Below are 452,486 nucleotides of genomic sequence, written 5' to 3' on the forward strand. Positions count from 1 at the left end.
TCTGGCGCAGTGGGCAGAAGAGCATGGTGTGGTTCTCGAATTTATCAAACCGGGGAAACCGACACAGAACGCATTTATAGAAAGATTTAACCGAACATACCGGACAGAAATACTGGATTTTTATCTATTCAGAACACTGAATGAGGCACGGGAGATAACGGAGCGTTGGCTGAATGAATACAACAGCGAGCGACCTCATGAATCCCTGAATAACCTGACGCCGGAAGAATACCGGTTGATGGCTGAAAAACCGGGGATCTCAAAAAGTACGTGGAACTAACGTAGGGATACTTACACATTGACCAGCCGATAACTTTGCGCGAGAACAGGTCAACAACCACAGCCAGATACAGCCAGCCTTCGTGAGTCCGGATGTAGGTTATGTCCGTTACCCAACGTTCATCCGGTGCTTCCGGGTTGAACTGCCGCTGGAGTCTGTTGGGCGTCACGATGCTGGCTTCGCCCTTACGTGCCCGTGGACTACGGTATCCAACCTGAGCCTTTATCCCGGCACGCTTCATCAGCCGCCAGACACGGTTAACTCCGCACTGTTGTCCGGTATCCCGCAGGTCGAGGTAGATCTTGCGATAATCCTAAACACAACCCGACTCCAGCCAGAACTGCTTTATCTTGCCCCGTCAGCTTCAGGTCAGCATGATGCCGCCGTGAATCCGGCTGCTGAAGCCAGGCGTAAAATCCACTCGGATGCACATCCAGCACTCGACAGAGCAGGCGAACAGGCCAGCAATGGTTGTTGTCACGGATAAAGGCGTACCTCAGTCTGACAGCTTTGCGAAGTACGCCGCGGCTTTTTTTAATATGTCACGTTCGTCCGTAACCCGCTTCAGTTCCTTCTGGAGGCGTCGGATCTCAGCCTGAGCGTCTGACTGAACTTTATTGGTTGAGGAATCCGGACCATATGCCTTTAGCCAGGCATAAAGACTGTGGGGGGTGATACCCAGACGTGTTGCCACGCTGGAAACAGAATGGCCGCTATCAACAACCTGTTTTACCGCTTCAATTTTAAACTCTTCGGGATAACGCTTACCGCTCATGGGCACCTCTCTTTAAGCCATTTTAAATGACTCTGAGGTGTCTGTTAAACCCGTGGCGATTCAAAGCACAGTGTTTAATTATATCGAGTGTGACTACAATCGCTGGCGTCGTCACAGTGCCTGCGGCGGCCTCAGCCCGGAACAATTTGAAAACCAGAACCTCGCTTAGGGCAGTGTCCACATTACGTGGGTAAGATCAATAGTTTAACTGGCAGTAAAAAATCTTGATTTAGACGCGTCAGTTAGCGCGGTAACGTTAACTGACGCTTCCACTAAACACCTGTAAGGAGGTGGATAATGGCTGATTATAATAGCTTTGTTTTGGAAGGAATAAAAATTATTTTTGCCGATAACAACAAGGAGTTTATTAAAGAGATTTGTGAACCATTGATAAATATTCTATGCATCGAAGAGTATTATTCTGCTACCGGAATTTATAATTATGATGATGCTGATGAGCAAACTGAGTTACTTAAAAATGCATTAAGGGACTATAAAATGGCTCACTAGTGAAAAGAGGCTAACTTGTATTAGCTCAAACTTGATCTTACACTTTTACTGCATAGGGCTTAACCTAAGCTGGCAGTCCGCTCTGTGCCAAAAGCGGACGTTCACGTCCGTTCCTGAAATATTGGCCCGATAATTCAGCGTTAAATTTTCCGGTTAATACGCAACGCATCCACAACGAGTGAAAACGCTGGGGAAGGCTGTTTACGGCTGGGATAATAAAGATAGTAGCCGGGAAAAGGACGGCACCATTCTTCAAGCACGCGGATCAGTTTTCCTTCCTGCAGATGTGTGCCGAACTCCTCTTCAGGTAAAAAGGCAATGCCCAGTCCGGCAAGAGCTGCGTCAACGACGTGTTCCGATGTGTTAAACGTCAGTTGCCCTTCAACCCGAACGTGAAATTTACCGTTTTCCTGCTCAAACTCCCAGGCGTAAATTTTCCCCGATTGAACCATGCGCTCATTAATACAGCAGTGTTGCATCAGATCGCGTGGCGTCTGAGGGGCGGCGCACCGGGCGAAATACTCAGGGGAAGCTACAGCCGCCATGCGCAGTTTCGGGCCAATGGGTACGGCTATCATATCTTTGTCGATAGTGTCTCCGAGCCGCACGCCGGCATCAAAACGATCCGCCACGATGTCCCGGAACCCGTGGTTGGCGTCAAACTCAATATGAATATCAGGATATTCGCGTAACAGTGGCGTCAGCTTTGGCAGCAGTGTGGTCTTCAGAACATTAGGTCCACATGTAATACGGACGGTCCCGGCAGGTTTATCACGCAGTGCCGTCAGCATGTCCAGCTCGGCTTCAATCTCATCAATACGATGTCCCACAGACTGCAGCAGGCGCTCCCCGGCAGCCGTCACTGACACACTGCGCGTGGTCCTTGTCAGCAGGCGGATTTGCATCCGTTCTTCCAGCCCGGAAATCGCCTGGCTCAGTGCGGGCTGGGTCACGCCGAGCAGGGCGGCAGCGCGCGTAAAGCTGCCCTCACGCGCCACGGTGACGAAAGAGAGTAAGTCGTTGAGATTGCGTCTGGCCATGCTCGTTTCCGGTCCATTTATAAATTTTACTTATAAGGGTATTAAGTATTCATTAGCTAGTTAACCCGCTGCATATTGGTAACAATAATGCGATGAAAAAGTCAACGCTAACCCTTATGCAAAACGCTTGCCGCAGAACATCACTGCTGTTCCTTGCCGGCCTGCTTTTCGTCACGCAGTCCGCTATGGCGGGTGACAACGACCGGGGAGTGGCGCAGGAGACGCTTATGAAAATTGAGATCATTGTGGAGGGAGAAACCGCCACCGCCACCCTCTTTGATACGCCGACAGCCCGGGACTTTGCGTCTTTGCTTCCCCTCAGCCTGACGCTGGAAGACTATGACGATATTGAGCGTATAAGCGACCTGCCGCACAGGCTTTCTACGGTGCAGGCACCGGACGGCATGACGCCGGAAGCCGGAGATATCACTTACTACGCGCCCTGGGGCAACCTGGCAATTTTTGCCCGGGGCAGGGCTTACGCCCGTTCACTTATCCCGTTAGGGAAAGTGGATTCCGGACTGCCGGTCCTGCAGCGCCACGGACCTCTTGCGGTGCAGATCAGAGTCGCCAACTGACCCGCAGCACCTCCCGTACCGCGATTATCCCTCTTATCCCGTCCCTGTATGCCGTTTCAGCTCTTCCTGCAGCGCTGAAGGCTCCGGGGCACAGACAACATGTTATCTACTGAAAAGAAATCCCTGAATGAGTAATAAGACAGACGAAAACAGAAAAAAAAACACCGGAAGCGGGAAACAGCCTGCGCACTGGAGTGGTGTCTTTGCCATGACGCTGTGCGTCTTCGCCCTGATCGCCTCCGAATTCATGCCGGTCAGCCTGCTGACACCGATGGCGCAGACCCTTCGTGTCACCGAAGGCATGGCCGGACAGGGCATCGCTATTTCCGGGGCATTTGCAGTAGTAACCAGCCTGTTTATTTCCGTGCTGGCAGGCACGCTTAACCGTAAAACGCTGCTGCTCGGCCTGACCTGCATTATGGCAATTTCCGGTGCTGTTATTGCGATGGCACCCAATTACCTGACCTATATGGCGGGCAGGGCCCTGATTGGCATTGTGGTCGGCGGGTTCTGGTCGATGTCGGCCGCGACGGCAATGCGTCTGGTCCCGGTCCATCGTGTTCCGCTGGCGCTGGCTATTTTCAACAGCGGCAATGCTCTGGCTACCGTCGTGGCTGCCCCTCTGGGCAGCTGGCTCGGATCGGTTGTTGGCTGGCGGGGGGCCTTCTTCTGCCTGGTGCCGGTCGCCATCATCGCGTTTGTCTGGCAATTACTCAGTCTGCCTTCCATGCCGGTCACCCGTCAGGCGGCGGCTTCCCGCAACGTTTTCACGCTGTTTCGTCGCCGGGTGGTCACGCTGGGCATGCTGGGTGTGGGGATCTTCTTTATGGGGCAATTCACGCTCTTTACCTACATCAGGCCTTTCCTTGAGACGGTGACGCGGGTGGATGCCGCAACGGTGACCCTGGTCCTGCTGGTTATTGGTGTCGCGGGTTTCATCGGCACTACTCTGATTGGCCGGGGGTTAAAACGCGGGTTCTACACGACCCTGATGGCCATCCCGGTACTGATGGCCATCACCGCGCTGGCACTGATTGCCTTCGGCAGTCAGGTAGCCATCGTGACGGCGCTGCTCGGGCTGTGGGGGCTGATTTCCACTGCCGCACCAGTGGGATGGTGGGCATGGGTTCCGCGTACCTTCCCGCAGAATGCCGAAGCTGGCGGCGGACTGATGGTGGCGATGGTGCAGCTGTCCATTGCTCTCGGTTCGACGGTGGGCGGCCTGCTTTTCGACCATCACGGCTACCAGAGCACCTTCCTGGCCAGCGCCGCGATGCTGATTATCGCAACCGTACTGATCTTTCTGACCTCGCGGGCAGACACTTCTGCCGCAGATCATTCCTAAACCCAGGAGTAATGCCATGACAGTTAAAGCTTACGGTGCCCATGCGGGCACACTGCCGCTGGAGCCGATGGATATCACCCGTCGCGCCCCCGGGGCCCATGATGTGCAGATTAATATCGCGTACTGCGGAGTCTGCCATTCGGATATCCACCAGGTACGCGCTGAATGGGCCGGGACGCTCTATCCCTGCGTACCGGGACATGAAATTGTCGGTCGTGTAGTGGCCGTTGGCGATCACGTCTCCGGTTTTTGTGCAGGGGACCTGGTGGGGGTCGGCTGCATTGTCGACAGCTGCCGGCACTGCAGTGACTGTGACGACGGACTGGAGAACTACTGCGACCATATGACAGGGACATACAATTTCCCGACGCCGGATGCGCCGGGCCACACGCTGGGCGGATATTCGCAGCAGATTGTGGTGCATGAGCGCTATGTCCTGCGCGTCACTCACCCGGAAGCGCAGCTGGCCGCCGTGGCACCGCTGCTGTGCGCGGGGATCACAACGTACTCACCGCTGCGTCACTGGCAGGCGGGCCCCGGCAAAAAGGTCGGCGTGGTCGGTATCGGTGGACTGGGGCATATGGGGATCAAGCTTGCGCACGCCATGGGCGCGCATGTCGTGGCCTTTACCACGTCTGAGTCCAAACGTGACGCCGCCAGAGCGCTTGGTGCAGATGAGGTGGTGGTCTCCCGTCATGCCAGCGAAATGGAAGCCCATGCCAAGAGCTTCGATTTTATCCTCAACACCGTTGCTGCGCCGCATAACCTCGACGTGTTCACTGCGCTGCTGAAACGTGATGGCACGATGACCCTGGTGGGTGCGCCAGCCACGCCGCATGACGCGCCAGAGGTGTTCAGCCTCATCATGAAGCGCAGATCGATTGCCGGGTCGATGATTGGCGGCATTCCTGAAACGCAGGAGATGCTCGATTTCTGCGCCCAACACGGCATTGTCGCCGACATTGAGCTTATCCGCGCCGACCAGATTAACGATGCCTATGAGCGCATGCTCAGGGGCGATGTGCATTACCGGTTTGTCATTGATAACGCCACCCTGGCTTAATGATAAGGAGACCATCATGAAAAAATTTATGTTAGCGCTGGGGCTGTTGATCAGTGCATTTGCTTCCTCTGCGGCGGATATGTCCCGTGGGGCCGATAATTTTTATAAAAGCGATAAGGTGACGCAGCAAAAAGTCACCTTTAAAAACCAGTATCAGATGGCCGTGGTTGGCAACCTGTTTATCCCGAAAAAGATGAACCAGAATACCCGACACCCGGCGATCGTCGTTGGTCACCCGATGGGAGCCGTTAAGGAACAGAGTTCGAATCTCTATGCGCAGAAGCTGGCGGAGCAGGGGTTTGTCACGCTGGCTATCGATCTCTCTTTTTGGGGAGAAAGCGAGGGCAAACCGGGGCACCTGATTTCACCGGAAATCTATACAGATGATTTCAGCGCGGCGGTTGATTATCTGAGTACACAGCCGTTTGTCGATCCAGAAAACATTGGCGTGCTGGGTATCTGCGGCAGCGGAAGTTTTGTTATCAGTGCCGCCAAGATTGACCCGCGTATGAAAGCCATTGCCACGGTCAGCATGTATGACATGGGGAGCGCGTTCCGTAATGGCCTTAATCATTCCCAGACGGGAGAACAACGTAAGGCCTTTATCCAGTCAGCCATTGAGCAACGGTTAGCCGAGTTTAAGGGCGGCGAGACGGCTTATATCCCTGGCACCGTGAACAAACTGGATGACTCCACACCGGATATTCAGCGCGAGTTCTTTGATTTCTACCGCACCGAACGCGGCGGCTACACCCCACAGGGTCAGAAAGAAGAACTGACGACGAAACCGATGCTGAGCAGTATTGGCAAGTTTATGAACTTCTATCCGTTCAACGATATTGAAACCATCTCTCCGCGCCCGATGCTGTTTATTACCGGCGATCAGGCACACTCAAAAGAGTTCAGCGAGGACGCTTTCAAACGCGCCGGTCAGCCTAAAGAACTGTACATCGTACCGGGCGCAGGGCATGTCGATCTGTATGACCGTACCGACGTAATCCCTTTTGACAAGCTGACAGACTTTTTCCGTAAGAATCTGCAATAACACGTTCAGTTAAGGAGCATTTGACATGAACTACAAACATCTGGGGCGTACCGGACTGCGGGTGAGCCGCATCGGTCTCGGTACCATGAATTTCGGTGAGCTGACGGATGAGTCGGCCAGCTTCAGTATCATGGATGAAGCCGTGGATGCAGGTATCAACTTTTTCGATACCGCTGACGTCTATGGCGGGCCGCAGTCGCCGGATATGGCAAAGGGTTACGGAACATCCGAAGAAATCATCGGTAACTGGCTGGCGCGTAGTGGTCAGCGTGACCGGATAGTGCTGGCCACGAAAGTTTACCAGCCGATGGACACGGGTCCGAACGACAAATACCTGTCTGCCTACCATATCCGCCGGGCCTGTGAGGCCAGCCTGAAAAGGCTGAAAACGGACCATATCGATCTCTATCAGATGCACCATATCGACCGGAACACGCCCTGGGAGGAGATCTGGCAGGCCATGGAACAGCTGATCCGTGAGGGTAAAATCAGCTACGTTGGCAGCAGTAACTTTGCTGGCTAGGATATTGCCACTGCACAGTGCAAGGCTGACGCGCGCAACCTGCTGGGGCTGGCATCGGAACAGAGCCTGTACAATCTGACCCAGCGCACGATTGAGCTGGAAGTCATTCCGGCGCTGCGTCATTACGGCATTGGCCTGATCCCCTGGAGCCCGGTCGGGATGGGGATGCTGGGCGGTGTTCTGAAGAAAATTGCCGGTGGCCGCCGGGCATCACCGCAGCTGCAGGCACAAATCAACCGCCTGCGGCCACAACTGGAGGCCTGGGAAACACTGTGTGATGAGCTGGGAGAAGCGCCATCAGACGTCGCGCTGGCCTGGCTACTGCAGAACCCGGTGGTTAGCGCCGTGCTCAGTGGTCCGCGTACAGTTGAACAGCTCCGTCAGAATCTCAATGCCCTGAAGCTGTCTCTTTCAGATGATACGCTCAAAAGACTGGATACCATCTGGCCGGGGCCAGGCGGAGAGGCACCTGAAGCTTACGCGTGGTAAAAGGTTATCAGTGTTAACAATTACCGGCCTTCGGGTCGGTAATTACATTATTTCGGCGAAATTTATTTATTACCTGAAGATGTTGTACTTTTCATCAATTCTTGGATGTCCGCTTTTCGCTCAAAGCAGACTGTCAGATTTGGTTGCATTTTGCCTACGCAAACTGTCAGTTCGAGCCTGTGCTAATACAGCTAACTGGATGTTAGCCTTTTTTAATTTGATTTTTAGATCGTTCAATGTGATAATTTAATACTTCTCTCTTTGCCTCTTCATAGGTTAGCTCTCCATTGATTACCTTACTTTTTATTTCATTAAAAAATGAGGAGCCTTTGGGATCTTTACTTGATAAAAAAAGACTGGCTTCAGCTCTCCGAAAAGCTTCTTTCCTTGCTTCTATAGAAAATGAATTAGCAGGGTTATTTTTGTTCATAAGTTGAAGTGCCTTTATTATTTATATTCGAGATATTTTTATCTACAAGAGTTAGTTTTAACTCCGAGAATTTATTTCCTGATATTTTATAACACTGATTTTCATTTTTTTCAATATAAAGAGATTTGCTTTCTGAGCTACCACATATCGTAGATGTTCTTGCATCGAGAAAAATAAACTTTTCTTGAAATCTTTCAATATATTTCATTGCTGTCATGCTAATAATAAAAAGAGCAACTGACACAGCAAAAAGGGATAAGCCTGATACTAAACGATTAAAATTAAATTTCCTTTTAATAACTAATGAACTGGCTAGATTGACCATGTTATAGGGGACCATAATTATGAGTCCAATTAATATTATTTTTTCAGGAAGATTGTTCACCTGTATATGATGTTGAGCCAAGCTTCCAATATATACTGAAATCATAGAGGATATTACTATTTTTGCTGGGGATACATCTCGCAAAAATATGTATATATAGACCGTAATTGCACAAATCATTGCCCCTATTGGAAATGAGAGCATGAAAGCATAAGCTAATGTAGAGTAATTAAGATTTTCTGGGGCTATACCATAAGCTATGTCAAGCTTAAACTTTGCGATCCATAAGCATACTGAATATGTAAAACCAGTTACACCCCATTTAACCACTGTATTATTAAATGCTTTATTTAATAAATCACGATATCCTATGTATACACTAGTTAATAAAGCTATAGATGATAGAAAAATTGGAACGGCAATGTATATATTTTCTAGCCATGATGGGTTTTCTACAATCAGGTATCCAAAAGGTATTAAGTATATTATAGCCAATAGTTGAGGGTTGTTTAATTTGGGTGATGCATCAACTAACTTATTTTTATAATCCATAAAACGTCCTTATTTCAACTTTAACGCCAAATCTTCAGCTTTTGGATGATAACACCGCATTAGCATTCTTGGATCTTTATGTCCTGTAATTTTGGTTAGTTCATGCATAGGGAAAATTTCAGCTAGTCGAGAAGTTGCTTCATGTCGAAGGTCATGAAATCTTAAATCTTTAAGGAAAGATTCATCACATAATGAGTTTGTTTTCTCGTATCGTTCTCTGGCTCGTTTTACAGCTCGGTCAAAAGCTCGGGTGAATCGCCACGGCTTTAACAGACACCTTGGTGTCAGTCCATCCATCCAGTCAGGGCCTTCACGACCAGGCATAACGGGGCCGCCAATCTCAGCGGACCCGTCCGGGAATTAACGGCCCACGCGAGCCTGATGTTCAGGGGAGTAACGTTCGCCGACGATTTTAATGGTTTCAAGCGCCTGGGTTATCTGCCGTGAGTCATCCTGCGACAGAAGGATGTCGGCCGCCCCCAGGTTTTCCTCCAGCCGGTGCAGTTTGGTGGTACCGGGGATAGGCACAATCCACGGCTTTTGTGCCAGCAGCCATGCCAGCGCGATTTGTGCCGGCGTCACGCCTTTCTCTGCCGCCAGTTCACCCAGCAATGAGACCAGCTTTTCATTGGCTTCAATCGCCTGCCCGGCGAAACGCGGCACGGTGCTGCGGTAATCATCCTTGCCAAACGTGGCGCCTGGTTTAATCGTCCCCGTCAGGAAGCCTTTGCCCAATGGGCTGAAGGGCACAAAACCAATGCCCAGCTCCTCCAGTAATGGCAGGATCTCCCGCTCCGGCTCGCGCCACCACAGGGAGTATTCGCTTTGCAGCGCCGTGACCGGTTGTACCGCATGCGCACGACGAATGGTTTGCGCACCCGCTTCGGACAGACCGAAATGTTTAACTTTGCCTTCCGCGATCAGGTCTTTCACCGTTCCCGCAACGTCTTCAATCGGTACGTCCGGATCGACACGGTGTTGATACAGCAGGTCAATGACATCCGTCTTAAGACGGCGTAATGAACCTTCCACCGCTTCACGGATATGCTCCGGACGGCTGTTTAACACCTGCTGCTTGTTGTCGTCGCCAAAAGTAAAACCAAACTTAGTGGCGATGACCACGCGGTCACGAAATGGTTTTAAGGCTTCACCGGCCACCTCTTCATTAAGAAAGGGGCCATACACTTCGGCGGTATCGAAGAAGGTGACGCCGCGTTCAACCGCCGCGCGAATGAGCCCGATAGCCTGACGCCTGTCGGTCGCCGGGCCGTAGCCGTGGCTTAAGCCCATGCAGCCGAGCCCAAGTGCGGAGACGCCGAGTCGGGATTGACCCAGATAACGTTTTTGCATTGAATGAATACCTCTTTGATCGCGACTTAAACATCCAGTTGGCGGCCAGTCAGCCATTCCACCCTCGCCGGGTCACGGTGAGAGAAGAAGGCGCTGGTGGCGGTGTCGAGCGCGGCAATTTGCCGCATATCCTCAGCATTGAGTGCAAAATCGAGAATGTTGATGTTCTCTTTCATACGTTCTTTGCGCACCGATTTCGCCAGGGAAACGATGCCGCGCTGGTAGATCCACCGCAGCACCACCTGGCCGACGCTTTTGCCGTATCGCTGACCGATTGCCATTAGCACGGGGTGCTGGAACAGACCATTTTTACCCTCAGCAAACGGTGCCCAGGCTTCCGGCTGAATGCCACGGCTTTGATTCCATGGAACCGCATGCAGCTGCTGGTTGAAGGGGTTAACTTCAATCTGGTTCACCGCAGGGGCGACGTTATTGAAGGCGATAAGGTCGGCCAGTCGGTCCGGATGGAAGTTGCTGACGCCAATGGCGCGAATTTTGCCTGCCTGCTGCAGTTCTTCCATAGCACGCCAGGCCCCATGGACATCGCCGTAGGGCTGGTGAATCAGATACAGGTCAACGTAATCCAGCTGCAGCCGATTGAGAGAGCGTTCGAACTGGGCTTTAGCGCCTTCGTAATGGGTATCCTGCAGCCACAGTTTGGTGGTGACAAAGAGTTCGTTACGGGCGATACCGCTCTGTTTCAGAGCGTTCCCGACCTGGGTTTCATTCTGATAGGACGCGGCGGTATCGATCAGGCGGTATCCCGTATCGATGGCGTCAATAACGGCGCTTTCGCATTCGGCGGCATCCGTCATCTGGAAGACACCAAAGCCCAGCAGGGGCATTTCAATACCGTTGTTCAGTTTTACCGTTTGCATGGCGTTATCCTTGAGCTATCGTCAGGGGGAAGCATAACGCAGGGTAACTTATCTGATTAGGTGGGGTAATTTGATAGGGTTTATTAATTATGTTCATTAATTTAAAGAGAATGATGGTCGGCTCTGTGCCAGAAGCGGACATTGCCGGTACCAACAAGGATCAGTTTTACATATTGATGTTTTTATTTCCTGCCTGAATAGGGTTTTCCGGCTATTAGTGGCTCTGCTGCCAGAGCAGAGCCATATCTGAGCTAGACCGGTTTAACTGAGCATGTTGCTATGAAAGTTGGAATATATTTATCAATAAGAAAGCGTGGTGCAGGCTGAAAAGCCTCATCGAAACCCGTTAGCATCAAACCGGCTTCCAGTTGCCCGCTAATTTGTTCCGCTAACGAATGGCCAAAAACTAAAGCCTCATTTTTGGCTAACTTCTTGTTAATTTCTTCGGCATCCAAATCCGTTATGTCAGCATACGGCAAAGTGAAAGCCGGTTTCATCAGGCCCCTCTCGGCTAACTCAAGTGAACGATCAAAAACAAAGACAACCGGATTATAAAAACTACTGAGTAGCTTCCCTCCTTTACGGAGCACGCGGAAGCATTCTGCCCATACTTTGCGTATATCTGGTATATACAGATTAGATATGGGATGAAAGATCAGGTCGAATGACTCATCCTCAAAGGCTGATAAATCCTGCATATCGCCTAATACTGTTTTTAATACCAGATTGTCCCTCTTCGCAACCATTTCATCCAGGGCCAGCTGTTCTATTGAAGCATCAAGAACCACCACCTCAGCGCCGGCAGCTGCCAGCACCGGAGCCTGCTGCCCGCCGGAGGCGGCCAGACACAGAACACGGATACCGTTCACATCGTCAAGCCATCCAGAAGGGAGTTCAGAAGGTATTAGTTGTACACGCCACTGGCCCTGGCGAGCGGCCTCAATGGTTTCCGTTGTCACGGGACGCGACCAGTCACAATGTTCGCGAGCCATGCGATCCCAGACAGCCTGATTGTGATGGTAAACATTATTGAAGGAAAAATGACTCGTCATTGTTATATCTCCCGAGCAGGTAAAGACACAATGCCAGACAGTAAAGCCCAGAGAGTTTTGAGGGCGGCTGCTATTAACCTTTGCAGTAAGCAGACAAAGTAACATAAACAACAATGTGCATTTACCCCTGGCCACCAGTAAAGGATCAGTTAAGGTCAGGACACATTAGTTGTTCATTTCAGAAAACCGCACAATGCGGGTCTGTTTAACGAGCAGAGTCTCGAATATAACTCGTTAAACCTGTTCATACAAGGCCGGTGTCAGAAGTGCAGGGTAAGCATCTCAGGTGATTTGCTCCCCATTGATTGACTCAGAATGCTATTGGCAATGTCCGCACCTCGCTTAAAGCAGAGTGTCACATTCTCATTTGTCTGTATTAAGCCCCCACGATTAAACACGCCATACTGACTCTTCCTGTAGCAGATCCTTTTCCTTCGGGAGGTTACTCAGCAAAACAACCATCTGCACATTATGTAAATCAGAGAACGGGGAGGGGGTATCACCTTTGGGCCCTGCCTCAGGCAGATGCGTCACCGTCATATCCCCGCCGTGCTTGTTCACCACATCACGCCCCTCACGGGCCATCGCCAGGATCTCATCCCTGGAACCAGGCCACTTTCTTGCACTGCAGAATGGTGTATGTTCTGAACAATTACATATCGGTTAAACGGTAAAGGGATGAGGCGGATTGAGAGAGTTTTGGGAGAACTGGCGCGCTTAACTTGCGGGTTGAGTCTGACCGAGCGGCAACAGGAAGCGGCATTGACGGCGGAAGCCATCGGTTTTAATCTCGGGCTGGCGCGCAACTCGGTCAGTAAGGATCTCAATCAGTTATGGCATGATGGCCTGGTGATTAAGAGCGGGGGGCGCCCGGTGTTCTTCCTGCATCGTGAGGCCATCGAAACGCTGCTGGGGCGCAGGCTGAAGGACAGTGAATGTGACGTGCGCACGATTACCGATCTCCTGCCGCATCATGACGCTCACGCGACGGATGATGCCTTTAGCGGCTTAACGGGTCACGACCGCAGCCTGCGTGACGCGGTGGAAAAGGGCCGCGCCGCCGTACTGTACCCGCGCGGGTTGCACGTCTTGATTACCGGGCCTTCCGGCGTGGGAAAAACGTTTTTCGCCGAACAGATGCACCGCTTTGCCTGCGAACATGCCGCCGGGCTTCCCCCTCCGCTGGTCTACTTTAACTGCGCGGAGTATGCGCATAATCCGGAGCTGCTCTCTTCGCATTTATTCGGTCACCGGCAAGGCGCGTTTACCGGCGCGAGTGAGCATAAAACCGGTCTGGTGGAGCAGGCGGACGGCGGGTACTTGCTGCTTGATGAGGTACACCGCCTGCCGTATGAGGGACAGGAAAAACTTTTCTCCATTCTCGATAAGGGCCAGTATCGCCCGCTTGGCTCAAGCTCCCCGGCGCGTTCTATTACGATTCGGTTGATTTGCGCCACCACCGAACCGATCAGCTCGGCGCTGTTGCGAACGTTCCAGAGGCGCATCCAGGTGTGTATCGATCTCCCGGGGATTCGTCAGCGTTCGGTGGAAGAGCAGGTGGAACTTATCGTCGATTTTCTTCAGCGCGAGAGCGGCAAAATTGCGCGTACGGTGAGTATCGACAAAACGCTGCTGCTCTGGTTGCTGAATAAGCCACTGGCGGGCAACATCGGCCAGCTCAAAAGTGACATCCAGTTTTTTTGCGCCCAGGCCTGGGCGGCGGGAATGACCGGGCATGGCGAGACGCTGCAGCTGGATAAGCGTCTGGCCGACGTACCGTTCAATGCGACGCCGGAACAGCGCCTGCTGGTGGATACCTTGTTTAACGGCAAACAGCAGCTAAGCGTCGATGCGCGCACGCTTCCCGCGTTGAAGCGCTCTCTGGCGACAGAGGCCGATAGCGCCGACAGCGATCTGTTTTACCGCTTTCTGACCCGCGAATATGTCAATCTGCGCAACAGCAATGTCCCCCCCGCTGAAACGCTGGCGATGCTCAAAAACAAACTCAGCTCCCTCTTTGAATACGGTCTTTATCACCGCGACAGCGTGGCCCATCCCCCGCGCTATGGCGATCAGATTGAGGAGCGTATGACGCTGTTGATTGGCTGTGTCGAACAGGTACTGGGCTTTGCGCTGCCAGAAAACCTGATCAATCCGCTACGTAAACACCTTCTGGCGCTGATTGGCTACGTGCAACGCGGGCTGATCCCACAGCTTTACTCCTCCAGCCTGATCCTGGATCGCTGCAAAGATGAGTATGACAATGCCGTACGAGTGTGTCGAAAAATCAATGAGCTGCTGCATATTCACTGTCCAACTACGGAAATCGTCTGGCTCTGTTTATTCCTCAAAGAGTGCCGCCTCTCTCGCCAGCGCATCGACGCCAGTCCGGATTGCGGGGGCATTTTGATCGCGCACGGCGCGACCACGGCGACAAGCCAGGCGCAGTACGTTAATCGGGTTCTGGAGCGTGAACTGTTTAGCGCCATCGATATGCCCTATGAGCAGTCGGTACATGACACGCTGGACACCCTGATTCAGCTTATCCAGGCCCGGCGCTACCGGCGGCTGATCCTGATGGTGGATATGGGCTCGCTGGTACATTTTGGCAGTACGGTAAGCAAGCTATTCCAGATTGAGGTTCTGCTAATGCCTGACATTACGCTGGCCAGCCTGCTGGAGCTGGGGCTGGATTTAACGTATGAAACCCACGAATTCCCTCAGCTGTTGGCGTTAATGCAGAGTAAACATATCCCCTGCCAGCTCTGTACCCCGCAGCAGGAAAACGGCGGAAAAGCGCTGGTGATCTCCTGTATTACCGGAATGGGAACCGCAGAAAAGATCAAGAAAGTGCTGGAGGAGAGTTTCGGCGCGCTGATGGCGCAGGATACCCGACTGGTTATCCTCGATTACAACGACGTGCGCAGCCTGGAGCGTGTTCAGCAGTCGCTGCTGGCCAGCGAACGTCTGGTGGGCATCGTGGGCACCTTCCAGCCGGGGCTGCCGGATATCCCGTTTATCTCACTCGAAGAGCTGTTCTCCGAGCAGGGGCCAGAGCTGGTACTCAGCCTGCTCACGCCAGACCTCTCAAGCCGCGAGTGCCGCCTGGAGATGGAGCGCAGCGCGATGCGTTTTATCAGCGCCCTCACCATGGAAAGTATCATCAACCACATTTCGGTGCTCAATCCTCCGCGGATTCTTAAAGAGATGGAGAGCGTTTTCAACCATCTGACCACCTCGCTTTCGCTGAAGCCCGGCCGGCAGGTGACACTGCGCTTTCTGATCCACTGTTGTTGCATGGTCGAGCGTATCGTGATTAACCGCAAACCATTACAGATGTCGCTGGAAAATCAGCCCGCCGTGGATATTCGGGCGTTTAGTGTCATTAAATCCGCCTTCCAGCCGATCGAAGCGGCTTATGCCATCCGCCTGTCCGACGCGGAATATTTTTATATTTACGCACTTCTGTATAGATAAGATTCTGTTTTTAAAAGTTGTTTTTTCTACCCCGTTTCCCGGGGCTTCACGTGACACACATGTTGGCACAGCCCTTGCTCTCTTCAGATAGATAAGCGAAAGAGAGTGAGGAGGCCAAATTGAGTACCCATGAATCTTTGTCCGGAATCCTGCTGCTGACCCACGGCGGCTGGGGGCAGCAGCTCTGTAACAGCCTGTGTATGGTGGCTGGTGAAATCAAAGACGTAACGGAAATCGCCCTGATGCCCGTCGATACATGGGGTGAGTTTTATCAGCGCGTGGAAGCCGTCGTAAAAACCCTACCCGCAGGCTCACTGATCCTTACCGACTTCATTGGTGGCACCCCCTCTAACGTCGCCGCACGGCTCAGCGCCGATTATCCGGTGGCGGTGATCTCCGGGCTGAATGCTTCGCTGCTGTTGGAGGCGCTGGATAAGCGTGAGCAGGGCCCATTGTCTGCCTGCGTTACCGAACTGGTTGAAGCGGCGCGCAGCAGTTGTCTGGATGTTGTCGCCCACGTTCGTCAGTTACCACAAGCACAATAAGGGAAAATCGTATGGCTAACATCGTATTGTGTCGCATCGACAGCCGCCTCATACATGGACAGGTGGTGACTAAGTGGGTTGGACAGTCGCAGGCCAACCGCATTGCGGTTGTCAGCGATGAGCTGGACGCCGATCCGTTCATGAAAAATATCTATCTGATGGCTGCGCCGCCGGGCATCAAAGTGGACTGCTACAGCAATCACAGTTTTGCGGCGTTATGGAAAGAAAATCAGCTTGGCGACGGAAACGTATTGGTGTTGTTCCCCTCGCTGGTCGCAGTTCAGCAAGCCGTTCAGCTCGGATTTGCTATTTCCGCTATTCAGGTTGGCGGCTTAGGCGGTGGACCGAATCGAAAAGTCGTTTTTCAGAACATCACGCTGGATGAAAAAGACGTTGGCATCCTTCACGACCTCAAAAGTCGGGGGATCAAGGCCGTCTTCCAGACCATCCCGGAAGACAGGACGCAGTCGCTGGACGATATCCTGAAAAAATTCTAATCCTCAGAATAAAAGGAAGATAATGATGGATGCCCTGATCTTTTCCAGCCTGATGGGGCTGTATTACTGGTTTGCCCGATTACGCCTGGGCTACACCTTTTCAGCCATGCTGTTACAACCGGTGGTGATCGCCGTATTTACCGGTCTGTTATCCGGCAAGATGGAAACCGCGATGATCATTGGCGCAGGTATGCAACTGGTTTATCTCGGCGTGACCTCAACGCCGGGCGGTAACGTACCCTCCGATCCGGCGTTAGCCGCCTGTATCTCGATTCCGATTGCCGTTCAGACCGGGATGGAGACCAACCTGGCGATTGCGCTGGCGATTCCGTTTGGCGTAATTGGCGTATTCCTTGACCAGCTGAGACGCACGCTAAATGCCGCCTGGGTACATATGGCGGACAAACACGCGGAGACGGCCAACATCCGCGGCATCATGCGCTGCGCGTTCCTCTACCCGGCGCTACTCGGGCTGGTGCTGCGCTTTCCGGTGGTATTTGCCGCCAACTACTTTGGTCGGGACGTGGTGGAGCGTTTCCTCAAGCTGATGCCGCCCTGGCTGACCCACTCCTTTGACATCATGGGCGGCATTCTGCCGGCGCTGGGGTTTGCCATCACCATTATGGTTATCGGTAAAAGGAGCCTGCTGCCTTGGTTTATCGGTGGATTCTTTGCCGTGCTGTACCTGAAGGTGGACATCATGGCGATGGCTATTTTTGGTACCTGTGTGGCCTTCCTGATAAAAGGCCTGGCGAAAAATGAAGGAGCAGCATGATGTGCAGCGACGCAATGCAACACGAACTGATAACGCGCGCCGGCAAGAGCCGTACGCTGACGAAAGCGGACATCACCAGGGCCTGGTTTATCTACTGGCTCGGTGCAGAAGTGTCCAGCTCCTATGAGCGTTTACAGAGTTTGATATTCTGCGCCGCAATGACGCCCGTGTTAAAAAAACTCTATCCGCAGCAAGAGGAGCAGGCAGAAGCGTTAAAACGTCATCTGAACTTCTTTAACTCCGAACAGACATTTGGTGCGGTCATTCAGGGGATATCCATCGCAATGGAGGAGCAGAAAACGCGCGGCGAACCCATCAGTGACGCGGCAATCACCGGGCTCAAAACCGGATTAATGGGGCCTCTGGCCGGCATGGGCGACGCCATTATTTGGGCCGCTGTGATGCCGCTGCTGATCGGCATTTTTATCCCGTTTGCCGCTAACGGCAGCGCGATGGGCGGCATTGTGCCCCTTATCCTCTATCCGGCGATTACGCTGGGCATCAGCTACGGCATGGTTCACAAAGGTTACACGCTGGGACGCGATTCGATCATTGGCCTGCTGCAAGGTGGGCGGATCAAAGAGCTTATCTATGGTGCAAACGTTCTGGGCTTGATCATGATGGGCGCGCTGTCGGCCAGCTACGTCAAGATTGCGACCCCGCTAACGCTTAGCGCACTGCCGGGGTCTGAAGTGGTGGTCCAGCATATTCTCGACACCATTGCCCCCGGCCTGTTACCGCTGACGGCGGTGTTCGCCATCTATTTCTATCTGGTAAAAAAAGGGCCGCGCTACACGACCATTCTGCTGGCGATTGTCGTGCTCAGCGTGGTCTGTTCGCTGCTGGGGGTGCTGTAAATCATGACGCAAAATATCTACCAACAGCTGGGGTTAAAGCAGGTGATCAACGCCTGCGGCAAAATGACCATTCTGGGTGTCTCCAGCGTGGCGCCGCAGGTGATGCAGGCGACGGCGCGAGCGGCCTCGGCATTTGTGGAAATGGACAAACTGGTGGAGCGAACCGGCGAGCGGGTATCACACTTCACCGGAGCGGAGGACAGCTACATTACCTCCTGCGCCTCGGCGGGCATCGCCATTGCCGTCGCCGCCGCGATTACCCGCGGCGATCGGGCCAGAGTGACGCAGATGCCGGACAGTTCGGGCATGGCTAACGAAGTGGTGATGCTGCGTGGGCACAACGTCGATTACGGTGCGCCCATCACCAGCGCGATTCGCTTAGGCGGCGGGCGCGTGGTGGAAATTGGCTCGAGCAATCTGGCGGCGTGCTGGCAGCTGGAGAGCGCCATTACCGCCAACACGGCGGCATTGCTGTATGTGAAATCACACCACTGTGTCCAAAAGGGCATGCTGAGCATGGCGGATTTTGTGCAGGTTGCACAGGCTCGTCGCCTGCCGCTGATTGTGGATGCCGCCGCCGAAGAGGATTTACGCTCCTGGGTGGCGAGCGGCGCGGATATGGTGGTCTACAGCGGGGCCAAAGCCTTCAACGCCCCCACCTCCGGATTTATTACCGGCAGGAAGCGGTGGATTACGGCCTGTAAAGCGCAGCATCACGGTATTGCCCGGGCGATGAAAATCGGCAAGGAGAATATGGTCGGGCTGATCTTTGCGCTGGACAACTACCATCAGGGGCAGTCCGTGGTCGCCGCCGGCGCGCTGCAGCCGGTGGTCGACGCCATTTCGGCCATTCGCGGATTTGATGCCGATATTGAGCAGGACGAGGCCGGCCGCGCGATCTGGCGAGTGCGCGTTCGGGTTGACGCGCGGGCGCTGGGGCTGGATGCCTGTGCCGTAGAAAGCCGGCTGCGCGGCGGAGATATCGCTATTTACGTTCGTCGCTACCATCTGCATCAGGGGGTGTTCAGCCTCGATCCGCGAACCCTTTCAGCGGGAGAGATGGCACTGATCGTTGCGCGATTAAAGGAGATTGCAGAAGATGCAGCACATTAATTTTTATCGTCAGCGCGTGGCCATCAACGTGCTGGCGAAAGATATGGCTAACGCCCGGGAAGTCTATGAAGCCGCTGAGGGTCATGCGGTGATCGGTGTCCTCGCCGCGCAGTTTACCTCTTTGAAAGCCGGTATTGAGGAAGTCACGCGTTGGATGGCGGAGATTCCCGCCATATCCATCGGCCTGGGAGCGGGCGATCCTGCACAGTGTTATCACGCGGCGATGATGGCATCAGCGCTTCATCCGGCACACGTTAATCAGACCTTTACCGGCAGCGGATTTGCGGCCGGCGCGCTGGCCGCAACCGGGGGGCAGCAGACCTGTATCAACGCGCTGGTCAGCCCGACGGGAACGCCAGGCGAGGTGCTGATCTCCACCGGCGTCAGCAGCAGCCGGGGCACGCCGGCTCGCGTCTCCTGCGACGCTGCGGTAAGAATGGTGCAGGATATGGGGGCGCAGGCGGTGAAGTTTTTTCCGATGGGTGGCGAAAAGTCGTTACCTGAGCTGCAGCAGCTGGCGACCGCGGCAGCGCGTAACGGAATGACGTTAATCGAACCCACCGGCGGAATAGATGTAGAGAATCTGGGCATTATCCTGCAAACCTGCCTGGAGACAGGTATTCCGCGCATCATGCCACACGTATACAGTGCGATAATTGATCCGCAAACGGGCAATACGCGCCCGGAAGATATCCGCAAATTACTGGCGATCGTTAAAGCCGTAGTATAAACAACAGAGCGAGCTTATTGCCTCGTTGACGGCGAATGACCGGGGAATTCCCCGGCCTTAAACCGGTTCGATGCGCGGATAAAGCGCCGGAAAGGGGCCTGCGCGACCGGGGAAGGCCAGTGTCGCTCCCTGGTGCCCGACGTGAGGGTACGCGGCCGAAAGGCGTGATGGCGTGATAAGCCATTCCCGTCTCCCGGCGCTGGGCGCATTAGCGTATCGCCACGATCCTCACGGCGCCATCGCCATCGCCACCGTCAGCGGCTGCGTGTGATCAAGCCAGCGGTAATGGACTGAAATGGCTCCGGAGAAAGATGAAAATGCCAAAAACATGCCCCCAGCGTATGCCATACGGCATCCGAAAAACGGCAAAAGGATCTTGGGAGGCATTCCATTGCGATTATCAGCCCCTTGGCCAGGATTTTTTCTTTCTCAGATAGCTAATGCCGGCGACGCGAGACGCTTTTGCTCCGCCGCCCATGACGCAGCAGGACGATGGTATCTGGCTGTATTCAGACCCTGAGCATCCGATGAGCTCATCCGCTCACTGGAGCGCTTACTGCCAGCGGCTCCAGCGACTTTTCAGGCTCAAGATGAAGTAAGAGACCGAATGATGACGCGCACGTGTGGAGTCATACTCAATATCCCTCTTAATGATCAAACGTGCGCGTTATTACGCAGTGAGGTCATGCCATTAGTTGAAACGTGTAATGCTGACGGGGTGTGAGTCATTAATGACATTACGCCACCTCTTCACGCCAGGCGTGAGCGGTAATGATGTAAACGTAAAATTGGCCCAGCCACTTTCCGGTTTCACCCTTCCGGGTTCACAGTTCCATACTTTCTGATTACAAACTCATTGCGCCTGTATAACATCTGGTCAACCCTTTAATGCGCTGTATCTTACAACACTATTGGCAGGACCACTTTTACACAGGCTGTGATGTCGAGATGCGCAAAGACGCTACCGCGGCACAGGCTGTTCGGTCCCCAGGAGACGTGCATGAGTCTGTGGCAACAAAACTACGACCCGGCCGGAAATATCTGGCTGTCGAGCCTGATCGCATCGCTTCCAATCCTGTTCTTCTTCTTTGCGCTGATCCAGCTCAAGCTGAAGGGCTATCTCGCCGCGACCTATACCGTTGCTATCGCCCTGATGGTGGCGCTGTTCTTCTACAAAATGCCGGTCGATCGCGCGCTGGCCGCCGTCGTCTACGGCTTCTTCTACGGCCTGTGGCCAATTGCGTGGATCATTATCGCCGCGGTCTTTGTCTATAAAATCTCGGTGAAAACCGGGCAGTTCGACATTATCCGCTCGTCGATTCTCGCCATCACGCCGGACCAGCGCCTGCAGATGCTGATTGTCGGCTTCTCCTTCGGGGCGTTCCTGGAAGGGGCAGCAGGCTTTGGTGCACCGGTGGCGATCACCGCCGCGCTGCTGGTTGGCCTCGGCTTTAACCCGCTCTATGCCGCGGGCCTGTGCCTGATTGTGAACACTGCCCCGGTGGCGTTTGGCGCAATGGGGATCCCGATCCTGGTCGCCGGACAGGTGACCGGACTGGACAGCTTTGAGATCGGCCAGATGGTGGGCCGCCAGCTGCCGTTCCTGACCATTATCGTGCTGTTCTGGATCATGGCGATGATGGACGGCTGGCGCGGCGTGAAGGAGACCTGGCCGGCGGTGATGGTGGCGGGCGGTTCGTTTGCCATCGCCCAGTACCTCAGCTCGAACTTCCTCGGCCCGGAGCTGCCGGACATTATCTCGTCGCTGGTCTCGCTGGTCTGTCTGACGCTGTTCCTGAAACGCTGGCAGCCGGTACGTATCTTCCGTTTCGCCGACATGGGCGCCGCGCAGGTTGATCAAACTCTGGCGCGCACGGGCTATACCGCAGGGCAGGTGATCCGCGCCTGGTCGCCGTTCCTGTTCCTGACCGCCACGGTGACGCTGTGGAGCATCCCGCCGTTTAAAGCCCTGTTCGTACCGGGCGGCGCGCTGTACGACATGGTGATTAACATCCCCGTGCCGTTCCTCGACAAGATGGTCGCCCGCATGCCGCCGGTGGTGCACGCCGCCACGCCGTATGCCGCGGTCTATAAATTTGACGGGTTCTCCGCCACCGGGACCGCCATTCTGTTTGCCGCTATCCTTTCCGCGGTGTGGCTGCGCATGAAGCCCGCGGCCGCGGTGCAGACCTTTGCGGCGACGATTAAAGAGCTGATGCTGCCGATTTACTCCATCGGCATGGTGCTGGCGTTTGCGTTTATTTCCAACTACTCCGGCCTGTCATCGACGCTGGCACTGGCGCTGGCCCATACCGGGCACGCGTTTACCTTCTTCTCGCCGTTCCTCGGCTGGCTGGGGGTGTTCCTGACCGGGTCAGATACCTCGTCAAATGCCCTGTTTGCCGCGCTGCAGGCCACGGCGGCCCAGCAGATTGGCGTGTCGGACGTCCTGCTGGTGGCCGCGAACACGACGGGCGGCGTGACCGGGAAAATGATCTCCCCGCAATCCATCGCCATTGCCTGCGCGGCGGTAGGACTGGTCGGTAAAGAGTCGGATCTGTTCCGCTTTACCGTGAAACACAGCCTGATATTCACCTGCATGGTCGGGGTGATCACCACCCTGCAGGCCTATGTCTTAACCTGGATGATCCCATGATAGTGATGCCCAGACGCCTGTCCGACGAGATTGCCTCTCGCGTGCGGGCGCTGATTGAAGAACAGCCGCTGGAAGCGGGCATGAAGCTGCCCGCCGAACGCCAGCTCGCCGCCCAGCTTGGCGTATCGCGTAATTCCCTGCGCGAAGCGCTGGCGACGCTGGTTAGCGAAGGGGTGCTGGTGAGCCGGCGCGGCGGCGGCACCTTTGTGCGCTGGCAGCATGACGACTGGTCAGAGCACAACATCGTTCAGCCGCTAAAAACGCTAATGGAGAACGACCCGGACTACAGCTTTGACATCCTCGAGGCGCGTCACGCCATCGAAACCAGTACCGCCTGGCATGCGGCCATGCGGGCAACCGACGCCGACAAAGAGAAGCTCAAAGCCTGCTTTGAGGCGACGCAAAGCCGCGATCCGGATATCGCCTCCCAGGCGGACGTGCGTTTTCACTTGGCGATTGCCGAGGCGTCGCACAACGTGGTGCTGCTGCAAACCATGCGCGGATTCTTCGACCTGCTGCAATCCTCCGTGAAGCAGAGCCGCCAGCGTATGTATCGGGTTCCGCCGGTGTTTGCCCAGCTGACCGCACAGCACGAGGCGGTGCTCAACGCCATTCTGGCCGGTGATGCCGGGGCCGCACGCAAGGCGATGATGGCGCATCTCGGCTTCGTACACACCACCATTAAACGCTTTGATGAAGACCAGGCCCGACAGGCGCGTATTACCCGCCTGCCTGGCGACAGTGATCTTTCCAGGGAGAACAACGCATGATTATTTCCGCAGCCAGTGACTATCGCGCCGCGGCGCAGCGCATTTTGCCCCCGTTCCTGTTTCACTATATCGACGGCGGGGCGTATGCCGAATACACCCTGCGCCGCAACGTGGAGGACCTGTCGGATGTGGCTCTGCGCCAGCGCGTGCTGAAGAATATGTCTGACCTGAGCCTGGAAACAACGCTGTTCAATGAGACGCTCTCCATGCCGGTAGCGCTTGCGCCCGTCGGCCTGTGCGGCATGTACGCCCGCCGTGGCGAAGTGCAGGCCGCCGCGGCGGCGGATGCCAAAGGTATTCCGTTTACCCTCTCTACCGTCTCCGTCTGCCCGATTGAAGAGGTCGCGCCGACCATCACGCGGCCGATGTGGTTCCAGCTCTACGTCCTGCGCGATCGCGGTTTTATGCGCAACGCGCTGGAGCGCGCCAAAGCCGCGGGCTGCTCGACGCTGGTGTTTACCGTCGATATGCCAACACCCGGCGCGCGCTACCGCGACGCCCACTCCGGCATGAGCGGCCCAAATGCCGCGCTCCGCCGCTACTGGCAGGCGGTGACGCACCCGCAGTGGGCGTGGGATGTCGGCCTGAACGGGCGCCCGCACGATCTGGGCAATATCTCCGCCTACCTCGGTAAACCGACCGGGCTCGAGGATTACATCGGCTGGCTGGCGAACAACTTCGATCCGTCCATCTCATGGAAAGACCTGGAGTGGATCCGCGACTTCTGGGACGGTCCGATGGTGATCAAAGGGATCCTCGATCCGGAAGATGCCCGCGACGCGGTCCGCTTTGGCGCAGACGGCATTGTGGTCTCTAACCACGGTGGACGCCAGCTCGACGGGGTGCTCTCTTCCGCCCGCGCCCTGCCGGCCATCGCCGATGCGGTGAAAGGCGATATCGCCATTCTGGCCGACAGCGGTATCCGCAGCGGACTGGACGTGGTGCGCATGATTGCGCTGGGCGCCGACAGCGTGCTGCTGGGGCGGGCGTATCTGTATGCGCTGGCGACGGCGGGCCAGGCAGGCGTTGCCCACCTGCTAAACCTGATTGAGAAGGAGATGAGGGTGGCGATGACGCTGACCGGCGCGAGAACCCTCAGCGAGATAAACCAGGATGCGCTGGTACAGGAGTGGAATCGTTTACCGGCGGAGCGAACGCTGCCCGTTCGAAGAGATGCGGTCTGAAGCCTTCGCGATCCGGCCCGCCCGGTATCAAAGAAAAACGCACCGTGCGGTCCGGGGAAGGGGACGGACAACCCCGGACGCCCCGCGACTGCTCAACGGCCGGCGGCCTGACGCTTGCGGAGGACGCCACCGGCCCGGCGATCCCAGCGGTATCCGCCGGATCCCTTCCCACTATCGTATGGCTTGTTTTCACCGGTCCCGCACGGCTTCGGTGCGCTGCGGCGGTGTTCGTCGCCTCAGGATCTTCGCGTTGCCGCTTCGCTTATCGCAGGCGGGCCCGCTGCGTGACCCTTGCCGGCACCCGGGCCTTCGCCTCTGCGAGCGGGTCGAGTCAGTCGACAACCCGAAAACGGAAGGCCAGGCCGACGAGCGTGACCCGGGCTGGAACGGGAGCCTGTTTCACGCGCTGGCCGTGCTCGTTGCTACCCGGCGGTATCCGTCCGCACGTGAGGCTAACATTAACGCCGGCACCAAATAAGATCCTGTCATCGCGACATCCGTCCGCGCGCGAGGCCAACCCGAATGATCGCCAGCTTGCTTGTCGATACCGCCCCCCCTGCGTGTAGTGCCAGTGAGAAATCGAGCCCGGCCGCTTCAGGGGGACATAGGCATGCCAGAAACGCTCACCGGAATGGCCCGCCGTCTTATCTTCGCGCTTCCCCTGTGGCTAAGCAGCTGCGTGTACCCTGATTATCCTGCTCCGCAGATCCAGGGCACATTAACCGATCGGAGACAACCGCTGGCCGGAGTGGCGGTGGTGTATTAACGGCATTTGAGCACCCCATCGCGACGGCCTACACCGACAGCAGGGGGCATTTTGCGCTGAGCCCTGCGGGAAGCTGGCACGCGCTGATTCCCGTCGGGCCACAGGACAGGCTGTTTCGCTGGGCGTTAGCAAGTCGCGATCGGCAGGGGCGGGCGCGCAGCCTACACGCCGGGGGACGCTGGGGTGGGGTGTTCTCTGGCTATGGCGGCCACGATCGCCTTGCGCTGCTCTGCCATCTTACGCCGGCCGGCAATACGCCGCCGGCAGAGGAGGCAGACTGCCAGCCGGTGACGGCGGCGCCTCGCTGACGGCCGGTCAAACCATCGGAGGGCCAGATCATCGCCCAGTACTGCAACTTCCTGCGCCCGGGGCGGGAGGGCTGTGCCAAGATTTATCAGGCCTCCGCGTGTCGCCGCGCCCTCAGGCTTGTTCGTCGTCGTCACCGTAGAACAGCTTACCGAGTTTGATCAGCGGGCGTCCCTGTGATTTACGGTGCTGGTTGGTATCGCGCAGTGAATAGACGCAGCCGCAGTACTCCTGCTGATAGAAGCGTTCACGCTTACTGATTTCAATCATCCGCGCGGCCCCGCCTCCCTTACGCCAGTTATAATCCCAGTAAACCATTCCCGGGTAGCGCGCGGCGGCGCGTTGCCCGCAGTCGTTGATTTGCTGCATGTTCTTCCAGCGGGAAATGCCGAGTGAACTGCTGATCGCGCTGAAGCCGTGCTCCGCCGCATACAGCGCGGTGCGCTCAAAGCGCATATCAAAACACATCGTGCAGCGGATGCCGCGCTCGGGCTCCCACTCCATGCCCCTGGCCCGGGCAAACCAGTTATCAGTATCATAATCCGCGTCGATAAACGGCACGCCGTGCTGCTCAGCGAAGCGAATGTTCTCGTCCTTACGCAGCAAATACTCTTTTTGCGGATGAATATTCGGATTATAAAAAAAGATCGCGTAATGGATACCCGAGGCCTGGATAGCCTCCATCACTTCTCCCGAGCAGGGGGCGCAGCAGGAGTGCAGCAGCAGTTTAGTGGCGCCGTTCGGCAGGGTGAGTGATGGCCGTGCAAAATCAGAGTGGGTCATAGCGAGGGTCAACCGGGTCGTGAATGTCGCCGCCAGCATAACATCCGCACCGCGCGAACGGGAGAGAAAACCGGCGCGACCCTGCTGACCCCCGCGGTTTACTCGTCCAGCCCTATTTTGCGCAATACCGCTTTCTCATGCTCTGTCTTCGACCACGCCTGGCGATTCAAGGCGGCACGCCGATCGGCCCGCTCCTCCTGATAGCAAACGTCGCGGCTGATGCCTTTTTTCTGACAGCGCTCCAGCCGGACTTCTTCCGACTCAAACAGGGTGGCGCACCCGGTTAATGCGAGAACGCCGGTCAGCAGGATCACTCGGTGTAACATGGTCAATGGCTCCATAAGCAAAGGCCGGGCAGCGTCGGATCCGCCGCTGCCGCGGTCAGGTGCGAGATTCCGCTGGCGGAACCGTCTTCGTCAGTCAGACCGCCAGCATAACCAGCCTAACCTGAACGGTAACCCAATCCCGGTTCATTTCAGCAGCGAAAGGGGAGCGCGCCCACCGCGTCGCTAGCTGAGGTCGTGTAGCGCTTTTCCGAGCGGAGCCGTAAGAGAACATTCGCTGAAGCGGACCTGCAGACCGGCGCGCTGCGGCGTGCAGCACATCGCGCCGACCCGGCGGCGCGCACCGCCGGGAAACGGGCAGAGCCGCAGTAGCGGCCAGAGGTGGCCATCTTCGGAGTATTGCAGGCGCAACACGCCGTTTTCGACGGTGGCCCGCATCCAGAAGCGGGCGGGATCGCCGTGAAACACGCCGGTAGCCCAGTCCGATTGCGGGTGCGTCAACACGCTGCTCATCAGGCAGCGATCATCGGCATATTCAATGCCGGCTTTGCACCAGTGTTGCGGATCCTGTTCAATCATCAACCCGGCCTGATCGTACAGCGCGCTGAACTGCGCTTCAATGCACAGCTGGAAGGTAAAATCGCCCTCCACCTCGCAGCCAAAAAAATGGCCGCTGTGGCGAATAAAGCCGTAGTGCGTTTCCCGCCAGAAATCGGTATTCAGCCCGGTAGTTACCTGCAGAACGTCGCGCTCCAGCGACCATGCCGGCGGTTCATTGATCCACTGACCTTGTTGAAGCTGCATGCCATCTCCTTTTTCACGTGGCGAAATCAGATCGAACGCCGCCACACTCTCAGTGTCGGCGAATAAGGGGGCTGCACAGCGGCAGGCTGAGTGACAGGATCGTGACCAGCATAAACGCACCGGCCAGGCTGTACAGGTGGGCAACGGCGCCAATCAGCGCCGGCCCCAGCAGAATGCCGGAGTAGCCAATGCTGGAAATCGCCGCGACGGCCAGCGCGCCGGGCATGACCTGCTGCCGTCCCGCGGCGGTAAACAGGATCGGCACCAGGTTGGAGAGGCCGCTGCCTATCAGGAAAAAACCGGCCAGCATAATAAACAGGTGCCCACCGGCGATAACGCAGCCGTATCCCAGCGTGGCGATCAGCGAACTCAGGAGAAAGACCCGGAAGCGACCCACGGCGTTAATCAGGCGGTCTCCTGACAATCGGCCTGCCGTCATCGCGCAGGCAAAAAGCAAATAGCCAATACCGGCATGCTGGGTGGCCACATGGTTCTCGCTGGTCAGCAGAATCCCGCTCCAGTCCAGCATTGCCCCCTCCATAATATAGGCAATGAAACACAGAAGGCCGAGCAGGATAACGATGCCTTTCGGCAGTACGAACAGCGGCGAATCTGACGATTCAGGATCCCGCAGCAGGCGGCCGGCGGTACGCAGCAATAGCATGAGTACCCCGGCGATCAGCAGCGCGACCGTGAGCCGCGGCGACAGCCCGTAGCTCAACAGCAGGCTAACGATGCCCGAACCGGCAATACCGCCGAGGCTAAACAGGGCGTGAAAGCCGGACATGATCGGGCGTCCGGCCAGTTTCTCTACCCGCACGGCATGAATATTGACCACCACGTCCATAGCCCCGATGCCGGCGCCAAAAATAAACAGGGCGGTCGCCAGCGAGAAGGGATCATCGGCGATCACCAGCGCCGGCAGCGTGACTAACACCACCCCGGTGGCGCAGGTAAAAATCAGGCGGCAGCCGACGCGCGCCGCCAGCATGCCGGACAGCGGCATCATTAACAGGGATCCGAGGCCAAATGCCAACAGCACCAGGCCCATTGTGCCGTTGTCCGCCTGCATGCGATCCCGGGCCAGGGGAATGAGCGGGGCCCAGGCCGCCAGCGTAAAGCCGGCGATAAAAAAAGCCCTCCGCGTTGCTCCGATTGCGCGTATAAGCGTAGGGGAAGTAGCGTTTGTCATCATGGTCATGCGGTTCTCTGCACGCTGAGGTATCCGGCGCGAAGCGCGCCGGATACCGGTTAGGACAAGGTAGATGCCGTCAGAATGGCGTTGAAGGGGGGAATGTCCCCCAGCGTTCGGATCACGGCGTGGGCCTGCGTATAGCGTTCGCCATCGGACAGCGCATGCGGCCAGCCGTATACCTGTCTGATGCCGGCGGCCGTCGCCGCCTGAATCCCCAGGTCGGTATCCTCAACCACGATCGTCTGTTCGGCGGTGACGTCAAGGCGCGTCAGCATCGCCAGATAGGGATCCGGCCAGGGTTTAGTGCGGGTGAGGTCATCACCCGCAACCAGCGGCGGTGTCTGCGGCAGGGCCAGCGTTGCCAGATTGGCCAGGCAAATGTCCCGCGGCGCGGTAGAGACAAAACCGAACGGGATCCCCCGCGCGCTTAGCCCGTGAACGAGCGCACCGATATCCGGCCGCAGATAGCGCGGACCCAGCGCGGCCTGATAGGCCGCGACAATGCGGCGGGTCAGATCGCCGTGCTGTCCGGTATCGATCCCAATTTTTAACAGCGTCTCTTCCAGGCTAAGACCGATCAACTGGCTGGCAGAGACCCCGCGGGTGTGATCGGGCAACAGCGCCGCGAGCACGTCAAAATGCAGCTGCTCGCTGTCGACCACAACGCCGTCGATGTCAAAAATAACGCTGAATGGGGTCATACCGACTCCTCCGCCGTCTGCGTGGGGATGCGCAGCATGACTTTGCAGCCCGGCTCGGTAATCGGTCGCGTCGTTTTTCCGTCAATGTCGCAGCCCACGGTGGCAAAGGCTTGCCGGTAGTCTTCAAAAGGAAAGGCGTGGCTTACCAGTTTCTCTGCCGGGATCTGACCGTCGCGGATCAACGCATACGCGCGCGCGAAACTGTTGTTCAGTGAATCAATGGAACCAATGATCGACAGGCTCTTGTCCGCGATCTTCAGAACGTCCAGCTTCGCGGTGGCGTCTTTCAGGGCCACGTTCAGCAGTTTGCCACCCGGGGCCAGTCGGGCAAACACCGTCTCGCACAGATAGCCAGTGGTATCAACGCACAGATCCAGCTGTTCACGGCTGTCGCCGTATTCGCTGGCCATCGCCAGAGTGAAGTCCTCATACAGGCGGCAGCCTTCCGGCAGTACGCCGCGGGCAAACGCCAGGCGATGAGGGTTCTTCTCCACCATAAAAGCCGTCACGCCGCGCAGGTGTAGACACCAGAGGTACAGCAGACCCATCGGACCAGCGCCGATCACCGCGGCGCGCAGTGCACCGTGGGTGATGGCTAATTTGTCCACGCCGGTCAGCGTACAGCTCAGCGGTTCCGTCAGGGCGCCCGCTTCAAAACTGACGTGATCGTCCAGCGCCAGAAGGGCACTCTCTTTGGTGCGGTACTGGTCGGCAAAGGTACCGTCGTAGGAGACGCCGGCTTCGGTGCCGTGCTTTTGCTCACAGTGGTTCATATTACCAATCTGGCACATGCGACAGGTGCCGCAGGAGTAGGTCGGATTGATCACGACGCGATCGCCCGGTTTGAAGCGGCTGACGCCGGAGCCGGTGGCCAGCACCGTGCCGGTCGATTCGTGGCCCAGCGTGGTGCCGGGTACGGCAACCGGATAATCACCGGTGATGATGCCGACATCGGTACCGCACAGGCCACACACGGCGATCGCCACGACGACGTCATCGGGTTCGATACACGCCAGCGCGGGTACCTCAACGGGGGCGATATCCCATACGGCTTGGAATTTCAGTGCTTTCATCAGATGGCCTCCTGCAGGGGATGATCGGCGCGCTCCAGTTCGGTAAAGGTGCGATCCAGTTTTTGAATGATGTCGTCGAGGTGGGGACGTGTGCAGGTAAGCGGCGGGCGGACTTTGATCGCGCTGCCTTTGCCATAGCGCGATCCGCGGATGATCAATCCCTGTTGGGCGGCGAGATCTATCGCCTGAGCGGCGATAGCCGGACTGGGCGTATCAAAGCCAAACATGTATCCCAGTCCCCGCACCCCGCTTATCAGCGGATGCTTTTCCTGCAAATCAAGCAGGGCATCGCGCAGGTACGCCTCGTGGTGCTGCACATTCTCCAGCAGCCGCTCATCTTCGATGATCGCAATGGTTTCATGCAGGGCCGTTAGCGACAGCGGGTTGGCACCGGAGGTATTGGAGTGCTCATAGGCGGCCAGCACATCCAGTTTCTCCTTCATCAGGATGCCCCCGGTCGGAATACCTACCCCGCCGGCGCCTTTGGCGAAGACAATGATGTCCGGCTCAAGCGCGTTGGCATAGCCCGTGCTGGCAAAAAATGTGCCCGTGCGGCCAAATCCGGTTTGCACCTCATCCGCAATCAAAACAATGTCATGCCGGGTACAAAACTCGCGGATCTGGCGGTAAAACCCCACCGGCAGGACGACATTACCGCCATTGCCCTGAATGGGTTCCATGATAAGACAGGCCACATTGCCGCTGGATCCGTAACAGAAAAAATCTTCCAGTTCGTCGATAACGTTCGCGGTAGCGCCGTCGGCGTCCGCCGCGCCGGCCAGTACGCTACCGGGCGTGGGAATTTTAAACGATCCCTCGATATGGGTGGAAAAGTTCGCCAGGCGAAAAGCGTTACCGGAAATGGTTGCCGTGGCCAGTGACTGACCGTGATGGGAGGCAAACAGTGAAATGACGCCTGAACGGCCGGTATATTTTTGCGCCATGCGGATTGCCCCTTCTACTGCACCGGAGCCTGATACATCCCGCAGCCAGATGCGATTAATGCCGGTGGGCAAATAAGGCTGTAATTGCAGCAGAATATTCTCTGCCATCGGCTTGGTATAGGCCGAACTTAAATGCGCGCAGCGTTCAATCTGCTCCTTTAACTTATTAATAAGGCGCGGGTGGGTGTAACCGAAAGGCAGATTAAACGTTCCGGACGCGGCATCAATCATTACGCGATCGCCATCGTGCAAATAGGGCCCATCGCCTTTAAAACGGCCGATCATCGCAGCAAAATTATCACGATTATTTTTCATATTGACCATCCTTTAAAACAACATGATTCACATTACTCACCTGCAGGGTAGGAGGTGTCAGCGGCGGTCTGCTGACCGCGGATTATTTTTTATTTTTATTCCCCGTCATCACTCTTTTGTTTCTGCAATAGGCTCAACCCGCGTGCGCGAAAGCATCACGGCGCTGCCCTGATGACGACGTGGCATCAACGCGACCGAGGAAGGGATCAACGATACCGTTGCCATGCGGCCGTTCATCTTGTCGCGCTCCCCGGCAGGGCGGCGGCGTCTGCGCCATCCGCTATTGCCACCGCAGGATAGCCAGACGGGGCTATCCCTTGCTGCACTCCGGGGAACGGTACGGGGCATCCCCGCTTGCCGTACCGGCAGGATCGCCATTCCGGCAACCCTGATGCGCATAAAACATTAGATAATCTTTAATTAAAGCGTGCGTGGTTTTTCATTTTTCAGTTTTTATCTTTAGGTATCCCTTCTTGTAACCCCTTCTGTTTGATCAGGATATTATCGAGATCTCACTGTTTGCAACGAGGTTTGCACCTCGTTGAGGAACGGTTTAAGTATTACTTAATCTTATTACTTTAATGAATCTGTTGATTTCTGGTTGACGGTCGGGCGCGTAGCCTGGGCGGTAACATGGCCAGGCTCCGGCCCGTTGATCGTGAGCTGCCGGGGAGTGGACAGAATTGGCTTGCGGGGGGATGGCAGGGGCGAGCGAAGAGGCGGTCGGCACCGGCGTGCAGGAACACACCGGTGCCGGTCGGAAGCGGACTCTGTGGCCTGCCGGCGCATTGTCGCTCGCCTGCGCCGGATTAGGGGTCGCGACAGGCGTCGCTCAGGGCAATAAAGCGGTCGTTATAAACGAGGGTGTGATGCCCGGGCGCCCGCAGCGCCGGCTGGCGGACGGTATCCCCCGGACGCAGATACCGGGCATCGCCCTGCTCCTCGGAGGTGGTGCAGCCGGGCTTAATAAGCAGGGTAAACCAGGTGTTGCCGGTGTTACTGACGCTGCCTGACGCCGGATCATAGGCCCAGGCAAAGCTCACCCGGCGCGGCCGCACGACCAGAATCGTCTCGATGATCACCACCGGCTCCATGCTGACTGCGCCCGCGCCGCGCCGTCGCACTGTCTGATTTCCGGTGGGAATCTCATGAAAAGCGATGCGATAGTAGCGTTCACGGTCATCCTGCGGGCCGTGATACCAGAATTTGAAATAGTCGCTGTCGCCCGCCGTGAGCGTCAGCTGGCGCGGAGAAAACAGCAGTTCGCCGTCCGCGGGCCGGCGGCGTACCTCACGCTCTCCGGGGCGATCAATGGCCGTTAGCGTCACCCGGTACAGCCGCGCCTCGCGATTATTATTGAGCACTTTTTTGGCTACGAACGGCAGGTCTGCCGACAGTGAAAAGGTCAGGCTGCCGACGGCGATCGCCGACGCGCGCGTTGGCGCCAGCAGGCACAGTGCGGCCAGCAGGGCGCTAGCGAACGTTACGCCAGGTCGCTTTGACATGGATCTCTCCCGAGGCGCTCACTTCGCCAAACCAGTTTTGCTGCGTAATGGTTCGCAGCGAGATAGCATCGGCCATCGCGATGACGAAGTGCACGGTGGTTTTATTCAGTTGCCCGCGCTCACCGCTAAGGTCATTCCACGGCGTGTTCAGCCACAGCGCATCGGTCATATTGCGCCAGCTGTCGTCGCAGCCGGCGTCCCAGCTGACGGTGTCGCCGCGTCGGGTGATGTAGGATAGCGTCGCCGGAAACGGGACTTCGCTGGCGCCATCCGCCGAACGAAACAGGCAGTAGGATCGCCCGGCAATCCGATGCGCCGGACCGCTTACCTTGATCATCACCTCATCGGCGGCGGTTTTGCCGCTGGTGGTGACGATATAGCCAAAATCCAGCGCCGGCTGCCCGCTGCCCACTTCTCCGCGCAGCGAGGGCATCGCCGCGTAGCGATCGGAGATGATGCTGATGCTGAACTGGCGCGGTTTAATCATCAGCGTATTGGAGGTAGAGAATTCATACCAGCCTGACTCCGGGGAGGTGGTGTTTTGAAAGCGGAAATTAAACAGATCCCGGGTGTTGATGTCGCTGATCCCCTGCTTCACCATCTGCTTAAAAAAGCGACTGGAGAAAAAGACGTAGATCGCCTCTTTGCCTTTCATGTCGTTAAACGTGAAGTAATACGCGCTGCCGTTGACCGGCTGCCAGCGGCTGCCATCAAGGCTGAATTGCATATCGTACATGCTGACCGCTGACGCCAGTCCGGCGTGGGTAATCGCGGGAAACACGTGAATGGAGGTATTGCTCAGGCGTTCGGTCTGCAGGCTGTAGCTGACCATTTTGCAGCTTAAACCGGAGAGGGTTCCGATCGTCTGCGGCCGACAGCTGCTGTTGCCTTCACCCAGCGTGGGCACGCCGTCGCTGTTGATAAATACTTCGGCCAGCGAATGGGTGTTTATCAGCTTCAGATTGGCCGCTTTGCGGTGGGTAACGGTACGTGCAGTCCACTGCCCCTGGGGCTGATTTTTGCAGCGCTCGCCGCGCAGCGCGTTATACCCGTGCCGGGTCTGACAGGTATTGATCTGCATGCTCAGCGTGTCGCCCACTGCCATTTGCTGCAAATAGTGATAGAAAGCATCGGAGAGCATGCCGTGCATCCATTTTACCCCGCCGGCGGGAACCGTGACGCCGTAAAATCCGCTGGCATCGCGGGTTTGCGGCACCACCAGGCTGGTTGTGAGATCGCAACCCGCGTACCAGTTAATGCAGCGCAGCCCCAGCAGCGGAGAGGTGATGGGCGCCCCCTCCAGCCACATATCAAACTGAGCGTTGGCGCTGAGGACGGTGTTATAGCCGTCATCAAGATAGCCCAGACTCTGCTGATAAGTGGCACCTGTACCGCTGTATTTCAGTCCGGTCCAGCGGTTAGAGCCGGTTATGCGCGGATCCAGTGCGCCGCCCGGGGTGACAAAAAAGTTATCGTCGGCGTTGTTTTCGACGAACACAAACTCCCGGGTGGCGGCATCGGGGTGGACGGTTTTAGTGATTGCCGCGCGCACCGGTGTTGACGCCAGCACCAGCGCCAGCGCGATCAGCCCCGGCCAGCCGTTAGCTTTCATGCTCTCCTCCTGTCTTTGGCCGCGTGCGGTGCGGCGGGGTAGTGCGGCAGACCACCTCCCCCAGCCAGACCGCCCCGCGCGCCTGAGCTAACGGCAGCGCCACCGCGCAGGCCGGATGCCGGCCGTCGTTGACCGTCAGGGTGGGGGAGTGCTTATCCATATCCAGCACAAATTCGCCGTTAGGATCGCTGCGTGAACGACCGGTCGCGCTGGCGATCGGCACATTGGCCAGCGTAGTGCCGTCCTCGGCGTGCAGTCGACCAAACACGGTAATGCGCTGCCGGACCGTCGGAGCGATCACCGCCACGTTGCCGGGGTAGAGCGTAAACTGGCTCTGGCGTCCGCTGATGATTTCATAGCTGTCGACCGCGTACTGGCTGTTTTGCAGCGCCACGTCATAGTGCGCATAGGGGGGCAGCGGCAGATAGCTGCGCGTCCCCTGCAGCTCGATAATCTGCCCGTTAATGCGGGCGCTGAGCCGGCTGTCATCATCAAGCCCGGTTTGCACAATGATCCCGGCATTGCCCTCGCTCTGGCCGCTGGTGGCGATCTGCTTACCCTGCCAGCCGATGCTGCCGCTGGCGCTCAGGTTGCTGCTGATGTCGCCGTCGGCGCCGCTGTTGACGTTCAGCGTGCCGTCGCCGTAGCGGCTGGCAAACTGCGCCCAGCCGCCGCCGCTGAGGGTGCGGTTGTCATCGCCGCCCGACAGCGCGCGCGACAGCGTGCCGCCAACGCCGCGCAGCGCACCGTCGGCAAGCTGTCGCTGGGCCGACAGCGTGGCGAGCACGTCCGCGTTTTGCCGGGTTAGGCCGACGCTGATCCCTTTACCGAGCGGCAGGGTAAGATCAAGGGCGATGTATTTCCCCGCATTTGCCGTACCGATGGCGTTGTTGTAGCGGTGCATCCCGGCCCGCAGGCCCAGCGTGCCGAATGCACCGCTGTACAGGGTCCAGGCATAATCTACCGTGGAGTAGTGGCTGGAATACCGGCGATCCTGGTTGTAGCTGATGCTCAGGGTGCCCAGCATGCGGGTCAGCGCGTTGAGGTTGAGGGTGCCGCCGAGTGCCCGATTGTCGCTGTCGCTGTGCCGCAGTCGGCTACCCATCTGATTCTGCTCCTGGTTGATCCACAGCGAGCTGAAGCCACCGGGCAGCGCCGCACTCAGGCTTATGAAGCGGCTGCGAGAGCGATCGCTGGCCAGCATCTGCTGCAGGTTAATGGCGATGGCGTCATCCAGCGGCAGGGTCACGCGGGTTTCCAGCGCGGCGGTCTGATCGCAGCCATAGCCGCTGGCCGCCCAGCCGGCGATCCCCCAGCTGCCAGAAAGCGAAGCCCCCAGCAGCCCGCGGGTCGCGGCCGCCCGCCCCTCCGCTCCGCCTTCCGGGGCGTCCACCGTGTGCAGGGTTCCGCCCCACACCTGCCAGGCCAGCGGCGCGCCGGCGGCGCGATCCTGGCCGAATACTTTGTGAATGCGCTGCACGTGCTGACTCACCTGGCGGCCATTCACCCAGACGGTCACCTCCACGTCATACACCCCGTACGGCAGGCCGGCGGTATCCAATTCCTGGTTGCCCATCGCCACCTGCTGAATGCTCAGCAGGCGGCCCTCCCGCACCAGGTGCACCTCGCCGGCGGCCGGCAAGAAGACAACCACCGGCGTCAGCGACTGGCGGTGATCGAAAACCGTGGAACTGGCCTGATTCCCCCATGAGGCCCCGAAAATTTTTCCGGCTGGCAGGGCGGTGACGGGCGCCAGCGACTGCAAATTCCAGCTATCAAGCATGCCGGCGGCAACGCGATATCCGGCAACGTCGCGTTCATACATCGCCCGGTACAGCGTCTGCTCCCGGCGCGGCGTACCGATACCGTACAGCGCGGCGTCGAAAACCAGATGGTGTTCGCGCAGCGCGCTGACGCCGTTCAGGGCCAGGTAGCTGGCGGCACTGCCGCCGCCGCGGTGCTGCTGGTGGTGGTAGCCACTAAAGTGATAACCGAAGGTATGGCTGACGACATTCACGCTGGACTGGCCAATATCGGCGCTGCGCGCGCGTCGGGCGGTACCCAGCGCTTCACGGCTGACCACCAGCAGCAGCAGCAGCTGGCGCAGCTGCAGCGCGAGGCTGGCCGTCTCGCTGAGGGGCAAATGCAGGGCGGCATTGAACGCCGGATTAGCCAGCTGCGTGAGCTGCTGCCGGGTAGCCTGACTGAGTTCGACGCCGCTCCCACCCTCTTCCAGCTGAATCTGTCGGACGCGCAGCCGATCGTCGTCGAGCCAGATAAAGGCGGTGCCGATGCGCTGATCGCCCTGATGATCCGCACTGTCCGCGAGGTGGATAAACAGCGGCAGGCTCATGCCATCCTGCAACGCCCGGCTAAAGGCCTGCGGAATGATCACGCCGCCAATCTGCTGCAGGCGGTCGTCAGCCGCGCCGGCGTGGTGCGCGCACAGCCACAGGGCGACCGCGCAGGCCAGCTGACCCCGGATGCGGTTATTTGACGGAAACAAATTGTTCCCCCTGCCAAAGCGCCACCCGCGCCTGACTGTCGGCCAGATTGACGCGGGTAAAGCGCCGCGATCTCGCCGGCATCAGAAAATAGTGCTCTTTGCACGCCGATCCCTCGGCGGGGTGCGCGCAGGGCCCCCAGGCCACGATGCGCAGCGTGGCGTTACCGGTGTTAGTCAGCGTCTGACCAGCAAACTGGTAACCATACGCGATGCGGCGCGGCGCAATCACCAGCAGCGTACCGATGCGGGCGGAAGCGGTCGCCACGGCGCGGCGTCCGCTGGCTTGCCCCGGCGCATCGCTCAATGCCTGATCGAACCAGACAATGCGATAGTAACGTTCGCGATCGTCCACCGGCCCGCGATAGAAAAAGCGCACCACCTCGCTGGCGTGAGCCGGCAGCAGCAGGCTCGCCGGGGTCAGCAACACCTCTCCCGGAGTCTCCATCGGGATCGGTTGTCCGTCAGCCAGCGGTGACGACAGGCGGTCGAGATGAATCGTTATCAGGCGGCCGCTGTCGGTGGGATTGCTGATCGTTTTACCCAGCGTGCTGTTGTCGCTGTAGAGAAACGATGAGATCTCACCGACGTTCAGCGCGGCGGCGGGTAGCGCTGCCATCAGCAGCGCGGCCCCAAGCGCGTTATTCATGAACATAGACCCAATAAGCTGTTTGGAAGGCGTGGTATTACTGAGTGACGACGATCAGCTGGTCCAGCTGGCTTCAAACTGCACGCTGACGTCACCGCTCCACAGGCCGTCCGGCAGCTTGCTGAAATCATCCACTGCGGTCGTCCCATTGCTGGTGGCACTGATAATGGAAAAGGTAAACGCATCCTGCGCGCTGGCGCGCTCTTTTTTATTGAAGCCGGCGGCCAGCAGGCTGAGGTTGCCGCCGGGTTGATTACCGGCAGTATCAATCAGCGAAATATCAGCATTTTTCTTAAGCGCAACGCCGTTATATTCCACCCCAACGTTCAGCGTGGAGCCGGATTTTCCTGTCTGAGTCAGGGTATTGGTCAATAAGCGGGCGCTGAGTTTAAACGCCGTGGCGGAGGGTTTCGACAACAGGCCAATGGGCTTAAACGACGAGCCACCGTCTTCGCCCTCAATCACGACGTCAAACAACCCTTTTTGCGAATTGAAGCTTTTAATTCCGTCGGCGTACTCAAACATCAGGCTACCCAGTGGGGTGACCACCAGCTTACTGACGGTGTCTTTTTTTGCGGTAGCTGACCAGCTGGCGACCGCCTGAGCGGTGACCTGCGCCGCGTGCGCCGGGTACATCACAGAGAGCGCAGTGATGGTGCTTATAGTCAGAAAGGACTTAGTCATATTCGATATTTCCAATGTTAAGGCGAAACTCGGCGTTCCGCTGTGGCAGAATACATAACGCTGTTGAATCCTGAGTCATGTCTGTTTCGTCGCGGACGCTGTTTGTCGCCGCGTTATCGATAATGACTGGGCAGATATATTTTTATGATTAATTAATCAGTTTGCGGCTATTTCGTATTACGGAATGCATCTGTAACTCAGTGTGAATTTTTCTTGATGTAGCCGGAATGCCGCCGCTAAGGCGTAATTAGAATGTCTCTTTTTTAATGCGTTAATAAATCACTGCGCCAGCCAGTAAAATAAATCTGGCGGTGCAGTGAATACGTTTCATGATTATTCTTTTCGGCAGAAAGTAGAGTTTTTCAGACGGGCTGTCAATTGGGCGGCGGCGGTGTGCCGGTGACGGCGTCGCCGAATGTCCACTATTCTGAGTCGCAGGGGCGCGGGCGGGTGAAATAATTGATGTATTTTCAACGCGTTGTTTTTACCGTCTCGAACATTCCTGGTTAACACTCTGACCAGATAAGATAAAGCCGGCGCGCGCTGGCGTCGTCGATGTCACAGATTGACACTTTTTCACATCCATTGTATAAAATCGCGCCTTAATAATGATTGTCATTTTCATTCGCGCCTGACGCGGGTGAGTGCGTAACCGGTGGATCTGGAATGAAAAAAATGTTTTGCGCGGCGGCCTGGCTGCTGGCGGCGATGGCGCCGGCTTACGCAACAATCTTTCCCCTCACGCTGCAAAACTGCGGCTACACGCAAACCTTTGCGCAGCCGCCGCAGCGGGTGGTGGCGCTGGGCCAGAATACCGTTGAAATCCTGCTGCTGCTGGGCCTGCAGGACCGGGTCGTCGCCAGCGCCTTCTGGCCAACGCGCATACTGCCGGCGCTGGCGGCGCAAAATCGTCAGATTAAGACCTTGACGGTAGAGATCCCGACGCTGGAGTCGGTGCTGGCGCAGTCGCCGGACTTCGTGCCGGCGCAGCTGCCGCTGCTGCTCGGCCCGGATAGTAAGGTGGCGACGCGCGAAGATTTTGCCACGGTGGGGATCAACAGCTACCTGTCGCCGGGCATGTGCGCCACGCACAAAAAGGCGGGGGATCTGTACGGCAGCCGCGCTGCGCTGTGGGATATGCGTTACCTCTATCAGGAGATTGCCGACTTTGCCGCCCTGTTTAACGTACCGGATCGCGGTGACGCGCTGATCGCCGATTTCAAACAGCGCGAACGCGCGCTGCGCGCCGAGTTCAGCCAGCGTAAGCAGCCCCTGACCTTTGTTTTCTGGTTCTCCAGCGCGTCGCCGGCCGCCGATGCCTACGTCGGCGGTAAAAACAGCGCTTCCGGCTTTATCGCCGACGTGCTCGGTGGGCGCAACGCCATCACCACTGAAACCGAGTGGCCGACGGTCAGCTGGGAGAGCATCATTGCCGCTAATCCGGATGTGATTGTGGTCTCCAGCCTCGATCGCAACCGCTGGGCGCTGGATAAGGCCGAAGAGAAGATCGCGTTCCTGAAGCGCGATCCGGCCGTCAGTCAGCTGGAGGCGGTGAAGCAGGGGCGCATTGTGGTGATGGACGGTCAGGCAATGAACCCGACTATTCGTACGCTGTACGGCGCGGAGCAGGTGGCGGCTCAGCTGCGCACCCTGGGGCTGAAGTGATGGCAATGACGCTGCCCTCCGGCGAGCGCGGGATGCTGCTGCGTATGGGCGTGGCGGCGCTTGGCGTGCTGGCGCTGCTGCTGGTGATGGCGCTGAGCGTCAGCGTTGGCGAGCTGCATATCCCCCTGCGCAGCGTCGCGCTGGCGATGAGCAATCAGCTGGGGTTTACCGCCGAGCCGCTCAATCGTATCCATGAGCGGGTGATTTGGGATTTTCGCCTCAGCCGGGTACTGGTCGCCGCCTGCTGCGGCGCCGGACTGGCCCTGTGTGGCGCGGTGCTGCAGAGCCTGCTGAAAAATGCGCTGGCGGAGCCTTACGTGCTGGGCGTCTCCGCTGGCGCCTCAACCGGCGCGGTAGCGATCGTGGTGCTCGGTCTGGGAGCCGGTGCCGTATCGCTGTCGCTGGGCGCCTTTGTCGGCGCTTTTGTCGCCTTTGCGTTTGTCGCACTGCTCACCCACGGTGCACGCGGAGGCAATGAGCGCACTATTCTGGCCGGCGTGGCCGCCTCACAGCTGTTTAATGCCCTGACCGCCTGGACCATCAGTACCTCCGCCAGCGCTCAGCAAGCGCGCGATGTGATGTTCTGGCTGCTCGGCAGCTTTAGCGGGGTCCGCTGGCCGGAGTTTCAGCTGGTGCTGGCGGTGGTCGCGGCGGGGCTGGTGCTGTTCCTCTGGTACGCCCGCGCGCTGGATGCTTTTACCTTCGGCGACGACGCGGCGGCGTCACTGGGCATCGCGGTGCCGCGGGTGCGCCTGCTGCTGTTTACCGCCACCGCGCTGCTCACCGCCACCATGGTGAGCATGGCGGGCTCGATCGGCTTTGTGGGGCTGGTGGTGCCGCATATTATGCGTTTCTTTGTTGGCCCGCTGCACCGTTCGCTGCTGGTTGCCTGCGCGCTGGCGGGGGCCATATTGATGGTACTGGCCGATCTCGCCTCGCGCCTGCTGATTGCGCCGCAGAGCCTGCCGGTCGGCGTGGTTACGGCGCTGGTTGGCGTGCCGTTCTTCGCCGTGATCATTTATCGTTCGAGGACGCCCGGATGACCCTGCACGCGGAACACCTGAGCTGGCGGGTTGGCAGCAAGGTGATTGTGGATGATGTGTCGCTGCGCGTTGCCGCGGGTAGTACCGTTGGCCTGCTGGGCCCGAACGGCAGCGGTAAGTCTTCGCTGCTGCGCATTCTCGCCGGCCTGCGCCGCCCGCACGCCGGTCGGGTTACGCTGGACGGCGAAGACCTGACGCGGATGAACAAAAAGACACTGGCGCGGCGGCTGGCGTTTGTGGAGCAGCACGCGGTGACCGGCGCGAATATGCCGGTGCGCGAGGTGGTTCGGCTGGGCCGTATTCCACACCATTCGCCGTTTTCCGCCTGGCGTCACGAGGATGAGGCGGCGGTCACCGGCGCGCTGGCGCGCGTGGAGATGCTGGAGAGTGCCGATCGCGGCTGGCTCAGCCTCTCCGGTGGCGAGCGCCAGCGGGTAAATATCGCCCGCGCGCTGGCCCAGTCGCCGCGAGAAATCCTGCTGGATGAGCCCACGAATCACCTCGATATACAGCATCAATTGCAGCTGATGCAGCTGATCGGCGCGCTGCCGGTCACCAGCATCGTGGCGATCCACGATCTCAACCACGCGGCGCAGTTTTGCGACGCGCTGTGGGTGATGCAGCAGGGGCGTGTGGTGGCCAGCGGGACGCCAGAAGCGGTGCTGACTGAAGCGCTGCTGTGGCAGGTGTTCCGCGTGAAAGCGCGGGTGGCGCCGTCGCCGTTCCACGGCAAACCTCACATCCAGTTCCTGGTCTGATGCCGATGGGTGCCGCTGCTCCGCGCGCGCCGGGCGCGGTCTGGCCACCGCTGCTGCTCGGCAGTCAGCTGGTGTTTAACCTCGGTTTTTACGCCGTAGTGCCGTTTCTGGCGATTTATTTGCGAGATGATCTGCTGCTCTCCGGCACCGCTATCGGCTTAATTCTCGGGCTGCGTACGTTCTCACAGCAGGGGATGTTTATTCTTGGCGGCGCGCTGGCGGACCGCTTTGGCGCACGCGGGGTGATCCTGTGCGGCTGCGTCATTCGCATTGCTGGCTATCTGCTGCTGGCGCTGGGCGATGCCCTCTGGCCGGTGGTGGCGGGTGCCTGCCTGACCGGCGTTGGCGGCGCGCTATTCTCTCCCTCCATCGAGGCGCTGCTGGCGCGCGCCGGCGGCGATAGCGAAGCGCGCGGCAAGCGCAGTCGGGCGGAGTGGTTTGCGCTGTTTGCCGTCTGCGGTGAGCTGGGCGCGGTGCTCGGGCCGGCGCTGGGCGCGCTGCTCACCGGCTGGGGCTTTCGCCAGGTGGCGCTCAGCGGCGCCGGGCTGTTTATGCTGGCGCTGATCCTGCTGTTTTTCTGCCTGCCGGCGTCGCCGCGCGGTAGGGGGGCGCTGACCGTGGTGCCGTGGTGGACCACCTTTCGCCAGCGGCGTTTTGTTGCCTTTATCGTGGCGTACAGCAGCTGGCTGCTGAGCTACAACCAGCTGTACCTGGCGCTGCCGGTGGAGATCCAGCGGGTGGGCGGCAGCGAGAGAGATCTGGGGCCGCTGTTCATGCTGGCTTCCCTGCTGATTATCCTGCTGCAGCTGCCACTGGCGCGCCTGGCCCGGCGCCTGCCGGCGCGGCGAGTGCTGCCGCTGGGTTTTCTGCTGCTGTCGGCCGGCTTTCTCTGCGTGGCGCTCTGCGCCACCTCTCCGCCAGCGGCGGGCTGGCTGCGCTTTCTGCCCGCCGCCGGTCTGGTCACGCTGCTGACCTGCGGGCAGATGCTGCTGGTACCCGCCGCGAAGGATCTGGTGCCGGCGTTTGCCCAGCCGTCAACGCTGGGCGCACACTACGGGGCGCTGGCCACCGCCGGTGGCTGTGCGGTGCTGATCGGCAATCTGCTGCTCGGCGGCGTCCTCGACCTGGCGCTGACGCCCTCTGGCGCGGCCGCGCTCCCCTGGTTACTGCTGGCGGCGTTTCCGCTGGCGAGCGCCGTGGCGATGGCGCGGATCTGCCGCCGGCTGCCCCGCTGATGGCCGACTCAGGCACCGTGCCGGCGCAGAAAGCGCGCCCGCCAGGGCTTCAGCAGCAGTAGCGCCAGCAGGGCACAGAGAATATCCAGCGTAATGGCGCTGCTGAACACCAGGCTCCAGCTGTGGGTATGCTGATAGAGCAGGGCGGCCAGCGGCCCGCCAACAACAGCTCCGATGCCCTGAGACATATACAGCCAGCCGTAGTTGCTGGTGGCGTGACGGGTGCCGAAGGTATCGGTCAGCGTGGCCGGAAACAGCGAGAAAATCTCTCCCCAGCCGAAGAACACCAGCCCGGAGAGCAGCACAAACAGCAGCGGATCATCCTTGCACAGCAGCCACAGGGTCATGGCCACCCCCTCCAGGCCAAAGGCGAAAAACATCATCGTTTCCCGGCCGAGGCGATCGGAGAGGTAGCCACATACCGGTCGGGTCAGGCCGTTCATTAACCGGTCGAGGGTCATCGCCAGCGGCAGCGCCGCCATGCCGAGGATCGTCACCGAGGTAATGCCAAAATCGCCGGCGAAAATCGCCATCTGCGAGGTGACCATCAGCCCGGAGGTGGACATCATGGTCATCATCACGAACATCAGCCAGAACAGCGGCTGACGCAGCATTTCGCGCGAGCGGAAATCCCGCTGCGTGACCGGCAGCGCGGCGTCGGGGCGGGCCGGCGCTTCGGCGGCCGGCGGCGGGGTACGCAGCCCCTGGCCGGCGAGAAAGCCGATCAGCGCCATCAGCGCGCCAAATTGCCACAGCGTATTCTCCATCCCCTGCGCCGCCAGAGAGTGGGTGACGGGAAAGGTGGTGAGGATAGCCCCCATGCCGTAGCCCGCGGCGACCATGCCGGTGGCAAAGCCGCGCCGCTGCGGAAACCAGCGCACCATCAGCCCCACCACGCCGATATAGACAATGCCGGTCCCCAGTCCGCCGAGTACGCCGTAGCTCAGGTACAGCGCCGTCAGGCTGTCGATGCGCGCCGCCAGCATCCAGCTTCCGCCGGTCAGCAGCGTGCCCAGCGCGATCAGCCGGCGCGGGCCAAAGCGATCAATCAGCCGCCCCTGGAAAGGGGCAAAAAAGGTTTGCAGGACGATCAGCAGCGAGAAGGTCAGCTGGATTTCAGCCAGCGGCACCTGCAGCTTGTCCATCAGCGGACGGGTAAACAGCGCCCAGACGTATTGCGGGCTGGAGATGGCTATCATACAGATCAGGCCGAGGGCCAGCTGCATCCATTTGGTGCCAGGGCGGGTCAGCAGATGGTCGGATAAAGGCAGTTGGGTCATGATACGGCTCCGCAAAAGGGGGGCGATTGCCGATGCATATTGTGTGCCAGACGCCGCGAGGCGCGCAGGGCGGGAGGAGGAGGGGAGAACTCAGGCCGGGAATGCCTCATGATGTGGCAGCCCGAACTGAGGCGGTGCAATAGCTGCCTGCCCGACGCGGGCCGGCGGGATTCAGGGGTTAAAAATTCACGTAGCTTCTCACGCGGTGAATCGGAGCACCATACCCTTTCCATATCGCCAATAATCTGCTGCCTGATTGATGGCGGAACGACCGTCAGGAAGGACATCGTAAGCCCTGCATCGGTGTGCTGCTCTGTATCTTTTTGACCTTGTCGGTACGGTCGCTGTACTGACTGTCAATAAAAACTACCCGGTGATATTTTTCCGGCGGCGCCCGACCGGATGCGGCGTGGGGGCCAACCGGAACGGGACCGGATGTGGCGCTGAGGATGTCAGAATTTGACCAGGTGCAGAATGGGAAGGGAGGTCATCACCTGTAGGATTTTGCCTACGCCTTTCATAAACGGCGAGGTGACCGATTTTTAGCCATTTTCATCAGTGGGTTAGGATTTTTCGTCAGTCGCGGCGTGCGAAAAAGATGAACATCCTGTGCCCCGGAGGTTGAACGCGCGTCAGCGCGGCGCCATCTCTGCCGGCTAAGTTCGCGGCGCGAGCGCGCAACGTCCGCGCTGCGCCGACCTTTCTATGCCCGACAACAAGGTGACGATCCATGAAAGCACAGTTACTGCAGCAAACCGGTTCCGATTATCAGCTGACGCTGGCGGAGGTCGATGCGCCGGAGCCCGGTCCCGGCGAGGTTCGCATTCGGGTACGCGGCTCCAGCATTAATCCGGTGGACTACAAATTTGCCCAGCAGGGTAAGGATTTGCCGCTGCCGCATATTCTTGGTATCGACGCCGCCGGTGAAATTGATGCCGTGGGAGAGGGCGTCACGGCGTTTCAACCCGGCGATCGGGTGATGGCGCTGACCAACCTCTATCGCTGGGGCGGCTTTGCCGAACAGGTGGTGGTGGATGCCCGGGTGGTCAGTCGTCTGCCGGACGGCCTGGATTTTGCCCGCGCCGGGGTGCTGCCCTGCGCCGCGCTGACCGCCTGGCAGGCGGTGCACCTGAAGCTAAATCTGCAGCCGGGACAGACGGTGTTGATCACCGCCGCCGGCGGCGGTGTCGGTAGCTTTGCGGTACAGATGGCGCGCCGCGCCGGTGCGCGGGTGATCGCCAGCGCCTCACGCCAGGCTCAGTGGCTGCGCGATTTGGGCGCCGACGCGGTGGTGAACCGGCGGGAGGGGGATCTGGTTGCACAGGTACTGAGCGCAACCGATGGACGTGGCGTAGACGCCATCATCGATCTGGTGTCGGCCGACTCCGCCACCGCGCTGCTGCCGCTGCTGCGCCATAACGGCGCAATCGCCTGCGTGGTAGGGCGTCCCTCCAGCGATGCGATGCCGGCGTGGGGCAAAGCGCTGTCGGTACACGATGTGGCACTGGGCTTCGCCTGGGCGTACGGGGATGGCGATAATCTGCGCGATATTGCCCGCGCCGGGGAGAGTGTGGCGCAGTGGGTAGCCGACGGTGAGATAGTGGTGACTTTTGCTGATCACCTCTCTTTGGCGGCGGTGCCGCAGGCGCTGCGCGCTGCCGAGGAGGGGAAAACGTACGGAAAGGTGGCGATCGCGTTTTGATCAGAAACGGGCAGGCTTGCCTGCCCGTTTTTTCAGGGTATTAGCGCGTGGGATAGGGCCAGTGGACATCCACGCCCACCCACGACAGCAGCAGCGTAGTGGCCACGCCCAGTGCCGCTGCGAGAATCAAAACCACCATCATCATTTCCAGCTTTTTTAACAGGCTGTATCTGGCCATCTCCCCCCTCCACTGCGTGATGTAAGTCACATAAAAATGAGCGATCCGTGCGTTATTTTCTATTATTCTAATGTAATTAAGTGTGTATCATGCTCGGATTTATCTGAGATTTTATACATAACATGCTGTATTAATTAAATTTTAAATGTTTTGTCGCTGAGTGGCGAGTATCTGTATATATAATATAAATTTGTTTATTGGCGAGGCGTTGACGATTGAACAAAAAATGCTATGGTTACTGGTAACATTGTGACCATCTTCACAGATTAAGGAGTTCGTTTGACCGCCGCTATCGTGAAAAACGCCCGCTGGTTACATCTGGGGGCGGGCGCCTTCCACCGGGCGCATCAGGCCTGGTATCTGCACTTGCTTCAGCATCAAGCAGCGTCTCTACCCACTTCTCCCCGCTGGTCGCTCTCGCTGGCCAATATCCGCAACAGCGCTACTCAACACACGCTGCAGCAGCTGGCCCGCCAGCAGGGGCGCTACACGCTCGAAGTGATCTCACCGGAGGGTGAGACCCGCTGGCACCGTCTGGCGGTGATTGACCGGGTGATTCTCTGGGATGCCGGCCTGGCGTCGCTGGTGGCCGAAGGCGCCCACCCGCAGACCAAAGTCATCTCCTTCACCGTCACTGAAGGGGGCTATTTTCTGCGAGACGACGGACGGCTGGACGAGACGCATCCGGCGGTGGCCAGCGACCTGGCCGGGCAGGGCGAGACGCAAACCCTGTACGGTGCGCTGGTGAAGATTTTGCGCGCCCGCCGTGAGGCGAACGCCGGTGCGGTGACGCTGCTGAGCTGCGATAACCTGCGCCACAATGGCGATGTGCTGCGACGCGGCCTGCTGGCGTTTATTGCCGCCAGCGGCGATGAGGCGCTGGGAGAGTGGGTGGCCAGCCATACCACTTCGCCGAACAACATGGTCGATCGCATTACGCCGGTGCCGGATGCGGGACTGCCTGAGCGGCTGGCCGCGCAGGGCATTGCGGATGACAAGGTGCCGCTGACCTGCGAGGCGTTTACGCAGTGGGTGATGGAAGATCGCTTTATTGCCGGACGGCCGCCGCTGGAGCAGGTGGGTGTAGAGTTTGTGGACGACGTGACGCCGTGGGAAGAGGTAAAAATCCGCGTGCTGAACGCCAGCCACAGCGGCATCGCCTGGGCCGGTGGCCTGCTGGGAAAAGCGAGTATCGATCAGAGCCTGCTGCCGACGGTGACGCGCTGGCTCAGCGACTATGTGCGCGACGATCTGGCCCCGACCCTCGCCGCGCCGGGCATTGATCTGGATGCGTACTGCGCCAGTACGCTGCACCGCTTCAGTAATCCCGGGGTGCGCGATTCGGTGCAGCGGGTCTCCTCGGACAGCATTGCCAAGCTGCATGAGTTTATCGTGCCGACGCTGAAAGCGCGCTATGCGCAGGGCGTCGTCCCCCGCGCGGCGCTGATGCTGCCGGCGCTGCTGTTCTGCTTTATGCAGCGCGAGCAGCGCGGCGAACTGGCGTTCGCTTATCAGGACCGTGCGCGCGCGAGCGTTGATTTTTTGGCCGTTTACCGCGATGCGTCGCCGGTCAGGGCGTTTGCCGCTCAGCCGGCGCTGTTTGGCTCACTGTGCCAGCAGCCGACTCTGGCGGCAGACCTGCAGCAGGCCGTCGACCGGGTTGAGGCCTGGCTGGCGGGCGGCGAGGGAGCGGCAGCGTGAAGAATATCCTGATTGTTGCGCTTACCGTGGCGCTGGCGCTGCTGTCGATTGTGCTACTGTCGCCCTGGCCGGTGGCATTGGGTACGCTGGCCGCCTGGGTCACCACCGGGTCCTTTTTTTTGCAGGTGCTGCACATTGTGAAAAATAAGGACACCAGCGGGCTATCACTGGGCATGTGGGCGGCGCTGTTTTTCGGCGTCTCCTGCTGGACCTGGTACGGTTTTCGTCTGGGAGATATCCCGGTGATGGCGGCCAACGGCGTTACGGCGCTGCTGGCGCTGGCGGTGATCCTGTTGAAGCTGTGGCATGAGAGACCGGTAAAGAATCCGAACCGGCGCCGGCTGGTGGCGATGCCCGGCGTGATCCTGCGTCCGCGGATCCGCCGGCTGCGTCCGCTGAGCGATCCCGCGCGGAAGAAGCGGCGTAAGGCGTCGCGCACGCCGCCGCAGAATACGTGATGCGCGGTCGCGGCATCGTTACGATGCCGCGGCCAATCGGTTAACGTCCCCCGGCGTCCGGCTGTCCGGTAATACGGTTGCGGATGTCGCGACGAAATACTTCGATGGTCCACATCCACAGAATGTGGCCGAGGGTTTCCGAGAACAGTTCGTCGGCCGGCAGCTGCCACATTGGCGGCGCCCATCCCCCGAGCGGCAGCACGATGCCGTGGAAGGCGACGGTGACCACCAGCGCAAATGCCACTCCCTGCCACAGTTTGATCTGCGGCCAGACTTCCGCCACGGCGCAGTAGAACAAGGCAAACACAATCGAGAACAGGTGATGCACGCCGGCAACGCCCCAGTTCACCAAGTGTCCCGAGTAGTGATAGACCATCTCGTTAACCCGCATGCCAAAATCCTGCAGCATCTCGGCGGGGGGGATGGCCCGATCCGCGGTGCGCGGCGGCAGCGGATTCTCCGTGCCCCACTTCACGAAGCTGGCGACGTTGCCACCAAAAAAACCGGCCCAGAGGGCGGCCCGGTAGTGGCGATCGCGTGGACGGGTCGTACTGAATAGCGACATGACTATATCCTTATCTGTCAATGCCCAAAGGGCGGGTGAGTAAGACGATTTCTGGAGTATACGACGCCGCGCCGCCGTCGCCTATCTCTGTCCCAGAAATGATCAGCGCCAGGGGAGCATGCGCCGCAGCGTCGAATCTTTGACCACGTAGTGGTGATACAGCGCAGCGGCCGCGTGCAGCCCGATCAAAAAGTAACCGGTATTGGCAATCAGCTTATGGATTGATATGAGCTGCTCCTGTACATCGGGCCGCGGCACGGCGCTAACCGGCATCGTCATGCCACACAGCGACCAGCTGACCTGCCCCGCCCACAGGCTGGTGAGCCCCAGCAGCGGCAGGCCAATCAACATCAGATACAAACATCCGTGCGCGGCGTGGGCCAGCAGCGTCTGCCAGCGCGGCGGGGCGGGAAGTATCGCCGGAGCGCGATGCCGCAGGCGCAGCCCCACCCGCAGTAGCATCAGCACGAGGACGCCGCTGCCAAAGGTGAAATGCAAGGTTTTCATCTCGGCGCGCAGAGGCAGGCCCTTTGGGATAAAGCCGCGCAGCTCTATTGCCGCCCAGGCCAGGACCACCAGCAGCACAACCGCCCAGTGAATCAGTATCTGGCTGCGGGCATATTTTTCGTTCATCGTGACTCCGCTTGTTATGTTGGTTGATTTATCCGCCGTGCAGGCCAAATAGCGCACCGGCACCGACCGACAGCCCCATCGCCAGCGCGCTCCAGCAGGTGATCCTGCGGATGCCGGGCAGCAGGGGGGCCCCCCCGGTTTTTGCCGCCACGCCACCCAGCAGCGCCAGCGCCAGCAGCGCCGACAGGGCGATTGCCACGATCGCTGCTCCCGGCGATACCAGTATCGCCACCAGCAGCGGCAGCGCGGCGCCGGTAGCAAAGCTGGCCGCTGAGGTGAGTGCCGCCTGCAGTGGACGGGCGCGGCTGAGGGCGGACAGCCCCAGCTCATCGCGGGCGTGCGCACCCAGCGCGTCGTGCGCCATTAGCCGGGCGGCAACCTCGCGCGCCAGCGCCGGCTCCAGCCCGCGGCTGACGTAAATGCCGGTCAGCTCGCGCAGCTCGCCGGCGTAATCGTTCGCCAGCTCCGACTGCTCTTCGGCCATCGCGGCACGCTCCGTATCCGCTTGCGAAGAGACCGAAACGTATTCACCGGTGGCCATGGACATCGCGCCGGCGACCAGCCCGGCCACGCCGGTGACCAGCAGGGTCGCGTGGCTGACGTGCGCCGAGGCGACGCCGAGCAGCAGGCTGGCGGTGGAGACGATACCGTCATTGGCACCCAGTACCGCCGCCCGCAGCCACGGGCTGTTGTCGATGCGATGGCCTTCTTTATGCATTACAGCTGCGCCAGGCGGGAGGCAATCTCCTGCTGGCGTCCGCGGTCAGCATCTTCCCTTCCCGGACGCGGTGCGGCGGCCTGCGCTTTCTGCAGGTAGGTTTTCGCCTCCTGCTTGCGCCCCTCTTCCAGCAAAAAATCGCCGTAGAAGAAGTTGGGATCGATGCCGTTCGGGTTCATCACCAGCGCTTTTTTCAGCAGTTGCTCTGCCTGTTTTTTATCGCCAAAGCCGATGGGCCAGCCCGGAACCTGGTAGTAGAGTGCGCCAAGGCTGGTCAGGGCGGAGCCGTCGAGCGCGTTGGCATTGAGGCGCAGCGCCAGCTCCAGCCGCGCTTTGGCATCTTTCACCAGGCTCAGCGCGCCGAGTCCGCCTTTGGCGCCGGCCCAGCTGCTTTTGACAATGGCGGACCAAATCAGCATGTCGACGCGCGAAGGGGCCGCTGCGCTGGCGCTGTCGGCCTCTCCGCTCAGGGTTTGCAGGCAGTCGGCTTTTAGCTTCTCCGGTGTACGATACTGACAGGTGGCCCAGCGGTGCTGAATATCGCTGAGTGAGGGCTGCGCAAACGCCGGAACGCTTACCAGCAGTAACAGACCGATCCAGCCCAGTTTCATGATGACCTCTTGATTGACAGGGATGCGTTAGCGTGGCGGGCAATGATGGCCCGCTGTTTACTGAGGGCCTTGTCGACCAGCCCGGGAAAGAGCGCATTGAGGGTGACAAAGAAGCGCTCGGGCCAGCCGAGCCAGCGTCGGGTCAGCTGGCGCTGCAGGGCGATCACTATCTGACGCGCCACGTACTCCGGCGTGTCGCTGCGGGTGCCCAGTTCGCTGTTCATCGCATTGACCGCCGCCGAATTGATGGCGGTTTGCGTCGCCCGCGGGGCGAAATAGAGCACCTCGAGGCCGGTGCCGGCCAGCTCACGCCGCAGCGCTTCGCTAAAGCCGCGCAGGGCAAATTTGCTGGCACAGTAGACGCTGAATCCGGCGTAGCCAATGCTGCCAAAGCTGGAGCCGACGTTCATGATCAGCGCCGGTCTGTTCAGATAGGGCAGCAGCATGCGGGTGAGCAGGATAGGCGCCTGCACGTTGATCAGCAGCTGCTGGCTGATTTGCGCATCGTTCTGATCGCTCAGCCAGGCAAAGTGGCTGGTACCGGCGTTGTTGATCACAATGTCCAGCGCCGGGCGCTGTGCAAACCAGCCTGCCTCCTGCTGCAGGCGGGCGGTGTCGCCCAAATCGGCACACCAGATGCAGTGGCGCTCCGGATGGGGGAGGCGAGCGCGCAGCGCTTCGAGCGCCGCCGGATTGCGCCCGTGCAGCGTCAGCCGCGCGCCTTGCTCCGCCAGCGAATGCGATAGCGCCTGACCAATCCCGCCGCCGGCGCCGGTGAGTAAGATATGACGCTGATCAAGCTTCATGATGAGGTCTCCGTTAAGCCGCGCAGCATCTCGCCATACAGCTGATACACCACCTTCGCCGCGTGAATGATGTCTGCCTGATCCTGGGGATCGCTAATGGTATTCATCAATTGCTCAAAAAAAGCCAGATGCTCGACGTCCAGCGCACCGTGTGAGCGCAGGTAGCTCATGGCTTTTTCAGGCAGCGCCAGCCCGCGTTGCAGCTGATCGGCAACGGTTGAAGCGATAGCGACGCTGGTCCCTTCCAGCACCTGTACCATGCCAAAAATACTCAGCGGATTGACGCGCTGGATTTGGTCATAGAGAAAGGCGATCATCAGTTCGATGGCCAGTACCGGTTTGCCGTGACGCACCGCTTCTGCATCGCCACCGCAGGCGCGGATATCGTTCAGGATCCATTGCTGATGGCCGTACTCCTCTTCGATATATTCGGCAATCGCTCCGCGTATCGCTTCGCGCGACGGGGGCAGGCGACTGCCGGCCGCCATCATCAGCGGTACGGTGTGGCTAACGTGATAGAAAGCCTGGCTTAAAAACGCCCGGTACATCGCGACGCTGATCTCGCCCCGCTGGCAGGCGGCGATCGCCGGCGCGGCCAGCATAGTTTGACGCGCTTCGGCGGTTTCCTGCTGTAACTGCTGATAGAAAGTCATGCGGATTCTCCTGTAACACACTGCTGGATACGGGACTGCCAGTCGGCGTAAACCGCGGCGCGCCGCAGTCGGCCATTGGCGGTGCTCCAGTTGCGTTCGGCGCTGAAGTCCACCGTCAGATAGTGATGTACCTGCGCGTAATCGGGCAGTCGCTGGTTTAACTGCATCACCTGTTCGGCCAGCGCGCTTTCGCCGCCCGGCGTCGGCTGGATCAGGGCAACGTTAGCGGGCAGCCCATCGCCGAAGATCAGCAGACGACCAATGGCTGGAAACAGCTGCGCCTCTGCCTCTACCCATTCCGGCGCGAAATTGCGGCCCCAGGCGGTAATCTGAATATTTTTCTTCCGGCCGGTGATGGTCAGATAGCCGTCGGCGTCGAGCTGACCGAGATCGCCGGTGGCTATCTGCACCGGTGCCGGTGCGTCACCGAGATAGCCAAGCATGCCGGCGCCGCGGACCAGAATTTCACCATCGGCCGCCAGGGTTACCTCACAGTGCGGCAGCGGCTGGCCGGCGGTTCCAGGACGCCCGGCGCCCGGCGCATTGAGCGCGACTACCGATCCGCACTCGGACAGGCCGTAGCCCTCGCACAGCGGAATGCCGATGTGCTGCGCCAGTTCGACCAGCGCCGGGGAGACTTTGCCGCCGCCCACGGCGACCAGCCGCAGCGATGTAGCCAGCGCCGGCTGCTGCTGACAGACCATCACCAGCAGCCGCAGCAGTTCCGGCACCAGCACCAGGCTGTGCGGCTGCCAGCGCTGCAGCGCCGCGGCCAGCTGCGCGGCGGAAAACTGACGGGCACCGGCAAAACCGACCTCGCTCAGCGCGGGGATGCGGCTGCTGACACCGCTCAGCAGCGGCACGTACAGTCCGCTGATATTTTCCAGCAGGGTAGCCAGCGGCAGCAGCGTAAGGTGATGGCTGACCGCTGCCGGCATCACGCGATCGGCCAGCGCCTGACTGACCCGCTGCAGGTGATCGAGGCTCAGGCATACCCCTTTCGGCTGCCCGGTGCTGCCGGAGGTGTAGGTGATTTTCGCCGTGCCGGCGGGCAGCACCGGCGGCGCGACGGGCTGGCAGCGCTGCAGCGGCAGAGAAAAATCCGGCGCGCGGCGCCAGCCGGTACGGGGAGCGCCGATCAGCGCATCGGCGCCGCTGCTCTCCAGTACCCACTGCTGCTGCGCGGCGGTAAAGAACGGCGGCAGCGGGATAACCACGATCCCGGCCAGCATGGCCGCCAAATCGGCGATCGCCCAGTCGGGTCCGTTATCCAGCGCCAGGGCGAGGCGCTGAACCTGCGCCGTGCGCAGCCGCTGCGCGAGCTGCTGCACCTGCTGCCACAGGCTGGCATAGTCGATTTCGCGCCGGGCGTCGCACAGCGCCGGGCGCGCGGGTTGGGCGATCGCCAGTTCAGCAAGGCGGGAGAAGAGTGTCATAGCCTGACCTGCTTCAGCGGCGAGAACAGCGTTGGCATTGCATCAAACAGGGTCAGCAGCAGACTGGTTTTACGCAGCGTGTCGTAACCGCCGCGCAGCTGGCCAACCATAACCTGCGGCTGGTTTTCGTAATAGGCACCCCAAAGCGACCCCTCTGCGCCAATTTTGTCGGCGCAGGCCGGAGCCAGCTCAACCGGTGACAGGTGCAGACGATGAAAAATATTGCGCAGCTTGCGCGTGCCGGTAAAGGCGATGTGGTCTAACCGGTTGGCGCACAATAGCAGGCAGAGTGCGGCAAACAGAATGCGCGCATTGCCGGATTCTGCGCAGGCAAAATTACCGATTTCAATCAGGCGTGGACGCGACAGCCGCTCGCCGGTTTTAGCGGCAAAGACCTGCTCGATCGGTGTGTCGAGATAGCGCTCCAGATAGAGCGGCCCGGCGTCTGCGCGGTGCAGACCGCAGGCGCCGACCAGCTCGCCATCGGCGCGATACAGCCCCAGCAGCAGTGGCAGAAAGTGCGGAATAGTGGCGTTAAATTCCTGCCGGTACGCGCGCTGAATAAATTGCTGCAATGTCGCCGTCTGCGCGGTGCCGTCGGCGAGCCGTAATTGATAAGGTGCCTGGATAGTTGGACGCATAGTGACTCCCCTGACTGTTCATCACAGCCTAGCCAGCCAGACTTAAGAAAGCATTAAGGGGAAACAGCGCGGCCGTGCGGCCGTCAGAGGGGGTATTGCCAGGCGGGTTCCCCCGACGGTGCTTCGCTGAGCTGGCGAATAAAGCGCGCCTGACTCATTGGTTTGGCGATCAAATAGCCCTGCGCTTCATCGCAGCGCAGGGCGGTAAGCTTATCTAACTGGGCGTGGGTTTCTACCCCTTCAGCGGTAACGCTGAGTGAGAAGGCTTTACCGAGGCCGATGATGTTCTCAACGATCAGGCTGGCATTGCCGGTATCGGGCAGGCCGGTGATGAACGAGCGGTCCAGTTTGATGCCATCGAACGGAAAGGTGCGCAGATAATTGAGTGAGGAGTAGCCGGTGCCGAAGTCATCAACCAGCAGGCGAATGCCGAGTGCTTTGAGTTGATACATCAGCGCCTGGCTCTCCGGTGGCGACCAGAGGGCCGCACTTTCGGTGACCTCCAGCTCCAGCCGAAGCGGATCCATCCCGGTGGCCGAAATGGCCGCCTTCACCCGATCGAGCAGGCCATCAGTGTGGAACTCCTGAGCGGAGATATTGACTGAAAAGGCCAGCGGTTGCGGCCACGCCAGGGCCTCGGCACAGGCGGTGTGCAGCACCCACTGGCTGATGTGATCGATCAGGCCGGTCTCTTCCGCCAGCGGAATAAATTGATCCGGCATGATGGTGCCGAGGGAGGGGTGCTGCCAGCGGATCAGCGCCTCGGCGGCAACGATTTGCCGGCTTTTCAGATGGAAACGGGGCTGCCAGACCAGCTGGAATTGCTGCTGCTTCAGGGCCTCGCGCAGGCTGCGCTCCATCTCCCGGCGCTGCACAATTTGTTCGGCCATCTCCGGACGGTAAAAGACCCAACGGTTGCGGCCGGCGTTTTTGGCCCGGTACAGCGCAATGTCCGACAGCCGCAGCAGTTCGCTGGCGTCGCAGGCGTCCTGCGGTGCACGCGCGATGCCCATGCTGGCGGAAACCACGATGTCATGCCCGTCGATCCGTATTGGCCGGCCTGTTTCGCCCAGCAGTCGGGCACAGAGCTCGGCAATCAGCGGAGTGGTGGCGTGTTCCGCCACGATCACCGTAAATTCATCCCCCCCTGGCGGGTGACCAGGTCCGTATCCTGCAGGCAGTTGCTCAGGCGCTGCGACACCACATTCAGTACCCGATCGCCGATCTGATAGCCGTAACGGTCATTAATCGCTTTAAACTGATCGAGATCCACGCCGATCATCGCCAGCGGATTATCCAGTGTGGCGTGCGCCTGCAGCCTGCCGGCGAGGAACTCCTGCATCCGCTTGCGGTTGGGCAGGCCGGTGAGCGCGTCGTGGCGCGACATGTATTGCAAGCGGGCCTGCGCCTCCACTTCCAGCGTGACGTCGGTGGCGGTACCGCGATAGCCCTCAATGCCGCTGCGGCTGTAGATCGGTTTCATCACAAGGTGGCAGTAGCGCCTGTGGCCCTGCGCCGACAGATAGTGGCAGTAGAGCAGGCGGCGATGGCCGCGCTCGCCGGGCTGACGGATCCAGTCCGCCAGCGGTTCCCCTTCAGTCTGCAGCAGATCGGTAATGGGACGTCCCTGCCACTGAGTGATGCTGTAGCCGGTCAGATTAGGAAATCGTTGCGAAATCCAGGTGAAATTCAGCTGGTTGTCCAGCTCCCAGATCCAATCGGTCGATGCTTCGGCCACGTCGCGAAAGCGTCGCTCGCTGGCTGCCAGCGCCTCACGGCTTTGCGCCAGTAAAAAACTGTTTTCATCCATCAGGCGCGCTTTGCCCAGCGCGCGGCGATACAGCCAGCCGGCGCCGAAGGCGACAAGGCTGCCCAGTAACAACGTCAGGGGCAGCATCGTCAGCAGCAGACTGCGTCCCGGCTCGTCGGCTTGCCAGCTGAATCGCCACGGCGGCAGCGCCAGCCGGTGATGAGGCTGCTCGCGCTCCGGCAGGACCCGCAGCCCGGTAATACCGTAGGCTTCGCCCAGCTGTTGCAGGGCGGTCGGCGTGAGCAGTTGTACAAAAATCAGCTGCGACCAGGGGCCAGCGCCGGGACCAAGCCGGCTGTCACCTCCCGGCGTGATGGGCGCGCTGGCCAGCAGCGCCGGTTGGCCTGCCACCCCAATCAGCGGAGGCTCCCCGACCGGGCGCCGGACGGCCGACAGCGGGGCGCCGAGCCAGCTCTCCAGCGAGTGCTGGCTAAGCTCGCCGTTAATCACCGCGTAGCGCGTGCTGCCGTCCGGAGCGAGAACAAACACGCCATTGATGCCAAAATCCCGATAGAGCGTGCCGGCCAGATTGTTATCCCGCCATGCCCAGTCGACGTCCAGCGCCAGATGCAAATGGCGCCAGGCATCACCCCAGTTGGCGTAGTCATGCAGCTGACGCTGCAGATCGGTGGCGGCATGGGTGATCACGCGGGACACAATGATGCCGTCGTGGGTATCAGACTGCCGGTTAAGGTGCGACGCAAGGAGGAATTGTGCGATAACCGTCAGGGCAAACAGCGTAACCAGCAGCGCGAGCATCCAGCGCAGCGCGCGGCGAATAAATCCGGTGGCAGGATGGCTACCCGCCGCGGTGTCTGGATTAAAATATCGCCGGTCAGCGTGGTTCATGCAGTCCACTCGGGGTTACGCCAGGAAGTTCAAGTATAAAGGTATCTGGACGTTTTTCGCGGAGGCGTGCGCATTTACTGCGCGCGATCACAGCCTGTTAGCCATGGGCCCGCGTCGGGGGTAACGCACATTTTCAGACTCTTTACCCTGCTAACCGGGAGGGTTTACATATACTGTGGGAAAACCGTTTAGCCGGAGCCACTTATGCTGAAAAAAATGTCCTGTCATACCGCGAGCGCGATCGGTGTTTCTCTGCTGGTGTTGTCGGCTGCCCTGCTGGCGTGGGCCGCTTCGCTGGTTTTCGCTTCACTCACCTGACGCCCCGTGCGGGGATCAACCGGGGCGATCGTCGAGGGTGCGGTGTACCACAAACTCCAGGGCGCTGCGGTAGATATCCAGCTGCACCACATCACTTTCCGTTGCCATGTTCTGCAGCAGATGGCAAATGATGGCTTGATTATTGACCTGCTGTCCGGCCTGCAGAATATGAATGACAATGGCGCCCAGCGTATCGGTTTCGCTGCGGTGACCGGTGTCGGGGCTGTGTAGCAGGGCGGCGATCGCCTGAAGTTGCTGCGGGCTGTCTGGCTGCATACGGCGTCCTCAACGCGGATAAAAAAAAAGCCTCTGCAGGTGGAAATCCAGTCAACACCTACAGAGGCGATGCAATGCACCGATTCGTTACAAGTTGGCGAGATAAATCGCCAGATAAAGTTATACAAAAAATATCGATTTGTATAACTTTGCCGTGAGCTTTTCGTGTGGTCTGACCAGATTGTTGCGCCGGCACAACTACTGCGTGCGCAATTTACGGGCGAACGACGGCCTTTAGCGTAGCGCGAGGGCTAGCAGAGTGAGTAAAAAAGCACTGATGATTAACAGCATAATGGCCATGACTGTGCGATCTTCCCTGGCGGTGAGGCCGTTAGCGTCGCATAGCTTTCGCGCGCTGACGGTGCCGGCAATGCTGTGTGCTCACGTTTTTGTCCGGCGCCCGTTTCCTGCCGCCCAAATCTGTTACCCTGAGGGTGGGCAATACGTAAACGCAAGGAGAAGCAGATGACGATGTTGAGCAAAGGGGCTATCACCGCGGCAGTACTGCTGCTGACGGCCTGCCAGACGGGGACGCATCAGGGGAGCGAGGCGGTCGATCCGGCGCTGGATCGCTGCCAGGCGTCCCGCTATCAACAGTTTGTCGGCCAGCCGCTCAGCGCGGTGGCGGCAGAGCGCTTTGCACAACCGGTGCGGGCCATTCCGTGGAACGCCGCGGTGACCATGGACTTCAACCTCAATCGCCTGAATTTTATGGCGGATAAATCCAATACGATCACCCGCGTATACTGCGGTTAACCACCGGGCGGGACGGGAGCGATGATGACAGCATGGCGAGGGGGAGTGTCCTGCCTCTGCTTGTGGGTTGGGCTGGCAACGGCCAGTACACCGCAGGCGTGGCGCAGCGCAGATCACCAGATGGTGACGGCCTGCCTGCAGGCCAGCGCGCTGCGCGCTCCCCGGGTGGACAGTACCATCATGCCGTTTGACGACGCTGTTGGCTGGTCGGCGCTGCTGCTGACCGCGGGCGATCCGCACGCGTCAACCCCGGCTCGCGCCGGGCGAGAGCTCTGCTTATGGCAGCGCCACAGCGGCAAAGTGGCCGTGATGCCCGTGGCGTCGCCACCGGCGGTTTCCGCGGCATTACCTTAATCCTGCTGCTGGCGCAGTAGCTGCGCCAGCAGTGCGCGATAGCCGCGCAGGGTGGCGGCGTCCACCTCCCGCTCCAGCCGTTTCAGGACGCTGGCAATCATGGCCTGATCGGTGGCCGGCTCCCCGCGCTGCATCAGTTCCTGCATGATCACCGCCAGCATTTCTGCCGTCTGCGGTGGGCGGAAGGCCGGGCTGTTAAAATAGTCAGCAATCTCACGCGCGGTATCGTAATGGGGTATGACCACAGTGACCTCCAGAGAAAACCTGTCCGCCTGCGTCCGGGGATGACGCCGTCTCAGTATTGCCATGGGGAGCGCGTATGCGCAGGAAAGCCGCGTCGTCGCGGCAATGATCCGGATGTATTAACTGTAGATCGGGGGGCGGGTCTTGCCAGTAACAATCAGAAATAATTACGGCGATCGCCAACCGATCAGGCTTGCTAGGCGGGGTAGCTTTTGATCACTTCCAGTACGCCGTTGATGATGAATTGCACGCCCATACACACCAGCAAAAAGCCCATCAGTCGGGAGATAGCCTCAATGCCGCCTTTCCCTATCCAGCGCATGATGGTGCCGGAGCTGCGCAGGCAGAGCCACAGGATGATGCCTATGCTGACAAAAGTGATCACCGGTGCGACCGCCAACACCCAGGGGGCAAAGGCCGTGCTGTTGTGCATGGTGGACGCGGTGCTGATGATCATGGCAATGGTGCCCGGCCCGGCGGTGCTGGGCATCGCCAGCGGAACGAAGGCAATATTGACCTCCTCGCGGGCACTGAGTTCGTCCTGTTTATGCGCCGCCTCGAGTGAGTGTCCGGCCGGGGCCTGGGGAAACAGCATGCGAAAACCGATAAAGGCGACGATCAGGCCGCCGGCCATCCGCAAACCGGGTATCGAGATACCAAAGGTATTCATCACCAGATTGCCGGCGTAGAACGAGACCAGCATGATCAGCACGACGTACAGCGAGGCCTGAAAAGACTGTTTGGCGCGGGTGGCCTGGTCCATATCGCCCGCCATGCCCAAAAATAACGCGACGGTGGTTAGCGGGTTGGCCAGCGGCAGCAGTACCACCAGGCCCAGCCCCACGGCTTTAAACAGTTCAATCATGACAACTCCTCTTTTTATGCCGCACAGATGTGGCGACGTCCAGGCTATCTGACGGGCATCCTGCCGTCTGCTGTGATCGTGCGCACAATATAGTGTGTGATTCACGGGGTGGCGAGCGTTCAGTGCGCAAGCAACTGAGAATATTCTGATCAGGCTCTTTCCAATGGGGAAAAGAGAGTGTTAACGTTTGTTTCCCTCCTGCAGTGTAAAACTGAGAGCTGCCAATGAAAAATCTGATTGCAGAACTACTGGTTAAGCTGGCAGAAAAAGAAGATGAATCCAAAGAGCTGGTCGCGCAAGTGGAGGCGCTGGAGATTGTCGTTACCGCCATGCTCCGTCATCTGGATGAGGAAACCCTTAACCAGCTGACCCGGCAGGTGAGCGCCGCGATGGCCGTGGCCACGCAGGATGCCCCTATTGCCCGTCACGATGCCCGCCTGCTGGCCGGCTACGTCCAAAAATTACTGGTGCATCCGCGTCGCTGATGGGGGCGGTAACCTGCGCCGCGGCGAGTTTGCCGCGGGCTGTCTGAACGCTAAAAACCTGCCAGGCTTACAGGGCATGGGCGCGGTGTCCCGCGGCCCGGTTTCTCAGTCAGGCAAACAGGAGAGAGTGATGACACGTTATCTTATTGCCAGCGGCATGGCGCTGCTGCTCTGCGGCGCGCCGCTGCAGGCGGCGGAAACAACCCCTCAACAGCAGAAAATGACGGTGTGTAACCAGCAGGCCAGCGCGCAGGCGTTAACAGGAGAGGCGCGTAAAAGCTGGATGAGCCAGTGCCTGAAAAAGCGTGCACCGGAAGAGAAAGGGCTGACGCCGCAGCAAATGCGGATGAAGACCTGTAATGTTCAGGCGACCGAACAGATGCTCACCGGCGACGCGCGAAAAACCTTTATGAGCGCCTGCCTGAAGAATAACGGCCAGGCACCAGCGAACGGATGAGGTTTGGCTTCACGGCGAGCGCTGCGCCGTCTGAAACGACCCGGCGCTCGGGGCAGCGTTTTGCACGCCGGGTCTGGCTGCCGCGAACGCTGGGCCTTGCCCTGGGCAGCGGCTGTGTGTACGTGGCGTTACCGCAGACTGACGATGCGGGCTGGCTATGGGGTGCGCTGCTGATTAACGGCTGGCTCTGGCCGCATCTGGCGCTGGCGCGGGCGTGGTATGCAAAGGATCCGCTGCGGGCAGAGCAGCAAAATCTGCTGTTTGACGGCCTGGCCGGCGGCGGATGGATAGCCGTGATGGGATTCAATCCGCTGCCCTCGGCGCTGATCTTCGCAATGATGAGTATGAATAATGTTGCCGCCGGGGGCGTCCGCTTTTTTACGCTGGGGGCCGCTAGCCTGGCGCTGGGCGCGCTGATCGGCTGGCTTCTGGTGCGGCCGGCGCTGCAGCCGGTCTCTTCACCGGAGGTTGTCTGGGCCTGCCTGCCGATGCTGATTATCTATCCAATTGTCCTTGGGCAGATCACCTGGCAGACCGCGAACAAGCTGGCGCAGCAGCGTAACCGGCTGTTGGAAATCAGCACCCATGACGGGATGACCGGTATCTATAATCGCCGGCACTGGGAACATTTGCTGCGTAATGAGTATGATAATTGCCTGCGCTATCAGCGGATGGCCACGCTGGCGATCATTGATATTGATCACTTTAAGCAAATTAATGATACATTCGGCCACGATGGCGGAGATGAGGCCATCTTAGTCATGACTGAAGAGCTGCGTCTGACGCTGCGGGCCAGCGATGTGATTGGCCGTTTTGGCGTCGATGAGTTTGCGGTGATCATGCCGGAAACCAGTGCCGCCAGCGCCCTGCTGGCGATTGACCGTCTGCGGGATAATCTGGCGGAGCATCCGCTGCCCGCGCTGCAGGGCCGGGGGTTACGGATAAGCGTCGGCGTCGCGCCCTGGGCGGCAGCGATGCCGCATCACCGCGCCTGGCTTAAGGCGGCCGACGTGGCGCTGTACCGGGCAAAAGAGCGCGGACGCAATCGCACCGAGGTGGCCTAGCGCATTTGTTGCCAAACTATTTAGTCATGCTTATCTACAATTTTGGCGCCCTGATCCGCGCCGCGTAATGTGCGTTGCGCTACGGGATGCAGGCGTGAAGGTTAAACTGACAAAAGGAATCGTTTTATGGTCGCTGCGATCATTATTGGTATTTTTATCCTTAGCGTGTGGTATGCGCACTCCCGGGGCAGAGAAAAGCAAAAGTTTTCCCGTCAGCTCTTTGACCACTCCACGTTTATGGCGCCGATTAATATGTTTATGACCGGCCTGTCAACGCTGCCGCCAAAACAGCCTTTCTTCGATAATCAGGCTTTCCCCGAACTGCAAAAAATTACCGATAACTGGGAAACGATTCGTGACGAAGCGGTGCGCTTGCAGGATCATATTAAGGCCGCGCAGGGCAATAACGATGCCGGATTTAATACCTTTTTCAAACGCGGCTGGAAACGCTTCTATCTGAAGTGGTACGGCGATGCGCACCCTTCCGCGCGCGAGCTCTGCCCGTTCACCACCGAGCTGGTTAGCCAAATCCCGACCATTAAGGCGGCGATGTTTGCCGAGCTGCCGGCCGGCAGCCATCTTGGTAAACACCGTGACCCCTATGCCGGGTCGGTACGCTACCATCTTGGCTTAGCCACGCCGAATGATGACCGCTGCTTTATTGAAGTGGACGGCGTGCGTCACAGCTGGCGCGACGGTGAAGCCGTGCTATTTGATGAAACCTATGTGCACTGGGCGCAAAACGACACCGAACAGACGCGAATTATCTTTTTCTGCGATATTGAGCGACCCATGAAGTGGCGCTGGGCGCAGGCGGTGAACCACTGGGTGGGCGCTACGCTGATGTCGGCGGCCAGTTCGCCGAATGATGAGAACGACCGCACCGGCTTCATTAACCGCATTTTTAAATACGTTAACAGCGTGCGCGATGCCGGGCAAAACCTGAAAAAACGCAATCGCACCCTCTATTACTGGGTGAAGCATTCGCTGATTGTCGCCATTTTTGCGGCGATCATTGTGCCGAGCGTGTTCTTCTGACATCCCAGGCGGGAGCGATCCCGCCTGATCCTGCCTCAGTGACGGCTCATCTGCTCCGATTTGCTCATGCACTGGCTGATCGCTTCCATGGCCGCCGAGCGAAAGCCTTTCTGCTCCAGTACCCGCACCGCTTCTATGGTGGTACCCCCCGGCGAGCAGACGCTGTCTTTCAGCACGCCCGGGTGCTCGCCGCTTTGCAGTACCATCTGCGCCGCGCCTTTTACCGCCTGCGCCGCAAACTGATAGGCCTGTGCGCGCGGCATTCCGCCAAGCACGGCGGCGTCGGCCATCGCCTCAATCAGCATAAATACGTAGGCCGGAGCCGATCCGCTGACCCCCACCACCGCGTGGATTAAATACTCGGGTACGATCTCTGCCCGGCCAAAGCTGCGAAAAATGGCGACGATTTCGTCACATTCGCTCTGATCGACCAGCACGTTAGGCGTCACGGAGGTCATACCTTCGTTAACCAGCGCCGGGGTATTGGGCATCACCCGCACGATTTTGCGATCATGCCCCAGCACTTCGGCCAGCGACTCCAGCGTGACGCCCGCCGCAATGGAGACCACCACGGTGTCGCTGTTCAGATCGCCAGTGATTTCCTTCAACACTTTCAGTACCGCGTTCGGCTTTACCGCCACGAATAAGATGTCGGCCTCGCGGGCGACCTGACTGGCGCTATCGCCAGGTTGGATACCATGTTGCTGCTGCAGCGCCTGATTCGTCGCCACCTTATGGTCATAGATCCAGAGGTTGCTCGCCGGGACCACGCCGCCTGCGACCAGGCCACCAATAATGGCTTTCGCCATGTTTCCACCGCCAATAAAACCGATTTTTTTGTCCATCTTGTCTCTCTGCGTGGGGATAGAAAAGTGCTACCAGCTTACGGAATTTGCCGCCGAATTGCAGCTTTGTCCGTGCGCTCAGGGGCTGGGGGGCAGTAAAGTGGCTGACAATGTGGTAGCGTGCCCGCCTGAATAGCGAAAGGAGAGCCCCGGCATGGCGATTTGGGTCGATGCGGACGCCTGTCCGAAAGTGATAAAAGACGTACTGTACCGCGCGGCGGAGCGCGAGCAGGTGCAGATGACGCTGGTGGCGAATCAGTCGCTAAGCGTTCCGGCATCGCGGTTCATTCGGACGCTGCGGGTAGCCGCCGGGTTTGACGTGGCGGACAACGAGATTGTGCGCCGGGTGGCGGCCGGCGATCTGGTGATCACCGGCGACATTCCGCTGGCGGCCGAGGTCATGGAGAAGGGCGCGGTGGCGCTCAACCCGCGTGGGGAACGCTATACCGACGCGACCATCCGCGAGCGGCTGACCCTGCGCGATTTTATGGATACGCTGCGGGCCAGCGGCGTACAGACCGGCGGCCCTGCCGCACTCAGCCAGCGCGACCGGCAGCAGTTCGCCAATGAGCTGGAGAAGTGGCTGCGCGGCCGCGCGCAGCGGGGCTAGATAAAACTGTCGTCGTCGAATCCCGTCGCGTCGTCAAATCCCGTCGCGTCGTCAAATCCGTTCGCTTCGCTGACGTCGCCGCGCGCGTCTGGCTGCCAGCTGGCATCCTGCAGAAAGCTGCTGTCCTGAGTATCGTTCAGCGGTGCATCCATTTGTGACGCCGGTTCCTCGATGATGTTGACGATCTCCTGCGGCTGGGCGTGGTGGAACAGGCCGGTGAGCATATCGGCCATCACCACGCCGCCGGCGACGCCGACCGCCGTTTGTAGCGCACCGCCGAGAAAACCGCTGCCGCGGCTGGCGGGCGCGGCAGCGCCGGAGGGCTGGGCGTTCCACGCCGGCGCGGCGGCGGGGGCCGGTGGTGGCGTCGGCGCACCGCGCTGGCCGCCGCCAAACAGTCCGGCGAGGAAGCCGCCGCTCTGCGCCGGGGGCGACTGGCGCGCGCTGGCCAGCGCGGTTTCCAGCTCGCTGACGCGCTGGTTGAGCTGCTTCATGGCCGCTTCCTGAATCAGCAGGGCCTGCGCCATGTAGTAGGGGGCGTCAGGCTGGCGGGAAATACGCGTGCGAATCAGCTCCGCCGCCGCAGGGTCGCGCGGGGGGGACTGACGTTCGGCCTGCTCCAGACGGGTAAACAGGCCTTCTATTAAACGCTGCTCTTCGTTTTGCATCGTGCACCTCATTGTTTAGGCTGATGCGCAAGATATTGGGCCGCCTGCGGCGAAAGTAAAATAGCGCGTCGTAAGCAAATGTTGCTCGCTGCAACAGGTGTAAATTAAGCTTTACGACTCATGTTTTTCCGCGCTTTTTTGTCTTTGCTCCTTGATTAACCAGGGGAATATTTTTTGGTGTTAAAACGGTGTTGTAAAATATTCCTTACTGGTGGCTCGGCAAACTATTTCTCGGTATGATGTTTCGCACCCGTTGAACTGATGCTGTGGCACCCGTGTGCCAAGGACCTTTCGCCATGATGCCTCCCCTGTTCCTGATCGGCGCCCGCGGCTGCGGCAAAACGACCGTGGGCCATGCGCTGGCTAACGCGCTGGGTTATGCCTTTCGCGATACCGATCACCACCTGCAGCAGATGACGCAAAAGAGCGTCGCGGATGTCGTGGCCGAAGAGGGCTGGGAAGGGTTTCGCCACCGCGAGAGTACGGCGCTGGTGGCGGTCAGCCAGCCGGACACGGTGATCGCGACGGGTGGCGGCATGGTGCTGGCGTTACATAACCGCCGTTTTATGCGCGAGCAGGGCAAAGTGATCTGGCTGGCGGCCGATGCGGAGGTGTTGGCGGCGCGGCTGACGGCGTGGCCTGAAGAGGGGCAGCGCCCCACGCTGACCGGGCGGCCGATCGCGGAAGAGATGCGCCAAATTGTCCGCGAACGCGAAGCGCTGTATCGCCAGACGGCGCACTTGGTGGTGGATGCTATGCAGCCGCCAGAGCAGGTGGTGGCGCAGGTGCGTGAGCGGCTGTCGCTGGCCTGCGCCAGCTAACGCCGATAGTCGCCGCGGGTGATGGTCTACACTTAACACTTTGTTGATCATGACCACGAGGACACACTATGGCGGGCAAACCTCCCTATCCGCGCACGGCGCACATTGTAGAAGTTGAAAAAGGCCACGCAGGAACCACGGAAACCTGGTATCAACTGCGTGCCGATCATCCCCGTCCTGATACCCTGATCAGTGAGCATCCCGATCGCCACGAGGCCGAAGATGCCAAAGCGCGCTACGAAGATAGCGATAAGGCGTAACCGGCGGGACCGGGAACCAGTGCACCGCCTGCGGGCGGTGCGTGACGTATCTGCTGTCGCGTGCGGCGCAGATCGATTTAACCAGGGCGATACCGTAAATGATGACTCCTTCACTGGTGGTGCTCACCACCGGCCCCGCGTGCTACAACCCGTTCCAGGCCCTGACGCCGCCAGATGACCCAGCTCGCGTTGCGCAAGTGGGGATTCTGGACGGGATGAGCACACCGCAAATCCTGGCCGCTTTTGCTGCTGAACCGGAAGAGGCGGCAATCATGCTGCGCTTGCCGCCCGGCGAGCGGGTCTGGCTGTCACTCTCGCGCCTGCAGCACGCGTTTCAGCAGAAGATCAATCAGTTGGAAGCGCAGGGCGTCGAGAGCATTGTGCTCTGTTACAGCCCGGAGATGCCGCCGCTCACCGCCGCGCATGCGGTGTTGATGGATGCCGGCCGCCTGCTGCCGACGCTGATGACCGGGATTCTCGGCGGGCGAAAAGGCGGGATCCTGCTGCCGGATGAAGCGCTGATCCCGGCGCAGCGCAAGCGCTGGCAAAACACCCCGTCGCCGCCCTGTTTTGCCGCTGCCTGTCCGTGGCAGTCGGACGATAACGGGTTGTATGATGCCGGACTGGCGCTGCAGGAGCAGGGCGCGGAGGCGATCGTAATAGATTGTCCCGGCTTTACGCCGCGGCACCGTGCGCGCCTGCAGGCGCTGCTCGGCATTCCGGTGCTGCTCACCACCGAGATGTTGCTCAGTCTGGCGCATGAAGTGGCTGCCTGAGCGGCGGTAATAGTGCGTGACAGCGCGGGGAATCTGGCACTACACTGATTCCGCGGGTGCCACCGTGTGGTCCTGAATAACTGACTGATTCTTGAGGAAAATACATGCTCAATGTCAACGAGTATTTTGACGGAAAAGTGAAGTCGATTGGATTTGAAAACGATTCTGCCGGTCGCGCCAGCGTTGGCGTGATGGGCGTGGGAGAGTACACCTTTGGTACCGGCCAGCCGGAAGAGATGACCGTGGTGAGCGGCAGCCTGAAAGTGCTGCTGCCGGGCGAAACCGACTGGAAATGGTATGAGGTGGGTGAGGTGTTTCACGTACCCGGCCACAGCGAGTTTTATCTGCAGGTGGCGGAACCCAGCGCCTATCTCTGTCGCTATCTCTGACGGTGGGCGCAGCACGGGCGGCCGCCGGCCGCCCGTGTGGCGTTAGCGCGGCGCCTCACCGCCCAGCGCGCTGACGGTCTCCGCAATCAGCCCCGCCAGTTCTCCGGTCATTAGCGTAAAGTCTGCGTCAAAACGCCCGCTCACGTCTTCCCGCTCAATGTCGTCGTTCTGCTCGCGCAGCGCATCGGCAAATTTCAGACGCTTCAGCGAACCGTCATCGGCCAGTACGAACTGGATGCGCTCGCGCCAGTCCAGCGCCAGCTTAGTGACCAGCTTACCGGCCTCAATATGCGTGGCAATCTCATCGCACACCAGATCCTGTTTTTTACAGCGGATCACGCCGCCGTCCTCGAGGATCGCTTTCAACTCCGCTTCATCCAGCAGGGTAAAGCCCGCCGGCAGTTCGCCGGAGCGCACCCACTCCGTCAGGGTGAGCTCAATCGGGCTTTCCAGCGTCAGTGGTACCACCGGCAGCGAGCCGATGCTTTTGCGCAGCAGCGCCAGCGTATCTTCCGCTTTTTTCGCACTGGCGCAGTCGACCATGATCAGCCCGCGCTGGGTGTCGATCCACAGGCTGGTCTGACTGAAGCGGCTGAAGGCGCGCGGCAGCAGGCTGTGCAGCACTTCATCTTTCAGCGCGTCTTTTTCGGTTTTTTTCAGCTTGCGGCTCTGCTCCGCCTCCAGCTTCTGGATTTTGGCCTCCAGCGCCTGCTTGATCACCGGCGAAGGCAGGATTTTTTCCTCTTTACGGGCGCAAATCATCAGCTGCCCCTGGCTTTCATGGGTCAGGGCATCGCTGCGCGGGCCGATGGGCGAAACCCAACCGGTTTTGCTCATGTCCTGCGATCCGCAGGGGGTAAACGCAAACGCCGCCAGCTGTTTTTCCAGCTCGTCAGCGGAAAGGGGCAGATCGCGATTCAGGCGATAGACCATCAAATTTTTGAACCAAAGCATGCGGTTTCCTTACGGGCGGTTGAGCGTGCGCGCATGATAGCGAATTGCGCCCGGGGTTGCACACGCCCGGACGCGGTTCTGCGCGTCGCTATCAGATCTCCAGCCGGCTAAAGCCGAGGCCATTTTGTTTGCGCACGCGGATTTGCACCGGCACGCGCTCTTTCAGCGCTTCCACGTGGCTGATGATACCGATGGTCTTGCCGCTGGCGTTTAGCGCATCCAGCGCATCCAGCGCCACGTCGAGCGTATCGGCGTCCAGCGTGCCGAAGCCTTCGTCGAGGAATAGCGAGTCGATCCGGGTTTTATCACTGACCAGCTCGGAGAGCGCCAGCGCCAGCGCCAGACTGACCAGAAAACTCTCACCGCCGGACAGGGTGCGGGTATCGCGCTGGCTGTCGGCCTGCCAGGTGTCGACAATCCGCAGCTCCAGCCCCTCCAGAGCGTCGCGCTGCAGCAGATAGCGGCCGTGCAGCCGCTGCAGCTGGGCGTTGGCGTGGTGAACCAGCTGCTGCAGCGTTAACCCCTGCGCAAATTTGCGAAACTTATCGCCGCTGGCGGAGCCAATCAGCTGGTTGAGTCGATCCCAGTCGGTTTGGGCGGCCTCGGCGGCGGCGATGTCCGTCAGCAAGCGCTGCTGCGCCGAGCGCTGGGCGGCGTCGCTGCTGAGCTGCTGCTGAAGGTGCCCCTGCTGCAGGCGGTTGTCGCGTCGCTGCTGCTCCAGCTCGTTCAGCCGGCTGGCCAGCGCGGCGGGATCGGCATCATTTTTCCCCGCCGCCTGTTGATGTACATCCAGCGCCTGGCGGGCGTGCTGCCAGCGCAGATTCTGCTGCTGTAACTGGTCGCGCCGCGTCTGCTCCGCCTGCTGCAGCGCGCGCAGGCGCGCGTCATCCAGCAATGCGGCCAGAAACGCGTCCCGGTCGGCAAACGGGCTGTGCGCCAGCGCCTGCTGAAAGGCGGCGGTGTCGTCGCTCAGGCGCTGCTCCAGCGCCTGGATCTGCGCGCTCAGCGACTGCTGCTGCCCCTGCAAGCGCGCCACGTCGGCGTCGGCCTGCTGGCCGCGCTGCTGCGCGTCCTGCAGCGCCGCTTCAGCCGCCTGCAGCTGCCGATCCCGTTCGGCCCGCTCCGCGCTGGCCTGACGATCGCCGAACAGTGCGCGGCGGCGGGCGCGCAGCGCGTCATGCTGCTGCTGCAGATGCTCACACTCGTGCTGCAGCTTCTCAGCCTGCAGCCGGCGCTCGTTCTGTGAGGCCTCCAGCGGGGCGATGGCCTGCAGCCGCTGCTGCTGTTCGGCGTTCAGCGTCTCCCGTACCTGACTCTGCTGCTGCCACTGCTGCCACATCGCCTGGCGCGCCGCCAGCCAGGCGTCGGCGTCGGCGCTGTCGGGGCGGGTGAGCGACAGGGGGACCAGTCCGGCGTCCAGTTCGCGGCGCTGCTCTGCAAGCTGCTGCTGCCGGGCCGCCTGCTCGCGCGCCGCGCTATCGGCCTGTTGCTGCGTTTGCTCATGGCGCTGACCGAGCAGCGCCTGCTGCTGCTGCAGAGCCTGCAGGGCCTGGCTGGCCTCCGCCAGCCGCGCGTGTTGCTGCTGGGCATGACGCTGGGCGGCCTCTCGCTCAGCCAGCTGCTGCCGCTGCTGGCTAATGCTGTGCTCCTGTTCGGCCAGCCATGCGGCGGTTTCGCAGAGCGCGCGGGTGTCCCAGGGGAGCGCCAGCGCGCTCTGCAGCGACTGCCAGCGGTCGGCCCACGCCTGGCGGCGAGTCTGCAGGGCGGTTAACGCCTGCCCGGTCTCCTGACGCTGCTGTTCAATAACCTGAAGCTGCCCCTTCAGGGTGGTGCCCTGTTCATACAGCTGCTGAAGCTCCTGGCGCAGACGTTCCAGACGCTGCTCCGGCTCATCCAGACTCAGCGCCTGATAGGCCTCAACCGCCGGATGTTCACAGGCGCCGCACAGCGGGCAGGGTTCGCCGGCGACCAGCTGCGCGCGGTGCGTCGCTAAATCAACGATGCGCCGCTCCAGCGTTAACCGCTGGTGCAGATCTTTTTCATGCTGCTGCTTTTCCTGATACTGCAGACGTACGGCGCTGAGCTGCGGCGTGAGCGCGTTCTGCTGCGCGGTGAGCCGCTGCAGGGTGTGCGTCAGTTCCTGCTGCTGCTGCTGCCCCTGTTCCAGCTGCGGCAGCAGCGCGGCCAGCTGCTGTCGCTGTGCTGCCAGGCGATCGGCCGCGGCCAGCTGCTGACGCAGGGTGGATTCATCGTGGCGGTCGTTGAGGCGCACCAGCTCCTGCGCTGCGGCATCGCAGTGCTGTTGGCACTCACTCACCTGCTGCGCCAGTGGCGCCTGCTGGCGGGCCAGCTCGGCCAGCTGCTGCGTCTGTCCGGCCAGCGTCTGTTGCAGAGCGGCCTGCTGACCGTCGCCGTGATGCAGGGCGCGCTCTTGCTCCGCCAGGTGGGTCAGGCTGATACGCCAGCTGGGTAGCAGGCTGCCCCAGTCGGCCACCGCCGCGTGCTGGTTGTGCCACTGCTGCAGCCCGGCCAGACGTTGCGCCGTCTGCTGCTGCATCTCTCGTTTTGCGGTAAGCGCTTGCTCACCTTCAGTGAGGGCCTGCTGCAGCGCCGCGTGTGACGACCGCAGCGCGCTAAGCTGCTGTTCCCACTGCGCCAGCTGCAGATCCAGCGGCTGGATCTGTTCAACCAGCAGCGTTTCCGTTTCGCGTTGCTGCTGGAGAGCCTGCAGCCGCGCCTGCTGCCGCTCGTCGATCAGGCGACACAGCGCTTCGCGTTCTGCGCGGGCCGCACTGAGCCGGGCTTCCTCCTGCTGACGACGCTGCGTCAGCTCTGCCAGCTCTTGCTGGCGCTGCTGCTGCTGCTGCCACAGCGGCTGCAGTGCCCGGGCGGGCTCGGCTTGCTGCAGCCGTTCGCGGTCGTCGGCCGCGTCCGCTTCGGCCTGCCTGGCGGCCGCCAGTGCCTGCTGTGCCGCCCGTTCTGCTTCGGTCAGCGCGGCGAACTGCTGCCGCCAGTGGCGCTGTTCCGCCAGCGTGCTAATCTGCTGAGTAAGTGCTTGCTCATCCGCGTCCAGCTGCTGCTGCCGGGTAATCAGCACATCGCGCGCCGCGTTATCCAGCAGCGCCATGCTGGCGGCCTGCGCCCGCTGCTGCGCCAGCGCCGCCTGCGCCTGCTTATGCTGTTCATAGACCGCCACCGACAGGCGGCTGTAGATATCGGTACCGGTGATCTGCTCCAGCAGTTCGGCGCGCTCGTTGGCGCGGGCGTTAAGGAAGGCGGCAAACTGGCCCTGCGACAGCATCATGGACTTGGTGAAGCGGCTGAAGTTGAGTCCGGTGATCGCCTCCATTCGCTCCAGCTTCTCTTTGACTTTGTCGGCCACGATGCGGTTGTCGTCGACCCGCGCCAGCTCAACGCGCGGTGGCTGCAGTTTACCGCTACCGCTGCCGCGCGCCCGGGTTTGGCTCCAGAAAGCGCGCCAGGCTTCGCCTTTAACTTCGAATTCTACTTCCGCATGGCAGTCGCCGCAGCCGCGGGTCATCAGCTCGTTGCTGCTTTGTGACAGGCCCCCGAGGCGCGGCGTCTCGTGATAGAGCGCCAGACAGATGGCGTCAAGCAGGGTCGTCTTACCCGCTCCGGTGGGGCCGGTAATGGCGAACAGGCCGCTGCCGGAGAAGGGCGCCTCGCGAAAGTCGATTTGCCACTCTCCGCGCAGGGCGTTGAGGTTCTTAAACCGTAAAGACAAAATTCTCACCGCGGAGGCTCCTCATCTATGGCGCTTAGCGTGGCGTTAAACAGCGCCTGCAGGCGCGCGCGCTGCGGGCCGTCCAGATCGCTCTCCTGGGCCAGGCGGCGGGCAAACACCTCCCCGACCTGCAGCTCCGCCAGCGTTTCGTTTGCCTCGCCGCGCAGGGCAACACCGCTTTGCTCGCGGCGGCGGCGCAGCAGGAGCACCTCGACCGGGCGGTCGGCGGTCATCGCTTCGATTCGCCGCTGTACATCGCTCAGCCAGGCGCTGGCGCTGACTTCAATATCCAGCCAGGTGGGCTGCCCCCCGGGATTGTCCGGCAGCGCCGCCAGCTGAGCCTCAACCTCCTCCAGCGAGCCGCTGAGCATCGCCATCGGCTGAAAGCAGGGAATGCTCAGGGTGTCGATCTGACCGATCTCTGGCCCCTCCATCGTCAGCAGTACCACACTTTTGGGCTTGCCGAGCTCATCAAAACTCAGCGGAATCGGCGACCCGCTATAGCGAATGCGCGGATTACCGGCCACCTGCTGCGCGCGATGAATATGGCCCAGTGCGATATAGTCCGCCGGTGGAAAGGCCTGGGCCGGAAAGGCATCCAGGGTACCTATATAGATGTCGCGCACCGCGTCACCCGGCGTCACGCCCAGCGCGGTCAGGTGGCCGGTAGCGATGATCGGTACCTCCAGTCCGGCGGCTTCGCGGCGCTCACAGGCGGTCTGCCAACAGCGCTGGTAGTGGTCACGAATCGCCGTCAGCAGATCGCGCTGCTTGTCGCGGCCGGACTGACCGGCCTGGCTGAACTGAATGTCGCGCGGTCGCAAAAAGGGGATGGCGCACAGCAGCGCGCCCGGCGTGCCGTCGCGCTGCGTCAGGGTGATGACCTGCCCGGTGACCGCTTCCGTCGCCGCGGCAATCACCCGGGTGTTCAGCTGCGCCAGCAGCTCGCGCGATTCGTTGAGGGTGGCGACCGAGTCGTGGTTGCCGGCGAGGATAACCAGCTGGCAGCCGGTGGCGTGCAGATCGACGACGAACTGGTTATACAGCTCGCGGGCGTAGCTTGGCGGCGACGCGGTATCAAAGATGTCACCGGCGACGATCAAGGCATCTACCTGATGCTGTTCGACGGCGGCAATCAGCCAGCGGAAAAAGGCGCGGTGCTCGGCGGCGCGGCTGCGGGTGTAAAAAAACTGGCCAAGGTGCCAGTCCGAGGTGTGAATGATGCGCATAGCTCTCCCGTCTGCGGTTCCCTGCTACCGGGGCAGTATAAAGACTTTTCCCGATGCCGGGGGGGATTTCCGACGCTTGCTCTGGCGATGGGTTTATCATAAAAGTGTCACAAAACTGACGCATAATGCCAGCGCACATCACTCGTGACCTGAGGTCACCCCTGCAGGAGTCAAAATGGCGAAGCGCATTTTGGTGGTTGAAGATGAAGCCCCCATCCGTGAAATGCTGTGTTACGTGCTGGAGCAGAACGATTATCAGCCGATAGAAGCCGGGGATTACGACAGCGCGGTGACCGCGCTGATCGAACCGTGGCCCGATCTGATTTTGCTCGACTGGATGCTGCCCGGCGGTTCCGGGATACAGTTTATCAGGCATCTGAAGCGGGAGGCGCTGACCCGCGATATTCCGGTGTTGATGCTGACGGCGCGCGGTGAAGAAGAGGATCGCGTCCGCGGGCTGGAGGTAGGAGCCGACGACTACATTACCAAGCCGTTTTCCCCCAAAGAGCTGGTGGCGCGCATTAAAGCCGTACTGCGTCGCATTTCGCCCATGGCGGTGGAAGAGGTGATAGAAATGCAGGGGCTGAAACTTGATCCCTCGTCGCACCGGGTGATGTCCGGCGAGACGCCGCTGGAGATGGGGCCGACCGAATATAAGCTGCTGCACTTTTTTATGACCCACCCCGAGCGCGTCTACAGCCGCGAACAGTTGCTCAATCACGTCTGGGGCACTAACGTGTATGTGGAAGACCGCACCGTGGACGTGCATATTCGTCGCCTGCGCAAAGCGCTGGAGGTGGCCGGACACGACCGCATGGTACAGACAGTTCGCGGGACCGGTTACCGCTTCTCCGCCCGTTTTTAATCTCGCCTGTCCGGGGATCAGCTACGCTTCCCCGGGCGGACGCCGATCCGTGCCGCAGGGAGTTTACCGTGCTGGAACGCCTCTCCTGGAAGAGACTGCTCACCGAATTACTGTTGGCCTGCCTGCCGGCGCTGCTGCTCGGGCTGATGGTCGGCGGGCTGCCGTGGTTTTTACTGCTATCCGTACTGGCGGTGCTGGGCTGGCACTGCTGGAATCTGCTGATCCTGTCGCACTGGCTGTGGGTCGACCGCGCCATGACGCCGCCGGCCGGCCGCGCCAGCTGGGAGCCGCTGTTTTACGGGCTGTACCAGATGCAGCTGCGCAACCGGCGCCGGCGGCGTGAGTTAAGCCATCTGATTAAACGCTTTCGCAGCGGCGCCGAGTCACTTCCCGATGCGGTGGTGTTGACCACCGAAGAGGGCACTATCTTCTGGTGTAACGGGCTCGCCCAGCAGCATCTTGGCCTGCGCTGGCCGGAAGACAACGGACAAAACATCCTTAATCTGCTGCGCTATCCGGAGTTCAGTCAGTGGTTGTCCCGCCGGGACTTCTCGCAGGCGCTGACTCTGGTGCTGAATAACCAGCGCCATCTGGAGTTCCGTATCATGCCCTACAGTGAGGGGCAGTGGCTGATGGTGGCCCGCGACGTCACCGATAAGCATCAGCTGGAGGGCGCGCGGCGTCACTTTTTTGCCAACGTCAGCCACGAGCTGCGCACGCCCCTGACCGTACTGCAGGGCTACCTCGAGATGATGCAGGATGACATGCCGGCCGGGCCGATGCGTGAAAAAGCGCTGGCGACGATGCGCGAACAGACCCGGCGAATGGATAGCCTGGTCGGGCAGCTACTGACCCTGTCGCGTATTGAAGCGGCGCCCGCGCTGGATCTGCATCAGACGGTGGATATGCCGATGATGCTGCGGGTGCTGCAGCGCGAGGCGGAGACCCTCAGCCAGGGACGCCACGTGCTGCAATTCGACTGCGATGCGCAGCTGAGGGTGTTGGGAAATGAGGAGCAGCTCCGCAGCGCCGTTTCCAATCTGGTGTACAACGCCGTGAACCATACGCCGGCGGGCACCCGGATTGTGGTGGGCTGGCAGCGCCAGCGCCAGGGGGCGGCCTTCAGCGTGGAGGATAACGGCCCGGGCATTGCGGCGGAGCATTTGCCGCGCCTGACCGAACGTTTTTATCGCGTTGATCGGGCGCGCTCGCGGCAGACCGGCGGCAGTGGACTGGGGCTGGCCATCGTGAAGCACGCGCTTGGCCACCACGGCGCGCGGCTGGAGATCGCCAGTGAGCCCGGCGTTGCCACGCGCTTTAGCTTCACGCTGCCCGCGCGCTTGCTCGTCGCCCCCATGCTGGCGGAGAATAAGCGCGGTGAACAATAACGGATCCCTGTGATGACAACATACCGATGGGGCCTGGCGCTCTGCCTGCTGACGCAGAGCGCCCTGGCCGCTGCGCCGCTGGTTGGCAACCTGACCAGCGTTGGTTCCGATACGCTGGGGAACCTGATGGCCCTGTGGGGCGACCGCTTTAACCGCCAGCAGCCGGGTGTCAATGTGCAGGTCCAGGCGGCGGGCTCCTCGACGGCGCCGGTGGCGCTGGCGGCGGGGTCCGCTCAGCTGGGCGCCATGAGCCGGCCGATGCAGGAGAGTGAGCGCCGGCTGTTTGTCGCCCGCTATGGCTATCCGCCGCTGGCGATACCGGTGGCCATGGACGCGCTGACGGTGGTGGTCAACCAGGATAATCCGCTGACCGCACTGACCACCGATCGGCTGGACGCACTGTTCTCAGTGACCCGCCGCTGCGGTGAGGGCGCCGCGCCGCGCGACTGGGGCGAACTGTTACCCAACCCCGCCTGGCAGCAGCGCAGCATTGTCCGCTACGGGCGTAACTCCGCTTCCGGTACCTGGGGCTATTTTAAACAACAGGCGCTCTGCGAGGGGGATTTTCGCCGCGATGTGGCGGAATTTCCCGGCTCGGCGGCGGTAGTGCAGGCGGTGGCGCGCGACGTCAATGGCATTGGCTATGCCAGCGCCGGCTTTGGCCATAGCGGCGTGCGGTTGCTGGCGATTGGCCGTCCGGGCGAGCCGCCGGTGCCGCCGGGCGAAGAAGCCATCCGCAGCGGTCGCTACCCCTTTTCCCGTCCGCTGTGGCTGTACGTGAATAAAGCGCCCGGTCAGCCGCTTCCGCCGCTGACCGCCGCGTTTGTTTCGCTGGTGCTGTCGGCGCAGGGGCAGGCGGACGTGCGCCGTGCGGGCTACCTGCCGCTCTCCGCGACGCAGCGCCGGGAAGCGCGGGCCGCCGCGGGGCTGGCGGAGGAGTGAATTTTTTTCATCGCCGCTGAGTATTCTTCGTTTGCCGTTGACCGGCGCTCGTGCGAACCTGTCAGTCAAGCATAGCCATCCAGATGGCTGAATAATGACAACCGGTGATGATGTCCGAACGAGACTGTCACCGCCCGTGCAGGAGCCACGCCATGCCACACCTTACCCCGCCGTTCCGCGCCGATACCGTGGGCAGTTTTTTACGGCCCGCCGCCATTAAGCAGGCGCGCGCCCGCTTTCAGGCCGGTGAAATTGACGCCGCGGCGCTGCGCGCCGTCGAAGATCGGGCGATTCGCGACCTGGTGGCGAAACAGCGCGCCTGTGGCCTGGCGGTGGTTACCGACGGCGAATTTCGTCGCGCCTGGTGGCATTTTGACTTTTTCGACGGGCTGCAGGGCGTTGAGCGCTATGAGGCAGAGCAGGGGATTCAGTTTAACGGCGTGCAGACGCGGGCGCAGTCGGTGCGGGTGGTAGGGAAGCTGGGCTTCGCCAACCATCCCATGCTGGCTGACTTTCGCTTCCTCGATGCGCTGCGCGGCGATGCGGTCGCCAAGATGACCATCCCCAGCCCGAGCGTGCTGCATTTTCGCGGGGGGCGCGGGGCGATCGATGCCAGTGTCTATCCGGATTTGAGTGCCTACTTTGACGATCTTGCTGCGACCTGGCGCGAGGCGATCCATGCCTTTTACGCCGCCGGCTGTCGCTATCTTCAGCTGGATGATACCGTCTGGGCGTATCTCTGTTCGGCGGATCAGTGCCGGCAGATGCGCGAGCGGGGTGACGATCCGCAGAAGCTGGCCGCCACCTATGCCCGGGTGCTGAATCAGGCGCTGGCGGATAAGCCGGCCGATATGACGATTGGGCTACACGTCTGCCGCGGTAATTTCCGCTCAACCTGGATTGCCGAAGGGGGCTACGAACCGGTCGCGGAAGTGCTGTTTGGCAGCGTGAACGTGGATGCGTTTTATCTCGAGTACGATAATGCGCGCTCGGGCGGCTTTGAGCCGCTGCGCTTTGTGCGCCCCGGTCATCAACAGGTCGTCCTGGGGCTGGTGACCACTAAAACCGGCGAGCTGGAGTCCGCGGAGAGCCTGCGCCAGCGGCTGGCCGAAGCGGCGCAGTATGTGCGCCCTGAACAGCTCTGCCTGAGCCCGCAGTGCGGTTTTGCCTCGACGGAGGAGGGCAACAGCCTGAGTGAAGACCAGCAGTGGCAGAAGATCCGCCGGGTGGTGGAGGTGGCGGAGGCCGTATGGCATTAAGGTGCCGCTGAGTGTCATCCTGTGTTTACGCGGGCGCTAACAGGCGCCCGCCGGGCAGATAATCCGCCCAATCCGGGCAAAATAGTCACCAGCAGATGACCCGCTGTACATATCATCGGGTACCATCCGGGGAATAAATAGTGATATACACTGGGTTTGTTGTTTTATTCACAATAAGCCACTGCTTTACCGATCCCGCCTTGCCTTTCGCCGCTATAAACGTTTTACTTACCCCCCTGTTGGGCACCCCGCGCGTACAGAATAATATCCGCTAATAATCGTGCTTTCGCTTCATTAACGTCGTGCTTTGCGGTTCTCTACGCGAGAGTGCGATAGCGACAGCCGCGGTTCAACAGATTCCACCACAACATCAGATATGACGGTCACCACGGTATTGCTATGAGTAAAAGTATGACCCCCCGCGACATTCTCGCGCTCGGATTTATGACCTTCGCCCTGTTTGTCGGCGCCGGTAACATTATTTTTCCCCCAATGGTTGGTATTCAGTCTGGTCAACACGTCTGGCTGGCGGCACTGGGCTTTTTGGTGACGGCCGTCGGTCTACCGGTGATCACCGTGATCGCCCTGGCCCGCGTCGGCGGCGGCGTGGATGCCCTGAGTTCGCCGATCGGCAAAGCCGCCGGGCTGGTGCTGGCAGCAGTCTGCTATCTGGCCGTGGGCCCGCTGTTTGCTACCCCGCGCACCGCAACAGTCTCCTTTGAAGTGGGGATTGCGCCGCTGACCGGCGACGGCGAGCTGCCGTTGTTTATTTACAGCCTGATCTATTTTTCGCTGGTGATGGTTATCTCACTGTATCCCGGCAAGCTGCTGGACACCGTTGGCCACTTCCTCGCACCGCTGAAAATTGTTGCGCTGGTGGTGCTCGGCGTGGCCGCCGTGCTGTGGCCGGCCGGGGGCTCAATTCCGGCCACCGAGGCGTATACGAAAGCGGCGTTCTCCACCGGTTTTGTCAACGGCTACCTGACGATGGATACGCTGGGCGCGCTGGTGTTTGGTATCGTCATTGTCAATGCCGCCCGCTCGCGCGGCATCGACAACCCCCGCCTGCTGACGCGCTATACCGTGCTCGCCGGCCTGATTGCCGGATTGGGCCTGACGCTGGTTTACCTGTCGCTGTTTAAACTGGGCGCCGGCAGCGGCACGCTGGTGGCGCAGAACGTTAACGGTGCCGCCATTCTGCACGCTTACGTGCAGCAGACCTTCGGCGGTATGGGCAGCGTCTTCCTCGCCGCGCTGATTTTTGTGGCCTGCATGGTGACCGCGGTAGGCCTGACCTGCGCCTGCGCGGAGTTTTTCGAGCAGTATCTGCCGTTTTCTTATCGCACGCTGGTATTGATTCTCGGCCTGTTCTCGATGCTGGTGTCTAACCTCGGACTGAGCCACCTGATTCAGTTCTCGATTCCGGTGCTGACGGCAATCTATCCGCCATGTATCGTGCTGGTACTGCTGAGTTTTACCCTGAAGTGGTGGCACCAGGCGGGACGTATTGTTGCGCCGACCATGTTGGTGAGCCTGATTTTTGGTATTATCGACGCGATCAAAACCACGCCGTTCGGTGAGGTGCTGCCGGCCTGGAGTCAGCATCTGCCGCTGGCTGACCAGGGGCTCTCCTGGCTGCCGCCGGTGCTGGTGATGCTGCTGCTGTTGGGGGTGATCGACCGCCTCGCCGGACGTCGTGACGTGGCGACGGAAAACTGATCGCGCGCAGTTAACTTTTTGACCACGGGCCCGCCCGTGGTTTTTTCATTTCACAGGTAAGATGTTGTTATGCAAGAAACCAATAAGCTCAAACGCGGATTGAGCACCCGGCACATCCGCTTTATGGCGCTGGGCTCGGCGATCGGCACCGGTCTGTTTTACGGCTCTGCCAATGCGATACAGATGGCCGGGCCGAGCGTGCTGCTGGCTTACATTATTGGCGGCGCCGTCGCCTACATCATTATGCGCGCGCTGGGGGAGATGTCCGTCAATAATCCGCAGGCCAGCTCCTTTTCCCGCTATGCGCAGGACTACCTGGGACCGATGGCCGGCTTTATTACCGGCTGGACCTACTGCTTTGAGATCCTGATTGTGGCTATTGCCGACGTGACCGCGTTCGGCATTTATATGGGCGTCTGGTTTCCCGAGGTGCCGCACTGGATCTGGGTGCTGAGCGTGGTGCTGATCATTGGCGCAATTAACCTGTTGAGCGTAAAAGTCTTTGGGGAAGTGGAGTTCTGGTTCTCTTTCTTTAAAGTCGCCACCATTATCATCATGATTGCCGCCGGCATTGGCATTATTGTCTGGGGCATCGGCAACGGCGGACAGCCTACCGGCATCCATAACCTGTGGACCAACGGCGGATTCTTTGCGCACGGCGTGGTGGGGATGCTGCTCTCGCTGCAAATGGTGATGTTTGCCTACGGCGGCATTGAAATTATCGGCATTACCGCCGGCGAGGCCGAGGATCCGGCGAAGTCAATTCCCCGTGCGATCAATTCGGTTCCGCTGCGTATTCTGGTTTTTTACGTCGGCACGCTGTTTGTGATCATGTCCATCTATCCGTGGAACCAGGTCGGTACCGCCGGTAGCCCGTTTGTGCTGACGTTCCAGCAGCTGGGCATCGCAGCGGCGGCCTCGATCCTGAACTTTGTGGTGATCACGGCCTCGCTGTCTGCGATTAACAGCGACGTGTTCGGCGTTGGCCGGATGCTGAACGGCATGGCGGAGCAGGGGCACGCGCCGCAAATGTTCCGCAAAATCAGCCGTCGCGGTATCCCGTGGGTTTCTGTGCTGGTGATGATGCTGGCGATGCTGGTGGCGGTGTACCTGAACTACCTGATGCCGGAAAAAGTGTTCCTGGTGATCGCTTCGCTGGCGACTTTTGCCACCGTCTGGGTCTGGATAATGATTCTGTTCTCGCAGATCGCTTTCCGCCGCTCGCTCAGCCGGGCAGATGCGGCGACGCTGCAGTTTGCGCTGCCGGGCGGCGCGGCGACCGCCTGGCTGGGGATCGTGTTCCTGATGTTTATCATCGGCCTGATTGGCTGGTTCCCGGATACCCGCATTTCGCTGTACGTGGGAGCCGGCTGGATAGTGCTGCTGCTGCTGGCCTGGTCGCTGATGAAAAAGCGAGCCTGATCACCGTTTTTCGGGCGGCATTGCCTGCCGCCCTGTGACCTTTCGCAAAGAAAACCGACTATTTCGATTAAGTCGTTTTAGCTGAAAGGTTACGCCCACTTTTTGCACCTGCTTTTTACCGCGTTTTCGGGTGGAGTCGTGGCTTCCTTTATCAATGGACATCACGATGACAGCGCGGCACTCCCTCTCTAAGGGCCTGAAAGGCCGACATATTCGATTTATGGCGTTGGGATCGGCGATCGGAACCGGGTTGTTTTACGGCTCCGCGGAGGCGATCAACATGGCGGGCCCCAGCGTGATTGTTGCCTATCTGATTGGCGGCGTCGCCGCGTGGATCATCATGCGCGCGCTGGGCGAGCTGGCGGTCAACGATCCGCAATCCGGTGCCTTCAGCCGCTATGCACATCACTATCTTGGCCCGCTGTATGGCTTTATGACCGGTTGGACCTGGTGCTTTGAAATTCTGATCGTGGCGATCGCCGATGTGACGGCGTTTGGTATTTACATGGGCGTCTGGTTTCCCGATGTACCGCAGTGGATCTGGGTGTTAAGCGTGGTGTTGCTGATTGGCGCCCTTAATCTGCTCAGCGTCAAGGTATTCGGTGAAATTGAGTTCTGGCTCTCACTGGTTAAAGTGATAACGATTTTGCTGATGATTGCGGTGGGGATAGGACTGATCGTCTGGGGAATAGGCAATGGGGGGCGGCCTACCGGCATTGCCAATCTCTGGCAGCACGGCGGCTTTTTCGCCCACGGTGTCATGGGGATGATCCTCTCTTTGCAGGTGGTGATGTTTGCCTATGGTGGCATCGAAATCATCGGCGTGACCGCCGGTGAGGCGCGCGATCCGGCGACAAGTATTCCGCAGGCTATTAACGCGGTGCCGCTGCGTATCTTGCTGTTTTATGCCGGTACGCTGTTCGTGATCATGGCCATCTACCCGTGGAATGCGGTGGGGCAGCAGGGGAGCCCCTTCGTCCTGACGTTTGAGCGCCTGGGGATTGCTTCAGCGGCCACGGTGCTCAATCTGGTGGTGATCAGCGCCTCGATATCCGCAGTCAACAGCGACGTGTTTGGCGTCGGGCGGATGCTACAAGCGATGGCCGACCAGGGCGATGCGCCGCGCGTTTTTCAGCGGCTGTCGTCGCGCGGTATTCCATGGGCCGCCACGCTGGCAATGGTCGTCGCGATGCTGCTGGCCGTGTTGCTTAACTGGATGATGCCCAAAAAAATCTTTCTGATTATCGCGTCGCTGGCCACGTTTGCCACGGTGTGGGTGTGGCTGATGATCTTGTTGGCGCACATCGCTTTTCGCCGCGAGCGGGGCAGGGAACGGCACCCGCCGACGGGCTATCCGCTGCCGGGCGGCATGCCGGTCGCGGCGCTCGGCGTGGTTTTTTTGCTGTTTATCCTCGCGCTGCTGGCGTGGTTCCCCGACACGCGCATTGCGCTGTATGTCGGGGGAGGATGGATTGCCTGGTTAGTGCTGGTCTGGCAGCGCTGGCGACGCTGCCGTTGACAGGTGACGCAGATCGTGACCGGTCGGCGTCTGGTGGACGCGCAGACCAAACGCCGGCAGCACGGCAAACACGTGGTCGAAGATGTCTGATTGGATACTTTCATACTCCAGCCAGACGGTGGTGTTGGTGAAAGCGTAAATTTCAATGGGCAGGCCATCCGGCGTCGGCGCCATCTGGCGAACCATCAGCGTCATGCCTTTATGAATGTGGGCGTGGCTGCGCAGATACCTCTCCAGCCAGGCGCGGAACGTACCGATGTTGGTCAGGTGACGCCCGTTCAGCGGCATCGACAGATCGCCCTGTACCTGATGGTTCCAGGCCAGCACCTCTTCATGTTTTTGCGTAATGTACGGTGCCAGCAGCTCCGCCTTTTGTAGCTCCTGCAACTGCCCGGCGGTCAAAAAGTGAATGCTGGTGACGTCGATATTCAGACTGCGTTTGATGCGGCGTCCGCCCGATTCGGACATCGCCCGCCAGTTTTTAAACGAGTCGGAAATCAGCGCGTAGGTCGGAATGGTCGTGATGGTGTTATCCCAGTTGCGCACTTTGACCGTGGTCAGGCCGATATCGATCACCGCGCCGTCGGCGCCGTACTTCGGCATTTCCAGCCAGTCGTTGATTTTCAGCATGTCGTTGGCCGAAAGCTGGATGCCGGCCACCAGACCGAGAATCGGATCTTTAAATACCAGCATCAGCACCGCGGTCATTGCCCCCAGCCCGCTGAACAGGTAGACCGGCGATTTGCCCATCAGCAGGGCGACAATCAAGATGGCACAAAAAATGGCGGCGATCAGCTTGATACCCTGAAAGATGCCGCGCAGCGGCAGCTGACTGGCGACGTTGCTGCGCCGCGCCAGCGCCAGCAGCACGTCGAGCAGGGCGAACAGCGTCAGCAGGATGAACAGCAGGGTCCATACCTGCGCGCACACGATCAGGACATCGCGTACCTGCTCGCGGCTGTGCAGCCAAATCTGGCACTGAATTTGAAACAGGATTCCCTGAAACAGAAATGCCAGGCGGTTAAACAGGCGGTGCTGCGTGAGCGCGCTCAGCCAGCCGCCCCCGCGTTTTTCACCGATTTTGCTCAGCATGGGCAGTACCAGCCGGTGCAATAGCAGGTGCACAATCAGTGAAATGAACAGAATAATGACGACCACGGCGGCCACCGCCAGCGGGGCGGCGTAGTGAATTTGCCAGGCGCTTAGCCAGGCGGCGATCTGTTGTTGCACAACGACTCCTTGTGGATTAACGATTCCTGTGAGACAGGGTAGCGGGCTGACGACGCGGCGCAACCCCCTTTGCGGTTTACCGGGAGAGATTGACGTTTTTTTTCACGGCAATAAAAAAGCCCGCCGAAGCGGGCTTGTCTCACCAGCGGTAGATTACAGCTTGGTGGCGTTTTCGGACAGGTACTTCGCCACGCCCGCCGGGGAAGCGCCCATCCCCTCTTTTCCTTTTTCCCACTGCGCCGGGCACACTTCGCCGTGCTCTTCGTGGAACTGCAGCGCATCAACCATGCGCAGCATTTCGTCAACGTTACGGCCCAGCGGCAGGTCGTTCACTACCTGGTGACGGACGACGCCGTTCTGGTCGATCAGGAAAGAGCCGCGCAGCGCGACGCCTGCATCCGGGTGCTCGATGCCGTACGCCTTCTGAATGTCACGTTTGACGTCAGCGACCATCGCGTATTTGACTTCGCCGATGCCGCCTTTGTCCACCGGGGTGTTACGCCAGGCGTTGTGCACGAACTCGGAGTCAAAGGAAACGCCAACCACTTCCACGCCGCGCTTCTGGAATTCGGCATAGCGCTTGTCAAAGGCGATCAGCTCTGACGGGCAGACGAAGGTGAAATCCATCGGCCAGAAGAACAGCACGGTCGGTTTGCCCGCGATGTGCTTTTTAAAGTTAAAGTTTTCAACGATTTCACCGTTTCCGAGCACGGCTGCGGCGGTAAAATCCGGTGCTTGACGAGTAACCAGGACCATGTTCACTCCTGTAAAAAAGCAAAGTAAGCAGAGATAACGGACCGCCAGACCCGCTGGCGTAACCGTTGCGAAATTGATGCCCTTCACCAATCGCTGTGATAGGTCAGGACTATTGATATCCATATTTCTACAGACAGCTTGTTACAATAACCCTTTTTCTAAAAAGGGCAAGGGGTAAAAGTAGCAAAGAGCAGGGGGTAAAAGTCGCAGGCGGCTACAGCGATCCGTTGCGGGCCCGCGCCATCAGCCGCGGATAGAATTGCCAGAATTGTGTTTCAAGCGCGTGATAGTGGGTGATGAAATCCTGCCAGGAGTCGCTGAGCGCTGCCAGCCGAGGCCGGCGACTGGCCATCCCGCTCAGCACCCGCTGCAGGTAGTCTGCTTCCGCGTAGCGCTCCATCCAGCGCTCCTCCCACAGGTAGCGATTAAGGTGCTGAAAGCGCGCCGGCGTGTCCGCCAGCGCCGGCGTAATTTCCGCCTGCGCCTCGGCGAGAAACTGCGCGAGCGGCCGGCCCGGAGAGAGTTGCGACCAGTGCAGGGAGAGAAAATGATCCCAGATAACATCAAGGGTAATTGGCGCTACGCGGCGCGTCTCATCGCGAAACCAGCCGCGCGCGGCGCGCACTTCGGGCAGGGCGTCGGTGAGGGCGTCTACGCGCCGGTGCAGGCTGATGCCGTCGGCAACCGCCTGCGGCCAGCTGCCGTAGGGATTTCCGCGAACGAAGTCGGCCATCAGGTTGCCCAGCAGCGAGCTGTTCGCCAGCGTGGCCAGGTGCAGGTGTGCAAGAAAGTTCATCGCGCTACTATACGCCATTCGTCCGCGGGACACAGCCCCGCTTTTCGAGTACACTATGCCGCCTGTTTTTCTCACTGTGACTGATCATGCGCGTTGCCGATTTCTCATTTGATTTACCTGAATCCCTGATCGCCCACTACCCGCAGCCCGAGCGCAGCGGCTGTCGCCTGTTGAGCCTCGATGGCCCGAGCGGCGAGCTGACCCACGGGGTGTTTACAGACCTGCTGGCCAGGCTGCAGCCGGGCGATCTGCTGGTGTTTAACAATACGCGGGTGATCCCGGCACGCCTGTATGGCCGCAAGGCCAGCGGCGGAAAAATCGAGGTGCTGGTCGAGCGGATGCTGGACGAGAAGCGCGTGCTGGCGCACGTGCGCGCCTCAAAGGCGCCGAAACCCGGCGCGGCCCTGCTGTTGGGCGATGATGAGAGCGTGAGCGCCACCATGGTGGCACGTCATGATGCGCTGTTTGAGCTGGCGTTTGAGGATCCGCGCCCGGTGCTGGATATCCTGAATGCTATTGGGCATATGCCGCTGCCGCCCTATATCGATCGCCCTGACGAAGAGGCTGACCGGGAGCTCTATCAGACCGTTTACGGCCAGCGCCCCGGCGCGGTCGCGGCCCCGACTGCCGGCCTGCACTTTGACGAGCCGCTGCTGGCGGCGCTGCGCGAGAAAGGCGTCGAGATAGCGTTTGTCACGCTGCACGTCGGTGCCGGCACCTTCCAGCCGGTGCGGGTGGAGAATATTGAAGACCACATTATGCACGCCGAGTACGCCGAGGTGCCGCAGGAGGTAGTCGACGCGGTGCTGGCCTGTAAAGCCCGCGGCAACCGGGTGATCGCGGTGGGCACCACTTCTGTGCGATCGCTGGAGAGCGCCGCAAACGCTGCGCAGGGGGCGCTGATTGCGCCGTTTTTTGACGATACCAGCATTTTTATTTTTCCTGGCTATCACTACCGGGTGGTGGACGCGCTGGTGACCAATTTTCACCTGCCGGAATCTACGCTGATCATGCTGGTGAGCGCCTTTGCGGGCTATCGTCAGGTGATGCATGCGTACCGGCAGGCGGTGGCGGAGCAGTACCGCTTTTTTAGCTACGGGGATGCGATGTTCATCACCCGTAACCCCGATGCGCCTGACCAGCCGGTTGGGCAATCATAAACGACAGACTGTTTCTCTGTTGAGGTAGACGTGAAATTTGAATTAGATACCACTGACGGTCGCGCGCGTCGCGGCCGGCTGATTTTTGATCGCGGCGTGGTCGAAACGCCGGCGTTTATGCCGGTGGGCACCTACGGCACCGTAAAGGGCATGACGCCGGAAGAGGTCAAAGAGACCGGCGCGCAGATCCTGCTGGGTAACACCTTCCACCTGTGGCTGCGCCCGGGTCAGGAGATCATGAAACTGCACGGCGATCTGCATGACTTTATGCACTGGTCCGGTCCGATCCTCACCGATTCCGGCGGTTTTCAGGTATTCAGCCTGGGCGATATTCGAAAAATCACCGAAGCGGGCGTGCATTTTCGTAATCCGATTAACGGCGATGCCATTTTCCTCGATCCGGAAAAATCGATGGAGATCCAGTACGATCTCGGTTCCGACGTGGTGATGATTTTTGATGAATGTACGCCGTACCCGGCGGACTGGGATTATGCTAAGCGCTCGATGGAGATGTCGCTGCGCTGGGCGAAGCGCAGCCGCGACCGCTTTGACAGCCTCGGCAATAAGAACGCCCTGTTTGGCATTATTCAGGGCGGCGTTTACGAAGATTTACGAGATGTGTCGGTCAAAGGTCTGGTAGAGATTGGCTTTGATGGGTACGCTGTGGGCGGCCTGGCGGTGGGTGAGCCGAAGGAAGACATGCACCGCATTCTGGAGCACGTCTGCCCGCAGATCCCGGCTGACAAACCCCGCTATCTGATGGGGGTCGGGAAACCGGAAGACCTGGTGGAAGGCGTACGCCGCGGCGTGGATATGTTTGACTGCGTGATGCCTACGCGCAATGCACGCAACGGCCACCTGTTCGTCACCGATGGCGTGGTGAAGATTCGCAACGCCAAATATAAAGATGATACCGCGCCTCTGGATGCGGAGTGTGATTGCTACACCTGTCGCAATTATACCCGCGCGTACTTGCATCATCTTGACCGCTGTAACGAAATACTGGGCGCGCGCCTGAATACCATTCATAACCTGCGCTACTATCAACGCCTTATGGCGGGTTTACGGCAGGCTATTGAAGAGGGTAAATTAGCGTCCTTTGTTACCGAGTTCTACCAACGGACGGGTAAGGCAGTTCCGCCATTAAACGTCTGATAATTAACAATAGAGGGAATATCAATGAGCTTTTTTATTTCTGACGCCGTGGCGGCCGCGGGCGCTCCATCTCAGGGAAGTCCGTACTCTCTGGTGATCATGCTGGTGGTGTTTGGCCTGATTTTCTATTTTATGATCCTGCGCCCGCAGCAGAAGCGTGCCAAAGATCATAAAAAACTGATGGACTCCATCTCCAAAGGTGATGAAGTGCTGACCAGCGGTGGCCTGGTCGGTCGCGTCAGCAAAGTGGCTGATACCGGTTATGTCACGCTCGCCCTGAATGACACCACTGAAGTGGTCATTAAGCGCGATTTCGTTGCCGCCGTACTGCCTAAAGGCACCATGAAGGCGCTGTAATATTCGACACCCCTAAGGGAACTGCCGTGTTAAACCGTTATCCTTTGTGGAAGTACATCATGCTGGTCGCCGTGATTCTGGTCGGCCTGCTCTATGCGCTTCCCAACCTGTATGGTGAGGATCCGGCTGTTCAGGTCACTGGCGCGCGCGGAAGCGCCGCCAGTGAGCAGACGCTGGTTCAGATCCAGGACGTACTGAAGAAAGAAAACATTCCGAGTAAATCACTGGCTCTGGAAGATGGGGCTATTCTGGCACGCTTTGCCGACACTGACGTGCAGCTGCGCGCCCGTGAGGCGATCCTGAGCGCGCTGGGTGAAAACTATGTGGTGGCCTTAAACCTGGCGCCGGCTACGCCGAACTGGCTGGCTCGCCTGCATGCTGAGCCGATGAAGCTGGGTCTTGACCTGCGCGGCGGTGTGCACTTCCTGATGGAAGTGGATATGGACACCGCGTTCAGCAAGCTGCAGGAGCAGAATATGGATACCCTGCGCAGCGAGCTGCGTGAAAAGGGCATTCCTTATACCACCGTCAGTAAGACGCCAAACTACGGAGTGGATATCCGCTTCCGCGATACGGCTGCCCGCAACGAGGCCGTCAATTACCTCACCCCGCGTCATCGCGATATGGTGATCACCAACAGCGGCAGCGATGCCCTGCGTGCGGTGATGACCGACGAACGGATGCGCGAAGCGCGTGAGTATGCTGTTCAGCAAAACATTACTATCCTGCGTAACCGTGTGAATCAACTTGGCGTGGCCGAACCGTTGGTGCAGCGTCAGGGCTCTGATCGCATCGTGGTTGAGCTGCCGGGCATTCAGGACACGGCGCGGGCGAAAGAAATTCTTGGTGCCACCGCCACGCTGGAGTTCCGCCTGGTGAATACCGCGGTCGATCCGACGGCGGCGGCCAGCGGCCGCGTCCCGGGGGATTCCGAAGTGAAGCCGACCCGCGACGGTCAACCGGTGGTGCTGTATAAGCGCGTGATTTTGACCGGTGACCACATTACCGATTCCACCTCCAGCATGGATGAGTATAACCAGCCGCAGGTGAACATTTCGCTGGATGGTGCGGGCGGCAACGCCATGTCGAACTTCACCAAGGACAACATCGGTAAGCCGATGGCGACGCTGTTTGTCGAGTACAAAGACAGCGGTAAGCGCGATGCCAACGGCCGTGCGGTGCTGCAGAAGCAGGAAGAGGTGATTAACGTCGCCAACATCCAGTCGCGTCTGGGCAATAGCTTCCGCATTACCGGCATCAACAACCCGAATGAAGCACGTCAGCTGTCGCTGCTGCTGCGAGCCGGTGCGCTGATCGCCCCGATTCAGATCGTAGAAGAGCGCACCATTGGGCCGACCATGGGGCAGCAGAACATCAATCAGGGCCTGGAAGCCTGCCTGTGGGGGCTGCTCGCCTCGATCATCTTCATGGTGGTGTTCTATAAGAAGTTTGGTCTGATTGCGACTTCGGCGCTGCTGGTGAACCTGGTGCTGATTGTGGGCATTATGTCGCTGTTGCCCGGCGCCACGCTGACCATGCCGGGGATTGCCGGTATCGTGCTGACGCTGGCGGTGGCGGTAGATGCCAACGTACTGATTAACGAGCGTATTAAAGAAGAGCTGAGAAACGGGCGCAGCGTGCAGCAGGCGATTCATGAGGGCTACAAAGGCGCCTTCTCCAGTATCGTCGATGCGAACGTCACCACCCTGATCAAGGTGATTATTCTCTACGCCGTGGGTACCGGATCGATTAAAGGTTTTGCCATTACCACCGCGATCGGTATCGGCACCTCCATGTTTACGGCGATTCTGGGGACGCGTGCCATCGTTAACCTGGTGTACGGCGGCAAACGCATCAACAAGCTGTCAATCTGAGGAGTGCGTTGTGGCACAGGAATACAACATTGAGCAGTTAAACCACGGGCGTAAAGTCGTCGACTTTATGCGCTGGGACAAGGTGGCCTTTATCATTTCCGGCCTGCTGCTTGTTGCCGCCATTGCCATCATGGGCGTGCGCGGCTTTAACTGGGGGCTGGATTTCACCGGCGGTACGGTCATCGAGATTAATCTGCAGAAACCGGCAAACCTCGATACGCTCCGTACTGCGCTGGAGACGTCCGGCTTTAAAGAGCCGCAGGTGCAAAACTTCGGCAGCAGCCGCGATATCATGGTGCGGATGGCACCGTCGGAAGGTCCGGCGGGTCAGGAGTTGGGCGGTAAGGTGGTCGCGGTGATTGATCAGGCGACCGGGCAGGATGCTACCGTAAAGCGCATTGAGTTTGTCGGCCCCAGCGTCGGTAGCGATCTGGCGCAGGCCGGTGCTATGGCGCTGTTGTCGGCGCTGATTGCCATTCTGATCTACATCGGCATTCGCTTCGAATGGCGTCTGGCGCTGGGTACTGTGCTGGCGCTGGCGCACGATGTGATCATCACGATGGGCATTCTGTCGCTGTTCCACATTGAGATCGACCTGACCATTATCGCCTCGCTGATGTCAGTGATTGGCTACTCGCTGAACGATAAGATTGTGGTCTCGGATCGTATCCGTGAGAACTTCCGCAAGATCCGCCGCGGTTCTTCCTACGACATTACCAACGTCTCGCTGACGCAGACCCTGAGTCGTACCATTATCACCTCGGTAACGACCATGGCGATGGTGGCCATTCTGCTGGTGTTTGGCGGAGCGCTGCTGCAGGGCTTCTCGCTGACCATGCTGATTGGCGTGGCGATCGGTACGGTATCCTCGATCTACGTCTCTTCGGCGCTGGCGCTGAAGCTGGGCATGAAGCGCGAGCATATGCTGCAGCAGAAAGTCGAGAAAGAGGGCGCCGATCAGCCCTCGATTCTGCCGTAAGCGCTTTCTGTGACGTATCACACGGCCACCCCTGGGTGGCCGTTTTTTTTGGCGATTTAGCGGGCTGGCGGCGCCGGCGCCGCGCTATTTACCTGCACATCATACAGTCGCACAAACCCCAGCTGTTCCGGAGTCATGCCGCTCAGGCGCAGCGGAACGGTGGTCTCCGCCCGGGCAATCAGCGATGCGGGCAGGGTTAAGGTCTGGCTCAGGGTCTCTGCCGCCAGCGGCTTGCCGGTAACGGGATCCAGGGGGCCCCAGTCGACCCGAGCGGTCATCGCCGGGAGCGTACCGCCCCGGGTGGCCGCCAGCCGCAGCGTGGCCCGGGTGCCGTTGGCCTCCATGGCCACCTGCTCCAGCGAGACGCGCAGTGGGCCGGCACGGCTCTCCAGCTCGACCGGCGCGCGGGCGGCGGGCACCAGCCAGGCACCGGCGCTGGCGTGCTGGTTAAGCAGCGTTTGCCGCTCAAGCGCGCTGGCCTGGCGGGTGAGCTGGCGCATGTGCTGATTGAGTTTCACCACTTCGCGATGCAGCGTGCGGACCTCCTGCTGCTGGCGGGGTGGGGTGGAGGCACAGCCTGCCAGTACCAGCGTCGCGGTGAACAGCGTCAGCATTCGGATGGAAGGGAAAGTCATATCGCGCTCCTTATCCGGTGGGGATGCTGTTAAGCATAGTGCCTTTCGCCGCGGCTGGCATTCAGTTGTCCGGCCTGCCAGGTTACACTGTTGCCTTTAACCGTTAAGAGTCAGGATCTGGTCATGCATTGCCCGTTCTGTTCCGCCGTTGATACCAAAGTTATCGACTCTCGCCTGGTGGGGGAGGGGGCCTCTGTTCGCCGCCGCCGCCAGTGTCTGCTCTGCCACGAGCGCTTTACCACCTTTGAGGTGGCCGAACTGGTGATGCCGCGAGTGGTAAAAAGCAACGATGTGCGCGAACCCTTTAACGAGGACAAGCTGGCCGGTGGCCTGATGAAAGCGCTGGAGAAACGGCCGGTGAACTCGGATGACGTGGCGAATGCGGTGAATCACATTAAATCGCAGCTGCGCGCCACCGGCGAGCGGGAAGTCCCGAGTAAGCTGATTGGCAATCTGGTGATGGACGCGCTGAAAAAGCTGGATAAGGTCGCCTATATCCGCTTCGCCTCGGTGTATCGCAGCTTTGAAGACGTGCGCGAATTTGGTGAAGAGATCGCCCGCCTGGAGGATTAATACGTGAGTGATGCACGCTATATGGCGCGGGCGCTGGAGCTGGCGCGCCGCGGTACTTGGACCACCCATCCCAATCCCCGGGTGGGCTGCGTGATCGTGCGTGAGGGCGCCATCGTCGGCGAAGGCTGGCACGTCCGTGCCGGTGACCCCCATGCTGAAGTGTACGCGCTGCGTCAGGCCGGCGATCGGGCGCGCGGAGCGACCGCCTACGTGACGCTGGAGCCGTGCAGCCATGTTGGCCGCACGCCGCCCTGCTGCGATGCGCTGATCGCCGCCGGTATCAGTCGGGTGGTGGCGGCCATGCAGGATCCCAACCCGCAGGTCGCGGGACGCGGGCTGCGCCGCCTGAGCGAGGCCGGCGTGGCGGTGAGTCACGGTCTGATGATGGCCGAAGCCGAGGCGCTGAACCGCGGCTTTCTGAAGCGCATGCGCACTGGCTTTCCGTGGATCCAGGTTAAAATGGGCGCCTCGGCGGACGGACGCACCGCCATGGCCAGTGGTGAAAGCCAGTGGATAACGTCGCCGCAGGCGCGTCAGGATGTGCAGCGCCTGCGCGCCGCCAGTCATGCCATACTGAGTACCAGCGCAACCGTGCTGGCTGACGATCCGGCGCTGACCGTACGCTGGTCAGCGCTGGGAGAGCGGTTGCAGGCCGCGTATCCTCAGGAGGCGCTGCGCCAGCCGGTGCGGGTGATCCTGGATGCCGGTCAGCGGATAACCGCGGAACACCGCGTCGTGCAGCAGCCGGGAGAGACCTGGCTGGTGGGCGACCGCCCCGATGCCCGGATCTTCCCCGCGGGGGTTTCTCCGCTGCGGGTTCCCGCCCTGAACGGGCAGGTGGACCTGGTGTCGCTGATGATACTGCTGGGCCGGCAGCAAATTAACAGCGTCTGGGTTGAGGCGGGCGCGACCCTCGCGGGGGCGCTGCTGAATGCGGGCCTGGTCGATGAGCTGCTGATTTACATGGCCCCGACGCTGCTCGGCGACGCCGCGCGCGGCCTGTGCCATTTGCCCGGCCTGACCCGGCTGGCTGATGCGCCGCGCCTGCGTTTTACTGATGTGCGTCAGGTTGGGCCGGATGTGCGCCTGACCCTGACGCCGCACAATTAAGGGGCGCCGCCCCGAAGAGTGTGGTAGAATCCGCCCCCCCGCGGGGCCATTAACCGAACCCGAAAAGGATAATTATGAAAGTCATTGAAGCGGCTGTTGCCACGCCAACTGCGCGTATTGCCATCGTTATTGCGCGTTTCAACAACTTTATCAACGACAGCCTGCTGGATGGCGCGATTGACGCCATGAAGCGAATTGGTCAGGTCAAAGACGAGAACATTACCGTGGTGTGGGTGCCTGGCGCCTATGAGTTGCCGATGACCGCGCGTGCGCTGGCTAACAGCGGTAACTATGACGCCGTGGTGGCGCTGGGGACCGTGATCCGCGGCGGCACCGCCCACTTTGAGTACGTGGCGGGCGAAGCCAGCTCCGGTCTGGCCAGCGTGGCCATGAACAGCGAGATTCCGGTCGCCTTTGGCGTACTGACTACCGAAAACATTGAACAAGCGATTGAACGTGCGGGTACCAAAGCCGGTAACAAAGGCGCCGAAGCGGCGCTGACCGCGCTGGAAATGATCAACGTACTGAACGCTATTAAAGCCTGATTTTAAGGGGAAATTTGTGAAACCTGCTGCTCGTCGCCGCGCCCGTGAGTGTGCCGTCCAGGCGCTTTACTCCTGGCAGTTATCCAACAACGACATCGCGGATGTCGAATACCAGTTTCTGGCGGAACAGGATGTAAAGGGTGTAGATATCACCTATTTCCGTGAGTTGCTGGCCGGTGTGGCGACCAACACCGCTTACCTGGATGGCCTGATGAAACCCTGGCTGTCCCGTCAGCTGGAAGAGCTGGGCCAGGTGGAAAAAGCCATCCTGCGCCTGTCGCTGTATGAGCTGAGTAAGCGCGATGATGTGCCCTATAAGGTTGCCATCAACGAGGGCATTGAGCTGGCGAAAATTTTCGGTGCCGAAGACAGCCATAAGTTTGTCAACGGCGTGCTGGATAAAGCGGCGCCACAGATACGCCCCAGCAGAAAGTGAGTGTTGAGGCCGGAGTATCCGGCCTTTCTTTTTTTAATGACTGGAACGCAGCTATGGCATGTGGTGAATTTGAACTTATCACGCGCTACTTTGATCGTGTAACGAGTTCGCGACGCGACGTCGAGAAAGGCATCGGCGATGACTGCGCGTTACTGAACGTCCCCGATAAGCAGACCCTGGCCATCAGCACCGATACGCTGGTGGAAGGCGTCCACTTTCTGAAAGATATCCATCCGGCCGATTTAGGCTACAAAGCGCTGGCGGTTAACCTGAGCGATCTCGCGGCAATGGGGGCCGATCCGGCGTGGCTGACGCTGGCGCTGACCCTGCCGAAAGTCGACGAGAGCTGGCTTAAACCGTTTAGCGATAGCCTGTTCGAGCTGCTGGATTACTACAATATGCAGCTGATTGGCGGCGATACCACCCGCGGCCCCCTTAGCATGACGCTCGGGATCCATGGCCTGGTGCCGGTCGGCAAAGCCCTGAAGCGCAGCGGCGCGAAGCCCGGGGACTGGATTTACGTTACCGGTACGCTCGGTGACAGCGCCGCCGGCCTGGCGCTGCTTATGCACCATATTCGCCATGGCGACCCGGCGGTGCATGAGGGACTGATTAAGCGCCATTTGCGGCCGATGCCGCGCATACTGCAGGGACAGGCGCTGCGCGGCCTGGCTTCCTCCGCGATTGACGTCTCCGATGGGCTGGTGTCCGATCTCGGTCATATTCTGCAGGCCAGCGGCTGCGGCGCGCGTCTGCACCTGGATGCGCTGCCGCTCTCCGATTTGCTGCGCGATAATTTTGCACGCGAACAGGCATTGCGCTGGGCGCTGGCCGGCGGTGAAGATTATGAGCTCTGTTTCACCGTTCCGGAAATTAATCGCGGTGCGATTGATGTGGCGCTGGGACACCTTGGCGTAGCCTGGACCTGCATCGGCCAGATCCTGCCCGGTCAGGACGGCGTGATGCTGATGGACGGCGGCGAACCGGCCCACCTCTCCCTAAAAGGATTCGATCATTTTGCGTAAAGGCATCATTACCGACGTGGCGAAAAGCCGGCTGAATCTGCGTAACCCCTGGCACCTGCTGGCCACCGGCTTTGGCAGCGGCCTGAGTCCGTGGGTGCCCGGCACCATGGGCAGCCTGGCCGCCATCCCCTTCTGGTATCTGATGACCTGGCTGCCGGCCGATCTCTATTCGCTACTGGTGCTGTTTGGGATCTCGATTGGCGTCTATCTTTGCCACCGTACGGCAAAGGATATGGGCGTACACGATCACGGCAGTATCGTCTGGGATGAGTTTATCGGTATGTGGATCACCCTGATGGCGATCCCGCAGCTGACCTGGCAGTGGGTGCTTGCCGGCTTTGTCATCTTTCGCATTCTGGACATGTGGAAGCCGTGGCCGATCCGCTGGTTTGACCGTAATGTGCACGGCGGCATGGGGATCATGGTCGATGATATTATCGCCGGGATCCTCTCCGCCGCGCTGCTGTGGCTGGCAGGCCACTACGGCTGGTCTATCTCCTGAGCCATCACGCCGGCTTATTCGTAGCCGGTGGGCGGGTGGGGCAGGTAGACGCTCTCCAGTTCAATCCTCTCTTCCGGCGTCAGGCTGACGTCCACTGATTTCACGAGATCGGCCAGCTGCTCGGCGCGCGATGCACCGATGACAGGCGCGGTGACCACCGGCTTGTGCAGCAGCCAGGCCAGCGCGATCTGCGCGCGGCTAACGCCTTTGTCTGCGGCGATCGCTTCAACGCGGGCGGCAATCGCGGCATCATTGTCGGCCGTTGCTGCGTAGAGGGTATCGGCAAAGCGATCGGAGACCGAGCGGGCGGTGGTGTCTCCCCACGGGCGGGTCAGGCGGCCGCGCGCCAGCGGGCTCCAGGGCAGCACTGCAATCTGCTGCTGCTGACACAGCGGATACATCTCACGCTCCTCTTCGCGCTGGATCAGGTTGTATTGATCCTGCATGCTGATAAATCGCGTCCAGCCGTGCTGATCGGCCAGATCCAGCGCCAGCTTAAACTGGTGCGCGTGCATTGATGAGGCGCCGATGTAGCGCGCTTTACCGGCTTTCACCACCTCATCCAGTGCCGCCAGCGTCTCCTCAATCGGCGTGTGGTAGTCCCAGCGGTGGATCTGTAGCAGATCGACGTATTCCATGCCGAGGCGCTGCAGGCTGTCGTCGATAGATTGCAGGATCTGCGCCCGCGACAGTCCCTGGTCCAGTCCGCGGGTTTTAAAATAGACTTTGGTCGCGACCACCACTTCATCGCGGCGGGCAAAATCGCGCAGCGCGCGACCGACGATCTCTTCACTGCTGCCGTCGGAGTAGCTGTTGGCGGTGTCGAAAAAGTTAATGCCCGCTTCGAGCGCTTGCTGAATCAGCGGGCGGCTGCTCTCTTCGGGCAGAGTCCAGGCGTGGTTGCCGGCGGCGGGATCGCCAAATGTCATACAGCCAAGACAGAGACGGGAAACCTGGAGATCGGTAGTGCCTAAGCGTATGGTTTTCATGCGGGTGCCTGCTATGCGTTATGGGTCAGATAAGCATAGCAGGGTGGGTTTATCGTGGCATATAAGCCGGTGCTACTGCGCCAGCCAGCGGGCAATCTGCTGCTGAATGCCCGCGGCGTCCAGCAGCAGATCGCGGCGAATTTCCTCTTGCGTGCCCTGCGGAATAAAACTGTCCGGCAGGCCCAAATTGAGCACCGGAACCGCTTTGCGCTTCGCCATCAGCAGTTCATTCACACCGCTGCCGGCACCGCCGAGGATCGTTCCCTCTTCCAGCGTCACCAGGTTTTCATGAGCGGCGGCGAGGGAGAGGATCAGCGCCTCATCCAGGGGCTTAACGAAGCGCATGTCCACCAGGGTGGCGTTCAGCGCCTCCGCGGCGGCGGCGGCTTCGGGCAGCAGCGTGCCGAAATTGAGGATCGCCAGTTTTTCCCCTTCGCGTTTTACGACGCCTTTGCCCAGCGGCAGCGGGGAGAGAGGCGTCAGCGCCGCGCCGGTGCCGGTGCCGCGCGGATAGCGCACGGCGCTGGGGCCCCCGGTGTGCAGATAGCCGGTGGTCAGCATCTGGCGGCATTCATTTTCATCGCTGGGGGTCATGATCACCATGGTGGGGATGCAGCGCAGGTAGGCGATATCGAACGCGCCCTGATGGGTTTGCCCGTCGGCCCCGACGATACCGCCGCGATCGATAGCAAACAGCACCGGCAGCCGTTGAATGGCCACGTCGTGAATCAGCTGGTCATAGCCGCGCTGCAGGAAGGTGGAGTAGATAGCTACCACCGGTTTGTAACCGCCAATCGCCAGCCCGGCGGCGAAAGTGATCGCGTGCTGTTCGGCAATCGCCACGTCAAAGTACTGCTGCGGATAGTCACGCGAAAACGCCACCATGCCGGATCCTTCGCGCATCGCCGGAGTGATAGCCATCAGCGTCGGATCGCTGCTGGCGACGTCGCTGAGCCACTGGCCAAAAATTTTCGAGTAGGTAGGCAGCGACTCGCTGCTTTTCGGCAGCAGGCCGCTGGCGGGATCGAATTTCGGTACCGCATGCCAGCTGATGGGATCTTCTTCCGCCGGCGCGTAGCCTTTGCCTTTGCGGGTCATGATGTGCAGAAACTGCGGTCCCTTCAGGCTGCGCATATTGTTCAGCGTCTGCACCAGCGCCAACACATCGTGGCCGTCGACCGGTCCGATGTAGTTAAAACCCAGCTCTTCGAACAGCGTGCCGGGAACCACCATGCCTTTCAGATGTTCTTCCGTGCGCTTCAGCAGCTCTTTGATCGGCGGCATACCGGAGAAGACTTTTTTACCGCCTTCGCGCAGGCGGGTATAGAGCTTGCCGGAGAGCAGCTGCGCCAGATGATTATTCAGCGCGCCAACGTTTTCAGATATGGACATCTCGTTGTCGTTCAGCACCACCAGCAGATCGGATTTAATGCCGCCGGCGTGGTTCATGGCTTCAAAGGCCATCCCGGCAGTGATCGCGCCGTCGCCAATCACGCAGGCGGTACGCCGACCTTTGCCCTCCCGCTCGGCGGCCACGGCCAGGCCAACGCCGGCGCTGATCGACGTAGAGGAGTGCCCGACGCTGAGCACGTCATAGTCGCTCTCATCACGCCACGGAAACGGGTGCAGACCGCCTTTTTGCCGGATGGTGCCGATGCGATCGCGCCGCCCGGTCAGGATCTTGTGCGGATAGGCCTGGTGGCCGACGTCCCACACCAGGTGGTCAAAAGGCGTGTTGTAGACATAGTGCAGCGCAACCGTTAGCTCCACCACCCCCAGTCCGGACGCAAAGTGCCCGCTGGAGCGGCTTACGCTGTCGAGCAGGTACTGGCGCAGCTCATCGCACAGCTTGGGCAGCTGATCTTTCGGTAGCAGGCGCAGCGCCTGTACGCTGTCAGCCAGCGCCAGGGTGGGGTATTTAGCAGTATCAAAACTCATCAGCGACTCGTTGTGGTCATTATTTGTCACGTTCAATAATAAAGCTCGCCAGGGCGCGCAGTGAACGGGTATTGAAAGATTGTGCCGCCAGCGCATCCAGCGCATCCAGCGATTGCCGGTACAGTTCCCCTGCTTTTGCGCGCGCGTTCTCCAGCCCCAGCAGAGCCGGATAGGTACTTTTGCCCAGCTGCTGATCGGCACCCTGCTGTTTACCCAGCACGGCGGTGTCCCCCACCACATCCAGAATGTCATCCTGTACCTGGAAAGCCAGACCAATAGCTTCCGCATAGCGGTCCAGCGCCGGCAGCGCCGCGACGCCGCGTTCACCGGCGGCCAGCGCACCCAGCCGTACCGCGCAGCGAATCAGCGCGCCAGTTTTATGCCGGTGGATGGCCTCCAGTTGATTGAGCGAGACCTGCTGACCTTCCGCAGCCAGGTCCAGCGCCTGTCCGCCACACATGCCGCCACTGCCGCTGGCGCGCGCCAGCTCGGCAATCATCCGCAGACGGTGTGCGTCGCTGACCCCCGCCATGGGGGCTTCACTCAGGATGGAGAAGGCCAGCGTTTGCAGGGCATCTCCGGCTAAAATCGCGGTATCTTCGCCAAAACGTATATGGCAGGTGGGCTGCCCCCGCCGCAGGCTGTCGTTATCCATCGCCGGAAGATCGTCGTGAATTAACGAGTAGGCGTGAATACACTCTACTGCCGCCGCCGGCGCATCCAGACTGCCGGCATCGGCCTGCAGCATGTCGCCAGTAGCATACACGAGGAACGGCCGCAGGCGCTTGCCGCCTAACAGTGCGCCATATTCCATGGCCTGCGCCAGCGGACTGCTCTGAAATGGCTGCGCCTGCAGGTAAGCGGTCAGCGCCTGATTCACGCGCTGGTGACAGGCGTTCAGGAGGTGCATAAACTCCATCACTCTTTTTCCGCCGCGAAAGGCGTCAGATCGGCGTCCCGATCGTCGCTCAGCAGAATCTGGACGCGCTGTTCCGCTTTTTGCAGCGTCTGCTGACCCTCTCGCGCCAGTTTAACGCCGCGCTCAAACTCGGTCAGGGCCGCTTCCAGCGGCAGCTCGCCGCTCTCCAGTCGGGTCACAATTTGCTCAAGTTCGGCAAGCGACGTTTCAAAACTGGCGGGTTGTTCAGCTTTTTTTGGCATAAATGGTTTCTGCTCTGACGTGTTTTTTTTACTCTCAGGCGGTCATGTTAGCTGACCAGAATTGTTTAGCAAAATAATCATTGGCTGGCTGCGGCTACAGCGGCGCGCAAGGAAGAGTGATATACTCGCGCTCCCGGAGGCAAATCTGAACGATTTTGCCTGATTATGATTTTCACCTGCTGCCCATCGCGTGGCAGCGCGGTGACCAACGAACCGTGCAGCCATGAAGTTTATCATTAAATTGTTCCCTGAAATTACCATCAAAAGCCAGTCCGTGCGCCTGCGTTTTATTAAAATTTTGACCGGGAACATCCGTAACGTCCTAAAATCCACCGGCGATGAGACGCTGGCGGTCGTCCGCCACTGGGACCACATTGTGGTGCGCTCTAAGCAAGACGGTCTGCGGGAAGTTTACATCGATGCCCTGAGCCGCGTGCCGGGGATCCATCACGTGCTGGAGGTGGAGGATCGCCTCTACACGGATATGCACGATATCTATGAGCAGACCCTGATCCACTACCGCGCCCAGCTGGAAGGAAAAACCTTCTGCGTACGCGTGAAGCGCCGCGGCAGCCACAGCTTCAGCTCCCAGGACGTGGAGCGCTACGTCGGCGGCGGCCTGAATCAACACGTCGCCGGAGCCAGCGTGAAGCTGAAACACCCGCAGGTGACGGTAAATCTGGAAATCGAAGACGATCGCTTGACGCTGGTTACCGCCCGCCACGCCGGCATCGGCGGCTTCCCCATCGGTACCCAGGAAGATGTACTGTCGCTGATTTCCGGCGGCTTTGACTCCGGCGTCTCCAGCTACATGCTGATGCGCCGCGGTTGCCGCGTGCACTACTGCTTCTTTAACCTCGGCGGCGCGGCCCACGAAATCGGCGTTCGCCAGGTGGCTCACTATCTGTGGAAGCGCTTTGGCAGCTCGCACCGCGTGCGCTTTATCGCCATCAATTTTGAGCCGGTGGTCGGGGCGATCCTCGAGAATATTGATGATGGTCAGATGGGCGTTGTGCTGAAGCGCATGATGGTGCGTGCCGCTTCGCAGATCGCTGAGCGCTACGGCGTGCAGGCGCTGGTGACCGGCGAAGCGATAGGCCAGGTCTCCAGCCAGACCCTGACTAACCTGCGGCTGATCGACAACGCCGCCGATACCCTGATTTTGCGCCCGCTGATTTCGCACGATAAAGAGCAGATTATTGATCTGGCGCGCGCGATTGGCACAGAGGACTTTGCCCGTACCATGCCGGAATATTGCGGCGTGATTTCGAAAAGCCCTACCGTCAAGGCGGTGAAGGCGAAAATCGAAGAGGAAGAGGCAAAGTTTGATTTTAGCCTGCTGGACCGGGTGGTGAATGAAGCCACCAACGTCGACATTCGTGAGATTGCTGAGCAGACCGAAGAAGAGGTGGTGGAAGTCGATACCGTCGCGGTGATTGGCCACCAGGAGGCGATCCTCGATATTCGCGCCAGCGATGAGCAGGAAGCGCGGCCGCTGCGCACCGATGGGGTGGAAGTGGTGTCGATGCCGTTTTACAAGCTCGGTAGCCAGTTTGGGCAGCTTGACCAGGCCAAAACCTGGCTACTGTACTGCGAACGTGGGGTGATGAGCCGCCTGCAGGCGCTCTATCTGCATGAGCAGGGCTTCAGCAACGTGAAGGTCTGGCGGCCCTGAAGCATTGGCGGGGCGTGTGCCCCGCCAATGCTTACGCGCTTTCGCCGTCGTAGTAGTTATAAATCCCGGCGGCCAGCACCAGCTGCTCCGCCACTTCCCGGGCTTTTTCCCGTCCCGCCAGCAAATCAATCAGCTTCAGGCCGAAATCCATTGCCGTGCCCGGCCCCTGGCTGGTCAGCAGATTGACCCGCGGATCCCAGGTGACCCGACGATCGCTCCACTGCCCGGCGGGAATGGTCGCTTTTAATCCCGGCCAGCCGCTCATATTGCCGACCGGAAACAGATCGTGCGGGACCAGCACCGTGCCCGGAGCGGCGCAGATTGCCGCCACAATGCGACCGGCGTGCGAAAACTGGCGCACCGTCTCGACCAGCAGCGGGCTGTCGCGAAAGCATTCGGCACCCTGCAGGCCGCCCGGTAATACCAGCGCATCATAGTCGCCGTCTGCCAGCGTCACCAGCGGCCCGTCGGCCATCAGCCGAACTCCGCGCGAACAGCGAATTTCGCGGCTGCCGTCGTCCGCCACGCTGGCAAAGGTGACGCGGATCCCGGCGCGGACCAGCAGATCGGCGACGGTGACCGCCTCAATTTCCTCGGTGCCAGGTGCCAGACAGATCAGTACCGCTGCGTTGCTGTTCATGGTATTGCTCCTTACGTTTAATCCGTTCATACAGCCGGCTGTTTTCCGGCGTGGCGATGCCCATCCGCCGCGCGGCGCGCAGCAGATAGCCTGTGATATAGTCAATTTCAGTACGCCGTCTGGCGCGGATGTCCTGCAGCATTGAAGAGGTGTTTTCCGCTGTGGCGGCGATCACGGCCCAGACCGTGGCGCGCAGATCGTCGACCGGCAGGCCCTCACGCGCCATCACCTCGGCCACTTCGTCGCAGAGAGCGTTAACCCGCTCCGGATAGTTGGCCAGCGCGCCGTTGGTACAGTCGTATTCCACCGTTAGCGGATTGATGGCGCAGTTGACCGCCAGCTTTTGCCATGCCGAATGCGTAATGTCATTATGCCACGCGACGTCCGGCAGCGCCTGCTGCAGCGCCGCCGCCAGCGCGCTGTGGTCGCCGCAGCGGGCGTTAGCGGGACCAATGTGGGTCATGCCCGCCGCCACGTGCTCCACCTGCTGGCCGCTGCGCCGCGCCGCATGGGTGGTAAAGCCCTGCAGCAGCGGCTGGCGTATTTCGCCCAGCTCCTCCCGGGTACCCAGGCCGTTATGCAACAGCAGTACCGGGCAGTCGGGCGGCAGATGCGGCAGCAGGTGTACCGTCGCGCTGGCTACCTGCCAGGCTTTTAGCGTCACCAGCAGCAGATCGCAGTGCGCCAGCCGCTGCGGATCATTGGCCGGCAGGGTGTAATGCAGAGGCTGTCCACTGAGGGTGCGCACGGCCACGCGGCAGTGCGCATGCGGAACCCGCAGCCAGCCCTGCACCTGATGCTGCCGATCGTGCAGTGCGGCCAGCCATATCTGGCCGAGCGCACCGCAGCCCAGTACGGTAATATTCATGGTTGTCTCCTGCGCCAGCGAATGCTGGCCTGTCTCCTCACGCCCCGCGGGCACGGCGTGAGGTTGCTTGTCTGTCGCAAGCAGGTATTATGCCTGTCACTTTTTTATCTGGAGAAGAGATCATGCCATCTTTCGATATTGTTTCCGAAATTGACATGCAGGAAGTGCGCAACGCGGTTGAAAATGCCAACCGTGAGCTGAGCACCCGCTTTGATTTCCGTAACGTGACCGCCAGTTTTGAACTGAGTGAGAAAAATCAGTCGATCACCGTCACCAGCGAGTCCGATTTTCAGGTGAAGCAGCTGGTGGATATCCTGCGCGAGAAGCTGCTGAAGCGCGGTATTGAAGGCGCCGCGCTGGAAGTTGACGATGAGCGCATCGAACACAGCGGTAAGACCTGGAGCGTCGAGGCCAAAATGAAGCAGGGTATTGAAACCGACGTCGCGAAGAAGATCGTCAAGCTGATCAAAGACAGCAAGCTGAAAGTGCAGTCGCAAATTCAGGGAGAAGCGGTGCGCGTCACCGGTAAATCGCGTGACGATCTGCAAGGCGCCATGGCGCTGGTGCGCGGCGGCAATCTGGGGCAGCCGTTCCAGTTCAAAAACTTCCGCGATTAACGCCCGCTGGGCGCCTGCCGCCTGCGGGCGGCGCGCCGATACAGGGTGCTGCGCGCCACGCCCAGCGCGGCGGCGGCACGGGTGACGTTGCCAGCAAAGCGCTGCAGGGTGGCGGCAATCAGCGCGTCATCGTGCTGCTGCAGCGCCACGGGCGGGGCCTCCGCGGTGGCGGGCTGATAATCCGGCGGCAGATGGTGAGGCTCCAGTCGCTCGCCGTCGTCGGCCAGCGCCAGCATCACCGTCAGCAGGCTGCGCAGCTGGCGTACGTTCCCCGGCCAGCGCTGGCGGCAGAGTACGTCGATCAGCGCCGGGCTCAAGCATACACCACGCGGCGGACCGCCCAGTTCGCGCCACAGTTGAGAAATAAACGCCGCCAGATGCGGCCAGTCGCGCAGAGGCGGAATGCTGACGCGATACTCCTGCAAACGCCACAGTAAATCTTCACGAAAGCGCCCGTCGGCGACGCACTGACTCAGGTCACGGTGGCTGGCGCAGATCACGCTGAAATTGACCCGGTAGCGGCGCGTATCGCCCAGCGGGCTGACCTCTTTCTCCTGCAGTACCCGCAGCAGGCGCGTCTGCAGCGCCAGCGGCATATCGCCGATCTCATCGAGGAACAGGATCCCGCCGTCGGCTTCGCGGATTTTTCCGATGTACCCCTGGCGGCGGGCGCCGGTAAAGGCCCCCGACTGATAACCAAACAACTCCGACTCAATCAGGGCCTCCGGCAGCGCGGCGCAGTTGATCGCAACAAAACCGCCTTCGCGCCAGCGGCTCTGCTGCCACAGCGCGCGACTGAGGTACTCTTTACCGCAGCCGGTTTCTCCGTGCATGCAGAGTGACACGCCGGCGTTCAACAACCGCAGCACGCGTCGATCCTCGCCGGGCAGGTGCGGCAGACTCGGGGAGGCGTCGGAGCAGGGCGCTGCGGCAGCGCTGAGGCGGCGCCGCGGTGCCCGCAGCTGAAACCAGAATGCCGGCTGACAGCGGCTTCGCAGCGGCTGAGGGAAGCGGCTCGCGCGCTGGCTATCCTGCGGAAACAGCTGGTTGAAGGTCTGCTGACCCAGCTGCGCTGGCGCGATCGCTAACCACTGCAGCGCCACCCGGTTAGCTGCCACCAGCCGCGCGTCGTCAAACAGCAGCAGCGCCTCTTCTGGCGTGTCCAACCCCTCCTGGCGGGGGTGGAGGCTCATCATCCACTGATCGGGCCGCAGGCTGGCCTTGGTCCACAGGTGCTCGATATGGCGTGCCGCCTGCTGGACCTGGGCCAGCGTTTGTGGATGAGGAAAGCGCACCGGCCCGGAGATATCCAGCACCCCGGCCAGGCTACCGTCGGGCGCCTGCAGCGGGCTGGCGGCACAATATAATCCGTGATTTCGCAGCAGAAAGTGTTGATCGCCGCGCACCTCGCAGCTCGCTGCCAGCGCCAGCGCGGTGCCAATCGCATTGGTTCCGCGTCCGCATTCGCTCCACAGGTTGCCCGGCGCCAGCGCGATGCGCTGTGCCTTTTCCAGCAGGCGATCGCTGCCGCAGGTATGTAACACCAGGCCGGCGCTATCGGAAAGGATGACCACCGCCTCGCGATCGGCGACCTGACTGGCCAGCGCGTGCATCACCGGCGTTGACAGCTGCTGGCGCTGCTGATGCTGTGCCAGCACGTCGGCCAGCTGCCCCGGCGGTAGCTGCGGAAACACCTCATCCTGTGGCGCCAGGCCGTAGCGCTGACTGCGTGACCAGGAGTCGGCCAGCGCGTCGGCCGCGCGCGGCGGGCGGAGCCGTTTTACGGACATCGTTCACCTCAGGTGTTGCGTGTGTTGCAAAATTGTATCGCTTTGGCTGTTCTGTTGTTGCGATTTGCAACACAGTTACGTTATCTCAGATACCGTCCGCGACAGCATCCCGAAGTGTCGAGCAGTGATCTTATATATATCAATAAGTTGATTAGTCAGGATGGCGTTGGCATGCAAGCTGCTTGGATGAGGCTGGTAAGGGGCGGCGGCGGTGCCTGCTGTCGCCGCCCGGCAATGATCATTGATATGAAGAAAATGAAGGAGTTACCCATGCGCTACGCACATCCTGGTTCACCCGATGCCGTGGTTTCGTTTGCTGAGAGCTACGGCAACTTTATTGATGGTCGCTTTGTCGCACCGCTAGCGGGGCGCTATTTTGACAATACGTCGCCGGTGACCGGCGCGTTGATCGCTCGCTTTCCACGTTCCGATGCTCAGGATATTGAACGGGCGCTGGATGCCGCACACCGCGCGGCGGACGCCTGGGGAAAAACATCGGTGCAGCAGCGGTCGGCGGTGCTGCTGGCGATAGCCGATCGCATTCAGCAGCATCTGGAAATGCTGGCGGTAGCGGAGAGCTGGGATAACGGAAAACCGGTACGGGAGACGCTTAATGCCGATCTTCCGCTGGCGGTGGATCACTTCCGCTATTTTGCCGGCTGCCTGCGCGCGCAGGAAGGTACGCTGGCGGAGATCGACGAACACACCGTGGCCTACCATTTTTATGAGCCGCTGGGGGTTGTGGGGCAGATTATTCCGTGGAACTTCCCGCTGCTGATGGCGGCGTGGAAGCTGGCTCCCGCGCTGGCCGCCGGTAACTGCGTGGTGCTGAAACCGGCGGAGCAAACGCCGCTGACGATTACCCTGCTGATGGAGCTGATAGGTGATTTGCTGCCGGACGGCGTGGTGAATGTGGTGCAGGGCTACGGCCGTGAAGCCGGTGAAGCGTTGGCCACCAGCAAGCGCATTGCCAAAATCGCCTTTACGGGGTCCACTGCCGTGGGGCGGCATATTATGACCTGCGCCGCTGAGAACATTATTCCCTGCACCGTAGAGCTGGGCGGTAAGTCACCCAACATCTACTTTGCCGACATCATGCAGGGTGAGCCGGAGTTTATCGAGAAGGCCGTTGAGGGCGTTGTGCTGGGCTTTTTCAATCAGGGGGAGGTCTGTACCTGTCCCTCCCGTGCGCTGATTCAGGCGTCCATCTACCCGGAGTTTATTACCCGGGTGCTGGATAAAATCGCTACCATTCGCCGCGGCGATCCGCTGGACACCGACACCATGATTGGCGCCCAGGCTTCGCAACAGCAGTTTGATAAGATCATGTCTTACATAGAGATTGCCCGTCAGGAAGGGGGAAATATCCTCACCGGCGGGGAGGCCGTACGCGTCAGTGACGGTCTGGAAAATGGTTTCTATATTCAGCCGACGCTGATCAAGGGCAATAACACCATGCGCTGTTTTCAGGAGGAGATTTTTGGGCCGGTCATTGGTATCACCACGTTTCAGGATGAAGCAGAGGCGCTGGCGTTGGCTAATCAGACCGAGTATGGCCTGGGCGCCGGGGTATGGACGCGTGATATGAACCTGGCGTACCGCATGGGACGGGCCATTAAGGCCGGACGCGTCTGGACTAACTGCTATCACGTTTACCCGGCGCATGCGGCATTTGGTGGCTATAAAAAATCCGGCGTGGGGCGGGAGACGCACAAAATGGCGCTGGCAAACTATCAGCACACCAAAAATTTGCTGGTCAGCTACAGTACCTCACCGCTGGGCCTGTTTTGAACCGCGGCGCGGCGGGATAAACCGCCGCGCGATTGCTCTGCGACTCAGGCGCTGGCGACCAGCGCCTCCAGCTCGGGGCGGCTGATGACTTTGCTATCGATTTTTACGTAGGCGCTGCGCTCTTCAGTGACAATCATCACCGCGCTGACGCCGGGCTGCGCGGCCAGTCGCTGACGCAGTTTCTCCGCATCAAACTCGCCTTTCAGGACAATCCGCAGGCTGGTAACGTACGGCGGCTCCTGCATGGTGCTGCTCAGCAATAGCCACAGCATCGCCACGATGCTGCCAAGCAGGAAGACGCTTTGCGCATCGAAGTGCTGCAGCACCCAGCCCCCGAGGCTGCCGCCAAGCGCGACGCCGATAAACTGGCTGGTGGAGTAAACTCCCATTGCCGTTCCTTTATAGCCGGCGGGGGACTCTTTACTGACCAGCGATGGCAGGATCGCCTCCATCAGATTAAATCCGAGGAAAAACAGCTGCACGCCAATCGCCAGCGTCCAGAAGCTGTTACCCGCGCCCCACAGCACTATCTCTGCGATCAGCAGCAGCGCCACGCAGCCGATAAATACCGGCTTCATTTTGCGCTTCACTTCGGCAAGGATAATAAACGGCAGTACCGCAACAAACGAAATCAGCATGGTAGTCAGCCACACTTTCCACTGCTGCTCCGCCGCCATTCCGGCCTGCTCTAACTGACCGGGCAGTGCGACAAAGCTCGACATCAGTAAGATGTGCAGGGCCATGATGCCCGTATTCAGCCGCAGCAGGCGCGGCTCTGCCAGCACTTTGCGCAGGCTACCCTTTACCATGCCGGATTCGCGATTCAGAACGTGATGTTTCGCGTTTGGCACCACCATCAGGGTGATGACAATCGCCAGCGAGGCCAGCAGGGCGATCATCCAGAATAGTGCCTGCAGGCCAAAGCGATGGGTGACAATGGGGCCCAGCACCATGGCGATGGCGAAGGTGATGCCGAAGCTGATGCCGATAAACGCCATCGCCTTGGTGCGATTTTGCTCGCGGGTCAAATCGGAAAGCAGCGCCATCACCGCGGCGGCGATCGCCCCGGCACCCTGCAGAGCGCGCCCGAGGATCACGCCCCAAATCGAGTCGGTGGTAGCGGCAATGATGCTGCCGACAACAAACATCAGCAGCCCGCCGACAATCAGCGGTTTGCGACCAATCCGGTCGGAGAGCAGGCCAAAGGGAATTTGAAAGATGGCCTGTGCCAGACCGTAAATCCCAATCGCCAGGCCAATCAGCGATTCGGTGGCGCCCTGCAGCGCCATGCCCCAGGTGGTGAGCACCGGCAGCACCATAAACATGCCCAGCATGCGCAGTGAAAAAACGGTGCCCAAACCCCAGGTCGCTCGCAGCTCGACCGGCGTCATTTTATTGTCGTTCATGACTACCTCAATTTTTCTATTGTTAACATTTTAGAGGGCGGGGGAGGGTGGGTAAAACATTAGTTTTGTTAGAGTAGTAACAAAAAGAAAAAGGGCGCAGAGCGCCCTTCGGGAGTGGTGGAACCGGTGGAGCTACCAGACGTAGGTCAGTAAATCCTTCGAGGCCGGAGTCATAAAATCGACTGACATCATCACGCTCAGTGAGGTGATAGCCACGATGGAGAACACAAACAGCTTACGAGCCCAGACGCGGTCGTTAGAGGTCTTGTAGCCGGACAATGCCATGCCCAGCCACCAGACGCTCACCGCGGCGGCAACCACCAGATATTTATAACCGGCATAGCCACCGAGCGTCAGCATCAGCGTGGCAATCATAAACGCGATGATATACAGCGTAATATGATTTTTGGCCACCGAAATGCCTTTCACCACCGGCAGTACCGGAATGTTGGCCGCCTGATAGTCTTTGAAGCGGAAGATGGCAATCGCATAGGAGTGCGGCATCTGCCAGAGACTGAAAATAGCCAACAGAATCAGGGCGCCGGCATCAAACTGGTTGGTGACCGCACAGTAGCCAATCACCGGCGGGGCGGCACCAGACAGGCTGCCAATCAGCGTACCGTAAACGGAGTGGCGCTTCATGTACAGGCTGTAGATGCCAACGTAAACCACAAAGCCCATCACCGCCAGCCACATGGCCAGCGGGTTTGCACCGAACCACAGCAACGCAAAACCAGCAATACCCAGCAAGGTTGCATACACCAGGGTGACTTTCGGAGCGATGAGGCCTTTCACCAGCACTCGGTTCTTGGTTCTCTCCATTTTTCTGTCAATGTCGCGGTCGATATAGTTGTTAAACACACAACCGGATGCCACAACCAGTGACACACCGACCAACGCCACGAGGAACAGGGTGTAATCAATGTCGCCTTTTGAAGCGAGCAGAAAACCCCCGATTACAGAAATTAAATTTCCGAAAATAATTCCTGGTTTCGTTACTTGCAGGTATTGCTTAATCATTACGTACGACTCAGTTAATGGGGCATCATGTTGTAGTTGAGGTTCCACATGATCCAGATCGAGCCTACCACAACGATAAGGATAATAATGGCCGCAAAGACAATGGCCACCATGTTCCATCCACCCTCAGATTTGCTGTCCAGGTGCAGGAAGTAGACCAGGTGAACCAGCACCTGGACCACCGCACAAACCAGCACCACGGCCAGGATAGTGCCTTTCGACGCGCCGCCATCCATGACCATCCAGAACGGAATACCGGTCAGGATGATCGACAGGATGAAGCCTATCATATAGGACTTCACGCTGCCGTGAGAGGCGCCATGTTCGTTTACAGAATGACTCATTACATGACCCCCAGCAGATAAACAACGGTGAATACGCAGATCCATACCACATCAAGGAAGTGCCAGAACATGCTCAGGCACATGATGCGGGTACGGTTGGTGGCCGTCAGGCCACGGCTGGCAACCTGGTACATCAGAATCAGCATCCACACCAGGCCGGAGGTCACGTGCAGACCGTGCGTTCCTACCAGGGTGAAGAAGGCTGACAGGAAGCCGCTGCGATCCGGACCAAAGCCTTCGGCAATCAGGTGATGGAATTCATAGATTTCCATCCCGATAAAGCCGAGACCGAACAGGAAGGTAATAGCCAGCCAGCCGTTGACCGCACCTTTCGTTCCCTTGTTCATGGCGATGACCGCCATGCCGTAGGTAATGGAGGAGAGCAGCAGCAGTGCGGTTTCCACCAGCACAAACGGCAGTTCAAAGATATCTTTACCGCTCGGGCCACCGGCCGTCGCGTTTACCATCACTGCATAGGTCGCAAACAGGGTTGCAAAGATAATGCAGTCACTCATCAGGTAGATCCAGAAGCCAAAGACCTTATTGGCTCCCGCATCGTGATGCCCATGATCATCATGGGCGTCGTGGTGCTTAGTCAGAGTATCAGTCGACATTTTTCAGACCTGCTTGGCTAATTTCGTTGAAGTGCTGATTTTCAATCTTCTCGATCTCTTTGACCGGAACATAGTAATCAACGTCTTCGTCGAAGCTCTTAATCACCCAGCTCGCAATCATTCCGATGAATGCGACGCCCATCAGCCACCAGATATGCCAGATTGCGGCAAAACCAAACACGGTAGCAAAGGCAGCAATGACGATCGCCGCGCCGCTGTTCTTCGGCATGTGGATCTCTTCATAGCTGGCCGGCTTTTTATAGGCTTCGCCTTTCTCTTTCATTTCCCAGAACGCATCGCGCTCGTGAACGTGAGGGATTTTGGCAAAGTTATAGAACGGCGGTGGAGAAGAGGTTGACCACTCCAGCGTACGCCCGCCCCACGGGTCACCGGTCAGATCGCGATTCTGCTCGCGGTCACGCACCGACACGTAGAACTGTGTAATCTGACAAATTACACCGCAGGCAATCAGCGCGGCACCCGCGGCGGCAACCACCAGCAGCGGATGGAACTGCGGATCGATATGCTGGCTAACGCGACGGGTCATTCCCATGAAGCCCAGCGCATACAGCGGCATGAACGCGGTGAAGAAGCCAATGATCCAGAACCAGAAGGCGCGTTTACCCCAGGTTTCGTTCAGGGTAAAGCCGAAAGCTTTCGGGAACCAGTAAGTCACACCGGCAAAGCAGCCGAATACCACACCACCGATGATCACGTTGTGGAAGTGAGCAATCAGGAACAGGCTGTTGTGCAGCACGAAGTCTGCGCCCGGTACGGCCAGCAGCACCCCGGTCATTCCCCCGACGGAGAAGGTGACGAGGAAGCCCACGGTCCACAGCATAGCAGAGTGCATCTGGATGCGGCCCTGGTACATGGTGAACAGCCAGTTGAAGATTTTCACCCCGGTCGGAATGGCGATGATCATCGTCATAATGCCGAAGAAGGCGTTGACGTTTGCTCCCGCACCCATGGTGAAGAAGTGGTGCAGCCAGACGATGAAGGACAGGATGGTAATCACCACCGTTGCCCACACCAGTGAGGTATAACCAAACAGGCGTTTTTTCGAGAAGGTCGCAACGATCTCAGAGAACACGCCAAACACCGGCAGAACCAGGATATACACTTCCGGGTGGCCCCAGACCCAAATCAGGTTGACATACATCATCATGTTGCCACCCATGTCATTGGTAAAGAAGTGGAAGCCCAGGTAACGGTCCAGGGTCAGCAGCGTCAGGGTCACGGTCAGCACCGGGAACGCTGCAATAATCAGTACGTTAGTACAGAGTGACGCCCAGGTGAAAACCGGCATTTTAAACAGGCTCATGCCCGGTGCGCGCATTTTCAGGATGGTCACAAAGAAGTTGATACCGGTTAAGGTCGTACCAATACCGGAGAGCTGGAGACTCCAGATCCAGTAGTCGACCCCGACCCCGGGACTGTACTCCGCACCGGAGAGCGGCGGATAGGCCAGCCAGCCGGTCTGGGCGAATTCACCCACGCCCAGCGACAGGTTAACCAGTACCACACCGACGGCGGTAAACCAGAAGCTCAGGTTGTTCAGGAACGGGAAAGCAACGTCGCGCGCACCGATTTGCAGCGGTACGGCAATGTTCATCAGGCCCACTACGAACGGCATCGCCACGAAGAAGATCATGATAACGCCGTGGGCGGTAAAGATCTGATCGTAGTGATGGGGGGGAAGGAAGCCCGCATCACCGGCCGAGGCCAGCACCTGCTGACTACGCATCATCACGGCATCGGCAAAGCCGCGCAGCAGCATGACAAACGCCATGATGATATACATGATACCCAGTTTTTTATGGTCGATGGAGGTGAGCCATTCGGACCACAGGTACTTCCACTTACCGAAGTAAGTGATTGCCGCGCAGACTGCCAGCCCACCGAGGATAATCGCGGCAACGGTCACCACGACAATCGGCTCGTGCAGCGGCACGGCGTCCATTGATAATTTACCTAACATCGTCTTATTCCTCGGCTCCTGCATGAGCAGCGTGGTCCATGTTCATGCCTTCGTGTGAGGACATGTCCATGTCGTGACCCATGTTCATGCCTTTGTGTTCTGACTCAGACATGTTCATGCTGCTGTTGTGACTCATAAATTTGTTAATTACGGACATAAACAAATCAGGTTTCACGCTGGAGAAGTACTCCACCGGATGGAACTCGCTCGGCTTCGCGAGGGTTTCAAAGGCATTCATTGTCGTGAGCGATTCCGGAGACTGCTTCACTTTCGCAACCCACTGCTCGAAGCCCTGCTGGTCAGCCGTCGCGATGGCTTTAAACTTCATGCCAGAGAAGCCCGCACCGCTGTAGTTGGACGAAATGCCGTCAAAGGTTCCCGGCTCATTCGCAATCAGGTGCAGCCTCGTCTGCATACCGGCCATGGCGTAGATCTGGCTGCCAAGAGTCGGGATGAAGAAGGAGTTCATCACGGAGTTGGAGGTGATTTTGAAGTTCACCGGCGTGTTGGCCGGGAAAGCAATCTCGTTCACGGTAGCGATGCCCTGCTCCGGATAGATGAACAGCCACTTCCAGTCCAGCGCCACCACCTGGATTTCCACCGGCTTAACGTCAGAAGCTAACGGCTTGCTGGGCTCCAGCGAGTGCGTTGTCTTCCAGGTCAGCACACCAAGGAACAGGATGATGAGGATGGGGACAGTCCAGACCACGGCTTCCACTTTGTTCGAGTGGGACCAGTTCGGGCTGTATTTCGCTTTAGTGTTGGATTCACGATATTTCCAGGCGAAAGCGACGGCCATCACAACGGCAGGAATAACGACGATCAACATCAGCCCGAAAGCTGTCAGTATCAACGAACGTTGCTCAACTCCAATTTGTCCTTTCGGACTGAGTAATGCCGAATCGCAGCCACTTACCAATAAAGTGCCTGCAATTAATGACAAAATACCCAACGTTTTATTGTATTTCCTGAGTCTCATTTAACGACCTCAATGACAAGGGCTCTATTGTCGTTTATGTGTAGCAACATTTTACGGCAAGGTTTATGCAGTGTAAACCAGCTTCAGGCTCTGTCAGGGGGGTGTTGACACCTTTTGCCAAGAGTGTCACAAATGTTGCGGAGCGTGACAATTTTTTAATGGGCACAGTGAGTTGGCGGGAATATAACGAAAATCAATTAAGCGATGTTGGTAAAAAACGGTGGCTGCATAAGCGGCGCAAAAGCACTGCATTTATTTAACATTTTTTTATCATTTACGAGATATTTACTCTACAAAAATAATTCCGCTATCGAGAGAATATTTCAGCGAAAAAGAAAATTGCAATCCCTTTTTTAAGCGGTTGTCGGTGAAAAAAAAGTCGGCGACATTTTGATAACGATTTTAACGTCGCCGACATATCACCGGGAATCGCTGACCTGATCGGATCGCAGGGTGCGTCGGACCGCCAAAAAGTCCAGCAGTGAACCCGCAGCGATCCCCAGCAGCAGCAGGGCAATTCCCAGTTCCGCGCCGTAGCCGGTCAGCGAGCGGGCCTCCCACGCGCCCAGGGTGCTGCCTGCCAACAACACCAGCGCCGCGGCCAGCAGAGCGGCGCCCGCCAGCATCAGGCGCAGTGCCCAGCGGTAGCCGTGCGCAAAATCGCGCCGCTGCGCAAAGCCCTCACCGCGTTCAGCGCGGCGTAGCGTGTCGCGGCAGGTGAGCAGCAGCAAAATGCCCGGCAGGCCCGCCACCACCGAAAAGGCGTAAAAGCCTGACCATCCCCACAGCTCAACCAGCCAGCCGGCCGCCGGGCCAACGTACACGCGTCCCACCGCGGAGAGCGCCGAGAGCAGCGCAAACTGCGTGGCAGAAAAAGATTTATTACACAGCGCCATCAGTAACGCGACAAAGGCTGCGGTGCCCATCCCGCCGCACAGGTTTTCGATAAAGACCGCGCTGGCCATGCTGTAGAGGTGCTTGTCAGTGACCGTCAGCAGCCAGTAAGCGAGATTAGAAACCGCCTGCAGGATGCCAAACAGCAGCAGGGCGCGAAACAGGGACAGTCGCACCATCAGCGCACCACCGAGCAGCGCACCAACGATGGTGGCCAACAAGCCGAGGGACTTATTCACCAGTCCGACTTCGCCGGCCTCAAAGCCAACGCCGCGAATCAGAAAGGTAGTCGTCAGGCTGGCGGCGAATGCATCGCCCAGCTTGTACAGGATGATCAGCGCCAGAATCAGCCAGGCGTTGTTACGCTGGAAAAAGTCGCGCAGCGGCGCCACCACCGCCTCTTCCAGGCTGGCCGGTCGCGCGACCGCGTGATCCGGCTCTTTCGCCAACAGGGTAGCGATGATTCCGGGGATCATCATCAGGGCCATCAGCCCGTAGGTCAGGTGCCAGCCGAGGTAGCGATCGGCCAGCCACAGCGCCAGTCCGCCTGACACCAGCATAGCCAGCCGGTAGCCGAGGACGGTGATGGCGGCGCCGCTGCCGCGCGCCTCCGGTGGCAGTACGTCGGTTTTCCACGCGTCGAATACAATATCCTGCGAGGCGGAACAGAATGCCACCAGTACCGCCAGCGCGGCCAGCCAGAACAGATCGCTGGCGGGATCGAGGGTGCCCATCAGCGCAATACCGGCCAGCAGCAGCAACTGGGTAATCAGCAGCCAGCCGCGACGCCGGCCCAGAAACGGCGGGGTGTAGCGATCCATCATCGGTGACCAGAGAAACTTAAATACGTATGCCTGGCCGACGAGGGAGAAGAAGCCAATGGTTTTCAGGTCGATGTTTTCAACGGTCATCCACGCCTGGAGCGTTCCTGACGTCAGCGCCAGCGGCAGCCCGGAGGCAAAGCCGAGCACCAGTAAAATTGCGCTGTTGCGCTGAGTGAAGAAACGCAGGAAGTGAGAGGCCATACAATCCTTGCCAATAAGGCCTGCATCAGGCGGGCCGTGGGGCGTTTTAGCGGGCGTTCTGCTTAATGAAGCTGCTGACGCTGGTGTCCTGTGCCATGTCGGCAATCAGGTCGCTGAGCGTTGCGTTAACCGCATTGGTGATTTTTTCATTGCTGGCGTTAAACGCGCCTTCGACGCTGTAGGTCTGGCGATAATTTTTCACCTGCTTGTTACCGTTTTTGGCGGTGGCGATGATCGAAATGTCCGCTTTGGTGGTAATGCTGTAGCGCACGTTACCCTGCGTCACGTCGGCATAGAGATTATTGACCACAATCTGCAGATCCACCGCGCCTGCCGGGCCAATCATGTAGCCGCGCGTGGTCATCTGCTTCTCTAACACTTCCTGCAGCAGAAAACGCAGGTCGCGCGACGGGGTGAGGGTAACCAGCTGGCCATCGCGGTTTACTTTAGCCAGCGCCTGATCGCTGCGCTGGTCGGCACCATTGATGCTGACGGTGACGCCCATTAGGCTGGGATCTTGCTGCGGCAGTTGGATTTTCGGCGTGACATTCAGCGTGGTGCTGTTGCTGGCACAACCGGCAAGCATCAGGGCAGCCAGCAGGGGAAGTAAGAGTTTCTTAATCATGCTTGTCTTCTCAAAATGTGGGTGATGTTGCTGACATGAGTGCGCTCATCATATCATTGCTTTTCAGTGGAGGAAGTGTTCTTCCACGTTAATTCATTGCGTTGCGCGTTTTTTCAGACGGATTACCCTCCTCAGCAACCGCTGCGAAGGGCCCCGTTGTGCGCTGTGAACGCGTGCGTTCGCCCGGCTCAGCCTGGGCGTTTTTTTATTCTGGACGACGGGATAGTGTCCAAAATCGTCTATGATTGAAAGTGATAGGGCGTTGCTCGCGGCCTGGAGGGTGGGGTTATGATTCGGGAACACATTGAAAGTAAATTACGCACGGCGTTTGACCCATCCCATCTGGAGGTGCATGACGAAAGCTATCGTCACAATGTGCCTGCCGGATCGGAAAGCCATTTCAAAGTAGTATTGGTTAGCGACAAGTTTCAGGGACAGCGATTTCTGCAGCGCCACCGCATGATCTATGCAGAGCTGGCGCAGGAGATGGCCGGCAGCGTGCATGCGCTGGCGCTGCATACCTACACCCGTAAAGAGTGGGAAGGATTGCAGGATACAGTGCTGGCGTCGCCCAATTGTCGCGGTGCCGGTACGCTGGCATGACGGATCGGGTAAGGCATTTTGCTGAAAAAAAACGGCCCGCGGGCCGTTTTTTTTGAAATGTAATCCCACCAACATCAATCCTATCGCGCAAAAAATGTGAAGCCCTGTGCCGCTTGATTCCTCGACTCACCGGGATGTTGTCGCTATAATGCGGCGTCTATTTTTCCGCAATGCCTTCGGGACGCTTGTGGTAACAGGGAATACGATTCTGAGCACAGAAGCGGTCCCGTTTGTTGGATGGTTTGGCCGCCTTCTCGCGCCTCGCCATCTGAAGTTGACCGAGCACGTGATTTTTTTGAGGTAAGAAGATGCAAGCTTCAGTAGAAACAACGCAGGGCCTGGGCCGTCGCGTAACCATTACCGTCGCTAAAGACGTGATTGAAAACGCCGTAAAAAGCGAGCTGGTCAACGTAGCGAAGACTGTCCGCATTGACGGCTTCCGTAAAGGTAAAGTCCCCATGAACCTGGTGGCGCAGCGCTACGGTGCCACTGTGCGCCAGGACGTGCTGGGTGACCTGATGCAGCGCAACTTTGTTGACGCCATCATCAAAGAAAAAATCAATCCGGCCGGCGCGCCGAACTATGTACCGGGTGAATACCAGCAGGGTGAGGATTTCACCTTTGCCGTTGAGTTTGAAGTCTATCCGGAAGTTGAACTGCAGGGCCTCGAGTCCATTGAAGTTGAGAAGCCGGTGGTTAACGTGACCGACGAAGACGTCGACACGATGCTGGACACCCTGCGCAAGCAGCAGGCCTCATGGAAAGACAAAGACGGTGCAGCGGATAAAGAAGACCGCATCACTATCGATTTCACCGGTTCGGTGGATGGCGAAGAGTTTGAAGGCGGTAAAGCCTCTGATTTCGTACTGGCCATGGGCCAGGGCCGCATGATCCCGGGCTTTGAAGACGGCGTTGTTGGCCACAAAGCCGGTGAGTCGTTCTCCATCGACGTCACTTTCCCGGAGGATTACCACGCCGAGAACCTGAAAGGGAAAGCCGCGACGTTCGCCATTGTGCTGAAGAAAGTGGAAGAGCGTGAGCTGCCGGAGCTGACCGAAGAGTTCATCAAGCGTTTCGGCGTAGAAGATGGCTCTGTAGCCGGTCTGCGAACCGAAGTGCGTAAAAATATGGAGCGCGAGCTAAAAGGTGCCGTGCGTAACCGTGTGAAAACGCAGGCTATCGACGGTCTGGTGAACGCTAACGCCATCGATGTACCGGCTGCGCTTATCGACAGCGAGATCGATGTGCTGCGTCGTCAGGCCGCTCAGCGTTTTGGTGGCAACGAGAAGCAGGCGCTGGAGCTGCCGCGCGAGCTGTTTGAAGAGCAAGCCCGACGCCGCGTCGTGGTTGGCCTGCTGCTGGGCGAAGTGATTCGTTCGCACGAGCTGAAAGCAGACGAAGCGCGCGTGCAGACGCTGATCGAAGAGATGGCGTCAGCCTACGAAGATCCGCAGGAAGTCATCACCTTCTACAGCCAGAATAAAGAGATGATGAACAATATGCGCAACGTGGCGCTGGAAGAGCAGGCGGTCGAAGTGGTGCTGGAAAAAGCGAAAGTCACCGAAAAGCCGACCAACTTCCAGGAACTGATGAATCAGACTGCTACCGCTTAATCGGTTAAGTTATTCATTAGCAAAACCGCTACCCTACAGGTGGCGGTTTTTTTTTGACTGTGCGCCGCAGCGAGACAGCAGGCAACGCGGTGGATAATCACTTTTTGCTCATTTTAACGACAAAAGCGACGGCGACAGCGTTTTCATCTTTAGCGATTGGCACAAACGTTGTTATGCTTGAATCGGGCTGGGGCTGTCCCCACATCTTCAGGCATCATCAGGGCGTAGCGTTTTCGCACGGCGACCGCTGCGATTTGATCATCGAAGCTGGCTTCTCAACCGTCGGATGGCGTCGGAACGAGTGCAGGGTAATCCATAGTGATACCTGATTCGCTCGGGTAGAATCGGTACCGAGTGTTGCCATAAACAAATATCCAGGAGACGGTAATGTCATACAGCGGCGAACGTGGAATTAGTGCACCTCATATGGCTCTGGTGCCGATGGTGGTTGAACAAACCTCGCGCGGAGAGCGCTCTTACGATATCTTCTCCCGCCTGCTTAAGGAACGTATCATTTTTCTGACTGGTCAGGTGGAAGACCATATGGCAAACCTGATCGTGGCGCAAATGCTGTTCCTTGAGGCAGAGAACCCGGAAAAAGATATCTATCTGTACATTAATTCACCAGGTGGTGTGATCACTGCCGGTATGTCCATTTATGACACCATGCAGTTTATTAAGCCGGACGTGAGCACCATCTGTATGGGCCAGGCCTGTTCAATGGGGGCTTTCCTGCTAACCGCGGGTGCGGAAGGAAAACGCTTCTGTTTGCCGAACTCCCGTGTCATGATCCATCAGCCCCTCGGCGGCTACCAGGGGCAGGCGACCGACATCGAAATTCACGCTCAGGAAATCCTGAAAGTGAAAAAACGCATGAATACGCTAATGGCGCAGCATACGGGTAAATCGCTGGAGCAGATTGAGCTGGATACCGAGCGCGATCGCTTCCTGTCGGCTGAAGAAGCGGTGGCCTACGGACTGGTAGACTCAGTGATGACTCACCGCGGATAACGCTCGGAGCCGGCCGGTCGATAGTCTATAGTTAGTACCAGGCGGGCACGAGTGTGATATCAGGGACAAACAGAATGTCCCCTGCCGTTTCGTGCGGACAGAAATAATAGAAGAGGTTAACTGATGACAGACAAGCGCAAAGACGGTTCAGGTAAGTTGCTGTACTGCTCTTTCTGCGGCAAAAGCCAGCATGAAGTGCGCAAGCTGATTGCCGGGCCGTCAGTGTATATCTGCGATGAGTGCGTTGATCTATGCAACGACATCATTCGCGAAGAGATTAAAGAGGTTGCGCCGCATCGCGAGCGTAGCGCACTGCCGACGCCCCATGAAATCCGTCACCATCTTGATGACTATGTGATTGGTCAGGAGCGCGCGAAGAAAGTGCTGGCAGTAGCGGTGTACAACCACTACAAACGCCTGCGCAATGGTGATACCAGCAACGGCGTCGAGCTGGGGAAAAGTAACATCCTGCTGATCGGTCCGACCGGCAGCGGTAAAACTCTGCTGGCGGAAACGCTGGCGCGCCTGCTTGACGTGCCGTTCACCATGGCAGATGCCACCACGCTGACCGAAGCTGGTTACGTGGGTGAAGATGTCGAAAATATTATCCAGAAGCTGCTGCAGAAATGTGACTACGATGTGCAAAAGGCGCAGCGTGGGATTGTCTACATCGATGAGATAGACAAAATCTCTCGCAAGTCAGATAACCCTTCGATCACCCGGGACGTATCCGGCGAAGGTGTACAGCAGGCGCTGCTGAAGCTGATTGAAGGCACCGTTGCCGCCGTTCCGCCGCAGGGCGGGCGTAAGCATCCGCAGCAGGAGTTCTTGCAGGTCGATACCTCCAAGATTCTGTTTATCTGCGGCGGTGCGTTTGCCGGTCTCGATAAGGTCATCGCCCAGCGCGTGGACACCGGTTCCGGGATTGGCTTTGGCGCGTCGGTGAAGGGCCAGTCGCAAAAAGCGACCGAGGGCGAGCTGCTGTCACAGGTGGAGCCGGAAGATCTGATTAAGTTTGGTCTGATCCCGGAATTCATTGGCCGTTTGCCGGTGGTTGCTACCCTCAACGAGCTGAGTGAAGAAGCCCTGATTCAGATCCTGCGTGAGCCGAAAAATGCGCTCACCAAGCAGTACCAGGCGCTGTTCGGGCTGGAAGGCGTTGAGCTGGAGTTTCGCGATGAGGCGCTGAACGCCATCGCTAAAAAGGCCATGTCGCGCAAAACCGGCGCGCGCGGGCTGCGCTCCATCGTGGAGGGCGCGCTGCTGGAGACCATGTACGATTTGCCGTCCATGGACGATGTCGAAAAAGTGGTGATTGATGAAAACGTCATTGCCGGCGAATCTGATCCCCTGCTGATTTATGGCAAACACGAAGCGCAAGCCTCTGGCGAATAAATAAGCAAGACAATCCAGTCAGTTAGTTGTAAAGGGGGAACAGGTTCCCCCTTCCGTTTTTCTGACGTCCAGTCATTGAATATCAGCAATCTGTCCCCATATACTCAAAAAATACATGTTAGGTTGCGTTGCACGACTGACCCAACGCTAACCAACCCCTGGCGGACATTAAACTAAGAGAGAGCTCTATGAATCCTGAGCGTTCTGAACGCATTGAAATCCCTGTGTTGCCGTTGCGTGACGTAGTGGTTTATCCGCACATGGTGATTCCTTTATTTGTGGGGCGGGAGAAATCTATCCGCTGCCTGGAAGCGGCAATGGATCACGACAAAAAGATCCTGTTAGTCGCGCAAAAAGAGGCTTCAACGGACGAGCCGGGTATTAACGACCTGTTTTCCGTCGGGACCGTGGCGTCGATCCTGCAGATGCTGAAACTGCCTGACGGCACGGTAAAAGTGCTGGTAGAGGGCCTGCAGCGCGCGCACATCACGACGCTCGCCGACAACGGTGACCACTTCACGGCGCAGGCGGAATACATGAGCTCGCCGGAAATTGATGAACGCGAGCAGGAAGTGCTGGTCCGCACCGCTATCAATCAGTTTGAGGGCTATATCAAACTGAACAAAAAGATCCCGCCTGAGGTGCTGACTTCACTGAACAGCATCGATGATGCCGCCCGACTGGCGGATACGGTGGCCGCGCATATGCCGCTGAAGCTGGCCGACAAACAGTCCGTGCTGGAGATGTCCGACGTTAACGAGCGTCTGGAATACCTGATGGCGATGATGGAGTCAGAAATCGACCTGTTGCAGGTTGAAAAACGCATCCGCAATCGCGTTAAAAAGCAGATGGAAAAAAGCCAGCGCGAGTACTACCTGAATGAGCAGATGAAGGCCATTCAGAAAGAGCTGGGTGAAATGGATGATGCGCCGGACGAACACGAAGCGCTGAAGCGCAAGATAGACGAAGCCAAGATGCCGAAAGACGCGCATGAGAAGGCCGAAGCCGAACTGCAGAAGCTGAAAATGATGTCGCCGATGTCGGCCGAAGCCACCGTGGTACGCGGCTATATTGACTGGATGGTTCAGGTGCCGTGGAACGCGCGCAGCAAGGTCAAAAAAGATCTGCGCAAAGCGCAGGAGACACTCGACACTGACCACTACGGACTGGAACGCGTTAAAGACCGCATCCTTGAATATCTTGCGGTACAGAGTCGCGTCAGCAAAATCAAAGGGCCGATCCTGTGTCTCGTGGGACCGCCGGGGGTAGGTAAAACCTCGTTGGGCCAGTCCATTGCGAAAGCTACCGGACGTAAATATGTGCGAATGGCGCTGGGTGGCGTGCGTGACGAGGCGGAGATCCGCGGTCACCGCCGTACCTATATTGGTTCCATGCCCGGTAAGCTGATCCAAAAAATGGCCAAAGTTGGCGTGAAAAACCCGCTGTTCCTGCTGGATGAAATCGACAAGATGTCATCCGATATGCGCGGCGATCCGGCGTCGGCGCTGCTGGAGGTGCTGGATCCGGAGCAGAACGTCGCGTTTAACGACCACTATCTGGAAGTGGATTACGATCTGTCTGACGTGATGTTCGTTGCAACGTCTAACTCGATGAACATTCCGGCGCCGCTGCTGGATCGTATGGAAGTGATTCGCCTGTCGGGCTACACCGAAGATGAAAAACTGAACATCGCCAAACAGCACCTGCTGCCGAAACAGATTGAGCGTAACGCGCTGAAAAAAGGCGAGCTGACCGTGGATGACAGCGCAATTGTTGGCATCATCCGCTACTACACCCGGGAAGCCGGCGTGCGAAGCCTGGAGCGTGAACTCTCCAAGCTGTGCCGTAAGGCGGTCAAAACGCTGCTGATGGATAAAACCCTCAAGCACCTGGAAATCAACGGCGACAACCTGAAAGATTACCTGGGCGTACAGCGCTTTGACTATGGCCGCGCCGACAGTGAAAACCGCGTTGGTCAGGTTACTGGCCTGGCGTGGACCGAAGTGGGCGGCGATCTGCTGACCATCGAAACGGCCTGCGTGCCGGGCAAGGGCAAACTGACCTACACCGGCTCGCTGGGTGAAGTGATGCAGGAGTCCATTCAGGCGGCGCTGACCGTGGTGCGCGCGCGCGCCGAGAAGCTTGGCATCAACGGTGACTTTTACGAAAAACGCGACATCCACGTGCACGTGCCGGAAGGAGCCACGCCGAAGGATGGCCCGAGTGCCGGTATTGCAATGTGTACCGCGCTGGTCTCCTGTCTGACCGGTAACCCGGTGCGCGCCGATGTGGCGATGACCGGAGAAATCACCCTGCGCGGACAGGTGTTACCGATCGGTGGTCTAAAAGAGAAGCTGCTGGCTGCTCACCGCGGCGGCATCAAAACCGTGCTGATCCCGGACGAGAACAAGCGTGACCTGGAAGATATTCCGGACAACGTCATCGCCGATCTGGCTATCCATCCGGTGAAGCGCATCGAAGAAGTGCTGGAGCTGGCACTGCAAAATGCGCCTTACGGCATGCAGGTTGCCACGGCAAAATAGTGACCTGAGGCAAAAAGCGTGTAAATCAGGGGCTGGCAGGTGAAATCGGACTTGCCAGCTTTTTTTTGTGCCGCTAATTTAGAGGGCTGTCGGGTGACTGTATATTGGGTGCGCTGGTTATGAGAGCAGCCCTGACGGTAAAACTGCATCGCCGAGTCGTCTGCTGGCGAGCTTATTAAAAGAAGAGGGGATGAAGAGAGTGAATAAATCACAGTTGATCGACAAAATTGCTGCCAACGCGGACATTTCTAAAGCGGCAGCGGGACGTGTGTTAGATGCATTTATCGACTCCGTGTCAGAGACTCTGCAAGCCGGTGATGACGTGGCGCTGGTGGGGTTCGGTACCTTTACCGTGCGTGAACGCGCTGCGCGTACCGGACGTAACCCGCAAACGGGCAAAGAGATCACCATCGCGGCTGGCAAAGTGCCGGGCTTCCGCGCGGGCAAAGGCCTGAAAGACGCGGTTAATTAAGCCTCTCTGCGGCAACGGCGCGGCTTTTCTGTTGTCGAATGGAGGATCGTGAGACGGTTCTCATGTAACATACCCGGGCACATCACTGTAACGATGTGCCTTTTTTGTTTTTTGACCATGGCGCCGCTGGCCGCCTGTCTCCCGGCAGCGGGGTGGGCGCGATGGTCAACGCAGCAGGCTTCAGCTTTGATCGCGCCTATGCGATTGCTCCGGGGGAACCGGGCGCGCGAAGCCTACATTCACATACAGCGGAGTGTTGTCACACCATGATGGACAATTTACGCGCGGCGGCGAATCATGTCGTGCTCAAAATCATACTGGGCCTGATTATCCTGTCCTTTTTGTTGACTGGGGTCATTAACTATCAGTTTGCGGGCGGCGACTATGCGGCCAAGGTAAACGGCGAGGAGATCAGCCGGGCGCAACTGGAGCGCGCGGTGGCAACGGAGCGTAATCGTCAGCAGCAGCTGCTCGGGGATCGCTTCTCCGAGCTCGCGGGTAATGAGGGCTTTCTGCAGCAGATGCGGCAGCAGGCGCTGGCGCAGTTGGTAGACGAAACCCTGATCGATCAGTATGCCGACAGCCTGAATCTGGCGATCAGCGATCAGCAGGTCAAACAGGCAATTTTCGAACAGCCGGCGTTTCAAACCAACGGTAAATTCGATAACGCGCGCTATCTTTCCCTGATTGCCAACATCGGCATGAATGCCGATCAGTATGCGCAGGCCCTGCGTCAGGATCTGAAAAATCAGCAGCTGGTGCGGGCTATTATGGGCACTGACTTTATGCTGCCGGGTGAAACGGCCGCGCTGGCCGCGTTGGTTTCCCAGGAGCGTACGGTACGCGAAGCGGTGATCAACGTTGCGGCACTGGCGGAAAAACAGTCCGTATCAGAAGACGAGCTGAATAACGCGTGGCAGCAGAATAAAAACAGCTATCTCGCGCCGGAGCAGTTCCGCGTCAGCTACATCATGCTGGATGCCGCCAGCATGCAAAAGCCCGCCAGCGAAGCGGAGATTCAGAGCTGGTATGACCGTCATCGTCAGGAGTACACCCAGCCTCAGCGGAATCGCTACAGCGTGATTCAGACCAAAACGGAAGCCGACGCTAACAGCATACTCGAGGCGCTGAAAAACGGCGGCGATTTCGCCGAGCTGGCTAAAACCCGTTCCGTCGATCCGATCACTGCGAAAAAAGGCGGCGACATGGGCTGGCTGGAGCAGGAAACCACGCCAGATGAGCTGAAAAATGCCGGTCTGACCGAGAAAGGTCAGCTTTCAGGCGCGCTAAAATCCTCCGTCGGCTACCTGGTGGCGCGCCTCGACGACACGCAGCCTGAGCGCGTCAAACCGCTGAGTGAGGTGCACGATGCGATTGCCGAGCGGGTCAAAGTCGAGAGCGCCGTCGATGCCTACTATAAGCTGCAGGGCAAAGTGAGCGAAGCGGCCAGCAACGATAATGAATCGCTGCTCGGCGCTGAGCAGGCTGCCGGTGTGAAGCTGGTTGAGACGCCGTGGTTTAGCCGCGACTCGCTACCGGCGGAGCTGAACTTTAAACCGGTTCAGGACGCCATTTTTAACGGCGCGCTGCTGGGGCAAAACGGTGCGCCAGGTCCGAACTCTGACATCATCACCGTCGACGGGGATCGCGCGTTTGTCCTGCGCATCAGCGAGCACAAACCGGAAGCGGTGAGACCGCTGTCAGAGGTTCGTGATCGGGTGATTACGCAGTTGAAAATGGATAAAGCCCGCCAGCAGGCGCGTCAGGAAGCGGACAAGCTGCTGGCTGAGCTGAAAGCCGGTAAGGGCGATGCGGTGCTGAGCGACGCCGGCCTCACGCTTTCTGCGCCGAAGACCTTTACCCGCTCGGGTCAGGACAGCTTAACCCAGGCGGTGTTTGAGCTACCTAAGCCAACCGATAAAGGGCCTTCCTGGGGTACAGGTGAAGACGGCGAAGGTAACCTCGTCCTGCTGGCGCTGGACAGCGTGCGCCCCGGCAAACTGCCGGCGGAGAGCCAGAAAGCGATGGCGGCGGGCATGGCGGAAAACAACGCGCAAATCGTGTTTGCTGCCCTGATGAGTAACCTGCGTAAAGACGCCAAAGTGAAATACGGTGCCGCGGCACAAGCGCAATAATGCGCGCAGATAAAATGTAACGCACTGCAAATGAAAGGGCCGCTTCTGCGGCCCTTTCCATATCCGTAATCCGGCGATCGCCTTCGTCGGGCGGATACGGCACCCTGAGCAGGCTGTTAACACATGGAGGAACACAGCATGATCAGGACAACCCTGTTACGCAGTTTGATCTTCACTTTGACTCTGGGCAGTGCCGCGCTGGTGGCGGCAAGCCCCGCCGTGACCGCGCCGGATGCCGGCCCGCCGCCGACCCGTCTCGCCGCGGCGGCGGACAACGATGTCGACGCCCGCAGCGAGCGGTTGAGCATCAACAGCGCCACGGCCGATCAGCTCGCGGCCGCCCTGAACGGCGTGGGGTTGAAAAAGGCGGAAGCCATCGTCAGCTACCGTGAAAAGTACGGAAATTTCACCCAGCTTGAACAGCTCACCGAGGTGCCGGGCATCGGGCGTGCACTGCTGGAGCGTAATCTGGATCGGCTTAAATTGTGATCCCCTTCGCAGCCAGATGACGGCGTGATGACAAGGTCGCGGTGTGCTGTCAGGATGAAGAGGTCATACCAGTTTTGGCCTCTTAACCCACAGGACGCACTATGCAGACCACGATCAAAGTTCGCGGCTATCACCTTGATGTTTATCAACACGTTAATAATGCCCGCTACCTTGAGTTTCTGGAGGAGGCGCGCTGGGCATGGCTGGAGCGCCTGGAGAGTTTTGCCTGGATGCAGGCAAACCGGTTGGCCTTTGTGGTGGTAAACATCAATATCAACTACCGCCGTCCGGCGATGCTGGGCGATACGCTGTCAATCACCAGTCGCCTGGTTGAGCTGAAAGGCAAAAGCGGCGTGCTGAGTCAAACGATCGTGCTGGCGGGAACGCAAGAGGCGGTAGCCGATGCGCTGCTCACCTTTGCCTGCGTCGACCTGAAAACGCAAAAGGCAGTGCCGCTGGAAGGCGAGTTAAAAACCCGCCTCAGCGATATGCTCAACGCCTGAGGGCGACCAGCATCAACCGTCAACAGCCAGGCCTCAGGCGAGGCCGGTCTTCGCCTTCATCTGCGCCATCACCGCTGCCGGCTGCTGCTGATACTGCTGCAGCCCGTTTGCACGCAGGTGACAAGCCGCGCAGGCGCCGCAGCCGTCCCCCTGGATGCCGTTATAACAGGTCAGTGTGGCTTCACGTATCAGCGGCAATGCCTGCCAGTGGTCCGCCAGCGCCCAGGTCTCCGCTTTGTTTAACCACATCAATGGCGTTTCGAAGCGCACGTCGCGCGCCATTCCCAATGCCACCGCGTGGTTCAGCGCTTTAACAAACGCATCGCGGCAGTCGGGATAGCCGGAAAAGTCGGTTTCGCAGACCCCGGTAATGACGGCCTCGGCGTCGACCTGATAGGCATAAATTGCGGCCAGCGTCAGAAATAAAATATTGCGCCCGGGGACAAACGTGCTGGGCAGGCCACTGGCCTGCGGATCGTAGCCGGGCACCGGAATGTTGTCACGGGTGAGGCTGCTGACCGCCAGCGCGTTCAGCAGCGTGACGTCCAACACCTTGTGGGCAACCGCGCCGAGGCGCGCCGCCAGCGAGGCGGCGACCGCTATCTCTTCGCGATGTCGCTGACCGTAATCAAAGGTGACGCAATGCACCTCGTCATATTGGTTAAGGGCCTGGACCAGGCAGGTTGTTGAGTCCTGACCGCCGCTAAATACCACTACTGCACGTTTCATACCATCCGTTCCGTCGTTGCCGCCAATGCGCTGCGCCCTCTGTGACGGGCAAACGCACTGGTTAGCGTCTGAAAAGGAGAATTTTATCCCCTGCGGCGGCGGAAGGATAGCGCGGTGAATGCCGTCGGCCGGTCAGACAGGCCGGTTAACGGGCCGCCATCGACCCGGTGCACGGGCGGACAGCGGCAGAGTGCGATCAGCGGGACTCGGGGAGCCGGGCGTCGGCGGTCGCGGCCACCTTGGCGGCGCGTGCGGCGGGTTGCCCGGCGAGCGTCAGCAAGATGCCGGTGAGCAGCGGTAGCATCAGCCACAGTGAGCCTTCGCTGATGCTGCTACCGCGCAGCAGGTTATCCAGCGCAATGGCAATGACCGGGAAGACGAGGAACACCAGCGATGCCTGAAAGGGACGGGCGCGCTGCTGTAGTGCAAAATAGCACAATATACCGCCGACGCCGGCCAGCGCCCCTAACCAGACAATCGCGCCAATGGCGGCCGGGGTAAACTGCGCCACGTGCGGTGCTTCGGTCAGCCAGCCTGTCAGGGTCAGCAGCACGCCGGCACCGAGGCAGGGCAGGGCGTTCCAGCTGAGCACCGGGATCGCTGCGCCACGCTTCTTGCAAAGGACGTACATCACCGCGTGCATCAACACGGCAGCGGTCAGCGCCATAATGCCAATGGTCGAACTCATCCCTCCGCGGGTTTCGTGCCAGAGAATACCGCCAAGCGCCAGCAGCGCGATTGCCAATCCCAGCAGCTGCTGACGGGACGTACGCTCGCGCAGAAACAGCATGGAAGCGCCGAGCACCGCCACCGGCATGGTGGCAAAAATAATGGCGGCCAGGCTGGCGGCAGTATAACGCTCGCCGTAAATCATCAGGGTGAAAGGCACGGCGAAGTAGGCCAGCGTGACCGCCAGCTGAAAGCCGCGCTGACCGCGGGGAAATAGCAGCGGTGCCCGCCGCCAGCGCGCCAGCAGCAGCAGTAGCGGAGCCGCACAAAGAAAGCGCAGTCCGGTAGCAAAAATCGGTGGCACCGTTTCAACCGCGATTTTCATCGCCATCCAGGTGGTGCCCCAGGTGAGGGCAACAATGACAAACAGCAGTAGCGTCAGGGCCTGAGAGGAACGCAGCATGATTCGTTATCCATAGTGGAATCAGGAAGCTCCAGAGTACTCGTCAGCAGGGAGAAAAAGTTGCTATAATTTCCCTTTTTTCCACCGGGCGGGGAGAAAATTTTGCCAAATATCACACTCGACAGAAAAGACAGGCTGATTTTAAATCTTTTGCAGCAAGACTGTACTCTTTCGCTTCAGGCCATCGCCGATGCGGTCAGCCTGACCACCACGCCCTGTTGGAAACGCTTGAAACGGTTGGAAGATGAAGGGATCATACGCGGCCGGGTGGCGCTGCTGGATAGTGAGAAGCTGGGACTGCCGCTGACCGCATTTGTCATGATCAAAACCCAGCAGCACAGCAGCCAGTGGTACCAGCAGTTTACCGATGTGGTGAAAGAGATGCCGGAGGTGATGGCGTTTTACCGCATGGCGGGCGAATATGATTACCTGCTGCGGGTGCAGGTCGCGGATATGAAGTGCTACGACGCGTTTTATAAGCGGCTGGTCGAAGGCGTACCCGGCCTGATCGACGTGACGTCGAGTTTCGCCATGGAGGCGATAAAATACACCACCGCGCTGCCGGTGATTCCCTGATGTCAGGCGCGGCAGCGCCGACATCAACCTCTGGGTGAGTTGCTCACCTGCGAATTCAGGACTTTTTTGTGCGATTGTTCCATCAGCTGGGCTGGTACTTTACCCGTGAATGGCGGCGCTATCTTGGCGCAGTAGCCCTGCTTATCATCATTGCTATCTTGCAGCTGCTGCCGCCAAAGGTGGTCGGCATCCTTGTCGATGGCGTGACGCGACAACAGCTCTCCGCCAGGCAGATTCTGCTGTGGGTAGGGCTGATGCTTCTCACCGCCGTGGTGGTTTACCTGCTGCGTTACGTTTGGCGTATTTTGCTGTTTGGCGCCTCCTATCAGTTAGCGGTGGAGCTACGCGAGAAGTTTTACCGGCAGCTTAGCCGCCAGCATCCCGGTTTTTATTTGCGCCACCGCACCGGCGATTTGATCGCCCGCGCCACCAACGATGTGGATCGGGTGGTTTTTGCCGCCGGTGAGGGCGTCCTGACGCTGGTGGATTCGATGGTCATGGGGTTAGCGGTGCTGCTGGTGATGAGCACGCAGATCAGCTGGCAGCTCACGCTGCTGGCGCTGCTGCCCATGCCGGTAATGGCGCTGGTGATCAAACGCTATGGCGATCGGTTGCACGAGCGCTTTAAACTGGCACAGGCCGCGTTTTCCAGCCTGAACGATCAGACGCAGGAGAGCCTGACCAGCATCCGTATGATCAAAGCCTTTGGCCTCGAAGATCGCCAGTCGGGACAGTTTGCCGCTATTGCCGCTGACACCGGCGCAAAGAACCTGCGCGTGGCGCGGGTAGATGCGCGTTTCGATCCCACAATATATCTGGCCATTGGCGCCTCAAATTTGCTGGCGATCGGCGGTGGCAGTTGGCTGGTATGGCAGCAGCAGATGACCCTCGGCGAACTGACCAGTTTTGTGATGTACCTCGGCCTGATGATTTGGCCGATGCTGGCGCTGGCGTGGATGTTTAATATTGTCGAGCGCGGCAGCGCTGCCTGGAGCCGCATCCAGGCACTGCTGGCCGAAGCGCCGGTGGTGGTCGACGGGACCCAACCGCTCGCTGCCGGGCGCGGAGCGCTGGCGGTAGCTATCCGCCGCTTCCATTTCCCCGAGGCAACAGCGCCGGCGCTCAGCGACATCCAGCTGCATATTCGCCCCGGTGAGATGATTGGCCTGTGCGGCCCGACCGGTGCCGGAAAATCGGCACTGCTGGCGCTGTTACAGCGTCATTTTGACGTCAGTGAGGGTTGCATTACCTATCAGGGCATCTCGCTGACCGAGCTGCGGATGGATGAGTGGCGCAGCCGGCTGGCCGTCGTTAATCAAACGCCGTTTCTCTTTTCTGACACCGTGGCGCGCAACATTGCGCTGGGCGCGCCCGATGCGAGCCAGGCCGACATAGAAGCCGCGGCCCGGCTGGCCAGCGTGCACGAGGACATCATGCGTCTGCCGCAGGGGTACGATACTGAAGTCGGCGAGCGCGGCGTGATGCTCTCCGGCGGCCAAAAACAGCGGCTGTCGATTGCCCGCGCGCTGCTGCTGCAAGCGGAAATCCTGCTGCTGGACGACGCGCTCTCGGCGGTGGATGGCCGGACAGAACATCAGATTTTGCATAATCTGCGTCAGTGGGGGGCCGGTAAAACGGTCATTATCAGCGCGCACCGGCTGTCGGCCCTGACCGAGGCCGATCAGATTCTGGTGCTCAATCAGGGACGGGTGGTACAGCGTGGCGATCATGCGATCCTGGCTGCGGAACCGGGCTGGTATCGTGACATGTATCGCTATCAACAACTGGAAGCGGCGCTGATTGGCGACGATGAGGGATCCGGGGAGGCGGCAGATGGCCAACGTTAAACGGCTTTGGCCGACGCTAAAGCGCCTGCTGGCGTACGGAAAACCGTGGAAACGTTCGCTGGGGCTGGCGGTGGGGATGCTCTGGCTGGCCGCGGCCGCTGAAGTGCTGGGGCCAATACTGATCAGTTACTTTATCGACAATCTGGTGGCCAAACACCGGATGCCGCTGGGGCTGGTGGTGGGGCTGATCAGCAGCTATCTGCTGCTGCAGCTGCTGGCGGCCGGACTGCATTACTGGCAGGCGCTGTTGTTTAACCGGGCGGCCGTCGGCGTGGTTCAGCAGCTGCGCACCGACGTGATGGATGCCGCGCTGCGCCAGCCGCTGAGCGCATTTGATACCCAGCCGGTGGGGCAGATCATTTCCCGCGTGACTAACGATACCGAGGTCGTACGCGATCTGTACGTCACCGTCGTGGCGACGGTACTGCGCAGCGCAGCGCTGGTGGGGGCGATGCTGGTGGCGATGTTCAGCCTCGACTGGCGAATGGCCCTGGTGGCGATCGCCATTTTCCCCGCGGTGCTGCTGGTCATGCTGATTTACCAGCGCTACAGCACGCCGATAGTCCGCCGGGTGCGCAGCTATCTGGCGGACATCAATAACGGATTCAATGAAGTGATTAACGGCATGAGCGTGATCCAGCAGTTTCGCCAGCAGGCACGCTTTGGTAAACGGATGAGTCAGGCCAGCCGTCAGCACTACTACGCGCGAATGCAAACCCTGCGGCTGGACGGTTTTTTATTGCGTCCGCTGCTCAGCCTGTTCTCTGCCGCGATCCTCTGCGGACTGATGCTGCTGTTTGGCTTCTCAACCGCCGGCAGCATCGAGGTGGGCGTGCTGTATGCATTCATTAATTACCTTGGCCGGCTTAACGAACCGCTGATTGAGCTAACCACTCAGCAATCCATGCTGCAGCAGGCGGTGGTCGCCGGAGAGCGCATCTTTGAATTAATGGACGCTCCGCGCCAGCATTACGGTACGGACGCCACGCCGCTGCAATCGGGGCGCATTAGCCTGGCGCATCTTTCGTTTGCCTATCGTGATAATCATCGGGTACTGAGCGATATTTCGCTTGAGGTAGCGCCGAAGGCGTTTGTGGCGCTGGTTGGACACACCGGCAGCGGTAAAAGCACGCTGGCCAGCCTGCTGATGGGCTACTACCCGTTGACGGAAGGGGAGATTCGCCTCGACGACCGGCCGCTGTCTGACCTGAGCCACGCCACGCTGCGCGAGGGGATCGCGATGGTGCAGCAGGATCCGGTGGTGCTGGCGGATACGCTGATGGCCAATGTGACCCTCGGTCGGGAGGTGAGCGAGGCACAGGTCTGGCAGGCGCTGGAAACGGCGCAGCTGGCGGATTTGGTCCGGGCGCTACCGCAAGGTCTGCACAGCGTGCTGGGCGAGCAGGGCAACACGCTGTCGGTCGGGCAAAAGCAGCTGCTGGCGCTGGCCCGCGTGCTGGTGGCCTCGCCGAAAATCCTGATCCTCGATGAGGCCACCGCCAACATCGACTCCGGTACTGAACAGGCGATTCAGCGCGCGCTGCAGGCGGTTCGTCAGCACACTACGCTTATCGTGATCGCACACCGGCTGTCGACCATCACCGAGGCGGATGCGATTCTGGTGCTGCACCGGGGGCAAGTCGTGGAGCGCGGGACGCACCAGGCGCTGCTGGCACAGCAGGGGCGCTACTGGCAGATGTATCAGCTACAGCTGGCCGGCGAGGAGCTGGCGCAGGCCTGATGCTCCGCGCGCCCGTGCTGCACCATCACTGGGCGGCCAGCGGGGAAAACATGGCCGGCTGCACTACCTTAACGCGCGCTGCACTCGGCTGGTGCGGCGCACCTTCGTAATTCAATCCGCTTATCCTGCCCGGAGTGTTCTGGAAATGTCGTAACAGGCATTAAAACGGACGCATTTACTGTACACCTGCTTCTTTTCAATGTTGGCATACCCTTTGCTTGAGAGATCTTGTATCGGCGTAAACCATTTTATTCTTAAGCTGGAGGGGAACGTATGAAGCTGGTTACCGTGGTGATTAAACCATTCAAGCTGGAGGATGTGCGGGAAGCGCTCTCTTCCATCGGCATTCAGGGCCTGACCGTCACCGAAGTGAAAGGATTTGGCCGTCAGAAGGGGCATGCCGAACTGTACCGCGGCGCGGAATACAGCGTGAACTTTCTGCCTAAAGTGAAAATCGATGTTGCCATTGCCGATGATCAGTTGGATGAGGTGGTTGATGTCATTAGCAAAGCGGCCTACACCGGCAGAATCGGAGACGGAAAAATTTTTGTTGCAGAACTGCAGCGTGTGATCCGTATCCGCACCGGCGAAAACGACGAAGCAGCCCTGTAATCTCAGGCGCAGAAACTGAATGGGATAAATGTAAAATGAACAAAAAATTATTTGCACTGGGGGTTTCTGGTCTGGCATCGCTGCCGTCGCTGGCGCTGGCCGCCGCGCCTGCGGTGGCCGATAAGGCCGACAACGCCTTTATGATGATCTGCACCGCGCTGGTGCTGTTCATGTCTATTCCCGGTATTGCCCTGTTTTACGGAGGCCTGATTCGCGGTAAGAACGTGCTGTCAATGCTGACCCAGGTTACCGTGACTTTCGCGTTGGTCTGCGTGCTGTGGATGGTGTATGGCTATTCGCTGGCCTTCGGCGAGGGCAACGCGTTCTTTGGCGGCTTTAGCATGGCGATGCTGAAGGGGATTGAGCTGACCGCACTGACCGGCTCCTTCTATCAATATATTCACGTTGCGTTCCAGGCGTCGTTTGCCTGTATCACCGTCGGCCTGATCGTCGGCGCCATCGCGGAACGTATTCGCTTCTCGGCGGTGCTGATTTTTGTGGTGATCTGGCTGACGCTGGCGTACCTGCCCATCGCCCACATGGTCTGGGCGGGCGGATTCCTCGCCGCGGATGGTGCGCTGGACTTTGCCGGGGGGACCGTCGTGCACATTAACGCCGCCGTGGCCGGTCTGGTCGGGGCCTATCTGGTGGGCAAACGCGCGGGCTACGGCAAAGAGGCATTTAAACCGCACAACTTACCTATGGTATTTACCGGAACGGCGATCCTTTATGTGGGGTGGTTTGGCTTTAACGCCGGTTCCGCCAGCTCGGCGAACGAAATTGCTGCCTTGGCGTTCCTGAATACCGTGATTGCCACTGCCGGCGCGATTCTGGCCTGGACCTTTGGCGAATGGGCGCTGCGCGGTAAACCTTCGCTGCTGGGCGCCTGCTCCGGTGCCATTGCCGGTCTGGTGGCGATTACGCCAGCGTGCGGCACGGTGGGCGTAGGGGGGGCATTGATCATTGGTCTGGCGGGCGGTCTGGCCGGCCTGTGGGGCGTCAGCACCCTGAAGAAGTGGCTGCGCGTGGACGATCCCTGCGATGTCTTCGGCGTGCACGGCGTGTGCGGTATCGTGGGCTGTATCCTGACCGGCGTCTTTACCTCTTCATCACTGGGCGGCGTCGGCTATGCTGAAGGCGTGACCATGGGCCATCAGGTCTGGGTGCAGCTGTTCAGCGTCGGTGTCACCGTGGTCTGGACCGGTGTGGTCGCCTTCGTGGGCTTTAAGGTGGCAGACATGGTGGTTGGGCTGCGCGTACCGGAAGAGCAGGAACGCGAAGGGCTGGACGTCAACAGCCACGGTGAGAATGCTTACAACCAGTAAGTATTGATCGGGGTAACACAGGGCGGCGTCGGCAGACGCCGCCTTTTTTGCTCTCAGGGAGCACGCAGCCGCATCACCCCTTCCTGCACGGTCGAAGCCACCAGCGTTCCCTCGCGGTCAAAGAACTCGCCGCGGACAAATCCGCGCGCGCCGGATGCCGACGGGCTCGCCACGCTGTACAGCAGCCAGTCGTTCAGATCCAACGGGCGATGGAACCACATGGAGTGATCGAGGGTCGCCACCTGCATCCCCGGCTCAAGAAACCCCTTGCCGTGCGGCTGCAGGGCCACCGGTAAAAAGTTAAAATCGGAGGCGTAGCCCAGTAAATACTGGTGAATCCGCAGATCGGCCGGCATCTCGCCGTTGGCGCGGATCCATACGTGGCGGACCGGTTCGTCCACGTGCCCCTTCAGCGGGTTATGAAATTTCACCGGGCGGATCTCCAGCGGCTTTTCGGCGAGAAATTTATCGCGCGCTTTTTCCGGAATAAAGGCCGCCAGCTGGTGGGCAATATCGGTCTCCGACGGCAAATCCTCGGGGCCGGGCACGTTAGGCATGCTGGTCTGATGCTCAAAGCCGCACTCTGGCGACTGGAAAGACGCGGTCATGTAGAAAATCGGCTGCCCGTGCTGAATGGCACTCACCCGGCGGGCGCTGAAGCTGTGGCCATCGCGCAGTGTTTCCACGTCGTAGATAATGGGCCGCTGGCTGTCTCCCGGGCGGAGAAAATAGCTGTGAAATGAGTGAATCATACGATCGGCGGGAACGGTCTGCTTGGCGGCATACAGCGCCTGGCCCACCACCTGACCGCCAAAGACCTGGCGCAGCCCCAGGTCCTCGCTCTGCCCGCGAAACAGCCCCTCTTCCAGCTTTTCCAGATTAAGAAGGGTTAATAAATTTTGTAGTGCCTGACTCATGTTGGTGACTCCGTTATCCGTCGACAGGTGCAGTGTGCGAAATCGGACCAGTCGGCGTCAATCACCGCCGACGCTTTTCCCGCTGGCCGCTATTAGCGTGACCGGGCAAAAACCGGTTTTCTGTGCCAAAATAAAACGGTTAACTCTGACAAAGAGTGGATGCGCCGCACAATTGTTGTGGCGAAGCAATCTGATAAGGAGACTGTGTTGATGAAACTTTGGCAGGTGGTAAGTGGTGCAGCGCTGGCGGTGGCGCTGGCAGGCTGTGCCGATAAAGGACGCGACATACCCACGCCGACGCTCGGTTCTCAGGTCACAGGGCAGGGCAGCACGATCGCGCAGCCGGCCGTCACCGGCAACGTCTGGATTCGCCAGCGCATTGCGCTGCCGCCGGACGCCGTGGTAACGGTAACGCTTTCTGATGCCTCGCTGGCCGATGCGCCGTCAAAAGTGCTGTCGCAGCGAGTGTTCCGCACGGAAGGCAAACAGGCGCCTTTCAGCTTCACGCTGCCGTTTAATCCGGCGGATGTGCAGCCGAACGCCAACATTTTGCTGAGCGCGGCGGTGACCATTGACGGCAAGCTGGCTTTTGTGACCGACAGCGTGCAGCAGGTCGTCACCCGTGGCGGCACCAAAAAAGATCTGACGCTGGTGCCGGTGCCGGAAATGGCTATCCCTACCGCACCGGGCGCGACGCGTACCGTACCGGCTACCTCTCCGACCCAGGTAACCCCGTCATCGGCCGTACCGGCCCCGTCAGCAATGTAAGCACCAATAAACGCCCCGTCCGGGGCGTTTTTTTATCAGGGGCACCAGCGATAGCGGGCCAGCGCCAGGCGTCCCGCCTCATTCACGTCGATGCCCTCCCGCCGTAACGCCTCACGCTGGCGCTGGCGGCGCTCACCCTGCAGCGAAAGCGCACCGTTGTGATTGATCACCCGGTGCCAGGGCAGCGTGCTGCCCTCCGGCAGCCGGCGCAACACGCCGCCCACCTGCCGGGCCGCGCGCGGAGAGCCGGCCAGCCGGGCAATGTCGCCGTAGGTCGCCACCCGACCGGCGGGGATCGCGGCAATCACCTGCCAGACGCGCTGTGGGAACTGCAGTTCTTCATCCATGGGGAGGTCCCGATCGTGACCGCTGTCGGGAGAGAATAACGTGAAGGGGGAGAGATGTGTAGGCCAACTGGACAATTAAACCGCAGTCACCGGGAGTTTACTTGCAATTGAGCAGGGCATCACAGATAATGCCGCCGCGCTTGGGAAACTGAGCTCTCAATGGAGGCCCTGTTGGTTCTCCCGCAACGCTAACTTGTGAACTCGGTCAGGTCCGGAAGGAAGCAGCCGCAGCAGGCGACGCGTGTGCCGGGATGTAGCTGGCAGGGCCTCCACCCATTCTGCCCTGCCAAAAAACTTACCCCGCGTGGCTAGCGCACATATTTCCACACCGACACGGGCACTTTGTCATACAGCTTGTTCATGGTCAGCTCTGCCAGCCGATGATCGGCAGCGGAGTAAAACACCGCCAGTTCATCATCGGACAATTCGTATTTATTTTTTTCGATAACCCGCTCAAGTGTGTCGATAGAACGACAGCGCCGCAGACGCATCAGATAATCAGTTTTCGTAAGAAGTTTTTCAGTCATTGTTAAACCGTATTAATTATTTTTAGCTGCTAAAAAGAATGGCTGGGCAAACCCCGTAGCCCCGCGCACTCTTCGGAAAAAATGTTAAACAGTCTTCTGGCAGAGGTTTGCCAGCGCTGCAGGTCCTGCGCGTTGATCCCGTAATTACTAAAAAGCATAAAGGTGTCATCGAGATATTCATCAATCTGACTGATTAAATCACTGTCTTCTATGAACTTGATTTTGTAATTGGTTGCGAATGAAGCAATATGTTCTATCAAGTCGTTAAGCTGCAGATTAATGGCCGAGGTCGGATCGTTAACCCAGCCGTGATGACTGTCACCTAATGTTGCCAGACACTCGTCGTACAGATTTTCGCACAGGAATTTCAGCTGGGCTATATCATGCCGTTTCGGTGAGTATTCGTCCATCTCTTTTCCCTCCATAGCGAGGCATGTCATTGCAGTTGCCACCGTGCGGCACCGCCACCTGGAAGTGATAAAAACAATAATCGTGCTAATCGTTTAACTGCAATTATAACCTGGATTTAAACGGGCATATTTTATTTAACGAAACATTACAATTCATCGCCCGGGGAGGGGCGGGGAGCGGCGATAAAGTCGAGCGTGATGCCTTCGTGGCTCACGCTCACCGTCACGCTTTCAGTGCTCACTTCGGTAGCATCAATGTCAAGGCAGGCATTAAAAACCTGCCAGCGATATTCATATGACATTCTATAGCCTGAATGGTTTAAAACTTCTATAGCAATAATGTGAAAACTACCCGGAACAATTTGCGCGTTCCCGGAATACCAGCCCAGGGCATCATTTAATCGGCTTTCTATTTTGAGAGTATTCCGGCGAATGATATCCGCAAGGCGCGTGGCATCGAGGTCCGTCGGAGCGATGTTATCTGGGAAAACCAGGTGCATTTTTCATCCTGACAAAAAGGGAGTATTGGTTAAAGCATTGGGCCTGCGGCAAAAAATGGCAAGAGTGCGCTGATGATGACGCTGTTGGATGCCGGCGTCGGCTACCAGCGCTCCACCGCACCCGGCCTGCCGCGGCGGCGGGTCGTGGGGCGCTTCCTGCGTTCATTCTGCCCAACGGGAGTCCGGCGGCCGGTCATACTCCGATACACTTTTTTTGCCGGGCTGCGGCGGAATCGTGGTGCCTCAAGTGTTATGTTATAACATAAACATATTCTGATTACCGAAGCGGTGCCGCATGTCTCCTTTCTCTTATTTACTGCTTCCCCTGTGGGGCCGGCTGGCGTGTCTTTTACCGCTGCTGGTGCTGTTAGCGCTGGCGACCGGATGGGCCAACGCATGACGTTGATCTTGAACGCCCTGCGGGTGGGGTATCACAGGCGCGCAATTACGCCGGCCATTCACGGTACATTTCCCGGCGGATCCCTGACGGCCATCAGCGGCGCCAACGGCTGCGGAAAATCGACGCTTTTAAACACGCTGGCCGGTATGTTGCCGCCGGTGTCCGGCCATCTGGAACAGCCGCTACCGCGCGCGCAGGTCGGCTGGCTCTCACAGCAGGCGCAGATGGACGCGCAGTTTCCGGTCACGGTTAGCGATCTGGTGGCGACCGGCGGCTGGCAACGGTCCGGCCTGCTGCGCGGCCTCTCATGCGCTCAGCGCCTGCGGGTCAGCCACTGTCTTGAGGCGGTAGATATGGTCGCTCAGCGCGGAACGCTGTTGCATCAGCTCTCGGGTGGCCAACTGCAGCGCGTGCGCTTTGCGCGTTTACTGATGCAGGACCCGGCACTGCTGCTGCTGGATGAACCTTTTACCGGGATCGATAGGCCCACCACTGAGACGTTATTGTGCCTGATCCGGCGGCTGGCGGAGCAGGGCAAAACGGTAATCGCGGTTTTACATGATGCGCAGCAAATTGCAAGGCTGTTTCCCCGTGAGCTGCAGCTCCGTGCGGACTGTGTGCGCTGGCGGCTTCCTATCGATCCGCTGGAGAGCCACTGATGACGCTACTGCAGCCTTTTCTCGAATTTGCTTTCATGCGCCGCGCGCTGGTGGCCTGTCTGGCGTTGTCGCTCAGCGCGACGCCGCTGGGAGTATTGCTGCTGCTGCGTCGTATGAGTCTGATGGGCGATGCGCTGTCGCATGCGGTTCTGCCGGGAGCAGCGCTCGGCTACCTGCTGTGCGGGTTGTCGCTGGCGGCGATGGGCACCGGAGGGCTGATTGCCGGGATTACCGTTGCGCTGCTCTCGGGATGGATCAGCCGGCACACGCCGTTAAAAGAGGACGCCAGCTTTGCCGGGCTCTACCTTGCTTCGCTGGCGCTTGGCGTCACGCTGGTATCGTTGCACGGTTCGAGCGTCGATCTGCTGCACGTGCTGTTTGGGTCGCTGTTGGCGGTGCAGGCAGAGGCCCTGTGGGCGGTGTCCGTCATCAGCGCACTGACGCTGATTCTGCTGGCGGTGCTGTATCCGGCGCTGATGATGGAAGCCATGGAGCCGGGCTGGCTCCGACAGCAAAGTCCGCGCATGACCGACTGGGCGCACCGACTGTTTTTACTGGCGGTGGTGGGCAATCTGGTCGCTGGCTTTCAGATCCTCGGCACGCTGATGTCAGTGGGGCTGATGATGCTACCGGCCGCCTGTGCGCGCTTCTGGGGCCGGCAGCTGCCGGGGATGCTGCTGTGCGCGATGCTGGTGGGCACGCTCTCAAGCCTGGTGGGGCTGAGCGCCTCCTGGACGCTGGGTCTGCCCGCCGGGCCGGCAGTGGTACTGTGCGCAGCGGGCTGTTTTCTGCTGTCAATTTTTTTCGGACCGCAGGGCGGGGTTGTCACCTCTCGCCTGCGCCATTCTTAAGGCAAGGAGTAACCCAATGAAAAAAAAAGTGACTGTCCTGTCGGTTATCGCGCTGTTAGCGGCCGGCCCACTGCAAGCGAAAAGCCTGAACGTGGTCGCCAGCTTTAGCGTGCTGGGCGATATGGTACAGCAGATTGGTGGCGATGCCGTCACGGTGAACACGCTGGTCGGTCCCAATGGCGATCCACACAGTTTTGAACCGCGTCCGCAAGACAGCGCCGCGCTGGCGCGGGCCGATCTGGTGGTGGTCAGCGGACTGGGGCTGGAAGGCTGGATGGATCGGCTGATTGCCGCATCCGGCTACGCCCATCCGCCAGTGGTAGCCTCCAACGGCGTCTCCACGCGTCAGATGGAGGAAGACGGTAAAACCGTCACGGATCCCCACGCCTGGAACAGTATGCAGAACGGGGTGATTTACGCGCGCAATGTGATGCAGGCGCTGGTAAAGGCCGATCCTGATGATGCGGCGGCCATTACCCGGCGGGGCACGGCCTATATCCAGCAGCTGGAACAGCTGGATCGCTGGGCGCAGTCGACCTTTAACGCCATTCCGGTCGCCCGGCGTCAGGTTCTGACCAGCCACGATGCCTTCGGCTACTTCGGTCAGCGCTACGGCGTACGCTTTTTGGCACCGGTCGGGTTTTCCACCGAAGCGGAGGCCAGCGCCAGCGACGTGGCGGCGCTCATCGCTCAGTTAAAAGCCCAGCATATTCAGCACTACTTCATCGAGAATCAGACCGATCCACGCCTGGTGCAGCAGATTGCGAAAGAGAGCGGGGCTACTTCGGGCGGAGAGCTCTATCCGGAAGCCCTGAGTGATAAAAATGGGCCGGCGCCTACTTACACCGCGGCGTTCAAACACAACGTGACGGCCATGGCCGCGGCAATGACGCCCCGGTAAGCGACAAAAAAGGGCCGCACAGGCGGCCCAACACTCAGCGAAATCCTCGTTATGTTCTCTTCCCTGACGGTGAACGCGTGGGCGCGGCGGCCCCACTGACCCCGGGGGCGACCTCAGCGGTGAGCCAGGCTGCCGCACCGCAGACGATGGGATTACTTCTGGCCGAGGAAGCGACCGAAGCGCTGGTTAAACCGCGCGGCACTGCCCTCTTTGGCCAGCACTTTCTGCTGACCGGTGTAGTAGGGGTGTGAAGCGGACGAAACATCCAGCGGCACATAAGGGAAGGTCTCCCCCTCAAGCTCAATGGTGCGCGCGGTGTTAATGGTTGAACCCACTTTAAAATACTGATCGGCACTGGTGTCGTGGAATACCACGGTACGGTAAGCCGGATGGATACCTGATTTCATCGTCACTCCTAAATTTGTTACGTTATAATATAACAATATTATGCGACCGCGCGCGTGACTTTTCAAGAGGCAAAAAAAGAGGCCGCACAGGGCGGCCTCGTTGTCGCAGGGAGCGATTTATCCTTTCGGTGGATGATCAACCGGGTGGCTTTTCAGCTCGTCTTTATGCTTGCTGAAGCGGCGGCGAACCACCACGAAGAACAGCGGTACAAAGAAGATCGCCAGAACGGTGGCGGTCACCATCCCGCCCATCACGCCGGTACCTACGGCGTTCTGCGCGCCGGAGCCCGCACCGGTGCTGATGGCCAGCGGCAGTACGCCAAGAATGAAGGCCAGCGAGGTCATCAGAATCGGACGTAAACGCATCCTCACCGCTTCCATTGTGGCCTCGATAAGCCCTTTGCCCTCTTTCTCCATCAGGTCTTTGGCGAATTCGACGATCAGGATGGCGTTCTTCGCCGATAGCCCGATGGTGGTGAGCAGCCCGACCACAAAATAGACGTCATTGCTGAAGCCGCGCAGAGTCGTAAAGATCAGCGCACCAATGACCCCCAGTGGAACGACCAACATCACCGCAAACGGAATTGACCAGCTCTCGTACAGCGCGGCGAGGCAGAGGAACACCACAATCAGCGAGATGGCGTACAGCGCCGGTGCCTGGTTACCCGACAGACGCTCCTGATAGGACATCCCCGTCCAGTCAAAGCCGATACCGTTAGGCAGCTTCGAGGCCAGAGATTCCATCAGCGCCATCGCTTCACCCGAACTTTTGCCCGGGCCCGCCTGGCCTAAAATCTCCATGGATGGCAGACCGTTATAGCGTTCCAGACGCGGTGAGCCATACTGCCACTTCGACGAGGAGAAGGCCGAGAAGGGCACCATCTCGCCGTTAGCCGAGCGAACATACCAGGTGTTGATATCGTCCGGCAGCATACGATCTTTCGCCTGTCCCATGACGTAGACTTTTTTCACGCGACCGCGATCGATAAAGTCATTGACGTAAGAGCCGCCCCACGCGGAAGCCAGCGTCGAGTTAATGTCAGACAGGGACACGCCGAGTGCTGATGCCTTCTCCTGATCCACTTCCAGCTTAAACTGTGGCGTATCTTCCAACCCGTTGGGACGGACCCCCACCAGCATGTCGGGATGCTGCGCCGCCATGCCTAACAGCTGGTTACGCGCCTGCGTCAGCTTTTCATGACCCAGGTTAGCCTGGTCAATCAGTTCAAAGTCAAAGCCGGTGGCGTTACCCAGCTCAATGATCGCCGGCAGGTTGAACGGGATTACCATCGCATCTTTGATGGTGGAGAGCCCCTTCATGGCCCTGCCAGCAATCGCTTCAACTTTATTCTCGGCGCCGGGGCGTTCATCCCAGGGTTTCAGACTGATAAATGCCAGGCCGGTATTCTGACCGCGGCCGGAGAAGCCGAAGCCGTTAACGGTAAAGACCGATTTAACGTTGTCTTTCTCCTGAGTCAGGTAGTAATGCGTGACCTGATCCAGCACCTTCTGCGTGCGCTCCTGCGTTGCGCCGGCCGGCAGCTGCGCCATGGTCAGCAGCAGCCCCTGATCCTCTTCAGGCAGGAACGAGCTGGGCAGACGAATGAACAGCACGCCCATCCCAATCACGATCGCCACATAAATGATCAGGTAGCGACCGGTGCTGCGCAGGATATGACTGACGCTGTCCGTATAGTGATGGGTGCTTTTATCGAACATGCGGTTAAACCAGCCGAAGAAGCCGGTGGTTTTGCCGTGTTCGCCTTTCTTCATCGGTTTGAGCATGGTGGCGCACAGCGCCGGCGTCAGCACCAGCGCCACGATCACCGACAAAATCATCGCCGAAACAATGGTGATGGAGAACTGACGGTAAATGACCCCGGTCGACCCGCCAAAGAAGGCCATTGGGATAAATACCGCGGAGAGCACCAGCGCAATCCCGACCAGCGCTCCCTGGATCTGCCCCATTGACTTACGGGTCGCTTCTTTCGGCGGCAGGCCCTCTTCGGACATTACGCGCTCGACGTTTTCCACCACCACGATGGCATCATCCACCAGCAGGCCGATGGCCAGTACCATGGCGAACATCGTCAGGGTGTTTATCGAGTAGCCAAACGCGCTGATGATGGCAAAGGTTCCCATCAGCACCACCGGGACCGCAATGGTCGGGATCAGGGTGGCCCGGAAGCTCTGCAGGAACAGATACATCACGATGAACACCAGCACGATAGCTTCTGCCAGCGTTTTTACCACTTCAAAGATTGAGATCTTCACGAATGGCGTGGTGTCATACGGATAAACCACTTTCAGACCGGCCGGGAAGAACGGTTCCAGTTCACCCAGTTTGGCCTTAACCGCCGCGGCGGTATCCAGTGCGTTAGCACCGGTGGCCAGCTTGATCCCCAGGCCGGAGGCCGGGTGACCGTTATAGCGAGCGATGATTTCGTAGTTTTCCCCGCCCAGTTCGACCTTCGCCACGTCGCGCAGGCGAACCTGTGAGCCGTCGGCGTTGACTTTCAGCAGGATTTTTCCGAACTCCTCAGCGGAGGTCAGGCGGGTTTGCGCAATGATCGAGGCGTTCAGCTGCTGACCGGGCACCGGCGGCGTCCCGCCGAGCTGGCCAGCGGCGACCTGGGCGTTCTGTACTTTCAGTGCGTTAATCAGATCGACCGGCGTCAGCTGGAAGTTATTCAGCTTGTGCGGATCCATCCAGATGCGCATCGCGTACTGGGCACCAAACAGCTGGGTATCACCCACGCCGGGCACGCGGCTGATCGGATCTTTGATGTTGGAGCCGACGTAATCCGAAATATCGTTTTGCGTCATGCTGCCGTTATCGCTGATAAAACCGGCCACCATCAGGAAGCTACTGGAGGATTTCTTAACCTGAATCCCCTGCTGCTGGACTTCCTGTGGCAGCAGCGGCGTCGCCAGCTGCAGCTTGTTTTGTACCTGAACCTGAGCAATATCCGCGTCGGTGCCGGATTCAAAGGTCAGGGTCAGGGTCAGCGAACCTGATGAGTCACTGCTCGAGGACATGTACATCAGTCCGTCGATGCCGTTCATATTCTGTTCAATTACCTGGGTGACCGAATCCTGTAACGTTTTTGCATCTGCACCCGGGTAGTTAGCCTGGACTTCAATGGCCGGTGGGGCAACGTTAGGGTATTGCTCAATCGGTAACTTCAGGATCGACAGCCCGCCCGCCAGCATAATAATGATGGCGATAACCCATGCGAAGATGGGTCGGTCGATAAAAAACTTAGCCATGGATCACTGGCTCCTGTTAAGACTGAGGTTGTTGCGCTTTGCCAGTGTCCTGCGCGCTGTTCGCATCGCTTTTGGCATCGTCATTCACTTCCTGTGGGGTGACCGTGGCGCCCGGTTTCACGCGCTGCAGTCCGCTTACTATCACCCGGTCACCGGCTTTCAGGCCTTCGGTGACCAGCCATTTGTCGCCGATAGCCTGCGCAGCGGTCAGCTTACGCGTTTCCACTTTATTTTCTTTATTCACCACCAGTGCGCTGGCATCACCGGTCGGTGTGCGGGTCACACCCTGCTGTGGAACCAGCAATGCTGTCGGATTAACCCCTTCGTCGAGGCGGGCACGAACGAACATGCCGGGCAGCAAGTTACTGTTCGGATTCGGGAAAATAGCCCGCAGGGTGAGTGAGCCGGTTGACTCATCCACGGTCACATCGGAAAATTCCAGCGTGCCCTGCTGTGGATAGGTCGTGCTGTCCTGCAGCAGCAGGGTCACTTTCGCCTTGCCGTTTTCCTGCTTCAGCTTACCGCTCGCCAGCTCCTCTTTCAGACGTAAAAACTCATTACTCGACTGAGTTACGTCTACATAGATGGGATCAAGCTGCTGCACCGTGGACAGCGCGTTGGTCTGACCGTTTTGCACCAGGGCACCCTCGGTAACGGTGGATTTGCCAATCCGTCCGCTGATTGGCGAGGTCACTTTGGTGTAGGCGAGATTAATGCGCGCGGTTTCCACCGCGGCTTTGGCCGCTTCTACCGCCGCGGCGGTCTGGCTCTGGGTCGCCACCGCCTGATCGTACTCCTGCTTACTGATGTATTGCGTACCCAGCAGCGGTTTATAGCGCTTCACGGTTAGTGCGGCAATTTGTGCATTGGCCTGCGCCTGGGCTAAATCACCTTTGGCGCTGTCATACGCGGCCTGATAAGTCGCAGGATCGATCTGATACAGCGATTCACCGGCTTTGATGTCGCTGCCTTCCACAAAATTACGCTTTAAAATGATACCGGAAACCTGAGGGCGGACTTCAGCAATGCGGTAAGAAGAGGTTCTGCCGGGGAGTTCGGTCGTCACCTGCAATGGTTCGGTTTTCAGCGTGACGACCCCAACTTCCGGCGCCTGCTGTTGCCCCTGCTGCGATGGTTTGTCATCACATCCTGTTAAAACGACGCTGCCGGACAGCATCAATACGACCGCCAGAGGCGTTAACCCTCTGTTTTTATTCATAACTAAACCTCTAGTGTCCGATTTTTGTTTACCAATGGATCACAAACCGTTAAACCCATTGCTGCGTTTAATGTGGGGTCATGCTATGGTACATACATTCAAAAGTGTATGTAAGTCACGCCCTGTTTAAAACAACACGTAATGGCACGAAAGACTAAACAGCAAGCGCTTGAAACGCGCCATGAAATTCTCGACGCAGCCCTGGCCTGTTTTTCAGCCCATGGCGTGTCGGCGACATCCCTGACCGACATCGCGCGCAGGGCCGGCGTGACGCGCGGGGCCATCTACTGGCACTTCAAAAATAAAACCGATTTGCTGAATGAGATCCTGGCGCATTCGGAGTCGGGTATTGCCGATGTCGAAAAAGAGTATCAGTTAAAATACCCCGACGATCCACTCTCCGTCATGCGTGACACCCTGATTTATGCCCTCGCGGCCACCGCCCGCGATACTCACCGGCGTAAACTCCTGGAAGTGCTGTTTCACAAGTGTGAGTTTGTTGGTGAAATGGTGGCGCTGCAGCAGCTCCAGCAGATTCTGTTTCTGGAGTGTCACGACAAAATTATCCAGATGCTTAATCAGTGCATCGAAGCCGGACAGTTGCCGGCCGCGTTAAATACCCGGCGCGCCGCGATTGTCCTGCGCGCCTATGTCACCGGCGTATTGGAAAACTGGCTATTTCTGCCCGAAAGCTTCGATATGGTTGCCGAGGCGCCGGCGATGGTGCAGTGCATGATCGATACGCTGCGCCTCAGCCCCACCCTGTGCGATCAGCCCGCCTGATCCTCCTGCGCCGCCAGCTTGCGGGCAAAGTCGCGCTGCACGATGGCCAGCGCGGCCAGCACCGTGGCGGCGGGAACCGCGTTCTCTTCCAGTAGCTGAATTAAATCCACCGCCAGTTTGATCTCATCCGGGGCGTTCTCAAGTGACATGCTGCCTCCTGTTATGGGTAAGGGCGGCGGGCTAGCGCTCCCCACGTTCAATCGCCTGTTCGATGCGCTTCAGGGCCTGGCGACAGCGTTGCAGTCGCCCCTCCAGCGCGGCGATTTCCTGCTGCAGCCGACGCTGATCTGCAAGGGCCGCCTGCCGGCCAAGCAGGCTTTCACGATCGGCAATCATCGCCAGAAGCCGCCGCTCAAAATCCTGATGCTCTGCCAGCGTCTCATAGACCGTTTTTTGCGCCGCGCGGTCAGCGGTTTCTCCGCGCCGCAGCGGTGCGGTCGCCAGTTCACGCTGCAGGGCGCTGATTTGCGCCACGACCCGCTCGGCCAGCCAGCGCACCTGGTCGGTATGCTGCAGTTCAACGCTGTGCAGCAGCTGCTGGTGCGTCTGCTGGAGTTCCTGCAAATAGTCGCCCAGCCGGGAACTGTGGCTGTGAAACAGCTGATTATCGAAACGGGCTTGACGGCTGCGCTGGCCGGCGACGGGAGCGACTGCCTCAGCCAGCTGGCTGACCTGCTGGCCCAGCTGGCGCAGTAACAGGGTGCTTCTCATCTTCTCTCCTGCATAAGCAAGGCTCCGATCGCGGGAGCCGGTGGCAAACGGCGACATTTCCGCTATGCTGGCGCAGGTTTACCATGACGGACGAAGAAATGCGACGCGTTATTCTGTTATCGATCGGGATGTTGGCGCTGGCGCTGGGCACGCTGGGCATTTTTTTACCGCTGCTGCCGACGACGCCTTTTGTGCTGCTGGCGGCGTGGTGCTTTGCCCGTTCATCGCCGGCTTTCCATCACTGGCTGTATCAGCGCAGCGTATTTGGCCCTCTATTGCGTCACTGGGAGCAGCACCGCGCGCTGCCGCCCGGCGCCAAAAGGCGGGCGGTGGCAATGATCTTACTGTCATTTGGCGTATCGCTGTGGTGGGTCGACACCGGCTGGATTCGGCTCCTGCTGCTGATATTGCTGGCGGGGCTGCTACTCATGATGTGGCGACTGCCGGTCAGGGCTGCGCCGCCGGACCCGCGCTAATAGTTGCAATCGTCCGGCATTTTGACTAGATTTCAGGGTTTCGTGCGTAGCCTTCCCCCCGAATCCTGTCTGCGTTTGGCGGCGCTGTTCGCCAGGGCGGACTGAGGCTGCGCGAATCTGTATTGTTTTCACCAGGCATTGATTATGACCGCAACTGCACAGCAGCTTGAATATCTGAAGGATAGCATTAAAAGCATTCCTGACTACCCGAAACCTGGCATCCTGTTCCGCGATGTCACCAGCCTGCTGGAAGATCCTAAAGCGTTTGCGCTGGCGATCTCGCTGCTGGTTGAACGCTTTAGTGATAAAGGTATCACCAAGGTCGTGGGCACCGAAGCGCGCGGCTTTCTGTTTGGGGCGCCGGTCGCGCTGGGTCTGGGCGTGGGCTTTGTGCCGGTGCGCAAGCCGGGTAAGCTGCCGCGTGAAACCATCGCTGAGCATTACGAGCTGGAGTACGGTACGGACACGCTGGAACTGCACAAAGATGCCATCACCGCGGACGATGTCGTGCTGGTGGTTGACGATTTACTGGCTACCGGCGGCACCATTGAAGCCACCGTTAAGCTGATTCGCCGTCTCGGGGGGCAGGTTACCGATGCTGCCTTCATTATTAACCTGTTTGACCTGACCGGCGAGCAGCGCCTGGCCGCGCAGGGCGTCAACAGCTACAGCCTGGTAAACTTTCCGGGGCACTGATCCCGCCGTTGATTCAGCCTCGCCGTGGCGGTGGGGCTGTGTTAGCATGATCCTCTGGTTTTCCTTACTTTTTGCACCTATTCATGAGCTATCAGGTACTTGCCCGTAAGTGGCGTCCGCAAGCCTTTACCGATGTGGTGGGTCAGGAACACGTTCTGACCGCGCTGGCAAACGGCCTGTCGCTCGGGCGCATCCATCATGCCTATCTGTTCTCCGGCACCCGCGGGGTCGGTAAAACCACCATTGCCCGCCTGCTGGCAAAAGGGCTGAATTGCGAAACCGGTGTTACCGCCACGCCCTGCGGCCAGTGCGACAACTGCCGTGAAATTGAGCAGGGTCGCTTTGTCGATTTGATCGAGATCGATGCCGCCTCACGCACCAAAGTGGAAGATACGCGCGATCTGCTGGATAACGTGCAGTACGCGCCGGCGCGCGGTCGCTTCAAGGTGTACCTGATCGATGAAGTCCACATGCTCTCGCGTCACAGCTTCAACGCGCTGCTAAAGACGCTGGAAGAGCCACCGGCGCACGTTAAATTCTTGCTGGCGACGACCGATCCGCAAAAATTGCCGGTCACCATCCTGTCGCGCTGCCTGCAGTTCCACCTTAAAGCGCTGGACGTTGAGCAGATCCGCGGCCAGCTGGAGCACGTGCTGACCGCCGAGCAGATCGCTGCAGAACCGCGGGCGCTGCAGCTGCTGGCGCGCGCTGCCGATGGCAGTATGCGCGATGCGCTGAGCCTGACCGATCAGGCGATCGCCATGGGTGACGGCAGCGTGACCCGCGACACGGTCAGCGCGATGCTGGGGACCCTTGATGATGAGCAGCCGCTGGCACTGATTGAGGCGCTGGCCGCCGCCCAGGGCGAGCAGGTTATGCAGCTGTTGGACCAGGCGGCGTCGCGCGGCGTCGAGTGGGAGGCCCTGCTGGTGGAGATGCTGGCCCGACTGCATCGCATCGCCATGATCCAGCTGCTGCCTACGGCGGCAGGAGAGGACGATCCCGCCGCCGGTCAGCGGCTACGCGCGCTAGCGCGTGCGCTGCCGCCCGATGATCTGCAGCTCTATTACCAGATTCTGCTCACCGGACGCAAAGAGCTGGCCTGGGCCCCGGATCGCCGCATGGGCGTAGAGATGACTCTGCTGCGCGCGCTGGCCTTCCACCCGAAAGCGATCGCCGCCGCCCCTGCCGGTGAGGGCGCGGGCTCGGCTCCGGCCACACCGCAAAGCGCGGTCGCCGCGCCGGCGTCGGCTCCGATCCCGACCGCCGCGCCGGCATCGGCTCCGGAGGATCCGCCGCCCGCCGGCGATCTGCCTGATGTCACCAGTCAGCTTCTGCAGGCGCGTACGCAGCTGATGCGCCAGCAGGGAGCGCCCAAAACAAAAAAGAGTGAGCCGGCAGCGCCCGGCGCGCGGCCGGCTCACTCCGCCCTTGACCGACTGGCGGCGGTAACCGAACGGGGTGCCGCCAGCGCGCGCCGCCGCAGCGATCCCCCACAGGCGAAGAAACCCGAGGCGTACCGCTGGAAGCCGCAGCAGCCCGAAACCGAAGTGAAAGCGGAGGCGGTCGCCACGCCCCGCGCGTTGCGCAGTGCGCTGGAGCATGAGAAAACGCCCGAGCTGGTGCAAAAACTGATTGAAGAAGCCCAGCAGCGGGATAGCTGGGCGGCCGATATCGCCAGGCTGGCTATTCCAAAGCTGGTGCAGCAGCTGGCGCTCAATGCCTGGCGCGACGCGAGCGAAGCCGACGTCTGTCTGCATCTGCGCAGCAGCCAGCGCCACCTGAATTCCGCCTCTGCCCAGCAGCTGCTGGCGCAGGCGCTGAGCGAGATGCAGGGGCGTCCCATTGAACTGCGCATTGTGGAAGACGATAATCCAGCGGTGCGCACCCCGCTGGAGTGGCGACAGGCGATTTATGAAGAAAAGCTGGCGCAGGCGCGCCAGTCATTGTTAGCGGATAATCACCTGCAAACCCTGCGCCGTTTCTTCGACGCGGAGTTGGATGAAGAGAGTATCCGTCCGGTTTAACCCGCTGCCGATCGCTGTTGATCGCGCGGCCCGTCAAAAAAAGAGAGAAGCCTATGTTTGGTAAAGGTGGTTTGGGCAACCTGATGAAGCAGGCCCAGCAGATGCAGGACAAAATGGCGAAGGTGCAGGAAGAGATTGCCGCACTGGAAGTGACCGGTGAGTCCGGGGCGGGCCTGGTCAAAGTGACCATTAACGGCGCGCACAACTGCCGCCGCGTCGAGGTAGACCCGAGCCTGATGGAAGACGATAAGGAGATGCTGGAAGATCTGATCGCCGCCGCGTTTAATGACGCCGCCCGCCGTATCGCGGAAACCCAGCAGGAAAAAATGGCCTCCGTCTCTTCCGGTATGCAGCTGCCGCCGGGCTTTAAGATGCCATTCTGATGCAAACCAGTCCGCTGCTTGAATCGCTGATGGAGGCGCTGCGCTGTCTGCCTGGCGTAGGGCCGAAGTCCGCTCAGCGCATGGCCTTTCACCTGCTGCAGCGCGATCGCAGCGGGGGCATGCGTCTGGCGCAGGCCCTGACCCGGGCCATGTCGGAAATTGGCCACTGCGCCGATTGCCGGACGTTTACCGAGCAGGAGCACTGCACCATTTGTCTTAACGCGCGCCGTCAGCAAAACGGTCAGATTTGCGTGGTTGAAAGCCCGGCCGACATCCATGCCATTGAGCAGACCGGACAGTTTGCCGGACGCTACTTCGTCCTGATGGGCCACCTGTCACCGCTGGACGGTATCGGCCCGGCCGATATTGGCCTCGATCGTCTGGAGCAGCGGCTGCAAACCGAGCCCTTGCAGGAGGTTATCCTGGCCACCAATCCGACGGTGGAAGGCGAGGCCACCGCCAACTATATTGCTGAGCTCTGCGCGCAGTATGGCGTCGATGCCAGCCGCATTGCGCACGGTGTACCGGTCGGCGGCGAGCTGGAAATGGTGGATGGTACCACGCTGTCTCACTCGCTGGCCGGACGGCAAAAGTTTAAATATTAATCACTTGATGGCACGTTTTCTTACGTGCCATCTTGAAAACCTTCCGCGACATCCCCACCTGTTACTTCAACCTGAGTGCAACCCGATTCTGTTGAGGTAGTAATGACCATGAAAGGACAAGAGACCCGTGGCTTTCAGTCAGAAGTGAAGCAGCTTCTGCACCTGATGATTCACTCACTCTATTCAAACAAAGAAATTTTCCTCCGTGAGCTGATTTCGAACGCCTCCGACGCCGCGGATAAGCTGCGTTTTCGTGCGCTGTCCGCCCCGGAGCTGTATGAAGGCGACGGCGAGCTGCGGGTTCGCGTGTCGATCGATAAAGCGCAACGCACGCTGACCCTGAGCGATAACGGTATCGGCATGCGCCGTGATGAAGTGATCGAAAACCTGGGGACCATTGCGAAATCCGGCACCAAATCTTTCCTTGAATCCCTTGGTTCAGATCAGGCCAAAGACAGCCAGCTGATTGGCCAGTTTGGCGTAGGCTTCTACTCCGCTTTCATCGTGGCGGATAAGGTGACCGTTCGCACCCGTGCCGCCGGTGCGGCGCCTGATGAAGCGGTATTCTGGGAATCCGCCGGGGAGGGCGAGTACACCCTCGCGGAGATCAGTAAGGCCGATCGCGGTACCGAGATAACCCTGCACCTGCGTGAAGGCGAGGATGAGTTTCTCGACGCGTGGCGCGTGCGTTCCATCATCAGCAAATACTCCGACCACATTGCGCTGCCGGTCGAAATCGAAAGCCACGATGAAGAGAATGACACCACCAGCTGGGAAAAAATCAACAAAGCGCAGGCGCTGTGGACCCGCAACAAGTCCGATATCAGCGATGATGAATACAAAGAATTTTATAAGCACATTGCCCATGATTTCAGCGATCCGCTGACCTGGAGCCACAACCGCGTGGAAGGCAAGCAGGAGTACACCAGCCTGCTGTATATTCCCACCCGGGCGCCGTGGGATATGTGGAACCGCGATCACAAGCACGGTCTGAAACTCTACGTGCAGCGCGTGTTCATCATGGACGACGCCGAACAATTTATGCCGAACTATCTGCGCTTTGTGCGTGGGCTGATTGACTCCAGCGATTTGCCGCTCAACGTATCGCGTGAAATTCTGCAGGATAGCCGCGTTACCCAATCCCTGCGCGGTGCGCTGAGCAAGCGTGCGCTGCAGATGCTGGAGCGCGTAGCCAAAGATGATGCAGAACAGTATCAGCAGTTCTGGCAGCAGTTTGGCCTGGTGTTGAAAGAGGGACCTGCAGAGGATACGGCAAACAAAGAGAGCATCGCGAAGCTGCTGCGCTTTGCGTCAACCCACGGCGACAGCGCGACGCAGAACGTCTCGCTGGAGGATTACATTAGCCGCATGGTCGAGGGGCAGGAGAAGATTTATTACATTACGGCTGACAGCTACGCTGCGGCGAAAAACAGTCCGCATCTCGAGCTGTTCCGTAAAAAAGGAATTGAGGTGCTGCTGCTCTCCGATCGTATCGACGAGTGGATGATGAGCTACCTGACTGACTTTGACGGCAAGGCCTTCCAGTCTGTCAGCAAAGCGGATGAGTCGCTGAGCACGCTGGCGGACGAAGAGACGGACGCGCAAAAAGAGGCGGAAAAAGCCCTTGAGCCGTTTGTTGAGCGGGTAAAAACCCTGCTGGGTGAGCGCGTCAAAGAGGTGCGACTGACCCACCGCCTGACCGATAGCCCGGCCATCGTCACCACCGATGCTAACGACATGACCACGCAGATGGCAAAACTGTTTGCCGCCGCCGGTCAGGACGTGCCGGAAGTGAAATACCTGTTCGAGCTGAACCCGGAGCATCCGCTGGTCCGGCGCGCCGCGGACACCCAGGACGAGGGACGCTTTGCCGAGTGGATTGAGCTGCTGCTTGACCAGGCTCTGCTGGCAGAAAAAGGCACGCTGGACGATCCTAACCAGTTTGTCCGCCGTATGAACCAGCTGCTGCTGGGCTAACCGGTATCACGCTCCCCGTCGTTGGCGGGGGGCGTCTTTCCGTCACTGGCCCGAAGCGGCTTCTTCCAGCAGCCAGCGGCGAAACAACGTAATTTCCTCCTCCTCCTGACGGGTCTGTTTTACCATCATCCAGGTCGCCCGATCGACCTCTGCAAATCCCAGCGGCGCCACCAGCGTGCCATCACGAATCTCTTTTTTCACCAGAATCTGCGGCGTCATGATGATACCGAGGCCGTTGCGCGCCGCCTGGATCGCCAGCGTCAGATTATCAAAATGCTTACCGGCCCAAAAATCGCCGCGCGCGCCGGTTTTTTTTGCCCACTCCGCCCAGGCATGCAGCTTGGTATCAGCGTGCAGCAGGGGCAGGGTGGTGAAATCCGTCGCGTAGTTAAAGCGGTGCTGAAAAGCCGGCGCGCACACCGGACCGATATAATCAACGGTAATCAGCGTGGCGGCAATGTCCTGCAGCGCCGGCTGATCGTGGCTGACGATCAGCACATCAGATTGCTCGCTGCGTACTTTGTCGATATCGACGTGGGTCTGAAAGGTCAGGACGATGTCCGCGTGGCGCTCATAAAAACGGCTGATGCGCGGGATCAGCCACTGGGCCAGAAAGCTTGGGGCGCAGGAGACCGCCAGCGCATTCCGGCGGCGAACGCGGATCTGTTCGCAGGTGGACGCGATGTCGCCAAACGCCTGGCTGCAGCACACCTTTAAGCGCTCGCCATCGGCGGTCAGGCGAATGCGGCCATGCACCCGAAGAAACAGCGGCTTGCCCAGCCACTCTTCCAGCTGCCGCAGCTGGTGACTGACCGCGCTGTGGGTCACGTTGAGCGTCTGGGCGGCCAGGCTGACGCTTTGATGCAGGGCCGCCTGATGAAAATAGCGCAGTGCCCGCAGTGAGGGTAATCCCGGCATATCGCCTGTCACCTTGTGAGATTAACTAACATTCAGTGTCTGTTTATATCATTTTAAAGTCCAGCCCGATTTCCCTAACCTGCCTGAAGCACAGCCGGCGCGCCATAAGATTGTCCAGGCACAGCGCCGATCCCGGATACGTTTGGGTAAGCTCTATCGCCCATATTTCCCTTAACAGCCTCGTGAAGGAAAGGATTATGACTCTACAGCACACCCCGCCACCCCAGCTGGTCATGTTCACCGGTGGACGCGATAGCACGCTGGCAGCCTGTTATCTGATGTTACAAGGTATTCCCGTGCACCTCTGGTCGGGTAACAGCGGGTGTTCGCTACACCGCGGCATCCTCAGCCACCGGGTGGAAGAGCTGCGCCAGCGCTTTGGCGATCTGGTCGTCGGCCACACCGTGGCCGATATCAGCGGTGCGTTTCGCAGTATCGCGATTGAAAATCTGGAAAATGACATTCTGACTCACCGGAAAAACCTGGTGCTGCTGGGCGAGAAACTGGCGATTCACGCCCACCTGGTGGATTTTTGTCGCCGCAACGGCATCAGCACCATCAACGATGGCATCACGCACTACCAGCGCGATTTTCCGGAGCAGCGTCAGGTGGCCAAAACCTTCCTGATGGAGATGATGGCCCAGTATGACATCCAGTATCACTCGCCGATTTATACCTTTGCGCAATCAGCCGACGACGTGAAATACCGCCTGCTGCAGCTGGGGATCTCCACCAAATCCCTTGAGGGGATCAGTATTTTTGCTGACAGCTTTACGACGCCCAGCGATGACACCGTTCTGGCCTACCTGCGCGAGAAGGCGCCGCTGGCGCACAATATCGTGCGTTTCCTGGCAGGTGAAACGCTCACCGTTCCCGCCGGCAGCGCCGCCAGCGCAGCGGCCTGATGTTCACGCACCCCGGTGCGCCCCGTTTCGGAGTGTAATGATGAGAGTGATAGTGAAGTGCGCCGCGATAATTATCCATCAGCGATCGCTGCTGCTCACCCGCAAGCGCGGCACCGGGGTATTTATCTCCCCCGGCGGCAAGCCTCTGCCCGGTGAAGATCATTTGAGCTGTCTGCAGCGCGAGCTACAGGAGGAGCTGGGGGTCAGCGTGAAGGGCTTCCGGCCCTTTGGCCTGTTCCACGGCGTGGCTGAGTTTGAGGCGGTGGCGATTGAGAACCACGTTTATCACGTGGATATCGTCGGCGAGCCGCGCGCCGGCGCTGAAATCGAGGAGATAGCCTGGGTGAACTATCGCCGTCCGCCGTGCGAAATTGCCGTCGGATCGATCTTCCGTGAGAACGTGATGCCGCTGCTGTTCCAACAGGCGTTGATCAACTGATGGACGCGGCCTCTCTCTCCCCGGATTTGCAGCTCACGCACGGCAACGATTTTTTCTCGCGAGGGCATAGGTTACGGAACGCATTACGCGATGAACTGACCCGAATCTACAAACTTCAGGAGTTTGATGTGTTCTTCGTGCCGTCGGTGCGCGTGGGGCTGGTTATCCTCGCGCACCTGTTGCGCAAGCAGGAGATAACGCTGCGCCTCGCGCGTCACGCGCACTATCAGCCGGTCAGCGCGCTGTTTAACACCGCGGTGCCGGCCACCGAACCCGGCGGCATTAGCCTGATTACTCACGTCAATCCCTATACTGGCGAGGTCAATCCGCTGAAAGATACGCAGGGGAAGGGCGTAGTCGATGCCTCGCACAGTTTTGCCACCACGCTGCACGGCGAATTGATCCGCGACAGTTCGCTGTTTGTCGCCCCGCTGCACAAGCACGCTTCGCTGACTGTGGGGCTGGCGCTGGTGGCGGTACGTTCGCGGCACTTCAGCACCCTGCTGCGCAGCGAACTGCGCCTGTTTGAATCCGCCACCGCCTCCGCACAACCGCTGGAGGAAGCGCTGGCGCATATCCGCGGCGATGACTGGAAGCCGTGGAATGTGGCGCAGGTGAAAGCGATTGCCATTGATGACCTGGCGGGGATGGATTTTCGCTCGATCAGCGCCCCCAATCTGCCGTTTACCTGCTTTCGCGTGCCGCCGCTCAGCGACAGTGCCCGCCAGCGGGTGAAGGCCGCCGGCGGACGCTATTTTCCTGAAACCGGCACCCTGCGGTTCTCCTGCTGGTCGCGGGGCGAGAGCAAACGCGGCGTGGACATGACCGATGACGTAAAACGTCAGCTGACGCAATTATGGAGAGAAGTATGAGCCTTACCCGCAGCCCCAACGGTAATCTGATCGGTATCCTGGGCGGGATAATTTTAAGCAGCGATGCGCTGTTTATACGCCTGATGCACTTTGACACGGCCTGGGAGATTGTTTTTGTACGCGGCTTGCTTATGTGGTCGGTCTGCCTTGCGGTCTGGCTCTGCTGGCGTGGTAGTCGCGCCACGCTGGGATCGCCCTGGCTAACCCGGGACAATCTGCTGTCGACGCTGTTTTTCTGCCTGGCGTCGGCCGGCTTTGTTAACGCCCTGCACCGCGGCAATGTCGCGACCGTACTGGTGATCATCTCGGCCACCCCGTTTATTTCGGCGCTGATCTCACGGATCATCTTTCAGGTGCGGATCCCGCGCAGCCTGATGCTGGCGGCGCTGGTTGGCATTACCGGAGTCGGGGTGGTACTCAGCGGCAGTGGCCAGGCGGGCGGCAGCGCGCTGGCCAATCTGTATGCTCTGGGAACCGCGGTGGCGATGGCGCTGGCGTTTATCTTCAGCGCCCGGGTCAGCGGAGGCACGCTGGCGCTGCCGTCGCTGGGGGGCGTGCTGGCTTCGCTGCTGATCCTGCTCTGGGGCGGGGGCGATCTGCTGGATCACCTGCGGCGGCTGCAGCCGCCGCAGCTGGGCTGGGCGCTGGCGGAAGGCGCGCTGATCATGCCGTTAGCGATGGGGCTGATCACGCTCTCCACCCGCTACGTTTCACCGGCCAACGCCGGGCTGTTTCTGCTGCTGGAGACCGCGCTGGCGCCGCTGTGGATCTATCTGTTTCTGGGAGAGCGCCCCTCGCCGCAGGCGGTGCTGGGCGGCGCGATCATCGTGTCGGCAGTGGTGGGTCAGAGCCTCTGGACGCGCCGGCAGCAGCAGCACACGCGCTATGCCGACGCCGGCTAGCACCTTGCCCGGACGCGCGCGCAATGCGCTGGTGGCGATGCACATAAGCCGCGCGTTCCTTGTGGATGCCCGGCCATAATGGTATGTTCCACAGGCTGTGTCCCGCATTGGGTTGTGCAGACGTCCCAGGGCGGGACACCGTCTTTTTCACACATTTGTTTAAGCGATTCGCAAGGGGAATTACGCAATGCGTATTATTCTGCTCGGCGCACCGGGCGCAGGTAAGGGCACGCAGGCTCAGTTTATTATGGAGAAGTACGGGATCCCGCAAATCTCCACGGGTGATATGTTACGTGCGGCGGTGAAAGCCGGCACGGAACTGGGCAAACAGGCCAAGGCGCTGATGGATGAGGGTAAGCTGGTGACCGACGAGCTGGTGATCGCACTGGTGAAAGAGCGTATCGCCCAGGAAGATTGCCGCAACGGTTTTCTGCTGGACGGCTTCCCGCGGACCATTCCGCAGGCTGACGCGATGAAGGCGGCCGGCATTACCGTGGACAACGTGCTGGAATTTGCCGTGCCGGATGCGCTGATTGTGGAACGTATCGTGGGGCGCCGCGTCCATGCGCCGTCCGGCCGCGTTTATCACGTCACCTTCAACCCGCCGCGCGAAGCGGATAAAGATGATGTCACCGGTGAAGCGCTGACCATCCGTAAAGATGATGAAGAAGCCACCGTCCGCAAGCGCCTGGTGGAGTATCATCAGCTGACCGCGCCACTGATCGCTTACTACACGCAAGAAGCGGCAGCCGGTAACACGCGCTATACCCGCATCGACGGAACCAAGCCGGTGAAAGAAGTGAGCGCTGAGCTCGCAGCCATCCTCGGTTAATTCCCCGCGCTGCGCGGTTCGCGACTGACGGCCCGCGCAGCGGCTTTACCCTCCTCTCCTTTTGCAACAATTGGTTCGCGCTGCGCCGATTTCCGCTAAAATATCCCCTTTACGTCACGCACCGAAATCAAGGAATTAAGATGAGGCCAGATATCCCAGGCGTCCTGTTAGTTAACCTCGGCACGCCCGATGCGCCGACCTCCGCCGCCGTCAAACGTTACCTGAAACAGTTCCTCAGCGATCGCCGCGTGGTTGATACGCCTCGCTGGCTGTGGTGGCCGCTGCTGAACGGCGTGATCCTACCGCTGCGATCTCCACGGGTTTCAAAGCTCTACGCCTCGGTGTGGATGGAGGGCGGCTCACCGCTGCTGGTCTTCAGCCAGCGCCAGCGGGACGCACTGGCGGCGCAGCTCGATATGCCGGTGGCGCTGGGGATGAGCTACGGCAACCCATCGCTAAAAAGCGCCGTCGACAGCCTGCTGGAACAGGGGGTTACCCGACTGATTGTGCTGCCGCTCTATCCGCAGTTTTCCTGCTCGACGGTAGCCGCGGTGTGGGATGGCCTGACTCAGGTCTTCTCCGGCTACCGCTCACTGCCGGACGTCAGCTTCATTCGCGATTACGCCACCCATCCCGCCTACATTGCTGCACTGAAAGCCTCGGTAGAGCGCAGCTTCGCCGCCCACGGCAAGCCGGACCTGCTGGTGCTCTCCTACCACGGTATTCCGCAGCGCTTTGCCGATCAGGGAGACGATTACCCGCAGCGCTGCCGCCATACCACCGACGCGCTGATCGCCGCGCTGGGGCTGGGCGAGGGTGACGTGATGATGACTTTCCAGTCGCGCTTTGGCCGTGAACCCTGGCTCACGCCCTACACCGATGAGACCATGAAGGGACTGCCGGCGAAGGGAATTAAACGATTGCAGATCATGAGTCCGGGCTTTGCCTCTGACTGTCTGGAAACGCTGGAGGAGATCAACGGCGAAAACCGCGAAATCTTCCTGCACGCCGGCGGCGAAAGCTTTGAATATATCCCGGCGCTGAACGACGATGCGGAACACATCGCGATGATGCGTCAGCTGGTTACGGAACGGCGTTAATCGTTGGGCGGAGTGTGCTATCATGCTCCGCCTTTTAGCCGACGGTTTAACGCACCATGAAATTTCCCGGTAAACGCAAATCCAAACACTATTTCCCCGTCAGCGCGCGCGATCCGCTGCTGATGCCCGTGCAGCCCGAGGCTGAACACGGCAGCAGCTGGATCGTTGGCATTGATCAGACGCTGGTGGATATTGAAGCCCGCGTGGATGAGGCGTTTATCGTACGCTACGGGTTAAGTCTGGGACATTCATTGGTGATCGACGACGCCGTCGCCGATGCCCTGTATCGCGAACTGCGTGATAACAAGCTGATTACTCATCAGTTTGCCGGCGGCACCATCGGCAATACGCTGCACAACTACTCGGTACTGGCTGATGACCGCTCAGTGCTGCTTGGGGTAATGTGTGACAACATCGAGATTGGCGGCTACGCCTATCGCTATCTGTGCAACACCTCCAGCCGCACCGATCTCAACCACCTGCAGGGCGTGAATGGCGCCATTGGCCGCTGCTTTACGCTGGTGACCGCGCAGGGCGAACGCACCTTTGCCATCAGTCCGGGGATGATGAATCAGCTGCGTACCGAGAGCATTCCCGAGTCGGTCATTGCCGGCGCCTCGGCGCTGGTGTTGACCTCTTATCTGGTGCGCTGTCAGCCGGGCGAACCGATGCCGGATGCCACCATGCAGGCGATTGCCTACGCGAAAAAGCACAACGTACCGGTGGTACTGACGCTGGGCACCCAATACGTGATCGCCGACAATCCCGACTTCTGGCGCGCCTTTCTGCGCGAGCACGTCTCGGTGTTAGCAATGAATGAGGAAGAGGCCTGCGCCCTTACCGGCAGTGCCGATCCGCTGGAGGCCGCCAATATCGCGCTCGACTGGGTCGACCTGGTGCTGTGCACCGCCGGTCCGGGTGGGTTGTACATGGCCGGCTTCACCGAGGAGTCCGGCAAGCGCGCCACCAACCATCCGCTGCTGCCCGGCATCATCGCCGAATTCAATCAGTATGAGTTCAGCCGGGCGATGCGCTACCAGGACTGCCAGCAGCCGCTGCGCATCTTTTCCCATATCGCGCCCTACATGGGCGGCCCGGAGAAGATCATGAACACCAACGGCGCTGGCGATGGCGCGCTGGCCGCGCTACTACACGACATTACCGCCAACAATTACCACCGGCAAAACGTACCCAACTCCAGCAAGCACGGTCGGCAGTATCTGACCTACTCTTCGCTGGCGCAGGTGTGTAAATACGCCAACCGCGTCAGCTATCAGGTCCTCAATCAGCACGCGCCGCGCCTGACCCGCGGGCTGCCGGAGCGTGAGGACAGTCTGGAAGAGGCCTACTGGGAACGCTAAGCCCAAAAAAGCCCCGTCCTGCGCGGACGGGGCCGGATGATGGCATTGTGGCCGGGCTACACCGGGCACTCGCGCGGCGGGGAGCCGGGCTCAACCTGCAAGATGCTCATCATGCTGTTGGCGATTTCACGTTCTCCCATTACCACGCGATCTGCGCCACGTTCCAGAATGTAGCTCACCTCATCGTCATAATGCGCCCGGGCGATAATCTCAATAGTTGGCCGGGTTTCGCGCGCGGAGGTCACCACCTCTCCGGCCTCATAGCCGTTGGGAATGGTCAGCAGCAGCCAGCGCGCGCAGTCCAGCCGCGCCAGGCCCATGGTCTCGCTGCGGGCGGCGTTGCCGAGTACCGCTTTGATGCCCTGTTCCCGCAGCGCCTCGACGCGTGGGCGGGAGTTTTCCACCACCACCATCGGAATGCCGGCCTCCTGCAGTTGGGCTCCGAGCAGGCTGCCCACCCGGCCGTAGCCGACCAGTACCGCATGATTACAGAGGTCGACCGGAATCTGCTTCTCCTCTTCGATCGCTTCTTCCATGGCCTGCTCCGCCCCGGCGTCGGTTTTATCCAGCACCCGCTCCAGCAGCGCAAACAGCACCGGGTTAATCATGATCGACAGGATCGCGCCGGCCAGCACCAGATTACGCCCCTCGTCGGAGAGCAAATTAAGCGAAATTCCCAGTCCGGCAAGGATAAAGGCAAACTCGCCGATTTGCGCCAGGCTCACCGAAATCGTCAGCGCAGTGCGCCTGGAGTGACCAAACAGCCGTACCAGGCCGAAGGCGGCGATTGATTTCCCCAGCACGATAATCGCCACCGTACCGAGCACCGCCAGCGGCTGAGTCCAGAGGATCGTCGGGTCAAACAGCATGCCGACCGAGACGAAAAACAGCACGGCAAACGCATCGCGCAGCGGCAGGGTGTCGTGCGCGGCCCGCTGGCTCAGTTCCGACTCATTGAGCACCATGCCGGCAAAGAAAGCGCCAAGGGCAAAGGAGACGTCAAACAGCTCCACCGCGCCGAACGCGATGCCCAGCGCCAGCGCCAGCACCGCCAGGGTGAACAGCTCCCGGGAACCGGTGGCGGCGCTGCGTGCGAGGATCCACGGAATGGCGCGGCGACCAACCAGCATCATCAACGCCATAAAGGTAAACACTTTGCCGATAGTCAGCAGGAGATCCCACGCCAGCAGCGACAGGCTGGCGTTGCCTGCCTCCAGCATCCCGGCGACCGCCGGCAGCAGCACCAGCGTCAGCACCATCACCAGGTCTTCAACAATCAGCCAGCCGATGGCGATCTGGCCGCGCTGGCTGTCAATCAGCTGCCGCTCCTCCAGCGAGCGCAGCAGCACCACGGTACTGGCGGTGGACAGACATAAGCCGAACACCCAGCCGGCGAGCAGCGACCAGCCCAGCGCCCAGGAAAGCGCCATACCCAGCAGCGTCGCGACGGCAATCTGCGCGACCGCACCGGGAATGGCTATCGACTTTACCGCCATCAAATCTTTCAGGGAAAAATGCAGGCCGACGCCAAACATCAGCAAAATCACCCCCAGTTCGGCCAGTTCCGGTGCCAGATTGGTATCGGCAACAAAACCGGGGGTAAAGGGCCCCGCCAGCACGCCGGCCAGCAGATAACCGACGAGGGGGGAGATACGCAGACGGTTTGCCACCATGCCGAGGATAAAGGCCAGAACCAATCCCCCCACAATGGTGGTGATCAGCGGTGTGGTGTGATGCATGCCCGACTCCTTATGCTGCGATCCGCCCGCCTGACGCCATGACGATGACGGGCGGATACAAGTGTGTCCAGATGTGTACCACTGAGTGTATGGCAAAATGTCGCCTGCCGCTTGATAAAGTTTGTCCTGAAGGCAAAAAAAAAGGATCAGAAGAAGATAGACAGGGATAAGGCAGATTTTATTGATACAACTTTATTACTGTATGTAAAACGGGGATAAAGACGCCGCCGGCTGCGTATTTATCCCCGTTAAAGACCGGTTAATGATGACGGTTATTGGGCAAAAACAGGGTCAGAATGCCGAGAGCCGGCAGCCAGGCGCAAATATCATAGACAACATCAATGCCCTGATGGTCCGCCACCACGCCGAGAACCGCCGCACCAACGCCGCCCATGCCAAAAGCGAAGCCAAAAAACAGTCCGGACACCATGCCAATCCGTCCCGGCATCAGCTCCTGGGCGTAGACCAGAATAGCGGAAAACGCGGACGCCAGCACAAAGCCAATGATCACCGACAGGACGCCGGTCCACGCCAGATCGGCATGCGGCAGCAGCAGGGTGAATGGCAATACGCCAAGAATTGATCCCCAAATGACCGCTTTTCGCCCGATCTTATCGCCCACCGGGCCGCCGATCACCGTGCCCGCGGCGACGGCAAACAGGAAGGCAAACAGGTGCAGCTGGGCATCCTGTATCGCCAGCCCGAATTTATGCATCAGGTAGAAGGTGTAATAGCTGCTGATGCTGGTAAGGTAGAAGTATTTAGAGAAAATCAGCACCAACAGAATCGCGACGGCGGCGGCGACCTTACCGCGCGGCAGGGCGTGCACTGACGTTTCGGCCGGCCGTCCCCCGGCGCTACGCTGCTGGGCCTGATACCAGCGGCTAATTTGCAGCAGTACCACGATAGCCAGCAGGGCGGCCAGGGTAAACCAGGCCACGTTGCCTTTGCCGTAAGGCGCGATAACCAGCGCCGCCAGCAGCGGCCCGAGCGAGCTGCCAACGTTGCCGCCCACCTGGAACAGCGATTGTGCAAGGCCATGTCGGCCGCCGGAGGCCATGCGCGCCACCCGCGAGGATTCGGGATGAAATACCGAAGAGCCGGTGCCCACCAGTGCTGCGGCGACCAGCACCATGCCGTAGCTTTGTGCGCTGGCCAGCATCACCAGCCCCGACAGCGTGAAGCCCATGCCGATCGGCAGTGACCACGGCTGTGGGCGTTTATCGGTCCAGGCGCCGATCAGCGGCTGCAGCAGGGAGGCCGTGACCTGGTAGGTGAGGGTGATCAGGCCGACCTGCACAAAGTTCAGTGAAAAGTCGCGGGCCAGCAGCGGATAGATGGCCAGAATCAGCGATTGAATCATATCGTTCAGCAGGTGAGCGAGGCTGATGGCCCCCAGCACCTTAAAGAGGGTGCGCCGGGGCGCCGGCGGCGTAGAAAGGGTGTGTTCGCTTGCCATAAGTCCTTCACCGTTACGGTAGATGTTATTTTTTTGTTGCGGAAGAATGACCTTATCACTTTCAACCCGGCGTGGCGACGTGCGATGCCGGATTTATCATTCAAGGAGACGTCACGTGTATTTACGCCATTTACGCCCGCTCGCAGCTCTGGTCAGCCTGGGTCTGCTGCTGATCCCGTCGGCGCACGCCTGGGAGGCGGATCGAACGTACAAGTTCACCCTTTTGCACACCAACGATCACCACGGCCGTTTCTGGAACAACGATCGCGATGAGTATGGCCTGGCGGCGCAAAAAACGCTGATCGATCAGATCCGCTATGACGTACAGGCGCACGGCGGTGCGGTGCTGATCCTCTCCGGTGGGGATATCAATACCGGCGTACCGGAGTCGGATCTGCAGGATGCCGAGCCGGATTTTCGCGGGATGAACCTGATTGGCTATGACGCGATGGCCGTGGGGAACCACGAATTTGATCATCCGCTGGCGGTTATCCGTCAGCAGCAAAAATGGGCCAAATTTCCTTTCCTCTCCGCCAACATTTACGACAAAACGCGCGGCGAGCGGCTGTTCCAGCCCTGGCAGCTGTTTAACCGCATGGGGCTGAAGATCGCCGTGCTCGGCCTGACCACTGACGACACCGCAAAAATTGGCAATCCGGAGTATTTGAAAGAGATTGAGTTTCGCCCCCCCGCCGCTGAAGCGAAAGCGGCGATCGATGTTCTGCGCCAGCAGGAGAAACCGGACGTGATCGTCGCCGTGACCCATATGGGGCATTACGATAACGGGCAGCACGGATCCAACGCCCCTGGCGACGTCGAAATGGCCCGCGCGCTGCCGCCGGGCTATCTTGATGTGATTGTCGGCGGTCACTCGCAGGATCCGGTCTGCATGGCGGCTGAAAATCAAAAACAGCACGATTATGTCCCGGGCAGCCCGTGTATACCGGATCGCCAGAATGGCACCTGGATTGTGCAGGCGCACGAGTGGGGTAAATATGTCGGTCGGGCAGACTTCAGCTTTCGCAACGGCAAGCTGACCCTTGAGCATTACGCGCTGTTACCGGTTAATCTAAAGCACCCTGTTCACAATGCGGACGGCAGCGACAGCTGGGTGAACTACGGTGAGCCGATCGCAAAAAATGGCGCGATGATGAAGCTGCTAACGCCGTTTCAGAAGCGCGGTGAGCGTCAGCTGCTCGTCCGGGTTGGCGAAGTCAGCGGCCGGCTGGAGGGCGATCGCAGCAAAGTACGTTTCGAACAAACGAACCTTGCGCAGCTGATTTTACGCGGCATGATGGCCCGAACCCGGGCGGATTTTGCGGTGATCAGCGGCGGCGGCGTGCGCGACAGCATTGAGAGCGGGCCGATCAGCTATAAAGACGTGCTGAAGGTGCAGCCGTTCGGCAATACGGTGGTGTATGTTCCGCTGCGCGGCAGTGAAGTAAAAGCCTATCTCGATGTGGTGGCCAATAAGGAAGCGGACTCGGGTGCCTATCCGCAGTTTGCTGCGATCGGCCTGCGCGCGGACGGTCGGGCGGTGAGCGAGGTGAAGATTAACGGGCAGCCGCTGCAGCCGGAAAAGATCTACCGTATGGCCACGCTGAGCTTTAATGCCACCGGCGGCGACGGCTATCCGAGGCTGGACCAGCGTCCCGGCTACGTCAATACCGGTTTTATCGATGCGGAGGTGCTGAAGGATTACATTGAGCAGCACTCCCCTCTGCGGGCGGCGGACTACGCCCCGCCGGGCGATGTGAGCCTGCCGACAATGCCCCTGGCTCCCGTCCCCGCGAACGCGCGATGATTTGCGCAGGACCGCCGCCGCCCGGCGGCCCCTCAGGATGCATGACAGGCTTTGCGCGCCACCACGCGCTGGCGTACGCGGTCATAAATCCAGTTATAGGCAACCGTATAGGGCAGGAAGAACAGGAAAAAGCCCACTTCCAGCATAAAGGCCTGCCAGAGACCGGTGCCCAGCATCCAGGCGGCGATGGGCAGGCCAATCAGGATAAACCCGCCCTCAAAGCCCAGCGCGTGGCCGATACGAACCAGCAGGCGACGCGGCGCGCCCGGTGGCCAGAAACGATCGAACAGGCTGTTATAGATCATATTCCATACCATCGCGGTGGTGGAGAGCGCCAGCGCCAGTGCCCCCATCTGAAACAAGGGCTTATGCATAATCCACGCCGCCAGCGGCGACACGATGGCAATGGCAATCACCTCAAAGCAGACCGCGTGAATCACGCGCTCTTTCAAACTACGGGTTTTCATACTGACTCCTTACGTGAGGCGGCCATTATCATCGTATTTTCTGATAAGCTAAAATGAGGTCCCATCGATAAAAGCGATAGATTATGCGTTACTCTCCGGAATCACTGTTAGCCTTTGTCCAGACCGTGGATAAGGGATCGTTTTCTGCCGCGGCCCGCGCGCTGGGGAAAAGTCAATCGACCATCAGCGCCGCAGTGGCCAATCTGGAAGACGATCTGGGTTTCCGCCTGCTGGATCGCGGCGGCCGTCAGCCGGTGCTGACCGCGCAGGGCGAGCACGCACTGCGGCAAATCCGCGAGATCCTTGCCGCCAGCGAGCGGCTGGATGAGTTAGCGATGCGCATGGCCGAAGGCGTGGAGCCGCGTTTAAGCATGGCGATCTCCGATTTCTGGCAGGCCGATCATCACGAACAGCTGCTGCGTAAATTTGCCGCCCGCTATCCTGATATCGATTTTGATTGCATGATTGCCGAAGATGCTGACGTGATCGATCTGCTGCAGAAGGGGCGCATCCATATCGGGGTGATCCGCGTACAGCCGCACTATCCCGCCGATATCGCCACCTCGCGCCTGCAGGTCGAGGCGCAGATGGCGATCTTTATTCGGCACGACCACCCGCTGACCCGGCAGGCGGAGGTCAGCCAGAGCGAGCTGGACCTGGTGCGGCAGCTGCGTCTCAATACCTGGGGGCAGGGGCCAACGCCGCAGCCCTCCGGCGGAAATAGCTGGTCGGCGCCCTCTTATTTGCTGCTGCTGGAGATGGCGGAGCAGGGATTCGGCTGGACCATTTTGCCGCGCTGGATGGTGGAGCAGTTTGGTCACCAGCTGCTGACCGAACTGCGCGTACCGGGCTGGCCGCAGCGCATCGCCGTTGACGCAGTATGGTCGACGCGCACGCCACCTGGCCCGGCCGGGCGCTGGATCCTCGATCGCCTGATCGCGCAGCATCCCGCGTAGGGATTATGGCGTCTCGCGAGCAATATCGGCAAAAATTGCCGCGGTGTGCTGGGCGAGGTCACCGGCGGCCAGCTCGACATCGAGCCCGCGCTTGCCGCCGGAGACATACACGGTGGCAAACTGCTGCGCCTGACGGTCGATAACCGTTGGCAGATGTTTCTTTTGTCCCAGCGGACTGATGCCGCCGATCAGGTAACCGGTTACCCGCTGCGCCAGCTGCGGATCGGCCATATCGGCTTTGCGCGCGCCCAGCGCTTTGGCGACCTTTTTTAAATCCAGCTGTCCGGCGACCGGGGTGACCGCTACTGCCAGCCGTTTGGGATCGCCGTTCAGGCTAACCAGCAAGGTTTTCAGTACCCGACGGGCATCCAGATTGAGTTTGCGCACGGCCTCATCGCCAAAGTGCGTCTCGTGGTTGTCGTGCTCGTAGGGATGCAGCGTGAAGGGCACGCCGTGTTTTTCTAACAGGGTGATAGCAGGCGTCATACTCTACTCTGTCCTTATCAGATGACGATGGGGCAATCGTAAATCAACCCGAATAGCGCTGGCGTAATGCCGCACTTTGCGCGACAATTCGCTCCGGCCGGCGCAGGCTGGCCAATAACGAAAACGATAAAATCATTCCTCTTTGACGAGCCAGCGTTACGCTGGCTCTTTTTTTTCCCGCAGCAGTGACGGCAGGTTCTCTTCACCGAACAGGTGCAGCGCGCCGACCGCGACCACGTAGCGTCCCGCCGGCAGCGCCAGCAGCTGTTCACGCCAGCGGTGATTACGCTGCACCATCAGCACGTCGTTGAGCGCACCGCTAAAGCTGCCGGGCAGGTGACCCTGGCGCCGCACCGGACGCGCGCTCAGCCACCAGCCAATCATGGTCTGCAGCAGGCGGGCGTTGCTGTGCCAGTAAGTGAGGGTATCTTGCAGCAGGGCGAGGCCGTTATCCGGCAGCGCCTGCAGCATCGCCAGCTGCGACTGCGGGCCTTCCAGCTCAATGATCGGCTTGCGCCAGGCGTGCGCCTGGCGAAGCAGCTGATAATCAATGCCGTAATCGGGGCGCAGGCCGAGCCGCTGCGCCTGCTGCGCCTGAAACATCAGCGCTATCTGCCAGCCGGGCAGGCGATCGATACGCTGCGGATCGATCGCCAGCGTCTCGCTCAGGTGCTGCAGCTGCGCCAGCTCGTCGCTGCTCAGGCGGCAGGCCAGCGGTGCATCTTCCGGCTGCTCAATAAATGGCGAATCGCCGTGGGTAATGTCCGCTTCCACCACCAGTGCGTCCGCGCGTGCCAGCCGGTTCAGCAGCGCGGCGGGCAGTGGCGACATGTCGCGGGTGCCCATATGTATACTACCGACCAGGTGCAGATGGTGCTGCCGGTCGGCGTACAGATCCAGCGCCGGATAGTGCCAGGGGGCGGGCAGCAGGCGGCGCAGGGGGGCAAGCAGTCGCTCAAGTCTTGTTGCCATCGCGGTCGCTCCGTTGCGTCAGATAGCTCATGCTAACGACTTTGGCCGCTCATCACCATGCTTAAATGTGGCACCGCCGGGCCGGTAGCGCAGCAACCGGTTGGCGTTGACCACCACCGTTACGGATGACAGCGCCATCGCGGCGCCGGCAATCACCGGGTTCAACAGCGTGCCGGTCAGCGGCCAGAAGGCCCCCGCCGCCAGCGGGATCGCCAGCACGTTATACACGCAGGCGCCCAGCAGATTCTGGCGCATATTGCGTAGCGTGGCTCCGGCCAGCGCCAGCGCGTCTCCGACCCCCTGCAGATCCTGACGCATAAGCGTCATGCCGGCGCTCTCCATGGCAATATCGCTGCCGCTGGCCATCGCGATGCCGACATCGGCCTGTGCCAGCGCCGGGGCGTCATTAATCCCGTCGCCAATCATGGCGACCCGGCGTCCCTGCTGCTGCAGCCGGACGATGGCATCAGCTTTTCCCTCCGGCAATACGCCGGCGATCACCGTGTCGATGCCGGCGGCGCCGGCCACCGCGTGGGCGGTAGCCGGGGTATCCCCGGTGAGCATCACCAGCTGATATCCGGCCTGATGCAGCCGGGCCAGCGCCGCTGGTGCGCCGGTGCGCAGCGGATCGCGCAGGGCGAATACGGCGGCGAGCTCACCGTTTACCGCCAGCAGCACCGGCGTCGCGCCCTGGCGCGCCAGCGTCTCAAGGCGATCGGTGATGCCGTCAAGCGCCACGCCGCGCTCGTGCAGCAGGGCGGCGTTGCCCACCAGCAGCGCGCGGCCGTCCAGTTCGCCGCTCAGACCTTTACCGGGCAGGGTATGCACTGTGCTGAGCGGGATATCCGGCAGCGGCGCCGCGCGGGCCACGATCGCGCGCGCCAGCGGATGGCTGGCGTGCTGCTCCAGCAGCCCGGCCCAGCGCAGCGCCTGCGCCTCGCTCACCTCACCCAGCGTCAGGATCTCAGTCACCTGCGGCGCGCCTTCGGTCAGGGTGCCGGTCTTATCGAACACCAGCGTATTCACCCGGCTGGCGCGCTGCAGCGCGTCGGCATCGCGCACCAGAATCCCCAGTTCGGCGGCGCGACCCACGCCGGCAATCACCGCCATCGGCGTTGCCAGCCCCAGCGCACAGGGGCAGGCAATGATCAGCACCGTGGTGATCGCAACCAGGCTGTAGACACCCTGCGGTGCCGGGCCGACCAGCCACCACATCAGGCCGCTGAACAGGGCAATCAGCAGGACTGCGGGTACAAACACCGCGCAGAGGCGGTCGGCCAGCTGGCCCAGCGCCGGTTTGCTGCTCTGCGCATCGCGTACGCGCTGCACGATCCGCGCCAGAACGGTATGCTGGCCAACCGCCTCGGCGCGCAGGCGGGCGCTGCCGTCCTGCATCACCGTGCCGGCGTGCAGCCGGTCCCCCGGGCGCTTATGCTGCGGCAGGGGTTCACCGGTCAGCATCGCCTCATCCAGCCACGCCTCGCCCGCCAACAGCGTACCGTCGACCGGTACCCGATCGCCGGGCGTGATCCGCAGCTGCATGCCCGGCTGGACCTCGCGGAGGGGGAGCGTGCGTTCGCCGTCATCGTCGATCACCCGCGCCGTAGGCGGCGTCAAGTCCAGCAGGCGCGCCAGCGCTGAAGAAGCGCGCTGCCGCGCCCGCTGCTCCAGCGCGTGGCCGAGGTTAATCAGGCCGATTATCATCGCGCTGGCCTCAAAATAGAGGTGGCGCGCCGGCGCGGGGAACAGCGACGGCCACAGCGTCACCGTCATTGAATACCCCCAGGCCGCGGCGGTTCCGATGGCCACCAGCGTATCCATCGTCGCGCTGCGATGGCGCAGGCTCTGCCAGGCGCTACGGTAAAAGTGACCGCCGGCCAGTACCATCACCAGCAGCGTCAGCAGCCCCAGTCCCAGCCACAGCGGCCGGTTGGCGTCGCTCAGTAACATATTGTCGCCGCGCATCCCCCACAGCATCATTGGGATACCGACCAGCAGCGCCAGCCCGCCCTGCAGGCCAAAGCGGCGCATCGCCTGACGCGCATGCTGCTGCTGTTTATCGCGACGCTGCTGTTCATCCGCCACCCATTCCGCCTGATAGCCGGCGGCGGTCACGGCGGCGATCAGCGCCCCGGTTTCCGCCGGGCCCACGATCAGCGCGCTGCGCTCGGCGAGGTTCACCCGCGCCTGCTGTACTCCGGGAACGCGCCGCAGCGCCTGCTCAACCCGACTGACGCAGCTGGCGCAGCTCATGCCGCCAATCAGCAGCGTTACGCTGCCGGCGAGAGGGGGAGAATCCGCCGACGGCGCCTGCGGCCCGGGCGCGGCGGCTGCCGGCGGTTCACACTTTGGGGAGGCGGACTCGCTCGCCTGATAACCGGCGGCCGCGATGGCCGCGATCAGCGCTTCGGCACTGGCGTGCCCCTCTACGCTGGCCGCGGTCAGCGTGACTTCGGCATGCGTCACATCCTCGCGCTGCTCCAACAAACGTTGCACCCGATTGACGCAGTGACCGCAGGAGAGTCCCGCCAGCGTCAGATGAATGGTTGATAACATACTCGCTCCCTGGGGTAGGCGCCCCGATGATTTTCCAGCAAGATAGCAGGGTAAACCCTCCATTAAGGGGAGGGTCAAGTGGGGGGAGCATGAACATCAGCGATGTGGCCCGGCACACCGGGTTGAGCCAGAAAGCGATCCGTTTTTACGAAGAAAAGGGGCTACTGACGCCACCGAACCGCGCCGCAAACGGCTATCGCTGCTACGCGCAGCACCACCTGGAGGAGCTGACGCTGCTGCGCCAGGCGCGGCAGGTGGGATTTAGCCTCGATGAGTGTCGGGAGATGGTGCAGCTGTTTAATGATCCACAGCGCCACAGCGCCGACGTGAAAGCGCGAACGCTGCAAAAAGTGGCCGACATTGAGGCACAGATGGCCGAACTGAGTGCGATGCGCGCCCGGCTGCTGGCGCTGGCCGCCAGCTGTCCGGGCAATGACCAGGCGAGCTGTCCAATCATGGACGATCTGAGCCGCGGCGGCAGAGGCCTATCATCCCAAAAATGACCGCCGGCGGTCATTAGGATTTATCGGCCTCCCGCACGGCGAACCGCTGTCGCCGGCGCCGCTGCACTATCGTCACACTGAGAGCTTTCCCTGCCGGCGCGGCGCGGGTACGCGGCGCCGCGGCCGGGAGGGGATATCTTCGCCGGCGGCGGCTGGCTATGCTGCACCCGCAGTGCTTTCTGAACGTCTCCTAACCTAAGGAATTCTATGCGTGTAATAGCGGCCGTAGTGGCGGCGCTGCTGGTGTGCGGCAGTGCGCAGGCAAACATCAGCTTTGTAAAAAATGAGCGCGTAAACAATGATCACATTCACCAGGCGGGCGTCTGGTTCACCGGTGAAATTACCAATCAGACCGTCACCTGGCTGCTGTCAGTGCTGGCGCAGCTGGAAGCCGATCTGCCGGCCCTGAATGCGGTGGATATCTATATCAGCAGCGAAGGCGGAGATATGGACGCGGGCTACATTGCCTACGAGGCGCTGCGCAGCAGCCGGATTCGGCTGAACATGATTAACATTGCCACCACGGCATCCGCCGCCACCCTGATTTACTGTGCCTCACCGCAGCGCTATACCCTGCCCAAGGCGAGCTTTATTCTCCACCCTTCGGCAATCAGCACCAACGGAGAGAACTATTTGCAGCCCGACAGGATCAAACGGTTGCAGGAGGAGAACGCCCTCTACAGCGAGATGTTCCGCACGATTTATGCCGATTGCACGCACATACCGGCTGCCAGACTGGATGAGATTGTGTCCGCAGAAAGCGGCCGGGCGCTTTTTCAGGCCGAAGAGGCGATAAAGATGGGGCTGGTTAGCCAGGGCGTCAGGGAACGTCGGAGCTATGATCTGACCTATTTCATCACCGATCGGGATAACTGAAGCAAACGCGGCGAGCGGCGGTGAGGGCGTGTGCCGCTCGCCGTCGCCGTCAGTACAGCAGAGAATAGAGCTGGCGGCGATATTTGGCCGCCAGCGCGTCGCCGGTGCCCAGCGCGGTCAGGATCTCCTGAAACATTTTACGTGCCTGGCCTTCGCCGGCGCTGAGATCACGTTTCAGATGACCGTACAGCAATTCCAGCGCTTCCTCATTGCGTCCTACCTGATGCAGCTGTAGCGCCAGCTTGCTGGCCAGGGCGATATCGTCCGGTGCGTCCGCCAGCTGTTGCTGCAGCTGCTGAATCTCGGGGGTGTCGGCCGCCTGCTTTAGCAGATCAATCTGTGCCAGCAGGCCGTGATAGCGGCTATCCTGATCCTGTAGCGGTACGCTTTTCAGCACGCTTTCCGCCTCTTCGCTGCGGTTCAGCGCGATCTGCACCTCTGCCAGCAGGCAGGCGATCTCGCTGTTTTTCTGTTCACACAGCATCCACGCCTCTTTCAGCAGCGGCAGTGCGCCGGTCATATCGCCGCTCTCCATCAGCGCCATCGCCTGCTGGGCTTTCAGCTCCTCTTCGCGCGGCAGCACTTTGTCCAGCAGGGCGCGGATTGCCTCTTCCGGCTGCGGTCCCTGGAAGCCATCCACCGGCTGACCATTCTGGAACAGATACACGGTGGGGATCGCCCGCAGGCCAAACTGCGAAGCCACCATGGGTTCGGCATCACAGTCCAGCGTGGCCAGGATAAACTGCCCGGCGTACTGCTGCGCGAGGCTCTCCAGCACCGGCGTCAGCTGCTGGCAGTGCTGGCTGCGGTTCGACCAGAAGTAGAACAGCACCGGAACGGACATCGACTGTTCCAGCGTCTGCTGCAAATTACTTTCGTTAACCTCAATAATGGCGGCATTCGGTGACATGGCAAATCTCTTTGTGGTGTGTCGTTAACTTACCCAAGTGCGGGCGAGAACCTGTCTTTTCAAGGGGGCGGCGGCGTTTCCTTACCACGCAGCAGGCGATCCAGCATCCGGGCGGGCAGCAGGCGGCGCAGCAGGGTCAGCGCATGGGCCACCAGCGTCACCGGATAGCGCAGTCGCGGACGGCGGCTTTCCAGCGCGTGGCGCAGCTTTGGCAACACCGCGGTAGCCGGTAATTCAAAGCGCGCGGCGATGCCGGGATTCTTAACCGGCCTGTCCGCCCGGGTCTGATTGACGTTGGCGGTAAACGCGGTGCTCAACGGGCCGGGCTCGATCAGGCTAACCCGCACGCCGCTGCCGTGCAGCTCCATGCGCAGGGCATCGCTCCACGCCTCGAGGGCGTATTTGCTGGCGGCATAGGCGCCGCGTCCCGGGGTGCTGACCAGCCCCATCACCGAGCTGGTGTTGATGATGCGCCCCTCGCCGTGGGGCAGCATGGCAGGTAGCAGCAGGGTAGTCAGCTGGTGCAGACCAAACAGATTGGTAGCGAACTGTGCCTCCAGCTGCGCGCGGCTCAGGCTGTACAGCGGGCCGTAAACGCCGTAGCCCGCGTTATTAAACAGGCCGTACAGGCGTCCATCGCACAGCGTCAGCACCCGTTCGGCGGCGGCGGCGACGCTGTCAGCATCGTCCATATCCAACAGCACGCCGGTATAGCCCTGATCGTTCATCCGGGCCACATCGTCTGGCTTACGGCATCCGGCCAGCACGCGATAGCCGCGCTGCTGCAGATCCTGCGCCGCGACCAAGCCAATACCGCTGGAGCATCCGGTAATAAAAACGCATTTTTGCATATCTTTACCTGCCTGCCGTCTCGTCAGCGAACGCTGCATGTTTAACTATAGGCGCTAAGCTTTTAGCCATCAGTTCGGTAATAAACGGCTGCGCGTCCGGAGTCGGGTGAATGCCATCGCGCTGCATCCACGCCGGTTTCAGATACACCTGCTCCATAAAAAAGGGCAGCAGCGGCAGCTGAAAGCGGCTGGCCAGTTCGGGATAGATGGCGCTGAACGCTTCGGTATAGCGGCGACCGTAGTTGGCCGGCAGGCGGATTTGCATCAGCAGCGGCTCGGCGCCGGCGGCTTTGACGGCTTCGATGGTTTTAGTGAGCGTGGCGGCGATATCCTGCGGTGGAAAACCGCGCAGGCCATCATTCCCCCCCAGCTCGATCAGTACCCAGTCGGGGCGGTGCTGCTGTAGCAGCGCCGGCAGGCGGGCCAGGCCCTGCGCGGCCGTATCGCCGCTTATGCTGCCGTTCACTACCCGGGTAGCGGGCTGCCACTGCTTATCCAGCAGCGCCGGCCACGCCTGCTGCGCGGACATCTGATAGCCCGCGCTCAGGCTGTCGCCCAGTACCAGCAGGGTGCGCGCGGCGGCGCTGTGCAGCGTTAACAGACTCACAATTAACAGGACAGGTAAATGCCAGCGGAAAACAGTGTTGAAGTGCATAATTTGAGTAAATCCGTCGGTCAGGGTGAGCATCGTCTCTCCATCCTTACCGGAGTTGAGCTGGTTGTCAAACCGGCGCAGACCCTTGCGCTGATTGGCGAGTCAGGATCGGGGAAGTCTACGCTGCTTGGCATTCTCGCCGGTCTGGATGACGGAAGCGCCGGCGAGGTCTGGCTGTGCGGCCAGCCGCTGCATCAGCTGGATGAGGAGGCGCGCGCCCGACTGCGTGCTGAACAGGTCGGCTTTGTCTTTCAGTCGTTTATGCTGGTGCCAACCCTTAATGCGCTGGAAAATGTCCAGTTACCGTCGCTGCTGCGCGGCGACAGCGACAAGCAGAGCCGCGACCAGGCGCGCCGCCTGCTGGAGCAGCTGGGACTGGGACAGCGGCTGCAACATCTGCCCGCCCAGCTGTCGGGCGGTGAGCAGCAGCGCGTGGCGCTGGCCCGCGCGTTCAATGGGCGACCGGGCGTGCTGTTCGCTGATGAGCCGACCGGCAATCTTGACCGGCAAACCGGCGATAAAATTGCCGATCTGCTGTTTTCTCTCAACCGGGACTTTGCCACCACGCTGATTCTGGTGACTCACGATCCGCAGCTGGCGGCACGCTGCGACCGGCGGCTGCGGCTGCGCGACGGCAAACTGTGGGAGGAAGCATGATTTGGCGCTGGTTCTGGCGCGAATGGCGCACGCCGTCGCTGCTGATTGTCTGGCTGTCACTGTCGCTGGCGGTGGCTTGCGTACTGGCGCTGGGCAGCGTCAGCGACCGGATGGAAAAGGGGCTGACCCAGCAGGGACGCGACGTGATGGCCGGCGACCGCACGCTGGAAAGCAGCCGGGCGATCGACGAAGCGTGGCTGGAGCAGGCGCAGCGTGATGGGCTGCGTACCGGCCGTCAGCTGACCTTTATGACCATGACGTTTGCCCAGGATACGCCGCAGCTGGCCGCTATCAAGGCGGTCGATGCCGCCTATCCGATGTTCGGCGAGCTGCGCACCGATCCTCCCGGCCTGCGTCCGACACCCGGTTCGGTGCTGCTGGCACCGCGGCTGATGGCGCTGCTGAACCTGCAGGTCGGTGACGTCCTCGACGTTGGCGATACCACCCTGCGCGTCGCCGGAACGGTCCTGCAGGAGCCGGACGGCGGATTTAATCCGTTTCAGACCGCACCGCGCCTGCTGATGAGCCTCGCGGACGTGGAGAAAACCGGGGCGATCCAGCCGGGGAGTCGGCTGACCTGGCGCTATAAATTTGCCGGTGAACCGCCGGCGCTGGCGCACTATGACCGCTGGATCGCCCCGCGGTTGGATCCCCATCAGCGCTGGATTAGCCTGGAAAACTCGGACGATGCGCTCGGGCGCTCACTGCAGCGCGCCCAGCAGTTTTTACTGCTGTCGGCGCTGCTGACGCTGATGCTGGCGATTGCGGCAGTGGCGGTGGCGATGAGCCACTACTGCCGCAGCCGCTACGACCTGGTGGCGGTGCTGAAGACCCTGGGGGCCACGCGGGCGGGCCTTCGCAGGCTGATTCTCGGTCAGTGGCTTATCCTGCTAACGCTGGCGGCTGCCTGCGGCAGCGCGGTGGGGAAAGGGGTAGAGGCGCTGCTGCTGCAAATGCTGCGTCCGGTTCTGCCCGGCGCCCTGCCGGCCGCCAGCGGCTGGCCGTGGCTGTGGGCGCTGGGGGCGCTGCTGGTGATCTCTCTGCTGGTCGGCCTGCGACCGTGGCGGCTGCTGCTGGCGACCCAGCCGCTGCGCGTATTGCGCGAGGAGGTGGACGCCCGGGTCTGGCCGCTGAAAGTATACCTGCCGGTGATGGCGCTGGTGGTGGTGGCCCTGCTGGCCGCGCTGGTGGGCGGCAGCACGCTGCTGTGGGCGCTGTTAGGCGGTGTAGTGCTGCTCACTGCGCTGCTGGGCGGCGTGGGCTGGGGAGCGCTGCTGCTGCTGAGGCGGCTGTCGGTACGCGCCCTGCCGCTGCGGCTGGCGATTAACCGCCTGCTGCGTCAGCCGTGGACGACCTTCAGCCAGCTGGCGGCTTTCTCGCTGTCGTTTATGCTGCTGGCGCTGCTGCTGGTGATGCGTGGCGATCTGCTGGATCGCTGGCAGCAGCAGCTGCCGCCGGGCAGCCCAAACTATTTCCTGCTCAATATCACCGATCAGCAGGTGCCGCAGGTGAGGCAGTTTCTGCAGCAGCACCGGGTACAGCCGCAGGCATTCTATCCGGTGGTGCGCGCGAGGCTGACCGAACTGAAAGGGAAGCCGGCCGATCCGACGCTGGACGGCGCGCTGAATCGCGAGTTGAACCTCACCTGGCTGGCGGAGAAGCCCGATCACAATCCGCTGGTGGCCGGACACTGGCCGCCGGCGGTGGGGGAGGTATCCATTGAGGCGCAGCTGGCGACGCGGCTGGGGGTAAACATCGGCGATACGCTGACGTTCAGCGGCGATACTCAGGCTTTTACCGCCACCATCAGCAGCCTGCGTAGCGTGGACTGGGAGAGCCTGAAGCCGAACTTTTTCTTTATTTTCCCGCCGGGAGGGCTGGAGGGTCAGCCGCAAAGCTGGCTAACCAGTTTCCGCACCGCGGAGAACGCCCCGATGCTGGCGCAGCTGAATCGCAGCTTTCCTACGCTCAGCCTGCTGGATATTGGCCATATCATGCGTCAGATAGGCCAGATACTGGCGCAGGTGAGTCAGGCACTGGAAGTGATGGTGGTGCTGGTTACCCTCTGCGGTGTGCTGCTGCTGTTTGCCCAAATACAGGTGGGTATGCGTCAGCGGCGTCAGGAGCTGGTGGTTTGTCGTACGCTGGGCGCGGGAAAAACGCTGCTGCGTCGTACGCTGTGGGCGGAGTTTGCTCTGCTGGGGGCCATTGCCGGCGCGGCCGCCGCGCTGGGCGCCGAGGCGGCGCTGTGGGGGCTGCAGCGTAAGGTCTTTGATTTTCCCTGGCAGCCAAATTTCCTGCTGTGGGGCGTGCTACCGCTGACCGGCGCGCTGCTGCTGTCGCTGTGCGGCGGCTGGCTGGGACTGCGCTTGCTGCGCGGTAAAGCGCTGTGGCGGGGGTTTTGACCGCAAGCGCGGGGCGGGATACACCCGCCCCGGTGGGGCGATTACTGCGCGTCAGACAGCCGCTCAATCGCCCAGCTGATGCCGCTGGCGTAGGCTTCCGGCAGCTGCGGCAGCAGGCCATTCAGCGCGGCGGTTAACCGTTGCGGACAGGTATCGGACAGGTTCAGGTGGCCGACCTTGCGGCCCGGACGCACGTCCTTTTCATACCAGTGAAGGTTGACCAGCGGCTCTTCCAGCCAGGCGTGATTTACCGCGGTGCCGATCAGGTTAACCATCACTGCCGGGCGATTGACCACCGGCGTCGGCAGCGGCAGATCGAGGATCGCCCGCAGATGCAGTTCAAACTGGCTGATGGAGGCGCCGTTCTGCGTCCAGTGTCCGCTGTTGTGCACCCGCGGCGCCAGCTCGTTAATCAGCAGCTCACCGTTCAGCACAAAACACTCCATCGCCATCACGCCCACGTAGTTCAGGGCATGCATGATGGCGCTGAGCATCGCCTCGGCTTGCGCCTGCTGGGCAGCCGGTGGCGTGGGCAGCGCTACGCTGGTGCGCAGGATGCCCTCCTGATGCAAATTGTGGGTCAGCGGATAAAATACCGTTCGGCCATCGTGGCCGCGCGCGCCAACCAGCGAGACTTCGCCGCTAAAGGCGATGCCCTGTTCGACAATGCATTCGCCGTAGCAGTCATCCGGCAGGGTCAGCGGGTCGGTGACGCGGACGCGCCACTGGCCGCGACCGTCGTAGCCGCCGGTGCGGCGCTTGACGATCGTCAGCTCGCCGAGGCGGGCAAACACCTCGGGCCACTGCCCGGCGCCGGCCAGCAGCTGCCAGGGCGCGGTGGGCAGATCCAGCTCATCCAGCAGCTGTTTTTGCGTCAGCCGATCGGCCAGGCGGGGAAAAATATCGCGGTTAACAAATGCCGGATGGCTGGCCAGCTCGCGGGTCAGCGCCGTTTCCGGCCAGCGTTCGATTTCGGCGGTGATCACGCTGCGGGCGATAGGCAGCGCCTGCGGCTCCGCATCCAGGCCGACGGGCCAGACGGCAATGCCCAACGGCTCACCGGCCTGACGCAGCATGCGGCCAAGCTGGCCGTTGCCTAATACGCAAACGGGCTTCATACGGCCTCCCGCGGGTCCGGGTGATTGAGCACCTCATCGGTCTGCGCCAGGCGCCAGGCGGCCAGGCGGGCGCGCAGCGCCGCGTCGTGCGTGGCGAGAATTTGTGCCGCCAGCAGCCCGGCGTTGGCGGCCCCGGCTTTCCCGATGGCCAGCGTGCCGACCGGGATCCCGCGGGGCATCTGCACAATCGAGTACAGGCTGTCCACGCCGCTCAGCGCGGCGCTCTGCACCGGTACGCCCAGCACCGGCACGAGCGTTTTCGCAGCAATCATGCCGGGCAGATGCGCTGCGCCGCCGGCACCGGCAATGATCACCTGGTAACCCGCTTCGGCCGCGCCGTCGGCAAAGCTGAACAATTTATCGGGGGTGCGATGGGCAGACACCACTTCCACGTGGAAGGGCACGTCCAGCTCGGTAAGAATTTCAGCGGTAAATTGCATGGTTGCCCAGTCACTTCTGGAACCCATAACGATGGCGACGCGGCAAGCTGCGGTGGAAGACATGAGAAGCGGACTCCTGTTTTTAACCTGACGCCACCCCAGCTAACCAACGGCTGCGGCGGAAGAGGGCTGAGAGAATAGCATGACGCGGCGGCAAGGAAAACGGTTGCGTAGCAGGAAACAGGCGTGTTGAACGGGCAAGCGCGGCGGTTAAAACGGGAAGGCGATCAGTTCGCGCCCGGCGGCGGAGACTTTGATCATTGAGCCGGCTTCATGCCAGGCGCCCAGCACCAGCCGCTCGGCCGGTTCCCCGTCGATTTGCAGGGCGTGAATCGCCGGACGGTGGGTATGGCCGTGGATCATCACCCGCACCTGCTGCGCGCGCATTGTCTCTGTGACCGCGTCTGGATTGACGTCCATGATCGTCAGGGATTTACTGCCGTTAGCCGCTTTACTGCCGGCGCGCAGCCGTTCGGCAATGCGCTGACGCAGCGCCAATGGCAGCGCCAGAAACAGTTTTTGCAGCCAGCGCTGATGCACTCTGCGGCGAAAACGCTGATAGCCGTCATCGTCGGTGCAGAGGGTATCGCCGTGCAAAATCAGCAGCCGCTGGCCGTGCAGCTCCAGCACCTGCTGCTCGGGCAGCAGACACATGCCGCTGGCGCGGGCGTAGTCGTGCCCCAGCAGAAAATCGCGATTGCCGTGGATAAAGTAAACCGGCACCCCGGCGACGCTGAGCCGCTGCAGCGCGTGCGCTATCTCCCGGTGGAGCGGTTCGGGATCGTCATCGCCAATCCAGGCTTCAAACAAATCACCGAGAATATAGAGCGCGTCGGCCTGGACGGCATCACGCTGCAGGAAATGCAGAAAACCGGCGACGATCGCCGGTTCCTGCGGGCAGAGATGTAAATCTGCAATGAAGAGCGTATGGCCCATCTTACTCGCTGACGGTCACGGAGGTGACAACAACGTCTTCTTTCGGTACGTCCTGATGCATACCGCTGCGGCCGGTGGCGACGGCTTTGATCTTATCAACCACGTCCATGCCTTCCGTGACTTCAGCAAATACGCAGTAGCCCCAGCCCTGCAGGCTTTCGCTGCTGAAGTTCAGGAAATCATTATCGACCACGTTGATGAAGAACTGCGCGGTGGCAGAGTGGGGTGCCTGGGTACGGGCCATCGCCAGCGTGCCGCGGGTGTTTTTCAGGCCGTTATTGGCTTCGTTCTGAATTTCGCCTTTGGTCTGCTTTTGCTTCATGCCCGGCTCAAAGCCGCCGCCCTGAACCATAAAGCCGTTGATCACGCGGTGGAAAATGGTGTTGTCGTAAAAACCTTCGCGGCAATAGTCGAGGAAATTTTTCACGGTTACCGGCGCTTTGTCATCGAACGTTTTAATGACGATGTCGCCATGATTGGTGTGGAAAGTGACCATATTATTATCCTGCAAAGCGAGATTAATCATGATTGAGACCGCCTCCGGCAAGCGGACGGGGCCTCAGCAAAGAGGTCTTATATCACAATTTGCCCCTGTCACACTACCGCCCCCGCCGCCGCGCAGGGCAGATGCAGAAAATCCAGGCAAAAGCGTGCTAAAGGTTGCAAAGGCGTTGTCGAGGGTGAAAAATAACAGATTACCGCGCGCCTGCAACGCGCGACATACCGCACACGTCATTAACGGAATATCCCAATGCTTAAGATTTTCAACACGCTGAGTCGCCAGAAAGAGGCATTTATCCCCATTCACCCCGGGCGAGTGGGCATGTACGTGTGTGGTATTACCGTTTATGATCTCTGCCACATCGGCCATGGCCGCACCTTTGTCGCTTTTGACGTGGTGTCCCGCTACCTGCGCTACGCCGGTTATCAGGTGAACTACGTGCGTAACATCACCGACATTGATGACAAAATCATCAAGCGCGCCAATGAACATGGCGAAAGCATCCAGCAGCTGACCGAGCGAATGATCGGGGAAATGCACCGCGACTTTGCTGCCCTGAACATTCTGCCGCCGGATCTGGAACCGCGCGCCACTCACCACATCGCCGAGATCATCGAACTGACGGAAAAGCTGCTGGCCCGTCATCACGCCTACGTGGCGAAAAACGGCGACGTCATGTTTGCCGTGGACAGCGATCCCCATTATGGCCAGCTCTCGCGTCAGGATCTCGATCAGCTGCAGGCCGGCGCCCGGGTAGAGGTGGCCGAAGTGAAGCGCAATCCAATGGACTTTGTGCTGTGGAAAATGTCTAAAGCCAACGAACCGGGCTGGCCCTCACCGTGGGGCACCGGACGTCCTGGCTGGCACATCGAGTGCTCGGCAATGAATTGCAAACAGCTGGGCGAGCATTTTGATATTCACGGCGGGGGCTCAGACCTGATGTTTCCGCACCATGAAAACGAAATCGCCCAGTCCACCTGCGCTCACGACGGCCCGTACGTCAACTACTGGATGCACTCCGGCATGGTGATGGTCGATAGGGAAAAGATGTCAAAATCTCTCGATAACTTCTTCACCGTTCGCGACGTGCTGCAGCACTTTGACCCGGAGACGGTGCGCTACTTCCTGATGTCCGGGCACTACCGCAGCCAGCTGAACTACGGTGAAGAGAACCTGCGTCAGGCGCGGGCGAGCATGGAGCGTCTGTACACCGCGCTGCGTAATACCGACGCGCAGGCGGCGGTGCAGGGCGGTGACGCTTTCGACACGCGCTTTCGCGAGGCGATGGACGATGATTTCAATACTCCGGAGGCACTGTCGGTGCTGTTCGATCTGGCGCGTGAGATTAACCGCGTGAAAGCGGAAGACGCCGCGGCGGCCGACGGCCTGGCCGCACGTCTGCGTCAGCTGGCGGGCGTACTGGGCCTGCTGGCCAGCGATCCGGAACGTTTCTTACAGGGCGGCGCCGGCGAGGCGGCTGACGACGTGGCGGAAATTGAAGGCTTAATTAAGATGCGTAACGATGCGCGCGCGGCGAAAGACTGGGCGCAGGCCGACGTGGCGCGCGATCGGCTGAATGCCATGGGCATTGTGCTGGAAGACGGCGCGGGCGGTACCCGCTGGCGTCGCAAGTAAGGCAATGCTCTCTCGCCCGCCGATCTGACGCCCCGGCGATACGCCGGGGCGTTTTTTTTACCGGCTGCTCATGATAACTATCGGCCTCAGGCCTCCTCTCCGCCGCACGAGCGCCGGGGGGAGGAGGGGGCGCCGACCCGACGCGACAGGAGTGCCACCGGCGGCCGGGGCTTCCCGATGATCACTGCTGCTGAACGGTAACGCGCTCGCCGGCAAATTCTACCGTTTGACCCGGGTGGATTTTGCAGCGCTTGCGGGTTTCCACCGCACCATCCACTTTTACCTGGCCCTCGGCAATCACCAGCTTCGCTTGTGCGCCGCTCTCGACCCAACCCTCCAGCTTCAGCAAATCACACAGATCGACGTGCGTAAACTTACCCAGTGAAAACGTAGCCATTTTTACGCGCCCTCCGCGTCGGTCGCTTCGCACGCCTGTAGCGTATTCTGAATCAGCGTCGCCACGGTCATCGGACCCACGCCGCCGGGGACCGGCGTAATCCAGGCCGCGCGTTCGGCGGCGCTGTCGAAGTCTACATCGCCGACCACTTTGCCGCTTTCCAGACGGTTAATGCCCACGTCAATCACAATCGCGCCGGGTTTAATCCAGTCGCCGGGGATAAAACCCGGCTTACCGACCGCCACTACCAGCAGATCCGCATGCTCAATATGGTGACGCAGATTTTTGGTAAAGCGGTGGGTCACGGTGGTGGTGCAGCCGGCCAGCAGCAGCTCCATGCTCATCGGGCGGCCAACAATGTTTGAGGCACCCACCACCACGGCATTCAGGCCGTGAGTGTCAATATTGTAACGCTCCAGCAGCGTCACGATACCGCGCGGCGTGCAGGGGCGCAGCTTGGGCGCGCGCTGGCACAGGCGGCCGACGTTATAAGGATGAAAACCATCCACGTCTTTTTCTGGCGCAATGCGCTCCAGCACCTTCACGTTATCGATACCGGCCGGCAGCGGCAGCTGGACCAGAATGCCGTCGATGCGGCGATCGGCATTCAGCTGATCGATAAGCGCCAGCAGCTCCGCTTCGCTGGTGGTTGCGGGCAGATCGTAAGAGTGAGAGAGGAATCCCACCTCGTCACAGGCGCGGCGCTTGCTGCCCACGTAAATCTGCGAGGCCGGGTTCTCACCCACCAGCACGACCGCCAGCCCGGGGGCACGTTTGCCTGCCGCCAGGCGCTGCTGCACCGTTGCCGCAACTTCCGTACGCACCTGCTGCGCAATCGTTTTACCATCAATAATTTTTGCTGCCATCAGAGAGGAAATCCACTGTGTTAGGTTAAATCGGGGGATGGCGCCTATTTTGTCAGAAGCGGCGGCCACTGTCAGGCAGAGATTCGCCCGGACTGTTCATAAGTGCAGCAGCAGAGCAGCCCGGCGAGCAAAATCGTTGACTCAGTGCGTTCCCGCCGTATAATTCGAGCCGTCTCACAATGCGCCCTTAGCTCAGCTGGATAGAGCACCGGCCTTCTAAGCCGTAGGTCACAGGTTCGAATCCTGTAGGGCGTGCCAAATAAATTCAACGACTTACCCCCTTCCTCCGGCTGCCAGGTTTTCCACATGGGACAGATTTGGGACACGACTGCCAAAAATCGCATCAATTTGCCGTGCATGCTCGGTCAAGTGGTTAGGTGCAAGGTGGGCGTATCGCTGTACCATTTCGATGCTTTCCCAGCCTCCCATTTCCTGAAGTGCCGATAACGGAACGCCCGCCTGAATTAACCAGCTCGCCCACGTATGGCGAAGGTCATGGAACCGGAAATCTTCTATCCCAGCTCGTTTCAATGCTGCTCGCCACGCAGTGTTTGAATCAACCCGCATCTTCCTGACGCTTGCTGTAGTGGTTCCGTCATTCCTCTTCACCGATTCGGTGTGAACGAATACCCAGTTGTGATGCCGGCCGATCTGCCGCCTCAAAACAGCTTCCGCCATTTCATTCAGTGCTACGCCAATAGCTCTGCCTGATTTGCTCTCTTCCGGGTATATCCACGCCACCTTTCTCTGCAGGTCAATCTGCTGCCACGTCAGGTCAACGATGTTCGACCGGCGCAATCCTGTTGCCAGCGCGAACTCTACGGTAGACTTGAGCGGTTCAGGGCACTCTTCAATCAGTCGCTTCGCCTCAGCGGGTTCGAGCCACCGCACCCGCTTATTTCTTTCCTGAGGCACTTTGATAACCGGCGACTTTTCGATCCACTTCCACTCACGTTCCGCTGCCCGCATCAGCGCCTTCATTAATGCCAGGTGCTTCGCTTTTGTAGAGGTGGAAACGGCGGCCGGTTTGTACTCGCCGATATCCAGCCCCTTCTTCGCCATCGATACGGCGCGTTGCTCCCATCGCTCTTTTGCCTTGCGGTTGGTCATCCTGCTGACCGCGGCGTAAATCTTTGCCTCGGTTATATCCTTCAGCAGCACACCCTCAAAATGCATGAGCCAGAATCCGATCCGGCCCTTATCAGCATCGAGTGATTTTTTGTGCGCCTTTTCTTCCAGCCAGCGCAGGCATGCTTCTTCGAATGTAACATCGGGGAAATCACCCAGCCGCTCTATTCGCCATAACTCAGCCTTTCTGCGGTCGTGGAGCTCCTGAGCCTGCTTTCTGTCCTCTGTGCCAAGAGACTCTTTAATGCGCTTCCCGCCCGGCGTCGTGTAACTCCCGTACCAGACGGAACCTCTGCGGAAGATCGACATGATTTATTCTCCTCATGTGCATCTGCCGCGCTCACGGCGACAGTGTGCATCGGATTGTTGAGAGCGGCAATACATGCCTGACGGGTGAGAAGGTAAGGCGATTTTGGTTTGGACGGGTCTTTGCGCGTTGCCATGAGCCTGCCGCTGCGTATCCACTGCTGGCAGGTGGGGCGAGAAATTCCGAGGAACGCGCAGGCCTCATCCATAGATAGGGCATAGGTTTCCATATCTACTCCTTATGCTGCCAGCACAGCGCCAGCGCGAAGCAAATAAAAAGGCCAGATTGGTGAGAGTCTGGCCCGTGTATGTGTCGCCTTTTTTACTGTCATGATCAACATCGCTGCTCTTTACCTATCAGCATCACGTAGTAAGAAAGCCAGGATTTTGCCCTGAATCTTCCTGTCGGTAGGGCGCTGATCTGCTGTGTATATTTATCGAGGATGGAGGTGGTGATGCGGTCGTGCTCTGATTTAGGCCTGCCATGTATGGCGCTGATGATTTCGCTCCTGCATTTACGCGCTACGGCCCTTAGCGCATTTTCCTGCGCCGGACTCATGCCACTCGGCGATGCTGCTTAGCGCGCTCAATGCGCTCGTCGTCCTCGCGACATTCAGAACTGCAGTAACTGGTCGCCGGTAATGATGGCTCTCCGCAGTTTTTGCAAATCGGGGAGCGGGGCTCAGGATGCGTGCGGTTAGCCAGAGCAATCTCGATCAGCTGCATCTCGCGGGCAGTTGCTTCGTCAATCGGATCGGCGTACGTCATTTTTTCACCTCTGCCGACTCTGCCCTGGCTTTCAGATTCCGCGCGTAATCCATCGGCCCAATGCCGTTAACCAGATCGCGTTTGCTCCAACCCATAGCAGCCGCTAAATCATCAAATTCAGCACGTGCGTCGTAAAGTTCCTGTTCATGCAGCAACTGCGCCTCTTCAAGCTCGGCTAAGCGCTGCTCTACCTCTGTCATCTGTTCGTTCTTTAAAGCAATCATGAATGGTTTCCTGAATCACCTTCGAGAACGCTGTATTCGGCACTCAATACGGATGCGTTGTCCTGATCAATGTCAGACTCGGCTTTTTCATCCAAAACTACAGCTTTCTGCATTTCAATGCTGACCGGCAGATATTTGAACAGGCGACGGATGACAGTTTTCTTTGCCATCTCTTCCCAGTGAGTAGCCCAAGGAGAGTTTGTGCCATCCCAGTTGATTGACCCGTCTTTATTCTTTTTTACTGATTTGCTTTGAGCTGCTACCTGATTGACTTGGCGAGCACTCATAACTTCAAACTGAACCCCGCCATCCCTGAGCTTTGCTACGGAATAAACATGCGTAATCGGCGCTGACTCATCATCACATGGCTTATGGTGAAGCCGCTCATCAAGGCCATATTCGTAACTGAATTCATCCCCCTCTCGCACAGCGCGAGCAGAAAGGCTGATGATTTGCCCTGAGCGCCGAGCTAAATCAATCATCCCGCGGTAGCCGATAATTAGCTGTATATCAGTGCGCTCTGTAACCCAATTTCCTGCCGAGTCTTTTTTCCTTTTCTCGAATGGAATGAGGTATGCGTGACCAAGTGCGCCGCCAGGCTCCAGGCCAAGCTGAGAGCACTGTACGACGGCACCGATAAAGCTTTGAGTGTCACACTTTGCGAGCGTCGGGTTTTTGCGTATTTCAGTGGTGACGATGCGAATCATGCGGTCAGCCGTCATATGACGAGGAAGAGCCGCAGCAAGCTGGCTTTTCATGGCTGGCTGATTCATGAAGCCGACAAGCGTTTGCTCGGGCGTTTTGTTGGCAACCTGCTTGCTTTGCTGCGTCTTCTGCAGGTCAGCGCTGGCAATAGGAGGCTGGTTAGTCATTGCGTAATTCCTTAGCCCAATAAGGGAGAGATAGTGTTGCTATGCCGGGCCACTCATTGCGCGACATGCATTCTGCGTAGGTTTGAAGGTTTCTTTTATATTCTGCTCGCCCGGCATCCTTGGCTAACTGGTCAAGTATGAATACCTGCACCGGGAATCTGCCGCAGCTGATTGATGTACTGACTGCCAGAAATGCGAAAGTAGGAATCTCACCAAATTGCGAGGCATATCCATCCGTGTAGAAGGAGTCCTGGACGTGATAGCGGTAGCTATAGAAATCCTTTTTAAACCTGTCGATATCAGCTGTGCTTTTTACATCAATGCACCAGTTAAACTCAGTGATGATTTTGTCCGGCCGGCAGCGCGATAAAACGCCGGTGTCTCGGTCACTCCAGTAAATGCTCGCCTCTGCATTTCCCTGCGCTTCGAGCATCCACCGGGCAATCGGATGGGCCATTGCACTTTCACGCATCAGCTTCAGCTTCCGGTTGTCGTCGTGCGTGATAGGCGTGATTCCCTCAGCCTCGCACCGTTCCAGAAATTCCTTTTCCTTCTCCTTTCCTGCAGTAGTCCGGCGGTTAACCTCCGGCCCTATCTCAAAGCGCTTGCTAAATTCATCTGGCTCAAGAAGCAGGCAGTGCAGGGCGGTGCCTAAATCCAGCGCGGCTGTTTTTTCTTCATCAACTGGCGCACCTTTCCGCCACTGATAGATAGCTGGGCTAACTGCAATATCATCCAGCTGCGATTTGCTGATGCCCGGGCCGCCGTGATAGTCCTCATTGCTGATGTCGTAGTAGATGCCCGGCTCCATCACGCCACCTCGTCAAACGAATGCCGGCGCATAAACACCTCAACTGCATATTCGCGCGTAATAATCATCGTCAGCACATCAAACAGCATTTCTCCTGCTCGCTGCTGATAATCAACGTCGCTCTCGTCCAGATAATTGCACGCGAGTTTTGTGTGTTCGCCTGGATAATACTCTCGAATTGCGGTCATTATCGGATTAGCTGAATCACGTTCCGCCCGGTATTCGACCGTCTCGCGAATGCGCTCATGATCTGCATCAGAAAGTGAGGCAATGATCGCAGTAATTTCCTGTTCGTCTTTGTATGTGAGTTTCATTACGGATTGCCCTCCGCACTCAGGATTTCAAACAGTTTTTGCAACCAGCTTTTTTTCGGTGGCGGTGCAAAGTCGGCGCCGGTCAGAATGTTTTTACGTGCGTGCATCACTGATTTGATGCCGTCGAATGTAGGGCAGCCCGATGCCGCCCCTGCGTAAGCTAAGCGCATGGGTTTACCTCGTTGATATGGAATTAAAATGCCCCTTAACAGGGGCGAAATTTACAATAAATCGTCAAGCCGTCACGTATAACGGCTTTGCGATTTACTCTATGTCGCAGACGTATTCAAAGTCACCGCATGAAGATCCGCCGTTTTTTAAAGCGATTATCACTGGGGCGCGAACCAGAACTGCGTCCATCCCGCCCCAGTCACGGCTCAGCTTCCACTGCTTTGGTGGCGTTCTCCCTAACGATTCGAATACTGCTGCGCGCTCGGTGTTAAATCTTGCCCGCCCATCCATAACAAAATATTCAAATTCTTGCATTATCTTCCCCACCCTGGTTAAGGGATCAAAGCTTCCGCCAGCCCTTCATATACACGATTAATCCCTTTTTTCTCATAGCCTGAAGTCGGCGGTCGAGAATGCGGGCCGGTTCCTCGGCTCCCGCGCACAATTCACGACATGCTGGGTAAGCACCTTTACTGCTGCTGCCAGGCTTGCCAAAATAAATATCCGAAAATTTACTTGGCCCAGTGCTAATGCTGTCCAAAATTAGTTGATCTAACTTTCTGTATTTGCTCAATTTTTCTTTCCTTATTGCAAAAAATTAATCCCTCAGTGGCGGGCTATTCGCATTCCATTCCTTATTCAAGGCTTTGTGTTTCGATCTGATCGAACCATTCAATATACTGTTCAGCCATTTCTCGTAAAGATCTGGCATATTTCTGTTCGTCTTTGCTGAAATCAGATAAAGACGAACAATTTCCGATCGCATCAAGGCACTGCTCGAAATCCAGCTTTGTATTTCTGAACTGGCAATAGCTCATATTTCCCATCCTGATATCTCCTGTTAAATGTCGCTGCGTAGCACCTCAAAGCCGTCTGAGCAGACAGCTTTACGGTGTTACTCAGTGGCCTGCATAGTCACGAAGAGCTTCCACAATTCGAATTGCCTGCTCTATGCTGCTGGTATCTTCATCAGGCGGAACCTGATAATTCACTACCTCAAGCTTTTCCGCTAAAACTCTTAATTGCTCAGCAACCCAATCCGGATCAAAGCTTTCGGGAATTTCGATGTCATGCATCCTCACTCTCCTGTAGTGGTTACTGGCCCAATGCCTTTGCCATGGCGGCCTTTGCTCTTTTGTACTCTTGTGTCTGCCGGCAGCCTTCGTCATGCTCATAAAGAGCGATTAACCCACGAAGCGACTCAAAAAGCTCAGGTGCTGCGGCTAACAACCGAGTGTTAGCTTCGTATTCTGCCGTTACCTGCCCAGGAATAGCCACGCCACTTACCCGCACAGATTTATTTATTCCAAAGCCATCAGCCTGGCCGTGAACTACGTTCCCATATTGGTCTAACCGCCACGGCCCGGGCGTGCCTTTAAATTGTCCCATCTTCAACCTCGTCAGTTAATTTAACCCAGCCAGGGCGCTCGCCTTTTCCAAGATAAAAATCAATAATATCCAACAGTCGCGGGTAGAATTTCAACGCCTTTGCCCCATCCATTTTCGCAATTTCCAGCCTGGAGAATTTGCGCCACTGCTCTACGGTATGTTGCTGGCAACCCACCCGTACACACTCACCGTTAGTGATTTGCAGGAAATAATCCTCACCCACCATTACAAAAGTTTTCTCCGGCAAGCTGGAACCGCGCAGGTCGGCATCGCGCAGGTTGGCACCAATCAGGTCGGCATCGCGCAGGTTGGCACGGCGCAGGTTGGCGCACTTTCCTGACTTGCCTTCGCTTTGAACCCATTGATGGTGCTCATATAAAATCCTATTTAATTCGGTAGCGTTCATTTTGATATCTCGTAATTGCCAATAAAAGGCCGCTTAGCGGCCTGTCATGTAATTCAGTGCGCCAGTATTTCCTGTTCGCTCCACATAGGCTGCATAGAGTGGGTTAACTGTCGTTTCTAATTTCTCAGCCAGCGGCGTCAGAGCGTCATACATCGCTGCTGCAAACATCCTCCGCTGGTCTGCTGTAAAGTTCAGGTACTGCATAAACATCTGCTGCTGATTAGCGAAGTGCTCCATGATTTCAGCGTGTATCAGCTTCATGATGGCTTCGTCTGGCATGTTGTCTGTGATGCGCTCTCTGACGCGATTGGCGATATACGGCGCTATCTTTTTAAACTCTGTTGCTGTGTCCATGATTACCTCGCTGTTATCCCGTTACTCTTCCGATACCCGGCCGCATAAATCGCAACATCAGGCAGGCAGGTGCCGCCGATTTCTTCACGCGATGGCCTCGGGCTCATTTTGTAATCGATACTGCTCAGCGCTTTGCTAACGCGATCAGACCCGTACAGAGCGGCATTGATGATTTTTACAAACCGAGGCTCGCTGCGACGTTTTGCACGATGAGCGGCTGCACGTTTTGCGTTGTAACGCTGCTTCGAATTCATGGTATTTCTCCTGATGAGTGCTTTGGTGGTGTGGTGCCGGTGCCTCCCGGCGAGCATTTACAGCCATCAATGCCCGGATAAAGGAGAGCATTCATGAAGCATGAATGTTGGCTGTACCGTGTGCGCATAGCCACATTCACCACACCCCGAAGCACTCGCTCCGGCCTACCTGCATCAGGTAGGAATCGTCTTGTTAATGAGCAGACCTATGAGGTCGCAAGTAGTTAGCTTGCCGTCGATGTTTCGTTTCGATGAGCAGATAATCACATATCGTGTTAAATGCGTCAACACAAATTGTGTTTAATTGGTGGTGGGTTGCTTTACCCACTGTTTTCAATGGTTATTTTAAAATCAGAATGGTTGCTATGAGGTTTGTGGCCGAGAAAGCCCCGCTAAGTGGCAGGGTGCAGGTTTACCCGCAGGGTGCAGGAGGTGAAAAAAAGTGCAGGAGTGACGAAAAAGTGCAGGAGTGACGAAAAAGTGCAGGAGTGACGAAAGGGCAGATGCTGCAGGAGCGAAAAAGCCGCTTCGGTAGCGGCTTGGCATTGACTGGAGGATAATCTTTTAGAAAAACAACTTCGCAACTGACAGCGATATCCCAGCGATAGCTATAGCTGTAAAGATCGTCCAGAGGATTTGTTTGTTTACTGCCGATATTATGGATGAGTTCATTTCGCTGATGCTTGGTTTTTTTGATAATTTTTCATCTATATCGATCTGCTTCTGAAGAATTACAGCTACATCGCGAGAAGTGTCAGCAGAAGTCTTGCGTAGCTCACGGATATCCGCACGAGCTTCGGCAAGATTTGCTTTGATGTCTTCAACATTAGCTTCCAGTTTAGCAACCCTAAGTAGCATGTCATCTCCTCCACCGCCGCCATTGCCATATGATGATGAACCATCTGTCACTCTGAGTCTACTACTAAGCGATTCAGGCGATGTGCTATGGACTAACTCTAGTTTAGCATTACCCATGCCAATCCTCGCTTACTACATTGAAATATGCTTCTTTTTTATCTAGTGAGTCTCTAAGTGATTCTATCAGCTCACATTTGAAGGTATACACTCCAGATTCTTTTGCTTCCAAATACATGCTTGCCGACAGAAATGAAGTATGCATCACTGGGTCTATGCTGTTGGCTGGTATGGGTTTTATCTTTTCACTCATAATGCTTTCGCCAGATGGTGAAACGACATCAAGCCTTGTGAAATAGATGTCATCAACAAGAAGATTTATAAATGATATACCTACTGTTATATGAAAATGGCCATTAATTGATTTAAAATTTAAGGTTGGCTTGGCTATTCCTGACTGTTCATTTGCAGGAAAAATAAATGCTATTTTTCCATTTTTATCTGTGTTCATGCTCCCGCCCAGTAAAAATTTATATTTATAGGATTTCAGCTAAACCAGTCGCATCTTAGTCTCGACAGCCACCCCGATGATCCGGCAGTTACCGTTGACGGGTATCATGGGCCACTGAGGGTTTAGCCCCTTCAAATACTTCTGCGCACCGTCGAGCACCAAGCGCTTAAACGTGGCCTCATTGCTGTCTGACAGCTTGGCAATCACCAGGCTGTTGTTGATCGCGTCTCGCCCGGTATCAAACAGAACAAACGTTCCTTCAGGTATGCTGAGGCCTGCTGGCGCCGTCATGGAGTCGCCTTCAACTTCAAGCCAGAAAGCTTCCCCCTGGATGTGAGCGTCAGACTCCAGCCACATATCCACTTCCTTCAGGGTGTAGGCCTCAATAGCCTCACCCCATGCGCCGGCCTGCACTTTGCTGAGGACTGGGTATGATTTTCCTGCATCATATGGACCCTTATATGCGGAGCCAAACAACAGTTCTGCGGAGCTAACGCCAAGAGCCCGTGCTATTACCTCTGCATCATCAACGCTTACCGCTCTAGTTCCCGACTCATAATTTCCTATCCGAGACTGCGAAGCCCAACCGCAGAGCTCAGCCAAAGCCCGTTGTGAAAGGCCTTTGAACTCACGCAGCCGCTTAATTCTTTGAGAGATGGTTTCTTTTGTTTTCATAATCATTTTTTATCACATTACGTGATAACACGCCTTACACGATTTGTGTTGATTTGCTATCACAATTTGTGTTTAATATGCGCATGGTTAGCAAGTTAAGGAAGAAGCATGAATAACATAGCAAATGAAAGGAGGAAGCTGGGGATAACCCAGTCAGCTCTCGCTCAGGCATGTGGCGGATGGGGTGCGTCACGGATTGGAAATTATGAATCCGGTAAGCGCCACCCTGACTTAACCTCATGTCGAATCATTGTGCAGGCATTAAACAAACTCGGCGGGAAAACAAATCTGGACTCGTTATTCCCTCCGCAAAAAGCAGCATAAGCATCGTCGCTCTTTATCAATCAGACCGCCACCTGTTGCAGGGGGCAAAACAACAGTGGCACCCCACGGGTGTCGCACGTAACCAATTAACTGATATGGAAATTATCAATCATGGAACACGCAAGAAACAGCAAGTTGATCAACGAAGTAGAAACAGAATTGCGCAGTCGTCTGACCCATAAAGGCCAGCGCGTTCTGGCCGCTGAGGCAGGATGGCATGAATCGAAAGTGAGCAGGTTAAACCTGCGCGATATGGCGACGGTATTTGTGCTGCTGGAAAAGGTTTGGGAAACGAGCCTGATAGCAGAGGTGGCCAGACAAGCGGTAGCTGCTGCGATGGGAAAAGAAAAGGCGCCGGACTGCGGGAACAGTTTCAGCGCCTGATATCGAAATGTAAGCAATTTCAACGGAGTAATTATACATGAAAAAGCAGTCTTATCGCCACACTGGTGTGCATAAAAACCTTCTTCGCCTCGACTTCCTGACCAAATGCAATCCGGCAATCGCGCCGAAGCTGAGGGAAATTCTGGAAACGTATAAGGTTAAGGAGAAGAACCAATGAGCAACGTCTTAGCGTTTAAGCGCAAGCAAGCAGAGACGCCGGAGGTAACCGGTAAGGGGTTCGCCTTGCTGCATCGTAAAATTATGGAGCTGCCATTCTATAAAGACCCAGAGGCGGCTCACCTGTGGATTCACCTGATCCTGAAAGCAAAATATTCCCCTGAAAATGTGATGACAGACTTAGGGGAGAAACTGGTCAGGCGTGGAGAGTTGCTTTCTGGCAGAAACGCCCTGGCTTTTGAAACTGGATTATCACCAGATCGTGTCCAGTACCTGCTCAGAAAGTTTAAAAAACTGGATATGGTTAGCTGGGTATCTAACAGCAAGTTCTCGATTATTCGCATCACAAAATACGACGATTATCAGCTGAATTCTGTACCAGCAGATCACCAGCAGATTACCAGCACGAAGCCAGGCACCGCAACGCCTGATCGGGATGCTGTACCAGCAAATTACCAGCAAATTACCACAGATAATGAATTACTAACTAATAACTCAATATCTAAAGATATTGAGTGTGCAACTTCCGCATCAAAACATGCTGTTCAGAAGCAACGGATTTCATGCGAAGAGGTCTGGCAATGCCTGAAGGAAGAGCTTCCGGAAGCAAGAGGCTGGCGAGTTATGGATGAAGACCGCCGAAACCTGATTAAACGATTTTGGGGGAAGGCCAACAAAATCGCACGTCAGTTTGATAACGGCGAACCTCTCACCATGGAAGGATTCCGAACCTACCTCCAGTACATTAGCGCCAACTGCCGCTGGATGCTGGAAGACCGACCTGATAACCGCACTGGAAAGACATGGCGCCGCATGAAGTTCGACAGCTTCCTCTCTGAGAAGCTCTATCGCGACGTTCGAGAAGGAGACAAGGATGACAGATAATCTCATGCAACCACCGCATAGCCTCGATGCAGAGCAGGCGGTTATCGGTGGCCTCATGCTGGACGGTGGCGAAGAGCGCACGCAGAAGGTTATGGCGATGCTGAAGTCAGAAAGTTTCTTCAACGCTTCACACGCAATTATCTTCAGCGCCATCCGCGACCTGTTAGCTCGAAATAAGCCAATCGACCTGCTGACCCTGTCAGATGAGCTGGAAGCTGGCGGAAAGCAATTTGGCGGATTTGCTTATCTGGCCGAGATGGCAAAGAACACTCCATCAGTTGCAAATCTGACAGCTTACGCTGCCGTGGTACGCGATAAAGCTATGGAGCGTTACGCAATCAGCAAGCTGAGCGAAGCACTGGAGCTGCTCTACAGCCGCAACAGCATGACAGCCGTCGAAAAGCTGGAGTCGATCACCATGCTTACCACGCAAATCAGCGACTACGCCAAAACCGGAAAACGCCGCGGGCTGCGTTCTTTTGGCGATGTGATGGACGAGTGGGTGACTGACCTTGAAAAGCGCTTCGATCCGCAGGGTGAACAGCGCGGAATGAGCACCGGTATTCCGTCGCTAGATCGAATGCTGGCACCGAAAGGTCTGGTCAAAGGCTCGCTGTTCGTCATCGGCGCTCGGCCTAAAATGGGGAAAACCACGCTATACAGTCAGATGGCAATCAACTGCGCAATTCGCGAGAAGAAGCCCGCCCTGATGTTCAGTCTGGAGATGCCCGCAGACCAAATTCTGGAAAAGTTGGTAGGGCAGAAATCAGGCGTTAACCCGAGCATTTTTTACATGCCGGCCACTGATGACGCTGATGCGGAGTACCAAGGCGACTATGACGCTGATTTCGACAGGGCAATAAAAACAGCAAACCGGATGCGAGAAGAAGACCTGCTGTACATCGACGACACCCCCGGACTGTCTCTGGCGCACATCGTCGCAGAGTGCCGCAAGGTGAGACGCCAGAAGGGCGCCGTAGGAATGGTATTGGTCGATTACCTGACCCTGATGACAGCCGAGAAGGCCGACCGTAACGACCTCGCATATGGGATGATCACCAAAGGACTGAAGAATCTTGCCAAAGAGCTTGGCTGCGTCGTTGTGCTGCTGACTCAGTTGAACCGTGAGCTGGAGAAGCGCGTCAACAAGCGGCCATTACCAAGCGACTCGCGCGACACCGGGCAGATTGAACAGGACTGTGATTACTGGGTGGGCATCCACCGCGAAGGCGCTTTCGATGAAACCGTTCCGGCAGGTGAAACTGAGCTGCTGCTGCGACTTAACCGCCACGGCAACACTGGCACCGTGTTCTGTCTGCAGAAGGACGGAGCAATTTATGACATGGACCAGATGGCGGCGCGTACTGAGCGTGATGCACGGCAGCAGCCAGCCAAAGGCCAGAAACGGGGAGGATTTTGATGGACTACAGCAAACTGAGTGACAACAAAATAAACGCAGAAGTGGCGCTTCACTGGCTGGGGAGGGGTAACTTCGGATTAATGAATGGCGCAGTGGAAAAACTTGGTAGAATTTTCGAACCATGCAACAACCCCGCAGACGCATGGCCGATTATTGTGGCCAACCGCATAGCGTTAATGCCCGATGCCAGTGAGCATGGAGCGCACCAATGGTGGGACGCTCAATCCAGCTGTCGGGCGCATGGAATTCAGTATCAAGCCAACCCACTCCGCGCCGCGATGATCTGCTACCTGATGATGCAGGAGAGTGAGTGATGAGAAACTGGATAAAGTGCAGTGAGCGGATGCCTGAAAATGGACAGAAGGTAGTTGCCTTTCACAATGGGTGGGTTAACTGTTTCATCTTTAAAATTGAACATAGTGTCTCATCAAGCAAAGTATGGTTCGAGCAATACCTGACCGCAGATGTTGAAGTAAATTTAGGCCTGAAAGAAGTAACCCACTGGCAGCCACTACCCCCGCCACCGGAGGAATAATGCACCAGGCATACACAACAGAGAAACTCACAGGGCTGCTGATTATCGCGGCCCTTATTTTTTGGCGCTGGGCGGGGAGGAGAGGGCGTGATATTCGCAAAACTTATAACTGTTGGGTGGATGCTGGCATGGTTCTTTATCATCTTGAGCATAGTTTTCGTCAGAATTAACAGGGGTGCAGGCCTTTTCGGAAGTCTGTTTGCTTTATTGTTGACGTGGCTGCTTATCGGTCTTGCTCCGGTGGCAATAGCTAAATTCGGATGGGAGTTCATCAGATGAACTGGTACACAGCAGAGCTAATAACTGGGCTATCGGTGACGGTGGCCCTTTTTGTTGGTGTCAGGAAAACTAACCGGAGGGGTGATGGAGAAAAAAACGTTTTTCCTCCGCAATGAGCAAGTGCGGCGCAATCTGATAGACGCAATCCTCAAACTCCCGCTTAACGACCATCATCCCATCACAATCCGCATCACCGACTTTGACCGCACTCTTCTGCAAAACAGCCTCTTTCATGCCCTGTGTGGCGATGTGGCGCGTCAGGCCGAATGGCTGGGCAAACCGCGCACGCCGGTGCAGTGGAAAACGTTGTTTGTTTCAGGTCATGCGATGGCTACCGGCATGGGTGCTGAAGTGGTGCCGGGGCTTGAGGGGGAGTTCTGCAACATCAGGGAATCGACGGCAAAGATGGGCATTAAGCGCATGGAGAGCCTGATTGAATACTCCCAGGCTTGGGCCGTCGGTAACGGCGTGAAATTTCGGGATGTTCGCTACAGCAATGATTACTTTGGGAGAGCGTCATGACAGTGTTCACAGACATCGCAGCGGCGATAGAAGAGGCAATTTGGTTGTCGTCACAGACGCGGCGGAGCCACGCCGTTTATCAGAAAACGGCTCACGAAATGGAGGTGAGGATCTGCGACCCGCTGTCGTATGCGATGTTCACTGCGGGGCAGGGTGGGGTTGTTGATGCTGGGGAGGTGGCTTAATGGCACGGATAATGATTGAAATTGAGAGGGCTGTATTAGAGGTGATGCCGGAGATTTTATCAATCAGCTCTTCTGAACTGCTGAAAAGAGTTGTTAGCAAAACCGACGCTAAAGAAAACACTATCAAATCTACAATCCAGCGCCTGATAGATAATGGCAAATTAATCAGGCTTAACGGTGGCGCAGAGTCGAGATACGCCCTGGGGAATCTTGGCCTGAAATTTGGCCAGAGCCGGAAAATGATGGTGTTCAATCGGGCTATTTCCGAAGCGAGGCGAGCATGACAAGGAGAAAGAAAAGCGTCACGCAGTTAGCCCTCGATAACCTGATTTTCCGCCCGACCCGCCGCAGTACAAACAAACCAAAGCCCATCCCGCCAGCTAGCCAGGTAATTTCATTTGATTACGTTCATGGGCTATTGCAGGCCAAATGGGATCGCATGAGGAGGACGAGATGAAAGAACAGTGCTGCGCAGACTGTGGAATACCGCTGTCGCCCGATGAGGCGTGGGTGTGCGATGACTGCAGCGCGTTTTACGCGATATTCCGAGATCCGAATGGTGATATGACTGGAGGGGACGATGGTTAAAGGCAAGCCGCCAAAGCCGAAGAAGTGTAAAGCCTGCTCTGAGAAATTCATCCCCCGCAACACCCTGCAAACCGCCTGCTCTCCAAAATGTGCCATCCAACTCGCTAAGCAACTCACCCAGCGCAAGCAACAGCGCGAGGAGAAAGAGCGGCGTGCTGCATGGAACAAGCGCAAGGCCGATGTAAAGCCATTAAGCCACTGGATGAACATGACCCAGCGAGCATTCAACGACTACATCAGGGCGAGAGACGGAGATATCTGCATCAGCTGCGGCAGTACAACGGCGGTCAGCTATCATGCCGGCCACTACCGAACGACGGCTAAAGCATCGCAATTGCGGTTCAACGAGGACAACTGCCACAGCCAGTGTTCAGCCTGTAATACTCACCACTCCGGCAATATCGGTCCATACCGCATCAACCTCATAGCAAAAATCGGCCCTCAGCGCGTCGAGGCACTCGAAAACAACAATACACCACACCGATACACCAGAGAGGAACTGGAACGCATCAGAGCGCGTTACAGGGCTTTGCTGCGTGAATTGGTAAAGCAGAGGGAGGCAGCATGACCTGGCTAAAGAAATTACTCAGCAGATTCCGGCCTATCACTCCAGCAGTGCAGCCAACCCATGTGCAGTCATGGGACGCTAATCCGAGAAGGAAGAAACGATGAGAATCGAAAAAGACTATCAGCAGATTGTCAGGCTTTCCGGCGTGCGCTCTGCTGCTGATATGCGTCGGTTGTTTGGCAATGGCTGGAAAACCATCAACACCTCTCAGCAGGCATGGATACGACACCTGTTAACAGTGTGGGGTGATCACTTATCTGGCGACGAGTACGAGCGCGGGGAAGTTAACGTGATAGGCCGCCTCATGATGCGCTGCGAATGGAGCGAGCAGAAGGCTAGGCAAATTGAAAGGGTAGTAACAGAGCTTCACTGTGAGGGCTACAGAGGGGAAGAGCTTATGCGCAAGGCGCGCGATATTCTGGTTCCACAATCATCCGCAAGCAACATCATCGCTCTCGCCAAAGAATCAGATGATGCTGCTTTCATGGAATCAGTAATCGTTAAGACCTTCGGGCGTGACAATCCCCTCCGCTCTGTAGCCAGATTACGATACTGCAAGCGCAAGAGCGCGCAAAACATTGCTTCAAGTCTGATTTACTTCACCGGCATCACGCCGAAGGAAGCCAGAAACAGAATGGAATGGGCGCAAAATATCCTTGAAGGAGAATTGTTCTATGCTGTTAAGCGTGAGCGGGAGAAAGAAATTACTGCAATCGCTGCATAATAGCACAAATTGCTAAAGACAAAGGGCAATAAACCTGGCACATTGCATATATGCTCGGGAAGCAAAGCGAACTGAGCGCGGTGATGACGAGGAAGTAAGTAAACGGCGGATATAAGCCCATTGGCATTCAGCTGAAGCATCACCGTAAGAAGCCCTAGCGTAACTGCTGGGGCTTTTTTATTTGTGCCATATTGTCGTTTTCGACGAAATGGTAACGCAAGCCGATGAGCGGTCATGAGGAACTGCGGCCCCGGCAAACAATAAGCAGCATTGGCTCAATCGGATAGAGCAGCGGAGTTCTAATCCGCCGGTTACTGGTTCGAGTCCAGTATGCTGCACCAATTTCAAAGTTCGCCACAGGGCGGCCTTTTTTATTCATAGGAGCATAGTCAATGCTGGCATCAATTAAGGCCGACACCAGCGGCATTGAGAGAAAACTGCAGGCATTACTTGAAGTGCTTCCCGAACATATTCCTGACCAGTTCGGCAGCATGTTGTCTGACCTGGTCGACAATATCATTCTTGTGAATGGTACGCCCGCAGTTGTTGCAGGTGGTTCCTTCGATATCGTTTGTGTCTGTGATTTCAGTGGGACCGCTTACGACGAGGTCATGGCCGCAGCCAGGGCATTTAAAGCTGACAGTGTCGCTCATTAAATACTCCATATCTGTAAGGTTATTTTTGGCGATTTAACGATAACAGAAATGGATATGACCAGCCAGAAGCTATCTGGCGCCAATTTTAAGGCTCACTTCGGTGGGCCTTTTTTCATATCTGCACAACAGATAAGCCTCCTGACGTGTAATTGCCTGGCAATGAACGCGTGTTGTGAAACAGGGGGCTTTTCGTTGTGGTGAATGTACCGATGGCGTCGTTACGCGATAGCCGTGAATGCCGGATAGGGGCGACGGTCACCGCAAACCAACATGCCGCAGGCTTAAGTGGTAATTAGAAATTTAATTTTGCGGTTTTTTCAAAAGAAACAATTCCCAAATTGCGGGATGCATTTTCCTGTCTCCAGCTTCCCAGAACTGCCAGCTGCGTAACGTGCTGTGTACCAGCTTAGCGCATTGGGACTGAGTAAGGCGAGCCGCAGATCTTGCGGCTCTTATTTCTTCAGGTGATGGGGTTACCACGCTACCACCCATTCGCCATCGTTTTTTTCAAAAACAAACATTTCAGCGGCATCTTCGCCATATTCGCTGTTCAGCCAGTTTGCGCATTCAACCGCCTCTTGCTGAGTGGCAAAGGTTTCATCGTTGTATGCTGTGATAGTTTTGGTTGGGCTTCCGATGATAACGCTCATTTTTATCTCCTTGCTAAGGCGGTGTTGCCTTTCGATGGGTAAATAATACGAACAATGTGCGTATTGATCAAGTAACATTTTTACCTGATAGCACAAATTGCAAACACGCGCTCGCATAGCTTAACTGGTTAAAGCGCCCGGCTCATAACCGGCGGAGTGCAGGTTCAAGCCCTGCTGTGAGCACCAAAAACAAAACCCGCACAGTGGCGGGTTTTTTCATGTCTGTTTCAGGTGTTTTCTTTTCAGTCGCGTGGAAAGATTAACCGGACTCGCTCAGTAAATGATCCAGACAATTCCCAATTTGAACGAGTCCCCTGACGGGGGTGGAAACGTGAAAACTATGCCTGACAAAATCGCATCGGCAGCCAGCTATTGCGTATCCGGCACATTAGTCTGTGGAGGTAGCGTGTCACAGTGGCTGCATGACCTCGACTGGAACCTGGTTGCAGTGATAAGCGGTATCGTGATTGGTATCGCGACATTTATGGTTAATCTGTATTTCAAGCACAGGCAGACCAAAGCATACGAGCAGGCCCTTCAGCGCGGATACACGCCGGCGCCACCACAGGAGCAGTGAAAATGGCCGTATCATCGTCCCTGCGGAAAAAGCTGATCGCTGCCGCTGGTGGCGGTGCGATCGCAATAGCTGCTGTGCTCATTCCGCCATTTGAGGGTGTCGAGCACAAACCATATCAGGATGTCGTCGGTGTCTGGTCGGTTTGTTATGGGCACACAGGGAAGGACATCATCAAAAGCAAAACCTACACCGAACCCGAGTGTCAGGCATTGCTGAATAAAGACCTGCGAACGGTGGCCAATCAGATTGACCCTTTAATTAAGCGTCCGATCCCCGATACCACGCGAGCGGCTCTCTACTCGTTTGCATATAACGTCGGCGCTGGAGCATTCCGCCAGTCAACCCTGCTGAAGAAAATAAACGCAGGCGACACGGCGGGGGCATGTAACGAGCTACGCCGCTGGACCTACGCGGGCGGACAACAGTGGAAAGGGCTGATGAACCGGCGTGAGATTGAGCGTGACGTGTGTCTTTGGGGGCAGCAATGAGCATCACATCGCGGCTGGTGGCCGTGACAGTTATTTTGCTGATGCTGTGCGCTGTCGGCGCTACGCTCGCAGCGCTTCACTACCGTAGCAACGCGATTCAGTACCAGGGCCAACGTGATACTGCGCAAAACAGCCTGGCCGAAGCAACCGCCACTATCACCGACATGCAGACCCGCCAGCGCGATGTTGCAGCGCTCGATGCCAAATACACCGGAGAGATTGCAGATGCGAAAGCAACTATCGAAAAGCTGCGCGATGATGTTTCTGCTGGCAATCGCCGGGTGTACATCAAAGCCAGCTGTCCAGCCAGCTCAGGTGAAGAGACCAGCCCCGGCCGCGTGGGCCATGCTACCACCGCCCGACCTGATGACGGAGTTGAGCAGCATTATTGGCGTCTCAGAGAGCAAATCGGAGTCGTCACAAAGCAAGTGAGTTACCTCCAGCAGTACATCAGAGAGCAGTGCCTGAATTAACCGAGCCTCGCAATAGCGGAGCTTTTTCACACCAAGAAGACGAAGAAGGAAATGACCATGTTCACTGTAAAAAGCATCATTGATGGCGTAACTCATATTGCGGAGCAGGAAAGCATCACCATTGCTCGATCTGGCTCCCCACGCTTTGAAGAAATCCTCCGAATGACCAGCAGCCGTTCCAATCCTGACTTTGTAATCTTCCTCCCACCAGTCTATGAAGACCCGGAGTGCAAGAAAGCATTACAGGAAGAGGAGTTGATTTTCAGTGAGCGTGACGACGTGCTCGACACTGATGCGATTGCGATCCTGATTGAAGATTTCGAAAGCCCTGAACACGCCAGACGAAAAGCATTCAGCGGCCTGCGCTACCAGTTCATCTATCCCGGCGACAACGTGTACGTCATGAACTCTCACGGTTCGACAATCGAAACCGTCAAATAAAGAGCACCAGAATTAAACAGAGCCTGACTTCGGTCGGGCTTTTTTGTACCTGCAGTACCCCTCGCGCATCTCACGCGCAAACCCACGAGAGCTTTTCAGAAAGCGAGCCTGAGAACAGCCGTTAAAGGTGGCGACCTCTCTCGGGCGGCTTTTCTGTGAGACAGGCTCACTTTCTAAAAGGTAAAACGCTATGAAAGAACTAGCAGTGTTCGATACACCAGTACGCATTGATGATGAAAAATTTATTTCAATCACCGATATCTGGAAGGCAGCAAAGGCAGCGGGGAGGAATGTAGATAACCTTCGTCCCACTGACTTTCTTCGAAGCCCTGTAACCCGTTCATTTATCAATGAGTTAGTAAAAGGTGGAGAATCTACACCATTTAGAATCATAAAAGGGCGTAAGGGTGGAACCTATGTCACTCGGTTCCTGGCATATGAGTATGCTGGATATATCGATCCCGCGTTCAAGGTCGGCGTTTATACGGTCCTAGATAAATATTTCTCCGGAGAGATGGTCGTAATTGCCAGCTACATGGCAGAAGCCAATATGGCAGATCACATCTTCAAAGAAGAATCCGCAGTTGTCAGTGATTGTGCAAGAACAATGAATTACTGGGGAGTGGGGGGTAGAAAGCGCCAGTTGGTTAACAACCGACAGGAAGCATACGCCAAGCTGCAAATCAATGTGCCAGGGCTTGAGTGATGGGAAATGTAAAACCTCACGAGTTTTTCGCGTGGCGTGTCGCTGAAGCTTATGTTCTGCATTTGATGACAACCAACCGTCGCCCTGTATATCGGTACTCGTCCGGAGACATTGAAGTTGATCGCCACTTTCTTATGCCGCTATTGGATGGCTATCTGGCCGACAGAAAGCCTGAAGAATGGCGTGCAAAGTTCTATGTTTCGATGCTTCAGAAGCAATCTGAGCCTGACTCAAGATCAGTGTTTACTGGAGGGAAACCACCACTGCTTAATAGGCGCGGGATCAAGTACATGAACGCACTGGTACATGAGTTTGGTGACATGCTTGAGGATATTGGCAGGAGGGATGAGAAGGGACGGCTTACAATGCCACCTGACGATATCTATCCGGCAATGACGCTCTGATTTTGGAGGCTCATCACTGATAGCCACTTTCACAACGGCTTTCATCACAGGGCCCATTTACGAGTGGGCCTGATGATGCCTCCCCCGACTACAGCGGTGCCTGAGGTAAAAAGAGCCACCACACCTGGCGTTGGAGGATGCAAGGATATTGGTGTGGTGGCAAAGCGGTAAGTACAAGGTGAGCTGTCATGCTCAATTAGGATTCTAGGAAAGTTCTTAGAAAATACAAGTTTTATTAAATCCCCGCTGATACGGGGCTTTTTTGTATCTGCATTTCACCGCGCATCTCACGCGCATTTAACTCAGAACCTTTCAGGGTGACCCTTGAGGAATTCGGCTGGCTGTCGGATGCCTTCTGAGGGCCGTACTCCTGTGAGACAAGGTTCACCACTAAAAGGAAATTCCGATGAGCAATATTATTCCGATTCAGTTCGAAGGCCATCCCATGCGATTTAATGAAGATGGATGGTTTGACGCCACAACAGCAGCAGATAAATTTGGGAAAGAACCAGCCCAATGGCTAAGGCTTCCTGAAACCGTTCGCTATCTTCATGCGCTGGAAGTTAGATATGGGAAAATCACATATGTAAAAACCAGCAGAGCTCGTAAGGATCGTGGCGGTGGAACATGGCTTCACCCCAAGCTGGCTGTTCGTTTCGCTCAATGGCTTTCGGTAGACTTTGAAATCTGGTGCGACGAGCAGATAGACGCGATTATCCGTAATGCGGGCTACCAGTCAGATGATGAGCGAATCAAGGCTATCTTTCTTCTAGACAAATCTCAGCCGTGGGAGAAGCGCTTTAGCGAGCCGTTTTATGCTGCGCTCTTTAAGATGTCCGGGTTACCCCGCCATCGCCCCGGCAGGCGTCCGGCATTGTTCGGGATGATAAGCGCCAAGTGGATTTATGGCCCAGTACTGCCACCTGAAGTTTATGCTGAAGTAAAAAGCAGGCTTGCTGCTGGTGACAAGATACACCAGTACCTTAAACCAGACGCATTACGGTTGGTAGAGAACCAGATAATAGCGGTGACCGGAATCGCTAATGGTTGTAGCGACTACCGTGACTTCGAAGCGCGCTGCATGTCAGCATTCACGGTCAAAGGGCAGATGAAGCTACTGTATGCAGCAGCATAGAGAGCCACTTTCACAACGGCTTTTTAGAATATTCTTCCAAGGTTGCTAAATAGTGGCCTTCACAGAATAAACACACTGAATCCTGATGCGGTGTTATCGCAGCATCACGGCAAAACACAAAACCAACCAGCAGGAAATGCTAAATGGCAAAGCTCACCGACAAACAAGAGCTGTTTGCCCGTGAGTATTTGTCAGACCTGAATGCAACTCAGGCAGCCAAGCGAGCGGGATACAGCGACAAAACCGCTTACAGCATTGGACAGGAAAACCTGAAGAAACCTGAAATACAGGATCGCATCGCAGAACTGAAAGCAGAGCGTAACGAGCGCGCGCAGGTTAACGCCGATTACGTCTTGCGCCGCTTGGTAGAGATTGACCAGATGGACGTGCTCGACATCCTCAACGCCAACGGTGAGCTGAAGCCAATCAAAGACTGGCCCAAAGTCTGGCGCACCACGCTGTCAGGTATGGACGTCACTGAGGTGGCAGGTGATGCGGCTGGGCTGCTGAAGAAAATCAAATGGCCGGACAAGGTCAAGAACCTCGAATTGCTTGGTAAGCATGTAACTGTCCAGGCATTCCGCGAGCAGGTAAAAACTGAGCACGATGTGGTAGGTACGCTTTCCGACCTGATGGACGATCTCGCTAAGGGGTGAGAATGAAGCCAGAACACCTCAAGCTTCTGCGGGATAAGCTCTGGCGACTGAATCACCTATACTGGATAACCGACAAAGAAGGCAAGCCAGTACGTTTCCAAATGACGCCTGAGCAGCTTGAATACTTCGAGGGCATGCATACCCGTAACATCATCCTGAAGGCTCGCCAGTTAGGCTTCACCACCGAGGTGTGTATTATCCAGCTGGACGCGGCTTTGTTCGAAGCTGCCAAATGCGCCCTGATTGCTCATACCCTAAATGATGCTAAACGCCTGTTCCGCGAAAAGGTGAAATACGCCTATGACCGGCTGCCGGCAGAAATCAGGGCTGCTAACCCGGCGAGCAATGACTCTGCGGGTGAGCTGGTATTCAAGAAGGGTGGATCACTATACGTCAGTACGTCATTCCGTGGCGGCACGCTGCGTTTCCTGCACGTTTCAGAGTTCGGCAAGATATGCGCTAAGTTTCCCGATAAAGCGCGGGAGATCGTCACTGGTGCGTTTGAGGCGGTATCAAGTGACTGCTTTACCACGATTGAGAGCACGGCTGAAGGTCGTGCTAGTTACTTTTTCGATTACTGCCAGACGGCTGAGAAAGCTCAACTGCAGGGTAAGCAGCTGTCTAACCTCGACTGGAAGTTTTTCTTCTTCTCCTGGTGGAAGAATCCACTTTATGCAATCGACCCGGTAGAGCCACTACCGCAGCGTCTGAGCGATTATTTTGACAATATTGAGGCTAAGCAGGGCATCAGCCTGAACGAGCGTCAGAAGGCTTGGTATTACGCCAAAGAGAAGACGCTCGGCGACGATATGAAGCGCGAGTATCCATCGATACCGGCTGAAGCCTTTGAGCAGTCTGTCGAGGGTGCCTACTACGCTAAGCAGTTCCGCTGGCTCTACACGAATAAGCGTGTTGGTGAGCTGCCTGATAACTCTCATCAGTTGGTTCACACCTTCTGGGATTTAGGCGTAGGTGACTCAACGGCCATCTGGTTCGTGCGTGAGATTGGTGATGAGTTCCACGTTATCGACTACTACGAGAACAGCGGCGAAGGCCTTCGTCACTACATGAAGGTGCTGAAAGACCGCGGCTACGAATATGGCGACCACTGGGCACCGCACGACATCGATAACCGAGAGTTTTCCGGTGATGGCAAAAGCCGTAAACAGATAGCAGCGGAAGGCCTCGAGATAGATGGGCAGGTTTACTCTATCCGTTTCAAAGTCGCGCCAAAGCTCGGTGTTGACACCGGCATCGACTCAGTACGTGAAATCCTCCCCAAATGCGCTTTCGACTCCGCTAAATGTGAGCAGGGTATCTCTCACCTTGAGGGCTACCGCAAGGAGTGGGACGACAAGCGCGGCTGCTGGAAAGACAAGCCGCTGCACGACTTCACATCGCACGGTGCTGATGCGTTCCGATATTTTGCCGTCGTCAAAAAGAATGTACGCAAAGCTGCTTACTCAATCTCAATGGATACCACCTACTGATGGCAAACTACGACATCACTTTTGTGCGGCCGGAACAAAAAGCGGCCTGCGCCAGCTGGAAAAAGCTGCGCGATTTCTGCCGGGGCGCGGATGCCGTAAGGGCTGCCGGGCATGCCTATCTGCCTAAGCTGGACCCCTCCGATACCTCGGAGCGCAACAAACGGCGCAATGATGATTATCTGGCGCGCGCGGTGTTTTATGAAATAACCGGCAACACCAAAATTGGCATGCTGGGCATGGCTTTTCGTAAAGACCCGACTTTCACCGGACCGGATAAACTTACCTACTTGCTGACCAACGCTGACGGTGCTGGCACTAGTATTTACCAGCAGTCGCAGCTGGTGACCGAGAACGTGTTGGAAGTGGCGCGTGATGGCCTCTACGTCGATTTTGCCGAGGATGGCCAGCAGGCGATCATCTTGCGATATCAGGCCGAGCAGATTACAAACTGGCGAACAGAGCGCGTTAACGGGCGCAATCGCTTGGTATTAGTGGTGCTGCGCGAGTGCATCGAAGAGCCGGATGGCTATGGCTTCAAGGAGCTGATTCAGTACCGAGAGCTGGCGCTGGAAGAGGGGCGGTTTAAGTGCCGCGTCTGGCGGCGTAGCGGGGATACGCAAAACGGAACGTTCGAGATCAGCAGCGAGTATGAGCCCAAGCCGAAGGGAGAGAACTTCTGGGATGAAATTCCTTTCACCTTCGTTGGTGCGCAAAATAACGATCCGACAATCGATGAATCTCCGTTGGCGGCACTGACCGAAATTAACCATGGGCACTACCGCAACAGCGCTGACTATGAGGACAGCGTCTGGTTCTGTGGGCAGGTGCAGCCGCACATCTCCGGCCTCGACGAGGGCTGGCGCGATCACCTCGAGAAAACAGGCATAAAGATCGGCTCACGATCGCCACTGCTGTTACCTAAAGAGGGTAATTTTGGTTACGCCCAGGCTCAGCCGAATATGCTGGCGAAAGAGGCTATGGACAGCAAGCGCGATTACATGGTGGCTCTCGGTGCCCGATTGATAGAACAGAATGCGACGGCGAAGACCGCAACCCAGTCGAGCAGCGAACATAGCTCGTCTACCTCGGTTCTGGGTATTTGCGTCTCTAACGTATCAGAGGCCTATAGTCGCGTACTGACCTGGTGCGCCCGCTATATCGGATTAAAGGGCGAAGCAGTGGCTTACACCATCAGCCATGAATTCATCGCACGAGTGGCAGAGTCCGGCATGGTGACCGCTGTCGTTAACGCCTGGCAGTCCGGAGCCATTCGTAGCGCCGATTTAGTCAGAGCTATGCAGAAGCTGGACCTCATAGACCCAGCCGCCGATCCGGAATCGGTTATCGACGAGCTGAATAATTCCACACCCACGCTGATCGGCGGTAGCAATGAACAAGGTAAACAACCGCCTGCGTGATGAGGCTATCGCACATTCGCTGTTTGTCAGCCGCTACGGTACCGGGGCAGCGAGGCGTATGGTGAAAATCCTCAATGACAGCGACGCTGAGCTGTCGGCACGCCTGCTGGTGGCACTGGAAGACCTGCCGCGCGAAAGTTTCACCGTGGCGAGACTGGAGAGTCTGCTGGACAGCGTGCGAAAAGTGAACAGCATAGCGGTTCAGGGCGCGTTCGGCACGCTGGCCGATGAGCTGCTGGCTTTGTCTTCGCATGAGGTGGGTTATCAGTACGATCTGTTCAGTAATTTGCTTCCCGGCCCTGTGCTGCGCCGTTATCCACTGGCGGCAATAACGCCTGATGTGGTCTATGCCACGGCAATGTCTCGTCCTTTTCAGGGGCGGCTACTGAAGGAGTGGGCGGATAATCTCGAGGCCGATCGGCTTGCCCGAGTGATGAACGCGGTGCGCACCGGCTATATGGCTGGCGATAGTACCGAGCAGATCGCCCGCAAGGTGCGTGGTACCGCAGCTGCTAACCGGCAGGATGGCGCGCTGCAGATGAGCCGGGCCAACGCCATGAGCATTACCAAAACGGCGGTGAACCATCTTGCGGCGATTGCGCGTGACAGTTTCGCTGAGGCAAATAGCGATATTCTCGACTGTAAGCAGTGGTTATCCACGCTCGATAATAAGACAACGCCAATCTGCATCATTCGCGACCGGAAAAAATACACGCTGGAAGGAAAGCCCGTGGGGCATAAAATCCCTTATCTACAGGGACCTGGCCGTATCCATTTTTGCTGCCGATCCACTGAAACGCTGGTCACCAAATCGTGGCGCGAGCTGGGGATAGGCAGTGACGAAATGTCGCCTGGCACCCGTGCCAGTATGGATGGACAGGTGCCGGAGGATACTACCTATCTGGAATGGCTCGCTCGTCAGTCTCCGGTGCGGCAGGATCAGGTGCTGGGTACCGAGCGTGGGCGACTTTTCCGCGCCGGTAAGTTGCAGCTGGGGGATATGTTTACCGATAAGGGTGAATGGCTGACGCTGGGCCAGCTTAAAGCATTATCAGAGTCGAAACAGGCCGGGAAATATCCCGGCTTTTCTTTGGCTGACGCGCAATCGGTGGCAGATATTGAGAAAGGGATGCGTGGCATTATTGCCGATGAAATCCGCTTTCCGGAGGGCACTACGCTGGAGTCAGCACGAATCGCCGCCGGCGCAATGCGGGACGTAATTGAACGCTTCGATCTACCGCCGGTGAGTTCGTTTGGTGAGGTGCCGGGGATTAAAGGTTCTGCTGCCGGTGCATATGTTTCTGAAACGAAATCTGTGCATATCACACCTTGGGCACTGAAGCAGGAGGAGTGGCGTAACTTTGCGCTTCAGCAGACGAAATATGATTTTGTTTCGGATTTATCGCTGGATAAGTTGTTCACCATTTCTGATTCTGCAGCTGATGCGGCAGAAAAAATCCAGTTCAATTATGCGGCTGTAGCCAGTATCGCAGGGACTGTAATTCATGAAATGGGACATCATCTTTATTACCAACGGCTGGCAGAGGTCAGAAAAATAACTGCAGAAGCTTATAAGGGCGGGTGGTGGCGTCCGGTCAGTTATTACGCATCTGAGAACGAGAGGGAATTGTTTGCCGAAACTCTTGCGATGTTCATGCTTGGCAGCGAGGATGATCAGACACGTATCGAACCGGAGCTCCTTGCATGGCTGAAGAAGAACTCAAATACCTGAAAATGGCGCATAACCTGTACCACTCAAAACCTCGCCCAGATGATCTTGTTGAGCAACTCGATGAGCTGGCCAGAATGGCCGGTGGAACAACTGTGGAAGCGAGGATGATAGGTTCTCTGGTGAGCGCAGCAACAATGGACGAGGCCAACGGTCACGTCTGACAACGATTTTTAACACAATAAGGCTGCCTATGGGCGGCCTTTTTTTATGGGCAAAGCCCGGCAAATCCCAAGGGGAAACTGATGCTAATTCGTAACATGCTTACTAAATATTACACCGCTGCCGGCGAAGAAGAAGGCGGCGGTGGCGGCGGTGGTCAGCCGGAAATTACACCGGAAATGCAGAAGCTAATTGATGAGCGGGTGGCCTCAGAGGTCACCGGCCTGAAAAACAAAAACGCTGAGCTGCTGGGTACCCTCAAACAACATAAAGAACATCTGTCCCGCTTTGAGGGCATCGATCCTGACGCCGTGCGCAGCATCCTGCAGCGTTTTTCCGACGACGAAGAGGCAAAGCTTATTGCCGCCGGAAAAATTGACGAGGTGCTGGATAAGCGTACTGAGCGTATGCGTTCTGACGTTGATAAGCAGATCAAGGCGGCCAATGAACGCGCCGACAAGGCAGAGGCGTTTTCCAATAAATTTCGGGATCGGGTGCTTGGCGACGCTATCCGTGCAGCAGCGGCAAAAGCCGGTGCGCTGGCGGAGGCCTCCGACGACCTGATCCTGCGCGCCAAAGGCGCATTCCAGCTCAACAACGAAGGCGAGGCCGTAGCGGTTGATGCAAATGGTGATGTTCTGTTCGGCAAAGACGGAAAGACGCCGCTGACCCCTCTGGAGTGGGCCGAGTCGCTCAAGGAGACGGCTCCCCACCTGTTCCCGCGCGCTGAAGGTACCGGCGCAGGCGGGCACAAGCAGGGCGGCGGCAGCCTGAAACGCTCGGAAATGACCTCCACCGATAAAGCAGCCTATATCCGTAAGCACGGCCAGCAGGCTTTCCTCCAGCTTCCTAAATAAAGGATTTAACGACGATGGCAACCACTGTTAACAGTGACCTGAAGATTTACGACGACTTGGCGCAGACCGCGTTTCTCGAGCGCCGCCAGGATAATCTGGAGGTGTTTAACGCCTCCTCTAACGGCGCGATCCTGCTGGATAACGAGCTGATCGAAGGCGATTTTCGCAAGCGCGCATTCTACAAAGTCGGCGGCAGCATTGAGTCGCGCGACGTCAACTCAACCAGCACCATCAGCGGCAAAAAAATCGGTGCCGGTGAGGCGGTATCGGTTAAGGCGCCATGGAAATACGGCCCTTACGAAACCACCGAAGAGGCGTTTAAACGCCGCGGCCGCAGCGTGGATGAGTTCTCAGAAGTGATCGGCGTGGACGTGGCTGATGCTACCCTCGAAGGTTACGTGAAGTACGGCCTGAAAGGGTTGGTGGCGGCGATTGGCGCGAACGACGAAATGGTGGTGAACGCCAATATCGCCACCGACGGTAAGAAAACCCTGACCCGTGGCCTGCGTAAGTACGGCGACAAATTTAACCGCGTGGTGCTGTTCGTCATGCACTCCGCCACCTACTTCGACATCATCGACGAGGCGATCGCCAATAAGATTTACGAAGAGGCTGGCGTGGTGGTGTACGGCGGCCAGCCGGGCACCCTGGGTAAACCGGTGCTGGTCACCGATACCATGGACGTGAACGCGATCCTCGGGCTGGTGACCGGTGCGGTGACCATCACCGAATCGCAGGCTCCGGGCTTCCGCTCCTACGACATCAATACCCAAGAGAACCTCGCGGTGGGCTACCGTGCGGAAGGTACCGTTAACGTTGAGCTGATGGGTTACAGCTGGGACACCTCCAAAGGCGAAAACCCGGACCTGACCAAGATCGGCACCGGTGCCAACTGGAAAAAGCACGTCACCAGCAACAAATCCACGGCTGGCGTGCTGATCAAGCTGGATGCCGCCGCGGGGGAGTAATGCTGTCGGCGGATAAAACCACCGCAACTGCTGACGGCACTGACGCGGTAACCCTGGCGCTGAAATACACCAGAGACGGCGCAGGCGTCGCTGGGGCGAATGTCTTGTGGACGACGACCGGCGGGATCCTTGGTACTAACTCATCCCGTACGGGCTCATCCGGCGGCACGACGGTGAAAATCACCTCGGCCACTGCCGGCACGTTCACGGTCACCGCTTCGGTGGATGGCGTGAGCCAGACGTCGCAGACGATTACCTACACCGCGCCGACAGGTGACTAACCATATGGGGCGTAAGCCCCATCACCCAGGGGGAAGCATGATTAATAGCGATCCCGATTCGCCCGACTTTAACAGCTACGCCAGCGTGGCGGTTCTGGAGTCATTCGCGGACCGGCGGGGCAGGGAGATCACCGGCGACATTGAGGTGATGCTGACCCGTGCCATGGATTATTTAGAGGGGCTTGAGTGGGACGGGCGGCGTACTGACCCGTATCAACCGCTGGCGTGGCCGCGCAGCGATGCCTGGTTCGATGGCTACCCGATCCCTGCCAGAAAAATTCCCCGCCAAGTCATCAATGCACAGTGCATGCTGGCGCTGGAGGCGATGAACGGGGAGCTGCTGGGCAGCGTACGCGAAGCGGCAGTGAAGTCGGAGCGCGTGGAAGGGGCAGTGACCACCACCTATGCGGTAGCAGACGGCGAGACGTTCACCCCGCAGTATCCGGCCGTGTTCGCGGTGCTGGGGACTCTTACCGCCGGGCGTGGATTTTCTATCAACTCCTTTGCCGAGCGGGGCTGATATGGCGATCGACTACACCCGCATGCGCGCCACCGCCAAACGACTGCTGACCGATAACGGCATGCAGTACGCTGTGACCCGCAAAGGCAGCATCAAAGTGGTGGCGGGGAAAGAGGTGCGCGAGCCGGATCTGAATTTCACCGCCATCGGCGTACGTACCGAATACGACCCGCGCGAAATCGACGGCAGCAACATTCAGGCCGGCGACGTGGCCATCCTCTTCACCTGGGATGAGGAGTTGAGGATTGGTGATCTGGTTGAGGTGGACAGTAAGCCTCACCGTATCGTGCATCCCCATCCGGTGAAGCCCGGCCCTATAGTAATCTGCTACCAGGCACAGCTGAGGGCGTGATATGTCAGATAACAAGTCGTTTATGGCGTCGGTCAGCGCCTTTGTCAGCCAAGCAAAGGCGCGGCAGGAGGGGGTGGTGCGCGCGGTATCGATCAAAATTCTGGCGCGACTGGTGCAGATGTCGCCGGTGGGCAACCCGGAGTTATGGGAAGTCAACCAGACGGCGATCGCCTACAACTCGGCGGTGGCCGAGCATAACAGCCTGCTGCGCCAGAGCCCGGGCAACCTAACCAAAGCCGGGCGGCTGCGCCGGGGAATAAAAGTTAACGACAGCATGGGCCTTAAAGCGCCACCGGGCTATACCGGCGGCCGCTTTCGTGGCAACTGGCAGGTGTCGTTCAACCAGTCGGCGGAGGGTGAAACCGGGCACGTTGATAAGCAGGGCAGCCAGACCATCGCCGCCGGTAAATTGGTGATCGAGCAGTTTAAAGTGGGGATGACGGCGGTCTATTTCGCCAACAACGTGCCCTACGCCTACCCGCTGGAGTTTGGCCATTCGAAGCAGGCCCCCGGCGGCATGGTGCGGATCACCGCCGCTGAGTTTCAGCGGTTCTTTGATGAAGCGGTGCAGGAGGTGCAATTGTGAGCCGCCCCGATATCATCGGCTTGCTGGAGGCGCGGCTGGGAGAGTGGGCCGATGCACAGGGGCTACCAGTGGCTTACGACAATATTGCTTTTGATCCGCCCAGAGGTATTTACCTGACTTCTCACGATATGCCAGCGTCGCCGTATGCCATCGACCTCAGCCAACGCTGTAAGGTTTTTATGGGAGTTTATCAGATAAATGTGGTGATCCCTGCAGCACAGGGGCGCGCAGAGGGCCGGGCCATCGCTGCGCAGATTGAGGCGCTTTTTGCCAACGGCACTGAGGTGCAGGGAGAGGGGTTTATCTGCTACGTCAGCGGCGAACCCGCACAGTATGCCGGCATCTCAACCGATAACGCTTGGACTATCCCTGTCAGCATCAACTACCGGGCTGATATCTCAGCTTGAACAACCTTCCGGCTCAGCCGGTTTCATATTTCTTCATGGAGAATCCCTATGGGCTTCGCATTACCTAATGGTGCCACAATTTTCGTCGGCTCCAAACTTGCCACGCCTGTGGCGGTTACGTCTGTGAGCAATGCTTCAGGCGCTGTCTTTACCGTTGCAAGTGGTCACGGCCTTGCGGTCGGCGATGTAGTCTTGGTCTCGAGTGGTTGGACGTTGGTTGATAGTCTGGTGGCGCGCGTAACAGCACAGACGACCACAAGCGTGACGATCGGAGTAATAAACAGCACCGATACCAACTTTTTCCCTGTGGGAACCGGTGCCGGCTCCCTTACCAAAGTCGTCGAGTGGACTGAAATTCCGCAAATTACAGAGGTTGCTCAGTCGGGCGGCGATCAGCAGTACACGCAGATTCAGTTTCTTTCAGATGACCGACAGCGAAATCTTGCGACTTATAAGGCGGCCAAGTCGCAGACTATTACGATGGCGCACGACTCTTCGCTTCCTATATACAGCGTATTGTCAGCTGCCGATCGCTACGGTGATACGTTGCCGATGCGCATGTATGTGCCAAAAGCGAAGGAAACCCGTTACTGGTCAGGTAAGCCATCCTTCGATCCGCAGCCAACCACGGCGCCGAATGCTGTTGAGACGGTGCAACCCTCGTTTGCCATCCAGTCCCGTGACATGACGTTTTACAAAGACGTTACCCCGCAGAGCGCCGCGTAATTCAACCTTTAACGGGCCCGCTTGCCGGGCCTGATTTATATCTGAGGAAAACATGGCAAAAACTTTCCAGCTCCAGCCTAAACCGACCTTTAAGGTTAACGTTGCAATCCCTCGCGCCGGAGATGAGGATGGCGTCATCACCTTCACCTTTCTTCACAAGCCACTGAAAGAGCTGGCGGCTATTGAATCAATGGAGGGCAAAAATGCCGTCGAATTCCTGATGGAAATCATCGAAGCCTGGGCGCTGCCGGATGTATTCGGTCGGGAAAACCTTGAGACGCTGCTGGACAACTATCCGCGCGCGCTGGAAGCGATCACTCGACACTACTACAACGAGCTGATGGGAAATCGTCAAAAAAACTGATCGCGGTTGCCTCAGCATTCTATACGCCAGAACCCTCATCAGAGGAGCTCTCCGCTTTCGGCCTGAGTGCCGATGATTACACCGAAGAAGAGCAAATCGTTGGAGTTTGGCCCGACTGCTGGGCCGCATTCGGAGTGTTTCGCGCCATGGCTACGCAGTGGCGAACCGGAGTGGGGGGGGTTACCGGGTTGGACTACAACGTACTGCCTTGGCTGATGAAAGTAAGCGGCGTGGAAGATGAGGCGGCCGTTCTTGACGATATTCGGATCATGGAGCGCGCAGCGCTGGATATGATTCATAAGGGGGCTTGATGTCCGATATTGCAACAATCTCTCTGCGCGTCAACACCTCCGAGCTGGAGCGCGGTAGCAAAGCGCTGGATGATTTCGAAGGTGCCGCGGCGGGAGCAGCCAAAGGCGCGGATAACTTTGGCAGTATCAACAAAGGGGCTGCCAAAGTTACGGCAGAGACAGCCCGAGAAATAGAGATGCTGCATCAGCGCGTTCGTCAGTTCAGCGAGTCGCAGCGCCAAAATCAGACGGCTTCTCAGGCAGCTACTCAAGCCAGTGCGCACCAAAAACAGGAGCTCCAGAATCTGCTTAACCGCATCAGCCCGGTCAACCGCGCGCTGAACGAGCTTGAAGGCCTGCAAAAAAGCCTGTCCGGCTACCGCGGCAAGGGTATGGTCGATGATGATGACTACTCCCGTTATAACGCCGTGCTGGAAACCACGCGGCAAAAGCTGTTTCAAGTTATGGAGGCGGAAACGGCCGAAGGACGGGCGCGTCTGGAACAGGCGCAGGCTGCACAGCGCGCCGTGGCCACTGGGCAGTCGTTTATTGCCAGCCTGCAGGAACAAGCAAACGCCATTGATAAAACACGGTCCGAACTGTTGGAGATGAAAGCCGCGCAACTGGGCGTTGCCACTCAGGCAGCCCCGATGATTGCGCGGCTGCGCGATCAGGAAAACGCCTGGAAGCGCGGTGAGATATCAGCGGGGCAGTACCGACAGGCTATGCGCATGCTGCCAGCGCAGTTTACTGATATTGCGACTTCTATCGCTGGTGGTATGCCCATCTGGATGATAGCCATTCAGCAGGGCGGCCAGATCAAAGACTCATTCGGCGGCGTTGGCAATTCGCTCAAGGCGCTGTCCAGTCTGATTACTCCCGTCAGGCTGGCGATGGGTGGGCTGGTAACGGCCGGCGCGCTGGTGGCATACAATTTCTACAGCGCTGCAGAGCGCTCCGAAGAGCTACGAAAGTCTCTGGCGCTGACCAACAGCTATTCCGGCCTGACGGCTACATCTCTGCAGAATACGGTATCAGCGGCTAGCGCGGCAGGTATTTCGTATTCCAGTGCCTCTGATGCACTGAACAGTCTGGTGAAAGCTGGCGTGCCGGCCGGTGCCAACTTCGAAATGCTCACAGTTTCTGCTGCGAAGTTTTCGAAAGAGTCAGGTATAGCGCTTGATGACCTGGCCAAAGACTTTGCTGCGCTAGCAAACGACCCTTCTAAAGGCATTCTCGCGCTTAATGATAAATATCACTTCCTGACGGCGGTTCAGTACGAGCATATTGCGGCGTTACAGGAAGAGGGTCGCTATACCGAAGCTCTGGCTGCTGCCAACCAGGCCGCGGCAGACGGTATGAATAACGCCGCTAAAAACATGAAGGAGTCGCTGGGGACGATTTCCCGCATCATGCGCGGCCTGACCGACATGGCAAAAGGGATGTGGGATGCAATCGAGGGAATTGGTCGCGCACCGACGCAAAACGAAGCGCTAAAGACACTTACCAACCGCCGGGACAGTATTCAGGCGCAGATCAGCAATTCCGAAGCGACTGGCTACAACCGCTCGAATGGTCGGCTGGATGAATGGCGCAAAGAATTGGGTGTACTGAACGCTCAGATTAACGCTTTTACTCTCCAGGGTGATGTCCAGATGGCGAAGGAGAAAGCGGCCAGTGATGCGCGTGCACAGCACAATCAGAACCTGAAAGACGCCATTTCTTTACAGCAGGGGTTAAACCAGGGCCTGACAAATGCGGAGAAGCGGACAAAGGCTATAGCAGACCTGGACCGCCAGCGCATCAGGATGAACCAGGCGGCGGCTTCAGATCCAAAAAGCAATGTCGGAATGTCCGATGCGGAATACCAAAAGCGCGTTGCGAACATCAACAACCAGTTCAAGGATTCGAAGACGCCAAAGGCGCGTGCTTACACCACATCAGCTGGCAGCCGGGCGGAGTATACTGGTCAAAGTGAACTGCTGGCGCTGCAGGCGCAATTCAAGGTCTTGCAACAGCACAGTGGCATTAATGATGTGATTAGCCAGCAGCGTAAAGACCTCTGGAAAGCGGAATCACAATTCACTGTGTTAGAGGAGGCTGCGCGTACTCGGCAGCTTTCAAAGCAGGAGCAATCCCTGCTCGCCAGTAAAGACCAGGTACTGCAGTTAGCACGTCAGAAAGCTCTATTGGGCGACCAGATCACCGCTCAGGAGCAACTTAACAAGCGTATGGATGCATCGCAGAAGTACGCCACGCAGATGGCTGAGAAAACCAAAGCGATGATTGCTGGCTCAACGCTGAGCAATCGCGAAGCTCAGCGGCAACTGGAACGAGCGCAGCTCGCTTCCGGCTGGAAAAACGCCGGAGGCGACCTGAAAGATGCTGGCTTTCAGGCACAGTTGAAAGCAGCAGAGGATTATTATTCTGCGCAGGACGCGCTACGCGAGGACTGGTTGTCTGGAGCTAAGAAAGGCTGGGCCGACTTTGCCGACAGCGCCACGGACGCTTTCAGCTCCGCTCAGCAGGTAGCGCAGGCAGGATTCAACGGGTTAGCCGATATGATGACAACCCTGGTAACTACCGGTAAGGCAAATATCAAAGAGTTTGGCTCGTCCATGCTGAAGATGATCGTCGAAGTCATCAACAAGCTACTCATCGCCCAGGCCGTTCAGGCCGCAATGGGCTGGATTAGCGCTGGAGCCTCAGCGTCCACAGCTTCAACGGCTTCACTTAGCTCTAATGGAGCGATGGGGGTGTCGACAGACTTTCATGCCTACACGCCGCAGTTTGATGGTGGTGGCTACACCGGACCTGGTAATAAGTACGAGCCCGCTGGCGTGGTTCACAAAGGTGAGTTTGTATTCACAAAAGAGGCTACTGAGCGGATCGGAGTGTCAAATCTATACGGCATGATGAGTGGCTACGCCGATGGCGGGCTGGTCGGGCGAGCACCTATGCACGGACTGGGTAATAACGCTGGTACAGTCACCCCGGCACCAGTGATACAAACAACCGTACATGTTGATGCCAGCGGTAATTCGTCGGTGCAATCGGTGGGCGGCGGGGATGCAATGGGCAGGGCGTTGGCGGCCGAGATGCAGAAAGCCGCTATTCAGGTAGTGCAAAAACAACTGAAGGACGGTGGAATGATTTACAAATTTGTTAAAGGCCGCTAATGCCATCCGGTAGCCTCGCTAGAGGCTACCGCACTCACCGACTGGGAATCCAGATCTGAAGGGCTCCACGAAAGAAGAGGCGACGCGGTGGCTGATGACTATATGGCGAGGAAAGCCAAAAGGATGGGAAGCAAAAAAATGGCGGCGGAGTATAACTCTTGACTAGGGTGAAAAACATCCAAGCTCTTCTTTGCCTTTTTGCAAAAAGTGCTATTCATTACGCTGAAGTAATGTACAGGTGTTCAGTATTGCAGCCCGATCTTGACGACATCGTCACTTACCAGATTGGTAAATGGTTGTTAAAATCGCATAACGTGCAAACGAGTGTTTTCAAACGTCGCCGAACTTGCTACGATCTTGTAGGGTTTAAGATTGCTCATTTATGAGTAAAGGTATTAGACTTCACTCCGATAACACAAGTTATCAGGAATTCCATGAAGTTTAGTCGAGGTTGTAATGAATCCCTTTAATGCCATTACATTTGCTGCGTTGTGTGGGCCATTGGCTCAACCTGCTGCCATGGCTCAGGATTTTATAGCGCAACCAGCACCCATAATGGCTAAATCATCTAAAGGTGCCCCATCTATTGATGACTATGCTCGCAGCATAGAAGAGGGTAAAAAAGCCTTAAGCAAGCTGACTAATGCAATGGATGATTACTACATTCGGCTTGTAGAGATGGACTCGCAATCTGCTAAATTTTACGTTTTGGAAAATGGTCTAGAAACCACCGAAGCGTGTGAAATGTTCTTAAGGGCCTTTGAAGAGGACATTAAGAAAACTATCGCAACTGAAGAACTTCCTGATTTCGTAGCCACAGAGTTGAGAGCCTATTGGCGCCATATTGCAAAAGCTCGATCTTCAGCTACTCGACTTAACAGCTTCTCAAAAGGTTTGATGCGCAATGCTGTGGAGTTTGAATCTGAAACCGATTTAGTGGCTGTGAAAGAACTGGCATCATTAACAACAGCCAAAATGAATACTCTGAAATTTCATTAAGGCTAGGTTAAGTGGAGCATATTGAGGTTTCGATAAACTACCACACCAAAGAAAGCTTCTTCTCAGAGGCTTTCTTGCGCTTTCCGGAATTAGAGTCATCCATTCTTCAAGACTTTAAACGATATAAAGCCACAAATGATTTGCCTAGTTATTTTGGCAGAGACGTAGCTTACACTCAGCCCCATAGTGCGTTCCGGTCTGGACTTATGCACATTCATTTATGCCTTCCCCCAAAAACGTTCCCAAAAAATCGGCCTCAAAACGACAGGGTATGTAAACGCGATGACCCTGATAACGATGCATGTTTGGTATATGTACAGGGAGAACTCTATGAAAACAGATATTCGCTGATTGCCATAATGCATCCAGATGCCCATGAAAAGGCCCGTAAGCATGAAATCATGAGTTACTTATCTCGCGTCGCCCAAGACTTCAGAGACAACAACTAGCATCAAATCCTAGTTGCCTTTTGTTAGGCGACTGCTTACCTTTCTTGCTTCCAATTGCATCAGATCCGCTTTAGTATTATCGCCATACTTACTTAGGGGGAGAGGGATATGAAGAAACTGATTTTTGGTGCAATGGCGATAGTTTCGGTTACTGCAGCGGCTAGCAAGCCGCCTTACAATCTGCACGTGCCGTCAGATCCTAATGCGACTTTTACCGTGCTGGAGATTGGAAACAAAGGAAATCTCGCCACTATAATCACCAAGCGAGATGGAAAGTCCGGTACAACTTATTCGCAGCGCGCCTACGATTGCAGCGCAAGGAAGGTTATGTATTTAGGTTCTGGCGAGACATTAGGTGAAATTCGCTCATCTAAACCAGACGATCATCTTTCACCAATAGCTGATGGCTCAATTGCAGACTATGTCGGAAATGAGGCCTGCAATTAGAATCAACCCATTAATATATTAACCCGCTTCGGCGGGTTTTTGCTTTCTGATATCTGTCACACCCGCTTCGGCGGTTTTTTATGGGAGACATATGGCAATCGAAACTTATAAATGGCCTATACAGCTAAGCAGTGGGCCCATTGAGTACGCTCAGGCAATCCGAACAGCTCGGTTTGGCGACGGGTATGAGCAGGCAGCTGATAACGGCATTAACTCCACGGCTATACAGGTCCCGATGGTATATGTCGGCAAGGAGGCTGAGGTTAACGAGATTCGTGCTTTTCTCCTGGCCCATACTGTAAAAGCTTTCATCATTACCCCGCCGGGAGAAGAAAAGGGGCTTTATCGCGTTGTGGCTGATTCGGTGCGAAAAGGCATGATTAATAGCAACGCAGCGGAACTGACGTTCACTATCAAGCGGGCTTACGGAGTGTACGCATAATGGCATTAGTCGATCAGGCGGCGATGCTGGCGCCGGGTGGCAGGGTCCGCTTGGTTGAAGTTGACGCTTCAGAGTTCAGTGGAGGGATCCACCGATTCCACTACGCACCTTTTCCCCATACGCCGGAAGAAATCGATGCTGCCAATGGAGATGAAGAAAGGCTTGGACCCAAGCCAATCGTCTTCGGTGGCAATACCTACGATTTTTGGCCGTTTCAGGTAGCAAGCCTGGAACTTTCAACAGACCAGGCGGCGGAGCCTACTCTCAGTGTCTCAAATCTTGACGGCCATATCACTGCACTATGCCTACAATTTAAGGACATGGTTAACGCAAAAGTGAGCATTATCGACACCTATGCTGTTTATCTCGATGCCGTAAATTACCCTGGTGGCTTGAACCCTACAGCTGATTCGTCAATGTTCACACTACAGACCTTCTGGCTTGATACCAAAACTTCCGAAGACGACGAGATGATCACTTGGGCACTCAGCAGCCCGGCCGACTTGCAGAATCTTGTGATCCCCACCCGACAAATCACATCGCTTTGTGAATGGGCGCTGCGCGGCCAGTATCGTAGCGGAGATGGGTGCACCTATAACGGCATTGTATATTTCGACGCGAAAGGGAATCCGGTATCAGATCCTGCTCTTGATGTGTGTGGCGGATGTTTTAGTGACTGCCGTAAACGGTTTGGCGCTGGCCTGGCTGATCCTGACGCGGCAATCCTTGATTTTGGAGGCTTCCCGGCAACTGTTCTCTTCACCCGATAAACGGACGCATCAATGAATAAAACCATAATGGCAGCTATCCGGGCGCATGCACTGGAGGAATCTCCACGCGAGTGCTGTGGCTTCGTTATTCAGTCTGGTCGCCGCCAGCGATATATTCCCGTACCGAACATCCACGAAAATCCGACAGAACATTTTCGCATAGACGGAGAGTATTGGGCTAACGCCGAAGATATCGGAACGATTATTCGAGTCATCCACTCCCACCCAGGCGACGGGGCCCGGCCCATTCCGTCGGGTCTTGATCGCCAGCAGTGCAATAATTCCGGCGTTGTGTGGGGTATCTATGCGCCCGACTGCGACGAGTACGCAGAGATAGCGCCAGAAGTGATACCACTGATCGGACGTCCGTTTATTCTGGGTTCGCATGACTGTTGGGGGCTGATTATGGACTGGCACGCCACGCAGGGTATCGTGCTGAACGATTTCCGTGTGGATTATCCGTGGTGGGAGAGCCAGTATACGGACAACCTCTACTTTGACAATTGGGAGAAAGAGGGGTTTGTCGAGTGTGACCCTGCTCCTGGCTGCATGGTCATCATGCAGGTGCAATCAAATAAATGGAACCACGCGGGCATCATCACCGAGGAAGGTGAGCTACTCCATCACCTTTACGGGCAGCCTTCCTGCATTACTCCGTATGCCCGAGGTTATTTCAAAGAACGCACGATGATCTGCGTTCGTCACAAACACCTGCCACAGGAGATTAAACCATGGCTCGCTTAACCACTATTCGCCTGTATGGCGCACTTGGTGCCCGATTCGGGCGTGTTCACAAGATGGCAGTGCAGACATCAGCAGAAGCGGTTAAGGCTCTGTGCGTCAACTTTGACGGGCTGGAAAGCTATCTCATGAACGCCAAGAAAAATGGCATGGTGTTCGCGGTATTCCGGGGAAAACGCAATATCGGCGTTGAGGATTTCAAAAGCCTAGGCGGTGAAAATGACATACGCATCGCGCCGGTGATGGAAGGGGCGAAGAAGGCTGGGGTGTTTCAGACCATACTTGGCGCAGTGATGGTGGTTGCCGGCATCCTTGTAACTGGGCTATCTTATGGCTGGGCCGCCCCTGCAGGTGGCGCTCTGATTTCAGGTGGCATTGGTACGATGGCAGGAGGTGTTTTCCAAATGCTTTCACCTCAACCGAAGGGCCTGCAGGGCCGCGACGATCCCGACAATAGACCCTCATATGCTTTCGGCGGCGCAGTCAACACTATTGCGATGGGGAATCCTGTGGCAGTCTTGTATGGGGAGCGTGAGATCGGTGGAGCTATCATAAGCGCGGGTATTGTGGCCGAGGATATCTGAATTTTCTGCCTTATTCAAAACCCTGGCATTCGAGCTTCTCGATGATAAAATTTAAACTGCCTAAAGCTACGAGACTATGAAAATGAAGAGAATATTTTTGTTGGTTACTTTTTTGGGGCTATCTGGGTGCGCTACTACTGCAGTTTTGCCCAGTGACGCGAAACCAGCGTCGCAAGAACGAGTTTTGATGTACCAAATCCAAAATGAAGAGGCTAATGCAAAGCTTATTGTTGTTCGTGATGAAGGTTACTTGGGTAGCGCTTGTTTTACAGGTGTTTATCTAAACAACACTAGAGCTGCTGTATTAGATCCAGGCGAAAAAGCTACATTTTATCTTAAACCAGGTGAATGGAATGTAGCGGTAAAAGGTGAAGGGAAAATGTGCATATCTGATACTGTTCCCAGCGGGCGCGATATCAACCTCCAAGCAAACCAGACTAAAGCTGTTAGACTATTTGCAGATCCTAGCGGTAATGTAGATGTTAAGCCATTGCCATTAAACTGACGATAGCCCACTCAGGTGGGCATTTTTTAAGGGACAACCACTAAAAATCCGGTAACATCCCAGGTTGAGTCTGGTATCTCATATCCCAGTTCCTTGAGCTTATTGAAGGTAGGTTCGAATACAGAAACGAAATCATCCTCGCTCAACCCATCTAACTCTAAGTCGTCCAGCGTGATGGAAAAGGACTTGTGGCCGATCCTTGCCTTTCTATTAATTTCTTCAAACGTCCTTTTAAATATGATAGTAGAAAGTCTGCCGGTGGCTTCTGACGCTATTTTAATCACATCTAGCGCTGAGATTAGCTTATCGCTGGATATTTCTTCAACAAAGCTAACATCTAACCTTTGCACAATCTCGGAATTCATGGAGCGGTTATTAGTCTTAGCGGATAACTCTATTTTTTCTTTTAATTCAATGGGAAGACGTATGCGAAACTGCGGATCTTCTCTACTCATGCTAACTTCCTAATCAATTGAATGCGTTATGTGAAAGAAATTATGCCCCACGGTGGGGTTGACTTCAATGACGCACGGTGTGACACTGTTTTTGTGTCCCACGGTGGGGCATTAAGGAGGTTGAGAATGGGAAAGGCTAAAGATATGTACCAGCGCAAGATACGCATCCCCGATGACATCAAGCGCGCCATTGAAGCAAATGGTGAGCAGCAGAGCCGCCAGTTTAATACTGAGGTTATTTACCAGCTGAGAAAGGCGTACGGATTAGTAGGAAGTAAAAGTGTTGAGGCCTGAAAATGGCGAAACCCCGCAGTGCTCGAACACTAACGGGGCTTCTTTGTCAGTAACTTTCGGAGCAACTAACAATGAATAGTATAGCAATTATTGAAGCAGTAAACACCACCTCTTTACCGTTCCACGGACAGCACATCATCACCGCTATGGCAGCAGGTGTTGCGTATGTGGCAATGAGGCCGATTGTTGAAAATCTCGGCATGAGTTGGTCAACTCAGGTTCGTAAACTCATGGGCACTAAGCAAAAATTCAACTGTGTTCATATGAACATGGTTGCGATGGATAGCAAATTGCGCGACGTGCTGTGCATTCCACTTAAGAAGCTCAATGGCTGGCTATTCAGCATTAACCCGGCGAAGGTGCGCGACGACATTCGCGACCGCCTGGTTCGTTACCAGGAAGAGTGCTTCACCGCTCTGCATGACTACTGGACTAAAGGCGCTGCCATCCGCAAGCCGGAAACAACCGTTGATGATCGCACTCCGCTGCGTGGCATCGTCAACCGCATCATGGGTAAGTACGGCATGACCTACCAGGCTGTTTATAAGCTGGTTCACAAAGAGTTCGGCGTGAAGCACATCGACGAGCTTTCATCAAAGCAGACCGCTGAAGCAGTGGAGTATCTGGCCGGCAAGGTTATCGAAGGTGAGTTTTTGGGTAAGGGCGAAAAAGGATTGTCATCCTTTCAGTTCACCGATGAAGATCTCTGCCGGCTTGCGTGGTTATGGGACATCGGGAACCGCATGCAGGATTTTGCAAAAGAGCTGACTCCAGCAATGTACTCAATGAAGTCTGCGCACGCCGGAAAATTTCACGACTTCGGCAAAGAGTTCCGCTGGACGTTCGAACAGGCTCGAGTGGCAATAGAGAAGGCCACGCTACACATTCCATATCAGCCAGAGCGTGATGATAACTGGTCACGTGTTCTGCCGCGTTTAAGGAAGGAGATTCACTGACAGGCGCATGGGATGGCGCAAAAAGAAAACCGCCAGTGTGGAGCTGGCGGCCATGTCTACCAACGTATAGGAACGTCTAATGACTAAGTTGACTTTAGCAAAAAACTTTGGATCTGTCACTGAGAAAAGCATCGATAGCCAGTCGTTGCTTGAAATGGTTAATGCTGCTCGAAAAGAGTGCGGAGAGCCAATGGTGCGCAATAACAAGTTCCTTGAAAAAATCGAGGACGAGCTTGAAGGAGAGTTTTACACAAAAAGTGCAAAACCTTCTGGCAGTAGCGGAGGCAGGCCAATTGACGTAATTGGTATGACGATCAAGCAGGCGCTTCGTGTGGCGGCTCGGGAATCAAAAGCAGTTCGCCGTTCTCTGGTGGATAAGCTTGAGGCTATGCATGAGGCACACATTACCAGCGGTAAGTCTGTCACCGGTCTTGTTGAGTACCGCAAGGCACGCACATTGAAGATGACCGTCGAAGCCGTCACGAACCTCTTTGACCTGATGCCACACTTGGCACCTGAAGCGAAGCAGGTAGCAGCAGCCAGCCTCATCAATCCGATTGCCGGTTTCGATGCTATCCCGCTGCCGGTTATGGAAGAGATCCACTACACGGCGCGTGAGGTGGGGAAAATGCTGGATGTGTCGGCAAACAAAATCGGCCGTATCGCCAACAAGCACAGCCTTAAAACTGAAGAGTTCGGCAAGTTCTTCCTGGACAAGTCGGCGCACTCTGACAAGCAGGTCGAAGCATTCCGATACAACACCAACGGCGTCGAAGCTCTTCGTTACCTGATCCACGGCGCTGATGTGGCTTAACTACGCCATTGGCGAATCTTCATTTAATCAATTACTTAACCCGCTTCGGCGGGTTTTTGCTTTCTGATATCTGTCACACCCGCTTCGGCGGTTTTTTATGGGAGACATATGGCAACGATCAGTGGTGCAAAGGGCGGCAGTCAGAAACAGCATACGCCCGTAGAGCAGCAGGATTCAGCTCAGTCAATGGCCCGTTGTCGCATGCTGCTGGCACTGGGTGAAGGAGAGTTTGCCGGCCAGCTGACAGAGGGGGGTATTTATTTGGACGGTACACCGCTAGGCAATGCCGACGGCAGCATGAATTTCGAGAATGTGTCTTGGGATTTTCGCCCAGGAACACAGACGCAGGAGCCAATACCAGGATTCCCGGCGGTGGAGAACGAAACCACCATTGGCGTAGCACTGACGAATGCCACGCCTTGGACGCGCGCGCTCAGCAATACCCAAATTGACGCTGTGTTGGTGCGAATCGGCATTACCGGGCTTCAGCAGCAGGAAAATAACGGCGATATTGTAGGAGCCACAATTACCTACCATATCGATGTGGCCACAGATGGTGGCGCTTACGAAACGGTTATGACTAAGACGGTGAACGAAAAGCTCAGCTCACTGTACGAACTCACGCACCGCATCAATCTGCCTAAATCCAGCACGGGCTGGCAGATCCGCGTCGTTCGCGATACTGCTGACAGCAGCACCCAACTGTTGCAGAACAAAACACAGGTGCAGGCCATTACTGAAGTGATCGACGCCCGCCTTCGTTACCCGCACACAGCGCTGCTGTACGTCTCTTTTAACGCAAAATCATTCAACAATATTCCGAGGATTTCCTGTAAGCCGAAGGGGCGAATTATTCGCATTCCATCGAACTACGATCCATTAGCACGGACCTACATGGGTACCTGGGATGGAACCTTTAAATGGGGATGGACCAATAATCCGGCGTGGATCTGGTTTGATGTTCTGACCGAACCACGTTTCGGGCTTGGCCGCCGTGTAAAGCCGGATATGCTGGATAAATGGGAACTTTACCGCATTGGGCAGCGTTGCGATCAGCAGGTACCTGATGGAAACGGAGGTAATGGCAAAGAACCTCGCTTCATGTTCGACGCTTACATCCAGTCACAGGCCGATGCGTGGCAGGTAATAAAGGACATCGCCGCTGGATTCAACGGGATGACGTTCTGGGGCAACAACATGTTTAACGTTGTCTCCGATATGCCGGTCGATACCTCGAAGCTACAGATCCTCACGCGCGCCTCGGTGGTAGGCAAGCCTACATACTCCAGCGGCAGCGAAAAGAACCGCTACTCCAGCGCGCTTATCAATTTTAGTGATCCAGAAAATCATTATCAGGACCGTACCACGGCGGTAATTTTTCCTGACTTGGTGAAGCAGTTCAAGTTTAAGCAGACGCAAATCACCGCAATCGGCTGTACGCGCGAGAGCGAAGCACAACGCCGGGGCGGATGGGCGGTTTATTCCAACTCACTTGACCGGATTATCACGCTACAGACCGGTCTTGATGGCTATGTTTACGTGCCGGGAACTGTGTTTGCATTTGCCGACGAACGCCTTTCAGGGCGGGTTTATGGCGGGCGTATCACCGGATATAACGCCGTGCTGAAGGCTGTGACAACCGATCGGGGTACCAGTGCCGTTGCGGGTGACACGCTCATGATCCGCACGCAGGGCGGTACCGTTGAAAGCAGGGTGATTCAGTCCGTAAACGGAACGCAGCTGGTGGTTGCCACGCCTTTCACGGCAGCACCGTTATCCAACGCTGTATTCGTCATCGATGCCGGGCAGTTGCGCCTGCAATACTTCCGCGTTACAAACCTGAGATTTGATGATGAAGAAAACACCTTCACAATCACAGGGGCCGAGTATAACGCATCAAAATATGATGCGGTCGATAACAATGCTCGTCTGGATACGCCTCCGATCAGCCTAATCCCGACCGGGCTGGTGGCGCAGCCGGGAAATATCTCCGTCTCTGGCTATGATAGCGTTCGCCAAGGGCAGCGTGTTGCTACGCTTGTGGCTACATGGGATGCGCCGCTTGATAAAAGTGGAAAGCCTCAGGCAGATATAGTTGCCTATCAGATACAGTGGAAACGCGGGGAGAGCCAGTGGATTAATACCCCTGAAACGGGCCTGAGAAATATTGAGGTAGTGGGAATTTTTGCGGGTGATTACCTGGTGCGAGTCCGGGCGATCAACTCCGCCGGCGCTTCCAGTCTGTGGGCTACATCTGCCCTAACACAACTCTCTGGACGCATGGGAGATGTTCCGAAGCCAATCGGCCTGACCGCTACTGATGATGTCGTTTTTGGTATCAACGTCAGCTGGTCATTCCCGGCCAACACCGGCGACACGCTGAAAACTGAAATTCAGTACAGCCTGACCGGTAGCGACGCTGATGCGATGCTGCTGGCCGATGTACCATATCCGCAGCGCAAATATCAGCAGATGGGCCTGAAAGCGGGGCAGATTTTCTGGTATCGCGCGCAGCTGGTAGACCGAACCGGCAATGAGTCCGGTTACACGGAGTGGGTGCGTGGACAGGCCAGCATCGATGTTTCCGACATTACGGATGCAATCCTGGAGGAGATTAAAGACTCCGAGGTGTTCCAAAGCCTTATCGAAAACGCCGTTGACAGTAGCGAAAAACTGGCTGGGCTGGCCGAGGCCATTCGGGAAAACGCGGACGGTCTTGCAGCCGCTGTCGGCTCAAATAAACAGACCGCAGAGGCGATTATCGGCAACTCGCTGGCTATCGCTGATGTTGTCGTGCGGCAGTCTGCGCAGCAGGGCGCTAATTCTGCAAAATTTGAACAGCTCCGGGAGGTCATTGCCACCGAGTCGGAAGCGAGGGTGACGGACGTGACTCGCCTCGAGGCGAAAACCTCGCAAAACGAGTCGGGGCTGACGGAGGTACGCCAGACGTTGGCAAACGAGACGGAGGCCCGCACTACCGCAGTAAACGAGCTGACTGCAAAAACGGAGCAGAACCGCGCTGACGTCACAGATTTGACGCAAGCGGTGACCACACTTGACTCCGCTATGTCGTCCCGTCTGGAGGAGCTGGGTGCCCGCACTGACACGGCCAGCGGCGGCGTGCAGAACAACGCTATCGCACTGATCAACAATGCTCTGGCTCAGGTCAGCCAGCGCAACCTACTGAGCGTTCAGTACCGGGACAACAAAGCGGGGATTGAGCGCGTAGATAACGTCATGGCCGACGCGAGTCAGGCTGTAGCCGAGTCCCTGAAAACGTTGGATGCGAGCGCAGGCGCCGGTAGTGGCAACGCGACTGATTTCGCGCAGGTGATGGCTGATTTTTCGCAGGTTTCGGCGACTAAAATCAACTCGCTCAGCGTGACTGTGAACGGTCAGAGCGCCGTAATAAATCAGACCGCGCAGGCTTTGGCCGATGTCAACGGCAATCTCAATGCGATGTACAGCATCAAAGTTGGGGTCGACTCAAACGGTCGTCAATATGCTGCTGGGATGGGCATTGGGGTGCAGAATACGCCTGCTGGGATGCAGTCGCAGGTGCTGTTTCTGGCAGACAGATTTGCGGTTATGTCTCAGGCCGGCGGCGCAGTGTCATTGCCGTTTGTGATTCAAAACGGCCAGACATTTATCCGAGAAACGTTTATTCAGGACGGGACTATCGGCAACACAAAAATCGGCAACTATATCCAGTCAAATGATTATGCACCAGGAACATCAGGATGGAGGCTAGATAAGGGCGGTAACTTTGAGATAAACGGTGTTGCCGGAGGGGGTAGGATGCTTATTTCAAGTAACTTAATTCAAATCTTCGATGGCAATAATGTCCTGCGCGTAAGAATGGGGTTATGGTAATGCCACAGGGGCTACAATGCTGGGATTCATCTGGGAGAATTTCTGTTGATCTTTCTGATTTTTCATTAAGATTCATTGGCGTTGTCAGCGTACAATTTTTTTCAGGTGATAGCATGAAAAATATATCCTTCCCCGGAATTACTGTAGATGGGAGCATCGTCACGCCTGTGTCTAACTCATTTGATCCGTCTTATACCAGCCTGTATTCCTGCAGGGCATATAACGGGGGATTTACGGTAACGTATCTACCTGAATACACCTCGCGTGCATTAGTCCTTAATGTGGAGGTATATAGCTTTCAATGAGCGGATTTGAGGCTTTCAATCAAAATGGCAAAATAACGATAGACTCCAACAACAGATCTACAATATTTCTTGACAGGAGGGGCGTTTCACCAATCACCGATGTTGGTGCTGTTCAGGTTGTTAACCCATTCACTGACGGATACTCGTTTGGTTTTTCTGCTCAACAGTTCTGGAATGACGGTAACTTACGCTGGCTTAGGATGAACACTGGTAAGGTTTCAATGCCTGGTGCGGATATGTTTGAGCCTGAAGCTGGAGATATGATCCGGACTTCAAGGAATTCGAGCATTCAAAGTGGATATCTGGATGTATTTGATCAAAATGGAAACATCGTTTGGAGTGCTAAGTCTGCAGCAAGCATGCCTAGAATTATTGGCTTTATGGATATACCTGCAGGATTTGATCTGCAAAACAACGTTTTTTCTATTCACCCGGGATTTAATCCGTGGATTCTCATCAATTCTACCCCCGGGAATTACAGTAATGACGGTGCTGTATCAGGATACTCAGGGGTTGTTTTGAAGTGGGATGGAAGCCAGTTACAGGCGTCATATGTTTCAAAAAATCAGAAAAGCTGGTCTCAGATTCTTCAATCTTCAGGATTGAGAATTCCGCTCGCCAAATTTGTAGGAATTTAAGAGGAAACTATGATTTACACAACAGGAACAATTTCAGTTAACGGCAATACCGCAACCGGCACAGGCACAAACTGGACGGCTGCCGGCAGTCTGATCCGAGTGGGCTGCACTATCATCGTGATGTCTAATCCTGCGCAGGTTTTCCAGATCACCGCCGTGAATTCAGCAACTGGGCTGACCGTCAGTCCCGCAGCATCGCCGGCGTTGTCCGGGCAGAAATACGCCATCCTGCTCAGTGACAGCCTGAGCGTGGACGGTCTGGCGCAGGACATCGCTGAAACGTTCCGCATGTATCAGTCCTACATGGGCGGGTTCGCTGACGTAATGAACGGCGCCGGTGATGTGACCATCACTATTAACGGCGAGCAGGTAACCGTTCCCGGGCAAAAGTCGCTGGCAAAAAAAGGGGCTAATAACGACATCACCAGCCTGAACGGATTGACTACTGCGCTTAGCATTGCGCAGGGTGGGACGGGGGCGAAAGCCGCGAGTGATGCCTGGAAGAATATTGCGCAGTTCGGCAGCGAGAGTGGCACTGCTGCTCAGGGTAATGATCCACGATTAAACACGATTGATGGTAAGAGCGGTGGATTGATAAATGGTGATATAAAAGCGGTTGGAGGGAAAAGCATAGGGTTAGAAACCGCTTTTGGAGGTAATAAAAAAATATATATAAGCAACAGTTCTGGCGATGGTCAGCCGAATACATATATAAACTTTTTAAAGGGTGCCTGGTACGATGGTTCATATACAGCCGGTGGAGTAAGGGGCGGAGATACGTTACTATCTCACTTTCAAGTGTCTGTGATTGCGAAAGAAGGACTGGGCGCTGACTTTTTATTTTATCCAGACGGCAGGGGGGTGGGTAACTGGCAGACCCAATCTGACGAGAGAATCAAAAAAATATTTGGATATATAGAAGACCCGCTGGTAAAGATGCGTGGAATACGCGGTATCCATTATGAGAGGCTGGATACTGGGGTTAGAGGGTATGGGTTTAGTGCCCAGTCTGTTCAATCTGTGTTCCCAGACGCAGTAACGAAAACGGGCCGAATTACTCTTAAAGATGGAACCGTGGTGGACGATGTGCTTTCTCCTGACACTTATGGCGTATCGGCCGCTCTTCACCATGAAGCAATATTAGCTCTTATGGAATCCATCGAAGAGCGCGACAAAGTCGTAGCTGACCTGATCGGCAGGATTGAAAAGCTTGAAAAGACCGCTTGATGGTGCTGACCTGCCTTGGCGTCACTGAATAGTGCGCTCTAAATTCATCGACAACTCAACGTAGTAACTCTCCCCGCCAAAAACCCGCTTGATAGCCTGCCTCGATCAATAATACTGTATATAAATACAGTAACTAATCGGAGTAACTATCATGCCGCGAGCATACGAGATAGAGACGGCGTTTGTGGCCGCTATCAGCATTGGCCGGGGAGGGCGCCGGACGGTATCAACGACGGATTTTGTGCGAGAGCTGGGACATGTTAACTGGCACTGGACATTGGCGGAGGCAAACCGTTGGATTGAGACTCACCAGCACTCGTTTCGCGACGTGAGCACCGAGGAGGGAGAGCGCCGTACATTCCACCTGTTCAACCCGAACAACGGCGGTCGCTAATATGGGGTTTCCGTCACCAGCGAGGGACTACGTCGAGCGCCCCTTTCGAATTGACGAACTGCCGGGCATCGACACGTCTGTGCGCGTGCATGATTTCCCTGGCGGGTTTGCGATCATCAAGCCTGTCTCTCAGGCAAAAATTGGAGATACGCTGCTGGTTAGCAACTGCGGAAGTATTGAGTTTGTCAGGCTGTCGGTGAAAGGGCTGGTAATGCCAGATGGAGAGTGCATTGCCGGCGAACAAATGGAGGGCGTCGAGGTGCTTGGGCGGGTGATTTACCAGGTGCTGGATTTTACCGATGGGGCAGGGCCTGTTTGAGTGGGACAGATTTGGGACATGCAGGGGTTTGAGTCGTTTTACATGCCTTTGCATGTTTTTGCATCATGGGACGTGTGAGCGCGGTCAGATGCGGTAAGTTACTGTGTTAAAAGCTGATTCTAGGAACTTCTAAGCCGTAGGTCACAGGTTCGAATCCTGTAGGGCGTGCCATTTTCACTTCTCCTGTCGTCTACTAAAGTCCACAAAATCCCAGTCAGTAAGCACCTTCCCGCGAATCTCATTATCTCAACGTCTACTATCATCTATTGAAATCAACAATCATGTGGGGGTACATTTGGGGGTAGATTCCTGTTCAATGAAATGAGATACCCCCAAATTGAAACTCAATGCCCGCACAGTGGACACTTCCAAGGCCAGAGATAAAGCCTACAAGCTCTCTGACGGCGGCGGCTTGTATCTGCTGGTGAATACTAATGGCTCACGTTACTGGCGGTTAAAGTACCGCGTAGCCGGTAAAGAAAAGTTGCTGGCGCTGGGGGTATATCCTGACGTATCGCTGGCGGATGCTAGGGCAAAGCGTGACGAAGCAAAACGCACTTTGGCCGCTGGTGGTGATCCGGGCGAAGTTAAACAGACGGAAAAGCAGGCTAAGATTCTGGCGGTCAGTAACAGCTTTGAGGCACTGGCGATTGAATGGCATGAGCATAAGCGCCCCAACTGGTCACAGGGCTATGCCAGTGACATTCTGGAGTACCTGCAAAAAGATGTGTTCCCGTTTATCGGTAAACGTGCCATCGCAGAAATCAAAGCGGCAGAGATGCTGCTGGTGCTCAGAAAGATGGAGCAGCGCGGCGTTCTGGATAAGCTGAAGAAAACTCGGCAGGCTTGCAGTCAGATTTTTACCTATGCCGTTATTACTGGCAGGGCAGAGCATAATCCTGTTACCGATCTCGCCGGCGCACTAAAAGCGCCAAAGCAAAAGCATTTCCCTCATCTTCTCACCGAACAGATTGGCGGCTTCCTTCGCGCACTTAGTGAATACACTGGCAGCAGGGTTACACAAAATGCCACCCGGCTGTTGATGCTTACTGGCACACGCACGATTGAGTTACGCGCTGCTGAATGGGCTGAATTCGATTTAGAGAAAGGCATCTGGCAGATACCTGCAGAACGGATGAAGATGCGCCGCCCTCATGTAGTGCCGCTTTCCATCCAGGCTAAATCTCTCCTTGAAGAAATTCACCAGCTGACGGGAAGAGGGCGCTATGTGTTCCCCGGGCGCAACGATGCAGGGAAGACGATGAGCGAGGCCAGTATCAATCAGGTTATCAAACGAATCGGTTATGACGGTAAAGCTACCGGTCACGGCTTCAGACACACTATGAGCACCATTTTGCATGAGCAGGGCTATAACACTGCATGGATTGAAACGCAGTTGGCTCACGCAGATAAGAACAGTATTCGTGGCACCTACAACCACGCCCAGTATCTGGATGGACGCCGGGAGATGCTTCAGTGGTATGCCGACTACATGGAAGCGCTGGAGAACGGCGAAAACGTGGTGCATGGCACGTTCGGGAAACAGGCATGACTGTACGAATAGACAGTGCTAGCATACCGGAGTAGACTTTAGTAGACGAACAAAGAATAGGCTATGTCTAGGCTGATCCCCGAAAACCCGCACACCTCTGCGGGCTGGCATAGCCGCCAAAATAAGAGGGCGTGAGGTGGCGTTATGTTAGATATTGCGAAGGTTCTTAAGGAACGTGACAGTGAGTTTATAAGCCTTAGGGAGCTTATTTCCAGAATACGCTTACAGCAACCACATGTTGATGAGTCTCAGGTTGCTGATTTCCTTTACATTCAACATCAAGAAAATAACCTCGGTGAATGGGTTAAGCAAGGAATCGCTAAAACCATAGAACCAACTGATGGCGGTTATGAGGATGTAGAGCTTGAGTCGTTGCTAAAAGCTATTCACGAGGAGAAATGTGTTCCTGAGATAATAGAATCCCCGTGGCCAAAGATTGATTTTGATGATGATATACCGTTCTGATATCGGAGGAATTTAATATGGCAAAATCTTGGCCGGAAACTAAACAGCATTGGTCTGCTCCTCATTTTGACACTTATGGATTCAGACGTTCTGAATTAAAAGAGTTAGCGGATAAACTTGGGATCGATTTGTCTGTGCCTCTTGAAGAGGTCAAACCAGCATCTGTTAAGACTGATGAAAGAAATCCTATGAGCGATTCCGATATTGAAATTTTGCGCATGGAGATAGACACGCTTAAGCGTCAACTTATCAAACTTGAAAATGAGCGACCAATTCTAATCAAAAAATATCGAGAAGATGATCCCCTATTTCTTGCTATACAAATTAGAAATAAAGAATGGGCTAGATATGATCATGAGAATGATAGAGCCACGCGAGCAAACCAAGCTTCTATCAGGCATGAACTGGAAGAAATGGGTTTCACCAATCGCCAAGCAGAGTCGATAGAACTAGTTGCATGCCCCATTAAGCGGGGGTAAAACCCGCACCCTCAGGGTAGTTAGGCGGAAAATCTTCTAACCCTGAGGGCTTGTTACTCCTAACCCTCAGGGTAGTTAAGCTTTCATGGGTAAGCGCAGCCATGAACCCTAAGGGTCTTTTCCGCATTATTCTCCCTCATGCTTGAGGGTATGAAAATAAACATGTTTTTCATGCCATCATTTACCTTGTACACCGCAATAGACGTTACGAGGTAAATATGTCTCAATCACTAATTCGCTTATCAGAAGTTCAGCGCCGTACAGGCTATAGCAAGGCGTGGATTTATCGTTTGCTTAAAGAAAGTCGCTTTCCTCAATCAGTAAAAATTGGTTCCCGCGCTATCGCTTTCGTTGAAAGTGAAGTTGATGAGTGGGTTAATCAGCGCATCGCCGAATCTCGTGGCGAGGTAGCTTAATGCAAAAGAAAACCCGCACAGAGGCGGGCATCGTCGGACAGGGCAGCACCTGTAATGATATGCCTATCGCCAATATTAAGCCAGCACCCAAAAAGCACCGCGCCCGCGTTTACATGATGCGCACCGGCGTTAATGGTTTCACTGAGAACGAGATCCTTCGATACTGCCGGCTGTCTTCAGGGAGAAATTATGCCTCCGATTTAGAACGACGGCTTGATATTCAGCTTGAGCGCATTAATGAGCCGAACGGCGACGGGATCGGCAGCCACTTCCGTTACCGGATCACCTGTCGCGCTGACGTGATGCGCGTTATCCAACTGGTTAACCGTAATGCTGAAGCTGGTGGGTATGCCGGACTGTCTCAGCATGAGGTTAACGAAATCCTTTCCCTGTACCCGGATGCGTTCAACGTCGCTTAACGGAGCCTGACAAATGAAAACTGAAAAAAGCAGATTGAATTCTAAGGCCGCCCCTCAGCCTACCACCAGCATCAACGCTATTTTCGCCGCTGATGAAGATAATATTTCGGTTATTAAATTCGAGGGGAAGTCGGTGCGAATCGTCAGCATTTGCGGTGAGCCGTGGTTTATCGCCAAAGATATTTGTGAGGCGCTGGAAATTTCCGATCACAAAGTCGCATTGCGTCGATTAGACCACGATGAGAAGGGGGAGTGTTTAACACCCACCCCCGGAGGCCAACAGCTTATGCGCACAGTTGGTGAATCCGGTTTCTACAAATTGATCGCCCGCAGCCGCAAGGCCACCACACCCGGCACATTCGCCCATCGATTCACTAACTGGGTATTCCGTGAGGTCATCCCATCTATCCGCAAGACGGGCAGCTATGGTGTTCCGTTCGCTTTCCTGAACGATCACAGCAAGCGACAGGCTGCCTATGACAAGAAGGCCAGCAAGCGCGGCAAAGACCTTCAATCCTGCAAAGCCGAAAAATCACGCCTGATTGCAGAAGAGGCTGAGTTATGGCGCAAGTATCAGCCCCAATTGCCGGAGGTTCACTGATGAACGCCGCCCAAGTTAAAGGCTTCCCGCTGGCTGGCATGACGTCCGGGCACTATATCTACCCGCCTGATATGGCTGCCGGGAACCTCACAAAACCAGACATTGAGAGCAGTCCCGGAGCGGCCGGCTTGTTGTCAAAAGTTGATATTCAAAACCTGAGAAAACCTGAATTTGATGCCGAGTCAGCAAGTAGTTTCGTGACCAGTACGCGAGGGCTGGCCACTGGCAACCGTTTCGATACCGCAGCGCCCGGAGTTTCGTTAGCAGTACGCGAGGGCGAGGCGCTTACCCTCAATAAGGTGGTGAGCTATGCACAGGCAAAACTCTTAAAGAGTTACGGTTTAAAGAAGGGCGGCAATACTCAGGCGGGACTGGTTGTGTTTCTGGAGTCCGTAAAAAAGGGCGGGATTTCAAATCCGCCCCTTTGCAGTATGCAGGACGACTATCAGCCCTTTGGTTCGATGCCTAAACGCTCAAGCTCTTTGCGTCCTAGCGTCTTGAGCCAGTTAGCCAAACTCACACCGGACTCAGCAGCCACAGATTCAAATTGTTCTTTAAGTTCCGGGGTTATCCGCATTCTGAATTGTGGGGATTGCCCTTCACCTTTTGGACTCTTATCGCGCTTTATCATTGACAGGTGGTCACCTATTAAATTAATCTCACCGTTATTAGGTGGTCACCTTATCATTGTGCTACCTATAAAAACAATGCCCCGCAGTGGTGGAACACTAACAGGGCATCTAACTACCAGCGTTATTATCAGTAACGAGGAAGCTGTTTTGAATCATACCACACACCCGCAAGGGCGGAACGCTCACGACCTGAATTCAGAGGCACAGCAGCCGTCATTTATCTGGCTGATTGCTGCCGTTCCGCGTAATTGCCAGACAATCACCGCAAAGATTCACCATATCGAAGCACAATCCGAGCGCGAAGCCCGTCAGTCGCTTGCTCGTGATCACGTCACATTCTTTGCCGGACGCATACGCAAAGGAGGTGCTTATGCTCACTAATACCGCGCCAGCAATCAGCCAGGCCATGCCAGCCGTAGAGTACCGGGGCCAGCGTGTCGTGACGTTTGCCATGATTGACGAGGCCCACCAGCGCCCTGATGGTTCAGCGCGTCAGGCTTTTAACCGTCATATTGAGCATTTCATCTCCGGCACTGACTTTGTAAAGGTTTCAGCCGATGAATACCGCGCCCTTCTTTCCAGTCAGTACGCCATAGACACGCGCAAAAAGTGCGCGTCTATAAAAGACACGCGCAAAAAATCAGCAGAAAAAATCACCGAGGACGTGACGCTGATATTTGAGTCTGGCTATTTGATGGTTGTAAAACCGTTCAAAGACTCGCTTTCGTGGCAGGTACAGCGCGAGCTGGTCAACAGCTATTTCCGCCCGTTCGCCGCCTTTGCTGACATTCGCCCGATCCCCATTCCTACGCTGGCAGAGCTGGACGCCATGCCGTTACAGCAGGCGCAGAGCGCCATCGCTGCCGCAGAGCGTAAATCCCACTGGCGACACGGAAAGCACGGCAGCGCAGAGATGAACCAGCGCAGGCGCGAGCTGAAACTAATCAGGCCCGCCATTGCATACCTGACCGCCATTACACAGATGACTATCCCCGGACTGGAGAACGTGAAGTGAACCGCAAAGACCAACTCACACAGAATGATGCTATCGACGCGCTGGGGAAAATCCGCGCCCTTCTCAATGCTGCCATGTTTCTGACTGCCAGCGATGAAGAGTCGGAAGCCGGGGCGGATCTGATCCAGATTGCCGAGCGCGTGGCAGCCCGTGCGCTGGGAGGCGAAGCGTGAGCCATGAAATCACATTAGAGCAGGCGGCAGAACGCGCCCACCAGATAGAAATCATCGCGCGGATGATAGAGCAACACCCGCACCGCATGGACTGGTCAGAGGTGGAAGCCGTCGCGGCGCTGATTGGTGAGCTGTCAGGCAGCGTTGTGATATGGCTGGGGGGAGAGATGGCGCAGAGGGCGGCAAAGTGAATAAAAAGCTAAGCAATGAAACCGTCATGTGCCGGATTCAGCAGGCGCAGACCGTGCTCAGCGTATGGCTGAACAGCATGACCAAGGATGACGGCAACGCGCCCGATATGGTGGACGCCGTGCTGACAATTTTAGACGGGCTGGCCGATTCGCTGGCTATGGAGGGCGACCAGTGAGCCGGATCATTAGCGCAGAAGATGCGTGTTGCCAAATTTCACAGGCGCAGGCAGTTCTTTCCCTTTGGCTTGAAGCGGAAAGCGGCAGCAACGAGCGTGCCTGCCAGATTATCGGGACGCTTATCACGTTGCTGGATGGCGTGCCGGAGGCGGTGGACGCGCTGATCGGTGACGTCATGAGGCTGGAGAACAACCGGGGCGGGGGGAAGCCATGAAAGTAGGACGGTACGCAGAAGCAACGCCAGACGGAATCAGGGACGGGAATTCCCTGACGGGCTACCGCACCGCAATCCGCAAGCTGGACGCCGGGGACTCAGACGGCGACCTTTTCACAGGGCTGAGAGCGATCTCTCTGATATGGGAGGCGGAACGCCTGGGCTATTTCACGCCGACCGGCGAGCAGTGGGCCGAGACGTGGCGCTGGGTAGTCGCCGCGCTTTTCATCATTGAGCAGAGAGAGACCTACAGCACCATCGAGGTGAAAAACGAGCAGGGAGGAACCGACACCGCCACCATTTACGCCGGAGAGCATGGCGCGATTGCCGTTTATCCGGCAGCGGAGCGATTTTCACTGGCAAACCACATCGAGGGTCTGGCGCTGGAGAAGTACGGCGCAGAGGCTGGCTATCCGCTTGCCGTGGGCATCTATAAGACGATGACGGAAGCCATACCCGGCAAGGGACTGAGGCTGTCAGAGCAGGGGCGGATGGCGCTGGCGATGCTTCATGACGGATTTATCGAAATGCTGAACAGCGAGGGCGTACCTGATGCGCCGGTAAAGCACTGAGAGGCCAGATGATGACAAAAAACTTTGAATTAAACGCCCTGGCTAGCCAGTTCGCCGCAGCCGTGTATGACAGCGTAAGGCAGCAGAACGGGGGCGACTGGTTTCCGATGACCATTGGCGGCGCTCGCATTGAGGTGGCCGTTACCGATGGGGCAAAGGGTATTCGTGAGCTGGTGGACTCGTTCGCCCTGACCCCGCTCAAAGAGGGGTATCAGCAGTGGGAAAGAATGGGGATCGTGCTGATGAAGAAATGCCTCACAGGGCACGGACTGACTGAGTTCGGCGGGGAGATCTGGAAAAGTATGATTGCAGATATGGCGGAGTCACTGGCAGAAGGGGGGATCGATGAAAAGCATTGAGCTGATCCGCGAAGTCACCGCCGCCGCCGCAGGGCGCTGGCCTCATGTGCTGGCCGGCCTGTCTATTGACGTTCCAGACTCACCGCGCCGCCATGCCGCGTGCCCCGCTTGCGGGGGATCTGACCGGTTCCGGTTCGATGATAACGGGCGGGGTTCACACATCTGCAACCAGTGCGGGGCTGGCGACGGGCTGGACTTAATAGCCAAGGTGAACCAGTGCGACGCTACGGAGGCGGCAAAACTCGCCGCTGACGTGATGGGTATTGATTACCGGGCAACACAATCACCCGAAGAGGCCAGCCAGAGAAAGCAGCAGGCCGAATCCATGCGCCACCGGCGCGAGCAGGAGCGCCAGAAACAGGCCGCAGACGAAGCCGAGCAGCGCCGGAATACCTTTGCCCGCCTGTTCAGTGAGCGCCTGCAAAGCAGCGCACAGGGGGAATCGGTTTACCTGTCCGGCAAAGGGCTGGCCGGGTTCACCTTCCCGATCCTGCCCGATGGGTCATTGCTCCTGACGCTGGTGGATGATTCAGGCGAGGTTGTGGCGGCGCAGAACATTACTCCACGCGGAGAAAAGCGACTTCTGACCGGTTCGGCAAAGCGCGGGGCATATCACGCCGTCAACGCAACGGCAGCGCCGGAGAGCGTCTTAATTGCCGAAGGGCTGGCGACGGCCTTGTCCATTCACCTGATGCGACCTGACGCGCTGACCGTGGCGGCGGTTGACGCGGGCAACCTGCTGCCCGTGGCTGAGGTTATGCGCCGCAGATACCCGGACGCGCAGATCGTCATTGCCGGGGATAACGATTATCACGACGACGAACAACCGAATACCGGGAAGTTGGCAGCAGAGAAAGCCGCGCAGCGCGTTTCCGGTTCGGTATCAATCCCGCCGGGAGAGCAGAAATTCGACTGGGACGACTACCGCCAGCAGTTCGGTACAGAAGCCGCCAGAGCGGCGCTCAGGGATTCGATTTATCAGCCGGAGGGCGTGCAGGTGAAACCACAGTTACAGGCGATTGATGGCGGTAAGGTTACGGTAAGGGATGAAGCATCCGACCCGCTGAAGCCGCGCATTGAGAGCCGCGCCGATGGGGTTTTCTGGATAACGCCAAAGGTTGATAAGGATTCAGGCGAGATAATCAATAACGAGAGCTGGTTATGCTCACCGCTGGAGGTTATCGGTACCGGAAGGGACGATAAAGACCAGTATCTGATTGTGTCCTGGCTGGCGTTCGGCGCTGATTCACAGACGACGGCAGCGATCCCGCTGGCAGATATTGGCGAGCGTGAGGGCTGGAAAAGGTTGAAAGCTGGTGGCGTGAACGTCACCACGAAAAACGCGCTACGGGCAACGCTGGCCGACTGGCTGCAAAGAAGTGGAAGCCGCGAGCTGTGGCGCGTGGCCGACGCGACGGGATGGCAGTCTGGCGCATATATCATGCCCGACGGCGACGTTATCGGGCAGCCTGAGCGCCCCGTGCTGTTCAACGGCAGAAGTTCAGCCGCTGCCGGCTACAGGGTCAAAGGCTCAGCAGAGAGCTGGCGTGATTCAGTTGCCCGGCTGTCGTATGGCAATTATTCGATGATGACCGCCGTCGCCGCCGCGCTGGCCGCACCATTGATCGGACTGGCAGAGCGAGACGGGTTCGGCATCCACTTTTACGAACAGTCGAGCGCGGGGAAGACCACCACGCAGAACGTGGCCAGCAGCCTCTACGGCAATCCCGACGCACTTCGCCTGACGTGGTACGGGACGGCGCTGGGGCTGATAAACGAGGCCGCCGCCCACAACGACGGCCTGATGCCGCTGGATGAAGTCGGGCAGGGTTCAGATCCGGTCAGCGTTTCACAATCCGCATATGCGCTTTTTAACGGCGTTGGCAAGCTACAGGGCGCGAAAGAGGGAGGGAACCGGGACTTAAAACGCTGGCGAACTATCGCTATCAGTACCGGTGAAATGGACATGGAAACATTCATCGCCACTTCAGGCAGGCAGACCAAAGCGGGCCAGCTTGTCCGGCTCCTGAACATCCCCATGACTAAGGCGGTCAATTTCCACGGGTACAAATCGGGTAAAGACCACGCTGACGCGCTGAAATTCGCCTGGCAGAAAAACCACGGGGCAGCCGGCAGGGCATGGGTGAAGTTACTGGCGGGCGACAAAGACAAAGCGGCCAGAACTGTTCGTGAGTGTGAGGAACGCTGGCGCAGCCTGATTCCCGCAGACTATGGGGAGCAGGTACACCGCGTCGGCGGCAGGTTCGCCATTCTGGAGGCCGCTTTGCTTCTCAGCAGCGCAATCACTGGCTGGGATGCTCAGGCGTGCCGTGACGCTATCCAGCACGCCTATAACGCATGGCTGAAAGAGTTCGGCACAGGGAACAAAGAGCACCAGCAGATCATTGAGCAGACCGAGGCTTTTCTTAATGCCTACGGCCTGAGCCGGTTCGCCCCGTTTCCCTACGATCCGGCCAGCCTGCCAATACAAAACCTTGCCGGTTATCGGCAGCGAGGGGCGCACGACGATTCACCGATGACGTTTTTTACCCTGCCCGCGACGTTTGAGAAGGAGATCGCCAGAGGATTCAACAAGCAACAGGTTGCCCGCGTGCTCAAAGAAGCGGGGATGCTTAATCCGCCAGCAGACGGCAGAGGCTACCAGCGAAAAACGCCAAGGATCGACGGCAGGCAAATAACCGTCTACGTCCTGCAATTTTTGCCGGAGGAAGAGGAAGGCCAGCCAGATTAATTCTCTTTTTTCACGTGTGAGGAATTGCTGTCGGTTCAGTCGGTTCATTCGGTTCAGTAGATTAATTGCTTTGATTTATAAGGTTTTTATTACTGATTCTGAACCGACGCTGAACCGAAAAATTGTCATTTTGAACCGAAAGTAAGCGAGGCGATATTTTTCTGGCTGGCAGTGAACCGAAAAAGCATGGCGCTGAACCGACGCCAAAAAATAAGAGTCGGTTCAGCGAAACCCAGAGCTGGCGCGGGCTGCAGGGCAGTGAACCGATGAACCGAATGAACCGACACGTTTTTGCTTATATACAGAAAAAAAGTCGAGCCGTTCACAGGCGATAAGTAAAACTAATAATCGAGGGCAAAAAATGAGCGCACAGGTATCTGCATACGGGCGGCTGGTGGCCGATCCACAGATCCGCACAACAACAACCGGGAAGCATATGGCAATGGCACGGTTATCCGTGGCGCTTCCCTGCCGTACCGCACAGAACGGCGAGGCTACGTTCTGGCTGGGCGTGGTGGCTTTCGGCAATCAGGCCGCCGCGCTGGCAAAGCACGTTAAGGGCGACATGATAAGCATTGCCGGCAACATGCAGCTTAACCAGTGGGCGGCTCAGGATGGAGCGCAGAAGGAGCAGCCGCAGGTTATCGCTGACAGCGTGATAAGCGCCAGGACGACGCGACCGGGAGGAAGGAAGAAAGCCAGCTATCAGGAAAGCCCACCGGCAACAGGCGCAGCGCCGGGATGGGACACGCACAACCCGCCGGATGGGTTCGATCAGCGGCCACCTTTCGACGATGATTTTTAAGACGTGCGGCGGGCTAAGCACCCGGCACAACCGATGCCGCCCGCCATTTTCAACACCAGCAGGCCACCAGCACCACGACAGAGGATAAGGCAATGCAAACCCTGAGCATTAAGCGCAAACCAAAGGGGCTGTATTCAGCGCCAGAGAAGCCCAAAGAAACGACCGCCTCAGCACCAGGGCAAGCGGCAGCCAAACCAGCTAAAGGCGCACCAGCGAAAGCACAGACAGCGAAATCAAAGAAAACGGCGAAAGCCCGTATCAGGAAGATAAAGCGCCTGTCTGAGCACTGGCCTGAGCTGTTCAACAGGGAAGCGCCAAAGCCGCTCAAGGTGGGTATCCTGCATGATGCCATTGCCGATATTGAGGCCAGAGGGATTCAGTTCGGCACAGGCTCATTCAAGGCCGCGTTAGCCGGGTATACGCAGAGCGCCAGCTACCTGATGGCCTTATCATCTGGCGGGCAGCGTTATGACCTGACAGGCCAGCCGGCGGGTGAAGTGACAACCGAACAGCAGCAGAAAGCCACTGAGGCGCTGAATAAGCTCAAGGGGGCCGCTGATGGTGAATGACAAAATGGCGCAGGAACTGGAATCAAAAGGGCTGTATCGCAGAGCCGCCTCACGCTGGCTGGAAGTGTTCGACAAATGCGAGACCGAAGCCGGCAGAGAGTGGCTCAAAAACCGGCGTAATCAGTGCCTGGCAAAGCGAGTGCGCCCCGCCGTGCTGGTCGATACCTTTGGTGATGTCACCAGAGCAGCAGGCGACACACAGCGTAGGATGGGATTAGCCAGACCGGGCGGCGAGGCGTTCAGACTCAAAGCCAAATAAATGACGCTCAATCTATGGATGGTTTTTATTGCCATGGGACGCTCAGCCCAATAGGATTAGTCTCACCAATACTGACGGGATAGGGATATGAATAAAAAAAAGATAGTTTTGTTTTCAGTGGCGGCGTTGGGGTTCATAGCCTTGAGCGGGATACTACTGGTGCCGCCCGAAAAGTCTTACGACGCTGGTATGGTTTCAGTATGTAGTGAAATTACGAAAGATAATATGAAATCACCAAGCTCATATAGATTGGGAAAATCAATAGTGGTAACAAAAGTACTCACTCAGGATGAGGCCATTTCAAGGTTGTACAAAGGAAGCGGTAGTCCTTTGAAAAAATACATCAATGATGGTTCCCTTAAAATGTATCTTTCTGATGCTTATGTAGATTATGAGGCTGAAAATTCTTTTGGAACCCTGATAAAAAACACTGCGATTTGCCAATATCAATACCTTCAACCAACCTCTAGCCCGTCTTTCGAGATGATTCAGTATCATCTAGGAGGAAAGGTTATCGAAGGCACTGATTTACTGATTGTTTCCGGTGCTAAGGATCATCGTATTGGCAAAAACTCAATAATCCAAAAAATGAGATATATACATTACAAAATAAGTGGGATTTTTTGAGCATAGTAACCTCGTTTCGGCGAGGTTTTTTATAAACAAAATATTCGATCAAAACGATCAAATTAACGTTTCATAAATCGGCATGAATCACTCCACTATTTCAGTAATTGCAATTATAATTACTGTATAAAATAACAGGAGGTGTCCATGATCCAGCAGCCAACCGTCAAACCCGTACTGATGCGGGTTGAACAAATCGAAGCCCTAAGAAAAATTCAAGAACAGGAACGCGCTAAATCACCATTAGGCGTGGCTCCAACTATTCACGTTATCGCTCGCGGCCTGATGGATAAAGCATTTGCCCAACTGGATCAGGAGGCGTGATGGAACGGCTACAGCGCCTGGCTGAAACTATCGCAGAAACATACATCCGTGACCGAATCCGGGAGCATGGCAACGCACAGTTCACCCATAACGGTAAAACCGGTGAGACGCGCCGCGAATTGCTGGCGTCGGGGCTGGTTGATAACTGCGTTTATGCTGCCCGCAGCAGCGGCAAGGCTGATTATGAACGTGAGGCATACACCATGCTGATGGAGATGATTTCTCTGAGCGGCAGGGAGTACCAGGTAACAAACCACGGGCTGAACGTGATCGAAACTATGCACCGCGTCGCGCTGGCTAAAAGCTCGCCTCGCGTCAGTCATTAAGGGGGATGAATGGATGGCACCAAATTAGGGGGCTTCTATTACGAAGTTGATCTAGAGCTTGAGAGGGCGCTTGAAAAGGCGGCAAAGCTCGATAACACACTTGATGGCATGGGTGAATCCGCTGTTAAAGCGGGCAAGCAGATCAATGTCGCAGAGCGCTCAATGTCATCGCTTTCCCGCGTGGCCACTGCGATTACCGCTGCCCTGTCAGTTCAGCAAGTCGCCGCCTATGCCGATGCCTGGGCAAACGTTAACAACAAACTGGCTAACGCTGTCAGGCCGGGAGAGCAGTTGGCTTCTGTTACTGAGCGCGTTTTCAATATTACACAGCAAACCCGCTCAAGCCTCGACGCCACTGCGTCACTGTATGCCCGATTAGAGCGAGCGACCCGGCAGTATGGAACCAGCGCAGACGATCTCGCCAAGCTCACCACCATCATTAACCAGGGATTTGTGGTATCGGGCGCTACCGCACAGGAAGCTGAAAACGCCATTATCCAGCTCTCGCAAGGTTTAGCCTCTGGCGCACTGCGTGGTGAAGAATTTAACTCAGTGAACGAGCAGGGGAACCGCCTTATCGTAGCGCTTGCTGATTCAATGGGCGTCACCATAGGCCAGATGCGTAATATGGCGGCACAGGGCAAGCTGACCACTGATGTTGTGGTTAATGGCCTGTTATCCCAAGGATCTAGCATCGGACAGGAATTCGCCAGGACTACAGCAACAATCGGCCAATCCCTTGAGGTGGCTGGAAATAACATCACACGATTCGTTGGTTCGTCTGCGACGGTGAAGACAGCAGTGGCTGTATTTAACAGCGCAGTGATCACCCTTTCTGAAAACTTAGAACTTGTATCAACAGCCATTCTGGCTGTTAGTGCGGTAATGGGGTCCAGATATGTTGGTGCGCTGGCAGCAGCAACAGCTGGGCAAATAGCCAATGCCGCCGCTGCTTATCGTGCGGCAGCAGCTCAGGGGGCAATGTCAGCAGCCGCAGCCGGGGCGAGGAGTATGCTTGCCTTAATTGGTGGCCCCGCAGGCGCGGCCACACTGGCAGCGGCAGCAATATTCTATTTCTACCAGAAGGCTCAGCAGGCAAAACAGGAAAGCATCGACTTTGCCGATAAGCTAGATGCTGTCATCTCCAAGATGAAGGAGATGAACCAGACTCAGATTTCCGCAGAGATAGCGAAAGCGCAGCAATCAATCATCGACCAGAAAGACGCAATCAGCGAGCTGCGAGGCGAACTGGCAGCGCTGGAGCAAAAGAAAACATTTATCGAGCAGGCCGCCCGCATCCGCGGTGCTGCCGCTGTTTCCGCAGATTATGAGCAGGTACAGCGTGATATAGCTATTCAGGCCGGCAGGGTAGACGCAGCAGAAAACAAACTTAGCCAGACAGTGAGTAAGACGGGCTTATTGCGCGCTCAGTTGAATGGCAATCTTGCCCAAGGCATTGACCTGCTTAAGCGTGATGGGGATCAGGCTGGTTTAGCAAGCGGATTGATGAACCAATTTGGAAATGCCATCAATTTTGCTTCCAGAGCCAAAGAAACATTCAACTCCACTAGCCTGATTGTCAGCAGGCCTAAAGACATTCAGGACTATCTCGACAACCAGCAGGAACAAATTGACCTGCAAAGTGAGTTTAACGAGAAGAAACGTGCCCAGCTCAAGGCTGAAATGGAGATTCGCAATCTTGCCAAAAAGGACGGCAGCCCCGACTCCGACCAGATAGAACGTGATGTTCAGCTGGCACGCGCAAGGGCCGGTGTAGCGTTCGACCAGCAGAAAGCAGAAGAAAATCGCCGGAAAGCCCAGCAGCAAAGCGAGCAGCAAGATAAGCGGTCAGCCTCTTCGGCAGAATCTGTATCGCAGAAGCTGGAAAGCCTGCGTCAGCAATCCGAATTATCAGCAGATTCTACACATGAAATGAGCCGGTCTCAGGCCGTTCTCCAGGCTCAGTTGTCACTGGGCAAAGGGGCCACTCAGGAGCAAATTGCGCTGGCCGGTAAGTATCGTGGAGAGATATGGGATACGTCCGCAGCAATCCGCGCTCAGGTTGCTGCTATGAAGTTAATTCCCGAGCAGGCAGAGAACACCCGCTATAAGCAGGATGTCGCTGACCTCAAAACGGCGCTGGAGCAAAAGACCATCACTCAGCAGCAACATGACGCAGTCGCCGAGCAGATGGAGCAGCAACACCAGGTGAACTTAGCCAAAATCATGGCGACGCAGAACACTGTGGTTAGCCCGCTTCAGGAAGCTCAAGGGGCTATAGATCCGGTTCAGGCTCTGGCCAATGAAAACGCGAAAAAGTTAGAACTGATAAAGCAGTTTGAAACAGAAAAGGGACAAATTACCCTCAATGGCCTGGCATTAATGAATGCTGCCAACACTCAGTACGAACAGCAGCGCATAGCGGCTCAGTGGGAGGTTTACCGCAACCAGAGCGCCGCTAATAGCCTTCTGGCTGACGCGGTTGACTCTCTTCAGGGTGGCGCGACTAATGCCATTACCGGCCTTCTGAATGGCACTCAGAGACTCAGTGAGGCATTCGCCAACATCGGCACCACAATCCTGAATAGTGTGGTCAGTGGTCTGGTAGAGATGGGCCTGCAGTATGTGAAAAACATGCTCATGGGACAGACAGCAGCATCAGCAGCGCTTGGGGCAACAGCAACGCAGGCAACAGCCGCAGCAGGGATGTGGGGGCCGGCAGCAGTGAGCGCATCGATCGCCACCATGGGAACCGCTTCAACCGTAGGCACAACAGCCTATTCAACAGCGTTGATGGCTTCTAAAGGTTTAGCTGTGGCCGGTGCGCGTGAGCACGGCGGCCCAGTCAACGCCAACAGCATGTATCGCGTAGGCGAGGGCGGCAAGCCGGAGATCTTTAAAGCCAGTAACGGCAGCCAGTACATGATTCCCGGTGATAACGGCAAGGTTATCAGTAACCGTGATTTGTCCGGCGCTGGTGGTGGGAACGTAATTCATCAAGAGGTCAATTTCCATATAACCACAACCGGAGGAATTGACGCCGCTACTCAAAAACAGCTGGCCGGCATGATGAAGCAAGTCGCACTCTTCCAAATGAAAGAGGAAAGCACTCGCGGAGGCGGGATGCTCCAGCCACGTCAGAAAAAATAACTCAGCATCGCAGGGACGCGATCATGTTGAGTTTGGTCAAGGTAAAACGGGTTTGAGAAATAGCGAAAGGTGGCAGACAGATGCCTGATAGCAGGAAAGAACAGGGAAAGCACCCTACCCGCTGGACTAAGGGGAAGTCTGGAAATCCCAACGGCAGACCCGGCAAGGGCGCGGAGATCCGCCGAAAGCTGATGGAGTTAACGCCTGATGCCATGAAAGCCATAGAGGACGGCATCAAGAGCGGAGACACGGCTTGTCTCAAGATATGGGCTGACCGTTGCGACCCGGTGAGCAAGGCAACATTGCCCACGGTTGAGTTCCTAGCCGACACAACAGACCTGACCCGGTTCAGCCTTTCGGTACTCGCCGCCATATCAAAGGGCGAGGTATCACCGGATATTGGCTCGCATATCATCAATGCCGCCGCCAGCGCCGCCAGAGTCGCAGAGATTGACCAGATGAAGCGCGAGCTTGAGGAACTGCAAAAACAGGTTGAGGAAATGCTTAACGAACGTCCGTAAGACTCTTGCCGAAATGAAAAGGCAGATTGAGAGCACCAGACCCGTTGAGGACGCCCCCGTCATTTTCCCCGGAGATGATGAACCAAGTTCAGGCAAATTTATCCGACTGCGAGTGATTGACGCCTCAGCAGGTAAAAAATATGACGACACTCAACACCATCCGTAAAATTAAAGCCAGATTTGGCGAGGCATGGCATGAGGACTACCCAGTTGGAGATCCGCGCCGTATTAAACTGGAATATGACCAATGAGCATGAAAAGCCAGATTGCCGCACTAGAGAAGGTCATACATGCTATCAGGCCAAAGCCAGCCAGTGATAACCCACCACCAGAACGCAGCCAGTTTATAAAAGCAGACGGTTTTATTGATTCATCAGCCTGGCTAGCCGCAGTCGCTGAGTGGAGTATTAAGACGTTCGGCAAGCCATTAAAAGAGATCGCCGAGCAAATAGCCGAAGAGGAAGGGTTTTAGCCTGATGACCACCAGACAGAAGCTGATAGCGATTAGAAAGATGATAGACGGCAGCCAGCCAGAAGATAAATTCGATTCGCTGGTATTATCTGCCTTGATTGACGAGTTATCCGGGACAGCACCAGAGGGGAACGCTGACGAGGTGGCGAAGAAGCTACACGCCAGAACAGGCTACACATTCCCGCATAATGCTGAGATGAAAGAGCTATTCGATTCTGTCAAAGATGGCGCAGCGCATATCAGGAGGCTAAGAGATGACAGTTAGCAGACAGATAACGGAGTTAAAAAAGATTGTCTCAGGCATGAGACCAGATCCTGAGCACAGCCCAACAGAAATCTATCTGATACCCATGAGCCGGGACGAAAGCGGCAGCATTAACGAGGGCGAGGCTGTTTTATTGTGGAGGAAAGGGGCCGGGGGCAGGTAAAGAGTTCACCGCCCTGCCGGCAAAGTACCGCCGCCTAGCCTCTTTTCACACCGCCGCAGGTTAGAAAACTTTTTTTGCCCTTTTCCCGCGCCACCCCACCGTGATTCGGGTGTTTGCACCTGCGAAATGGGTTCCCCAACTTTCGGGACAGGTAAACGAAGTTTACCCACTGGGTGAGAGGGGGGAGGGTAAATCTTCAGCCGCTTTCCGCTAAATGACCGCCGCCAAAGTTCTGCTATCACGCTAACCCGATTTTTTTAGTTTTATAGGCCGTCACAGCCGCGCTGTAAGTACCGGAAAGAAGCAGCACAGCCGTGATTATCCTGCCGCCTCAGTGCTACGATAACAGGCTCAGAACAGCCGAGGCGCACAACCATGACCCCACAACAGATAGCCGCCCTGACAGCCGCAGAGATGGAGTATTCAGGTCACAGCATAACGGCAGCCGACCACAGAGAGATTCAGCGCAAAGTCACCGACGAACTAGCCCGGCGTAAACGGTTCGGGGAGATGATGAAAGCACCTGCATGGCAATGGAAGAAGCCGCAGCGCCTGAGATAGCGGTACGAAGGTTCCCGTAGTGGAGGCTCTGAAATCGGAGCCACCTACCGGGAAGTAACAGAGTTACCGCCAGTCACCCTGTTACTGTTTTACATCCCTACAATTCCGGGTATGTAGACCGACCGGAACCACAGGCGGTACACATGAGAAAATCACACATTTAAAATCAGGCAGAACATCCGGGATTATCCCGCATGTAAAAGGGGAGGATTATCCTCTTTAAACACTGGCCTGATTCTGCAAAGCCGCATTGATAGCAGCCAGATTGCCGCCTTTCCGCTTCCACGCGCTGTAGATGTCCTTATCCCACGCCTTGCCCGCCAGAGTCTGATAACCCGCCTCGTTAAGACGTTCCGCGATGATGCGACCGTTATCAAACCCCTGCCTGATAGTGGCCGCCACGATACCGATCACCGCCCTTTCGTCGTATTGATTGGGAGGGATGCCCTGCTTGCCGCCAATCAGCGCCGCCGCCGCCGCTTCCATGCGTTCGACCAGCGGCAATATTCGGTGATCGAGATTACTTTCTGGCTGGCCCAGCTTGTGAGCAATGGCATCAATCAGCCAGGCGGTTTTATCAGCGCCAGAAGCAGACACGGCAGAATTGAACGCCTCGACCATATCGGCAGGGAGGCGAAAAGTAACAGACAGGGATTTACTCATTAGGGCCACCAGCAGCAAAGGAACAGGAGGCCATTTTACTACTGTAAGACAGTGTAAGACAGTCGCCAAGCCATTAAGTTACCCTGGCATATTCGCCCTCGATGGCATCATGCTTTCCGCCGGTATCGGGCAGCAGTGCCGTGCTACCGGGAAGCCCATAACGGGAGCAGTGACACCAGACGCCGCCGCCAGATCCAGATTGTGTGGTGTCCTGCCGCTGTTCGTAGCTGGTTATCTTTTCCAGCAGACCATCCCTTACCATTGCCTCGAGCGTTCGCCTGGTGGATTCGAGCATGTGCCGCTTATCGAATGACTCAACACCATGCAGCAGATAAGCAACGCCGGAGACGTCAAAAGGGGGTGGGCCAATCTCACCGGTCACCCATTCCAGACTTTCAGGCTCAAAGTAAGTAAGTACCTCTTTTTTACGGCTGGTCATTCTCATGGCTGGTGGGTTCCTTAATGTAGGAGAGAACTATCATACAATAAAGGGTTTCAGCTTATCGCGTTATGCAGAGAGTTGAATGCGCCTGCGATGGATGAAAAACAGCCAAAATGAGGTGTCACAAAAACGTTTGGGGGTATCTTTGGGGGTATGTGTGATTTTGAAACTTATAAATTTCGCTATTAAACATCAAGTTGTAGGTTATTATTCAATCCTGTAGGGGTGCCAAATAAATTCAATCGGTTATACTAAATTCCCTATCTTGGTTCATACTTTTCAAAAATTTATGTAACGGCTGGTGTAAGTAAAATCTCTTAACGCAAATCAACGTTAGCGTGAGCTAGCCAGCATCCCCGGATAGTGATTCGCCAAGATATCATTCATCTTTCTTGTCAGATCGCACCGCTTAAAAGTTATGTGCGCGGTTCCTTTCTGGAAGTAACGCATACTGAAAAAATTATCTTCGTAGTGGGCTGCTACAACCTGCCACATGTAGCAGGTTGTAGCAGGGTATCGAATGCATTTTTCAAATTTTACTAAAAAAATTGAAGCCAAAGGAAATGCGCTAATGGCCCTTTGTCATAAACCCAACCGCAGTCAGACAGTCAGACTGCCGCCATTTGTTCAACTGGCAACTACGATTGTTGGGCAGGTATTGTAATCATGGGACAGGTAAACTATCAGGTAAAAAAAGTTGGGGACCTGCTCAGGCAGCAACTCACTATTCCTTCCTACCAGCGTCCCTACAAATGGCAGCCCAAACATGTTAATCAACTGATTGATGACGTGTTAAGCCACCGGGATAAAGAATGCTACCGGCTTGGAACGGTAGTGTTGCACAAAGATGAATTAAAACCAGCTAGTGCGATAGCGCTTAATATTGTTGACGGACAGCAGCGACTTCTGACGCTCACACTACTCTGTACACTACTTGATCAACGCAGTAAGTTTTCATCCCCCTTGCTGGAGCAGGTATTTGCTTCAAGGGTGAGTATTAATAACCTTGAGCATAATGCCAAAGTTATTGAAAGCCGCCTCGTGGGGCTTAATGATGATGAACGTCAATCACTGCTGCATTTTGTGTGTAACCGATGTGAACTCATCGAAGTAACACTCGATGACTTAAGCGAAGCGTTTCAGTTTTTCGACTCGCAAAATGCCAGAGGCAAGGCCCTTGCGCCTTATGATTTGTTAAAGGCATACCATTTACGCGAGATGATGCAAACAACCGGGCAGGCGGAACGGCTCCACCATGTCAGCCTTTGGGAGCAAGGTGTCAGTCCGGATGATGAATCCGCCAGCCTTCATCTGATTATGGGCGAGTTCTTGTTCCGTCAGCGCCGTTGGCTGGATGGCGACTATGGGATTCAGTTCAGTCGTCACAATCTTGAGGTGTTCAAAGGGATCAACCTCTCCACATGTGATTACCACTACCTACAGTCTCTGCTGGCCCTGGATTTTGCCGTTGAACATTACAATAACGACCCCGCAAGGAAGTGGGATAAGCAGCATCAGTCTTACCCGTTTCAAATTAATCAGATCATCATTAACGGAAAACGCTTTTTTGAGTACATCCAGTACTACAAGTCTTTGCATCACACCCTGTTTGATGGTGAGAAAGCGTTGCTTGGCGATTTCTTAAAAAAACATACCCGTTATTCCGGATGTTCACGTAAGGGAGATATGTATATCAAAAATCTCTTTATGTGCGCTGTGATGGCCTATTACGATAAATTTGGTGACCATGAATTAGCTCAGGCAGCAAAAGTTTGTTTTTGCTGGAGTTATTACTTACGACTGCAATATCAAAAAATCGGCATGGACAGTATTGATAGCTATGCGCGTGAGGCCCGAGGATTGTTAAGAGTGATGGGTAAAGCCATTCACCCACAACAAGTTCTGCGCTTCGAGCCAAAGCGATGTGAAAATATCCGCTTTCTCAATGCCAGGTCCGTACAGGATTCAATCGCCAAAATGCTGGGAGATGTCGATGACAACAAGTAACGATTTAGCATTGCTGACTGTCGAAAAATTATTCAGCGAAAACAGCCATTATGTTATTCCCATTTACCAACGTAACTACGCCTGGGGAGCAGCGGAGATCGAGCAGCTCATTCAGGATATTGCCGATGGTATTCAAGACTTTGAAAAGACCGGAGAACAGAAAGAGGCGAAATACTATCTGGGCAGCCTGGTAGTGTATATCCGGGATGGCGCTGACAGCCCTCATAAAGATGCAATCGTTTATGAAACGATTGATGGACAGCAAAGACATACAACGCTGTCGATTTTGCTCGCATACTTAAAAACCGTTGTTCATGGCAGCGAACAAGTTTTATCGCACCTTCACCTCAATCTTGACTTTGACAGCCGTCCCAAATCAGCACGAACACTGCAAAATCTGTTTCAACAGGCGCAGAACAGCGATCCGGAAGAACCCTCAATCCGGGCTGCGTTTACCCTTATAGAGCGATACTTTAAGATCCATAACATAGACACCAGCGACTTCTGCCAGTATCTGCTCAAACACGTGACTATTTTGCGTGTCCCAGTGCCTAAAGATACCGACCTCAACCACTACTTTGAAATCATGAATAACCGGGGTGAGCAACTGGAAAAACATGAGGTATTGAAAGCACATTTGATGTCGGTTTACAGCGGCGACACGGCTTCAAGAAACAGCTTTTCAGCCATATGGGATGCCTGCGCAGACATGGGGCGCTATGCACAATTAGGCTTTAACCCGGAGGCTCGCAAGGTTTTATTTGGCGAAAAATGGTCAGGTTTCCCAACCGATTTTGTGGAAATCAAGTGCGTGACAGAAACCCACCATAGCACAGACGAAAAACCGACACTGCGGAACATTATCGGGACTCGACGCTTTCATGACACCGATAACGACGATGAAAAAGTCAGAGAGCAGCGCTTTGATTCTATTATCGATTTCTCCAACTTTCTGCTGCATGTTCTAAAAGTGACTGTTGGCGACAACGTTTCTCTGGATGATAAAAAGCTGCTCCAGGCCTTTGAGATCATAAAAAATGACAGAGAAAAAATCACTCAATTTGTGTTTGATTTGTTGAAGTTTCGCATCTTGTTTGACCGCTATGTCATTAAACGCGATAAGGCAAACGATCAGGAGTGGAGCCTTCAGAAGCTTGAGTGTTATGAACACAATAATAATTCAAACTTTGGCTATAAAAACTCCTTCGGTAAAGATGGGGAGACTAGTTTAACCAAACGGCTGGCGATGATCTTGTCTATGTTCCATGTCTCACATCCCGCCTATGTTTACAAACGATGGCTCAATCGCTCTCTGGTCATTCTGAATGGTCTTGCTTCGAACGAACTCGACATAAACGGAACGGCTTATCTGGAGGCGCTTGAGAAGCTCAGCAGTGAGTTTCTGTCTGAAATCTGTGGTGAAAAAGAGCAATTTAATACTGATCCTCTGCATCGTGGCACTGGTGTGCAGAACTATGTGTTTAATTTGCTCGATTATCGCTTGTGGCGTGATCTCACTGCGGGTCAGAGCTTCGACGGTAAAGGGGCTAATCATCCCGATATTAAGAAACACTTCGAGGATTTCCAGTTTTCACCGAGTCGAACATCGGTTGAGCACTATTTTCCCCAAACCGATCCGGCTGGTGTAAATAAAATGGGGAATGATGTCCATCGTTTCGGGAATCTTTGCCTGATTTCACCAAGCAGCAACTCAAGACTCAGTAATTATTCGCCTGCGGATAAGAAAAAATTCTATGCTGAAACAGAGCGAGCTGAGAGCTTAAAACAAGCCATCATGATGAGCTATGAGGAATGGGGACCTGAGGGGCAAGGCATCAAAAACATTGAAAACCATGAAAAGGCGATGTTGATACTACTAAAAGGTGACTGAGGTATGCGTTATCACGAACTTGTATGTTGCCATGTTGATTTTTAAAAATAGGTGTCTGATACAGGGCTGCGCAGCCCTAAGTCCGCAATCACAGGTAGGGTGAGAGGTTTATCTTTCACCCCTGGAGGGTTAACAAGTAAGCCTACTCATGGGCTTTGTTGAATAAATCGCAATTTTGCCCAACGGCAGGTTCAGATCACCGATTATTCTGATAACGCAGGTAGTACCGTGGCAACGCAGAAGTACAAAATCACTAACGGGAAGAACGACAATAACGCCCTCATTTATCGTAGTTTCGTCACTGTCTGGCTGGACGACGATGAATGAGGGCAGGGTGCGAGCCAGCAGCGCCTTCATCACGAGGCAGACCGTTGCGTTATTCAGACCTTGCCATCACGACCGTTCTGGTCGTTAAGCGCGTTTTCCGGCTGACCCTGCGGGCCGCACAGGGCTTTATTGATTCCATTATTGCCCTGACGGGTATCCGTTACGCTGCCCGGATGACACCCGTGTCAGCAAACGGGCGCAGTCCGTCGATGTCAGCTTTAAACCCTCACCCGGAGCGAAATAGCGCATCGGGCCATGGATTCCACAGGCCTGAAAGTCTTCGCCGAAGGTGAGTGGAAAGTGAAAAAGCACGGCAAGGAGCAACGTCGTATCTGGCGAAAGCGGCATCTGGCCGTCGATGCAAAAACACATGAACTTATTTGCGCAGACCTGTCGCCGAACAATGTGACCGATTCAGAAGCCTGCCCGGGCCTAATCCGACGGACACACCGGAAAATCAGGCCTGCGGTAGCAGACGGGGCTTACGCTACACGTTTAAGCCGCGTCGAACTGCGTCGCAAAAAAATCAGTGCCGTTATCCCTCCCCGGAAAGGCGCGGGTTACTGGTCAGGTGATTATACAGACCGCAGCCGTGCAGTGGCGAATCAACGACTGAGCGGAAGCAGTGCCCGGTGGAAATGGACGACAGATTATCATCGTCGCTTAATAGCGGAAACGGCAATGTACAGGGTAAAGCCGTTGTTCGGCGGTGCGCTGACGCTACGGGACTACGACGGCCAGATTGCAGAGGCTCTGGCTATAGTACGTGCACTGAACAAAATGACGAAGGCGGGCATGCCGGAAAGCGTGCGTATTGCCTGAATGATGGTCTGTTACAGGGCAACTCGCCCTCAAATCTGATTTATTCAACAAAGCCGTTATCAATATGGGGCCCGGGCAGGCTCATCTACTACATGATGTGCAGGGCCGGGAACCGGGAGTTACCGTTCAATATTGCTGCCTTCATTAAACCGACCCCACTCCCGGGGGCAGAGTCGGTTTTCCCTCAGGCTAAATCGGCAAACAGCGTCCGGTCATCCTGGAGATGTGACGGTGGACAGAGGAAGATAAAGTCGAGCTGCGTAGTGGCAACCAGCTGATGAGCGGTATGTTCAGCGATCGGGAAGGTATCGCCCGCCTGCAGATCGTGACTGCGTTTGTTGGTTAATTGCCCGTCTGGGCCAACGTCGGCCAGCCAGATACGGCCCTCTCCGGCCAGCACGATATACCACTCATCGCCGTGGGCGTGGGCGTGGCAGCCGACTCGCTTGCCCGCTTCAAGCCGGGTACCGAAGCTGCTGAGCTGGCGGCCGGGAACCAGCGGGGCGATACGGATGCCGACGCTGCTATCGTGCCCGGCGTTGGCGATTTCTGAGTAAAACCCTTTGATCATGTTCTGTTCTCCATGCGATTGCGCGATTGTGCTGTTAAGCCTGGTTCAGTTTACCGGAAGTGCCCGATTTTTTGCTGTGCGATGCGGCGTACCCGCTGACCGGAGCCCCGCGAGGTTAGACGCTCTCGCTGACCGTAGACGCTGGCGTACTCCGGGCAGCAGGGCCGCGCAGCGCACGCCGGGGAGACGACGGCTGACATCGCCAAGGTACTCATTGGGCAAGGGCGAAGACCGCATGCGGCCCCGAGGTGAGGAGCCAGCGGCGCTTCGGACAGGCAGCGGCCATGCCGGACGCGGGGGAAAGGTCAGCTGGCCGTCACCCGCCCTGTGACTGTCTGTCCCTGCGGTTGACCGTTCCGGGCTCAGTGGCCGGCGGCGTGCATGCACATCGTGATGCCGCGGGCCCGCTTCGATCCCGCGGCGGCGGGCCGCGCGGTGCCGACCGTTATCCGTTGAGGCGCCCATCGCTAAGCGCAGCGGCGGTTCAGTCGACACGGCACTCATGCCCGTGTCGGGGGGGCAACCGCACGCCGGTAGCAAAGCCGTCGGCGACGATGTCGGGAAAACCGCCGCCGGTGTCGAATGCGACGCGGCTACCCGGGCAGGCTTGCGGCAGGGGATCCAGCGCTGGCAGCAGGGAGTGTGCCTGCCGGGTTGCCTGCAGGGGATCCGCACGGTGCCGGCGGGGTTATCGTGCAGTTCACTGCGCCGATCGCGTTCGACATCCCTTTAATCTAAACGGTGCCTCATCGCGTTCAGCCGCCGTTCGCCCACGGCGGCGGTTGAGACGCGGCGCGCTGTGCAGAGGCCACGCGATCCGGTTTTTCGTGGTTTTTCGCGATAAATCAGGACAGCTGATTGCGTATTATTCCGAGCTTAATTTTGACTTGCCGGGCTGAACGCGTTATTCATACCGTCCGCGCGCGAGTTACCGGTTGGAGTACGCTGAGTTGGATTATGCAGGAGAGATGCACCAGGAGGTCTTTCGCCTGATCGGTGCAGCGACCCGCCAGCTGCTGGCTGAGGGGGGCGCGTTAAGCGATGAGAGTATTATTTCCAGCGTGCAGTCGCTGGGGCGCTTTGAGGATGAACGGCTGGTCGAGTTCACGCTGATGGCGCTGAAAAGTTCGCTGTATTCACGCTGAGGACGGCGTCGCCTGTCGGCGGCGGCGATTCCAGGCCAGGATTGATGCGTTCCTTATCCTCCGGTATGACAGGAGACCGCGTGAAAATTGATCAAGCCAAAGAGATCATGCCGATACTCATTCCCGATACCAGTTTCAACCAAATTCTGAGTCCGAAAGTCAGCAATATTGACGATACGGCGCAGTTTATTGCCGCCGGCACCGCCGACTACGCCGTCAGCGGACTGACGCTTCCGCCGGGCTACCGCATCGTCAAGGCCGGTGGGGAAGCGCAGTACCGGGTATTAACGACCACGCAGCCCGCCGAGACCGTGTATGCCGTACGGCTGGAGTTTATGCGCGATCTGACCTGGCCCGAAACCGCCTGCGTGCAGGTGATGGTCTGGCGTACCCGCCAGCCGGGGCACGAACCGGCCGTCCACGGCATCGCCCGCCGTTTTTTTTGTCACTTTCTGGAAACCCACGCGATCATCATCACCGACAGTGCCCAAACGCACGCCGCACGCGTGATGTGGGAATCACTGATTGCCTGGGCGCTGGACACGCCGGGCCACCATATCTACGTGCATGACAGCGCGCAACAGCCGCCGCTGTGTCAGGAGATTACCCACTGGGATGATTTCTATCCGCGTTGGGCCAACTTCTGCTGGGGCAGCGACGCCCGCAGCCACCTGCACCGGCGTATCATCATCAGCACCCATTCGCTTAGCGACTAATGGCCAGCGCGAACGCCCTCACTGGTAGCTGAAGGTTACATCAATGATCGATTGCACATTGCCGGCGGTGATTTGCCCGCCGGTGGGACCGTAAGTGGCGGTCAGGCCGAGGTTGACCGGTGAGGTGCCAACCTGGCCAAGTGGGACCGGCATCCCGGCGGTTACCGGTGCACCGTTGCGCAGGATCTGTACGCCGACGCCGCCGGCGACCGGGGCGCTGGCCACGTTACTGAAAACCGTCTGACTGGCATCTGCCGTGGTGCCGGTCAGCGTAAATGCCAGCGCCTGCTGGCGCCCGCAGCTCACCGTCAGCGGGACGCTTTTCGACCCGGGATAGTCCGGCAAATTGACCGTCACGTTGCGCGATGAGACATCGCAGCCGCCGGTTGGAATCACCACGTCGTTGTTAGCAATCAGGTTCCAGGTGATAAACTGTTTGGTACCGTTGCGGCTGTCCTCTTTTTCCAACAGCAGCTGGGCAATGGTCGTACCCGCTTTGATGACCACGCCGCTGGCGGAACCGACCGGTGTTAAATAGAGCACTGCCTGCCAGGGTTCAAAGGTCGACCAGGTGTGGTTGACCCACGCGGTAGGGGATTTCAACGGAAAGGGATAGCGGCTGCCGTAATACGTCAGCGATCCGCTAAACGCGGCGAGCTGCCCCTGAAAATCGGAGCCGGTATTGACCCGCACCGGATCGGTATACAGGCTGGGGTAGTCGTTGCGGCACTGAATCGACTTCGACAGATCCACCACCAGGTTTTCATTGGCCCCGACGATAGGGGCTAAATCGATCGGCACGTTCACCGTTCCCGAAGTGCTGATCGATTTGCCCATTGCCTGACAGGTAAAAGCGTGAGTGGGCAGGGCAATCAGGGTTAACAGCAGCAGTGCGCCGCGGCGCAGCAGGGTGATCATCACAAAAAACTCCTTAACTCCAGGTATAGGTAACGTTAATGACGGCCTGAATGCTGCCCTGAGTGGCGCCGCCCTGGGTGCTTACCGCGCGCACACGCAGGGGAAAGCGGGCAGATTGCGCGTCGGCATCCACCGCTACCTGCTGGCTGTCACCGCTATTCAGCCGCTGGCCGGCGCTGTTCTGTAGCTCCAGCTGCAGGTTGCCGGCACTGCCCTGATTGAGATAGTAGCCGTTGGCGTCGGACTCGCCGCTGAAGGTAGCGGTGACGCGCGCGGTGCCCGCCGGACACTGGGTAAGCTGGAGGGCGACCGATTGCCAGGCCGAGGCGGCACCGGCGCTGGCAAAATCCCCGGTGGACAGCGTCCCCAAATCGGCGGTGGCCGCCGGGGTAGCGATGGTGCAGGGGCGGGCGACCACCTGACCGTTAACCGTTAACGTCACGTCACCGGCGTGGGCCAGCGACGCGGTGCCCAGCGCCAACAGCAGCAGGCCGGCGCGGGGAAATACAGAACGTTTCATCCGTTTCTCCTCAGGGGTATTCCAGCGTGAATGCGGCGGTGGCGCTGATTGTCCCGGCGGACACCGGCGCCTGCGTGGCGGTCAACTGGGCATAAAAGGGCAGCACGTTAGTTTGCCCGGGTCGCAGCGGCAGCAGGGCGACCTCTTCTGCGGTCGCATTCAGCGGCAGTGGCGCCTGCTGCGCATCAAGCAGCGCGATTGCCACGCCCTGCGCGGCGCCGCTGACCCTATCCAGCTGCAGTAGCGTCGGTTGCTGACCGTCGCCGGTACCGGTGAAAAAGACCTTGACGCCACGTGCGGCGCTGCCGCAGCGCGAGAGGACAAGATCGAACGGTACCGGCGGCGCGGTGCTACCGGGAGCGGTGAACTGCTTCGCCGCATGGGTGCCCAGGCTGACGGTGATAGCCTTCTGCGCGGTGTCGACTTCACAGGTGTTATCCTGCAGCGTGCCGGTGATGGTCAGCGTGCTGTCGGCGCTGTGCGCCGGACTCAGTAACAGCAGCAGGCTCAGCAGCCAGATATTAGGTGGTTGAGGCATTGGGCTCTCCGCGATAACAGGTGGCGGTGACGGCGTATAAACCATCGGGAAGCTGGGTGCGACCCAGCTGGTAATGGGCGCGACAGCGGGTGCTGGCGTCTTCTCCCCAGTTAGCGACCACATCACCCGCCGCGGGCAGGCCGGTCAGATAGACCTGGCCATTATCGCCGACGATGCCGCCGCCGCCGGCGGCAGTGATGCGCGTGCCGAACGGCAGCGGTTTGCCATCAACGATCAGGGTCATTAGCACTTTTTTACCAACGCGCGGGGTAAACTCCGCGCGGGCGACCGCACCGTGAGTCGGGACTACGCGTACGACCGCGTCCGGCAAATCGACGTCGTTAGCCAGCGTATCGGTATTCAGGGCAATGCGGTTTTCCCGGTATTCGGTGGCGTAGGGCAGCAGCGCGTAACCGCGCCAGTCGGTGGTAACGCCGGTCTGGTTTTCAACCGCGACGTGGTCGGCGCCCGGAGCCTTGACCAGGACCACGGTGCTGTTAGCCGGCTGACCGAAAGTCAGGCCGTTTTCATGGGCGACCACGCTGCCGCTGACGCCGTAGTACAGCTGACGCTGATCCGGGCTCTGACTGTAGCCAAGGCTGGCGTTACCGTAGCCGCCGCGCCAGTTGGTGGAGGCAAGGGTACTGCTGCCCGCCTGCGCGCGGCTGTCGTGGGTATAGCCGGTTTGCAGGCTGTAGGTCAGGTTACGATCGTCCAGCAGTGTGCCGTACAGACCGGCCAGTTGGGTGCTGCGCCCCTGCAGATCGCTGGATGCGCTGTATTTGGCGTTGGCCTGGCGCCAGGCGGAGGTATTGCCCTGCGGTAGCCAGTGGCTGAAGGGAATGTTCAGATTAAACGCCAGCAGCTGGTCGCGGCCGCTAAGCCAGGCGCTTTTATTTAGGCTGTAGCTGACCGACCAGCTGATATCCCGGTTGACCGCGTTGAAACCGGCCAGCAGCAGGCTGTCCGTTTTATCACTCCCCCAGTAGCTTTGCCGGCTCCCGGTGATAAACAGCGAAGCGGCGCTGCCCAACTGCTGATTAAGGCTCAGCTGCAGGCGACCGCGCTTCGATACGCCGGGGTTCCACGTGCCGATGTCGGGCGTGGTAAGCGGCGCGTCCGGTACCATGACGCCGCCGACGCCGTGATGCTCGCGCTGGCGATCCCAGTTAGCTTCGGAAAAGCTGTAGTAGCCGGAGGTGGAGTAGCGATAGCCCGCCAGCTGTACATTGGTGCCGGTGGCGACCAGCGCTTTGCTGTACATAAAACGCAGCGACTGCCCGCTGTGCTGACTGCCGTCACTGAGGGTCGCGTTAGCCTGGGTCACATCGCTGGAGAGCGCTCCCCAGGCGCCGAGGTTTTTTACCACGCCGGCGTTAAACGCGCGATAGTCGCCGGCCAGCTGCGTGCCGCCCAGCAGCGTCCAGCCGCCTGCCAGGCCGTGCATGGCGGTGGTTTGTACAAATGCCGGCGTTCGCTGGTCTTCATTGCCGCTGCGAAAACGGCCGGCGGTCAGCGCGTAGCGCGTATGCCCTTCACGCTGCATCAGCGGTACCGTGGCCCAGGGCTGGGTAAAGGTCTGCCGGCTGCCATCGGCCTCAATGATGCTGACCTGTAAATCGCCGCCGCCGCCGGTGGCGTACAGATCGTCGATTGCAAAGGGGCCCGGTGGCACGGTGCGCTGATAAATTTCATAGCCGTTTTGTCGAACGATAACCTGCGCCGTGCCGCGCGCGATGCCGCGGATCACCGGCGCATAGCCGCGCAGGCTATCCGGCAGCATGCTGTCATCAGAGGCCAGCTGCACGCCGCGAAAATTCATGCCGTCGAAGATATCACCGCTGGAAAAACTGTCGCCCAGGGTCAGGCGGGCGCGCAAAAATTTGATGTCACGCTCCAGCCAGCTATTAATATGCTGCCAGCGCTGAGTGGAGGACGCATTCCCCTGGCCGCGGCTGGTATTCCACACGGAATTATCGCGCAGCCGCCACGGACCGACGTTCAGGCCGCTTTGCAGATTCAGCCAGGCAAAGTGAGTGCGGCTTCCGTCGCCGCTGCGGCCGTCGTTGGCGCTGAAGGCATAGTTCAGCAGGCCCGCGGTGATGCCATCATCCCAGTATTGTGGAGGGATGTCGCCGCGGGCCACGCTGTAGAGCTGCGCCTGTGGAATCGTGAGGTTGAGGCGCTGCTGGCCGACGTCGAATTCTGCTTGCGCCGCCGGCAATAGCTGTGAGAGTACGGTACAGGGGGCCGTTGCGGCAGCCACGGCGTTATCGCGCACGCCCAGCGTCGCCAGATCCTTGCGCGTCAGGCAGGGAGTCAACTGCTGCCGCTGCACGTCCTGGCGGAAGACGATGTCCTGCGCGGTCACAAACTGATCGTTAACGTAGATGTCGACGTGCCAGGTACCTGGCGGTACTTCCAGCCCCTGCTCATACATCCCCAGATCGGCCACGGCGGCCGGATCGTCGGCTAAAAAGCGCGGATTAAACCAGAGTTCGCTCGCCGGTGCAGCGGTAACCGCGCTGCCGAACAGCACGGACGCCAGACCTACCGCCCGGCGGACGCCGCGACGACGCGTGCAGTCCGATAATACGGCCATGATGACGCTTCCTTTCAGTTTGGCTGATACGTGGCCGACATGACGGGCGTCAGCGCACCGTAATCGTTGATGGTGCGGTAGGTCACCGGGCCGGTTGCTCCTGCCGGCACGGCAACGCTGACGCTGGCCATCGGCGGTACCAGGGCGTTGGGCAGCAGGGTGTTGCCGGCTTTCAGTTCGTTAATGGTCAGGTAATAGGGGGTCGGATTATGCAGCGTCAGCGTCGTCCCGCTGCGGTGAAAACGCAGCTGTTCCGGCGCGCGATCGACGGCAGGTTTTAAGCCGGCGGGGCGGTACAGTAGCTTGATACGGTTAACGATCGCGAACTGCAGCGTATTGGCAGACTGATTGGCTTTTTCCATTGCCGGAATCGCTTTGACATTAATCCAGAACAGGCTTTCACGATCCTGCGGCAAAGCCTGCTGGCTGGCATCAATAATGCGCAGGGTGCTCTCTTTTTTGCCTTTCATCAAAAACAGCGGTGGGGTGATCACGAAGCGCGGATCTTTTTCACCGGTGGCGTTCTCCACCCACGACTGGATCAGAAAATGACTGCCCTCGTCGCTGTTCATCACCGACAGCTGTACCTGCTTACTGGAGGCCGGATATATCACCCGAGTGGCGCCTAGCGCAATGCCCGCCTCGGCGCGCAGCAGCGGTGTCAGGGTCAGGGTAAGAAACAGCAACAACAGGCTAAAAGGGTGACGAATGAGTGTGTTCATCGTTGGGTTTCCTTCAATAAGCCGCGGGAGACGCATGGGGTAAATCGTGCTGTCCCGAGACGACGCGAATTGGCGAGTCCGGGCCCGGCGGCGGCGCAATGACCGCTGCCCGCGCGGCGCGGCCGTCGGCGACTTCAGGGGGCGGGGCGTCTCCCGCGGGAATAAGCGGCGGCTGCCGGGCAAAGGGGCAGCCGCCAGACTCAGCGTATCCGCCGGGTATTAGTCGTACTGCACGCTAAACGTGGCATCCGCATTGGCTGTACCCGCCGTCGCCTGCCCCAGTGCGTAGTAGCGCGCCTGGAAAGGAATGACGTTGGTGCCCTCCAGCAGCGTCGTTTTCGCGCTGGCGGTGCTGCCATCCAGCGCGACCGGCGCGCCGGTGCGGTCCAGGATCTGGATACCGACATTGGTGGCAGGGCTTGGCACGCCATTTTGCAGAGAGAGGATATTGGCATTATTGGGCACCGAGACGCCGCTGAAGATGATTGAAACGGTAGGCGCGGTTGTCGGATTATCACCGCCGGACGCACTGGTACCGCAATCTTTCAGCACGATATTGAATCCCTTGGCGCCGCTAACCTGGCTTTCGGCCGACAGATCGTTGGTGCGTACCTGACCCATCTGCACGGTCTGGTCAACGGAATCGGCATCTACCGCGCAGGTGCCATTCACAATCTCACCCTCAAATTTGACCGAGCCGCCGGGAGTGACAATGGCGGCCGAGCTGGCGGCGGTAAACAAGCACAGCGCGCCGGCGGTCAGCAGGGATAACGTGGGTTTCTGCATAAAATTCTCCTTGGTTTCATTATGTGTTCGGACCGGATAGCGCCGATCACTTTTCCTTGAACGCCGGTGACGGAAGGGCCGTCACAACAAGCGCACTACAAACACGTCAAATTAACTACTCAGGGGGTGGGTCTTATTGGTGGGATTTATCCTAGAGTAAAATCTCGCTCATGGTATTAATAAAAGATGGTTGTATAGAATTTATTTAAAATAGCGATTTTTAGTTTTAAGTTGCCTATTAATATGCGTGCTAAGCAATGTTCCGTAGCCGGGGCGAATAACACATGGTCGTGAGGGCGTCAGTAACGTAGGTGGGGACGCCGGCGTGTGCGCTGCCGCCCGCGGCGGCGATCGCGCCGTCGGTATCAGGGGCTAACGGGGTGTGTGAACCGGCTAGCGAGGGGCACCTGACGATCGGAAGAACTCAGATTATTCTTCTGGCTGCGCCAACGATGTCGTCGTAAAGTGAGTCTTTCGCCAGCGAAAGAGAACGTAAAGGCGGCATTTACAAAATTACCCTTTCTTTTTTTTCTAATTGGGTGCAACGTAGTTAATGATTCATCCTGCTGTTACCTCGCTGGTCCCTCTGCACGTCAACCTGAGAGCGTCTCGATTGCTGAGTCAAATCCCTAATCTCACCCGTTCGGCCAGAGCGCACCATTGATCCTTAATTATGCCGAAACGATGAAAATAACAACAGGTTTAAGGTCTGATGTAATGATGATGTTTCAATTTAAATGTCCCGAATGTCAGGGATGCCAATACCGCCAGTCGCTCTTCGATATTCGTCAAGCGAATCCGTATGGCGCGGTGTGTATTTTTTGTAAGTCCAGTATGTTACTGATTAAAAAAGAAGAGATGCAGATCACCGCCGCTAATGCGCTGTCCTGATATTGCCGTATATGATCATTTCGTGATGGCGGTACATTTATCGCGAGAAAAACCAGGGTTTATCCCGCTGCGATGCATACCGGACGCGATCGCCAGAGGATGAAATATTAATTTGTTACAACTCAGACTGCACTAAATACCCCTATCCGTAGTCTGACTGTAAACCGTGTCGCGCTTATTGATAGTTTTCTTTAATGCGATACCTCATTGCATTAAAGGTGAAGTATGCAGCAACCACAACGTTTGGAAAAAAAATATTTGCACCCGCGCTACTGGCTGACCTGGTTTGGTCTGTTCGTACTCTGGGCGCTGGTGCAATTACCCTATCCGCTGCTGACCCGCATCGGGTCCACTGCCGGCAGCCTGTCGCGAAAAGTGCTGAAGCGTCGCGAGCGCATTGCCCGTAAAAATATTGATCTCTGCTTTCCCGGGCTAAGCGAGAATGAAAAAGAGAAGCTGATAGCACAGAATTTTGTATCGCTGGGCATGGCGCTGATTGAAACCGGCATGGCCTGGTTCTGGTCAGATAACCGTGTCCGCCGCTGGTTTGATGTGGATGGCCTCGATAATCTGCAGCGTGCGCAGCAGAACAACCGCGGTGTGATGGTCGTGGGCATCCACTTTATGTCACTGGAGCTGGGTGGCCGGGTCATGGGCCTGTGTAAACCGATGATGGCGACCTACCGCCCGCACAATAATCCGCTGATGGAGTGGGTGCAGACGCGCGGTCGGATGCGTTCCAATAAGGCGATGATCGATCGCCGTAATCTGCGTGGCATGGTGGGCGCGCTGAAAAAGGGCGAGGCGGTCTGGTTTGCACCGGATCAGGATTATGGCCCGAAAGGCAGTACCTTCGCGCCTTTTTTCGCCGTGGATAACGTGGCGACCACGAATGGGACTTACGTCTTATCGCGACTGTCCGACGCGGCTATTCTGACCATCACCATGATCCGTAAAGCCAATAATCGCGGCTATCGCCTGATCATCGAACCTGAGCTGCAGGGTTATCCGGCGGATGATGAAGCCGCGGCGGCGCGCTTTATCAACAAAGTGATTGAAAAAGAGATCCTGCGCGCGCCGGAACAGTACCTCTGGATCCACCGTCGCTTCAAGACGCGTCCGGTGGGGGAGGCCTCACTGTATATGTGAGACTGCGTCAGTATCGCCAGACCGATCGCGCGCCGGATTATTCGGCGCGTTTTTTGTTCAGTGTAAGGACGGCGCGGGAAAGTGTCCGCAGTCGCTTTCGCTGGGTGCGGATTCATTTTGACAGCTCTGCTGGCGCGATTGCTCTGCCGGCGCAGCGGGCTCCGGGCCAAATACCGCGGTGCAGCCGGAAAGGGTGAAGGAGACCAACAGAATATGGATGATGCGCATAGACACTCCCTGTGATGATAAACCGTTTGTCACGCGAAACCGGGGAAGCAGGCATCCTCGCGACACCCCCCTGGCGCAGGGTTATAGTTTGTCAGGATGTGTCGGTGAGTCAACTCAGAAAAGGGCGAACAGCAGGGCAACCGGAAAACTCATCGGCCAGGTTGCGCCGACCAGTACTGCGCTTAACACCTTGATGCTGATGCGATCTTTGGCGATAAAAAAGGTAATTACGGTGGCCACCAGCGCCACGACGCCGTAGAAAACCAGCATGTGTTGATAAAGAGTCATGAGGGAATACCGCACAAATAGCAAGATTTGTGCGCAATATGCTTTTTTTTGTGATGGAGATCAAGTTACAGTTTTAATCGTCGTTCAGTCGACATCCAGCCACATAGGGGCGTCGTCAAACATCTCTTCCAGCATGCGGTGCAGCTTTTCCCGATCGCCCTTATTGCCATCGGTATTCAGCGCCGGATTGTGCATGGCTTTCACCCGAACCTCGGCCTCGGGATAGAGGCGCTGCACCCGCCGTGTTAACTCGGCCAGCAGTTTTTCATTCGCTCCCGGTAAACCGGTGAAATTACGCTTATCGTAAACCAGCTCAACAAACATCAGACTATCCGTTCTTGTTACTGTATGAATAACCAGTTTATCAGGATCCCCGCCGAGGGGAAACCGACAAAAAGAGCGAAATCTACCGCTAACCTCTTATCGCCATTCGTCTGGATGGAAAATCGGCGTATCCTGTGAGCGCCGCCGCCGCATGGCGCGGCGCGACATTCATCGTAAAACACAGAGGAATAATCATGAAGGAGTCATTACGCCCGGGGCTGCTGATGCTGGTGGCGCTGATGCTGGCCGGCTGCGCGTCGCAGCCGTGGATGATGCAAATGAAAAACGGTCAGACGGTGGTGGTCGATGGAAAACCGCAGCTGGATCAAGCCAGCGGAATGATGATGTATACCGATGAGCGCGGCATCCGTCAGGCTGTTAATTCCCATGATGTGGTGACCCTGAGGCCGGTAGAGAAGTAAGGCTCAGGCTGCCGGCCAGGCCGCGCGGAGCAGGGCATAGCACTGCTCGCGGTCCCAAACCACCCAGCTATTTTTACTGTTGGCACGCGCCAGGATCCAGTCGCACTCCTCCTCGCTTAATGTCGGCGGGGAGGCCCAGAACGGATGGCAAGCCTGCTGCTGTAGCCAGTCGCGAAGGTGGCGTGCCGGCGCGGTATGCTGCAGCGGAAACAGCGCCTCTCCCAGCTCGATCACGCGCGCCTGATGCTGTGGATGCTCGCTGTCATTCAACAGCGACAAAAAGGGCAGCAGCAGCCTTCCGCACACTTCACCATGATGCCAGGTTTTTATCGCGCCAATCTCACCGGCCAGCCCGTGAATGACGCCCAGTCCGGCGCTGCTTAGCGCCTGTCCGCCCAGCCAGGAGGCCAGCAGCATTGCCTCGCGCGCTTCATCGCCGGCGGCATCCTGCTGTGCCAGCGCCGGCCAGGCGCGCATAAACAGACGCATCCCCTGCAGGGCACTCTCCCGGGTCAGCCGCGTGGCTGTCCGCGAGAGCCAGGCTTCCAGCAGATGGGTAAAGGCATCTATACCACAGTGCGCCAGTATCGGCGCCGGCGCGCTATCCAGCAGGCTGGCATCGAGGAACGCCATCGCCGGCACCATGTTCTCATGCCGCAGTGATGCCTTGACCTGCCGCTGCGCCTGGTCGGTGATCACCGCATTTTGCGTGGCTTCGCTGCCGGTTCCTGCGGTAGTCGGAACGGCAATCACCGGCAGGGTGCTGCCGTTGAGGCGCGTATCACCGATTTTTTCCAGGTAGCGAAAGCAGGGTAAAGGCTGTTCGCACAGCGCGGCCACGGCCTTCGCCGCATCGAGCACGCTGCCGCCACCGATGGCGACAATGCGCCGCGCCTGGCCGCGCCAGCGGCTGACCCAGGCGTCAATCTCCTGCGGTGACGCTTCGTGGGTGACCACCTCCCGGCCAATTAACAGCGGGGACAGGGCCTCGTCCAGCGTCGCCCAGTGCGGTCCGCGCTGCAGAGAGGGGTTACAAAATAGCAGCGTCGGGAGGGGATCCGCGCCGAGCAGCGCCGGCAATTGCTGGAGGCTACCGCGGCCAAAATGAAGCTGACGATTGGCGATTAACAGACTGGTGGACATGCTTTTCTCTCCGCGGACGTAGTCGGGTAGGCATCAGATCTAGCACAGTTAGCGTGGCCGGAGCCAGCGCAGACAGCACACGCCGGCCAGCAGTCCCCAGCAGGCGGCACTTATACCCCACAGCGTGACGCCAGAGGCGGTGATCAGAAAGGCGATCAGCGCCGCCTCGCGCTGCGCATCCGGCTGCAGCGCGCGCAGCAGGCTGCCGCCGAGGGTACTGAGCAGCGCCAGTCCGGCCAGCGTATTTATCAGCGTGGGAGATAACTGGACCATCACCACCGCCAGCCAACCGCCCAGCGTGCCGGCCAGCAGGTAAAAACCGCCGGCTGCTATCGCTGCCAGCCAGCGGCGATGGGGATCCGGATGAACGTCGGGTCCCATGCAGAGGGCGGCACTGATCGCCGCAATGCAGATGGAAAAGCCCCCCAGCGGCGCCAGCAGCAGTGAGGTCAGGGCGGTCCAGCCCAGCAGTGGGGAGGGCGGCGCCGGATAATTAAAGGCCTGCAGCGTGGCGATGCCGGGGGCGTTCTGCGACGCCATGGTCACCAGAAACCACGGCAGGCCCACGCCGATCAGCAGCGGCAGTGAGAAGTCCGGCGTCACCCAGTGGGGGATCGCGAGGACCGCGGTGGGCAGGGATGATGGCAGCGTACCCTGACCGGCAGCCACCAGTAGCCCCGCGATCAGCGTCAGCACAATAGCGAACCGCGAAAGCAGCCGGCGCGCCAGCAAATAGGCCGCACACATGCTGCCGCAGAGCAGCGGATCGACCGCCAGTCCCTGAAACGTCGACAGACCGAAGCGCAGTAAGATCCCGGCCAGCATGGCATTGGCCAGCGCCAGTGGGATGGTGTTCATCAGGCGCGTAAATAACCCGGTGAGGGCGCACAGCAGCGTTAGTGCAGAAGCAAACATAAATATGCCAACCGCCTGTGCCAGCGTCGCGCCGTGCAGACTGGTTACCAGCAGGGCGGCGCCGGGGGTGGACCACGCGGTGAGGATCGGCATTTTATAGCGTAGCGTCAGCGCGAGGGTGGTTAACCCCATTGCGATGCCGAGGGTCGACAGCCACTCTCCCAGCTGGTGTGGGGTGGCGCCCGCGGCTTTCAGCGCCTGAAAAACGATCGCCGCTGAGCTGGCGTAGCTGACCAGCACGGCCACCAGCCCGGCGGACAGCAGCGGCAGCAGGTGGGTGAGTCGACGGAGAGAATCAGGCATGGCGGCGTCCGGCTGTGCGTTATAACGCACAAGACTGGCACAGTACACGGCGACGGACAAGTGATAAACTGCGGGGATGCGAGAAGATAAGATGAATGCAGTCAGCGCCCGGGTGGCGGCAACCCTGAAACAGCTGCGCGGCGAACGCCGCTGGAGCCTCGGCGATACGGCGCAGTTTACCGGGGTCAGCAAAGCGATGCTCGGCCAGATCGAGCGCGGAGAGTCCAGCCCAACGGTGGCTACCCTGTGGAAAATTGCTACCGGCTTTGGCGTACCTTTTAGCCAGTTTATTCGCCTGGACGTCGGGCCACCGCAGGCGCTACCCGCCGCGCCGCAGGCGATGCGCGTGACGCCGGTTTTTCCGTGGGACGCGACGCTGGGGTTTGAGATGCTGCGTCTCTGGCTGCCGCCCGGCGCGCGTAGCGAATCCGCGCCGCATGCGGTGGGAACCGTCGAACATGTGCTGGTTGAAAGCGGGACGCTGTGGTTGACGATAGACGGCACGCTCCGGGTGCTGGCGGCGGGGGAAGGGGAGCGTTTCGCGGCGGACGTGGCGCACGGCTATGAAAATCGCGGCGCCGTCCCGCTAAAGTTCCACAATATCATTCACTACCCGCGCGGTGGGCGAGCCTGACCCGCCCACGCCGTAAATCAGTGTGACTGGGTGAATCCGGCCTTGTGCAAGACGCGACGGAAATCGTCCGTCAGATGATGATTGCCACCGGTGACCGGATAGATAACCTTATTCAGTACATCGTTCAGGTGATGTTCCCGGAAACGCTGTACGCTAATGGCCGTGCCGCTTTCGCCGTTAATGGCGATGCTCCCTTCTATCACGCCGTTGCTGACGCGTGCCTTAAGACAGTAGCGCCCAATGCAGGTATTGATGGTGCTCATGTCGATCTCCTTCTTGTGGGTGGAAAAGGATAACAAGCACCCAAAAGTATAGAGTCGACCTCGATTTTCGTCGCGATCTTGACGTTTATTTAAGCAACGGTGTGACTCCGCCCACCCGCGGCAGCGGCTACTGTGCCAGTATTGTCTCGCCGGAGCGCTGTTTCAGCTCCTGCTGGGCGGCGGCAGAGAGACCCGCGTCGCTGATCAGCTGATCAAACTGGTCCAGTTCCAGCGCCAGCCAGGTGGCGACTTTGTTGTATTTTGAACTGTCCGCCAGCAGCACCCGCTTGCTGCTGGCGGCGGCGGCGGCGCGTTTTACCACCACCTTTTCTTCATCCGGAGTAAATATCCCGCGGGCTCCCCAGCAGGACGCAGAGATAAACGCGATATCAATCGCCAGATTGCGCAGCGCCAGTGCGGCGGCCTCGCCGGTGCAGGAGCGGTTCTCCCGACACAGGTTCCCGCCGGTGTGAATCATGCGACAGGCGGAGGATTCAATTAAAAATCCGGCTATCACAAAATCATTGGTTACCAGCGTCAAATCATCGCGTCCGGCCAGCTCGCGCGCCAGCGCCAGCGTTGTGGTGCCGGCATCAAGGTAGATGCAGCTGTGGCGCGGTATGATCGCCGCCGCGGCGCGGCCAATTGCCTGCTTTTCCGCGCTGGACAGGCGGGTTTTATCCAGGTGAGAGGGTTCGCTGGCCAGCCGTTCGGGCGAGCGTACGCCGCCGGACACCAGCAGTACCGCCCCCTGTTCTTCCAGTTTTTGTAGATCGCGCCGGATGGTCATATGCGATACGCGGAGCCGATCCGTCAGTTCTGCAATGCTCACCACGCCGCGCTGGGCGACGAGGGCGAGGATCTGTTGATGCCGTTCAACGGGGATCATACCGTCTCCTGTGTGACTGTGAACTGTGGGCAGTAAATGCGGTGTAGTATATCGCTGCTGCTGCAGTAACTTCGCAAATTTTCACGTTTAAACGGCATGCCTCACAAAAAAAACCGCTAATGCGGCACGATACGATGACGTTTAACCTTCTGTTTTAACGATAATAATTAACCGTTTCCTTATCATCTGTTAAATCATGTGAAAACTACCTACGCCTGTTAATTATTGTGAGGCTGGTCGCACAAACTTGCCGCAATCGGCGCTATACTTCACATAAGAAAACAATTAATCACCAATATTAACATGGAGTCAACATGTCACTCACTACACCTTTGGCCGTTTGCGTTGTGGGGTTAGGTTCCATGGGCATGGGAGCCGCCCAATCGTGCGTGCGCGCCGGGTTAGCCACTTGGGGCGTCGATCTCAACCCTCAGGCGCGGGAAACGCTGCTGGCCGCCGGTGCGCGCGGCGCCGCCGCCAGCGCGGAACACTTTGCGGATCGGCTGGATGCCGTGCTGCTGCTGGTGGTGAACGCCCGGCAGGTCAAACAGATCCTGTTTGGCGAACAGGGGCTGGCCGCGCAGCTGAAACCGGGTACGGCGGTCATGGTCTCCTCCACGATTTCCGCCGGGGATGCGCGCGAGATTGCGGATGCTCTGGCCGCGCACGGATTGCTGATGCTGGATGCGCCGGTATCCGGCGGGGCGGCAAAAGCCGCGCTGGGCGAGATGACGGTGATGGCGTCTGGCAGCGATGCGGCCTTTACCGCGCTTGCGCCGGTACTGGATGCGGTAGCCGGCAAGGTGTATCGCATCGGTAGCGAACCCGGGCTCGGATCCACGGTGAAAATCATCCATCAGTTGTTGGCCGGGGTGCATATCGCTGCGGGCGCTGAGGCCATGGCGCTGGCGGCACGGGCGGGGATCCCGCTCGATACCATGTATGACGTGGTGACCCACGCGGCGGGCAATTCGTGGATGTTTGAAAACCGCATGCGCCACGTGGTGGATGGCGACTACAGTCCGAAGTCGGCGGTGAATATTTTTGTGAAGGATCTCGGCCTGGTAGCGGATACCGGGCAGGCGCTACATTTTCCGCTGCCGCTCGCCTCGACGGCGCTGAACATGTTTACTGCCGCCAGCAACGCCGGATTTGGCAAGGAAGATGACAGCGCAGTGATCAAAATCTTTAGCGGTATCACCCTGCCGGGTGAGGAGAAGAAAGCATGAAACGTTTAGGGGTGATCGCAGACGATTTTACCGGCGCGACCGATATCGCCAGTTTTCTGGTGCAGAACGGCCTCTCTACCGTACAGGTTAACGGCGTGCCGGATGCGGCACTCGCCGGTGATGCGCGCGCGATTGTAGTGAGCCTGAAATCCCGCTCCTGCCCGGTTGACCAGGCGGTAGCCCAGTCGCTGGAAGCACTGGCATGGCTACAGCAGCAGGGCTGCGACCGTTTCTACTTTAAATACTGCTCAACGTTTGACAGTACCGCCAGCGGTAACATTGGTCCGGTGACCGATGCGCTGCTGGACGCGCTGGGCGCGCCGATGACCATTCTCTCTCCCGCGCTGCCGGTTAACGGACGCAGCGTGTATCAGGGCTATCTGTTTGTCGGGGAGCAGCTGCTGAGTGAATCGGGTATGCGCCACCATCCGGTGACGCCGATGACCGACAGCTCGCTGATCCGCCTGATGGACGCGCAGGCGCAGGGGCGCTGCGGGCTGGTGAACGCCGCGACGATCGCCGCCGGTGCGCAGGCCACGAGGGAGCGGCTGACGGCGCTGCGCGCCGCCGGGATGCGTTATGCGGTACTGGATGCGGTAAGCGAAGCGGACCTGCTGGTGCAAGGCGAGGCGGTGCAGGATTTGCCGCTGGTGACCGGCGGATCCGGGCTGGCGATTGGCCTTGCGCGGCAGTGGGCGCAGGCCGGCTACGATCGTGAGCGGGCGCAGCAGGCAGGGCGCCCGCAGGGGGATCGCGCGGTGGTGATCGCCGGATCCTGCTCGACGATGACCAATGCGCAGGTGGCACACTATCGTCAGCGCGCGCCGGCGTGTGAAATCGACGTGGCGCGCTGCCTGACGACACTGCCGGCGTACGCCCAAACGCTGTGTGACTGGGTGGAAGCCCAGCGCGGCCCGCTGGCTCCGCTGCTGTACGCGACCGCTGATGCGCAGACGCTGCAGGCGATTCAGCAGCAGTATGGCGCACAGCGCAGCAGTGATGCCGTTGAGCAGCTGTTCGCCGAGGTGGTACGCGAACTGAAAGCGCGCGGCTATCAGCGTTTTATCGTTGCCGGCGGAGAAACCTCCGGTGTGGTAGCGCAAACGTTGGGGATCCATGCGTTTCACATTGGCCCGGTGATTGCTCCCGGCGTGCCCTGGGTCCGCGCAACCGATCAGCCGATTTCGCTGGCGCTGAAATCCGGAAACTTTGGTGATGAACAGTTCTTCTCCCGCGCACAGGAGGCATTTGCGCTATGACTGAACAACAAGCACGTGACGAGATGGTACGCCTGGGCGCCTCCTTTTTTCAGCGCGGTTACGCGACCGGCTCTGCCGGAAATCTCTCGCTGCTGCTGGAGGACGGGACGCTGTTGGCCACGCCAACCGGCTCTTGCCTCGGCGAGCTGCAGGCCGATCGGCTATCCCGCGTTACCCTGCAGGGTGAGTGGCTGAGCGGTGATAAGCCCTCAAAGGAGATCAGCTTTCATCGCGCTATCTATCTGAACAAACCGGCGTGCCGGGCCATCGTGCACCTGCACTCGCTGTACCTTACTGCGCTCTCCTGCCTGCAGGGGCTGGACACGCGTAACTGTATTCGTCCTTTTACCCCCTATGTGGTGATGCGGGTGGGAGACGTGCCGGTGGTGCCCTATTACCGTCCCGGTGACGCGCGGCTGGGTGAGGATCTGGCCCGCCTGGCGCCGGACTATAACGCCTACCTGCTGGCCAATCACGGGCCGGTGGTGACCGGCAGCTCGCTACGTGAGGCCGCTAATAATACCGAAGAGCTGGAAGAGACGGCACGACTGATCTTTACGCTGGGCGATCGCCCGATTCGTTATCTGACCGAAGAAGAGGTGGCGGAGCTACGCCCCTGAGGAGAACCCATGCCTAAGTTTGCCGCCAACCTGTCGACGCTATTTAGCGAGTTGCCGTTCCTTGAGCGCTTTGCCGCCGCCGCCGAGGCGGGCTTTCGCGCCGTGGAGTTTTTGTTTCCCTACGACTATCCACCAGAGGTACTGAAGGCAGAGCTGGATAAGCACGGCCTCGCTCTGGTGCTGTTCAATACCGCCCCCGGCGATACCGCACGGGGAGAGTGGGGGCTGGCGGCGATCCCCGGACGCGAAGCCGAAGCGCGACGCGATATTGACCGTGCCCTGGACTACGCCCTGGCGCTGGATTGTCCGCAGGTGCACGTGATGGCCGGCGTCCTGCCGCCGGGAGCCGACCGCGAACGCGCCTGCGCGACGCTGGTAGAGAACCTGCGCTACGCCGCCGCACGCTTTGCGCCGCACGGGAAGCGGCTACTGCTGGAGGCGCTCAATCCCACCACAAAGCCCAACTATTTGTATGCCAGCCAGTATCAGACGCTGGAGATGGTGCGACGGATTGACCGCGATAATGTCTTTATTCAGCTGGATTTGTTCCACGCGCAGCTGGTCGACGGCAATCTGACTCACCTGATACGTGAGTACGCCGGACAGTATCAGCATGTGCAAATTGCCTCCGCGCCAGACCGCCACGAGCCGGATGACGGCGAAATCGATTACGGCTGGCTGTTTGCGAAACTGGATGAGAGTGGCTACCCGGGATGGGTGGGCTGCGAATATTTTCCCCGCGGTAACACGCTGGCCGGATTAGGCTGGCTGCAGCCCTGGATTACACCAACACCCACACACTAAAAAACGGCGAAAGCCATCCGCAGAGGTGGCTTTCTCACCAGGGGATTTTCATTACGCACCGTCAGTGTGCGATCGTTAAGAAGGCTTACCTCCCTATGTCTACTGCCCTGTTATTGACCATCGCGCTGGTAAGTGTGGTGCTGCTGCTGCTGTTAGTGATTAAAGCCAAAGTCCATCCATTTGTGGCGCTGTTGATTTCCAGCCTGTTCGTTGCCGTCTGCAGCGATATTCCCGCCGATAAAGTGGTCTCAGTGATCACCAGCGGTTTGGGATCGCTGCTGGGCGGCATTACCATTATCGTGACGCTGGGCGCGATGCTCGGCGCGGTCATTGAAAGCTCTGGCGGGGCGGATTCGCTGGCGAAAAAGATTACCGGCCGACTGGGGGTCAAGCGCACGGTGGGCGCCCTGACGCTGGTGGCGTTTATTCTTGGCCTGCCGGTGTTCTTTGATGTCGGCTTTATTATCGTGATTCCGCTGATTTACGGCTTTGCCAAAGTTGCCCGCGTCTCGCCGGTGAAATACGGTTTACCCATGGCCGGCATGATGTTAATGGTGCACGTCGCTATTCCCACCCATCCTGGGCCGGCCGCGGCGGCGAACCTGCTGAATGCGGATATCGGCCTGCTGATGCTCTGGGGGCTCGCGGTTTGCGTACCGACCGGTCTGTTGGGCTATCTGGTGGCCCGACGGCTGAACAGAAAGACCTATCAGCTGTCGGTCGAGGTGCTGGAGCAGCTGCAGCTGGCGAAGCCGGAAGAACAACCGGCGCCGCGCGATGCCGCGCCAGCTCCAGGGGCATTCCTGATCTCCGCGCTGATTGTCTTACCGATTTTATTGATCCTGATGGGCACGCTGGTGACCGATAAAATTCCCGCCGGCAAGCTGCATAACCTGCTGGTGATTATCGGTTCCCCGGCGATTGCCCTGCTGATTTCGCTGGCGCTGGCCTGCTGGCTGCTCGGCCTGCGTCGCGGGTGGACGCGTGACAAGCTGGAAGCGATCACGGGCAATGCCATCCCCAGTGCCGCCGGCGTCATTCTGGTGTCCGGCGCCGGTGGCGCGTTTGGCAAAGTGCTGGTGGAGTCGGGAGTGGGTAAAGCGCTGGCAGAATCGCTGCACGCGCTGCACTTGCCCTTGCTGCCGGCGGCGTTCCTGCTGGCGCTGGCGCTGCGTGCGTCCCAGGGATCGGCAACGGTCGCGATTGTTACCACCTGCGGCCTGCTGGCCACGGCGGCCAGCGGTTTATCCGATACCCAGCTGGTGATGCTGGCGCTGGCGGCCTGTTTTGGCGGCTTCGGGCTCTCTCACGTCAATGACTCCGGTTTCTGGGTGGTCACCCGTTTTCTCGGTCTGTCGGTTGCAGACGGTCTGCGCAGTTGGACCGTGTTGACCACCCTGATGGGCATTATCGGTTTTGCGCTGGTGTGGGGGATAGCGTTAGTGGTGTAGCGCGCGGCACCGCTGATGGCGGCCGATAACTCCCGACGTTGCCCTTCTGGCCCGCATTGGCGGGCTTTTTTTATGGTGACGCGTCTGCCCGGCTTATCTCCGGATCGCTGGCATACTGCGGCGGTCGCCCCGGTGGATGCGGCAGGAGATCGAGGCGGGATAAGGGGTGAGCGCACTCTGCGCAGATCGCGCCATGGGGAGAGCCCGGCGGATTATTATGCGTGGTAAAGCGGACTTTGTGACTGCCGCAGCGGCGACAGCGAATTCTTAACACCATCCTGTAGTCTCCAGTAAACAGTCTTCCTTCTGCGCCGCCATCCTACGGCCTGGTTTGTATCAAAATATGTATTTTTGTCCTGTTAAGGAAAAATTAAGTCGATACGCACTATGATCTAACCGAATGGGCGACTTGAGTAAATAAAAATTTTTACTCGCTGAATCTCAGTTTGCGCCGATCGCGCAATGGGGAACAGGGGGAGACCTGCACGGTTTATCCTGATGTCCATTCTGTATGGCGATGTTAGGGACGTTTGCTCGTGGGGATGCTAACCCCACTGACCAGGAATAGATGTAACATGAAGACACGACACCTTACTTTGATGCTGGTGGCGAGCCTGGCGGCAGGCTCCACCTGCGCCGCTTCTACTCACGACCGCGAGGGTGCCGATCGTGGCTGGTGGCAGACCTTCACCGGCAATGTTAAAGAGACGTGGCAGTCGCCACAACACGGTGATCTCTATATTCCGGCCATCACCTGGCACAACCGGCTGACCTACGATCAGGAGCACATTGATAAGTACAATGAGCGCCCGTGGGGAGCCGGTGCCGGCATGTCGCGTTGGGATGAGAAGGGCAACTGGCATGGCCTGTATGTGATGGCGTTTAAGGACTCCTTTAATAAGTGGGAGCCGATTGGGGGCTACGGGTGGGAAAGTACCTGGCGGCCGCTGCAGGATCAGAATTTTCATCTCGGTCTCGGCTATACGGCGGGGGTGACGATGCGGGATAATTGGAACTATATTCCGATTCCGCTGGTGTTACCGCTGGCCTCGGTGGGATACGGTGACGCGACTTTCCAGATGACCTATATCCCCGGAACCTGGAACAATGGCAATGTCTACTTTGCCTGGTTCCGCTGGCAGTTTTAAGGCGTTGGCGAGGAGTGCCGTGCCGGATGATGACAAAAAATGACGATATTTATCACTTTTTCAGCATCTGGGACTGGACAAACTCGCTGGCAATTGCTGTACTAGATGACGACACAGTTTAGTGTCCATTTTTCATGTAAAGGTAATATTGATGTCCAAGATCAAAGGTAACGTTAAGTGGTTTAATGAATCCAAAGGATTCGGTTTCATTACTCCGGAAGATGGTAGCAAAGACGTATTCGTACACTTCTCTGCCATTCAGAGCAACGGTTTCAAAACCCTGGCCGAAGGTCAGCGCGTTGAGTTTGAAATCACCAATGGCCAGAAAGGCCCGTCTGCTGCTAACGTTATCGCTCTGTAAGTTAACAGTCAGAATTCTTAAAACCCGCCGCGAGGCGGGTTTTTTTTTGCCGGCAGTTCAGTGCTGAAACCAGATTATCAGCCAGGCCAGCGTACCAAGGAGTACCAGCAAACTGGCGGAGAATTCGCTTAATGTACGGGGTAACCACGCTTTCATCATGCTATCCAGTGAAGGGCCATGGAAGCGAGTGTTGCAAAGTTACGTTAAGGAAACATTAAAGCGGTGAGAAATGATTCACCAGCCAAAACGCCAGGGCGGTCATCAGTAGCGATCCCAGCAGGTTCAGTCCAACGTTGAGAAGCGCCCAGGCTACGCGCCCGTCCTGGAGTAGCATGACCACTTCCAGTGAGAAGGTGGAAAAGGTCGTCAGACCGCCGCAGAAGCCAGTGGTCAACAGCAACTTCCACGTCGGATCCCAGTGGCTGAAGCGGCTGAACAGTGCGATGCCAAGGCCAATAATAAATGCGCCGGCCAGGTTAGCGCTGAGCGTTCCCAGCGGAATTGCCTGATGCGCGGGGTTGAGCCGCAGGCTCAGTAGCCAGCGCAGAACGCTGCCGGCACCGCCGCCGATAAATACTGCCAAAAAAGTCGGAAACATTCGTGGTATCTCTGATAAGTATCGCACGGTAAAGGCAGAGGGGATGCATTACACTCTACCTGTTAAGACCCACAGGTTAACCTGATGACGCAGGAGTGAAAAGAGATGATGATTCGGACAGCTCAGGCGAGCGATGCATTTGCCCTCAGCGCGCTGTTAACAGAATTGGGCTATGCCGATACGGCAGGCTTTATTTCCGGGCGGCTGGAAGCACTGATTGCGCATCAGGATGAGGTGCTGCTGATTGCCGAAGCGGGGCATACCGTGCTGGGATTTTTATCGCTGCACTTTATTCCTCAGCTGGCGCTGGCCGGGGATTTTGCGCGGATAAGCTATTTTTGCGTGGCCGACGGCGAGCGCAGCAAGGGGTTGGGACAGCAATTGCTGGAGGAGGCGGAGCGGCGGGCGGGCGAACGCGGCTGCGATCGTCTCGAGGTGCATTGCCATGTCGCTCGCACCAAAGCTAATCAGTTTTATCAGCGGGAAGGCTATGAAGATGCACCGGTCTACCGCACTAAGCGACTGGCGACGGCATAATGAAGGTCGGTCTGGGACAGTTTGCCGTGGCGCGCGACTGGCAGGAGAATGCTGCCACCTGCGCTCAACTGATGCAGCAGGCGGCGCAGGCGCAGGCCGATCTGCTGGTTCTGCCAGAGGCGGTGCTGGCACGGGATAATGCTGACCCCGATTGGGGGGTGAATGCGGCCCAGCCGCTTGACGGTCCTTTTATGCAGCGGCTGCTGGCGCAGAGCCGGGGGCAGGCGCTGACAACGCTGTTCACGCTGCACGTGCCCGACGGGCGCGATCGGGTGTGTAATACCCTGGTGGCGCTGCGGGACGGCGACATTGTCGCCCGCTATGACAAACTGCACCTGTACGATGCCTTTGCCGTGCAGGAGTCACGCCGGGTATCTGCCGGGCAAACGCTGCCGGCGTTGCTGTCAGTCGGGGGGATGAAGGTAGGCCTGATGACCTGCTATGACGTGCGCTTTCCGGAACTGGCCCGTCGGCTGGCGTTAGACGGGGCGGAGGTACTGGTGTTGCCATCAGCCTGGGTCAGGGGTCCCCTCAAGGAGCATCACTGGCAAGTGTTGGTGGCCGCCCGCGCGCTGGAGAACACCTGTTATATGGTGGCGGTAGGAGAGTGCGGCCCGCGCAATATCGGCAGCAGTCGGGTGGTCGATCCGCTCGGGGTGACCATCGCCTGTGCGGCCGAGGCGCCCGCGCTGCTGTTTGCCGAACTGAGTCGTGAGCGGCTGGCCGAGGTGCGCGACCGGTTGCCGGTGCTGGCCAACCGGCGCTTTGCGTTACCGCAGTTGCAAGGCGGTTCGGCGGATTGTCAAGCGCAGTGACGTACTCTGTTACAGACCCGGTTTGCGGTTGACGGCGCGCAGGCGTTTAATAGCGCTATTCGGGCCCGGTGACAGGTCCTTGACGGTCACGACCGCGCGGGCGGTCCACTAAGGCAAAAGGTGAAATATGGAAGGTATCAGTCTGGCGAAACTGCTGATCATCGGCGCGCTGATCGTGTTGCTGTTTGGTACAAATAAACTGCGCAGTTTGGGCGGCGATTTGGGGGCGGCAATCAAAGGCTTTAAGAAGTCAATGCGCGATGATGAGCGCAGTGTGAATAGCGTGGCGATTGACGAGACGCCGGCGGAGCGCCCAACCCACAAAGAGTGATTGGCGACGGCATAAAAAAGGTCGGGACTCTCCCGACCTTTTTTCATCCCGCAAAAAGCATTACTTCACTTCTTCACCTTTAGCCTGCAGATCGGCGTGGTACGATGAGCGAACAAACGGTCCGCAGGCGGCATGGGTGAAGCCCATCGCCAGCGCTTCTTCTTTCATCTCTTCGAATTCGGCCGGGCTGACGTAGCGCTGTACCGGCAGGTGATGGCGGCTCGGCTGCAAATACTGTCCCAGCGTCAGCATGGTGACGCCGTGACGGCGCAAATCACGCATGACTTCAACGATCTCGGCGTTCGTTTCCCCCAGTCCCACCATCAGGCCTGATTTGGTGGGAATGTCCGGATGTGCCGCTTTAAAGCGCTCCAGCAGGGTCAGCGACCATTCATAGTTGGCCCCCGGGCGCACCTGGCGATACAGGCGCGGCACGTTCTCAAGATTGTGGTTAAACACGTCCGGCGGCGTCGCGGTGAGGATCTCCAGCGCGCGATCCATGCGGCCGCGGAAGTCGGGCACCAGAGTTTCAATCTTGATGGTCGGGTTCTTTTCACGGATGGCGCGAATGGAGTCGGCAAAGTGCTGTGCCCCGCCGTCGCGCAGGTCGTCGCGGTCTACCGAGGTAACCACCACGTAGCGCAGGCCCATGTCGGCAATGGTTTGCGCCAGTTTAGCCGGCTCATTGGCATCGGGAGCCACCGGCCGACCGTGGGCAACGTCGCAGAACGGGCAGCGTCGGGTGCAAATCGCGCCGAGGATCATAAAGGTGGCGGTACCGTGGTTAAAGCATTCGGCGAGGTTAGGGCAGGACGCTTCCTCACAGACGGAGTGCAGGCCGTTTTTCCGCATGGCGGCCTTGATGCCCTGGATACGGCTGGAGTCAGCGGGGAGTTTGATTTTCATCCACTCCGGCTTTTTCAACCGCTCTGGCTGTTCGCTTACCACGGTTTTCACCGGGATCAGGGCCATTTTGTCTGCGTCGCGGTATTTTACGCCGCGTTCCATCTGAATTGGTTTACTCATAATCTTGCGGGTTCCACGTGGTAGCGATGGCAACTCAACGACTAATTTTGATTTTCAACTTTTTTTGAGAAAAGCGGCCGAAGTATACCATCTCGCCCGATGGCACGCAGCACGCTGCGGCGCAAAGGTAACGGAAATGTTGTAAAGTCGCACGCACGGTTAAGCTTTCGACAGCATCAGCGCATCGCCCCACTGCCACGCCGGAATAGCCAGTAAGCGAGTAAAGTGGGCAATTAACGCCGGCTGGACGTCAATGAGAGAAATGCCCGGCTGCCAGTGGCTCAGCTGGGTCATCGTCATCCCGGCATAGCCGCAGGGATTGATGCGCCGGAACGGTGATAAATCCATATTAACGTTCAGCGCCAGGCCGTGAAACGAGCGGCCCTGACGAATACGCAGGCCCAGCGAGCAAATTTTTTGCTGCGCGACGTAGACCCCGGGGGCATCCGGGCGGGCCTGCGCCGGGATTTGATAGTCGGCGAGGGTGGCGATCACCGTCTGTTCCAGGGCGCTGACCAGCTGGCGTACGCCGATTTTACGGCGTTTGATGTCGATCAGCACATACATCACCTGCTGGCCGGGGCCGTGGTAGGTGACCTGACCGCCGCGATCGCTTTGCACCACCGGAATGTCACCGGTCATCAGCAGGTGTTCGGCTTTACCCGCCTGTCCCTGAGTGAATACCGGTGGGTGTTCGACCAGCCAGATCTCATCCGGGGTATCGGCCTCGCGGGCGTCGGTAAACTGATGCATGGCCATTGAGACCGGCGACCAGGGCTGCAGGCCGAGCTGGCGTACGATAAGGGGAGCAACTGGGGTCATAGCGGGTCCAAATGAACCGGGCGGGAGGAGGCCCCGCCCGTGAGAGAGTTACAGCACCATGCGGACGATTTCGATATTGCCCAGCTCTTCGTACAGGGTTTCGACCTGCTCGATGTGGGTGGCGGTGATGGTGATTGACACCGAGTGATAATTACCCTTGCTGCTGGGTTTCACATCCGGATTATAGTCCCCGGGCGCATGGCGCTGGACCACTTCAACCACCTGATCAACCAGCTCCGGCTTCGCCAGTCCCATCACTTTGTAGGTAAAAGGGGTGGGGAATTCCAGCAGTTCTTTCAGATTGGTTTTCATATACTCTCCGTCACGCTAAAGCAGGCGCTCCCGCCAGAGCGGGAGCGCGGTTATGGCTATTATATGGGGATGCGGGGCAGAATAATCAAGTTTCTGCACGTGCATCCGCACCGATCTTAGCCAAACCAGTGGTGAAACATCAGCTTAATGTAGTCGACGATGCGGCTAAAGAAGCCGCCTTCCGGCATCTCTTTCAGCACCACCAGTGGGCGCTGGTCGATGGTTTTGCCGTCCAGCTGGAAGTTGATTGAGCCGACTACCTGATTTTTCTGCAGCGGCGCGTGCAGTTCGGTGTTAGTCAGTACGTAGCTGGCCTTCAGGTCTTTCATGCGGCCGCGCGGAATGGTCAGGTAAACGTCTTTCTCTACGCCAAGCTGCACCCGATCGCTGTCGCCAAACCAGACTGGCTCAGAGGCAAACTCTTTTCCGGCCTTCAGCGGCGCCACGGTTTCGAAGAAGCGGAAGCCCCAGGTCAGCAGCTTTTTGCTCTCCACTTCGCGACCTTTGTAGGTGTGCCCGCCCAGTACCGCAGAGATCAGGCGCATCTGCCCCTCGGTTGCCGAGGCGACCAGGTTGTAGCCGGCGGCGTTGGTGTGGCCGGTTTTAATGCCATCCACGTTCAGGCTGGTGTCCCACAGCAGGCCGTTGCGGTTCATCTGACGGATATTGTTAAAGGTAAACTCTTTTTCGCGGTAGACGGCGTACTCCTCCGGCACGTCGCGGATCAGCGCCTGGCCGATCAGCGCCATGTCGCGCGCGGAGCTGTACTGCCCCTCGGCATCGAGGCCGTGCACGGTGCCAAAGTGGGTGTTTTGCAGCCCCAGCGCCTTCACGTAGTTGTTCATCAGGCCGACAAACGCGTCCTGACTGCCGGCGACATAGTCAGCCATCGCTACGCAGGCGTCGTTGCCGGACTGCAGCACGATGCCGCGCGTCAGCTGAGAAACCGGTACGCGGTCGCCCGGCTTAAGGAACATCAGCGAAGAGCCTTTAAACACCGGATTACCGGTGGCCCAGGCATCCTGGCCGATGGTCACCATGTCGTCCTGATGGATTTTGCCCGCTTTGACGGCCTGGCCAATCACATAGCTGGTCATCATTTTGGTCAGGCTGGCCGGATCGCGACGGACGTCAGCGTTTTTCTCGGCCAGCACCTTGCCTGAGTTGTAATCAATCAACACGTAGGCTTCGGCGTCGATATCCGGCACGCCGGGAATCATCGTCTTCAGGTTTACGTCTTCGGCGTGTACAGCACTGCAAAGACCGAGCAGCAGCATCGCGGCGGTCATGCGCTTCATTAAGCGGGAGGGGATCAACTGGTTCATGGGTGAGGACAATGACATCCGTGAGTTAAATGAAAAAAGTGCCTTACTATAGCAAATGCGCCCGGGCAGGGCACCGCCCTTTATCCCGGACATGTTAACAGATTTTTCTGCGCGCGCGGTTAGCGCGTGGCAGGCAGCGGCACCACAAATCCGGACTGCTGCGCTTCCTGGCTCAAACGCTGCAATAATGCCTGCGCCTGCTCACGACGGCTGAATTGTCCCAGCTGCACGCGCCAGATACCGTCGGCAGACGGGCTGGCCTGCCACGCAACGTTAAAGCGAGCGCCCAGGCTTTCACCCAGCATGCGGGCGCGGCTGGCGTCCTTTACTGCGGCGACCTGTACGCCCCAGTTGCCGGTCGTCGGTGCGCCGCTGGCGGGCATCGCGGCGGCGGCAACCGGCGCGGCGGCTGGCGCGGGTTCGCTGCCTTCCAGTACGCCGCTGGCTAGCGGCTGCGGTGCGCCGAGAAAGCCGCTGCTTTGCACTGGCGCGCCCAGATTATCTTCTGACTGCAGCTGGCGATTATCTATCGGCTGTGCGGCGGCGGGCGCCGCGGCTGCCTGCGCCCCGGCCGGCGCGATGCTGCCCATCGGTGATGATCCGCCGAGGTCCGGTCGGGCGGGCAGGGCATAACTCTGCTTCGCGACCACTGTGCCACAGCTGCCGGGGCCGGACAGGCTGCCATCCGGCGCGACGACAATGGCGTCCAGTCGAACCCGGGTGTTATTGGAGAGATTGAGGCGGTCACCGGCGGCGCGTGACAAATCGATAATCCGTCCCGGGGTGTAGGGACCGCGGTCGTTAACCCGCACTACCAACTGGCGGCCGTTGGCAAGGTTGGTCACCCGTACGTAGCTCGGCAGCGGCAGGGTGGGGTGCGCGGCGGTGAGCGCATCGGGATCGAAGGTTTCACCGAGGGCGGTAGGCTTGCCGCTGGCCTCGTCGCCGTACCACGCCGCCAGCCCGGTTTCGCTGAAGGTGGCCGGATTGCTCACAATGCGGTAGGTCTTACCGTTCATGCGATAATCCTGGCTGGTGCGCGGATCGACCGGCTCATAGCGCGGCTCGGTGCCGCCAATTTCGGTCACCGGGCCCTGACATACCGCCGCCGGCGCTGAGACCGGGGCCGGTTGCTGTTCCGTACTGCAGGCCGCCAGCAGCACTGATGTGCCGGCAATCCAAAGCCAATCCTTACGCATTTCTCGCCTCTTATACGCTTTTTGATAACATTTTTCGGTGAGTGTGGATCGACATGACGATGCCAAATCCGGCCATCAGCACAATCAGCGCCGATCCCCCGTAGCTAACCAGCGGCAGCGGTACGCCAACCACCGGTAAGATACCACTCACCATGCCAATATTCACAAAAACATACACAAACAGAATCAGCATCAGGCCGCCGGCCATTACCCGGCCAAACGTGGTTTGCGCGCGGGCGGCAATGATCAGTCCGCGCATGATCAGCAGCAGGTAGAGCACGACCAGCAGAATCACCCCAAGCAGGCCCAGCTCTTCTGCCAGTACGGCAAAGATAAAGTCGGTATGCCGCTCGGGCAAAAACTCCAGCTGCGACTGCGTGCCGTGCAGCCAGCCTTTTCCACGCAGCCCACCCGAGCCGATGGCAATTTTCGACTGAATGATGTGATAGCCGGCGCCGAGCGGATCGCTTTCGGGGTCGAGCAACATCATGACCCTGTCGCGCTGATAGTCATGCATCAGGAAGAACCAGAGTATCGGAATAAATGCCGCCAGCAGCAGCGCGGCGACGCCGATCAGGCGCCAGCTCAGGCCGGAGAGAAACAGGACAAACAGGCCCGAGGCGCAGACCAGAATCGAGGTGCCGAGATCCGGCTGGGCCGCTACCAGCAGCGTCGGTACAAAAATCAGCATCAGCGCCAGGCCGGTGTTTTTCAGCGATGGCGGGCAGACGTCGCGGTTCATAAAGCGCGCCACCATCAGCGGGACGGCGATTTTGGCGATCTCTGACGGCTGGAAGCGCACGACGCCGAGATCCAGCCAGCGCTGGGCGCCTTTACTGATCTGCCCAAATACATCCACCGCCACCAGCAGGATCACGCTGATAATATAGAGATAGGGCGCCCAGCCTTCGTAGATGCGCGGCGGAATTTGCGCCATCACTACCATCACCACCAGCCCCATCATGATTTGACCGATCTTGCGCTCCATCATGCCCGGATCCTGGCCGCTGGCGCTCCACATCACAATCGCGCTGTAGGTCAGCAGGGCCAGAATACAGAGCAAAAAAATGGGGTCGATATGGATGCGCGTCCAGATCGAACGTTTTTGAGGACTGTCATTCATCGACATGCTTATTCGCCTTCATAGCCGGGCGGCGTCGGTGGCGCATCCGGCAAAGTGGTATTGTTATCGCCCAACATAATGTGGTCGAGAATCTGGCGCATGACGGTACCTACCGCCGGTCCCGCGCCGCCGTTTTCCAGAATGATGGCCACGGCAACGCGCGGATTATCGTAGGGGGCAAACGCCGTCATCAGCTTATGGTCGCGCAGGCGTTCAGCAATTTTATGGGCGTTATAGGTCTCGTTCTCTTTCAAACCGTACACCTGTGCCGTCCCTGATTTAGCCGCGATTTTGTACGGCGCATCGGCGAAGCTTTTATGAGCGGTGCCGTTCGCGCGGTTAGCAACGCCGTACATTCCGTCTTTGGCGATCTCCCAGTAGCCGGAGTGAATGTCACCGATCGGCGCGCTGATCGGCTGCTTAAAGGGCACCATTACGCTGTGCTCTTTTACCGCGCGCATCAGGTGCGGCACTTTAACCACGCCGTCGTTGATCAGGGTCATCAGGGCTTTGTTCATCTGCATCGGGGTGGCGGTCCAGTAGCCCTGCCCAATGCCGACCGGGATAGTGTCCCCCTGGTACCAGGGCTTTTTAAAGCGCTTCATCTTCCATTCGCGCGTGGGCATGTTACCGGCGGTCTCCTCCGCGAGATCAATCCCGGTATAATGGCCGTAGCCAAACTTCTCCATCCAGCTGGAGAGGCGATCGATGCCCATATCGTAGGCCACCTGATAGAAGAAGGTATCCGCTGACTCTTCCAGCGATTTGGTGACGTTGAGGCGACCGTGGCCCCATTTTTTCCAGTCGCGGTAGCGCTTTTCGGAACCGGGAAGCTGCCACCAGCCGGGATCGAACAGCGAGGTATTGCGGTTGATGACCCCGGCGCTGAGTGCCGAGACGGCGACATAGGGTTTCACCGTCGAGGCCGGCGGATAGGCCCCCTGGGTGGCGCGGTTAATCAGCGGGCGGTTTTCATCGTTCAGCAGGCGTTTGTAGTCGGCGCTGGAGATACCATCGACGAACAGATTGGGATCGTAGCTGGGGGTGGAGACCATCGCCAGCACATCGCCGTTGCGCGGATCGGTGACCACCACCGCCGCGCGGCTGCCGACCAGCAGCGTTTCGATATACTGCTGCAGATGCAGGTCAATGGTGAGCCAGATATCGCGTCCGGCCTGCGGTGACTGCTCATGCAGCTGACGAATAACCCGGCCGCGGTTGTTGACTTCCACCTCTTCGTAGCCGGTTTTTCCGTGCAGCACCTCTTCGTAATAGCGCTCAATACCCAGCTTTCCGATATCATGCGTGGCGGCGTAGTTGGCCCAGATGCCCTCTTTACTGAGCCGCTCGACATCGCGATCGTTGATTTTTGAGACGTAGCCGATGACGTGGGTCAGGGCAGAACCATAGGGGTAGTAGCGGCGCTGGTAGCCTTTCACCTCTACGCCGGGGAAGCGGTATTGGTTCACGGCAAAGCGCGCCACCTGCACGTCGTTCAGCCCAACCTTAACCGGAATGGAGGTAAAGCGGCGGGAGCGGCGGCGCTCTTTCTGGAAAGCGTCAATATCATCGTCGCTGAGATCGACCACCGGACGCAGCTGCTCCAGCGTTTGCTGCAGGTTGTCCACCTTTTCCGGCACCAGCTCGAGCTGATAAATAGTGCGGTTCAGCGCCAGCGGAATGCCGTTACGATCGTAGATAATGCCGCGGCTGGGTGCGACCGGCACCAGCTTAATGCGGTTTTCGTTCGATCGGGTTTGATAATCCTCGTGGCGCAGGATTTGCAGATGATAGAGGTTGGCAATCAGCACGCCGGACAGCAGCAGGATGCCAAAAAAAGCGATCAGCGCGCGGCGAACAAAAAGCGCCGATTCGGCGTTATAATCACGAAAGGAGTTGCGTTTTAATTTCATCCGCTGCTTTTTTACTCTGTGGCGTTACCGTTACTCGCGATGATAAGGATGATTGGCCGTGATGCTCCAGGCCCGGTACAGGCTCTCTGCCACGAGCACCCTGACCAGCGGATGGGGCAGGGTTAGGGGAGAGAGTGACCAGCTTTGCTCGGCCGCAGCTTTGCAGGCGGGCGCCAGCCCCTCGGGCCCGCCAATCAGCAGGCTGACGTCGCGACCATCTTGCTTCCAGCGCTCCAGCTGGCCCGCCAGCTGCGGGGTATCCCACGGCCGGCCTGGGATATCCAGCGTTACAATACGGTTGCCTTTGCCAACCGCCGCCAGCATCAGCTCACCCTCTTTATCGAGAATGCGGGGGATATCGGCGTTTTTGCCGCGCTTGCCGGCGGCCACTTCGATCAGCTCAAAGGGCATGTCGCGCGGAAAGCGGCGCAGATACTCCATAAAACCGCGTTCTACCCAGTCGGGCATTTTGGTACCGACGGCAACCAGCTGCAACTTCACCGCTTAGCTCCAGAGTTTTTCCAGCTCGTACAGATGGCGACTCTCTTCCTGCATGACGTGAACAATCACCTCACCGAGATCGACGACCACCCAGTCCGCTGCGGCCTGGCCTTCAATGCCCAGCGGCATCAGGCCCGCATGGCGCGCCTCCTGCATGACGTGTTCGGCAATCGACACCACGTGGCGGGTGGAGGTACCGGTGCAGATAATCATGCAGTCGGTGATGCTGGATTTGCCCTGAACGTTCAGCGCGACAATGTCATGCCCTTTAAGATCATCAATCTTATCAATAATGAAGTCTTGGAGTGCTTTGCCTTCCAAAAGTTTCCCCTTGCGTGTGTCTTTACATAGTCAACGACGTGACAGAATCGGTATTCAGCGCCGGCGCCCGGCCGGCCCTGAAATGAAGCGGCGCAGTATAGCACGGGCTCAGGCGTCGCGATATAAACCCTCTCGGGCGATGTAGGCGGCCACCGCCGGCGGCAACAGCTGGTTACAGTTCTGCCCGTGGCGCAGTCGCTCGCGAATCTGCGTTGCCGACAGATCGACTTCCGGCGTGGCCGCCAGCCAGATGCGACCGGCGGGAGCCGCGCGCAGCTGATCGACATCAGTGGCCCGATGTGCCTCCAGCCAGCGGCGCTGCGCCGCGTCTGGCAGGGTAGTGGCATAGCCGGGGCGGGTCAGCACCAGCAGGTGGCAGAGCGACAGCAGCGCCTGCCAGCGGTGCCAGCGCGGCAGGGTGAGCAGCGAGTCCTGGCCAATAATGAATCCGAGTGGCTGCTGATCACCGCGCTCGGCCCGCAGCTGCGCCAGGGTTTCTACCGTCCAGGAGGGGGCGTCGCGGTCCAGCTCGCGCGTATCCAGCTGAAACAGCGGCCGGTCGGCAATTGCCAGTCTTACCATCGCCACGCGCTGAGCCGGTGTCGCCTGCGGCTGCGGACGGTGCGGCGGTACGTTATTGGGCAGCAGCGTGACGCGGGAGAGGCCTGTCTCTTCGGCCAGCGCGCTGACCGGCAGCAAATGGCCATAGTGTATGGGGTCAAAGGTGCCGCCAAACAGCGCGTGCAGTTCAGGAAGCGTCGACATCACAGAAGTGTTCCGGAAAATGGGGCAGGCAGAGGAGAAGCGACAGCGTTTCCAGCTCCGCCCACAGCGACTGACCGTAATCCTGCTTCAGGGTCAGCTCCATCTGGCTTAAGAGCCGAAAGCCGTGGTGCAGCTGCGCCGGTTGCAGACGCTGCAGCGCCTCGCTGAGCAGCGGGCGCCGGTTCTGCCAGACGCGCTGCTGATCAAACAGCGTGCGCAGCGGCGTGCTGCGCATCTGGCGCTGTAACTGCAGCAGCGTCATCATCTCGCGCTGCAGCGTGCGCAGCAGGATCACCGGTTCGCTCTCCTCCTGACGCAGCTGCTGCAGAATGTGCAGCGCGCGCTTGCTTTTGCCCGCCAGCAGGGCATCAATCCAGTGAAACGGCGTAAAATGGGCGGCATCATTGACCGCCTGTTCAACCCGCGGCAGGGTCAGTTTACCATCCGGCCACAGCAGCGAGAGGCGCTCCAGCGCCTGCGCCAGTGCCAGCATATTGCCCTCATAGCAGTAGCACAGCAGCTGGCAGGCAGCGTCATCCAGCGTCAGTCCCTGGCTTTTGGCGCGGCTCATTACCCAGCGCGGCAGTTGGGCGTGCTCCGGCGTCTGGCACGGCACCAGCGCCGCCTGCTCGCTGAGCGCTTTATACCAGCCGCTGTTTTCCTGCGCGCGGGTCAGTTTGGGCAGGCGCAGCAACAGCAGCAGATCGTGATGACACAGTCCGGCCAGCTGCTCCAGTTGAGCACCCATTGCGGCATTGGGGCCGCTATCCGGAAATATCAGGGTTAGCGTCTGGCGGCTGGCAAACAGGCTCAGCGCCTGGCAGTGGCTAAAGATCGTGTCCCAGTCGGTGCTGGCATCGAGAGAGAAGGTGAGGTGTTCCGTAAAGCCCTGGCCCTCGGCGGCCTTACGCAGGGCATCGTGGCTCTCCTGCAGTAGCAGGGGATCGTTGCCCTGAAGAAAATAGCAGGGGCGCAGCCCTTCCTGAAGCTGCGCGCCAAGCTGTTCGGGCCAAATCCGCGTCATACGTCCGGTTTCATTCGCGTGCCGGTATGACGATCGCCGGACTCGCCCGGGGTGGTATCCAGACCCACCGGCTCGTCGCCGGTGGCTTTCTGCTGCTTAAGCTGCTCTTCCGCGGCGTGCACCGTCAGCAGTTTCCGCACCAGCTGCTCCGCCGCCTTATCGCGCATTTCCTGCTCGATAATCGTCTGCTCGGAGTCCTTCGCCAGTGCCGCCTGCGGGTTATCAAAGAACGAACGATAGACCGTGACGCTTATCGGGAAGATCCCCTGGTTAGGGATCAGCACCTGGGCAGTCACATTCATCGTCATCTGATACTCGGCGGTGGTGCCGTCGCGGAAGATCGATGCGGTATCCTGACCGACGGTGGTCCCCAGGATGCGCAGCGAAGGCAGATCCTTACGCCGGGTATTGCTGTCGACCAGGGTGACGTTGTTCAGCCGCAGCTGTTCACGCACAGCGCGGGTCATCGGACCGTACGGGTCGCTGGTGTCTAAAATCAGCGTTTTCAGTTCGTTCGGCACCTGGGTGGTGCCGCGCGGATGAAAGCCGCAGCCGACGGTGATGGTCACCGCCAGGCCTAACAACAGAGTCAAAATCGGATGTCGCACAACGCCCTCCTGCGCTTAACCCACAACCAGGTTAAGAAGTTTGCCCGGAACGTAGATCACTTTACGAACAGTGACGCCGTCCAGATATTTGGCGACCAGGTGCTCCTGGGCCGCACGTGCCTGAACCTGCTCCTGCGTGGCATCCGCTGCGACGGTGATTTTACCGCGCACTTTGCCGTTTACCTGCACCACCACCAGCACGGAATCCTCCACCATCGCGGCGTCGTCAACCTGTGGCCAGTGTGCATGGTCAATGTCGCCTTCGCCACCCAGAGCCTGCCACAGGGCAAAGCTGGCGTGCGGCGTAAATGGATAGAGCATACTCACCACCGCCCGCAGCGCTTCCTGCATCAGTGCGCGGTCCTGCTCGCTCTCCTGCGGCGCACGGGTCAGTTTGTTCATCAGCTCCATGATCGCGGCGATGGCGGTGTTAAAGGTCTGACGACGGCCGATATCGTCCGATACCTTGGCGATGGTTTTGTGCAGATCGCGGCGCAGCGCCTTCTGCTCATCGTGAAGGGTATCCGGATTCAGCGGCGAGGTTGCGCCTTTGCTGGTGTGTTCATGCACCAGCTTCCACACGCGTTTCAGGAAGCGATTAGCCCCCTCTACGCCGGACTCCTGCCACTCCAGGGTCATGTCGGCCGGTGAGGCAAACATCATAAACAGACGCACGGTATCGGCGCCGTAGCGCTCTACCATCACCTGCGGATCAATGCCGTTGTTTTTTGACTTCGACATTTTGCTCATGCCGGTGTACACCAGCTCGCGTCCGCTGGCATCGGTGGCTTTAACAATGCGCCCCTTTTCGTCGCGCTCAACGCTGACATCGACCGGTGATACCCAGTTACGCTCACCGTTAGCGCCAGTGTAGTAGAAGGCATCCGCCAGCACCATGCCCTGACACAGCAGGCGCTTCGCCGGTTCACTGGAGGTGACCAGGCCCGCATCGCGCATCAGCTTATGGAAGAAGCGGAAGTAGAGCAGGTGCATAATGGCGTGCTCAATCCCCCCCACATACTGATCGACCGGCAGCCAGTAGTTGGCTGCAGCCGGATCCAACATGCCGCGATCGTAATCCGGGCAGGTGTAGCGCGCGTAGTACCAGGACGACTCCATAAAGGTATCGAAGGTGTCGGTTTCACGCAGCGCAGGCTGACCATTGACGGTGGTTTGTGCCCATTCGGGATCGGCTTTAATCGGGCTGGTGATGCCGTCCATTACCACATCTTCCGGCAGCACCACCGGCAGCTGATCTTCCGGGGTGGGCATGACGGTGCCATCTTCCAGGGTCACCATTGGAATGGGGGCGCCCCAGTAGCGCTGACGGGAAACGCCCCAGTCACGCAGGCGATAATTGACTTTGCGTTCGCCGACGCCTTTGGCGATCAGCGCGTCGGCGATGGCATTGAACCCGGCCTGATGGTCGAGGCCGTCAAATTCGCCGGAGTTGAACAGCGCGCCTTTTTCGGTCATCGCCGCGGCGCTAACATCCGGCTCGCTGCCGTCAGGGTGGCGAATAACGGCTTTGACCGGCAGACCATATTTGGTCGCAAACTCCCAGTCACGCTGGTCATGGCCCGGTACGGCCATGACCGCGCCGGTACCGTACTCCATCAGTACGAAATTGGCGACCCAGACCGGCAGCGTCTCACCGGTCAGCGGATGGATGGCGAACATGCCGGTGGCCACGCCTTTTTTCTCCATGGTGGCCATTTCCGCTTCGGCCACTTTGGTGTTGCGGCACTCGGCAATAAAATCAGCCAGCGCCGGATTATTCACCGCCGCTTGCGCCGCCAGCGGATGGCCTGCGGCCACGGCCAGATAGGTTGCGCCGATAAAGGTATCCGGACGGGTGGTGTAGACGGTCAGCTTCTCCTGGCTCTCCACCACGTCGAAGGTGATCTCCACCCCCTCTGAGCGGCCGATCCAGTTGCGCTGCATGGTTTTCACCTGCTCAGGCCACTCTTCCAGCGTATCCAAATCGTTAAGCAGCTCATCGGCATAGGCGGTGATTTTGATAAACCACTGCGGGATCTCTTTACGCTCGACCTTGGTGTCACAGCGCCAGCAGCAGCCATCGATCACCTGCTCATTCGCGAGGACGGTGAGGTCGTTCGGGCACCAGTTCACCGCCGAGGTCTTTTTATAGACCAGGCCTTTTTCATACAGTTTGGTAAAGAACCACTGCTCCCAGCGGTAATATTCTGGTGTACAGGTGGCCAGTTCGCGGCTCCAGTCGTAGCCAAAACCCAGCAGTTTCAGCTGGTTTTTCATGTAGGCGATGTTTTCGTAAGTCCAGGGCGCCGGGGCGGTGTTGTTTTTTACCGCCGCGCCTTCTGCCGGCAGGCCAAATGCATCCCAGCCGATGGGTTGCAGCACGTTTTTACCCAGCATGCGCTGGTAACGGGAGATGACGTCGCCAATGGTATAGTTGCGAACGTGGCCCATATGTAGGCGGCCGGAAGGATAGGGCAGCATGGAAAGGCAGTAATATTTCTCTTTACCTGGCTCTTCCGTAACTTTAAAAGTCTGCTTCTCGTCCCAGTGTTGCTGTACCTGGGATTCAATCTCTTCCGGGCGGTATTGCTCTTGCATGGCAGCCAGTGGTCCTTATGAATAGCGCATTGAACACTCAATGGGGTTGTGATCCGCATAGCATAGCTGATAAGCCTTTGCGTCAACAACACCTCATCTCGTTCAGCGCAGCTTTTCTCCACCCCCTGTAGCGTGCCTTCCACATTTCACGTAAATCTGTGCAAGTTACCGGGTTTTTCTGCTTCAGACGCTAAACTGTTTAGTGATGACCATCTTACAGGGAGCCATGATGAATAAATTAGGACAGACCTATCGCCAGCTGCTGACCGCACTGACGGCCAGACTGGAAGAAGGTGAGCGCGATATCGAGTCACTGGTATCACGCGCGCGCACGCGGCTGATTGAGGTGGGAGAGTTGACCCGCAGTGAGATAGACCAGGTTACCCGCGCGGTGCAGCGTGACTTAGAGGAGTTTGCCCGCAGCTACGGTGAATCGGCCGCGGAAGAAGAGGACAGCGTTTTTTTTCGCGTGATCCGCGAAAGCGTGTGGCAAGAACTGGCGGATATCACCGATAAAACTCAGCTGGAGTGGCGCGAAGTGTTTCAGGATTTGCAGCATCACGGTGTCTACCACAGCGGTGAAGTGGTTGGCCTCGGTAATCTGGTCTGCGAAAAGTGCCACTTTACCCGCGGTATTTACACTCCGGAAACGCTGAGTCGCTGCCCGGAGTGCGGGCACGACCAGTTCCAGCGTCAACCCTTCGATCCCTGATCGAACAGGGCGGCTTGCCGCCCTGAGGGTTAACCGTAGCGGGCAAGGCGCGCCAGCATCAGCGCCACAAACCCCTCCCTGTCGATTCGCGTCAACACGTTGACGTTCGGCTCGCGACCGGTTTGTCGCGCGGTGTCCACTACGCTCATGCCGCTGGTCAGCGCGCCCTGCGTCTCAACGCCGACCCACAGACGTTCCGCAGTAAACAGTTCCGGCGCCAGCAGCCAGGCGACGGCGGTCGGATCGTGCATCGCGGCGCCCGGCAGCGGATGTGCGGCCTGGCGATCGCGGGGCAGCAGAAAATCGAGCAGCTCAGCCACCGCCAGCGCGACCGGGTTATTCAGCGCGCGCACGGCGGCGCACTCTGCGGGCAGCAGGCAGGCCTGGTGAGTCACGTTGAGTCCGGCCATCACCAGCGGCACGCCGCTTTGCAGCACGCGATCTGCCGCTTCCGGGTCAGCATAAAAATTGAACTCCGCAACCGGGGTGACGTTACCCATTTGGATGCCGCCGCCCATCAGCACCACACAGGCAATCTGAGCGCGCAGCGTCGGATACTGCATCAGCAGCAGCGCAATATTGGTCAGCGGTCCCGTGGCGATCAGCGTCAGCGGTTCCGGCGAGTCGCGCAGCAACCGTGCCATCATTGCCACTGCGTGCTCCTGCTCAACCTCACGCGCGGCGGGCGGCAGTTGCAGGGTGCCGAGACCGCTGTCACCGTGCACCTCCGGCGCGGTGATTGCCTGACGCAGTAGCGGTCCCGCCGCGCCGGCGGCCACCGGAATATCCGCACGGCCCATCAGGGTCAGTAATCCGAGAGCATTGTGCAAGGTTTTGCTCAGCGTCTGGTTGCCGGCGCACACGGTGACCGCGCGGATATCCAGCTCCGGCGCGCGCAGCGCCAGCGCCAGCGCAATGGCGTCGTCGATACCGGGATCGCAATCGAAAATGACAGGTCGCGTCATGGTCTCTCCATGTCTCTATGTCTTAATCAGGTAGTCGGAAAGCGTGACGTGAAAAACGGCAGCAGGCAAGGGCATGACGTGCGCACCTTGCGGTGCGCACGCCGCACGTCAGTGCAGGATCTTGGCTAAAAAATCCTTCGCGCGTTCGGATTGCGGATGGGCAAAAAACGCATCCTTAGGCGAGTCTTCAATGATTTTTCCCTCATCCATGAAAATCACCCGGTCGGCCACCTTCCGCGCAAAGCCCATCTCATGCGTGACGACCATCATGGTCATTCCCTCATTGGCCAGCTCAACCATGACGTCCAGTACCTCATTAATCATCTCCGGATCCAGCGCCGAGGTGGGTTCATCAAACAGCATCGCCACCGGATCCATGCACAGCGCACGGGCGATCGCTACGCGCTGCTGCTGACCGCCGGACAGCTGGCCGGGATGTTTATTGGCGTGGGCTGATAAGCCAACGCGCGCCAGTAGTTTCAGGCCTTTTTCGCGCGCTTCGGCTTTGTCTCGCTTTAACACTTTGACCTGCGCCAGCGTCAGATTGTCGACGATGCTCAGATGAGGAAACAGCTCGAAGTGCTGGAAAACCATGCCGACCCGTGAACGCAACGTAGCGAGGTTCGTTTTCTTGTCGGTCACCTCGGTGCCGTTGACCTCAATCGACCCTTGCTGGATAGGCTCCAGGCCATTCACCGTTTTGATCAGGGTTGATTTACCGGAGCCGGAGGGACCGCAGACCACCACCACTTCCCCCTTTTTCACCTCGGTGGAACAATCCGTCAGCACCTGAAAGTGCCCATACCACTTAGAAACATTTTTCAGGGAAATCATTGTACTGTCCTTTTCTTCAAGTAGCTGACCAGCAGAGAGGCGCTGATACTGATAACGAAATAGACCAGGCCGGCAAACAGCACCATCTCAACCTGGGTACCGTCGCGCTCGCCAATGGTGGTCGCGGTACGGAAGAAATCTGCCAGGCTCAGGACGTAAACCAGCGAGGTGTCCTGAAAGAGTACGATGCCCTGGGTTAATAGCAGCGGTACCATGGCGCGGAAGGCCTGCGGCAAAATGATCAGCCGCATGCTTTGCCACGGGGTCATGCCCAGCGCCAGCGCGGCGTTGCCCTGGCCGCGCGAAATGCTGAGGATGCCGGCGCGAATGATTTCCGAGTAGTACGCGGCTTCAAACAGCGCGAAGGCCACCATCGCGGAGATGAGACGGATATCGGTTTTTGGCGACAGCCCCAGCACCTTTTGCAGCAGACTGGGCACCACCAGATAGAACCACAGCAGCACCATCACCAGCGGTACCGAGCGAAACAGATTAACGTAGAGGCGGGCAAACCAGCTGACTGGTTTAAAGGTAGAGAGACGCATTACTGCCAGCAGCGTCCCCCAGAGAATGCCGAATACCACGGCCGTCACGGTGATTTTTAAGGTGACCGTCAGTCCGTTAAGCAGGTAGGGCAGGCTGGGAGGAATAGAACTCCAGTCAAAATCGTACATCATTTACCTCCCATATTGCCGGGTACGCGCACTTTGCGCTCCACCAGGCTCATCAGGCCCATGATCACCAGGTTAATGGCAATATATGCCAGGGTAATGGCGGTAAAGGATTCGTAGGCGTGCGCCGAATAGTCCAGCAGCTTGCCGGCCTGTGCGGCCATATCCACCAGGCCGATGGTTGAGGCAATCGCTGAGTTTTTCACTAAGTTGAGCATTTCCGAGGTCATCGGTGGCACTATCACCCGATAGGCATTCGGCAGCAGCACATAGCGATAGGTCTGCGGCAGCGTTAAGCCCATCGCCAGACCGGCATTTTTTTGCCCCTTTGGCAGCGACTGGATCGCGGCACGCACCTGTTCGCAAACGCGTGCGGCGGTGAACAGACCGAGGCAGACCACCGAAGAGGCGAAAAACTGAATATTGGGATCCAGCTCGGCTTTAAACCACATCCCGAGATCTTCCCCCACCAGCTCCGGCGCCACCAGATACCAGAAAAAGAACTGTACGATGAGCGGCACATTACGAAACAGTTCGACGTAGCAGGTGCCAATCCCCGCCAGTAATTTACTGGGAGTCGTGCGTAGGATGCCGAAGAAGGATCCGACGAAAAATGCGATCAGCCACGCGCAAACCGAGACGGCGATGGTGACCTGAAATCCTGACCATAGCCAGCCCAGGTAGGTAGTGTTGCCGAAGGGGGCTTCCTGTAAAAATATCCCCCAGTTCCAGTCAATTCCCATACAGCTCTCCGGTAAAAAAAAGGGTAGCAGCGCTACCCTGAAATGAAGATTGATCGATGACCACTGTTATTGCGTCGGCGGGGGAACGGCCCGCCCACGCTCAGTCTGTCCCGGGCCTGATGCAATCATCGGGCGGGCAGCATACTGCCCTGATTGTTATTAATTTAAGGCTTTGTCGTTCGGCGATGTAAACAGGGTTTTCATATCGTCAGACAGATCGAAGTTCAGGTTAACATTCTTCGGTGGGATCGGATTTTTGAACCATTTATCGAACCACTTCGCTGCTTCACCCGAGGTTTGCGCACCGGCGATGGTCTCATCCATCAGGGCTTTAAAACCCGGATCCTCTTTGCGCAGCATACAGCCGTAGGCCTCATGGGATTGTGGCGTGCCGACGATATCCCAGTTGCCCGGTTTCTTCGCCTTGGCTCGCTCACCGGCCAGCAGCGCATCATCCATCATAAAAGCGACGGCGCGTCCGGTTTCCAGCGTGCGGAACGAATCTCCGTGATCTTTGGCACTGATGATGCGCATCGCCATTTTCTTCTCATCATTCAGCTTGTTCAGCAGCACCTCAGAGGTGGTACCGGAGGTGACTACCACCGTTTTGCCTTGCAGGTCGGCAAAGTCTTTGATCGGACCACCTTTCTTAACCAGCAGGCGGGTGCCGACTACGAAAATCGTGTCGGAGAAAGCGGCCTGTTTCTGGCGTTCAAGGTTGTTGGTGGTTGAACCACATTCAAAATCGTAAGTGCCGTTTTGCAGCAGGGGGATGCGGTTTTGCGAGGTAATGGGGATCATCTTCACCTGCAGATCCGGCTTGTTCAGCTTTTTCTTGATCGCGTCGACGATGGCGTTGGAGTAGTCCTGAGAGTACCCCACGACCTTTTGCTGATTGTCGTAGTAGGAAAAGGGCACGGAGGATTCACGGTGCCCCACCACGATCACGCCGTTCTTCGCGATTTTATCCAGCGTTGCGCTCTGGCCACTGCTGGCCGCGGCGGATTGAGTGGGTGCGTCCTCAGCATGAGCGATACCGGAGGCCAGTGCCACCACGGCCAGGCTTAGCCCCAGTTTCTTCAGTTTCATGTGCCAACTCCTTATTCCAGTGGTCAGGCGCAGAGTGTCTGCACCGGGTGTCGTTGTGTGTGCCGCTGTATCGTTTTTTTCCAAAGCAGAGCCTGCTTTGACACTCAATACCATAGCCGATTGTTAACATGATGAAACAAGAAAGTTTCTTTTTTGCGACCGCTACCGCACCGTCATGAAGCAATATTTACCGCTGTGCGCCATCGTGGGGCAGATAGCGCCTCGACAGGGGGCAACTACGCCGCTCAGCGGCGTACGCGGTCGCTCAGGATGAGTGCGACAGAGTTAATGCAAATGGTGTGCCAGGTGAAAATAAGGCGAGGGTACGGCCCGCGGCGCTGGCGCTGCGGGCCGGGGGGGGGTTAGCGTCGGGCGCGGCGCCAGCCGAGCAGAGACAGCGCGGCGAACAGGGCGGTCAGGCTCCAGATACCGGCGTGCCCTATGCGCGCCCAGGGCGTCAGCCCGCGGGTAGGGATCACATCGGCAGTGAGCACGTCGCGAGTAAACTGTGGCAAACTGGCGCTGACGTTACCGCGCGCGTCTATCACGGCGGTGATGCCGTTATTGGTGCTGCGCAACAGGGGCCGCCCCAACTCAAGCGCGCGCATCCGCGCCATCTGGAAGTGCTGCCACGGACCGATCGAATGACCAAACCAGGCATCATTTGAGAGGGTCAGCAGGAAATCCGTATCGGGGCGGAAGTTATCGCGCACCTGTTGCCCCAGCACGATCTCGTAGCAGATTGCGGCGGTCAGCGCGTACCCGTCAACCCGCAGCTGCGGTTGAACGTAGGCTCCCCGGCTAAACGAGGACATCGGCAGATCGAAAAACGGCGCCAGCGGGCGCAGCAGCGACGCCAGCGGAACGAATTCGCCGAACGGCACCAGATGGTTCTTTTGATAGCGATTGCCAGCAAAGTAGTTATAGGGGCGTTCGCCGCCCAGCACGATAATCGAGTTGTAGTCGTGATACTGATTCTCTTCGACGCGCGAATCGACAATGCCGGTGATGATGCTGCTGCCGGCCTGCCGCAGCTCGTTATCCAGCGAGTGCAGGAACGGCTGCTGATTGGATTCCAGATCCGGAATTGCCGATTCCGGCCAGATGATCAGCGGGGTCTTCCCCATCCACGGACGGCTTAGCTGGGTGTAAATGCGCAGCGTATTGATCAGATTTTGCGGGTCCCACTTCATCGACTGGGCAATGTCGCCCTGCACCAGCGCCACCTGAACTTCACGCTGCGGCTGCGGGGTGAACCAGTCAATGTAGCGCAGCGGCCACGGCAGCAGCAGCAGCGCCAGCGCGGCCAGCGCGCCGGCGAGGCGCCTCGCCGCCAGCGCCCAGGTCAGCAAACCGGCAATGATCATCAGCAGGAAGGTGATCCCTTCTACCCCCAGCAGGGGGGCAATCCCTTTCAGCGGTCCGCTAATTTGCGAGTAGCCAAACTGCAGCCACGGGAAGCCCGTTAGCACCCAACCACGCAGGAACTCTGTGAGTTGCCATAGCGCCGGCGCGGCGAGCGCCAGCCGCCACAGCGTGGTGCGAGGAAACAGGCGGCTCAGCAGCCCGGCAAACAGGGCCGGGTAGAGCGACATAAATGCGGCCAGCAGTGCCACCAGAAACAGGTTAACCGCTTCCGGCATGCCGCCAAAGGTCGCAATGCTGACCCAGACCCAGTTGATGCCGGTGCCAAACAGTCCCAGGCCCCAGGCAAAGCCCAGCCAGGCGGCCTGCCGACCGCGACGGTTCAGCGTAACGGCCAGCAGCCCCACCAGGGAGAGCAGGCCGGCCGGCCAGCAATCGTAAGGCGAAAACGCCAGGGTGCCGCAGGCACCCGTGAGCACGGCCAGCGGGGTACGAACCCGCTGGCGATTCAGCAGAGAAGCAATAGCCATGGCGGCATCAGTTTTCCAGTGAGGGGGGCGTGGAGTCGTCCGGAATTTTAACGTGTACCTGAATAATGCGGCGGCTGTCAGCCATCGCCACTTTGAACTGGTAACCGTCGATATCGATGCTCTCGCCGCGCGCCGGCAGATGGCCAAAGCCCTGCATCACCAGGCCGCCGATGGTGTCGACTTCATCATCGCTGAAGTGGGTACCAAATACCTCGTTAAAATCCTCGATCGGCGTCAGGGCGCGCATGGTATAGGCGTGACGGCTGAGCTGACGAATATCGCTTTCTTCCTCGTCGTCGTATTCATCTTCGATTTCGCCGACGATGAGCTCAAGGATATCTTCAATGGTGACCAGGCCGGAGACGCCGCCAAACTCATCAATCACCAGCGCCATGTGATAGCGCTGCTGACGAAATTCTTTTAGCATCCGATCGACGCGCTTGCTTTCCGGCACCACAACCGCCGGGCGCAGCACTTTTTCCATACTGAACGCATCGGCATCGCTGCGCATAAACGGCAGCAGATCCTTGGCCATCAGAATGCCTTCGACGTGATCCTTGTCTTCACTGATCACCGGAAAGCGCGAGTGGGCGGATTCGATGATCACATCCAGGCACTCATCCAGTGTCTGGCTGCGTTTCAGCGTGACCATTTGTGAACGGGGGATCATGATGTCGCGGACGCGCTGTTCGGCAATGTCCATTACCCCCTCCAGCATGTCACGGGTATCCGGATCGATCAGGTCGTTCTGTTCTGAATCGCGAATCAGTTCCAGCAGGTCTTCACGGTTTTTAGGCTCACCGTGGAACAGCTGATTAAGCAGCAGGCTAAAAAAGCCCTTTTTACTACTGGGACTGTCGCTGTTCTGAGAATGGTCGTCGCTCATGGCGTTGTGTAATTATCACTCATGTTGTTGAAAAGGCTGCCCGCAGTGGCGGGCAGGTCGGGATCTGGCACGGCGCCTCAGGGCGCCTCTTTCTCCGAAATGTACGGGTCGGGATAACCAAGAGCAAGCATTATCTCTGTTTCCAGCGACTCCATCTCTTCGGCTTCCTCGTCTTCAATGTGGTCGTAGCCGAGCAAATGCAGGCAGCCGTGAATGACCATATGCGCCCAGTGGGCCTCCCGCGCTTTGTGCTGTTCGTCGGCTTCCTGCTCAACGACCTGGCGGCAGATGATCAGATCGCCCAGCAGCGGCAGCTCAATGCCCGGTGGTGCCTCAAACGGGAAGGAGAGCACGTTAGTGGGCTTGTCCTTACCGCGATAGGTGTGATTCAGCATCCGGCTTTCCGCCTCATCCACGAGGCGCACGGTCACTTCACTCTCGTCCTGAAACTGGCTGAGTACTGCGTTAAGCCAGCGCTGAAACTCGGCTTCGGCGGGCAGCCCGTCTGCGGAGGCACAGGCCAGCTGCAGATCCAGGGTGACCTGACTCATTTGCTCACCTGCGCTTCAGTCTGCTCAGCAGAGGCTTCCCGGCGGCGCTCCTGAGCGGCGGCATCGCGCTTGCGCTGGTCGGCCTCTTCCCACACCTCGTAGGCGTTAACGATGCGGGCGACCACCGGGTGACGGACCACGTCTTCGCTGTGGAAGAAATTGAAGCTGATGTCGTCCACTTCGGACAGCACCTCTATGGCGTGACGCAGGCCCGATTTCATGTGGCGCGGCAGGTCAATCTGCGTCACGTCACCGGTCACCACCGCTTTCGAATTAAAACCGATGCGGGTCAGGAACATTTTCATCTGCTCGAGGGTGGTGTTCTGGCTTTCATCGAGAATGATAAAGGCATCGTTTAGCGTCCGTCCGCGCATGTAAGCCAGCGGGGCAACCTCAATCACGTTACGTTCAATCAGCTTCTCGACGCGCTCAAAGCCCAGCATTTCAAACAGGGCATCGTACAGCGGGCGCAGATAGGGATCGACCTTCTGACTGAGATCGCCGGGCAGGAAGCCAAGCTTTTCTCCGGCTTCTACCGCCGGACGGGTCAGCAGAATGCGGCGAATCTCCTGACGCTCCAGCGCATCCACCGCGGCGGCGACCGCCAGATAGGTTTTGCCGGTGCCCGCCGGGCCGATGCCAAAACTGATATCGTGGTCGAGAATATTGGCGATGTACTGCGCCTGATTTGGCGTGCGCGGCTTAATGACGCCGCGCTTGGTTTTGATGTGTATCGCTTTACCAAACTCCGGCACGCTGTCAGCGGTCTGTTCGAGCACGCGACTCTCTTTGATCGCCAGGTGAATCTGCTCCGGATCGATATCCGGGATTTCGCCGCGCACCGGCGCGGTATCGACGTAGAGATGCCGCAGGATATTCACGGCGGCGTGAACGCACAGCGCACGTCCCGCCAGCTTAAAGGCGTTGTCGCGGCGATTAATCTCGATGCCCAGACGGCGCTCCAGCTGTTTGATATTGTCATCAAACGGGCCACACAGGCTGAGCAGCCGGGCATTGTCGGCGGGTTCAAGCTGAAATTCTACGGTTTCGATGTTCAAACTAATCCTTACGGTCACACAGGGCCAGGTTGAAAAAAAAGGGGGCGTCAGGACGGCGGCGCGGCCTGGCGCTAAACACAGTATTTATGGGCGTCGGACGTGACGCAAGTCGTCAGGCAGATATTTGGGTGCCGGACTGAGAAAGCAAGAGCAAGATGATGAAAAGACTGGGCGGATCGCAGAGATCCGCCGCAGTTTGGGCGCAGCATCAGGGCTGGAACGTACCCACGCCGATCTCGTTTTCTTTGCGCGTGCGCGCGATAACCGAGGCCGGCGATTCGCTGACGCGCAGCCCCATTTCCGCCTCGGTACGTACCACTTTACCGCGCAGCGAGTTTGGATAGACGTCGACGATTTCGACATCGACGAATTTACCGATCATTTCCGGGGTACCTTCAAAGTTGACCACGCGGTTATTTTCGGTGCGTCCGGAGAGTTCCATCACGTTCTTACGTGAGGTGCCTTCCACCAGAATACGCTGGACGCTACCCAGCATCCGGCGGCTCCACGCCATCGCCTGCTGGCTAATGCGCTCTTGCAGAATATACAGGCGCTGCTTTTTTTCCTCTTCGCTGACGTCATCCGGCAGGTCGGCGGCCGGCGTACCGGGGCGGGCAGAGTAGATAAAGCTGAAGCTCATATCGAAGTTGACGTCGGCAATCAGCTTCATGGTCTGCGCAAAGTCATCGGCGGTCTCACCCGGGAAGCCGATGATGAAGTCCGAACTGATCTGAATATCCGGCCGCGCGTCGCGCAGCTTGCGGATGATCGCTTTGTACTCCAGCGCGGTGTGCGCCCGTTTCATCAGCGTCAGAATGCGATCGGCGCCGCTCTGTACCGGCAGATGCAGGAAGCTCACCAGCTCCGGCGTATCGCGATAGACCTCGATGATGTCGTCGGTGAACTCAATCGGATGGCTGGTGGTGAAGCGGATGCGGTCAATGCCGTCGATTGCCGCCACCAGCCGCAGCAGCTCGGCAAAGCTGCAAATGTCACCATCAAAAGTGGGGCCGCGGTAGGCATTGACGTTCTGGCCCAGCAGATTGACCTCACGCACGCCCTGTGCTGCCAGCTGCGCAATCTCCAGCAGGATATCATCGCACGGGCGGCTCACTTCTTCACCGCGGGTGTAAGGCACCACGCAGAAGGTACAGTATTTGTTGCAGCCTTCCATTATCGAGACAAACGCGGTCGGGCCTTCAGCACGCGGCTCCGGCAGGCGATCGAATTTTTCGATTTCCGGAAAGCTGATGTCGACGACCGGGCTTTTTGAGCCGCGTACGGTATTGATCATTTCCGGCAGCCGGTGCAGGGTTTGTGGCCCGAACACGATGTCGACATAGTGCGCGCGCTGACGAATGTGATCGCCTTCCTGCGATGCCACGCAGCCGCCCACGCCGATGATCAGATCCGGATTACGCTCTTTGAGCGTTTTCCAGCGTCCGAGCTGGTGGAAAACTTTTTCCTGGGCTTTTTCGCGGATAGAACAGGTATTGAGCAGCAGAATATCCGCTTCCTCGGCTTGCTCCGTCAGCGTGTAGCCGTGCGTGTTCTCCAGCAGGTCAGCCATCTTGGATGAGTCGTACTCATTCATCTGACAGCCCCAGGTTTTAATATGCAGTTTTTTTGTCATCGACTTGCCATTTGTCATGCAGGAAGGAATGCAGGGCGCGTATTGTAATGCTTTGGCGCTGTTGTGACCAGCGTAGCGGCGTCGGATTGGTGGAGAAAATCCGCTACACTGTGCCTCATCAGGCACGACGAAGCCACTGCCGCCGCGGCAGGGCATTTTTCGTCCATCACACAAGGATAGCAACATGACTGACCCGCATTTTGATATCGTCGTCGTCGGCGGCGGCATGGTCGGCGGTGCCCTGGCGTGCGGACTGGCGCAGCAGGGGTTTCAGGTAGCGGTGCTGGAGCGTGAAGCGCCGCCCCCCTTTGACGCCGATGCGCCGCCAGATGTCCGCATCTCTGCCATCGGCAGTCGCTCGGTGGCGCTGCTGAAACAGCTGGCGGTCTGGCCGCGGGTTGAAGCGATGCGCCTCGCGCCGTACCGCAAACTGGAGACCTGGGAGTGGCGCAGTGCGGCGGTAAACTTTGATGCGTCGCTGCTTGGGCTGCCCGAACTGGGCTACATGGTAGAGAACGGCGTTCTGCAGCAGGCGCTGTGGCAACAGCTGCAGCAGGATGGCGTCACGCTGCGCTGCCCGGCCAAACTGACCGGCCTGAGCGAGGGCAATGATGGCTGGCATTTGCAGCTGGCCGACGGCGAGTGCCTCCGCGCGCGGCTGGTGATCGGCGCCGACGGGGCTAACTCGCTGGTGCGTCAGCTGGCCGGCATTGGCGTACACGGCTGGAACTATACCCAGTCGTGTATGCTGATTACCGTACAGGGCGACCAGCCCGCCGGGGATTGTACCTGGCAGCAGTTTACGCCGGAGGGGCCGCGGGCACTGCTGCCGCTGTTTGGTCACTGGGCGTCGCTGGTGTGGTACGACCGCCCGGCGCGCATCCGACAGCTGCAGGCAATGAGTATGCCGCAGCTGCAGCAGGAGATTGCTAACCATTTTCCGGCGCGAGTAGGGCGGGTGACGCCGGTGGCCGCCGGCAGTTTTCCACTGACCCGCCGACATGCCAGCCGCTACGTGCTACCCGGGCTGGCGCTGGTCGGCGATGCCGCGCATACCATCAATCCGCTCGCCGGACAGGGGGTGAATCTGGGGTATCGCGACGTGGATGCGCTGCTGGAAATTCTGACAGAAGCGCGCAGTCGCGCGGAGAACTGGGCATCGGAAGCGGTGCTGCGCCGCTATCAGCAGCGACGTCGGTTGGACAATACGCTGATGCAAAGCGGCATGGATGTGTTCTATTTCGCCTTCAGCAATCGCATTGCGCCGCTTAAGGTCCTGCGCAACCTGGGGCTGATTGCTGCCGAACGCGGCGGGGTGCTGAAACGACAGGCGCTGCGCTACGCGCTGGGGCTGTAGAACGTTTGCCTTCATCGGCCGCGGCTGTCGTCGACGGCGCGGCCGTTTTTTAGCGCAAACGGCGGTGCGGCTGTAGCGCGCGGGCGTCCGGGTGTATTCTGGCAACAGGGGACAGTATGGCTGGGGTACCTGGATTCGAACCAGGGAATGCCGGTATCAAAAACCGGTGCCTTACCGCTTGGCGATACCCCATCAGGATAGAACAGGAGAGAAAAGTGGCTGGGGTGCAGGGATTCGAACCCCGGAATGCCGGAATCAGAATCCGGTGCCTTACCGCTTGGCGACACCCCAACAGGTGTAAATCAAATTGTAGCAAAGATGGCTGGGGTACAGGGATTCGAACCCCGGAATGCCGGAATCAGAATCCGGTGCCTTACCGCTTGGCGATACCCCAATTAAAATGGTGGCTACGACGGGAATCGAACCTGTGACCCCAGCATTATGAGTGCTGTGCTCTAACCAGCTGAGCTACGTAGCCTTATACTGCATACCCTGATGATATGGGGGTCATCACGGTCTTAAAAAGTGGCTGGGGTACCTGGATTCGAACCAGGGAATGCCGGTATCAAAAACCGGTGCCTTACCGCTTGGCGATACCCCATCCGTGCAAGCCGCTGACGGAAATGGTGCGGGAGGCGAGACTTGAACTCGCACACCTTGCGGCGCCAGAACCTAAATCTGGTGCGTCTACCAATTTCGCCACTCCCGCAAAAAAAAATTGGTGGCTACGACGGGAATCGAACCTGTGACCCCAGCATTATGAGTGCTGTGCTCTAACCAGCTGAGCTACGTAGCCATCTTTTTTTCGCGCTACCTTCATCGGCGTTGCGGGGCGCATTATGCGGAGTTGGTCTGGCAGCGTCAACACCTTTTTTAGCGTTTTTCACCGCGCCGGTGCCGTTTGTCTGGCATTTAAACAGCCTGGCGATTTTATCGTCAGTTTTGGCTTGAAAACGGGGCGAGAATAAAAAAACGAGCCGCAATGGCTCGTTTTTTAACACGCGAATCAGCAGCTTATTTATAAGCAGACTGATGGACACCGACCGCACGGCCGGAAGGATCGTCCATGGTTTTAAACGCTTCGTCCCACTCAATCGCCTTCGCCGAGGAGCAGGCGACGGACGGGCCGCCAGGGACGCACTCTGCGGCACTGGGCACCGGGAACAGCGTTTCAAACAGCTCACGGTACAGATAGCCCTCTTTTGAGGTGGGCGTGTTGTACGGGAAGCGGAAGTGGGCCGTTTGCAGCTGCTGATCGCTCACCTGTTGGGCCGCCACTTCTTTCAGCGTATCAATCCAGCTGTAGCCGACGCCGTCAGAGAACTGCTCTTTCTGACGCCAGGCGACGCTTTCCGGCAGGTAGGAGGCAAAACATTCACGCAGAATGTGTTTTTCCATTTTACCGTTGCTGCCGCACATCTTATCCGCCGGGTTGATGCGCATCGCCACGTCGAGGAATTTTTTATCCAGGAAGGGCACGCGGGCCTCCACGCCCCAGGCGGACATCGCTTTGTTGGCGCGGGCGCAGTCAAACATGTGCAGCGCCTGCAGCTTACGCACGTTCTCTTCGTGAAACTCTTTGGCGTTTGGCGCCTTATGGAAGTAGAGGTAGCCGCCAAAGACTTCGTCGGCGCCTTCACCAGAGAGCACCATCTTGATGCCCATCGCCTTAATTTTACGCGACATCAGGTACATCGGCGTGGATGCGCGGATGGTGGTGACGTCATAGGTTTCAATGTGATAGATCACATCGCGGATGGCATCCAGCCCTTCCTGCACGGTGAAATGAATTTCGTGGTGCACGGTACCCAGATGATCAGCAACCGCTTTCGCCGCTTTCAGGTCCGGTGAACCTTCCAGCCCTACGGCAAAGGAGTGCAGCTGGGGCCACCAGGCATCACTTTTATCCTGATCTTCTACGCGCTTAGCCGCATACTTCTTGGTGATCGCCGAGATGATGGAAGAGTCGAGCCCGCCGGACAGCAGCACGCCATAAGGGACGTCCGACATCAGGTGGCTTTTGACCGACTCTTCCAGCGCGTCTTTCAGCATCGCCGGGTGAGTGGTGTTGTGCTCAACCGCCGCGTATTCCATCCAGTCACGCTGCCAGTAACGGCGGATTTCTCCGTCGCTGCTGGAGAGGTAGCTTCCCGGGGGAAACTCTTTGATGCTGCGGCAGACCGGCACCAGCGCTTTCATCTCCGAGGCGACAAACAGGTTGCCGTGCTCATCATTCCCCATGTACAGCGGAATGATGCCGATGTGATCGCGTCCGATCAGATACTGATTTTTCACGCTGTCATACAGAATAAAGGCAAACATCCCCTGCAGGTCATCGAGGAAGTCGACGCCTTTTTCCTGATACAGTGCCAGAATCACTTCGCAGTCGGATCCGGTCTGGAAATCGTAGCGATCGCGCAATTCTGCGCGCAGCGCCTGATGGTTATAAATTTCACCGTTAACGGCAAGCACGTGCGTACGATCGGCGTTGTACAGTGGCTGAGCGCCGTTGTTGACGTCTACGATGGAGAGGCGCTCGTGCGCCAGAATCGCATGGTCATCGGCATAGACACCTGACCAGTCTGGGCCACGGTGACGCATCAGGCGGGAAAGCTCGAGGGCCTTTTTACGCAGTTCTGCCGGGTCAGTTTTTAAATCCAGCACGCCAAAAATCGAACACATAGACAAACTCCCTTACAACTCGGCGGTGATGCCGTTCCCGTCTGGCGCAGTGCGGCGTCGGGCGGGTCAGACGCATGATAATAACTGGCAGCGCGGTGACTGCCGGGGTGCTAATGAACATGCGGTAAATTTGCCGTTCATGCAAGTGATTTAGCTTCATGCTAATAAAATGTCGATTGCGTCGGCAGTATTATTAGAGGATGTTCAGTTTTAATGGGCTAAAATTAACGAAACGACAATTTTAGTCGCCGGGCGGGGTAGAGGGGGAGGCGGGCGCGCGAACGCGCCCGGTAGTGAAGATTAAAATATATCGATATCGGCTACCGACGGGAAAATCCAGCTGGGGCGAAACGGCATGGCATCGACATCGCTCAGGGTCGATACCCCCGACAGGACCAGGATGGTCTCCAGCCCGGCCTGAAAGCCGGCCAGAATGTCGGTACGCAGATTATCACCGACGATCACCGTCTCCTCGGAGTGCGCCTGCATCTTATTTAACGCGGCGCGGATGATCCACGGGCTGGGTTTCCCGACATAGAACGGTTTCCGGCCGGAAATTTTTTCGATGCCGGCGCACAGTGCCCCGCAGGCGGGAACAAAGCCGCGCGCGTGCGTATCGGGATTGGTGGCGATGAAGCGGGCGCCGTTGGCCACGAACCAGGCGGCTTTGTGCATCATTTCCCAGTTAAACGAGCGGGTCTCGCCGACGATAACAAAGTCCGGGTTGATGTCGGTGATGGTGAACCCGGCTTTGTACAGCTCGTGAATCAGCGCGCCTTCGCCGATGACATAGGCTTTCTTGCCCTCCTGGCGACGCAGGAAGTCGGCGGTGGCCATAGCCGAGGTGAAGAACGCACTTTCCGGCAGCTCGAGCCCGGCCGAGGCAAAGCGGTTGGCCAAATCCTGCCCGGTTTGTGAGGGGTAGTTGGTCAGCACCACCAGTGGCATATTTTTTTCAAGAATGCGGGCCAGGAATTCGCGCGCACCAGGTACGGCGGTATTATCGTGCATCAGCACGCCGTCGATGTCGCAAATGACATTTTTGATGGTCATTATTTTTCTCTCTTTATCCTTCGAGCAGGCGCTGCAGCAGCAGGCCGTTCAGCATGGCGCGCTTGGCGAGCGCAAAGGCACCGATCGCCGAACGGTGGTCCAGCGCAGAGCGCACCACCGGTAAATTTTTGCGGAAGGCCGCTAGCGTTTGCGTATTGATACAGCGCTCAATAGCGGGAAACAGCACATTGTCGGCTTCGGCGATTTCACCGGCGATAACGATTTTTTGCGGATTAAACAGGTTAATGGTAATGGCAATCGCTTTGCCCAGATGGCGACCAACGTGGTCAATCACCTCGCAGGCCAGCGCGTCGCTGCGCTGCGCCGCTTTACAAATCTCCTCAATCGTACAGTGCGCCGCGCTCAGCGAGGAGGGGTAGCCTTGCCGCAGCAGATGCTGCACCCGCTGCTCGATGGCGGTGTTTGCCGCCAGAGTTTCCAAGCAGCCAAAATTGCCGCAGTAGCAGCGCTCTCCCAGCGGATCGACCTGAATGTGGCCAATCTCACCTACGTTACCGTTACTGCCCAGGAAAATCTGTCCGTTAGTGATGATGCCCGCGCCGGTACCGCGATGCACCCGTACCAGAATAGAGTCGGCGCAATCCTGGCTGGCGCCAAAATAGTGCTCCGCCAGGGCCAGACTGCGGATATCGTGGCCAATAAAGCAGGTGACGTTAAAACGCTGTTCCAGGTGTGCTACCAGCGGCCAGTGGCCAACCTCAATGTGCGGCATATAGCGTATGACGCCGAGATGCGGGTCTACCAGCCCCGGCAATACCACCGAAATGGCAATCAGCTCGCGCAGCTTACGCTGGTGCTGCGTACAAAAAGCCTCAATGGCCATAAACAGCGCGTGCTCCAGCGTTTCCTGGGTGCGTTCCGGCAGGGGATAATCGGCCGAGGCCAGCACTTTCCCGCTAAGATCAAACAGGTTCAGGGTAGCGTCGTTGCGCCCGAGGCGGATGCCAATGGTATGAAAGCCGCGCGTTTCGGTAATGATAGAAATCGCGCGGCGACCGCCGGTGGAGGCCTGTTGCTCCACCTCTTTGATCAGGCCGCGCTCAATAAGCTGACGCGTGATTTTTGTCACGCTGGCGGGGGCGAGCTGGCTGGTTTCCGCTATCTGGATGCGGGAGATCGGCCCCTGTTGGTCTATTAGCCGGTAGACGGCCGCGCTATTTAATTGTTTTACCAGATCAACGTTACCAATTTGGGCCTGTCCGCCAGTGGTCATTCCAGAATTACTCGCTTAAGACGTCGTTACCATTAACAAACGTCTGGATAATGTGATAATCACGTGAAAACACCGTCAGGTTGGCCACTTTTCCGGCTTCTATACTGCCTAACGACTGTTCCACGCCGATGGCGCGGGCCGGGTAGAGAGTGGCCATTCTCAATGCTTCATCCAGAGCGATGCCAACATGTTCGACGCTGTTCTTCACGGCTTCGATCATTGTTAATGAAGATCCACTGAGAGTGCCGTGTTCATCTACGCACAGTCCGTCGCGACAGTATATGGTTTTATCAGCAAAAATGAACTGATCGATAGACGCCCCCGCTGCGGCGGTGGCATCCGTAACCAGCACTAATTTATCCCCTTTGATACGTTTGGCGGTGCGTACGTTGGCAAAGTCTACGTGCAGGCCATCGGCAATAATGCCGCACCAGACCTCCGGGGAGTCGAACAGCGTTCCGACCATCCCGGGCTCGCGGCCGCTGAGCGTGGACATGGCGTTATACAGATGGGTCGCAAAACGAATGCCGGCACGCACGCCGGCTTTCACCGCCGCCTGACCGGCGTTAGAGTGGCCGGCAGAGACCACAATGCCGGCGTCGCTTAGCTGTCGGATAACCGCAGGATCGACGTTTTCGGGGGCCAGGGTAACCTGAGCAATGACGTCAGCATTATCGCACAGCAACGTCACCAGGGCTGGCTCCGGCTGGCGAATCAGCGCCGCGTTGTGCGTGCCTTTTTTCTCGACGCTGAGCCAGGGACCTTCCAGATGCAGTCCCAGTACCTGGTGCTTATTTTGCACCATAAAAGCGCGGGTAACCTCAATGGCGCGCGCCATCAGCGCATCGCTGCTGGTGATCAGGGTCGGCAAAAAGCTGGTGCAGCCCGCCCGCTGGTTAGTTTGTTGCATGGTGCTCAGCGTGTCGACGCTAAGGGCATTAATATCGTCGTTGAACTGCACGCCACCGCAGCCGTTCAGCTGCAGATCGATAAAGCCGGGAGCGACCAGCGCGCCCTGCAGATCGCGTCGCGGAATGTCGGCCGGCAGCGCTGCCAGTGGACAGATTCGCTCAATCAGACCGTCATGAATAATGACGGCATGCTGGTCCAGAATCTCGTGGCCGGTGTAAAAACGGCCATTAAATAACGCGTACATAGTCACTCCCGGTATTTCAGATTGCTGACGTGCGCGGCAAGCCGCCGCGCGGGCGAACCGCTGCGCCTGGCGCAGCGGTCAGCGGATTACAGGTTGTTCATATTTTCCGCTTCCATCTCGCGGAAGTATTTTACAGTCTTCACTTTCAGCTCCATCGTGGCGCCCTCATCGCATACCACCACCGATTTGGGGTGCAGCTGCAGGCAGCTGATGGTCCACATGTGGTTGACGTTGCCTTCTACCGCGGCCTGCAGGGCCTGAGCTTTGACGTGGCCGGTCACCAGAATCATCACCTCTTCCGCATCCAGCAGCGTGCCGACGCCGACGGTCAGGGCATATTTCGGCACCTGGCTGACGTCGTCGTCAAAAAAGCGCGAGTTTGCGACGCGGGTGTCGTGGGTCAGCGTTTTGATGCGGGTACGAGACGATAGCGATGAGGCCGGTTCGTTAAAAGCGATATGCCCGTCATTACCCACGCCGCCCATAAACAGGTGGATTTTACCGTAAGCCCGAATTTTCTCTTCGTAGCGGCGACATTCTGCGTCAACGTCGGGCGCATTACCATTGAGAAGGTTGATATTTTCACGAGGAATATCAACGTGGTCAAAGAAATTACGGTGCATAAAGCTGTGGTAGCTTTCCGGATGGTCACTCGGCAGGCCGACGTACTCATCCATATTGAACGTCACCACGTGTTTAAAACTGACCTGGCCCGCTTTGTGCATCTCAACCAAATGTTTGTAAGCCTCCAGCGGGGTACCGCCGGTGGGCAAGCCCAGTACAAACGGACGTTCGGCGCTGGGGGCGAAGGCGTTGATGCGCTGCACAATGTGGCGGGCAGCCCATTTACCCACGTGCGTCGGGGTGGACAGGGGGATCAATCTCATGGAGCACCTCTTTATCACTGAACGGAATGGGTCAGGCACCTCCGCGCGACCGGATCATGCGCGGAGGCGACGGGGAGTGCAGGCGGACGGATCGGGAAGCCCGTGGTGGCCGACTGCTGCCCGGTTTTTTCAGATCATAAAATAAGTTTGCAGTTGTGGCTACATATGAAGCGACCCTTACGCAATTTATGGTGATAAAAATCACAAAAGGTAAGGTTTTAATTTGCGGGGCGAAATAAAATCTCTTTACACTTCGCCTGGCGCGTATAACTGTCATAATCCACCGTTGAAGACTGTGACCAAAAACTAACGACAACTTTAGCGGCCTGAGGATACATAGGGGGAACGAGTGAATATTTTAGGCTATCTACAAAAGGTTGGCCGGGCACTGATGGTGCCTGTGGCAACGCTACCGGCCGCCGCAATACTGATGGGGGTCGGTTACTGGATCGATCCTGTCAGCTGGGGCGGTGGCAACGCGCTGGCGGCGCTGTTTATTAAATCCGGATCGGCGATCATTGATCATATGTCGGTGCTGTTTGCCATTGGCGTTGCCTACGGGATGTCAAAAGATAAAGACGGTGCGGCTGCGCTCACTGGCTTTGTTGGCTTTCTGGTGTTGACCACCCTCTGTTCGCCGGCGGCGGTATCGATGATCCAGAAAATCCCGCTCGATCAGGTTCCCCCCGCGTTCGGCAAAATTGAAAACCAGTTTGTGGGGATCCTTGTCGGGATTATCTCGGCGGAAGTGTATAACCGCTTCAGCCAGGTCGAATTGCCTAAAGCGCTCTCCTTTTTCAGCGGTCGGCGACTGGTACCGATCCTTATCTCGTTTTTAATGATCCTCGTGGCGTTTATTCTGATGTACGTCTGGCCGGTGGTGTTCAGCGGACTGGTCAGTTTTGGTGAGCATATTCAGAAGCTTGGCTCCGCCGGAGCGGGCATCTACGCCTTTTTCAACCGGTTGCTGATCCCGGTCGGGCTGCATCATGCCCTGAACTCCGTATTCTGGTTTGACGTGGCGGGAATCAACGATATTCCGAAGTTTCTCGGTGGCGCGCAGTCGATTGCCAACGGTACCGGCATCGTCGGTATCACCGGGCGCTATCAGGCCGGCTTCTTCCCCATCATGATGTTTGGTCTGCCTGGTGCGGCGCTGGCGATCTATCACTGCGCCCGCCCGGAGAATAAGGCCAAAGTACTGGGGATTATGCTGGCCGGCGCGTTTGCCGCTTTCTTTACCGGCATCACCGAGCCGCTGGAGTTCTCCTTTATGTTTGTCGCGCCGGTGCTCTATTTCCTGCACGCGGTGCTGACCGGTATCTCGGTGTTTATCGCCGCCAGCATGCACTGGATTGCCGGTTTCGGCTTCAGCGCCGGCCTGGTGGACTTAATGCTGTCGACCCGTAACCCGCTGGCGACCCACTGGTATATGCTGATTCCACAGGGCCTGGTGTTCTTCGTCATTTACTACGGGGTGTTTCGTTTCACCATCAAAAAATTCAATCTGCTGACCCCGGGGCGCGAGCTGGCGACCAGCGGCGATGAGGCGGATGGTTATGACGTTAACGTGGATGCCTCCCACCGCGGTGAATCGGAAACTGATGGCCTGGCGCGGAAATATATCGCTGCCGTTGGCGGTTCGGACAATCTGACGAACATTGATGCCTGTATTACCCGCCTGCGCCTGAACGTGAAGGACAGCAGTGAGGTAAACGAAGGACTGGCCCGGCGGCTGGGCGCTTCCGGCGTCATTCGTCTCAACCACACCAGCGTACAGATCATTGTTGGCACCCGGGCGGAAACCATCGCCTCGGCGATGAAAAACGTACTGGCAAAAGGGCCGATCGCGGCGGCGGGGCAGGGGGCGGCAGCCTCCGTTGCTCCGTCTCCGTCTCCGGCTGCCACCGCACAGGCCGCTTCAGCCATCGTTGAGACGCTGCTGGCGCCGGTGAGCGGAGAGGTTGTGGCGATCGATCAGGTGCCCGATGAGGCTTTTGCCAGCAAGGCGGTTGGCGATGGCCTGGCTATCAAGCCGACCAGCGCCACCGTGGTTTCCCCGGCGGCCGGGACGGTCGTTAAAATCTTCAATACTAACCACGCCTTCTGCCTGGAGACCGACGCCGGCGTTGAAGTGGTGGTGCACATGGGGCTGGATACCGTGGCGTTGGAAGGGAAAGGCTTTCGCCGACTGATTGAAGAAGGGGCCACCGTCACCGCCGGTCAGCCGGTGCTGGAGATGGATCTCGACTATCTCAACGCCCACGCCCGCTCCATGATCAGTCCGGTGGTGGTCAGCAACATTGATGATTACGTCGGAATCAACCTGATGGCAGGGGGCAGCGTCATTGCCGGGGAAACCCCGCTGTACCAAGTGAAAGGCTAACTCTCGCGCGGGCAGTGAGCAGGGCAGGGAGCACTCCCTGCCCTTTTTTCATCGTCAGCGGTAACAAACGGTTGTTTCCCTTGCTGAGTTTGTGGATCATAATCCGTTATTTCTGCGCCTGAATCACAGGCATTCGCATACGCATCGAGGAATTTGTAATGAGTGAGGCTGAAGCCCGCCCAACCAACTTTATTCGTCAGATTATTGACGAAGACCTGGCGAGCGGTAAGCACAGCAGTGTGCACACCCGCTTTCCCCCCGAGCCCAATGGCTATCTGCACATCGGCCATGCCAAATCTATCTGTCTCAACTTTGGCATCGCACAAGATTACCAGGGACAATGCAATCTGCGCTTTGATGACACCAATCCGGTGAAAGAGGATATGGAGTTCGTCGAATCGATCAAGCGCGACGTGCAGTGGCTCGGTTTCCAGTGGTCTGGCGATGTGCACTACTCCTCTGATTATTTCGATCAGCTGTATCTTTACGCCGTCGAGCTGATTGGCAAGGGTCTGGCCTATGTCGATGAGCTGACGCCGGATCAGATCCGCGAGTATCGCGGTACCCTGACCCAGCCGGGTAAAAACAGCCCGTATCGCGATCGCAGTGTGGAAGAGAACCTGGCGCTGTTTGAGAAAATGCGGGCCGGTGAGTTCGCCGAAGGTACGGCCTGCCTGCGCGCCAAAATCGATATGGCGTCCACCTTTATCGTGATGCGCGATCCGGTCCTGTACCGCATTAAATTTGCCGAGCATCACCAGACCGGCAACAAGTGGTGCATCTACCCGATGTATGACTTTACCCACTGCATTTCCGATGCGCTGGAAGGCATTACTCACTCACTGTGTACGCTGGAGTTTCAGGATAACCGTCGGCTGTACGACTGGGTGCTGGACAATATCTCGATTCCGGTACATCCGCGCCAGTACGAATTTTCCCGCCTGAATCTGGAATATACCGTGATGTCGAAGCGTAAGCTGACGCAGCTGGTAACAGAGAAGGTGGTGGAAGGCTGGGATGATCCGCGCATGCTGACCGTCTCCGGCCTGCGTCGCCGCGGCTATACCGCCGCGTCGATTCGCGAATTCTGCCGCCGAATTGGCGTCACCAAGCAGGATAATATCGTGGAGATGGCGTCGCTGGAGTCTTGCATTCGCGACGATCTGAATGACAGTGCGCCGCGCGCGATGGCGGTGCTCGATCCGGTCAAGGTGGTGATTGAAAACTTCCCTGCCGGTCAGGAAGTGCTGATTGCAATGCCTAACCACCCCAATCAGCCGGAGATGGGCACGCGCGAAGTGCCGTTTAGTCGCGAGCTGTGGATTGACCGCGCCGATTTCCGCGAAGAGGCGAATAAGCAATATAAGCGCCTGGTGTTGGGTAAAGAGGTGCGCCTGCGTAACGCGTATGTTATTCGCGCCGAGCGCGTGGCGAAAGATGAAGCGGGCAACATCACCTGCCTGTACTGCACCTATGATGCCGACACCCTGAGTAAGGATCCGAGCGATGGCCGCAAGGTAAAAGGGGTGATCCACTGGGTCTCGGCAGAGCATGCGCTGCCGGCAGAGTTCCGCCTGTACGACCGCCTGTTCAGCGTGCCGAATCCGGGTGCTGAAGCGGACTTTCTGTCGGTGATTAATCCTGAGTCACTGGTCATTCGCCAGGGATTTGTCGAGCCGGGTCTGCAGAACGCGGCCGCAACGATGCCGTATCAGTTTGAACGCGAAGGCTATTTCTGCGCGGACAGCGTCTGGTCGGCCCCCGGTAAGCTGGTGTTCAACCGCACCGTTGGGCTGCGCGATACCTGGGCTAAAATCGGCGGATAATCGCCGGCGGTGTGTCATCTGCTCAGTGCGGGGCTGCTCAGGCGGCCCCGCATTTTTTTGTCGGTCAGTCCAGCCTTCCCCGTGCATATGGAGGGTCGACTTTAGCGCGTTCCAGCCCTCCCTGCCGCGACCACGCCGCCCGGACCTTTCGCCACGCTGATTCGTCAGGCAAACGCACACCTTGCTGCAATCCACTGCTGCAGCGCGATCGCCAGCAAGGCTGTCGCCCATGGCCGGTCCTGAGCCGCATCCCCGATGCGGCTCAGGACCGGCCATGGGCGACAGCCACGGGTGGGAACGCCATGACGATAAACGCGGCCGTACGACCCGCCTACGCCCGGCCTGGGGCGGATAAAGCATACCGAAACGACGCCAGGCGGCGTTTTTTTGCATAACGTGTTGACCCTCACGTAACGTCAGGCGCCAGAGTGGTGGCACTGGCAAAGGAAAAGGAGCAGTTATGTTGATTCAGGTGGGTGAACTGGCGAAACGAGCCGGTATTAGCGTGAGGACCTTGCATCACTATGAGCAAACAGGGCTGTTGCTGCCGTCTGCCAGAAGCGCGGCAGGTTACCGGCTTTATAACCTGGCGGATGTGCAACGCCTGCACATGATCCAGGCGCTGGCCAAAGCGGGGCTGCCCCTGGCTGAAATCAGAGGATTTCTGGAACAGGCGTCGCTGTCATTAAGCGAGCTACTTGATGTGCAAATCACGCTGCTGGATAAACAGCTGCGCAGCATACACACACTGCGCGACCGGCTGGTGGCGCTGCGTACCGGCCTCACCGACGATGTGACGCCGGATCTGGAATCCTGGCTACAGACTCTGGAGTTAATGAACATGTACGATCGCTGGTTTAGCAAAGAAGAGTTACAGCAGCTGCCGTTTGCGCTGAACAAGGAGGCGCTGGCGGATATCTGGTCAGGGCTGGTTGCTGAGGCAAACGCGCTGCTGGAACAGCGCATTCCTGTTACCGATCCGCGGGCAAGGGACCTGGCGACGCGCTGGATGGAACGGCTGGAGCAGGACACCGCGGGCAAGCCGGAGTTTCTCACCCGGCTGAACGAGATGCACATCGTTGAACCGCAGATGCAGGCCCAGACCGGCATCACTTCGCCAGTGATCGATTACATTACGCGGGCGTTTGCCGAATCGAAGCTGATGCTCTGGGAGAAGTATCTCTCTGCCGAAGAGATGGCCTTTACCCGGGCGCACTACTTTGACCGCATGATGGAATGGCCGCCGCTGGTAGCGAAATTGCACCGGGCGCAGCGGGAAAATCGCGAACCTGCCTCAGAGGAGGCGCAAAAGCTGGCTGAACACTGGCTGGTGCTGTTCCAGTCGTATGCGGGCACGACCCCGGAGACTCAGCAAAAGTTTCATACTGCTATGCAGCGGGAGCCGGATCTGATGAAAGGAACATGGATGACGCCAGCGGTGCTGGCCTGGCTCCAGCAGGCGATCGGGGTGATGATGCAGAGACGTTTCTCTGCATCAGGTGACTCACCGATTCGCTAACGTCGCTTCCCGGTCAGGCACAGAACGGGAGTCAGCCGGGGAGGGGCCGCAATTTCCGGCGACTTACCCGCCGCTCGCAGCCTGCCGGCAGACGTGCAATACAGCGCGAAAAAGGTGGGGGGCCAGCACCGGTCCGGCGTTCCACTTCAGACCCCATCCGTTTGCCCGCAACGCGGGTTTACGGTTTGCTGAACACGCTTTCCGCCGGGCGAACAGCAGCGGGCCAGTTCCGCGCGGCGGCCAGCACCTCCCCGTTACCCGAGGAAAGGTGCGTTATTGACGCGATGCGGCACCGAAGCCGCAGAGAGGCCAGCACGATCCCGACGCTGGTGGCGATGACCATACCAAACGGCGCGGTCAGCGACATGCAGATCATCAAGATGCCGCCTTCTGGTGCGCCGCCGCAGGGGATCACCTTATGCGCCTCACGCATCTGTCAGGCCATTTTCAGCAGCGGGGTGGCCAGGGGGAAAGCCGCCGCCGGGTAAACCGCAGGGCGGCGATCGGCAGGGCGCAGGGCTCCGGTACGGAGTGCATAGCCGCCGAAACGGGGGTATCGCCTCCGCGCGCACGGTTGCCGCAGATCGGACGATGACAAACGCATCTCGCTGCGTTCGTCGTCGCGCACATTCCAGCAAGGTTTGGCATGGCTGAAGCTGATGTCATTTTCTGCGGCCGGTCCGCCGTTGGCCATACCGTCACGGTGCTGACAGACGCGCGCCATTTTACGGCGATTTACCCGTGCAATTGCGCGTTACGCAGGTGGTTATCTAAAAATTAAGCTACAAGTCAAAATTTTATATCGCAAAATAAGTTGCTCAGAGTGAGCGTTCTCCGCGTTCGCTGTATGAATTCATTGAGTAACAAATTCCTTTAATTGCAACTATTTACAGTATATTGCGATTTTCATCGTTTTTGTGCTTCCGGTCATGCTTTGACAATATTGCCACTGAGATGCATTGATAATTCGCGTCGTGAAAAATATCCTGAATCCCGACATCCGCCGGACTTTACCGCGCGGTGTTCCCGCTTATTATCCATTTTTGCCCGCTAAGGGTTTGTTTTGTCAAAGAGGAATGAAACGATGCGCAGCCCAGTTGGCCGGCGCAAGGCGTATGCCTGCGCGATGGTTTTATGCGCGACGGCCGGTGGCGGCCTGCCACCCCCGGCCGTCGCGAGTGGATTTGTGGATGATGCGTCGCTAACCGGTGGACTTTACTACTGGCAGCGCCAGCGCGACCGGAAAAACACCGATCCCCACAGCGATCGCTACCGGCAGTATGAGGCGAACCTGCATCACGCCACCTTCAACGGCAGTCTCGATTTCAGTTCGGGCTATGCGGCCGATCTGCTCGGTCTCGATCTGGCGGCGTTTGGCGCACTGGAAATGGCCAACAGCGGTCCGGCTGCACCGAATGAAATTGGCTTCAGCAACGCCAAAACTCGCTGGGATGAGCGCTGGGACGGCGATCGCAGTGGAATGAGTCTGTATCGGGCGGCGGTAAAATTACACCATCACGATCTGTGGCTGCGCGGCGGCTATTTGCAGCCGACCGGACAAACGCTACTGGCGCCGCACTGGAGCTTCCTGCCCGGGACCTATCGCGGCGTGGAGGCAGGGATCGTGCAGCGTGTGGCGGGCGTGGGCGATCTCTCACTGTCCTGGATGTGGAGTGATGAATACAAGGCCCCGTGGTATCGCAACATGTACCGCTTCCGTAAAGCCGACGGCGTTACTGGTATCCCATGGTTGCAGTCGGTGGGTGCCAAACTGCAATTTTCTTCACGGCTGTCGCTGGAGGCCGCTTACGGACAGGCGGCGCGTTACATGGATCAGTATTTTGGCAAAGTGGCGTGGACGGTACCGCTGGCCGGGCGCGATCTACGCACCAGCTATCAGTTTTACGGCGCAAAAGATCGGGAACACGGCGGCGTCGGTAGCGCAAATGATGTCTACGACGGGCTGGCCTGGCTGCAGGCGCTGACGCTGGGCTATACCGCCGGTCCGTTCGATCTGCGCCTCGAAGGGACCTGGGTCAAAGCCGAAGGGAATCAGGGGTTTTTTCTGCAGCGTATGACTCCCGCCTATGCCAGTTCAAATGGCCGACTGGATATCTGGTGGGACTCCCGCTCTGACTGGAACGCCAACGGCGAGAAGGCCATTTTCGCCGGCGTGCTGTATGACCTGGCGGGCTGGCAGCTGCCCGGCTGGGGCGTGGGGACCTCGATGGCTTGGGGGTGGGATGCGAAACCCGCGTCAAACCCGGCTTTTAACCAGCATCAGCGGGTGCGCGAATCTGCCTGGAATCTCGACCTGCTGTATACCGTGCAGGAGGGATTGGCCAAAGGCACCCTGTTTAAACTGCACGTTACCCGCTACCAAAACCACAGCGATTTGCCCAGTTTTAGCGGCGGCTACGGCAATCTCTTTCAGGATGAAAAAGACGTGAAATTTATCGTAATGGCACCTTTTACCCTCTTCTCTCCCCAGCAGGGAGGCCGCCGATGAAACGTCAGGTGCGACATGCGCTGCTGGCGCTGGCGCTGGCCGGCTGCGTCAGCGCGCCGGCGGAGGATGGACTGCGGGAGGCCTGGCGTCGCTGCATCCTCTCCGCGGAGGGATCGATCGACAAAGTGGCCGCCTGTAAAACCGTGCTGGAGGTGATGCAGCAGCACCCGCGCCACCGCTCCTTTGCCGAGCAGGAGACGGTGCGGGTGCTGGATTATCAGCGCTGTCTCACTGCCCGACAAACCGGCGGCGCCGGGGCGATTAACGAGCAGTGCGGCAGGGTGTGGCAAGAGATACGCAACCATAACTGACACAGGGGAGTGAAGCATGAAGCGAGGCAAACTCAGCGCCGTGGCGCTGGCGATCCTGGCGCTGACGGGCTGCAGCCGCGGCGCGTTGGAAAGCGATCGGCAGGTGGTGGAGCAGATTAGCCAGTTTGGTGTGCAGTATCAGGTCACCGACAATCAGGCCGGCCAGCACGGCGTGGACTGCGCGGCGCTGGGCGCGGACTGGGCCGCCTGTAATCGGGCGGTGATCCGCCTGACCAATCCCGGCCCGGCGATCACCAGCAAGCGTTGGGCGATATGGATGAGTCAGGTACACCAGGCCCTGCGCGTTGACAGCGATCAGTTCCGGCTGACGCACGTAGTGGGCGATCTTACCCGGCTGGAGCCCACCGCCAAGTTTCGCGGCATCGCCGCCGGCGAAACCCTGGAGATCCCCCTTGTGTTGGAATACTGGCAGGTGGGCATCAGCGATATTATGCCGCGCTGGTATGTCACCGCCGGGGAGGCCGCGCCGAAGGTCCTAGCGAGTACCGATACCGAGGATCTCAGCCGCTTTGTCCAGCCGTTTGGTGATCAGTGGCGGAAGAACGGCGACGACCGCAACGTGCTGATGACAGCGGAGAGTCGCTTTAATAAAAATCACGATGTGCTGCCGCTACCCGCCGCGCGGCTGCGCGGGGCGATCCTGCCGACGCCGCAGCGCACGACGCTCACCGGCAAACAGGCCTCGCTCAGCGGCGGCGTGCATATTGCTTTGCCGGGGCTGAGCGAGGCGGAGCAGCAGGCGCTGCGCCAACATTTTCAGCGTATGGGCCTTTCGTTCCGACCGGACGGCTATCCGATCCAAACGGCGATCGCACCGGCGGCCTTTTCCGGGCAGCAGGCGATTGCCGGTGCCTACCGGCTGGCGATCACGCAGCAAGGGGCGACGGTAACCGGCTATGATGCAAACGGCGTGCGCTACGGGGTGATGTCGATCGCCTCGCTGCTGCCGGCTGAGCCACCGTACCGGCTGCCCACGCTGCGGGTAGAGGACGCACCGCGCTTCCCTTACCGCGGGGTGTTTCTGGATGTCGGGCGTAATTTTCACAGCAAAGCGGTGGTGCTGGCGCTGCTTGACCAGATGGCGGCGCTTAAGCTGAACAGGTTTCATTTTCACCTGAGTGATGATGAGGGCTGGCGAATTGCCATCCCCGGTCTGCCGGAGTTAACCGAAGTGGGGGGACGGCGCTGCCACGATCTCAGCGAGCAGCGCTGTCTGCTGCCTCAGCTGGGTTCCGGTCCGGAGAGCAATAACAACGGCAGCGGCTTCTACCGGCGCAGTGACTATATCGATATCCTGCGCTATGCCAGCGCGCGCGGCATCGAGGTGATTCCGGAGATCGATATGCCCGCTCATGCCCGGGCGGCGGTGGTGGCAATGGAGGCTCGCTATCAGCGCCTTACCCGGGCGGGTCGCGAGGAGGAGGCCCGCGCCTGGCGCCTGCGGGATCCGAGCGATACCTCCAATACCACCTCGGTCCAGTACTACGATCGCACCAGCTACCTGAATCCCTGCCTGCCGTCTTCTTTGCGCTTTGTCGATAAAGTGATTAGCGAGATCCAGGCGATGCACCGCGAAGCGGGCGTGCCGCTGACCACCTGGCACTTTGGCGGCGACGAGGCGAAAAATATTCGCCTTGGCGCTGGCTATACTGACAGCCGGCATCCCGAGGCGGGAAAAGGCGTGCAGGATCTCAGCCAGCAGGATCAGCCCTGGGCCAAATCTGCCGTTTGCCAGGCGTTGGTGTCCTCGGGACAGGTCAAGGATTTAGCCCACCTGCCGAGCTGGTTTGCACTAAAAGTGAGCCAGCTTGTTCACCAGCATGGTATTCCGCGTATGCAGGCGTGGCAGGATGGCCTGAAGGCGGCCGCCAGCGCGCGTGACTTTGCCACGCCGCGGGTGGCGGTTAACTTCTGGGATACCCTGTTTTGGGGCGGGGCGGAAAGTGTGAATAACTGGGCCAATAAGGGTTACGAAGTCATTATTTCCAATCCTGATTACGTCTACCTGGATTTTCCCTACGAGGTCAATCCGCTGGAGCGCGGCTACTACTGGGGCACCCGGTTTAACGATGAGCGCAAAATCTTCAGCTTTGCGCCTGATAACCTGCCGCAAAATGCTGAAACGTCAGTCGATCGCGACGGGCATTCGTTCAGCGCCGAAGCCAGCACCCCATGGCCGGGCGCGTTTGGGCTGTCGGCACAGCTGTGGAGCGAAACTGTCCGTACCGATGAGCAGGTACAGTCTATGTTGTTCCCACGCCTGCTGGCGGTGGCAGAGCGCAGCTGGCACCGCGCCGGATGGGAGCAGGATTACGTAGCCGGGCGGCGCTACGAGGGCGGTAAAACCCACTTTGTCGATCGGCAGGCGCTGCTGGCCGACTGGCGGCATTTTGCCAATTTGCTCGGCCAGCGCGAGTTGGCCAGGCTGGATAACGCGGGGATTGTCTGGCGCGTACCGCCGCCAGGCGGCGTCATTCGCGACGGGGTGCTGCGGGCTAACGTGGCGCTGCCCGGTTTGCCGATTGACTGGTCTGCCGATGGCGGCAAGCAGTGGCAGCGCTACGATGACCGCACTCCGCCGCGGGTGAGCGGTGCCGTGCTGATCCGCACCAGCAGTCCGGATGGTCAGCGGCACAGCCGCAGCGAGACGGTGCCCTGGCACTGAGTAGTGCGCGCGTGGGGGAGCCCACGCGCGCAGTGACCCTCTTATCTGCCCATTATCGGCAAAATTTGCTACTCTGCCGACGTCCATTCGTCAGGCGTAACTCCAGATGATTAAAGCAAAATCGGTCACCCTATACGACGTCGCCGATCAGGCGGGCGTTTCTTATCAAACCGTCTCGCGGGTGATAAACCAGGCGGCACACGTGTCGGCCAAAACCCGTCATAAGGTTGAGCAGGCAATGGCGGCGCTCAACTATGTTCCCAACCGCGTGGCGCAGCAGCTGGCCGGTAAACAGAGCTACACGCTCGGGTTAGCCACCACCGACCTGGCCCTGCACGCACCGTCTCAAATTGCCTCATCGATTAAAGCGCGGGCGGAAGCGCTGGGGTTTAACGTCGTCATATCAATGGTGCGCGAGCCGCACGGTGAGACCTGCCGCAGCGCCGTCAACAGCCTGTTGTCGCAGCGGGTAGACGGTATCATCGTCAATATCCCGCTGGAGGATGCGGAAGCCGCGGCGCTGCAGCAGGCATGCGGCGTCGTACCGGCCCTGTTTCTCGACGTATCTCCGGCGCTGGCGGTCAACAGTATCCTGTTTGATCCGGGGCAGGGCGCACGGCTTGGCGTCGGGCACCTGCTGGAACGGGGCCACCGGAAGATTGCGCTGGTCACCGGGCCGCGAGAGTCGGTTTCCGCCCGTCTGCGCTATGAGGGGTGGCTGAACGCGCTGGCCACTCACGGCCTGACGCCGGCCGGCGTCGCCGAGGGGGACTGGAGCGCTGCATCCGGCTACGCCTGTACCCGCAGCCTGATGGCGCAGGGCGCCGTCACCGCGATCCTGCTGGGCAATGATCAAATGGCGCTGGGGGCGCTGCGCGCGCTGAGCGAGCTGGGCTATGCCGTGCCGGCGCAGGTGTCGGTGGTAGGGTACGATGATACGGAAGACAGCGCCTGGTTTATTCCGCCCCTGACCACGGTACGACAGGATTTTCTTAGCCTTGGCGCCGCCAGCGTCGAGCGGCTGGTCGCGCAGATTCGCTCGCCGCAGCAGCCGCATCGGGTCGATGTTCTGGCGGTGACGCTCAGCCAGCGGGAGACTACAGCGGCGCCCGGCGATGGCCAGTCGCCGGCGCAGCTGGCCCGCGCCCTGAGCGCGCTGGCGCATCAGGTCAGTAAGCTTTCTCTGTAATTTGCCGGAGTGTGATCCTCTTCAAGTAAATAAGCCGGGCTGCTTTACTTCATTCCGGTGTCCGCGCAGGCTGTATTTAAAATTGTGAGCGGATAACATTGTAGGGGAGCACATACGTATGACACAGGGATCTCTGGCGGCACTGCTGGCGCGTCGCGACTGGGAAAATCCGACGGTCACGCACTGGCACCGGTTGGAGGCGCACCCGCCTTTTCACAGCTGGGCAGACCCGCTGGCGGCGCGCGACGATGCGGTGCCTGAGCGCCGGCGCAGTCTGAACGGAGCGTGGCAGTTCAGCTACTTTTCCCGACCGGAGGCCGTGCCCGAACGCTGGCTGCAGGAGGATCTGCCGGATGCGGCGGCGATCCCGGTGCCGTCCAACTGGCAGCGGTTTGGCTATGATGCGCCGATTTACACTAACGTTAACTACCCGATAGCCACCACGCCACCGCAGGTACCGGAAGAGAATCCAACAGGATGTTATTCGCTCACATTTGATTGGGACCGCCGCGCCGCCGGCGATCGCCGTACCCGCATAATTTTTGACGGCGTAAATTCGGCGTTTCACCTGTGGTGTAACGGCGTCTGGGTAGGCTACTCGCAGGACAGCCGCCTGCCGGCGGAGTTTGATCTGACCGATCGGCTGACTGACGGTAGCAATCGCCTGGCGGTGATGGTGCTGCGCTGGAGCGACGGCAGCTGGCTGGAAGATCAGGATATGTGGCGCATGAGTGGGATCTTTCGCGACGTCTGGCTGCTGCAAAAACCGGATATCCACATTGCTGATTATCAGGTCGAGACTCCGCTCAGTGAGGATTTGCGTCGCGCCGAGCTGGCGATGACGGTCAGCCTCGGCGGCCGCGGTTATACGGATGCTCGCGTGCAGCTGCAGCTGTGGCAGGATACCGTTCTGCTGGGTGAGATCGATGCGGCACCGGGCAGCGCTATTATTGATGAGCGCGGTCATCGCGCGGAGCAGGTGACGCTGCGTCTGCCGCTGGAGAACCCGCGCCTGTGGAGTGCCGAAGAGCCGCACCTGTACCGGGCGGTAGTGAGTCTGCGGGATGCCGGCGGTCAGGTGCTGGAGGCAGAGGCCTGCGATGTGGGCTTTCGCCGCGTGCGCATCGAGAACGGCCTGCTGACCCTCAACGGCCAGCCGCTGCTGATTCGCGGCACTAACCGTCACGAACATCATCCTGAACAGGGGCAGGTGGTGGATGAAGCCACTATGCGTCAGGATATCATGCTGATGAAGCAGCATAACTTTAACGCCGTACGCTGCTCCCACTACCCTAATCATCCGCTGTGGTATCGCCTCTGCGACCGCTACGGGCTGTATGTGGTGGATGAGGCCAACATTGAAACTCACGGTATGCAGCCGATGAACCGGCTGAGTGACGATCCGCGCTGGCTGGCAGCGATGGGGGAGCGGGTTACGCGCATGGTGCAGCGCGACCGCAACCATCCGTCGATCATTATCTGGTCGCTGGGAAATGAGTCCGGTTACGGTCGCAATCACGATGCGCTGTACCAGTGGGTGAAACGCACCGATCCAAGCCGACCCGTGCAGTATGAGGGCGGCGGTGCTGACACGCCCGCCACCGATATCGTTTGTCCAATGTATGCCCGTGTTGATCAGGACCAGCCCTTCCCGGCGGTACCCAAATGGTCGATTAAAAAGTGGGTGGGCATGCCTGGCGAAACCCGTCCGCTGATTTTGTGCGAATACGCTCACGCGATGGGCAACAGCCTCGGCGGTTTCGATCGCTACTGGCAGGCATTTCGTCAGTATCCCAAACTGCAGGGCGGATTTGTTTGGGACTGGGTCGACCAGTCGCTGCTGCAGCATGATGCACAGGGCAACCACTGGATGGCCTACGGCGGCGACTTTGGCGACAAGCCTAACGATCGCCAGTTTTGCATGAACGGCCTGGTGTTTGCCGACCGCACGCCCCATCCGGCACTGTATGAAGCCCAGCGTGCACAGCAGTTTTTCCAGTTCAGGCTGGTTAGCCAGCAGCCGCTGCGTGTGGAAGTGGTTAGCGAATACCTGTTCCGTACCAGCGATAACGAGCAATTTTGCTGGCAGATTGAGGCCGATGGTGACGTGATTGCCCGCGGTGAACAGCCCCTGCGGCTGGCGCCGCAGGGCAGCGCGGTGCTGGAACTCGGTGAACCACCGGCGTGGCAGGGTGACGGCCAGCTGTGGCTGAACGTCACCGTACGGCAACCGCAGGCCACCGCCTGGAGCGATGCCGGGCACCGCTGCGCCTGGGATCAGTGGCAGCTGCCCGCGCCGCTGCGCATCATCCCGCGCGCCACCGTCGGCGGCGAACTGCCGCAGCTGCGCGAAGAAAATGATCAGATTATTGTGACGTTCGGCGCGCATCGCTGGCAGTTCTGCACGCAGCGCGGTGAACTGCAGCAGTGGTGGCATCACGGAGAAGCGGCGCTGCTTAGCCCACTGCGCGACCAGTTTGTGCGCGCTCCGCTGGATAACGATATCGGCGTTAGCGAAGCAGAACGTATCGATCCGAACGCCTGGGTGGAGCGGTGGAAAGCCGCCGGCTACTACCAGGCCGAAGCTGAACGGGTGAGCGTGAACGCCTGGCGTACCGCGCAGGGCGTCAGCGTCGAAACCGAACAGGCGTGGCGCTGCCGCGGGACGATCGGCTTTATTAGCCGCAAGCGTTTTGATATCGACGCCGCCGGCGATCTGCACGTGACGGTTGAGGTTCAGGTAGCGCAGGGTGCCCCGGCACCGGCGCGCATCGGTGTGAGCTGTCAGCTGGCGCAGGTGCCGGACCGGGTCAGCTGGTTGGGCCTCGGACCGCATGAAAACTATCCCGATCGCCGTTTGGCGGCCCAGCAGGGGCGCTGGCAGCTGCCGCTGGCGGAGCTGCATACGCCGTACGTGTTTCCGACCGAGAATGGCCTGCGCTGCGAGACCCGCTGGCTGGCGTGCGGCGATCATCAGTGGCGTGGTGACTTCCATTTCGGCCTGAGCCGCTACAGCCTGACCCAGCTGATGGAGACAACGCATCGCCACCTGCTGCGCGAAGAGCCCGGATGCTGGCTCAATCTGGACGGCTTTCATATGGGGGTGGGCGGTGATGACTCCTGGAGCCCCAGCGTAGCGCCCGACTTTGTGCTGAGCGACAGCCATTACCGCTATCAATTTAGCTGGTCCCGTCGCTAAGGGCGAACGGCAGGCGGCGCGGCAGGCGCGCCGCCGTCACTGAGGATTGATCATGACCTACCTGAGAAATACCAACTTTTGGATGTTTGGGCTGTTTTTCTTTTTCTATTTTTTCATCATGGGCGCCTATTTTCCGTTCTTCCCGATCTGGCTGCACGACGTCAACCAAATCAGTAAGAGCGATACTGGGGTCATTTTTGCCTGTATCTCCTTCTTCTCGCTGGTGTTTCAGCCGGTATTTGGCCTGCTGTCAGATAAGCTTGGCCTGCGAAAGCACCTGCTGTGGGTGATTACCCTGATGCTGGTGATGTTTGCGCCGTTTTTTATCTACGTCTTCGGTCCGCTGCTGAAAACCCACATTCTGCTGGGGTCTATCGTTGGCGGGATCTATCTCGGCTTTATCTATAACGGCGGTGCACCGGCGATTGAGGCGTACATTGAGAAAGTCAGCCGCCGCAGCCAGTTTGAATTTGGTCGCGCGCGGATGTTTGGCTGTATTGGCTGGGCGATTTGTGCGTCGATCGCCGGGATCATGTTTACCATCAATAACCAGTTTGTCTTCTGGTTGGGATCGGGCTGTGCGCTGATCCTCGCGGTACTGCTGTGGTTTGCCCGCCCGCAGGCCGGACCGACAGAAAAGGTGGTGCAATCGCTGGGGGCTAACCATCACGCGTTTAGCGTGCGGCTGGCGTTGGAGTTGCTGAAGCAGCCAAAACTGTGGTTTTTATCGCTGTACGTGGTCGGCGTGGCGTGTACCTATGAAGTGTTTGACCAACAGTTCGCCAACTTTTTCACCAGCTTTTTTAGCTCGCCGCAGGAAGGCACGCGGGTGTTTGGCTATGTCACCACCCTCGGTGAGCTGCTGAACGCGTTTATCATGTTTTTCGCGCCGCTGATTGTGAACCGCATCGGCGGGAAAAACGCGCTGCTGGTGGCCGGGTTTATCATGTCGATTCGCATCATCGGCTCGTCGTTTGCTTCCACGCCGCTGGAGGTGGTGGTGCTGAAAACCCTGCACATGTTTGAAATTCCGTTCCTGATCGTGGGCTGCTTTAAATACATTACGACCCAGTTTGAGGTGCGTTTTTCCGCCACTATCTATCTGGTGTGCTTCTGCTTTTTCAAGCAGCTGGCGATGATGGGCATGTCGCTGTTCGCCGGTTACATGTATGACAAGGCCGGTTTCCACGGAACGTACCTGATGCTGGGTATCATCGCCGGAACCTTCACGCTGATTTCCGCGTTTACCCTTAGCGGGCAGGCATCGGCGCGTGCGGTCACGCCATCGGTCAGCAAGGGGTGATACCTTTGTACTAGTTTGAGAGTAAATTTGGTTGTAGACTGTGCGGCATATTGACCGGTTTTCCAGAGGATAAACCGGTTTTTTTGTCTGTTTGGCTAAGGATCGTTTGTGGCTAGCTCTACCCCTCACTCTCCCTCCATTATCTGGGGGACGTTGATTATCAGCGGTACCATCATTGGTGCCGGGATGTTCTCTCTGCCGGTGGTGATGTCCGGCGCCTGGTTTGGCTGGTCGCTGCTGGCCATGCTGCTGACCTGGGGCAGTATGCTGCTCTCCGGACTGCACTTTCTGGAGGCCAATCTGCACTATCCCAGCGGCGCCAGTTTTGCCACCGTCACCCGCGATCTGCTGGGGCGCGGCTGGAGCCGAATTAACGGCCTGTCGATTCTGTTTGTGCTGGGGATCCTCACCTATGCCTACATTTCCGCCAGCGGGGCTATCTGGCAGCACACCCTGAACCAGCTGGGTCTGCCGGTGAGCGCACGGACGGCCGGCGCCGGCTTTACGCTGCTGGTGGCGCTATTTATCTGGCTGGGCACCGGGGCGGCCAGTCGAATGACGCTGATTTTTTTGGGCGCCAAGCTTATTGCTTTTCTGATGATATTTGGCGGATTGCTTTGGCACGCCCAGCCGGCAGCGCTACTGGGAAGCTGGCCGGAGCAGCGGGCGTGGTTTCCGTACGTCTGGATGGTATTGCCATTTTGTCTGGCTTCGTTTGGCTATCACGGTAATATCTCCGGGCTGATGGTCTATTACCGGAAAAACGTCCGCAAGGTGGTGCAGTGCCTGGTCGCCGGCACCGTGCTGGCGTTGAGTATCTATCTGATCTGGATGACGGGCACCATGGGCAATTTGCCGCGCGGCGAGTTCGTGACGCTGGCGCAGCGCGGCGGCAATATTGATGTACTGGTGGAAGCGCTCTCCGGACTGCTAAACAGTCCGTGGCTGAGCCTGCTTTTGACGCTGTTCTCTACGTTTGCGGTGGCCAGTTCGTTTCTTGGCGTCACGCTGGGCCTGTTTGACTATCTGGCGGATTTGACCGGGGCGCGGGGCGACCGCTGGGGCAGGGCGAAGACCACTCTGCTAACCTTTGCCCTGCCGCTGGGCGCATCGCTGATCTGGCCGCAGGGGTTTTTAGTGGCCATTGGCTACGCCGGGCTGGCGGCGACGCTGTGGGCGGTGATCACGCCGGCGCTGCTGGCCCGCCAGGCGCGCCGGCGGTTTACCGATGGCTGGCAGGCACCGGGTGGACAGACAGCGGTGCTCTTCGTGCTGGCGTTTGGCGCGCTGAGTATCATCACGGCGCTGCTGTCGCTGGTCGGCTGGCTGCCGGTGTATGCCCGCTGAAGAGATAAAAAAACCGGCGCGGGGGCCGGTTTTGCTCGGTGATGGATCACTTATCGTGCAGCGTGTCATCTTCGCGACAGTCACCGGTGGTGCAGTGACCGTACAAATACAGACTGTGGTTACTCAGCTTGATGCCGTGACGGGTGGCAATCTCGCGCTGGCGGGTTTCGATTGACTCATCGCTAAACTCAATCACTTTGCCGCAATCGAGGCAGATCAGGTGGTCGTGATGATGCTGCTGGGTCAGTTCAAAGACTGACTTACCGCCTTCAAAGTTGTGGCGAGTCACGATACCGGCGTCGTCAAACTGGTTAAGTACGCGATATACCGTGGCAAGACCAATTTCTTCGCCCATGTCGATCAGGCGCTTATACAAGTCTTCCGCACTGACGTGATGGCACTCAGGTTCCTGAAGCACTTCCAGGATTTTCAGTCGCGGAAGAGTGACTTTCAGGCCGGCCTTTTTTAATGCGATGTTATTGTCAGTCATGCGGATATTGTCCTGTTACTTTTTTCGAGACCTGGCGTGGCAGCGTGCCGTGAACACCGGTCAATTGCGGTTAGGCGTCACCCAGTATAGGGGGGATGACAAGAAATGAAAACCGGGGGAGCGTCTGAAGGGCCATAGCACCGCCAGTGGGTGCATCAGGGGAGCCAGCGCCCTCAGCGGAGGTTGACATTTCGCGTTGCTTGCCCCCTCCAGCGCGGGCGCAGGGGAAGGGAGTAAGCCGGTGAGCTATGAGGATATTGTACCGGTTTGACGGCGAAAGTTACAAACTTGTCACTATCATTTGTATCGGAAAAACCCATCGCCCGACGTGAGGCGGTGCGCACATCGGGCGGGACGATCAGGCGTTGAGAATGGCGTCGAGCTGCATCTCTTCTTTCACTTGCTTAACCCAGGCGTCAACGCGCTCATTGGTCAGCTCCGGCTGGCGGTCTTCATCAATTGCCAGTCCGAGGAAGTGCTGGTCGTCTGCCAGCCCCTTCGAGGCTTCAAAATGGTAGCCGGCGGTCGGCCAGTGTCCGACAATCACCGCGCCTTTGGGCTCAATGATGTCGCGCAGAGTGCCCATCGCGTCGCAGAAGTACTCCGCGTAATCTTCCTGATCGCCGCAGCCAAACAGCGCCACCAGCTTACCGTTAAAATCGATGTCTTCCAGCGTGGGGAAAAAGTCATCCCAATCGCACTGGGCCTCACCATAATACCAGGTGGGAATGCCCAGCAGCAGGATATCAAATGCCGCCAGATCCTCTTTGGTGCTTTTAGCAATGTCATGCACTTCGGCGACATCTTTACCCAGCTGTTTCTGGATCATTTTTGCAATATTTTCGGTATTGCCGGTATCGCTGCCGAAGAAAATGCCTACGATTGCCATGAGTTTACTAACCTCTTAATACATATTGATAGGGTGACTGCGGAGATGGCGCAGATGACGCAATAATAGCAGAGCGTCAGAGGCGACGAAACGCGTAATCTCGCGGCATTTGTCGCATTGTGCCCTGCTCACGTGCAGGATGGGGATCAGCGGCCCTCATCCAGATGCTGCTCCAGCTGCGTGAGCAGCATCTCTTCAATCAGCTCGCTGCGGCTCATGTTACGCGCTTCCGCTAACCGGTTCAGCGCATCGACCGCGTCGGCGTTCATCTTTAACTCCACCCGGCGCAGGCCGCGAACCCGATCGCGTCGGAGCTGATTGCGTTTATTGATCCGCAGCTGCTCATCGCGCGTCAGTGGATTGGTCTTGGGCCGTCCCGGGCGGCGCTCATCTGCAAAAAGATCGAGCGTGGTGCGGTCTGTCTGTTCTTTGGCCATAAATCTTGTTTGCTGCGTGGACGCGCCGGCGGCGCGTGAGTCGGTCCGGGTTCATTTGCCGGTGCGGCTGGCAAAATTAGCGCGACATCATACCCCTCCTTCGCGGGGACGACAATCTTTAAAGCACCTGGCAAGCGGTTGACTACAGTGCAAAAAAACGTCGGATGCTGCGCAGTACCGCGTCCGGCTTCTCGGCGTGAACCCAGTGTCCAGCTCCGGCAATCACGTGCGCACGGGCCTTGGGAAACTGAGCCAGCAGGGCATCGCGGTAGCGATCCTCCAGATACGGCGAGTCGCCACCGCGGATAAACAGCGCGTCACCTGACCAGGCGGGCACCGGCTGCCAGCCGGCGATGTGGCTGTACTCCTGCCACAACACCGGCACGTTAAAGCGCCAGCTTCCCTCGTGAAACGATTTCAGCAGAAACTGGACAATCCCCGGTTCGGGAATATGCTGCTGCATGATCTCGCTGGCGTCCTGACGGCGGGTGACCTGCGCGGCGGTGACGGCGTTCACCGCGGCAAAAATCGCATCGTGGCGACGGGTGTGGTAATCCACTGGCGCAATATCAATCAGCACCAGCTGCGCCAGTCGGGTCGGCGCCAGCGCCGTCAGTGCCATGGCAATCTTGCCGCCCATTGAGTGGCCAATCACGCTAACGCGATCGATACCGAGGTGATCCAGCGTGTCCAGCACGTCCTGCGCCATCGCGGCATAATTCATCTGATCTGCCCGCGGCGACAGGCCATGATTGCGGACATCGATCTGTACCAATGGACGATCGTCTTTGAGTCCCCGCGCCAGCCCACCCAAATTATCCAGGCTGCCAAACAAGCCGTGGATCAGTACCAGTGGGGGATGTACGGAGCGTAACTGTTCAGATTGCAAGCGGACATTCAAAATCATGGCAAAGTTCTTACTGAGGATGATAAAGCTTAGGGTATCATGATTTTTACCTTCGCTGTCGCCCCGGGGTGTCGGCTTTTTGCACAAGGCGTTAGACTTAATCTGACTTTTGCCTGCGAAGCCGGAGAACGCTACACGCTGTCGGGATTACCCCTTATACTCCTGGCGTGAGGTGTTACCCCGGCGGCGGCAACTCCTGAAAAGCCATATACGTACTGGAAAAAGATGAAAACGATCGAAGTCGATGAAGAGCTCTACCGCTATATTGCCAGCCATACGCAACACATAGGGGAGAGCGCCTCAGACATTTTACGCCGTATGCTTAGCGTCGCGGCCGGTCAGAAGCGTCTCCCTGCGGAAGCGGCGGCGACCCCTCCGCATCAGAACAGTGCGACACCCGCCCCGGCGCCGGTAAAAAAAGAGGCCGGTCATCCGCAGGGGAACGTACGGGCAATCCGCGAACTGCTGTTGTCGGATGAATATGCTGAACAGAAGCGGGCAGTGAACCGGTTTATGCTGATCCTGTCGACGCTTTACCGGCTGGACGCCAGGGCATTTACTGACGCCACCGAATCCCTCAGCGGGCGGACGCGTCTCTATTTTGCCGGCGATCAGCAGACGCTGTTGCAGAGCGGCGCCCAGACCAAGCCGAAACACGTACCGGGCACGCCGCTGTGGGTCATTACCAATACCAATACAGGTCGCAAATGCAGCATGATCGAACACATCATGCAGTCAATGCAGTTCCCGGCGGAACTGATTGAAAAGGTTTGTGGCACCCTTTAACTGTAGCGTCAGGGAGAAGCGCCAATGGCCACTCACCCCCGTGCCGGGCAGCCTGCCCGGCAGAGCGATTTGATTAACGTTGCCCAGCTAACGTCGCAGTATTACGTGCTTAAGCCCGACGTGGGTAACGCCGAACATGCGGTGAAGTTTGGGACTTCTGGTCACCGTGGCAGCGCAGGACGTCAAAGCTTTAATGAACCCCACATTCTGGCTATCGCGCAGGCGATTGCCGAAGAGCGCAAGAAAAACGGTATCACCGGGCCTTGTTATGTGGGTAAAGACACGCATGCCCTCTCCGAGCCGGCGATCCTGTCGGTGCTGGAAGTGCTCACCGCCAACGGTGTGGATGTCATCGTGCAGGAGAACAACGGCTTCACCCCAACGCCGGCGATTTCTCACGCGATCCTGAGCTGGAACAAGCGGGGCGGCGCGCAGGCTGATGGTATCGTTATCACGCCTTCGCACAATCCTCCGGAAGATGGTGGCATCAAATACAATCCGCCCAACGGCGGCCCGGCTGACACCAACGTCACTAAAGTGGTGGAAGATCGCGCCAACGCGCTGATCGCCGGCGGCCTGAAAGAGGTTAAGCGCCTGACGCTGGATGCCGCCCTCGCCAGTGGACACATTACTGAGCAGGATCTGATGCAGCCCTACGTTGAAGAGCTGGCGCAGGTAGTGGACATTGCCGCGATTCAACAAGCCGGGCTAAAAATTGGCGTCGATCCGCTCGGGGGCTCCGGCATCGAGTACTGGAAGCGCATTGCCAGCTTTTATAACCTGGACATTACGCTGGTTAACGATGCGGTGGATCAAACCTTCCGCTTCATGCATCTGGACAAAGACGGCGCGGTGCGGATGGACTGCTCCTCGCCAAGCGCGATGGCCGGCCTGCTGGCGCTGCGTGATAAGTTCGATCTGGCATTTGGCAACGATCCGGACTACGACCGCCATGGGATTGTCACGCCGGACGGGCTGATGAACCCTAATCACTATCTGGCGGTAGCCATTCACTATCTGTTCCAGCACCGTCCGCAGTGGGGCAAAGACGTGGCGGTGGGCAAAACCCTCGTTTCCAGCGCGATGATCGATCGGGTGGTGGCAGACATTGGCCGCACGCTGGTGGAAGTGCCGGTGGGCTTTAAATGGTTTGTCGACGGCCTGTTTGACGGCAGCTTTGGCTTTGGCGGTGAAGAGAGCGCCGGCGCCTCGTTCCTGCGCTTCGACGGTACGCCGTGGTCAACGGACAAAGACGGTATCATCCTCTGCCTGCTGGCGGCGGAGATTACGGCGGTCACCGGTAAGAACCCGCAGCAGCATTATGACGCACTGGCCGCCCGCTTCGGCGCCCCGAGTTATAACCGTTTGCAGGCATCGGCGACTTCGGCGCAAAAGGCCGCGCTGTCGAAGCTGTCGCCGGAAATGGTCAGCGCCGAAACGCTGGCGGGCGATCCCATTACCGCTCGCCTTACCAACGCACCGGGCAACGGTGCGGCCATTGGCGGTCTGAAAGTCATGACCGAAAATGGCTGGTTTGCCGCACGGCCGTCCGGAACGGAAGATGCGTACAAAATCTATTGCGAGAGCTTCCTCGGTGCTGAGCACCGCGAGCGTATTGAAAAGGAAGCGGTAGATATCGTCAGTGACGTGCTGAAAAACGCCTGATCGCAGGCCGGGGGCTGAGGGAACTCATCTGGCGATGGGGGTCCTCAGCCCTTTTTTTATGCGCCGCAGGCCGGGCTGCTCAGGGCATAAAACGGTAGCCAATGCCGGTTTCGGTGAGCAGGTGCTGCGGCTGTGCCGGGCTGACCTCCAGCTTCTGCCGCAAATGCCCCATGTAGATCCGCAGGTAATGGCTGTGTTCGGTCGCGTTGGGTCCCCACACCTGGCTGAGCAGCTGGCGCTGGGTCAATACTTTTCCGGCGTTGTTCAGCAGCAAGGCTAACAGTCGGAACTCGGTTGGCGTCAGGTGCAGCGCTTCTCCGGCGCGCAATACGCGGCGTGCGGCGAGATCGACCGTCACTTCGCCAAAATGGAAATGACTTTGCTGCGGGGTGCTGCCTGCATGGTGGCGAAGCGCCACCCGCACCCGCGCAAGGAGTTCGCCGCTGCCAAACGGCTTGGTGAGAAAATCATCCGCGCCGGCATCCAGCGCCACAATTTTGTCCTGCTCGTCGCTGCGGGCTGACAGCACGATGATCGGCAGATGGCTCCACTGGCGCACCTCTTCGATCAGGCGCAGGCCGTCGCCGTCCGGCAGACCGAGATCGAGAATGATTAGATCGGGTTTGCGCGTTGCCGCCTCAATCAGGCCACGCTGTAGCGTATCGGCCTCATGCACCTTCAGGGAGAGTCCCTCCAGCGCAATGCGCACAAAGCGACGGATCTCCTTTTCATCTTCAACTATCAGCACGGTGGTCAACCGGTCGATCCTCTCAAGGCTTCTGGATGCAGGCGAGCATAGCACGGAAGAATAACTGCGTCAGGCGCGGGCCGCGCACTGGGTAATAACATCCCGGCAGCATTTATGTAACTTACTTACATCAGCGCACAATAAAGCGGCTTTTTTACGCAAAAAAGTGGTCTGATCAGTAGTAAAATTTCATCAGTAGCGCTACAATTTTGAACAGTTTCAGATTCATTACATTTTTATGTGATTTTAATCAAATTTAAGGAGGACGTGTGGCGATCTATAACGCTTATCCCTGGCACAAAATTTTCCTGCGTCGTGCAGCAGCATTGACGGTAGGCCTGCTGGCGCTGCCGGTGATGCTGTTTCGCCGCGATCGCGCACGCTTCTACAGCTATTTGCATCGCGTCTGGAGCAAGACCAGCTCTCAGCCGGTGTGGCAGGCCCAGGCCGAAGCGGCCGGCAGTTACCTGTACTGATTCGGTGATGAAGGCCTTGATGACATGACCACTAACCCACGCTTGCGTGGGTTTTTTTTGGGCTTTCATACGGCGAAAGGCTGTTATCGCCGGGCATCCAGGTTACACTCAAAACCTGTACAAAATAAAAAATGGTTGTATAGGTATGAGTGATAAAATTCCTGTCGGCATCAGTGCCTGTCTGCTAGGCGATACGGTGCGCTTCGATGGCGGTCACAAACGGTGTCTGTTCGCGACCGATCAACTCGCCTCTTTTGTGCGTTATGAACCGGTGTGCCCGGAGATGGCTATCGGTCTGCCCACCCCGCGCCCGGCGCTGCGCCTGGTGCAGAAAGATGACGCCGTCGCCCTGTGCTTCAGCAAAGAAGGGGGCGAGGACATCACCGCCAGAATGCGTGATTTCGCCACACATAAAGTCAGCCATCTGCATCATCTGTGCGGTTACCTGGTGTGTGCCAAGTCCCCCAGCTGCGGTATGGAACGGGTGCGGGTCTACCAGCCGGACAATAACAACAACCGTAAAGAGGGCGTTGGCGTCTTTACCGCCGCGCTGATGCGTGAGATGCCCTGGCTGCCGGTGGAAGAGGATGGCCGCCTGCATGATGATGCCATCCGCGAAAATTTTGTGGAGCGGATCTGCGCGCTGCACGAACTGAACCAGATTATCGATCACCAGCTGACGCGGCAGGCGCTGTATGATTTTCACAGCCGCTATAAGCTGCTGTTGTTAGCCCATTCGCAGCCGCTGTACCGTGAACTGGGGCCGTTTGTCGCCCATATGGCCGACTGGTCCTCACTGCGGGAGTTCGCGCTGGCCTACCGGCAGAAACTGATGACGCTGCTGGCGCATCACGCCACCCGGGAAAATCACACCAACGTGCTGATGCATATTCAGGGGTACTTCAGCGATCGCCTCAGCGCCGCGCAGCGCAGCGAACTCTCCGATCTGATTGATCGCTACCGCCGCGGGCTGCAGCCGCTGCTGGCCCCGGTTACCCTGCTGAAACATTATCAGGCCGAATACCCCCACCCCTGGCTGGCCCAGCAGCGCTACTTTGAACCCTATCCGGAGGCGCTGCGCTTGCGCTACGGCCGGTAAACCGCGGAGGAAAGATGAAAACGCATCTGGTTTGGCTGCGTAACGATTTGCGCATGCACGACAATACGGCTTTGCATGCCGCCTGCCGGGATAGCGAGGCCCGCGTGCTGGCACTGTTTATCGCCACGCCGGGGCAGTGGGAAGCGCACCATATGGCGCCGAAGCAGGCGGGCTTTATCCAGGAAAACCTGCGTCAGCTCAGCGCGGCGCTGGCAGAGAAGGGGATCCCTCTGCATTATCGCCAGGTCGATCGCTTCAGCGATGCGCTGGATGCGCTGCAGCAGTTCTGCCAGCAGCAGCAGGTCGATCAGCTGTTTTATAATTATCAGTACGAAATCAACGAACGTGACCGCGATGCGCAGGCCGAGCGGCGACTGACCGCGGCGGGCGTGACGGTCCAGGGCTTTGATGACAGCCTGCTACTCGCGCCGGGCAGCGTGCTGACCGGCGGTGGGGAAATGTATAAAGTCTTCACCCCCTTTAGTAAAGCGTTCGTCAAACGCCTGCAGGCGCAGCTGCCGCCTTGTCTGCCAGCGCCAAAGAAGCGCACCAGCGACGCGGGCCAGGGGGATGCCATTGCCCCCTTTGACTATCCCTGCGAACATTGGGATGACACGCTGTTTCCGGCCGGTGAGACCGCGGCGCTCGCCCGGCTGCGGGAATTTTGTCAGCAGCCGGTAGTCGGGTATGCCACTGGACGTGATTTTCCGGCGCGCGACAGCACCAGTCGCCTGTCAGCGTATCTGGCCTGCGGCGTGCTGTCACCGCGCCAGTGCCTGCATCGCCTGCTGCATGAGCACCCGCAGGCGCTGGGAGATACCCAAGCGTTCGTCTGGCTTAATGAGCTGATCTGGCGCGAATTTTACCGTCATTTGCTGGTTGCCTGGCCGACGCTGTGCAAGCACCGCCCGTTTGTCGACTGGACGGATGGCGTAGCCTGGCAGTCTAATGCCGCGCATCTGCAGGCGTGGCAGGAGGGCAAAACCGGTTATCCAATCGTCGATGCCGGTATGCGTCAGCTGAAAGCACTGGGCTGGATGCACAACCGCCTGCGGATGATCGTTGCCAGTTTTCTGGTGAAAGATCTGCTGATTGACTGGCGAGAGGGGGAGCGCTGGTTCATGTCCCAGCTGATTGATGGCGACCTTGCCGCAAATAACGGTGGCTGGCAGTGGGCGGCGTCAACCGGTACCGACGCGGCCCCCTATTTTCGCATTTTCAATCCCACGACCCAGGGTCAGCGCTTTGATGAAGCGGGCGAATTTATTCGTCGCTGGGTTCCGGAGCTGCGTGAGGTGCCGGCGTCGGCAATTCACGATCCTCACGGCTGGGCAAAGAAAATGGGGCGCAGACTCGATTATCCGCAGCCGATCGTGGATCATAAGGCCGCACGTAAAGCGACGCTGGCGGCCTTCGAGGCCGCAAAGCATGACAGCGCCGGATAGCGCCGGCGCAGGGAGAAAAAGTACGATGAAGACGAACCGACAGCTGGAGCAGCTGGTGAATGCGCTGCTCGACAGCGCCAGCTTTTCCGATTACGCCCCAAACGGTCTGCAGGTTGAAGGGCGACGGGAGATTCAGAAAATCGTGACCGGCGTTACCGCCTGTCAGGCGCTGATTGACGAAGCGGTACGCCTGCAGGCGGATGCGATTCTCGTTCACCACGGCTGGTTTTGGAAGAATGAGGCGCCGCAGATAACGGGCATGAAGCGCGCACGACTGAAAGCGCTGCTAACCCATGACATCAATCTGTTCGGCTGGCATCTGCCGCTCGATGCTCACCCGCAGCTGGGTAACAACGCGCAGTTAGCCAGCACCCTCGGCATTGAGGTGCGCGGAACCGTGGCGCCGCTGGTGCCCTGGGGGGAGTTGGCCCAGCCGCTCAGCGGCGACGCGCTGGCGGCGCGTATTGCCGAACGGCTGGGGCGCACGCCGCTGCACTGTGGTGATCACGCGCCAACGGAGATCCGCCGCGTCGCCTGGTGTACCGGCGGCGGGCAGGGATTCATTGACGAAGCCGCCCGCTTTGGCGTGGATGCCTTTATTACCGGTGAAGTCTCTGAGCAGACCATCCACAGCGCCCGCGAGCAGGGAGTGCACTTTTTTGCCGCCGGACATCACGCTACCGAGCGCGGTGGCATCCGCGCGCTGGGGGAGTGGCTGGCGCAGAATCACGGTTTTGACGTCACCTTTATTGATATCCCTAATCCGGCCTGAAGTCATCTCAGGGCGGGGGAAGCGTCCTGAGTTTCAGATTTTTGCAATTGACACCGCTGATCTTATTTCGCATAACTGGTTAACTCGTTAGTCATTTGTATTAGCTATGTTATCAGGGGACGATTTTGCAACGCGCACGCTGTTATCTGCTCGGTGAACGAGCCGTCGTGCTGGAGCTGGAACCACCGGTGTCGGTTGCCAGTCAGCAGCGCATTTGGGGGCTCACCCAGCGCCTGAGCCAGCGCGACGATATCCTTGAAGTCATTCCCGGAATGAACAACCTCACGCTGATCCTGCGCGAACCCGATGTGACGGCGCTGGACGTCACTGAGCGTCTGCAGCGCTGGTGGGAGGAGAGTGAAGCCAGCGTGCCCGCTTCGCGCGACATTGTTATTCCGGTGACCTACGGTGGTGAAGCGGGGCCCGACCTTGCGGAGGTGGCCACCCACTGCCGGCTGACGCCTGCCCAAGTGGTGGCGCTGCACAGCAGCATCAACTATCTGGTTTACTTTATCGGTTTTCAGCCCGGCTTCCCTTATCTCGGTGGCCTGCCCGCCGCGCTGCACACGCCGCGCCGCGATGAGCCGCGCCTGACGGTCCCGGCCGGGAGCGTCGGCATTGGTGGCAGTCAGACCGGTGTCTATCCGCTGGCGTCGCCCGGAGGCTGGCAGCTGATTGGCCGAACGCATCTGCCGCTGTTTGATCCATCCAGTGACGATCCGGTTCTGCTGCGTCCCGGCGATCGCGTGCGCTTTGCGCCACAAAAGGGGGGCGTATGCTGACCATTTTACGCGCCGGTATGCTGAGTACTTTACAAGATGGTGGCCGGACCGGCTGGCGTCAGCTCGGCATCGGCCTGAGCGGTGCGCTGGATCTGCCCGCGCTGCAGACCGCGAATCTGCTGGTCAGTAACCCGGCCGCTGCTCCGGCGCTGGAGATTACGCTCGGACAGTTCAGCGCCCGGTTTGAACGCGACGGCTGGCTGGCATTGACCGGCGCCGGCTGCGACGCCCGACTGGATGGGCGCACGGTCTGGACCGGCTGGCGTGTGCCGTTTCGCGCCGGGCAGATTTTGGAGATGAAGAAGCCACTGCGCGGGATGCGCAGCTACCTTGCGGTGGACGGCGGGTTTGAGGTGCCGGAGGTGTTGGGGTCACGCAGCACCGACACCAATGCCGGTTTTGGCGGTTTTTACGGCCGCCGGCTGCAGGAGGGCGATATGCTCCCGTTGGGCACGCCTGCCCACCGTCTGCAGACGGTCGCTGGAGTGCGGCAGCTGCTGTGGGGCAACCGCATCCGCGCGCTGCCGGGGCCGGAATATCACGAATTCAGCGCTGAGTCGCAGGAGGCATTCTGGCGTACTCCCTGGCAACTTGGCGCGCAGAGTAACCGCATGGGGTATCGCCTGCAGGGGCGCAAACTGCATCGTCCGAACGGGCGGGAGCTGCTGTCACACGGCGTGTTCCCCGGCGTGATTCAGGTGCCGCCGGGCGGTCAGCCGATTGTGCTGATGGCCGATGCGCAGACCACCGGCGGCTATCCGCGCATCGCCTGCGTGATCGAGGCCGATCGCTACCATCTGGCACAGGTGCGGCTGGGCGATCCGATCCATTTCGTCCACTGCACGCTGGAAGAAGCCCAGCTCGCGAAACAGCAGCAGCAGCGGGCGCTGGATCAGATTCAGTGGGGGTTACAGAATGCAGATTGATGTAAACGCCGATTTGGGCGAAGGGGCCGATTGTGAAGAGGCGCTGTTGCAGCTGGTAAGCTCTGCCAACATCGCCTGCGGATATCACGCCGGCGACGCGCACACGATGCGTCAATCGCTGCGCTGGGCGCGGCAGTATGGCGTCGCGGCCGGTGCGCATCCCAGCTTTCCCGATCGGGAGAATTTTGGCCGTACCCGCATGTCCCTGCCGCCGGAGCAGGTTTATGCGCTGGTGCGTGAGCAAATCGACACCCTCGCCGCGCTGGCGGCTGAAACGGGCATTTCACTGCGGCACGTCAAACCGCACGGCATGTTGTACAACCAGTCGGCAGAAGATCCCGCACTGGCGGCGGCCATTGCGCGGGCGGTACGCGACAGCGATCCGCAGCTGGTACTGGTGGGGCTGGCCGGTAGCGTCTCGGTGCAGGTGGCCCGACAGCTGGGGCTGACCACCTGCGAAGAGGTGTTTGCCGATCGCGGCTACCAGGCCAGTGGCGCGCTGGTGCCGCGCGGGGCGCCCGGTGCAATCATTGAGGAGGCCGAACGGGCGATTGACCAGACGCTGTCGATGGTGTGCGATGGCCGGGTACGCGCCGTAAATGGTGAGTGGGTGAGGGTCAACGCGCAGTCGGTATGTCTGCACGGCGACGGCGCCCACGCGCTCGAGTTTGCCCGGCGTCTTCGCGCGGCTTTTACCGCGGCCGGCGTGGCCGTGCACGCATAACTTCTGCGCTTCATCTCAGGTCTGAGGGAAGGCATCTTTACAGGGAAAGACACGATGGAACAAACGATTAATCTCTGGCCACTGCTGGGGATCGCGGCGATTATCGTCGGTTTTGTATTGCGCTTCAATCCGGTACTGGTGGTGATCGTTGCCGGTATTGTGACCGGCGTGGCGGCGCTGATGCCGGTGACGACCATTCTGGAAAAGCTGGGCGCTGGTTTTCTCAGCACCCGCAATCTGCCGCTGATTCTGCTGCTGCCGCTGGCCGTCATTGGTCTGCTCGAGCGACACGGACTGAAGGAGCGGGCGCAGGCGTGGATCGCGCAGATCAAAACTGCCACCAGCGGACGGCTGCTGATGGTCTATCTGTTTCTGCGCGAAGCGACCGCGGCGCTGGGGTTGACCAGCCTGGGCGGCCATCCGCAAATGGTGCGCCCGCTGCTGGCACCGATGACCGAAGGTGCCGCAGAAAATCGCTATGGCGCGCTGCCGCCGGAAGTACGGCACCGTCTGCGGGCGATGGCGGCAGCCACCGACAATGTCGGGCTGTTTTTTGGTGAGGATATATTCGTCGCTTTTGGCGCGATCATCTTTATGCACAACTTTATGCTGGAATCGGGCGGGATCGAGACTGAACCGCTGCACATCGCGCTATGGGGCATTCCCACCGCGGTCAGCGCCTTTATTATCCACGCGTATCGCCTGCGTCGGCTGGATAAGCAACTGGCGTCTCAACTTGCTAAGCTAAATCGCGATGCGCTGCACGCCAAGGGGGAACGCTGATGTTTCAGCAAACCTACCTTTACTGGCTGGCGGGCGTCATCCTGCTGCTGGTGGCCGGATTATCTCTGCGCGACAAGCATAATCCGCGGCGGCTGGCCACCGGGCTGTTCTGGGGGCTGTACGGGATAACTTTCCTGATCGGCGACTGGGCTACCGATCTGCTGCATCACTGGCTGGGTGACGCTGAGGCGGCCAAGCGCCTGCTGAATATCCTCGTTGGCGGCATCGTGGTGGTGATGGCGCTGCTGGCGGGCTTCGGCGGCGTGCGTCTCGGGCGCTACCACCAGCGCAGTGAGTCAGAGCGTAAAGCCAGCGCGCAGCGGCTGGGCAACCGCCTGTTCTGGCCGGCGCTGGCGATTCCGCTGGGCACGGTGGCTGGCGTGCTGGCCTTTAACTGGATACCCGGACTGCAGTTAGCGCTGTTTGGCGCCGGCAATCACGCGACGCTGGTCACGCTGTTTTCGATGACTGCTGGCTGCCTGCTCGGCTGGGCGGTAGCGCTGCGCTTAACCCGGGAGAACGTCGGGCAGTCGCTGCAGGAGGCGCGTCGCCTGCTCGATTCGGTCGGTTGGGCCTTCATACTGCCACAGCTGCTGGCGACGCTGGGGCTGCTGTTTACCCAGGCGGGCGTGGGCACGGCCATTGCCCATCTGACGGAAACCTGGCTGGCGGTCGACCACCGCTTTATCGCCGTCGCCACCTACGCGATAGGCATGGCGCTGCTCACTATGATTATGGGAAATGCGTTTGCCGCCTTTCCGATTGTTACCGCCGGCATCGGTATCCCAATCCTGGTCCTGCAGCACGGCGGCAATCCGGCGGTGATGGCGGCGATTGGCATGTTCTCCGGCTACTGCGGAACGCTGATGACGCCGATGGCGGCTAACTTTAATATTGTGCCGGCCGCCCTGCTTGAGCTGCCGGATAAAAACGCGGTCATCCGCGCGCAAATTCCAACCGGTCTTGCGCTGCTGGTGGTGAATATCTTTTTACTCTACTGGCTGATGTTCCTGTGAGGCGAGGATGAAAACGGTTCTGATTACCGCGTTTGAGCCATTTGGCGGCGAACGCATCAACCCCTCCTGGGAGGCGGTGAAGCAGCTGGAGGGACGGATTATCGCCGGTGCCACGGTGCGTGCGCGCCAGCTTCCCTGCGTGTTTGGCCTCGCGCTGATGCGGCTGCAGGCGGCGATGGAGGAGACCCAGCCGGCGGTGGTGATTGCCGTCGGGCAGGCGGGAGGGCGCGTGGATATGACGGTCGAACGGGTGGCTATCAATGTTGACGATGCCCGTATACCGGATAATCAGGGCAATCAGCCGGTGGATACGCCGGTGGTGCCTGGCGGTCCGGCCGCCTGGTTCTCCACGCTGCCGATCAAAGCGACGGTGCAGGCGCTGCGAGAGGCGGGGATCCCCGCCTCGGTTTCGCAGAGCGCCGGCACCTATGTCTGTAACCACGTGATGTACGGACTGCTGCAGGCGCAGGCCGCCGGTGGCGGGATGGTAAAAGGCGGCTTTATTCACATTCCGTGGCTACCGGAGCAGGCGGTGCATCACCCCGGCGCCGCCAGCATGGCGCTGCAGACGGTGGTTGAGGGATTGACGATTGCGATACGCGTGGCGCTGAGCGTTGAGACCGATCTGCGCCACAGCGGCGGGGCGACTCACTGAGGAGGAACGATGCCGGAAGGCCCAGAAATACGTCGCGCGGCCGATCAGCTGGCGGCAGCGATTCAGGACGATCCGCTGGAGGAAGTGTGGTTTGCTTTTCCCGAGCTGAAGACCTACGAGCCTGAGCTGATTGGCTGTCGGATCACCGAGTTTGAAACTCGCGGCAAGGCGCTGTTGACCCATTTTTCAAACGGCCTGACCCTTTACAGCCACAATCAGCTGTACGGCGTCTGGCGGATCTCCCGGCCGCAGGCGGCAACCCGCGCTAAAGATGCTAAACGCACGCTGCGCGTGCGGCTGGCAACCCGCAAGCAGGCGATTCAGCTGTACAGTGCATCGGACATCTCTTTGCTGAATGCGGAAACCCTGGCCAGCCACCCGTTTTTACAGCGGGTCGGGCCGGATGTGCTCGATCCCACGCTGAGCGTGGAGGCGGTTAAGGCTCGTCTGCTCTCGACGCGCTTTCGCCGGCGTCAGTTTAGCGGTCTGCTGCTCGATCAGGCGTTTCTGGCCGGGCTGGGCAACTATTTACGCGCGGAAATTTTATGGCAGGCAAAACTGCTGCCGCAGCATCGGGCGGCTGATCTGGATGAGACGCAGCTCTCGGCGCTCAGCGTCGCGCTGCTGTCGATCCCGCAGTGCTCTTACCGCACCCGCGGTCAGAAGCACCCGGGGCCTGACCATCACGGTGCGCAATTTCGCTTTCGCGTGTTTCACCGCGCTGGCGAGCCCTGCGAGCGCTGCGGAACGCGTATCGAAAAGAGCCTGCAATCCTCGCGGCCGTTTTTTTTCTGCCCCGGCTGCCAGCGCTAATAAAAAGACCCGCCTGAGCGGGTCTTTTAGTAAATGACTCGGCTTACTTTTTCAGCTGTGACTCAAAGTCGCGCTGCTCGTAACCGGTATAGAGCTGACGTGGACGGGCAATCTTGATGCCATCATCGTGCATCTCTTTCCAGTGGGCAATCCAGCCGACGGTGCGCGCCATGGCAAAAATAACCGTAAACATGCTGGACGGAATCCCCATCGCTTTCAGAATGATGCCGGAGTAGAAGTCGACGTTCGGATAGAGTTTACGCTCGATGAAGTAGGGATCGTTCAGGGCAATGTGTTCCAGCTCCATCGCCACTTCCAGCAGGTCATCTTTCATCCCCAGCTCGTTCAGCACTTCATGACAGGTTTCACGCATCACGGTGGCGCGCGGATCGTAGTTTTTATAGACGCGGTGACCGAAGCCCATCAGGCGGAAAGAGTCATTTTTATCTTTTGCACGGCGAACAAATTCCGGGATGTGATCGACGGAGCTTATCTCTTCCAGCATGCGCAGACAGGCTTCGTTGGCACCGCCGTGCGCCGGTCCCCAGAGTGATGCAATACCGGCGGCGATACAGGCAAACGGGTTAGCACCGGAGGAGCCCGCGGTACGTACCGTGGAGGTCGAGGCATTCTGCTCGTGATCCGCATGCAGGATCAGGATACGGTCCATGGCGCGTTCCAGTACCGGGTTGACTTTGTACTCTTCGCACGGCGTCGAGAACATCATGTTCAGGAAGTTGCCGGCGTAGGAAAGATCGTTGCGCGGATAGACAAACGGCTGACCGATAGAATATTTGTAACACATGGCCGCCACGGTCGGCATTTTTGACAGCAGGCGGAACGCGGCGATTTCACGGTGGCGTTCAATGTTAACGTCCATCGCATCGTGATAGAACGCCGCCAGCGCGCCGGTTACGCCGCACATCACCGCCATTGGGTGCGAATCGCGACGGAAGCCGCGGAACAGATGGGTAATCTGTTCGTGAATCATCGTATGGCGCGTCACGATAGTTTTAAATTCGTCAAACTGCGCCTTTGTGGGCGCTTCACCGTTCAGCAGGATATAGCACACTTCCAGATAATTGGAGTGGGTAGCCAGCTGATCGATAGGGAAACCGCGGTGCAGCAGGATGCCGTTATCGCCGTCGATAAACGTGATTTTTGATTCACAGGACGCCGTGGATGTGAAACCCGGGTCAAAGGTGAAATACCCTTTTGAGCCTAATGGGCGAATGTCGATCTCTTCCGGGCCCAGGGTGCCTTGTAGCACGCTCAACTCAACAGGAGCTTCGCCATCTACGGTTAGCGTCGCTTTTTTATCAGCCATTTACAGTCTCCTTAGCGCCTTACTTAATTTGTCGGAATCTTTCTGTTGCCATAAATCGGGGTATGTCCCGTTCGCCGCTCTCCCGGAAAACCTGCAGGCAATCAACTCTGTGGCATATTGTATCGTGCAGGGTACAGAGTGACGGGCGCGCGTCGAGCTGGGTCAGGCGGACAGGGGCATGCTGCGTTTCACGGTGGTGAAAGATCGGGTCTGATCATGATTGTCTCGTAATCGGTACCTGATGCTAGCGGGTGTTAACCCCATCAATGTTACATAACTTGCGCTTAGGGGAAAGTGTATCCCCATAACTTTTCAGCATCATCGTTTTTTACTGCGTCGTTTGTAACAGGAATGTTGAACTTTTGTCAAATCAGATAATTAAAATTGTGTTAATTGTGAAAATCGTGAGATAGATCACTGTTCCGCCCAAATGTGACCAAAGAGTTTGTGGGGGAATTGTAATGAGTTTGTGAACCTCCTATACTTTGCGCCAGGTCTCCGGAACACCCTGACACCAGGAGCCACCCAGCGTTTTACCGCGTCAATTAACACTGGATGTTGCTGTATTGGTGACGGTGCTTAACGATCCTGAGTTTTCAGGTTCGACCTTCAGGCCGGAGGAAGCAAAATAAGAAAGGGCTGTGTGGGCAAAACCGTGAAAAAACAACGACCTGTCAACTTGGATCTCTCTACGATCCGGTTTCCCGTAACTGCAATAGCATCGATACTCCACCGCATTTCCGGCGTGATCACCTTTGTCGCCGTCGGGATTCTGCTCTGGTTACTGGGTCTGTCCCTCTCTTCTCCCGAAGGTTTTCTGCAAGCTTCGGCGATCATGGGCAGCTTCTTCGTCAAGTTCATCATGTGGGGCATTCTCACTGCTCTGGCATACCACATTGCCGGCGGTATCCGCCACATGCTGATGGATTTTGGCTTCCTCGCTGAAACGCTTGAAGTGGGCACGCGCTCAGCAAAACTGTCGTTTGTAATAACCGTCGTGCTTTCAATTCTGGCTGGAGTCCTCGTATGGTAAGCAATGCTTCTGCACTGGGGCGCACTGGCGTTCATGACTGGCTGCTGGTTCGCGCCTCGGCCATGGTGATTACCCTGTATGTGCTCTATATCCTTGGTTTCGTGATTTTCGCTGACACCCTGACGTATGACACCTGGCGGGCGTTTTTCGCCTCGAACTTTACCAAAGTCTTCACGCTGATTGCACTACTCTCCATTCTTGCACACGGCTGGATTGGTCTGTGGCAGGTATTGACGGACTACGTGAAATGCCAGGCACTGCGCCTGTGCCTGCAGCTGGTCGTGGTGTTGGTGTTGTTATCCTATGCGTTTTATGGAACCGTTGTGGTATGGGGGGCGTGATGAAATTGCCAGTCAGAGAGTTTGATGCAGTCGTGATTGGGGCCGGTGGCGCAGGTATGCGCGCGGCGCTGCAAATTTCACAATCCGGACAGACCTGTGCGCTGCTGTCCAAAGTATTCCCAACCCGCTCACACACGGTTTCTGCGCAGGGCGGCATCACCGTTGCACTGGGCAACACCCATGAAGATAACTGGGAATGGCACATGTACGACACCGTCAAAGGCTCCGACTACATTGGAGATCAGGACGCTATCGAGTATATGTGTAAAACCGGCCCGGAAGCGATTCTGGAGCTGGAGCACATGGGGCTGCCGTTCTCACGCCTCGACGATGGCCGTATTTATCAGCGTCCGTTCGGTGGCCAGTCGAAGAATTTTGGCGGTGAGCAGGCGGCGCGTACCGCGGCGGCGGCTGACCGTACCGGTCATGCGCTACTGCATACCCTGTATCAGCAGAACCTGAAAAACCACACCACGATCTTCTCTGAGTGGTATGCACTCGATTTGGTGAAAAACGCCGACGGCGCGGTGGTAGGCTGCACCGCGATGTGCATTGAAACCGGTGAAGTGGTGTACTTCAAAGCCAAAGCCACCGTGCTGGCTACCGGCGGTGCCGGCCGTATTTATCAGTCCACCACCAACGCCCACATCAATACCGGCGACGGGGTTGGGATGGCGCTGCGCGCCGGCGTTCCGGTGCAGGATATGGAAATGTGGCAGTTCCACCCTACCGGCATTGCCGGTGCGGGCGTGCTGGTTACTGAGGGCTGTCGCGGCGAAGGTGGCTACCTGCTGAACAAGCACGGCGAACGCTTCATGGAGCGCTATGCGCCGAACGCGAAAGACCTTGCCGGTCGCGACGTGGTAGCCCGGTCCATGATGATCGAAATTCGCGAAGGTCGCGGCTGTGACGGTCCGTGGGGGCCGCACATCAAGCTGAAGCTCGATCATCTTGGCAAAGAGGTGCTGGAGTCCCGCCTGCCGGGTATTCTTGAGCTGTCCCGCACTTTTGCCCATGTCGATCCGGTGAAAGAGCCGATTCCGGTGATTCCGACCTGCCACTATATGATGGGCGGTATTCCGACCCGCGTCTCCGGTCAGGCGATTACCCTGAACGAGCAGGGTGAAGATGTGGTGATTCCGGGGCTGTTTGCCGTAGGGGAAATCGCCTGTGTCTCCGTTCACGGTGCTAACCGCCTCGGCGGTAACTCGCTGCTGGACCTGGTGGTATTTGGCCGCGCGGCCGGCCTGCATTTGCAGGAGTCCATCGCCGAACAGGGCGAGCTGCGCGACGCTACCGAGGAAGACATCAATGCTGCGCTGGCGCGCTACAACCGCTGGGACAACAATACCAGCGGCGAAGATCCGGCCGAGCTGCGTAAAGCCCTGCAAACCTGTATGCAGCATAACTTCTCGGTATTCCGCGAAGGGGATGCGATGGCGAAGGGGCTGGATGAGCTGAAAACGCTGCGCGAGCGGCTGAAAAAAGCGCGGCTGGACGACCGTTCCAAAGACTTCAACACCCAGCGCGTAGAGTGCCTGGAGCTGGATAACCTGATGGAAACGGCCTACGCCACGGCGGTTGCGGCAAACTTCCGTACCGAAAGTCGCGGCGCACACAGCCGCTTCGACTTCCCGGAGCGTGATGATGCGAACTGGCTGTGTCACAGTCTCTATCTTCCGCAAAGCGAGAGTATGACCCGCCGTGAGGTGAACATGCAGCCGACACTGCGCGAGGCATTCCCGCCCAAAGCGCGTACCTACTAATTGCGGAGAGACAGCGATGAGAGTCGAATTTTCTATTTATCGTTACAACCCTGAAGTGGATGACGCGCCGCGCATGCAGGACTATACCCTCGAAGCGGAAGAGGGGCGCGACATGATGCTGCTGGATGCGCTGATGCGGCTGAAGGATAAGGATCCGACGCTGGCGTTTCGTCGCTCCTGTCGTGAAGGAGTATGCGGCTCGGATGGTCTGAACATGAACGGTAAAAACGGCCTGGCGTGCATCACGCCGGTGTCCGCGCTCGGTGCAGGGAAGCAGAAGATTGTGATCCGCCCGCTGCCGGGGCTGCCGGTGGTGCGCGATCTGGTGGTCGACATGAGCCAGTTCTACGCCCAGTACGAGAAGATCAAACCGTTCCTGCTGAATGACGGCAAAAATCCGCCGGCGCGCGAGCACCTGCAGTCTCCGGCTGAGCGTGAACATCTGGATGGCCTCTACGAGTGTATCCTCTGTGCCTGCTGCTCAACGTCCTGCCCATCATTCTGGTGGAATCCGGACAAATTTATCGGCCCGGCCGGCCTGCTGGCGGCTTACCGCTTCCTGATTGACAGCCGGGATACCGAAACGGATGCGCGGCTGGACAATCTGAACGATGCGTTCAGCGTATTCCGCTGCCACAGCATCATGAACTGCGTCAGCGTGTGTCCGAAAGGATTGAACCCGACCCGCGCGATTGGTCATATCAAGTCGATGTTGCTGCAAAGAAGTGCATAATTGCTTTCCGGGAACCCGCAGGGGTTCCCGGAGGTTTTAAGGAAATCTCTGAAAGGACTTTCCCGCTCCGGAAAAATCCTTGCAAAGGTTCCCTTACGGGCCTGGGGCGCCGTTGCGCGCAATGCTCGTATCGAACCGGACTACGGCAAGCCGTTAACCCGGCACAAATGAAACCTCGAAAAAAAGCAAATGATGCTTAAGGGATCACAATGCAGAACAGCGCAATGAAGCCCTGGCTGGACTCCTCCTGGCTGGCCGGCGCGAACCAATCTTACATAGAGCAGCTCTATGAAGATTTTTTAACCGATCCTGACTCTGTTGATGCTGCCTGGCGCGATCTGTTCCAGCAGCTGCCTGGCGCCGGGGTTAGACCTGAACATTTCCACTCCACGACCCGCGAATACTTCCGTCGTCTGGCCAAAGATGCCACGCGCTACACAGCATCCGTCAGCGATCCGCAGACCAACTCCAAGCAGGTCAAAGTGCTGCAGCTGATTAACGCCTTCCGGTTTCGCGGCCATCAGAATGCCAATCTTGATCCGCTCGGATTGTGGAAACGCGACAGTGTGCCCGATCTGAACCCGGCTTTTCACGATTTGACGGAGGACGATTTCCAGGAGACCTTCAACGTCGGCTCATTTGCCATCGGCAAAGAGACCATGAAGCTTGCCGATCTTTATGCGGCACTCAAGCAGACCTACTGCGGTGCCATCGGCGCCGAATATATGCACCTGACCAATACGGAAGAGAAGCGCTGGATACAGCAGCGGATCGAATCCGTTGTCGGTCAGCCGTCATTCTCACGCGATGAGAAAAAGAACCTGCTGAAAGAGCTGACTGCCGCCGAAGGGCTGGAGCGCTATCTCGGTGCCAAATTCCCCGGGGCCAAACGCTTCTCGCTGGAAGGCGGCGATGCGCTGGTGCCGATGCTGCGCGAAATGATTCGTCACGCCGGCAAACACGGTACGCGCGAAGTGGTGCTGGGTATGGCGCACCGCGGTCGACTGAACGTGCTGATTAACGTGCTGGGTAAAAAGCCGCAGGACCTGTTTGATGAGTTCTCCGGCAAGCATAAAGAGCACCTCGGCACCGGCGACGTGAAATACCACATGGGTTTTTCGTCCGACGTTGAAACCGAAGGCGGCATGGTCCACCTGGCGCTGGCGTTTAACCCGTCACACCTCGAAATTGTTAGCCCGGTTGTGATGGGATCGGTGCGTGCGCGCATCGATCGTCTCGACGAGCCGAGCAGCAGCAAAGTGCTGCCGATCACCATCCACGGTGATGCCGCCGTGGCCGGGCAGGGCGTGGTGCAGGAGACGCTGAACATGTCTCAGGCGCGCGGCTATGAAGTGGGCGGTACTGTGCGTATCGTGATTAACAACCAGATTGGTTTTACCACCTCCAACCCGCGTGATGCCCGCTCTACAGAGTATTGTACTGACATCGGCAAAATGGTGCAGTCGCCGATTTTCCACGTCAATGCGGACGATCCGGAAGCTGTTGCTTTCGTTACCCGCCTGGCGCTGGATTTCCGCAATACCTTTAAGCGCGACGTGTTCATCGATCTGGTGTGCTACCGCCGTCACGGCCATAACGAGGCGGATGAGCCGAGCGCCACTCAGCCGGTGATGTACCAGAAAATCAAAAAGCATCCAACACCGCGCAAACTGTATGCCGACAAACTGGAAGCGGAGCAGGTCGCGAAGCTGGAAGATGCCACTGAGATGGTCAATCTGTATCGCGATGCGCTGGATGCCGGTGAGTGCGTCGTGCCGGAGTGGCGTCCGATGAGCCTGCACTCCTTCACCTGGTCACCGTATCTGAATCACGACTGGGACGAGAGCTATCCGCATCAGGTTGAAGTGAAGCGTCTGCAGGAGCTGGCGAAGCGTATCAGCCAGGTGCCGGACGGCGTAGAAATGCAGTCGCGGGTGGCAAAAATCTATGGTGACCGCCAGGAGATGGCCGCCGGCAATAAGCTGTTTGACTGGGGCGCTGCGGAAACGCTGGCCTATGCCACGCTGGTTGATGAGGGCATCCCGTGCCGTCTCTCCGGTGAAGATATGGGCCGCGGCACCTTCTTTCACCGCCATGCGGTCGTGCATAACCAGAGTAACGGTTCCACCTGGATTCCGCTGCAGCACATCCACAATGGTCAGGGCGATTTCAAAGTGTGGGATTCGGTACTGTCCGAAGAGGCGGTGCTGGCGTTTGAATACGGCTACGCTACGGCGGAACCGCGCACCCTGACCATTTGGGAAGCGCAATTTGGTGACTTTGCTAACGGCGCGCAGGTGGTTATCGATCAGTTCATCAGCTCCGGCGAGCAAAAATGGGGCCGGATGTGCGGCCTGGTGATGCTGCTGCCGCACGGCTATGAGGGCCAGGGCCCGGAGCACTCCTCCGCGCGCCTTGAGCGCTATTTACAACTCTGCGCTGAGCAGAACATGCAGGTGTGCGTCCCATCCACCCCGGCGCAGGTCTACCACATGCTGCGTCGACAGGCGCTGCGCGGTATGCGCCGTCCGCTGGTGGTGATGTCGCCGAAATCCCTGCTGCGCCACCCGCTGGCGGTGTCCTCGCTGGATGAGCTGGCCCATGGCAGCTTCCAGCCGGCGATCGGCGAGATTGACGATATCGATCCGCAAGGGGTGAAACGCGTCGTGCTCTGCTCAGGGAAAGTCTATTACGACCTGCTGGAGCAGCGTCGTAAAAATGAGCAAACCGACGTGGCAATTGTGCGTATTGAGCAACTCTATCCGTTCCCGCACAAAGCGGTGCAGGAAGCGTTGCGGCCGTATGCACATGTCCATGATTTCGTGTGGTGTCAGGAAGAGCCGCTCAACCAGGGTGCATGGTATTGCAGTCAGCACCACTTCCGTGAAGTTGTGCCTTTCGGGGCTTCCCTGCGCTATGCCGGCCGTCCCGCTTCTGCATCACCGGCTGTTGGCTACATGTCCGTTCACCAGAAACAGCAACACGATCTGGTCAATGACGCGCTGAACGTAGATTAAATAAAGGATAGATAATGAGTAGCGTAGATATTCTCGTCCCGGACCTGCCTGAATCCGTTGCCGATGCCACCGTGGCAACCTGGCACAAAAAACCAGGCGACACCGTCACCCGTGACGAAGTGCTGGTAGAAATTGAAACGGACAAAGTGGTGCTCGAAGTGCCTGCGGCCGCCGACGGCGTGCTGGAAGCCGTGCTGGAAGAAGAGGGCGCAACCGTAACCTCTCGCCAGCTGCTGGGACGCCTGAAAGAGGGCAACAGCGAAGGCAAAGCCACCTCGGCAAAAGCTGACAACAGCGCGTCTGACCCGGCACAGCGTCAGACTGCCTCGCTGGAAGAAGAGAGCAGCGATGCGCTCAGTCCGGCGATCCGTCGCCTGATTGCTGAGCACGCCCTGGATGCTTCGCAGATTAAAGGCACTGGCGTAGGTGGGCGACTGACGCGCGAAGACGTGGAAAAACATCTGGCGCAGAAACCGGCCGCGAAGGCCGAGGTGCAACCTGCGGCGGCGGAGCAACCGGCCGTTGCTAACCGCAGCGAAAAACGCGTCCCGATGACTCGCCTGCGCAAGCGCGTCGCTGAACGTCTGCTGGAGGCTAAAAACAGCACCGCGATGTTGACGACCTTCAACGAAGTGAACATGAAGCCGATCATGGAACTGCGCAAGCAGTACGGCGAAGCCTTCGAAAAGCGCCACGGCGTGCGCCTGGGCTTCATGTCCTTCTACATCAAGGCGGTAGTTGAAGCGCTGAAGCGCTTCCCGGAAGTGAACGCCTCGATCGACGGCGAGGACGTGGTGTACCACAACTACTTCGACGTCAGCATCGCCGTGTCTACCCCACGTGGGCTGGTCACGCCGGTACTGAAGGATGTCGATGCGCTGAGCATGGCGGACATCGAGAAGAAAATCAAAGAGCTGGCGGTGAAAGGTCGCGACGGCAAACTGACCGTTGAAGAGCTGACCGGCGGAAACTTCACCATCACCAACGGTGGAGTGTTTGGTTCGCTGATGTCAACGCCAATCATCAATCCGCCGCAGAGCGCGATTCTCGGCATGCACGCGATCAAAGACCGTCCGATGGCGGTCAATGGTCAGGTGGTGATTCTGCCGATGATGTATCTGGCGCTCTCTTACGACCACCGCTTAATCGACGGCCGCGAATCTGTGGGCTATCTGGTGGCGGTCAAAGAGATGCTGGAAGATCCGGCGCGCCTGCTGCTGGACGTCTAATTCTCCCGGAGCGCGGTATGCGCCGTGCTCCGTTTTCTCTGGTCGGGACCCGGCGCTGACGTTAGGGAAACTGACCCGTCTTAACAGACCTGAATGGATAGAACATCATGAACTTACACGAGTATCAGGCGAAACAGCTGTTTGCACGATACGGCTTACCGGCGCCGACCGGTTACGCCTGCACCACGCCACGTGAAGCGGAAGAAGCGGCCTCTAAAATCGGCGCAGGCCCGTGGGTGGTAAAATGTCAGGTTCATGCCGGCGGCCGCGGTAAAGCGGGCGGTGTGAAAGTCGTTAAAAGTAAAGAAGAGATCCGCGCCTTTGCGGAAAACTGGCTCGGCAAGCGTCTGGTGACCTATCAAACAGATGCTGACGGACAGCCGGTAAACCAGATTCTGGTTGAGGCCGCGACCGATATCGATCAGGAGCTGTACCTTGGCGCCGTGGTCGATCGCAGCACGCGTCGCGTGGTATTTATGGCCTCCACCGAAGGCGGCGTGGAAATTGAGAAAGTGGCGGAAGAGACGCCGCACCTGATCCACAAAATGGCGCTGGATCCGCTGACCGGCCCGCAGCCTTATCAGGGCCGCGAACTGGCGTTCAAACTGGGCCTGACCGGCAAGCAGGTTAATCAGTTCACCAAAATCTTCATGGGGCTGGCGACGCTGTTCCTCGAGCGCGATCTGGCGCTGGTTGAAATCAACCCGCTGGTAATCACCAGGCAGGGCGATCTGATCTGCCTCGATGGTAAACTGGGCGCCGATGGCAACGCGATGTTCCGCCAGCCTGAGCTGCGTGAAATGCGCGATCCGAGCCAGGAAGATCCCCGCGAAGCCCATGCCACCCAGTGGGAGCTGAACTACGTAGCACTGGATGGCAACATTGGGTGTATGGTCAACGGTGCCGGTCTGGCCATGGGGACCATGGACATCGTGAAACACCACGGTGGCCAGCCGGCCAACTTCCTCGACGTGGGCGGTGGCGCGACCAAAGAGCGCGTGACCGAGGCGTTTAAAATCATCCTGTCGGACGATGCGGTAAAAGCGGTATTCGTCAATATCTTCGGCGGCATTGTACGCTGCGACCTGATTGCCGATGGCATCATCGGCGCGGTGGCGGAAGTGGGCGTGAACGTCCCGGTTGTCGTCCGTTTGGAAGGTAACAACGCTGAGCTGGGCGCACAGAAACTGGCGGACAGCGGTCTGAACATCATTGCAGCAACCAGTTTGACAGACGCGGCGCAGCGCGTTGTGGCTGCCGCGGAGGGGAAATAATGTCCATTTTGATCGACAAGAACACCAAAGTTATCTGCCAGGGCTTTACCGGCGGGCAGGGTACTTTCCACTCTGAGCAGGCGCTGGCCTACGGCACGCAGCTGGTTGGCGGCGTGACCCCGGGTAAAGGTGGGACTACCCACCTCGGCCTGCCGGTATTTAATACCGTGCGTGAAGCGGTGGAAGCCACCGGCGCTACCGCCTCGGTCATCTACGTGCCGGCCCCGTTCTGTAAAGACGGTATCCTTGAAGCGATCGATGCGGGCATCAAGCTGATCATCACCATCACCGAAGGGATCCCGACGCTGGACATGCTGACGGTGAAAGTGAAGCTGGATGAGGCCGGTGTGCGGATGATCGGTCCAAACTGCCCGGGTGTGATCACTCCCGGTGAGTGTAAAATCGGTATTATGCCGGGCCACATTCACCAGCTTGGCCGCGTGGGCATCGTCTCCCGCTCCGGTACCCTGACCTATGAAGCCGTTAAGCAGACCACCGATATTGGCTACGGACAGTCTACCTGTGTCGGCATTGGCGGTGACCCGATTCCGGGCTCCAACTTTATCGATATCCTGAAAATGTTCCAGGACGATGCGCAGACCGAAGTGATCGTGATGATCGGTGAGATTGGCGGCAGCGCGGAAGAAGAGGCGGCGGCGTTCATTAAAGACCACGTCACCAAGCCGGTGGTAGGCTACATCGCCGGCGTGACGGCGCCAAAGGGCAAACGTATGGGCCACGCGGGCGCGATCATTGCTGGTGGTAAGGGCACGGCGGATGAGAAGTTTGCCGCACTGGAAGCGGCCGGAGTGAAAACCGTGCGCAGCCTGGCCGACATCGGCGATGCGGTTAAAGCGGTTCTGCCGCAGTAACTCGCGTTGCTGACGCCGAGGCCACCTTAGGGTGGCCTTTTTTTTGCCGCCGTCGTGAAAAATAATGGCAAAAAGCGGTCGTCATGCAGGAATTAATCTCCAGTAGCGTCTACGCTTTTGTTCACACATGGCATCTGCGCCGGTAAAAAATAATTATCAATTGCAATCACTAAATTTAGCCTTGCAGTAATTATCCATCCACAGAGCATTAACATTCCTGACACCATTGCTGATAATGGCTGTCGCGCATTAACACAGATCAAAAAAACCGAAGATTTTACAAATCAGAATACTGGCATTATCGCGTGGCATAGGCTTAAATTGTCCTGAGTCAATTTGCCCACGTTTTGTGCCCATGTAAAATTGCACCGTTTAGCGTGGCGGCGGCAGAAGAGCACCTTGTCACCATTCGCGTATTCCCGGAGCGGTTGCCGCCGGGCGTAGGCGAGACGGAAAGCAGTAACGCCATGCCGGGATGTGGGCGCGAGTTTGAATGCGGGGAACGTCAAAAATTACCGGGGTTTCCGTCATCTTCCTGAGAGGATCAAGGAGTTAAGATGTTAGATATCGTCGAACTGTCACGTTTACAGTTTGCGCTGACGGCGATGTACCATTTCCTGTTCGTGCCGCTTACGCTGGGTATGGCGTTTTTGCTGGCGATCATGGAAACGGTATACGTGCTCTCGGGCAAACAAATTTATAAGGACATGACCAAATTCTGGGGCAAGTTATTTGGCATTAACTTCGCGCTGGGTGTTGCAACCGGTTTAACCATGGAGTTTCAGTTCGGGACTAACTGGTCTTATTATTCTCACTACGTGGGTGATATTTTTGGTGCACCGCTGGCCATCGAAGGTCTGATGGCTTTCTTCCTTGAATCCACTTTTGTGGGCCTGTTTTTCTTTGGCTGGGATCGCCTGGGCAAAGTGCAGCATATGGCGGTCACCTGGCTGGTCGCGCTGGGTTCAAACATGTCCGCACTGTGGATTCTGGTCGCCAATGGCTGGATGAACAATCCGGTGGCGTCCAACTTCAATTTTGAAACCATGCGTATGGAAATGGTCAGCTTCTCCGAACTGGTACTCAATCCGGTTGCGCAGGTGAAATTTGTCCATACCGTCGCGGCGGGCTACACCACCGGCGCCATGTTTATCCTCGGCATCAGCGCCTGGTACATGCTGAAGGGGCGCGATTTTGCTTTTGCAAAGCGCTCTTTCGCTATTGCCGCGAGCTTTGGTATGGCCGCGGTACTCTCGGTTATCGTGTTAGGTGATGAGTCCGGTTATGAAGTCGGCGACGTACAGAAAACCAAGCTCGCCGCCATTGAGGCCGAGTGGGAGACGCAGCCGGCGCCTGCCGCATTCAATCTGTTTGCCATTCCCGACCAGGCCGCAGAAAAGAACAACTATGCCATACAGATCCCCTACGTTCTGGGCCTGATTGCCACGCGCTCGCTGGATAAACCCGTGATTGGGATTAAAGAGCTGATGGCGCAGCATGAGGTGCGTATTCGTAACGGGATGAAAGCCTATGCTCTGCTGAGCCAGCTGCGCAGCGGCAATGACGATCCGGCGGTGCGTAGCGCCTTTGAGGCCAGCAAGAAAGATCTCGGCTATGGCCTGCTCCTGCAGCGCTACACGCCCGATATATCGCAGGCTACCGAAGCCCAGATACAGCAGGCAACGAAAGATTCCATTCCGGCCGTGGCACCGCTCTATTTAGCGTTCCGCATCATGGTTGCCGTAGCCGGTCTGCTGCTTATCATCATCGGTCTGTCGTTCTGGAGCGTCTTGCGTAATCGTATCGGTAAAAACCGCTTACTGCTGAAAGCCTGCCTGTACGGTATTCCACTGCCGTGGATCGCCATTGAGTCGGGATGGTTCGTCGCCGAATACGGTCGTCAACCCTGGGCGATTGGTGAAGTCTTACCAACCGCTGTGGCTAACTCATCGCTGTCCGTGGGCGACGTGCTGTTCTCCATGACGCTGATCTGCGGTCTGTACACACTGTTCCTGATCGCGGAAATGTACCTGATGTTTAAGTATGCCCGACTGGGGCCGAGCAGCCTGAAAACCGGTCGTTACCACTTTGAACAATCCACGGCGTCCGCGCAGCCGGTGCGTTAAGACAGGAGTCCACGTATGTTAGATTACGAAGTATTGCGTTTTATCTGGTGGCTGCTGATTGGCGTATTGTTAATTGGCTTTGCCGTCACTGATGGTTTTGATATGGGTGTCGGCATGCTGTCGCAGGTGCTTGGCCGTAGCGATACTGAGCGCCGTATCATGATCAACAGCGTGGCGCCACACTGGGACGGAAACCAGGTATGGCTGATCACCGCCGGTGGTGCGCTGTTTGCTGCCTGGCCGATGGTCTATGCCGCCGCGTTCTCAGGGTTCTATATCGCGATGATCCTGGTCCTGGCCTCGCTGTTCTTTCGCCCGGTTGGCTTTGATTATCGCTCCAAGATAGAGGACCGCCGCTGGCGTAACATGTGGGACTGGGGCATTTTCATTGGCAGCTTTGTACCCCCGCTGGTGATTGGCGTGGCGTTCGGAAACCTGCTGCAGGGCGTGCCGTTTACCCTCGATGACTTCTTACGCGTCAGCTACAGCGGCAATTTCTTCCAGCTGCTCAACCCGTTTGGCCTGCTGGCCGGCGTGGTCAGCGTGGCGATGATCCTGACGCAGGGCGCGACCTATCTGCAAATGCGCACCGTAGGTGAGCTGCATCTGCGCTGCCGCACCGCGGCGCAGATCGGCGCGCTGGTGATGATGGTGGCGTTTTTGCTGGCAGGGATCTGGGTAATGAACGGCATTGAGGGTTACAGCCTGAAATCGGTTCTCGACCATAATGGCGTGTCGAATCCGCTGCACAAAGAGGTCGTACGCGAAGCTGGCGCCTGGCTGGTCAACTTCCAGCAGCAGCCGCTGCTGTGGGCTATCCCGGCGCTGGGCGTGCTGCTACCGCTGCTGACCGTGCTCTGTTCACGGCTGGAGCGCGGAGCCTGGGCGTTCCTGTTCTCTTCGCTGACCTTGGCCTGCGTGATTTTGACCGCGGGAATAACCCTGTTCCCGTTCATCATGCCCTCGAGCACGATGCCGGGCGCCAGCCTGACAATGTGGGATGCCACCTCCAGTCAGCTGACGCTGAGCGTGATGCTGTACGCCGCCATTGTGTTCGTGCCGATTATCCTGGCCTATACCGCCTGGTGTTACTACAAGATGTTTGGTCGTATCACTAAGCAAGATATTGAAAGTAATTCGCACTCACTTTACTAACGGGAGCTCCCCTATGTGGTATTTTGCCTGGATATTAGGAACCCTGCTGGCCTGCGCCTTCGGCATCATTACGGCGCTGGCAATCGATCACGTTGAAGACACCGCAGAGAAAGAGAAGGCCTGATGCGGGCGGTGATTGCAGGATTGTATGACATGATGGATAAGCGCCCCCTGCGGGCGCTTTCTCTGGTGCTGGCGCTGGTGATGGCCGGCTGTATTCTGTGGGATCCGTCGCGCGTGGCGGCGAAAACCAGTTCGTTGAGCCTCTGGCAGGGACTGCTGCTGATCTGGGCGATCTGTACCGGGGTGATTCACGGAGTGGGCTTCCATCCGCAGCGTCTGCGATGGCAGGCGCTGTTCACGCCGCTACCGGCGCTGCTGGTACTGCTGGCCGGTCTGTCGTTCTGGTTTTTATAAGCCTGTTACAACCGGGCCTGCTGAGGGCCTGGTTGTGTCAATCATGTCCTTTTTTGTCAGTGAAGTCTCCGCCCGTTTCCTCCCTCTGTCAGTTCGCCATTTCAGAGCAATAATTATTTTCTCAAGCCTTTGACAATCCATTCCCAAGCTGAGGGCGAATGCGTATAGTACACGCTGTGTCACGCCGCGGCGGGATTGCATTGTCGCGGTTAAAGAAATCGTTAACGCATTGCCAGGATGTCGAGTGAGTACAACGCTGTTTACCTGGCCGGTCCGTGTCTACTATGAAGACACCGATGCCGGCGGCGTGGTTTATCACGCCAGCTATCTTGCTTTTTACGAGCGCGCACGCACCGAAATGCTGCGTCAGCGCAACTTTCATCAGCAGACATTGCTGGAACAGCAGGTTGCGTTTGTCGTGCGTCGCATGAGCATTGACTACCGGGCTGCCGCCAGGCTCGATGATCTGCTGGAAGTGCAGAGCGAAGTGGTGGCGCTGCGGCGTACTGGCATGACCTTCATCCAACGTATTGTCAATGCAGAAGGGCAGGTTCTGAATGAAGCGGAAGTCCTGATCGCCTGCATTAATCCACACCTAATGAAGCCAATTGCGCTTCCTGAGTCTATTGTCGCGGAGTTCAAGCAGTGACTGACATGAACATTCTTGATTTGTTCCTGAAGGCAAGCCTTCTGGTCAAACTTATCATGTTGATATTGATTGGGTTTTCAATTGCATCCTGGGCGGTGATCATTCAGCGTACCCGCATACTGAACGCCGCTGGCCGTGAAGCCGATGCCTTTGAAGACAAATTTTGGTCCGGCGTTGAGCTGTCCCGACTCTACCAGGAGAGCCAGGCGCGTCGTGATGAACTCAGCGGCTCGGAGCAGATTTTTTATTCCGGTTTTAAAGAGTTTGCCCGCCTGCACCGCGCCAACAGCCATGCCCCCGAAGCGGTGGTTGAAGGCGCGACGCGTGCGATGCGCATCTCCATGAATCGCGAGCTGGAAGCGCTGGAAAATCACATTCCCTTCCTCGGGACTGTCGGTTCCATCAGCCCCTATATTGGTCTGTTCGGCACCGTTTGGGGGATCATGCACGCCTTTATCGCGCTGGGTGCGGTAAAACAGGCCACGCTGCAGATGGTGGCGCCGGGGATCGCCGAGGCGCTGATTGCGACCGCCATTGGTCTGTTTGCTGCGATTCCGGCGGTGATGGCCTACAACCGTCTTAATCAGCGCGTGAATAAGCTTGAGCAGAACTACGACAACTTTATGGAAGAGTTCACGGCTATCCTGCACCGTCAGGCATTCTCCAGCGAGAACAGCAAGTAAGCAGAGGTAACCATGGCCAGAACCCGTGGTCGCGGCCGCCGCGATCTGAAATCTGAGATTAATATCGTCCCGCTGCTGGATGTGCTGCTGGTACTGCTGCTGATTTTTATGGCGACCGCGCCGATTATCACCCAGAGCGTTGAGGTGGATCTGCCCGATGCGACCGATTCGCAGACCGTCGGCAGCAACGACAATCCTCCGGTGATTGTTGAGGTCTCCGGCGTGGGCCAGTACACCGTGGTGGTGGATCACGATCGACTCGAGCAGCTTCCTCCCGAGCAGGTGATGGCAGAAGCGCAGCGCCGGTTGGAAGCCAATCCGAAGACCGTATTTCTGATTGGCGGTGCGAAAGAGGTGCCTTACGATGAAATCATCAAGGCGCTCAACTTGTTACATCAGGCGGGCGTCAAATCCGTCGGCCTGATGACGCAGCCAATCTAATTTTTGGCAGCCAACCTGTTTTTGGGAACCGAGTGTGTTGAAGGCAACCGAACAAGACAAGAAGTTAAAACGCGCCGTCATCGTATCGGTCGTGCTGCATATTTTGCTGATTGCACTGCTGATATGGAGTTCGTTTGACGAAAACATTGAGGCCAGCGGCGGCGGCGGCGGCGAAGCCATTGATGCCGTGATGGTCGACCCCGGTGCGGTGGTCGAGCAGTATAACCGCGAGCAAAACCAGCAGGCCGATAGCCAGCGCGCCGAGCAGCAGCGCCAGAAAAAAGCACAGCAGCAGGCGGAAGAGCTCCAGCAAAAGCAGGCGGCCGAGCAGCAGCGTTTGAAAGAGATGGAAAAAGAGCGTTTGCAGGCGCAGGAAACCGCTAAACAGCAGGCGGCCGAACAGGCTCAGCAGCAGCGCGCGGCCCAGGAAGCGGCTAAACAGGCGCAGGAGCAGCAGAAACAGGCCGAAGCCGCCGCTGTGAAAGCCAAAGCGGACGCCAAAGCCGAGGCGGACGCCCGGGCGAAGGCCGCCGCCGATGCGAAAAAGCAGGCGCAGGAAGAGGCGAAGCAGGCTGCGGCCGAAGCGAAAAAGCAGGCGCAGGAAGAGGCGAAGCAGGCTGCGGCTGAAGCGAAAAAGCAGGCGGATGCGGAGGCAGCGAAAGCCAAAGCCGAGGCGGCAGCCAAAGCCAAAGCTGAGGCCGCGGCAGAGGCTAAACAACAAGCCGCGGCGGAAGCGAAAGCGAAGGCCGAGGCCAAATCCAAAGCCGAGGCCGACGCGAAGAAAAAAGCCGAGGCGGAAGCCAAAGCCAAAGCGGATGCTGAGGCGAAGAAAAAAGCCGACGCGGCCGCTAAAGCGAAAGCCGCAGCGGAAGCGAAAAAGCAAGCTGCCGCCGAAGCTGCAAAAGAAGCGGGGGACGTTGGCGATCTGCTTGGGGACCTCAGCGCCGGTAAAAATGCGCCGAAGTCGGGCACCGCCGGTGGCGGCGCGCCGGGGCAGGGCACACAGAAGAAGGCGGGCGCCTCCGGTGCGGCAATCGACAGCTACCTCGGACAGGTGAAAGGGGCAATCCAGAGCAAGTTTTATGATTCGGATACTTTTAAAGGCCGCACCTGTGATGTGCGCATAAAACTGGCGCCGGATGGCCTGCTCATTTCTGCCACGCCCGCCGGTGGTGACCCAGCGCTGTGTCAGGCGGCCATCAACGCCGCCCGCCTGGCGCGGATCCCGAAGCCACCAAGCCAGGAGGTTTGGCAGGCGGTGAAGAGCGCCACGGTGGAATTTAAACCCTGATCGCTGCGGCAGGTTGAACTCTGTGTAACATGTCGTAGTCTGTAGTGAGCATTGGTTGTGTCCGGTTGGTTAGCCACGTTGGCTACGCCGGGCAAGTCAGACAGCGTTTATCGTGGACTCGGGTCCAGGTATGGGAGAAAAGATGAAGCAGGCATTTCGTGTAGCGTTAAGCTTTCTGCTGCTGTGGGCTGCGGCCCTGCATGCAGAAGTGCGCATTGAGATTACCCAGGGCGTCAACACCGCGCGTCCGATCGGCGTGGTGCCGTTTAAGTGGCAGGGGCCGGGCGCGGCGCCGGAAGATATCGGCGGCATCATTGCGGCCGACCTGCGCAACAGCGGTAAGTTTAATCCGCTGGATCGTCAGCGCCTCCCGCAACAGCCTTCCAGCCCGTCTGAGGTTCAGCCGCAGGCCTGGACCGCACTGGGTATTGATGCCGTCGTGGTCGGTCAGATCCAGCCGGGCGCTGATGGTAGCTACACCGTCTCCTGGCAGCTGGTGGATACCTCCGGCAATCCGGGCACCGTACTGGCGCAAAACCAGTACAAGGTAACCAAGCAGTGGCTACGCTACGCGGCGCACACCGCCAGCGACGAGACCTTTGAAAAACTGACCGGCATCAAGGGCGCCTTCCGCACCCGTATTGCCTACGTTGTACAGACTAACGGCGGCCAGTTCCCGTATGAACTGCGCGTGTCAGATTATGATGGTTACAATCAGTTTGTGGTGCATCGTTCTCCGCAGCCGCTGATGTCTCCGGCCTGGTCGCCGGACGGCAGCAAATTAGCCTATGTGACCTTTGAAAGCGGCAAATCCGCGCTGGTGATTCAGACGCTGGCCAGTGGGGCGATTAAGCAGGTTGCTTCTTTCCCGCGCCACAACGGTGCGCCGGCGTTCTCGCCGGACGGCACTAAGCTGGCCTTTGCCCTGTCGAAAACCGGCAGCCTGAATCTGTACGTCATGGATCTCGGCTCAGGCCAGATTCGTCAGGTAACGGATGGTCGCTTTAACAGCACTGAACCGAGCTGGTTCCCGGACAGCCAGAACCTGGCCTATACCTCCGATCAGGCCGGTCGCCCACAGATCTACAAAATCAACGTTAACGGCGGTGCGCCGCAGCGTCTGACCTGGGAAGGTGCCCAGAATCAGGATGGAGATGTGAGCACTGACGGTAAATCAATGGTGATGATCAGCACCAACAGTGGTGCACAGCACGTCGCCAAGCAGGATCTGGAAACGGGAGCCGTCCAACAGTTGACGGATACGTTCCTGGATGAGACGCCAAGTCTTGCGCCTAACGGCACTATGGTAATCTACAGCTCTACTCAGGGGATGGGTTCCGTGTTGCAGTTGGTTTCAACAGATGGGCGTTTCAAAGCGCGTCTTCCGGCCACCGATGGACAGGTTAAATTCCCTGCCTGGTCGCCGTATCTGTGATGCATGTGTAAATATGTATAGCGAACAATAATAGGATCTTAGAAATGCAACTGAACAAAGTGCTGAAGGGTTTCATGCTGGCGCTGCCAGTGATCGCGGTGGCGGCATGTAGCTCGCACAAAAACAACGACAACGACCAGACCAACGGTATGGGCGCTGACGGTGCATATGGCAGCGGCGCTAATAGCGGCAACATGTCATCTGACGAGCAGGCGCGTCTGCAGATGCAGCAGCTGCAGCAGAACAACATCGTCTACTTCGGTCTGGACAAATATGACGTACAGCCTGATTACGCGCAGATGCTGGATCAGCACGCTGCATTCCTGCGTAGCAACCCATCTTATAAAGTGACCGTAGAAGGCCACGCGGATGAGCGCGGTACCCCGGAATACAACATTGCGCTGGGTGAGCGTCGTGCTAACGCCGTGAAGATGTACCTGCAGGGCAAAGGCGTGTCCGCTGACCAGATCTCTATCGTTTCCTACGGTAAAGAGAAGCCGGCCGTGCTGGGCCACGACGAAGCGGCATACGCCAAAAACCGTCGTGCCGTACTGGTATACTAAGAGAATCAACCTATGAGTAACTTCAGACGTCACGCACTGAGTCTGGCGTTACTGGTTGGCGTAGCGGCCCCCTGGGCCGCTTATGCCCAGGCGTCAATCAGTAGCGTGGGATCAGGTTCCGTTGAGGATCGCGTCACAACCCTTGAGCGTATCTCCAACGCGCAGGCGCAGCTTCTTCAGCAACTGCAACAACAACTCTCAGATACGCAGAGCGACATCGACGCGCTGCGTGGCCAGATTCAGGAAAATACCTATCAGCTAAATCAGGCCGTTGAGCGGCAGAAGCAGCTTTATCAGCAGCTGGATACCCTCAGCAGTGGATCGGCAGCCGCGGGAGAGGCTAGCGCCGCGGGAGGCGCTCCGGCCGGCAGCAGTACGCCAGCCGCTGAACCCACCGCGCAGGCGCCCGCTGCGGCCGCCACGCAGAGCGGTGATGCTAACACCGACTACAACGCGGCCGTTGCTCTGGTGCTGGAAAAAAAACAGTATGATCAGGCGATCGGCGCTTTTCAGGCATTTGTGAAAAAGTATCCGGACTCCACCTATCAGCCGAATGCTAATTACTGGCTGGGTCAGCTGAATTACAACAAGGGCAAAAAGGACGATGCGGCCTACTATTTTGCCACGGTGGTGAAAAATTATCCGAAGTCGCCAAAAAGCGCGGAAGCGCTGTATAAGATTGGCGTGATCATGCAAGACAAAGGCGACAGCGCCAAGGCGAAAGCCGTCTGGCAGCAAGTGATCAAACAGTATCCAAATAGCGAATCTGCTAAACAAGCGCAAAAGCGCGTAGCGGGATAGTCAGGAGCATAATGCGCCCGGCTTGACCGGATATCGTATGATTTCTGGTCTTGCCGCGTGAAATGCAAGCACCTGATACAAGGATCGAAAAATAGAGGTTGCGCTGAAAATTCAAATCAGTAATATATGCCGCCGTTGCCCGGGCAGATTAACACATACCCGGACAGCGCTGAAAGCGGGTCGTTAGCTCAGTTGGTAGAGCAGTTGACTTTTAATCAATTGGTCGCAGGTTCGAATCCTGCACGACCCACCACTTTTTCGCGGCTGACTGGCCCGGGGTGGGGCGCTTTCAGAGAGTCACCTTGTTGGGTCGTTAGCTCAGTTGGTAGAGCAGTTGACTTTTAATCAATTGGTCGCAGGTTCGAATCCTGCACGACCCACCACGCAAGTGTTCGAACAGGCAGTACGTTTCCGGCATCCCCAGCCCGGGTTGCGGGAACAGGAAAAAATATGATTTCATGGGTCGTTAGCTCAGTTGGTAGAGCAGTTGACTTTTAATCAATTGGTCGCAGGTTCGAATCCTGCACGACCCACCATGATGTAAGAAGGCGCCCTAAAGGCGCCTTTTTGCTGTGCGTCATTTGGCAGGATGGGCCGCCGCTGCGCAGTGCGTATAGCGAGAGCGCGCTGCGCTGGCCCTCCTGCACGATCGTCCCGCCGTGATAAGGGGGCGCAGTAAACGCACAGCCGCCCTTCACAGACGATGACGGTCAGTCTCTCTGCCAGATATGCATCACGGCATAGCTTCGCCACGGCGACCACGCCTGCGAGATCGCTTCTGCCTGCTTAGCACTCACGCCCCCGAGGTGATGACGCACGACAATATCCTCCCTGGGAAAGGCGTCCGGTCAGCGCAGGGCGCGCATCGCAATATAGTGCGCCGTCCACGGCCCGATGCCCGGTAACGTCATCAGCTGAAGAAGCGTACGTTCAGGATCGCTGCTGGCGCTGAGCTGCAGCTCGCCGCGGCCCATGGCCTGTGCGAGGGCGATGATCGCCCGGGCGCGGGCGCTGACGATCCCCAGCTGCGCAATCTCATCAATACTGGCGGCCATCAGCCGCTGCGGTGGCGGTGCCAGACGCGTCAATGCCGGAAAAGGGGTGGCAATGTGGGCGCCAAAGGTGTCACTGAAGCGGCCGGCCAGCGTAGTGGCGGCTTTTACCGTCACCTGCTGGCCCAAAATGGCCCTTACGGCCAGCTCAAAGCCGTCAAATGCGCCGGCCACGCGCAAGCCGGGGTGTGCCGCGACGCTGGCGCTCAGCGTGGGATCCCGTCCCAGCTGCGCGGCGATGCGATCGGGTTGCGCAGCCAGATCAAACAGCTGTCGCAGCCTCCCCAGCAGGGCAGGCAGTACCGGTAGCAGTGAATGGCTGGCGTCGACCCGCAGGGATGGCTTGCCCACGACCGGTCCAACGCGTATCCAGCCGGTTGTGCTTCCCAGCTGTACCGTACGCAGATAGTGTTTTTCCTCAATCGTTTCAACGTGCAGGATAGCGCGCCGGGCCAGAAAATTGAGCATGGCATCCCAGTCGTAGGGCGGGCGATAGCTGAGCAGCAGGCTGACGTGATCACCGACCACGCCGCCGGGCTGGCGTCTGAGCTGACGCGGCGCCAGCCGATAGCGATCGCTGAAGGCCGCATGGAAGCGCCGCAGGCTGCGAAAACCGCTGGCAAAGGCCACATCGGTGACCGGCAGCTGGGTATCGGTCAGCAGCTGCTTCGCCAGCAGTAAGCGGCGGGTTTGGGTCAGTGCCACCGGCGAGACGCCCAGCTGCTGCTGCACCACTCGCCGCAGTTGACGACTGCTGAGGCCGAAACGGGCGGCCAGCTGTCCGACGCTGCTCTCGCTACAGCTTAGCCCCTCGTCAATCGCCGCAAGGATCCCTTCAGCGATGCGTCCCCCCTGATCCATCGGCGCGTTGCCGGGGGCCAGTTCCGGACGACAGCGCAGGCAGGGGCGAAATCCCGCCTGCTCGGCGGCCGCCGCGCTGATAAAAAAGTGGCAGTGGCGCCGCAGCGGTGGTTTGACCGGACACACCGGACGGCAGTAGATGCCGGTTGAACTGACGCCGACAAAAAATACGCCATCAAAGCGGGCATCGCGCGACAGCAGCGCCTGCCAGGCCGCCTCATTCTCCATCATCCTTCCCCTCCGCATCGAATCATTGCCAGCATAGCGCTCGCTGAATCCGCCTACTCGCCACTTTCGGTCAGCAAATTTTTTTACGCTGATGACCGAAAATGGCCAGTTTTTGCTGGCGGCTACCGCATAATAATCGCACGATACCGCACTAGCAGCTGGAGAAACACGATGTCTTACTGTTATAGCGACATGCCATCACCGGTGGGTACCCTGACGCTGATTGCGCGTGCTGACGCGCTGGTTGGGGTGCTGTGGGAAAACGAACTGGCCGGACGGGTCAATCTGACACCGCGCCAGCGCGACGATCGGCAGCCTGTCCTGTTGGAGGCAAGACGGCAGCTGACGCAATACTTTGCCGGTGAGCGGCAGCAGTTCTCCCTGCCGCTGGCGTTTATGGGCACGCCTTTCCAGCAGGCCGTTTGGGCGGAGCTGGTGCTGATCCCGTTTGGCGAAACGCGTAGCTACCGCGAGATAGCCGAACGGATTGGTAAGCCGCGCGCGGTCAGAGCGGTAGGCGCGGCCAACGGAAAAAATCCGCTCTCGATCGTGGCTCCCTGCCACCGGGTGATTGGCAGCAACGGTAAGCTCACCGGTTTTGCCGGCGGGCTGGAGGCGAAAGCGATGCTGCTGGCGCTGGAAAGCCGCCACGGCTTCACTCTGAGCGCCTGAAGCACCGCGCGGATGGATGAGAAAAAAGCAGCGACAGGCGCGGTAAACTTCGCTATCTTGTTTAGTATACAAAACAGTTGCGGGCGATTAATGCTCAATATAAGCAGTCTACCGCGAGCGTGTTAAATACAAAAAACGAGATGCCTGACATGAGCCTGATGTTTGATCCGGAGGCCGCTGTTTATCCCTTTCCGCCAAAGCCTGCTCGTCTGACGGCCGACGAGAGGCTGGCGCTGCGCCGCACCATCGCCCGTCTGCTGCGCGAACGCGATGCGGTGCTGGTCGCGCATTATTATACCGACCCGGAGATTCAGGCGCTGGCGGAAGAGACCGGCGGCTGCGTGGCGGACTCGCTGGAGATGGCGCGCTTTGGTAGCCAGCATCCCGCCAGCACGCTGCTGGTAGCCGGCGTGCGTTTTATGGGCGAAACCGCCAGTATCCTTAGCCCGGAAAAAACCATTCTGATGCCGACGCTGGCCGCCGAGTGCTCGCTGGATCTGGGCTGCCCGATCGAAGCATTTAGCGCGTTCTGTGACGCACATCCCGATCGCACCGTGGTGGTGTATGCCAACACCTCGGCGGCGGTAAAAGCCCGCGCTGACTGGGTGGTCACCTCCAGTATTGCCGTCGAACTGATTGAACATCTGGATGCCCGGGGCGAGAAGATCCTCTGGGCGCCGGATCGGCATCTTGGGCGCTATGTTGCCAGCCAGACCGGGGCTGACGTCCTGTGCTGGCAGGGGGCCTGCATCGTGCACGATGAGTTTAAACTTCAGGGCCTGCAGCAGATGAAGGCGCTTTATCCGCAGGCGGCGATTCTGGTCCACCCGGAATCACCGTCGGCGATTGTGGCGCTGGCCGACGCGGTTGGTTCGACCAGCCAGCTGATTCAGGCGGCGAAAACGCTGCCGCAGCAGACGCTGATTGTGGCGACCGATCGCGGTATTTTCTACAAAATGCAGCAGGCCTGCCCGGAAAAAATCCTGATCGCCGCGCCAACGGCCGGGGAGGGGGCGACCTGTCGCAGCTGCGCACACTGTCCCTGGATGGCGATGAACGGCTTGCAGGCCATCGCTGACGCCCTGGCACACGGCGGAGACGCCCACCGAGTTCAGGTGGACGCCGCGCTGCGCCAGCAGGCGCTGGTACCGTTAAATCGTATGCTAACCTTTGCCGCAGAACTGAAACGTCACGCGCGGGGACAGGCCTGACGCGCCACAGGAGAACAACATGGACTTTTTCAGCACCCACACCATTCTGGTGCACATACCACTGGGCGCCGGCGGATATGATCTGTCGTGGATTGAAGCGGTGGGCACCCTCGCCGGGCTGCTGTGTATCTGGCTGGCCAGCCTTGAAAAAAATATCAACTACCTGTTTGGTCTGATCAATGTCTCGCTGTTTGCGATCATTTTTTTCCAGATTCAGCTCTATGCCAGTCTGTTGCTGCAGCTGTTCTTCTTCCTGGCCAACATCTATGGCTGGCTGGCCTGGCGGCGTCAGACGGTGGACCAGCAGGCGGCGCTCAGCATCCGCTGGCTGCCGCGCGGTAAGGCGCTGGCGTGGGGCGCTGCCTGCGTGCTGGCGATTGCCCTGATGACCCGCTATATCGATCCGGTGTTTGCCTTGCTCACGCGCCTGTCGGTCAGTGCCTTACAGACGCTGGGCCTCGCGGTGACGATGCCCGAACTGCAGCCGGATGCGTTTCCCTTCTGGGACGCCTGCATGATGGTATTGTCGATGGTGGCGATGATTTTAATGACGCGGAAGTACGTGGAAAACTGGCCGCTGTGGACGCTTGTCAACGTGATAAGCGTCATGATTTTCGTCCGCCAGGGCGTCTGGGCGATGGCGCTGGAGTACGTGCTGCTGACGCTGATTGCCGTTAACGGTAGCCTGCGGTGGATGAAAAGCGCCCGCGCCAGCGGCTCGCGGGCGCTGTCCGGTTAAGGATGATGATGGCCATGGGCGGGGACCTGCCCCTCGCCCAGGGCGCAGGTCAGTCCGGTGCAGGGCTGGTATTCCATTTGTACCGTAGCGTGCTCAATCTGATAATTATCATGCAGCCAGCGATGGATACGCTGCAGCAGCGCATCGTGATCCCGGGTCGGAATCACCTGTACGTGCAGCGTTAACACCGGTTTTTCACCCACCTGCCACAGATGCACGTGATGGACGCTGCGCACTTCCGGCAGCTGCAGCTGCAGTCCACGCGTCAGTTTGGCCACGTCAATGTGGTCCGGGGCGCCTTCTAACAGCTCATGGCCGCTCTCGCGCAGCAGCGTCCAGGCACTGCGCAGCACCAGCAGCGCGACCAAGACTGACAGAATCGGATCAATCGGCGTCCAGCCGGTCAGCATGATTATTATCGCGGCGGCAATCGCCCCCACTGAGCCGAGCAAATCGCCGAGCACGTGCAGTGCCGCAGCGCGCACATTGAGGTTTTTCTCGTCACTACCGCGGTGCAGTAGCCAGAAAGCCAGTAGGTTAGCCAGCAGGCCGGCAACGGCGATCGTCAGCATCATGCCGCCGGCCACCGGCCGCGGCTGATAGAAACGTTGGATCGCTTCCCAGACGATCAGCGCGGTAATCACGATCAGCGCGATGGCGTTAACAAAAGCCGCCAGCGTGGTCAGGCGCAGCAGACCAAAGGTATGACGCGCGCCGGGGCGACGGTGGGCGAAGCGTACCGCCAGCAGCGCCACCAGCAGGGCGGCGGTATCGGTGAGCATATGGCCGGCATCGGCCAGCAGCGCGAGCGAGCCGGACAGCAGTCCGCCGATGACCTCGACGACCATAAACAGGCCGGTAATCCACAGCGCGGCGAGTAGGCGACGGGCATTGCCATCGCCTGAGGCTCCCGCGGCGGGTGCGTGATGATGTGAATGAGAATGCGCCATAAGTATCCCGATCTGCATGCTAATCGCACTATGATAGCGGAAAGCGAGGAGAAGCGGGCCTGAGAAAGAGGAAAAAGAGCAGGGAGCCGGGGCTCCCTGAGGTCAGACGGGGCCGACGAGCGAATTACTGCGTGGTGCCGTCGGTTTTAGTATCCACATTGTTGCCCACTTTCTCGTTAATGTTTGGACACTTACCATCTTTGCACTGCGTGTTTTTATGCACTTCGTCGGCAGACATATTTTCGTGGTTCTTCATCTGCTTGTGTGTGCTGTCAACGTCGCCGGTGTTGATGTTGCTGTTATCAACATTATTGGGCGGCAGATTCTGTTTGGCGCCCGGCGCTACCGCGCCTGCATTAGCGGCCTGATTCGCATTGCCGTTAGCCGCCAGTGCCGCACCGCTGCCCAGCGTCATTGCTGCTGTCAGAAATACCATCGCGAACTTATTCATCTTTGCTCCTTTCAATGAGAGTACCTTTACCCGAGAAGTAAGGTGGATTCATGGCGTAACGCAATAAATCTGAAATAAAACCCCGCCCTGAGGTTGAGAAATAACAGGAAAAACTGACTCAGCGGGATTATTCAGCCTCAACGTCAGTAAAGTGTAGTTACCGCTGCGCCATTTTCCAGTCGGAACCGGGAAAAGGAGGGTGAAAGACGATTTACACTCGCGGGCGGGCGGGATAAATTGGAGACCGATGTGCCCGGCGGCACCCTGGATGGCTAACTGTGGAAGCGTTATGAATTACCAGAACGATGATTTGAGAATCAAGGAAATAAAAGAATTACTCCCGCCTGTCGCCCTGTTGGAAAAATTTCCCGCAACGGACAGCGCGGCGCGGACGGTGGCTGAGGCTCGTCAGGCCATTCATCATATTCTGAAAAACAACGATGATCGCCTGCTGGTGGTGATTGGTCCCTGTTCTATTCACGATCCGGCGGCGGCCAAAGCGTATGGCGCCCGTCTGCTGCAGCTGCGAGAAGCGCTACGCGGCGAGCTGGAAATAGTGATGCGGGTCTATTTTGAAAAACCGCGCACCACGGTGGGCTGGAAAGGGCTGATTAACGATCCGTACATGGATAACAGCTACCAGATTAATGACGGGCTGCGGCTGGCGCGCAAGCTGCTGCTCGATATTAACGACAGCGGCCTGCCGGCGGCGGGGGAGTTTCTTGATATGATCACCCCGCAGTACATGGCGGATCTGATGAGCTGGGGGGCGATTGGCGCCCGTACCACCGAGTCCCAGGTGCATCGTGAGCTGGCCTCCGGCCTCTCTTGCCCGGTGGGCTTTAAAAACGGCACCGACGGCACCATTAAGGTGGCGATTGACGCGATCAACGCCGCCGGCGCCCCGCACTGCTTCCTGTCGGTCACCAAATATGGCCATTCCGCGATCGTAGAAACTGCCGGCAACGGCGATTGCCACATTATTTTACGCGGCGGCAGAGAGCCCAACTACAGCGCGCAGCACGTGCAGGCGGTGAAGGCCGGATTGGAGAACGCCGGGCTGCCGCAGCAGGTGATGATTGACTTCAGCCACGCCAACAGCAGCAAACAGTTTAAAAAGCAGCTGCAGGTCGCGGCAGACGTTGCCGGGCAGATTGCCGGCGGCGAGCGCGGCATTATCGGCGTGATGATTGAGAGCCATCTGGTTGAAGGCAATCAGAGTCTTGACAGCGGCGAACCGCTGGTCTACGGAAAGAGCGTCACCGATGCCTGCATCGGCTGGGAAGACACCGAAGCCGTGCTGCATCAGCTGGCGGCGGCGGTCAAAGCGCGCCGCGGCTAGGCCGGCGCGCGCCAGCGCAACGCCGCATTCCGCGGCGTTTTTCACCGTTCCCGCAGTGGCCGGCGATGGTCGTCCGGCCGCAGGGTCATCAGCGCCGCAATGCTTATCAGTGCGGTGACCATCACATACCAGGCCGGCATATCCAGGTAGCCGGTTTGCCTGACCAACGCGGTGATAATTAGCCCGGCGCAGCCGGAGAACAGCGCGTTCGACAGCGAATAGGTCAGCCCCAGTCCGGTAAAGCGCACGCGCGTGGGAAACATCTCCGCCAGCATCGCCGGGCCCGGTCCAGCCAGCATCCCCACCACCGCCCCGGCCAGCATCACCGCGAGGCCTTTCCACAGCAGCGGCACGTCAGCCTGCAGCACCTTTAACAGCGGCAGCGTAAGCAGCAGCAAGATCACCGCCGCGGTCACCATGACTCGCCGACGCCCCAGTCGGTCGCTCAGCCAGCCCGCGGGCAGGATAGTCAAGGCAAACCCCAGATTCGATAGCAGCGCCAGCAGCAACGCGGTGCGCAGTCCGGCGTGCAGCGAGGTTTGCAGGTAGCCCGGCATGATCACGAGGAAAGTATAGCCGGCCGCAGACCAGATCATCAGCCGGCCCATGCCCAGCGCCAGAGTGCGCAGCGTATCACTGACTGAAGGCCGGCGCGGTGGCGGATCCGCCTGCTGCTGCGCGCTAAACGTTGGCGTCTCCGGCAGGTGCAGGCGTAGCCACAGCGCCACGGCACCGAGCGGCAGCGCCAGTAAAAAGGGGATCCGCCATGCCCCGGCGTACAGCGCCGCTTCGCCCAGAGTCCATGCCAGCAGCGCCACCACGGCAATCCCACCCAGCAGCCCCAGCGCGACGGTAAAGGATTGCCAGGCACCGTAATAGCCGCGGCGGCCCGGGGGAGCATATTCGGTCATCAGCGCCACCGCGCCGCCAAACTCGCCGCCGGCAAACACGCCCTGCAGAATACGCAGCAGCGTGAGCAACAGCGGCGCCGCGACGCCCAGCGTGCTCCAGGTCGGCAGCAGGCCGATAGCGCTGGTGGTCAGCGTCATCAGCACCAGCACCGCAATCAGCGTCGGCCGGCGTCCGTAGCGATCGCCAAGTCGACCAAACAGCAGCGCGCCGAGCGGACGAAAGAAAAAGGCGATGGCAAACGACGCCCAGGTGAGCAGCATCGCGGTCAGCGGCGTCACGCCTGCCAGCTGAAAAAAGTGCCGGGCCATCAGGGAAGCGAGAAAGCCGTACACGGCAAACTCATACCACTCGATAAAGTTACCGGCAGCGGCAGCCACCAGAGCGCGGCGTGGGGTAGCGGACATAGCAGCGATTCCGTCAGTTAACACGCACGCTGCTATCCTGACCCGCGGCGCGGCGGCGGGCAACCTTCGCGGTGGCAAAGTGTTAACGCGCGCAGGTTTCGACGTCAGCGCGCAGGAAGCCCAAAAAAAAGGCCGCCCGAGGGCGACCTGTATTCACAAACAATGCCTTATTTGGCCTTGCCCTGGTTAGCAACCGCCGCCGCTTTCGCTGCGATTTCATCGGCGTCACCGAGGTAGTAGCGCTTCAGCGGTTTGAAGTTGTCGTCAAACTCATACACCAGCGGCACGCCGGTCGGAATGTTGAATTCGAGGATCTCGTCTTCGCTCATCCCATCGAGGTATTTCACCAGCGCGCGCAGGGAGTTGCCGTGCGCGGCAATGATCACCTTTTCACCGCGCTTCATGCGCGGCAGGATCGATTCGTTCCAGTACGGCAGCACGCGATCGATGGTCAGCGCCAGGCTTTCGGTGGTCGGCAGCTGCTCCGGGGTCAGCTGGGCATAGCGCGGATCGTGGCCGGGGAAACGCTCATCGGCGCGATCCAGCTCCGGTGGGGTGACGGCAAAGCCGCGGCGCCACTGTTTAACCTGCTCGTCGCCATATTTTTCCGCGGTCTCTGCTTTGTTCAGACCCTGCAGGGCGCCATAGTGGCGCTCGTTCAGGCGCCAGGATTTCTCCACCGGCAGCCAGGCCTGATCCAGCTCATCCAGCACGTTCCACAGCGTATGGATGGCGCGCTTCAGCACGGAGGTATAGGCGAAATCGAAGGTAAAACCCTCTTTTTTCAGCAGGGCGCCCGCCGCTTTGGCTTCGCTGCGGCCTTTCTCGGACAGGTCAACGTCGTACCAACCGGTAAAGCGGTTTTCGTTGTTCCACTGGCTCTCGCCGTGGCGTACCAGCACCAGCTTAGTTACTGCCATAGTTTAACTCCTTCATATACTTAAGTTTCTATGATAATGACAAATCCGCGTCTACCGCGACACGCCTGCGGCAACTCTCTGGTGCCATACCATAGCGGAAAACGGGGCAGTGCGTAAGCCATTCGCCCACGCACTGCCTGTTTTTCATTCAGCGAGGAAGTGATAGCGGGTGGTGGCGTGCCGCGTTTCGCCGGGCTGCAGCCAGCAGTCAGGCTGCGGCCACTCCGGATGATTTGGCGAGTCCGCCAGCCAGCCGCTCTCCAGCGCGATGCCGGCGTAATCCGCGTATTCGCCCCCGGTGCGATTGGGCGTGCCGTGCAGCCAGTTACCGGTATACAGCTGCAGCGCCGGCGCATCGGTATAGACCGCCAGCGTCAGGCGGCCATCTGCGGCGGCCAGCCGGGCAACCGGCTGCGCCAGACTGCCTGCGGCGTTGAGTAAAAAGGCGTGATCGTAGCCTTTTACCCGCTGTTGTTCGGCATCCCTGAGAAAGTCCGTGGCGATCGCCTTTAGCTGGCGAAAATCAAAGCCGCTGTTGGCCACGCTTCGCAGTCCTTCCTGCGGCAGGCCGTCTGCATCCACCGGCAGGTAGCGATCGGCATCCAGCTGCAGCCGGTGTTCACGCGCATCGCCGTGATGAGCATCGAGATTAAAGTAGGCGTGGTTGGTCAGATTGACCGGCGAAGGCTGGTCTGACTGCGCCTGCCAGCGGATATCGAGGGCATTATCATCGCCCAGCGTAAAGCCGATCTCGGCCACGACATTACCGGGAAAACCCTGATCGCCGTCCGGCGAATACAGCCGGTAGCGCACGTGCTGCTCACTCTGTTCAAGGATTTGCCAGCGGCGTTTATCAAAACCTTCCGGCCCGCCGTGCAGCTGATTCTCTCCCTGATTGGCGACCAGTTGCTGGCCGGTTCGGTTAAGGCGGGCGGCCGCTATGCGATTGGCATAGCGGCCCACGGTCGCGCCGAGGTAGGCACTCTGACGCAGCCAGGCATCAGGAGAGGCGCCGCCAAGCAGCGCTTCGCGCACGCTGCCGTCGGGCAGCGGTATCCGGGCGGAAAGCCAGGTCGCTCCCCAGTCCATAAAGGTAGCGACCACGCCGTTTCGGTTTCGCAGCACGCTAATCCGCCACGGCTGGCCGTCGGGGGCCAGAGAGGTGGGGCGCGGGCTTAGCATACGCCGGCTCCGGCCGAGGCGGTGCAGACGTAGAACGTCTCCTTCAGGCCGTTTTGCGCCTCATACTGCGCCGCGACCGCCGCCCGCACCGGCTCTACCAGCGACTGCGGCATTAAGGCCACCACGCAGCCGCCAAAGCCGCCACCGGTCATGCGTACGCCGCCGCGGTCGCCAATCACCGCCTTCACAATCTCCACCAGGCTGTCGACCGGCGGCACGGTGATTTCAAAATCATCGCGCATCGAGGCGTGTGAGTCGGCCATCAGCTGGCCCATGCGGGTCAGATCGCCTTTCGCCAGCGCCTCAGCGGCCTCCAGCGTGCGGGCGTTTTCGGTCAGCACGTGACGCACGCGGCGGGCGACATCGGCATCCATGCTGTGCTCAACCTTACGAAAGTCCGCCAGCGAGACGTCGCGCAGCGAGGTCTGCTCAAACAGGCGCGCGCCGGTTTCGCACTGTTGGCGGCGGGTATTGTATTCGCTGCCCACCAGGCTGCGGCGGAAATTGGTGTTAATGATCACCACCGCCACATCCTGCGGCATCGGTACCGCGCGGGTGCTCAGATCGCGGCAGTCCAGCAGCATCGCGTGATCGCGCTGGCCAAGCGCGGAGATCAGCTGATCCATGATGCCGCAGTTGCAGCCGACAAACTGGTTCTCCGCCTCCTGGCCGTTCAACGCAATGTCCGCGCCGGTCAGCGGCAGCTGATAAAGCTGCTGAATAGCGGTACCGATGGCCACTTCCAGCGAGGCAGAGGAGCTTAATCCGGCACCCTGCGGCACATTGCCGCTGATCACCATATCGACACCGCCAATATCCGGGCAGCGCTGCTGCAGGTGCTTGACCACGCCGCGCACGTAGTTGGCCCACATCTTATCGTGCAGGGCAACGATCGGCGCATCGAGTGAAAAGCTATCCTCTTCGCCGTCATAATCTACCGCCAGCGCTCTCACCTGGCGGTCGTCGCGTGCCGCACAGCTGATCACCGTCTGGTAGTCGATCGCGCAAGGCAGCACGAAGCCGTCGTTATAGTCGGTGTGTTCACCGATCAGGTTGACACGGCCCGGTGCCTGGATGCAGTGGGTCGGCGCATAGCCGAAACGATCGGTAAACGTCCGGTGGGTGAGGGTCTGTAAACTCATGCGTTATCTCCACGCTCGCGATAATGGACAGCGCTGACCGCCCGCAGCCGCTCAGCGGCCTGTTCGGCGGTCAGGTCACGTTGGGTTTCGGCCAGCATTTCGTAGCCAACCATAAATTTGCGCACCGTTGCCGATCGCAGCAGCGGCGGATAAAAGTGAGCATGCAGCTGCCAGTGGGCGTTCTCTTCGCCGTTAAACGGCGCGCCGTGCCAGCCCATGGAGTAGGGGAATGAGCACTGGAACAGGTTGTCATAGCGGCTGGTGAGTTGCTTCAGCGCCAGCGCCAGATCTTTTCGCTGCGCGTCGGTGAGGTCCACCAGGCGCTTCACGTGCGCTTTCGGCAGCAGCAGGGTCTCGAACGGCCACGCCGCCCACCACGGTACCACCGCCAGCCAGTGCTCGGTGTCAACGACCGTGCGCTTGCCGTCCGCCCGCTCGCGCGCGGCGTAATCCAACAGCAGCGGAGAGCCGTGCTGGGCGTACCAGGCGCGCTGGTGATTATCTTCGCGAGCGGCCTCGTTGGGCAGGAAGCTGTTAGCCCACACCTGGCCATGCGGGTGTGGATTAGAACAGCCCATCGCGGCGCCTTTGTTCTCAAAAACCTGTACCCACGGATAGTCACGGCCCAGTTCGGCGGTCTGCGCCTGCCAGGTGCGAACCACCTCTTCCAGCGCGTTCAGCGGTAGCTCGGGCAGCGTTTTGCTGTGGTCCGGAGAAAAGCAGATAACCCGGCTGGTTCCGCGCGCGCTCTCGCAGCGCATCAGCAGGTCATCGCTGCGCGGTGCTGCCGGCGTATCGGGCATCAGCGCGGCAAAATCATTGGGAAACACCCAGGTCCCGTGATAGTTCGGGTTGACATCGCCGGTGATGCGGGTGTTCCCCGCGCACAGGAAGCAGTCGGGATCGTGCGCCGGCAGCTGCGATGGCGCCGGCGTCTCCTGGGCCCCCTGCCACGGGCGCTTGGCGCGGTGGGGAGAGACCAGCACCCACTGATCGCTAAGCGGGTTATAGCGGCGGTGCGGATGATCGACCGGATTAAAAGTACTCATGGTGCGTCCTCATAACCCTGGGGATGGCTGGATTGCCAGCGCCAGGTATCGTGTGCCATATCGTTTAAGGTTAAGCGGGTATGCCAGTGCAGCTCGTGGCGCGCCTTGTCGGTCGCCGCCCAGTAGGCCGGCAGATCGCCGGCGCGGCGCGGTTCAACGTGCCAGGGGATCGCTTTGCCGCAGGCCTGGCTAAAAGCGTGGATCACCTCCAGCACGCTGTGGCCTTCGCCGGAACCGAGGTTGTAGACGTGCGCGCCGGGGCGCGCCGCGGTGGTCTGCATTGCCGCAATATGGCCCTCTGCCAAATCCATCACGTGAATATAGTCGCGCACGCCGGTTCCGTCAGGGGTGGGGTAGTCATCACCAAACACCGCCAGCGACGGGCGGCGGCCTACCGCTACCTGGGCAATATAGGGCATCAGGTTGTTAGGGATGCCCTGCGGATCTTCGCCCATCTCGCCGGAGGGATGCGCGCCGACCGGATTAAAATAGCGCAGCAGGGCGATATGCCAGCGGGGATCGGCCTGCGCCAGATCGGTGAGCAGCTGTTCAACCATCAGCTTACTGCGGCCATAGGGGCTGGCGGGCTGTCCGGTGGGAAAGCTTTCGGCGTAGGGCACCTGCGGCTGGTCACCGTAGACGGTCGCGGAGGAGCTGAAAATAAACTGCCGGACGCCGGCCACCTGCATCGCCTGCAGCAGGGTCAGGGTGCCGGTGACGTTATTATCGTAATAGGCCAGCGGCTGACTGACCGATTCGCCAACCGCCTTCAGCCCGGCGAAGTGGATCACGCTATCAACAGACTGCGTTGCGAACAGCGAAGTCAGTAGACCGGCATCGCGCACATCCCCTTCGATAAAGATCGGTGCCCGACCGCTGAGCGACGTCATGGCGCGCAGTACGCTGCGCTTGCTGTTGTGCAGATTGTCGAGTATCACCACCTCATGCCCCTGCGCCATGAGTGCGACGCAGGTATGGCTGCCAATGTAACCGCTACCACCTGTAACCAGAACGCGCATGAATAGTTACCTCCCCTATAAAAATCGCATTATTGTGGCATAGCTTGCCATAAAAAAGCGTGATCGAAATGGTATAAATGGTATCGATTACATCATCTGACGATACCAGGGCGCTGCAGAGGAGAAGGGATAAGCGGTGTTACCATTGAAATAGCAGTGAAGGCTGTGGAAGCGGTTACATTATTCGCGCGGTGGGCCGGCACTGCATGCGCCAGCCCGGCAGCCGGTTAGCGCGGCAACAAACACGTCTGCCGATAGCGATAGATCTCGCCGTCGGGGACGAAGGTGAGGCGGTGGCTAATGCACTGCGGCGCATCTTCCGCGTGATGCGAGACAAACAGCAGCTGGGTCCGCCCCTCTGACAGCATCACGTCGATAAAGCGCTTTACCAGCGCCCGGTTCAGCGGATCCAGCCCCTGCAGGGGTTCATCAAGAATCAACAGGGTCGGATGCTTGACCAGCGCGCGGGCGATCAGCACCAGTCGCTGCTGCCCCCATGACAGGCTGTGAAACGGCTGATCGCCCTGCGCCTGCAGCCCCAGCAGCGCCAGCCACTGATCGGCTAACAGTCGCTGCCGATCGGAGACCGCCTGATAGAGACCAATCGAGTCGAAAAAGCCGGAGATCACTACATTACGCACGCTGCTGCTGACGCGCCAGTCGAGGTGCAAACTGCTGCTGACATAGCCGATGTGGCGTTTAATCTCCCAGATGGTTTCGCCGCTGCCGCGTCGCCGGCCAAACAGCGTCAGGTCGTTGCTGTAACCCTGCGGATGATCGCCGGTCACCAGGCTGAGCAGGGTCGATTTGCCGGCGCCGTTCGGTCCCACAATCTGCCAGTGCTCACCGGGTTGCACTGTCCAGTTAAGCTGGTGTAACACTGGCCGATCATCATAGGACACCACGCCATTGCGCAGCTGCACCCGGGGGGCGTCGGTCGCCAGCGGCGGTAGCGCCTGCGGGTTATCGGCGTCCGGTAGCGCGATCCCCTGCATTTTTTCGCTGTGCGCCAGCTGGGCAACCAGCGCCTGCTGCAGCAGCGTATCACGATCGCCCACGGCGCTGAGCGTGCAGTCGGCCAGTACGCCGACCCGGCTGGCAAAGGCGGGAATGTCGTCAAAGCGGTTGAGCACCAGCACCAGCGTCAGCCCCTGCCGATGCAGACCTTCCAGCAGCGCGGTCAAACCGGCGCGCGAGACCACATCCAAACCGTCAAAGGGCTCATCCAGAATCAGCAGGTCGGGTTGCGGCATCAGTGTCTGGCAGAGCAGCACTTTGCGTGTTTCACCGGTGGAGAGGTATTTGAAGCGGCGCGTGAGCAGGGGGGTAATCGCGAACTGCTCAGCCAGCGACCGGGCGCGGAGCGGATCGGCAATCTCCTGTTGAATCACTTCTGCCGCGGTGCGGCCGGTGTCCTCTTCCTCGGCCCCCAGCAGATCGGTATTGTTGCGCGCCCACTCTTCGGCCACCAGCTGCTGCAGCTGCTCAAAAGAGAGGCGAACGGGTCGGCGAAAGCCGCTTTCCACCCTGCCGCGCTGCGGCGGCAGCTCGCCGGCCAGCGCCCGCGCCAGCGCAGACTTACCGCTGCCGTTGGCGCCGACAAAGGCCCAGCACTCACCGGCGCGCAGCGACAGCGCCTCCAGCGACAAATTGTGGCGATCGCTAAGACGAAACGTGCCTTGCGAAATATGCAACGTAGTCATAATGCGTTCCATTTTATGCATTGAAAACACACAATGACCGCTTTTGCTGCAGGATGTCAAACGTCCGCGCTGCGCTCAGACCAGGGTGGCAAGAATCACGTTATCGGCGTGAAAATGTGCTGTAGTTTGCATTCCCGGTAGCAGAGACTGTCGCGCGACTTCCTCACGCGGCAGCGTGACGCACAGCGTATCACCGCTTCCCAACTGTACGATCGCTTCGCACAGGGATTCGCCCGCCTCGATCGCCACGACGGTGACCGGCAGGCGGTTCTCCGCCCCGTCGTCAACGTCGCCCAGCTGAATTTGCGGCGCTTTAATCAGCAGCAGCACCGCTTTGCCCACCTCCAGCCCCAGCCGCTCGGCGCTGCGGGCGGTGAGGGCCACGCTGAGCCGGGTGACGCCGTCCGCCAGCAGCACCGTCACCGTCTGCTGTGGCGGATGGCCATCGCGCGTCAGCAGTGTGCCAAACAGCTGATTGCGGGCGCTGGTTTGCAGTGAGCTGCGGGCAATCGCGCCCAGCAGGCTGTCGAGCGGCACCGCATCATCCTGGAGCGCATCAAAGGCTTTCTGCTGCATCTGGCCCAGCAGGTCATACAGCTGGATTAGCCGCAGGCCGAAAGGGGTGAGCTGTGCACCGCCGCCGCCTTTGCCGCCGGTCACCCGCTCCACCAGCGTACGTCCGCTTAAGCGGTTCATGGTATCCATCGCGTCCCACGCGCTCTTGTAACTGATCCCCGCCTGACGCGCGCCCTGGCTGATGGAGCCGCTGTGCTGGATCTGCTTTAACAGCGCGATGCGGCGTGGATCGGCAAACAGCGTCTGCTGCAGTCGGATAATCAGTGAGATGTCAGCCTGCATGGTCTCTCCCGGCAAAAACAGGCCCTGAGTGTAGAAGAGTCATCGGAGGGTGTCATCTCCGATACGAGGCAGCGGCCGCCGACAACACAAAAGGTGAGTGCAATATTCTGCCCAGTGCGTAGAATCAGGGGTTTCCAACCGACTCCAGGGGACACGCATGCTGGAATTGCTTAAAAGCCTTGCTTTCGCGGTACTGATGGTGCCGGTGGTGATGGCAATTATTCTGGGGCTGATTTGGGGAATGGGCGAGATCTTTAACGTCATCTCTAAATTTGCTCACCGTGATGATCAACCCACCCCAAAACGCGATGCCTGATATCTGCGCCCGTCCCGACGGGCGTTGTTTTTTCTCCGTTCTGGCGCCATCGCCGCGATTCAGCACCGCGCCATCACGTTTCCTCTCAGCTCGCATTCCGCGCTGCCGATAATCAGATGACAGCCCGAAATTACGCGTTATAGTGTCAACTATATAACGTCACTGAGAGGTTTCCATGTTTCTGATGCGTCGCCGTATTTTTCTGGCTGGCTGCCTGAGCCTGCTGTTGGCCGGCCCGGTGCTGGCCACCCCCGCGATCACGGTGTTTGCCGCCGCCTCGCTGACCAATGCGCTCGACGCGATTGCGGCCCGATATCAGCAGGAGCAGGCGGTAAACATTGTGACGTCTTATGCCTCCTCCTCCACCCTCGCGCGCCAGCTTGCACAGGGCGCACCAGCGGACGTGTTTATCTCCGCCGATCAGCAGTGGATGGATTATGCGGTCAGCAAGCAGAGTGTGGATCCCCGCAGCCGGACCACGCTGTTGGGCAATACGCTGGTGCTGATTGCGCCCGAGGCGGCCAATCCCCAGCCGGTCCCCCTGACGGCGCAGACGCCGTGGCGCCGGCTGCTGGCGGACGGCCGTCTGGCGGTGGGCGATCCGGATCACGTGCCGGCCGGTATCTATGCCAAACAGGCGCTCCAGTCGCTGGGGGCCTGGACAACGTTGGCACCGCGGCTGGCGCGCGCCAGCAGCGTGCGTGCGGCGCTGGCGCTGGTGGAGCGTCGGGAAGCGCCGTACGGCATCGTCTACGGATCCGACGCGGTTGCCAGCCAGAAAGTTCGGGTAGTGGGCACGTTCCCGCCGGAGACGCACCCGCCGGTTGAGTACCCCATGGCGAAAGTCAGCGGGCGCGATAACGCCGTCGTCGATCGGTTCTATCACTACCTGGCAGGGCCACAGGCGGCGGCCATTTTCCAACAATACGGGTTCACCACGCGACAATGATGCTGACTGAACTGGAGTGGCAGGCGCTGCTGCTCAGCCTGAAGGTGTCGCTGGTCGCCGTAGCGGTCAGCCTGCCGTTTGGCATGTTAATGGCCTGGCTACTGGTGCGCGTGCGCTTTCCCGGTAAGGCCCTGCTGGATGGCCTGGTCCACCTGCCGCTGGTGCTGCCGCCGGTGGTGATCGGCTATCTGCTGCTGGTCGGCTTTGGCCGGCGCGGGATCATTGGCGAACGGTTGTATGACTGGTTTGGTTTTAGCTTTTCTTTTAGCTGGCGCGGTGCGGCGCTGGCCTCGGCGGTGATTGCGTTTCCGCTGATGGTTCGGGCAATGCGTCTCGCGCTGGAGGGGGTCGATCGCCGGCTGGAGCAGGCGGCGCGCACGCTGGGTGCCGGACGCTGGCGGGTCTTTTTTACCATCACGCTGCCGCTGATCCTGCCGGGGGTTATCGCCGGTACGGTGCTGGCGTTTGCCCGTTCTCTCGGCGAGTTTGGCGCCACGATAACCTTTGTATCCAATATCCCCGGCGAGACGCGCACGCTGCCGCTGGCGATGTATACGCTGATTGAAACGCCCGGAGCTGAAGGCGCGGCAGCGCGGCTCTGCGTGATTGCCATTGCACTGGCACTGGCGTCGCTGCTCGGTTCGGAATGGCTAACCCGCTGGGGACAAAAGAGGCTCGCATGCTCGACCTGAATTTTACTCTGCGGCAGGGTGAACACCGGCTCCGCGTGGACGTGCAGCTGCCCGCGCGCGGCATCACCGCCGTGTTTGGCGTCTCCGGCGCCGGTAAAACCTCGTTAATTAACGCCATCAGCGGGCTGGTTCGCCCGCAGGAAGGGCATATCATACTGCGCGATCGGGTGCTCAGCGATACCGCGCGAGGCCGCTTTCTGCCGCCGGAAAAGCGGCGCATCGGCTACGTGTTTCAGGACGCCAGACTGTTTCCGCACTATCGCGTGCGCGGCAATTTGCAGTATGGCATGGCGCCGGAGCAGCGCCCGCGCTTTGAACACCTGGTGGCGCTGCTGGGGCTGGAGGGATTGCTGACGCGTTTTCCCGCATCGCTGTCAGGCGGCGAGAAGCAGCGGGTGGCGATAGGTCGCGCGCTGTTGACCGCGCCGGATCTGTTGCTGCTGGATGAACCGCTGGCGTCGCTGGATCTGCCGCGTAAGCGCGAGCTGCTGCCCTATCTGCAGCGGCTGGCGGCGGAGCTGGAGATCCCACTGCTTTACGTGAGCCACAGTCTGGAGGAGATCCTGCAGCTGGCCGATAATGTGCTGGTACTGGAACAGGGGGAAGTGCGGGCATGTGGCCCGCTGGAAGAGGTATGGGCCAGCCGGGCGATGCGCCCGTGGCTTGCGCGAGGTGACCAAAGTACGGTGCTGACCGCACAGGTGCTGGAACAGCATCCGGACTACGCGATGACCGCGCTGTCGCTCGGAGATCAGCATATTTGGGTCAATCGGGTCGATGCGCCGCTGAAGTCCACGCTGCGCATCCGCATCCAGTCAGCGGATGTGTCGCTGGTGCTCCATCCCGGCGGACCCGGCAGCATCCGCAACGTCCTGCCCGCCAGGGTGGAGGAGCTGCTGGAAGTGGAGGCGCAAATCGAGGTCAGGCTGCAGATCGGCAACCGCAGCCTGTGGGCGCGGATTACGCCCTGGGCGCGCGATGAGCTGGCTATTCGTCCCGGCATGTGGCTGTATGCCCAGATCAAAAGCGTCGCCGTCAGCGTCTGATTACAGCACTTCCTGATACAGGGTATCGGCGATGGCATTCGACTGATTATCGCCGATCACCCGATCGGCGCGAGCCTTAACCGCCTCGACGGCGTTGCCCATGGCCACGCCCAGTCCCACGTGCTCCAGCATGCTGAGATCGTTAAAATTGTCACCAAAGGCGATGACGTCATCCATGCGATAGCCCTGCGAGGTCACCCACTCCTGCAGGCGCTTGCCTTTGCTGTTACCGCGCTGGGCAACGTCAACCTGGTCGTGCCATGACCATTCGCAGGCCAGCCCCAGCGTCTGCTGCAGGCGATCGGTTACGGCGTGCAGTTCGTCGAGATTATCGTGGGAGAGGGCAAACTTCCAGATGGCGTCGGCCTGCTCTGCGGCGGCGGCCAGCGAATCCACCTGGCGGAATACCGGACGCTGTGCGACCGGCAGCGACGCCGCCCATGTCAGGGTGCGTTCGACGTGACCGGTAGCCGTTTGATAGAGCATTGCGTCGTCAACGTACAGCAGTCCGTGAATGCCATACTGCTCCAGTATCGCTATCGTTTCGCGCGTCTGGCCAAGCTCAAGCGGCGTTGAAGAGATGACCTTTTTTGCCGGATAATCATACAAATACGTGCCATTACAGCAAATAGCAGGTGTATCCAGCGCCATGGCCTGATAAAAAGGGTGGATGGCGACGTGATGACGTCCGGTCACGATCAGTACCTTGACGCCTGCCTGGCGCGCTTTCGCCAGTGCGTCCAGCGAGGCGGGCAAAATGGTTTTCTGCGGCGTTAGCAGGGTGCCGTCCAGGTCCAGCGCAATGACGCGATAGCTCATAAGCAGGGTCTCTTTAGCAAGGAAAAGGCAAATACTACCCTGGCGCCTCCCGACTGACCACATAACGGCGTCTCATATTCAGACTAATTAAGGAGAGCTCATGAAACACGTTGTATACACTGCCAGCCCGGAAAGTGGACAGATTCACTGCTGGAAAATGGATGAGCAGGGCGCACTGACTCTGCTGCAGGTCGTGGACGTGCACGCGCAGGTACAGCCGCTGGTGGTCAGCCCCGATGGGCGCTATCTGTATGCCGGCGTGCGTCCGGACTTCCGCGTGCTGGCGTGGCGCATTGATGCCGAAGGTAAACTCTCTGCTGCCGGTCAGGCTTCCCTGTCGGGTAGTCCGTCGCATATTTCAACCGATCGTAGCGGCCGCTGGCTGTTCTGCGCTTCGTACAACGACGCCTGCGTCAGCGTCTCGCCGCTCCGCGATGGTCTGCCGGGCGAGCCGGTAACGGTGCAAGGCGGGTTGGCGGGCTGTCATTCGGCCAATATCGATCCGCGCAACCAGACGCTGTTTGTGCCGGCGCTGAAGCAGGATCGCATTTGCCTGTACGCGCTGGGCGCCGCGGGAGAGTTGACGGCCACTCCCCAAGGGGAAGTGCACACCGCCCCCGGCGCCGGACCGCGCCATATGGTGTTTCATCCGCGGCTGCCCTGGGCCTACAGCGTCAACGAACTGAACAGCTGCGTCGATGTCTGGCAGCTCGACGACGCCAGCGGCCAGGTGCTGCACGTACAGAGCGTGGATATGCTCGATGCCGGCTTCAGCGGCACCCGCTGGGCGGCGGATATCCACATTACGCCGGATGGCCAGTTCCTCTACAGCTGCGATCGCACCGCCAGCACGCTCACTGCGTTTCGCATCAGCGCCGGAGGCGACTCGCTGACCCGGCTGACGGAAGTGCCGACCGAAACCCAGCCGCGCGGCTTCAATATTGACTCGCAGGGAGCGTATCTGGTGGCCGCCGGACAAAAATCTCACCATATTGCGGTATACCGGATTGGCGCAGAGGGCGGACTGCAGCCGCTGAAGCGCTATGCCGTTGGGCAGGGGCCAATGTGGGTGGTAATACGGCCGCTGGAGGAGTAACGGCGGAAGGGGCGGCGCACCGCCGCCCCGTGGGTTTATTTATCGAGCAGGGCGATCAGCTGCTCGGCGGCGGCGGCGGACGACGCCGGATTTTGTCCGGTGACCAGCCAGCCGTCGGTCAGCGTAAACACGCCCCAGGGGGCGCCGCATTTGAAATGGGCACCCTGCGCTTTCAGCGCATCTTCAACCAGGAACGGCACCACGTCGGTCAGGCCAACTGCCTTCTCCTCTTCATTGGTGAATCCCGTCACCTGTAAGCCGGCTACCAGCGGCGATCCGTCGGGACGCTTCGCGTGGCGCAGTACCCCCGGCGCGTGGCACACGGCGCCGACCGGCTTGCGGCTGGCGAACATGTTTTCAATCAGAGACAGGCTGGCTTCATCGTTAGCCAGATCCCACAGCGGCCCGTGGCCACCGGGGTAGAACAGCGCATCATATTGACCGGCGTCTACCGAAGAGAGCGGCAAGGTATGCGCCAGCGCGTGCCGCGCGTCGGCATCCTGGCGGAATCGCTCGGTATCCGGGGTTTGCGCGTCCGGCTCATCGCTGACCGGATCGAGCGGCGGCTGTCCGCCTTTGGGCGAGGCCAGGACGACGTCCAGCCCGGCGTCTTTAAATACGTACCAGGGCGCGGCGAACTCCTCCAGCCAGAAGCCGGTCTTTTTGCCGGTATCGCCGAGGGTATCATGCGAGGTTAAAACCATCAGGACTTTCATTGCGCGTGCCTCACTCAATATCAGGGTTTGTCGCCCGCAACGCGGACAATCACTTTGCCAAAGTTTTTACCTTCCAGCATGCCGATAAAGGTCTCGGGAGCGTTATCCAGCCCGTCAACCACATCTTCACGGAACACCAGGCGATCGCCGGCGACCCACTGGCTCATTTTGTTAAAGAACTCCGCAAAGCGATCGGCGTAGTCAAGCGAGATGATGAAGCCCTGCACCCGCAGGCGCTTACGCAGGATGGCGCTTTGCAGCAGCGGCAGCTTATTCGGGCCGCTGGCGGGCGCGGTGCTGTTGTAGTCGGCGATCAGGCCGCAGACCGGAATGCGGCCTTTACTGTTCATCAGCGGCAGCACGGCATCAAAGATTTTGCCGCCGGTGCTTTCGAAATAGACATCAATGCCGTCGGGACAGTAGCGGCTGAGTCGCTCCGCCAGCCCCTCTTCATGGTGATTGAGGCAGGTATCAAATCCCAGCACCTCTTCGGCATAGCGGCATTTTTCCTCTCCGCCGGCAATCCCGACGACGTGGCATCCTTTTATTTTGGCGATCTGGCCGACGATCGAGCCGACCGCGCCGGTGGCCGCACCGACCACCACCGTCTCACCCGCCTGCGGCTGGCCAATGTCCAGCAGCCCCATATAAGCGGTAAAGCCGGTCATCCCCAGTACGCCCAGCGCCCAGGAGGGGTGCTTCAGGACCGGGCCGCTGAGCTTAAACAGCCCGCGGCCGTCGGACAGAGCAAAATCCTGCCAGCCGTTCTGGCTGACGACCCAGTCGCCGGGTTGATAATCGGGGTGCTGGGATTGCTCGACGATGGCGACGGTGCCGGCGCCCATGACCTCATTCACCGCCACCGGCGGTACGTAAGAGGGGGCATCACTCATGCGGCCGCGCATGTAGGGGTCGAGGGACAGATAGACGGTTCGCAGCAGCAGCTGACCGGCTGCCGGGGTGGGGACGTGGCCACTCTCCAGGCGAAAATTCGAAGCGTCAGGGGCACCGTGGGGGCGCGAAGCCAGCACGATGCGCCGGTTGGTTTGTTTGTCCTGGGGCATACATCCTCCCGTGTTGATAAGGTCATAAAAGCGTAGTGCAACACGGGAGGTTGTGCTTAGCGGCACGCGCCCTTTACTGCAGCAGGCTCGGATCCTCAAGCGCGGTAGCGATAGCTCCGGTCAGCTGCCGCAGCTGCGCCGGCGTGCTGACATAGGGCGGCATCAGGTAGATGAGCCGGCCAAACGGGCGGATCCACACCCCCAGCTCAACAAACCGCTGCTGGATGGCGGCCATTGCCACCGGACGGTGGGTTTCCACCACGCCGATAGCGCCAAGTACCCGCACATCGGCTACCGCCGGGCGGTCACGCAGCGGCAGCAAACCGTCGCGCAGCTGCTGCGCAATGCCCGCCACCTGCTGCTGCCACTCTCCCTCCTGCAGGATCGCCAGGCTCTCGCTGGCTACCGCGCAGGCCAGCGGGTTGCCCATAAAGGTTGGGCCGTGCATAAAGCAGCCTGCCTCGCCGTTGCTGATGGTCTCCGCCACCTGACGGGTCGTCAGGGTGGCAGACAGCGTCAGCGTTCCGCCGGTCAGCGCCTTACCGAGGCACAGAATGTCCGGCGCAATGTCGGCGTGTTCGCAGGCAAACAGCTTGCCGGTGCGGCCAAAGCCGGTGGCAATTTCATCGGCAATCAGCAGGATTCCAAAGCGGTCACACAGCGCCCGCACCGCCTGCAAATAGCCCGGCGCATAGAAGCGCATACCGCCAGCGCCCTGGACGATCGGTTCGAGAATGACCGCGGCAATCTGCTGGTGATTATCGGAGATCAGCCGGCGAAAATCATCGATTTCCGGTGCTTCGCCCGAAAAGCCGCCGGTCGGCGCGGCGGCGAACAGGTGGCTGGGCAGATAGCCCTGCCACAGGCTGTGCATCGAATTTTCCGGATCGCACACCGACATCGCCGAGAAGGTATCACCGTGGTAGCCGCGCCGCAGGGTGAGAAACCGCTGGCGCGGCTCGCCCCGCGCCTGCCAGTACTGCAGGGCCATCTTCATTGCCACTTCCACCGCGACCGAGCCGGAGTCGGCAAGAAACACGCACTCCAGCGGCGCCGGGGTCATGGCCACCAGCTGCCGGCATAGCGCGACGGCCGGCGGATGCGTAATTCCGCCAAACATCACGTGTGACATCTGGCTGATTTGCGTTTGCAGCGCGGCGTTCAGGCGCGGGTGATTGTAACCGTGTACCGCCGCCCACCATGAGGACATGCCATCTACCAGCTCGCGCCCATCGGCCAGCGTCAGGGTTGCGCCCCGGGCGCTCACCACCGGATAACAGGGCAGGGGGTCGGTCATCGAGGTATAGGGATGCCAGATGTGCTGGCGATCAAAGGCGAGGTCATCGGACGTCATGAAAAAACCTTGTAAACTAAATACAAAAAAATTAGTTTACAATTATAACCCCATTAAAACGACTGACAATCTCTATTTGGAGCACGCAATGGCAACCCGCTGGACGCTTGAACAGACGCAGGCGCTGTTTGATAAACCCTTTCTGGAACTGATGTTTGAAGCACAGCAGGTGCATCGTCAACATTTTGATCCGCGGCAGGTTCAGGTCAGTACGCTGCTGTCGATAAAAACCGGCGCCTGTCCGGAAGACTGTAAATATTGTCCGCAGAGCTCGCGCTACAAAACCGGGCTGGAAACCGAGCGACTGATGGAGGTGGAGGAGGTGCTCTCCTCTGCCCGCCAGGCCAGGGCCGCAGGGTCGACCCGCTTTTGCATGGGCGCCGCGTGGAAGAACCCGAAGGATCGCGATCTGCCGTGGCTGGCACAGATGGTTAAAGGGGTAAAAGAGATGGGCATGGAAACCTGCATGACCCTCGGCACCCTCAGTGACGATCAGGCCCGGATGCTGGCCGATGCTGGCCTCGATTTCTACAATCACAACCTCGACACCTCGCCGGAATTTTACGGCAATATCATCACCACCCGCTCCTACCAGGAACGCTTAGATACCCTCGATCGCGTGCGTGACGCCGGGATCAAGGTCTGCTCCGGCGGCATTGTCGGCCTGGGTGAGAGCGTGAATGACCGCGCCGGTCTGCTGATGCAGCTGGCCAATCTGCCGGTACCGCCGGAAAGCGTGCCAATCAATATGCTGGTGAAGGTTAAAGGCACGCCGCTGGCCGATAACGACGATGTGGATCCCTTTGACTTTATCCGCACGATCGCGGTGGCGCGCATCATGATGCCGCGTTCGCACGTGCGCCTTTCTGCCGGCCGCGAGCAAATGAGTGAACAAACGCAGGCAATGTGCTTCATGGCCGGAGCGAACTCCATCTTCTACGGCTGTAAACTGCTGACCACCCCGAATCCGGCCGAGGATAGCGATCTGATTCTGTTCCGCAAGCTGGGGCTGAATCCGGAGCACACGACGACCCAGGCCGGCGATGTCGAGCAGCAGCAGGCGCTCGACGCGGCGCTGCTGCACGCTGACACCGACCAGTTCTATAACGCGGCGCTGTAATGAGCTGGCATGCGCGCATCGACGCCGCGCTGGCGGCGAGGCGGGCGGAGGATAGCCTGCGACAGCGGGTGGTCCTGGATCGTCCGGACGCGCGCACCCTGCGCGCTGCCGACGGCCAGTGGTGCAACTTCGCCGGTAATGATTACCTCGGGCTGAGCCGCCATCCGCAGCTGATAAGTGCCTGGCAGGAGGGCGCTGCGCGCTACGGTGTAGGCAGTGCCGCCTCGGCGCACGTCACTGGCTACACCCCGGCACAGGCGAATCTGGAGTCGGCGCTGGCGGAGTGGCTGGGCTACCCCCGGGCGCTGCTGTTTATCTCCGGATTTGCGGCCAATCAGGCAACCATCGCCGCGCTGCTGGGCCCGGGGGATCGGCTGCTCGCCGATAAGCTGGCGCACGCGTCGCTGCTGGAGGCGGGGATGCACAGCCCGGCCACGCTGCGACGTTTTCACCACAACTCGCCAGACTCGCTGGCTCGCCTGCTGGCGGCGCCGACCGACGGTGAGACGCTGGTCGTTACCGAAGGCCTCTTTAGCATGGATGGCGACGCCGCTCCGCTGCCGCTGCTGTCAGCGCTTAGCCGTCAGCACCGTAGCTGGCTGCTGGTGGATGATGCGCACGGCGTGGGCGTGCTCGGCGAGGCGGGGCGCGGTAGCTGTGCGCAGCAGGGCGTTCGGCCGGACCTGCTGATAGTGACCTTCGGCAAAGCCTTTGGCCTCAGCGGCGCGGCAGTGCTGTGCAGCGAAGCGGTGGCCGAGTATTTGCTGCAGTTTGCCCGGCATCTGATCTACAGCACCGCTATGCCACCGGCGCAGGCGGTGGCGCTGCAGGCGGCGCTGCGCTGCGTGCAGCAGGGCGATGCGTTGCGCGCCCGACTGCAGCACAATATTGACTGGTTCCGCCAGCAGGCCGCGGCGCGCGGGCTGCCGCTGACCGCGTCGGCATCCGCCATTCAGCCGCTGATTGTCGGCGATAACGCCCGCACGCTGCGGCTGGCCGGACACCTCCGCCGGCGCGGCTACTGGGTGGGGGCGATCCGTCCGCCGACGGTGCCGCCGGGTACCGCCCGGCTGCGCATTACGCTGAGCGCCGCGCATCGTGAGGCCGATATTAACGGACTGTTGGAGGCACTCAGTGACGCAGGTGAATAAAGCCGCCGTGGCGCAGGCTTTTGGCCGTGCGGCGGAAAGCTATCAGCAACATGCGCAGATGCAGCGGCAGTGCGGCGACCGTCTGCTGGCGCTGGGGGGCACGCTGCCCGCAGGCGAGCTGCTGGATGCCGGCTGCGGCACCGGCTGGTTTAGCCAGCGCTGGCGCGCGCAGGGGATGACGGTGACGGCGCTGGATCTGTCGCCGGGCATGCTGCAGCGCGCCCGGCAGGGGGGCGTCGCCGACCGCTACCTGCTGGGGGATATTGAGGCCTTGCCGCTGGCGGATAACAGCGTAGATGCGGTGTGGAGCAATCTCGCCGTACAGTGGTGCAGTTCGCTGTCGCTGGCGCTGGCCGAGCTGTGCCGGGTCACCCGCCCGGGAGGGCGAGTGCTGTTCAGCACGCTGGAAGCGGGCTCGCTCAGTGAGGTGCGTGAGGCCTGGCTGGCGCTGGACGCCGCGCCGCCGGTAAACCGCTTTTTGCCGGAGGCCGCTATTCGCGCCGCCTCAGCGGCCAGGCTGCACGGTGAGCCGCTGCGGCTGTGGTTTGACACCCCGCTGGCGGCGCTGCACTCACTGAAGGGAATTGGCGCTACCCACCTGCATAGCGGGCAGGCGCGGCCGCGCCTCGATAAAGCGCGGCTGCAGCGGCTGGCCGCGGCCTGGCCGCGGGATGCGCAGGGCTATCGCCTCAGTTATCAGATTGTTTATGGAGTGATTGACGTTGAGTAAACGCTTTTTTATTACCGGCACCGATACCGAAGTGGGAAAAACCGTCGCCAGTAGCGCCCTGCTGCAGGCGGCCACGGCGGCCGGCTGGTGCGCAGTGGGCTACAAGCCGGTGGCCTCAGGCTGTGAACAGACTGCTGAGGGGCTGCGTAACGAGGATGCTCTGGCGCTGCAGCAACATAGCGCGGTGCCGCTGCGCTATGAAGAGGTAAATCCGTTTGCCTTTGCTGAACCGACCTCGCCGCACATTGTTAGCGCCGAAAGCGATCGGCCGGTGTCGCTGGCGGCAATGCATCGCGGTCTGGCCGCGCTGGAGAAAAAATCAGACTGGCTGCTGGTGGAGGGTGCCGGCGGCTGGTACACGCCGCTCGGCGAGGGGGTCAGCTACGCAGACTGGGTGGCAGAGGCGCAGCTGCCGGTGGTGCTGGTGGTAGGGGTCAGGCTGGGCTGCATTAATCACGCACTGCTTACGCAGCAGGCGATTCTGGCCAGCGGCCTGCCGCTGGCGGGCTGGATTGCCAACCAGATCGTGCCGCCCGGCGGGCGCCATACGGAATATATGCAGACCCTGCGCGCCGGCCTGCGGGCGCCGCTGCTCGGTGAGATCCCCCACCTTAACGCCGCCGAACGGCAGGCCGATCTTGGCCGCTGGGTCCGGCTGCCCTGAAGCGGCTCAGACCGCAATCCGCCAGCTGGCGAGCATCGCATCGTCCAGCTGGTTAACGCTACCCTGTGCCACATTGCGGCCGCGGTGCAGCAGGCAGAAGTGTTGCGCGACCCGGCGAATCAGCGAGATGCGCTGCTCCAGCAGCAGGATGGTCAAACCAAAATCGTGGTTGAGGCGGTGCAGCAGGTTGCCCATCTCCTCCTCCAGCCACGGCGTCATCCCCTCCGCCGGCTCATCCAGAAGCAGTAATTTTGGCTCCAGCACCAGCGCGCGCGCCAGCGCCAGCTGCTGCTGATCGCCGCGAGTTAATTCCCCGGCGCGCTGATGACGCCGCGACCACAGCGTCGGGAACAGATCGTATACCGTCGCTGGAATCGCCTTATGGCGGTCCGGCTGGCCGGCCATCAGCGCAATATGCAGGTTCTCTTCAACCGTGAGCTGCGAAAAGACCTGCCGTACCTGCGGCATGTAGCCCATCCCCAGCGCGGCGCGCTGGGACGATGGGTGAGCCAGCAGGTTTTGCACCTGTCCTCCGTCGGCTAACCACTCGACGCTGCCGCTGTTTACCGGTAAATGCCCCATGATGCAGTTCACCAGCGTGGTCTTCCCCATGCCTGAGCGGCCGACAATCGCCGTGCAGCTGCCGGGCGTTAAATCGAGGTCAACATCCCATAAAATATGGTGCTGACCGTAGTATTGATTCACCGCACGTAAACGTAACATTGGAGACTCTCCTTTGACGGGTTGGAGCACACCGGTGGCTGGCGTTCTGTGACGTTTGGCATCGGGACTCAGTTCGCGCCGGGGGCGCATCGCTCTCCTGGTCAGAAAATTAAGCAATAAGCAGGCCAAAGTGGCGTTTATCACGACAATGGCCAGTTAAGCAGGGAAAGTGTCACTTCGGTGATTGGTCAACGGAGCTAATTAATTGCTTTCCGCAAGCGTCAGCCTGCACCGTTTCGGTGCTGATGCGCGGTCTGGCGCGGTGCAGCGGTGGTGCAGAAGATTTTTGCCTCGCCCCGTCACCGGCGGCTAAAGTTGGCGCTTGACACAGTTAAAAAATCGCAGATTAGTGCCGGTTAAATCGGCAAAGCTCAGCAAAAAAAAGCGCAAAAAAAATATTTCGCCGCGGAAATCGCGCCAGGGGGATTTTTCCCCACGCCAGACGCTGACGGGGCTGTCATCAGTTATCCACCATTCCTGTGGATAAGGTTGTGTATTTCACAATGAAAAGTCGCTGAAGGCGAGAGCGGACGCGGGTTGTAAGCAAACTGGTGTTAAACTCGACTTTTAAAATTATTTATTTAAAATCATATCGTTATTTAAAATCAAGCCTGAGGATAATCGGACTCTGCCGCACCGGCGAATTTGCTGACAGACTCTTGACAAAGGATAACGCATCAGAATCTCTGGGGATAACTGATCTCCACCCGCAAGGCAGCGCTGCACGGTAAAAAGGCGACCTCTGCCCGTGCGCACAGCATGGCAAAATACTGAGGATATATCCAGTTATATTGACTGGCAAAATTAGCCACGGCGAGTAATATTAGCCAGTAATCCTTATCACCCCTCACATCGGCAGGTCGTCCCGCTATGAGCAGCAAAGTCTTTACCCTGAATTCCGCCTTTCAGCCCGCCGGCGATCAGCCCGAAGCGATTCGTCGCCTTGAAGAGGGGCTGGAGGACGGGCTGGCCCACCAAACCCTGCTCGGCGTCACCGGATCGGGAAAAACCTTCACCATCGCCAACGTCATCGCCGACCTGAATCGTCCGACCATGGTACTGGCGCCAAATAAGACGCTGGCCGCACAGCTGTACGGTGAGATGAAAGAGTTTTTCCCCGATAACGCCGTCGAGTACTTCGTCTCCTACTACGACTATTATCAACCGGAAGCCTACGTACCCAGCTCCGACACCTTTATCGAGAAGGACGCGTCGGTTAACGAACACATTGAGCAGATGCGCCTCTCCGCAACTAAAGCGCTGCTGGAGCGCCGGGATGTGGTGGTGGTGGCCTCCGTCTCGGCAATTTACGGTCTGGGCGATCCCGATCTCTACTTGAAAATGATGCTGCATCTGACGCGGGGCATGATTATCGATCAGCGCGCGATCCTGCGGCGGCTGGCCGAATTGCAATATACCCGCAACGATCAGGCGTTCCAGCGCGGCACTTTCCGCGTGCGCGGAGAGGTGATCGATATCTTCCCGGCGGAATCGGACGAGTACGCCCTGCGGGTGGAGCTGTTTGATGACGAGGTGGAGCGACTGTCAATTTTCGATCCGCTGACCGGCCAGGTTGGCCAGGTGGTGCCGCGCTACACCATCTATCCCAAGACCCACTACGTCACTCCGCGCGAGCGCATTCTGCAGGCGATGGAAGCGATCAAGATCGAGCTGGCGGACCGCCGACAAACCCTGCTGGCCAACAATAAGCTGCTGGAAGAGCAGCGCATTAGCCAACGCACGCAGTTTGACCTGGAAATGATGAACGAGCTGGGCTACTGCTCGGGCATTGAAAACTACTCGCGCTATCTCTCCGGGCGCGGCCCGGGCGAGGCGCCGCCAACGCTGTTTGATTACCTGCCCGCCGACGGTCTGCTGGTGGTAGATGAGTCTCACGTGACGATTCCACAGATTGGCGGCATGTTCCGCGGCGACCGGGCGCGTAAAGAGACGCTGGTGGAGTACGGTTTTCGTCTGCCGTCGGCGCTGGATAACCGCCCGCTGAAGTTTGAAGAGTTTGAGGCACTGGCGCCGCAGACTATCTATGTCTCTGCCACTCCGGGCAACTACGAGTTAGAAAAATCGGGCGGCGAGGTCATAGACCAGGTGGTGCGGCCAACCGGCCTGCTGGATCCGCTGATAGAGGTCAGGCCCGTCGCGACCCAGGTGGACGATCTGCTGTCAGAGATCCGTCAACGCGTGGCCATCAACGAGCGGGTGCTGGTGACGGTGCTGACCAAGCGCATGGCTGAAGATCTGACCGAATATCTGACCGAACACGGCGAGCGGGTACGCTACCTGCACTCTGACATCGACACCGTGGAGCGCGTGGAGATCATTCGCGACCTGCGGCTGGGTGAGTTTGACGTGCTGGTCGGCATCAACCTGCTGCGTGAGGGATTGGATATGCCGGAGGTCTCGCTGGTGGCGATTCTCGATGCCGATAAAGAGGGCTTCCTGCGTTCGGAGCGTTCGCTGATCCAGACCATTGGGCGCGCGGCGCGTAACGTCAACGGCAAGGCGATTCTCTACGGAGACAAAGTGACGCCCTCGATGGCGCGCGCCATCGATGAGACCGAACGCCGCCGCGAGAAACAGCAGCTGCACAACGCGCAGCATGGCATCGTGCCGCAGGGACTGAACAAGAAGATATCTGACATTCTTGAGCTGGGGCAGGGACTGGCAAAAACCAAAGCCAAAGGTCGCGGTCGCGGCAGCAAGAGCAGCAGCCGCGAGGAGGCGCTGGCCGACGGTCTGCAGGATCTCTCGCCGCAGGCGCTGCAGAAGCACATTCATCAGCTGGAGCAGGAGATGCAGCAGCACGCGCAGAATCTGGAGTTTGAGGCCGCCGCCGCAGCGCGCGATCGGCTGCATGCGCTGCGCGAGCTGTTTATCGCCGCTTCCTGACGATCGCGGGCGTGCGCCCCACGATCGTCAGTGAATGGCCTGAACCGCGTGCTCCAGCGCCAGGCGCAGCAGGTGACGGTCGTGGCGGTAGCGGATATCGGCGGCCTCCAGCGGCTCCTGAATCAGCAGCCGGTCGGTGACGCCGTCGGTGTCGATACCGGGCGCAACAATCAGCGCGTCGATTACCCGCTTACCGATGGCGTTTTCCATCTGCGTCAGCTTATCCGCCACCCGCAGCCGCGCGGCGGCCGGGCTCAGCTCGCGGCCGAGATTACCAATAAATACCATGGTCGACGGCGTACGGCGCAGCGCCTGGGCAATCTCCGGCAGCAGCAGCACCGGCATCAGGCTGGTATAAAAACTGCCGGGGCCAATCAGGATTAAATCCGCCTCGCCAATGGCTTCAATCGCCTCGCGAGTGGCGCTGACGCTGGGCGACAGCATCAGCTCCTGCGGCGCCAGCGGCATCTGATCGATATCGGTCTCGCCGTAGACCAAATGGCCCTCAGCGTCCATCGCCACCAAATCCACCGGCTGTTCTGACATCGGGATCAGAAATGCGTCCACCTTCAGCAAATTGCGGATGATGTTGATGGCCTCCAGCGGCCGCACGCTAAGGTGATCAAGGGCCTTCAGCATCAGATTACCCAGGTTATGCCCGGCCAGCTCGCCGTTGCCGGTAAAGCGGTACTCAAACATCGCCGAGGCGACGCTCGGCTCGGTGATCAGCTGATTGAGACAATTGCGCATATCCCCCCAGGCAATCCCGCCCTCGGAGCGGCGAATCCGCCCGGTTGATCCGCCATTGTCGGTGGTGGTTACAATCCCGGTCAGGCGGGAGCCCAGCGGCGACAGGGCAGACATCACCCGTCCCAGGCCATGGCCGCCGCCGAGGGCGACTACGCGGTCCAAATCAGCAAGCGTACGATTACGCATGACACTCCTTGAGCAAGAAAGAACAAATGGCGTGGCGTAAATATAACAAAATGTTTTGTTCTCAACCCGGCGAGTTTTATTGTGCACGAACGTGGAGCGATACTAAGCGATAAGTGGCGAAAAGTGAGAGTAAAAGCGATATAAAATGAGTTATATAGCGTCTGGCGCAGGTGACAAGCCGGCGGCGGCGGCGCTACACTGGCAGGACACACACTCTAGCCTTTTCGCCTGGGTCTTCGGATACGGTGGACTGGCCGCAGCCCCGGCTGCCAGGGCGTCGCGAGAAATGGCGGCGCCTCCCGTTATTGGAAAGGTGTAAACGTGACACAATTAACCGATGCCTTCGCGCGCCGATTTTACTATCTGCGCCTGTCGGTAACCGACGTGTGCAACTTTCGCTGCACCTATTGCCTGCCCGATGGTTACCGTCCGCAGGGGGTTACCAACAAACAGTTTCTGACGCTGGCGGAGATCCGCCGGTTAACGGCCGCCTTCGCGGCGGCCGGTACCGAAAAGGTACGCCTGACCGGCGGCGAACCTTCGCTGCGGCGCGATTTCACCGACATTATCGCCACCGTGGCGGCGACTCCCGGCATTAGCCGCGTGGCGGTGACCACTAACGGCTACCGGCTGGCCCGCGAGGTGGCCGGCTGGCGCGACGCCGGGCTGACGGCGATTAACGTCAGTATGGATTCGCTCGACCCGCGTCAGTTCCACGCCATCACCGGGCAGGATCGTTTTCATCAGGTTATGGCCGGTATTGATGCCGCGCTGGACGCCGGTTATGCCACGGTAAAGGTGAACGCGGTACTGATGCGCGATCTGAATGACCGCAGCCTGGCCCGTTTTCTGGCGTGGATCAAGACCCGCCCCATTCAGCTGCGGTTTATTGAGCTGATGGAGACCGGTGAGGGAGGAGCGCTGTTTCGTCGCCACCATCTCTCCGGGGAGGTGATTCGCCGCGAGCTGATAGCCCAGGGGTGGCAGCTTAAACCGCGCGGCCGCAGCGACGGTCCGGCGCAGGTCTTCGGTCACCCCGACTATCAGGGGGAGGTCGGGCTGATCATGCCGTATGAGCCGTCGTTCTGCGCCAGCTGTAACCGTCTGCGCGTCTCCGCGTTGGGCAATTTGCATCTGTGCCTGTTTGGTGAGGCGGGCGTCCCGCTGCGCGATCTGCTGGCCGATGATGGTCAACAGGCGGCCCTGCAGGCGCGTATTGCCGACAGCCTGGGGCAAAAGAAACAGACCCATTTCTTGCATCAGGGACAGACCGGCATAACCCAAAATCTTTCGTTTATTGGTGGTTGACAAGGAGATCCCATGAGTACAATGTCCGCGACGTTTGTTCCGCTCAATCTAGCTGTTCTCACCGTCTCCGACAGTCGCGATGCCAGCAACGACAGCTCCGGTGACTATCTGCGTGAGGCGATTGCCGAGGCCGGCCACCGGGTGGTGGATCACGCGCTGGTGGCGGATAACCGCTACCGGATTCGCGCCACCGTCTCCAGCTGGATTGCCAGCGCCGATGTCCAGGTTGTGCTGATCGCTGGCGGTACCGGATTCCATGCTAAAAACAGTACACCGGAGGCGCTGCTGCCGCTGTTCGATCGTACCATTGAGGGGTTTGGCGAGGTGTTTCGCATGCTCTCCTGGGAGGATGTGGGCAGTTCGACCCTGCAATCCCGCGCGCTGGCCGGCCTGGCTAACGACACGCTGATTGTCGCGATGCCTGGATCTACTGGTGCCTGTCGGCTGGCCTGGCAGCACATTCTGCTGGATCAGCTGGATGCCCGCCACCGCCCCTGTAACTTTGTCTCGCAACTGAAGAAAGTCTGATTATGTCGCAGTTAACCCACCTGTCCGCCCGCGGCGACGCCCATATGGTCGATGTTGCGGCCAAGGCGGAGACCGTGCGCGAAGCCCGTGCGGAAGCGTTTGTTACGATGCAGCCGGAAACGCTGCAGATGATCCTCGACGGACATCATCATAAAGGCGATGTCTTTGCTACCGCCCGCATTGCCGGTATCCAGGCGGCGAAACGCACCTGGGATCTGATTCCGCTCTGTCATCCGCTGATGCTCAGCAGCGTGGAGGTGATCCTCGAGGCGCAACCCGAAGCGCATCGCGTACGCATTGAGACCTGCTGCCGGCTGACCGGCAAAACCGGCGTTGAGATGGAAGCGCTGACCGCCGCCTCGGTGGCGGCGTTGACCCTGTATGACATGTGCAAAGCGGTGCAAAAAGACATGGTGATTGAACAGGTGCGTCTGCTCAGCAAGCGGGGCGGTAAGTCAGGAGACTTTCAGGCAGGTGAAGCATGATCCGCGTGCTGTTCTTCGCTCAGGTACGTGAACTCACCGACACCGCCAGCCTCGAGCTGGCGTGGCAGGGGATAACCAGCGTAGCGGCGCTGCGCGATCGGCTGGCCTTACGCGGTGAACGCTGGGCGCTGGCGCTGTCGGCAGACAACCTGCTGGCGGCGGTGAATCAGACGCTGGTGTCCTTTGATCATCCGCTGCGCGATGGCGATGAAGTGGCGTTTTTCCCACCGGTCACCGGAGGATAAGATGCACACCCGTATTCGCGTGGGGGCAACCCCCTTTGCATTCGGTGAAGAGTACGACTGGCTACTGGCCGGCGACGACGACGGCGCAGTGGTGACCTTTACCGGTAAAGTGCGCAATCACAACCTCGGTGCCAGCGTGCAGGCGCTGAGCCTGGAGCACTATCCCGGCATGACCGAAAGCGTGCTGCACGCGCTGGTAGAGGACGCGCGCGCGCGCTGGCCGCTTGGGCGGGTGACCGTGATCCACCGCACGGGAGCGCTGTTCCCCGGCGACCAGATTGTGCTGGTCGGCGTCAGTTCTGCCCACCGTGCGGCCGCCTTTGCGGCGGCGGAATTTATCATGGATACGCTGAAAACCCGCGCGCCGTTCTGGAAGCGGGAAACCACTCCGCAGGGCGACCGCTGGGTGGATGCCCGCGACAGCGACCGCGACGCCGCCGCGCGCTGGTCCTCCACACCGACAGAATAACGGACGCGCATGATCAAACTGTTCTCCCCGCTGCTGCTGGCCCTGCTGCTGGCCGGCTGCAGCAGCCGTACCCCGCCGGCGCCGGCGCCGCTGCAACCGGAAACGGCGAAGGCAACACTCATCCGGCTGATGCCGTCCGGCGTCAGTGACCAGGCCGGCTGGGCCAGCGACATCTACACCGCCTTTCTCAGTCAGCAGCTGCCGATGACCGACAGTAACTTCTGCGCCACGCTGGCGGTAGCCGAACAGGAGTCCACGTTCACCGCCAATCCGGCGGTGCCTGGACTGGCGAAGATTGCCTGGGCGGAAATTGACCGCCGCGCCGCCAGCCTGCATATTCCCGCGTTTTTAGTGCATACCGCGCTGCGCGTGGACTCACCAAACGGTAAAAGCTATCGCGAACGGCTTGATAGCGTGCGTACCGAGCAGGACCTCAGCGACATCTTCGACGACATGCTGGATTCTGTGCCGCTGGGGCAGCGGCTGTTTGGTCAGCTGAATCCCATCCGCACCGGCGGGCCGATGCAGGTGAGTATCGCGTTTGCTGAGGCGCATGCCAGGGGGTATCCGTGGCCGGTAACCCAGCGCATTCGCAATGAAGTCTTCACCCGCCGCGGCGGCATGTACTTTGGCATTATGCACCTGCTGGGCTACCCGGCGGACTACAGCCGGCCGCTGTACCGTTTTGCTGACTTTAACGCTGGCTGGTATGCCAGCCGCAATGCGGCATTTCAGTCGGCGGTTAGTCGCCTGAGCGGCATCAGGCTGGCGCGCGATGGCGATCTGATCGCCTGGGGAAGCCGCCAGGCCGGTGCGACCGAAAAAGCCGTGCGGGTGCTGGGGCCGCAGCTAAAGATGGATAATGCCGCGATACGCGACGCGCTGGAGCTGAGCACTACCGCGGACTTCAGCGACAGCGCGCTGTGGCACCGGGTATTTGCACTGGCCGACGGCCAGGCCGGAAGCCGCCTGCCGCGCGAGCAACTGCCGGGGATCGCCCTCGACAGCCCCAAAATAACCCGCAAGCTGACCACCGCCTGGTTTGCGCAGCGCGTCGACGGTCGCTATCAGCGCTGCATGGCGCGCGCCGGCGGGTAAGGGAAAGCACTGGTCAATATTGCCGATCCTGTGCCAGACTGTAGGCGTTAACGCCCCGCACCCGCGGGGATTTCCCAGACTCACCTGAAAGGGGGCATCATGGATCGATATCCGGGTTCCGACAATTCTGTTATGCAGCGCACCGCCAGCGGGCTGCAAACCTATATGGCGCAAGTGTACGGCTGGATGACCTGCGGGCTGCTGCTGACGGCGTTTGTCGCCTGGTATGCTGCCAACACGCCGGCTATCCTGCAGTTTGTGTTTCAAAGCCAGATCACCTTTTTTGGCCTGATCATTGCTCAGCTGGCGCTGGTCTTTGTGCTCTCCGGCATGGTTCATAAGATGAGCGGAGCGCTGGCAACCAGCCTGTTTATGCTTTATTCGGCATTGACGGGCCTGACCATGGCCTCGATCTTTATCGTCTACACCCAGTCTTCCATCGCCTCGACTTTTGTGGTGACGGCCGGGATGTTTGGCGCAATGAGCTTCTGGGGCTACACCACGAAACGCGATCTGAGCGGCATGGGCAGCATGCTGTTTATGGCATTGATCGGTATTGTGCTGGCCTCGCTGGTCAATATCTGGCTGAAGAGCAGCGCGCTGATGTGGGCCGTCACCTATATTGGCGTGGTGGTGTTTGTCGGCCTGACCGCCTATGACACCCAGAAGCTGAAAAACATCGGTGAGCAAATTGATGTTCGCGACAAAGAGAATTTGCGCCGCTACTCAATCATGGGCGCGCTGACCCTCTATCTTGACTTCATTAACCTGTTCCTGATGCTGCTTCGCATCTTTGGCAACCGCCGCTGATGCTATAACGCCTCCGTTCGGAGGCGTTTTTTTAACCGCCGGCATCGTGCGGATGGCGGGTTCGCAGCGACGTTGCCCGGCTCTCCAGACACAGATACAGCACCAGCGCCAGCAGCAGCGGCAGGATAAAATAGAGCACCCGCCACGCCAGCAGGGCGGCAATGATGGTTCCCTGCGTTACCGACTCGCCGGACAGCAGCGCCAGAAATACCGCCTCCATCACCCCAATACCGGCCGGAATATGAATAATCACTCCGGCAATACTGCTGACCAGCAGCACGCCGAGGATCACCGGCCACGCGACCTGCTGACCCATCAGGATCCAGATAATGGTGCCCATCACCATCCAGTTAGCGCTGGAAATGGCAAACTGAAACAGCGCCATCGGCAGCGACGGCAGCGACAGCTTGTGTCCGCGGACCTTCCAGCTGCGGCGCGGTGAACACGCGCACAGCCCGAGAAACAGCGCGCTGGCCAGCAGCAGACCGGCGCCGATGATCTGCAGCGTACCGTCGCCGATGTACCAGTGTCGCGGCACCGGTACCAGACCGGCGGCAAAAATCGTCCCGGCGACCAGCAGGTAGCCCAGCCAGTTGGTGGCGATGCTCATCGAGAAGATGCGGGTAATCGTTTTACCCGGCAGGCCCAGCCGCGAATAGAGCCGGTAGCGCATGGCCACGCCGCCAACCCAGGTGGAGAGCGTCAGATTAAACGCGTAACAGATAAACGACACCAGCATCACCTGACGCTTCGCCAGCCGGTGGCGGCACCAGGCACGGCCGATCAGATCGTAGACGCCGTAGATCAGATAGCTGACTACCACCAGCGCCACCGCGCTAAAAAAGGCCGTGCGATTGTAATCCCGAATCACATTCCAGACATCGCCCCAGTCCACTTTGCGCGCATAGAGCACCAGCAGCACCAGCACCGCGATAAAAAACAGCCAGGTAAGGATGCTTTTGGTCTGTTTCCAGACCTTGTGCGATCGTGACATCAGGGTTTTACGCCTCCGTTATCGACATCGATGCGATCCTGTGTCTCCAGCTCCGGCTGCACCGGCGGATCAACCTCTGCCAGCCGCGGGGTATGCGCCGGCAGCCAGCCGGCAATCGCCGGAAAGTGGCGCAGAAAATGAAAGACCACCACGTTTTTACTCAGCTGCCACAGATTGCGCCGCGGTAAATCGCTCGCGTCAACCCGCCGGCAATCTGCTTTCAGCAGAGTGGTCAAATGGTCAGTCAGCTGCTGATTAAACGCCCGATCGTGGAAAATCAGGTTGGCTTCCAGATTCAGCGACAGGCTCAGCGGATCGAGGTTGCTGGAGCCAACGGTCACCCAGTGCGAATCCTGTAGCGCAATCTTGGCGTGCAGCGGTCGGCGAATATATTCGTAAATCTCCACCCCGGCGTTAACCAGCCAGGTGTAAAGCAGCTCGGCACCGACTTTCACAATCGGCATATCGGGTTCGCCCTGCACGATAAGCTTGACCCGTACGCCGCGCCGCGCCGCATTGCGCATCTCTTTCAGTAAGCGATAGCCGGGAAAGAAATAGGCATTGGCAATAATGACCTGCCGTTTGGCTTCGCGCAGCATTTGCAGATAGTGACGCTCAATATCGTCGCGGTGCTGATCGTTATCCCGCCAGACAAACAGCGCCTGCGCCTCGCCGGGCAACGGGCGATCCGGCCGAATGCGGCCGTGCCGCGACCACCAGTGACTGACCTTCTGCTGACTGCCGATCGCCTCGCGAGTATAAGCCACGATGTCGTCCACCACCGGCCCCCGCACCTCAACGCTGTAATCCTGTTTAGCTTCCGGCCCGTAATCAATCATGTGTTCCGCGGAGTAGTTTATGCCGCCGACGAACGCCACCTCATCATCCACGGTGACTATCTTGCGGTGCAGGCGGCGAAAGACATTGGTGCGCACGCCCAGCAGGCGCGGGCCGGGATCGTAGAGAACAAACCTTACGCCGGCCGCGGTAAGGGTATTAATGAACTCTCCCTCCAGGTCCGGCGAGCCGTAGGCATCGACCATCACCTCGACGCTGACGCCGCGCGCCGCCGTGGCTTGCAGCACCGCATGCAGTTCACGACCGATGTTGTCATAGAACAGAATGAAGGTTTCCAGCACCACCGAGCGTTTGGCCTGCCGGATGGCGTCAAAAACCCGGGGAAAAAAGGCATCGCCGTTAATCAACAAGCGGATCTGGTTACCGCTGCGCCATGCGGGTTTCATAATTGAATCTCCACTGCCAGCGGAGCATGATCGGAGAGCTGCGACCAGGGCTGACGTGGCAGGCTCAAGGGGCGGCTGAACGCCGCGTTGCGAACATACAGGCGATCCAGACGCAGCAGCGGCAGCCAGGCGGGAAAGGTTCGCGCCGGACGGCCTGCATGCTGGCTGAAGACCTCTTTCAGATTAGCGCATTGCTGCAGTTTGCGAGTGGCGTACTGCTGCCAGTCATTGAAGTCACCGCCGACCACCAGCGGCGACGCCGGGGGCAGGGCGGCGATCAGTTCACACAGCTGCGCCAGCTGCGCGCGGCGCTGCGCTGCCCGCAGGCCGAGATGAATACACATGACCTGCAGCGGTGGACGATCGTCTGGCAGCGCGATTTCGCAGTGCAGGACGCCGCGCTTTTCACTGCCGGGCGTGGAGATATCACGATTGTGGACGCGGTGAATAGGGAAGCGCGACAGCACCGCATTGCCGTGGTCACCCTCGGGATACACCGCGTTGCGCCCGTAGGCATACTGCGGCCAGACGCTGTCGGCCAGAAACGCGAGGTGGGACGCCGTAGGCCAGCCGTCGGGAGGCGTACCGTGCAGCAGTTGGCTGCCGGTAACCTCTTGTAACAGGACCAGATCGGCCCCGGTACCGCGAATGGCTTCGCGCAAATCGGGCAACATAAAACGGCGGTTAAAGCTGGTAAATCCCTTGTGTATATTCAGGGTTAAAATGTTTAAACGCAACGACCCGCCTTTTTGTGGCATACTTAACGGCTCTCCTTATCGTCTTGATAAGGTTAAAGTGTAGTCTTTGTCACAAAAGGGTGTACCTGCGGCGGGTTATTTGCGGCATTTTCCGTATTCCAGGGTAGTCTGAATCTCTGCCATTCGGCGGATTATCGCGGCGACTACTCCGGCTGCCCGGCGGGTCCCCAGGAGAAAACGATGAAATGGTCTAACCGTGTTCAGATTGTCACCGGACAAACCTGCGTACACATTTCCCTGCATCTGCTGCTGATTGCCGCCCTGGTCTGGGGCTGGAAGCATCAGGCGCTGGTTGAGGTCAGCGCCGTTTTACTGGCAGCTTACAGCGTGGTGTTTACAGGCACGCTGATTGCTCAGCGCGTCGCCTCCCTGCGCGGCCTCGGCGACTTTCTGGAAGAAGCCTCTACCACGTACTACTTCGGCGCGGCAATGTTGGCGCTGTTCCTGCTCTCGCGCGTGGTGCACAACCCCCTGCTGCTCGGCATGATGGGCGTGATCATGCTGGTGGGGCCGGCACTGATCTCCCTGCTGGCCAAAGAGCCTCAGCGTCTGCGCGCGTCGTCAAAAAAACGCGTCTGACGGCAACAGGGCGCCCGCGGGCGCCCTGAGTTTTACTGGCTGTTATCGTCGGCTGGCAAGCCTGACCGCCAGACTCGCCGCTCCGGCAACCGTAGCTAACGTCACCACCCCGCTCCAGCCAAAGTGCGCCAGCGCGGTGCTTCCCAGTGCGGCACCGGCCGCCATGCCGATAAACACCACGGTAAACAGCAGCGCATTGAGCCGGCTACGCGCCTCCGGTGCCAGACTGTAAATCAGCGTCTGATGCGCCACCAACGTGGCCTGTACCCCGAGATCGAACCCCACCGTGCTGACCACGATCAGCCCCAGCTGCGCCGGCAGCGGCAGTAGCGGCAGTAAAAACATCAGCGCAAACGAGAGCGTTACCAGTCCGGCGCCGACTTCGGTCACCCGCGCCGGACCGACGCGGTCAGCCAGGCTGCCCGCCAGCGGCGCCGCCAGCGCACCGGCGGCGCCGGCGAGGCCAAAAGCTCCGGCGATCGCGCTGTCAAAGTGAAAGCGATCGCTTAGCATTAGCGCCAGCGTGGACCAGAAAGCGCTGAATGCCACCGACAGCAGCCCCTGGGCCAGAGCTGCCCGCCGCAGCGTGCGGTATTGCCGCCACAGCTCTACCAGCGATCGCAGCAGGCGCGGATAGCTGATCCGCGTTGCGGGCGGCATCGGCGGTAAAATTCGCCACAGCGCCAGACTTATCGCCACCATCAGCCCGGCGGCGATAAACCAGATGGCGCGCCAGCCGAAATACGCCGCCGCGGCGCCACTGGCCACCCGCGACAGCAGAATGCCCACCAGTAAGCCAGTCATGACCGATCCGACCGTTTTGCCTCGCGACCAGGCGGGCGCGAGATGGGCGGCCGCTGGCACAATATCTTGCGCGACGGTAGCGGTCAGCCCCACGAGAAAACTGACTACCAGCAGCGCGCTAAGGCCGCCGGAAGCGCCGCACAGCAGCAGCGCGGCGACCAACAGCAGCCCCTTCAGCAAAATGATTCGCCGCCGGTCGTAGCGGTCTCCGAGCGGGGCCAGCAGCAGGATCCCCAGCGCATAGCCGATTTGCGTCAGCATAGGGATCAGCCCGGCCTGGGCAACGTCGACGCGCAGCGCCCGACTGATGCTCTCCAGCATCGGCTGGCTGTAGTAGATACTGGCCACGCTAAATCCGGCGCCGGCCGCCAGGGTAAAGATGACCCGCCGCGGTAGCGCGTGAGCAATGTGTGGCATGTGATCTCTTCTCCGGATAACTCGTTTGCGCCATTAAACCCGTTAAGTGTGATACGCGGTAGACGCCATGGAGGTAAAACTGTTATACACCTAACGTATGAAAGCTCTCGCCAGCGGCAGCATCGACCGTATTGAACTGATGCACACATTTATCCGTATCGTGGAGAGCGGCAGTCTCTCCGCGGCGGCGCGGCAGCTGAATATCAGTCAGCCGACGGTCAGCCGGCGCCTGCAAACGCTGGAGCAGATGCTTGGCGCCCGGCTGCTGCTGCGCAACACGCACGGCTTCAAGCTGACCGACGACGGTGAACGCGGCTATCGGCACGCGCGTACGCTGCTGAGCAGCTGGTTTGCGCTCGAAGACGCGCTCACCGACGCCAGCGACGACCCGGTGGGTACGCTGCGGGTGCGGGCCCCGCACGCCTTTGGTCAGGATCAGCTTATGGATCCGCTGATGGACTGGCTGGCGCGCTGTCCGCGCCTGAATATCGAATGGATGCTCAATGACCGCACCCCGGATTTCGTGGCGGAAAACGTTGACTGTGCAATCCAGGTGGGCGCGCCGGACGATCCGAGCATCGTTACCGCACTGATCGGTGAGGTGCCGCGCTATCTGGTGGCCGCGCCGGCGCTGCTGGCGCGTCAGCCGCTGCCGGCCGATGTCCGCCAGCTTGGTACGCTGCCGTGGCTGGCAATCACGAGCTTTTACCGAAACGAGATAGCGCTGCATCACGCCTCCGGAGCGCAGCTGAATCTGGCCATCACGCCGCGCTTTTTCAGCGACAGCCTGTATGCGGTGCGTAAGGCCGCGCTGGCCGGGATGGGGGTTGCGGCGGTGTCGGCGTGGGTGGTGCAGGACGATCTGGCCGCGGGACGGCTGGTTCCGCTGTTTAGCGACTGGCAGCCGCCGCCGCTGCCAATCTGGCTGACCTGGCCGTGGGCCAGCTACTACCCGGCGCGACTGCGCCATTTTTTTACGTTGATTCGTGAGGTGATGCCGCAGCTGACCGGTGCGCAGCCGGCATCACCAGGCCAGAATTCTTTTCCTGCCGGGCGCAAGGTCTGATACACTCAGGCGCTCATGCACTGTGGTTTGTGTCCCCCTTTGAGTGTTCGGCTAAGCCGGGCATTTTACTATCCCCCTGGAAACTACACCGCAAACGCGGTCAGGGCGGTCTGGAGTGATATCCTTTATGTCTTTTGAAGCTCTCGGCCTTAGCGCCGATATTGTGCGTGCCGTTACGGAACAGGGTTACCGTGAACCGACCCCGATTCAGCGCCAGGCGATTCCGGTAGTGTTGCGCGGCGGCGATCTGATGGCCAGCGCGCAGACCGGGACCGGTAAAACCGCCGGCTTTACGCTGCCGCTGCTGCAGCGTCTCTCTGCCAACCCTCCGGCCGCCAAAGGGCGTCGTCCGGTCCGCGCGCTGATCCTGACGCCGACGCGCGAACTGGCGGCGCAGGTGGGTGAAAACGTCCGTGAGTACAGCAAATACCTGAACCTGCGCTCGCTGGTGGTATTTGGTGGCGTCAGTATTAATCCGCAGATGATGAAGCTGCGCGGCGGCGTGGACGTGCTGGTGGCGACCCCGGGACGCCTGCTCGATCTCGAACATCAGAACGCGGTGGATCTCTCCCACATTGACATTCTGGTGCTGGATGAAGCGGATCGCATGCTGGATATGGGCTTTATCCACGACATTCGTCGCGTGTTGGCGAAGCTGCCGGCCAGGCGTCAGAATCTGCTGTTCTCCGCCACGTTCTCTGATGAGATCAAACAGCTGGCGGAAAAGCTGCTGCACAACCCGGAGCAGGTGGAAGTGGCGCGCCGCAATACCGCCTCTGAGCAGGTCACGCAGCACGTCCATTTTGTCGATAAAAAGCGCAAGCGGGAGCTGCTGTCGCTGATGATCGGTCGCGGCGACTGGCAGCAGGTGCTGGTATTTACCCGGACCAAGCACGGTGCTAACCACCTTGCCGAGCAGCTGGGCAAAGACGGTATTACCGCGGCGGCCATCCACGGCAATAAAAGCCAGGGGGCGCGAACCCGCGCACTGAGTGATTTTAAAAGCGGCGGTATTCGCGTGCTGGTGGCGACCGATATCGCCGCCCGCGGCCTGGACATTGAGGAATTACCGCACGTCGTAAACTACGAGCTGCCGAATGTCCCGGAAGATTACGTCCACCGCATTGGCCGTACCGGCCGCGCCGCGGCAACCGGCGAAGCGCTGTCCCTGGTCTGCGTCGATGAACACAAGCTGCTGCGCGACATTGAGCGGCTGCTGAAGCGCGACATTCCGCGCATCGCCATTGACGGCTTTGAGCCGGATCCGAGCATCAAGGCGGAGCCGATTCAGAATGGCCGCCAGTCGCGCGGCGGCGGCGGCGGCGGTAATGGCGGCGGCCGTGGCCGCGCCCCGCGTCAGAACGGCGCGGGCGGTGCGGGTAACGGCGGCAACGGCGGTCGTCGTCAGCAGGGCGATCGACCGGCCGGCAGCGGGCGTCGCAGCGCCGACGGTGGCGCGCCACGCCAGCGCCGTGCTGCACCGGCGAACGGCAACCGCTAATTTGCTGCGCCTGTGACTTTCCGCGTACTGCTTGCCCCGATGGAGGGGGTACTCGATTCGCTGGTCAGGGAGCTGCTGACGGAGGTCAATGATTATGATCTCTGCATCACCGAGTTTCTGCGGGTGGTGGATGCGCTGCTGCCGGTCAAGCTGTTTTACCGCCTGTGCCCGGAGCTGCAGCACGCCAGCCGCACGCCTTCAGGCACGCCGGTGCGCATCCAGCTGCTGGGACAGCAGCCGCAGTGGCTGGCGGAAAACGCCGCCCGCGCGGTGGCGCTCGGCTCCTGGGGCGTCGATCTCAACTGCGGTTGTCCGTCGAAAACGGTCAACGGCAGCGGCGGCGGCGCGTCACTGCTGAAAGATCCCGAGCTGATATACCGCGGCGCGAAGGCCATGCGTGAGGCGGTGCCGGCCGATCTGCCGGTAACGGTGAAAATCCGGCTCGGCTGGGACAGCGGCGCGCGGCAGTTTGAGATTGCCGATGCGGTGCAGCAGGCCGGCGCCAGCGAACTGGTGGTGCACGGTCGCACCAAAGAGGATGGCTACAAAGCCGATCGCATTAACTGGGCGGCCATCGGTGACATTCGCCAGCGGCTGACCATTCCGGTGATTGCTAACGGCGAGATTTGGGATTATGCCTCCGCGCAGGCGTGCCGGGCCGCCAGCGGCTGTCGCGACGTGATGATTGGCCGCGGGGCGCTGAACGTGCCGAACCTGAGTCGGGTTATCAAAGAGAATGCGCCGCGGATGCCGTGGCCGGAGGTGGTACAGCTGCTGCATAAGTACACCCGGCTGGAGAAGCAGGGCGATACCGGGCACTATCACGTGGCCCGCATCAAGCAGTGGCTGGGTTTTCTGCGTAAGGAGTATGCGCAGGCGAGCGCGTTATTCAGCGAGATTCGCGCGCTGACCCACTCCGATGCGATTGCCCGGGCGATCGACAGGCAGGCTGCCGTAGCCTGAGTCAGGCGCTGCGGTTCAAATAAAAAGGGGCGTCGACCAGGTCGACGCCCCTTTTTTTATGCCTGACGCGCGCCTCAGGAGGCGGGCGGGGCCGGCACGGTTTCACCGGTAGCGCTGCTGATCGGCGCCGGGGTGGACTGTTCGTCTTCGGCCTGCGGCGCGGCATTGTCCTGCGGAGCGGCCTCTGGGGCGCTGTCGGTCGGCAGCGGCGGTTGGTTAGCCGGCGTAGACGGTAACTCTTGTGGCTGTGCACCGCTGCTCTCTTCCAGCGGCAGTGGGGCCGCCGGGGTGGCGGCTTCCGCCGGACCGTTCACTTTGGTCGGCATGCCGGAGCGTACTTTCAGCGCGTCGTCCATCGCCCGCGTATTGATGCTGGCGTCAACCACTACTTTGCTCACCGCCGGGGTGATGGTGATCGGCACCGGCTCGCGGGAGGTGAACTGCGCTTCGGTCTGCGACAGCGGATTATGCACTTCCACGTAGCGGCTGCCGTCCGGCTCGACGCTGGCCTTCACCGGTTGGTCGATAAACTGCACGCGGGTGCCGACCGGCACGTTATCAAACAGCCATTTGATATCGTCGTTGCGCAGGCGCACGCAGCCGTGGCTGACGCGCAGGCCAATGCCGAAGTTAGCGTTGGTGCCGTGAATAGCATACAGGCGACCAATGTACAGCGCGTAGAGCCCCATCGGATTATCCGGACCGGCCGGAAAGACCGCCGGCAGGCTTTCACCGCGCGCGGCGTACTCTTCATGCATCTTTTTGGTCGGCGTCCAGGTCGGGCCATCTTTTTTACGCTGTACGGTGGTGGTCCAGTTTACCGGCGTATCTTTGCCCAGCTCACCGATGCCAATCGGCAGCACCACGACGGTATTACTGCCCTTTGGGTAGTAGTAAAGACGCATTTCTGCGCTGTTGATCACGATGCCCTGACGCGGCGCGTCCGGCAGGATCAACTGCTGGGGAATGATCAGTTTGCTGCCCGGCTTCGGCAGATACACATCCACGCCCGGGTTCGCTTCCAGCAGGTTACTCAGGCCCATTTGGTACTGGGCAGCAAAGGCTTCCAGCGGCAGTTTGCTGTCCGCCGGGATGGTGATTTCAAGGTTCTCACCTACCAGACGACTGTTTTTGGCAGGCAGAGGATAAACCACGGCGAAAGCCGAGTGGCTGAATGCAGCCACGGCCAAAGCCAGTGTAACAATCGCGCGAATGCTCTTTTTCATAATTAGTCAGGTTGTAATGCCATGCAGGCTTGTAGTGGAGACGATCCCATGCCGGCCAGTGTGACCGGCTGCACATTATATGTGCATAACGGCACGAGAAGAAACTGCGATTTCTCGCAACTGAACTTTCTTTACGCAAAAAGACCTGCATATTGAGAAAATTCATTTAAAAATATCGCAATAAAATGCTTACGGCTGCCAGAGAGATTTTTCCCCGCTCAGTTTACGGTCAAGAAACACCGCCGCGCTGATTAACGCCAGATGGCTCAGCGCCTGAGGAAAATTACCCCGGGCGTACCCGCGCGCATCCCACTCTTCGGCATAGAGCCCCAGCGGAGTGGCGAAAGTCAGCAGTTTTTCAAAGGTCTGCTGGGCATCGTCAACCCGACCGGCACGGGCCAGGCACTCCACATACCAGAATGAGCAGGCAACAAAATGGCCCTCTTCGCCGCACAGGGCATCGGCCGGGGTGTCCTGCTGGCGGTAGCGTAATACCCTGCCATCGCTCACCAGCGCGCGCTCAATGGCCTCAAGGGTCGACAGCCAGTCCGGATCGGTTGCGCTCACGAAGCGCACCAGCGGCATCAGCAGCAGTGAAGCATCCAGCGACCGGCCGTGACGGGTGGCGCTGAAGTGACCGCCCTCGGCGCACCAGAAATGCTGCCAGATCTCTTCACGAATGGCGTTGCGCGCCGCCTCCCAGCGTGTGCGCGGCAGGCTCAGCGATCGCTTCTCCCCCAGCCGCAGGGCGCGATCAATCGCCACCCAGCACATCAGCCGCGAGTGCAAAAAGTGTTGCGGCTCGCCGCGCATTTCCCAGATGCCGGCATCGGACTGTTGCCAGTGCTCACACAGCCAGTTCGTGAGCTGGCTGATATGCTGCCAGCCGCGTGCGGAGATCGCCTCACCGTACTTATTCGCCAGGTAGATGGCATCCAATAGTTCACCGTAGATATCCAGCTGCTGCTGTCGCCAGGCGTCATTACCCACGCGCACCGGACGGGAACCGGCGTAGCCCGCCAGATGCGGCAGCGAGATTTCATGCAGCTCGGTCCCGCCGTCCAGTCGGTACATGATCTGCAGGTTACTGTTCCCGGCGTGGCTGTGTGCCACGCAGCCCGCGACCCACTGGGTAAAGCGGCTGGCCTCATCGATATAGCCGAGTCGCATCAGCGCATACATGCTAAACGAAGCGTCGCGGATCCACGCCGCGCGATAATCCCAGTTGCGCTCACCGCCGATCGTTTCCGGCAGGCCGAAGGTCGCCGCCGCGGCAATTGAGCCGTGCCGGCGGGAGGTCAGCAGCTTCAGCACCAGCGCCGAGCGGGTGACCGCTTCGCGCCAGCGGCCGCGATAGTGGCTCTGCCGCGCCCAGCGCTGCCACCATGCCAGCGTCCGCGGCAGGCTGTCGTCAGCGTGGGCGCGCAGGCGCGGATCGTCGGCGGCGCCCAGGCGGAATTCAGCCTGCTCGCCGGCGCGAAGCACAAAGCTGGCGCTGGCGCCCGCGTCCTCCAGCGTCAGCGGCCGCGTAGCCGTCAGCGCCAGACTGGGCGCATGATCGGTGGCAAAATCAAAGCGCACGCAGCCGGGATCGGGCTGTGAAGTATCCGGGCGGGCGCGGGCATAATCGGCGACCGGATGGCAGCGCAGCTGCAGTCGGGCTTCGCCGACGATCGCTGTTACGCGGCGAATCACGCAGGGCAGCGCGTCCGGATCTGCGGCCACCGGCATCAGGTCGGTCAGCTCCACGACGCCGTGTTCGCTCAGCCAGCGGGTTTGCAGCACATTACTTTCTGGCAGGTAGCGCTGCTGGCGGCGCGCATCCGGCCAGTCGGGCGCCAGGGCAAAATAGCCGGCGCGCTCATCATCCAGCAGGGCGGTGAACAGCGAGGGGCTGTCAAGATTGGGCCAGCAGAGATAATCGAGGGTGCCATCAGTGGCGATCAGCGCACAGGTGCGCATATCGCCAATCACGCCATGGTCATCAATACGTCGGGTTACCGGGCTCATGCGGGGTCCTTTTATTCACGGGTCCTTTCACTATAGACAATCGTCCCGGGACCCCGGCACCACTGGCTCAGCGATGACGCAGCAGGTGGCGCAGAAGCAGCGCCAGCGCCAGCCAGACCAGATGTTTAAGATGCTGATCGATGGCGGTGAGCCACTGGCTCAGCGATGACGCAACAGGTGGCGCAGAAGCAGCGCCAGCGCCAGCGCTGCCGCCAGCCAGACCAGATGTTTAAGATGCTGATCGATAGCGGTGAGCCAGGGTGCAATCAGCTCGCCACCGAGGTAGCCCAGCGAAACAAACAGCGTGGCCCATAGCAGGGCGCCGAGCAGGTTCAGCAGAAAGAAGGTGCGATGGCGCAGCCGACTGGCGCCAATCATCACCGGGCCAAGCAGGCGAAAGCCATACATAAAGCGGACGCCAATCACAATCAGCGAGGGATAGCGACGGATCCAGTCATTGATTCGCTCAACCCGCGTCTGCTGCTGCGGGAAGCGCTGTAGCAGCCGGGTGCCGTAGCGGCGTCCGAGTAGAAACAGCAGCTGATCGCCGATCAGACCGCCGAGGGCGGCGACCAGCACCACCCAGATAAAGCGCAACAGTCCCTGGTGAGCGGCAATACCGCCGAGCAGGGTAAAGGTCTCTCCCTCGGCCAGGCAGCCCAGCAACAGCGCCCAGTAGCCGTACTGCGAAATTAATCCGTTAATATCAATGTGCAAAAAGACCTCACTGTGGATAAAAAATGTGCAATAGCGGGAAGCCACTATACTTGAAGTGTAGCCGCCGAATCGGGCGTTGTGGCGGTTTGTTGTCGCAGAGGAGTGTAGATCATGAACCATGTTTGGGGACTGTTATCGCATCCTGACCGTGAGATGCGCGATATCAAGCAGGAAAATGAGACGGTGTCGCATCACTACACCCACCATGTGCTGGTGATGGCCGCCATTCCGGTGGTTTGCGCCTTTATTGGCACCACGCAGGTGGGGTGGAACCTTGGCGGTGGACGCACCGTTCCGCTGTCGCTGATGACGGCCCTGACGCTCGGCATCGTCTTTTATCTGGTGATACTGGGCGGCGTCGCGGCGATGGGACGGGTGATCCACTGGATGGCGCGGGAATATCCGCAGCGCCCGGCCATTGAGCGCTGTACGGTGTTTGCCGGCTACGTGGCGACGCCGCTGTTCCTTAGCGGCCTGGTCGCGCTCTATCCACTCGCCTGGTTGTGTGCGCTGGTGGGGACGCTGGCGCTGCTGTATACCGGCTATCTGCTGTACATTGGCATCCCGCTGTTTCTCAATATCGATCGCGATGAAGGACTGCGCTTTGCCGGCTCAACCCTGGCGATAGGAGTGCTGGTATTTGAAGTTCTGCTGGCGCTGACCGTGGTGCTGTGGGGCTACGGGCCTAAGCTGTTCTGACCCTCTCCCGCCACGCGTAGCACCGCCGCAGGCTCCGGCCTGCGGCGGCGTTTCGTCACGTCTCGAAACAGATTCCCCCTACGACATTTTCTGCCGGCCAGCGTATGATGCCGCTGCCAGCCGTCCGTTTCGCTCAGGGACGGCAGCGTGCGCTGACGCCGCCGGAAGAGTCAGTCAGCGGCCGGTCGCGCCGACAGCCGTCCGGCGGCGTGCACCTGAACCACTTTGCTAAATGATTGCACCATGCCTGAAAAATGCCGTGTCACCTTACTGAGCCTGGCTCTGCTGTGTTTCCTGCCGATGACGCCGGTTGCCACCGCGTCCCCGCAGCCCGTTACCGCCGCGCAACCGGCCATTGCCTCCGGCAGCGCGATGATCGTTGATCTCCAAACCCATAAGGTACTGTACGCTAGCCATCCGGACCGGGTCCGCCCGATCGCATCGATCACCAAAGTGATGACCGCGATGGTGGTGTTGGATGCCGGACTGCCGCTGGATGAGCCGCTGCGGATTGATATTAGCCAGACCCCGGAGATGCGTGGCGTCTATTCGCGCGTGAAGCTCGGCAGCGAGCTGAGCCGGCGCGACATGTTATTGCTGGCGCTGATGTCATCGGAAAACCGCGCGGCGGCGAGCCTGGCGCACCACTATCCCGGTGGTTATCAGGCTTTTATCCGCGCGATGAATGCCAAAGCCAGGGCGCTGGGTATGACCCACACCCGCTATGTGGAGCCCACCGGACTGTCGACGCAGAACGTGTCTACCGCCCGGGATCTGACCAAACTGCTGCTCGCCAGCCAGCGTTATCCGCTGATCGGCCAGCTGAGTACCACCCGTGAAGAGAGCGCCACCTTTAGCCATCCGCGCTACGTGCTGCCGTTTCGCAATACCAATCACCTGGTGTACAACAATAAGTGGCAGATCCAGCTAACCAAAACCGGGTTTACCAATGAGGCAGGCCACTGCCTGGTGATGCGCACGGTGATCAAACAGCGTCCGGTCACGCTGGTGGTGCTCGATGCTTTTGGCAAATACACCCACTTCGCCGACGCTAACCGCCTGCGCGACTGGCTGGAAACCGGTAAATCGGCACCGGTACCCGCTGCGGCACTCAGCTATCGCCAGCAGAAAGCGGCGCTGAGCACTGCCGCCGGATCGGGCAGCGCGGTGGAGTAATCGCGTCCCGCTGCGATCGGGGATCGGGGCGGCCGGGAATGCGCTGGAAACCCTGGTCCGGGCAGTCTGTACGGCCGCCCGACGCCGGTGCGGCGGCGGTGATGTGATGCACTGATCTTGCCCCCGGCCGGCGGGAAATCTTCTGCCAGTCCCCTGGTGAAGAGCGTGCTAACAGCATAAACTAACGACCATTCTCTCCTGAAATTTTCAATGCGGACGCCTTTCATCATGGTAAGTGGTTTAGCTCTTCTTCGCGCGGTGCTGCTGACGCTGGTGGCGCTGTTTTCTTGTAACCTGCTGGCGGAGGATGCTGCTCCTTCGGCCGCCTCAGAGGCGGAGGCACCAAAAGTCAATGCGGCGGTTGAGCTGCCGAAAATGCAGAAAGTGCTGGATAAGATTAAATCGCAGGTGTCAGGCGAAACCAATGACAGCAAGCTCGGTGCGCTCAACGATCTGACCGTCGAACTGGCCGGCACCGCCGATACGCTGATGCAGTCGCTGATTCCACAGCGCGCGCAGCTGCAGGCGCAGCTGGAGGTGCTGGGACCCAAACCGCAGGCCGACAGCGGGGTGAAGGAGACCCCGGAGGTGACTCGCCAGCGCACCCAGCTGGAGAATCAAAAGGCGAAAAGGGATGAGCAGATTAAGCAGGCCGAATCGATAAAAGGCGCCTCGATGAATCTGTCGACCCAAATCGCCAATTTGCGGCGTGACGCGTTGAAAACTCAGCTGGCGCTCAATTCCGGCACGATTTTTGGAGGCCGCTTCTGGGCACCGCTGTACCGCGCCCAGCAGGATGATGTGGTTAAGATTGCGGCTTTCCGCGATGAGCTGGCGGATACGGCGGCGCTGGCGTGGGATAGCGAGTGGCGCGTCGGCACGCTGATGTGGCTGGTCGCCGCCGTACTGGTGGCGACACTGGGGCGTCGCTACTGCGAAGAGCTGCTGGCCTGGGTCGGCATTAATTTATTACCGGAGGGGCGGCTGCGGCGCAGTTTCCTCGCCACCACCACCGCGCTGGCGACCACCGCGGCGGTGATTCTGGCCTTTAACTTTGTTGGCGAGGCCTTTATCCGCCGCGAAGAGGTAACGCCGGACGTGCAGAGCTTTTTCGATAGGCTGGTGCAGCTCAGCGTGATATGCGGGCTGATTGCCGGCCTCGGTCGTGCACTGCTGTCAACGCGGCGACCATCATGGCGCCTGCCGGCCATCTCCAATCCGGTGGCGCTGGCGCTGCGGCCCTTCCCGCCGCTGACCGCCGCGCTGGTCTTTATCTTTCAGGCGCTGGAGGTGTTTAACCGCACCGTCGGCACCAGCCTCGACACCACGATTTTCGCCAACGGCCTGACCGCGCTGCTGATCGGCGGCACGGCGCTGCTTATCACTTACCGCAGCAGCCGCGTGCGGCGGCGAATGGTGGCCGAGGGGCATCCGCCGGAGGCGCGGCCAATGCTGGTCGGACTGATCCAGATGGCGGTGACTACCACCGGTGTGGCGATCCTGCTCTCCCTGGTGATTGGCTACGTGACGCTGGGACGGTTTCTCAGCTACGAGCTGATCTGGATTGGCATCGTCTGCGCCTGTTTCTACATTTTGAGCAATCTGATCACCGATGTTTGCGAGAGCCTGCTGTCGACCAACAGTTCCAGCGGAAAACGGATCCAAAGTTCCCTGAATATCGACGAACGCCATCTTGGCCAGGCCGCTGCGCTGCTGGCCGCGCTGGGGCGCACCGTGCTGGTGCTGTTTGCCGTGGTATCGATCCTCAACGGCACTTTCGGTACCACGACGCCGGTTGAACTGCTGCAGAAAGCGGTGGAATTCTGGGGCGGCAAAGGGCTGGGCGCGCTGAATATCGTCCCGGCGCGGCTGGTGAATGCGCTGGTCGTGCTGGTGGTGGGGATCTACGTGCTGCGCGCCGTGCGCCGCTGGCTGGATAAAGATTTTCTCCCGCGTACCACCATGGACATCGGGATGCGCGTTTCGCTTATCACGCTGCTCAGCAACCTTGGATACGTCGTGGTGATTCTGCTGACCCTGTCGACCCTCGGCCTGCAGTGGAACAAGCTGGCGTGGATCGTCAGCGCCCTGTCGGTCGGTATCGGTTTTGGCCTGCAGGAGATCGTTAAAAACTTCATCTCCGGGCTGATTCTGCTGACCGAACGTCCGGTAAAAGTGGGGGATTTAGTCAGTATCAGTGGCATTGAGGGCGACATTCGCCGCATCAACGTGCGGGCGACAGAGATTCAGCTGAGCGATAAATCCACGGTGATCGTACCCAACTCACAGCTGATCTCACAGAACGTGCGCAATGCCACCATGGGTAATGCGCAGGGAGTGGCGACCATCACCCTGACATTCCCACTGGATATCGATCCGGTCCGGGTGCGCGAACTGCTGCTGGCGGTGTATCGCGACGACGCGCACATTCTGGAGCAGCCGGAACCGTCGGTGAGCTTTAAGGATTTGACCCCCTCCGGCATTGTGCTCAGCGTCACCGGCAACGTCGCCAGTCCGCGCCAGGTCAGTACGGCGAAGAGCGATCTGCTGTTTGATATCCTTACCCGGCTGCGCAAAGAGGGCATTATGCTGTCGGCGCCGCAAACTATGGTGATTGAGCGTAAGCAGGGCGGCACGGTACTGCGCGAAGCGCCCTAGTCAGCTCCGGGCGGGGAGGCCCAGCGCCCCGCCGCGCCTCAGCGGTGCTGACACGCTCCCCAACATTTATGCTTGCTGGTTTTACCGATGCCGGGATTAAAGGTGTTGGTGGGATCCAGCTGCTGATAAAAGGCCTGCTGTGCCGGTTGAGCCGCGTAGAGGTGACCCACGTTATGCTCGGCCGGATATTCGGCGCCGCGTGCCGCCAACAGCGACAGCATCTGCTCTTTCAGCGCGTGCACATCCCCCCCTTTCTTGACGATGTAATCCTGATGGAAAACGTGACAGAAAAAATGCCCGTAGTAGAGGCGGTGGGTTATTCGATCGTCAAACTCGGCCGGCAGCTGCTCGAACCAGTCGCGATCATTACGACGCAGGGCGATATCCAGCGCCAGAATATCCTCTACCGCGTCAGCGTGAACGGCGTGGTAGCGCACCGCGGCGCCGGCGGCGGCAAAGCGGTGTAAAAACGCTTTGGCCCCCTCTTCGGCGGTACATTCAAAAAATGCGCCTTCTCCCTCGCGAAAATAGTGCTTGAGAAATTTACGCGCTTCCTCCACCCCGTCTCCGGACATTTTCAGCATCAGATGGTGCGCATACTTGTCGCGGTACTGCTTCAGCCGCTTCGGTAAATGCGAAGGAAACAGCCCGCTCAGCTTCTGCAGCAGCCGATCGCTGAAGTGCGGCTTGACAAACCGCAGGCGATTAAGCAGGGCATCAGCCCGCCCTTTTAAGGTGAAAAACAGCGGCATTTTATCGGTGCCGAGTGTGTCAATCATCAGAAACGTGTCTTTGCCGTAGGTCTCGGCAATGTCGAACGCCTCGCGATGCATATATTCGCCGGCCACCGGCAGCTGACGAAACTCGGCAAGGATGTGGCGGCGCAGGCCGTCCAGCTCGGCGGTATCATTCGTGCCGATATAAAACACCTGCTGATCGCGCTCGGCGGGAAAGGTGTCCAGCCGTACGGCAAACACCGCCAGTTTACCGGCGCAGCCGGAGGCTTCGAACAGCCGGCGCGGATCGGCGTTGTAGCGCGAGGGGCTGTCCGCGTTGATATCCCGCACCCGCTCGGCGTATTCATGATCGGACGCCTGCCGCTGGTCAAACCGTACGTCTTCGTGTCGCCAGGTCCCATCGTCCAGCCGGCCAAGCATCTGCTCCGGCGTGCTGCCGAGCTCGATGCCGAGATGGTTCACCAACCGCAACTCGCCCTGCGCGTTCACCTGGGCAAACAGCGCCATCTCGGTCCACGCCGGTCCGCGCTTCACCAGCGAACCGCCGGAGTTATTGCACACCCCGCCGAGCACCGAAGCCCCAATGCAGGATGATCCAATCACCGAGTGTGGCTCGCGTCCCAGCGGCTTGAGCTGCTTTTCCAACTGGTAGAGCGTACTGCCGGGAAAGGCCAACACCTGTTTACCGCCGTCAATCAGGCTGATGGTGTTCATCCGCAGGGTGCTGATGATCACCACCTCGCGATCGTAATCGCTGCCGCTGGGCGTGGAACCTTCGGTCAAACCGGTGTTGGCCGCCTGCATCAGCACAATGCGATCGGCCTCAACGCAGGCCTTCAGCACCCGCCACTGCTCCAGCAGCGTGCCGGGGAACACCACGGCGAGGGCATCGCCTTCACCGGAGCGGAAGCCTTTCCTGTAGCGTTCAGTTTTACGCGGATCGGTCAGAATATGGCGGGGACCCACCAGGCGGGTTAAATCGGCGATCAGGGCGGCAGAAGTGATGACTGTTTGCATATCCATTGTCCTGTTTATCTTCACGTCTTTACTGTAGCACGTCCCCCGTCCGGCGTCCGCCAGCGTGCGGTGCGGCAAACGCGCAACCCGGCACTGGCTGCTAAGCTCGGTTATGTGGCATAGTGGCTGTGCCCTGACCAGCGCGGCTGGTCTGATAACCCCCCCTACTGCGCAACGCGTTGAGAGACTATCGACGAATGAAATGGATGTGTTCTTTAAGCCTGGCCGTGAGTCTGGCACTGCAACCCGCGCTTGCTGAAGTGCGTTTTGGTCCACACCCGCTAACCCCGGAGGCGCGCGATGCTTACGTGACCGATCTGCTGGGACAGATGACGCTGGACGAAAAAATCGGCCAGCTGCGGCTCATCAGCGTGGGACCGGATAATCCGAAAGAGGCCATTCGCGATATGATCCAGAAGGGGCAGGTGGGGGCCATTTTCAATACCGTCACCCGACCTGACATTCGCGCCATGCAGGATCAGGTGATGGCGCTCAGTCGGCTCAAAATCCCGCTGTTTTTTGCCTTCGATGTGGTCCACGGCCAGCGTACTATTTTTCCGATTCCGCTTGGCCTCGCGGCCAGCTGGGACGTCGATGCGGTGAAGCAGGTTGGCCAAATCTCGGCGCGCGAAGCGGCCGATGACGGCCTGAACATGACCTGGGCACCGATGGTGGACGTCTCGCGCGAACCGCGCTGGGGGCGAGTCTCGGAGGGGTTTGGCGAGGACACCTGGCTCACCTCGGTGATGGGCCGCACCATGGTTGAAGCGATGCAGGGCAAGAGCCCGGCGGATCGCTATGCGGTAATGACCAGCGTCAAGCACTTTGCTGCCTACGGTGCGGTCGAGGGCGGAAAAGAGTACAACAGCGTCGACATGAGCCCACAGCGTCTGTTCCAGGACTATCTGCCACCCTATAAGGCGGCGCTGGACGCCGGTTCTGGCGGCGTCATGGTGGCGCTGAACGCGCTGAATGGCGTTCCGGCCGCTGCTGACAGCTGGCTGCTGAAAGAGGTGCTGCGTAAAGACTGGAAATTTACCGGCATCACGATCAGCGATCACGGCGCCATTAAAGAGCTTATCAAGCACGGCGTGGCGAAAGATCCGCGGGATGCGGTGCGCATTGCGCTCCAGTCCGGCGTCAACATGAGCATGAGCGACGAATACTACAGCCAGTATCTGCCCGATCTGGTGAAGCGCGGCGTGGTTAGCCAGGCCGATCTCGACGATGCCGTGCGCCACGTGCTGAATGTCAAGTACGAGATGGGGCTGTTTAACGATCCCTGGAATCACCTCGGTGCACAGGAGAGCGACCCGGCTGACACCAACGCAGAAAGCCGCCTGCACCGCGAAGCCGCTCGTGACGTGGCGCGTAAAAGCATGGTGCTGTTAAAAAATCACCAGGGCACGCTGCCGCTGCAAAAACACGGCACCATCGCGCTGATAGGTCCGCTGGCCGACAGCCAGCGTGACATCATGGGCAGCTGGTCGGCCGCCGGGCGTGCCGATCAGGCGGTGACCCTGCTGCAGGGAATGAAAAACGCCATCGCCGGTAAGGCCACGCTGCTCTACGCCAAAGGGGCAAACGTGACCGACCATAAGGGGATTCAGGATTTCCTCAATCTCTATGAGCAGGCGGTCAGCGTTGACGCGCGCACGCCGCAGCAGATGCTGGATGAGGCGGTGGCGACAGCGCAAAAAGCCGACGTGGTAGTCCTGGCCATCGGCGAAGCGCAGGGCATGGCGCACGAAGCCTCCAGCCGGAGTGATATTACTGTTCCCGCCAGTCAGCAAGCGCTGCTGAAGGCGCTGAAAGCCACCGGTAAACCGCTGGTGGTCGTGTTGATGAACGGTCGTCCGCTGGCGCTGGTGCAGGAAGATAGGCAGGCGGATGCGCTGCTGGAGAGCTGGTTTAGCGGTACCGAAGGGGGGAACGCCATTGCCGATGTGCTGTTTGGCGATTACAACCCGTCGGGCAAGCTGCCGATGTCCTTCCCGCGCGAAGTGGGGCAGGTGCCGGTGTATTACAACCATTTGCCGACCGGGCGCCCCTACAATCCGGAGAAGCCCAACAAATACACCTCACACTACTTCGATACTGCCAACGGACCGCTTTATCCGTTCGGTTATGGGCTCAGCTACACCACCTTTTCCGTTTCGCCGGTGATCCTCTCCAGCCCGACGATGTCGCGCGGCGATACTCTGCGAGCCAGCGTCACGGTCACCAATACCGGTGAGCGCGATGGGGCGACCGTGGTGCAGCTGTACCTGCAAGATCCGGTGGCTTCACTGAGTCGTCCGGTGCGCGAGCTGAAAGGGTTCCAGCGCGTGATGCTGAAAAAAGGCGAAGCGAAAACCGTCAGCTTCCCGATTGACGTCAGTGCGCTGACCTTTTGGAATGCGCGTCTGCAGCAGGTGGCGGAGCCGGGAGAGTTCAATGTCTTTATCGGTCTGGACTCGGTGCGTACTCAGCAGGCCAGCTTCAGCTTTCGCTGAAGCGGCGCTAAGGCCGTCGGGCGATGAGTGGCGTAAGACAGCGTATTGAGCGGCGGGTGTTCTCGGTCAATGGTCTCTCCCTGCAGGAGTTTGACCTTAGCCAGCCGCCGGGCGACCCCGGCCTGTACGGACCCGACAGCGTGATCTGGCGGGTACACGGCGACTTTACCAGTATGCTGTGCGGCGGCATTAGCGCGCTGCTCCTGCAGATGCGCCACCCGCTGGCGCTGGCCGGAGTCTGGGATCACTCACGCTTTCGTGATGATATGCTGGGGCGGCTGCGCCGCACCAGCCAGTTTATTGCCGTCACCACCTTTGGCAATACCGCCGATGCGCAGACGCTGATTGAGCGCGTGCGGCAAATCCATTTGCGGGTCAGCGGCCAGGATCGCGACGGCACGCCCTACGCGGCCAGCGATCCTGACCTGCTCACCTGGGTACACGTGGCGGAAGCGCACGCGTTCCTCACGGCCCACCTGCGCTATAAAAATCCGCGGCTAAGCCTGCACGATCAAAACCAGTATTACGCCGAAGCGGCGCGCGTAGCGGCGGCCCTCGGCGCGCGCGCGATCCCCGAAACCGTCACCGACGTGGCGGACTACCTGCAGGGGATGCGCCCGCGGCTGCGCTATGACGATCGCACCCATGAAGTTACGCGGATCCTGATGAACGCACCGGCACCGGGATCGGGGCCGGGCGCGCGACTGGCCACCCGCGCCTTCCTGCAGGCCGGGATCGATCTGCTGCCGGCGTGGGCGCAGCCGCCGGCACCCTATGCGCTTTCGCCGCTGGCGCGCCGCGCGGTGCGCGCGCAGGTGATGGCGCTGGCGGCAGTACTGCGCTGGTCAATCCGCCGCAGCGCGTATTCGCGCGCGATGCAGCGCATGGGGCGCGATTTTTAGGAGTTTTGCCGTTGCTCCCGGTGAACGATACGGGCGATCCTGCGCGATACTGGGAAGATCCCGTCATTGATTCACCATTCGTTGAGGCGCTATGTCACTTTCGTTTCCGCTTGCCGAAGCGCGTAACCCACAGCACACGCTCACCGCCACCGTGGAGCAGGACGGACGCACCGCCTACTTCTATCTCTGGCCCGACGAACCGCTGCGTGGTCAGTTTCCGGTGCGCGGCTGCTGGCTGCGCAATCTGCTGCCGGCACCGGCCGAGCCGGATCGTGCGGCGCTGGAGCAGGGGGTGCCTCCGCTGCTCAGCGCTGACTTTTGCCGCACGCTGGCGCCCGAACCGCTGCTTGATCCGGCGGCGATTGAGATCATCTGGGAGCCGGCCGGTGAGGGGGCCGCCCTCTGGTATCGCGGCCAGCTGCTGGCGGTGATCCCCGGCTGGAGCCTCTATCAGCAGGCGCAGGTGAGTTTCTCGGCCGGCTGTATCGCCAGTAATCCGCTGACCGCGCCGCTGGGTTCCGCCTCAACCAATCGCCATTACGCCCGAGCAGAGCAGCACCGGCAGCACTGGCGTGAAGAGCAGGCAGGGCAGCGCTGGGCGGCGAGTCAGCAGGAGATCGCGGCGAGCTATGCGCGCCAGTTCGGCCCGCCGTGTAACCTTTACCGCCTCGAGCAGGTAAGCGGGCCGCCGCTGATCCTGTCCCAACATCTGCACCAGGGCGTCTGGCACTTTCTGACGCTGGGTATGGCCAGCCAGCCAGCCAATGCCTGCCGGGGCGATCCTGCCCGATCCCGAGACACCGCCACGCGCCGAACTGGCGCTGGCGATTGACGCGCAGATCATCAGCGAAGCGCACGCCCTGCGGTTGGCCAGCGCGCTGGCCGGGCTGGCGCCTGCGCCCTGGCAGCATTTCTCGCCGCTGCGTGAGGGCAGTGTGTTCAGCGTCGGTGGCTCCCCGCTGGGCTTCGATGGTTTCCTGCTCTCCGAACGACTAACGGAGGCGTCAGGACGACTGAACCTGCCCGCAGTAGAGGAGGATCGTTGCGTGCTGCTGTGGGGGACGCCGCTGACCGCCGCCGAGTTGGTCGCGGCCGGTCAGCATGGTGACGGGGGCGCAACGCTGATAGCCCGACTGCGGGCGCAGGGCTGCACGCACATCTTTCGGCCGCGGCAGGGCATTGAGGATGATGCGGTGACCTGACGAACAAGGGACAAAGAGAGCCGATAGCGGCCCGGGTGATGGAGGCATGAAGTAGAGGCTACACTGCAGTTAGGTCAGAAAAAAGGCGTGTGTATGCGATTCCTCGCCCTGCCATTCCGCCCGCTGCATGGACCTCTGTTGCGGCTGCCGGTGCCGGTTGTGCTGCTGCTGGCGGCGCTGTTTGCCTGCACCGGACCGGGTTTGTCCAGCTCTGTATCCGCTTGCAAATCGTAATGCACCGCTATCTGGTGATGTACCTGATGATGGAGCAGAGCGGGCGCGGTAGCGGCGGTGTACTGCTGGTGGCCGCCGGCTTCCTGTACGGCGTGCTGCATGCGCTGGGGCCTGGGCACGGCAAGTTTGTGGTGACCACCTGGCTGGCCACCGGGCGTGAGCAGGCGCGCGCCGGCTGGTGCTGACGGGCACTCTGCTGCAGGGTATCAGCGCGAGGGTATTTGTCTGGCTGCGGGTAGGGCTGTTTAACTTCGGCGTGGGCGATCTCAGTACGGCGCGCTGGTGGGTGGAAAAAGCCGGCGCGGTGCTGATTGCCCTGTTTGGTCTTGCGCTCCTGTGGCGCGGCCTGCGGGCCGGGTGCAGCCATCCCACCAGCGAACCTGCCGCCTGCGGCTGCCGCGCTCATGCGCCGACGCTGTACCCCCTGACCGACTGGCGCGCGCGACTGGGCGTGATCCTCGCGGTCGGCCTGCGGCCCTGCAGCGGGGCTTTCCTGATTCTGCTCTTTGCCAACGCCATTGGCCTGTTTCGCCGGGGCAGGGCGGCGGCGATGAGCATGGCGCTGGGGATAGCGCTGTCGGTGATGCTGATAGCGACGCTGGTGACCCATGTGCGCGAGCGCCTGTGGCTCACTCAGGCGCCGTGGGCGCAGCACGTCTGGCGCGCCGGCTCGCTGCTGGCCGGACTGCTGTTACTGCTGTTTGCGCTGGTGCTGTTTGCCTCAGTGATCCCAGTCAGCGCCAGCGGCGATGTTATCACCGCCGGATGTGAGTCGGGTCTGGGCACGAAATTGTGTCACGGCAGAGGGGGGAGTGTGTCAAAATAGCAGCCAGTTGGTTAAGGAGTTGCTATGTCTGCCATTGAAGTCATCCTGGTTGATGGACGCGATCGTCCCACCGGGCGTATGGAAAAGCTGGAAGTGCATGAAAAGGGGCTGCTGCACCGGGCGGTTACCGTCTACGTTTTTAACTCACAGCACCAGCTGCTGCTGCAGCAGCGCGCCCGGGATAAATACCACTGCGGAGGCTTGTGGAGCAATACCACCTGCGGGCATCCGTGGCCCCAGGAGGGGACCCGGGCGGCGGCCGAGCGTCGGCTGAGGGAGGAGATGGGGCTGACTCTGGCGCTGACGCCGGTATTTGAGCTGAGCTATAACCTGCCGATGGGCAACGGCCTTACCGAACACGAATACGGCCACGTTTTTTTTGCGATAAGCGACCAGCCGCCGCGGCCCGATCCGCAGGAGGCCGGCGACTGGCAGTACTGCTGCCTGCCGGAGATAGCCCGGCAGATGGCGGCAGAACCGACGCGCTTCACCCCGTGGTTTCTGCACACGTTTCCGCGCATCAGCGGGCACTACCAGCAGTTTCTTGCCGCGCGCCAGGCCGGCCGGGAGGGGGGCGCAGTGCCGGAGGCCAGCGCGCCGTGCCGGGCCAACCGCAACGCGGGATAGTCACGCCGCGCGGCGGTCAACGCCGGGTAAAGGCCGTTGACCGGCCGGACCCGACGCGCCGTAGTGACTCAGCCGGCGTGCAGGATAATGCTGTAGCCCACCAGCATTAATCCGCCGATGCCGCCCAGGGTCATAATCAGGAACAGGGTAACGATACCCATTTTTTGCCAGTTCATACTTCCGCCTTCTCGTCGCTTAACCCGCGCGGTGAACCGCTCACCGCGCGGGCAGGATAAGTTATTGCGGCGCGTTTGTTAAGGGCCCGGCGCCGCGGCTGAAGAACAGGGTGACGCGGGCAACCTCAATTCCCCATTTTTTCAGTGAGGTGACGTTAAGCAGATGCTCGCTGTCCTGCTGATAAATCCAGTCATCAAAATGCAGACGCCAGCTGCTGCCGTCGGTTTTCACCTCCATCTCATAGCGCCAGTTAAACGCATTGCCGGCAGCATGGCCTTTCGCTACGCCAATGATATCACCGGCGGTGCCCTCATAGCTGCCATCGGCCAGTCGGCGGATCCGCCAAATCCGCTGCTGCTTTTCACCGTCGTCATACACAAAATGCTCGTTCAGCGTCAGGGTATCGCCCTGCACATCGCCATTGATGGTCACGTGGAAGCGGCGAATCTGCTTACCGCTGTAGTTTTGAACCATTCCCCAGGCCTGAGTCTGGCCGGAAAAATAGCGGAAGATATCAATTTTCGGCGTCGCGGATTGATACTCTTCCACCGCCGTGCTGCAGCCTGCTAACAGTAAGCACAGCCCTAACCAGAGCGCCTTGACCATATTAACCTCCAATAAGCGACCGACGTTCCTGCGGATACTCGGTGCGGGGTGAGAGCCAGATAGCTAAAAATGCATCGCGAAAGGCCGGATCAAAGCGTGGCCCGATAGATTGCCAGCGCGCGCCCGGTCTGGCCGCCTGCCACCAGAACTGACCGCCGCTGTCGCTGGCGTGAAACGCCAGCCGCGCGCCGGGGGTAACATCCGGCCAGACCGGGGTCAGCGCCTGCAGCCAGCGTTCCCGCTGCGCGGCATCGGCAATGCCCTGCGCTTGCCACTGATCGCGCGTGGCCTCCAGCAGATCGTCGCGGGCGATCTCACGGCGATAGGTAATCACCAGCGCCAGCGGCCACTGGTCGGCCTGGTAGCGTCCCTGCGGCGTAAACAGCTGTGAATCGTACAGAGTAAACGGTCCCCAGGTGAGGGTGGCGGCACCGACCTTTTTCCACCCCAGCCAGTCGGTGGCATGCAGGGCAGAGGAACTGAACAGCAACAGTAAGAGCAGCAAAATGCGCATGATTCACCTCCGGTTGGCCAGCCAGCCGCTGGCAGACAGAAACAGCGCCCATCCCAGCGCCAGCAGCGGCCAGACCCGCCACGGCGACGCCATCAGTGTCATCGCACCCAGCCGCTCACCCATCCAGTAACTGAACGGCCCGCCCAGCGCGCCGGCCAGTAGCAGCCAGAGCGTCCGCGGACGAAAACGCTGCAGTAAATCGAGCCACCAGACGGCCCAGGCCAGCCAGAGTGCGACCATCCACAGCGGGATACCCGCGCTGTCGCTGAAGCGAAACAGCCCCAGCGCCAGCCACAGCGCATCCATTAGCAGCCCTGCGGCGCACAGCAGCAGCAGCAGCGGCCAGCGGCGCGGTGGATGCAGGCCGCAGGCCAGCAGCGCCAGCCCGGCCAGCGGCAGCGACGCGCGTCCGGCCACCGCGGCGGCCCAGAACAGGTCGAAGCCGACGGTCATTAACCAGAAGCGCGCCCGGTTCATTGCGGCCGCTGGGCGGTGAGCTGCAGCGTGCCGATGGTGCGAGCGATAAAACCGCCTTCGCAGTAGCTGAGGTAGAAGCACCACATACGGCGAAAGCGCTCGTCAAAGCCCATCTGACGCAGCTGCGGCCAGGCCTGTTCAAACCGACGCTGCCAGACATTGAGGGTGCGGGCATAATCGGGGCCTATTTCAAAATGATCCACCGGCGAGAAGTCGGTGTGCGCGGCCAGCGTTTCATCCAGCAGGCGCGGCGACGGCAAAAAACCGCCGGGGAAAATGTAGCGCTGGATAAAGTCCACGCCGCGGGCGTAGCTCTCGTAGCGATCATCACTGATGGTGATGGCCTGGATGGCCATTCGTCCCCCCGGTTTCAGCAGCGTCTGGCAGCGGCTCAGGAAGGCGGGAATATAGGCTTTGCCCACTGCCTCGATCATCTCTATCGAGACCAGCTTGTCGTATACGCCGGTCAGATGACGGTAATCTTCACACAGCACGGTGACGCGGTCGCTCAGTCCGGCGTCGGCAATGCGCTGCTGACTATAGAGGAACTGCTGCTGCGAAATGGTGGTCGTGGTGACTCGGCAGCCATACTCCCGGGCGGCGAACTCGGCCATGGCGCCCCAGCCGGTCCCAATCTCCAGCAGGTGATCGTCGGGCGTCAGCGCCAGCTGTTCGCACAGCCGACGCATTTTCGCCTGCTGCGCCGCCTCCAGCGTCATGTCGGGGTCGGCATACCAGGCGCTGGAGTAGAGCAGGGCTTCATCAAGGAAGCTGCGGTAAAAGTCGTTACCGAGGTCGTAGTGGGCAGCGATATTTTTCTTCGCCTGGCGCACGCTGTTGCGGCGCAGGGCGTGAATGACCGCGTTGAGCGGCCGGGTGAGCCAGCTCAGGCGGGCCTCCAGGCGATCCAGCAGCGGCAGATTACGCGCCAGCAGCACGATAACCTGGGTCAAGTCGGGGGAGGACCAGTCGCCGTCCATATAGCTTTCGGCCGCGCCGATACTGCCACCGGTCAACAGGCGGCGCCACGCGCGCGGATGCTGAACAATCACCTCTGCCTGCAGGGTGCTGTGCGGATCGCCAAACTGCTGAACGCGCCCGTCTGGCTCGTGTAACGTCAGGCTGCCGGCCTGCAAGTGCGTCAGTAATTTCAAAACGCTGCGCCGCGCCGGGCTCAGCCGGCCGCGGGTTTTAACACTGCGTGACGATGTAATATCGCTCAGGCACATGAACTATTTCCTCGACGTCGGGTGATCATAAACAGGGGCGCCCTTACGCCAGAGCTTGAACGCCTGCCAGTAAATGGCCAGCGCGGTGCGCAGGGTCATCAGCGGAAAGCGCCACAGCTGTTGGCGCAGCGTTGTCCGACTGAGCGGGAGCCGCCGTAGCCGCAGGGTGGCATCAAATTCACGACCCTGACGGTGATTTTCAATATGCACATCCAGCGACGGACCCGGCGGCGTCAGCCGCCAGTGATAAACCATGTCCATCGGATTAAAAGGGGACACATGGAATGCCTTGTGGGTCGTTTCACTGCCGTCCGGACGCACCGCGTAGGTATGCCGCTCGTTCCATGGCGTATTTCGCACTTCTGCCAGCATCCAGCGTAGCCGGTCCTGTCTGTCATACAAATAGTAGAAGTTGACCGGGTTAAATGCGCAGCCGAAATACCGCAGTTGACATAGCAGCGTGACGCGGCCGCTCAGCGCCTCACCGGTCAGCGTCAGAATGCGCTGCTGAGCACGGGCCTTCAGCTCGTCCGGTTTGCCACCGCCAAGGTAGTCTTCGGCGCGGAAAGCCGCGGGAGCAAAGCGCTTCAGGCTAATGCCGCAGCGGGGCAGTTGATCAATCTCATCGAGATCAATCAGCGCCATAAAAATGCCGTAGCTGAAACTGTGCGTGACCGGGGTAAAGCGACGGTGGCGCACATGCCCCTGATACAGCGCACTGTTCATCCGCGCAGCACCTCATCCAGGCCGGCAATCACGTCCAGCGCGCTGCGGACGCCATCTTCATGAAAACCGTTATAGCACCAGGCACCGCAGTACCAGGTGCGGCGGCGACCGTTAAATGCCAGCCGCTGCTGCTGGGCCGCCGGTGCGGCGGGACCAAATTGCGGATGGTGATAGACAAAGCGGCCCAGTACCCGTTTCGGATCGATCTCGCGGCGTGGATTAAGGGTGACGCAAAATGTCTCCGGCGCGCGGATCCCCTGCAGAATGTTCATATTGTAGGTGACGCTGGCGGCCAGGTTATCGGCTTGCCCCTGCGGATCAAGCTGGTAGTTCCAGCTGGCCCAGGCGCGGCGCTCGCGGGGCAGCAGCCGGGTATCAGTATGTAAAACTACCGGATTGGCCTGCCAAGGGATGGCGCTGAGCATCGCGCGTTCGTCGTCGCAGGGATCGGCCAGCATGGCCAGACTCTGGTCGCTGTGACAGGCAAAAATCACCTGATCATAATCGCGATCGCCCAGCGAGGAAGAGACGGTCACGCCGGTGGCGCTGCGGCGCACCTGGCGTACCGGCGTGTTTAACCGGATTGAAATCCGATCGTCGAGCTGGGCCAGCAGCTTTTCAATATAGTGGCGTGAACCACCGGGAATCACATACCACTGCGGACGGTTGACCAGGTCCAGCAGCCCGTGATGGTTGAAAAATTGCAAAAACAGCGACAGCGGCATGTCGCGTACGCGGGCCAGGCTGCCGGACCAGATTGCCGCGCCCATCGGCAGGATATAGTGGCGGGCAAAGAAGGGGGAGAACCCCTCGCGATCGAGGAAGTCACCGAGGGTAAGGGCCGGCACCGTGCCGGTTAACCACGCCTTACAGCGGCGATTAAAACGCAGGATTTCGCCAATCAAGCCGTAAAAACTGGGGCTGAGCAGATTGCGCCGCTGGGCAAATAGCGTATTGAGCGAGTGGCCGTTGTAGCACAGGCCGCTTTCCGGGTTATCAACGGAAAAGCTCATTTCAGTCGGCTGACTGGCGATCCCCAGTTCGGCCAGCAGGCTGAGAAAACGGGGGTAGGTGCGGTCGTTAAACACAATAAATCCGGTGTCCACCGCGTAATCACGACCGTGTACCGTCACGTCCACGGTGGCGGTGTGCCCGCCGAGACGATCGGCCGACTCATAAAGATCCACCTCAGCGCGGCCGGCTAATTTCCAGCAGCAGCTGAGGCCGGCAATACCACTGCCAATCACAGCGATTTTCAAGGCCTACCTCGCAATACGTTGCGTTAACCGGCGCTGTAGCGCGGCCGGTAAAAGCGCCGTCAGGCGCATAATCAGGGCAAAAAACCACGGGAAAGCAATTTCCGCTCGCCCCTTGTCCAGCCCGCGCATAATGGTGCGCGACGCCTGTTCGGCGGTGATTATCATCGGCATGGGAAAATCATTTCGCTGGGTGAGCGGCGTATCGACAAAGCCGGGCAGGATCAGCGACAGGGCAATCTGCCGGCGCTGTAAATCCTGCGCCAGGCTGCGGGTAAAATAGGCCAGTGCAGCCTTTGAGGCGCCGTAGGCTTCGGCGCGCGGCAGCGGGACCAGGCCGGCGGTGGAGCCGACCAGCGCCACGCGGCTGCCTGCCGACAGCTGTGGCAGCAGCACATCCAGACAGTTGACCGGACCGAGAAAATTGGTCCGCAGCACCCGCTCGACTTTTTCCGCCTCAACCACGCCGTGATCCAGGTATTCACAGGTGCCCGCGCAGAGGATAACCAGGTCGGCGGTGACGCCGTTCAGGCGTTCGCGGGTCTGCGCCAGATCGGTAATATCAAAGGCCAGCGTCTGCAGGCCCGGCAGTGAATCGGCCAGCGCCTGCAGGCGCCCGGCGTGGCGGCCGCAGGCTATTACCGTCCAGCCTGTGCGGACATAGTCCCGCACCAGCTGTTCGCCTATGCCGGAGGTCGCACCGGTAATCAAGACGCGTTTCATGGCTGCAATCTCCTTTTTAGTCGACGGACCAGCGCACCGACCAGCGGCAGCTGCTCATAGAACATGGCACCGAGGTCATAATAATCTTGCTGGAAAATGATGCGGTCATCGGCGAACTGCAGCCAGCTACAGCCTGGCAACGTTAACGGAGCGCCGCGCCGCAGGGCCGGATGCGCATAATGCATGTGCCAGACAATCACTGCGCCGGCCGGGGTCAGCTCGCAGGTAGCGATGCTAAAGCGACAGTAGCGCAGGTTTTTCAGCAGGTCAGCAAAATAGCGCCGCAGCAGCGGCAGGCCCCGGTGCTCGCCAACCGGGTCGACCAGGCGGGCATCGGGATGGTAGAGGCTATCCAGCTCCGGCAGTCGCCGGGTCTCCAGCGACTGATAAAAATCCACCAGCGCCATCAGGATAGTTTGCTGAGCCTGCTGTGGGGCCATCAGGGGGTCTCTCCAGGCTGACAGGCGCTGATCGGATATCCCTGACGCTGCCACTCCGTTACCTGCGCCATTTGCGGACGGGTCAGGGGCTTGTCACTGCACAGTAGCACATGCTGACCGGCAAAATGTTCGGGCTTCAGGGTCGTTAAAGGTTCTGCCAGTACGGTGATGCGCCAGCCCTTTTGCGACAGGCGTAGCGCTTCCAGCCACAGACGGGTGCGATCCTTGCAGTGCCAGCCGACCAGCAGAGCATCATCACCGGCTTTTTTACGCGCGCCGGCCAGGCAAAAGCAGGCGTATTCCGTCAGCATGCCATCCAGGACGCTGAGTAACACCTTTGCCGTGCTCTGATCGAGGCTCAAACGCTGGCGTAGCGGCTGCCAGACGCGATCGATGACGGCGTCTATTGGGTATTCACGGCCCAGATTAAACAGGCGGGTGCGCAGCTTGCCGGGCCGCTGCTGACGTAATTCGTTCGCGATTTCGTCCTGCAGTTTGCTCCAGCTGTCTTGCGCGTCGACCTGTTGACCTTCCAGCAGGTCCCGCACTTTGCCCACGGGAATGCCGCTGTCAATCCAGCGTTTAATTTCGAGTATGCGCGCCATATCGTCATCGTCAAACAGACGATGCCCGCCTTCGGTGCGCTGCGGTTTAAGTAAACCGTAACGCCGCTGCCAGGCACGCAGGGTTATCGGGTTTATGCCGCAGCGTTCTGCGACGTCTCCAATGCTGTACAGGGCCATTCGTACTCTCTTTGCGTTGCTCTGTCCTAATAGTGGCTAAGGTTGGCAACTTGTACAAGATTTTTTTAATTGTACAAGTTCGTCGGCCGTCCATGGAGACGAGGGAAAGCGGTACGTCCGGCACCAGCGTCAGATTGTTCTGCCTGCCGCATCGTGACACAATGCCGCTTCATTTCGTAAGATTCAGGTTGTCATGGCGTTATCATCGGCGCTGAAAGCGCAAATTGCACAGTGGTACAAAGCGCTGCAGCAGCACATTCCCGACTTTATCTCCCGCGCCCCGCAGCGCGAGATGATCGCCGCCGTTGCCCGCACCCTGGCGGGGGAGGAGGGGCGTCATCTGGCGATTGAGGCCCCCACCGGGGTCGGTAAAACCCTCTCTTATCTTCTGCCGGGCATTGCGGTCGGCCGCGCCGAGCAGAAACCGCTGGTGGTCAGCACGGCTAATGTTGCGCTGCAGGATCAAATCTACAGTAAAGACCTGCCGCTGTTGAAGAAAATTATCCCGGACCTCCGTTTTACCGCTGCGTTCGGCCGCGGTCGTTATGTCTGCCCGCGAAATCTGGCCGGACTGGCGGCGGATGCCAGCCAGCAGGGCGATCTGCTGCTGTATCTTGACGACGAGCGCGATGTCAGCCAGCAGGATCAGGCGCACAGCGCCCGGTTGGAAAAAAGCCTCGCCAGCGGCCAGTGGGATGGCCTGCGCGACCACACCGATGAGGTGATAGACGATACGCTCTGGAGCCGGCTCAGCACTGATAAAGCCAGCTGTCTCGGTCATCACTGCCACTGGTATCGCCAGTGCCCCTTTTTTATCGCCCGGCGGGAGATCGAAAGCGCCGATGTGGTGGTGGCTAACCATGCGCTGGTGATGGCGGCGCTGGAGAGCGAGTCGGTGCTGCCGCCGGCAAAGCATCTGCTGCTGGTGGTTGATGAAGGGCACCATCTGCTCGACGTAGCGCGCGATCAGCTGGAAATGAGCGGTGACATCACCCCCGGGGCGATCACTCTGCAGCTGGATCTGTTCTGCCGCCTGGTAGAGCAGTGTATGGCGCAATTTCGGCCAAAATCGCCGCCGCCGCTGGCCGCCAACGGCGAACGCCTGAAAAATCACTGTGAGACGCTGCGCGAACAGCTCAACGTGGTAGCGGCGTGGGTGCAGCCGCTGTTGCCCCCTGGCGAGGCGGAGGGAAGCTACCGCTTTGAGATGGGGGCGCTGCCGGAGGGGATGCATGAGGCGTGCGGTCGCCTGTTTACCCTCAGCGACAACCTGCGCGGCCTGGCCGAAGCCCTGCTTAACGATCTCAGTGAGAAAACCGGGCAGTTTGACGTGGTGCGGCTCAACCGCACCTTTTTGCAGATGAACCGCGCTTTTGGCGCCTTTGAGGCGCTAAGTAAATTGTGGCGGCTGGCGTCGATGGCGCAGGCCTCGGGCGCGCCGGTGTCCAAATGGGTAGAGCGCGTGGTGCGCGACGGGCAGCCACACCTGCTGCTGCACTGTGCCGGGATCCGCGTCAGCGATCAGCTGGAGAAGCTGCTGTGGCGCAAGATCCCCCACGTGGTTCTTACCTCGGCCACCCTGCGCTCGTTGAACAGTTTTCAGCGACTTCAGGAGATGTCCGGCCTGAGCGAGAAGGCGGACGATCGTTTTGTGGCGCTCAGTTCGCCGTTTAATCACGTAGAGCAGGGAAAGCTACTGATTCCACAAATGCGCCATGAACCGATGCTGGCACTAGAGGCCGAGCATCTGGCCGAAATGGCGCACTTTTTCCGTCAGCAAGTCAGCGAAGATCGCCATCGCGGTATGCTCGTGCTGTTTGCCAGCAACCGCGCGATGCAGCTGTTTCTCGGGCACCTTACCGATCTGCGGCTGATGATGCTGGTGCAGGGCGATCAGCCGCGCTACCGGCTGGTCGCGCTGCACCGCAAGCGGGTAAGCGCCGGTGAGAAGAGCATTCTGGTCGGACTGCAATCCTTCGCTGAAGGGCTGGATCTGAAGGGTGAGCTGCTCTCTCAGGTCCATATCCACAAAATCGCGTTTCCGCCGGTGGACAGCCCGGTGATCCTCACTGAAGGGGAGTGGCTGAAGAGCCTGAAGCGCTATCCGTTTGAGGTGCAAAGTTTACCCAGCGCCTCGTTTAATTTGATCCAGCAGGTGGGGCGTTTGATCCGCAGTCATCAGTGCCACGGTGAGATTGTTATTTACGATCGCCGCCTGCTCACCAAAAGTTACGGCGCGCGGCTGCTGGCGGCGCTGCCGGTATTTCCCCTGCTGCAGCCGCCGCTGCCGCCTGCGCTGCCGGTGGTGAAACCTGCTGCGACGGCGGTCGCGAAGCGTCGCGCACCGCGTAAAAAACGTTAACAAGAGGCTCTGAGGCACATGGATTACACCGCCATCATTAAAGAGGTTGGCCGCGGTAAAAACCACGCTCGCGATCTTGACCGCGCCACTGCTGAAGCGCTCTACGGCGCGATGCTCGACGGCAACGTGCCGCCGCTGGCGCTGGGCGCGATCCTGATTGCCCTGCGTATTAAAGGCGAAGGTGAGCAGGAGCTGCGGGGATTTTATGCGGCGATGCAGCAGCGGACGCTGACCCTGACGCCGCCGGCGAATCGGCCGCCGCCGGTGGTGATCCCCAGCTACAACGGCGCGCGGCGCCAGCCCAACCTGACGCCGCTGCTGGCGCTGCTGCTTAACCGGCTCGGGCTGCCGGTAGTGGTGCACGCCGTGGACGATGATCCCACCCGCGTGACCAGCATGACCCTGTTTGCCCGGCTGGGGATCGCACCGGCCACCGATGCCCGCAGTGCCCAGGTGACGCTCGATCGCGGCGATCTGTTGTTGCTTAGCGTCGCGACGCTCTGTGCGCCGCTGGCGGATCAGCTGGCGCTGCGCTGGCAAATGGGCGTGCGCAACAGCGCCCACACGCTGGCCAAACTGGCGACGCCGTTTGCACCGCAGGCGGCGCTGCGAGTGTGCAGCGTGTCGCATCCGGAGTATCTGCCGCGGATCGGCAATTTTATCCGTGATACCGGCGGACGGGCGCTGGTGATGCACGGCACGGAGGGTGAAGTGTACGCCAATCCGCAGCGCTGCCCGCAGATCGCGCTGGTCGATGGCGCTGAGCCGCAGGTACTGCTGCCGCGCCAGCCGGAGAGTGGGATCGTGCGCGCGGCGCTGCCGGCGGAGAAAGATGCTGCCGTCACCGCCGACTGGATTGCCGACTGCCTGGCGCGACGGGTGCCGGTGCCACACGCTCTGCGCCTGCAAATTGCCTGCTGCCTGATGGCCTGCGGGCGGGCGGCGTCGCCGGAAGCCGGTCTGGCGCAGCTGGCAGAAGCCGGCTATTGATGGCGCAAATGCCATCACAGCGGGGAGAAAAACCGCCTTCGGGAACCGGCCTGACGCCGCGGGGCGCCTCTGGTATACTCGCCGCCCTGTTCAGTACGCAAGCGGGAGTCGAAGGTGGCAGCAGTGATGGATAATGCAATGCTGGAGGCGATGCTGGCGCAGGTGCGTCCGCTGGCGCAGGGCGGCAAGGTGGCAGACTACATTCCGGCGCTTGCCACGGTCAGCGGCGACAAGCTGGGCATTGCCATCTGCACCGTTGATGGCCGGCAATATCAGGCCGGTGACGCCAACGAGCGCTTCTCCATCCAGTCGATTTCGAAGGTGCTCAGCCTGGTCGCGGCGATGCATCTGTATGACGACGAGGAGATTTGGCAGCGGGTAGGTAAAGATCCCTCTGGCCAGCCGTTTAATTCTCTGCTGCAGCTGGAAATGGAACAGGGCAAACCGCGCAATCCGTTTATCAACGCCGGGGCGCTGGTGGTGTGCGATATGTTGCAAAGCCGGCTCAGCGCTCCGCGCCAGCGGATACTGGAGATCGTGCGCCGACTGAGCGATGTCCCCGACCTCAGCTACGACGCCACGGTGGCCCGTTCGGAGTTTGAACACGCCGCCCGCAACGCGGCGATTGCCTGGCTGATGAAATCATTTGGCAACTTTCATAATGATGTCACCACCGTGCTGCAGAACTATTTTCACTACTGTGCGCTCCGCATGAGCTGCGCAGAGCTGGCGCGAGCGTTCCTGTTTCTGGCCGGCCAGGGGACGGCGCAGGGGCAGTCGGTGCTCAGTCCCACCCAGTCGCGGCAGGTTAATGCCCTGATGGCCACCAGCGGCATGTACCAAAACGCCGGCGAATTTGCCTGGCGCGTGGGGTTGCCGGCTAAATCGGGCGTCGGGGGAGGCGTGGTGGCAATTGTGCCCGGCGAAATGGCGATTGCCGTCTGGAGTCCGGCGCTGGATGGGGCCGGCAACTCGCTGGCGGGCGTGGCGCTGCTGGAGCGATTGACCCGGGTACTGGGCCGCTCGGTGTATTAAATTAAAGCGGGTGATGGATCACGAAGTTTGGCGCACCGTTCCGGCGCCGTGAGGGGTATAATCCCGCGTAAACCTGGCTGAAGCCGAGCCGTTGCTGTCTGCAGGCTGCGCGCTTAGGGATAATCATGAATGCGTCTTGCTTTTACTTTCCCCACCCCGCTGTTTCGTCCCACTACGCCGCTGCGCAATGCCGCGTTGCTGGTCGCGCTGACGTCGCTGTTCTATTTTATCGGTGCAGAAATGCGGCTGGTCAGCGCGCTGTCGCTATTCTGGCCGCTGAATGGCGTGATGGCCGCCGTATTTGCTCGCGTGGTTTGGCTTAACCGGCTGCGGTATTACGCGGTGACCTGGGCGGCGATGCTGCTGTATGACATGATAACCACCCGCTGGGGCAGCGCGTCGCTGGTGATTAATTTTTCGAATATGCTCTTTATCGTGCTGGTCGCGCAGCTGATCCTGCGGGATCGGCGCCGCCAATCCGATCTGCCCGATCCGCTGAATGCCCTGCGGATCATGTGCGGGTGTCTGCTGGCCTCGCTGCTGAGCGCGCTGGTGGGAGCGCTCGGTTCCGAAGGCATCACGCGGCAAACCTTTTGGCCGCTGTATGCCGACTGGTTCAGCGAGCAGTTTTCCACCGGCGTGCTGCTACTCCCGTGTCTGCTTACTCTGCGCTTGCCATGCGCGCCGCTGCGCGCGCCGCCCGCTGCGGGGCTGCCTTTGCTCGGGCTGGCGCTGGCGATTGCCGCGTCGGTGGCGATCGGCGGTGCCGGTAGCCTGGCGTTTCCACTGCCGGCGCTGATTTGGTGCGCGGTACGCTACTCGCTGGCCACCACGTGCCTGCTCACCCTGCTGACCGGCGCGCTGGAGATTATTCTGGTCGCCAACGGCAGTATCGATATCGCCGCCGGAGCGGCGCTCACCACCGACATGATGTTTTCTGCCCGGCTGGGCATTGCGGTAATGGCCATCTGCCCGGTCATGGTGGCCGTGAGCATGGCGGCCATTCACGCGCTGATCAAACAGGTGTCGCTGCGTGCGGACTACGACTTTCTGACCCGCGTTTACTCCCGCTCCGGACTGTATGAAGCGCTCAGGCGGCAACCGGAAGAGCAAACCGGGCCGGCGATGACGGTGATGCTGTTAGATATCGACTATTTCAAACGCATTAATGATGAGTACGGTCATGAATGCGGTGACCGCATGCTGGCCGATTTTGCTGGTAAGGTGCAGGAGATGGTGGGCGACGCCGGGCTGGTGGCGAGAATGGGCGGCGAAGAGTTTGCGGTCGTCCTGGTCGCCAGCGGCGGGGCGGAAGGCTTTGCGCTGGCCGAACGTATTCGCCAGGCGGTAGCGTCCCATCCTTTTCAGTGGCGGCAGCATCCGCTCAGGCTGACGGTCAGCATTGGCCTCGGCAGCGGGCAGGGCCCGTCGCGCACGCTCACCGAAAGCGTCAATACGCTGCTGGCGGAAGCCGATGAGTTCCTCTATCGGGCGAAAAAAGCCGGGCGTAATCGTACGCACGCCCGCAGCGTGAAGGGCACCACCGCGATGTCAGCGCCCGCTGCTGAGTGAGGGAGAGGGCGCTGGCAACCGAGGCGGCACGGCACGGGCATTAGTTATACAGGGTCGCGCTGCCGCTGAGCAGGTTATCGCCCCTCACGCTGCTGATGCTGTAGGCGCTCGCCCCGGCCGCTTTCGCTTTTTGCGCCAGTTCAGTCTGCAGGTCGTTCAGCGTGGTGGCGCCGGTGGCCGAGACGACACCGATTTTATTGCGATCTCCGGCATCTTGCCGGTTGATTTCATCGGCGGCGGTGGCGGCAAATGCGGTGCTGATGGCAATGGCTGCAGCAAAATATTTGATGGTTTTCATAGAGTGATCCTTAAGTTTCATTGTGTATGAAGGCAGTTGTGCTGCCGATGTGATAATTATTACCGTGAAATTTGCAGAATGAAATTAAAGAGCCCTGAGGAAAATGGTCAAATATTTTGAATGATAGTTGACGTTAGCTGACACAATCCGTGCCAGGGACCGTGCTGACCGCGCAGGAGGTAAAGAAATGTGTGAATGGCGCTGACGAAAGCCGACGCAGGCGGGACCGCGCGTTCGCGGCCCCGGTGACTCACCGATCGATCATCGGCAAGTTGAGATGATGCTGACGGGCGCAGGCGATCGCCTGCGGGTAACCGGCATCGGCGTGGCGCATGACCCCGGTGGCCGGGTCATTCCACAATACCCGACTCAGGCGCCGATCCGCCGCCTCACTGCCGTCGCAAACAATCACCACGCCGGCGTGCTGGGAAAAGCCCATCCCCACGCCGCCGCCGTGGTGCAGGCTAACCCAGGTCGCGCCGCCGGCGGTATTGAGCAGGGCGTTAAGTAATGGCCAGTCCGAGACCGCATCAGATCCGTCCAGCATCGCCTCGGTTTCACGGTTCGGCGAGGCCACCGAGCCGCAGTCCAGATGGTCGCGGCCAATCACCACCGGTGCTTTCAGTTCGCCATTGCGCACCATCTCATTAAATGCCAGCCCGGCCAGATGGCGCTCCCCCAGCCCCAGCCAGCAGATGCGCGCCGGCAACCCCTGGAAAGCGATGCGTTCCTGGGCCATATCCAGCCAGCGGTGCAGGTGAGCATTGTCCGGAAACAGCGTTTTCAGTTTGGCGTCGGTCTTGCGTATATCCTCCGGATCGCCAGACAGCGCCACCCAGCGGAACGGACCTTTGCCCTCGCAAAACAGCGGGCGAATGTAGGCCGGAACGAACCCGGGAAAATCAAAGGCGTTCTTCACCCCTTCGTCAAAGGCGACCTGGCGAATATTGTTGCCGTAATCCACCGTGGGAATGCCCATTGCGTGAAAGTCGAGCATCGCCCGGACGTGCACCGCCATCGACGCACGCGCCGCGTTTTCCACCGCTTTAGGATCGCTCTCGCGGGTGTCGAACCAGCGTGATACTGTCCAGCCAATGGGCAGATAGCCGTTAATCGGATCGTGGGCTGAGGTTTGATCGGTAACGATATCCGGGCGCAGCCCGCCGGCCCGCGCGCGCGCCACCAGCTCCGGCAGAATTTCCGCAGCGTTACCCAGCAGGCCGACGGAGATAGCCTCGCGTTTTGCCGTCGCATCGGCTATCAGACGCAGCGCCTCATCCAGCGACGTGGCTTTGTGATCGAGGTAGCGGGTACGCAGGCGGAAATCAATGCGCGACTCCTGACACTCAATGGCCAGCACGCAGGCTCCGGCCAGCACCCCGGCCAGCGGCTGTGCGCCGCCCATCCCGCCGAGGCCGGCGGTCAGGATCCAGCGGCCGCGTAGATCATCCTGATAGTGCTGGCGCCCGGCTTCGGCGAAGGTCTCGTAGGTTCCCTGCACGATGCCCTGGGCGCCGATGTAGATCCATGATCCGGCGGTCATCTGGCCGTACATCATCAGACCGGCTTTATCCAGCTGATGAAAATGGTCCCAGTTGGCCCAGTGCGGCACCAGATTGGCGTTAGCAATCAGCACGCGCGGGGCATCGGCATGGGTGCGAAACACCGCCACCGGCTTGCCGGACTGCACCAGCAGGGTCTCGTCCGGCTGTAGCGCCTCCAGCGAGCGCAGAATCTGTTCAAAGCAGGCCCAGTTGCGCGCCGCTTTACCGATGCCGCCATACACCACCAGATCCTCAGGACGCTCGGCGACGTCCGGGTCCAGATTGTTTTGCAGCATGCGCCACGCGGCCTCAATCAGCCAGTTGGCACAGTGAAGCGTATCGCCATGCGGCGCGCGAACGGTGCGGGCTACCGCGTCTTTCAGTGAGCTGGTCATGGTTAACGTCTCTTTTAGTCAGGGATAACGGAGGAGCGGGACGGCAGCATCTCACACAGGGCGTCAGGCCAGTCGCTGTGGCTGGCCCACTGGCGCATGGCCTCGATATCCGGTGCCAGATAGCGATCGCGGTCGAGAAACGCGACCCGCTCGCGGATCTGGCGCAGAATATCCTCCAGCAGCGGCGAGCTGTGCAGCGGGTGATGAAATGCGATGCCCTGCGCGGCGGCCATGGCCTCAATGCCCACCACGCCAGCCGTGTTAAAGCACATGTCGCCTAGCCGGCGTGCGGCCCAGGTGGCCATGGAGACGTGGTCTTCCTGGTTGGCAGAGGTTGGCAGACTGTCAACGCTGCCGGGGTGGGCCAGTGATTTATTCTCTGAGGCCAGCGCCGCGGCGGTAACCTGCGCAATCATAAACCCGGAGTTGACGCCGCCGTCGTTCACCAGGAACGGGGGCAGACCGGAGAGGCCGCTGTCGAGCAGCAGCGCCATGCGCCGCTCAGAAATCGCGCCGATTTCGGCTATTGCCAGCGCCAGGATGTCGGCGGCGAAGGCCACCGGCTCGGCGTGGAAATTACCGCCGGAGATAACCTCGCCGCTGTCGCTGAAGACCAGCGGATTATCTGAGGCGGCGTTGGCTTCAATTTGCAGGACGCGGGCGGCGTGACGCAGGTTATCCAGGCAGGCGCCCATCACCTGCGGGACGCAGCGGATTGAATAGGGGTCCTGCACCCGGCCGCAGGCGGCATGGGAATCGACGATAGCGCTGCCCGCCAGCAGGGCGGAAACCGCCGCCGCCACATCGATTTGCCCCGGCTGGCCGCGCGCCAGATGAATGCGCGCATCGTAGGGCTTTACCGATCCCTTGATGGCTTCCAGCGACAGCGCCCCGGCTACCAGCCCGGCGGCAAACACGTTTTCGGCTTCAAACAGCCCACGCAGGGCGAGTGCGGTCGATACCTGGGTGCCGTTTAGCAGCGCCAATCCCTCTTTTGGCCCGAGCACAAACGGGGTTACGCCCGCGCGCTTCAGTCCCTCTGCGGCAGGCAGGATCTCACCGCGGTGCTGCACGTTGCCCTCGCCAATCAGCATCAGCGACAGGTGCGCCAGCGGCGCGAGATCGCCCGAGGCCCCCACCGAGCCTTTCTCAGGAATACAGGGCAACACGCCGGCGTTATACAGCGTCAGCAGGGCGTCGACGATCGCCGGGCGGATGCCGGAGTGGCCGCGCGCAAGGCTGATTATCTTGGTGGCCATCACCAGCCGCACCACCGCATCCGCCAGCAGGGAGCCCAGGCCAACGCAGTGGGAGAGCACCAGATTACGCTGCAGCTCCGCCAGGCGATCGGCGGGGATAGTGGTCTGCGCCAGCTTGCCAAAACCGGTATTGATGCCGTAGGTCACGCGCCCCTCGGCCACGATAGCGGCGACGCTCTCGTGTGCGCGCTCCATCGCGCGGCGGGCATCGGCATCCAGATACAGCGTGACGTCGCCCTGCCAGATGGCGCGCAGGGTGGCGAGGGTGACGCGTCCCGGCGTCAGCATGCATTCGCGTAAAGTCTCAGACATGTCCAGCTCCTGTTTAGGGTCAGGGCGTCGCCCGGAGGTCAACGCCGGTAAGAGGCATGACCGCAGTGAAACAGATATGTCTATTCTTGTCTATACAATTAAACGCGCCACGCGTTTCGCGATCACAAAAAACGGCGCGGCCGGGGCTGTCTATACAAGAGTGACCTGAATGCGTAAACTGAAGGCCCACCATAGCCACCCGGAGAGGGCGATGTCTCAACAGTCTGTTCTGGCGCAATTTGTCGCCGCGATGGGATCAAACCCGGCGCCAATCTACCTGCGCGTGAAGCAGGCAATCGTCCGTCAGATTACCGATGGCGTCTGGCCGCCACACCAGCGCGTACCGTCAGAGAGTGAGCTGGTCAATGAGCTCGGCGTCAGCCGCATGACCATTAACCGCGCGCTGCGCGAGCTAACCAGCGAAGGCTATCTGGTGCGAATGCAGGGCGTGGGTACCTTCGTCGCCGAGCAGAAAGCCGGTACGCCGATGCTGGAAGTGCACAACATTGCCGATGAAATCGCCCAGCGGGGACATCGCCACCGCGCCGAAGTGATTGCGCTGGGGGAGATTGCCGCCGATGTCGAGCAGGCAACGCTGCTCGGCGTGGCTCCCGGTCAGCCGCTGTTCCACTCGCTGATAGTGCACTACGATAACGACATTCCCGTCCAGCTGGAGGACCGGCTGGTCAATCCGTCAATGGCGCCCGATTACCTGCGGCAAAATTATGCCACCCAGACGCCCTATACTTATCTGATGCAGGTCGCGCCGCTCACCGCCGGTGAACACGTCGTGGAGGCGGTGATGCCCGGGGTCGCCCAGCGTAAACTGCTGGCGCTGGAGGAGCACCAGCCCTGCCTGCTGATTCGCCGGCAGACGTGGAGCGACAGCCGGATTGTTACCTTCGCGCGCCTGCTCTATCCCGGCTCGCGCTATCAGCTTATTGGCCGCTTCAGCGGTCACGGCTGAGCCGGATAATCGCCAACAGCAGCCGCGCATCAGGACTCTCCGGGCGCAGCTCGCCGCTGGCACCGCGCTGCCAGCAGAGTCCCTGCTGCTCCGTCAGCGTGCCGCCCGGCGTCTGCCAGCGTCCGCCCAGCACCAGCGCCACGCCTGCTGAGGCCAGCGCGACGGACTGCTGTTGAAGCGTTACCTCACCATCAGCCTGCCCGCGGCGGGTCATCAGGTTGAAATCCAGCCCCGGTGCGCTCACCGCCTCGGCGCACAGCGCGCGTTCACCGGAAAACGTCCAGGGAGCGTGCAGTGTCAGCCGGTGGGCGATGCCGTCACCGCGCAGCCAGAACGGCGCGCCCGACAGCAGCACGATCGTGCGATCAATCCCCGGATAGCGTGAGAAGGCGCCGTCGCCGGCGACCGTGGCGATGCTGGCGCGCCAGACAAACGGTTGCCCGGGCTCGCCGACGCAGCAGATTTCGCGCGTTTCGCCGCGGCCGTTCTGCCAGCGGCTGACCGGCAGCGTGCCGGTAGCGAACGTGACGATCATTGCAGCGCCGCCATCGCCTGGCGAAAACCGGCGTCCGCCGCGGTCTCGTCGGCGTGGCGGCGCTCGATCACCACCGGCCGGCCGGCGACCCACACGTCGCGGATCTGCTGCCGGCGCCCGGCAAACAGCCAGCGATTCAGCAGCTGTGCGGCGGGCAGCGTGGCCAGCAGCGCATCTTCATCCAGGACCAGCCAGTCGGCGCGCTGCCCCACCGCCAGTTCGCCCAGCACTACGCCGCAGGCCTGCGCACCGCCCTGTGCCGCCTGCTGCCACAGCAGGTCGCCTACGCTCGGCTGCTGGGGCAGGGTAATCCGGTTACGCCGCCGCTCGCGCAGCCGCTGGGCATACTCCAGCCAGCGCAGCTCCTCCACCACATCCACCGACACGTGACTGTCGGAGCCGATGCCCCAGCGTCCGCCGGCGCGAATGTAGCTATCGGCGGGGAAAATACCGTCGCCGAGATTGGCTTCGGTAGTCGGACAGAGCCCGGCGACGGCGCCACTGCGCGCCAGCCGCTGCATCTCACGATCGTCCAGATGCG

General features: G+C 58.7%; 458 protein-coding genes, 13 tRNA genes, 1 other RNA gene, 12 pseudogenes, 1 riboswitch and 1 other annotated feature (1 of these 486 running past the window's edge). Of the genes and pseudogenes, 281 read left to right on the forward strand and 203 right to left on the reverse strand.

The genetic code is table 11. The features are described from left to right. On the forward strand, window positions 1-280 hold a 280-nt coding region (locus BS626_RS00005; protein ID WP_139308726.1), incomplete at its 5' end, for an integrase core domain-containing protein. A 16-nt stretch (window positions 281-296) separates the two neighbouring features. On the opposite strand, the pseudogene BS626_RS18045 reads toward BS626_RS00005, so the two are convergent. Next, window positions 297-1,055 (reverse strand): annotated as a pseudogene (locus BS626_RS18045) (IS3 family transposase); the annotation flags it as partial. Between the two features lie 58 nt (window positions 1,056-1,113). On the opposite strand from BS626_RS18045, the pseudogene BS626_RS00025 reads away from it, so the two are divergent. After that, window positions 1,114-1,224: pseudogene (locus BS626_RS00025) on the forward strand (IS3 family transposase); the annotation flags it as partial. 128 nt (window positions 1,225-1,352) lie between these two features. After that, window positions 1,353-1,565, forward strand: coding sequence for a hypothetical protein (locus BS626_RS00030; protein ID WP_001575475.1), 213 nt, complete (start codon window positions 1,353-1,355; stop codon window positions 1,563-1,565). Window positions 1,566-1,705: 140 nt separating this feature from the next. Here BS626_RS00030 and BS626_RS00035 read toward each other — a convergent pair whose 3' ends face one another. Then, window positions 1,706-2,605, reverse strand: a complete 900-nt coding sequence (locus tag BS626_RS00035) for a LysR family transcriptional regulator (RefSeq protein WP_075180372.1) — start codon at window positions 2,603-2,605, stop codon at window positions 1,706-1,708. Window positions 2,606-2,832: 227 nt separating this feature from the next. Between BS626_RS00035 and BS626_RS00040 the strand changes: the two genes are divergently transcribed. The 5 genes and pseudogenes from BS626_RS00040 (at window position 2,833) to BS626_RS00060 (ending at window position 7,648) form a co-directional block, all read left to right on the forward strand. Beyond that, window positions 2,833-3,183: a cyclophilin-like fold protein gene (locus tag BS626_RS00040; RefSeq protein WP_083615887.1), complete on the forward strand. Its 351-nt coding sequence runs from the start codon at window positions 2,833-2,835 to the stop codon at window positions 3,181-3,183. Between the two features lie 127 nt (window positions 3,184-3,310). After that, window positions 3,311-4,528: an MFS transporter gene (locus BS626_RS00045; protein ID WP_139308727.1), complete on the forward strand. Its 1,218-nt coding sequence runs from the start codon at window positions 3,311-3,313 to the stop codon at window positions 4,526-4,528. Between the two features lie 16 nt (window positions 4,529-4,544). Further along, the gene (locus BS626_RS00050) at window positions 4,545-5,591 is read left to right on the forward strand and encodes an NAD(P)-dependent alcohol dehydrogenase (RefSeq protein WP_075180374.1); all 1,047 of its coding nucleotides are present in this window, start codon (window positions 4,545-4,547) and stop codon (window positions 5,589-5,591) included. 16 nt (window positions 5,592-5,607) lie between these two features. Next, window positions 5,608-6,636: an alpha/beta hydrolase gene (locus BS626_RS00055; RefSeq protein ID WP_075180375.1), complete on the forward strand. Its 1,029-nt coding sequence runs from the start codon at window positions 5,608-5,610 to the stop codon at window positions 6,634-6,636. A gap of 25 nt (window positions 6,637-6,661) precedes the next feature. Next, window positions 6,662-7,648, forward strand: a pseudogene (locus tag BS626_RS00060) (aldo/keto reductase). 202 nt (window positions 7,649-7,850) lie between these two features. Here BS626_RS00060 and BS626_RS00065 read toward each other — a convergent pair. The 7 genes and pseudogenes from BS626_RS00065 to BS626_RS18710 all read right to left on the reverse strand — a co-directional run. Further along, window positions 7,851-8,078 (reverse strand): antitoxin VbhA family protein, encoded by a 228-nt coding sequence (locus BS626_RS00065; protein WP_075180376.1) that lies wholly within the window; start codon window positions 8,076-8,078, stop codon window positions 7,851-7,853. Then, a complete protein-coding gene (locus tag BS626_RS00070) occupies window positions 8,065-8,955 on the reverse strand; it encodes a hypothetical protein (RefSeq protein WP_075180377.1) in 891 nt (296 codons plus the stop codon). The genes BS626_RS00065 and BS626_RS00070 overlap by 14 nt, the downstream gene beginning before the upstream one ends. 9 nt (window positions 8,956-8,964) lie before the next feature. Beyond that, window positions 8,965-9,207, reverse strand: a pseudogene (locus BS626_RS00075) (tyrosine-type recombinase/integrase); the annotation flags it as partial. A 108-nt stretch (window positions 9,208-9,315) separates the two neighbouring features. Further along, a complete protein-coding gene (locus BS626_RS00080) occupies window positions 9,316-10,305 on the reverse strand; it encodes an aldo/keto reductase (RefSeq protein WP_075180378.1) in 990 nt (329 codons plus the stop codon). Between the two features lie 26 nt (window positions 10,306-10,331). After that, window positions 10,332-11,183: an aldo/keto reductase gene (locus tag BS626_RS00085; RefSeq protein ID WP_075180379.1), complete on the reverse strand. Its 852-nt coding sequence runs from the start codon at window positions 11,181-11,183 to the stop codon at window positions 10,332-10,334. 251 nt (window positions 11,184-11,434) lie between these two features. After that, window positions 11,435-12,235, reverse strand: a complete 801-nt coding sequence (locus BS626_RS00090) for a class I SAM-dependent methyltransferase (protein ID WP_075180380.1) — start codon at window positions 12,233-12,235, stop codon at window positions 11,435-11,437. A gap of 390 nt (window positions 12,236-12,625) precedes the next feature. Beyond that, window positions 12,626-12,826: pseudogene (locus BS626_RS18710) on the reverse strand (hypothetical protein); the annotation flags it as partial. Window positions 12,827-12,913: 87 nt separating this feature from the next. Between BS626_RS18710 and dagR the strand changes: the two are divergent. From dagR to lldD, 10 genes are all read left to right on the forward strand, one after another. After that, the gene (gene dagR, locus BS626_RS00100; protein WP_075180381.1) at window positions 12,914-15,712 is read left to right on the forward strand and encodes a transcriptional regulator DagR; all 2,799 of its coding nucleotides are present in this window, start codon (window positions 12,914-12,916) and stop codon (window positions 15,710-15,712) included. Between the two features lie 119 nt (window positions 15,713-15,831). Further along, window positions 15,832-16,257, forward strand: a complete 426-nt coding sequence (locus BS626_RS00105; protein ID WP_075180382.1) for a PTS sugar transporter subunit IIA — start codon at window positions 15,832-15,834, stop codon at window positions 16,255-16,257. 11 nt (window positions 16,258-16,268) lie between these two features. Further along, a complete protein-coding gene (locus tag BS626_RS00110) occupies window positions 16,269-16,754 on the forward strand; it encodes a PTS system mannose/fructose/N-acetylgalactosamine-transporter subunit IIB (protein WP_075180383.1) in 486 nt (161 codons plus the stop codon). 25 nt (window positions 16,755-16,779) lie between these two features. Next, window positions 16,780-17,529: a PTS sugar transporter subunit IIC gene (locus tag BS626_RS00115; RefSeq protein WP_075180384.1), complete on the forward strand. Its 750-nt coding sequence runs from the start codon at window positions 16,780-16,782 to the stop codon at window positions 17,527-17,529. Continuing rightward, on the forward strand, window positions 17,526-18,386 hold the full coding sequence (locus tag BS626_RS00120; protein WP_139308728.1) for a PTS system mannose/fructose/sorbose family transporter subunit IID: 861 nt from the start codon (window positions 17,526-17,528) through the stop codon (window positions 18,384-18,386). Before BS626_RS00115 ends, BS626_RS00120 begins: the two co-directional genes overlap by 4 nt. A 3-nt stretch (window positions 18,387-18,389) precedes the next feature. Beyond that, window positions 18,390-19,499, forward strand: coding sequence for a D-glucosaminate-6-phosphate ammonia lyase (dgaE, locus tag BS626_RS00125; protein WP_075180386.1), 1,110 nt, complete (start codon window positions 18,390-18,392; stop codon window positions 19,497-19,499). Beyond that, on the forward strand, window positions 19,486-20,229 hold the full coding sequence (locus BS626_RS00130) for a 2-dehydro-3-deoxy-phosphogluconate aldolase (protein WP_075180387.1): 744 nt from the start codon (window positions 19,486-19,488) through the stop codon (window positions 20,227-20,229). The genes dgaE and BS626_RS00130 overlap by 14 nt, the downstream gene beginning before the upstream one ends. A gap of 1,000 nt (window positions 20,230-21,229) precedes the next feature. Next, entirely contained in the window at window positions 21,230-22,885 is a 1,656-nt protein-coding gene (gene lldP, locus BS626_RS00140; RefSeq protein ID WP_075180388.1) for an L-lactate permease, read from the forward strand. Continuing rightward, a complete protein-coding gene (lldR, locus tag BS626_RS00145; RefSeq protein WP_075180389.1) occupies window positions 22,882-23,655 on the forward strand; it encodes a transcriptional regulator LldR in 774 nt (257 codons plus the stop codon). Before lldP ends, lldR begins: the two co-directional genes overlap by 4 nt. Beyond that, window positions 23,652-24,839: an FMN-dependent L-lactate dehydrogenase LldD gene (lldD, locus tag BS626_RS00150; RefSeq protein ID WP_075180390.1), complete on the forward strand. Its 1,188-nt coding sequence runs from the start codon at window positions 23,652-23,654 to the stop codon at window positions 24,837-24,839. Before lldR ends, lldD begins: the two co-directional genes overlap by 4 nt. A 1,186-nt stretch (window positions 24,840-26,025) precedes the next feature. On the opposite strand, the gene BS626_RS00160 is transcribed toward lldD, so the two are convergent. From BS626_RS00160 to BS626_RS00215, 12 genes are all read right to left on the reverse strand, one after another. Next, entirely contained in the window at window positions 26,026-26,694 is a 669-nt protein-coding gene (locus BS626_RS00160; protein WP_075180392.1) for an epoxyqueuosine reductase QueH, read from the reverse strand. A 98-nt stretch (window positions 26,695-26,792) separates the two neighbouring features. Next, window positions 26,793-27,020: a hypothetical protein gene (locus BS626_RS00165; RefSeq protein ID WP_075180393.1), complete on the reverse strand. Its 228-nt coding sequence runs from the start codon at window positions 27,018-27,020 to the stop codon at window positions 26,793-26,795. Window positions 27,021-27,203: 183 nt separating this feature from the next. Beyond that, window positions 27,204-27,782 (reverse strand): DUF1349 domain-containing protein, encoded by a 579-nt coding sequence (locus BS626_RS00170; RefSeq protein WP_075180394.1) that lies wholly within the window; start codon window positions 27,780-27,782, stop codon window positions 27,204-27,206. Between the two features lie 49 nt (window positions 27,783-27,831). Then, entirely contained in the window at window positions 27,832-28,983 is a 1,152-nt protein-coding gene (locus BS626_RS00175; RefSeq protein ID WP_371328469.1) for an MFS transporter, read from the reverse strand. 50 nt (window positions 28,984-29,033) lie between these two features. Next, window positions 29,034-29,678 (reverse strand): HAD family phosphatase, encoded by a 645-nt coding sequence (locus BS626_RS00180; RefSeq protein WP_075180395.1) that lies wholly within the window; start codon window positions 29,676-29,678, stop codon window positions 29,034-29,036. Then, window positions 29,675-30,751, reverse strand: a complete 1,077-nt coding sequence (locus BS626_RS00185) for a zinc-binding dehydrogenase (RefSeq protein WP_075180396.1) — start codon at window positions 30,749-30,751, stop codon at window positions 29,675-29,677. The genes BS626_RS00180 and BS626_RS00185 overlap by 4 nt, the downstream gene beginning before the upstream one ends. Next, window positions 30,751-32,010: an aspartate aminotransferase family protein gene (locus BS626_RS00190; protein WP_075180397.1), complete on the reverse strand. Its 1,260-nt coding sequence runs from the start codon at window positions 32,008-32,010 to the stop codon at window positions 30,751-30,753. Before BS626_RS00190 ends, BS626_RS00185 begins: the two co-directional genes overlap by 1 nt. An 809-nt stretch (window positions 32,011-32,819) precedes the next feature. Next, window positions 32,820-33,515, reverse strand: coding sequence for a hypothetical protein (locus BS626_RS00195; RefSeq protein ID WP_075180398.1), 696 nt, complete (start codon window positions 33,513-33,515; stop codon window positions 32,820-32,822). Further along, window positions 33,484-35,127, reverse strand: coding sequence for a hypothetical protein (locus BS626_RS00200; RefSeq protein WP_075180399.1), 1,644 nt, complete (start codon window positions 35,125-35,127; stop codon window positions 33,484-33,486). The genes BS626_RS00195 and BS626_RS00200 overlap by 32 nt, the downstream gene beginning before the upstream one ends. Further along, complete coding sequence (locus tag BS626_RS00205) at window positions 35,117-37,633, reverse strand: TcfC E-set like domain-containing protein (RefSeq protein WP_371328470.1); 2,517 nt, start codon at window positions 37,631-37,633, stop codon at window positions 35,117-35,119. The genes BS626_RS00200 and BS626_RS00205 overlap by 11 nt, the downstream gene beginning before the upstream one ends. Then, window positions 37,617-38,279, reverse strand: coding sequence for a hypothetical protein (locus tag BS626_RS00210; RefSeq protein WP_075180400.1), 663 nt, complete (start codon window positions 38,277-38,279; stop codon window positions 37,617-37,619). The genes BS626_RS00205 and BS626_RS00210 overlap by 17 nt, the downstream gene beginning before the upstream one ends. A gap of 54 nt (window positions 38,280-38,333) precedes the next feature. Further along, on the reverse strand, window positions 38,334-38,963 hold the full coding sequence (locus tag BS626_RS00215) for a common pilus major fimbrillin subunit EcpA (RefSeq protein ID WP_075180401.1): 630 nt from the start codon (window positions 38,961-38,963) through the stop codon (window positions 38,334-38,336). Window positions 38,964-39,629: 666 nt separating this feature from the next. Here BS626_RS00215 and BS626_RS00220 point away from each other — a divergent pair. From BS626_RS00220 to BS626_RS00235, 4 genes are read left to right on the forward strand one after another with little or no spacing between them, the layout of a single operon-like run. After that, complete coding sequence (locus BS626_RS00220) at window positions 39,630-40,628, forward strand: ABC transporter substrate-binding protein (RefSeq protein ID WP_075180402.1); 999 nt, start codon at window positions 39,630-39,632, stop codon at window positions 40,626-40,628. A gap of 32 nt (window positions 40,629-40,660) precedes the next feature. After that, window positions 40,661-41,671 (forward strand): iron ABC transporter permease, encoded by a 1,011-nt coding sequence (locus BS626_RS00225; RefSeq protein ID WP_240494253.1) that lies wholly within the window; start codon window positions 40,661-40,663, stop codon window positions 41,669-41,671. Further along, window positions 41,668-42,429 carry an ABC transporter ATP-binding protein gene (locus BS626_RS00230; RefSeq protein WP_075180404.1) on the forward strand — a complete coding sequence of 254 codons (762 nt, stop codon included), beginning with the start codon at window positions 41,668-41,670 and terminating at the stop codon, window positions 42,427-42,429. The genes BS626_RS00225 and BS626_RS00230 overlap by 4 nt, the downstream gene beginning before the upstream one ends. 5 nt (window positions 42,430-42,434) lie before the next feature. Further along, a complete protein-coding gene (locus BS626_RS00235; RefSeq protein ID WP_139308729.1) occupies window positions 42,435-43,664 on the forward strand; it encodes an MFS transporter in 1,230 nt (409 codons plus the stop codon). 8 nt (window positions 43,665-43,672) lie between these two features. On the opposite strand, the gene oxlT is transcribed toward BS626_RS00235, so the two are convergent. Continuing rightward, window positions 43,673-44,944, reverse strand: coding sequence for an oxalate/formate MFS antiporter (oxlT, locus tag BS626_RS00240; protein ID WP_075180406.1), 1,272 nt, complete (start codon window positions 44,942-44,944; stop codon window positions 43,673-43,675). 730 nt (window positions 44,945-45,674) lie between these two features. Here oxlT and BS626_RS00245 point away from each other — a divergent pair. Next, window positions 45,675-46,646 (forward strand): zinc-binding dehydrogenase, encoded by a 972-nt coding sequence (locus BS626_RS00245; protein WP_075180407.1) that lies wholly within the window; start codon window positions 45,675-45,677, stop codon window positions 46,644-46,646. 40 nt (window positions 46,647-46,686) lie between these two features. Here the strand turns inward: BS626_RS00245 and BS626_RS18510 are convergent, their stop codons facing one another. Then, a complete protein-coding gene (locus tag BS626_RS18510) occupies window positions 46,687-46,824 on the reverse strand; it encodes a hypothetical protein (RefSeq protein ID WP_170870413.1) in 138 nt (45 codons plus the stop codon). A gap of 279 nt (window positions 46,825-47,103) precedes the next feature. On the opposite strand from BS626_RS18510, the gene dalD reads away from it, so the two are divergent. Continuing rightward, window positions 47,104-48,525, forward strand: a complete 1,422-nt coding sequence (gene dalD, locus BS626_RS00250) for a D-arabinitol 4-dehydrogenase (protein WP_075180408.1) — start codon at window positions 47,104-47,106, stop codon at window positions 48,523-48,525. Then, on the forward strand, window positions 48,522-48,983 hold the full coding sequence (locus tag BS626_RS00255; protein ID WP_075180409.1) for a SemiSWEET family sugar transporter: 462 nt from the start codon (window positions 48,522-48,524) through the stop codon (window positions 48,981-48,983). Before dalD ends, BS626_RS00255 begins: the two co-directional genes overlap by 4 nt. 40 nt (window positions 48,984-49,023) lie before the next feature. Here the strand turns inward: BS626_RS00255 and BS626_RS00260 are convergent, their stop codons facing one another. From BS626_RS00260 to BS626_RS00305, 11 genes and pseudogenes are all read right to left on the reverse strand, one after another. Further along, entirely contained in the window at window positions 49,024-49,548 is a 525-nt protein-coding gene (locus tag BS626_RS00260) for a DUF1440 domain-containing protein (protein WP_083615853.1), read from the reverse strand. A 102-nt stretch (window positions 49,549-49,650) separates the two neighbouring features. After that, the gene (locus BS626_RS00265) at window positions 49,651-50,181 is read right to left on the reverse strand and encodes a cytochrome b (RefSeq protein ID WP_075180410.1); all 531 of its coding nucleotides are present in this window, start codon (window positions 50,179-50,181) and stop codon (window positions 49,651-49,653) included. A gap of 28 nt (window positions 50,182-50,209) precedes the next feature. Continuing rightward, complete coding sequence (locus tag BS626_RS00270) at window positions 50,210-50,899, reverse strand: VIT family protein (RefSeq protein WP_075180411.1); 690 nt, start codon at window positions 50,897-50,899, stop codon at window positions 50,210-50,212. After that, window positions 50,899-51,510, reverse strand: coding sequence for a tetratricopeptide repeat protein (locus BS626_RS00275; protein WP_139308730.1), 612 nt, complete (start codon window positions 51,508-51,510; stop codon window positions 50,899-50,901). The genes BS626_RS00270 and BS626_RS00275 overlap by 1 nt, the downstream gene beginning before the upstream one ends. Next, window positions 51,507-52,316, reverse strand: a complete 810-nt coding sequence (locus BS626_RS00280) for an SDR family oxidoreductase (RefSeq protein WP_075180412.1) — start codon at window positions 52,314-52,316, stop codon at window positions 51,507-51,509. The genes BS626_RS00275 and BS626_RS00280 overlap by 4 nt, the downstream gene beginning before the upstream one ends. Next, complete coding sequence (locus tag BS626_RS00285; RefSeq protein WP_075180413.1) at window positions 52,313-52,969, reverse strand: TenA family transcriptional regulator; 657 nt, start codon at window positions 52,967-52,969, stop codon at window positions 52,313-52,315. The genes BS626_RS00280 and BS626_RS00285 overlap by 4 nt, the downstream gene beginning before the upstream one ends. Continuing rightward, window positions 52,966-54,405, reverse strand: coding sequence for an AMP-binding protein (locus tag BS626_RS00290; protein WP_075180414.1), 1,440 nt, complete (start codon window positions 54,403-54,405; stop codon window positions 52,966-52,968). The genes BS626_RS00285 and BS626_RS00290 overlap by 4 nt, the downstream gene beginning before the upstream one ends. Continuing rightward, window positions 54,402-55,046, reverse strand: coding sequence for a thermostable hemolysin (locus BS626_RS00295; protein WP_075180415.1), 645 nt, complete (start codon window positions 55,044-55,046; stop codon window positions 54,402-54,404). The genes BS626_RS00290 and BS626_RS00295 overlap by 4 nt, the downstream gene beginning before the upstream one ends. A gap of 83 nt (window positions 55,047-55,129) precedes the next feature. Beyond that, window positions 55,130-55,936 carry a putative bifunctional diguanylate cyclase/phosphodiesterase gene (locus BS626_RS18715; RefSeq protein ID WP_371328476.1) on the reverse strand — a complete coding sequence of 269 codons (807 nt, stop codon included), beginning with the start codon at window positions 55,934-55,936 and terminating at the stop codon, window positions 55,130-55,132. Window positions 55,937-56,017: 81 nt separating this feature from the next. After that, window positions 56,018-57,705: pseudogene (locus BS626_RS18720) on the reverse strand (diguanylate cyclase domain-containing protein); the annotation flags it as partial. A gap of 333 nt (window positions 57,706-58,038) precedes the next feature. Beyond that, on the reverse strand, window positions 58,039-58,299 hold the full coding sequence (locus tag BS626_RS00305) for a biofilm development regulator YmgB/AriR family protein (protein ID WP_075180416.1): 261 nt from the start codon (window positions 58,297-58,299) through the stop codon (window positions 58,039-58,041). A gap of 465 nt (window positions 58,300-58,764) precedes the next feature. On the opposite strand from BS626_RS00305, the gene BS626_RS00310 reads away from it, so the two are divergent. Together BS626_RS00310 and BS626_RS00315 are read left to right on the forward strand one after the other, a co-directional pair. Next, window positions 58,765-59,055 carry an I78 family peptidase inhibitor gene (locus BS626_RS00310; protein WP_075180417.1) on the forward strand — a complete coding sequence of 97 codons (291 nt, stop codon included), beginning with the start codon at window positions 58,765-58,767 and terminating at the stop codon, window positions 59,053-59,055. A gap of 24 nt (window positions 59,056-59,079) precedes the next feature. Further along, window positions 59,080-59,409 (forward strand): hypothetical protein, encoded by a 330-nt coding sequence (locus tag BS626_RS00315; protein ID WP_139308731.1) that lies wholly within the window; start codon window positions 59,080-59,082, stop codon window positions 59,407-59,409. Here the strand turns inward: BS626_RS00315 and BS626_RS00320 are convergent. After that, window positions 59,406-59,654, reverse strand: a complete 249-nt coding sequence (locus BS626_RS00320) for a biofilm development regulator YmgB/AriR family protein (RefSeq protein WP_075180419.1) — start codon at window positions 59,652-59,654, stop codon at window positions 59,406-59,408. The genes BS626_RS00315 and BS626_RS00320 overlap by 4 nt on opposite strands. Window positions 59,655-59,848: 194 nt before the next feature. Further along, window positions 59,849-60,517: a MarC family NAAT transporter gene (locus BS626_RS00325; protein ID WP_075180420.1), complete on the reverse strand. Its 669-nt coding sequence runs from the start codon at window positions 60,515-60,517 to the stop codon at window positions 59,849-59,851. Window positions 60,518-60,741: 224 nt separating this feature from the next. Between BS626_RS00325 and iraP the strand changes: the two genes are divergently transcribed. The 4 genes from iraP to lpxO all read left to right on the forward strand — a co-directional run bounded on the left by iraP (window position 60,742) and on the right by lpxO (window position 63,561). After that, entirely contained in the window at window positions 60,742-61,002 is a 261-nt protein-coding gene (gene iraP / locus BS626_RS00330) for an anti-adapter protein IraP (protein ID WP_075180421.1), read from the forward strand. Between the two features lie 157 nt (window positions 61,003-61,159). Next, window positions 61,160-61,459 carry a PsiF family protein gene (locus BS626_RS00335; protein ID WP_240494254.1) on the forward strand — a complete coding sequence of 100 codons (300 nt, stop codon included), beginning with the start codon at window positions 61,160-61,162 and terminating at the stop codon, window positions 61,457-61,459. Beyond that, complete coding sequence (gene adrA, locus BS626_RS00340; RefSeq protein ID WP_075180423.1) at window positions 61,456-62,523, forward strand: diguanylate cyclase AdrA; 1,068 nt, start codon at window positions 61,456-61,458, stop codon at window positions 62,521-62,523. The genes BS626_RS00335 and adrA overlap by 4 nt, the downstream gene beginning before the upstream one ends. A gap of 126 nt (window positions 62,524-62,649) precedes the next feature. Then, the gene (gene lpxO / locus BS626_RS00345) at window positions 62,650-63,561 is read left to right on the forward strand and encodes a lipid A hydroxylase LpxO (RefSeq protein WP_075180424.1); all 912 of its coding nucleotides are present in this window, start codon (window positions 62,650-62,652) and stop codon (window positions 63,559-63,561) included. Between the two features lie 35 nt (window positions 63,562-63,596). Here the strand turns inward: lpxO and proC are convergent, their stop codons facing one another. After that, window positions 63,597-64,406, reverse strand: coding sequence for a pyrroline-5-carboxylate reductase (gene proC, locus BS626_RS00350; RefSeq protein WP_075180425.1), 810 nt, complete (start codon window positions 64,404-64,406; stop codon window positions 63,597-63,599). A gap of 154 nt (window positions 64,407-64,560) precedes the next feature. On the opposite strand from proC, the gene BS626_RS00355 reads away from it, so the two are divergent. Beyond that, entirely contained in the window at window positions 64,561-65,016 is a 456-nt protein-coding gene (locus BS626_RS00355; RefSeq protein ID WP_075180426.1) for a YaiI/YqxD family protein, read from the forward strand. On the opposite strand, the gene BS626_RS00360 is transcribed toward BS626_RS00355, so the two are convergent. Then, window positions 65,013-65,684, reverse strand: a complete 672-nt coding sequence (locus BS626_RS00360) for a DUF2076 domain-containing protein (protein ID WP_075180427.1) — start codon at window positions 65,682-65,684, stop codon at window positions 65,013-65,015. The two genes, BS626_RS00355 and BS626_RS00360, sit on opposite strands and share 4 nt — an antisense overlap. 296 nt (window positions 65,685-65,980) lie before the next feature. Here BS626_RS00360 and aroL point away from each other — a divergent pair, with 296 nt between their 5' ends. The 4 genes from aroL (at window position 65,981) to ppnP (ending at window position 67,930) form a co-directional block, all read left to right on the forward strand. Beyond that, the gene (gene aroL, locus BS626_RS00365; protein WP_075180428.1) at window positions 65,981-66,505 is read left to right on the forward strand and encodes a shikimate kinase AroL; all 525 of its coding nucleotides are present in this window, start codon (window positions 65,981-65,983) and stop codon (window positions 66,503-66,505) included. A gap of 68 nt (window positions 66,506-66,573) precedes the next feature. After that, on the forward strand, window positions 66,574-66,765 hold the full coding sequence (locus BS626_RS00370) for a hypothetical protein (RefSeq protein ID WP_075180429.1): 192 nt from the start codon (window positions 66,574-66,576) through the stop codon (window positions 66,763-66,765). A gap of 98 nt (window positions 66,766-66,863) precedes the next feature. After that, window positions 66,864-67,541, forward strand: a complete 678-nt coding sequence (locus BS626_RS00375; protein ID WP_075180430.1) for an AroM family protein — start codon at window positions 66,864-66,866, stop codon at window positions 67,539-67,541. 104 nt (window positions 67,542-67,645) lie between these two features. Then, on the forward strand, window positions 67,646-67,930 hold the full coding sequence (gene ppnP, locus BS626_RS00380) for a pyrimidine/purine nucleoside phosphorylase (RefSeq protein ID WP_075180431.1): 285 nt from the start codon (window positions 67,646-67,648) through the stop codon (window positions 67,928-67,930). Between the two features lie 42 nt (window positions 67,931-67,972). Here ppnP and rdgC read toward each other — a convergent pair whose 3' ends face one another. From rdgC to sbcD, 3 genes are all read right to left on the reverse strand, one after another. Beyond that, entirely contained in the window at window positions 67,973-68,884 is a 912-nt protein-coding gene (gene rdgC / locus BS626_RS00385; protein WP_075180432.1) for a recombination-associated protein RdgC, read from the reverse strand. A 91-nt stretch (window positions 68,885-68,975) separates the two neighbouring features. Continuing rightward, the gene (locus BS626_RS00390; RefSeq protein ID WP_075180433.1) at window positions 68,976-72,638 is read right to left on the reverse strand and encodes an AAA family ATPase; all 3,663 of its coding nucleotides are present in this window, start codon (window positions 72,636-72,638) and stop codon (window positions 68,976-68,978) included. Beyond that, window positions 72,635-73,858, reverse strand: coding sequence for an exonuclease subunit SbcD (sbcD, locus tag BS626_RS00395; RefSeq protein WP_075180434.1), 1,224 nt, complete (start codon window positions 73,856-73,858; stop codon window positions 72,635-72,637). The genes BS626_RS00390 and sbcD overlap by 4 nt, the downstream gene beginning before the upstream one ends. Before the next feature lie 175 nt (window positions 73,859-74,033). Between sbcD and phoB the strand changes: the two genes are divergently transcribed. The 7 genes from phoB (at window position 74,034) to proY (BS626_RS00430) (ending at window position 82,972) form a co-directional block, all read left to right on the forward strand. Continuing rightward, window positions 74,034-74,723 carry a phosphate response regulator transcription factor PhoB gene (gene phoB / locus BS626_RS00400; protein WP_075180435.1) on the forward strand — a complete coding sequence of 230 codons (690 nt, stop codon included), beginning with the start codon at window positions 74,034-74,036 and terminating at the stop codon, window positions 74,721-74,723. A gap of 68 nt (window positions 74,724-74,791) precedes the next feature. Next, a complete protein-coding gene (gene phoR / locus BS626_RS00405; RefSeq protein ID WP_075180436.1) occupies window positions 74,792-76,111 on the forward strand; it encodes a phosphate regulon sensor histidine kinase PhoR in 1,320 nt (439 codons plus the stop codon). 12 nt (window positions 76,112-76,123) lie between these two features. After that, the gene (locus BS626_RS00410) at window positions 76,124-77,053 is read left to right on the forward strand and encodes a PstS family phosphate ABC transporter substrate-binding protein (RefSeq protein ID WP_075180437.1); all 930 of its coding nucleotides are present in this window, start codon (window positions 76,124-76,126) and stop codon (window positions 77,051-77,053) included. Window positions 77,054-77,205: 152 nt separating this feature from the next. After that, entirely contained in the window at window positions 77,206-78,312 is a 1,107-nt protein-coding gene (locus tag BS626_RS00415) for a cobalamin-independent methionine synthase II family protein (RefSeq protein ID WP_075180438.1), read from the forward strand. 399 nt (window positions 78,313-78,711) lie between these two features. Then, window positions 78,712-80,031 carry a branched-chain amino acid transport system II carrier protein gene (brnQ, locus tag BS626_RS00420; RefSeq protein WP_075180439.1) on the forward strand — a complete coding sequence of 440 codons (1,320 nt, stop codon included), beginning with the start codon at window positions 78,712-78,714 and terminating at the stop codon, window positions 80,029-80,031. A 69-nt stretch (window positions 80,032-80,100) separates the two neighbouring features. After that, complete coding sequence (gene proY, locus BS626_RS00425; RefSeq protein WP_075180440.1) at window positions 80,101-81,453, forward strand: proline-specific permease ProY; 1,353 nt, start codon at window positions 80,101-80,103, stop codon at window positions 81,451-81,453. Window positions 81,454-81,619: 166 nt separating this feature from the next. Next, window positions 81,620-82,972, forward strand: coding sequence for a proline-specific permease ProY (gene proY / locus BS626_RS00430; RefSeq protein ID WP_075181091.1), 1,353 nt, complete (start codon window positions 81,620-81,622; stop codon window positions 82,970-82,972). Here proY (BS626_RS00430) and BS626_RS00435 read toward each other — a convergent pair. From BS626_RS00435 to BS626_RS00445, 3 genes are all read right to left on the reverse strand, one after another. Further along, window positions 82,934-84,202: a mechanosensitive ion channel family protein gene (locus tag BS626_RS00435; RefSeq protein ID WP_075180441.1), complete on the reverse strand. Its 1,269-nt coding sequence runs from the start codon at window positions 84,200-84,202 to the stop codon at window positions 82,934-82,936. The two genes, proY (BS626_RS00430) and BS626_RS00435, sit on opposite strands and share 39 nt — an antisense overlap. Window positions 84,203-84,355: 153 nt before the next feature. Continuing rightward, the gene (locus tag BS626_RS00440) at window positions 84,356-84,958 is read right to left on the reverse strand and encodes a peroxiredoxin C (protein ID WP_075180442.1); all 603 of its coding nucleotides are present in this window, start codon (window positions 84,956-84,958) and stop codon (window positions 84,356-84,358) included. Window positions 84,959-85,172: 214 nt separating this feature from the next. Further along, window positions 85,173-85,754, reverse strand: a complete 582-nt coding sequence (locus BS626_RS00445) for an ACP phosphodiesterase (protein ID WP_075180443.1) — start codon at window positions 85,752-85,754, stop codon at window positions 85,173-85,175. A gap of 86 nt (window positions 85,755-85,840) precedes the next feature. Between BS626_RS00445 and queA the strand changes: the two genes are divergently transcribed. Genes queA through secF form a run of 5 tightly spaced genes read left to right on the forward strand, consistent with a single transcriptional unit; the run spans window position 85,841 to window position 91,279 of the window. Next, on the forward strand, window positions 85,841-86,914 hold the full coding sequence (gene queA, locus BS626_RS00450) for a tRNA preQ1(34) S-adenosylmethionine ribosyltransferase-isomerase QueA (protein ID WP_075180444.1): 1,074 nt from the start codon (window positions 85,841-85,843) through the stop codon (window positions 86,912-86,914). A 30-nt stretch (window positions 86,915-86,944) separates the two neighbouring features. Then, window positions 86,945-88,069: a tRNA guanosine(34) transglycosylase Tgt gene (gene tgt, locus BS626_RS00455; protein ID WP_075180445.1), complete on the forward strand. Its 1,125-nt coding sequence runs from the start codon at window positions 86,945-86,947 to the stop codon at window positions 88,067-88,069. A gap of 24 nt (window positions 88,070-88,093) precedes the next feature. Beyond that, window positions 88,094-88,426 (forward strand): preprotein translocase subunit YajC, encoded by a 333-nt coding sequence (yajC, locus tag BS626_RS00460; protein ID WP_075180446.1) that lies wholly within the window; start codon window positions 88,094-88,096, stop codon window positions 88,424-88,426. Between the two features lie 26 nt (window positions 88,427-88,452). Next, window positions 88,453-90,300, forward strand: coding sequence for a protein translocase subunit SecD (gene secD / locus BS626_RS00465; protein WP_075180447.1), 1,848 nt, complete (start codon window positions 88,453-88,455; stop codon window positions 90,298-90,300). A 10-nt stretch (window positions 90,301-90,310) separates the two neighbouring features. Beyond that, window positions 90,311-91,279 carry a protein translocase subunit SecF gene (gene secF, locus BS626_RS00470; RefSeq protein ID WP_075180448.1) on the forward strand — a complete coding sequence of 323 codons (969 nt, stop codon included), beginning with the start codon at window positions 90,311-90,313 and terminating at the stop codon, window positions 91,277-91,279. 56 nt (window positions 91,280-91,335) lie between these two features. Here the strand turns inward: secF and BS626_RS00475 are convergent, their stop codons facing one another. Beyond that, the gene (locus tag BS626_RS00475) at window positions 91,336-91,914 is read right to left on the reverse strand and encodes a DUF3251 domain-containing protein (RefSeq protein ID WP_075180449.1); all 579 of its coding nucleotides are present in this window, start codon (window positions 91,912-91,914) and stop codon (window positions 91,336-91,338) included. Between the two features lie 123 nt (window positions 91,915-92,037). Here BS626_RS00475 and nrdR point away from each other — a divergent pair, with 123 nt between their 5' ends. From nrdR to pgpA, 6 genes are all read left to right on the forward strand, one after another. Beyond that, a complete protein-coding gene (gene nrdR, locus BS626_RS00480; RefSeq protein WP_075180450.1) occupies window positions 92,038-92,487 on the forward strand; it encodes a transcriptional regulator NrdR in 450 nt (149 codons plus the stop codon). 3 nt (window positions 92,488-92,490) lie between these two features. Beyond that, entirely contained in the window at window positions 92,491-93,597 is a 1,107-nt protein-coding gene (ribD, locus tag BS626_RS00485; protein ID WP_075180451.1) for a bifunctional diaminohydroxyphosphoribosylaminopyrimidine deaminase/5-amino-6-(5-phosphoribosylamino)uracil reductase RibD, read from the forward strand. A gap of 74 nt (window positions 93,598-93,671) precedes the next feature. Next, window positions 93,672-94,142 (forward strand): 6,7-dimethyl-8-ribityllumazine synthase, encoded by a 471-nt coding sequence (gene ribE, locus BS626_RS00490; protein ID WP_075180452.1) that lies wholly within the window; start codon window positions 93,672-93,674, stop codon window positions 94,140-94,142. Window positions 94,143-94,158: 16 nt separating this feature from the next. After that, a complete protein-coding gene (nusB, locus tag BS626_RS00495; RefSeq protein ID WP_075180453.1) occupies window positions 94,159-94,578 on the forward strand; it encodes a transcription antitermination factor NusB in 420 nt (139 codons plus the stop codon). 53 nt (window positions 94,579-94,631) lie between these two features. Next, complete coding sequence (gene thiL / locus BS626_RS00500) at window positions 94,632-95,603, forward strand: thiamine-phosphate kinase (RefSeq protein ID WP_075180454.1); 972 nt, start codon at window positions 94,632-94,634, stop codon at window positions 95,601-95,603. Beyond that, the gene (gene pgpA, locus BS626_RS00505; RefSeq protein ID WP_371328471.1) at window positions 95,596-96,105 is read left to right on the forward strand and encodes a phosphatidylglycerophosphatase A; all 510 of its coding nucleotides are present in this window, start codon (window positions 95,596-95,598) and stop codon (window positions 96,103-96,105) included. The genes thiL and pgpA overlap by 8 nt, the downstream gene beginning before the upstream one ends. Window positions 96,106-96,119: 14 nt before the next feature. On the opposite strand, the gene BS626_RS00510 is transcribed toward pgpA, so the two are convergent. The 4 genes from BS626_RS00510 to xseB form a co-directional block, all read right to left on the reverse strand. Further along, window positions 96,120-97,094 carry an aldo/keto reductase gene (locus BS626_RS00510; RefSeq protein ID WP_075180455.1) on the reverse strand — a complete coding sequence of 325 codons (975 nt, stop codon included), beginning with the start codon at window positions 97,092-97,094 and terminating at the stop codon, window positions 96,120-96,122. Window positions 97,095-97,166: 72 nt separating this feature from the next. Then, window positions 97,167-99,032 (reverse strand): 1-deoxy-D-xylulose-5-phosphate synthase, encoded by a 1,866-nt coding sequence (dxs, locus tag BS626_RS00515; RefSeq protein WP_075180456.1) that lies wholly within the window; start codon window positions 99,030-99,032, stop codon window positions 97,167-97,169. A gap of 19 nt (window positions 99,033-99,051) precedes the next feature. Beyond that, complete coding sequence (gene ispA, locus BS626_RS00520; RefSeq protein ID WP_075180457.1) at window positions 99,052-99,951, reverse strand: (2E,6E)-farnesyl diphosphate synthase; 900 nt, start codon at window positions 99,949-99,951, stop codon at window positions 99,052-99,054. After that, the gene (gene xseB / locus BS626_RS00525; RefSeq protein ID WP_075180458.1) at window positions 99,951-100,193 is read right to left on the reverse strand and encodes an exodeoxyribonuclease VII small subunit; all 243 of its coding nucleotides are present in this window, start codon (window positions 100,191-100,193) and stop codon (window positions 99,951-99,953) included. Before xseB ends, ispA begins: the two co-directional genes overlap by 1 nt. A gap of 223 nt (window positions 100,194-100,416) precedes the next feature. On the opposite strand from xseB, the gene thiI reads away from it, so the two are divergent. Next, window positions 100,417-101,868, forward strand: coding sequence for a tRNA uracil 4-sulfurtransferase ThiI (gene thiI / locus BS626_RS00530; RefSeq protein ID WP_075180459.1), 1,452 nt, complete (start codon window positions 100,417-100,419; stop codon window positions 101,866-101,868). Window positions 101,869-101,899: 31 nt separating this feature from the next. Here thiI and yajL read toward each other — a convergent pair whose 3' ends face one another. Together yajL and panE are read right to left on the reverse strand one after the other, a co-directional pair. Then, entirely contained in the window at window positions 101,900-102,508 is a 609-nt protein-coding gene (yajL, locus tag BS626_RS00535) for a protein deglycase YajL (RefSeq protein WP_075180460.1), read from the reverse strand. Continuing rightward, window positions 102,453-103,376, reverse strand: a complete 924-nt coding sequence (gene panE, locus BS626_RS00540; protein WP_075180461.1) for a 2-dehydropantoate 2-reductase — start codon at window positions 103,374-103,376, stop codon at window positions 102,453-102,455. Before panE ends, yajL begins: the two co-directional genes overlap by 56 nt. A gap of 122 nt (window positions 103,377-103,498) precedes the next feature. Between panE and BS626_RS00545 the strand changes: the two genes are divergently transcribed. Further along, a complete protein-coding gene (locus BS626_RS00545) occupies window positions 103,499-103,993 on the forward strand; it encodes a YajQ family cyclic di-GMP-binding protein (RefSeq protein ID WP_075180462.1) in 495 nt (164 codons plus the stop codon). Here BS626_RS00545 and BS626_RS00550 read toward each other — a convergent pair. Next, window positions 103,990-105,783, reverse strand: coding sequence for a sigma-54-dependent Fis family transcriptional regulator (locus BS626_RS00550; RefSeq protein ID WP_075180463.1), 1,794 nt, complete (start codon window positions 105,781-105,783; stop codon window positions 103,990-103,992). The two genes, BS626_RS00545 and BS626_RS00550, sit on opposite strands and share 4 nt — an antisense overlap. A gap of 270 nt (window positions 105,784-106,053) precedes the next feature. Here BS626_RS00550 and BS626_RS00555 point away from each other — a divergent pair, with 270 nt between their 5' ends. Then, window positions 106,054-107,574, forward strand: a complete 1,521-nt coding sequence (locus BS626_RS00555) for an aldehyde dehydrogenase family protein (RefSeq protein ID WP_075180464.1) — start codon at window positions 106,054-106,056, stop codon at window positions 107,572-107,574. A 44-nt stretch (window positions 107,575-107,618) separates the two neighbouring features. Here the strand turns inward: BS626_RS00555 and BS626_RS00560 are convergent, their stop codons facing one another. From BS626_RS00560 to BS626_RS00595, 8 genes are all read right to left on the reverse strand, one after another. Continuing rightward, window positions 107,619-108,980, reverse strand: coding sequence for an MFS transporter (locus BS626_RS00560; protein ID WP_075180465.1), 1,362 nt, complete (start codon window positions 108,978-108,980; stop codon window positions 107,619-107,621). Window positions 108,981-109,112: 132 nt separating this feature from the next. After that, window positions 109,113-110,000 carry a heme o synthase gene (gene cyoE, locus BS626_RS00565; RefSeq protein ID WP_170870414.1) on the reverse strand — a complete coding sequence of 296 codons (888 nt, stop codon included), beginning with the start codon at window positions 109,998-110,000 and terminating at the stop codon, window positions 109,113-109,115. 14 nt (window positions 110,001-110,014) lie between these two features. Further along, the gene (locus tag BS626_RS00570; RefSeq protein WP_075180467.1) at window positions 110,015-110,344 is read right to left on the reverse strand and encodes a cytochrome o ubiquinol oxidase subunit IV; all 330 of its coding nucleotides are present in this window, start codon (window positions 110,342-110,344) and stop codon (window positions 110,015-110,017) included. Beyond that, on the reverse strand, window positions 110,344-110,958 hold the full coding sequence (locus BS626_RS00575) for a cytochrome o ubiquinol oxidase subunit III (RefSeq protein ID WP_075180468.1): 615 nt from the start codon (window positions 110,956-110,958) through the stop codon (window positions 110,344-110,346). Before BS626_RS00575 ends, BS626_RS00570 begins: the two co-directional genes overlap by 1 nt. Continuing rightward, entirely contained in the window at window positions 110,948-112,939 is a 1,992-nt protein-coding gene (cyoB, locus tag BS626_RS00580; RefSeq protein WP_075180469.1) for a cytochrome o ubiquinol oxidase subunit I, read from the reverse strand. The genes BS626_RS00575 and cyoB overlap by 11 nt, the downstream gene beginning before the upstream one ends. Window positions 112,940-112,943: 4 nt before the next feature. Then, the gene (gene cyoA / locus BS626_RS00585; RefSeq protein WP_075180470.1) at window positions 112,944-113,918 is read right to left on the reverse strand and encodes a cytochrome o ubiquinol oxidase subunit II; all 975 of its coding nucleotides are present in this window, start codon (window positions 113,916-113,918) and stop codon (window positions 112,944-112,946) included. Between the two features lie 419 nt (window positions 113,919-114,337). Beyond that, entirely contained in the window at window positions 114,338-115,837 is a 1,500-nt protein-coding gene (ampG, locus tag BS626_RS00590) for a muropeptide MFS transporter AmpG (protein ID WP_075180471.1), read from the reverse strand. 46 nt (window positions 115,838-115,883) lie between these two features. Next, the gene (locus BS626_RS00595) at window positions 115,884-116,462 is read right to left on the reverse strand and encodes a lipoprotein (RefSeq protein ID WP_075180472.1); all 579 of its coding nucleotides are present in this window, start codon (window positions 116,460-116,462) and stop codon (window positions 115,884-115,886) included. Window positions 116,463-116,750: 288 nt separating this feature from the next. Between BS626_RS00595 and bolA the strand changes: the two genes are divergently transcribed. From bolA to BS626_RS00640, 9 genes are all read left to right on the forward strand, one after another. Continuing rightward, window positions 116,751-117,065, forward strand: coding sequence for a transcriptional regulator BolA (gene bolA, locus BS626_RS00600; RefSeq protein WP_075180473.1), 315 nt, complete (start codon window positions 116,751-116,753; stop codon window positions 117,063-117,065). A 308-nt stretch (window positions 117,066-117,373) separates the two neighbouring features. Beyond that, complete coding sequence (gene tig, locus BS626_RS00605) at window positions 117,374-118,678, forward strand: trigger factor (RefSeq protein ID WP_075180474.1); 1,305 nt, start codon at window positions 117,374-117,376, stop codon at window positions 118,676-118,678. 387 nt (window positions 118,679-119,065) lie between these two features. Next, window positions 119,066-119,689, forward strand: a complete 624-nt coding sequence (clpP, locus tag BS626_RS00610; protein WP_075180475.1) for an ATP-dependent Clp endopeptidase proteolytic subunit ClpP — start codon at window positions 119,066-119,068, stop codon at window positions 119,687-119,689. A gap of 123 nt (window positions 119,690-119,812) precedes the next feature. Further along, a complete protein-coding gene (clpX, locus tag BS626_RS00615) occupies window positions 119,813-121,084 on the forward strand; it encodes an ATP-dependent protease ATP-binding subunit ClpX (protein ID WP_075180476.1) in 1,272 nt (423 codons plus the stop codon). A gap of 188 nt (window positions 121,085-121,272) precedes the next feature. Further along, a complete protein-coding gene (gene lon, locus BS626_RS00620; protein WP_075180477.1) occupies window positions 121,273-123,627 on the forward strand; it encodes an endopeptidase La in 2,355 nt (784 codons plus the stop codon). Window positions 123,628-123,826: 199 nt separating this feature from the next. After that, a complete protein-coding gene (hupB, locus tag BS626_RS00625) occupies window positions 123,827-124,099 on the forward strand; it encodes a nucleoid-associated protein HU-beta (RefSeq protein ID WP_170870429.1) in 273 nt (90 codons plus the stop codon). Window positions 124,100-124,365: 266 nt separating this feature from the next. Continuing rightward, window positions 124,366-126,234, forward strand: coding sequence for a peptidylprolyl isomerase (gene ppiD, locus BS626_RS00630; protein WP_075180479.1), 1,869 nt, complete (start codon window positions 124,366-124,368; stop codon window positions 126,232-126,234). Between the two features lie 123 nt (window positions 126,235-126,357). Continuing rightward, window positions 126,358-126,723 carry a helix-hairpin-helix domain-containing protein gene (locus tag BS626_RS00635; RefSeq protein WP_240494241.1) on the forward strand — a complete coding sequence of 122 codons (366 nt, stop codon included), beginning with the start codon at window positions 126,358-126,360 and terminating at the stop codon, window positions 126,721-126,723. A gap of 101 nt (window positions 126,724-126,824) precedes the next feature. Then, window positions 126,825-127,226, forward strand: a complete 402-nt coding sequence (locus BS626_RS00640; RefSeq protein WP_075180480.1) for a thioesterase family protein — start codon at window positions 126,825-126,827, stop codon at window positions 127,224-127,226. A 33-nt stretch (window positions 127,227-127,259) separates the two neighbouring features. Here the strand turns inward: BS626_RS00640 and queC are convergent, their stop codons facing one another. Further along, entirely contained in the window at window positions 127,260-127,955 is a 696-nt protein-coding gene (queC, locus tag BS626_RS00645) for a 7-cyano-7-deazaguanine synthase QueC (protein ID WP_075180481.1), read from the reverse strand. Between the two features lie 196 nt (window positions 127,956-128,151). Further along, the gene (locus tag BS626_RS00650; protein WP_075180482.1) at window positions 128,152-129,087 is read right to left on the reverse strand and encodes a DMT family transporter; all 936 of its coding nucleotides are present in this window, start codon (window positions 129,085-129,087) and stop codon (window positions 128,152-128,154) included. Window positions 129,088-129,189: 102 nt separating this feature from the next. On the opposite strand from BS626_RS00650, the gene BS626_RS00655 reads away from it, so the two are divergent. The 5 genes from BS626_RS00655 to amtB all read left to right on the forward strand — a co-directional run bounded on the left by BS626_RS00655 (window position 129,190) and on the right by amtB (window position 135,188). Beyond that, a complete protein-coding gene (locus tag BS626_RS00655) occupies window positions 129,190-129,663 on the forward strand; it encodes an Lrp/AsnC family transcriptional regulator (protein ID WP_305790486.1) in 474 nt (157 codons plus the stop codon). Window positions 129,664-129,731: 68 nt separating this feature from the next. Beyond that, window positions 129,732-131,510 (forward strand): SmdA family multidrug ABC transporter permease/ATP-binding protein, encoded by a 1,779-nt coding sequence (locus tag BS626_RS00660; protein ID WP_075180484.1) that lies wholly within the window; start codon window positions 129,732-129,734, stop codon window positions 131,508-131,510. Continuing rightward, complete coding sequence (locus BS626_RS00665) at window positions 131,497-133,251, forward strand: SmdB family multidrug efflux ABC transporter permease/ATP-binding protein (RefSeq protein WP_075180485.1); 1,755 nt, start codon at window positions 131,497-131,499, stop codon at window positions 133,249-133,251. Before BS626_RS00660 ends, BS626_RS00665 begins: the two co-directional genes overlap by 14 nt. A gap of 273 nt (window positions 133,252-133,524) precedes the next feature. Next, the gene (gene glnK / locus BS626_RS00670; RefSeq protein WP_075180486.1) at window positions 133,525-133,863 is read left to right on the forward strand and encodes a P-II family nitrogen regulator; all 339 of its coding nucleotides are present in this window, start codon (window positions 133,525-133,527) and stop codon (window positions 133,861-133,863) included. A gap of 35 nt (window positions 133,864-133,898) precedes the next feature. Next, window positions 133,899-135,188 (forward strand): ammonium transporter AmtB, encoded by a 1,290-nt coding sequence (amtB, locus tag BS626_RS00675; RefSeq protein ID WP_075180487.1) that lies wholly within the window; start codon window positions 133,899-133,901, stop codon window positions 135,186-135,188. A gap of 53 nt (window positions 135,189-135,241) precedes the next feature. On the opposite strand, the gene tesB is transcribed toward amtB, so the two are convergent. Further along, window positions 135,242-136,105, reverse strand: coding sequence for an acyl-CoA thioesterase II (gene tesB / locus BS626_RS00680; protein WP_075180488.1), 864 nt, complete (start codon window positions 136,103-136,105; stop codon window positions 135,242-135,244). Between the two features lie 210 nt (window positions 136,106-136,315). Between tesB and BS626_RS00685 the strand changes: the two genes are divergently transcribed. Continuing rightward, on the forward strand, window positions 136,316-136,873 hold the full coding sequence (locus BS626_RS00685) for a YbaY family lipoprotein (RefSeq protein ID WP_075180489.1): 558 nt from the start codon (window positions 136,316-136,318) through the stop codon (window positions 136,871-136,873). Between the two features lie 35 nt (window positions 136,874-136,908). Here the strand turns inward: BS626_RS00685 and BS626_RS00690 are convergent, their stop codons facing one another. Continuing rightward, window positions 136,909-137,220 (reverse strand): MGMT family protein, encoded by a 312-nt coding sequence (locus BS626_RS00690; protein WP_075180490.1) that lies wholly within the window; start codon window positions 137,218-137,220, stop codon window positions 136,909-136,911. Between the two features lie 169 nt (window positions 137,221-137,389). Here BS626_RS00690 and ffs point away from each other — a divergent pair. Continuing rightward, an RNA gene (gene ffs, locus BS626_RS00695) (signal recognition particle sRNA small type) lies at window positions 137,390-137,486 on the forward strand. A gap of 42 nt (window positions 137,487-137,528) precedes the next feature. On the opposite strand, the gene BS626_RS00700 is transcribed toward ffs, so the two are convergent. From BS626_RS00700 to BS626_RS00710, 3 genes are all read right to left on the reverse strand, one after another. Then, window positions 137,529-137,747: an HHA domain-containing protein gene (locus BS626_RS00700; RefSeq protein WP_075180491.1), complete on the reverse strand. Its 219-nt coding sequence runs from the start codon at window positions 137,745-137,747 to the stop codon at window positions 137,529-137,531. Window positions 137,748-137,776: 29 nt separating this feature from the next. After that, window positions 137,777-138,157, reverse strand: coding sequence for an Hha toxicity modulator TomB (gene tomB / locus BS626_RS00705; protein WP_075180492.1), 381 nt, complete (start codon window positions 138,155-138,157; stop codon window positions 137,777-137,779). Between the two features lie 146 nt (window positions 138,158-138,303). Next, complete coding sequence (locus BS626_RS00710; protein WP_075180493.1) at window positions 138,304-138,657, reverse strand: hypothetical protein; 354 nt, start codon at window positions 138,655-138,657, stop codon at window positions 138,304-138,306. A 396-nt stretch (window positions 138,658-139,053) separates the two neighbouring features. Between BS626_RS00710 and BS626_RS00715 the strand changes: the two genes are divergently transcribed. From BS626_RS00715 to BS626_RS00725, 3 genes are read left to right on the forward strand one after another with little or no spacing between them, the layout of a single operon-like run. Next, window positions 139,054-139,716, forward strand: coding sequence for a metal ABC transporter ATP-binding protein (locus tag BS626_RS00715; protein WP_240494242.1), 663 nt, complete (start codon window positions 139,054-139,056; stop codon window positions 139,714-139,716). Then, the gene (locus BS626_RS00720; RefSeq protein WP_075180495.1) at window positions 139,716-140,567 is read left to right on the forward strand and encodes a metal ABC transporter permease; all 852 of its coding nucleotides are present in this window, start codon (window positions 139,716-139,718) and stop codon (window positions 140,565-140,567) included. The genes BS626_RS00715 and BS626_RS00720 overlap by 1 nt, the downstream gene beginning before the upstream one ends. A gap of 16 nt (window positions 140,568-140,583) precedes the next feature. Continuing rightward, entirely contained in the window at window positions 140,584-141,468 is an 885-nt protein-coding gene (locus tag BS626_RS00725; RefSeq protein WP_075180496.1) for a metal ABC transporter substrate-binding protein, read from the forward strand. 152 nt (window positions 141,469-141,620) lie between these two features. Here the strand turns inward: BS626_RS00725 and BS626_RS00730 are convergent, their stop codons facing one another. The 3 genes from BS626_RS00730 to BS626_RS00740 all read right to left on the reverse strand — a co-directional run bounded on the left by BS626_RS00730 (window position 141,621) and on the right by BS626_RS00740 (window position 146,364). Next, window positions 141,621-141,875 (reverse strand): type B 50S ribosomal protein L31, encoded by a 255-nt coding sequence (locus BS626_RS00730; RefSeq protein ID WP_075180497.1) that lies wholly within the window; start codon window positions 141,873-141,875, stop codon window positions 141,621-141,623. Between the two features lie 117 nt (window positions 141,876-141,992). Beyond that, a complete protein-coding gene (locus BS626_RS00735) occupies window positions 141,993-145,145 on the reverse strand; it encodes a multidrug efflux RND transporter permease subunit AcrB (protein ID WP_075180498.1) in 3,153 nt (1,050 codons plus the stop codon). A gap of 16 nt (window positions 145,146-145,161) precedes the next feature. Continuing rightward, complete coding sequence (locus BS626_RS00740) at window positions 145,162-146,364, reverse strand: efflux RND transporter periplasmic adaptor subunit (protein WP_075180499.1); 1,203 nt, start codon at window positions 146,362-146,364, stop codon at window positions 145,162-145,164. A gap of 141 nt (window positions 146,365-146,505) precedes the next feature. Here BS626_RS00740 and acrR point away from each other — a divergent pair, with 141 nt between their 5' ends. Beyond that, the gene (gene acrR, locus BS626_RS00745) at window positions 146,506-147,147 is read left to right on the forward strand and encodes a multidrug efflux transporter transcriptional repressor AcrR (protein ID WP_075180500.1); all 642 of its coding nucleotides are present in this window, start codon (window positions 146,506-146,508) and stop codon (window positions 147,145-147,147) included. Here acrR and rsmS read toward each other — a convergent pair. Next, complete coding sequence (gene rsmS / locus BS626_RS00750; RefSeq protein ID WP_075180501.1) at window positions 147,135-147,296, reverse strand: pleiotropic regulatory protein RsmS; 162 nt, start codon at window positions 147,294-147,296, stop codon at window positions 147,135-147,137. The genes acrR and rsmS overlap by 13 nt on opposite strands. Before the next feature lie 31 nt (window positions 147,297-147,327). Next, entirely contained in the window at window positions 147,328-147,858 is a 531-nt protein-coding gene (gene priC / locus BS626_RS00755; protein ID WP_075180502.1) for a primosomal replication protein PriC, read from the reverse strand. Between the two features lie 98 nt (window positions 147,859-147,956). On the opposite strand from priC, the gene BS626_RS00760 reads away from it, so the two are divergent. The 6 genes from BS626_RS00760 (at window position 147,957) to htpG (ending at window position 154,022) form a co-directional block, all read left to right on the forward strand. Next, window positions 147,957-148,334, forward strand: a complete 378-nt coding sequence (locus BS626_RS00760) for a DUF454 family protein (protein ID WP_075181094.1) — start codon at window positions 147,957-147,959, stop codon at window positions 148,332-148,334. Between the two features lie 144 nt (window positions 148,335-148,478). After that, entirely contained in the window at window positions 148,479-149,030 is a 552-nt protein-coding gene (apt, locus tag BS626_RS00765) for an adenine phosphoribosyltransferase (protein WP_075180503.1), read from the forward strand. An 83-nt stretch (window positions 149,031-149,113) separates the two neighbouring features. Further along, complete coding sequence (dnaX, locus tag BS626_RS00770) at window positions 149,114-151,057, forward strand: DNA polymerase III subunit gamma/tau (RefSeq protein WP_075180504.1); 1,944 nt, start codon at window positions 149,114-149,116, stop codon at window positions 151,055-151,057. Further along, window positions 150,393-150,454, forward strand: a sequence feature (DnaX frameshifting element). (Overlaps the previous gene by 62 nt.) 53 nt (window positions 151,058-151,110) lie before the next feature. Further along, the gene (locus BS626_RS00775) at window positions 151,111-151,440 is read left to right on the forward strand and encodes a YbaB/EbfC family nucleoid-associated protein (RefSeq protein WP_075180505.1); all 330 of its coding nucleotides are present in this window, start codon (window positions 151,111-151,113) and stop codon (window positions 151,438-151,440) included. After that, window positions 151,440-152,045 (forward strand): recombination mediator RecR, encoded by a 606-nt coding sequence (gene recR / locus BS626_RS00780; protein ID WP_075180506.1) that lies wholly within the window; start codon window positions 151,440-151,442, stop codon window positions 152,043-152,045. Before BS626_RS00775 ends, recR begins: the two co-directional genes overlap by 1 nt. Before the next feature lie 102 nt (window positions 152,046-152,147). Continuing rightward, entirely contained in the window at window positions 152,148-154,022 is a 1,875-nt protein-coding gene (gene htpG, locus BS626_RS00785; RefSeq protein ID WP_075180507.1) for a molecular chaperone HtpG, read from the forward strand. A gap of 42 nt (window positions 154,023-154,064) precedes the next feature. Here htpG and BS626_RS00790 read toward each other — a convergent pair whose 3' ends face one another. Further along, on the reverse strand, window positions 154,065-154,940 hold the full coding sequence (locus BS626_RS00790; RefSeq protein ID WP_075180508.1) for a LysR substrate-binding domain-containing protein: 876 nt from the start codon (window positions 154,938-154,940) through the stop codon (window positions 154,065-154,067). 197 nt (window positions 154,941-155,137) lie between these two features. On the opposite strand from BS626_RS00790, the gene BS626_RS00795 reads away from it, so the two are divergent. The 7 genes from BS626_RS00795 to BS626_RS00825 all read left to right on the forward strand — a co-directional run bounded on the left by BS626_RS00795 (window position 155,138) and on the right by BS626_RS00825 (window position 161,351). Further along, window positions 155,138-155,845 (forward strand): hypothetical protein, encoded by a 708-nt coding sequence (locus BS626_RS00795; protein WP_075180509.1) that lies wholly within the window; start codon window positions 155,138-155,140, stop codon window positions 155,843-155,845. Window positions 155,846-155,885: 40 nt separating this feature from the next. Next, a complete protein-coding gene (locus tag BS626_RS00800) occupies window positions 155,886-156,284 on the forward strand; it encodes an NUDIX domain-containing protein (protein WP_075180510.1) in 399 nt (132 codons plus the stop codon). After that, window positions 156,284-157,156, forward strand: coding sequence for a DUF6024 family protein (locus tag BS626_RS00805; protein ID WP_075180511.1), 873 nt, complete (start codon window positions 156,284-156,286; stop codon window positions 157,154-157,156). Before BS626_RS00800 ends, BS626_RS00805 begins: the two co-directional genes overlap by 1 nt. Next, on the forward strand, window positions 157,153-158,058 hold the full coding sequence (locus tag BS626_RS00810) for a DMT family transporter (RefSeq protein WP_371328472.1): 906 nt from the start codon (window positions 157,153-157,155) through the stop codon (window positions 158,056-158,058). Before BS626_RS00805 ends, BS626_RS00810 begins: the two co-directional genes overlap by 4 nt. Window positions 158,059-158,245: 187 nt before the next feature. After that, the gene (gene adk, locus BS626_RS00815; RefSeq protein WP_075180513.1) at window positions 158,246-158,890 is read left to right on the forward strand and encodes an adenylate kinase; all 645 of its coding nucleotides are present in this window, start codon (window positions 158,246-158,248) and stop codon (window positions 158,888-158,890) included. A 140-nt stretch (window positions 158,891-159,030) separates the two neighbouring features. Further along, window positions 159,031-159,990, forward strand: coding sequence for a ferrochelatase (gene hemH / locus BS626_RS00820; protein WP_075180514.1), 960 nt, complete (start codon window positions 159,031-159,033; stop codon window positions 159,988-159,990). A 56-nt stretch (window positions 159,991-160,046) separates the two neighbouring features. Then, complete coding sequence (locus BS626_RS00825; RefSeq protein ID WP_075180515.1) at window positions 160,047-161,351, forward strand: inosine/guanosine kinase; 1,305 nt, start codon at window positions 160,047-160,049, stop codon at window positions 161,349-161,351. A 56-nt stretch (window positions 161,352-161,407) separates the two neighbouring features. Here BS626_RS00825 and ybaL read toward each other — a convergent pair whose 3' ends face one another. Continuing rightward, on the reverse strand, window positions 161,408-163,090 hold the full coding sequence (ybaL, locus tag BS626_RS00830; protein WP_075180516.1) for a YbaL family putative K(+) efflux transporter: 1,683 nt from the start codon (window positions 163,088-163,090) through the stop codon (window positions 161,408-161,410). Window positions 163,091-163,349: 259 nt separating this feature from the next. Beyond that, the gene (locus BS626_RS00835) at window positions 163,350-164,549 is read right to left on the reverse strand and encodes an MFS transporter (RefSeq protein ID WP_075180517.1); all 1,200 of its coding nucleotides are present in this window, start codon (window positions 164,547-164,549) and stop codon (window positions 163,350-163,352) included. Between the two features lie 148 nt (window positions 164,550-164,697). Between BS626_RS00835 and ushA the strand changes: the two genes are divergently transcribed. Continuing rightward, window positions 164,698-166,353 (forward strand): bifunctional UDP-sugar hydrolase/5'-nucleotidase UshA, encoded by a 1,656-nt coding sequence (gene ushA / locus BS626_RS00840; protein ID WP_240494256.1) that lies wholly within the window; start codon window positions 164,698-164,700, stop codon window positions 166,351-166,353. Window positions 166,354-166,385: 32 nt separating this feature from the next. On the opposite strand, the gene BS626_RS00845 is transcribed toward ushA, so the two are convergent. Then, window positions 166,386-166,820, reverse strand: coding sequence for a multidrug/biocide efflux PACE transporter (locus BS626_RS00845; protein ID WP_075180519.1), 435 nt, complete (start codon window positions 166,818-166,820; stop codon window positions 166,386-166,388). Between the two features lie 83 nt (window positions 166,821-166,903). Here BS626_RS00845 and BS626_RS00850 point away from each other — a divergent pair, with 83 nt between their 5' ends. Further along, window positions 166,904-167,776, forward strand: a complete 873-nt coding sequence (locus BS626_RS00850) for a LysR family transcriptional regulator (protein WP_075180520.1) — start codon at window positions 166,904-166,906, stop codon at window positions 167,774-167,776. Window positions 167,777-167,779: 3 nt separating this feature from the next. Here the strand turns inward: BS626_RS00850 and ybaK are convergent, their stop codons facing one another. The 3 genes from ybaK to BS626_RS00865 form a co-directional block, all read right to left on the reverse strand. Then, on the reverse strand, window positions 167,780-168,262 hold the full coding sequence (gene ybaK / locus BS626_RS00855; RefSeq protein WP_075180521.1) for a Cys-tRNA(Pro)/Cys-tRNA(Cys) deacylase YbaK: 483 nt from the start codon (window positions 168,260-168,262) through the stop codon (window positions 167,780-167,782). A gap of 156 nt (window positions 168,263-168,418) precedes the next feature. Further along, window positions 168,419-169,234 (reverse strand): TraB/GumN family protein, encoded by an 816-nt coding sequence (locus BS626_RS00860; protein ID WP_075180522.1) that lies wholly within the window; start codon window positions 169,232-169,234, stop codon window positions 168,419-168,421. Between the two features lie 27 nt (window positions 169,235-169,261). Beyond that, entirely contained in the window at window positions 169,262-171,790 is a 2,529-nt protein-coding gene (locus tag BS626_RS00865) for a copper-translocating P-type ATPase (protein ID WP_075180523.1), read from the reverse strand. An 89-nt stretch (window positions 171,791-171,879) separates the two neighbouring features. Between BS626_RS00865 and cueR the strand changes: the two genes are divergently transcribed. Together cueR and BS626_RS00875 are read left to right on the forward strand one after the other, a co-directional pair. Further along, the gene (cueR, locus tag BS626_RS00870) at window positions 171,880-172,293 is read left to right on the forward strand and encodes a Cu(I)-responsive transcriptional regulator (protein WP_075180524.1); all 414 of its coding nucleotides are present in this window, start codon (window positions 171,880-171,882) and stop codon (window positions 172,291-172,293) included. 207 nt (window positions 172,294-172,500) lie between these two features. Continuing rightward, window positions 172,501-173,169, forward strand: a complete 669-nt coding sequence (locus tag BS626_RS00875; protein ID WP_075180525.1) for an ATP-dependent Clp protease proteolytic subunit — start codon at window positions 172,501-172,503, stop codon at window positions 173,167-173,169. A 49-nt stretch (window positions 173,170-173,218) separates the two neighbouring features. On the opposite strand, the gene BS626_RS00880 is transcribed toward BS626_RS00875, so the two are convergent. Genes BS626_RS00880 through tesA form a run of 3 tightly spaced genes read right to left on the reverse strand, consistent with a single transcriptional unit; the run spans window position 173,219 to window position 175,585 of the window. After that, window positions 173,219-174,079, reverse strand: a complete 861-nt coding sequence (locus BS626_RS00880; RefSeq protein ID WP_075180526.1) for a co-chaperone YbbN — start codon at window positions 174,077-174,079, stop codon at window positions 173,219-173,221. 59 nt (window positions 174,080-174,138) lie between these two features. Beyond that, window positions 174,139-174,930, reverse strand: coding sequence for an SDR family oxidoreductase (locus tag BS626_RS00885; protein ID WP_075180527.1), 792 nt, complete (start codon window positions 174,928-174,930; stop codon window positions 174,139-174,141). Window positions 174,931-174,934: 4 nt separating this feature from the next. After that, window positions 174,935-175,585 carry a multifunctional acyl-CoA thioesterase I/protease I/lysophospholipase L1 gene (gene tesA / locus BS626_RS00890; protein WP_139308732.1) on the reverse strand — a complete coding sequence of 217 codons (651 nt, stop codon included), beginning with the start codon at window positions 175,583-175,585 and terminating at the stop codon, window positions 174,935-174,937. Here tesA and ybbA point away from each other — a divergent pair. Next, entirely contained in the window at window positions 175,556-176,242 is a 687-nt protein-coding gene (gene ybbA, locus BS626_RS00895; protein ID WP_075181095.1) for a putative ABC transporter ATP-binding protein YbbA, read from the forward strand. The two genes, tesA and ybbA, sit on opposite strands and share 30 nt — an antisense overlap. Beyond that, window positions 176,239-178,647 (forward strand): putative ABC transporter permease subunit YbbP, encoded by a 2,409-nt coding sequence (gene ybbP / locus BS626_RS00900; protein WP_075180529.1) that lies wholly within the window; start codon window positions 176,239-176,241, stop codon window positions 178,645-178,647. Before ybbA ends, ybbP begins: the two co-directional genes overlap by 4 nt. Window positions 178,648-178,688: 41 nt before the next feature. Here the strand turns inward: ybbP and purK are convergent, their stop codons facing one another. The 4 genes from purK to ppiB form a co-directional block, all read right to left on the reverse strand. Beyond that, window positions 178,689-179,765 (reverse strand): 5-(carboxyamino)imidazole ribonucleotide synthase, encoded by a 1,077-nt coding sequence (purK, locus tag BS626_RS00905; RefSeq protein WP_075180530.1) that lies wholly within the window; start codon window positions 179,763-179,765, stop codon window positions 178,689-178,691. Beyond that, window positions 179,762-180,268 (reverse strand): 5-(carboxyamino)imidazole ribonucleotide mutase, encoded by a 507-nt coding sequence (gene purE / locus BS626_RS00910; RefSeq protein ID WP_075180531.1) that lies wholly within the window; start codon window positions 180,266-180,268, stop codon window positions 179,762-179,764. Before purE ends, purK begins: the two co-directional genes overlap by 4 nt. Window positions 180,269-180,415: 147 nt before the next feature. Then, window positions 180,416-181,141, reverse strand: a complete 726-nt coding sequence (gene lpxH / locus BS626_RS00915; RefSeq protein ID WP_075180532.1) for a UDP-2,3-diacylglucosamine diphosphatase — start codon at window positions 181,139-181,141, stop codon at window positions 180,416-180,418. Between the two features lies 1 nt (window position 181,142). Beyond that, window positions 181,143-181,637, reverse strand: a complete 495-nt coding sequence (gene ppiB / locus BS626_RS00920) for a peptidylprolyl isomerase B (RefSeq protein ID WP_075181096.1) — start codon at window positions 181,635-181,637, stop codon at window positions 181,143-181,145. 255 nt (window positions 181,638-181,892) lie between these two features. Between ppiB and cysS the strand changes: the two genes are divergently transcribed. Continuing rightward, complete coding sequence (gene cysS, locus BS626_RS00925) at window positions 181,893-183,278, forward strand: cysteine--tRNA ligase (RefSeq protein WP_075180533.1); 1,386 nt, start codon at window positions 181,893-181,895, stop codon at window positions 183,276-183,278. Window positions 183,279-183,459: 181 nt separating this feature from the next. On the opposite strand, the gene ybcJ is transcribed toward cysS, so the two are convergent. Beyond that, window positions 183,460-183,675 carry a ribosome-associated protein YbcJ gene (gene ybcJ, locus BS626_RS00930; RefSeq protein ID WP_075180534.1) on the reverse strand — a complete coding sequence of 72 codons (216 nt, stop codon included), beginning with the start codon at window positions 183,673-183,675 and terminating at the stop codon, window positions 183,460-183,462. A 2-nt stretch (window positions 183,676-183,677) separates the two neighbouring features. After that, entirely contained in the window at window positions 183,678-184,541 is an 864-nt protein-coding gene (gene folD / locus BS626_RS00935) for a bifunctional methylenetetrahydrofolate dehydrogenase/methenyltetrahydrofolate cyclohydrolase FolD (RefSeq protein WP_075180535.1), read from the reverse strand. 181 nt (window positions 184,542-184,722) lie between these two features. On the opposite strand from folD, the gene BS626_RS00940 reads away from it, so the two are divergent. Further along, window positions 184,723-184,799 (forward strand) — tRNA-Arg (locus tag BS626_RS00940). A gap of 15 nt (window positions 184,800-184,814) precedes the next feature. Here the strand turns inward: BS626_RS00940 and BS626_RS18725 are convergent. From BS626_RS18725 to BS626_RS01025, 14 genes and pseudogenes are all read right to left on the reverse strand, one after another. Further along, a complete protein-coding gene (locus tag BS626_RS18725; protein ID WP_083615858.1) occupies window positions 184,815-185,978 on the reverse strand; it encodes a site-specific integrase in 1,164 nt (387 codons plus the stop codon). A gap of 134 nt (window positions 185,979-186,112) precedes the next feature. After that, window positions 186,113-186,205, reverse strand: a pseudogene (locus tag BS626_RS18970) (helix-turn-helix domain-containing protein); the annotation flags it as partial. Window positions 186,206-186,739: 534 nt separating this feature from the next. Continuing rightward, window positions 186,740-186,967, reverse strand: coding sequence for a hypothetical protein (locus BS626_RS00965; protein ID WP_075180540.1), 228 nt, complete (start codon window positions 186,965-186,967; stop codon window positions 186,740-186,742). Further along, window positions 186,964-187,839: a recombination protein RecT gene (gene recT, locus BS626_RS00970; protein ID WP_075180541.1), complete on the reverse strand. Its 876-nt coding sequence runs from the start codon at window positions 187,837-187,839 to the stop codon at window positions 186,964-186,966. The genes BS626_RS00965 and recT overlap by 4 nt, the downstream gene beginning before the upstream one ends. Further along, window positions 187,832-188,650, reverse strand: a complete 819-nt coding sequence (locus tag BS626_RS00975) for a PD-(D/E)XK nuclease-like domain-containing protein (RefSeq protein WP_075180542.1) — start codon at window positions 188,648-188,650, stop codon at window positions 187,832-187,834. The genes recT and BS626_RS00975 overlap by 8 nt, the downstream gene beginning before the upstream one ends. Continuing rightward, complete coding sequence (locus BS626_RS00980) at window positions 188,650-188,964, reverse strand: hypothetical protein (protein ID WP_075180543.1); 315 nt, start codon at window positions 188,962-188,964, stop codon at window positions 188,650-188,652. Before BS626_RS00980 ends, BS626_RS00975 begins: the two co-directional genes overlap by 1 nt. A 1,070-nt stretch (window positions 188,965-190,034) precedes the next feature. After that, entirely contained in the window at window positions 190,035-190,211 is a 177-nt protein-coding gene (locus BS626_RS18515; RefSeq protein WP_170870415.1) for a hypothetical protein, read from the reverse strand. A gap of 19 nt (window positions 190,212-190,230) precedes the next feature. Beyond that, window positions 190,231-190,524, reverse strand: a complete 294-nt coding sequence (locus BS626_RS01000; protein ID WP_075180546.1) for a hypothetical protein — start codon at window positions 190,522-190,524, stop codon at window positions 190,231-190,233. Continuing rightward, a complete protein-coding gene (locus BS626_RS01005) occupies window positions 190,511-190,930 on the reverse strand; it encodes a pentapeptide repeat-containing protein (RefSeq protein WP_075180547.1) in 420 nt (139 codons plus the stop codon). Before BS626_RS01005 ends, BS626_RS01000 begins: the two co-directional genes overlap by 14 nt. Before the next feature lie 33 nt (window positions 190,931-190,963). Continuing rightward, the gene (locus BS626_RS01010; RefSeq protein WP_075180548.1) at window positions 190,964-191,284 is read right to left on the reverse strand and encodes a hypothetical protein; all 321 of its coding nucleotides are present in this window, start codon (window positions 191,282-191,284) and stop codon (window positions 190,964-190,966) included. Window positions 191,285-191,286: 2 nt separating this feature from the next. Continuing rightward, window positions 191,287-191,538: a hypothetical protein gene (locus BS626_RS01015; RefSeq protein ID WP_075180549.1), complete on the reverse strand. Its 252-nt coding sequence runs from the start codon at window positions 191,536-191,538 to the stop codon at window positions 191,287-191,289. Window positions 191,539-192,102: 564 nt separating this feature from the next. Beyond that, entirely contained in the window at window positions 192,103-192,513 is a 411-nt protein-coding gene (locus tag BS626_RS01020) for a hypothetical protein (protein ID WP_240494243.1), read from the reverse strand. Beyond that, window positions 192,506-192,904: a hypothetical protein gene (locus BS626_RS18205; RefSeq protein WP_139308733.1), complete on the reverse strand. Its 399-nt coding sequence runs from the start codon at window positions 192,902-192,904 to the stop codon at window positions 192,506-192,508. Before BS626_RS18205 ends, BS626_RS01020 begins: the two co-directional genes overlap by 8 nt. Window positions 192,905-192,943: 39 nt before the next feature. Beyond that, entirely contained in the window at window positions 192,944-193,579 is a 636-nt protein-coding gene (locus BS626_RS01025) for a LexA family transcriptional regulator (protein ID WP_075181098.1), read from the reverse strand. Between the two features lie 108 nt (window positions 193,580-193,687). Here BS626_RS01025 and BS626_RS01030 point away from each other — a divergent pair, with 108 nt between their 5' ends. From BS626_RS01030 to BS626_RS01105, 14 genes are all read left to right on the forward strand, one after another. Further along, the gene (locus BS626_RS01030) at window positions 193,688-193,903 is read left to right on the forward strand and encodes a helix-turn-helix transcriptional regulator (protein ID WP_075180551.1); all 216 of its coding nucleotides are present in this window, start codon (window positions 193,688-193,690) and stop codon (window positions 193,901-193,903) included. Window positions 193,904-194,014: 111 nt separating this feature from the next. Further along, the gene (locus BS626_RS01035) at window positions 194,015-194,287 is read left to right on the forward strand and encodes a CII family transcriptional regulator (protein ID WP_075180552.1); all 273 of its coding nucleotides are present in this window, start codon (window positions 194,015-194,017) and stop codon (window positions 194,285-194,287) included. A gap of 37 nt (window positions 194,288-194,324) precedes the next feature. After that, window positions 194,325-194,465 carry a hypothetical protein gene (locus BS626_RS18520; RefSeq protein ID WP_170870416.1) on the forward strand — a complete coding sequence of 47 codons (141 nt, stop codon included), beginning with the start codon at window positions 194,325-194,327 and terminating at the stop codon, window positions 194,463-194,465. After that, window positions 194,462-195,349, forward strand: a complete 888-nt coding sequence (locus BS626_RS01040) for a DNA replication protein (protein ID WP_075180553.1) — start codon at window positions 194,462-194,464, stop codon at window positions 195,347-195,349. The genes BS626_RS18520 and BS626_RS01040 overlap by 4 nt, the downstream gene beginning before the upstream one ends. Beyond that, window positions 195,339-196,769, forward strand: a complete 1,431-nt coding sequence (locus tag BS626_RS01045) for a DnaB-like helicase C-terminal domain-containing protein (RefSeq protein WP_075180554.1) — start codon at window positions 195,339-195,341, stop codon at window positions 196,767-196,769. The genes BS626_RS01040 and BS626_RS01045 overlap by 11 nt, the downstream gene beginning before the upstream one ends. Beyond that, window positions 196,769-197,083: a phage protein NinX family protein gene (locus BS626_RS01050; RefSeq protein WP_075180555.1), complete on the forward strand. Its 315-nt coding sequence runs from the start codon at window positions 196,769-196,771 to the stop codon at window positions 197,081-197,083. Before BS626_RS01045 ends, BS626_RS01050 begins: the two co-directional genes overlap by 1 nt. Beyond that, on the forward strand, window positions 197,083-197,304 hold the full coding sequence (locus BS626_RS19025) for a DUF551 domain-containing protein (protein ID WP_075180556.1): 222 nt from the start codon (window positions 197,083-197,085) through the stop codon (window positions 197,302-197,304). Before BS626_RS01050 ends, BS626_RS19025 begins: the two co-directional genes overlap by 1 nt. Before the next feature lie 363 nt (window positions 197,305-197,667). Then, the gene (locus BS626_RS01065) at window positions 197,668-198,105 is read left to right on the forward strand and encodes a recombination protein NinB (protein ID WP_075180558.1); all 438 of its coding nucleotides are present in this window, start codon (window positions 197,668-197,670) and stop codon (window positions 198,103-198,105) included. Between the two features lie 196 nt (window positions 198,106-198,301). Continuing rightward, window positions 198,302-198,574: a hypothetical protein gene (locus BS626_RS01075; RefSeq protein WP_139308734.1), complete on the forward strand. Its 273-nt coding sequence runs from the start codon at window positions 198,302-198,304 to the stop codon at window positions 198,572-198,574. Continuing rightward, window positions 198,571-198,747, forward strand: a complete 177-nt coding sequence (locus BS626_RS01080; protein WP_075180561.1) for a NinE family protein — start codon at window positions 198,571-198,573, stop codon at window positions 198,745-198,747. The genes BS626_RS01075 and BS626_RS01080 overlap by 4 nt, the downstream gene beginning before the upstream one ends. Before the next feature lie 123 nt (window positions 198,748-198,870). Continuing rightward, window positions 198,871-199,446 (forward strand): recombination protein NinG, encoded by a 576-nt coding sequence (locus BS626_RS01090; protein WP_075180563.1) that lies wholly within the window; start codon window positions 198,871-198,873, stop codon window positions 199,444-199,446. 100 nt (window positions 199,447-199,546) lie between these two features. Then, window positions 199,547-200,170, forward strand: a complete 624-nt coding sequence (locus tag BS626_RS01095) for a hypothetical protein (RefSeq protein WP_075180564.1) — start codon at window positions 199,547-199,549, stop codon at window positions 200,168-200,170. Between the two features lie 264 nt (window positions 200,171-200,434). Next, window positions 200,435-200,511, forward strand: a tRNA-Arg gene (locus BS626_RS01100). 51 nt (window positions 200,512-200,562) lie between these two features. Continuing rightward, the gene (locus BS626_RS01105) at window positions 200,563-200,826 is read left to right on the forward strand and encodes a hypothetical protein (protein ID WP_075180565.1); all 264 of its coding nucleotides are present in this window, start codon (window positions 200,563-200,565) and stop codon (window positions 200,824-200,826) included. A 473-nt stretch (window positions 200,827-201,299) separates the two neighbouring features. Here BS626_RS01105 and BS626_RS18525 read toward each other — a convergent pair whose 3' ends face one another. Continuing rightward, the gene (locus BS626_RS18525) at window positions 201,300-201,476 is read right to left on the reverse strand and encodes a hypothetical protein (RefSeq protein WP_170870418.1); all 177 of its coding nucleotides are present in this window, start codon (window positions 201,474-201,476) and stop codon (window positions 201,300-201,302) included. A 109-nt stretch (window positions 201,477-201,585) separates the two neighbouring features. Between BS626_RS18525 and BS626_RS01115 the strand changes: the two genes are divergently transcribed. From BS626_RS01115 to BS626_RS01265, 32 genes and pseudogenes are all read left to right on the forward strand, one after another. After that, window positions 201,586-201,662, forward strand: a tRNA-Met gene (locus BS626_RS01115). A 154-nt stretch (window positions 201,663-201,816) separates the two neighbouring features. Beyond that, complete coding sequence (locus BS626_RS01120; RefSeq protein ID WP_075181099.1) at window positions 201,817-202,053, forward strand: phage holin; 237 nt, start codon at window positions 201,817-201,819, stop codon at window positions 202,051-202,053. A 2-nt stretch (window positions 202,054-202,055) separates the two neighbouring features. Continuing rightward, window positions 202,056-202,541 carry a lysozyme gene (locus tag BS626_RS01125; RefSeq protein ID WP_075180567.1) on the forward strand — a complete coding sequence of 162 codons (486 nt, stop codon included), beginning with the start codon at window positions 202,056-202,058 and terminating at the stop codon, window positions 202,539-202,541. Further along, the gene (locus BS626_RS01130) at window positions 202,538-203,014 is read left to right on the forward strand and encodes a lysis protein (protein ID WP_075180568.1); all 477 of its coding nucleotides are present in this window, start codon (window positions 202,538-202,540) and stop codon (window positions 203,012-203,014) included. Before BS626_RS01125 ends, BS626_RS01130 begins: the two co-directional genes overlap by 4 nt. A gap of 57 nt (window positions 203,015-203,071) precedes the next feature. Beyond that, window positions 203,072-203,455 carry a hypothetical protein gene (locus BS626_RS01135; protein ID WP_075180569.1) on the forward strand — a complete coding sequence of 128 codons (384 nt, stop codon included), beginning with the start codon at window positions 203,072-203,074 and terminating at the stop codon, window positions 203,453-203,455. 190 nt (window positions 203,456-203,645) lie between these two features. Next, window positions 203,646-204,161, forward strand: coding sequence for a KilA-N domain-containing protein (locus tag BS626_RS01140; RefSeq protein ID WP_075180570.1), 516 nt, complete (start codon window positions 203,646-203,648; stop codon window positions 204,159-204,161). Beyond that, window positions 204,161-204,565 carry a hypothetical protein gene (locus BS626_RS01145; protein WP_075180571.1) on the forward strand — a complete coding sequence of 135 codons (405 nt, stop codon included), beginning with the start codon at window positions 204,161-204,163 and terminating at the stop codon, window positions 204,563-204,565. Before BS626_RS01140 ends, BS626_RS01145 begins: the two co-directional genes overlap by 1 nt. Before the next feature lie 406 nt (window positions 204,566-204,971). Continuing rightward, window positions 204,972-205,700, forward strand: a complete 729-nt coding sequence (locus BS626_RS01150; protein WP_075180572.1) for a KilA-N domain-containing protein — start codon at window positions 204,972-204,974, stop codon at window positions 205,698-205,700. Between the two features lie 143 nt (window positions 205,701-205,843). After that, window positions 205,844-206,356 carry a terminase small subunit gene (locus tag BS626_RS01155; RefSeq protein ID WP_075180573.1) on the forward strand — a complete coding sequence of 171 codons (513 nt, stop codon included), beginning with the start codon at window positions 205,844-205,846 and terminating at the stop codon, window positions 206,354-206,356. A 2-nt stretch (window positions 206,357-206,358) separates the two neighbouring features. Further along, window positions 206,359-207,846 (forward strand): terminase, encoded by a 1,488-nt coding sequence (locus BS626_RS01160; RefSeq protein ID WP_075180574.1) that lies wholly within the window; start codon window positions 206,359-206,361, stop codon window positions 207,844-207,846. After that, on the forward strand, window positions 207,846-209,264 hold the full coding sequence (locus BS626_RS01165; RefSeq protein WP_075180575.1) for a DUF4055 domain-containing protein: 1,419 nt from the start codon (window positions 207,846-207,848) through the stop codon (window positions 209,262-209,264). Before BS626_RS01160 ends, BS626_RS01165 begins: the two co-directional genes overlap by 1 nt. Beyond that, window positions 209,236-210,309: pseudogene (locus BS626_RS18060) on the forward strand (hypothetical protein); the annotation flags it as partial. The gene BS626_RS01165 and the pseudogene BS626_RS18060, both read left to right, overlap by 29 nt. A gap of 659 nt (window positions 210,310-210,968) precedes the next feature. After that, complete coding sequence (locus tag BS626_RS18215; protein WP_139308735.1) at window positions 210,969-211,157, forward strand: hypothetical protein; 189 nt, start codon at window positions 210,969-210,971, stop codon at window positions 211,155-211,157. A gap of 81 nt (window positions 211,158-211,238) precedes the next feature. Then, window positions 211,239-212,012, forward strand: a complete 774-nt coding sequence (locus BS626_RS01175) for a hypothetical protein (RefSeq protein WP_075180577.1) — start codon at window positions 211,239-211,241, stop codon at window positions 212,010-212,012. A gap of 14 nt (window positions 212,013-212,026) precedes the next feature. Beyond that, on the forward strand, window positions 212,027-212,980 hold the full coding sequence (locus tag BS626_RS01180; protein ID WP_075180578.1) for a major capsid protein: 954 nt from the start codon (window positions 212,027-212,029) through the stop codon (window positions 212,978-212,980). Beyond that, the gene (locus BS626_RS01185; RefSeq protein WP_075180579.1) at window positions 212,980-213,261 is read left to right on the forward strand and encodes an Ig-like domain-containing protein; all 282 of its coding nucleotides are present in this window, start codon (window positions 212,980-212,982) and stop codon (window positions 213,259-213,261) included. The genes BS626_RS01180 and BS626_RS01185 overlap by 1 nt, the downstream gene beginning before the upstream one ends. A gap of 37 nt (window positions 213,262-213,298) precedes the next feature. Beyond that, window positions 213,299-213,781 carry a DnaT-like ssDNA-binding protein gene (locus BS626_RS01190; RefSeq protein ID WP_075180580.1) on the forward strand — a complete coding sequence of 161 codons (483 nt, stop codon included), beginning with the start codon at window positions 213,299-213,301 and terminating at the stop codon, window positions 213,779-213,781. A gap of 1 nt (window position 213,782) precedes the next feature. Further along, the gene (locus tag BS626_RS01195) at window positions 213,783-214,133 is read left to right on the forward strand and encodes a hypothetical protein (RefSeq protein WP_075180581.1); all 351 of its coding nucleotides are present in this window, start codon (window positions 213,783-213,785) and stop codon (window positions 214,131-214,133) included. Window position 214,134: 1 nt separating this feature from the next. Then, window positions 214,135-214,719, forward strand: coding sequence for a hypothetical protein (locus tag BS626_RS01200; protein ID WP_075180582.1), 585 nt, complete (start codon window positions 214,135-214,137; stop codon window positions 214,717-214,719). Further along, window positions 214,716-215,126: a phage tail terminator-like protein gene (locus tag BS626_RS01205; protein WP_075180583.1), complete on the forward strand. Its 411-nt coding sequence runs from the start codon at window positions 214,716-214,718 to the stop codon at window positions 215,124-215,126. Before BS626_RS01200 ends, BS626_RS01205 begins: the two co-directional genes overlap by 4 nt. Before the next feature lie 48 nt (window positions 215,127-215,174). Continuing rightward, window positions 215,175-215,852 (forward strand): phage tail protein, encoded by a 678-nt coding sequence (locus BS626_RS01210; protein WP_075180584.1) that lies wholly within the window; start codon window positions 215,175-215,177, stop codon window positions 215,850-215,852. A 52-nt stretch (window positions 215,853-215,904) separates the two neighbouring features. Continuing rightward, complete coding sequence (locus BS626_RS01215) at window positions 215,905-216,216, forward strand: phage tail assembly chaperone (protein WP_075180585.1); 312 nt, start codon at window positions 215,905-215,907, stop codon at window positions 216,214-216,216. A gap of 62 nt (window positions 216,217-216,278) precedes the next feature. Then, on the forward strand, window positions 216,279-216,527 hold the full coding sequence (locus BS626_RS01220) for a DUF1799 domain-containing protein (RefSeq protein ID WP_075180586.1): 249 nt from the start codon (window positions 216,279-216,281) through the stop codon (window positions 216,525-216,527). Then, window positions 216,527-219,685 carry a phage tail tape measure protein gene (locus BS626_RS01225; protein WP_083615862.1) on the forward strand — a complete coding sequence of 1,053 codons (3,159 nt, stop codon included), beginning with the start codon at window positions 216,527-216,529 and terminating at the stop codon, window positions 219,683-219,685. Before BS626_RS01220 ends, BS626_RS01225 begins: the two co-directional genes overlap by 1 nt. Before the next feature lie 456 nt (window positions 219,686-220,141). Further along, window positions 220,142-220,684, forward strand: coding sequence for a hypothetical protein (locus tag BS626_RS01230; RefSeq protein ID WP_075180588.1), 543 nt, complete (start codon window positions 220,142-220,144; stop codon window positions 220,682-220,684). A gap of 11 nt (window positions 220,685-220,695) precedes the next feature. Then, a complete protein-coding gene (locus BS626_RS01235) occupies window positions 220,696-221,133 on the forward strand; it encodes a type II toxin-antitoxin system YafO family toxin (protein ID WP_083615863.1) in 438 nt (145 codons plus the stop codon). 108 nt (window positions 221,134-221,241) lie between these two features. Beyond that, a complete protein-coding gene (locus tag BS626_RS01240) occupies window positions 221,242-221,580 on the forward strand; it encodes a hypothetical protein (protein WP_075180589.1) in 339 nt (112 codons plus the stop codon). A 91-nt stretch (window positions 221,581-221,671) separates the two neighbouring features. Beyond that, the gene (locus BS626_RS01245) at window positions 221,672-222,022 is read left to right on the forward strand and encodes a phage tail protein (protein WP_075180590.1); all 351 of its coding nucleotides are present in this window, start codon (window positions 221,672-221,674) and stop codon (window positions 222,020-222,022) included. After that, on the forward strand, window positions 222,022-222,792 hold the full coding sequence (locus tag BS626_RS01250; RefSeq protein WP_075180591.1) for a phage minor tail protein L: 771 nt from the start codon (window positions 222,022-222,024) through the stop codon (window positions 222,790-222,792). The genes BS626_RS01245 and BS626_RS01250 overlap by 1 nt, the downstream gene beginning before the upstream one ends. 12 nt (window positions 222,793-222,804) lie before the next feature. Beyond that, the gene (locus BS626_RS01255) at window positions 222,805-223,536 is read left to right on the forward strand and encodes a C40 family peptidase (protein ID WP_075180592.1); all 732 of its coding nucleotides are present in this window, start codon (window positions 222,805-222,807) and stop codon (window positions 223,534-223,536) included. Continuing rightward, the gene (locus BS626_RS01260; RefSeq protein WP_075180593.1) at window positions 223,524-224,117 is read left to right on the forward strand and encodes a tail assembly protein; all 594 of its coding nucleotides are present in this window, start codon (window positions 223,524-223,526) and stop codon (window positions 224,115-224,117) included. The genes BS626_RS01255 and BS626_RS01260 overlap by 13 nt, the downstream gene beginning before the upstream one ends. Window positions 224,118-224,304: 187 nt before the next feature. Then, complete coding sequence (locus BS626_RS01265) at window positions 224,305-224,622, forward strand: hypothetical protein (protein ID WP_240494244.1); 318 nt, start codon at window positions 224,305-224,307, stop codon at window positions 224,620-224,622. A 26-nt stretch (window positions 224,623-224,648) separates the two neighbouring features. Here the strand turns inward: BS626_RS01265 and BS626_RS01270 are convergent, their stop codons facing one another. Then, the gene (locus tag BS626_RS01270) at window positions 224,649-225,077 is read right to left on the reverse strand and encodes an Arc family DNA-binding protein (RefSeq protein WP_075180594.1); all 429 of its coding nucleotides are present in this window, start codon (window positions 225,075-225,077) and stop codon (window positions 224,649-224,651) included. 126 nt (window positions 225,078-225,203) lie between these two features. Between BS626_RS01270 and BS626_RS01275 the strand changes: the two genes are divergently transcribed. From BS626_RS01275 to BS626_RS01435, 33 genes are all read left to right on the forward strand, one after another. Then, window positions 225,204-225,371, forward strand: coding sequence for an Arc family DNA binding domain-containing protein (locus tag BS626_RS01275; RefSeq protein ID WP_075180595.1), 168 nt, complete (start codon window positions 225,204-225,206; stop codon window positions 225,369-225,371). A 71-nt stretch (window positions 225,372-225,442) separates the two neighbouring features. Beyond that, the gene (locus tag BS626_RS01280) at window positions 225,443-226,327 is read left to right on the forward strand and encodes a phage antirepressor N-terminal domain-containing protein (RefSeq protein ID WP_075180596.1); all 885 of its coding nucleotides are present in this window, start codon (window positions 225,443-225,445) and stop codon (window positions 226,325-226,327) included. Window positions 226,328-226,406: 79 nt separating this feature from the next. Continuing rightward, window positions 226,407-227,141, forward strand: coding sequence for a hypothetical protein (locus BS626_RS01285; RefSeq protein ID WP_075180597.1), 735 nt, complete (start codon window positions 226,407-226,409; stop codon window positions 227,139-227,141). Window positions 227,142-227,249: 108 nt separating this feature from the next. Next, on the forward strand, window positions 227,250-231,014 hold the full coding sequence (locus BS626_RS01290) for a phage tail protein (protein WP_075180598.1): 3,765 nt from the start codon (window positions 227,250-227,252) through the stop codon (window positions 231,012-231,014). 301 nt (window positions 231,015-231,315) lie between these two features. Next, window positions 231,316-231,957 (forward strand): hypothetical protein, encoded by a 642-nt coding sequence (locus BS626_RS01300; RefSeq protein WP_075180600.1) that lies wholly within the window; start codon window positions 231,316-231,318, stop codon window positions 231,955-231,957. A 9-nt stretch (window positions 231,958-231,966) separates the two neighbouring features. Next, complete coding sequence (locus tag BS626_RS18735) at window positions 231,967-233,184, forward strand: tail fiber domain-containing protein (RefSeq protein WP_075180601.1); 1,218 nt, start codon at window positions 231,967-231,969, stop codon at window positions 233,182-233,184. Between the two features lie 151 nt (window positions 233,185-233,335). Then, window positions 233,336-233,578 carry a DNA polymerase V gene (locus BS626_RS01310; protein WP_075180602.1) on the forward strand — a complete coding sequence of 81 codons (243 nt, stop codon included), beginning with the start codon at window positions 233,336-233,338 and terminating at the stop codon, window positions 233,576-233,578. 1 nt (window position 233,579) lies between these two features. After that, a complete protein-coding gene (locus tag BS626_RS01315; RefSeq protein ID WP_075180603.1) occupies window positions 233,580-233,897 on the forward strand; it encodes a hypothetical protein in 318 nt (105 codons plus the stop codon). A 337-nt stretch (window positions 233,898-234,234) separates the two neighbouring features. After that, window positions 234,235-235,449, forward strand: a complete 1,215-nt coding sequence (locus BS626_RS01320) for an integrase arm-type DNA-binding domain-containing protein (RefSeq protein WP_075180604.1) — start codon at window positions 234,235-234,237, stop codon at window positions 235,447-235,449. Window positions 235,450-235,593: 144 nt separating this feature from the next. Continuing rightward, window positions 235,594-235,914 (forward strand): hypothetical protein, encoded by a 321-nt coding sequence (locus tag BS626_RS01325; protein WP_075180605.1) that lies wholly within the window; start codon window positions 235,594-235,596, stop codon window positions 235,912-235,914. Between the two features lie 17 nt (window positions 235,915-235,931). Beyond that, window positions 235,932-236,393: a hypothetical protein gene (locus BS626_RS01330; protein ID WP_075180606.1), complete on the forward strand. Its 462-nt coding sequence runs from the start codon at window positions 235,932-235,934 to the stop codon at window positions 236,391-236,393. Between the two features lie 218 nt (window positions 236,394-236,611). Then, window positions 236,612-236,809, forward strand: a complete 198-nt coding sequence (locus tag BS626_RS01335; RefSeq protein ID WP_075180607.1) for an AlpA family transcriptional regulator — start codon at window positions 236,612-236,614, stop codon at window positions 236,807-236,809. Continuing rightward, on the forward strand, window positions 236,809-237,228 hold the full coding sequence (locus BS626_RS01340; RefSeq protein WP_075180608.1) for a hypothetical protein: 420 nt from the start codon (window positions 236,809-236,811) through the stop codon (window positions 237,226-237,228). The genes BS626_RS01335 and BS626_RS01340 overlap by 1 nt, the downstream gene beginning before the upstream one ends. 13 nt (window positions 237,229-237,241) lie before the next feature. Beyond that, window positions 237,242-237,829: a BRO family protein gene (locus BS626_RS01345; protein ID WP_075180609.1), complete on the forward strand. Its 588-nt coding sequence runs from the start codon at window positions 237,242-237,244 to the stop codon at window positions 237,827-237,829. After that, on the forward strand, window positions 237,790-238,842 hold the full coding sequence (locus BS626_RS19030) for a host cell division inhibitor Icd-like protein (RefSeq protein ID WP_371328473.1): 1,053 nt from the start codon (window positions 237,790-237,792) through the stop codon (window positions 238,840-238,842). The genes BS626_RS01345 and BS626_RS19030 overlap by 40 nt, the downstream gene beginning before the upstream one ends. Then, window positions 238,832-239,476: an ORF6N domain-containing protein gene (locus BS626_RS01360; RefSeq protein ID WP_075180612.1), complete on the forward strand. Its 645-nt coding sequence runs from the start codon at window positions 238,832-238,834 to the stop codon at window positions 239,474-239,476. Before BS626_RS19030 ends, BS626_RS01360 begins: the two co-directional genes overlap by 11 nt. Beyond that, window positions 239,473-239,649 (forward strand): hypothetical protein, encoded by a 177-nt coding sequence (locus tag BS626_RS18530; RefSeq protein WP_170870419.1) that lies wholly within the window; start codon window positions 239,473-239,475, stop codon window positions 239,647-239,649. Before BS626_RS01360 ends, BS626_RS18530 begins: the two co-directional genes overlap by 4 nt. Further along, a complete protein-coding gene (locus BS626_RS01365; protein ID WP_075180613.1) occupies window positions 239,646-239,840 on the forward strand; it encodes a hypothetical protein in 195 nt (64 codons plus the stop codon). The genes BS626_RS18530 and BS626_RS01365 overlap by 4 nt, the downstream gene beginning before the upstream one ends. After that, window positions 239,837-240,016, forward strand: a complete 180-nt coding sequence (locus tag BS626_RS01370) for a hypothetical protein (RefSeq protein WP_075180614.1) — start codon at window positions 239,837-239,839, stop codon at window positions 240,014-240,016. Before BS626_RS01365 ends, BS626_RS01370 begins: the two co-directional genes overlap by 4 nt. Beyond that, window positions 240,013-240,231 carry a hypothetical protein gene (locus BS626_RS01375; RefSeq protein ID WP_075180615.1) on the forward strand — a complete coding sequence of 73 codons (219 nt, stop codon included), beginning with the start codon at window positions 240,013-240,015 and terminating at the stop codon, window positions 240,229-240,231. Before BS626_RS01370 ends, BS626_RS01375 begins: the two co-directional genes overlap by 4 nt. Continuing rightward, window positions 240,228-240,803 carry a hypothetical protein gene (locus BS626_RS01380; protein WP_083615865.1) on the forward strand — a complete coding sequence of 192 codons (576 nt, stop codon included), beginning with the start codon at window positions 240,228-240,230 and terminating at the stop codon, window positions 240,801-240,803. Before BS626_RS01375 ends, BS626_RS01380 begins: the two co-directional genes overlap by 4 nt. 8 nt (window positions 240,804-240,811) lie before the next feature. Further along, window positions 240,812-241,162 carry a hypothetical protein gene (locus BS626_RS01385; RefSeq protein ID WP_075180616.1) on the forward strand — a complete coding sequence of 117 codons (351 nt, stop codon included), beginning with the start codon at window positions 240,812-240,814 and terminating at the stop codon, window positions 241,160-241,162. Next, on the forward strand, window positions 241,149-243,914 hold the full coding sequence (locus BS626_RS01390; RefSeq protein WP_075180617.1) for a TOPRIM and DUF927 domain-containing protein: 2,766 nt from the start codon (window positions 241,149-241,151) through the stop codon (window positions 243,912-243,914). Before BS626_RS01385 ends, BS626_RS01390 begins: the two co-directional genes overlap by 14 nt. A gap of 361 nt (window positions 243,915-244,275) precedes the next feature. Continuing rightward, entirely contained in the window at window positions 244,276-244,719 is a 444-nt protein-coding gene (locus tag BS626_RS01395; RefSeq protein ID WP_075180618.1) for a single-stranded DNA-binding protein, read from the forward strand. Window positions 244,720-244,811: 92 nt separating this feature from the next. Then, a complete protein-coding gene (locus BS626_RS01400) occupies window positions 244,812-245,288 on the forward strand; it encodes a ProQ/FINO family protein (protein WP_075180619.1) in 477 nt (158 codons plus the stop codon). Further along, the gene (locus BS626_RS01405) at window positions 245,275-245,547 is read left to right on the forward strand and encodes a PerC family transcriptional regulator (RefSeq protein WP_075180620.1); all 273 of its coding nucleotides are present in this window, start codon (window positions 245,275-245,277) and stop codon (window positions 245,545-245,547) included. The genes BS626_RS01400 and BS626_RS01405 overlap by 14 nt, the downstream gene beginning before the upstream one ends. A gap of 87 nt (window positions 245,548-245,634) precedes the next feature. Next, complete coding sequence (locus BS626_RS01410) at window positions 245,635-246,174, forward strand: hypothetical protein (RefSeq protein ID WP_075180621.1); 540 nt, start codon at window positions 245,635-245,637, stop codon at window positions 246,172-246,174. A 147-nt stretch (window positions 246,175-246,321) separates the two neighbouring features. After that, complete coding sequence (locus BS626_RS18535) at window positions 246,322-246,498, forward strand: hypothetical protein (RefSeq protein WP_170870412.1); 177 nt, start codon at window positions 246,322-246,324, stop codon at window positions 246,496-246,498. Beyond that, window positions 246,498-246,824, forward strand: a complete 327-nt coding sequence (locus BS626_RS01415; RefSeq protein WP_075180622.1) for a hypothetical protein — start codon at window positions 246,498-246,500, stop codon at window positions 246,822-246,824. The genes BS626_RS18535 and BS626_RS01415 overlap by 1 nt, the downstream gene beginning before the upstream one ends. A gap of 9 nt (window positions 246,825-246,833) precedes the next feature. After that, on the forward strand, window positions 246,834-249,974 hold the full coding sequence (locus tag BS626_RS01420; RefSeq protein WP_075180623.1) for a tape measure protein: 3,141 nt from the start codon (window positions 246,834-246,836) through the stop codon (window positions 249,972-249,974). Between the two features lie 80 nt (window positions 249,975-250,054). After that, complete coding sequence (locus BS626_RS01425; RefSeq protein WP_075180624.1) at window positions 250,055-250,495, forward strand: hypothetical protein; 441 nt, start codon at window positions 250,055-250,057, stop codon at window positions 250,493-250,495. A 247-nt stretch (window positions 250,496-250,742) separates the two neighbouring features. Continuing rightward, entirely contained in the window at window positions 250,743-250,967 is a 225-nt protein-coding gene (locus tag BS626_RS01430; RefSeq protein WP_075180625.1) for a hypothetical protein, read from the forward strand. Between the two features lie 4 nt (window positions 250,968-250,971). After that, window positions 250,972-251,232 (forward strand): hypothetical protein, encoded by a 261-nt coding sequence (locus BS626_RS01435; protein WP_075180626.1) that lies wholly within the window; start codon window positions 250,972-250,974, stop codon window positions 251,230-251,232. Between the two features lie 943 nt (window positions 251,233-252,175). On the opposite strand, the gene BS626_RS01445 is transcribed toward BS626_RS01435, so the two are convergent. From BS626_RS01445 to BS626_RS19035, 3 genes and pseudogenes are all read right to left on the reverse strand, one after another. After that, entirely contained in the window at window positions 252,176-252,619 is a 444-nt protein-coding gene (locus BS626_RS01445; protein ID WP_075180628.1) for a hypothetical protein, read from the reverse strand. Between the two features lie 73 nt (window positions 252,620-252,692). After that, window positions 252,693-253,064, reverse strand: coding sequence for a hypothetical protein (locus tag BS626_RS01450; protein ID WP_075180629.1), 372 nt, complete (start codon window positions 253,062-253,064; stop codon window positions 252,693-252,695). A gap of 330 nt (window positions 253,065-253,394) precedes the next feature. After that, window positions 253,395-253,532, reverse strand: a pseudogene (locus BS626_RS19035) (DUF4942 domain-containing protein); the annotation flags it as partial. A 195-nt stretch (window positions 253,533-253,727) separates the two neighbouring features. Between BS626_RS19035 and BS626_RS01460 the strand changes: the two are divergent. From BS626_RS01460 to BS626_RS01470, 3 genes and pseudogenes are all read left to right on the forward strand, one after another. Beyond that, window positions 253,728-255,068: a DUF262 domain-containing protein gene (locus BS626_RS01460; RefSeq protein ID WP_075180630.1), complete on the forward strand. Its 1,341-nt coding sequence runs from the start codon at window positions 253,728-253,730 to the stop codon at window positions 255,066-255,068. Beyond that, the gene (locus BS626_RS01465) at window positions 255,055-256,959 is read left to right on the forward strand and encodes a DUF262 domain-containing protein (RefSeq protein WP_075180631.1); all 1,905 of its coding nucleotides are present in this window, start codon (window positions 255,055-255,057) and stop codon (window positions 256,957-256,959) included. Before BS626_RS01460 ends, BS626_RS01465 begins: the two co-directional genes overlap by 14 nt. Before the next feature lie 228 nt (window positions 256,960-257,187). After that, window positions 257,188-258,108: pseudogene (locus BS626_RS01470) on the forward strand (IS5 family transposase). Between the two features lie 184 nt (window positions 258,109-258,292). On the opposite strand, the gene BS626_RS01475 reads toward BS626_RS01470, so the two are convergent. Further along, complete coding sequence (locus BS626_RS01475; RefSeq protein WP_075180632.1) at window positions 258,293-258,679, reverse strand: cupin domain-containing protein; 387 nt, start codon at window positions 258,677-258,679, stop codon at window positions 258,293-258,295. A 968-nt stretch (window positions 258,680-259,647) separates the two neighbouring features. Here BS626_RS01475 and BS626_RS18540 point away from each other — a divergent pair. Both BS626_RS18540 and BS626_RS01480 read left to right on the forward strand, forming a co-directional pair. Next, window positions 259,648-259,824, forward strand: a complete 177-nt coding sequence (locus BS626_RS18540; RefSeq protein WP_170870420.1) for a hypothetical protein — start codon at window positions 259,648-259,650, stop codon at window positions 259,822-259,824. A gap of 80 nt (window positions 259,825-259,904) precedes the next feature. Then, window positions 259,905-260,540, forward strand: a complete 636-nt coding sequence (locus tag BS626_RS01480; protein ID WP_083615866.1) for a hypothetical protein — start codon at window positions 259,905-259,907, stop codon at window positions 260,538-260,540. Between the two features lie 18 nt (window positions 260,541-260,558). On the opposite strand, the gene BS626_RS01485 is transcribed toward BS626_RS01480, so the two are convergent. From BS626_RS01485 to BS626_RS01510, 6 genes are all read right to left on the reverse strand, one after another. After that, complete coding sequence (locus tag BS626_RS01485; protein ID WP_371328477.1) at window positions 260,559-261,446, reverse strand: fimbrial protein; 888 nt, start codon at window positions 261,444-261,446, stop codon at window positions 260,559-260,561. Between the two features lie 25 nt (window positions 261,447-261,471). Next, window positions 261,472-261,978, reverse strand: a complete 507-nt coding sequence (locus tag BS626_RS01490; RefSeq protein ID WP_075180635.1) for a fimbrial protein — start codon at window positions 261,976-261,978, stop codon at window positions 261,472-261,474. 10 nt (window positions 261,979-261,988) lie between these two features. After that, complete coding sequence (locus BS626_RS01495; RefSeq protein WP_075180636.1) at window positions 261,989-262,516, reverse strand: fimbrial protein; 528 nt, start codon at window positions 262,514-262,516, stop codon at window positions 261,989-261,991. Beyond that, window positions 262,500-265,118: a fimbria/pilus outer membrane usher protein gene (locus tag BS626_RS01500; RefSeq protein ID WP_075180637.1), complete on the reverse strand. Its 2,619-nt coding sequence runs from the start codon at window positions 265,116-265,118 to the stop codon at window positions 262,500-262,502. Before BS626_RS01500 ends, BS626_RS01495 begins: the two co-directional genes overlap by 17 nt. A gap of 14 nt (window positions 265,119-265,132) precedes the next feature. Next, window positions 265,133-265,840, reverse strand: coding sequence for a fimbria/pilus periplasmic chaperone (locus BS626_RS01505; protein WP_075180638.1), 708 nt, complete (start codon window positions 265,838-265,840; stop codon window positions 265,133-265,135). 219 nt (window positions 265,841-266,059) lie between these two features. Next, window positions 266,060-266,626, reverse strand: a complete 567-nt coding sequence (locus BS626_RS01510; RefSeq protein WP_075180639.1) for a fimbrial protein — start codon at window positions 266,624-266,626, stop codon at window positions 266,060-266,062. Between the two features lie 1,116 nt (window positions 266,627-267,742). Here BS626_RS01510 and lpxP point away from each other — a divergent pair. Next, complete coding sequence (gene lpxP / locus BS626_RS01515; protein WP_075180640.1) at window positions 267,743-268,666, forward strand: kdo(2)-lipid IV(A) palmitoleoyltransferase; 924 nt, start codon at window positions 267,743-267,745, stop codon at window positions 268,664-268,666. Between the two features lie 342 nt (window positions 268,667-269,008). Here lpxP and BS626_RS01520 read toward each other — a convergent pair whose 3' ends face one another. Beyond that, window positions 269,009-269,182 carry a GhoT/OrtT family toxin gene (locus BS626_RS01520; protein WP_075180641.1) on the reverse strand — a complete coding sequence of 58 codons (174 nt, stop codon included), beginning with the start codon at window positions 269,180-269,182 and terminating at the stop codon, window positions 269,009-269,011. An 84-nt stretch (window positions 269,183-269,266) separates the two neighbouring features. Further along, window positions 269,267-269,506, reverse strand: coding sequence for a DinI-like family protein (locus BS626_RS01525; protein WP_075180642.1), 240 nt, complete (start codon window positions 269,504-269,506; stop codon window positions 269,267-269,269). A 194-nt stretch (window positions 269,507-269,700) separates the two neighbouring features. Between BS626_RS01525 and BS626_RS01530 the strand changes: the two genes are divergently transcribed. After that, window positions 269,701-269,928, forward strand: a complete 228-nt coding sequence (locus BS626_RS01530; RefSeq protein ID WP_075180643.1) for a YgdI/YgdR family lipoprotein — start codon at window positions 269,701-269,703, stop codon at window positions 269,926-269,928. A 3-nt stretch (window positions 269,929-269,931) separates the two neighbouring features. On the opposite strand, the gene BS626_RS01535 is transcribed toward BS626_RS01530, so the two are convergent. After that, window positions 269,932-271,071, reverse strand: a complete 1,140-nt coding sequence (locus tag BS626_RS01535; protein ID WP_075180644.1) for an iron-containing alcohol dehydrogenase — start codon at window positions 271,069-271,071, stop codon at window positions 269,932-269,934. A gap of 48 nt (window positions 271,072-271,119) precedes the next feature. After that, window positions 271,120-272,289, reverse strand: coding sequence for a benzoate/H(+) symporter BenE family transporter (locus BS626_RS01540; RefSeq protein ID WP_075180645.1), 1,170 nt, complete (start codon window positions 272,287-272,289; stop codon window positions 271,120-271,122). A gap of 91 nt (window positions 272,290-272,380) precedes the next feature. On the opposite strand from BS626_RS01540, the gene BS626_RS01545 reads away from it, so the two are divergent. Further along, complete coding sequence (locus tag BS626_RS01545) at window positions 272,381-272,923, forward strand: helix-turn-helix domain-containing protein (protein ID WP_075181103.1); 543 nt, start codon at window positions 272,381-272,383, stop codon at window positions 272,921-272,923. Window positions 272,924-272,940: 17 nt separating this feature from the next. Here the strand turns inward: BS626_RS01545 and BS626_RS01550 are convergent, their stop codons facing one another. Both BS626_RS01550 and ygbI read right to left on the reverse strand, forming a co-directional pair. Continuing rightward, window positions 272,941-273,186 (reverse strand): hypothetical protein, encoded by a 246-nt coding sequence (locus BS626_RS01550; protein ID WP_075180646.1) that lies wholly within the window; start codon window positions 273,184-273,186, stop codon window positions 272,941-272,943. Between the two features lie 127 nt (window positions 273,187-273,313). Further along, entirely contained in the window at window positions 273,314-274,075 is a 762-nt protein-coding gene (ygbI, locus tag BS626_RS01555) for a DNA-binding transcriptional repressor YgbI (protein WP_075180647.1), read from the reverse strand. Between the two features lie 314 nt (window positions 274,076-274,389). Here ygbI and ltnD point away from each other — a divergent pair, with 314 nt between their 5' ends. From ltnD to cspE, 7 genes are all read left to right on the forward strand, one after another. Next, window positions 274,390-275,304 carry an L-threonate dehydrogenase gene (gene ltnD, locus BS626_RS01560; protein WP_075180648.1) on the forward strand — a complete coding sequence of 305 codons (915 nt, stop codon included), beginning with the start codon at window positions 274,390-274,392 and terminating at the stop codon, window positions 275,302-275,304. Next, window positions 275,301-276,563 carry a 3-oxo-tetronate kinase gene (gene otnK, locus BS626_RS01565; protein ID WP_075180649.1) on the forward strand — a complete coding sequence of 421 codons (1,263 nt, stop codon included), beginning with the start codon at window positions 275,301-275,303 and terminating at the stop codon, window positions 276,561-276,563. The genes ltnD and otnK overlap by 4 nt, the downstream gene beginning before the upstream one ends. Then, window positions 276,560-277,183 (forward strand): aldolase, encoded by a 624-nt coding sequence (locus BS626_RS01570; RefSeq protein ID WP_075180650.1) that lies wholly within the window; start codon window positions 276,560-276,562, stop codon window positions 277,181-277,183. The genes otnK and BS626_RS01570 overlap by 4 nt, the downstream gene beginning before the upstream one ends. A 9-nt stretch (window positions 277,184-277,192) precedes the next feature. Further along, entirely contained in the window at window positions 277,193-277,987 is a 795-nt protein-coding gene (locus BS626_RS01575) for an HPr family phosphocarrier protein (RefSeq protein ID WP_075180651.1), read from the forward strand. A gap of 95 nt (window positions 277,988-278,082) precedes the next feature. Beyond that, window positions 278,083-279,438: a GntP family transporter gene (locus BS626_RS01580; RefSeq protein ID WP_075180652.1), complete on the forward strand. Its 1,356-nt coding sequence runs from the start codon at window positions 278,083-278,085 to the stop codon at window positions 279,436-279,438. 599 nt (window positions 279,439-280,037) lie between these two features. Next, a complete protein-coding gene (pagP, locus tag BS626_RS01585; protein ID WP_075180653.1) occupies window positions 280,038-280,586 on the forward strand; it encodes a lipid IV(A) palmitoyltransferase PagP in 549 nt (182 codons plus the stop codon). A 151-nt stretch (window positions 280,587-280,737) separates the two neighbouring features. Continuing rightward, complete coding sequence (gene cspE / locus BS626_RS01590) at window positions 280,738-280,947, forward strand: transcription antiterminator/RNA stability regulator CspE (protein ID WP_139308737.1); 210 nt, start codon at window positions 280,738-280,740, stop codon at window positions 280,945-280,947. A 214-nt stretch (window positions 280,948-281,161) separates the two neighbouring features. Here the strand turns inward: cspE and crcB are convergent, their stop codons facing one another. Then, window positions 281,162-281,545 (reverse strand): fluoride efflux transporter CrcB, encoded by a 384-nt coding sequence (gene crcB / locus BS626_RS01595; RefSeq protein WP_075180655.1) that lies wholly within the window; start codon window positions 281,543-281,545, stop codon window positions 281,162-281,164. Between the two features lie 105 nt (window positions 281,546-281,650). Between crcB and BS626_RS01600 the strand changes: the two genes are divergently transcribed. The 3 genes from BS626_RS01600 to tatE all read left to right on the forward strand — a co-directional run bounded on the left by BS626_RS01600 (window position 281,651) and on the right by tatE (window position 283,228). Further along, entirely contained in the window at window positions 281,651-282,082 is a 432-nt protein-coding gene (locus BS626_RS01600) for a GNAT family N-acetyltransferase (RefSeq protein ID WP_075180656.1), read from the forward strand. Continuing rightward, window positions 282,082-282,897, forward strand: coding sequence for a deaminated glutathione amidase (locus BS626_RS01605; protein WP_075180657.1), 816 nt, complete (start codon window positions 282,082-282,084; stop codon window positions 282,895-282,897). Before BS626_RS01600 ends, BS626_RS01605 begins: the two co-directional genes overlap by 1 nt. 127 nt (window positions 282,898-283,024) lie before the next feature. Next, complete coding sequence (gene tatE, locus BS626_RS01610) at window positions 283,025-283,228, forward strand: twin-arginine translocase subunit TatE (RefSeq protein WP_075180658.1); 204 nt, start codon at window positions 283,025-283,027, stop codon at window positions 283,226-283,228. 60 nt (window positions 283,229-283,288) lie between these two features. On the opposite strand, the gene lipA is transcribed toward tatE, so the two are convergent. The 13 genes from lipA to leuS form a co-directional block, all read right to left on the reverse strand. Then, on the reverse strand, window positions 283,289-284,254 hold the full coding sequence (gene lipA, locus BS626_RS01615; protein WP_075180659.1) for a lipoyl synthase: 966 nt from the start codon (window positions 284,252-284,254) through the stop codon (window positions 283,289-283,291). 159 nt (window positions 284,255-284,413) lie between these two features. Further along, entirely contained in the window at window positions 284,414-285,076 is a 663-nt protein-coding gene (gene lipB, locus BS626_RS01620; protein ID WP_075180660.1) for a lipoyl(octanoyl) transferase LipB, read from the reverse strand. 48 nt (window positions 285,077-285,124) lie between these two features. Continuing rightward, window positions 285,125-285,388: a DUF493 family protein YbeD gene (gene ybeD / locus BS626_RS01625; RefSeq protein ID WP_075180661.1), complete on the reverse strand. Its 264-nt coding sequence runs from the start codon at window positions 285,386-285,388 to the stop codon at window positions 285,125-285,127. A gap of 116 nt (window positions 285,389-285,504) precedes the next feature. Continuing rightward, window positions 285,505-286,713 carry a D-alanyl-D-alanine carboxypeptidase DacA gene (gene dacA, locus BS626_RS01630; protein WP_075180662.1) on the reverse strand — a complete coding sequence of 403 codons (1,209 nt, stop codon included), beginning with the start codon at window positions 286,711-286,713 and terminating at the stop codon, window positions 285,505-285,507. 119 nt (window positions 286,714-286,832) lie between these two features. Beyond that, window positions 286,833-287,912 carry an endolytic peptidoglycan transglycosylase RlpA gene (gene rlpA, locus BS626_RS01635; protein WP_075180663.1) on the reverse strand — a complete coding sequence of 360 codons (1,080 nt, stop codon included), beginning with the start codon at window positions 287,910-287,912 and terminating at the stop codon, window positions 286,833-286,835. A gap of 10 nt (window positions 287,913-287,922) precedes the next feature. Then, window positions 287,923-289,035 (reverse strand): peptidoglycan glycosyltransferase MrdB, encoded by a 1,113-nt coding sequence (gene mrdB, locus BS626_RS01640; protein WP_075181104.1) that lies wholly within the window; start codon window positions 289,033-289,035, stop codon window positions 287,923-287,925. Window positions 289,036-289,043: 8 nt separating this feature from the next. Beyond that, window positions 289,044-290,948 carry a peptidoglycan DD-transpeptidase MrdA gene (gene mrdA, locus BS626_RS01645; protein ID WP_075180664.1) on the reverse strand — a complete coding sequence of 635 codons (1,905 nt, stop codon included), beginning with the start codon at window positions 290,946-290,948 and terminating at the stop codon, window positions 289,044-289,046. A 30-nt stretch (window positions 290,949-290,978) separates the two neighbouring features. Further along, complete coding sequence (rlmH, locus tag BS626_RS01650) at window positions 290,979-291,449, reverse strand: 23S rRNA (pseudouridine(1915)-N(3))-methyltransferase RlmH (protein ID WP_075180665.1); 471 nt, start codon at window positions 291,447-291,449, stop codon at window positions 290,979-290,981. Window positions 291,450-291,452: 3 nt separating this feature from the next. Then, window positions 291,453-291,770: a ribosome silencing factor gene (gene rsfS, locus BS626_RS01655; RefSeq protein WP_075180666.1), complete on the reverse strand. Its 318-nt coding sequence runs from the start codon at window positions 291,768-291,770 to the stop codon at window positions 291,453-291,455. A gap of 108 nt (window positions 291,771-291,878) precedes the next feature. After that, window positions 291,879-292,535: a nicotinate-nucleotide adenylyltransferase gene (nadD, locus tag BS626_RS01660; RefSeq protein ID WP_075180667.1), complete on the reverse strand. Its 657-nt coding sequence runs from the start codon at window positions 292,533-292,535 to the stop codon at window positions 291,879-291,881. Beyond that, window positions 292,519-293,559: a DNA polymerase III subunit delta gene (holA, locus tag BS626_RS01665; RefSeq protein WP_075180668.1), complete on the reverse strand. Its 1,041-nt coding sequence runs from the start codon at window positions 293,557-293,559 to the stop codon at window positions 292,519-292,521. Before holA ends, nadD begins: the two co-directional genes overlap by 17 nt. Further along, entirely contained in the window at window positions 293,556-294,167 is a 612-nt protein-coding gene (lptE, locus tag BS626_RS01670) for an LPS assembly lipoprotein LptE (protein ID WP_075180669.1), read from the reverse strand. The genes holA and lptE overlap by 4 nt, the downstream gene beginning before the upstream one ends. Window positions 294,168-294,182: 15 nt before the next feature. Continuing rightward, window positions 294,183-296,765: a leucine--tRNA ligase gene (gene leuS, locus BS626_RS01675; RefSeq protein ID WP_075180670.1), complete on the reverse strand. Its 2,583-nt coding sequence runs from the start codon at window positions 296,763-296,765 to the stop codon at window positions 294,183-294,185. A 229-nt stretch (window positions 296,766-296,994) separates the two neighbouring features. Between leuS and BS626_RS01680 the strand changes: the two genes are divergently transcribed. Beyond that, on the forward strand, window positions 296,995-297,477 hold the full coding sequence (locus BS626_RS01680; protein WP_075180671.1) for a zinc ribbon-containing protein: 483 nt from the start codon (window positions 296,995-296,997) through the stop codon (window positions 297,475-297,477). Window positions 297,478-297,506: 29 nt separating this feature from the next. Here BS626_RS01680 and BS626_RS01685 read toward each other — a convergent pair whose 3' ends face one another. The 10 genes from BS626_RS01685 to miaB form a co-directional block, all read right to left on the reverse strand. Then, window positions 297,507-298,442, reverse strand: a complete 936-nt coding sequence (locus BS626_RS01685; RefSeq protein WP_075180672.1) for a nucleoside hydrolase — start codon at window positions 298,440-298,442, stop codon at window positions 297,507-297,509. A gap of 108 nt (window positions 298,443-298,550) precedes the next feature. Continuing rightward, window positions 298,551-299,276 carry an amino acid ABC transporter ATP-binding protein gene (locus tag BS626_RS01690; protein WP_075180673.1) on the reverse strand — a complete coding sequence of 242 codons (726 nt, stop codon included), beginning with the start codon at window positions 299,274-299,276 and terminating at the stop codon, window positions 298,551-298,553. After that, entirely contained in the window at window positions 299,273-299,950 is a 678-nt protein-coding gene (gltK, locus tag BS626_RS01695) for a glutamate/aspartate ABC transporter permease GltK (protein WP_075181105.1), read from the reverse strand. Before gltK ends, BS626_RS01690 begins: the two co-directional genes overlap by 4 nt. Beyond that, window positions 299,950-300,690: an amino acid ABC transporter permease gene (locus tag BS626_RS01700; RefSeq protein ID WP_075180674.1), complete on the reverse strand. Its 741-nt coding sequence runs from the start codon at window positions 300,688-300,690 to the stop codon at window positions 299,950-299,952. Before BS626_RS01700 ends, gltK begins: the two co-directional genes overlap by 1 nt. A 159-nt stretch (window positions 300,691-300,849) precedes the next feature. Then, window positions 300,850-301,779: an amino acid ABC transporter substrate-binding protein gene (locus BS626_RS01705; RefSeq protein ID WP_075180675.1), complete on the reverse strand. Its 930-nt coding sequence runs from the start codon at window positions 301,777-301,779 to the stop codon at window positions 300,850-300,852. A 362-nt stretch (window positions 301,780-302,141) separates the two neighbouring features. Then, the gene (gene lnt, locus BS626_RS01710) at window positions 302,142-303,674 is read right to left on the reverse strand and encodes an apolipoprotein N-acyltransferase (RefSeq protein ID WP_075180676.1); all 1,533 of its coding nucleotides are present in this window, start codon (window positions 303,672-303,674) and stop codon (window positions 302,142-302,144) included. Between the two features lie 7 nt (window positions 303,675-303,681). Further along, entirely contained in the window at window positions 303,682-304,560 is an 879-nt protein-coding gene (gene corC, locus BS626_RS01715; protein WP_075180677.1) for a CNNM family magnesium/cobalt transport protein CorC, read from the reverse strand. A 77-nt stretch (window positions 304,561-304,637) separates the two neighbouring features. Then, the gene (gene ybeY, locus BS626_RS01720; protein ID WP_075180678.1) at window positions 304,638-305,111 is read right to left on the reverse strand and encodes an rRNA maturation RNase YbeY; all 474 of its coding nucleotides are present in this window, start codon (window positions 305,109-305,111) and stop codon (window positions 304,638-304,640) included. Beyond that, the gene (locus BS626_RS01725) at window positions 305,108-306,169 is read right to left on the reverse strand and encodes a PhoH family protein (RefSeq protein WP_075180679.1); all 1,062 of its coding nucleotides are present in this window, start codon (window positions 306,167-306,169) and stop codon (window positions 305,108-305,110) included. The genes ybeY and BS626_RS01725 overlap by 4 nt, the downstream gene beginning before the upstream one ends. Before the next feature lie 208 nt (window positions 306,170-306,377). Then, on the reverse strand, window positions 306,378-307,802 hold the full coding sequence (gene miaB / locus BS626_RS01730) for a tRNA (N6-isopentenyl adenosine(37)-C2)-methylthiotransferase MiaB (protein ID WP_075180680.1): 1,425 nt from the start codon (window positions 307,800-307,802) through the stop codon (window positions 306,378-306,380). 184 nt (window positions 307,803-307,986) lie between these two features. On the opposite strand from miaB, the gene ubiF reads away from it, so the two are divergent. Next, window positions 307,987-309,159: a 3-demethoxyubiquinol 3-hydroxylase gene (gene ubiF / locus BS626_RS01735; protein WP_075180681.1), complete on the forward strand. Its 1,173-nt coding sequence runs from the start codon at window positions 307,987-307,989 to the stop codon at window positions 309,157-309,159. A gap of 117 nt (window positions 309,160-309,276) precedes the next feature. Here ubiF and BS626_RS01740 read toward each other — a convergent pair. The 12 genes from BS626_RS01740 to nagB all read right to left on the reverse strand — a co-directional run bounded on the left by BS626_RS01740 (window position 309,277) and on the right by nagB (window position 316,171). Then, window positions 309,277-309,351, reverse strand: a tRNA-Gln gene (locus tag BS626_RS01740). A 24-nt stretch (window positions 309,352-309,375) separates the two neighbouring features. Further along, a tRNA-Gln gene (locus BS626_RS01745) sits at window positions 309,376-309,450 on the reverse strand. A 28-nt stretch (window positions 309,451-309,478) separates the two neighbouring features. Further along, window positions 309,479-309,553 (reverse strand) — tRNA-Gln (locus BS626_RS01750). Between the two features lie 7 nt (window positions 309,554-309,560). Next, a tRNA-Met gene (locus BS626_RS01755) sits at window positions 309,561-309,637 on the reverse strand. Between the two features lie 48 nt (window positions 309,638-309,685). Continuing rightward, window positions 309,686-309,760 (reverse strand) — tRNA-Gln (locus BS626_RS01760). Window positions 309,761-309,783: 23 nt separating this feature from the next. Then, window positions 309,784-309,868, reverse strand: a tRNA-Leu gene (locus BS626_RS01765). Between the two features lie 10 nt (window positions 309,869-309,878). Then, window positions 309,879-309,955 (reverse strand) — tRNA-Met (locus BS626_RS01770). A 218-nt stretch (window positions 309,956-310,173) separates the two neighbouring features. Next, entirely contained in the window at window positions 310,174-311,841 is a 1,668-nt protein-coding gene (gene asnB, locus BS626_RS01775; protein ID WP_075180682.1) for an asparagine synthase B, read from the reverse strand. Between the two features lie 300 nt (window positions 311,842-312,141). Next, window positions 312,142-312,894: an HAD-IIA family hydrolase gene (locus BS626_RS01780; RefSeq protein ID WP_075180683.1), complete on the reverse strand. Its 753-nt coding sequence runs from the start codon at window positions 312,892-312,894 to the stop codon at window positions 312,142-312,144. A 13-nt stretch (window positions 312,895-312,907) separates the two neighbouring features. Continuing rightward, window positions 312,908-314,128, reverse strand: coding sequence for an N-acetylglucosamine repressor (locus BS626_RS01785; RefSeq protein ID WP_075180684.1), 1,221 nt, complete (start codon window positions 314,126-314,128; stop codon window positions 312,908-312,910). Window positions 314,129-314,135: 7 nt separating this feature from the next. Then, on the reverse strand, window positions 314,136-315,284 hold the full coding sequence (gene nagA, locus BS626_RS01790; RefSeq protein ID WP_075180685.1) for an N-acetylglucosamine-6-phosphate deacetylase: 1,149 nt from the start codon (window positions 315,282-315,284) through the stop codon (window positions 314,136-314,138). Between the two features lie 86 nt (window positions 315,285-315,370). Then, window positions 315,371-316,171, reverse strand: coding sequence for a glucosamine-6-phosphate deaminase (gene nagB / locus BS626_RS01795; RefSeq protein WP_075180686.1), 801 nt, complete (start codon window positions 316,169-316,171; stop codon window positions 315,371-315,373). A 355-nt stretch (window positions 316,172-316,526) separates the two neighbouring features. Between nagB and nagE the strand changes: the two genes are divergently transcribed. The 3 genes from nagE to BS626_RS01810 all read left to right on the forward strand — a co-directional run bounded on the left by nagE (window position 316,527) and on the right by BS626_RS01810 (window position 321,902). Continuing rightward, a complete protein-coding gene (gene nagE, locus BS626_RS01800) occupies window positions 316,527-318,557 on the forward strand; it encodes an N-acetylglucosamine-specific PTS transporter subunit IIBC (protein ID WP_170870430.1) in 2,031 nt (676 codons plus the stop codon). A gap of 158 nt (window positions 318,558-318,715) precedes the next feature. Continuing rightward, window positions 318,716-320,383, forward strand: coding sequence for a glutamine--tRNA ligase (gene glnS / locus BS626_RS01805; protein WP_075180688.1), 1,668 nt, complete (start codon window positions 318,716-318,718; stop codon window positions 320,381-320,383). 460 nt (window positions 320,384-320,843) lie between these two features. Then, window positions 320,844-321,902, forward strand: coding sequence for a MerR family transcriptional regulator (locus BS626_RS01810; RefSeq protein WP_075180689.1), 1,059 nt, complete (start codon window positions 320,844-320,846; stop codon window positions 321,900-321,902). A 178-nt stretch (window positions 321,903-322,080) separates the two neighbouring features. Here the strand turns inward: BS626_RS01810 and BS626_RS01815 are convergent, their stop codons facing one another. Next, window positions 322,081-322,335: a hypothetical protein gene (locus BS626_RS01815; protein ID WP_075180690.1), complete on the reverse strand. Its 255-nt coding sequence runs from the start codon at window positions 322,333-322,335 to the stop codon at window positions 322,081-322,083. Window positions 322,336-322,986: 651 nt separating this feature from the next. Here BS626_RS01815 and BS626_RS01825 point away from each other — a divergent pair. From BS626_RS01825 to mtr, 7 genes are all read left to right on the forward strand, one after another. Further along, complete coding sequence (locus tag BS626_RS01825) at window positions 322,987-324,411, forward strand: OprD family outer membrane porin (protein WP_075180692.1); 1,425 nt, start codon at window positions 322,987-322,989, stop codon at window positions 324,409-324,411. Further along, window positions 324,408-324,722 carry a ChiQ/YbfN family lipoprotein gene (gene chiQ / locus BS626_RS01830; protein ID WP_075180693.1) on the forward strand — a complete coding sequence of 105 codons (315 nt, stop codon included), beginning with the start codon at window positions 324,408-324,410 and terminating at the stop codon, window positions 324,720-324,722. The genes BS626_RS01825 and chiQ overlap by 4 nt, the downstream gene beginning before the upstream one ends. A gap of 16 nt (window positions 324,723-324,738) precedes the next feature. Beyond that, window positions 324,739-327,408, forward strand: a complete 2,670-nt coding sequence (locus BS626_RS01835; RefSeq protein ID WP_075180694.1) for a beta-N-acetylhexosaminidase — start codon at window positions 324,739-324,741, stop codon at window positions 327,406-327,408. Between the two features lie 106 nt (window positions 327,409-327,514). Then, window positions 327,515-328,597: a LacI family DNA-binding transcriptional regulator gene (locus BS626_RS01840; RefSeq protein ID WP_075180695.1), complete on the forward strand. Its 1,083-nt coding sequence runs from the start codon at window positions 327,515-327,517 to the stop codon at window positions 328,595-328,597. 118 nt (window positions 328,598-328,715) lie between these two features. Continuing rightward, entirely contained in the window at window positions 328,716-331,796 is a 3,081-nt protein-coding gene (locus BS626_RS01845; RefSeq protein ID WP_075180696.1) for a beta-galactosidase, read from the forward strand. Between the two features lie 52 nt (window positions 331,797-331,848). Next, window positions 331,849-333,099 (forward strand): MFS transporter, encoded by a 1,251-nt coding sequence (locus BS626_RS01850; protein WP_075180697.1) that lies wholly within the window; start codon window positions 331,849-331,851, stop codon window positions 333,097-333,099. A 108-nt stretch (window positions 333,100-333,207) separates the two neighbouring features. Beyond that, on the forward strand, window positions 333,208-334,446 hold the full coding sequence (mtr, locus tag BS626_RS01855; RefSeq protein ID WP_075180698.1) for a tryptophan permease: 1,239 nt from the start codon (window positions 333,208-333,210) through the stop codon (window positions 334,444-334,446). A 46-nt stretch (window positions 334,447-334,492) separates the two neighbouring features. On the opposite strand, the gene fur is transcribed toward mtr, so the two are convergent. From fur to ybfF, 4 genes are all read right to left on the reverse strand, one after another. Further along, complete coding sequence (fur, locus tag BS626_RS01860) at window positions 334,493-334,936, reverse strand: ferric iron uptake transcriptional regulator (RefSeq protein WP_075180699.1); 444 nt, start codon at window positions 334,934-334,936, stop codon at window positions 334,493-334,495. A gap of 358 nt (window positions 334,937-335,294) precedes the next feature. Then, complete coding sequence (fldA, locus tag BS626_RS01865) at window positions 335,295-335,825, reverse strand: flavodoxin FldA (RefSeq protein WP_075180700.1); 531 nt, start codon at window positions 335,823-335,825, stop codon at window positions 335,295-335,297. Between the two features lie 146 nt (window positions 335,826-335,971). Next, window positions 335,972-336,262 carry a LexA regulated protein gene (gene ybfE / locus BS626_RS01870; protein ID WP_075180701.1) on the reverse strand — a complete coding sequence of 97 codons (291 nt, stop codon included), beginning with the start codon at window positions 336,260-336,262 and terminating at the stop codon, window positions 335,972-335,974. 142 nt (window positions 336,263-336,404) lie between these two features. Continuing rightward, window positions 336,405-337,169: an esterase gene (ybfF, locus tag BS626_RS01875; protein WP_075181106.1), complete on the reverse strand. Its 765-nt coding sequence runs from the start codon at window positions 337,167-337,169 to the stop codon at window positions 336,405-336,407. Between the two features lie 225 nt (window positions 337,170-337,394). Between ybfF and seqA the strand changes: the two genes are divergently transcribed. Both seqA and pgm read left to right on the forward strand, forming a co-directional pair. Then, complete coding sequence (gene seqA / locus BS626_RS01880; RefSeq protein WP_075180702.1) at window positions 337,395-337,955, forward strand: replication initiation negative regulator SeqA; 561 nt, start codon at window positions 337,395-337,397, stop codon at window positions 337,953-337,955. A gap of 24 nt (window positions 337,956-337,979) precedes the next feature. After that, a complete protein-coding gene (gene pgm / locus BS626_RS01885; protein WP_075180703.1) occupies window positions 337,980-339,620 on the forward strand; it encodes a phosphoglucomutase (alpha-D-glucose-1,6-bisphosphate-dependent) in 1,641 nt (546 codons plus the stop codon). A gap of 79 nt (window positions 339,621-339,699) precedes the next feature. Here the strand turns inward: pgm and kdpE are convergent, their stop codons facing one another. Further along, window positions 339,700-340,377, reverse strand: coding sequence for a two-component system response regulator KdpE (gene kdpE, locus BS626_RS01890; protein ID WP_075180704.1), 678 nt, complete (start codon window positions 340,375-340,377; stop codon window positions 339,700-339,702). 260 nt (window positions 340,378-340,637) lie between these two features. On the opposite strand from kdpE, the gene BS626_RS01895 reads away from it, so the two are divergent. The 11 genes from BS626_RS01895 (at window position 340,638) to nei (ending at window position 349,859) form a co-directional block, all read left to right on the forward strand. Continuing rightward, window positions 340,638-340,844 carry a YbfA family protein gene (locus BS626_RS01895; protein ID WP_075180705.1) on the forward strand — a complete coding sequence of 69 codons (207 nt, stop codon included), beginning with the start codon at window positions 340,638-340,640 and terminating at the stop codon, window positions 340,842-340,844. 145 nt (window positions 340,845-340,989) lie between these two features. Next, on the forward strand, window positions 340,990-341,943 hold the full coding sequence (locus BS626_RS01900; RefSeq protein WP_075180706.1) for a 2-thiouracil desulfurase family protein: 954 nt from the start codon (window positions 340,990-340,992) through the stop codon (window positions 341,941-341,943). Window positions 341,944-341,957: 14 nt separating this feature from the next. Then, window positions 341,958-343,388, forward strand: a complete 1,431-nt coding sequence (gene phrB / locus BS626_RS01905; protein WP_075180707.1) for a deoxyribodipyrimidine photo-lyase — start codon at window positions 341,958-341,960, stop codon at window positions 343,386-343,388. A 25-nt stretch (window positions 343,389-343,413) separates the two neighbouring features. Beyond that, the gene (locus tag BS626_RS01910) at window positions 343,414-344,160 is read left to right on the forward strand and encodes a type 2 GTP cyclohydrolase I (protein WP_075180708.1); all 747 of its coding nucleotides are present in this window, start codon (window positions 343,414-343,416) and stop codon (window positions 344,158-344,160) included. Between the two features lie 125 nt (window positions 344,161-344,285). Beyond that, window positions 344,286-344,942: a 5-oxoprolinase subunit PxpB gene (gene pxpB / locus BS626_RS01915; RefSeq protein WP_075180709.1), complete on the forward strand. Its 657-nt coding sequence runs from the start codon at window positions 344,286-344,288 to the stop codon at window positions 344,940-344,942. Further along, window positions 344,936-345,868 carry a 5-oxoprolinase subunit PxpC gene (gene pxpC, locus BS626_RS01920; RefSeq protein ID WP_075180710.1) on the forward strand — a complete coding sequence of 311 codons (933 nt, stop codon included), beginning with the start codon at window positions 344,936-344,938 and terminating at the stop codon, window positions 345,866-345,868. Before pxpB ends, pxpC begins: the two co-directional genes overlap by 7 nt. Continuing rightward, a complete protein-coding gene (gene pxpA, locus BS626_RS01925) occupies window positions 345,858-346,592 on the forward strand; it encodes a 5-oxoprolinase subunit PxpA (RefSeq protein WP_075180711.1) in 735 nt (244 codons plus the stop codon). Before pxpC ends, pxpA begins: the two co-directional genes overlap by 11 nt. 54 nt (window positions 346,593-346,646) lie before the next feature. Beyond that, entirely contained in the window at window positions 346,647-347,375 is a 729-nt protein-coding gene (locus BS626_RS01930; protein ID WP_075180712.1) for a DUF969 domain-containing protein, read from the forward strand. Beyond that, a complete protein-coding gene (locus BS626_RS01935; protein WP_139308738.1) occupies window positions 347,372-348,391 on the forward strand; it encodes a DUF979 domain-containing protein in 1,020 nt (339 codons plus the stop codon). The genes BS626_RS01930 and BS626_RS01935 overlap by 4 nt, the downstream gene beginning before the upstream one ends. A 7-nt stretch (window positions 348,392-348,398) precedes the next feature. Then, on the forward strand, window positions 348,399-349,046 hold the full coding sequence (gene pcp / locus BS626_RS01940; protein WP_075180714.1) for a pyroglutamyl-peptidase I: 648 nt from the start codon (window positions 348,399-348,401) through the stop codon (window positions 349,044-349,046). Between the two features lie 9 nt (window positions 349,047-349,055). Continuing rightward, complete coding sequence (nei, locus tag BS626_RS01945) at window positions 349,056-349,859, forward strand: endonuclease VIII (RefSeq protein ID WP_075180715.1); 804 nt, start codon at window positions 349,056-349,058, stop codon at window positions 349,857-349,859. Between the two features lie 43 nt (window positions 349,860-349,902). On the opposite strand, the gene BS626_RS01950 is transcribed toward nei, so the two are convergent. Beyond that, window positions 349,903-351,186 (reverse strand): citrate synthase, encoded by a 1,284-nt coding sequence (locus BS626_RS01950; protein WP_075180716.1) that lies wholly within the window; start codon window positions 351,184-351,186, stop codon window positions 349,903-349,905. A gap of 643 nt (window positions 351,187-351,829) precedes the next feature. On the opposite strand from BS626_RS01950, the gene sdhC reads away from it, so the two are divergent. From sdhC to BS626_RS02060, 22 genes are all read left to right on the forward strand, one after another. Then, complete coding sequence (gene sdhC / locus BS626_RS01955) at window positions 351,830-352,219, forward strand: succinate dehydrogenase cytochrome b556 subunit (RefSeq protein ID WP_075180717.1); 390 nt, start codon at window positions 351,830-351,832, stop codon at window positions 352,217-352,219. After that, a complete protein-coding gene (gene sdhD, locus BS626_RS01960) occupies window positions 352,213-352,560 on the forward strand; it encodes a succinate dehydrogenase membrane anchor subunit (RefSeq protein ID WP_075180718.1) in 348 nt (115 codons plus the stop codon). Before sdhC ends, sdhD begins: the two co-directional genes overlap by 7 nt. Then, window positions 352,560-354,326, forward strand: coding sequence for a succinate dehydrogenase flavoprotein subunit (gene sdhA, locus BS626_RS01965; RefSeq protein ID WP_075181107.1), 1,767 nt, complete (start codon window positions 352,560-352,562; stop codon window positions 354,324-354,326). The genes sdhD and sdhA overlap by 1 nt, the downstream gene beginning before the upstream one ends. 16 nt (window positions 354,327-354,342) lie before the next feature. Continuing rightward, window positions 354,343-355,059: a succinate dehydrogenase iron-sulfur subunit gene (locus BS626_RS01970; protein ID WP_075180719.1), complete on the forward strand. Its 717-nt coding sequence runs from the start codon at window positions 354,343-354,345 to the stop codon at window positions 355,057-355,059. Between the two features lie 209 nt (window positions 355,060-355,268). Then, window positions 355,269-358,076 carry a 2-oxoglutarate dehydrogenase E1 component gene (gene sucA, locus BS626_RS01975; protein ID WP_075180720.1) on the forward strand — a complete coding sequence of 936 codons (2,808 nt, stop codon included), beginning with the start codon at window positions 355,269-355,271 and terminating at the stop codon, window positions 358,074-358,076. Window positions 358,077-358,090: 14 nt separating this feature from the next. After that, window positions 358,091-359,305, forward strand: a complete 1,215-nt coding sequence (gene odhB, locus BS626_RS01980) for a 2-oxoglutarate dehydrogenase complex dihydrolipoyllysine-residue succinyltransferase (protein ID WP_075180721.1) — start codon at window positions 358,091-358,093, stop codon at window positions 359,303-359,305. Between the two features lie 107 nt (window positions 359,306-359,412). Then, window positions 359,413-360,579 (forward strand): ADP-forming succinate--CoA ligase subunit beta, encoded by a 1,167-nt coding sequence (gene sucC, locus BS626_RS01985; RefSeq protein WP_075180722.1) that lies wholly within the window; start codon window positions 359,413-359,415, stop codon window positions 360,577-360,579. Beyond that, window positions 360,579-361,451, forward strand: coding sequence for a succinate--CoA ligase subunit alpha (gene sucD, locus BS626_RS01990; RefSeq protein WP_075180723.1), 873 nt, complete (start codon window positions 360,579-360,581; stop codon window positions 361,449-361,451). Before sucC ends, sucD begins: the two co-directional genes overlap by 1 nt. Before the next feature lie 557 nt (window positions 361,452-362,008). Continuing rightward, on the forward strand, window positions 362,009-363,577 hold the full coding sequence (gene cydA / locus BS626_RS01995; protein ID WP_075180724.1) for a cytochrome ubiquinol oxidase subunit I: 1,569 nt from the start codon (window positions 362,009-362,011) through the stop codon (window positions 363,575-363,577). 15 nt (window positions 363,578-363,592) lie between these two features. Further along, the gene (gene cydB, locus BS626_RS02000) at window positions 363,593-364,732 is read left to right on the forward strand and encodes a cytochrome d ubiquinol oxidase subunit II (RefSeq protein WP_075180725.1); all 1,140 of its coding nucleotides are present in this window, start codon (window positions 363,593-363,595) and stop codon (window positions 364,730-364,732) included. A 13-nt stretch (window positions 364,733-364,745) separates the two neighbouring features. Then, a complete protein-coding gene (gene cydX / locus BS626_RS02005; protein WP_075180726.1) occupies window positions 364,746-364,856 on the forward strand; it encodes a cytochrome bd-I oxidase subunit CydX in 111 nt (36 codons plus the stop codon). Then, window positions 364,856-365,149 (forward strand): cyd operon protein YbgE, encoded by a 294-nt coding sequence (gene ybgE / locus BS626_RS02010; RefSeq protein ID WP_075180727.1) that lies wholly within the window; start codon window positions 364,856-364,858, stop codon window positions 365,147-365,149. The genes cydX and ybgE overlap by 1 nt, the downstream gene beginning before the upstream one ends. Window positions 365,150-365,393: 244 nt before the next feature. Next, the gene (ybgC, locus tag BS626_RS02015) at window positions 365,394-365,798 is read left to right on the forward strand and encodes a tol-pal system-associated acyl-CoA thioesterase (protein ID WP_075180728.1); all 405 of its coding nucleotides are present in this window, start codon (window positions 365,394-365,396) and stop codon (window positions 365,796-365,798) included. After that, window positions 365,795-366,481 (forward strand): Tol-Pal system protein TolQ, encoded by a 687-nt coding sequence (gene tolQ, locus BS626_RS02020; protein WP_075180729.1) that lies wholly within the window; start codon window positions 365,795-365,797, stop codon window positions 366,479-366,481. The genes ybgC and tolQ overlap by 4 nt, the downstream gene beginning before the upstream one ends. Window positions 366,482-366,493: 12 nt before the next feature. Next, on the forward strand, window positions 366,494-366,922 hold the full coding sequence (tolR, locus tag BS626_RS02025; RefSeq protein WP_075180730.1) for a colicin uptake protein TolR: 429 nt from the start codon (window positions 366,494-366,496) through the stop codon (window positions 366,920-366,922). Between the two features lie 34 nt (window positions 366,923-366,956). Next, the gene (tolA, locus tag BS626_RS02030) at window positions 366,957-368,213 is read left to right on the forward strand and encodes a cell envelope integrity protein TolA (RefSeq protein ID WP_075180731.1); all 1,257 of its coding nucleotides are present in this window, start codon (window positions 366,957-366,959) and stop codon (window positions 368,211-368,213) included. A 142-nt stretch (window positions 368,214-368,355) separates the two neighbouring features. Beyond that, window positions 368,356-369,648 carry a Tol-Pal system beta propeller repeat protein TolB gene (gene tolB / locus BS626_RS02035; RefSeq protein WP_075180732.1) on the forward strand — a complete coding sequence of 431 codons (1,293 nt, stop codon included), beginning with the start codon at window positions 368,356-368,358 and terminating at the stop codon, window positions 369,646-369,648. A 44-nt stretch (window positions 369,649-369,692) separates the two neighbouring features. Continuing rightward, on the forward strand, window positions 369,693-370,211 hold the full coding sequence (gene pal, locus BS626_RS02040) for a peptidoglycan-associated lipoprotein Pal (protein WP_075180733.1): 519 nt from the start codon (window positions 369,693-369,695) through the stop codon (window positions 370,209-370,211). A gap of 12 nt (window positions 370,212-370,223) precedes the next feature. Next, on the forward strand, window positions 370,224-371,012 hold the full coding sequence (cpoB, locus tag BS626_RS02045) for a cell division protein CpoB (RefSeq protein WP_075180734.1): 789 nt from the start codon (window positions 370,224-370,226) through the stop codon (window positions 371,010-371,012). A gap of 177 nt (window positions 371,013-371,189) precedes the next feature. Then, window positions 371,190-371,265, forward strand: a tRNA-Lys gene (locus tag BS626_RS02050). Window positions 371,266-371,319: 54 nt separating this feature from the next. After that, window positions 371,320-371,395: transfer RNA gene (locus BS626_RS02055), tRNA-Lys, on the forward strand. 77 nt (window positions 371,396-371,472) lie between these two features. Then, a tRNA-Lys gene (locus BS626_RS02060) sits at window positions 371,473-371,548 on the forward strand. Between the two features lie 174 nt (window positions 371,549-371,722). Here BS626_RS02060 and BS626_RS02065 read toward each other — a convergent pair. Beyond that, window positions 371,723-373,156: pseudogene (locus BS626_RS02065) on the reverse strand (AlkA N-terminal domain-containing protein). A gap of 168 nt (window positions 373,157-373,324) precedes the next feature. Here BS626_RS02065 and BS626_RS02070 point away from each other — a divergent pair. The 3 genes from BS626_RS02070 (at window position 373,325) to pnuC (ending at window position 375,775) form a co-directional block, all read left to right on the forward strand. After that, window positions 373,325-373,825 (forward strand): methylated-DNA--[protein]-cysteine S-methyltransferase, encoded by a 501-nt coding sequence (locus tag BS626_RS02070; protein WP_075180735.1) that lies wholly within the window; start codon window positions 373,325-373,327, stop codon window positions 373,823-373,825. A gap of 149 nt (window positions 373,826-373,974) precedes the next feature. Next, the gene (gene nadA / locus BS626_RS02075) at window positions 373,975-375,036 is read left to right on the forward strand and encodes a quinolinate synthase NadA (protein WP_075180736.1); all 1,062 of its coding nucleotides are present in this window, start codon (window positions 373,975-373,977) and stop codon (window positions 375,034-375,036) included. A gap of 19 nt (window positions 375,037-375,055) precedes the next feature. Then, window positions 375,056-375,775: a nicotinamide riboside transporter PnuC gene (gene pnuC / locus BS626_RS02080; RefSeq protein WP_075180737.1), complete on the forward strand. Its 720-nt coding sequence runs from the start codon at window positions 375,056-375,058 to the stop codon at window positions 375,773-375,775. On the opposite strand, the gene zitB is transcribed toward pnuC, so the two are convergent. Next, complete coding sequence (gene zitB / locus BS626_RS02085; RefSeq protein ID WP_075180738.1) at window positions 375,772-376,725, reverse strand: CDF family zinc transporter ZitB; 954 nt, start codon at window positions 376,723-376,725, stop codon at window positions 375,772-375,774. The two genes, pnuC and zitB, sit on opposite strands and share 4 nt — an antisense overlap. A gap of 124 nt (window positions 376,726-376,849) precedes the next feature. Beyond that, on the reverse strand, window positions 376,850-377,176 hold the full coding sequence (locus BS626_RS02090; RefSeq protein WP_075180739.1) for a protein YbgS: 327 nt from the start codon (window positions 377,174-377,176) through the stop codon (window positions 376,850-376,852). 289 nt (window positions 377,177-377,465) lie between these two features. Here BS626_RS02090 and aroG point away from each other — a divergent pair, with 289 nt between their 5' ends. Continuing rightward, window positions 377,466-378,518: a 3-deoxy-7-phosphoheptulonate synthase AroG gene (aroG, locus tag BS626_RS02095; RefSeq protein ID WP_075180740.1), complete on the forward strand. Its 1,053-nt coding sequence runs from the start codon at window positions 377,466-377,468 to the stop codon at window positions 378,516-378,518. 41 nt (window positions 378,519-378,559) lie between these two features. On the opposite strand, the gene BS626_RS02100 is transcribed toward aroG, so the two are convergent. The 8 genes from BS626_RS02100 to modE form a co-directional block, all read right to left on the reverse strand. Beyond that, complete coding sequence (locus BS626_RS02100) at window positions 378,560-379,834, reverse strand: MFS transporter (protein WP_075180741.1); 1,275 nt, start codon at window positions 379,832-379,834, stop codon at window positions 378,560-378,562. 167 nt (window positions 379,835-380,001) lie between these two features. Further along, entirely contained in the window at window positions 380,002-380,754 is a 753-nt protein-coding gene (gpmA, locus tag BS626_RS02105; protein ID WP_075180742.1) for a 2,3-diphosphoglycerate-dependent phosphoglycerate mutase, read from the reverse strand. A gap of 144 nt (window positions 380,755-380,898) precedes the next feature. Then, entirely contained in the window at window positions 380,899-381,936 is a 1,038-nt protein-coding gene (gene galM / locus BS626_RS02110; RefSeq protein WP_075180743.1) for a galactose-1-epimerase, read from the reverse strand. Next, entirely contained in the window at window positions 381,930-383,078 is a 1,149-nt protein-coding gene (gene galK / locus BS626_RS02115) for a galactokinase (RefSeq protein WP_075180744.1), read from the reverse strand. The genes galM and galK overlap by 7 nt, the downstream gene beginning before the upstream one ends. Continuing rightward, entirely contained in the window at window positions 383,075-384,127 is a 1,053-nt protein-coding gene (galT, locus tag BS626_RS02120) for a galactose-1-phosphate uridylyltransferase (RefSeq protein WP_075180745.1), read from the reverse strand. Before galT ends, galK begins: the two co-directional genes overlap by 4 nt. After that, complete coding sequence (gene galE, locus BS626_RS02125; protein ID WP_075180746.1) at window positions 384,124-385,146, reverse strand: UDP-glucose 4-epimerase GalE; 1,023 nt, start codon at window positions 385,144-385,146, stop codon at window positions 384,124-384,126. Before galE ends, galT begins: the two co-directional genes overlap by 4 nt. Before the next feature lie 227 nt (window positions 385,147-385,373). After that, window positions 385,374-386,849: a molybdate ABC transporter ATP-binding protein ModF gene (gene modF, locus BS626_RS02130; RefSeq protein ID WP_075180747.1), complete on the reverse strand. Its 1,476-nt coding sequence runs from the start codon at window positions 386,847-386,849 to the stop codon at window positions 385,374-385,376. Window positions 386,850-386,924: 75 nt separating this feature from the next. Then, window positions 386,925-387,707 carry a molybdenum-dependent transcriptional regulator gene (gene modE, locus BS626_RS02135; protein WP_075180748.1) on the reverse strand — a complete coding sequence of 261 codons (783 nt, stop codon included), beginning with the start codon at window positions 387,705-387,707 and terminating at the stop codon, window positions 386,925-386,927. A gap of 157 nt (window positions 387,708-387,864) precedes the next feature. Between modE and BS626_RS02140 the strand changes: the two genes are divergently transcribed. From BS626_RS02140 to modC, 4 genes are all read left to right on the forward strand, one after another. Further along, window positions 387,865-388,023 carry an AcrZ family multidrug efflux pump-associated protein gene (locus tag BS626_RS02140; RefSeq protein WP_075180749.1) on the forward strand — a complete coding sequence of 53 codons (159 nt, stop codon included), beginning with the start codon at window positions 387,865-387,867 and terminating at the stop codon, window positions 388,021-388,023. 175 nt (window positions 388,024-388,198) lie between these two features. Next, on the forward strand, window positions 388,199-388,972 hold the full coding sequence (modA, locus tag BS626_RS02145; protein ID WP_075180750.1) for a molybdate ABC transporter substrate-binding protein: 774 nt from the start codon (window positions 388,199-388,201) through the stop codon (window positions 388,970-388,972). After that, a complete protein-coding gene (modB, locus tag BS626_RS02150; protein WP_075180751.1) occupies window positions 388,969-389,664 on the forward strand; it encodes a molybdate ABC transporter permease subunit in 696 nt (231 codons plus the stop codon). Before modA ends, modB begins: the two co-directional genes overlap by 4 nt. Then, entirely contained in the window at window positions 389,652-390,710 is a 1,059-nt protein-coding gene (modC, locus tag BS626_RS02155) for a molybdenum ABC transporter ATP-binding protein ModC (protein WP_075180752.1), read from the forward strand. Before modB ends, modC begins: the two co-directional genes overlap by 13 nt. Here the strand turns inward: modC and BS626_RS02160 are convergent, their stop codons facing one another. Continuing rightward, window positions 390,711-391,529, reverse strand: a complete 819-nt coding sequence (locus BS626_RS02160) for a pyridoxal phosphatase (RefSeq protein WP_075180753.1) — start codon at window positions 391,527-391,529, stop codon at window positions 390,711-390,713. A 100-nt stretch (window positions 391,530-391,629) separates the two neighbouring features. Between BS626_RS02160 and pgl the strand changes: the two genes are divergently transcribed. Further along, window positions 391,630-392,625: a 6-phosphogluconolactonase gene (gene pgl / locus BS626_RS02165; RefSeq protein ID WP_075180754.1), complete on the forward strand. Its 996-nt coding sequence runs from the start codon at window positions 391,630-391,632 to the stop codon at window positions 392,623-392,625. Window positions 392,626-392,660: 35 nt separating this feature from the next. Here pgl and BS626_RS02170 read toward each other — a convergent pair whose 3' ends face one another. From BS626_RS02170 to bioA, 3 genes are all read right to left on the reverse strand, one after another. Next, complete coding sequence (locus tag BS626_RS02170) at window positions 392,661-393,341, reverse strand: type 1 glutamine amidotransferase domain-containing protein (protein ID WP_075180755.1); 681 nt, start codon at window positions 393,339-393,341, stop codon at window positions 392,661-392,663. 20 nt (window positions 393,342-393,361) lie between these two features. Continuing rightward, on the reverse strand, window positions 393,362-394,405 hold the full coding sequence (locus BS626_RS02175) for an NADP-dependent oxidoreductase (protein WP_075180756.1): 1,044 nt from the start codon (window positions 394,403-394,405) through the stop codon (window positions 393,362-393,364). A 73-nt stretch (window positions 394,406-394,478) separates the two neighbouring features. After that, window positions 394,479-395,759: an adenosylmethionine--8-amino-7-oxononanoate transaminase gene (bioA, locus tag BS626_RS02180; RefSeq protein WP_075180757.1), complete on the reverse strand. Its 1,281-nt coding sequence runs from the start codon at window positions 395,757-395,759 to the stop codon at window positions 394,479-394,481. Window positions 395,760-395,847: 88 nt separating this feature from the next. Here bioA and bioB point away from each other — a divergent pair, with 88 nt between their 5' ends. From bioB to bioD, 4 genes are read left to right on the forward strand one after another with little or no spacing between them, the layout of a single operon-like run. Beyond that, window positions 395,848-396,879: a biotin synthase BioB gene (gene bioB, locus BS626_RS02185; protein ID WP_075181108.1), complete on the forward strand. Its 1,032-nt coding sequence runs from the start codon at window positions 395,848-395,850 to the stop codon at window positions 396,877-396,879. Then, the gene (gene bioF, locus BS626_RS02190) at window positions 396,879-398,030 is read left to right on the forward strand and encodes an 8-amino-7-oxononanoate synthase (protein ID WP_075180758.1); all 1,152 of its coding nucleotides are present in this window, start codon (window positions 396,879-396,881) and stop codon (window positions 398,028-398,030) included. The genes bioB and bioF overlap by 1 nt, the downstream gene beginning before the upstream one ends. Continuing rightward, on the forward strand, window positions 398,014-398,760 hold the full coding sequence (gene bioC / locus BS626_RS02195; RefSeq protein ID WP_240494245.1) for a malonyl-ACP O-methyltransferase BioC: 747 nt from the start codon (window positions 398,014-398,016) through the stop codon (window positions 398,758-398,760). Before bioF ends, bioC begins: the two co-directional genes overlap by 17 nt. Further along, window positions 398,753-399,424: a dethiobiotin synthase gene (gene bioD, locus BS626_RS02200; protein WP_075180760.1), complete on the forward strand. Its 672-nt coding sequence runs from the start codon at window positions 398,753-398,755 to the stop codon at window positions 399,422-399,424. The genes bioC and bioD overlap by 8 nt, the downstream gene beginning before the upstream one ends. 6 nt (window positions 399,425-399,430) lie before the next feature. On the opposite strand, the gene BS626_RS02205 is transcribed toward bioD, so the two are convergent. Next, on the reverse strand, window positions 399,431-400,147 hold the full coding sequence (locus BS626_RS02205; RefSeq protein WP_075180761.1) for an ATP-binding cassette domain-containing protein: 717 nt from the start codon (window positions 400,145-400,147) through the stop codon (window positions 399,431-399,433). 870 nt (window positions 400,148-401,017) lie between these two features. Here BS626_RS02205 and uvrB point away from each other — a divergent pair. Further along, window positions 401,018-403,054, forward strand: a complete 2,037-nt coding sequence (gene uvrB, locus BS626_RS02210) for an excinuclease ABC subunit UvrB (protein WP_075180762.1) — start codon at window positions 401,018-401,020, stop codon at window positions 403,052-403,054. 27 nt (window positions 403,055-403,081) lie between these two features. Here the strand turns inward: uvrB and yvcK are convergent, their stop codons facing one another. Continuing rightward, window positions 403,082-403,990 carry a uridine diphosphate-N-acetylglucosamine-binding protein YvcK gene (yvcK, locus tag BS626_RS02215; protein ID WP_075180763.1) on the reverse strand — a complete coding sequence of 303 codons (909 nt, stop codon included), beginning with the start codon at window positions 403,988-403,990 and terminating at the stop codon, window positions 403,082-403,084. Between the two features lie 199 nt (window positions 403,991-404,189). Beyond that, a riboswitch (molybdenum cofactor riboswitch) is annotated at window positions 404,190-404,322 on the forward strand. Between yvcK and moaA the strand changes: the two genes are divergently transcribed. The 7 genes from moaA (at window position 404,312) to BS626_RS02250 (ending at window position 408,933) form a co-directional block, all read left to right on the forward strand. Next, entirely contained in the window at window positions 404,312-405,298 is a 987-nt protein-coding gene (gene moaA / locus BS626_RS02220) for a GTP 3',8-cyclase MoaA (RefSeq protein ID WP_075180764.1), read from the forward strand. It overlaps the preceding riboswitch by 11 nt. Window positions 405,299-405,310: 12 nt before the next feature. Beyond that, the gene (gene moaB / locus BS626_RS02225; protein ID WP_075180765.1) at window positions 405,311-405,826 is read left to right on the forward strand and encodes a molybdenum cofactor biosynthesis protein B; all 516 of its coding nucleotides are present in this window, start codon (window positions 405,311-405,313) and stop codon (window positions 405,824-405,826) included. A gap of 2 nt (window positions 405,827-405,828) precedes the next feature. Next, window positions 405,829-406,311 (forward strand): cyclic pyranopterin monophosphate synthase MoaC, encoded by a 483-nt coding sequence (gene moaC, locus BS626_RS02230; protein WP_075180766.1) that lies wholly within the window; start codon window positions 405,829-405,831, stop codon window positions 406,309-406,311. Then, the gene (gene moaD / locus BS626_RS02235) at window positions 406,308-406,556 is read left to right on the forward strand and encodes a molybdopterin synthase sulfur carrier subunit (protein ID WP_075180767.1); all 249 of its coding nucleotides are present in this window, start codon (window positions 406,308-406,310) and stop codon (window positions 406,554-406,556) included. Before moaC ends, moaD begins: the two co-directional genes overlap by 4 nt. 1 nt (window position 406,557) lies before the next feature. Then, window positions 406,558-407,025: a molybdopterin synthase catalytic subunit MoaE gene (moaE, locus tag BS626_RS02240; RefSeq protein ID WP_075180768.1), complete on the forward strand. Its 468-nt coding sequence runs from the start codon at window positions 406,558-406,560 to the stop codon at window positions 407,023-407,025. Between the two features lie 9 nt (window positions 407,026-407,034). Beyond that, window positions 407,035-408,123, forward strand: a complete 1,089-nt coding sequence (locus BS626_RS02245; protein WP_075180769.1) for a DUF1615 domain-containing protein — start codon at window positions 407,035-407,037, stop codon at window positions 408,121-408,123. A 99-nt stretch (window positions 408,124-408,222) separates the two neighbouring features. Beyond that, entirely contained in the window at window positions 408,223-408,933 is a 711-nt protein-coding gene (locus tag BS626_RS02250; protein ID WP_075180770.1) for a Bax inhibitor-1/YccA family protein, read from the forward strand. A 31-nt stretch (window positions 408,934-408,964) separates the two neighbouring features. On the opposite strand, the gene BS626_RS02255 is transcribed toward BS626_RS02250, so the two are convergent. Genes BS626_RS02255 through BS626_RS02265 form a run of 3 tightly spaced genes read right to left on the reverse strand, consistent with a single transcriptional unit; the run spans window position 408,965 to window position 411,929 of the window. Continuing rightward, window positions 408,965-409,927 carry a YbhN family protein gene (locus BS626_RS02255; RefSeq protein ID WP_075180771.1) on the reverse strand — a complete coding sequence of 321 codons (963 nt, stop codon included), beginning with the start codon at window positions 409,925-409,927 and terminating at the stop codon, window positions 408,965-408,967. After that, window positions 409,927-411,171 carry a cardiolipin synthase ClsB gene (clsB, locus tag BS626_RS02260; protein ID WP_075180772.1) on the reverse strand — a complete coding sequence of 415 codons (1,245 nt, stop codon included), beginning with the start codon at window positions 411,169-411,171 and terminating at the stop codon, window positions 409,927-409,929. Before clsB ends, BS626_RS02255 begins: the two co-directional genes overlap by 1 nt. Then, on the reverse strand, window positions 411,168-411,929 hold the full coding sequence (locus BS626_RS02265) for an endonuclease/exonuclease/phosphatase family protein (protein WP_075180773.1): 762 nt from the start codon (window positions 411,927-411,929) through the stop codon (window positions 411,168-411,170). The genes clsB and BS626_RS02265 overlap by 4 nt, the downstream gene beginning before the upstream one ends. 180 nt (window positions 411,930-412,109) lie before the next feature. Here BS626_RS02265 and BS626_RS02270 point away from each other — a divergent pair, with 180 nt between their 5' ends. Beyond that, window positions 412,110-412,508, forward strand: a complete 399-nt coding sequence (locus BS626_RS02270; protein ID WP_075180774.1) for a YbhQ family protein — start codon at window positions 412,110-412,112, stop codon at window positions 412,506-412,508. A 42-nt stretch (window positions 412,509-412,550) separates the two neighbouring features. On the opposite strand, the gene BS626_RS02275 is transcribed toward BS626_RS02270, so the two are convergent. Beyond that, window positions 412,551-413,729, reverse strand: a complete 1,179-nt coding sequence (locus BS626_RS02275; protein WP_075180775.1) for an MFS transporter — start codon at window positions 413,727-413,729, stop codon at window positions 412,551-412,553. Between the two features lie 97 nt (window positions 413,730-413,826). Here BS626_RS02275 and BS626_RS02280 point away from each other — a divergent pair, with 97 nt between their 5' ends. The 3 genes from BS626_RS02280 to dusC all read left to right on the forward strand — a co-directional run bounded on the left by BS626_RS02280 (window position 413,827) and on the right by dusC (window position 417,259). Continuing rightward, a complete protein-coding gene (locus BS626_RS02280) occupies window positions 413,827-414,795 on the forward strand; it encodes a LysR family transcriptional regulator (RefSeq protein ID WP_075180776.1) in 969 nt (322 codons plus the stop codon). A 127-nt stretch (window positions 414,796-414,922) separates the two neighbouring features. Beyond that, window positions 414,923-416,296 carry an ATP-dependent RNA helicase RhlE gene (rhlE, locus tag BS626_RS02285; protein WP_075180777.1) on the forward strand — a complete coding sequence of 458 codons (1,374 nt, stop codon included), beginning with the start codon at window positions 414,923-414,925 and terminating at the stop codon, window positions 416,294-416,296. Between the two features lie 12 nt (window positions 416,297-416,308). Then, window positions 416,309-417,259, forward strand: coding sequence for a tRNA dihydrouridine(16) synthase DusC (dusC, locus tag BS626_RS02290; RefSeq protein ID WP_075180778.1), 951 nt, complete (start codon window positions 416,309-416,311; stop codon window positions 417,257-417,259). Between the two features lie 74 nt (window positions 417,260-417,333). Here dusC and BS626_RS02295 read toward each other — a convergent pair whose 3' ends face one another. From BS626_RS02295 to BS626_RS02305, 3 genes are all read right to left on the reverse strand, one after another. Continuing rightward, window positions 417,334-418,485: a L,D-transpeptidase family protein gene (locus BS626_RS02295; protein WP_075180779.1), complete on the reverse strand. Its 1,152-nt coding sequence runs from the start codon at window positions 418,483-418,485 to the stop codon at window positions 417,334-417,336. Window positions 418,486-418,674: 189 nt separating this feature from the next. Continuing rightward, complete coding sequence (locus BS626_RS02300; protein WP_075180780.1) at window positions 418,675-420,495, reverse strand: glycoside hydrolase family 15 protein; 1,821 nt, start codon at window positions 420,493-420,495, stop codon at window positions 418,675-418,677. 159 nt (window positions 420,496-420,654) lie between these two features. Further along, window positions 420,655-421,212 (reverse strand): DedA family protein, encoded by a 558-nt coding sequence (locus tag BS626_RS02305; RefSeq protein ID WP_075180781.1) that lies wholly within the window; start codon window positions 421,210-421,212, stop codon window positions 420,655-420,657. A 111-nt stretch (window positions 421,213-421,323) separates the two neighbouring features. Here BS626_RS02305 and BS626_RS02310 point away from each other — a divergent pair, with 111 nt between their 5' ends. From BS626_RS02310 to BS626_RS02320, 3 genes are all read left to right on the forward strand, one after another. Continuing rightward, window positions 421,324-421,911 (forward strand): Yip1 family protein, encoded by a 588-nt coding sequence (locus tag BS626_RS02310; RefSeq protein WP_075180782.1) that lies wholly within the window; start codon window positions 421,324-421,326, stop codon window positions 421,909-421,911. A 243-nt stretch (window positions 421,912-422,154) separates the two neighbouring features. Beyond that, window positions 422,155-423,087, forward strand: a complete 933-nt coding sequence (pbpG, locus tag BS626_RS02315; RefSeq protein ID WP_075180783.1) for a D-alanyl-D-alanine endopeptidase — start codon at window positions 422,155-422,157, stop codon at window positions 423,085-423,087. A 228-nt stretch (window positions 423,088-423,315) separates the two neighbouring features. After that, on the forward strand, window positions 423,316-425,745 hold the full coding sequence (locus BS626_RS02320; protein WP_075181109.1) for a DUF3772 domain-containing protein: 2,430 nt from the start codon (window positions 423,316-423,318) through the stop codon (window positions 425,743-425,745). Window positions 425,746-425,783: 38 nt separating this feature from the next. Here BS626_RS02320 and dld read toward each other — a convergent pair whose 3' ends face one another. Next, window positions 425,784-427,499 (reverse strand): D-lactate dehydrogenase, encoded by a 1,716-nt coding sequence (dld, locus tag BS626_RS02325; protein WP_075180784.1) that lies wholly within the window; start codon window positions 427,497-427,499, stop codon window positions 425,784-425,786. Between the two features lie 197 nt (window positions 427,500-427,696). On the opposite strand from dld, the gene bglX reads away from it, so the two are divergent. From bglX to idi, 6 genes and pseudogenes are all read left to right on the forward strand, one after another. Continuing rightward, window positions 427,697-429,994, forward strand: a complete 2,298-nt coding sequence (gene bglX / locus BS626_RS02330) for a beta-glucosidase BglX (protein ID WP_075180785.1) — start codon at window positions 427,697-427,699, stop codon at window positions 429,992-429,994. Between the two features lie 23 nt (window positions 429,995-430,017). Next, complete coding sequence (locus BS626_RS02335) at window positions 430,018-430,896, forward strand: oxygenase MpaB family protein (protein WP_075180786.1); 879 nt, start codon at window positions 430,018-430,020, stop codon at window positions 430,894-430,896. Between the two features lie 91 nt (window positions 430,897-430,987). Then, window positions 430,988-432,098, forward strand: a pseudogene (locus tag BS626_RS02340) (suppressor of fused domain protein). Window positions 432,099-432,331: 233 nt separating this feature from the next. After that, complete coding sequence (locus BS626_RS18065) at window positions 432,332-432,517, forward strand: hypothetical protein (RefSeq protein WP_083615869.1); 186 nt, start codon at window positions 432,332-432,334, stop codon at window positions 432,515-432,517. Next, complete coding sequence (locus BS626_RS02345; RefSeq protein ID WP_170870421.1) at window positions 432,511-433,158, forward strand: nickel/cobalt transporter; 648 nt, start codon at window positions 432,511-432,513, stop codon at window positions 433,156-433,158. Before BS626_RS18065 ends, BS626_RS02345 begins: the two co-directional genes overlap by 7 nt. Before the next feature lie 24 nt (window positions 433,159-433,182). Next, window positions 433,183-433,785, forward strand: a complete 603-nt coding sequence (gene idi / locus BS626_RS02350) for an isopentenyl-diphosphate Delta-isomerase (RefSeq protein ID WP_083615871.1) — start codon at window positions 433,183-433,185, stop codon at window positions 433,783-433,785. Window positions 433,786-433,853: 68 nt separating this feature from the next. On the opposite strand, the gene BS626_RS18240 is transcribed toward idi, so the two are convergent. From BS626_RS18240 to BS626_RS02400, 10 genes are all read right to left on the reverse strand, one after another. Beyond that, the gene (locus tag BS626_RS18240) at window positions 433,854-433,961 is read right to left on the reverse strand and encodes a protein YohO (RefSeq protein ID WP_075180787.1); all 108 of its coding nucleotides are present in this window, start codon (window positions 433,959-433,961) and stop codon (window positions 433,854-433,856) included. A 61-nt stretch (window positions 433,962-434,022) separates the two neighbouring features. Then, on the reverse strand, window positions 434,023-434,568 hold the full coding sequence (locus BS626_RS02360) for a DUF3833 domain-containing protein (RefSeq protein ID WP_075180788.1): 546 nt from the start codon (window positions 434,566-434,568) through the stop codon (window positions 434,023-434,025). A gap of 1 nt (window position 434,569) precedes the next feature. Beyond that, window positions 434,570-435,082 (reverse strand): hypothetical protein, encoded by a 513-nt coding sequence (locus BS626_RS02365; RefSeq protein WP_075180789.1) that lies wholly within the window; start codon window positions 435,080-435,082, stop codon window positions 434,570-434,572. Window positions 435,083-435,085: 3 nt separating this feature from the next. Further along, window positions 435,086-435,559, reverse strand: a complete 474-nt coding sequence (locus BS626_RS02370) for a DUF2878 family protein (protein WP_075180790.1) — start codon at window positions 435,557-435,559, stop codon at window positions 435,086-435,088. Next, a complete protein-coding gene (locus tag BS626_RS02375) occupies window positions 435,556-436,788 on the reverse strand; it encodes a cyclopropane-fatty-acyl-phospholipid synthase family protein (RefSeq protein ID WP_075180791.1) in 1,233 nt (410 codons plus the stop codon). Before BS626_RS02375 ends, BS626_RS02370 begins: the two co-directional genes overlap by 4 nt. Before the next feature lie 3 nt (window positions 436,789-436,791). Then, window positions 436,792-437,514, reverse strand: a complete 723-nt coding sequence (locus tag BS626_RS02380) for a DUF1365 domain-containing protein (protein ID WP_075180792.1) — start codon at window positions 437,512-437,514, stop codon at window positions 436,792-436,794. Further along, complete coding sequence (locus BS626_RS02385) at window positions 437,511-438,773, reverse strand: NAD(P)/FAD-dependent oxidoreductase (protein WP_075180793.1); 1,263 nt, start codon at window positions 438,771-438,773, stop codon at window positions 437,511-437,513. Before BS626_RS02385 ends, BS626_RS02380 begins: the two co-directional genes overlap by 4 nt. Window positions 438,774-438,776: 3 nt before the next feature. Further along, window positions 438,777-439,493, reverse strand: a complete 717-nt coding sequence (locus BS626_RS02390) for an SDR family NAD(P)-dependent oxidoreductase (protein ID WP_075180794.1) — start codon at window positions 439,491-439,493, stop codon at window positions 438,777-438,779. Next, window positions 439,490-439,933 carry a nuclear transport factor 2 family protein gene (locus tag BS626_RS02395; RefSeq protein ID WP_075180795.1) on the reverse strand — a complete coding sequence of 148 codons (444 nt, stop codon included), beginning with the start codon at window positions 439,931-439,933 and terminating at the stop codon, window positions 439,490-439,492. Before BS626_RS02395 ends, BS626_RS02390 begins: the two co-directional genes overlap by 4 nt. After that, window positions 439,933-440,676 (reverse strand): MerR family transcriptional regulator, encoded by a 744-nt coding sequence (locus tag BS626_RS02400; RefSeq protein ID WP_075180796.1) that lies wholly within the window; start codon window positions 440,674-440,676, stop codon window positions 439,933-439,935. Before BS626_RS02400 ends, BS626_RS02395 begins: the two co-directional genes overlap by 1 nt. A 193-nt stretch (window positions 440,677-440,869) precedes the next feature. Here BS626_RS02400 and dinG point away from each other — a divergent pair, with 193 nt between their 5' ends. From dinG to BS626_RS02420, 4 genes are all read left to right on the forward strand, one after another. Further along, window positions 440,870-443,038: an ATP-dependent DNA helicase DinG gene (gene dinG, locus BS626_RS02405; RefSeq protein ID WP_075180797.1), complete on the forward strand. Its 2,169-nt coding sequence runs from the start codon at window positions 440,870-440,872 to the stop codon at window positions 443,036-443,038. Window positions 443,039-443,056: 18 nt separating this feature from the next. Then, on the forward strand, window positions 443,057-444,028 hold the full coding sequence (gene ybiB / locus BS626_RS02410) for a DNA-binding protein YbiB (protein ID WP_075180798.1): 972 nt from the start codon (window positions 443,057-443,059) through the stop codon (window positions 444,026-444,028). A 114-nt stretch (window positions 444,029-444,142) separates the two neighbouring features. Beyond that, window positions 444,143-445,063, forward strand: a complete 921-nt coding sequence (gene glsB, locus BS626_RS02415; protein ID WP_075180799.1) for a glutaminase B — start codon at window positions 444,143-444,145, stop codon at window positions 445,061-445,063. A 129-nt stretch (window positions 445,064-445,192) separates the two neighbouring features. Beyond that, window positions 445,193-446,635 carry a GGDEF domain-containing protein gene (locus tag BS626_RS02420; RefSeq protein ID WP_075180800.1) on the forward strand — a complete coding sequence of 481 codons (1,443 nt, stop codon included), beginning with the start codon at window positions 445,193-445,195 and terminating at the stop codon, window positions 446,633-446,635. 40 nt (window positions 446,636-446,675) lie between these two features. Here BS626_RS02420 and BS626_RS02425 read toward each other — a convergent pair whose 3' ends face one another. The 3 genes from BS626_RS02425 to hutH all read right to left on the reverse strand — a co-directional run bounded on the left by BS626_RS02425 (window position 446,676) and on the right by hutH (window position 450,443). Further along, window positions 446,676-446,933 (reverse strand): YdgH/BhsA/McbA-like domain containing protein, encoded by a 258-nt coding sequence (locus BS626_RS02425; RefSeq protein ID WP_075180801.1) that lies wholly within the window; start codon window positions 446,931-446,933, stop codon window positions 446,676-446,678. A 250-nt stretch (window positions 446,934-447,183) separates the two neighbouring features. Then, window positions 447,184-448,872 carry a urocanate hydratase gene (gene hutU, locus BS626_RS02430; protein WP_075180802.1) on the reverse strand — a complete coding sequence of 563 codons (1,689 nt, stop codon included), beginning with the start codon at window positions 448,870-448,872 and terminating at the stop codon, window positions 447,184-447,186. A 14-nt stretch (window positions 448,873-448,886) separates the two neighbouring features. Beyond that, window positions 448,887-450,443 (reverse strand): histidine ammonia-lyase, encoded by a 1,557-nt coding sequence (gene hutH / locus BS626_RS02435; protein WP_075180803.1) that lies wholly within the window; start codon window positions 450,441-450,443, stop codon window positions 448,887-448,889. A gap of 211 nt (window positions 450,444-450,654) precedes the next feature. Between hutH and hutC the strand changes: the two genes are divergently transcribed. Further along, window positions 450,655-451,410, forward strand: a complete 756-nt coding sequence (hutC, locus tag BS626_RS02440) for a histidine utilization repressor (RefSeq protein WP_075180804.1) — start codon at window positions 450,655-450,657, stop codon at window positions 451,408-451,410. Here hutC and BS626_RS02445 read toward each other — a convergent pair. After that, window positions 451,394-451,945, reverse strand: coding sequence for a HutD family protein (locus BS626_RS02445; protein WP_075180805.1), 552 nt, complete (start codon window positions 451,943-451,945; stop codon window positions 451,394-451,396). The two genes, hutC and BS626_RS02445, sit on opposite strands and share 17 nt — an antisense overlap. Beyond that, window positions 451,942-452,486: the 3' end of a formimidoylglutamate deiminase gene (locus BS626_RS02450; RefSeq protein WP_075180806.1), read on the reverse strand. The gene runs 811 nt beyond the window's last position; only the last 545 of its 1,356 coding nucleotides appear in the window; its start codon lies beyond the right edge, outside the window — the gene reads right to left on this strand; the stop codon is at window positions 451,942-451,944. The genes BS626_RS02445 and BS626_RS02450 overlap by 4 nt, the downstream gene beginning before the upstream one ends.

The sequence above is a fragment of the Pantoea sp. 1.19 genome (assembly GCF_001922585.1).
Lineage (GTDB): Bacteria > Pseudomonadota > Gammaproteobacteria > Enterobacterales > Enterobacteriaceae > 1-19.

Bases quoted from the DNA above. Each gene is read 5' to 3' on its own strand.
- amtB (WP_075180487.1), top strand. From the start codon at position 133,899: ATGAACAAAAAATTATTTGCACTGGGGGTTTCTGGTCTGGCATCGCTG.
- mrdB (WP_075181104.1), bottom strand. From the start codon at position 289,035: ATGAATGACAGTCCTCAAAAACGTTCGATCTGGACGCGCATCCATATC.
- gpmA (WP_075180742.1), bottom strand. From the start codon at position 380,754: ATGGCAGTAACTAAGCTGGTGCTGGTACGCCACGGCGAGAGCCAGTGG.
- ubiF (WP_075180681.1), top strand. From the start codon at position 307,987: ATGACTGACCCGCATTTTGATATCGTCGTCGTCGGCGGCGGCATGGTC.
- hutH (WP_075180803.1), bottom strand. From the start codon at position 450,443: ATGTCTGAGACTTTACGCGAATGCATGCTGACGCCGGGACGCGTCACC.
- BS626_RS02090 (WP_075180739.1), bottom strand. From the start codon at position 377,176: ATGAATAAGTTCGCGATGGTATTTCTGACAGCAGCAATGACGCTGGGC.
- BS626_RS01200 (WP_075180582.1), top strand. From the start codon at position 214,135: ATGTCAGATAACAAGTCGTTTATGGCGTCGGTCAGCGCCTTTGTCAGC.
- yajL (WP_075180460.1), bottom strand. From the start codon at position 102,508: ATGAACAGCAACGCAGCGGTACTGATCTGTCTGGCACCTGGCACCGAG.
- BS626_RS00685 (WP_075180489.1), top strand. From the start codon at position 136,316: ATGAAACTTTGGCAGGTGGTAAGTGGTGCAGCGCTGGCGGTGGCGCTG.
- xseB (WP_075180458.1), bottom strand. From the start codon at position 100,193: ATGCCAAAAAAAGCTGAACAACCCGCCAGTTTTGAAACGTCGCTTGCC.
- nei (WP_075180715.1), top strand. From the start codon at position 349,056: ATGCCGGAAGGCCCAGAAATACGTCGCGCGGCCGATCAGCTGGCGGCA.
- BS626_RS01165 (WP_075180575.1), top strand. From the start codon at position 207,846: ATGGCAAACTACGACATCACTTTTGTGCGGCCGGAACAAAAAGCGGCC.
- dxs (WP_075180456.1), bottom strand. From the start codon at position 99,032: ATGAGTTTTGATACTGCTAAATACCCCACCCTGGCGCTGGCTGACAGC.
- ybcJ (WP_075180534.1), bottom strand. From the start codon at position 183,675: ATGGCTACGTTTTCACTGGGTAAGTTTACGCACGTCGATCTGTGTGAT.
- BS626_RS00415 (WP_075180438.1), top strand. From the start codon at position 77,206: ATGCCACACCTTACCCCGCCGTTCCGCGCCGATACCGTGGGCAGTTTT.
- BS626_RS01380 (WP_083615865.1), top strand. From the start codon at position 240,228: ATGAAAGTAGGACGGTACGCAGAAGCAACGCCAGACGGAATCAGGGAC.
- BS626_RS01300 (WP_075180600.1), top strand. From the start codon at position 231,316: ATGAGCGGATTTGAGGCTTTCAATCAAAATGGCAAAATAACGATAGAC.
- BS626_RS00190 (WP_075180397.1), bottom strand. From the start codon at position 32,010: ATGAAAAATAATCGTGATAATTTTGCTGCGATGATCGGCCGTTTTAAA.
- panE (WP_075180461.1), bottom strand. From the start codon at position 103,376: ATGAATATTACCGTACTGGGCTGCGGTGCGCTCGGCCAGATATGGCTG.
- BS626_RS01685 (WP_075180672.1), bottom strand. From the start codon at position 298,442: ATGACGCGACCTGTCATTTTCGATTGCGATCCCGGTATCGACGACGCC.
- phrB (WP_075180707.1), top strand. From the start codon at position 341,958: ATGAAAACGCATCTGGTTTGGCTGCGTAACGATTTGCGCATGCACGAC.
- moaC (WP_075180766.1), top strand. From the start codon at position 405,829: ATGTCGCAGTTAACCCACCTGTCCGCCCGCGGCGACGCCCATATGGTC.
- BS626_RS18240 (WP_075180787.1), bottom strand. From the start codon at position 433,961: ATGAACTGGCAAAAAATGGGTATCGTTACCCTGTTCCTGATTATGACC.
- BS626_RS00260 (WP_083615853.1), bottom strand. From the start codon at position 49,548: ATGTCGCTATTCAGTACGACCCGTCCACGCGATCGCCACTACCGGGCC.
- BS626_RS00720 (WP_075180495.1), top strand. From the start codon at position 139,716: ATGACGCTACTGCAGCCTTTTCTCGAATTTGCTTTCATGCGCCGCGCG.
- BS626_RS01495 (WP_075180636.1), bottom strand. From the start codon at position 262,516: ATGCCTCAACCACCTAATATCTGGCTGCTGAGCCTGCTGCTGTTACTG.
- dld (WP_075180784.1), bottom strand. From the start codon at position 427,499: ATGCAAACAGTCATCACTTCTGCCGCCCTGATCGCCGATTTAACCCGC.
- BS626_RS00215 (WP_075180401.1), bottom strand. From the start codon at position 38,963: ATGACTAAGTCCTTTCTGACTATAAGCACCATCACTGCGCTCTCTGTG.
- BS626_RS00290 (WP_075180414.1), bottom strand. From the start codon at position 54,405: ATGACACTCTTCTCCCGCCTTGCTGAACTGGCGATCGCCCAACCCGCG.
- BS626_RS00730 (WP_075180497.1), bottom strand. From the start codon at position 141,875: ATGAAATCAGGTATCCATCCGGCTTACCGTACCGTGGTATTCCACGAC.
- BS626_RS01025 (WP_075181098.1), bottom strand. From the start codon at position 193,579: ATGAAAACAAAAGAAACCATCTCTCAAAGAATTAAGCGGCTGCGTGAG.
- rdgC (WP_075180432.1), bottom strand. From the start codon at position 68,884: ATGCTTTGGTTCAAAAATTTGATGGTCTATCGCCTGAATCGCGATCTG.
- BS626_RS01815 (WP_075180690.1), bottom strand. From the start codon at position 322,335: ATGCGTGAGGCGCATAAGGTGATCCCCTGCGGCGGCGCACCAGAAGGC.
- BS626_RS00475 (WP_075180449.1), bottom strand. From the start codon at position 91,914: ATGACTTTCCCTTCCATCCGAATGCTGACGCTGTTCACCGCGACGCTG.
- bglX (WP_075180785.1), top strand. From the start codon at position 427,697: ATGAAATGGATGTGTTCTTTAAGCCTGGCCGTGAGTCTGGCACTGCAA.
- BS626_RS00880 (WP_075180526.1), bottom strand. From the start codon at position 174,079: ATGTCACCGAATGCCGCCATTATTGAGGTTAACGAAAGTAATTTGCAG.
- BS626_RS01015 (WP_075180549.1), bottom strand. From the start codon at position 191,538: ATGAATTCGAAGCAGCGTTACAACGCAAAACGTGCAGCCGCTCATCGT.
- BS626_RS01145 (WP_075180571.1), top strand. From the start codon at position 204,161: ATGGGAAATGTAAAACCTCACGAGTTTTTCGCGTGGCGTGTCGCTGAA.
- BS626_RS00360 (WP_075180427.1), bottom strand. From the start codon at position 65,684: ATGCAAAACGAAGAGCAGCGTTTAATAGAAGGCCTGTTTACCCGTCTG.
- BS626_RS00310 (WP_075180417.1), top strand. From the start codon at position 58,765: ATGACGATGTTGAGCAAAGGGGCTATCACCGCGGCAGTACTGCTGCTG.
- BS626_RS01180 (WP_075180578.1), top strand. From the start codon at position 212,027: ATGGCAACCACTGTTAACAGTGACCTGAAGATTTACGACGACTTGGCG.
- BS626_RS01840 (WP_075180695.1), top strand. From the start codon at position 327,515: ATGATTAAAGCAAAATCGGTCACCCTATACGACGTCGCCGATCAGGCG.
- BS626_RS01540 (WP_075180645.1), bottom strand. From the start codon at position 272,289: ATGCCTGATTCTCTCCGTCGACTCACCCACCTGCTGCCGCTGCTGTCC.
- bioF (WP_075180758.1), top strand. From the start codon at position 396,879: ATGAGCTGGCATGCGCGCATCGACGCCGCGCTGGCGGCGAGGCGGGCG.
- BS626_RS02170 (WP_075180755.1), bottom strand. From the start codon at position 393,341: ATGAAAGTCCTGATGGTTTTAACCTCGCATGATACCCTCGGCGATACC.
- gltK (WP_075181105.1), bottom strand. From the start codon at position 299,950: ATGTACGATTTTGACTGGAGTTCTATTCCTCCCAGCCTGCCCTACCTG.
- ybgE (WP_075180727.1), top strand. From the start codon at position 364,856: ATGCGGGCGGTGATTGCAGGATTGTATGACATGATGGATAAGCGCCCC.
- BS626_RS01780 (WP_075180683.1), bottom strand. From the start codon at position 312,894: ATGACCATCAAAAATGTCATTTGCGACATCGACGGCGTGCTGATGCAC.
- BS626_RS02390 (WP_075180794.1), bottom strand. From the start codon at position 439,493: ATGAAACGCGTCTTGATTACCGGTGCGACCTCCGGCATAGGCGAACAG.
- BS626_RS02070 (WP_075180735.1), top strand. From the start codon at position 373,325: ATGTCTTACTGTTATAGCGACATGCCATCACCGGTGGGTACCCTGACG.
- mrdA (WP_075180664.1), bottom strand. From the start codon at position 290,948: ATGAAATTAAAACGCAACTCCTTTCGTGATTATAACGCCGAATCGGCG.
- BS626_RS01090 (WP_075180563.1), top strand. From the start codon at position 198,871: ATGGTTAAAGGCAAGCCGCCAAAGCCGAAGAAGTGTAAAGCCTGCTCT.
- BS626_RS01785 (WP_075180684.1), bottom strand. From the start codon at position 314,128: ATGACCACTGGCGGACAGGCCCAAATTGGTAACGTTGATCTGGTAAAA.
- proY (WP_075180440.1), top strand. From the start codon at position 80,101: ATGCAAGAAACCAATAAGCTCAAACGCGGATTGAGCACCCGGCACATC.
- BS626_RS01195 (WP_075180581.1), top strand. From the start codon at position 213,783: ATGGCGATCGACTACACCCGCATGCGCGCCACCGCCAAACGACTGCTG.
- recR (WP_075180506.1), top strand. From the start codon at position 151,440: ATGCAAACCAGTCCGCTGCTTGAATCGCTGATGGAGGCGCTGCGCTGT.
- BS626_RS01465 (WP_075180631.1), top strand. From the start codon at position 255,055: ATGACAACAAGTAACGATTTAGCATTGCTGACTGTCGAAAAATTATTC.
- BS626_RS00115 (WP_075180384.1), top strand. From the start codon at position 16,780: ATGGATGCCCTGATCTTTTCCAGCCTGATGGGGCTGTATTACTGGTTT.
- BS626_RS00665 (WP_075180485.1), top strand. From the start codon at position 131,497: ATGGCCAACGTTAAACGGCTTTGGCCGACGCTAAAGCGCCTGCTGGCG.
- BS626_RS01035 (WP_075180552.1), top strand. From the start codon at position 194,015: ATGGAACACGCAAGAAACAGCAAGTTGATCAACGAAGTAGAAACAGAA.
- BS626_RS01490 (WP_075180635.1), bottom strand. From the start codon at position 261,978: ATGAAACGTTCTGTATTTCCCCGCGCCGGCCTGCTGCTGTTGGCGCTG.
- nagB (WP_075180686.1), bottom strand. From the start codon at position 316,171: ATGAGATTGATCCCCCTGTCCACCCCGACGCACGTGGGTAAATGGGCT.
- BS626_RS01340 (WP_075180608.1), top strand. From the start codon at position 236,809: ATGCAAAAGAAAACCCGCACAGAGGCGGGCATCGTCGGACAGGGCAGC.
- BS626_RS01575 (WP_075180651.1), top strand. From the start codon at position 277,193: ATGCCTAAGTTTGCCGCCAACCTGTCGACGCTATTTAGCGAGTTGCCG.
- BS626_RS01360 (WP_075180612.1), top strand. From the start codon at position 238,832: ATGCTCACTAATACCGCGCCAGCAATCAGCCAGGCCATGCCAGCCGTA.
- BS626_RS00180 (WP_075180395.1), bottom strand. From the start codon at position 29,678: ATGACCCCATTCAGCGTTATTTTTGACATCGACGGCGTTGTGGTCGAC.
- galM (WP_075180743.1), bottom strand. From the start codon at position 381,936: ATGCTAAGCCCGCGCCCCACCTCTCTGGCCCCCGACGGCCAGCCGTGG.
- BS626_RS02100 (WP_075180741.1), bottom strand. From the start codon at position 379,834: ATGTCCGCTACCCCACGCCGCGCTCTGGTGGCTGCCGCTGCCGGTAAC.
- BS626_RS01290 (WP_075180598.1), top strand. From the start codon at position 227,250: ATGGCAACGATCAGTGGTGCAAAGGGCGGCAGTCAGAAACAGCATACG.
- BS626_RS01505 (WP_075180638.1), bottom strand. From the start codon at position 265,840: ATGAACACACTCATTCGTCACCCTTTTAGCCTGTTGTTGCTGTTTCTT.
- BS626_RS00030 (WP_001575475.1), top strand. From the start codon at position 1,353: ATGGCTGATTATAATAGCTTTGTTTTGGAAGGAATAAAAATTATTTTT.
- BS626_RS01460 (WP_075180630.1), top strand. From the start codon at position 253,728: ATGGGACAGGTAAACTATCAGGTAAAAAAAGTTGGGGACCTGCTCAGG.
- BS626_RS01335 (WP_075180607.1), top strand. From the start codon at position 236,612: ATGTCTCAATCACTAATTCGCTTATCAGAAGTTCAGCGCCGTACAGGC.
- BS626_RS00235 (WP_139308729.1), top strand. From the start codon at position 42,435: ATGGGTGCCGCTGCTCCGCGCGCGCCGGGCGCGGTCTGGCCACCGCTG.
- rhlE (WP_075180777.1), top strand. From the start codon at position 414,923: ATGTCTTTTGAAGCTCTCGGCCTTAGCGCCGATATTGTGCGTGCCGTT.
- BS626_RS01245 (WP_075180590.1), top strand. From the start codon at position 221,672: ATGGCAATCGAAACTTATAAATGGCCTATACAGCTAAGCAGTGGGCCC.
- BS626_RS01680 (WP_075180671.1), top strand. From the start codon at position 296,995: ATGAATAAATTAGGACAGACCTATCGCCAGCTGCTGACCGCACTGACG.
- BS626_RS01510 (WP_075180639.1), bottom strand. From the start codon at position 266,626: ATGCAGAAACCCACGTTATCCCTGCTGACCGCCGGCGCGCTGTGCTTG.
- BS626_RS01570 (WP_075180650.1), top strand. From the start codon at position 276,560: ATGACTGAACAACAAGCACGTGACGAGATGGTACGCCTGGGCGCCTCC.
- BS626_RS00090 (WP_075180380.1), bottom strand. From the start codon at position 12,235: ATGACGAGTCATTTTTCCTTCAATAATGTTTACCATCACAATCAGGCT.
- BS626_RS01120 (WP_075181099.1), top strand. From the start codon at position 201,817: ATGCCTGACAAAATCGCATCGGCAGCCAGCTATTGCGTATCCGGCACA.
- htpG (WP_075180507.1), top strand. From the start codon at position 152,148: ATGACCATGAAAGGACAAGAGACCCGTGGCTTTCAGTCAGAAGTGAAG.
- BS626_RS00130 (WP_075180387.1), top strand. From the start codon at position 19,486: ATGCAGCACATTAATTTTTATCGTCAGCGCGTGGCCATCAACGTGCTG.
- BS626_RS00275 (WP_139308730.1), bottom strand. From the start codon at position 51,510: ATGAAACTGGGCTGGATCGGTCTGTTACTGCTGGTAAGCGTTCCGGCG.
- BS626_RS00325 (WP_075180420.1), bottom strand. From the start codon at position 60,517: ATGATTGAACTGTTTAAAGCCGTGGGGCTGGGCCTGGTGGTACTGCTG.
- BS626_RS01900 (WP_075180706.1), top strand. From the start codon at position 340,990: ATGAGTGATAAAATTCCTGTCGGCATCAGTGCCTGTCTGCTAGGCGAT.
- tesA (WP_139308732.1), bottom strand. From the start codon at position 175,585: ATGCACTTCAACACTGTTTTCCGCTGGCATTTACCTGTCCTGTTAATT.
- adk (WP_075180513.1), top strand. From the start codon at position 158,246: ATGCGTATTATTCTGCTCGGCGCACCGGGCGCAGGTAAGGGCACGCAG.
- BS626_RS01330 (WP_075180606.1), top strand. From the start codon at position 235,932: ATGGCAAAATCTTGGCCGGAAACTAAACAGCATTGGTCTGCTCCTCAT.
- dgaE (WP_075180386.1), top strand. From the start codon at position 18,390: ATGACGCAAAATATCTACCAACAGCTGGGGTTAAAGCAGGTGATCAAC.
- BS626_RS01425 (WP_075180624.1), top strand. From the start codon at position 250,055: ATGCCTGATAGCAGGAAAGAACAGGGAAAGCACCCTACCCGCTGGACT.
- proC (WP_075180425.1), bottom strand. From the start codon at position 64,406: ATGGACAAAAAAATCGGTTTTATTGGCGGTGGAAACATGGCGAAAGCC.
- BS626_RS00050 (WP_075180374.1), top strand. From the start codon at position 4,545: ATGACAGTTAAAGCTTACGGTGCCCATGCGGGCACACTGCCGCTGGAG.
- ybaK (WP_075180521.1), bottom strand. From the start codon at position 168,262: ATGACGCCTGCTATCACCCTGTTAGAAAAACACGGCGTGCCCTTCACG.
- queC (WP_075180481.1), bottom strand. From the start codon at position 127,955: ATGAAACGTGCAGTAGTGGTATTTAGCGGCGGTCAGGACTCAACAACC.
- recT (WP_075180541.1), bottom strand. From the start codon at position 187,839: ATGACTAACCAGCCTCCTATTGCCAGCGCTGACCTGCAGAAGACGCAG.
- lipA (WP_075180659.1), bottom strand. From the start codon at position 284,254: ATGAGTAAACCAATTCAGATGGAACGCGGCGTAAAATACCGCGACGCA.
- BS626_RS02445 (WP_075180805.1), bottom strand. From the start codon at position 451,945: ATGATCGTCACGTTCGCTACCGGCACGCTGCCGGTCAGCCGCTGGCAG.
- BS626_RS00760 (WP_075181094.1), top strand. From the start codon at position 147,957: ATGCGACGCGTTATTCTGTTATCGATCGGGATGTTGGCGCTGGCGCTG.
- pgm (WP_075180703.1), top strand. From the start codon at position 337,980: ATGGCCACTCACCCCCGTGCCGGGCAGCCTGCCCGGCAGAGCGATTTG.
- nagA (WP_075180685.1), bottom strand. From the start codon at position 315,284: ATGTACGCGTTATTTAATGGCCGTTTTTACACCGGCCACGAGATTCTG.
- BS626_RS01065 (WP_075180558.1), top strand. From the start codon at position 197,668: ATGGAGAAAAAAACGTTTTTCCTCCGCAATGAGCAAGTGCGGCGCAAT.
- BS626_RS00445 (WP_075180443.1), bottom strand. From the start codon at position 85,754: ATGAACTTTCTTGCACACCTGCACCTGGCCACGCTGGCGAACAGCTCG.
- BS626_RS18715 (WP_371328476.1), bottom strand. From the start codon at position 55,936: ATGGCCGAACAAATTGTGCAGCGCCGGGAGATGGAGCGCAGCCTGCGC.
- BS626_RS01240 (WP_075180589.1), top strand. From the start codon at position 221,242: ATGAAGAAACTGATTTTTGGTGCAATGGCGATAGTTTCGGTTACTGCA.
- BS626_RS00775 (WP_075180505.1), top strand. From the start codon at position 151,111: ATGTTTGGTAAAGGTGGTTTGGGCAACCTGATGAAGCAGGCCCAGCAG.
- BS626_RS00555 (WP_075180464.1), top strand. From the start codon at position 106,054: ATGCGCTACGCACATCCTGGTTCACCCGATGCCGTGGTTTCGTTTGCT.
- BS626_RS01045 (WP_075180554.1), top strand. From the start codon at position 195,339: ATGACAGATAATCTCATGCAACCACCGCATAGCCTCGATGCAGAGCAG.
- BS626_RS02420 (WP_075180800.1), top strand. From the start codon at position 445,193: ATGCGTCTTGCTTTTACTTTCCCCACCCCGCTGTTTCGTCCCACTACG.
- BS626_RS01315 (WP_075180603.1), top strand. From the start codon at position 233,580: ATGGGGTTTCCGTCACCAGCGAGGGACTACGTCGAGCGCCCCTTTCGA.
- acrR (WP_075180500.1), top strand. From the start codon at position 146,506: ATGGCACGAAAGACTAAACAGCAAGCGCTTGAAACGCGCCATGAAATT.
- sucC (WP_075180722.1), top strand. From the start codon at position 359,413: ATGAACTTACACGAGTATCAGGCGAAACAGCTGTTTGCACGATACGGC.
- BS626_RS02255 (WP_075180771.1), bottom strand. From the start codon at position 409,927: ATGTCACGATCGCACAAGGTCTGGAAACAGACCAAAAGCATCCTTACC.
- yajC (WP_075180446.1), top strand. From the start codon at position 88,094: ATGAGCTTTTTTATTTCTGACGCCGTGGCGGCCGCGGGCGCTCCATCT.
- BS626_RS19025 (WP_075180556.1), top strand. From the start codon at position 197,083: ATGAGAAACTGGATAAAGTGCAGTGAGCGGATGCCTGAAAATGGACAG.
- ribE (WP_075180452.1), top strand. From the start codon at position 93,672: ATGAAAGTCATTGAAGCGGCTGTTGCCACGCCAACTGCGCGTATTGCC.
- BS626_RS00055 (WP_075180375.1), top strand. From the start codon at position 5,608: ATGAAAAAATTTATGTTAGCGCTGGGGCTGTTGATCAGTGCATTTGCT.
- lpxP (WP_075180640.1), top strand. From the start codon at position 267,743: ATGCAGCAACCACAACGTTTGGAAAAAAAATATTTGCACCCGCGCTAC.
- BS626_RS01050 (WP_075180555.1), top strand. From the start codon at position 196,769: ATGGACTACAGCAAACTGAGTGACAACAAAATAAACGCAGAAGTGGCG.
- BS626_RS01700 (WP_075180674.1), bottom strand. From the start codon at position 300,690: ATGGGAATTGACTGGAACTGGGGGATATTTTTACAGGAAGCCCCCTTC.
- cydA (WP_075180724.1), top strand. From the start codon at position 362,009: ATGTTAGATATCGTCGAACTGTCACGTTTACAGTTTGCGCTGACGGCG.
- cydX (WP_075180726.1), top strand. From the start codon at position 364,746: ATGTGGTATTTTGCCTGGATATTAGGAACCCTGCTGGCCTGCGCCTTC.
- BS626_RS00595 (WP_075180472.1), bottom strand. From the start codon at position 116,462: ATGATTAAGAAACTCTTACTTCCCCTGCTGGCTGCCCTGATGCTTGCC.
- galK (WP_075180744.1), bottom strand. From the start codon at position 383,078: ATGAGTTTACAGACCCTCACCCACCGGACGTTTACCGATCGTTTCGGC.
- BS626_RS00865 (WP_075180523.1), bottom strand. From the start codon at position 171,790: ATGTTATCAACCATTCATCTGACGCTGGCGGGACTCTCCTGCGGTCAC.
- sbcD (WP_075180434.1), bottom strand. From the start codon at position 73,858: ATGCGCATCATTCACACCTCGGACTGGCACCTTGGCCAGTTTTTTTAC.
- purE (WP_075180531.1), bottom strand. From the start codon at position 180,268: ATGTCTTCCACCGCAGCTTGCCGCGTCGCCATCGTTATGGGTTCCAGA.
- BS626_RS02365 (WP_075180789.1), bottom strand. From the start codon at position 435,082: ATGCGCATTTTGCTGCTCTTACTGTTGCTGTTCAGTTCCTCTGCCCTG.
- BS626_RS00265 (WP_075180410.1), bottom strand. From the start codon at position 50,181: ATGAACGAAAAATATGCCCGCAGCCAGATACTGATTCACTGGGCGGTT.
- pxpC (WP_075180710.1), top strand. From the start codon at position 344,936: ATGCTGACCATTTTACGCGCCGGTATGCTGAGTACTTTACAAGATGGT.
- BS626_RS00295 (WP_075180415.1), bottom strand. From the start codon at position 55,046: ATGCGTCCAACTATCCAGGCACCTTATCAATTACGGCTCGCCGACGGC.
- nadD (WP_075180667.1), bottom strand. From the start codon at position 292,535: ATGTCGACGCTTCCTGAACTGCACGCGCTGTTTGGCGGCACCTTTGAC.
- thiL (WP_075180454.1), top strand. From the start codon at position 94,632: ATGGCATGTGGTGAATTTGAACTTATCACGCGCTACTTTGATCGTGTA.
- ampG (WP_075180471.1), bottom strand. From the start codon at position 115,837: ATGGCCTCTCACTTCCTGCGTTTCTTCACTCAGCGCAACAGCGCAATT.
- BS626_RS02360 (WP_075180788.1), bottom strand. From the start codon at position 434,568: ATGGTCAAGGCGCTCTGGTTAGGGCTGTGCTTACTGTTAGCAGGCTGC.
- BS626_RS00175 (WP_371328469.1), bottom strand. From the start codon at position 28,983: ATGACCATGATGACAAACGCTACTTCCCCTACGCTTATACGCGCAATC.
- lpxO (WP_075180424.1), top strand. From the start codon at position 62,650: ATGGTCGCTGCGATCATTATTGGTATTTTTATCCTTAGCGTGTGGTAT.
- BS626_RS00230 (WP_075180404.1), top strand. From the start codon at position 41,668: ATGACCCTGCACGCGGAACACCTGAGCTGGCGGGTTGGCAGCAAGGTG.
- modB (WP_075180751.1), top strand. From the start codon at position 388,969: ATGATGCTGACTGAACTGGAGTGGCAGGCGCTGCTGCTCAGCCTGAAG.
- BS626_RS01950 (WP_075180716.1), bottom strand. From the start codon at position 351,186: ATGGCTGATAAAAAAGCGACGCTAACCGTAGATGGCGAAGCTCCTGTT.
- BS626_RS01030 (WP_075180551.1), top strand. From the start codon at position 193,688: ATGAATAACATAGCAAATGAAAGGAGGAAGCTGGGGATAACCCAGTCA.
- galE (WP_075180746.1), bottom strand. From the start codon at position 385,146: ATGCGCGTTCTGGTTACAGGTGGTAGCGGTTACATTGGCAGCCATACC.
- BS626_RS02175 (WP_075180756.1), bottom strand. From the start codon at position 394,405: ATGCCCCAGGACAAACAAACCAACCGGCGCATCGTGCTGGCTTCGCGC.
- modC (WP_075180752.1), top strand. From the start codon at position 389,652: ATGCTCGACCTGAATTTTACTCTGCGGCAGGGTGAACACCGGCTCCGC.
- BS626_RS01255 (WP_075180592.1), top strand. From the start codon at position 222,805: ATGAATAAAACCATAATGGCAGCTATCCGGGCGCATGCACTGGAGGAA.
- BS626_RS00305 (WP_075180416.1), bottom strand. From the start codon at position 58,299: ATGCAGCCAGACAGCCCGCAGCAACTTCAGGCGATCGCCGCCCTGCTA.
- BS626_RS00165 (WP_075180393.1), bottom strand. From the start codon at position 27,020: ATGTTACACCGAGTGATCCTGCTGACCGGCGTTCTCGCATTAACCGGG.
- brnQ (WP_075180439.1), top strand. From the start codon at position 78,712: ATGAGTAAAAGTATGACCCCCCGCGACATTCTCGCGCTCGGATTTATG.
- bioB (WP_075181108.1), top strand. From the start codon at position 395,848: ATGGCAACCCGCTGGACGCTTGAACAGACGCAGGCGCTGTTTGATAAA.
- miaB (WP_075180680.1), bottom strand. From the start codon at position 307,802: ATGACAAAAAAACTGCATATTAAAACCTGGGGCTGTCAGATGAATGAG.
- BS626_RS01000 (WP_075180546.1), bottom strand. From the start codon at position 190,524: ATGGGACAATTTAAAGGCACGCCCGGGCCGTGGCGGTTAGACCAATAT.
- BS626_RS01105 (WP_075180565.1), top strand. From the start codon at position 200,563: ATGCTGGCATCAATTAAGGCCGACACCAGCGGCATTGAGAGAAAACTG.
- asnB (WP_075180682.1), bottom strand. From the start codon at position 311,841: ATGTGTTCGATTTTTGGCGTGCTGGATTTAAAAACTGACCCGGCAGAA.
- BS626_RS00370 (WP_075180429.1), top strand. From the start codon at position 66,574: ATGGCGGGCAAACCTCCCTATCCGCGCACGGCGCACATTGTAGAAGTT.
- BS626_RS01445 (WP_075180628.1), bottom strand. From the start codon at position 252,619: ATGAGTAAATCCCTGTCTGTTACTTTTCGCCTCCCTGCCGATATGGTC.
- BS626_RS01285 (WP_075180597.1), top strand. From the start codon at position 226,407: ATGACTAAGTTGACTTTAGCAAAAAACTTTGGATCTGTCACTGAGAAA.
- BS626_RS01850 (WP_075180697.1), top strand. From the start codon at position 331,849: ATGACCTACCTGAGAAATACCAACTTTTGGATGTTTGGGCTGTTTTTC.
- BS626_RS01185 (WP_075180579.1), top strand. From the start codon at position 212,980: ATGCTGTCGGCGGATAAAACCACCGCAACTGCTGACGGCACTGACGCG.
- BS626_RS00355 (WP_075180426.1), top strand. From the start codon at position 64,561: ATGGCGATTTGGGTCGATGCGGACGCCTGTCCGAAAGTGATAAAAGAC.
- BS626_RS00185 (WP_075180396.1), bottom strand. From the start codon at position 30,751: ATGAAAGCACTGAAATTCCAAGCCGTATGGGATATCGCCCCCGTTGAG.
- BS626_RS01520 (WP_075180641.1), bottom strand. From the start codon at position 269,182: ATGACTCTTTATCAACACATGCTGGTTTTCTACGGCGTCGTGGCGCTG.
- hutC (WP_075180804.1), top strand. From the start codon at position 450,655: ATGTCTCAACAGTCTGTTCTGGCGCAATTTGTCGCCGCGATGGGATCA.
- crcB (WP_075180655.1), bottom strand. From the start codon at position 281,545: ATGTTTCCGACTTTTTTGGCAGTATTTATCGGCGGCGGTGCCGGCAGC.
- BS626_RS01395 (WP_075180618.1), top strand. From the start codon at position 244,276: ATGAGCGCACAGGTATCTGCATACGGGCGGCTGGTGGCCGATCCACAG.
- galT (WP_075180745.1), bottom strand. From the start codon at position 384,127: ATGAGTACTTTTAATCCGGTCGATCATCCGCACCGCCGCTATAACCCG.
- ybeY (WP_075180678.1), bottom strand. From the start codon at position 305,111: ATGAGTCAGGTCACCCTGGATCTGCAGCTGGCCTGTGCCTCCGCAGAC.
- BS626_RS01605 (WP_075180657.1), top strand. From the start codon at position 282,082: ATGAAGGTCGGTCTGGGACAGTTTGCCGTGGCGCGCGACTGGCAGGAG.
- dagR (WP_075180381.1), top strand. From the start codon at position 12,914: ATGAGGCGGATTGAGAGAGTTTTGGGAGAACTGGCGCGCTTAACTTGC.
- BS626_RS01420 (WP_075180623.1), top strand. From the start codon at position 246,834: ATGGATGGCACCAAATTAGGGGGCTTCTATTACGAAGTTGATCTAGAG.
- BS626_RS00560 (WP_075180465.1), bottom strand. From the start codon at position 108,980: ATGAACGACAATAAAATGACGCCGGTCGAGCTGCGAGCGACCTGGGGT.
- BS626_RS00195 (WP_075180398.1), bottom strand. From the start codon at position 33,515: ATGTCAAAGCGACCTGGCGTAACGTTCGCTAGCGCCCTGCTGGCCGCA.
- BS626_RS01275 (WP_075180595.1), top strand. From the start codon at position 225,204: ATGGGAAAGGCTAAAGATATGTACCAGCGCAAGATACGCATCCCCGAT.
- ybaL (WP_075180516.1), bottom strand. From the start codon at position 163,090: ATGCATCACACCACACCGCTGATCACCACCATTGTGGGGGGATTGGTT.
- rsmS (WP_075180501.1), bottom strand. From the start codon at position 147,296: ATGTCACTTGAGAACGCCCCGGATGAGATCAAACTGGCGGTGGATTTA.
- pgl (WP_075180754.1), top strand. From the start codon at position 391,630: ATGAAACACGTTGTATACACTGCCAGCCCGGAAAGTGGACAGATTCAC.
- pcp (WP_075180714.1), top strand. From the start codon at position 348,399: ATGAAAACGGTTCTGATTACCGCGTTTGAGCCATTTGGCGGCGAACGC.
- lldR (WP_075180389.1), top strand. From the start codon at position 22,882: ATGATAGTGATGCCCAGACGCCTGTCCGACGAGATTGCCTCTCGCGTG.
- BS626_RS18535 (WP_170870412.1), top strand. From the start codon at position 246,322: ATGATCCAGCAGCCAACCGTCAAACCCGTACTGATGCGGGTTGAACAA.
- BS626_RS18540 (WP_170870420.1), top strand. From the start codon at position 259,648: ATGCACCAGGAGGTCTTTCGCCTGATCGGTGCAGCGACCCGCCAGCTG.
- lldD (WP_075180390.1), top strand. From the start codon at position 23,652: ATGATTATTTCCGCAGCCAGTGACTATCGCGCCGCGGCGCAGCGCATT.
- BS626_RS02300 (WP_075180780.1), bottom strand. From the start codon at position 420,495: ATGAGCCCGGTAACCCGACGTATTGATGACCATGGCGTGATTGGCGAT.
- BS626_RS00410 (WP_075180437.1), top strand. From the start codon at position 76,124: ATGACAACATACCGATGGGGCCTGGCGCTCTGCCTGCTGACGCAGAGC.
- BS626_RS00795 (WP_075180509.1), top strand. From the start codon at position 155,138: ATGACTCTACAGCACACCCCGCCACCCCAGCTGGTCATGTTCACCGGT.
- apt (WP_075180503.1), top strand. From the start codon at position 148,479: ATGACCGCAACTGCACAGCAGCTTGAATATCTGAAGGATAGCATTAAA.
- tatE (WP_075180658.1), top strand. From the start codon at position 283,025: ATGGAAGGTATCAGTCTGGCGAAACTGCTGATCATCGGCGCGCTGATC.
- ybfE (WP_075180701.1), bottom strand. From the start codon at position 336,262: ATGGCCAAAGAACAGACAGACCGCACCACGCTCGATCTTTTTGCAGAT.
- BS626_RS00845 (WP_075180519.1), bottom strand. From the start codon at position 166,820: ATGAAAACCCGTAGTTTGAAAGAGCGCGTGATTCACGCGGTCTGCTTT.
- BS626_RS01450 (WP_075180629.1), bottom strand. From the start codon at position 253,064: ATGAGAATGACCAGCCGTAAAAAAGAGGTACTTACTTACTTTGAGCCT.
- BS626_RS02395 (WP_075180795.1), bottom strand. From the start codon at position 439,933: ATGGCCCCACAGCAGGCTCAGCAAACTATCCTGATGGCGCTGGTGGAT.
- BS626_RS02270 (WP_075180774.1), top strand. From the start codon at position 412,110: ATGAAATGGTCTAACCGTGTTCAGATTGTCACCGGACAAACCTGCGTA.
- BS626_RS01160 (WP_075180574.1), top strand. From the start codon at position 206,359: ATGAAGCCAGAACACCTCAAGCTTCTGCGGGATAAGCTCTGGCGACTG.
- BS626_RS01040 (WP_075180553.1), top strand. From the start codon at position 194,462: ATGAGCAACGTCTTAGCGTTTAAGCGCAAGCAAGCAGAGACGCCGGAG.
- pbpG (WP_075180783.1), top strand. From the start codon at position 422,155: ATGCCTGAAAAATGCCGTGTCACCTTACTGAGCCTGGCTCTGCTGTGT.
- BS626_RS00545 (WP_075180462.1), top strand. From the start codon at position 103,499: ATGCCATCTTTCGATATTGTTTCCGAAATTGACATGCAGGAAGTGCGC.
- BS626_RS01690 (WP_075180673.1), bottom strand. From the start codon at position 299,276: ATGATTTCCCTGAAAAATGTTTCTAAGTGGTATGGGCACTTTCAGGTG.
- fldA (WP_075180700.1), bottom strand. From the start codon at position 335,825: ATGGCAATCGTAGGCATTTTCTTCGGCAGCGATACCGGCAATACCGAA.
- BS626_RS02275 (WP_075180775.1), bottom strand. From the start codon at position 413,729: ATGCCACACATTGCTCACGCGCTACCGCGGCGGGTCATCTTTACCCTG.
- BS626_RS00860 (WP_075180522.1), bottom strand. From the start codon at position 169,234: ATGGCAACAAGACTTGAGCGACTGCTTGCCCCCCTGCGCCGCCTGCTG.
- BS626_RS00570 (WP_075180467.1), bottom strand. From the start codon at position 110,344: ATGAGTCATTCTGTAAACGAACATGGCGCCTCTCACGGCAGCGTGAAG.
- BS626_RS01135 (WP_075180569.1), top strand. From the start codon at position 203,072: ATGTTCACTGTAAAAAGCATCATTGATGGCGTAACTCATATTGCGGAG.
- ybiB (WP_075180798.1), top strand. From the start codon at position 443,057: ATGGATTACACCGCCATCATTAAAGAGGTTGGCCGCGGTAAAAACCAC.
- BS626_RS01125 (WP_075180567.1), top strand. From the start codon at position 202,056: ATGGCCGTATCATCGTCCCTGCGGAAAAAGCTGATCGCTGCCGCTGGT.
- BS626_RS00120 (WP_139308728.1), top strand. From the start codon at position 17,526: ATGATGTGCAGCGACGCAATGCAACACGAACTGATAACGCGCGCCGGC.
- BS626_RS01225 (WP_083615862.1), top strand. From the start codon at position 216,527: ATGTCCGATATTGCAACAATCTCTCTGCGCGTCAACACCTCCGAGCTG.
- BS626_RS00110 (WP_075180383.1), top strand. From the start codon at position 16,269: ATGGCTAACATCGTATTGTGTCGCATCGACAGCCGCCTCATACATGGA.
- BS626_RS01230 (WP_075180588.1), top strand. From the start codon at position 220,142: ATGAATCCCTTTAATGCCATTACATTTGCTGCGTTGTGTGGGCCATTG.
- BS626_RS01345 (WP_075180609.1), top strand. From the start codon at position 237,242: ATGAAAACTGAAAAAAGCAGATTGAATTCTAAGGCCGCCCCTCAGCCT.
- BS626_RS02380 (WP_075180792.1), bottom strand. From the start codon at position 437,514: ATGAACAGTGCGCTGTATCAGGGGCATGTGCGCCACCGTCGCTTTACC.
- BS626_RS02265 (WP_075180773.1), bottom strand. From the start codon at position 411,929: ATGCCACAAAAAGGCGGGTCGTTGCGTTTAAACATTTTAACCCTGAAT.
- BS626_RS01190 (WP_075180580.1), top strand. From the start codon at position 213,299: ATGATTAATAGCGATCCCGATTCGCCCGACTTTAACAGCTACGCCAGC.
- BS626_RS00225 (WP_240494253.1), top strand. From the start codon at position 40,661: ATGCTGCTGCGTATGGGCGTGGCGGCGCTTGGCGTGCTGGCGCTGCTG.
- hemH (WP_075180514.1), top strand. From the start codon at position 159,031: ATGAGGCCAGATATCCCAGGCGTCCTGTTAGTTAACCTCGGCACGCCC.
- BS626_RS01150 (WP_075180572.1), top strand. From the start codon at position 204,972: ATGAGCAATATTATTCCGATTCAGTTCGAAGGCCATCCCATGCGATTT.
- otnK (WP_075180649.1), top strand. From the start codon at position 275,301: ATGAAACGTTTAGGGGTGATCGCAGACGATTTTACCGGCGCGACCGAT.
- BS626_RS01250 (WP_075180591.1), top strand. From the start codon at position 222,022: ATGGCATTAGTCGATCAGGCGGCGATGCTGGCGCCGGGTGGCAGGGTC.
- aroL (WP_075180428.1), top strand. From the start codon at position 65,981: ATGATGCCTCCCCTGTTCCTGATCGGCGCCCGCGGCTGCGGCAAAACG.
- moaD (WP_075180767.1), top strand. From the start codon at position 406,308: ATGATCCGCGTGCTGTTCTTCGCTCAGGTACGTGAACTCACCGACACC.
- ygbI (WP_075180647.1), bottom strand. From the start codon at position 274,075: ATGATCCCCGTTGAACGGCATCAACAGATCCTCGCCCTCGTCGCCCAG.
- BS626_RS01215 (WP_075180585.1), top strand. From the start codon at position 215,905: ATGGCAAAAACTTTCCAGCTCCAGCCTAAACCGACCTTTAAGGTTAAC.
- BS626_RS01325 (WP_075180605.1), top strand. From the start codon at position 235,594: ATGTTAGATATTGCGAAGGTTCTTAAGGAACGTGACAGTGAGTTTATA.
- sucD (WP_075180723.1), top strand. From the start codon at position 360,579: ATGTCCATTTTGATCGACAAGAACACCAAAGTTATCTGCCAGGGCTTT.
- lon (WP_075180477.1), top strand. From the start codon at position 121,273: ATGAATCCTGAGCGTTCTGAACGCATTGAAATCCCTGTGTTGCCGTTG.
- BS626_RS00825 (WP_075180515.1), top strand. From the start codon at position 160,047: ATGAAATTTCCCGGTAAACGCAAATCCAAACACTATTTCCCCGTCAGC.
- BS626_RS00045 (WP_139308727.1), top strand. From the start codon at position 3,311: ATGAGTAATAAGACAGACGAAAACAGAAAAAAAAACACCGGAAGCGGG.
- BS626_RS00040 (WP_083615887.1), top strand. From the start codon at position 2,833: ATGAAAATTGAGATCATTGTGGAGGGAGAAACCGCCACCGCCACCCTC.
- seqA (WP_075180702.1), top strand. From the start codon at position 337,395: ATGAAAACGATCGAAGTCGATGAAGAGCTCTACCGCTATATTGCCAGC.
- BS626_RS00550 (WP_075180463.1), bottom strand. From the start codon at position 105,783: ATGTCCGTAAAACGGCTCCGCCCGCCGCGCGCGGCCGACGCGCTGGCC.
- BS626_RS00850 (WP_075180520.1), top strand. From the start codon at position 166,904: ATGCGTTACTCTCCGGAATCACTGTTAGCCTTTGTCCAGACCGTGGAT.
- BS626_RS01550 (WP_075180646.1), bottom strand. From the start codon at position 273,186: ATGAGCACCATCAATACCTGCATTGGGCGCTACTGTCTTAAGGCACGC.
- BS626_RS00085 (WP_075180379.1), bottom strand. From the start codon at position 11,183: ATGCAAACGGTAAAACTGAACAACGGTATTGAAATGCCCCTGCTGGGC.
- odhB (WP_075180721.1), top strand. From the start codon at position 358,091: ATGAGTAGCGTAGATATTCTCGTCCCGGACCTGCCTGAATCCGTTGCC.
- BS626_RS01970 (WP_075180719.1), top strand. From the start codon at position 354,343: ATGAGAGTCGAATTTTCTATTTATCGTTACAACCCTGAAGTGGATGAC.
- BS626_RS01075 (WP_139308734.1), top strand. From the start codon at position 198,302: ATGATTGAAATTGAGAGGGCTGTATTAGAGGTGATGCCGGAGATTTTA.
- BS626_RS18510 (WP_170870413.1), bottom strand. From the start codon at position 46,824: ATGGCCAGATACAGCCTGTTAAAAAAGCTGGAAATGATGATGGTGGTT.
- corC (WP_075180677.1), bottom strand. From the start codon at position 304,560: ATGAGCGACGACCATTCTCAGAACAGCGACAGTCCCAGTAGTAAAAAG.
- BS626_RS18735 (WP_075180601.1), top strand. From the start codon at position 231,967: ATGATTTACACAACAGGAACAATTTCAGTTAACGGCAATACCGCAACC.
- BS626_RS18065 (WP_083615869.1), top strand. From the start codon at position 432,332: ATGCACCGCTATCTGGTGATGTACCTGATGATGGAGCAGAGCGGGCGC.
- BS626_RS01825 (WP_075180692.1), top strand. From the start codon at position 322,987: ATGCGCAGCCCAGTTGGCCGGCGCAAGGCGTATGCCTGCGCGATGGTT.
- BS626_RS19030 (WP_371328473.1), top strand. From the start codon at position 237,790: ATGGCGCAAGTATCAGCCCCAATTGCCGGAGGTTCACTGATGAACGCC.
- BS626_RS00280 (WP_075180412.1), bottom strand. From the start codon at position 52,316: ATGAAGCTTGATCAGCGTCATATCTTACTCACCGGCGCCGGCGGCGGG.
- BS626_RS02140 (WP_075180749.1), top strand. From the start codon at position 387,865: ATGCTGGAATTGCTTAAAAGCCTTGCTTTCGCGGTACTGATGGTGCCG.
- BS626_RS00070 (WP_075180377.1), bottom strand. From the start codon at position 8,955: ATGGATTATAAAAATAAGTTAGTTGATGCATCACCCAAATTAAACAAC.
- holA (WP_075180668.1), bottom strand. From the start codon at position 293,559: ATGACGCGGATTTGGCCCGAACAGCTTGGCGCGCAGCTTCAGGAAGGG.
- BS626_RS00965 (WP_075180540.1), bottom strand. From the start codon at position 186,967: ATGATTGCTTTAAAGAACGAACAGATGACAGAGGTAGAGCAGCGCTTA.
- BS626_RS00510 (WP_075180455.1), bottom strand. From the start codon at position 97,094: ATGAAAACCATACGCTTAGGCACTACCGATCTCCAGGTTTCCCGTCTC.
- BS626_RS00640 (WP_075180480.1), top strand. From the start codon at position 126,825: ATGCAGACCACGATCAAAGTTCGCGGCTATCACCTTGATGTTTATCAA.
- BS626_RS01930 (WP_075180712.1), top strand. From the start codon at position 346,647: ATGGAACAAACGATTAATCTCTGGCCACTGCTGGGGATCGCGGCGATT.
- BS626_RS01580 (WP_075180652.1), top strand. From the start codon at position 278,083: ATGTCTACTGCCCTGTTATTGACCATCGCGCTGGTAAGTGTGGTGCTG.
- BS626_RS01600 (WP_075180656.1), top strand. From the start codon at position 281,651: ATGATGATTCGGACAGCTCAGGCGAGCGATGCATTTGCCCTCAGCGCG.
- proY (WP_075181091.1), top strand. From the start codon at position 81,620: ATGACAGCGCGGCACTCCCTCTCTAAGGGCCTGAAAGGCCGACATATT.
- BS626_RS01265 (WP_240494244.1), top strand. From the start codon at position 224,305: ATGTACCAAATCCAAAATGAAGAGGCTAATGCAAAGCTTATTGTTGTT.
- BS626_RS01080 (WP_075180561.1), top strand. From the start codon at position 198,571: ATGACAAGGAGAAAGAAAAGCGTCACGCAGTTAGCCCTCGATAACCTG.
- idi (WP_083615871.1), top strand. From the start codon at position 433,183: ATGTCTGCCATTGAAGTCATCCTGGTTGATGGACGCGATCGTCCCACC.
- priC (WP_075180502.1), bottom strand. From the start codon at position 147,858: ATGAGAAGCACCCTGTTACTGCGCCAGCTGGGCCAGCAGGTCAGCCAG.
- tolB (WP_075180732.1), top strand. From the start codon at position 368,356: ATGAAGCAGGCATTTCGTGTAGCGTTAAGCTTTCTGCTGCTGTGGGCT.
- queA (WP_075180444.1), top strand. From the start codon at position 85,841: ATGCGCGTTGCCGATTTCTCATTTGATTTACCTGAATCCCTGATCGCC.
- tig (WP_075180474.1), top strand. From the start codon at position 117,374: ATGCAAGCTTCAGTAGAAACAACGCAGGGCCTGGGCCGTCGCGTAACC.
- BS626_RS02245 (WP_075180769.1), top strand. From the start codon at position 407,035: ATGATCAAACTGTTCTCCCCGCTGCTGCTGGCCCTGCTGCTGGCCGGC.
- BS626_RS00735 (WP_075180498.1), bottom strand. From the start codon at position 145,145: ATGGCTAAGTTTTTTATCGACCGACCCATCTTCGCATGGGTTATCGCC.
- BS626_RS00875 (WP_075180525.1), top strand. From the start codon at position 172,501: ATGCGTGTAATAGCGGCCGTAGTGGCGGCGCTGCTGGTGTGCGGCAGT.
- lnt (WP_075180676.1), bottom strand. From the start codon at position 303,674: ATGGCTATTGCTTCTCTGCTGAATCGCCAGCGGGTTCGTACCCCGCTG.
- cysS (WP_075180533.1), top strand. From the start codon at position 181,893: ATGCTTAAGATTTTCAACACGCTGAGTCGCCAGAAAGAGGCATTTATC.
- BS626_RS01475 (WP_075180632.1), bottom strand. From the start codon at position 258,679: ATGATCAAAGGGTTTTACTCAGAAATCGCCAACGCCGGGCACGATAGC.
- BS626_RS01130 (WP_075180568.1), top strand. From the start codon at position 202,538: ATGAGCATCACATCGCGGCTGGTGGCCGTGACAGTTATTTTGCTGATG.
- BS626_RS00805 (WP_075180511.1), top strand. From the start codon at position 156,284: ATGGACGCGGCCTCTCTCTCCCCGGATTTGCAGCTCACGCACGGCAAC.
- tesB (WP_075180488.1), bottom strand. From the start codon at position 136,105: ATGAGTCAGGCACTACAAAATTTATTAACCCTTCTTAATCTGGAAAAG.
- BS626_RS02310 (WP_075180782.1), top strand. From the start codon at position 421,324: ATGAACCATGTTTGGGGACTGTTATCGCATCCTGACCGTGAGATGCGC.
- BS626_RS00725 (WP_075180496.1), top strand. From the start codon at position 140,584: ATGAAAAAAAAAGTGACTGTCCTGTCGGTTATCGCGCTGTTAGCGGCC.
- pxpA (WP_075180711.1), top strand. From the start codon at position 345,858: ATGCAGATTGATGTAAACGCCGATTTGGGCGAAGGGGCCGATTGTGAA.
- BS626_RS00885 (WP_075180527.1), bottom strand. From the start codon at position 174,930: ATGCAAAAATGCGTTTTTATTACCGGATGCTCCAGCGGTATTGGCTTG.
- BS626_RS00980 (WP_075180543.1), bottom strand. From the start codon at position 188,964: ATGAAACTCACATACAAAGACGAACAGGAAATTACTGCGATCATTGCC.
- BS626_RS02280 (WP_075180776.1), top strand. From the start codon at position 413,827: ATGAAAGCTCTCGCCAGCGGCAGCATCGACCGTATTGAACTGATGCAC.
- BS626_RS02250 (WP_075180770.1), top strand. From the start codon at position 408,223: ATGGATCGATATCCGGGTTCCGACAATTCTGTTATGCAGCGCACCGCC.
- glnK (WP_075180486.1), top strand. From the start codon at position 133,525: ATGAAGCTGGTTACCGTGGTGATTAAACCATTCAAGCTGGAGGATGTG.
- BS626_RS01270 (WP_075180594.1), bottom strand. From the start codon at position 225,077: ATGAGTAGAGAAGATCCGCAGTTTCGCATACGTCTTCCCATTGAATTA.
- BS626_RS02375 (WP_075180791.1), bottom strand. From the start codon at position 436,788: ATGTGCCTGAGCGATATTACATCGTCACGCAGTGTTAAAACCCGCGGC.
- leuS (WP_075180670.1), bottom strand. From the start codon at position 296,765: ATGCAAGAGCAATACCGCCCGGAAGAGATTGAATCCCAGGTACAGCAA.
- cyoB (WP_075180469.1), bottom strand. From the start codon at position 112,939: ATGTTAGGTAAATTATCAATGGACGCCGTGCCGCTGCACGAGCCGATT.
- tolR (WP_075180730.1), top strand. From the start codon at position 366,494: ATGGCCAGAACCCGTGGTCGCGGCCGCCGCGATCTGAAATCTGAGATT.
- BS626_RS18520 (WP_170870416.1), top strand. From the start codon at position 194,325: ATGAAAAAGCAGTCTTATCGCCACACTGGTGTGCATAAAAACCTTCTT.
- BS626_RS01835 (WP_075180694.1), top strand. From the start codon at position 324,739: ATGAAGCGAGGCAAACTCAGCGCCGTGGCGCTGGCGATCCTGGCGCTG.
- BS626_RS01005 (WP_075180547.1), bottom strand. From the start codon at position 190,930: ATGAACGCTACCGAATTAAATAGGATTTTATATGAGCACCATCAATGG.
- BS626_RS00335 (WP_240494254.1), top strand. From the start codon at position 61,160: ATGGCGCTGCTGCTCTGCGGCGCGCCGCTGCAGGCGGCGGAAACAACC.
- BS626_RS18515 (WP_170870415.1), bottom strand. From the start codon at position 190,211: ATGCATGACATCGAAATTCCCGAAAGCTTTGATCCGGATTGGGTTGCT.
- modF (WP_075180747.1), bottom strand. From the start codon at position 386,849: ATGACTACGTTGCATATTTCGCAAGGCACGTTTCGTCTTAGCGATCGC.
- ppiD (WP_075180479.1), top strand. From the start codon at position 124,366: ATGATGGACAATTTACGCGCGGCGGCGAATCATGTCGTGCTCAAAATC.
- ppiB (WP_075181096.1), bottom strand. From the start codon at position 181,637: ATGGTCACTTTCCACACCAATCATGGCGACATCGTCATTAAAACGTTC.
- cydB (WP_075180725.1), top strand. From the start codon at position 363,593: ATGTTAGATTACGAAGTATTGCGTTTTATCTGGTGGCTGCTGATTGGC.
- BS626_RS00245 (WP_075180407.1), top strand. From the start codon at position 45,675: ATGAAAGCACAGTTACTGCAGCAAACCGGTTCCGATTATCAGCTGACG.
- BS626_RS00575 (WP_075180468.1), bottom strand. From the start codon at position 110,958: ATGTCGACTGATACTCTGACTAAGCACCACGACGCCCATGATGATCAT.
- BS626_RS00715 (WP_240494242.1), top strand. From the start codon at position 139,054: ATGACGTTGATCTTGAACGCCCTGCGGGTGGGGTATCACAGGCGCGCA.
- ltnD (WP_075180648.1), top strand. From the start codon at position 274,390: ATGTCACTCACTACACCTTTGGCCGTTTGCGTTGTGGGGTTAGGTTCC.
- ispA (WP_075180457.1), bottom strand. From the start codon at position 99,951: ATGGAGTTTATGCACCTCCTGAACGCCTGTCACCAGCGCGTGAATCAG.
- purK (WP_075180530.1), bottom strand. From the start codon at position 179,765: ATGAAGCCCGTTTGCGTATTAGGCAACGGCCAGCTTGGCCGCATGCTG.
- BS626_RS01260 (WP_075180593.1), top strand. From the start codon at position 223,524: ATGGCTCGCTTAACCACTATTCGCCTGTATGGCGCACTTGGTGCCCGA.
- BS626_RS01410 (WP_075180621.1), top strand. From the start codon at position 245,635: ATGAATAAAAAAAAGATAGTTTTGTTTTCAGTGGCGGCGTTGGGGTTC.
- BS626_RS02160 (WP_075180753.1), bottom strand. From the start codon at position 391,529: ATGAGCTATCGCGTCATTGCGCTGGACCTGGACGGCACCCTGCTAACG.
- BS626_RS01525 (WP_075180642.1), bottom strand. From the start codon at position 269,506: ATGTTTGTTGAGCTGGTTTACGATAAGCGTAATTTCACCGGTTTACCG.
- BS626_RS00285 (WP_075180413.1), bottom strand. From the start codon at position 52,969: ATGACTTTCTATCAGCAGTTACAGCAGGAAACCGCCGAAGCGCGTCAA.
- pnuC (WP_075180737.1), top strand. From the start codon at position 375,056: ATGGACTTTTTCAGCACCCACACCATTCTGGTGCACATACCACTGGGC.
- BS626_RS00220 (WP_075180402.1), top strand. From the start codon at position 39,630: ATGAAAAAAATGTTTTGCGCGGCGGCCTGGCTGCTGGCGGCGATGGCG.
- BS626_RS01530 (WP_075180643.1), top strand. From the start codon at position 269,701: ATGAAGGAGTCATTACGCCCGGGGCTGCTGATGCTGGTGGCGCTGATG.
- BS626_RS01020 (WP_240494243.1), bottom strand. From the start codon at position 192,513: ATGGGTAATGCTAAACTAGAGTTAGTCCATAGCACATCGCCTGAATCG.
- BS626_RS18215 (WP_139308735.1), top strand. From the start codon at position 210,969: ATGGCTGAAGAAGAACTCAAATACCTGAAAATGGCGCATAACCTGTAC.
- BS626_RS01535 (WP_075180644.1), bottom strand. From the start codon at position 271,071: ATGTCCACCAGTCTGTTAATCGCCAATCGTCAGCTTCATTTTGGCCGC.
- BS626_RS01010 (WP_075180548.1), bottom strand. From the start codon at position 191,284: ATGGACACAGCAACAGAGTTTAAAAAGATAGCGCCGTATATCGCCAAT.
- BS626_RS00160 (WP_075180392.1), bottom strand. From the start codon at position 26,694: ATGACCCACTCTGATTTTGCACGGCCATCACTCACCCTGCCGAACGGC.
- BS626_RS01310 (WP_075180602.1), top strand. From the start codon at position 233,336: ATGCCGCGAGCATACGAGATAGAGACGGCGTTTGTGGCCGCTATCAGC.
- bolA (WP_075180473.1), top strand. From the start codon at position 116,751: ATGATTCGGGAACACATTGAAAGTAAATTACGCACGGCGTTTGACCCA.
- oxlT (WP_075180406.1), bottom strand. From the start codon at position 44,944: ATGACCCAACTGCCTTTATCCGACCATCTGCTGACCCGCCCTGGCACC.
- yvcK (WP_075180763.1), bottom strand. From the start codon at position 403,990: ATGCGTAATCGTACGCTTGCTGATTTGGACCGCGTAGTCGCCCTCGGC.
- BS626_RS01430 (WP_075180625.1), top strand. From the start codon at position 250,743: ATGAGCATGAAAAGCCAGATTGCCGCACTAGAGAAGGTCATACATGCT.
- BS626_RS02295 (WP_075180779.1), bottom strand. From the start codon at position 418,485: ATGAAAAAGAGCATTCGCGCGATTGTTACACTGGCTTTGGCCGTGGCT.
- BS626_RS18725 (WP_083615858.1), bottom strand. From the start codon at position 185,978: ATGTCGATCTTCCGCAGAGGTTCCGTCTGGTACGGGAGTTACACGACG.
- sucA (WP_075180720.1), top strand. From the start codon at position 355,269: ATGCAGAACAGCGCAATGAAGCCCTGGCTGGACTCCTCCTGGCTGGCC.
- BS626_RS01845 (WP_075180696.1), top strand. From the start codon at position 328,716: ATGACACAGGGATCTCTGGCGGCACTGCTGGCGCGTCGCGACTGGGAA.
- moaB (WP_075180765.1), top strand. From the start codon at position 405,311: ATGAGTACAATGTCCGCGACGTTTGTTCCGCTCAATCTAGCTGTTCTC.
- BS626_RS00210 (WP_075180400.1), bottom strand. From the start codon at position 38,279: ATGAATAACGCGCTTGGGGCCGCGCTGCTGATGGCAGCGCTACCCGCC.
- chiQ (WP_075180693.1), top strand. From the start codon at position 324,408: ATGAAACGTCAGGTGCGACATGCGCTGCTGGCGCTGGCGCTGGCCGGC.
- BS626_RS00375 (WP_075180430.1), top strand. From the start codon at position 66,864: ATGATGACTCCTTCACTGGTGGTGCTCACCACCGGCCCCGCGTGCTAC.
- BS626_RS18205 (WP_139308733.1), bottom strand. From the start codon at position 192,904: ATGAACACAGATAAAAATGGAAAAATAGCATTTATTTTTCCTGCAAAT.
- uvrB (WP_075180762.1), top strand. From the start codon at position 401,018: ATGAGCAGCAAAGTCTTTACCCTGAATTCCGCCTTTCAGCCCGCCGGC.
- BS626_RS00080 (WP_075180378.1), bottom strand. From the start codon at position 10,305: ATGCAAAAACGTTATCTGGGTCAATCCCGACTCGGCGTCTCCGCACTT.
- BS626_RS01280 (WP_075180596.1), top strand. From the start codon at position 225,443: ATGAATAGTATAGCAATTATTGAAGCAGTAAACACCACCTCTTTACCG.
- phoB (WP_075180435.1), top strand. From the start codon at position 74,034: ATGGCGAAGCGCATTTTGGTGGTTGAAGATGAAGCCCCCATCCGTGAA.
- BS626_RS01400 (WP_075180619.1), top strand. From the start codon at position 244,812: ATGCAAACCCTGAGCATTAAGCGCAAACCAAAGGGGCTGTATTCAGCG.
- ppnP (WP_075180431.1), top strand. From the start codon at position 67,646: ATGCTCAATGTCAACGAGTATTTTGACGGAAAAGTGAAGTCGATTGGA.
- moaE (WP_075180768.1), top strand. From the start codon at position 406,558: ATGCACACCCGTATTCGCGTGGGGGCAACCCCCTTTGCATTCGGTGAA.
- ybbA (WP_075181095.1), top strand. From the start codon at position 175,556: ATGCCAGCGGAAAACAGTGTTGAAGTGCATAATTTGAGTAAATCCGTC.
- cyoE (WP_170870414.1), bottom strand. From the start codon at position 110,000: ATGATTAAGCAATACCTGCAAGTAACGAAACCAGGAATTATTTTCGGA.
- pagP (WP_075180653.1), top strand. From the start codon at position 280,038: ATGCTGGTGGCGAGCCTGGCGGCAGGCTCCACCTGCGCCGCTTCTACT.
- thiI (WP_075180459.1), top strand. From the start codon at position 100,417: ATGAAGTTTATCATTAAATTGTTCCCTGAAATTACCATCAAAAGCCAG.
- clpP (WP_075180475.1), top strand. From the start codon at position 119,066: ATGTCATACAGCGGCGAACGTGGAATTAGTGCACCTCATATGGCTCTG.
- BS626_RS01095 (WP_075180564.1), top strand. From the start codon at position 199,547: ATGAGAATCGAAAAAGACTATCAGCAGATTGTCAGGCTTTCCGGCGTG.
- BS626_RS00740 (WP_075180499.1), bottom strand. From the start codon at position 146,364: ATGAATAAAAACAGAGGGTTAACGCCTCTGGCGGTCGTATTGATGCTG.
- clsB (WP_075180772.1), bottom strand. From the start codon at position 411,171: ATGAAACCCGCATGGCGCAGCGGTAACCAGATCCGCTTGTTGATTAAC.
- BS626_RS02400 (WP_075180796.1), bottom strand. From the start codon at position 440,676: ATGGCCCTGTACAGCATTGGAGACGTCGCAGAACGCTGCGGCATAAAC.
- BS626_RS00800 (WP_075180510.1), top strand. From the start codon at position 155,886: ATGAGAGTGATAGTGAAGTGCGCCGCGATAATTATCCATCAGCGATCG.
- BS626_RS01140 (WP_075180570.1), top strand. From the start codon at position 203,646: ATGAAAGAACTAGCAGTGTTCGATACACCAGTACGCATTGATGATGAA.
- tomB (WP_075180492.1), bottom strand. From the start codon at position 138,157: ATGGACGAATACTCACCGAAACGGCATGATATAGCCCAGCTGAAATTC.
- BS626_RS01810 (WP_075180689.1), top strand. From the start codon at position 320,844: ATGTTGATTCAGGTGGGTGAACTGGCGAAACGAGCCGGTATTAGCGTG.
- BS626_RS01385 (WP_075180616.1), top strand. From the start codon at position 240,812: ATGATGACAAAAAACTTTGAATTAAACGCCCTGGCTAGCCAGTTCGCC.
- dnaX (WP_075180504.1), top strand. From the start codon at position 149,114: ATGAGCTATCAGGTACTTGCCCGTAAGTGGCGTCCGCAAGCCTTTACC.
- BS626_RS00835 (WP_075180517.1), bottom strand. From the start codon at position 164,549: ATGGCAAGCGAACACACCCTTTCTACGCCGCCGGCGCCCCGGCGCACC.
- BS626_RS00700 (WP_075180491.1), bottom strand. From the start codon at position 137,747: ATGACTGAAAAACTTCTTACGAAAACTGATTATCTGATGCGTCTGCGG.
- BS626_RS02425 (WP_075180801.1), bottom strand. From the start codon at position 446,933: ATGAAAACCATCAAATATTTTGCTGCAGCCATTGCCATCAGCACCGCA.
- BS626_RS02335 (WP_075180786.1), top strand. From the start codon at position 430,018: ATGAGTGGCGTAAGACAGCGTATTGAGCGGCGGGTGTTCTCGGTCAAT.
- BS626_RS01435 (WP_075180626.1), top strand. From the start codon at position 250,972: ATGACCACCAGACAGAAGCTGATAGCGATTAGAAAGATGATAGACGGC.
- BS626_RS00810 (WP_371328472.1), top strand. From the start codon at position 157,153: ATGAGCCTTACCCGCAGCCCCAACGGTAATCTGATCGGTATCCTGGGC.
- dacA (WP_075180662.1), bottom strand. From the start codon at position 286,713: ATGAACCAGTTGATCCCCTCCCGCTTAATGAAGCGCATGACCGCCGCG.
- BS626_RS00440 (WP_075180442.1), bottom strand. From the start codon at position 84,958: ATGGTCCTGGTTACTCGTCAAGCACCGGATTTTACCGCCGCAGCCGTG.
- dinG (WP_075180797.1), top strand. From the start codon at position 440,870: ATGGCGTTATCATCGGCGCTGAAAGCGCAAATTGCACAGTGGTACAAA.
- BS626_RS00635 (WP_240494241.1), top strand. From the start codon at position 126,358: ATGGAGGAACACAGCATGATCAGGACAACCCTGTTACGCAGTTTGATC.
- nrdR (WP_075180450.1), top strand. From the start codon at position 92,038: ATGCATTGCCCGTTCTGTTCCGCCGTTGATACCAAAGTTATCGACTCT.
- BS626_RS02205 (WP_075180761.1), bottom strand. From the start codon at position 400,147: ATGTTACGTTTACGTGCGGTGAATCAATACTACGGTCAGCACCATATT.
- BS626_RS00650 (WP_075180482.1), bottom strand. From the start codon at position 129,087: ATGCTGCGTTCCTCTCAGGCCCTGACGCTACTGCTGTTTGTCATTGTT.
- BS626_RS00790 (WP_075180508.1), bottom strand. From the start codon at position 154,940: ATGCCGGGATTACCCTCACTGCGGGCACTGCGCTATTTTCATCAGGCG.
- BS626_RS01415 (WP_075180622.1), top strand. From the start codon at position 246,498: ATGGAACGGCTACAGCGCCTGGCTGAAACTATCGCAGAAACATACATC.
- BS626_RS00170 (WP_075180394.1), bottom strand. From the start codon at position 27,782: ATGCAGCTTCAACAAGGTCAGTGGATCAATGAACCGCCGGCATGGTCG.
- lldP (WP_075180388.1), top strand. From the start codon at position 21,230: ATGAGTCTGTGGCAACAAAACTACGACCCGGCCGGAAATATCTGGCTG.
- lpxH (WP_075180532.1), bottom strand. From the start codon at position 181,141: ATGGGCCATACGCTCTTCATTGCAGATTTACATCTCTGCCCGCAGGAA.
- BS626_RS01545 (WP_075181103.1), top strand. From the start codon at position 272,381: ATGAATGCAGTCAGCGCCCGGGTGGCGGCAACCCTGAAACAGCTGCGC.
- BS626_RS00035 (WP_075180372.1), bottom strand. From the start codon at position 2,605: ATGGCCAGACGCAATCTCAACGACTTACTCTCTTTCGTCACCGTGGCG.
- modA (WP_075180750.1), top strand. From the start codon at position 388,199: ATGTTTCTGATGCGTCGCCGTATTTTTCTGGCTGGCTGCCTGAGCCTG.
- BS626_RS01500 (WP_075180637.1), bottom strand. From the start codon at position 265,118: ATGGCCGTATTATCGGACTGCACGCGTCGTCGCGGCGTCCGCCGGGCG.
- BS626_RS00200 (WP_075180399.1), bottom strand. From the start codon at position 35,127: ATGAAAGCTAACGGCTGGCCGGGGCTGATCGCGCTGGCGCTGGTGCTG.
- clpX (WP_075180476.1), top strand. From the start codon at position 119,813: ATGACAGACAAGCGCAAAGACGGTTCAGGTAAGTTGCTGTACTGCTCT.
- BS626_RS18525 (WP_170870418.1), bottom strand. From the start codon at position 201,476: ATGAGCGTTATCATCGGAAGCCCAACCAAAACTATCACAGCATACAAC.
- pal (WP_075180733.1), top strand. From the start codon at position 369,693: ATGCAACTGAACAAAGTGCTGAAGGGTTTCATGCTGGCGCTGCCAGTG.
- aroG (WP_075180740.1), top strand. From the start codon at position 377,466: ATGAATTACCAGAACGATGATTTGAGAATCAAGGAAATAAAAGAATTA.
- ybfF (WP_075181106.1), bottom strand. From the start codon at position 337,169: ATGATTTTGAATGTCCGCTTGCAATCTGAACAGTTACGCTCCGTACAT.
- folD (WP_075180535.1), bottom strand. From the start codon at position 184,541: ATGGCAGCAAAAATTATTGATGGTAAAACGATTGCGCAGCAGGTGCGT.
- BS626_RS01175 (WP_075180577.1), top strand. From the start codon at position 211,239: ATGCTAATTCGTAACATGCTTACTAAATATTACACCGCTGCCGGCGAA.
- BS626_RS01155 (WP_075180573.1), top strand. From the start codon at position 205,844: ATGGCAAAGCTCACCGACAAACAAGAGCTGTTTGCCCGTGAGTATTTG.
- cspE (WP_139308737.1), top strand. From the start codon at position 280,738: ATGTCCAAGATCAAAGGTAACGTTAAGTGGTTTAATGAATCCAAAGGA.
- BS626_RS00690 (WP_075180490.1), bottom strand. From the start codon at position 137,220: ATGGATGAAGAACTGCAGTTCCCACAGCGCGTCTGGCAGGTGATTGCC.
- BS626_RS00315 (WP_139308731.1), top strand. From the start codon at position 59,080: ATGACAGCATGGCGAGGGGGAGTGTCCTGCCTCTGCTTGTGGGTTGGG.
- BS626_RS00065 (WP_075180376.1), bottom strand. From the start codon at position 8,078: ATGAACAAAAATAACCCTGCTAATTCATTTTCTATAGAAGCAAGGAAA.
- zitB (WP_075180738.1), bottom strand. From the start codon at position 376,725: ATGGCGCATTCTCATTCACATCATCACGCACCCGCCGCGGGAGCCTCA.
- BS626_RS00975 (WP_075180542.1), bottom strand. From the start codon at position 188,650: ATGGAGCCGGGCATCTACTACGACATCAGCAATGAGGACTATCACGGC.
- BS626_RS01910 (WP_075180708.1), top strand. From the start codon at position 343,414: ATGAAGACGAACCGACAGCTGGAGCAGCTGGTGAATGCGCTGCTCGAC.
- ybbP (WP_075180529.1), top strand. From the start codon at position 176,239: ATGATTTGGCGCTGGTTCTGGCGCGAATGGCGCACGCCGTCGCTGCTG.
- cyoA (WP_075180470.1), bottom strand. From the start codon at position 113,918: ATGAGACTCAGGAAATACAATAAAACGTTGGGTATTTTGTCATTAATT.
- lipB (WP_075180660.1), bottom strand. From the start codon at position 285,076: ATGACCCCAGTTGCTCCCCTTATCGTACGCCAGCTCGGCCTGCAGCCC.
- modE (WP_075180748.1), bottom strand. From the start codon at position 387,707: ATGCAGGCTGACATCTCACTGATTATCCGACTGCAGCAGACGCTGTTT.
- glnS (WP_075180688.1), top strand. From the start codon at position 318,716: ATGAGTGAGGCTGAAGCCCGCCCAACCAACTTTATTCGTCAGATTATT.
- rlpA (WP_075180663.1), bottom strand. From the start codon at position 287,912: ATGCGTAAGGATTGGCTTTGGATTGCCGGCACATCAGTGCTGCTGGCG.
- ybeD (WP_075180661.1), bottom strand. From the start codon at position 285,388: ATGAAAACCAATCTGAAAGAACTGCTGGAATTCCCCACCCCTTTTACC.
- fur (WP_075180699.1), bottom strand. From the start codon at position 334,936: ATGACTGACAATAACATCGCATTAAAAAAGGCCGGCCTGAAAGTCACT.
- iraP (WP_075180421.1), top strand. From the start codon at position 60,742: ATGAAAAATCTGATTGCAGAACTACTGGTTAAGCTGGCAGAAAAAGAA.
- sdhD (WP_075180718.1), top strand. From the start codon at position 352,213: ATGGTAAGCAATGCTTCTGCACTGGGGCGCACTGGCGTTCATGACTGG.
- hutU (WP_075180802.1), bottom strand. From the start codon at position 448,872: ATGACCAGCTCACTGAAAGACGCGGTAGCCCGCACCGTTCGCGCGCCG.
- BS626_RS02370 (WP_075180790.1), bottom strand. From the start codon at position 435,559: ATGAACCGGGCGCGCTTCTGGTTAATGACCGTCGGCTTCGACCTGTTC.
- BS626_RS00710 (WP_075180493.1), bottom strand. From the start codon at position 138,657: ATGCACCTGGTTTTCCCAGATAACATCGCTCCGACGGACCTCGATGCC.
- sdhA (WP_075181107.1), top strand. From the start codon at position 352,560: ATGAAATTGCCAGTCAGAGAGTTTGATGCAGTCGTGATTGGGGCCGGT.
- cueR (WP_075180524.1), top strand. From the start codon at position 171,880: ATGAACATCAGCGATGTGGCCCGGCACACCGGGTTGAGCCAGAAAGCG.
- nadA (WP_075180736.1), top strand. From the start codon at position 373,975: ATGAGCCTGATGTTTGATCCGGAGGCCGCTGTTTATCCCTTTCCGCCA.
- cpoB (WP_075180734.1), top strand. From the start codon at position 370,224: ATGAGTAACTTCAGACGTCACGCACTGAGTCTGGCGTTACTGGTTGGC.
- BS626_RS01705 (WP_075180675.1), bottom strand. From the start codon at position 301,779: ATGAAACTGAAGAAACTGGGGCTAAGCCTGGCCGTGGTGGCACTGGCC.
- bioA (WP_075180757.1), bottom strand. From the start codon at position 395,759: ATGACGTCCGATGACCTCGCCTTTGATCGCCAGCACATCTGGCATCCC.
- adrA (WP_075180423.1), top strand. From the start codon at position 61,456: ATGAGGTTTGGCTTCACGGCGAGCGCTGCGCCGTCTGAAACGACCCGG.
- BS626_RS02320 (WP_075181109.1), top strand. From the start codon at position 423,316: ATGGTAAGTGGTTTAGCTCTTCTTCGCGCGGTGCTGCTGACGCTGGTG.
- BS626_RS01210 (WP_075180584.1), top strand. From the start codon at position 215,175: ATGGGCTTCGCATTACCTAATGGTGCCACAATTTTCGTCGGCTCCAAA.
- BS626_RS01390 (WP_075180617.1), top strand. From the start codon at position 241,149: ATGAAAAGCATTGAGCTGATCCGCGAAGTCACCGCCGCCGCCGCAGGG.
- BS626_RS00270 (WP_075180411.1), bottom strand. From the start codon at position 50,899: ATGCATAAAGAAGGCCATCGCATCGACAACAGCCCGTGGCTGCGGGCG.